This window comes from Pseudomonas parasichuanensis (assembly GCF_021601385.1).
Classification (GTDB): Bacteria; Pseudomonadota; Gammaproteobacteria; order Pseudomonadales; family Pseudomonadaceae; genus Aquipseudomonas; species Aquipseudomonas parasichuanensis.
The window spans coordinates 1-350,547 of the sequence record NZ_BQHO01000001.1 but is presented as its reverse complement, the minus strand read 5'-3'; the positions used below and the strand labels follow the sequence as shown (position 1 = coordinate 350,547).

The following is a 350,547-nucleotide window of genomic DNA, read 5'->3' as shown; positions in this document are numbered from 1 at the left end:
CGCGGCATGGCCACGCCCACCCGCACTTCCGGGCCAACGCCCAGGCGCACCAGGTGGTGGGCCAGGCGGTTGGCGCGGGCGTTGAGCTGGCGGTAGTCCAGTTGCTCGCTGCCCCAGATCGCCGCCAGCGCCTCGGGCGTGCGGCGCACCTGGGCCTCGATCAGCCCGTGGATGCTCTGTTCGCGGTCGAAGGCCAGGGCGTTGGCGTTCCACTGCTGCTCGATGCGCTCGCGTTCGCTGGCTTCAAGCATCGGCAGTTCACCGACCTGGCCGGTCGGTTGCGCGACGATCGCCTGCAGCAGGTTCAGCCAGTGCCGCGACAGGCGCTCGATGGTGTCGGCGCCGAACAGGTCGGTGGCGTAGGTCCAGGTCGCCGACAGCGCGGCACCGGACTCGAAAGTGTTGAGGGTCAGGTCGAACTGGGCGGTGTGGCTGTCCCAGGCCAGGGGCTCGACCTGCAAGCCAGGCACCTGGGCCATGGCGTGTTCGCCGCCGCGCTCGCCCTGGTGGTTGAACATCACCTGGAACAGCGGGCTGTGGCTCAGGCTGCGCTCGGGGTGCAAGGCCTCGACCAGTTGCTCGAACGGCAGGTCCTGGTGGGCCTGGGCGTCCAGCGCGGTCTGGCGCACCTGTTCCAGCAGCGCGCTGAAGGCCATGTCGGGTTCGATGGCGGCGCGCAGCACCTGGGTGTTGACGAAGAAGCCGATCAGGCGCTCGGTCTCCAGGCGGTTGCGGTTGGCCACGGGCACGCCGACGCGGATGTCGCCCTGCCCGCTGTAGCGGTGCAGCAACACCTGGTACGAGGCCAGCAACAGCATGAACGGCGTGACCCGCAGGCGCTGCGCCAGTTGCTGCAGGTCGGCGGCCAGGGCCGCCGGCAGCTCCAGCGACAACTGGGCGCCGCGCAACGACTGCTCGGCCGGGCGAGGGTGATCGGTGGGCAGTTGCAGGAACTGCTCGCCGGCCAGTTGCGTGGTCCAGTACGCCAGCTGCCGGTCACGTTCGCCGGCAGCCATCCACTGGCGCTGCCAGAGTGCGTAGTCGGCGTACTGCACCGGCAGCGCTTGCAGCTGCGGCGCCGCGCCGCGCTGGAAGGCGGCGTAGCACTGCACCAGTTCCTCGACCAGCACCTGCATCGACCAGCCATCGGAAACGATGTGGTGCTGGGTGACGATCAGCACGTGCTCCTGCGCCGCCACCTGCAACAGACGCACACGCAGCAGCGGGCCGTGTTGCAGGTCGAACAGGCGCTCGGCCTCGGCCTGCACCTGGGCGGCCAGTGCCGCCTCATCAAGGCCCTCGAGGTGCTCGATGTGCAGTGCCAGGCGCCCCTCGCCCGCCACCTGCTGCCAAGTGCCGTGCGGGTCCTGGGTGAAGGTGGTGCGCAGCGACTCGTGGCGCTGCACCAGGTACTCGAAACTGCGTTGCAGCGCAGGCACATCCAGCTCACCGCGCAGGCGCAAGGCGCTGGGAATGTTGTAGGCGCTGCTTTGCGGGTCGAGCTGCCAGAGGAACCACTGGCGCTCCTGGGCAAACGACAGCGGCGTGCGCGCCTCGCGCGCCACCGGCAGCAACGCAGGTTCCGCCGAGGTGCCGGCGGGTGCCAGCGCCGCGACGAAGGCTTCAAGGGTGGCGTGCTCGAACAGCGTGCGCAGCGCCACCTGCAAGCCCAGGCCATGGCGCAGGCGCGACACCACCTGGGTGGCCAGCAACGAGTGGCCGCCGAGGCTGAAGAAATCGTCCTGCAGGCCGACGCGTTCGACCCCCAGCACCTCCTGCCAGGCTTGGGCAACCTGCTGTTGCAGCGCCGTGCGCGGTGCCTGGTAGTGCTGCTGACGCAGCGCCGGTGCCGGCAAGGCGGCGCGGTCGAGCTTGCCATTGAGGGTCAATGGCAGGCTTGCCAGGCACAGGATGTGCGCCGGCAGCATGTAGTCCGGCAGGTGCGCCTTGAGCTGCTCGCGCAGGCTGTCGGCCAGCTGCTGCTGGGCGGCAGGATCGGCGTCGAACCGCTGCGTGACCACATAGGCCACCAGCTGCTGGCCGGTGCCGGCGTCCCGGGCCAGCACGGCGGCCTCGCGTACCTCGGGCAGTTGCAGCAGCTGGCCCTCGATCTCGCCCAGCTCGATACGGAAGCCACGGATCTTGACCTGCTGGTCGATCCGGCCGACGTACTCGATCACCCCATCGGCGCGGTAACGGGCCAGGTCGCCAGTGCGGTAGAGCCGCCCGCCGGCGCCGAACAGGTCAGGCACGAAGCGCTGGGCGGTGAGGTCGCAGCGCTGGTGATAACCGCGCGCAAGGCCGGCGCCACCGATGTACAGCTCGCCGATGCAACCGGGCGCGACCGGCTCCAGTTGCCCGTCGAGCAGGTACCAGCTGAGGTCGTCGATCGGCTCGCCGATCGGGCTGCTCGCCGCCCCGTCCAGGTCCGCCGCGCTCAACGGGCGATAGGTGACATGCACGGTGGTTTCGGTGATGCCATACATGTTCACCAGGCGTGGCCCGGCGTCGGCGAAGTGCGTGAACCACGGGCGCAGGGCCTGCACCTCCAGGGCCTCGCCGCCAAAGATCACGTGGCGCAGCGCCGCCAGGTCGGCCGCCGGGCGCCCCGTGGCCACCTGCATCAACTGCTTGAACGCCGACGGCGTCTGGTTGAGCACGGTGACGCGCTCGCGCTGCAGCAGCGCATGGAAGTCTTCGGTGCTGCGGCTGGTCTCGTGCGGCACGATGACCAGGCGCCCACCGTGCATCAGGGCGCCGAAGATCTCCCAGACCGAGAAATCGAAGGCATAGGAGTGGAACAGGGTCCAGACGTCATCGGCAGCGAAACCGAACCAGCGCTCGGTGGCCGCGAACAGGCGCATGACGTTGTCGTGGGGCAACAGCACGCCCTTGGGCTGGCCGGTCGAGCCGGAGGTGTAGATCACGTAGGCCAGTTGCCCGGGCAGGCACGCCACGGCCGGCGCACCGGGGTCGCTGACCGCGGCGTCGTCCAGCGCTTCAAGCGCCAGGGTCTGCACCCCGGCGGCGACCGGCAGGCGTGCGGCCAGGTGCGGCTGGGCCAGCATCAGGCCGATGCCGCTGTCACCCATCATGTATTCCAGGCGCTGGGACGGCGCGTTGGGGTCCATGGGCACGTAGGCCGCGCCCGCCTTGAGGATGGCAACGATGGCCACGACCATCTCCAGGCTGCGCTCGGCCACCAGCCCTACCCGGGCCTCGGGGCCTGCGCCCAGTTCGACCAGCTGGTGCGCCAGCCGGTTGGCCCGGGCTTCCAGCTGGGCATAACTGAGCTGGCGACCGTCCAGGCTGACGGCAATCGCCTGCGGGTGTAGCCGGGCCTGTGCCTGGATGCGCTGGTGAATGCACTGCTCGACCGGATACTGGGCCGGCTGCGGGTTCCAGTCGCCGAGGATGACCGCGCGCTCCTGCGCCTCAAGCATCGGCAAGCTGGCCAGGCGGCTGTCGGGCGCGCCGACCATGGCGGTGAGCAGTTGCAGCCAGTGGCGCGCCATGCGCTCGACAGTGGTGCGCTCGAACAGGTCGGTGGCGTAGGTGAAGGCGGCCGAGATGGCCTGGCCGGCTTCGGCGGTGTCCAGGGTGAGGTCGAACTGCGCGGTCACGGTACGCACATCCAGGCCTTCGATGGCCAGGCCCGGCAATTGCAGCGCCGACGACGCCTCGCCACCCTGGTGGTTGTGCATCACCTGGAACAACGGGTTCACACCCGCGCTGCGCTCGGGCGCCAGGGCCTCGACCAGTTGCTCGAACGGCAGTGCCTGATGGGCCTGGCCGCCCAGCACGGCCTGGCGCACCTGTTGCAGCAGGTCGCGGAAACTGGCCTGCTCGTCGATGCTGACATCCAGCACCTGGGTGTTGACGAAGAAACCGATCAAGCCTTTGGTGTCGGGGTGCTGCCGATTGGCGACCGGCACCCCGACGCGAATGGTGCGCTGCCCGCTGTAGCGGTGCAGCAGCAGTTGGAAACTGGCCAGCAACAGCATGAACGGCGTCAGCCCCTGGGACTGGGCCAGCCCGCGCAGGGCGTGCTGCAAAGCCTCTGGCAGCTCGACCGCCAGGCGCTCGCCACGGTGGCTTGCGGCCTGCCCACGGGGGCGGTCGAGCGGCAGCTCGAGCACCGGCTGCTCGCCGCCCAGGCGCGCCGTCCAGTAGGCCAGTTGCCGCTCGCCCTCACCGGCTTCCATCCAGGCCTGCTGCCAGAGGGCATAGTCGGCATACTGGATCGACGCCGCCGGCAGGCTCGGCTGCTGGCCTGCGGCATGCGCCGAATAGGCATGCACCAGTTCCGCCACCAGCACCTGCATCGACCAGCCATCGGAGACGATATGGTGCTGGGTCATTACCAGCACATGGTCGTCCGCGGCCAGGCGCAGCAGGCTGACCCGCAGCAACGGCCCGGCCTGCAGGTCGAACAGCGCCTGGGTCTGGGCTTCGACGAACGCGCGCACCGCCTGGTCCTGCTCGGCGGGGGCATCCGCGGCCAGCGCCTGCACCGGCAGCTCGAAGCGCTGCGGCGGCGCATCGACCACCTGGCACACGCCGTCGGCAGACTCGACGAAGCGGGTGCGCAGCGACTCATGGCGGCCAACCAGCCATTGCAGGCTTTGCGCCAGCGCCGCCACATCCAGCGTACCGCGCAGGCGCAGCGCGGCGGGAATGTGGTAGGCGCTGCTGTGCGGCTCCAGTTGCCAGAGGAACCACTGGCGCTGCTGGGCATAGGACAACGGGATAACATCGATGCCATCGCGGGCCGTCGGAATGGGCAGTTGCCCCAGGCTCAGGCCCTTGCCGGCCAGCTTTTCCAGGAATGCCTTGCGCTGTGACAGCGGCAACCTGATGAATCGCTGAACCAGCGCGATGTTATCCATTACAGCCATCTCAGTTCGTCTCCAACTCGGTGAGGAAGTCATGCATATCGCTCAGATCCTGCTCCAGGTCGGTGGTCCGCAACCCTTCGAGCGCTTGGGCGTAGCCCTGCAGGTCAAGGGCCTGGAAGATCAGTTCCAATGGCACCTGTACCTGCAGTTGCGCCTGCGCCGCCGCCGTGGCCTGGGTGGCCAGCAGCGAGTGGCCGCCCAACTCGAAGAAGTTATCGTCACGCCCCAACTGGTCGACTTTCAGCACCTGGGCCCAGATCGCCGCGATGGCGATTTCCAGCTCACCCTGCGGTGCGCTGTAGGCGCGCTGCATCAGGCTTGCGTCCGGCGCGGGCAGGGCCTTGCGGTCCAGCTTGCCGTTGGGCGTCAGGGGTAGTGCGTCGAGGAAGACCAGATAGGTGGGGACCATGTAACCCGGCAGTGTCTCCTTAAGACGAACGTTGAGCTGCTCACGCAATTTAGGCTCGCCCAGCAATCGGCCTTGGGCGTCGGGCACCACGTAGCCCACCAGTTGCGGCCCGCCCACCCCTGGCCGGGCCAGCACCACCGCCTCGCGCACCGGCGCCTGGGCCTGCAGGCGCGCCTCGATTTCACCCAGCTCGATGCGGAACCCGCGGATCTTCACCTGGTGATCGACCCGCCCGAGGTAGTCGACCACGCCGTCGGCGCGCTGGCGTACCAGGTCGCCGCTGCGGTACAGGCGCGCGCCCGGCAGGCCGTAAGGGTCCGGCACGAAGCGCTCGGCGGTGAGCGCCGGGCGGTTCAGGTAACCCCGGGCAACACCGACGCCGCCCAGGTACAGCTCACCGGCAATCCCTTGTGGCAACAGCGAGGCGCTGGCGTCGAGCACGTGGGCACTGCGGTTGCCGATCCGGCTGCCGATCGGCGCATAGGCCGCGGCGCAGTGCACCTCGCGCCCGGCTTTCCAGATCAGCGGCGTGACCACGGTTTCGGTCGGCCCGTAGCCGTTGATGATGTGCTCGGGCTCGAGCACCTGCTTGACCAGCTCGAAGGAGGCCTCCGGCACCGCATCGCCACCGAAGCAGTAGATCCGCACGGGTGGCGGGTTGCCGTGCTCGCGCACATGCTCGGCCAGCTGCTGCAGGTACACCGGCGGGAACGCCGCGACGGTCACCCCGTGCCGGTGCATGGCTGCGCAGGCCTGTTCGGCGGTCCACAGCTGCGGGTCACGGATCAGCAGGCGGCCGCCATGCAGCAGGCAGGTCAGCCAGCGCTCATGGGCGCCGTCGAAGGCAAACGACATGAAGTGCAGCTCGCAGTCGCGCTCGCTCATCGCATAGCGCTGGCCAATCGCCAGGCAGTGCATCGCCAGGGCGCCGTGGGCCACGGCAACGCCTTTGGGCTGGCCGGTGGAGCCCGAGGTGTAGATCACGTAGGCCAGGCCATGGGCCGCAACGCTACGCTGCGGTGCACTGGCCGGTTGCTGAGCAAGCGCCAGTTGGTCAATGCACAGGGTGGCGGCCTGCTCCGGCACCGGCAAGCGCGGCACCAACTGCGAGTGGGTCAGCAGCAGCGCCATGCCCGAGTCGCGCATCAGGTAGGCCAGGCGCTCCTCGGGGTACTCCGGGTCCAACGGCACATAGGCCGCGCCGGCCTTGAGCACCGCCAGCAAGGCCACCAGCATCTGCGGGCCGCGCTCCAGGGCCACGCCAACCAGCGACTCGGCCGCCATGCCCGCGTCGATCAGGGCGTGGGCCAGCTGGTTGGCCTGGCAGTCGAGCTGGGCATAGCTCAGCTGCTGCTCGGCGAACAGCACCGCCGGGGCATCCGGCGTGCGCCGTGCCTGGGCCTCGAACAGCTGGTGCACGGCATGCGGGGTATCGAAGCGCGCATCGACCGCGTTCCACTCATCCACCAGCACGCGGCGCTCGTCGTCAGTGACCAGCTCCAGGGCACCCAGCGCCTGCTGCGCAGGTGCCGCGAGCATCTGTTCGAGGACCTGGCGCAGGTGCCTGCCAAGCCGCTGCACGTGCTCGTCGGCGAAGGCTTCGCGCAGGTAGCTGTAGTGGATCTGCAGGGTCTGCTCGAGGCCGATGGCCAGGGTCAATGGGTAGTTGGTCCGTTCGAAGCTGTCGATCGCACCGAAGCCCAGCGCCGGCACCTCGGCCTGGCGCAGGGCCTCGGCCACCGGGTAGTTCTCGAACACCACCAGGGTGTCGAACAGCGCTTCGCCTGCCTGCCCGGCCCAGCGCTGGATGTCGTACAGCGCGGTGTGTTCGTGCTCGCGCAGGGCCAGGTTGTGCTGTTGCAGCTCGCCCAGCCACTGGCCCAGCGGCTGCTCGTCACGCACCTGGGCGACCACCGGCAGGGTGTTGATGAACAGGCCGACCTGCTGCTCGATGCCCGGGATCTGCGCTGGGCGCCCGGACACCGTGGCGCCGAAGCACAGCGCCTGCTGGCCGGTGTAGCGCTGCAGCACGATCAGCCAGGCCCCTTGCAGCAGGGTATTGAGGGTGACTTTGTGGCGCCGGGCAAGTTCACCCAGGCGGCCGGTGAAGCCGGCGTCGAACTGCTGGTAGTGGTCACCGAAGCCCGCGCCCGGTTCGGCTGGCCGAGGCGCAAGGGCATGGGCCAGGCGCGTCGGCGCCTCGAGCTGGGCCAGCTGCTCAGTCCAGAAACGCTGGCTGAGCGCGCTGTCCTGGGCCTGCAACCAGGCCAGGTAGTCGCGGTAACGGCCAACATGCCCCACTTCGCGCCGCCCGGCATAGCGCTGCAGGACCTCGCCGAGCAGCTGCGAGTTGCTCCAGCCATCGAGCAGGATGTGGTGGTGGGTGTAGATCAGGTGGTGGCGCCCTTCGCCGGTGCGCACCAGCAACAGGCGCAGCAACGGCGCCTGGTCGAGGGCGAAGCCACGCTCCAGCTCGCTGGCCGCCAGGGCATCCAGCGAGGCCGCCAGGTCACCTTCGGCGCGCCAGTCAAGCTCGCTGTACGGCACCTCGAGGTGCTTGTGCACCAGTTGCAGCGGGCGCTCGGCATCGCCTTGCCAGAGGAACACGCAGCGCAGGCTGTCATGGGCATCCAGCGCCTGTTGCCAGGCGTCACGGAAGCGCACGCTGTCGAGCCCGTCGATGTCCACGCGCATCTGGTTGACGTAGTCGCTGGCCTGCTGCTGGTACAGGCTGAGGAACAGCATGCCCTGCTGCATCGGCGACAGCGGCACCAGGTCCTCGATCTGCCGTGCCGGGACGGGCAAGGCGTCGAGCTGCGCCTGGGTCAGTGGGTACAGCGGGAAGTCCGATGGCGTGGCACCGCCGTGTTCGGCCTCGCAGCAATGGGCGATCAGCGCCTGCAACTGCTCGCGGTAGTCGTCGGCCAACGCCTGCAGGGTGGCGGCATCGAACATCTGCGCGCTGTAGGTCCAGCTCAGGTCGAGCTCGCCATCGAACACCTGGCCGTTGATGCCCAGCCAGTTGGCCAGCGGCGCCTGGGCGCTCTGCTCGGCGCCCGCCGCTTCGCCGCTGGGGCTGAACAACGCCCCCTGCCCGGCCTCGAAGCTGGCGTCGAACTGGCCCAGGTAGTTGAAGGTCACGCGCGCTACCGGCAGTGCCTGCAGGCGCTGGCGCACCGCGGCTTGCCCCAGGTAGCGCAGCGCACCGAAGCCCAGGCCCTTGTCCGGCACTGCGCGCAGTTGCTCCTTGATCTGCTTGAGCGCTGCATCCAGGGCCGGCAGCGGGGTCAGGCGTACCGGGAAGACACTGGTGAACCAGCCGACGCTGCGGGTCAGGTCGATGCTGTCGAACAGGTCTTCGCGGCCATGGCCCTCCAGTTCGATCAGCACGCTGTCCTGGCCGCTCCAGCGGCACAGGGTCCGGGCCAGGGCGGTCAGCAACAGGTCGTTGACCTGGGTGCGGTAGGCCGCCGGGGCTTCCTGCAGCAGGCGTTGGGTCCAACGCTTGTCCAGGCGGGTATGCACCGTCGCGGCATGGGCGTTGTGCAGTGCCGCGTCGGGGTTGGCACAGGGCAGCTCGGGTGCACCCTGCAGGCTGCGCTCCCAGTAGGCGAGTTCCTCTTCGCTTCCCTGGGCATGGCGTTGCAGCTGCTGCGCCCAGTCGCGTTGCGAGCTGGTCTTGCCCGGCAGTGCCAGCGGCAGGCCGCTGCTCAGTTGTTCATAGGCTTGTTGCAGGTCCTCGAACAGGATCCGCCACGACACGCCGTCCACCGCCAGGTGGTGGATCACCAGCAGCAGGCGCTGGCTGCCATCGGCCAGGGTCGCCAGCAGCGCCCGCAACAGTGGCCCATCACCCAGCACCAGGCTGCGCTGGGCCGCCTCGGCCTCGGCTTGCAGCTCACCGGCGTCGGCCAGCGTGCGCTGCCACAGCAGCGGCTGCACCTCGCCCACGGCGCGGTAGCTGGCCTGCCAGCCGGCCTCGGTTTCGGCAAAACCCAGGCGCAGGCCGTCGTGGTGCGCCACCAGCGCCTGCAGCGCCTGCTCCAGGTAACCGGCGTGCAGCGCCGCCGCCGGCTTGAGCAGCACCGACTGGTTCCAGTGGTGGCGCTCGGGGATCGCCGTGGCGAAGAACGCATGCTGGATCGGCAGCAACGGCGTGGCGCCGCTCAGCGGGCCCTGTTCGATCACCTGGCCGCCCTCACCCTGCTCGGCCACCGTTGCCAGCCCCTGCACCGTCTGGTGCTGGAACAGCGCCTTGGGCGTGAAGCGGATGCCCGCCTGGCGGGCGCGGCTGACCACCTGGATCGAGATGATCGAGTCGCCGCCCAATTCGAAGAAGTTGTCGGTCACGCCAATCGGCGCCACCTTCAGCACCTCTTCCCAGATCGCCACCAAACGCTGCTCCAGCGCGTTGCGCGGCGCCACCTGGCGGCTCGGCGCCATGGCCTGCGGCTGTGGCAGGGCCTTGCGGTCGAGCTTGCCGTTGGGGGTCAGCGGCAGGTGCTCGAGGAACAACCAGTGGGTCGGCACCATGTAGTCCGGCAGCGCCTGCATCAGCCAGGCCTTGAGCGGCTCGGCGTCTGGCACGGACGGCGCAACCACGTAGCCCACCAGTTGCGTACCCAGCTCACCCTGACGCGCGACCACCGCCACTTCGCTTACTTGCGGATGGCTCAGCAGACGCGCTTCGATCTCGCCCAGTTCGATACGGAAGCCGCGCACCTTGACCTGGTGGTCGATCCGCCCCAGGTACTCGATGTCGCCCCCTTCGCGGTAGCGCACCAGGTCGCCAGTGCGGTACATGCGCCCGGCGGCGAACGGGTTGGCGACGAAGCGCTCGGCGCTCAGGCCTGGACGGCGCAGGTAGCCGCGCGCCAGGCCCTCGCCGGCCAGGTAAAGCTCCCCGGCCACGCCAATCGGCACCGCCTGCAGATGGGCATCCAGCACATACGCCGCCGTGCCTGGCAGTGGCCGGCCGATACTGGCGCGGCCGTGGGCCTGGCGCAGCACGCAGGTGGAATAGGTGGTGTCCTCCGAGGGCCCGTAGAGGTCATGGACCCGCTCGATACCGGGCAGGGCGTACAGCGCATCGACCAGCGACTGCTTGAGCGGCTCGCCGGCCAGGTTGATGATGCGCACCCCCGGCGGGATGGCGCCGGCCTGCAGCAGCGCAGCGATGGCCGAGGGCACGGTGTTGATCAACCGGACTTCGTCGCGCGCCGCCAGGTCGGGCAACGCCAGGGCATTGTCGGCCAGGATGAAGTACCCGCCTGCGGCCAGGGTGACGAACAGCTCCCACACCGACAGGTCGAAGCAGATCGAGGTCGAGGCCAGTACCCCCTGCAGGTCTTCCTGGCTGTACAGCGCGCGGGCCCAGCGCACCAGCGCCACGGCGTTGGCGTGGGTGATCGCCACGCCCTTGGGCAGGCCGGTCGAGCCTGAGGTATAGATCACGTAGGCCAGGTTGTCGGCGTGCGCGAGCGGGGCCGGCGGATGGTCGGGCTGGGCGCCCAGCAACGGGTCGTCATCGAGCAGCAGCAACTGCTGGCCGTCGCTGATGACCGCGGCCAGCAACGGGGCCTGGTCGGCCTGGGTCAACAGCAGGTGGGCCTGGCTGTCACCGAGCATGTGCGCCAGGCGCTCACGCGGGTAGGCCAGGTCCAGCGGTACGTAGGCGCCGCCGGCCTTGAGCACCGCCAGCAGGGCCACCACCAGCTCGGCGCTGCGCGGCAGTGCCACGCCCACCCGCACTTCCGGGCCGACACCCAGCGCGCGCAAACGGTGCGCCAGGCGGTTGGCCTGCTGGTCGAGCTGGCGGTAGCTGAGCCGGCGCTCGCCGCAGACCATCGCCAGGGCATCGGGGGTGTCGAGCACCTGGGCCTGGATCAGGGTATCCAGGCTGTCATGGGCGGCCGGTGCCAGCGGCGCGGCGTTCCAGGCCTGCAGGATGCAGTGCTGCTCGGCGTCATCCAGCAACGGCAGGTGCGCCACCGGGCACTGTGGGTTGGCCAGGGTGGCCTGCAACAGCTGTTGCCAGTGCGCGGCCAGGCGCTCGATGGTGCGGGGTTCGAACAGGTCGCTGGCATAGGTCAGCGACACTTCGATACGCCCGTCCACTTCGGTGGTGTCCAGGCTCAGGTCGAACTGCGAGGTGGCACTGTCCCAGGCCACTGGCGCGATGCTCAGCGCATCCAGGCGGGTGGTCGTGGCCTTGGCGACCTGGTGGTTGTGCATGACCTGGAACAGCGGGCTGTAGCTCAGGCTGCGCTGTGGCTGCAGGGCATCGACCAGTTGTTCGAACGGCAGGTCCTGGTTGGCCTGGGCGCCGAGCACGGCCTGGCGCACCTGTTGCAGCAACTGGTCGAAGCCCGCCTCGCCCGCCACCTGGGCACGCAGCACCTGGGTGTTGACGAAGAAGCCGATCATCGCTTCGGTTTCGGCGCGGGTGCGGTTGGCCACCGGCACCCCGACACGGATGTCGGCCTGGCCGCTGTAGCGGTGCAGCAAGGCCTGGAACGAGGCCAGCAGGTAGACGAACAGCGTCACCCCCTGGGCGCCGGCCTGGGCCCGCAGCGCGCTGACCAGTGGCTCGGCCAGGCACAGGTCGAGCCGCGCGCCGCGCTGGCTTTGCTCTGCCGGGCGCGGGCGGTCGAACGGCAGCTCCAGCACCGGCTGTTCGTCGCCCAGTTGCCCACGCCAGTAGTCCAGCTGGCGCGCCGCCTCACCGGCTTGCAGCCATTGGCGCTGCCAGTGGGCGTAGTCGGCGTACTGCAGCGCCTGCGCTGCCGGTTCGACACGGTCGCCGCGGCAATGGGCCAGGTAGAGCGCCTGCCACTGCTCGACCAACAGCTGCATCGACCAGCCGTCGGAGATGATGTGGTGCTGGGTGATGACCAGGACGTGCTCGGACGCGCCCAACTCCAGTACCCGTACCCGCAGCAAGGGGCCTTGCAGCAGGTCGAAGGGGCGGCGGATCTCGGCCTGAACCTCGGCCTGCACGTGCTGCGCCCCGGCATTGCCGGCCAGGGTCTGGTAGGTGATGTCCACGCGCCCGGTCGGTTCGATCAACTGGCGCACCTGCCCCGCCTGTTCGACGAAGCGCGTGCGCAGCGACTCATGCCGTGCCAGCAGGTCATCGACGCTACGGGCCAGGGCCTGGCGATCCAGCGGGCCCTGCAGGTGCAAGGCTGCGGGGATGTGATACGAGGCGCTGTCTGGCTCCAGCTGCCAGAGGAACCACTGGCGCTCCTGGGCATAGGACAAGGCCATGGGCTCGCCACGCTCGAGGGCCACCAGCGCCGGGCCGTGGTCCGCGCCCAGGGCCTCGCAGGCCGCGGCGAAGGCTTCCAGCACGGGGGCCTGGAACAGCACGCGCAGGGGTACTTCGCGCTGCAGTTGCTGGCGGATGCGCACCACCACCTGCATGGCCAGCAACGAGTGGCCGCCACGGTCGAAGAAGTGGTCGGCCAGGCCCACCTGGTCGAGCTCCAGCACCTGCGCCCAGATGCCTGCCAGTTCGGCTTGCAAGGCGGTGCGTGGGGCAACGAAGCGCGGCGCGCTGTCGGCCAGTTGCGGCAGCGGCAGCGCGGCGCGGTCGAGTTTGCCGTTGTTGTTCAGTGGCAGCGCCGCGAGCAGGACGATATGCGCCGGCACCATGAACTCGGGCAGCGACTCGCGCAGGGCCGCCTTGAGCGCGGTAATGAAGCCCTGCTGCGCGGTGCCCGCCAGTTGGCCACTGTCGCCGGGGACGACAAAGGCCACCAGTTGCGCGCCACCGGCCAACGGCTGGGCGATCAACGCGGCGGCGCGCACGCCCGGGTGGGCTTGCAGGCACGCCTCGATTTCGCCCATCTCGATGCGCATGCCGCGAATCTTCACCTGGTGATCGATACGGCCGACGTATTCGAGCAGCCCTTCGCGGCTGTAGCAGGCCAGGTCGCCACTGCGGTACAGCCGCGCCCCCGGCTCGCGGGCGAACGGATCGGGCAGGAAGCGCTCGGCGGTCAGGCCCGGGCGCTGCACGTATTGCTGGGCCAGGCAGGCCGAAGCGGCAATGCACAGTTCACCGACCGCCTCGCCTGGCAGCAGTTCGCCGGCGGCATCCAGCACATACAGTGAACGGCCGGCGATCGCCCGGCCAATAGGCACGCCATGCACCTCGCGGGCATCCTCCGGGCGGCACAGGTGCACGCTGGAGACCACGGTGGCCTCGGTCGGGCCATAGGTGTTGACCAGGCGCACGTGGCCAAGGCCGGCTTCGTGCCACAGCCGCACGCCCTCCACCGCCATCGCTTCGCCGCCGACATGCACCTGGCGCAGGCGCCCCAGGCCACGGCCGGGCTGGCCGGCGCAATCCTTGGCCAACAAGTACCAATAAGCCGCCGGCAGGTCGGCCAGGGTCACTTCATCGTTGATCAGGTGCTCGGCCAGTTGCTGGACATCCCACAACTGCTCGCCGCGCATCACCAGCGCCGCGCCGCAGGCCAGCGGCGGGTAGCACTGCTCGACGAAGCCGTCGAAGCTGAAGGTGGCGAACTGCAGCACCCGGTCGGCGGCAGTCAGGCACGAATACTGCGCGCCGCTCTGGCAGAACTCGCGCAGGGCATGGTGATCGATCGCCACGCCCTTGGGGCGCCCGGTGGAGCCGGAGGTGTAGATCACATAGGCAAGATTGCCAGCCAAGGCCCGTTGCTCAGGGTCGTGCTCGGGCAGCCCGGCCAGGGCCAGGGCTTCGAGTTGCAGGCGCGGCAGGTGCGCCGGCAGCGCCAGTTGCGCCAGCAAGCCGTCCTGGCACAGCAGCAGGTCCAGCGCGCTGTCCTCGATCATGTAGCGCAGGCGCTCGTCCGGGTAGGCCGGGTCGAGCGGCACGTAGGCCGCGCCGCTCTTGAGTACCGCCAGCAGGCTGACGATCAGCTGCGGGCTGCGGCGCAGCGCCAGCCCCACGCGCTTGCCGGGGCCGATGCCGTGGCCGATCAGCAGGTGCGCCAGCTGGTTGGCCTGGCCATTGAGCTGGGCATAGCTGAGGGCCTGGCCGTCGCACAGCACCGCCAGGGCCTGAGGGGTGCGCGCAGCCTGCTCGGCAATGCGCTGGTGCACCAGCGGCTCGCCGCCAAGGTCAAGCGCCTCGCCCTGGCTGTGGGCCAGCACGTGCTGGCGGGCGCGCGCGTCGAGCAGCGCAAGGCTGCCGATGACCGCCGTGGGCTGCTCGACCATCTGCGCCAGCAAATGGCACAGGCTGTCGCACAGCTGGCGGACCTGCGCGGCGTCGAAGTGGGCCAGGTCATAGCCGAACTCCAGGCTCAGCCGCTCGCCAAGCTCCACGCCCAGGGTCAAGGGGTAGTGGGTCCGCTCATGGTTGCGCAGCGCGCCAACCGCCAGGCCTGCGGGTGCGCCGTCGCGCAGGGCTTGGGCCACCGGGAAGTTCTCGAACACCAGCAGGGTGTCGAACAGCGCGGTGCCTTGCTGGCCAGCCCAGCCCTGGATGTCGTACAGCGGCACGTGCTCGAATTCGCGCAGGCCCAGGTTGAACGCCTGCAGTGCGTCCAGGTACTGCGCCACCGATTGGTCCGGGGTGGCGCTGGAGACGATCGGCAAGGTGTTGATGAACAGCCCCAGCTGCTCTTCGATACCCGGCAACGGTGCGCAGCGACCGCTGACCGTGGCGCCGAAGGCGACGCAGGTTTGCCCGGTGAGGCGCTGCAGCAGCAAGCCCCAGGCGGCCTGGAACAGGGTGTTGAGGGTGACCTTGCGCTGCCTGGCAAACTGCCCGAGGCGCTCGGCGAAGGCGCTGTCCAGCACCTGGAGATGCTCGGCACTGCCCTGCCCCTGCACCCTTCGCAGGCTCGATGCCAGCAGCGTGGGCGCCTGCAGCGGCGCCAGCGCGGCCTGCCAGAACCCTTTGCCGGCATCCACCGGCTGGGCCTGCAGCCAGGCCTGGTAGTCACTGAAGCGCCCCACGGCCGGGGGCAATGCCTGCCCGGCGTAGCTCTGGATGACCTGGGCCAGCAGGCTGGCATTGCTCCAGCCATCCATCAGGATGTGGTGGCTGGTGTAGATCAGGTGCCAACTGCCCTCGCCCGTGGCCACCAGGCGCAGGCGGAACAGCGGCGCCTGGCGCAGGTCGAAGCCGCGCAGGCGTTCGTCCTCGGCCAGGGCGTCGAGGTCGGCGACAGGCCCCTGCTCCACGTGCAATGGCAGTTCGAGCGTACGCTGCACCAGCAGGTGCGCCTCGCTCAGGCCCTGCCAATGGACACTGGCACGCAGGATCTCATGGCGGGCCATGGCCTGCGCCCAGGCCGCGCGGAAGCGTTCCACATCCAGCCCCTGGATATCCAGGCGCAGCTGGTTGATGTAGGCACCGGCCTCGGGCTCGTACTGGGCATGGAAGAACATGCCCTGCTGCATCGGCGACAACGGGTAGAGTTCTTCGATGGCCGGGGTGGCCACCGGCAGCGCGTCCAGGGCCGACTGGGTGATGCGCGCCAGGGCGAAGTCCGACACGGTGGCCTGGCCGGCCGGGGCCTGGCAGCAATGCGCGATCAGCAGCGCCAGCTCGTCGCAGTACGCCTGGGCCAGGGCCTCGATGGTCGCGTCATGGTACATCTGGCTGCTGTAGCCCCACTGCAGGGTCAGTTCGCCGCCATACACCTGGCTTTCCAGGGTCAGCCAGTTGGCCAGGGGCGCGTCCGGGTCCTGGGCCGCACCGCTGCGCTCGGGCGCGGGTGCCCACAGGGCCTGGGCGTCGAACTGCTGGTCGAACTGGCCGAGGTAGTTGAAGGTGATGCGCGCAGCGGCCTGGGTGGCCAGCGCCTGGCGCTGGCCGGCGTCACCGAGATGGCGCAGCAAGCCATGGCCCAGGCCCTTGCCGGGGACCGCGCGCAGCTGTTCCTTGACCGCCTTGATCGAGGCCGAATGATCGCCGGTCGCGGTGAGGCGCACCGGGAACAGTGTGGTGAACCAGCCGACCGTGCGCGACAGGTCGACGTCGTCGAACACCTCCTCGCGCCCATGGCCTTCGAGCTGCACCAGCACCGCGTCCTGGCGGGCCCAGCGCGCCACCACCCGCGCCAGCGCGGTCAGCAGCAGGTCGTTGATCTGGGTGCGGTAGGCGGCGGGTGCCACCTGCAGCAACTGGCGGGTCAGCTCGGCATCCAGGCGCCGCTCGAACGTGCGGCCGTGGCGGTTGAGGGCAGCGCCACCGGGCATGTCGCAGGGCAATTCGGCTGGCACGGCCTGCGCGCGCCAGTAGTCGATCTCGTCGGCATGCTGCGCCGCCAGCGCCGGCAGGCGCGCCGCCCAGGCTTGCCAGGCGGTGGTCTTGGCCGGCAGCGGTTGCTGCTGGTAGGCCTGTTGCAGGTCTTCGAGCAGCACACGCCAGGACACGCCGTCGACCACCAGGTGATGGATCACCAGCAGCAGGCGCTGGCTGCCATCGGGCAGTTGCGCCAACACCGCACGCAGCAGCGGGCCGGCGGCCAGGTCGAGGCTGCGTTGGGTGGCGTCGCACAAGGCGGCCAGCGCAGCGCCATCGGCCACCTGGCAGTGGCTGAACCACTCGCCCTGGCCAGCCTCGGCATGGAAGGCCTGCCAATGCCCCTGCGCCTGGTCGAAGCGCAGGCGCAGGGCATCGTGTTGGTGCACCAGTTGTGTCAGGGCCTGGGCCAGGCGCTCGCTGTCCAGTGCCTGGCGCGGAGCCAGCAGCAGCGACTGGTTCCAGTGCGCACGCACGGGCATGGCCTGCTCGAAGAACTGCTGCTGGATCGGGCTGAGCAGCGCCTCGCCCTGCACCAGCCCCTGCTCGGCCTGAACCTGCAGCACCTGCCCGGCGGCAGCGGCGAGGCTGCGCACGGTCTGGTACTGGAACAGGTCGCGCGGGCTGAACTGCAAGCCCTGGCGACGGGCGCGGCTGACCACCTGGATGGCGATGATCGAGTCGCCGCCCAGTTCGAAGAAGTTGTCGTCGATACCCACCTGCTCGGCGCCGAGCACCTCGCGCCAGACCTCGGCCAGGATGGCCTGGGTGTCATCCAGGGGTGCAACGTAGGCGCCGCGCGGGGCAGCCTCCGGTTGCGGCAGGGCCTTGCGGTCGAGCTTGCCGTTGGGGGTCAGCGGCAGGCTGGCCAATGGCATCAGGTGGGTCGGCACCATGAATTCCGGCAAGGCCTGCAGCAGCCAGTCCTTGAGCGCTTGCTGCCAGCCCTCGCCCTGCTGGTTGAGCACCAGGTAGGCGACCAGCTGCTTGCCGTCGATGGCCAGTACCACGGCCTCGCGCACGCTCGGGTGCTGGGCCAGGCGCGCTTCGATTTCGCCCAGCTCGATGCGCAGGCCGCGGATCTTCACCTGGTGGTCGAAGCGGCCGAGGTACTCGATCACCCCGTCGGCGCGCTGGCGCACGCGGTCGCCGGTGCGGTACAGGCGCTCACCCTGGCTGAACGGGTCGGCGACGAAACGCTCGGCGGTCAGGCCCGGGCGGCGGTGGTAGCCGCGGGCCAGGCCGACGCCGCCCAGGTACAGCTCACCGGACACCCCGGGCGCCACCGGCTCCAGGCCGGCGTCGAGCACGTAGGTGCGGATGTTGGCAATCGGCTGGCCGATCGGCACGCTGTCGCGGCCTTCGTCGACGCAGGTCCAGTGGGTTACGTCGATGGCCGCTTCGGTAGGGCCATAAAGGTTGTATAGCCCGGCCTGGGGCAGGCGGGCGAACACCTGCTGCTGGGCGTCCACCGGCAGCGCCTCGCCACTGCAGACGATGCGCCGCAGGCTGGTGCAGGCCTCGACGCCCGGCTCATGAATGAAAGCCTGAAGCATCGAGGGGACGAAATGCAGGGTGCTGACCTGGTGGCGCTGGATGGTCGCGATCAGCCGCGCCGGGTCGCGATGCTCACCGGGGGCCGCCACGGCCAGGCGTGCGCCGGTCATCAGCGGCCAGAAGAACTCCCACACCGAGACGTCGAAGCTGAACGGGGTTTTCTGCAATACCGTGTCGTTGCCGTCGATGGCGTAGGCCTGCTGCATCCAGCACAGGCGGTTGGTCAGTGCGGCATGGCTGTTGCCAGCGCCTTTCGGGCGGCCGGTGGAACCGGAGGTATAAATGACGTAGGCCAACTGAGCGGGGTCGACCGGCAGGTTCGGCGAGCTGGCCGGTTGCTCATCCAGCGCCAGCGCGTCGAGCGCCACGCAGCTCACCCCCGCCGGCACCGGCAGGCTGCCAAGCAACGCCTGCTGGGTCAGCAGCAGGCTGATGCCGCTGTCTTCGATCATGTAGGCCAGGCGTTCCTCGGGGTATTCCGGGTCCAGCGGCACGTAGGCGGCGCCGGCCTTGAGAATACCCAGCAGGCCCACCACCATCTCGACGCTGCGTTGCACGCTGATGCCGACCAGGCGGTCGGTGCCGGCGCCATGGGCGCGCAGGTAATGCGCCAGGCGGTTGGCGCGGGCATCGAGCTCGGCATAACTCAGGGTGCTGTCACCGAACACCAGCGCCGGCGCCGCAGGGGTGCGTTGCACCTGGTCTTCGATCAACTGGTGCACGGCGCGCTGCAACGGGTAGTCGGTGGCGGTGGCGTTCCAGGTGTTCAGCACCTGGTGCAGGCAGGCCTGGTCGAGCATCGGCAGCTGCCACAGCGCGCCGTGCGGTTGCTCGATCACGGCGCGCAGCAGGGTCTGCCAATGCCCGGCCATGCGCTCGATGGTGGCGGCGTCGAACAGGTCGCTGGCATAGGTGAAGGCGGCGTGCAGCACCCCGCCTTTTTCGTAGGTGTCCAGGCTCAGGTCGAACTGGGTGGTACGGCTGCGCCACGCCAGCGTCGACAGTTCCAGGCCCGAGGCCAGGGTCAGCGCGCCCAGGTCGGCAACCTGCGGCTGGTGGTTGTACATCACCTGGAACAACGGCGCATGGGCCAGGCTGCGCTCGACCTTGAGCGCATCGACCAGGCGCTCGAATGGCAGGTCCTGGTGGGCCTGGGCGCCGAGCACGGTCTGGCGCACCGCCTGCAGGTAGCCGAGCACGTCGCCCCGGGCATCCGGCTGCAGGCGCAGCACCTGGGTGTTGACGAACAGGCCGATCAGGCCTTCGACCTCGCTGCGGTTGCGGTTGGCCACCGGGCTGCCGATACGCAGGTCGGCCTGGCCGGTGTGGCGCTGCAGCAGCAGGCCGAAGGTGGCCAGCAGGACCATGAACGGGGTCAGGTTGTGCTGGCGGGCAAAGCCGCGCAGCTGTTCGGCCAGGGCATCGTCGACGGCGAACTCCAGGCGGCTGCCGGCAAAGCTCGGGGTGGCCGGGCGCGGATGGTCCAGCGGCAGCTCGAGCACCGGCTGCTCGTCACCCAGTTCGGCCTGCCAGTAGGCCAGCTGGCGCGCAAGCTCACCGGCCTCGAGCCAGCGGCGCTGCCACAGGGCGTAGTCGACGTACTGGATCGGCAGCGGCGCCAGCTCAGGCTGGCGACCGGCGGCCAAGGCGTCGTAGCAGCGCACGAACTCGTCGATCAGGACATTCATCGACCAGCCGTCGGACACGATGTGGTGCAGGGTCAGCAGCAGCACATGCTCCTGCGCGCCCAGCTGCAACAGGCGTGTGCGCAGCAGCGGGCCGTGGGCCAGGTCGAACGGGCGCAGCGACTCGGCCTGCGCCTCGGCCTGCACCCGTGCCTCGCGCTCATCACTGGCCAACTCACGCAGGTCGAGGCGTTCAAGCAGCACCGGCGCCGGGCGATGCAGCTGGAGCAGGCGCTCGTCCGCCTGCTCCTGGAACACCGTCGACAGGCTCTGATGGCGCTGGAGCAGCTCGGCGAACGCCTGCTCGAGCGCTGCCTGATCGAGCGCCCCCTTGAGCCTCACGGCGCCGGGCAGGTTGTAGGCACCGCCCTGACGATCCATCTGCCACAGCACCCACATGCGCTGCTGGGCATAGGACAGGGCCTGGCGATCTGGCGCTTCGACACCGGCAGGAATCGGGAACTGGGAAAAGTCGAGGCCTTCCTTGCTCAAGCGCTCCAGGAACAGCTCACGCTTGTCCTGGGGCAGCTCGATGAAACGGCGGGCCAGTTGCAGGGACTTTTCGGCATTCATCAGATTGCTTCCGTACGAGTGGGGTATCGGGCGGGGCCCGGCTATCCCTACAAAACGGATAAATCCTGCAAAAAATTACCGCCCGGCCTGGGTTTGCGGCCAATCCGCCGAACGCTGAAACATTTGCTTTCATTTACTTTGGCAGGTTTCTCATTCTCATCCGTCCTATTAAGTGCAGCCTTCACGGTTGAGCCGAGGCTCGACCGCACTTTTTACCAAGAAGACCGACCGATGGCCCGACAACCGAAAAAGAAATCCTCGTCCAAGCTGTGGTTCCTGGTGCACAGCTGGCTCGCCCTGCCGATCTGGTTCTTTGTGCTTATCGTGTGCTTTACCGGCATGCTCGCGGTGGTCAGCCAGGAGATCGTCTGGCTGGCCAACGCCGACGTGCGCGCCAGCAAGCCGGACGGCGACGCCGAGCGCCTGAGCTTCCAGCAGGTGCTCGATGCCATGCACAAAGCCGAGCCAGACCTGAGCGTGCGCTTTTTCAGCCAGCCGGACGGTTCGCACTTCGCCCTGCAGGCCTCGGTGACCCGCGCCGACGGCACCAGCGCGCTGCTGTACGTCAACCCCTACACCGGGGCCGTGCAGGGCCAGCGCCCGGATTTCGACTTCGAGGCTTTCACCCGCGCCCTGCACGGCTGGTGGCTGGTGCCGTTCACCAACGGCTACAGCTGGGGCTGGTACCTGGTGTCGCTGCTGGGGTTGCCGATGCTGGCCTCGCTGGTCACGGGGCTGGTGGTGTACAAGAAGTTCTGGCGCGGCTTCTTCAAGCCGGTGCGTACCGGCCACGGCTCGCGGATTTTCTGGGGTGACGTGCATCGTCTGGCCGGGGTGTGGTCGATCTGGTTCATCGCGGTGATTTCCATCACCGGCACCTGGTTCCTGATCCAGGCGATCCTTGGCGACAACCACGTGACCATTTCCACCGAGCCGATCGTGCCGGTGATCGCCCGTGAGCAGGTGCCGCAGACCAGCGATGGCAGCCCGGCGCCACGCATCGACCTGGACGAAGCCGCGCGCATTGCCACCCAGACCATCCCTGGGCTGGACGTGAGCTTCATCTCGCTGCCGGCCACCGCCTACAGCCACTACAGCATGGGCGGGCGTGGCTGGTATCCGCTGATGTTCCAGACCGCCGAAGTCAACCCGTACACCCGCAACGTCGACAGCCAGTTCCTGCTGGACGACCGCTCGACCCTGGAGTTCGTCACCGAATCGATGCGCCCGCTGCACACCGGCGACTTCGGCGGCCTGGCGATCAAGCTGATCTGGTTCTTCTTCGGCCTGGTGCTGACCCTGATGGTGCTCAGCGGCCTGCTGATCTGGACCAAGCGTACCGCCCAGGCCACCGCCGCCGCCCTGAAACGCGCCGAGCGCCCGGCCCGGGGCCGCGCGCAAGCCACTGACACCCCCGTGGAGGCCCAGCCATGAGCCAGGCGAACAGCGTGCCGCAAGGCGGCTTCAAGCAGTGGTGGCACAAATGGCGCTTCCACCTGAACATCCTGCTGATCCTCATCCCGTTGGGCTTCATGCCCAAGTACTTCGCCGACGCCAGCCTGTTCCGCGGTGACAGCGGCCTGGGGGCCAATGCCATCCATGACATCCAGGTCGGGCGCTGGAGCCTGGACCTCGCCGAGCTGTTCGACGAAGCCCCGCGCGCCCAGGGCCCGGCCGGGCACTTCAAATCGTTCAACGCCGCGCTGTGCAGCACCTGCACCGAAGGGGTCAAGGCCATCTACCTGCGGGTGGGCAAGCCGCGCAGCCTGCGCGCCGCCGGCACCATCTTCTTCGGCGCCCCGGCGCGCATGAGCACGTCGCTGCCGATCCCGCCGCGCACCCGTGCCGACGCCGATATCTGGATCACCATCGAGGGTTGGGACGGCAAGATGTACCAGGCCTCGGTGCCGCTGGCCAAGGCATCGCCGGCCACCGTGGCCTGGCTCGAGAAACAAGGAGGCAAGAAATGACACCACCGTTGCTGCGCAGGCTCGCCCTGCCCTTCCTGCTGCTGGTCGCCACCCCGGCACTGGCGCACAACCCGATGTGCGATTGCACCGAGAACGCCGGGCAGATCACCTGCAAGGGCGGTTTTTCCGACGGCAGCGGCGCGCCGGGGGTGACCCTGGACGTGATCGGCTACGACGAACAGGTGCTGGTGGCCAGCAAGCTGGGGGATGACTCCACCCTGACCTTCAAGCGCCCCGACGGCGAGTTCTACGTGCTGTTCGATGCCGGCCCCGGCCATGTGGTGGAAGTGGACCACGCCGACATCGGTGCGCCATGAGCCGCGCCCAGGTGGTACGCCCGGCGGGTGCCGGGCACGAAACCCTGTATGTGCTGCTGACCGCCGCGTTGATCCTGCTGCTGGCCGCAAGCGTGGTGGCATTGCGCGGCGAGCGCGAGGATGAGCAGGCCGTGGCCGCCCACCAGCTCGACGCCCGGCGTGACTTGAACGCCGCCGAACAGGGCCTGCACACCGACCTGTGGGTGGCGGTCGAGGAGATCCGTGCGCTGCGTGAGGAAACCGGCAGCGCGCCGCAGGTGGCCGAGCTTGCCGAAGAGGGCCTGCCGCCCTTCGTGACCGATGCCAGCAGCCAGAGCCGCGGCAGCCTGCAATGGGCGCTGCTGGACAACGGCGCCTACCTGGGCCGCAGCCAGGCCCCTGAAGTGGCCGGCAGCCTGCTGCTGATCCTGCCGCAAGCGGCCGATGCCCAGCCCGATGTGTGGCTGCGCCGCGACAGCAGCGCGATGGCCCCGGACGCCCTGGACAGCGCCACGCTGATCGCCGCCGGCTGGCGGCAGATCGTCACCCACTACGACGCCGGGGTTACCCGCCAACACCGTCATTAAGGATTTGCCCATGTTCCGCTCCGCCCGCCGCACCCTGGCGCTGCTCCTGGCCTGCGCCCTGCCTGCCCTGGCCGCCGCCGACACTGGCAAGCCGCTGCGCATCGGCATCACCCTGCACCCCTACTACAGCTATGTGAGCAATATCGTCGGCGACAAGGCCGAAGTGGTGCCGCTGATCCCGGCCGGTTTCAACCCCCATGCCTACGAACCGCGCGCCGAGGACATCAAGCGCATCGGCAGCCTGGACGTGGTGGTGCTCAATGGCGTGGGCCATGACGATTTCGCCGACCGCATGATCGCCGCCAGCGAGAAGCCCGACATCAAGACCATCGAGGCCAACGCCAACGTGCCGCTGCTGGCGGCCACCGGTATCGCCGCCCGTGGCGCCGGCAAGGTGGTCAACCCGCACACCTTCCTGTCGATCAGCGCGACCATCGCCCAGGTCAACAACATCGCCCGCGAACTGGGCAAGCTCGACCCGGACAACGCCAAGTTCTACACCCAGAACGCCCGCGCCTACGCCAAGCGCCTGCGGGCCCTGCGCGCCGAAGCGCTGGCCCAGGTGACCCAGGCGCCGGATGCGACCTTCCGCGTGGCGACCATCCACGCCGCCTACGATTACCTGGTGCGTGACTTCGGCCTGGAAGTGACCGCCGTGGTGGAACCTGCCCACGGCATCGAGCCAAGCCCGGCGCAGTTGAAGAAGACCATCGACCAGCTCAAGGCGCTGGACGTGAAGGTGATCTTCTCGGAGATGGACTTCCCTTCCGCCTATGTCGAGACCATCCAGCGCGAATCGGGCGTGCGCCTGTACCCGCTGACCCATATCTCCTATGGCGAATACACCAAGGAAAAATACGAAGTGGAGATGAAGCGCAACCTCGACACCGTGGTCCGCGCCATCCAGGAGAACCGCGCATGACCGCCGCCGCCCACCTTGCCGCCGCTGGCGGGCCGCGCATCGACTTCGACGGCATCGACCTGACCCTGGGACGCACGCGCATCCTCGAGGGCGTGCGCTTCAACGTCGCCCCGGGCAGCGTGCACGCCATCGTCGGGCCCAATGGCGGCGGCAAGAGCTCGCTGATCAAGACCCTGCTCGGGCAGATGCCGCACCAGGGCCAACTGACCCTGCACTGGCCGGGCGAGCATGAAGTGATCGGCTACGTGCCCCAGGCGCTGGAATTCGACCGCGGCCTGCCGATGACCGTCGACGACTTCATGGCCGCCATGTGCCAGCGGCGCCCGGCGTTCCTTGGCTTGTCCCGGCGGGTGCGCCCGGCCATCGACACGGCGCTGGCCCGGGTTGGCATGCTCGACAAGCGCAAGCGGCGCATGGGCGCGTTGTCCGGCGGCGAGCGCCAGCGGGTGCTGCTGGCCCAGGGGCTGATCCCCGAGCCGCAACTGCTGGTGCTCGACGAGCCGATGTCGGCGCTGGATGAAGCCGGTATCCAGGTGTTCGAGCAACTGCTGCACGGCTGGCGCCAGGCCGGCACCACCGTGTTGTGGATCGAGCACGACCTGCAGGCGGTGCTGCGCCTGGCCGACCGGGTGACCGGGCTGAACCGCCAGGTGCTGTTCGATGCCCCGCCGGCTGAAGCGCTGACCCCTGAGCGCCTGCTCAGCCTGTTCTCTGTCCACCCTCGCAGCGAGAGCCGTTCATGAGTTTCGAAGCCTTCCGCCAACTGGTCCAGGAATGGGCCGGCGCGGGTTATCTGCCGGAGGCGCTGGCCTACGGTTTCGTGGTCAACGCGCTGCTGGCGGGCCTGATGATCGGCCCGGTGCTGGGCGGGCTGGGCACCCTGGTGGTGGTCAAGCGCTTCGCCTTCTTCTCCGAAGCGGTCGGGCATGCCGCGCTGACGGGCGTGGCCATCGGCATCTTGCTGGGCGAACCCTACACCGGCCCCTATGGCAGCCTGTTCGGCTACTGCCTGCTGTTCGGCATTTTGCTCAACTTCCTGCGCAACCGCACCGGGCTGTCGCCGGACACCCTGATCGGGGTGTTCCTCTCGGTGTCGCTGGCGCTGGGCGCGAGCCTGCTGCTGATGCTGGCCGGCAAGATCAACGTGCATATCCTGGAAAACGTGCTGTTCGGCTCGGTGCTCACCGTCAGCGCCCACGACCTGCTGGTGCTGGGCATCGTCGCGGTGCTGGTGCTGGCCTTGGCGCTGCCGCTGTACAACCGCATCATGCTGGCCAGCTTCAACCCGCAGCTGGCGGCGGTGCGCGGGGTGGCGGTGAAGACCCTGGATTACCTGTTCGTGGTGCTGGTGACGCTGGTCACCGTGGTCTCGGTGAAGGTGATCGGGGCGATCCTGGTGGGCGCCCTGCTGGTGATCCCGGCCGCGGCCGCGCGGCTGGTCAGCCAGTCGCTCAAGGGCTTCTTCTTCATCTCGGTGCTGATCGCCACCGTCAGCACCCTGCTGGGCATCCTGCTGCCGATCATGCTCGACCTGCCGGTGCCGTCGGGCGCGGCGATCATCCTGGTGGCCGGCCTGTGCTTCGCCCTCTGTGCCCTGGCCCGTGCCCTCGTCCCCCGCCTGCAAGGAAACCCGGCATGACCCTGAAAAAACTCACCCTGGCCCTGGCCTTGAGCGGCCTGCCGCTGCTGGCCAATGCCACGCAAGTGCTGACCACCCTGCCGGTGACCCACAGCCTGGCCGTGGCCCTGCTCGATGGCACCTCGGTGCAGCTCAAGAGCGCCGCCCCGGCCAACCTGCCGGCCAGCCGCCAGCCGTCGTACTTCGAGGGCCGTGGCGGCGCCAGCCTGCAGAAGGCCGCGCAGCAGGCCGACGCAGTGATTGGCGTGCGCTCGATCTGGCGTGACGACCCGCTCTACCCCATGGCCCGGCGCAGCAATATCCGTATCGTCGAGATCGACGCCGCGCGGCCGGTGGACGGCGCCCTGCCGGGCATCGCGGTGCAAGGCGAGCAAGCGTTTGCCGCATACCCGTGGCTCAACCCGACCAACCTGGGGCGCATGGCCGATGTGGTGGCCAACGACCTGGAGCGTTTGTCGCCGGCGGACAAGGCGAAGATCCAGGGCAACCTGGCCGGGCTCAAGCGGCAGATGCTGGAACTCACCGCCAGCAGCCAGGCGCAGCTGGCCGAGGTCGACAACCTCAGCGTGGTGAGCCTGTCCGAGCGGCTTGGGTACCTGGCCAGCGGGTTGAACCTGGATGTGGTCGAGCAGCCCCTGCACGCCGACGAGCAGTGGGACGAGGCCGCGCTCAAGGCACTGACCAGCAACCTCAAGCAGCAGGACGTGGCGCTGGTGCTGCACCATCGCCAGCCGGATGCCAAGGTGGCGGCGGCGATCGAGGCCGGTGGCGCGAAGCTGCTGGTGGTCGACAGCGACCCGCAGGACACCGTGGCCGGGCTCAAGGCCAGTGTCGAGCAGGTGGTGAAGGCATTGGGCAGCAGCTGAGTCTCAGGGCCCTATCGCCGGCAAGCCGGCTCCCACAGACACAGCGTTGAGCCAATGGTTGCGCCATACCTGTGGGAGCCGGCTTGCCGGCGATAGGGCCGGTACAGGACACGACAGCACCTGCGACAATCCACCACACCAAGCCGAAACCCGGTGAAACCCTCCAAATGGTAGATTCGCCGCCATGAAAACCACTCGTCGGACACGCTCGCTGACCGCATGGACGCTCTACGCCAGCGTCCTGTTCAGCCTGTTGCTGTGTGGTTTGCACCATGGCCAGATGACCGGCCTGCGCCTGTCGGGCCTGGAAGGCGGCTACTGCAGCATGGACAGCGGCCACGGCCCGGCCATCGACCTGGACGGCGGCGGTGGCGACCAGCACATGGCCCAGCTCGATTGCCCGGTGTGCTCCTCGTTCGCCATGGCCGTGCCGCTGAGCAGCGCCGGCTGGACCTTCACCGCCGCCCTTGGCCAGGCCCCGGCGCCGATCGTCACCCGCAGCTGGGGGCAGCCGCCGCCGCGCTACCTGCGCCACGCCATCAACCCCCGCGCCTCCCCTCCCCCGTTCCCCGCAGCAGAACACTTCGCCTGACCCTGGCAGGCGCGCCCGTGCGCGCGCCTGGGGGCCAGGCCTGCCAAGACCTTTGCGTGGAACCCCTACAACATGATCCGCAACTCTTCTTTGGTGCTCGTGCTGAGCGCCACCTGCCACTGTGCCTGGGCGCAAGGCGCGCCTGTCGAACTGTCCGCCACCACCGTCGATGGCGAGCGTGAAGCGCCCAGCGGCGTGCAACTGGACACACCCATCGCCACCGGCTCGCGCCTGGGCCTGACAGCACGGGAAACCCCAGCCTCGGTGAGCGTCTCGGACCGCCGGGTGATCGAGCAGCGCGATGCCCGCGACACCCAGGAAGTGATCAACGCCATGACCGGCGTGAACGCCTCGGCCAACCCCGGCTACGGCGGCTTCGTCACCTACCGCGGCTTCACCCAGAACCAGGTGACCCAGCTCTACAACGGCATCAACCTGGGCTACAGCAGTGCCACCCGGCCGGTGGACGCCTGGGTGATCGACCGCGTCGAACTGCTGGGCGGGCCTTCGTCGTTCCTGCATGGCGCCGGCGCCGTGGGCGGGTCGATCAACTACATCAGCAAACTGGCCAGCCGCGACCAGCATACCGTCGACGGGCGCATCCGCTACGGCAGCTACGACGATGCCGAGTACGCCTTCGGCATCAACCAGGCGCTGGCCGCCAACCCGGCCGACGCCCGCCACTTCGCCCGCCTGGACTTCAGCCGCAGCCAGGGCAACGGCTATATCGACCGCAATGAACGGCAGACCGACAGCCTGGCGTTCTCGCTGCTCAGCGACCTTACCCCCGACCTCACCCACACCCTGGCGGTGGAGTACCAGGAGGACAAGGAAGACAGCCCGTACTGGGGCTCGCCGATCCTGCCCGGGCGCAGCACCATGAAGATCGACCAGCGCCGGCGTTTCGAGAACTACAACGTCGCCGATGGGCGCTACGAACAGCGGGTGCGCTGGCTGCGCTCGATGCTCGACTACCAGGTGAGCGACAGCACCAGCCTGCACAACACCCTGTACCAGTACGAGGCCCAGCGCGACTACCGCAACCTGGAGCGCTACCGCTACAACAACGCGGGCGATGTGACGCGCTCCAGCCCCTACCTGCAGCGCCACCAGCAGAGCGTGCTGGGCAACCGTATCGAGCTGCGCCACGACAACAGCCTGTTCGGCCTGGCCAGCCAGTGGTCGGCGGGGCTGGACTGGTCGCGCATGCGCCAGAGCCTGTACCCGAAATCGGGCAGCTGGAGCGACACGGTCAACCCGGACCACTTCGATCCCGGCAGCTTCTACGCCATCCCCGGCGTCAATACCGGGCTGAGCAAGCAACGCCGGCACGAGACCACCAACCGCGCGCTGTTCGCCGAGAACCGCCTGCAACTGACCGACCGCCTGGCGCTGCTGACCGCCCTTCGCTACGACTACCTGGACATGGAGGTGACCAACTACGGCGCCGTCACCCCCACCTCGCCGGCCTACTTCGAACGCCGCTGGGAGCCGCTGTCCGGGCGCATCGGCCTGACCTACGCGCTGACCCCGGCGGCCAGCATCTATGTGCAGTACAGCACCGCCGCCGATTTGCCGGCCGGCTCCCTGGCCGCGGCGACCTACTCCAACGTCGGCCTGTTCGACCTGTCCAAGGGCGAGCAATGGGAGGCCGGCAGCAAGTTCGACTTCCTTGATGGCCGGGGTGCGGCGACGGTGGCGGTGTACCAGATCGTGCGCAAGGACTTTGCCGTGGCCGATTCGAACAACCCCAACCAGACGGTGCAGGCTGGCCAGCAGACGTCGCGGGGGATCGAGCTGTCCGGGCGGTTGCAGGTGACGCCGCAGTTGCTGGCAGAAGCGAACTACGCCTATGTCGAGGCGCGCTATGACGAGTTCAACGAGGCGGTGGCTGGCAAGTCGGTGTCCCGCGAGGGCAATGCGCCGGTGAACGTGCCGGCCAACGTCGGCAACCTGTGGCTGACCTACAGCTTTACGCCGGACTGGTCGGCGGGAGTGGATGCGCGCTATGTCGATTCGGTGTATGCCGACAATGCCAATACGTTGAAGGCGCCTGCCTACACGCTGTTTGGGGCCTTTGCCCGCTACCGGGTGGATGCGCACACCACGCTGACTGCACGGGTGCGCAACTTGACGGATGAGGTGTATGCCAAGCAGGCGTACAACACCCAGTACTACATGGGGGCGCCGAGGACGTTTGAGGTGGCGATGGATGTGAGGTTCTAGGGGTTCTTGGTGCATGCCGAGGGATTGGGTGAAGGCCGCTAGGGGCTTGCCGGTAATCTTGCAGCGCCTGTGAGATCGAGCGCCGCCCGCGCGGCGCATCGCTGGCAAGCCAGCTCCCACAGAGCGGGGCGGGGGTAGCCATTTCATTATTTGTTTCGGGCCAGTCACTCCTGTGAAGGTACCGCTGCCCGCCTTGGTGCACGTCTTAAGTCGGGTGGGGCGCCCTTGGTGCCCACCTCAATACCGCGTCGTGCCTACAAGGCGTACAGCGATGAAACAACAGGAGTAACTGGCCCGAAATAAATGTGGGAGCTGGCTTGCCAGCGATGCGCCGCGCGGGCGGCGCTCGATCTTGAGGGCGCTGCAAGATTATCGCCATGCACCCGGTGGCCCACATGCGATCCCATTCCAGGATCAAGATAGGCAACTAAGCCCGCCCCCCAAGCACAGCGGTAAAAACAGATATCCCAATGTCGCCCTCAAAGCAGCACCCCGTGCACGCCCCTTGTCTACTGGCCTGACAACAACGACGGCGCACCCGATTGCGCCGCTTAGCCCAGGCTGCCAAGACCATCGGAGAGCACATCCATGTCCATCCCCCATGAGGTCCCGCCCGCCACCCTGCGCCGGGTGATCGCCGCCTCGGCCATCGGCAACTTCGTCGAGTGGTTCGACTTTGCCGTGTACGGGTTTCTCGCCACACTGATCGCCACCCAGTTCTTCGCCAGCCAAGACCCCAGTGTCGCCCTGCTCAAGACCTTCGCCGTGTTCGCCGTGGCCTTCGCCCTGCGCCCGCTGGGCGGCATCGTGTTCGGTGCGCTGGGCGACCGGCTGGGGCGCAAGCGCATCCTGTCGCTGACCATCCTGCTGATGGCCGGCTCCACGACGTTGATCGGGCTGTTGCCGACCTACGCCAGCATCGGTGTGCTGGCCCCGGCCCTGCTGACGCTTGCGCGCTGCCTGCAGGGCTTTTCTGCCGGGGGCGAATATGCAGGTGCCTGCGCCTACCTGATGGAACACGCACCGCAAAACAAGCGAGCGTTCTACGGCAGTTTCGTGCCGGTCTCGACCTTCTCGGCCTTTGCCTGCGCGGCCGTGATCGCCTATGGGCTGGAGGCCAGCCTTTCAGCCGAAGCGATGAATGCCTGGGGCTGGCGAGTGCCGTTCCTGATTGCCGCGCCCCTAGGCCTGATGGGCTTGTACCTGCGCTGGCGCATGGAGGAAACCCCGGCGTTCCGCCAGGCCATGGCCGAGGGCAAGCAACACAGTCACTCGCCGCTGGGTGACACCCTGCGTCACCATGGCCGCACCATTCGCAACCTCGGTGCGTTCATCTCGCTGACGGCGCTGTCGTTCTACATGTTCACCACCTACTTCGCCACCTACCTGCAGACCGTCGGCCACCTCAGCCGCGCCCAGGCGCTGCTGGTGACGACCGTGGCGCTGTTGTTCGCCGCTGCCGGTTGCCCGCTGGCCGGGGCGTTGTCCGACCGCATCGGCCGGCGGCGGACCATCCGCGTTACCTGCCTGTGGGTGATGGTGGCGGTGTTCCCGGCCTATTGGCTGGCCAGTTCCGGTTCGATGTCGGGGGCGTTGCTGGGGGTGATCCTGCTGGCGGTCGGTGCGCTGATGAGCGGCGTGGTCACCGCGGCGCTGCTGTCCGAGTGCTTCCCGACCCGCAGCCGCTATACCGCTTCGGCAATCACCTACAACGTCGCCTATACCCTGTTTGGCGGTACGGCGCCGCTGGTGGCGACCTGGTTGATCGAGCAAAGTGGCAGCCGGCTGGCGCCGGCGTTCTACCTGGTGGTGATCGCCTTGCTGGCGTTGATGGGGGGGCTAGCTTTGGTCGAGACCTCGCGCATTTCCCTTCATGACGATGAAACGCCCGCCCCTGATAACAACATCAGTAAAGTGGCCAATTGACATTGCCAGGGATAGGATCCAACTTAAATCCGCCGCCCTGAGACAGCACGCATGCAACTGGCTGGAATCATCATCGAACAATTGGACAATGACGGCAGTGTCGTGACGCTGGAAATGGATGCCGGCAAAGCACCTCACCTGATGGTTGCCCTTGCCAATGAGTATCAGAATGACAGGAGCGGCCCCTTCCACTTCCTGCGTGCCGATGACGAGCGTAAGTTCAACAAGCGCCTGGCCCAATGTGTCAGGCGCAGGCTTGGACCTGAACGCCTTATTCAACACAGTGCCAGTGACTTTACCTACCATAGTCACTGGCGGGGCCTGCGTACTTGCCGTCATCACTGGAGCTACTACGCTCTCAGCCTGCCCTTGCAAGTCACGCCTGTTGCAATCAGGGCATCCGACCCGAGCAATGGCCACGAATACAGGCACAGACTAATTTTCGACAAGCAGAAAGAACGCTACGTGGTGTATTTGGGGTTTGACTCTTCAACCACTTTCGTCGATTTCGATCTCACGGTCGATTTTTCAAGCGACAAGCAGGCAAAACCTCCCGCACCAGCTACAACTGGCAGTACCTTCCCTCTGCCTTCAAACGACTTCCACGAAGGGCTGATTGCGCCCGTTCAACGCCAGAGCATCATCCAATTTATGACAACCAACTACATCAACAATGGTGTGGCGGGAGCCATCGGCCCCAATGCCAGCTCACAAAATGAGACTTTGCAGCAGGTCTACCATGGTGGAGCGTCCTCCCTCGAGTACCTGCGGCTGGCTCAAGAGTTGGAATTGTTGCTAGGAAAACTCTGCTTACGGTTGCAAGACGAACCCGGCAACGCTGACAAACTGCAATTTATCGCCAATGCGCAACGGGCTGCGCTCCAGCAAAATGAGCACGGGGTGATGGAAAATTTAAGCAAGGCCGGCAGATGGGCATTCAACGTAGCGACGGATGTCGGCACACAGCTGGCTGCCGAATTTTTGAAAAGAGCCAGCGGTCTTTAATATTCGACTCATCTGTCGACCGCCCATGCACAGGGCGATCGACAGGGCTCCACCCGTCAGCGCAAATCGAACCTGTCCAGCTCCATCACCTTCACCCAGGCCGCGACGAAGTCCTTGATGAACTTGTCGTTGCCATCACTGCTGCCATACACCTCGCTCAAGGCGCGCAGCTGGGCATGGGAGCCGAACACCAGGTCGACCCGGCTGCCGGTCCACTTCACCGCGCCAGTCTTGCGATCACGGCCCTCGAAGGACTCGTTGTCCGCCGAAGTCGGCTTCCACTCCACACCCATGTCCAGCAGGTTGCGGAAGAAGTCGTTGCTCAGCGTGCCGGGCTTGTCGGTGAACACGCCATCCTTGCTGCCGCCATGGTTGGCGCCCAGTACGCGCAGGCCGCCGATCAGCACGGTCAGCTCGGGCGCGGTGAGGGTCAGCAACTGGGCCTTGTCCAGCAGCAGTTTCTCGGCCTTGACGCTGTAGCGGTCCTTGCTGAAGTTGCGGAAGCCATCGGCCAGCGGCTCGAGCACGGCGAACGACTCGACGTCGGTCTGCTCCTGGGAGGCATCCACACGCCCCGGGCGGAACGGCACGCTGATGCCGGCGGCTTTCTCCACGGCCGCGCTGCCGGCCAGTACGATCAGGTCGGCCAGGGAGATCTTGTTGCCGCCCTCGCTGCGGATCTTCTCCAGCGCCGTCAGCACCTTGTCCACGCCCTGGTTGGCCTTCCAGTCCTTCTGCGGTGCCAGGCGCAGGCGCGCGCCGTTGGCGCCACCACGCTTGTCCGAACCGCGGAAGGTCGAAGCCGAGGCCCAGGCGGCGGACACCAGTTCGCCGACACTCAGCCCCGAGGCCAGCACCTTGGCCTTGAGCGCGGCGATATCGGCATCGCTGGGCGCAGGGCCGGCCTTGGGCAGCGGGTCCTGCCACAGCAGCTCTTCGTTGGGCATTTCCGGGCCGAGGTAACGCGCCAGCGGGCCCATGTCGCGGTGGATCAGCTTGTACCAGGCACGGGCGAAGGCGTCGGCAAGCTGGTCGGGGTTGTCCTTGAAGCGCCGGGCGATAGGCTCGTAGATCGGGTCGAAGCGCAGCGCCAGGTCGGACGTGAGCATGGACGGCGCATGGCGCTTGGCGGGGTCATGGGCGTCGGGCACGGTGTTGGCACCCTTGCCATCCTTGGGCCGCCATTGGTGGGCGCCGGCCGGGCTCTTGGTCAATTCCCAGTCGAAGTTGAACACGTTGTTCAGGTATTCGTTGCTCCACTTCGTCGGGGTGGAGGTCCAGGTCACTTCCAGGCCGCTGGTGATGGTGTCGCCACCCTTGCCGGTGCCGAACTTGTTGCTCCAGCCCAGGCCTTGCTGCTCGAGCCCCGCAGCCTCAGGCTCCGGCCCCACGTTGTCGGCAGGGCCGGCGCCGTGGGTCTTGCCGAAGGCATGGCCGCCGGCGATCAGGGCCACGGTCTCTTCGTCGTTCATGGCCATGCGGCCAAATGTTTCGCGGATATCCTTGCCCGAGGCGACCGGGTCGGGGGTACCTTCCGGGCCTTCGGGGTTCACGTAGATCAGGCCCATCTGCACGGCGGCCAGGGGGTTTTCCAGGTTGCGCTCGCCGGCCAGGTTGCGGCTTTGCTCCTCCGGGCGTTTGCCGGGTTCGGCCACCAGATCACCCTTGCCGGGTGGCTGCGCCTTGCCATAGCGGGTGTCGCCACCCAACCAGACTTTTTCCGAGCCCCAGTACACGTCTTCATCCGGCTCCCACACGTCGGCGCGCCCCCCGGAGAAACCGAAGGTCTTGAAGCCCATGGATTCCAGGGCAACGTTGCCGGTGAGCACGATCAGGTCGGCCCAGGAGATCTTGTTGCCGTACTTTTGCTTGATCGGCCACAGCAGGCGCCGGGCCTTGTCCAGGCTGACGTTGTCGGGCCAGCTGTTGAGCGGTGCGAAGCGTTGCTGGCCGGAGCCGGCGCCACCGCGGCCATCGCCGATGCGGTAGGTGCCGGCGCTGTGCCAGGCCATGCGGATGAACAGCGGGCCATAGTGGCCGAAATCGGCGGGCCACCAGTCCTGGGAGTCGGTCATCAAGGCGGTCAGGTCCCTTTTCAGGGCCTGGAAGTCGAGGCTCTTGAACGCCTTGGCGTAGTCGAAGTCCGGGTCGGGACTGGACTTGGACGAGTGTTGATGGAGGATCCTGAGGTTGAGCTGGTCAGGCCACCAGTCTCGGTTGCTGGTACCACCACCAGCGGTTTGATGGAACGGGCATTTCGATTCGTTCGACATCTGCTTCTACCTTTGGGTCGGGTCGTTTCAGATTCCGGGCGCGTTTCCAGACGCAATGCCAGGTGTTCGATCAGCCGAGCCAAAGGCTCGTGCCTACCCCTCATCAGGTGTGGTCGGTCTGCGCCGACATGGGCTCGCGGGGTGCCTTGATAGCGCTGGCAAGGGGGTTGCCGGCGGCCACGCGGGCACCCGCCGCGATGGCTTTTCGCGGGGCCACGGGAAAGACTAGCCGAGCTTGGGCAGAGGTCTAATAGAAGCGCTATTGAGGGGTGATAGCGTGGCTCTGTCAGGGCTGATGACGCGCTAAATCGACACAAGCCAACCGGCATGAACTGTGCTTGAATCTGCCATCCCTCTGCGCCCAAGGCCCTCTGAATGAATCGCAACGACCTGCGCCGCGTCGACATGAACCTGCTGGTGGTGTTCGAGGCTCTGATGATCGAACGCAACCTCACCCGGGTCGGCGAGAAGCTGTTCATCACCCAGCCCACCGTCAGCGCCGCCCTCGCCCGTCTGCGCGACCTGTTCGACGATCAATTGCTGATTCGCAATGGCCGGGCCATGGAACCCACGCCACGGGCACTGCAGATCTTCAATGAGCTGGGCCCAGCGATGGACGTGATCTCGGCGGCGATCAGCCGGGCCAAGAGCTTCGAGCCGGCCAGCAGCTGCAACGTGTTCCGCCTGGGGCTGTCGGACGACGCCGAGTTCGGCCTGTTCCCGGCCTTGCTCGAAGCGCTGCGCGAGGAGGCGCCGCAGATCAGCGTGGTGGTGCGCCGGGCCAATTTCCTGCTGATGCCGGGCCTGCTCGCCTCGGGCGAGGTTTCGGTGGGGGTCAGCTACACCACCGACCTGCCGGCCAACGCCAAGCGCCGCAAACTGCGCGATATCGGTGTGCGGGTGCTGCGCGCCGACAACCGCCCCGGCCCGCTGACCCTGGACGAATACTGCGCGCGCCCCCATGTGATGGTGTCGTTCTCCGGTGACATGAGCGGCAACATCGACCTGGACCTGGCGCGCATCGGCCGCTGCCGCAAGGTGGTGCTGGCGGTGCCGCAGTTCGGCAGCCTGCGCGCGCTGTTGCGCAACACCGAGATGATCGCCACGGTGCCCGACTACGCCGCCTGCGCCCTGGCCGACGACGGCCTGCTGCGCGCCGACCCTGCACCATTCGAGATCAGCGAGGCCGAACTGTCGATGGCCTGGAGCAGCGCCCACGACAACGACCCGGCCGAGCGCTGGCTGCGCGAGCGGATCCTGCAGTTCATGGGCCGCCCAGGCTGAACCATCAACCTTGTCGATAGCGACCATGCTTGGCATCAAGTTCCGCTGATGGCGGGGCGCCGGGAGAATGGCCCCATTCGCACATCGACAAGGCCTCCCCCATGAAAACCGGCATGATCGCTGCCCTGCTCGCCCTGCTCGCCACCCTCACCGGTTGTGCCAGCCCAGCCAACCAGCCCGGCGCGCAAGCTTACGGGCATTTCTATTCGGCCACCGAGCTGTCCAGCGTCACCCTTGGCCACGGCCAGCACGTGGCCGTGCTGCTCGGGCGCGACTCCGCCGCTACCCTCGACTACCTGCAACGCCACCGTGACCAGGCCACCCCCGGCGCGGCCAGGAACACGCCGGTGGCGACCCTGGGCGGCAATCAGGCTTACGCATGGTTGGCGCAGTCCCTGGCCCAGGAGTTTGCCGAAGTCACCTTTTATGAAGACCTCGATACCCTGCTGGCCGACCGCCCGGATGTGATCGTGTTGCTGGAGGCCCGGAGCAAGCTGGCCAGTGCGGGGGACGAGGCCATCCAGGCCAGCGTGGCGGCGCGCTTTTTCGATGGTCAGCTGACCTATATCGGCCGTGCCGAAGGGGCGGCACGCAAGCCGGTCGTGGGGGTCGAGCTGGTGCGTCAGCTGAATGAAGAGCAGGCGGTGCAGGCTGATGCGCTGCGCCAATTCGATGCGTCGCTCAAGGTCTTGTTGCGCGGGGCGGTGTGATCGGGCCAGCCAATACCCGCGTTAAGTTGTCATGATTGCTTTCGTTCACTCCATCAGCACTACGACGAGCATGAACCACGAGAAACCAACGAGAATCAATGTAGAGGATATGTTCAAACGCTTTTTGAGTCGTTGCGGAAACGTTTTATAGTCGGTGATATCCAGCGCCCCTTTTCTTATGCAGTGGCCAGCGCAGAAAATCATGCCAGCTATGCCACACACTAGCGACATACGAGAATAAAATCCGTTGCGCCCCCATAACTGTACGAGCCAAGGGACTCCGGGGCTTTTCTCCAGCGATCCAAGGAGTGTCTGGAAATCACGCGAACATGCCAACTGGGCATGCAGGGCGACGCCCGAGAGCCCAATTAGAAGCGGTGTGATCATAAGCGCCATAGCCCAACCGGTACGCCAAAACTCGTTCATTCTTCTACGTACTCGTAGATGACCTCGCCAAGCATCTCCCCTCCTTTCATTCCAGCCATGCTACCTGCCAGCGAGCCGGCGCCAACCATCACGAGACTGCACGTGGTGGCACTGACTGGCCCTAAGCCCAGGCAGACAACCAGAGCACCACTCTTTCCGAGCGCACCACCCAACACCCCTCCGCTGAGGCCGACCGCAAAACTCCCCGCCTCGGTAAAACGAATCTTTTTACAGGCCTCTGTCTCATTGGCACGACAGGCCTCCTTGATCTTCAGAAAAGATGATGCTCCGCCAATCACAATACCCGCACGCCCTCCATTTTTCAGGTAATGAGACAGTCTCGCCAATTTATCCAGGTGCGTGGCGTACCCTGGAATAGCCCCTGGCGCACCCGCTTTGCTCCAGTGATGGATCAGACTTTTGCTGGATATGCCCAAGCCTCACCGCAGGGTTTCATGGCTGCCCAAATCCATATGTTTGTTGAGGAAGCTCATCTTCAACTGCGCATCCAGTTGCTGGAAGAGTTTTTTGCGCTGATTGAAAAACGCCGGACTTTTCAAATGGCCGTGCGCGAGAAACTGCTGTTGATGCAATATTTCTATGTAGCGCAAGGTGGTTTGCAATTCTTCGAGCGATTTGGTCATCATCGCTTGAGCAACGCCCATCGATAGGCTCACATCACTGAGCAAGCTTGCGATCTCAGCGTGATTGCGCATCATGAAGTTCGCTTGGTCATCGCCCACATCGGCCAATGCCTCCCGTGCTCGCTCGGCCGCTGCCATCAAACGGGCCTCTTCGCGGGTACAAGCATGCCCGTTACTCGGGTCGCCAATCACGAATATCTCGCCCGCTTTGAAGCCTTGATTGAAGGTCGGATTCAACCGCTGCAGACGGGCCACGGGCACTGGCCCATGCTGGTCGAACAGCTTCATGAGCAGTTGAGGAAACGAAGTGCCGTGCTGCACGATATGAAAACCGGGCTCCAGCCCACCAGAATTCGTTGAGACAGCATGGGCCACCACGTTAGTCAGGGGGTGTTGAGGCTGGTACGCGGTGGCCATGTACGGGCTGGCTGCACTGGTTGATGGTGACGGGTTTGTCTGTGCCGCAACCCTTTGGTTCAGGGGTGCGAGGACATGATTGCTGCCTGGCGCACATCCACATTCCACAAGGGTGCCGTCGACTGCGGCGGGGATACCATCCTGGCACCAGCGTGATTCGCCGTCGATGATCTTGCCCTCCTTGCCGCACCGTGGGCAGGGGGTGGTTTTGTCGCCTTCGAGCAGCCAACGGCGGCCATAGGTGGTGCCCCGGGCTTGGGTGGCAAGGCAGGTGGCGCCGGTGCTGGTGAGGTCACCGTCCAGCCCCTGGCCTTTGCCAAGAATGTTCATGCGCTGACTCATGATGCTGCTTCCTTGGGAATGAAAGCCCGCACGCTAGCAACATGAAGTGGTCTATTCTCAGCCGCCGATTAGCTTGAGAAAGGTCCTACAAAACTTAGAGATTTGGATGGCGAATATCACACGATGTGATCTCAAGTAGTACATACCAACGGCCTAGGGACCTGCTCATTCAAACCGCCGACTAATCGGTATTGATCTTGATGGCGAGGCCCCTGGCCTATCGGATCTTGCGCTTGTCAGCGCCTCACAACAGCCTGCAAACCTGTCCACAACCGCTGCACATGCTCACGCTCGGTCGGCAGCGCGCCCACCGACACCCGCACCATCCAGCGGCCGTTCAGGGTGGCCGGGGTGACATAGGCATCGCCCGATGCGTTCAACCGGTCCGCCCAGCCACGGGTATGGGCATCCAGCGCCTCGCCTTGCAGCCCCGCGGGGCAGTGGCGGATGCACAGGGTCTGCAACTGCACCGGCGCCAGCAGTTCCCACTCAGCCGACGCTTCGACCTGTTCCGCCAGCCAGCGGGCATTGTCCAGGTCGCGGCGCAGGCGTTGTTGCAGGGCCTCGACGCCTTCGCTGCGCAGCATGAACCACAGCTTCAGCGCGCGGAACCGGCGGCCCAGCGGGATACCCCAGTCACGCAGGTTCTTCACCTCGCCATCGACCGCCGACTGCAGGTAGCTGGGGTTGGTGCTCATCACCCGGATCAGGTGCTGCGGATCGCGCACGTAATAGATGGAGCAGTCGAAGGCCACGCCCAGCCACTTGTGGGCGTTGACCACCACCGAGTCGGCCAGCTCGATGCCATCCCACATCCAGCGGCATTCGGGGAGGATCATCGCCGAGCCGGCCATCGCCGAGTCGACATGCAGCCACAGTTGGTTGGCCTGGGCGATCTCGCCGATCGGGCGCAGCGGGTCGAGCGCCGTAGTGGTGGTAGTACCGGTGGTGGCGACCACGGCGCAGGGCTGGTTGCCGGCGGCGAGGTCTTGTTCGATGGCTTCGCGCAGCGCCTCGGGGCGCATGGCGAACTGTTCGTCGGTGGCGATCAGGCGGATGTTGTCGCGGCCGAAACCGGCCAGCAGCGCGGCCTTGTCCACCGAACTGTGGGCGTGGGCGCTGACATAGACGATCAATGGCTTGGCCTGGGCCTGCAGGCCGCCATGCACCTGGGCGTGGTCGGTGGCACGTTCGCGGGCACAGATCAGCGCTACCAGGGTGCTGGTGGAGGCGGTGTCCTGGATCACCCCGCTCCACTGGCCGGACAGCCCCAGCAGCTGGCGCAGCCAGTCCAGGGTGGTTTCTTCCAGCTCGCTCAGGGCCGGGCTGGATTGCCAGGACAGGCCGAGCACGCCCAGGCCGGTGCTGAGGAAGTCACCCAGCACCGACGACAGGGTGCCGTTGGAGGGGAAGTAGCCGTAGAAGTCCGGGTGCTGCCAGTGGGACAGGCCGGGCATCAACAGTTGGTCGACGTCCTTGAGGATGGCGTCGAAGGGCTCGGCCTGCTGCGGCGCGGCGCCGGGCAAGGCGGCCTTGAGGTAGCCGGGCTCGACCTGGGCCATCACCGGGCGTTCGGCGACGGTCTGGCGGTAGTCGGCGATCAGGTCGATCAGTTGGTGGCCGTGTTGGCGGAATTGTTCGGGGGTCACTGGCGGGCTCCTTGGTTGCTGGCTTTGGCTGCCTGTTCCGGCCTCATCGCTGGCAAGCCAGCTCCCACAGGTATCGGCTCGAGCCCTGTGGGAGCTGGCTTGCCAGCGATGAGGCCGGCGCAGACAACACAATGCCGATCAGTCTAGGCCGCCATAGCCTCACGAATAACCCCGCTTCGCGCATAGCTCCTATGGCAAAGGCGCATGCCCGCCCTGCACGCCGAACTGCGACTGGCGCCACAGCTCGAACACCCGGTTGCGCAGCCAGCGATGCTCGGCCGAGGCCTGCAGGCGCTGGTGCCACACCACCCAGTAGCGCTGGGTATGTTCGACGAAGCCCAGCGGTCGCCAGGCCAGCCCATGCAGGCGGGCCAGCTGGCGGGCGATATGCTCGGGCACCGTGGCCAGCGCCTGGCCGCTACCGATCACCGGCACCATGGCACTGAAGAACGGCACTTCCAGGCTGACCCGCCGCTGCAGGCCCTGGGTGCGCAGGTGGCGGTCGATGAAGCTGTCCTTGTCGCCGCCGCCGGACACCCGCACGTGCTTACAGGCCAGGTAGTCGTCCTGATTCAGTTCGGCCTGGGCGGTAAGCGGGTGATCATGGCGCATCAGGCACACCGCGCGGTCCTCGCCCAGCAGGCGGCCGTGCAGGTTGGGCGGCGATTCGTCGAACAGCGTGGTGGCCAGGTCGATCTCGCCACTGGCGAGCAAGGCATATTGCCCGGCCTGCCAGGTGCGGTACTCCAGCGACACCCCCGGGGCCTCATGCTCAAGCGCCGCCACCAGCTGCGGCAGCATGTGTTCGGCCACGTAGTCCGAGGCCGCCAGGCAGAAGCGCCGTTCGCAGCGGGCCGGGTCGAAGGCCGCCGGTTGGCGCAGGGCATTGAGTTCTTCAAGCACCTGGCGCAGCGGTTCCACCAGTGCCTCGGCGTGCTCGCTGAGCACGTAGCCACGGCCCTGGCGCACCAGCAGTGGGTCGTCGAAGGCTTCGCGCAGGTGGGCCAACTGGCGGCTCAGTGCGGGCTGGCTGCAGCCCAGGCGCTCGGCGGCATGGCTGAGGTTTTTCAGCTGCAAAAGGCAGTCGAGAGTGCGCAGGTGGGCGAGGCTGAGGGAGGCGAAGGTGGGGTGCATGCAGGTGGCCTGTTATTGAAGGCGTTGGCCCTATCGCCGGCAAGCCGGCTCCCACAGGGTCTTGCACTTTCCTGTGGGAGCCGCGGTTCGCCGGCGCGGCTTGCCGGCGATAGGGCCGCACACGGCCCCAGGGTTACTCGGTCAGGCCGACATAGACGTTCTGCACGTCTTCGTTCTCGTCGATCGCTTCGAGGAACGCTTCAACCTCGGCCAGCGCTTCGGCGCTCAGGCTGGCGGCGCTTACCGGGTTCTTCGGGGTGTAGCCGATCTTCGCCGAGGTGACGGTGAAGCCTTGCTCAGGCAGGGCCTTTTGCACGGCGTCGAGGTCGGTGGTATCGGTGATGAACAGGGTCGAACCCTCTTCCTCGCCTTCTTCAAAATCCTGGGCGCCGGCTTCGATGGCGGCCATTTCCGGATCGGCGTCGCCTTCCGGGGTGGCCTCGATCAGGCCGACGTGGTTGAAGTCCCAGGCCACCGAGCCGCTGGCACCCAGCTGGCCCTTGCGGAACAGCACGCGGATCTGGGCCACGGTACGGTTGACGTTGTCGGTCAGGCACTCGACGATCAACGGCACCTGGTGCGGGGCGAAGCCTTCGTAGCTGACCGCGTGGTACTGCACGGCCTCGCCGTCCAGGCCGGCGCCTTTCTTGATCGCGCGTTCGAGGGTTTCACGGGTCATCGAGGCTTTCTTGGCCTGGACGATGGCCAGGCGCAGGCGCGGGTTCATGTCCGGGTCGGCGCCGGATTTGGCGGCGATCTGGATCTCCTTGGCCAGCTTGCCCATGATCTTGCCCTTGGCGTTGGCCGCGGTCTCTCTATGCTTGGCTTTCCACTGTGCGCCCATTTCAACTCTCTTGTTTCAAGGGCCGGTTCAGGAAGCGACCGGCCAAAAGTGGGGAGAGTTTATACGCCCTCGGGCGGGTGATCGACAAGAAATCGCATCAGCTTCTTCGCGGGTCAGCCCTTGTCGGCCTTGCCCGCCGCCGCCGCGAACTTGGCCAGCCGCACATCCAGCCGCCGCGGCCTGGCGCCGCGATCCTCGGCGTGCTCCTTGCGCCGGATGGCATTGCGCACCATCAGCGAGCCGAGGTAGCGAATCGGCTCCGGCGGGAACTGCCCCAGCGGCCCCTTGATCAACGGCGAGCGGGTCCAGGGGTTGTCCAGGCCCAGGGCCAGGGACGAGAGAATCTGCCCGCCCATGTGGCACGGCCCTACCCCGCTGCCCGAATAGCCAAAGCCATAGAACACATTGCCCTGCCCATCGAGCCGGCCAAAGAACGGCAGACCGGTGACAGAGCGGTCGGACGGCCCGTTCCAGCTCGCCGCCAGCGGCACCTCGGCCAGGGCCGGGAAGAAATCGGCCAGGCTTTCGCGCAGCAGCGGCTGGTACGGCGATGGCTGGTCGAACACCGGCAGCATGCGCCCGCCATAGGCGAAGGTATTGCCGCCCTTGCCGAGCATCAGCCGACCATCGGAGGTGTTGTGGTAGTAGTGCACGAAGATCCGTGAGTCGAGCACGCTGACGCCGCTGTCCAGGCCAATCTGGCGCAACAGTTCCGGGCACGGCTCGGTGATCACCATGTCGCTGGAAACGATCGCCACGCTGCGCTCGAACTGCGGGAAGGCCCTCGCCATCCAGGCGTTGAGGCCCAGCACCACGCGGTCGGCACGGATGGTGCCGGCGCGGGTACGCACCTGCGCCGGCGCCCCATGCTCCAGCCCGGTCATCGCCGTGCCTTCGTGGATGCGCACGCCGCGCTGCAGGGCGACCCGGCGCAAGCCGCGCACCAGCCGCCCGGGCTGCACGGTGGCGGCGGCCGGTGAGTACCAGCCCTCCAGGTGGCGCTCGGAGCCCGCCAGGCGTTGCAACTGTGCAAGCCCGAGGCGCTGGAACGAGTTGATACCGCGCCGTTCCAGCGCCGCGATCACCGCGTCGGTGCCACCGAGCTGGGCCCGGTTGGTGGCGGTGTACAGGGTGCCGTCCATGCGGAAATCGCAGCGGATGCCGTTGTCGGCGCAGAACGCGCCGATGGCTGCGATGCTGCGTTCCGACTCGCTGACCAGGCGCACCGCCTCCTGCACCCCGAACAACCGCTCCAGGGTGAAGTACTTGGCCGACCAGGACAGCGCACAGCCACCGTTGCGACCACTGGCCCCGGCACCGCAGATATCCGCCTCGATCAGCATCACATCCAGCTGCGGCGCCTGCTCCTTGATCATCAACGCGGTCCACAGCCCGGTGTAGCCGCCGCCGACGATGCACACGTCGCAGCGTGCGTCGCCCTGCAAGGCTGGGCATAGGGCCTCGTCTTCCTGGTCCAGCGCCTGTTGCAGCCAGAACGGTCTCATCGCTTCGCTTTCCTTCAAGTACGCAGTGGCTTGATCGCCATGCTGGTGTTGGGGGCCACGTCATTGGCCGCAGTGGCGCTGGCCGGGCGGCTGTTCCAGTGCGGGATCAGCACCAGGGCGGAGAACAGCGCGGTGCCGGCAAAGACGATGAACACCGTGACGCTGTCGAAATACCCCGGCAGCAGGCCGCCGAGCACCGCGCCCACCGAACCGCAACCGTTGACGAAGCCTGCCGCGGTGGCACCGGCCTTGGCGGTGCCGAAGTCGATGGCTGCCGCGCCGCTGATCATCGAGTCGGGGCCGTACAGGGTCAGGCCCATGACGAACAGCAGGGCCACCACCAGCACCACGCTGCCGCTGTGCATGGCCGCCATGAAGCCGGCCAGGGCCATGGTCAGCAGCAGCAGGCTGATCACGCAGGCCGGCATGCGCCGGGCGCCGAACAGTTTGTCCGAGGCCAGGCCGATGATGATCGGGCCAAGCAGCCCGGCCAGCTCGAAGGCGGTGGGGATGATCGCCGCGCCGACCTTGCCCACCGAGGGCATCTGTTCGAAGACGATCACCGGGCCCCACAGCAGGATGGCGTAGCGCGCCGGCTTCAACATGAAGTAGGCCAGGCCCAGGGTGAGCACGGTGCGGTTGCGCAGGATCTCGCGCAGCGGCGCCCAGACGCTGCACAGGTTGCCCCCTGGCGCCATGCTTTGCGGCTCTGGCTCGACCGCCGGCAGGCCGACGTCTTCGGGTTTGTTGCGCTGGAAGATGAAGAACAGCACGGCCACCAAGGCCACCACCACGGCGCTGGAGAAAAATGCCGCGTGCCAGGTGCCGACCAGGGTGTAGGCCCACCAACCGGCGAACGGCGAAGCCACCAGGCCGCCGAAGGCGTAGCACGAGCTCCACAGCCCCAGCACCCGCCCGCGCTGGGAGGCCGGGAAGAAACTGCCGATGTTCTTGCACAGCCCGGCCCAGCCGGTGGACTGCGCCAGGCCCTGGATCAGCATGCAGGTGGCGAAGATCGGGAAGGTCGCGTAGCTGCCCATCACCACTGCCGCGGCTGCCGAGATCAGCAGCCCACCGAGTACCACCACACGCGGCCCGAAGCGGTCGGCGAGCATGCCCCAGGTGAACTGGCCCACGGCGTAGGCGGCCAGGTAGATGGCGTCGAGGTTGGCCATGGCGGCCTTGTCGAGCATGAACGTCGGGTCTTCGCCGATGCCGAGCTTGGCCACCGAGAACGCTTTGCGGGTGAAGTAGAAGGCGGCGTAGGCCAGCCAGGTGATCGCGAAGATCTGCATGCGCCAACGCTTGATGGCGCCCAGGGATTGATTCATTTGACTCTGACCTCTTGCTTGAGTGTGCCGGCAGAATGTGAAGAAACGCCTGTCTTGTTGTTGTGGTGCGCACTGCGTGACGGAGGGACGTCACTTGGTCAGATGGCGGCGGCGGTCTGGCGTGACCGGGGCGAAGCCATGGCCCGGGGCCACCGCTTGTGGCGATGGCGTCGGGTTGAAACACATGGAAACAGCTGCTGACTGATAAATAAAATCGATTTATCGTATTTCAAAAATAAGCCCAGCTTGTAAGCGGAGTGTTCGATGTCGGTTTCCCACGCTCAACTCAAAGCCTTTCATGCGGTTGCCGAACAAGGCAGCTTCACCCGCGCGGCGCAGAAGCTGTTCCTGACCCAACCGGCGGTGTCTGACCAGGTGCGCAAGTTGGAGGAGCGTTTTGGTGTGCTGCTGTTCCAGCGCAACAAGCGTTCGGTGCAGCTGACCGACCTGGGCGAGCGCCTGCTGGGGGTGACTCAGCGCCTGTTCGCCTGCGAGGCAGAGGCCGTTGAGTTGCTGCAGGACTCACGCGCGCTGCACACCGGCAGCCTGACCCTGGCGGTGGATGCGCCTGTGCATGTGTTGCCGCAGATCGCCCGCTTTTGCCAGCGTTACCCGGGGATCCAGGTAAAGATCGAGACAGGCAATACCGACGAGTCGCTGGCGCGGCTGTTCAGCTACCAGGCCGACCTGGCACTGCTGGGGCGCGATGTCGACGATGAGCGGCTGTTTTGCGTGCCGATGCGGCGTGACCCGATGGTGGCGTTCGTCTCGCACCAGCATCCCTGGGCCAGCCGGGGGGCGATCAGCTTGGCGGACCTGGATGACACGCCGTTGGTGCTGCGTGAGCCGGGGTCGGTGACGCGCCAGACGCTGGAGGAGGAAATGCAGCGGGCGGGGTTGCGGATTCGCTCGGCTATTCAAGTGGAAGGCCGGGAGGCGGCGCGGGAGGCGGTGGTGGTGGGGATTGGGGTTGGGGTGGTTTCGGCGGCGGAGTTTGGGGCTGATGCGCGGGTGTGTGCGTTGCCGATTGTTGATTGTCAGCGGCATTTGACGGAGACGCTGGTGTGTTTGAGTGAGCAGCGGACGCGGCGGGTGGTGGCTACGTTTTTGGAGATGGTTCGGGAGGGGGTTTGAGGTTTTCGGGTTCGGCTTCGGCTTCGGCTTCGGCTTCGGCTTCGGCTTCGGCTTCGGCTTCGGCTTCGGCTCTCAGTGTGTTTGTTTTGGTAGATGCATGCGCATTCGGCGGTGATGGCGACTTATAGTCACCTTTCCGCCCTTACGGCGGGTTACTTTGGTCGTGGCCAAAGTAACCAAAGCCGTTCGCTCCCATCATACGGCCCCTGCGCTGCGCTCCGGGGTCCCCTCGACTCCGGCGCCTTCCGCTCGGCCTCCTGAAGTCGCAATTTGTGCTGCCTGGACTATCGCGCGCTTAGAAGCAAAAGCAAAAACAGATCAAGAGCAGATCAAGAGCAGATCAAGAGCAGTGATGTTGCGATCTAGGTTTGACTGCTGTTGATGTGTTGTTTGATTGGGCCCTATCGCCGGCAAGCCGGCTCCCACAGGTACCGCGAAAGTCTGAAAGTTTCGCTCAAACCTGTGGGAGCTGGCTTGCCAGCGATTGCAATCCTGAGTTCCCACTTAATCCAACTAGCGACAGCTAACGCCAGCCCAGGCGCCGCCCCTAACTTCGCGACTTCAGGAGGCTGAGCGCAGGCGTCTGGAGGGCCCTGGTGCGCAGCACCCTTCGGCGCAGCCGAAGGCGCGAGATGTAGACTTGCGCAGCAAGTCGGAGGCCGCGCGGGCCCGGAGGACGCCGGAGCGAAGGGACCCCGAAGCGCAGCGTAGGGGCCGTATGATGGGAGCGAGCGGCTTTGCTTACTTTGGCCAAGACCAAAGTAAGCCGCCGTAAGGGCGGAAAGGTGACTTCGCGTCGATATCACAAATGAATGCGCATACAACTATAAAAACCAACACAACCAAGCAACCAAGCAACCAAGCAACCAAGCAACCAAGCAACCAAGCAACTAAGCAACTAAGCAACTAAGCAACTAAGCAACTAAGCAACTAAGCAGCCAAGAAACCAAGAAACCAAGAAACCAAGAAACCAAGCAAACCTAAAAACGCGAAAACCCAAAAACAACACCCTCTCGAACACACATCTGATTTATGCTGAACCCCCTCCCTCGAGACCCCACCCCATGCTCTACCGCCTGGCCGCCGACACCCTGGTCCTACTCCACCTGACCTTCATCCTCCTGGTCCTGTTCGGCGGCCTGCTGGTGCTCTGGCGCCGCCGCGCCCTGCTCATCCACCTCCCCGCCCTCGCCTGGGGCCTGGCCGTGGAAGGCCTGCACCTGGAATGCCCACTGACCGACTGGGAAAACCGCCTGCGCGCCGCCGCCGGCAGCACCGGCTACCAGGGCGGCTTCGTCGAACACTACATCTGGCCCCTGATCTACCCCGCCGGGCTGACCCCACAGATCCAGCTATGGCTAGGCGCCGTCGTACTACTGCTCAACCTCGGCGTCTACGGCTACGTACTCTGGCGCCTAGCGCGTCGCCACCACGAATAACCGCGGGAACGGCAGCAGCACCTTGCCGTCAGTGGCCGGCGGGTAATCGCGCTGCATTGCCTGAAGGTAAAGCTGCAGGAAATCCGCCTGCTCCCCTTCGTCCAGCCGCGCCAGGTAAGGGCGTAGTGCCGACCCCTTGAACCACTCCACCACCGCCTCGGCGCCTCCGGGCAGCGGGTGGTGATAGGTGGTGCGCCACACATCCACCCGCGCGCACAGCGGGCTGAGCAGGTCGTAGTAGAACGCCGCGTTGTGCCGCGGCGGCAGGCTGAAGTCGGCGAATTTGCAGGCCCACGGCCCCTGGCTGGCAATGTCCCGCAACTGCCGGTGCGCGGGTTCGTCGAGGTTGTCCGGGGTCTGCACCGCCAGGCTGCCGCCTTCACTGAGCTGGCGCACCAGGTGCGGGTACAGGCTGGCGTGGTCGGGCACCCACTGCAGCGAAGCGTTGGCGAGGATCAGGTCCTGGGGTTCGGGGGCCGTCCAGTGGGCGATGTCGGCGATCTCACAGCGCACCCGCGGGATGCTAAGGCGCGGCCGCTGCCTGGCCTTGTCGACCATGTCGGCGTCGCTGTCCAGCGCCGTTACCTGGGCATCGGGGAGGCGCTGCAACAGCACTTCGGTGGAGTTGCCCGGGCCGCAGCCCAGGTCGGTGGCATGGCGCACCGGACGCGGCGGCACGGCAGCGAGCAAATCGCGCACGGCGCGGGTGCGTTCGGCTTCGAACAGCGAGTACTGGGTGGCGGACCAGGCCATTGTGTGGCTCCTTGCGTGGCGGATGTGTGCAGCATAAGCCATTCGTCGAGTGAAGCGCCGGAACCGAGTGACTATGCTGCAAGTCTGTCCCTGCATGCGCACATCGATGAAAACCACACTGTCCCTTATCTTGCTCGCACTGGTCGCCGCCTCCGCCCTGCTTGGCTCCCCGTGGATGAGCCAGCGCTTCGACCTGGCCGACCTGCGCACCACCGCCAGCCAGCAGCTGACCCGCCACCTGGAGGACGGCAGCCTGCTGGTGCTGCAGCCCGACAGCGCAGTGGACGTGGAATACGACACCCGCCAACGGCGCCTGACGCTGCTGCAAGGCGGGCTCTACGTCGAGGTGGCCGATGACGACCCGCGGCCCTTCCTGCTGGTCACCGATCACGGCACCCTGGCCACCCACGACGGGCAAGTGGCGCTGGTGCGCAAGGCCGGGCAATCCGACGTCGAACTGCAAGCAGGCAGCGCCGAGCTCGACAGCGGCGGGCAGCATGTGCGCCTTGGCCCCAACCAGGCGCTGCGCTTCGACCAGGCTGGCCCTGTGCACTGAACGAAAACGGCCGGGCCCCGCAAAGGGCCCGGCCGTCTTGTGCAACGCTCGGCAGTTACGCGCGCTTGGCGCTGCGGATCTGGTGCACCACGCCCATGGCCACCACCACGGCGGCAGCGATGCCGGTGGAGATCACCAGGATCTGGTAGTCAGGCATGAAGGCCATGGTCACCAGGGCGGCAATGATGAAGGCGATGACCAGGTAGGTCAGCCAAGGGAACAGCCACATCTTCAGGCGTACTTCCTTGCCTTCGGCAATCAGCTTGCGGCGCATGCGCAGCTGCGAGAAGGCGATCACCAGGTACACCAGCAGGGCGATCATGCCGGTGGTGTTCATCAGGGTTTCCAGCACGTCTTTCGGGCGCAGGGTGTCGCTGAAGTTGATCAGTGCACAGAACACCGCCACCAGGCACGAACCGATGATCGCGTTCACCGGTACACCGGTGCCGGTGCGGGTGAACTTGAACAGGCGAGGCGCATCGCCACGCTGGGCCAGGGAGAACAGCATGCGCGAAGCGGTGTAGTGGCCGGAGATCAGGCAACTGCTCACCGAGGTCAGCACCACGAAGTTCATCAGCAGTTCAGCGTACGGCACACCCAGCAGCTCCAGGGTGCGGCGGTAGGCGCCATAGCCGGAGACGCCCAGCTGCGGATCGTTCCATGGCACCAGGCAGACGATCAGGAAGATCGAGCCGACGTAGAACAGGCACACGCGCCACACCACCGAGTTGGTGGCCTTGACGATCTGGGTGGCCGGGTCCTTCGCTTCGGACGCGGCGATGGTGACGATCTCGGCGCCAAGGAAGGCGAACATCACCCCCAGCAACGCGCCGATCACCGTGGTAATGCCGTTGGGCATGAAGCCTTCGGCGGTCAGGTGGGTAATGCCGCGCACTTCACCGAACTGCCAGACGTTCATCACCGCCGCGGTGCACACCACCAGGAAGCAGACGATCGCCACCACCTTGATCAGCGCGAACCAGAACTCGAACTCGCCGTAGTGCTTGACGTTGAAGAAGTTGACGGTGATCAGCAGCAGGGTCGTGGCCAACACGAACACGTTGACGCTCACGTCGGGGAAGAAGCCGTGCAGGATCTTGCCCGCGACGTAGGCTTCCCAGGCCATGAGGATCACCCAGTACCACCAGTACAGCCAGCCGATGGTGAAGCCGGCCCAGCGACCGATGGCGCGGTCGGCGTAGGTGGAGAACGAGCCGGTGTCGGGCGAGGACGTCGCCATTTCGCCGAGCATGCGCATGATCAGCACCACCAGGATGCCGCCGGCGAGGTACGCCAGCACGGCTGCCGGGCCGGCGCTGTGGATGACACTGCCGGAACCGACGAACAGTGCGCCGCCGATCACCCCGGCGATGGACATCATCGTCAGGTGGCGCGACTTGAGCGAGGCACTGAGCTTGCTCTCGTGCCCGTCGTTCGCGGTGGTGGATGTGGATGTTGCGTCCATCAGTTATTTACCCCGTGCTTCTTTTTATCCAAGGAAAAACTGTGAAACCCCGATGGTTATCGGTCTCACCTGTACATCAGTGCAAAATGCGGGCAGGGAGGTGTGCGCGAGCACACGCAGGCCATCCGTGGCGGCCTGCTTACGCGGCCAGAGGTAACCCTCTGGACGAACTGAACCATGCTGGGTCCGAACCGAAGGCGGCCGACCGGGCAGAAAGAAGGTGCGAGGCGAACCCCGACGGTAAAGCAGCGAATTTATGATTATTCATGACGCTGGTTCGTGCTGTGTTGGCGATTTCTGACACGTAATGTAAAAATGTCGAACACTTTGAGCCATGCACAGCGGTGCGAAATCTGCACTGCACTGTACAGGCCGCCGATGCAATACACCCCGAATTCCCGGCCGGCGCTTGGCGTTACGCACCCCCGAAGGCACCCCGAATGCTCCAGCTACACCCGGACTCCTCCACCCCGCTGGTCAATCAGATCATCGACGGGCTGCGCGCGCTGATCGACAGCCAGGCGCTCAAGCCGGGGGCGAAGGTGCCGTCCATCCGCGCCTTTGCCGCGACCTATTCGGTGAGCACCTTCACCGTGGTCGAGGCCTACGACCGGCTGGTGGCGCAAGGCTTGTTGGTGAGCAAAGGGAATGCGGGCTTCTTCGTCAATCGTGCGGCGAACGAGCTGGTGGATAAAGCAAACGTCGAGACAGACAACACCCGCCCGACGTTCAACTCCGAGTGGTACCTGCAGCAGATCTTCGAAACCCGCCAACTGCCCTTCAAGCCCGGCTGCGGCTGGCTGCCCAACGACTGGATGTACGAGGAAGGCCTGCGCCGCGGCATGCGCCAGGTGGCCGGCAGCCCGCTGGAGCTGTCCGGTTACGGCGACCCGATGGGCCTGCCGGAGCTGCGCGCCCTGACCGCGCAGAACCTGCAGCAGGAATTGTCGATCGTCGCCAACCCGGCGCAACTGATGCTTACCCACGGCGCCAGCCAGGCCCTGGACCTGGCCGTGCGCACCCTGGTGCGCCCCGGCGACGTGGTGCTGGTGGACGACCCCGGCTACCCCAACCTGATGAGCATCCTGCGCACCCAGGGCGCAACGCTGGTGGGCGTGCCCCGTACCCCGGCCGGCTACGACCTCGACCATCTGGAACGGCTGCTGGCGCACCACCAGCCCACTGCGTTCTTCACCCAACCGCACCTGCACAGCCCGACGTGCTCGCGCACCCCACTGGCGCAGCTGCACCGCCTGCTGCAACTGGCCAGCCGCCACGGCTTCCGCCTGGTGGAAAACAACCTGTACGCCGACATGATCAGCGACCCGCTGCCGTGCCTGGCCAGCCTCGACCACCTGCAGCAGGTGGTGTACGTCGGCAGCTATTCGAAGAGCATCTCGCCCAACGTGCGGGTTGGCTACCTGCTGGCCAACCCTGAACTGATGCAGCAGTTGCTGCACTTGAAGATGCGCTCGGGCCTGACCACCTCGCAGGTGATGGAGCGGGTGGTGTACGCCGCGATCATCGACGGCCGCTGGCGCAAGCACCTCAAGCGCCTGCGCCAGCGCCTGGCCGAGGCGCATCAGGAGGTGGGCCGGCACCTGCACCGGCTGGGGTTCGAGCTGTTCATCGAGTCGGACGAAGGCATGTACATCTGGACCCGCCACCCGGCGATCCCGGACAGCGCCGCGCTGCTGGACGATGCGCTGGAGAAAGGCATCATGCTCGGGCCTGGGCAGTTGTTCATGGTGGATGCCAAGGCCACCGGGTGGATGCGCTTCAATGTGGCGTTCAGTACCGACCCTGCGATGTGGGAGTTGCTGGAGAAGGTGTTGGTGAAGCATGTGCGGCGGGGCGGGGTTTGAACCCGTCTCGCTTTCATCGCCGGCAGCGCCTCTGCCACGATGCGCCGCGCGGGCGGCGCTCGATTTCACAGACACGGCATCTCTCCCGACAAACATCTTATCGCCCGATGGGTCGCCAAGCGCCCCCTAATACCGAATCAATGCGCCAAGCCCAGCTCCGCGTCATCGAGCAACGCCTTGGCCATGGCGCTCAGGTAATACGCCGCCCAGACCATGCGCGGGTCTTCCTCCATGACCCCGAGCAAAGTCAGGTGGCGCACGCAGTCCAGCAGTTCAGAGGCCTGTTCGCGGGCGTGATTGCAAGGTATGCCCGGCTCGATGCGAAACAGCGGCTGCGGGCTGTCTTGACCCTGGCAGAAGCGGGTCTTGCCGGCAGTGGTGGGGGGTGTTGGGTTGTCCGTGGTCATGCCGTAATCCTCGAAGTCATGGCGTTGGGTGTGGCGGCCCGTTCGCTGGCGAACGGGCTCGGCCTCAATGCATGGGCTGCGACATCACCGCCTGTTGCACCTGCGCCAGTGCCGATTCCAGCAGCGAGCGTAGCGTTTCCATCTCGTGCACGGCGGCCAGCATCAGCACCGAGCCGGGGGACTTGGTGCAGAGCAGGACGGATTGATGGGCGACGGCCAGGGCGCAGTGCAGGTGTTCGCTGATCTGGACCAGGGTGTCTTCGAGGAAGGCGTGGGAATGGGGTGGGTCGGGGACAATTTTAAGCATCGTTCAATTCCTTGGTCGGGCTGCCCTCCAGTCTGCTGTCAAACAGGTGGGTGGCAGCTGTACGTAGGTTGACAGACCGGCGGAATTGACAAGTTCCGGCGCACGCGAACGTGCCCTACGCACAGCTGCCATTGAACGCGCAGCTACGCAGTCAAAACCGTCGCGGCCTGTCAAAGCCATGTCGCTGATGTGCAGCGACCCGGCGAGACTAGTAGGCGGAAATAGCCACCGCAACGGAAAAAATGCGCGGGCATTATCTTTGGGAAATGGACTACAGGGAAGGTGTGAAATCTGATTGATAGGGCGGGGCTGGCAAGGGCCTGTCTTGAAATAGCATGTGGGCCACCAGGTGCCAGGCGACAGATTTGCAGCGCCTATGAAATCGAGCGCCGCCCGCGCGGCGCATCGCTGGCAAGCCAGCTCCCACATCTGTTTCGGGCCAATTATGCCTGTGAGGGTACCGCTGCCCGCCTTGGTGCATGTCTCAAGTCATGTGAGGCGCCAGTGGTGCCCACCTCAATACCGCGTCGTACAAACAAGGCGTACAGCGATAAAACAACAGGAGTAATTGGCCCGAAACAGATGTGGGAGCTGGCTTGCCAGCGATGCGCCGCGCGGGCGGCGCTCGATCTTGAGGGCGCTGCAAATCTATCGCCTGGCACCTGGTGGCCCACATGCGATTTCAAGACAGGCTCTTGGGCACCACACCTTCGACCACACTTAATCGTGCCCCCTTAAAGAACCAAGCCCCAACACCCACTTCCGTGCCAGAATTAAAATTTCTACAGTAAAACATTTGAACACCTTGCTAAAGTTCAGCCATTTCCGACACACCCTTACTTGCAGCATGACCAAAACAGCTTCAACCAAAACAAGTAAGCCAGGGAACTATTTCTACATTCACCCTCATCAGTAAAACGACCATCGCTCTCTCCAAAACCACCCAAAAGGAGAGAACAGTGACCTCACGCACGTTACTGACACAGTCAGATCTTCAAGAAATATATTCGATAGACCCATTCTCATATGATTTCGAACATATCATCTCATGGGGTAATCCATTCACATACCCAATACCATTACCAGACATATCAGGACTTTCAATAGATGGACTAAGAGCCAACGCTATAAGTATTGTCCAGGACATCATCAGCAACGTCGAAGCTACACGTCCAGAAGGGACACCAGGGTACGACGAATATGTAGTTCGACAAAAAATAAAAATCAATGAAGCCTACTCCAACACTATAAGCAGGCTTTACGCAAAAAGGGAGTTTCTAATATACCTTCGACTCACAATATCTGGCCAAATGGGCCGGCAAGCTGAGCATTTCACCGGGAGACACATCTACTCCAAAAGCGACCATAGCCCAGGCGAATGGTTTATGATCCTCGTAGACATACATCGCACCGAGGACGAATTTTATAAACTCCAGCTCTGGAAACACAAGCTATTAGAAAGTATCACTTCAGCGCAAATAGAAATTGTACTAGAACGCTGTCTACCCAAACTCAATAAAGACCTTGAGAGAACCAACCTTCAACTTATTGCCGTTTCAAAAGAGAGAGCCCAGCAAGCACAGGACAGCAACTCTATCAGTTTCAGCCTAACCCCTTCCCTGCAGTTGAGCACAACTCAAGGCCCTATTGCGACATACGAAACCCCCAGAAGCACAGCAGCTGCGCTACTGAAAGCAGGCCGCCTATTGACAGCTCTAGCCGAAGCTGCAGCGACTCGTTTTTTTAAGCTTTCTGCAGGCGGTATTCTTTACGCCCCTGAACTGGGGAATTCAGATCTCTACCACGACTCAGCACTGAGCATTCCCGCAGAACTGCTGCTCCCTCGCATCCCCCAGAACATAAATGACATTGCTGCGAACTATGGAGAACTGGAGCTACCGCTCAGAGTCCACCCGGACTCCGGCACCTATAGCCTTATAAAACCTCCAACTTCTGCCAGTTGGACAAACAAGATCCCAGTACGACCTCTCGTTCTAGACAGGGCACGTAACAGCTACGTATCTCTCCCCTCCAGTGAGTTCCCCACAACGCTTATATTCCCCATACACCCTCGTGACACCTCATCTACAACCTCCCCTTTAGAACCGATTTCCGCCAACCCCTACACTGGGGTAAAACTTCTACCCGAGATCATAACAACAACACCGTTCCCCGCCTCTACAAGGTCGAATTCCAAAGACTGTATTTACTGTTTCCCTGCAGATTCAGGACTACCACCGCTATACGTCGTCTTCAGCTCGCCTTATCCAGGCGCCACAACACGAGGCCAATACAGCGGACGTCTTTACAATCCAGATAAATCTGGAGGCCCCATCGAAAAACTTGACTGGCGGGAAGCAACAGTCACTCAAGCAGGCATTGACCTCGCAAGGCTACACACGAGTCGGCTCGATCCTTCCGACGCTAACGAAGTAATGCTCGATAGACTTACAAAAATCCTACAGGGCTCGATAGAAGCAACTGACACTGACAAACGCTTTTACACGCACGAAATCAGGGAACTGGAACGGTATCGCCGCCTTGGCTTTGCTGATAACATTAACCCCGGCATTGAAACTGGAACATGGAACAACACACATACCGCTACGCTTGAAGATTATGGGCTCAGCTCTGATTTCGAGCTACTTTACACTCCCGAAGCCGTTGAAGCAGACACTTTACAATCCGCTCGAGAAAACAAATGAACACGATCAATGACATCATAATAAATGAAAAGCCCGTCGATGTTATTTTATTCTTAACCAGCAAAAACGGGATCGACCACCCTAGACTTGACAGACTTTACAGCCTAAACAATTGGCCCCACATAAGTAACAACATGAGACTCATTGAACTTGTTGGCAGCATGATAGCCGAAGGCCTTATAGAATCGAAAGGTGGTAGACACACCAAAGGCCCGAACTGGAAAGCTCCACAATTTATGCTGGATAATAAATACACGCTTTAAAAACCGCCAATTGATTTATAAAACCCCCTCACAGACCTCTCGCGTCTCGTACACCATAGAGGTCTGTGAATTTAATAGTTTATCGAACAGTCGATTAATTAACCCCAATTCTCCCTGTCCGCAAAAAACGCCCGCGCATTCGCCTCCAGGCTCTCCAGGTGATACCCCCCCTCCTGCACGATCAAGCAAGGCAAGCGCAACCCACGAATCTGCTCACCCAAACGGGCAAACCCTTCGGTCGTCACCGCCACCTTGCTCTGCGGGTCCAACTCATAGATATCGAAGCCCAACGACAGCACCAGCACTTCGGCGCCAAAATCCTTCACCGCAGCCAACGCCACCTCCAACTGGGCCATGAAGTCGGCCTCGCTGGCACCGTGGGCCATGGGCAGGTTGAGGTTGTAACCCTCCCCCGCGCCGCTGCCGCGCTCGTCCTCGAATCCCGCGACGCCCGGGTAGAAATTGGTCGGGTCGCCATGCACCGAGACATACAGCACATCACTGCGGTCGTAGAAGATCTCCTGAATGCCCTGGCCATGGTGCATGTCGGTGTCGAGGATCGCCACCCGCCGATAACGGCTGCGCAGGACCTGGGCAGCCACGGCGGCGTTGTTGATGTAGCAGAAGCCGCCCGCGGCATCGAAGCGGGCATGGTGGCCTGGCGGGCGGCACAGGGCGTAGGCAGCGGGCTCGCCGTCGAGTATCGACCTGGCGCCGGCCACGGCGCTCTGCGCCGACCAATAGGCCGAGCGCCAGGTGTGTTCGCCCACCGGGCAACTGCCATCGGCCAGGTAGCGCCCGGCCTGGGCGAGGATGCCGCGCAGGGCGTTGGGCTCGCGGACGAAGATGTTGGACATGACTTCGTCGCCCCAGTCCTCGGGCACTTCCTTCCAGCGCGCATGGGCTTCTTCGAGAAAGCGCAGGTACGCCTCGCCGTGCACGGCCTTCAGCGGCGCAAGGCCTGCGTCGTCAGGCTGGCGGATGTCGAAGCCCAGGCCCTTGGCAGCCTGCAACAGGCGCTGGGCACGCTCGGGGACTTCCTGCGGGGTGCGCATGGCGCCGCGGGAGTAGTAGCTGCGCGGGTGGTGCAGCAGCTGTTCGGGGTGGAAATAGCAGCGCATCAGGCGTCTCCTTCGGCAACCTGGCCGGCGCGGGCCAGCACGGCATTGAGCAGTACGTCGGCGCCCTGGCGGGCGTCCTCGGGCAACACGTCCTCGGCCTCGTTGTGGCTCAGGCCGCCTACGCAGGGAATGAACACCATCGCTGTCGGGCAGTAGCGCGCCAGCAGGACGGCGTCGTGGCCGGCGCCGCTGACGATGGCTTGCTGGCTGTAGCCCAGCGCGTCCACGGCTTGCTGCACCGCCGCTACACAGTCGGCGTCGAACGGCGTGGCCGGGCTGACCCAATGGCGTTCGACACTGACCTTGAGGCCGCGCTGACGGGCAATAGCCTGCAACTGCAAACCGATATCGCGCTCCATAGCCTCGATGGCCTCGTCGCGGTGGTGACGCAGGTCGAGGGTGAAACGCACCAGCCCGGGGATGGTATTGCGCGAGGATTTGGCGATGTCCAGCTCGCCCACGGTGGTCAGGCCCTCGGGGGCAAAGTCGCTGGCCAGTTGCTCGACGGCCTGGATCATCCGCGCCACGCCGTACAGGGCATCCTTGCGCAGCGCCATCGGCGTGGTGCCGGCGTGGGCGGCCATGCCTTCGACCGTCACGTCCAACCAGCGAATGGCCTGACCACCGCTGACCACGCCGATCGCCTTGGCGTTGTCTTCCAGGATCGGGCCCTGTTCGATATGGGCCTCGAAGTAGGCATCCACCGCGCCACCCAACGGCCGCTGGCCGGCATAGCCGGTACGGCGCAGTTCATCGGCCACGCTGATGCCGTCGGCATCGCGGATCGCCAGGGCCTGCTCCAGCGCGAGGGTGCCGGTGAACACCGCCGAGCCGAACATGGCCGGGGTGAAGCGCGCGCCTTCTTCGTTGGTCCACACGGCGATCTCCAGCGGCTTGCGGGTCTGGATGCCCAGGTCGTTCAGGCGACGCACCACTTCCAGGCCCGCCAGCACCCCGTAGACGCCGTCGAAACGCCCGCCCTCGGGCTGGGTGTCGAGGTGGCTGCCCATCATCACCGGGGCTGCCTCGGGGTCGGTACCCGGGCGGCGGGCGAACAGGTTGCCGATGGCATCCACGCTCAGGCTCAGCCCGGCCTCGCGGCACCAGTGGCCGAACAGTTCGCGGCCGGCCTTGTCTTCGTCGCTCAGGGCCAGGCGGCAACTGCCGCCACGGGCGGTGGCGCCGACTTCGGCCATGGCCATCAGGCTCGCCCACAGGCGCTCGCCGTTGCTTTTCAACATTGCAGGTACTCCAGGCAAATCAGGGTTTCAGGCCAGTTCGAGCTGGCGGCTGCGGGCGTACTGGCGCGACAGGGCCAGCACACAGACCAGCGACACACTGGCGATCAGGGTGTAGAACAGCGCCATCGGCCACCATTGGCCGGTGAAGGTATGCGCAAGCCAGGTGCCGATCAGTGGCGTCAGGCCACCGGCGATGGCGCCGCACACCTGGTAAGCCAGGGAAATGGCGGTGTAGCGCACGCGGGTGTCGAACATGCCGCTGACGTAACCGGCAATCACCGCATAGAACGAGGCCATGCACGCCGCAGCCAACGCGATACCGAGCACGATCAGCGGGCCCTGGCCACTGCTGACCAGCACGAACATCGGGTACGGCGATGCCATCGCCAACAGCGCCACCAAGGCCAGGAAGCGCGTGGCGCCGAGCTTTTCCGAAAGCCAGGCGGCCAGCGGCTGCACGCAGAACTGGATGCACGCCACGAAGAACAGGCATTCCAGAATCAGCGAGCGCTCAAGGTGCAGTTGCTGGGTGGTGTAGCTGATCATGAAGGTGTTGGTGAAATAGACCCCGGCAATGCCCAGGGTATTGGCGCCGATGCACAGCAGCAGCGGGCGCCAGGCGGTGCGCAGCACTTCCAGCACCGGCGCCTGTTCCTTGCGCTGGTCCTTGGCTGCCTGCTCGCGGCTGGCGATGAACTCCGGCGATTCATTGACCCCCAGGCGTATGGCCAGGCCCACCAGCAGCAACAGCGCGCTGGCCAGAAACGGCACACGCCAGCCCCAGCTCATCAGGTCGTCCTCCGGAAGGCGGGTCACCGCACTGAACGCCAGCAGCGACAGGATCAACCCGGCCGGGCTGCCCAGTTGGGCGAACGAGGCGAAGAAGTTGCGCCGCCCCTTGGGGGCGTGTTCGCCGGCCATCAGCACCGCGCCGCCCCACTCACCGCCCACGGCGATGCCTTGCACCACCCGCAGCAGGATCAGCAGCACCGGCGCGGCGACGCCGATCTGCGCGTAGGTGGGCAGCAAACCGATGCACACGGTGACCACGCCCATCATCAGCAAGGTGATGATCAGCGATTTCTTGCGCCCGATACGGTCACCGATATGGCCGAACACGATGCCGCCCAAGGGCCGCGCAAAGAAGCCCACGGCGAAGGTGCCGAAGGCGGCCATGGTGCTGAACAGGCTGTTGTCGGAGGGGAAGAACAAGGCACCGAACACCAGGGCGGCGGCGGTGGCATAGATGTAGAAGTCGTACCACTCGATCATGGTGCCGATGAACGCGGCGGCGGCGGCGCGGCGCGGTTGGGGCGAAGCGGCGGGCTTCATGGGGTGGCTCCTTTGTTTGTTGTTCTGGCAGGAGTTGGGGACACGGTTTGCGCTCTTGTGGCGCTTCGCAGTGCGGACCTGAAGGATCGAGTTGCCTGCTTCGCGGGTAAACCCGCTCCCACAGGTCTTTCGCCTACCCTGTGGGAGCGGCTTTAGCCGCGAAGCAAGCGACGCCGAACCGGCAGGCCTGCGCTTGAATGACTGTGATTTTTCGGCGCACCCCTATGATTAGTCAATTTTCTATTTATTATTCGAAGTATTAACCCTGCTTATACAGAGCCTGCCATGCCCGACCGCCTGCTCAACGACCGCCTCGACTGGAACCTGCTGCGTACCTTCCGGGTAATCGGCCAGGAGCTGTCGATCAGCCGTGCCGCCGCCCGCCTGCACCTGACGCAACCGGCGGTAAGCCAGGCACTGAAGCGCCTGGAAGAACAACTCGGGCGCCAGCTCATCGCCCGCCGTGGGCCGCGCTTCGTGCTCACCGAGGTGGGCGAGCAGTTGTTCGAACTGGCCGGCGAGGTGTACGGGCAGATGTCGCAGATTGGCGGGCTGCTGGAGCAACCGGCGGACGAACTGGTGGGCAAGGTGCGCCTGCTGATGATCAGCCGTGTCGTCAGCGAAGGCCTCGATGACTGCCTGGCCGACTTCCATCGCCAGCACCCGCGGGTGGAGCTGGAGATCGACGTCATGCGCAGCTCGGACATCGTCGCGGCGCTGCAGGAAAAGACCGCCACCGCCGGGCTCAGCCTCAACCGCCGGCCACAGCCGCGCCTGGAGCAGCGCCTGTTCCTGCGCCAGCGCTATGCGTTCTTCTGCGGCAAGCACCATGCCCTGTTCGGCCAGCAGCAGAGCGACCTGCAACGCGAGAATTTCGTCAGCTTCACCAGCGACCAGATCGGTGGGATGCTCTCGCCGCTGACCATCTTCCGTGACCAGCAAGGCTTTGCCGGGCGCATCGTTGCGTCGTCACCGAGCCTGGAAGAGGTGCGCCGGTTGGTGATCGCCGGCTTTGGCATCGGCTGCCTGCCCGAGCATGTGGTGGCGCCGGATGTGGCGGCAGGGCTTTTGTGGAAGCTGCCGCCGCTGGAAGGGATCGCCGATGTGGACATTCACCTGCTGTGGAACCGGGAGCAGCGGCTGAGCCGGGCGGAGAGCGCCTTCATCGAGGCGCTGCAAAAAAGCCTGGCCTGACCTTGGCCCTGCGCCTTGCCTGGTCAGACAGCGCTGCGCGAGCCATCCATCAGCTGCAAGCTGTTGCGCCCGGCACGCTTGGACGCGTACAGCAACCGGTCGCCCTGCTCGATTAGTGCCGCCAGGCTGGCCGGCGGGCGGTCGAACAGGTGGGCACCGATGCTCAGGGTCACCGCTTCGGGGGTGGCACAGCTGTGCGCGGCAGTGTGCTGGAACTGCTGGCGCAAGGCCTCGGCCAGCGCCTCGATCCGTGCCCGCGACGCATCGGCCAGCAGGATCACGAACTCGTCGCCCCCCAGGCGTGCAGCAATCGCCCTCTCCGGCAACAGCGCGCGGATCATCTCGCTGAGGGCGACCAGCAGGCGGTCGCCGGCGGCATGGCCGTGCAGGTCGTTGACCAGTTTGAAGTGGTCGATGTCGATCAGCAGCAAGGCGCCGGGGTGCTCGGGCGAGACCTCCTTGAACAAGGCCGGCGCGCGCACTTCCAGGGCGCGGCGGTTGTACAGCGCGGTCAGCGGGTCGCGCGCGGCCAGGCGCTCGATGCGCTCTTCGCGGCGATAGCGCACGGTGCCGGTCATCGACAGGGCGATCAGCATGATCGCCATCGTACCTTCCACCAACGAGACCTGGATGATCTGGCCACGGAAGGCGCTGAGGTCGATCAGCGTGCCCGGCAGCAGCGCCGGCAAGGTCTTGGCCAGGTAGAACAGGCCGTGGAACAGCAGGATGTAACGCAGCTGTACCGCACCGACGCTGAACGACTTGCCATGGGGGCGCAGCAGCCAGCTGGCCTGCAGGGTGAGTAGCGCGATCAGGGTGGATTGGACCACCAGCAAGGTCTTCGACCACAGCGGCCAGTCCGGCAACAGCAACATGGCCAGCCAGGCCGGGATGATCAGGTACCAGGCCCGCGACAGGCGCGTTTCGGTGAAGCGCGACACGCCCAGCAGGAAAAGCCAGTGGGCGCTGATCAACATGCCGTTGGCAAACCACACGCCGATGAACAGATAGCCGCTGCTGCGCAGCAGGGCCAGGGAGGAGCCGACGCTGATGATGGCGAAGCTGGCGCTCCAGCACAGCAGCGAAGACTCGCGCACGCTGCTCCACTCCACAGCCAGGTACAAAGCGGCGGCAGCCGCAAGGGCGATGGTGAGCGTGAGGATGGTGGAAGCGTCGAACGCCATGAACGGAATAGCCTGTGTCTTACTTTTTTGATGGAAGGATTGTATTCGTTCGTAGGGATTTTCGCAGGAGAGAGTGCCATCCAAATGATGGCACTCATCCGATTCAGGCATGCAAATGCGTGGCGCGGGCTAGCGGTTCGGTGTGCAGCCGTGCGGCGCAGGGTGATTTGTGCCGTTCGACAGGTTATGGTCGAAACGCTTGTCGGCCAGCACATCGTTGGCCAGGACTCATTTCGCTACGGACCCGCCATGCCCCGCCTGCCCGCCCCGCTCCACCGTGCCCTTGCCAATGGCAGCCTCTACGCCGTGCTCGCGGCGCTGGGTTTCAGCTTCAAGGCGATCTTCGTAAAACTCGCCTACGCCGCGGGGCCTGTGGATGCGATCAGCCTGTTGGCCCTGCGCATGGCCATGTCCTTGCCGTTGTTCGTCTGGTTGGTGTGGTTCAGCCGCAGGCAAGGCGGTAGCGCGCTCACGCCTGGGGACGGGCTGCGCGTGGCGTTGCTCGGGTTGTTCGGTTATTACCTGGCGAGCCTTTTCGACTTCTACGGTTTGCAGTACATCAGCGCCGGGCTTGAGCGGCTGATCCTGTTCACCTACCCAACCCTGGTGCTGCTGATCCAGGCCGTCGCCCAACGCGAGCGCCCCACCCTGCGCACCCTGGCGGCCATGGGCCTGTGCTACCTGGGGCTGGGTGTCGCGTTTGTCCACGATATCAGCGCCACGGGGGTGGGCAGCCAGGTGGTGCTTGGCGCGTTGTGGGTGTTTGCCAGCGCGGTGACCTATGCGCTGTATTACGCCGGCACCGGGGTGATGCTCAAGCGCATGGGCTCGATGCGCCTGGCCGGATTGTGTGGCACGGCCTCGTCGCTGATGGTGCTGGTCCATTACCTGTCGGTGGCCGAAGTGGCGCCACTGTTCGAGCTGCCTGGGGCGGTGTGGGGGAATGCGGCGCTGATGGCGCTGTTCTCCACGGTGCTGCCGATCTACTGGGTGGCCCTGGCGATCCAGCGCCTGGGGCCTACCCACACCGCGGCAGTGGGCAACCTGGGGCCAGTGCTGACGGTGCTGGCGTCGTGGGCGATCCTGGGCGAGGCGATTTCGCTGTACCAGGTGATCGGGCTGGCCGTGGTGTTGTTCGCGGTGTCGCGCTTGAAGCCTGCGAAAAAAGCCGAAGTCGTACCGGTGAGCAAGCGCGCAGAGGTGTAAAGGTTCTACGGGCGACCACCGGCCTAACTGGCCTCCCACCTCCTATAGGCTTGCACATGCTCCGTAGGAGCGGCCTTGCGCCGCGAATGGGCTGCGCAGCGGCCCCAGATTTGGGCTATGTCACTCAATTGCCGGGGCTGCTGCGCAGCCCATTCGCGGCGCAAGGCCGCTCCTGCAGCAAGACAGGTCTCCCCTAGGTATTTGTTCAGCGCCGGGTCCCGACGATGACACCCTGCCCGCGCAGCTGCTCCAGCAGCGCCAGGCCATCCGCTTCATCCTTGGCCAGCGCACGCAGGCGTTCCCTTCCAGTGCCCGGCAACCCCACCAGCAACTGCCAGGCCAAGGGGGCCAGGCGGGCGAAGCGAACCTTAAGGTCGATATCGCGGTACACCAGCAGCAAGGTCGGTGCCTCGGGCGCTTCGCTCGGCTGGAAGTCCGGGCCGATGCGCTCCACCGGCCAACGGTAGGCCAACACGCGGGCCACGCAGGACAGCAACGGCTCGCCGGCCAGCAGGTCACCGTCGGGGTGATGGGGCGGGTCTTGCGCATCGCTCAGGTACAGCTGCGCCTCGACCCATTCGTAATGCGCCAGTTCCAGCTGCCAGGGCGTATCGAGGTCGATGCCTTGCAGGTAATCGATGAACGCCTCGGCGATTTCGGTGAACAACGGCGTATGGCTGCGGTAGTTGGCGTAGAAGTCGTGTACCCGGGCATGCCAGCGTTGCTCGCCGAGGGTTTGCCGCAACACCGGGAAGCTGCCCGCCAGCAGGCCTTCGATAGCGCCGTAGAACAGCTCGCGGTAGACCTTCAGGCGCCGCGCCTCGATACCCGGCGGTGGCGGGTTGGCGGCCGGGTCGCGCAGGTGCCGGGCCAGGGTGAACTGTTGCTCGCGCAGGGTTTCAGGCATGGCAGGGTGCTCCGTGACGCTGTTGCAGGGCGCGGATCTGCGCCGTCTCGGCCAGCAACTCGGCCAACGGCGGGTAGTTGAAGTCGCGCTCGAGCACTGTGGGGTGGGCGCCGAAACGCTGGCAGGCGCTGGCGAACATGGCCCAGACATCCGCCTTGACCGGTGCGCCATGGGTATCGACTTTAAGGTCCGGTGCTTCGTCGTAATGCCCTGCCACATGCATGCCCACCACCCGCTCGCGGGGGATGCCGGCGAGGAACGCCTGGGCGTCATAGCGATGATTGCAGGCATTGACGAAGACGTTGTTGACGTCCAGCAGCAAGTCGCAATCGGCCTCGTCGAGCACCGCGCAGATAAACTGCAGCTCGCTCATGGCCTGGTAGGGCGCGGCGTAATAGCTGATGTTCTCAACCGCAATGCGCCGGCCCAGCAGGTCCTGGGCCTGGCGGATACGTGCAGCCACGTGTCGCACGGCCTCGTCGGTGAACGGGATCGGCAACAGGTCATAGAGATGGCCGTCGTCACTGCAGTAGCTCAGGTGCTCGCTGTACAGGCGCACCTGATAACGGTCGAGGAACTGCCGGGTGCGGGCAAGAAAAGCGACGTCCAGCGGCGCGGTGCCGCCCAGCGACAATGACAGGCCGTGACAGGCTATGGCGAAGCGCTCTGCCAGCTGCGCCAGGCCCTGGCCGTAAACACCGCCCACCCCGATCCAGTTCTCCGGGGCACATTCGAGAAAATCGACCGAGCTGGCCGGCATCGCCAGTAACTCCGGCAGCAGGCCGCGACGCAGGCCGAGGCCCGTGTGCAAGGGTTGCGAATTCATGGTTCAGGCTCCAGAAAGGCGCGCGGCGCCCCAAGGCGCCACGCTACAACCAGGGGATCAGGCTTTGCCTTTGCCTTCGGCGCCGCACTTGCCTTCGCCGCACTTACCCTCCGCCTTGTCGGCCTTCGCGTCAGCACCGCACTTGCCTTCGGCCTGGCTGGCCTTGCCGCTGCCGCCGCATTTGCCCTCGCCACATTTGCCTTCACCGGCGGCCTTGGCCGCTGCCAGCTGGTAGCCCTGGCTCAGGGGTTCAACGGCGAACGCACTGTTGCCCAGAACCAGGCCGCCGAGCAGGGTGGCGCCGAGCAGGCTGAGGGTCTTTGGGGTCGTTTTCATGGTGTCGCTCCACTTGTGGTTGGAAAGTGGAGCCATTGAAACGTCGGGGTGTGTCGTGGGTGTATCGCGATGAGCGGCGTTTTGTATGCCAGTTGATCGTGAGCAGGCGCAGATACAGAGTGATACAGGGAAGGCCTCCTGCTGGCGCAGAAGGCCGTGGCAGAGCAGTCAGTCGTCCAGCGGCTTGGGCGGTTCGGCAGGCTTGGCCGGTTTGGCGGGCTTGCCTGGCTTGCTGTCCTTGGCCTTGGGTTCGGCCGGCGCCGCCGCCACCGGCTCCGGCGCGGTGACCGCCTTTTCACTGGCTGGCAGTTCGTCGACGGCCTTGAAGATCACCTGTGGGTCGATTTTTCCGCCGCTGTCGTCATCCTTGAGGACATGGCGCTCGCCATCCTTACCCACCAGGATCACCTTGGTGCCCTTGCTGGCGCCGAGCTGTAGCTCGCGAATCAGGGCCATGGTGGTCTGCTGTTCGAGGTTCTTGTCCTCACGTTTGCCCATCATCTGGGCAACGCTGTACAGCACCAGCCCGCGCTCCTTGAAACCGGCCTGCACAGCCGGGTCTTTCAAGGCCTCGTTGAGGCCGCGCAAGGTCGGGTCGGCACTGCTGGGCGCAATGACCACCAGTGGCCGCGCCTTGCCCTGCTCCTTGGCCAGAGGGGCGTCGCTGTCGGCGGCGAGCAAGGGGCCGGCGAAGGCAAACAGGGTGGCGAGGGTCAGTGACCTGACGAGCATGGGCATCTCCTTGTTAATTCTCATGACTACAGATCCTGGCGAAAGATCCGACATGCGAGCCTAAACCACCGGACCCGGCGTACAGCGCGGGCAAAGGTAACTTGCGATGTCTGCGCGGTAACGGGTGCGACCCCCTGAGCATAGTCCAACCGCCCGCAGGCCAACGGCTGAAGGCATTGTGATGGCATGCGCACACCTCGGCAGAGGCATCGCTTGTTCACATTCAGTAAGGAATACGCCGGGGAAAGAGTTCGTCATCAGCGTCAATAACATCGTCCTGTAGCTTTCCCTGGCCGTGACCTGGCTGGTTGCTCTGATCACCCTGTTCAGCGTTGGGTTCCAGCAGCGGGTGGGAATTTTCGTCGGTGACAGCCAGATGGGGTGCATCGCCTGCGGCTTCTGGTTCGTCAGTCGGCCACTCACCAAGGGCTAAGCACGCTCAACGCCAGCAGAGGTTGAGCCGCTCGGGCGGCGCTGCGCCGCCGCCCTCCCCGCGCCTGGTCAGCTGGCGGCTTGCGCACGCATGGCCTGCTCGGTCAGCTCCAGCATCAGGGCCCGCCGTGCCGCCTGGCGCTGGTCACGCACGCTGTTCATCCGGATCACCAGGTCCCCCTCGCTGCCAGCCCCGTCCAGCAGGCGGGCCAGGCGCTCTTGATAAGGTTCGTCGAGCGCCGCCAGCCGCTCACCCTGCACGCGCTCCAGCCACACCTGCCAGAACTCACGCTCCACCAGCGCCTCGGCAAGCGCTTCAGTGTTCTCTGCCGCCAGCACCTGCGCCTCGGCCAGGTCGAGTTGCTCGGCATCGATATTGGCGATGTCGGCGAACGTCATGTCCCCGGGTTGCGCAGGAAGGTCGAGCGCCACACGCAGGCCGATGCGATAGGCCAGCACCACCTCGATCTGATCGACATCGCGCCCCGCAACCCCACGCGCCTGAATATCTTCGAGGGCGATCCGCTCCACCTGCTCCAGGCGCCACAGCTGTTTGCCCAGGTGCAGCAGGGCCGCCTGCTCACCCCCGGCGCCAGCTTCGGCGCAGGCCTTCCACACCAGCATGCGCAATTCCAGGTTGCTGAAACTCAGGGCGACGCTGTCCTGGCAGGTCAAGACCTGGGCCGCCTGATCGAACAGGGCCTGGCGCAGATCGCCATGGGCGCGCGCGGCTTCGAGCATGCTGAATACCCGCTCGGCCAACGCGGCGGGGCGCTGACGATAATCACTGGTGCCTTGCAGGCGCCCGAGCAAACCGAAAAAGTCACCGGAACCTTCCTCGGCCTCCAGTGCATCCCAGTCCTCGGCATGCTCGGCCCTGGCAGCATCGCCCAGGGCCTGCAACCAAACCTGGCGTGATGAGGACGCCAGGGCACCGGCCTCGCCGCTCGCGCCCCATTGGGAACGCATGTACAGCTCGACACGCATGGCTGTCTCCTCGTCCAGGGGGTTGTCCTCCAGCAGGATCGTGCTGCTGATCCACAGTGGCGTCTGGAAAAAGCGCTCGGGCAAGGTGCTGATCTGATTGCCACGCAGGTCGGCAACCACCAGCTCCAGCCGCCCCAGCAGGGCCGGCGGCACACCTGGCAACTGCGCCGCACGCAGGTTGAGATTACGCAGGCGATTCAACCGGCGCACTGAGAAGGTACGCCCCAGCGGGTTGAACGACAGGTTCAGGTATTGCAGGTTCGTGCAGTGCTCCAGCACCTGTACCTGCACCGAGTCGAGGGCAATGCGGTTGTCGTACAGGTCCAGCTCGGCCAGCTCGCTGAGCGTTTCCAGCCCTTGCGGCAGGCGCTCCAGGCGGTTGCCGCTCAGTTCCAGCACCCGTACACCGGGGAACGCCCGCAAAAAGCCATGGGACACACTGCGCAGGCCCATGCCACGGAACGACAGTTCGCGCACATGGGCGAAACTGATGCTCTCGGGCAACTCAGGCAATGCGTCCAGGCTGATACCCAGCAGGCTCATGCGATAGCCAGACATTTCGATAGTGCTGCCGAAAATGCGTGGCCCCATGCGCTGCCAACCACGGATCAGCGCCTCGGCAAAATGACTGCGCTCACTGCGCTCGGACGCATCGCTGGCGAAACCGGCCCACTCCCGAAGCGCCACCCGCAACGCCGACAACTCACTGGCCAGGCGCGTCAGTTGCACTTCAATCTGTTGTCCGGTCATGCGTAGACGCCGTGCCCAGTGCTCGATTTCCAGGTCCTCGTAAAGCGGATACAGGGCACGAACCATGGCATACAACGCCCGCGGTCGCCCCCGGCCGGCGCCGCGCCCGCTCAGGGCATAGCCCAGACGCCCGTCGGCCAGCCGCCGCGGCGGCCGGAACCAACCGGCCGGGCCGGCGTGCCCAAGCAGACGCTCGACCCGCGAACGGTCAACTGCGGCGAGCTTGCCCAGCAGCACCCGCAGGTTGTGGCCAAGGGGCTCAGCCACGCCCAGCGCATCACGCTGCCCATCGGTGAAGCCGGCGGCCAGCGTGGTGAACAGCTCACCGGGCGCCTGGGTCAGCGCATTGCCTTGCCCATCGAACAGCTGGAAACCGTGCGCGGTGTACAACAGGTCGATCCGCCGGGCTTGCGGCGCGGGGGTCACTTCCCATGCCGGGGTCGCCGACAACGCACCGTCGTAAAGCCCCCAGCCCTGGCCTGGCTCAGCGCCGGGCAAGTGCTCGCAGAGCCGCAGGGCGACCTGGGCCAGGTCCAGGTTTTGCGGCAAGTCCAGGTAGAAGCCCTGATAGACCCGTGCCACGCGTGCGCGCCGCACTTCGCGCCGGGCCGCCTCGGCCAGCGCCAGTGGCACGCGCCCGCCCGCCTCCATACGCTGCCGCTCGGCCACGTTCGCGCCATCGACCAGGCCCTGGGCTACGGCACTGGGCAGGCCCGGGAAGTCGCGGCGCAACAAGGCGGCTTGCGGCGTCTCGCTGTCCTGGGTCGCCGCCTCCAGGCGCTGGAACAAGGCCCGTCGGTCATCCCAGACCCGCTCGGCCAGCGCCTGATCGGGCAGGCCTTGCGCGCCAGGCAGGGCCTGGGCATGGGCCAGGACCGTGGTGTCGGTTGCGGGTTGGCCGCTACGCAACTGCCGGACCAGTGTGCGGATGCGCCCGTCCAACGTGGTGCGCCGGGTGCAGTCGAGCAGCAACGGATCAGGCACCAACCCCTGCAGATGCACCGCACGCAGGTAATCGGCATCGGTGTCGGTGGCCAGCAGGATCTGCGCGATGTCCTCATCTTCCAGCGCATAGCCGGTCAACCCCAGGCGCCTGAAAAGATGCAACTCGTCGGCCCATTCGCCGGGCTGCTCCCACCACAGGCGCCAGGCACCGGCACCATTGCCCACCAACAACGGGGCACGGCCGTCACGCGGGGCCAGGCGCCAACCGTCATCGTGCGGCTCGACAGGGTAGCAGCGTTGATCCAGTTCGACCCAGCTGCGGGTGCCCAGATGCCGCAGGCCTGCGCTGTCACGTAGTGCCAATGCCGGGAGTGCCTCGCTGGTGTAGGTGGTCAGGTCAGTGCTGCACAGTCGCACGGCGCCATCGGCCAGGGTTTGCGGGACCCCTTCGTCCGCCAACGCCGACCGTGCCCATACGGCCCGGGCTGCCGCCACCCCGGCACCGGTAGCCGCCACCCGCGCAAGGTCACCGGCGACCTGGCACAGATGGTCGAGTGCCGCGCTGCGATCGCCCTCATGCCAGGCCTCGAAGCCGTGAAAGACATCGCCAAGCAACCGCCACGCAGCCACGCCGAGCAGTGCCAGCCCGACCCAGGGCACGAACAGCCCGGCCAGGTTGAGCAGCGCCCAACCCTCGCTGGCCAGGCGCTGGTCGTGTTCGCGCTGCACCTCTCGATCCAGTTGTGCCACCGGTGTGGCGATCTGCGCCGCGTCGTCCTTGATCTGGGCGACCAGCGTGTTGGCCAGGCTGTCGAACAGCGGCCCTGGCCAATCCGCCATGTGTTCTTGCAGGTCGATATTGGCCAAGTCCGACAGCCCCGCATAACCCTCCACGGCAGCCGAGAAGAACGCCTGGCTGTCACGCCGCCGCACGAAGCGGCTGAAGAAACGCTGGTACGGAGCCGTACGCAGGCGCTTGCCCAGGTGGTTGGCAAAATGGCGCAGGGTCGGGTAAGCCCGCAGCGGCGTCAGCGGATCGCCGGGGATGAACACGATGACACGCCGCGATGAGGTGTACAGCGGGCTCCAGCTCTCGTCACGCACATCCAGCACGATGATCTGCTCAAGTGTGCAGCCCAGCAGTTTCAGGCGACGAGCCCGCACCGGGTCGCCACGCAACGTCAGCGCGGGCTTGTCGGCGCACAGGTCGATCAGCAACTGCTGCTCATGAATGTCCAGCTCGCCCTTGAGCCTGGCGATGTGCGCCTCCACCCGCAGGGCCTGACGCTGATGCCCGGCCAACAGTTCACGCACCTGCCGCCCCGCCTGGCCGGGTGGCTGAAGCACGCTGGCGAGGTGCCGCTGGTACTGGCCGCCAAGGTCGAGCGTACGGCAGAACCCGGCGAAGCGGCCGGCACTGGGAAGGCCGGCCCGATTGGCGACGGTATCGACCAGGCGGTTGCCAGCCAGTTGCCGACCTTGCGCTTCGTCCGTCGTGAAGTTGCGCAAGGCCGCCTCGAGCAGCGAGATATTCGAGTACACGGCCTGGGTCACTGGCCACCCGATCGGTTGCGAAGTAACCACTGGCTCCTTGCGCCCCATTCGAAAAGCGATGCGCTCGTCATCGACACCGTCGAGTGCATCCCTGAGCGCCTGGTGCAGCAAGGGCCTGCAGAATGCCTCGATGCCTTGCAGCCTGCCCATCAGCCCGGCGCACTGCTCGCGTGCCTGCAGGCTGGCCGCCATGGCCTGGCGCAGCACGTCGATCTGCTCGGGTGTGGCGGCCCGCAGCCATGCCGGTAACGCATTGCCGATCAGCCGATCCTGAAACTGCTCGGCAATGGTCTTGTCGTGTCCAGGCGTCATCGCCCGCCCTCCCTGATTGAATGAAGGCAGGCAGGTTAGGCAGGCAGGCGCGTCGGCCTGAGGTGGATATATACCGTCAGAACAGCGGCAGTTGCTGGCCGGTCAGCGCCGCGAAGTCATCGCCCACGAACGGCAGGATGGCGTCGGCCACCGGCTGCAACTGACGGCTCAGGTAGTGCTGGTGGTCGATGGGGGATTGGCGGTTCTCCAGCGGTTCGGGGCCGGAGGTGGTGATCAGGTAGCTGATCCAGCCGCCGTTCTGGTACTGCTTGGGACGCCCCAGCCGGGCGTTGTATTCATCGGCCAGGCGCGCGGCACGTACATGGGGCGGCACGTTGCGCTGGTAGTCGGCCAAGGGCCGGCGCAGGCGCTTACGGTACACCAGCAGCTCGTCATCCTCGCCCGCCAGCAGGCGCTGCACGGTTTCACGCACGTAATCACGATAGGGCTGGCCACGAAATACCCTGCCGTAAAGCGTCTGCTGGAACTGCCGGGCCAGTGGCGACCAGTCGGTGCGCACCGACTCCAGGCCCTTGTAGACCACGTCCTCGCTGCCATCCTGGCGCTGCACCAGGCCGGCGTAGCGCTTCTTGCTGCCCTCTTCGGTACCGCGAATGGTGGGCATCAGGAAGCGTCGGTAATGGGTTTCGAACTGCAGTTCCAGGGCGCTGTCCAGCCCCATGGTTTCACCCAGGTGCTGGCGCCACCATTGATTGACCTCGGCCACCAGCGCGCGGCCGATGCGCGCCGCGGCCTCCTCGCCGTGGGCGCCCTTGAGCCAGACGAAGGTGGAGTCGGTGTCGCCGTAGATCACGTCGTAGCCGCGCGCCTCCACCAGGGCCCGGGTCTGGCGCATGATCTGGTGGCCGCGCATGGTGATGGACGAGGCAAGGCGCGGGTCGAAGAAGCGGCACCCACTGGAACCGAGTACGCCATAGAAGGCATTCATGATGATCTTCAGCGCCTGGGACAACGGCGCGTTGCCGTCGCGCTTGGCAGCCTCGCGCCCCTGCCACACGCGCTCGACGATGGCCGGCAGGCAGTGTGCGCCGCGCGAGAACCGCCCACCCCGGAAGCCCTCGACCGAGTGCGCGTCGTCTGGCTGGCGCAGGCCCTCGACCAGCCCCACCGGGTCGATCAAAAAGGTGCGGATGATCGACGGGTACAGGCTCTTGTAGTCGAGCACCAGCACCGAGTCGTACAGCCCCGGGCGCGAATCCATGACGAAGCCGCCAGGGCTGGCTTCGTCGGGGCGGCTGCCCAGGTTGGGCGCGACAAAACCCAGGCGGTGCATGGGCGGGATGTACAAATGACAGAGCGCGGCCACCGAGCCACCGCTGCGGTCCACCGGCAAGCCGGTGACGCTGGCGCGTTCCAGCAGGAAGTCGAGCAGCCGGGTGTGGGCGAAGATCCGCGTGACCAGTTCGCAGTCCTTGAGGTTGTAGCGGGCCAGTGCCGGTTTGTCTTCGGCGAACTGGCGGTTGATTTCGTCCATGCGCTGGTAGGGGGTGCTGATGGCCTTGCCCTCGCCGAGCAGCTGCTGGGCAACGCTATCCAGGCTGAACGAGGGGAAGCTCCAGGTGGCCGAACGCAGCGCCTCGATGCCATCGATCAACAGCCGCCCAGGGGCTTCTGCAAAGAAGTGGCTGCGGCTGCCATGCTCGCGCAGGTGCAGCGGCGCGCCGTCACGGCCCAGGCACAGCGGCACGTTCAGCCGCTTGGCGTGTTCATGCAGCAGGCGCAGGTCGAACTGCACCAGGTTCCAGCCGATAATCGCGTCGGGGTCGTGGCGCGCCAGCCACTGGTTGAGACAGTGGATCAGCCCGGCGCGGTCGTCGCAGTAGTGCAGGTCGAAATCCACCTGGCTGGCATCGCCGTTGGCCGGGCCCAGCATGTACACCGTGCGCTGGCCGCAACCTTCCAGGCCGATGCTGTACAGCTCGCCCCGCTCGCTGGTCTCGATGTCGAGGGACACCAGGCGCAGCGGCGGGCGGTAGTCGGGGTCGGGCTTGAGCTGGGCATCGATCAGCGTGCCGTTGGCATCGGGCCGGCCATCGAAACGCACCGGGGCGGTGATGAAGCGCTCCATCAGGTAGCGCTCGGGCGGGCGGATATCGGCTTCGAACACTTCGATGCCGGCAGCGCGCAGGCGCTTGTCGAGGGCGATCAGCTGACGGTGCTGGCGGCAGTACAGGCCCAGCACCGGGCGCTGGTCGAAGTCGCGCAGTTGCAGCGGCTTGAGCTCGACCCCCTGTTCACCGGCCAGCAGCACGCGGGCATGCTCGGCCTGGGCGACGGGGATGAACGCCACCGACGGTTGCGGCGCCAGGCGCAGGTGGCGTGGGCCCTGGTCGGTGGCCAGCCAGAACTCGACACAGGTGCCTTCGGGTGTGTCGTGCCAATGGCGGGTGAGGACAAAGCCCTGTTGACGCTGCACTGCGTGGTCCTTGCTGGGTACTGGAGGGCGATTCTACACCCTGCAGCGTCCGATCAGCGTGCGCCAGCGACGAATCCGGCGCGGCGCCCGGCAAACACCAGCAGCCAGGCCAGCCCGGTGAGCGCCAGCACCACGACACCGAACGAGCCGACCCCGGCCCCGGTCAACAACAGCCCGCCAATGATCCCGCCCAGGGCGATCGCACTGTTCCACACTGTCACCAGCATCGACTGCGCCACATCGCCGCCCTCGCCCGCCGCATCGGCGCAGGCGGTCTGCAGCAGGGTCGGGGCGCCACCGTAGGTCATCCCCCACAGTGCCACGCTGGCATGCACCAGCCAGGCCGAGCCCTGGGCGTGCCCCAGGGCCAGGGTCGCCAGGGCGAAACCGGCCAGGCACAGCAACGTCAGGCCGCGCAGATGGCGGTCGACGCCAAGCCCGACCAGGGCGATGCCCGCCAGTGAAGCCAGGCCGAAGGTCATCAGCACCTGGCCGACATCCGCGCCCATGCCCGCCGCCGCCAGCAGCGGCACGATGTAGGTGTAGAGGATGTTGTGGCCGAGGATCCACGCCAGGATCACCAGCAGCACCCGCGCCACCCCGGGGGTACGCAGCACGCCCAGCGCCGCGGGGCGTTTGCCGGCGGCCTGGCCGGGAAAGTCCGGCACCGCACGCAGCACCCAGGCCACCAGCAGCAAGGCCGCCAGGGTGACCACCACGAAGGCGGCGCGCCAGCCCAGCCAGGCGCCCAGCCAGGTACCGATGGGCAGGCCCAGCGACAACGCGATGGGCTGGCCGAGCATGGCCAGCGCCATCGCCTTGCCCTGTTGCGCCGGCGCCACCATGCGCCGCGCATGGCCGGCGATCAGGCCCCAGGCCAGGCCGGCGGCGCACCCGGTGAGAAAGCGCAGCAGCAAGGTCAGCTGGTTGTCGCTGGACAACGCGGTCAGGCCGTTGAACAGGATGAAACCGACGATGGCCAGCAGCAGCGCCCGGCGCCGCCGCCAGCCTTGGGTCAGGGTGACCAGCGGGATGGCGGTGAGCAACGAGCCCAGCGCATAGGCGGTGACCCACTGGCCGGCCATGGCCTGGCTGATGTGCATGCCGTTGGCGACCTGGTCGAGCAGGCCGGCGGGCAGGGTTTCGCTGAGGATGGCAATGAAGCCGGTCAGGGCCAGGGCCAGCAGCCCGCTCAAGGGCAGGCGCGTGGCGCTGACGGGGACCTCGGCGGCGATGAGGGTGGAATTCATGAGGGCGTCCTTGGTATCGATCAAGGCCGCTATCTTGCGGTTCTGACGTATCCCGGAAAAAGGCGGGTACAATTCCGCTCACCCCGGACACTGATGTCCGCAATCGGAGCACAACATGGACAGCCTCAGCGGCTTCGTGGTTTTCAACCGGGTTGCCGAAACCCGCAGCTTCGTCGCCGCCGGTCAGTCGCTGGGCATCAGTGCTTCGGCCGTGGGCAAACGCGTGGCGCGCCTGGAGGGCCGCCTGGGCGTGCGGCTGTTCCACCGCAGCACCCGCAGCATCACCCTGACCGCCGAGGGCGCGCTGTTTCTCGAGCGCAGCCGGCGCATCCTCGCCGAGATCGAGGCCACCGAACAGGAACTGTCCCAGGCCAACGGCGCCCCGCGCGGGCGGCTGCGGGTAAGCCTGCCGCAAGTGACCGGGCTGGTGATGCCGGCACTGGCCGAGTTCATGGCGCGCTACCCGGACATCGAGCTGGACCTGGACTTCAGCGACCGCATGGTCGACATCATCGGCGAGGGTTTCGACGTGGTGATGCGCGGCGGCCAACCGCTGGATTCGCGCCTGAACGCCAAGTTCCTCGGCCATTTCCAGCACCGCCTGGTGGCCTCCCCCGACTACCTGCGCGAGCATGGCCTGCCTGCGCATCCGCGCGAACTGGCCGGGCACCGCTGCCTGCACTACCGCTTCCCCAGCAGTGGCAAGCTGGAAACCTGGCCGCTGCGCCGCGAACACCCCGAGCAGGACTACGACATTCCCATCTCGATGGTCTGCAACCATGTCGAGACGCGCATCTGCTTTGCCCTCAACCACCGCGGCATTACCTGCCTGCCGGACTTCAGCGTGCGCGCCGCATTGGCCAGTGGCAGCCTGGTGAGCGTGCGCGCCGCATTGGCCAGTGGCAGCCTGGTGAGCGTGCTCGACGACTTCATCGAACGGCGCGGCAGCTTCTACCTGCTGTGGCCATCGGGCCGGCAGGTGCCACCGCGCTTGCGGGTGTTCATCGACTTCATGCTCGAGCGGGTATTCCCCGGCAACGCGGTCAGCCGTACAGGTAGCTGATGTCCTTGTGCGCCAGGGCCGGCACCCGGGCCAGCAGGTAGTCGCGCAACTTGTGCATCTGCCGGGCCTTGGGGCTGGACTTGAGCCAGGTCATATAATAACCGTCGCCGGTCGCAACGGCCTGCGGGAAGGGCGTGACCAGGTTGCCGGCGGCCAGGTCGGCGCTGGCCAGCACCAGGTCGACCACCGAAATGCCCAGGCCCTGCTGGGCCGCCGAGATGCCCTGGTCGAGGGTATCGAACACCTGGCCCTGGTCGATGCTGATGGGCGGCGCATCCACCCGCGCCAGCCAGCGTCGCCAGTCGCGGCGGTCCGGTGAGGGGTGAAGCAGTTCGCAGCCTTCGAGCACAGCCAGGTCCGGGGCGGGCCCGGGCAGATAGTCGGGGTGGCAGACCGGGATCAGCCATTCATCGAACAGCTTCAGGCTCTCGACGTCTGCCGGGAAACGCCCGTTGCCGAGCAGGATGGCGCAGTCGTAGGGCTCGGAGTAGAAGTCCACGGCGTCGATGTCCATCCACACACTCGACAGCTGCACCGCGCAGCTGTTGTCGACCTTCTTGAAGCCGTCCAGCGCGCGCAGCAGCCAGCGTACCGTGAGCGTGGACGGTGCCTTCAGGCGCAAGCCGTAGCGGTCCTGGCGCAACAGCGCACAAGCGTTTTCGATGATCTTGAAGCCGACCTTGAGCTCCTCGGCCAACAACCGGCCATGCTCGGTGAGACGCAGCTTGGGGCCGCGCCGCTCGAACAGGTCGCAGCCGAACAGGGCTTCGAGGGTCTTGATGTGATGGCTGACCGCACCCTGGGTCAACGCCAGCTCCTGGGCGGCGCGGGTGAAGGAGCCATAGCGCGAGGCGACTTCGAAGGCACGCAGGGCGTGCAGGGCCTGAATCCGTTCCGACATGGGGCATTCCAGAGCATGAGCGAGACTAATAGTTGGTCATAGTTCCAGGCGTTTTACAACCTGTAACCCATCTCGGAAAATGCCGGAAATAACAAATATAGAGCGGTTAACCGTATGGATATGCCGGTAAAACCACCTTAACTGCCGATTGGCGACTACCTGGGGAAATCATGTTTACGGGTTATGGAAATTGCTACCGCCTGGATGCGCTGGAGCTGGCCGATGAACATGTTCAGCACCCACACCACTGGACCCACAAGGCCATAGAACACTTCAAGGAAACCCTCGCCAACCCTGACTTCCCCTGCCTGTTCGGGCGCAAGGCGGTGAATGCGCGCACCTGCCACATCCTCTTCGCCCGCGCCGAGCAGTTGGCCGACGACATCGCCCGCGGTCTTGCCGACTACATCGCCAGCCTCGAGCCCCTGCCGCTCAAGCAGCGCATCGGCAACCCGCTGCTGGTGTTCCTGCAAACCGCCACCGACACCTCGCTGCAACAGCAGCAGGCATTGGCCTGGGACGTGCTGCGCCAAGTGCACGCCCGTGACCCCCGGCCCTGGCCGCAACAGGTGCCGCAAGACCCGCACGACCACCAGTGGTCGTTCTGCTTCGCCGGCATGCCACTGTTCATCAACATGAACTTCCCCGCCCACCGGCTGATGAAAAGCCGCAACCTGGGCCGGCACATCGCCTGGGTGGTCAACCCGCGGGAGAGTTTCGACGAGGTGGCCAGCGCCAGCACCGCCAGCGGCCAGCGGATCCGCGCCCGCATTCGCGAGCGGGTGCAGCACTACAACGACGGCGAGATGCCGGCCTCGCTGGGCTTCTTCGGCCAGCACGACAACTTCGAATGGCAGCAGTACCAACTGCAGGAGCCCGGCTCGCTGAACCCGGCCCGGTGCCCGTTCCATGCCCCCGTGTCACCCGACCCCTTGATCGAGAACTGAACGTGAATACCGCACTAACCGCCACCTACGCCCTTACCGTCCTGCTGTTGATCGCCACACCCGGCCCGGTGGTGGCGTTGATCGTCAACACCGCCGCCGCCGCCGGCTCGCGCAAAGCCCTGTTCACCGCCGTCGGCACCAACTGGGCGTCGCTGGTGCTGATCGGCGTCGCGGCCTGGATCATCATGACCAGCGCGGCCATCGACAAGAACTGGCTCAACGGCCTGAGCCTGCTGGGTTGCCTGTTCATCGGCTACATCGCCGTGGGTACCCTGCGCGAAGCCCTGCAGGCCCCGGCACAGGCTGCCGAAGCCGCAACAGCACCGGCCACCCGCGGCGGCCTGCTGCAGGGGTTCATGGTCGGTATCTCCAACCCCAAGGACATCATCTTCTTCATCTCGTTCTTCCCGCAGTTCATCCAGATCACCGAGTCGTTCGGCAAGAGCATGGTGGTGCTGTCACTGCTGTGGATTGCCATCGATTTCGCCGTGCTCAGCCTGTACATCTTCGCCATCGGCAAGATCGCCTCGCAGCGCAGCAATCGCCTGATCAGCCTGGCTTCCGGTGTTGCCCTGCTGCTCATCGCCGGCGTGGGGCTGGCCTACAACATCAAGGCCCTGGCGGCCTGAGCCCGGCTGTGCGGCACGCCGCCAAGGAGCGTCCATGACCCTGATCGCCAGGCCCACGACGGGTTTGCAGGACAGCTATCAGCGCTTCCTGCAACTGGGCAGCCGCCGCGCACCGCAGACACTGTACGTGCACGAACAGGGCTACCGCTCCGGCACCATCAATACCGACGCGCAGGGGATGCGCTACAGCCATCGCGCCGGTAAGCGCTTTTCGGTGGCCGAGTGCGCAGGCGCAGGGCGCATCAACCTGCTGGTGGGCGGCTCCACCGCCCTGGGGGTTGGTGCCAGCTGCGACGAGCAGACGGTGGCGTCCCATCTGTCGCTGCTGACCGGCGACACGTGGCTGAGCCTGGCCGGATGCGGGCTGAACGCCACGCAGGAGTTGCTGCTGTTCCTCACCCACCAGCACCGCTTCGGCCAGCTTGGCCATGTGGTGATACTGAGCGGGCTGAACACCCTCGCCCAGGAGGCACTGGTCGAAATACTTGCCGCTGCCCATGACCCGCAGCGCTCGCAAGCCCACCTGGCATTTCTCAATCGTTTCAACGAGGGCGTGCAAGCCACCGCACCAGAGCGCCATGAGTCATTGTGGCAGCGCCTGCTGCAGGCCATGGCACCGCGTCAGGCGCCGCAGTGGCCGACGCTCGATGCGCTGTTGCCCGCAGACAAACGCCTGGCCCGCGCCGCCGACAGCATCGGCCGAACCTTGCGCCAATGGGAGCGCCTGCTGGCAGGCGACCATAGCAGCCTGACCTTCATCCTTCAGCCACTGCTGCCCTGGTGCCGTGACACGCTGCCCGCGGGTGAACAATCGATGCTCGACCGGCTTGCGCAGCAACCGACGAACTTCGATCGCCTGCTCGGTGACAGCTACGATCGCCAGCTGCACTCGGCGTTTTTCCGGCGTATCCGCAGCCAGGCCGAGCCGGTGCCCTGCTACGACATGAACTGCATGCTCAGCAGCTCACCGGTTTTTGCCGAAGAGCTGTTCGTCGATCGCCTGCACTTCAACGATCAAGGCAACAACGCCCTGGCCAAAGTGATCACCGCCAAGCTGGGCCTGGCCCAGGAGAAACACGCGCAACGCAGGGTACCGCCGATCAAGCAGGGGTCATAAGGGTTTACCGGACTTTCGGCGAGCGGGTGAGGATGGCTAGAATACGCGGTCGTCGCACCTGATTTGCCTGAGGCACACCCGCACCTGCCATGACCATCGAAGCCGTCCACCCGCGTAATGGGTTCAGCGCCCTGCGCGTCGCCTGCCTGCCGCTGCTGCTGACGACGTTCGCTGCCCAGGCATTGGAGGTGAGCATCGATCCCCATGCCGACCTGCTCTACCGCCAGGCCTTGCCGCTGCTGGAACAGGCCGACGCGTCGGACGACAGCGCCAGCCCGTTGCGAACCGTTGCCGGCGACCCCGAGCTCAGTCGCCAAGGCCAGGCCTTGGCCCGCACCCTACCCACCGCAGTGGCGCTGCTGAAGAAATCGGTGGAGCTCAATCACCCGGTCGCCCAGTACCGCCTGGCGCTGTACTACATCACCTTCCTGCCAACCGGGCACATCTCCGACACCGCCTGCCCACTGCTGCAAGCCAGCCTCCAGCAGGGCTTTGCCCCGCCGGCGCTGGCCATCGCCCGCTGGTGCTCGCCATACAACGCCAGCCCCGCCTACCGCAGGGCGCTGGACGCGATCCCCAGCATGGCCACCCTGTACGCCCCCTATTACCCGCAACCGGCAACCCGCCTCGCCTGCAGCCGCACCCGGCCTCAGGGCCTGGAACTGCAGTGGGGACGCCAGCGCGACTATCAGGCCGAAGTCTACCGCCTGCTCAGCGAGCTCGACCCGGTGCGGCGCCAGGCCTTGCTGCACAAAGCGGTGGAGATCAACGGCTGCGTGACAGCACAACGGCACATGAGCAATCGCTAAGCCCTTGACGGCAAACCAGCAAGAACGTTCAAGCCAGAAGGCGGCACCTCTGGCATGCTGGTCCACCCTGTCGATTCGTTGTCGTGCCCCATGCCCAACCCCACCCTAGCCCGCCAGGCGTTTGTCCATGGCGCCATCGCCATCCTGCCGCTATCACTGGCCGTCGCCCCCTGGGGGTTGCTCGCTGGCTCCATGGCCATCGAAGCCAACCTCAGTGCCTGGCAAGGCCAGGGCTTGTCGGCCATTGTCTTCGCGGGTGCCGCGCAGTTGGTGGCGATCGGCATGCTCAAGGGCGGCGCCAACCTGTTCTCGATCCTGCTCACCACGCTGCTGCTGACCTCGCAACACCTGCTCTACGGGCTGTCGATGCGGCCTGTGCTGTCGGGGCTGCCAACGCGCTGGCGGCTGGGCTTGGGCTTCCTGCTCACCGATGAGTTCTTCGCCCTGACCAGCCACCACGACCAGCAGCAGTTCAACCGCTGGTACGCCCTGGGGGTGGGCCTGACCTTCTACGTGGCGTGGAACCTGTTCACCCTGGCCGGCATCATCCTCGGCCAGAACATCCCGCACCTGGATCAGCTGGGTCTGGATTTCTCCATTGTCGCCACCTTTGTCGCGCTGATCGCCCCGCTGGTGCGCAACCTGCCCACCGTGGTGTGCGTGGCGGTGTCGCTGTTCTGCTCGGTGCTGTTCAGCTTCTGGCACTGGGAAACCGCGCTGGTGGCGGCCGGCCTGCTGGGCATGGCCGCCGGCTTCATCTGTCAGAAATTTTCTGGAGGCCGCCCATGATCTGGCTGCTGATCTTCGCCATGGGTGCGGTGGTGTTCCTCAACCGCTACGCCTTTCTCGAACCGCGCCTGCCTTTGCGCTTGAGCTCCAACGCCCGCCAATTCCTCGGTTTTGCGGTGCCCGGCATGCTCACGGCGATCTGCGGGCCGATCATTTTCCTGCCCGGCCACCAGCTCGACTTGAGCCCACTCAACCCTTACCTGCTCGGCTCGCTGGTGGCCATCACCCTGGTGCTGTTGACCCGTAGCGTATTGCTGAGCATGCTGGCGAGCATGCTGATCTTCTTCCTTCTGCGCAGCTGGCTGGCATGACCACGCCCCTGCGCGAACAGACCCATCTGTGGCAGGCCCCGGCACTGGGCGACGTCGAGATGCTGCACGCCCGTTACTTCCAGCAGCGCTTCGCCCCGCATGTGCACGAAGGCTACGTGTTCACCGTGATCGAGTCCGGCGCCCAGCGTTTCTGGCACCGCGGCAGCGAGCATCTGGCGCCAGTGGGCAGCATGGTGCTGATCAACCCCGACGAGCTGCACACCGGCGCCACCGCCCACGAGGCCGGCTGGCGCTACCGTGGGTTCTACCCCGAATGCGCGCGCGTCACCGGGGTGCTCGATGAACTTGAACTGGGTCGCCACGGCATGCCGCTGTTCAAGGCCAGCGTCATCCAGGACCCGGCACTGGCGGCGGCCTTCAGCCAGCTGAACCAGCGCTCGGAGGCCGGTGCCAATGCCCTTGAACAACAAACCGCCTGGCGCCAGGCAGTGCTGGCGCTGGTGCAGCGTCACGGCCACTGCGCCGAACCTGCAGCACCCGGCCAGGAGCCACTGGCGGTGGCCCGCGCCCGCGAGCTGCTGGAAAGCCAGCTGGCCGATCCCCCGTCGCTGGAAACCCTGGCGGCGGCGGTGAACCTCTCGCCCTTCCACTTCGCCCGGGTATTCCGCCAGGCCACTGGCCTGCCGCCCCATGCCTGGCTCAAGCAGCGCCGCCTGAGCCGTGCCCGAGAACTGCTGCGCAGCGGGCTGCCGGCCCTGGAAGTCGCCTTCAACCTGGGGTTTGCCGACCAGAGCCACCTCAGCCGGCAGTTCAAACAGGCCTATGGTGTCACGCCAGGCGCTTACCGACAGGCCTGCCTGAACCCCTGAACGGCGTGCGGCAATCCACCTCAGGCAGCCTGGCAGGCCACTGCTACACTCAGGGGGCTGAACGGAGGATCTCGCCATGTCCGAACATGAAATCACCACCCTCCTCTCGCTGATGAATCAGCGCCAGGCCTGCCTGAGCAGCGCCTGCAAGGAGATCGCCGACTGGATCGACCGCCAAGGCGACGTGCCTGCCGCCGGCAAGATCCGTGAAAGCCTCAAGGCGCTTGAAGCCGACGAAGCCAAGGTACGCAAGACCTTGACCTCGCTGACGCTCGACCGACCGCTGCCGCGTTTCCGTTGAGTGCCGTCACAGGCGAAACCGCGCCACCAACCCTTGCAACTCGCCGGCCAATTGCGTGAGCGACTGGCTGGCTGCGCTGGTTTGCTGGGCGCCAACGGTCGTGCGTGAAGCCAGGTCACGGATGCTCACCAGATTCCGATCCACTTCCCTGGCTACCTGTGCCTGCTGTTCGGTGGCACTGGCGATCACCAGGTTGCGTTCATTGATCTGCGCCATGTTGTAGGTGATCTGGTGCAACGTCTGCCGCGCCTGGCCCGCACTCGATAACGTCCGACGCGCCTGCTCGGCACTGTTTTCCAAAGCCTGCGCAGTATTTTGCGTGCCGCCCTGCATGGCCGCGATCATGCTTTCGATTTCGGCCGTCGAATCCTGGGTACGCTGCGCCAACGCCCGCACCTCGTCGGCCACCACCGCAAAACCCCGCCCGGCTTCACCTGCCCGTGCCGCTTCGATGGCCGCATTGAGTGCCAGCAGGTTGGTCTGCCCGGCAATACCACGGATCACATCCAGCACCTTGCCGACATCCTGTGCCTGCTCGGCCAGGTCGCCCGCCTGCACCGAAGCCTGCAACACTTCCTGGACCAGGCTCTCGATCGCCTGGGTCGCCTCGGCCACCTGCTGTTCGCCCGCCTGGGTGCACAAGTGCGACGCCTCTGAAACTTGCGCGGTGGAAACCGCATTGCCCGCCACTTCATCCACCGCGCTGCTCATCTGGGTGACGGCGGTGGCCGCCTGCTCGATTTCGTCGGTCTGGCGCTGCAGGTCATGGCTGCTGGCGGCCATGACCGCACTCATCTGCCCAGAGGCAGTCGCCAGCTGGCTGGCCGAATCTCCGATGCGGCGCAGGGTGCCGCGCAGCGTGGTCTGCATCACCGCCAGCGCCTGCAACAGGCGGGCCGGCTCATCCTTGCCGAGGGGCGCGATAGTGCTGGTGAGGTTGCCCTCGGCGATCCGCTCGGCCACCGCCACGGCCTCACGCAGGGGCACGACAATGCTGCGGGTCAGCCACCAGGCCAGGAACAGCGTCACCAGCAAGGCCAGCAGCACCACGCCGGCGATCACCCACTGCGATTGGCGGTACGCCGCCTGGGCGACATCCGAGGCGGCATCGGCCCCTTGCTGGTTGTAGCCGATCAGGCCTTCGAGCAGTTGTTCAACCTGGCCGCCGATAGGCGCCAGCTGTTCGTTGAGCACGCTGTAGGCCTGCTCACCGTTACCCCGTTCAACCAACCCCTGCAACTGCTCGACAACCTTCAGGTAGGCGTCCAGGCGCAGGTTCAGTGCCTCGAACTGGGCACGGTCATCGGCCTGTTCGATGGTGACCGCGTAGCGGTCCAGGTTGTCACGCAACTCTGCCCGCTCACCGGCAATCGCCGCCAGGCTGGCGAAGTGGCTGCTGTCGCGGTGATCGGCAATCAGCCGCAGGCATTCCTGGCGAATGACCGCAACGTTGCTGGCAACGTCATGGATGGCCTCGATACCGGGCAACCACACCTGCTCGATGACTTCCGTACTGGTGCGCAAGGTCACCATTCGGCCCAGGCTGAACAATCCGGTCATCACCAGCATCAGCGCCAGCACCGCGAACCCTAAAGCGGCTCGCTGGCCGATGCGCATCGATCTTGAATACATTGCCTGCTCCTTGAATAGACATGGGTGCGCCTCCGTTCACGGGGTCGTTGTTGTAGGGGGGGATACACGCAATAATGGCAACTTGATATCACTCGAGCTGAAACATCCCAGCTCAGCGCAGCAGCACCACGCGGCAATCGGCAACAGGTGCGCGCAATGACGGGCGACCAAAGTGGAAGCCCTGCTGCCAGGTTGCCCCGGCCCTCAGCACGCGCTGCTGATCGGCGCCATCCTCGACACCCTCGACCACCACGCAGGTGGCCAACGCGTTACAGAGCCCGACCAGATGATCAAAGACTTGTGCATCGGTATCCGACTGCCGCGCCCGGTGCAGGTAGCCGCGGTCTACCTTGAGTACGTCGGGCTGCGCCTGGCGCACGAAGGCCAGGCTGGCAAAGCCGGCGCCAAAGTCGTCGATTGCCACGCGGCAGCCGAGCGCCTGCATGCTGGCGATGAAGGCCAGTGTTTGCGCCGGGTCGCCCGGGGCTGCACTTTCGGTGATTTCCAACACCAGCCGCGCCGCCACGTCGGGCCGGCGCCGCAGCCGTGCCCACAGGCACTCCCAGGCCGGATCGGCACAGGCGCTCTGGGCCGAGAGGTTACACCCCAGGTGCAACTGCGGATGCTGCTCCAGCGTCGCGATCACGCAGGCCAGCACACTGCGGTCGAGCAAGCCCATGGCCTGGCGACGCTCCAGCACGGCGATGGGGTTGAAGCCCAGTGCGGGGCCTTCATGGCGCAACAGGCATTCGTGGTACAGCACGCGTGCCGGGTCACGGCCATCGACCACGGGTTGCATCGCCAGGGCGAAGCGGCGCAAGGCCAGTTCGCGGTATACCAGCCGGCTGCGCTGCAGGTCGCCCCAGGCGCTGGCAGGGCCTTCATTCACAGGCATGTTCATCCGTTTGTCCGCTCCAACGATGTGCCGGCTTCCTACTGGCGAACACCCCTTCCCTGGTGGCGCATAGGGTCCCATCGCCAACGCCGTGCGAACAGTGTTCCCAGGCCCACTTCGATTGTCCGCCGGCCCCTGCTGACTGCCTTGCGGCACTGATCGGCCGTCTGCCTTGTCACTCCTTCATTGAAACCTGCGTTACCAGGACAGCGTCATGCATACCATCACCCGTGCTTATTTCACCGTACTGGCGCAAGCCCTCGTCCAGGCCGGCGCCCCCGTCGACCCGCAGGACACATTACCCGGCGCCGGGGGGCGTCACCTCAAGCTGGTCGCGGTCTACCGCTGGCTGGAAACACTGGTACTGCAATCCGGCGATGAGGACCTGGGGGTACGTGTGCATGCCCACGCACACCCGGCGATGCTCGGCCAACTGGGTTTTGCGGTGATGTCCTGCGCCACCGTGGGTGAAGCCTTGCAGCGCCTGGCGACTTACCATCCGTTGACCAGCAACGGCTCGATACTGCGCCTGGAACAACGAGCACAAGGCACCCGGCTGATCGGTTTCGAGGTTGGGCCACCCGCGCCACGCGCGTTCATCGATGCGGGCGCGGCGATGACCCTCGGCCTGCTGCACTGGCTGGCGCCGGGCAGCCGGTTCACCCCCCTGGCCATGGAGTTCGCTTACCCGGAACCTGCCGACACCCGTGCATTGCGACGCCTGTTCGGCGAGCAACTGGCGTTCGATCGGCCGTACAACAGCATGCTGTTGCCCGAGGCGGTGTGCCGCCTGACATTACCCACGGCATCGCCAGCGCTGAACCTGATGCACGGCGAATATGTGGCGGCGAGGCTGGAAGAGCGTATCAATGGCTCGATGGCTGCGAAGGTGCGACGGACCTTGAGCGAACGCTTGGCTTTGGGCCAGCCATTGGGGCTGGAGGCACTGGCCACTGAACTGCGCGTCAGCCGGCGCAGCCTGCAGAACGCGCTTGACCGCGAAGGTGTGAGCTACAGCGCACTGCTTGACGAGACCCGGCTGGGCCATGCCCACAGCCTGTTGCGCGACTCGGTGCGCAGCCTCAAGTACATTGGCGCGGCGCTGGGTTTTCGTGACCCCAGCAGCTTTCACAAGGCGTGCCTGCGTTGGTTCGGCGTGCCGCCGGGCGAATATCGGTTATTGCGGGAAGTGCTGTAGGGAGGAAGCGGACCAGGCGACAGCCCGGCCCGCGGCATGCACTCAGTGCATGTGGGCGTGGTCGTGAGCGCCTGCTTCGGCGTTCAGCGGGCGCACCGGCGCTTGAACCTGCACGGTTTCTTTGGCGCCTTTGGCATCGACGATGGTCAGGGTCAGCGGCACTTGCTCGCCGTCCTTCACCTGCTGGTTCAGGCCCATCAGCATCACGTGCAGGCCATTCGGGTCGAGGGTGACCGGCTTGCCGGCCGGCAGTTCGACCGCCTTGACCTCACGCATGCCCATCACGTCGCCGTTCATGGTCATCTCGTGCACCTGCACGGTCTTGGCCACGGGCGACGCCACACTCACCAGTTTGCTGTCGCTGCTGGCGGTGAGGGTCATGAAGGCACCGGTGGACTGTTGGTGCGCCACGCTGGCGCGCACCCAGGCGTCGCTCACGGTGGTCTGGGCCAGGGCCGGCAGGGCCAGGCCGAACAGGGCCAGGGCAGCCAGGGTGCGTTTGATCGGTTGCATCGACATTCAGCAGATCTCCATCAGGGTGAGCAGGTCTTCGGTGCATTCCTTGGCGTTGAGGGAATGGCCGAGGCTCAGGCGCAGGGTGCCACGGGTATCGTAGACGTAGCTGGTGGACGAGTGAGAGATGGTATAGGTGTCGCCGACCGGGACTTTTTCGTAGAACACCTTGAACTCCCGGGCCACCTCGGCGATTTCCTCGGGGGTGCCGGTCAGGGCGATGATCGCCGGGTCGAATGCCTTGACGTAGGCATCGAGCACTTCGGGGGTGTCGCGCTCCGGGTCCAGGGTGATGAGCACCGGCTGGAACAGCTCCAGGTCACGGCCCCTCAACTGCTTGCGGATCTGCGCCACACGCGCCAGCGCGGTCGGACAGACCGCCGGGCACTGGGTGAAACCGAAGAAGATCATCGGCATGCTGCCGTAGAAGCTCGACAGGGAACGTTCGTTGCCCTGGGTGTCCTTGAGCTTGAATTTGCGCCCGAGGATCTCGTTGCTCATGTTCTTGCCGTACTTGAAGTCCAGGCCGCGGGCCGGGTTGCAGCCCGCCAGCAAGCCAAGCCCCAGTACGCCCATCCCGGCGACTACCGCGCGCCGGGTCAACAGATCAGTCATGGAACCATCCTTTACAGGGAAGGTGCCGGCCCTTGGGATGGGCCAGCCAGAAAACCGGGGCATTCTGTCATGCCCCCCCCTGGTCATCCACCCGACCTAGGCGTTATCGGCCGCAAGCCCTTGATTTCCGGGATGCGGCCTGTTGTCGCAGGGGTTGAATTGGTAACAGTTTATTGCTAGCTGCGGCTTCAGTACTGCAGCGTGTCCATACGCCTGACGAGCGCGGGGCAACCATTGGTATCGATTGCCTTTTGCCAGAACTCGCGGCGCAGCGGGCTGCGTCGATTACTGGCATAACCAAGCAGGCGGTAAAGCTCGGCCTGGTAGGCCCGCGCATCGCCCCATTGCAACTGGATGCCTTGCGGGTCTGGCTTGGCACACTCCAGCATCACCGTTGGCTGCGGGTAGTAGGCTGTGAACTGGGAAAAGTCGGAAAGCGCCTTGTTCAGTGCTGGCGCGTAGGCTGGCCCGTCGACATAGCCAATGCATTGGTTGGCGATGCGCCCAGCAGCTGGCGCGAAGCCTTGCTCCAGGCTTTTGCTCAACAGTGCGCACTGGGTGGGGTCGTTGAGCACAGCGGCATCCGCCTGATAGGCGAACAGGTAAAGCGCCATTCGATACTGGGCCACGGCATGACCTGCATCGGCTGCGCGCTGAAGCTGCGCAAGCGCTGGCGCCCATTGACCACGCAATTGGCCAAGGCGCGGTTCCAGATCATCCGCGGGGGTGCCTTTGGCGAGCTGTTGGACCATCACCATCAGCTGTGGCTCGACCGCATCAAGACTGGCGACGGCCTGGCGGTAGTCGGCCTCGCTGCTACCTGGGGGCTGGTAGGCGCCCAAGGCGTGGGTCGAGAGCATCAGGGCGATGAGTGCGGGCAGGGTGCGGGGCATACCGAGCGTCCTTGTTCAGTCGTTGTGGTTGGCGGGCCAGACGCAATCGCGGGGCAAGTCGTATCGGCGCACCGATGCGAATTGCCCCGCGATAGGAAGAAAGCCGTTAGTAGTAGGCGTTTTCTTTCTGACTGTGGTCAGTCACGTCACGCACGCCCTTGAGCTCTGGAATGCGCTCGAGCAGGGTGCGTTCGATACCTTCCTTGAGCGTCACGTCGGCCTGGCCACAGCCTTGGCAACCACCACCAAACTGCAGCACGGCAATGCCGTCGTCGACCACGTCGACCAGGCTCACGGCGCCGCCGTGGCTGGCCAGGCCCGGGTTGATCTCGGTCTGCAGGTAGTAATTGATGCGTTCGTTGATCGGGCTGTCTTCGTTGACCATCGGCACCTTGGCGTTAGGGGCCTTGATGGTCAGCTGGCCGCCCATGCGGTCGGTGGCGTAGTCGACCAGCGCGTCCTCGAGAAACGGCACGCTGACGGCGTCCAGATAAGCGGTGAAGCTCTTCAGGCCCACCGGCTCGTCGTCGGGTTTTTCTTCGCCCGGCTTGCAGTAGGCGATACAGGTCTCGGCGTACTGGGTGCCCGGCTGGGTGATGAAAATACGGATGCCGATCCCCGGCGTGTTCTGCTTGGAAAGCAGATCGGCCAGGTAATCATGGGCGGCGTCGGTAATAGTTATAGCGCTCATGGAAGTTCCTCACAGACTTGCCGGCAGTGTACGCCAACCCGTGCCCTGAACAAAGTCCTAGTATTTGACTCGGGATAGCGCCAGGGCAGGCTCCGGGGCCACGGGAGCCGCCAGCCAGGCCTTGAGCCGCCCGTACAGGCCACGTTCCAGCCAGTGGTAGCTGAACCACGACATTAGTCCGATTGACGGCACGCACAGGGCGAATACCAGGTAGGGGTTCAGGCGCAGCCGCTGGCTGACGAACAAGCCGGCGTAAAGCACCAGCACATGAATCAGGTACACCGAGTAGGAGCAGTCGCCCAGCATCTTGAGCAGCCGGTTGCCTTTGAAGTACGGCTCCAGCGCAATGAACGCGAGCACCACCAGCGCGCTGGGCAGGCCCCAGTGCAGCAGGCGCTGCGAGGCGTCCAGGTGATAGAGCGCAAAGCCCGCCAGCGCCAGCAGCCCCAACGGCAGCCATAGCCCCTCGCGGATCAGCCCGCGCCGGTACAGCACCCCCAGGCCGATGCCCAGCAGGAATTCGTAGACAATGTCGTTGTTGTAGAAGCGGCTGAGCACACCCAGGCGGCCGAGGACTTCGCTGAACAGCAACAGCGCCGCCGTGACCAGCAGCAGGTGATGGCGCTGGCGCACCAGGAAGGCCAGGCCGAACAGCAGGTAGAAGAACATCTCGAAGTTGAGCGTCCAGCCGACGTTGAGCGTGGGGTACAGGCCGTAGCCACCGGGGTTCTCGGCCGGGATGAACAACAGCGACAGCAGCAAGTGCTGCCACTCGAATACCTGGTGCGGCATCCAGCGGCTGGCGATCAGCATCAGTACGGCCATCAACAGGGTGTAGAACCAGTAGGCCGGCACAATGCGCAGGGCACGGTTGAGCAGGAACTGCCCGGGGGCGATGGCCTTGTCGCGGGTGGACAGGTAGATCACCAGCCCGCTGATCACGAAGAAGATGTCCACCCCTACCGCACCGCGGTCGGCGAGCAGTTGGCCGATCGGGCCGCTGGCGTGGAAGTCGAAGAAGATCTGCCGGAAGTGGTGGCAGACCACCACCCAGGCGGCGAATGCCCGCAGAGCTTGAAGCGAATACAACATGAAATACCTGCGATTGCCGGTGCATTGCGAGCCCGGCGAGCGCTACGCGCTCGTTTCGCCGGCAAGCCGGCTCCCACAGGATTTCACACGCTGCCTGTGGGAGCCGGCTTGCCGGCGATTGGGCTGCAAAGCAGCCCCCACGGCCCCGTTCACCGACTCCGACCGCAGCCTTTTCAGAAAGGTCAGCCTATCCGATCAGAGGTTCTCGTAGCGGTTCATGTCCAGCACGCCCTCTTCCACAGGATCGGTCTCCTGGATATAGCGGCTCAGGTCATGGAAGTAGCGCCAGAACTCGGGGTGGCTGCGACGCACGCCCCAGCGCATGACCACCCGCTCGAACTTCGCCGTGTCATCGCGGGCCGCTTCCAAATCTTCGACGAACTCCGGCACATCCTTGGCCGGCACATTGAAGATGAAATTGGGGTAGCTGCTGAGCACGCCGGGGTACAGCGTCAGGGTATCCAGCCCAGGCTGGTAGCGGTACGCCTCGCCGAGCAGGAACGCCACGTTGCTGTGGGCGCGATTGCGCAACAGGCTGTAGACCTGGCGCTGGCCGCCCTGCCCTTCGATGCGCAGCATTGTCGCCTCGGGCAACTGGTCAATCACCTTCAGGCCAGCGGCCGGGCGTGAGACCAGGCGGCTCAACGACTGCTCGACATCACGGAACTCTTCACTCATCTGTGGGCGCGAACAATAGGCGCCCTGGCAGCGGTTGATCGGGTCGGGCGCGGCATTCAGGCTGCCGGTACGCTGTAGCAGCTTGAGGCCGAAATCACGCTTGGGGTCCTGCTTGTCAAGCTTGAGGGCACTGGGGGTGTCGGTGTCGATGTCGGTGTAATCCATCCACATCTTGACCTTGCCGCTGTTCTGGTACCAGTCGCTGAGAATCTCGCCGCGTTTGTTGGCCGGCATCAGGCGCAGGAAATTGACCTCGGCGCCATTACGGATGAGGTCGAAATACAGGCGCGTCTGCAGCTGGTGCGAGACGTTGCCGAACACGTCGAAGTTCACCGCCAGCTGGTAATAGGTGCGCTCGAACAGCGGGTAGTCGAACAGCCACATGGTCAATGGCACATCGCCGATCAGGCCCTTGGTCACCGAGGCGCTGTCGAAGTGGCGGAAGATGCTCAGCAGGGCATTGTCGTTACCGGCCCACAGGGTCGACCAGCTCGGCGCGGGCTGTTCGGCATAAGCCTCGCGGCGCAGCGCCTCGTAGTCGTTGCGCTTGTCGCGGTAGGCGTGCCACAGGCTCAGCACGCTGCCCACGTCGTCGATCTGGCCCGGCATGGCCAGCAACGGCGTGGCCTCGCCACGGTAGCGCGCATCGGTGATGTAGAGGTCGTGGGCCGGTTCCTGGAACAGCGCCCAGAAGTTGTCGCGGATCACGTCGGTGGCGATCTGCCCGCGGCACACCGGGCCTCGGATGAAGGTGCGCACGAAGTACTCGGCGTTATCCAGCATGAACTGGTAGCGCGCCACCGCCGGGATCGCCTCGAAGGTTTCGAACGGGTTGGCGCGGTGGCGCGGGCCGTAGCCGGGCAGCGCATCGGCGTGCCAGTCGCCGCTGTAGAACAGCTGCTTGACCCGCTTGAGCTTCTGCGGGCCCATCGGGTAGGTGATGTGGGTCTTGTGCACGATCACGCCCTGCACCGGGATCAGCCGGTAGTAGAAGTCGGTGCCGGGCGGATCGTTGGGGCGGCGGGTGGCGATCAGGTCGACCGGCTGGCCGCTGGGCGTGCGTGAGCGCACCCACTGGAAGAAGTGGCCCTGCTCGCCGCCCTTGAAATAGATGTGGGCGAGGAACAGGTGCTCGTACAGCCAGCGGCCAACCAGCGCTTCGGTCGAACCCGGGCGGTTGAGCAGTTCTTCCCAGTCGGCGATCTGCTGCGCTTCGGTGGCACTTGGCTGGATCGGGGTCTTCTCCACCGGGGCACCGGCCGCCAGCCAGCGCTGCAGGGTCTGGTACTCCTGGTCGGTCAGGCCGGTGACCGCCAGGGGCATGCCCTCCTTGGGGTGGGCGCCGGCGTAGGCGTCGAACTCGTGGGGCATGGGGCACATGTTGTTGCGGTTGAGCCCCAGCACGATCTCTTCGGGCAGCTTGGCGTTGGGGGTGAGCGGGGTCTTGTGGCCCAGCTCGAGCATGCGCGCCATCAGCGCGGCCTGGCTGCCCTGCTTGTCCAGCACCGAATAGAAGCCCTGCTTGCGCCAGCCGGCCTCGTCACGGGCGTCATAGAACAGCCGGGTGGTGGGCACCGCCTTGCTGCGCTCGCCCTGGTAGACCGGCACTTTGGAAGCGCCGCGCTCGGCACCCTCGGCGCTGCCCAGGTTGAGCTGGCAGGCGGCATCGTTGCAGGCGTGGCAGGCCACGCACTTCTCGGTGAAGATCGGTTGGATGTCCCGCGTGTACGAAACCGTCGGGCTGGATTGGGGGGCCTGCGCGAACGCCGCGCCACTGATCAGCAGTGCGAAGGCGCTGGCGAGAATGCGAAACAGCATGTGCCGAATGTCCTGGTTACTTGAAGCCATCACGATGTGCCTGGCGGGTCCTGAGGTGTGGGTGGCGCGCCGCACTAACATGAACGAAATTCATGCAAATGGGCAGGACGCCTAAAATCCATGCAGCTTTGTTATTATTCGGCACCTTCTGATTTTTGCCCGACCAGGTAGTCCTATGTCCGACCGCAGCGCTCGTTACCAAGCACTCCAGAAAGCACTCAAAGAGCGCATCCTGATCCTCGACGGCGGCATGGGTACTATGATCCAGAGTTACCGCCTCGAGGAACACGACTATCGTGGCACGCGCTTCGCCGATTGGCCAAGCGATGTTAAAGGCAACAACGACCTGCTGCTGCTCAGCCGCCCGGATGTGATCGCCGCGATCGAGAAAGCCTACCTGGACGCTGGCGCCGACATTCTCGAAACCAACACCTTCAACGCCACGCAGATTTCCCAGGCCGACTACGGCATGGAAGCGCTGGTATACGAGCTCAACGTCGAAGGTGCGCGCATCGCCCGCCAGGTGGCCGATGCAAAAACCCTGGAAACCCCGGACAAGCCGCGCTTCGTCGCCGGCGTGCTCGGCCCGACCAGCCGCACCTGCTCGATCTCCCCCGACGTCAACGACCCGGGTTACCGCAACGTCACCTTCGACGAACTGGTGGTGAACTACATCGAGGCCACCCGGGGCCTGATCGAAGGCGGCGCCGACCTGATCCTGATCGAGACCATCTTCGACACCCTCAACGCCAAGGCGGCGATCTTCGCCGTGCAGCAGGTGTTCGAGGAAGACGCCGTCGAATTGCCGATCATGATCTCCGGCACCATCACCGACGCCTCCGGCCGCACCCTGTCCGGGCAGACCACCGAAGCGTTCTGGAACTCGGTGCGCCACGCCAAGCCGATCTCCATCGGCCTGAACTGCGCCCTGGGCGCCAAGGACCTGCGCCCGTACCTGGAAGAGCTGTCGGGCAAGGCCGACACTTTCGTATCGGCGCACCCCAACGCCGGCCTGCCGAACGCCTTCGGTGAATACGACGAAACCCCGGCCGAAATGGCCGCAGTGGTCGAAGAGTTCGCCGCCAGCGGTTTCCTCAATATTATCGGCGGCTGCTGTGGCACCACCCCGCCGCACATCCAGGCCATCGCCGAGGCCGTGGCCAAGTACAAACCGCGTGAAATCCCGGACATCCCCAAGGCCTGCCGCCTGTCGGGCCTGGAGCCGTTCACCATCGATCGCCAGTCGCTGTTCGTCAACGTCGGCGAGCGCACCAACATCACCGGCTCCGCCAAGTTCGCCCGGCTGATCCGTGAAGAGAACTACACCGAAGCGCTGGAAGTCGCCCTGCAGCAGGTCGAGGCTGGCGCCCAGGTGATCGACATCAACATGGACGAAGGGATGCTCGACTCCCAGGCCGCCATGGTCCGCTTCCTCAACCTGATCGCCGGTGAGCCGGACATCTCCCGCGTGCCGATCATGATCGACTCCTCCAAGTGGGAGGTGATCGAGGCGGGCCTCAAGTGCATCCAGGGCAAGGGCATCGTCAACTCCATCTCGATGAAGGAAGGCGTCGAGCAGTTCAAGCACCACGCCCGCCTGTGCAAGCGCTACGGCGCCGCCGTGGTGGTGATGGCCTTCGACGAGGTCGGCCAGGCCGACACCGCCGCGCGCAAGCGCGAGATTTGCCAGCGCAGCTACGACATCCTGGTCAATGAAGTGGGCTTCCCGCCGGAAGACATCATCTTCGACCCGAACATCTTCGCTGTCGCCACCGGTATCGAGGAGCACAACAACTACGCCGTCGACTTCATCGAGGCGTGTGCCTATATCCGCGACCACCTGCCCTACGCCCTGACCTCGGGCGGTGTGTCCAACGTGTCGTTCTCGTTCCGTGGCAACAACCCGGTGCGCGAGGCGATCCACTCGGTGTTCCTGTACCACGCGATCCAGAACGGCCTGACCATGGGTATCGTCAACGCCGGCCAGCTGGAGATCTACGACGAGATCCCCGCCGCGCTGCGTGAGAAGGTCGAAGACGTGGTGCTCAACCGCACCCCGGAAGGCACCGACGCCCTGCTGGCCATCGCCGACGACTACAAGGGCGGCGGCGCCACCAAGGAAGTCGAGAACGAGGCCTGGCGCTCGCTGCCGGTCGACAAGCGCCTGGAGCACGCACTGGTCAAGGGCATCACCGCGCACATCGTCGAAGACACCGAGGAGTGCCGCCAGCAATGCGCGCGCCCGATCGAGGTGATCGAAGGCCCGCTGATGAGCGGCATGAACGTGGTCGGCGACCTGTTCGGCGCCGGCAAGATGTTCCTGCCCCAGGTGGTGAAATCGGCCCGGGTGATGAAGCAGGCCGTGGCCCACCTGATCCCGTTCATCGAAGCTGAGAAAGGCGACAAGCCCGAGGCCAAGGGCAAGATCCTCATGGCCACGGTCAAGGGCGACGTGCACGACATCGGCAAGAACATCGTCGGCGTGGTGCTGGGTTGCAACGGCTATGACATCGTCGACCTGGGCGTGATGGTGCCGGCCGAGAAGATCCTGCAGACCGCCCGCGAGCAGAAGTGCGACATCATCGGCCTGTCCGGCCTGATCACCCCGTCGCTGGACGAGATGGTGCATGTGGCCCGCGAGATGCAGCGCCAGGACTTCCACCTGCCGCTGATGATCGGTGGCGCCACCACCTCCAAGGCGCACACGGCGGTGAAGATCGAGCCCAAGTACAGCAACGACGCCGTGGTCTACGTCACCGACGCCTCGCGCGCAGTCGGCGTGGCTACCCAGCTGCTGTCCAAGGAGCTCAAGGCCGGCTTCGTCGAGAAGACCCGCGAGGAGTACGTGGAGGTGCGCGAGCGCACCGCCAACCGCAGCGCCCGCACCGAGCGCCTGAGCTATGCCCAGGCCATCGCCGCCAAGCCGCAATACGACTGGGCCGGCTACCAGGCCGCGGTGCCGTCCTTCACCGGCGTGAAGGTACTGGACAACATCGACCTGCGTACCCTGGCCGAGTACATCGACTGGACCCCGTTCTTCATCTCCTGGGACCTGGCCGGCAAGTTCCCGCGCATCCTCACCGACGAAGTGGTCGGCGAGGCGGCCACCTCGCTGTACCAGGACGCCCGCGAGATGCTCGACAAGCTGATCGACGAAAAGCTGATCAGCGCCCGCGCGGTGTTCGGCTTCTGGCCGGCCAACCAGGTCAACCATGACGACATCGAGGTGTATGGCGACGACGGCGAGCCGCTGGCCACCCTGCACCACCTGCGCCAGCAGACCATCAAGCCCGACGGCAAGCCGAACTGGTCGCTGGCCGACTTCGTCGCGCCGAAGGACAGTGGCGTGACCGACTACGTGGGTGGCTTCATCACCACCGCCGGCATCGGTGCCGAGGAAGTGGCCAAGGCCTACCAGGACAAGGGCGACGACTACAGCTCGATCATGGTCAAGGCCCTGGCCGACCGCCTGGCCGAGGCCTGCGCCGAATGGCTGCACGAGCAGGTGCGTAAAGAGCACTGGGGCTACGCCAAGGACGAGCACCTGGACAACGAGGCACTGATCAAGGAGCAGTACAGCGGTATCCGCCCTGCCCCAGGCTACCCGGCCTGCCCGGACCACACCGAGAAGGCCACGCTGTTCCGCCTGCTCGACGGCAGCGCCATCGGCGAAACCGGCCCGAGCGGGGTGTTCCTTACCGAGCACTTCGCCATGTTCCCGGCAGCGGCGGTCAGCGGCTGGTACTTCGCCCACCCGCAGGCGCAGTACTTTGCCGTGGGCAAGGTGGACAAGGACCAGGTCGAGCGCTACAGCGAGCGCAAGGGCCAGGAGGTCAGCGTGAGTGAGCGCTGGCTGGCGCCGAACCTCGGGTACGACAACTAAGAGCGTGGGGCCGCTTTGCGGCCCGCTCGCGGCACAAGGCCGCTCCTACAGGAGCATGCGATTTCTTGCAGGAACGGCCTTTTGCCGCGAACGGGCTGCACAGCAGCCCCGATAGCCACCTACACTGTCCCTGATTGCCTCTGACCCAAGGAGCCAACCATGGACGATTCCAGCCAAGGCAAACCACCCACCTTCTGGCAGATGCTGCAGAGCATCCTCGCCGCCGCCTTCGGCGTGCAAAGCGGCAAGAACCGCGCCCGCGACTTCACCTACGGCAAGGCCAGCCACTTCATCGTGATGGGTACGCTGTTCACCCTGATTTTCATCTTCGTGCTGATCGGGCTGGTGCAGCTGGCGATGCATCTGACGGCGCGCTAGACGAACATGCAACCCCTGTAGGAGCGGCCTTGTGCCGCGAAAGGGCTGCGCAGCAGCCCCGGCAATCTTGAGTCTGGGTCAATTTCCCGGGGCCGCGTTGCGGCCCTTTCGCGACACAAGGCCGCTTCTACAGGGGCGCGCAAGACCATCAAGATCGATGCCGAACGCAAACCGCCCGCGGATATCCACTCCGCGGGCGGTTCAGGTGTGTTTCACGGTTTATGGCGGCCCGTTACTGGTGGCTGACCCAATACACGGCGGTGACCACCACCAGCACGATCAGGCACAGGATCGCCCAGGCGTCGACACTGCTGTCAGCTTTGCGGACCTTGGTTGAGTTTCCCATTGCATTGCCTCTTGTAGTGGTTATGGGAATGCACTTCACAAGCAGCAGTTAAGTTCAGCAATGCCCTTCGCTCAAGCAGGGACTTTCAATAGTCGACGGGCGACGTGAGAAACGGGTAGCGGTAGCTGGCCGGGCGCCCTTCGGCGCTGTAACGATTAAAGTCGACGCCATGGCCGCCCTGCTCCAGCAACTGCAACCAACGGCGGGCCTTGGCCGGGTCGATCAGTTGCAGGACTGGCACCTGATGCTCGCGCGCTCCGTCGCGATTCACCGCCAGGCCCATGGCATCGTCGTGCAGCATGACCATGGCCCAGCCGCCCAGGGTGAAGTGGCCGCCCATCAACACGCCCAGGCGCCCGTCAATCAGTGCGCGCAGGGCTTCTGGCGAGCTGTTCACCGCGCTGAACACGGCATCGCGCCCCGGCACCTTGCCGGCCTGCTCGAAGGCACGCATGGCGCCGAAGGCCATTTCATCGTTGGCCGACCACACCAGCCGGGTGTCGGGGTAGCGTTCAAGCAGCACCTGCGCCTGCTCGAAGGCGCGCTGGCGGTTCCAGCCGCCATACACCACCTGGCGCAGGCGCACCTGCGGGAAGTCTGCCAAGGCGCGGCGCATGCCCTGCTCGCGCAGTTGCGAGGCTGGGGTGGTCTTGACCCCGGCAAAGGCCAGCAGGTCGACCGGCCCGGACGAACGCGGCAGTTTCGCGACCATTGCCTTGAGCATCTGGTAGCCGGCCTCCTCGTCGTTGCTGGTCAGGGTGCCGAGCACTTCGGGGTACTTGTCGGGCTGGGCCTGAATGCTGCGCGCCTGGCTGTCCGTCAGGCCGTTGTTGACCAGGAACAGCTTGACCCCGGTGCCACGGGACAGGCGGATGATCTCGGGGGCGACGTACTGTTCATTGACCAGTACCAGGTAGTCCGGGCGCTCTGGCCCCTGCAGCACGGCGCGGGCCTGGGTCAGGGCCAGGTCGGCCCGGCGTTCGCTGTACTGCACGCGCAGTTGCATGCCCAGGTCCGTGGCGGCGGCCTGCATGAAGCGTGAGTAGTCGACCCAGAACGTCTCGTTGGACAGGCCTGGGTTGAGAAAAACCACCGAAGCGGCCTGTGCGCCCGCCACCAGTGGCAGGCTCAGGAACAGGCCCTGGCACAAGGCCTTGAGCATGGGGTTACATCCCTGGGAAGCAAACGGCGGAGTATACCCGCAGCGCGGCGCAGAGCGGGCAAATGGCAGTCAGTCTCACTTAGTCCAAATGGTTCTTTTCATATGCAAAAACATCACTTTAGCGCATAAACCCACTCTGCTATCGTTCCCCCGCTCCGCTCCGGAGTGCGCGGCCGTGCGCGCGATTAGCTGCATGCAGCCTGAGACAGGACTTTTATGTACGTATACGACGAGTACGATCAGCGGATCATCGAGGACCGCGTCAAGCAGTTCCGTGATCAGACCCGCCGCTACCTGGCCGGTGAGCTGAGCGAAGAAGAATTCCGCCCGCTGCGCCTGCAGAACGGGCTCTATGTCCAACGCTTCGCCCCGATGCTGCGCGTCGCCGTGCCCTATGGCCAGCTGAACGCGACGCAGGCCCGTATGCTGGCGAAGATCGCCCGCGACTACGACAAGGGCTACGCGCATATCAGCACCCGCCAGAACGTGCAGTACAACTGGCCGGCGCTGGAGGACATCCCGGATATCCTGGCCGAGCTGGCCACCGTGCAGATGCACGCGATCCAGACCAGCGGCAACTGCCTGCGCAACGTCACCACCGACCAGTTCGCCGGTGTCGCCGCCGACGAACTGGTGGACCCGCGCCCATGGTGCGAGATTGTCCGCCAGTGGACCACTTTCCACCCGGAATTCGCCTACCTGCCGCGCAAGTTCAAGATTGCCGTCAACGGTTCGAGCGACGACCGCGCCGCCATCGAAGTGCACGACATTGGCCTGGAGCCGGTGCGCAACGCGGCCGGCGAGCTGGGCTTCCGCGTACTGGTCGGCGGCGGTCTGGGGCGTACTCCGGTGATTGGCGCGTTCATCAACGAGTTCCTGCCCTGGAAGGACCTGCTCAGCTACCTGGACGCCATCCTGCGCGTGTACAACCGTTACGGCCGCCGTGACAACAAGTACAAGGCACGGATCAAGATCCTGGTCAAAGCCCTCACCCCGGAAGTGTTCGCCGAGAAGGTCGAGGCGGAAATGGCCCACCTGCGCGGTGGCGAAACCACCCTGACCGAGGCCGAAGTGCAGCGCGTGGCGCGCCACTTCATCGACCCTGAATACCTGGCGCTCGACAACCAGGACTACAGCGCGCTGGATGCCGAGCACCCAGGCTTCGCCCGCTGGCGTTCGCGCAACACCCGCGCCCACAAGAAGCCGGGCTATGTCGCGGTGACCCTGTCGCTCAAGCCCACCGGCGTCGCCCCAGGCGACCTGACCGACAAACAGCTGGACGCCGTGGCCGACTTCGCCGAGCGATACAGCTTCGGCTACCTGCGCACTTCGCACGAGCAGAACATCATCCTCGCCGACGTCGAGCAGCGCCAGCTGCACGCCCTGTGGCTTGAACTGCGCGAGCAAGGCTTCGCCACGCCGAACATCGGCCTGCTGACCGACATCATCTGTTGCCCGGGCGGTGATTTCTGCTCGCTGGCCAACGCCAAGTCGATCCCGATCGCCGAATCCATCCAGCGCCGCTTCGACGACCTGGACTACCTGTTCGACATCGGCGAGCTCGACCTGAACATCTCCGGCTGCATGAACGCCTGCGGCCACCACCACGTCGGCCACATCGGCATCCTCGGGGTGGACAAGAAAGGCGAGGAGTTCTACCAGGTTTCGCTGGGCGGCAACGCCGCACGCGACGCCAGCCTGGGCAAGATCCTCGGCCCTTCGTTCGCCCAGGATGACATGGCCGACGTGATCGAGAAGCTGATCAACGTGTATGTCGAGCGACGCACCGAAGACGAGCGTTTCATCGACACCTACCAGCGGATCGGTATCGACCCCTTCAAGGAACGCGTCTATGCAGCGAATCATTAAGAACAACCAGATCGTCGACGAAACCTGGCACCTGCTGCCCAAGGACGTCTCGATCGACGAGCTGACCAACTGCGACGACTACATCGTGCCGCTGCAACTGTGGCGTGACCATCCGAGCATGCTCAAGGCCCGCGATGGCGGCCTGGGCATCTGGCTGGACAGCGACGAGGAAGCGGAAGAGATCGGCGAAGACGTGCAGTATTTCCAGGTCATCGCCCTGAACTTCCCGGCCTTCACCGACGGGCGCAACTACTCCAATGCGCGCCTGCTGCGTGACCGTTACAAGTTCAAGGGTGAACTGCGCGCCATCGGCGACGTGCTGCGCGATCAGCTGTTCTACATGGCCCGCTGTGGCTTCGATGCGTTCGCCATCCGTGCCGACAAGGACCCGGAAGACGCGCTGCAAAGCCTGAAGGACTTCTCGGTGACCTACCAGGGCGCCACCGACGAGCCGCTGCCACTGTTCCGCCGCCGCTGATCGTCACCTGCTGCATCGACCGGCCCGCCTTATGGCGGGCCGATTCGTTTGCGGCGTAGGTTCAACCACCGGTGCCCTGCCCGACCAGCACGCCGTCGACCTTCTGCCCGTACAGGTTGACCCCGTCATTGGCGTGGAACTTCAATCGCGTCTTCTCGATCGAGCCTTCCAGCAGCCGTGGATCCTGCGGCCGTTCGTGACGGTTGATCCAGGCCGCCACGTCCCAGGCCTGCTGGTCACTCAGGCTGCCTGGCTTGCCCAGCGGCATGTTGTACTTGATGAACGACGCCGCGGTATTGATGCGGTGCATGCCGGCCCCCCAGTTGTACGAGTCCTTGCCCCACAACGGCGGCATCACATACTCCCCGGCAACCTGCTGCCCTTCGCCGTTGTCACCGTGGCAGATCGCGCATTGCTCGCGGTACACCTGCTGGCCACGCTTGAAGTCGTAGCCGCCTGCGGGCTGCGCCACCTCGGGGTAGCCCCGACCGGCGATCTCGACACCGGTTGGCGCCTGGGTCGACAGCCAGTAGGCATATACGCTCAGCGCCGTCATCTGTGGGCTGTCGGCCGCCGGCGGCTTGCCATTCATGCTGAACTGGAAACAACCCTGGATGCGCTCGGCGAAGGTGTTGACCTTGTCGTTTTTCTTGCGATACGCCGGGTACATCGGATAGGCGCCCCACAACGGCGCCGAGTGGGCCATACGCCCCTGGTCGAGGTGGCAATTGCTGCAGTTCAGGCCATTGCCCACGGCGTCGGGCATCAAGCGGCGGGTATCGACGAACAAGGCATGGCCCTGGCGGACCATCTTGCCGAAGGCGTTGTCGGGGATGGCGCTCTCGGCGGGCGCCACGAACTGCGGCGCGGCCTGCACGCCCGGCACCTTGAGCTGCGATTGGTCTTCCATGGCAATCGGCGCGGCCTGGGCACTGCCGATGGCCAGCAACAGTAAAGCGGGGAACAGGGTTTTCATGGCTTGCCCTCCTGGCTGGCCGACAGGCTTGCTGCATTGGCAAAATACTCGGCAATCGCCTTGACCTCGGCATCGGTCATGGCCTTGGCCACGTTGACCATCAACTGGTTGGGGTCGTTACTGCGGCTGCCGTCGCGCCAGGCATTGAGCTGGGCCACCAGGTAGCCGGCCGGTTGCCCGGCCAAGGGCGGGAAGTGCTCGCCGACACCGCTGCCACCAGGCCCGTGGCATTGCACGCAGCCGGGGATCTGCCGGCCCCAGTCGCCATACAGGGCCAGGCGGGATACCGCGTCGCCGGCAATCTGCTGGCGACGCAGATCGGCGACGGCGTCGGTCGGCAACGTAGTGAGGTAGGCACTGACCGCTTCGATTTCCGCGTCACTCAGCGCCTTGGCCAACGGCTCCATCACCGCCTGCTTGCGGCTGCCCTGGCGAAAGTCGCGCAGTTGCTTGGCGAGGTAGCCGGCAGGCAAGCCGGCAAGGCGGGGGAAGCCGGCAGCGCCAATGCCTTTGCCATCCGGCCCATGGCAACCCAGGCAGGCCATGGCGGCGGGGTTCTGCCCGCCCTGGTTGAAGACCTTTTGACCGTCGGCGGCATACGCCAAGGGCCAGGCCAGGATCAGCAGACCGCCGATCACGACACGACTCAGGGGTTTCATCACGGAAGACTCCATTTCCTTGTTATAAGCTTAGGCTCAAACGACATAAGCCCAGAAATACTAGGGCTAATGCCCGGTATGCGACAACGTGTCACCGGGAAGGAAAAGGGCAATCTGCCCGCTAATCGATCATTGGCTGCGCTGGATCAAGAACCAGAGATGCACTCGGTCGCCGCCGTGCGCACATCCCCCAGGCGCAGCGGGAAATTATTCAAGCGCTCATGCACCTTGATTGCACTGCCGCTGCCGCGCTTGTCGATGTCCAGCAGCGCCGCCGGCCCCACGCCTGCTGCGAGCTTTTGCGGCACGATCAGGCGCAGGCCATCGCCACGTACCTCTTCGCCCAGTGGGTCGCGTGTGTCCGTCAGTTTGCGCTTGACGCAATCGGCGTACTCACGGGGCGTCTTGCCAGACATTACATCCATGGTTTCGTGAGATTCTTCCAACTCCGTCACGCTTACACAGCCACCCAGTGCCACCGCCATCGCCGCTACCAGCCACTTCATTCACGCTACTCCCATTGCAAAGGTCATCCTCTGACCGCGACCAGGCGCAATTGCTCCCTGAACTGGCAGAAATCTCCCCAGCCGGCCGAGCCCGGGCGCAAGTGTAACGCCACATCGTGGTATCGTTCGCCTTTGCAGAAACAACCCTTGCGGAGCACCCCATGAAATTCGTACACCAGCGCGAGCACCTGAACGAGGACGACATCGTCGTCATCGAGTGCTCCCAGCGCTGCAACATCCGCCTGATGAACGACGCCAACTTCCGCAGCTTCAAGAATGGCGGCCGACACACTTATCACGGTGGCCACTTCGAAAAGTTCCCGGCAAAAATCACCGTGCCCAGCACCGGCTTCTGGAACATCACCATCGATACCGTATCCACGCGCCCGATCTCGGTGACCCGCAAGCCGACCCTGACGCACAAGATCAAGATCATTCGCCGCTCCTCGTCGAAACTCGGATAACGCCCGCATGACCCAGACCATCAAATACGTGATCAAGTACAAGCTCGACGGCGAACGCCGCTGGGATTTCGCCCTGATGCCCGATGCCTCGCTGGAGCAGGCGCAGCAGGCCCTGCGCAAGATCCACGGCGACGACGCCGAGAAGATCAGCGACATTCAAGTCAGCAAGGCCCTGTAAAACCGCCCCCGATCCCGCCGCACTCAAGGAGTCGCCCATGAGCACCTGGCCAGACCGCCGCATCCTCGACCTGTTGAACATCGAGGTGCCCATCCTCCAGGCGCCCATGGCCGGCGCCAGCGGCTCGGCGATGGCCATTGCCGTCGGCAACGCCGGCGGCCTGGGCGCCCTGCCCTGCGCCATGCTGACCCACGACCAGCTACGCGCAGAAATCGAGGCCTTCCGCGCCGCGTGCAGCGGCCCGCTCAACCTCAACTTCTTCTGCCACCAGCCGCCGGCACCGGACCCCGAGCGCGACGCACGCTGGAAGCAGGCGCTCAAGCCCTACTACGACGAAACCGGCGCCGACTTCGACGCGCCAACGCCCGTGTCCAACCGTGCGCCGTTCGACGAGCAGAGCTGCCAACTGGTGGAGGCGATGCGCCCGGCAGTGGTCAGCTTCCATTTCGGCCTGCCTGCTACAGGATTGCTGCAACGGGTCAAGGCAACCGGGGCCAAGGTGCTGTCCAGCGCCACCACGGTCGAGGAAGCCCTCTGGCTCGAGCAGCACGGCTGCGACGCGATCATCGCCATGGGCTACGAGGCAGGCGGCCACCGCGGCATGTTCTTGAGCGACGACATCACCAGCCAGATCGGCACCTTCGCCCTGGTACCCCAGGTGGTGGACGCGGTGCGCGTACCGGTAATCGCCGCAGGCGGCATTGCCGATCACCGTGGCCTGCTCGCCGCCCTCGCCCTGGGTGCCTCGGCAGTGCAGATCGGTACTGCCTACCTGTTTAGCCCGCAGGCCAAGGTCTCGCCGGCGCATCGCCGGGCACTGGACAACGCCCCGGCCAGCGCTACCGCGCTGACCAACCTGTTCACCGGTCGCCCTGCGCGCGGCATCAACAACCGCATCATGCGCGAGCTGGGGCCCATGAGCGCGCTCGCCCCGCACTTCCCGCTGGCCGGCGGCGCATTGATGCCCCTGCGGGCAATTACCGACCCACAGGGCAACAGCGATTTCAGCAACCTGTGGTCCGGCCAGGCCCTGCGCCTGGGCAAAACCCTCGACGCAGGGGAATTGACGCGTCAGATTGCCAGCGAGGCAGTTAAAATCTTGACCCATAGATCAGATTTTTAGCGCCACAGCTCTTCCCGACGGATGGTTTATCGCTATATAGTCCGCACCATAACGATAATCACCCGTCCCTAGGAGCCTTCTCGATGCGTATTCGCCTGTCCCACCTGGCCGCCGCTACCCTGGCCAGCCTGTTCTCCCTCAACAGCGCCTGGGCCGATGAAGTCCAGGTTGCCGTGGCAGCCAACTTCACCGCGCCCATCCAGGCCATCGCCAAGGATTTCGAGAAGGATACCGGCCATAAGCTGGTTGCCGCCTATGGCGCCACTGGCCAGTTCTACGCACAGATCAAGAACGGCGCGCCATTCGAAGTGTTCCTGGCCGCCGACGACAGCACCCCGGCCAAGCTCGAGCAGGAAAAAGAGACCGTCGCAGGTTCGCGCTTCACCTACGCCATCGGCACCCTGGCACTGTGGTCGGCCAAACCCGGCTACGTCGACAGCAAAGGCGAAGTCCTGAAGAAAAACGACTTCCAGCACCTGTCCATCGCCAACCCCAAGACCGCCCCCTACGGCCTGGCCGCCACCCAGGTGCTGGACAAGCTCAAGCTGACCGACGCCACCAAGGCCAAGCTCGTCGAAGGCCAGAACATCACCCAGGCGTTCCAGTTCGTTTCCACCGGCAATGCCGAGCTGGGCTTCGTCGCCCTGTCGCAGATCTACAAGGACGGCAAGGTCGAGAGCGGCTCGGCCTGGATCGTCCCGGCCTCGATGCACGAGCCGATCCGCCAGGACGCGGTGATTCTGAACAAGGGCAAGGACAACCCGGCGGCCAAGGCGCTGGTCGACTACCTCAAGGGCCCGAAAGCAGCGGCCGTGATCAAGTCCTACGGCTATGAAATCTGATGCCGCTCGACGCCAGTGACCTGGGTGCGATCTGGCTGACCATCAAACTGGCCAGCCTGACCACGGCCATCCTGCTGGTGGTGGGCACGCCCATCGCCTGGTGGCTGGCCCGTACCCGCTCCTGGCTGCGCGGGCCGATTGGCGCGGTGGTGGCGCTGCCCCTGGTACTGCCACCGACGGTGATCGGCTTTTACCTGCTGCTGACGCTCGGCCCCCATGGCTGGGTCGGCCAGGCCACCCAGGCGCTGGGCCTGGGCAGCGTGGTGTTCAGTTTCGCCGGGCTGGTGATCGGCTCGGTGGTGTATTCCATGCCGTTCGTGGTCCAGCCCCTGCAAAATGCCTTCAGCGCCATTGGCCAGCGCCCGCTTGAAGTGGCCGCGACCCTGCGCGCCAGCCCCTGGGATACCTTCATCCACGTGGTGCTGCCGCTGGCCCGCCCCGGTTTCGTCACCGCCAGCATTCTCGGCTTTGCCCATACCGTGGGCGAATTCGGCGTGGTGTTGATGATCGGTGGCAATATCCCCGACAAGACCCGCGTCGTCTCGGTGCAGATCTTCGATCACGTCGAGGCCATGGCCTATGACCAGGCCCACTGGCTGGCCGGGGCCATGCTGCTGTTCTCTTTCCTGGTGCTGCTGATGCTCTACGCCGGCCGGCGTGGCAAGGCTGGCTGGAGCTGAAATGAGTGCTTCGATTCAGGCGCGCCTCACACTGGCGCGCGACGATTTCACCCTGGATGTCGACTTGCGCCTGCCCGGGCGCGGCATCAGCGCGCTGTTTGGCCATTCCGGCTCGGGCAAGACCTCGTGCCTGCGTTGCCTGGCGGGCCTGGAGCGTGCCGCCAGCGCCTACATCGAGGTCAACGGCGAGGTCTGGGAAGACAGCGCGCGTGGGTATTTCATAGCCCCTCACCAACGCCCGGTGGGTTATGTGTTCCAGGAAGCCAGCCTGTTCCCGCACCTCTCGGTGCGCGGCAACCTGGAATTCGGCTGGCGCCGCATCGCCCCCGCCGAGCGCAAGATCAAACTGGACCAGGCGTGCCAGCTGCTGGGCATCGGCCACCTGCTCGAACGCAAGCCGGCAACCTTGTCGGGCGGCGAGGCACAACGTGTCGGCATCGCCCGGGCACTGCTCAGCAGCCCGCGCCTGTTGCTGATGGACGAGCCGCTGGCGGCGCTGGACAGTGCGCGCAAGCGTGAGATCCTGCCCTATCTGGAACGCCTGCATGACGAGCTGGATATCCCGCTTATCTACGTCAGCCATGCCCAGGACGAAGTCGCGCGCCTGGCCGACCATCTGGTGCTGCTGGAGCAGGGCAAGGCCCTGGCCAGTGGCCCGATCGGCCAGACCCTGGCGCGCCTGGACCTGTCACTGGCCCAGGGCGAGGATGCCGGCGTGGTGCTCGAAGGCGTGGTGGTCGGCCACGACCCGCACTATGAGTTGTTTGACCTGCGCCTGCCCGGCGGCGAAGGCCCCTTGCTGCGCATCGCCCATCCGGCCTTGCATGTAGGCAGCACCCTGCGACTGAAGGTACAGGCCCGCGATGTGAGCCTGGCACTGAGTGCCGACGGCGCCTCGAGCATTCTCAACCGCCTGCCGGTGCGGGTGCGCGAGTGCCGCGCGGCAGACAACCCGGCCCATGTGATGGTCAGCCTGGACGCCAGCGGCAGCCCTCTGCTGGCGCGCATCACCCGCTACTCGGCAGAGCAGCTCGGCGTGCAGCCGGGCCAGCATCTGTGGGCGCAGATCAAGTCGGTGGCGCTACTCGGTTGAGCAACGCCGCAATGGCGGTTGTCCATTGCTGCATGACCGCTCGATGGACTGCACCGATGCCCGACTGCCCGCTACCCGCCGCCCTGCACTACGTCGACGATAGCCACCCCGGGCTGAGCCGGCGCAAGCGTGGCGAGCGTTTCATCTACTTCGACGCCTCGGGCCAGCAGGTGCGCGATGCCGCGACTCTGGCGCGCATCGCCGCGCTGGTGATCCCGCCAGCCTATACCGAGGTGTGGATCTGCACTGACCCGCTGGGCCACTTACAGGCCACCGGCCGCGATGCCCGGGGGCGAAAACAGTACCGCTACCATCTGCAATGGCGCGAGCAGCGGGACCAGTACAAGTACGGGCGCCTGCTGGCCTTCGCCGAAGCACTGCCCGCCTTGCGCAAGCGCTTGGACGAACACCTGGCACGCCGCGGGATGGACCGGGAAAAAGTGATGGCGCTGGTGATCAGCCTGCTCGACGCGACGCTCATTCGCATCGGCAACCGGCAGTACCTGCGCGACAATCGCTCCTACGGGCTGACCACACTGAACTGCCGTCACGTAAAGGTTCGGGGCAGTACCATTCGCTTTCAGTTCCGCGGCAAGCGCGGTGTCGAACACGATGTCACCCTGCATGACCGACGCCTGGCAGCACTGCTCAAGCGCTGCATGGAACTGCCCGGCCAGGCGCTGTTCCAATACCTCGACGACGATGGGCAACGCCACAGCATCGGCTCGACCGAGGTGAACCAGTTTCTTCAGCAGTTGACCGGCGCCGACTTCACCGCCAAGGACTACCGCACCTGGGCCGGCAGCAGCCTGGCCCTGAGCCTGCTAAAGCCACTGGCCTGGGAACCCGACAGCGAAGCCCGGCGCCAGGTGGCGGCAACCGTGCGCCAGGTTGCCAACCGCCTGGGCAATACGCCGGCCGTTTGCCGCCGCTGCTATATCCACCCTGCGTTGCTCGAGCATTTCCAGCTCGGGCGCCTGGCACAGCTGCCGCGAGCGCGCAAACGCAAGGGTTTGGAGCCCGAGGAAGCAGCGCTGCTGGTTTTTCTCCAGGCACTGGGCGCAAACGATCATTGAGCTCGGCTATTTCACTTATCAAACAAGGAAATTTCCCATATGACGCCAACCACCCTATCCTTGCCACCGAGCACCTTCGCTGACGGACACCCTCATATGTCCACCAGCACCTGCAACTAGAGACAGGCATAAATTGTCTGACGGAGGAATTACTATCCGCCGAAAGCGTCTTTAATGGAAAGGAAGAGGGACAAAGCTCCCACCGTTGTGGTAAATGGCCCGGCGGTTTTTACATCACCAAGGAGAACTACATGCTGATACTCACCCGTAAGGTCGGCGAAAGCATCGTCATCAACGACGACATCAAAGTCACCATTCTGGGCGTTAAGGGGATGCAAGTGAGGATCGGCATCGATGCGCCAAAGGATGTCCAGGTGCACCGTGAAGAGATTTACAAGCGAATCCAGGCAGGCAGCCCTGCCCCGGAGAAAGGCGACCACAGCAACGACAACTGATAACACCCGCATCAAGCCGCACGGACGCGTCTGATCGATTGCCCGCCCACGCGGGGCGCCCACCCTGAACCTCAGGTGCCCAGCAGTTCGCGCACCTTGGCGATCATTCTGTCCATGTCGAATGGCTTGTCGAACACCGCGGCGAACAGCTCGGGGCGGATCAGCTTTTTGTCGGCCTGCGCACCGCTCATGAGAATGACAGGCAGGTGCGGCAGCTCCAGCTCAGTGCGAATAGCCCGCACGAGTTCCACACCACTCATCACCGGCATCATGTAATCGGTGATCACCAGTTGCACATGCCCACCTTCGCGCCCCCCTTTCAAGGCCTCCAGGGCCTTGCGCCCGTTGCTGGCCTTTTCCACCTGATACCCCTCATCCTCCAAAGCAAAACCGAGGATATCGGCAATCAGGTACTCGTCATCGACGATCAGGATGGTGTTCATGGCGTCATCCCATCAGCGATCTCCCTGCGGGACTGCTGTGCCGCTGAGCACGCCACTTGCGCCATCGAAAACCCGCCCCAGGGTGATCCCCTGCGGCCCCAGGTGCAGCGCCTGCAGCCTTGGGTCGTGGTCGCTGTCGCGCACCTTGACGATCGACAGCACGCGGTGCAGCTTGGCATCGAGTTCGGCGAAGCGCATCAGCACGAGATTATCGACAATACTCGATAGGTCCGGCGCCGGGGCGGTGATCTCGGCGCCGAAAATATCACGCATCTCCCACGTGAGCAGGACGGTCACCTCACGTGCGCGCAGCTCACCGGTCAGGGCACGGAAGAACGCGTTCAAGCGCCCAGGCTCCAGCGCCAGGCGTCCGAACGCACCGAGGCTGTCGATCACCACGCGCTTGGCACCCAGCGCCTGCACCTGCTCAAGCAAACGTGCGCCTACCTCATCCAGCAACCCCTCAGTGGTGGGTTGCCAACTCAATTGCACGACCCCGTCGCGCTCATGCCTGGCGATGTCGAAGCCTAGTGCTTGAGCCTTGAGACGCAGGCGTGCGGGCGTCTCGTAGAACCCGAAGTGCAGCCCGGGCGCGCGTTCATCGGACGCCGCTATAAAGGCGATGCCCAAGGCACTCTTGCCGACCCCGGACGGCCCCATCAGCAGGCTCACGGAGCCTTCGGCCAAACCGCCGCCGAGCATGCCATCCAGATCGTTCACGCCAGTAGTGGCGCGGCTCAGCGCTTGCGCACCAGGCTGGCTGGGGTGGCTGTACAGTGATTCGAGCCGCGGGAAGACCTTCAACCCTTCCTCGCTGATCAGGCACTCATGGCGCCCCGACAGCGCCGCGCTGCCACGGGTCTTGCGCAGCTGGACATGACGCACCGCCGTGCTGCCAACCAGGTGCTCGCCCAGCTCGATGACGCCATCGACCATGGTGTGCTCGGGGCTGCCTTCTTCCAGGCGTGCGCTGGTCAGCAGTAGAACGGTGCATCCGGCAAAAGCGGCATGCCCCTGCAATTCGGAAACGAACTTCTTGGTGTCGAGGCTGGTTTCCGCCCGTGAGCGGGCATTGAGCAGGCCATCGACGATCAGCAGGCTTGCCTGCTGCCGGGCAATCTCCTGGCGCAACAGCCGCACCACAGCGTCGAGGCCATCCTGCTCAAGTGTGTCGAAGGCGCTGACGAACTGAATGCTGTCGCCCACCAGCGTCTGATCGAAAAAGGTCAGGGTCGACAGGTACTGGAACAACCGCTCGTGGGATTCACTGAGCAATGTGGCTACCAGCACCCGCCCGCCTTCGCGAACATGGTTGCAAGCCAGCTGGTTGGCCAGGATGGTCTTGCCCGAGCCCGGATGCCCCTGGACGATATAGGACGCCCCGACCACCAACCCGCCCTTGAGCAAGGCATCGAGGCCTTCTATACCGGTGGCCAATCGCTTGAGGTGTTCAACCATGATCCTCTACTCACCCGTCTGTGGTTGATCGTCGGGGCACGCTGGCAGGTACAGGCTCATGCAAGTCCCCTCGCCGAGCCGGCTGGCGACGCGAATGACACCATTGCTCTGCCTGGCGAACCCATAGGCCTGGCTAAGCCCCAGACCGGTACCTTTGCCGAACGGTTTGGTGGTGAAAAACGGCTCGAAGATACGTGGCAGCACCTGCGGATCGATACCCTGGCCATCATCCCGCACGTCGAAACGCACGTAGCGTCCCTGCAAGCCCTCCACTTCACCGGCCAGCTCCACGCTGTCGACCACCAGGTCAATGCGCCCCGCCGTGCCGATCGCATCCCGGGCATTGAACATCATGTTCAGCAGCACCATCTGCAACTGCCCGGCATCCACTTCGATCGCTGGCAGCTGCAACTGAATCTGCTCGACAAGTTCGATATCACGGGGCAACGCGTGTTCGGCCAACGCACGAATGGACCCGGCCACTTCGGCCGGTGCAATGCGTGCGACGCTCAGCTGCCGATGGCGGGCAAAGCTGAGTAGTTGCTGGGTCAAATGCGTGCCCCGCTGCCCGGCATCGAGAATGTGCTCCAGCATACGCCGGGTGCGGGCGGGGTCTGGACTGTTGATGGCCAGGCGGGCGGAGCTGAGGATGATGGTCAGCAGGTTGTTGAAGTCATGGGCCAACCCGCCGGTCAGTTGGCCGAGGGCCTCGAGTTTCTGTGCCTGGAACAGTTGCGCGCGCATGGCGTCCAACTGCAGCGCGGAATCCCGGCGGTCGGTGATATCGCGCGTGACCTTGGCCAGGCCAATGATCTGGCCCTGCTCGTCACGAATGACATCCAGCGCGGCCAAGGCCCAGAATCGCGTGCCATCCTTGCGTACACGCCACGCTTCGTCCTGCGCCACCCCCTGCTCCAGAGCCTGGCGCAACAGCCGTTCGGGGCGGCCCTCGGCACAATCCTCGGCCGTGAAGAACAGGGAGAAATGCTTGCCTATCACCTCGTCGGCGCGATAGCCCTTGATCCGTTGGGCGCCAGCGTTCCACGACACCACATGGCCACCGGGGTCGAGCATGTAGATGGCATAGTCCACCACCGCCTGAACCAGTTGTTCATAGCGCGCTTCGGGCATAACTGACTGGGCGGGCCGGTCCGTTGCTGGCATGCGAACTCCCCAAGCACCGCGATAAGGACATATTGAGCGTAGTCAAAAGTCCTGCAAGCACCCTACCCTATGCGACGACCGTCAACTTCCGGCTCATGCATCGTCGGCACCAGCCTGCGTGGCATAGCCACTTTGAGCAGCCACAGGCCGACCAGCAGGATCAGCGCACCACCGCCCAAGGCCATGAGCCGTTGCGACGCTGTACGCAATTCATCCAGCCCAAGCACCACAAGATAGCTTCCCAGCCCCATCAGGCCAACGATCAGGAACGCTGCCAGCAGGCAAACCAGCAACAACAACACGCGCCAAAACAGCTTCGGGCGCACGACATGCCCTGCTGCGCTGGGCTGGCCTGAGGGAAACGGGGGCATCAAGGCTTACTCTATTGGATCCAATGGCGCAAAGGTGGCGCAATGACAGCCTCCTGTCAATTGACCTATAGTGGCGCCTCGCTTACCTGCAAGGACGCACCACATGGCCTCGAATCAACGCCTGCAACATCTTCAGGATGACCTGCTGCACACTGCTGCCGAACTCGACACGCTGTGCCAGGCACTGGATGGCCATGCCCTGTTTCTACGTCATTCAATCCATAAGGCCGATGCTCGGACCATGGACAATCATGTCGAGGACTTACGCGATTCAGCCTGTGAGCTCCGCGATATTGCCCACACCATCACGCCCTGAACCTGCAGGCCGGTTGACGCTTCTATAACAATGGGTTATAAAGCGCGCTTGATTGCCAAGGCCTTCTATTAATGAGGCGCGGCGGTTAACTGTGCGAGTGTGGTGGAATTGGTATACACAGCAGACTTAAAATCTGTCGGCGTGAGCCTTGCGGGTTCGAGTCCCGCCACTCGCACCATCTGTTCTCGATGAAGGCGCCCTCGCGGCGCCTTTTTCATGCTCAGCGGAATTGCGCCTGGCAGCTGCTAGAGTGGAAAGTGTCACCGTCCATCGGAGCGCCGCCATGCGCTATGCACTGCTCGAAGGCCAACGCGACCTCATTCTGCTGCTTGCCCGAATCTTCCTGATGATCCTGTTCGTACTCGCGGGCTGGGGCAAGCTGACCGGCTTCGACGGCACGGTCGGCTACATGACCTCCCTCGGCGCACCAGCCCCGATGCTGGCCGCTGCGGTGGCGGTGATCATGGAGTTCCTGGTGGCGATTCTGCTGATCCTCGGCTTCTATACCCGGCCGCTGGCGCTGCTGTTTGCTCTGTTCGTGCTGGGCACCGCGCTGCTCGGCCACCCGTTCTGGAACATGGTCGACCCCGAACGCAGCGCCAACATGACACAGTTCCTGAAAAACCTGAGCATCGTTGGCGGGCTACTGGCACTGGCCGTCAGCGGCCCCGGGCGTTTTTCGCTCGACCGCCACTGACCACCGGATCAATACACCAAGGCTGCGGCGTCAATCGTCGCAGTCATCGTGCCAGGCCGGGTGATCTTCCTCGTCATCGAAATCATCCTGCAGCTCTTCGTCTTCCTCGACCTCATCCAGCGCCCCCTGGGCATCTGCCTCAGGGTCGAAGCTTTCGTGAAATTCGTGGTCAAGCAGATGGTCGTGCTCGGGCTCTGGCAAATCGTCTTCTTCGTACATCACACACTCCACACACTACAGGCCGCCTGTATAGGCCCTCCGGCGCCAGCGGTCAATGCGGCAGGCAGTTAACCCTGACTTAACCGACCAGGCGCAGGCTAAAGGCTCTCCCTTCAAGCACGTTCCAGCCCGCCCTATGGCGGGCTTTTTTTGCCTAGACCTCGTGAGCCACCCGCATCCCGAGCCGGCCAATGCTCAATGCAGTGAAAAGACGCATGATTGATGACAAATTCAGTAACGGTTACTCAAAGCGAACCTGCCTGGCCTTCACGAAATTCTGACATCTCTGACGGCAGACTGGCATTGCTTCGATACGTTCTGTTCAACCCGCCTACTTGGCGGGTTTTCTTTTGCTCGCTGATTTGGCCCGGCGCCTCAACCCACGGCAGTCCAGACCGCGAGCTCATAACCATCCGGGTCGATGAAGTGGAACCTCTTGCCGCCCGGGAAGGCGAACACTGCCCTGCTGATCACCGCACCTGCAGCCTCAAGTCGGCGCTGGATCTCGGCCAGATCATCCGCATACAGAATCACCAGCGGGCCACCCGGCCTTACCGGCTCACCGGTGGTGAAACCGCCCGTCAATCGGCCATCGGTAAACTCGGTATAAGTCGGGCCATAGTCCACGAACTGCCAGTTGAAAACCGATCCGTAGAACGCCTTGCTGCGGCCAATGTCGCCGACATTGAATTCGATATTGTCGATCTGACGGTCATTGCTCCTGGTTGCCATACATCACCTCCTTGTTGATGGCGGGAATCTATCACAACAAGGGGCCGCACTTCGGACCTGATCGCCACAGGAGGGTCACCAGAAACTACTCGGCCGCGCCTCAGCGCTTTCTAGTCGGCCGATACATGAAACTACTTATAAAGATAATGCACGCCGGCCCCACCAGGAAGCTCAAGCTGGTTCCCGGGCTGATAATTGGCACGACGATCAACAGCGCGTACATGCCTATTCCCGTCCAGAGCCGCCGACGGGGCGTAAACCAGGTTCTAAACTTTTCCAGTCTTTTGCCCATTACCACATTCCCTGTTCGGTAGGCCAAAAAGTATCTTGAAGTCTTCCTATTTATTCCGCCCACAAAGAAAAACCCCGCAGACGTTAATCTGCGGGGCTTTCGAATATGGAGGCCGAGGTCGGAATCGAACCGGCGTAGACGGATTTGCAATCCGGAGCATAACCACTTTGCTACTCGGCCTCAAAGTCGGAGTCAGCTTTCGCTATCTCCTTGAAACCGCTGGGCTTTTTCAAGTTCAGCTGCGTTTCGATGGAGGCCATTATGTCGGCAATCGATTGACCTTGCAACCCCCTTCAAGAAAAAAATCTTCAAGGGGTTCAAGGTGTTAGCGAAGACGCCCAAGTTTGCTCCACAGCCCTACCAGGGTGTTCTCCATCGCGCCGCTGGCAGCCACGCCGATGCGCTCCTGCAGGCTCTTGCGCTCGGCAAAGCGCAAGTGGAATACATTGGCCTCTCGGGCGCTGCGGCTCAGGTACTCGTCACTGGTACCAAGCTCATCGACCAGCTGGCGGTTGAGGGCGGCAATGCCCAGCCAGACTTCGCCGGTCGCCACCTCATCGATGTGCAATTGCGGGCGGTAGCGGGCAACGAAGTCCTTGAACAGCTGATGAGTGATGTCGAGGTCTTCCTGGAATTTCTCCCGGCCCTTTTCGGTGTTTTCGCCGAATACCGTCAGGGTGCGCTTGTATTCACCCGCCGTGAGCACCTCGAAATCAATATCGTGCTTTTTCAGCAGGCGATTGATGTTGGGCAATTGCGCCACCACGCCGATCGAGCCGAGCACGGCGAACGGTGCACTGACGATCTTCTCGCCGATGCAGGCCATCATGTAGCCGCCACTGGCGGCGACTTTGTCGATGCAGATGGTCAGAGGAATGCCGGCTTCACGAATGCGCGCGAGCTGCGAAGCAGCCAGGCCGTAGCTGTGTACCAGGCCGCCCCCGCTTTCCAGGCGCAGCACCACTTCGTCCCGTGGTGTAGCCAGGGTCAACAGCGCAGTGATCTCGTTGCGCAGGCTTTCGGTGGCCGAGGCCTTGATGTCGCCATCAAAGTCGAGGACGAACACCCGGCGTTTCTGCTCGGGCTTTTTCTTCTGCTGCTTCTCGGCCTTCGCCTGCTGCTTGCGCAGCGCCTTGAGCTCGCCCTTGTCGAGCAGCCCCGACTCCAGACGCTCACGCAGCTCTTTATAGAATTCGTTGAGGCGGGTGACCTGCAATTGCCCACCCGGCTTGCGCCGCCCCTTGCCGCGCAGACCGGCGATGGCCGATAGCACCATGAGGATGGCGATCACCAGCGTTGCGGTTTTGGCGAGAAAGCTTGCGTATTCGGCAAGAAACTCCACGTTGACTCCTTGATAGACCAGCGCCAAGCAGGCGCGAAATGCTTGCAGCATACCGGGCTGCCTGGGCTGCTGCCAGCCGTCGACAACGTCGGCAACACAGTTCAAACGACCTTTTCAAACGCTTGTATGTTTTTTCGTTGACAGCCTTGGCAGGGCATCCTAACCTCGCTGCAACCTCCAACCGGGCCGGACAACTTCGTGGGCAACCTCTACCTGATCCGACATGGCCAAGCCTCTTTCGGTGCCGCCGACTACGACGTGCTCTCGCCCGTAGGCGAGCGTCAGAGCCTGGCGTTGGGCGAACACCTCGCCCAACTCGGGCTGCACCTGGATCGTTGCATCGCTGGCAGCCTGCGCCGCCAACAGGATACCGCCCGCCTGGCACTGCAAGCCTTGCACGCCAACGGCAGCCAGGCCCCTGCCATCGAGACCGACCCGGCCTTCAACGAGTTCGATGCCGACGGGGTGATCCGCGCCCTGCTCCCCGCCCTGCTGGTCGATGAGCCCGAAGCGCGGCAAATACTGCGCAACGGTGCCCAGAACCGCAGTGAGTTCCAGCGCCTGTTCGCCTTGATGGTACAGCGCTGGCACGCGGGCGAGCATGCCCACGACGACAATCTGGAAACCTGGTCGGCCTTCACTGACCGGGTGGGTGGCGGCCTGCAGCGGCTGCTCGATAGCGCTGCCAGTGGTGCAAACATCGCCCTGTTCACCTCGGGTGGCACCATTGCCGCCCTGCTCCACCTGATTTGCGCCATCACGCCGGCACAGGCGTTCACCCTGAACTGGCAGATCATCAACACGTCGCTCAGCCACCTGAAGTTCCGTGGCCGCGACGTGGTACTGGCCTCCTTCAACAGCCAAGCCCACGTGCAGCTGCTGAGGGCGCCGGAGCTCATCACTTACCGATGAACCCGGCCTGTTTTGTCCCTGCGGACTTGAATATCACTTAATAAGGAAAACACCATGAGCGATGTAGCAAAAGCCGTCGAGGCAATGAAAGCGAAATTCAACCCCGCCGCTGCCGCCGGCCTGGACCTGGTGTTCGGCTTCAACATCACCGACGAAGACAAGCAGTACGCGCTGATTGTCAAAGATGGCACCTGCGACATCCAGGAAGGCGAGAACGCCGACGCCAACTGCACCCTGGTGCTGGACAGCGAGACCCTCAAGGGCATCGTCAGCGGTGACACCGATGGCATGCAGGCCTTCATGGGCGGCAAGCTGCGCGTCGAAGGCGACATGATGCTGTCGATGAAGCTCAGCGAGCTGTTCCCGGCCTGATTGGCGCTGCGAATCGCCAATGAAAAAACCGAAGCGTTTTGCGCTTCGGTTTTTTTTCGCCCGCCCACAGGCCTGTCCAGCATCAAGGCCATTGATCGCCCGGCAACACCCCGACCAATAAGCGCCTGGCACGCTTGTACCAACAGCCATGGGAAATTAGATTAGCCAATAGTCCTTGCTATCGATCATAAGGAAATCGCATGACGACGATCACCGATCAGTCCACCCAGGTCCGCCCCGGCGAAGAACTCGATGCCGCCGTCATCGACCCCTATCTGAAGGATCACATTCCCGGCCTTGAAGGCGTGCCGACCATCAGCCAGTTTCCCGGTGGTGCCTCCAACCTCACCTACCTGCTGGCCTACCCGCAGCGCGAGTTTGTGCTGCGCCGCCCGCCGTTCGGGCACAAGGCCAAATCGGCCCATGACATGGGCCGCGAGTTCCGCATCCTCAACCGGCTCAACGAAGGCTTCCCCTACTGCCCCAAAGCCTACGTGCACTGCACCGACGAATCGCTGATCGGCGGTGAGTTCTATGTGATGGAGCGGGTCAACGGCATCATCCTGCGCTCGGACATCCCGGCCGAGCTGAACCTTGACCCTGCCCGCACCGAAGCCCTGTGCAAGAGCTTCATCGACCGATTGGTCGAACTGCACCAGGTGGATTACAACGCCTGCGGGCTGGCCGACCTGGGCAAGCCGGAAGGCTATGTACAACGCCAGATCGAAGGCTGGGCCAGCCGCTATGAGAAGGCCCTGACGCCCGACGCACCACGCTGGGAACAGGTAATTGCCTGGCTGCGCGAAAAAATGCCGGCCGACCACCAGCGCCCAGGCATCGTGCACAACGACTACCGCTTCGACAACGTCATCCTCGACAGCAACAACCCGATGCGCATCATCGGCGTGCTGGACTGGGAAATGGCCACCATTGGCGACCCACTGATGGACCTGGGCAACAGCCTGGCCTACTGGATCGAGGCCAGTGACCCGGCACCGGTGCAACTGATGCGTCGCCAGCCCAGCAATGCACCGGGCATGCTGACCCGCCAACAGTTCGTCGACTACTATGCCGAGCGCGCCGGCATCACCCTCGACAATTTCGACTTCTATTACTGCTACGGCCTGTTCCGCCTGGCCGGCATCGTGCAGCAGATCTACTACCGCTTCTTCCACGGCCAGACCCAGGACAAACGCTTCGCCCAGTTCATCCACATGAACCGCCTGCTGGAGCAGATGAGCCTGCAACTGATCGACAAATCCCGCCTGTAAACCCGGCAGCGACAGACAACAAGGAATACAAGCATGTCCAAGACCCAGCTGTTCGACCTCGACGGCAAGATCGCCTTCGTCTCCGGCGCCAGCCGCGGCATCGGTGAAGCCATCGCCCACCTGCTGGCCCAGCAGGGCGCCCATGTGATCGTCTCCAGCCGCAAGCTCGACGGCTGCCAGCAAGTGGCCGAGGCGATTATCGCCGCCGGCGGCAAGGCCACCGCGGTGGCCTGCCACATTGGCGAGATGGACCAGATCCAGCAGGTGTTCGCCGGCATCCGCGAGCAATTCGGCCGCCTCGACATCCTGGTCAACAACGCCGCCACCAACCCACAGTTCTGCAACGTGCTGGATACCGACCTGGGCGCCTTCCAGAAGACCGTCGACGTGAACATCCGCGGCTACTTCTTCATGTCGGTGGAGGCCGGCAAGCTGATGCGCGAAAACGGCGGCGGCAGCATCATCAACGTGGCCTCGATCAACGGCGTGTCGCCCGGCCTGTTCCAGGGCATCTACTCGGTGACCAAGGCAGCGGTGATCAACATGACCAAGGTGTTCGCCAAGGAGTGCGCACCGTTCGGTATCCGCTGCAACGCCCTGCTGCCGGGCCTGACCGACACCAAGTTCGCCTCGGCGCTGGTGAAGAACGACAGCATCCTCAACGCCGCCCTGCAACATATCCCGCTCAAGCGCGTGGCCGACCCGAGCGAAATGGCCGGCGCCGTGCTGTACCTGGCGAGCAGCGCGTCCAGCTACACCACCGGCACCGCACTCAATGTCGATGGCGGTTACCTGTCCTGAGGCTCAGCCCTTGAGCGCCTGCAGCGTATAGCTCAGCGGCAGGCGCCAGGGCGCTTCGATCAGGCGCCACTCACCGTCGGCGCCTTTCGCCATCTGCCCCGGTAACGCCTCCCAGGGGATGCTCTGGTGCTCCTCAAGGGCGGTCAGGCGCAGGCCATTGCCCAGCAGCGCACTGATCACCTCACCCAGCCCATGGTTCCACTCGTGAGTCTCGGTATGGGCCAGCGCCTGGTCGGTGTCGACGTAGGTCTGGTCGCTGTGCCACACCGTGGGCGCTTCACGCTCGAAATACGGGTAATCCAGTTGCAGCCGGTCCTGATGGTCTTCGTTGACCGCCATCAGCATCGGGTGGCCATCGCGCAAAAACAGGCGCCCACCCGGCTTGAGCAAGGCCGCCACCGTGCGCGCCCAGCGCTCGATATCGGGTAGCCAGCACAAGGCGCCGATGCCGGTGTAGACCAGGTCGAAACTGCCTGCCGGCAGCACCTGTTCGGCACGGTAAACGTCCGCCTGCACATACCCGATGTTGGCGCCACAGCGCTCGGCCAGCTGGCGCGCCTGCGCCAGCGATGCCGCCGAGAAATCCAGGCCACAGATATCGGCGCCAAGTCGGGCCAGCGACAGGGTATCGGTACCGATATGGCATTGCAGGTGCACCGCGCGCAACCCGCCAAGGTCGCCTAGCCGTGGCTGGTCGAAACGCACGACCTCGGACAGGTGCCCGGGGTTGCGGACGAATGTCTCGACCTCATAATCCTTCGAGGCCGCGTGCAACGGCGCGCGCTCATCCCAGCTGGCGCGATTGAGTTCCAGTGATCGGCTCATGCGGTACATCCCTGTCCTGATGGAGTCAGGCGCCACGTTAACCGCCCCTCGGCCATCACGGCAACACCCGTCAACTTGAGGTTTACAGCTCAGGTATACTGCCGCCTTCGGCCCTTCGCCCAAGGATCCAGCACCCATGACGGAAAACAGCTTCGCCTTTCGCCTCAAGGAACTGCTCGAACACCACAAGCTGACCCTGCAAGCAGTGGGCACGGCCCTGGGGATATCGCGCACGGCGGTGCACAAATGGACGCGCGGCGGCGAGATCGACTACGACAACCTGCGCAAGCTGGCGGACTTCCTCAAGGTCAACTGGATCTGGCTGCGTTACGGCGAGGAGGCCCTGCACAGCGTGCAGCAGGCCGAAGTGGTCGAGCTGCCGATGACCGACGTGCGCCGCCGCTACACCGCCGAGATCATGGAGAGCGAACTGCGCATGAAGCTGGCCCAGGAAGGCGCGCGCATCGTCACCTGGGAGTGGAACCTGGTCAGCGACGAGGTCACCTACTCGCCCAACGTCGAGGCGGTGTATGGCTGGCCAGTACGGCGCAACGAGGATTTCTGGGCGCATATCCACACCGATGACGCCCGCCACATGCAGGGCATGTATGCCCAGGCGGTCGCGCAAGGTACTGGCTGCGAGTGCGATTTTCGAATCACCCGCCCAGACGGCAGCCAGCGCTGGATCGCCTCGCGCGCTACGGTGCTGCAGGACAGCGTCGGGCGCCCGGTGAAGATGGTCGGCATCAGCATGGACAACACCGAGCGCAAGGTCGCCGAGGAAGAGCTGCGTCAGAGCGAGGAACGCTTTCGCGCGATCTTCGAACTGGCCTGGGGAGCATTGGCCTATATCGACCCGGACGGCACGTGGCAACGGGTCAATGGCGGCCTCTGCGAAATGCTGGGCTACAGCGAGGGCGAACTGTATGCCATGACTTTCCAGCAGTTGACCCACCCCGACGACCTCCCGGACAACCTCGTGCTGCTAGGACGCATGCTGGCCGGCGAAATCGAGCGCTATGAAGTGGAAAAACGCGTGCGGCACAAGGACGGCCGCTTCATCTGGGTGCGCGCGCGCACTTCGCTGCAGCGGCATGCCGATGGCCAGCCAGAGCACCTGATCAGCGTGTTCGAGGACATCAGCGCCGAGCGCGAGGAGCATGAGCGGCTGCAGGCGCATATTGCCGGGCTGGAGGCGCGGCTGCGCTGAGCGCAGCCCTACAGGCAGGTCGCCGCTGCCGCCCGGCGCTGCAGAGCCATGCCGTCGTTGTGCTGGGCGTAGTAATCCACCCGCGTGCCGCCGGCCTGGGCATACACATCGACGAACGACTCCGCCTCACGGGTATACACGGTGAAACCACCTGCCTTGCGCGCTTCGAGGTAGCCGCTGGCATCAACGCCAAAGGTCTTCTCTTCCTGCCAGCTGAACTGGATGCACTGGGCGACCACATCCGGGGTCTTGTGCGAGTCCAGGCGCGCGGTCGGTGCGCCGTTACGCGCGGCCTCCATGGTCGACGACGCACAGCCCACCAGCAGCAGCGCCACAGTCATCGGCAGAATCGCTCGCATGTTCCATCCTCGGGACAAAAAAGAACGCGACTCTAGCACGGCACACCAGGGTTCGGCGCCTGTCCCTGCCCCATTCAGGTACTGGCCTGCTGACAGCCCTCTACACGACGTTTCGCCCACTGCCTTGGCCTGGCACACCGCTTATCGCCAGGGCACCAATATTTTGCGGGGTAAAGAAACCAAATCGATCGGCCAGGGTCTCAGCGATTACCCGGTAAACCTTTACCGATCAAGGACCTATATCGTGATGACTCGCCTTGCAAGCCTTTCGCTGATCACCGCCGTGCTGCTGCTTGGCGGCTGCTACAGCCACCACTACCACGACGATGATGATGGCTGGCGCGACGGGGATCGCGGCCACCGCCATCACCACCGCCATGATCGCGACGACGACGATCGCCAGTACCGTGACCGCTACCAGCGCTGAAGCGTCTTCCCAACCTTGATTCGCCGCCCGCAAGGCGGCACCCCACCCTGATGATTCCTCTGAGGTTCACAACATGCGTCTGACTCTGCCTTCCCTCGCCCTAGGCCTGCTGCTCTGCCAGGGCGCCTTCGCCGGTGACGGTACCGCGGCCATCGGCGGCGGCCTGGGCGGCGCCTTGGGTAACGTGGTCGGTAAACAGATCGGCGGCAGCACCGGCGCCGCCATCGGCGCAGGCCTGGGCGGCGCGGCCGGCAGCGCCGTCGGCGCACGCAAGGGCAACCGCACCGAGGCGGCCATTGGTGGCGGCCTGGGTTCGGCGGGCGGCTCGCTGATCGGCGGCAAGCTCGGCGGCTCCAACGGTTCGACCATCGGCGCTGGCCTGGGCGGCGCAGCCGGCGGCGCCATCGGCAACCACATGGGTGACAGCAACCGCAAGCACAAGCACCGTCACTGATAGGCGCTGACACCCTCGCGGGCGGTGCAGGATTGTTGTATGGCCGCACCGCCCGCGATCGTTTCGCCCGGCAAAACATTGCAGCACGTCAACGACGCATTCGCGTCAAGCTGCCACACTAAGGCCATCGCTTTTCGCGCCTTTGTGTGAAGGAACACCCCCTCCCCATGAACCAAGAGTTGCTCTGGGTCCTCGGCCTGCTGGCCGTCGTCGTCGTATTGTTCATCATCAACCGCCCACGCATGGACGTGGTGGCCCTGTTGGTGATCCTCATCCTGCCGCTCACCGGCATCCTTACCGTGGACCAGGCCCTGGCCGGTTTCAGTGACCCCAACGTGGTACTGATCGCTGCACTGTTCGTCATCGGCGAAGGCTTGGTGCGCACCGGCATCGCCTACCGCATCGGCGAATGGATGAGCGAGCGCGCCGGCAACAGCGAGGCGCGCCTGCTGGCCCTGCTGATGGTGGCAGTCGCCGGCCTGGGCTCGGTGATGAGCTCCACCGGGGTGGTGGCGATCTTCATCCCGGTGGTGCTGAGCATTGCCGCGCGCCTGAAGCTCGCACCCAGCCGGCTGATGATGCCGCTGAGCTTCGCCGGGCTGATCAGCGGCATGCTCAGCCTGGTGGCCACGCCACCCAACGTGGTCGTGCACAGCGAACTGATGCGCCACGGCCTAAGCGGCTTCGGCTTTTTCAGCTTCACCCCGTTCGGCCTGGTGGTACTGGTACTGGGCATCGGCTACATGCTGCTGACCCGCCACTGGCTCAATGGCGAAGTGCGCAAGGACGGCCGGGTGGAAACCCGCCGCACCCTGCTCGACCTGGTGCTGGACTACAAGCTCAACGGCCGTGAACGCCGCCTGCGCATCCGCCCGCACTCGCCGTTGATCGGCCATACCCTGGGCGAACTGGAACTGCGCACCCGGCATGGCGCCAACGTAGTCGGCATCGAACGCCAGCACAAGTTCACCACCCGGGTGATCGCCGCCGACTCGGGCACCGTGTTGGGGCAGGGCGACATCCTGCTGCTCGACCTGTTCGCCAACCGCGACGACCTGCGCAGCCTGTGCCAGACCATGCAGCTGGAGCCGCTGCACTTCAAGGCGGCCTACTTCATCGACCAGTCCCAGGAACTGGGGATGGCGGAAGTGTCGCTGCCGCCAGGCTCGCAACTGATCGGCAAGAGCATCCTGGAGCTTGCGTTCCGTACCCGCTACGACCTCAACGTGGTGGGGCTGCGGCGCGACCAGCTGGCCATCGAGGAGCAGTTGGTCGAAGAAAAGCTGCGCCTGGGCGACACCTTGCTGGTAGTCGGCCCGTGGAAAGCCGTGCGCCAGCTGCAAGCCAAGCCCCGCGACTTCCTGGTGCTGAGCCTGCCGGCCGAGATCGACCAGGTGGCCCCCGCAAGTGCCCGGGCACCTTATGCCTTGCTGAGCCTGGCGGTGATGGTCGGGTTGATGGTCAGTGGCCTGGTGCCCAACGTGCTCGCCGCGCTGATCGGCTGCCTGCTGATGGGCGCGGGGCGCTGCATCGACATGAACAGTGCCTACCGCGCCATCCACTGGCAGAGCCTGGTGCTGATCGTCGGCATGCTGCCGTTCGCCCTGGCGCTGCAGAAGACCGGCGGCATCGACCTGGCGGTGGGCGCCCTGGTAAACCTGCTTGGCGATGCCGGGCCAAGCGCGATCCTCGCCTGCCTGTTCGCCGTCACCGCCGTCATCGGCCTGTTCATCTCCAATACCGCTACAGCGGTGCTGATGGCGCCGGTGGCCATCAGCACTGCGCAGCAGCTGGGCATGTCGCCCTACCCGTTCGCCATGACGGTCGCGCTGGCCGCTTCGGCCGCGTTCATGACACCGGTGTCGTCGCCCGTCAACACGCTGGTGCTGGGCCCGGGGCAGTATCGCTTTGCCGATTTCGTCAAGGTCGGGGTGCCGTTCACCTTGCTGGTGATGCTGGTGACCGTGTTGATGGTGCCCTGGGTGTTCGGTTTGTAATCTGACGCGATATTCAGGAAATTCCCGACGAATTGACATCAATTGGCGACTTGAAACAAACTGATGCGAATTTGCCCCAGGTGCCTACGGCCGTTTTCCTGGATTCCGTCCTCGCTTGCCGGTCGAGCTTATGGTGTCTCCAGTTCCATCGCGCCTGTTGTCTTTAGCCATCCTGTTCGGCCTGACGCTCGGCCTGACACTGGCGGGCATCCTGGCCAGGCCGATCGAATCCCTGTCGCTGTTCTGGCCAGTCAACGCGGTGCTTGCCGGCGTCCTGCTACGCCACCCGCGCCAGGCCACAGCACTCGGCTTCGCCCTTATCTACCTGGGAATGGTCGCTGCCGATCTGGCCACCGGCTCCGCCTGGCAACCGGCGCTGTGGTTCAACCTGTGCAACCTGGGCGCCATCGTCAGCATCTGGTACCTGATGGTCCGTTTGCCACGGGTTCACAGGCGCCTGCGCACACCCCACGGCACCCTGTGCCTGTTCGGCGCCTGCGCCGTCGGCGGCATGGTGGCCGCCAGCCTGGCCTGCGTGATGGCCGCGCCGTGGTTCGAGCAGTCACTGCGCGCTACCTGGCTGGCCTGGTTCAGCGAGCAGTTCTCCACCAGCGTGCTGGTCCTGCCGGTACTGCTCACCGCCCCCTCACCCCGCGCCTTCACCCGCGGCGGCAGCCAGCCGATCTCCCTGGCCCCGCTGCTGGTGTTGCTGGCCTCGCTGGCATTGAGCATCTTTTTCGGCGGGCCCGGGGCGATTGCCTTCCCGATTGCGGCGCTGCTGTGGTGCGCCTTGAGCTACTCGCCTTTTCTCGTATCGTTGCTGACCCTCACCGCCGGCAGCACCTTGATCGTTGCCGTGGCGCAGAACCTCATGCACTTCAGCGTGCCGCAGAGCGAGCCGGGCGTGACCACCCTGATGTCGGCACGCCTGGGCATCGCCATGCTGGTGCTCGGCCCGCTGGTGGTGGCCTGCGTGAGCAATGCCAACCGCAGCCTGATGGCGCGCCTGGCGCACCAGGCCACCATCGACCATCTCACCGGCACCCTCACCCGCAGCGCCTTCACCCGTCGCGCCAACGGCCTGCTCGACAGCCGTCAGCAGCAGGCTCCAGCCCTGCCGTTGACCTTGATGATGCTCGACATCGACCATTTCAAGACCATCAATGACCGCCATGGCCACGCGGTGGGCGACCAGGTACTGCGCCAGTTTGCCGACACCCTGCAGGACCAGTTGCATGACGGCGAACTGTTCGCCCGCCTGGGTGGCGAGGAGTTCGCCATTGTCGTCCCGGGGCTGGCGCCGGAGCTGGCCAGGTTCACTGCCGAACGCCTGCGCCGGGCCGTTCAGGACCTGCCGTTCGCCCAGGCCGGGCAGCGCCTGCAGATCACGGTCAGTATCGGCATCGCCGGCTGCACCAGTGACGTTGCCGCGCCCAGCCTCGACGTGCTGCTGGCCCAGGCCGATCAGGCGCTGTACCGCGCCAAGGCTCACGGCCGCAACCGTATCGAACTGGCCGAGGCCCAGCGCCAGGTAGTGGTCTGACTCAGCCGGCGAACAGGTCCCAGCTCAGCTTGGCGATCAGCACACAAAGCAGGATCAGGAACAGCCCACGCACGAAGCCCGCCCCCTTGCGCACCGCAAGCCAGGTGCCCGTCAACGCGCCGAGAATGTTGAACAGCGCCATCGGCAGGGCAATCGCCCACAGCACATTGCCCGAAGGGATGAAGAACACCAGCGCCGCCAGGTTGGTGGCAATGTTCACCAGCTTCGCCGAGGCCGAAGCATGCAGGAAGTCGAGGGCGAAGAAGCGAATGAACAGGAAGATCAGGAAACTGCCGGTACCCGGCCCGAACAAGCCGTCATAGAAGCCGATGGCGCCACCGATCAATACCGCCAGGCATTGTTCCTTGCGACCGATGACGGTGGGCTTGTGCAAGGTACCGAAGTCCTTCTTGCAGAAGGTGTAGATGGCCATCAGCACGATCATCGCCAGCACCATCGGCCGCATCACGCTGGCAGGCACCAGCGACACCGTGGCCGCGCCGCAGAACGACATGACGAAGGCGCTCAGCGCCGCCGGCACGATCAGCCCCCAGTCCAGCTGCACCTTGCGGATGAACGAACGCGCTGCAAAGCTGGTGCCGCAGACCGAGGCCAGTTTGTTGGTACCCAGCAGCGCGGCCGGTTGCGCAGTGGGCAGCACGTTGAACAAGGCCGGGATCTGGATCAGCCCGCCACCACCCACGGCGGCGTCGATCAGGCCTGCGGCGAAGGCAAACAGCGAAAGCAGGGCAATATCCATCATGTCGGCGGTCCAGGCGGCAATAAGCTGGCCGCCAGACTAATCAAAGTGCCCCGCTTGTGTTGAAATGCCACGTTGCGAAAACTGCAACGAGGAAAGCCCCCATGGCCCTGGATATGCTGCGTGAGATCCAAGCATTCGTCAGCGTTGCGCACAAGCGCAGCTTCGTCAGCGCAGCCCGCGCCCTGGGTCGCTCACCCAGCTCCGTTACCCGAGCGGTGCAGGCGCTGGAAGATAACAGTGGCGCCAAGTTGTTCAACCGCAGCGCCAGCACCGTGACCCTCACCGAAGCCGGCGAACGCCTGCTGCCCCATGCCGAGCGCTTGCTGGATGTGCAACGCGACGCCGCAGACGAACTGGCCGCGCTGACGGGCAGCGCGCAGGGCTGGATTCGCCTGGCCGCACCCGAGGTTCTGGCCCAGCAGGTACTGCCGCAGGTGCTGGCCGAGTTCTCCAGGCGGCATCCACAGGTAACCGTCGATGTGCAGTTCAGCGACCAGGCGCTCGACCCGCTGCTGGGCAAGCTCGACTTCGTCATCCGGGGCGCCTTCCCCCAGTCCAGCGAGCTGATCGGCTACCCGCTGTGGAACTACCGCCGATACCTGTATGCCAGCCCGCAGTACCTGGCACGCGAAGGCACACCCCAGGGGCTGGAGGACCTGGAACAGCACGCGCTGATCCTGCACACCGCGCCGCGCATCCTCAAGGCCTGGCATTTCTGCCGCGAGGGGCACATCACCAGCCTGCGGCCGCAGCCACGGTTGCGCCTGGGCTCAGGTGTCGCAGTACTGCAAAGCACCCTGGCCGGCGCCGGCATCGCCCGGCTGGCCGACTGGCTGGCCGAACCCGAAGTGCGCACCGGGCGCCTGGTGCGCGTCTGCGCCGATTACCACCTGACATCCAGCAGTGGCCAGGACCCGCAGATGCATGCGCTGTACCCGGCAGGCGACGTGCCGACGCGGGTACGCGAGCTGCTGCAGGCCCTGCGCGCCGCCTGCCCTTGAGCATAAAAACAGACGATGAAAACACTGCTCACTTTCTGCTCAATCTAACAGAAGCCACGGAATACAAGGCCTAGAAGACTTTATCCACAGACCTACCCACGTTTTTTGTGGACAGTTTCCGCAGCGCTTGCAGGATTTATCTGAGCTGCAGCAACGCCGCGTTGGCCAACTTGACCAGTTCGATCCATTCACTAGCACTTATCACTCCAGAATGCTCCAGCGCTTCGGCACTGCGCAGCGCCTGGTCGTAGTCATCCTCGTGGAGGATGCCCTCTGCGAGATAGCGACTGCGCCACTCCAGCATCGCTGCAGTGTCTTTCTTGCATTCCATAGTGTGAATTGACTCCAAGGCAGGTGATCGGCCCGTGTTCCCGGGCCCTTTTGACGGGGGCGGGAGACTACACGAGCACCTTGCACTTGAGAATGACTTGCAGCTACCGCCCGTCTAGACGATTGCGGCAGGCGGCCAAGGAGGCCGGGAGGGAATCGAGCCCGCCTTGATACCAGGCGGGCTAAAGGGAGAACGCGTGGGGGTTTCAGCCCGGCGGAATGGTACCCAGCAAACCGATCATGATAGTCAGCAGCAGAAAACCACCCAGGAACAGAGCAAGCTTGCCCATCGGAACCTCTACAAGTGTGATGAAGGAACAGCGGGGCTGGCTGATACGGGTGCAGAGCAGCGCAACCGGCCCAGTGTTTACCGGTTCGCAAGCGCCGGGCCTGGAAGGTATTGTCGGCTCGGCGCTGATACGGTTACAGATTCAGGTTCGCGGAAAAAAAGCAGATCAGATGATCCTTCATCCGCCTCTGCCTTACCCCTGTTCACTGCATAAAGACCGCCTGGACTGCCACGTCGCATTGATCAGTCCAACAAGCGCAGCTTCTCCTGTGGCAACCAGCCCAGTTCGCCGTTGCGCAAGTTACGGCACCACAGCCAGCCATTCAGTGGCCGCAGCCCCTCAACCTGCTGACCCGGGTCGATGTCCAGTTCATGGGCACAATAGGCCTCTACCGCCCTGCCCCGGTCGACGCCAATCCGCTCGATCACCTGCGCCGGCACCCAACCCGGCGCTTGCCCGGCACAACTGCACAGGTACCAGTCCTGCCATGGCTCCTCGCCTTCGTAGCGCTGACCGATGTCCAGCAGCGTGCCCCCGGCGAAGGTGATGGGGGCTGGATATTCACTGCGATGGTGCTCAATGACGACGTACTTCACATGCCTCTCCCTGGCGGTAAAAAGCGTCGATGCTAGCAGAAACCACCAGGGCAGGAGCGCCGGAGCCACTGGGCGCCCTCGCGACTCAATTGCAACATTTAGTTTCGCCGCCAACGAGGTCGTCCTACACCGTCGAGTTAGTTATCGACACTGCGTGTAGTACTCAAGCCAAAGCACGCGAGGGCTTAGAGAGTGAATAACGAAGAGCACCCCAAAACCAAGCTCTGAATTATCAGTAGGAATAATCCGATAAGTCTGTAGTCGAGTGATCGCAAATTCAGGACGCGTGTATGAATGATCAGTATTGGCACGTGGAATGAGCTGATACCTTCGTTAGCTCTTACAACGGCAAGGAAGCCCACCACATGAGACCGACATGGATCAGTTCCACACCTCCGCCCTCGCACTGCAAAAACACCTGTTGAACCTGCGCCAGGAGCTGGTAAGGCTAAAAGCACAGGGCCAACTGGAAAAGGCAGATCACCTTGCCGGGCTCATCGCCCATATCGAACTGACACTGGCGGACATGGCCTCGCCTTTCAGATCACCTACGTTGCAGTAAGGAAGCGCCAGAGACAGCAACCATGGCGCCGATGCTGCCGTTCACGCGTTATCCCTGCTCCCGCTGCCTGTAGCGCCTCCCTCTACAAGCCCAGCGCGTTGCCTCCGGCCGGCGCGCTGCGGACCATCCCCCTCAACGCAAGGCCCACCGCCACCGCCTAGAGGACGCCCAGCATGGCTGCCAAGACCCAGCCCCCACCAAGCAGCAGCACCGCACGTTCTTGTGCATCGCCGTCGCAAGCGCCGGCACTGACGGCTGCCCCAAAGCAGTACGTGATACCCCCCAAGGAACTGACCGCCCCTCAACACACAGGGAATGACCTCCATGCCTGATCGCCTCGAAACCTGGGCCTTCCTGGCCAAATGGCTCGAACAGAACTGGCCGGGCCTGTATGCCGCCCTGCTCGCCGCCTTCATCGCTGCGCTGCGCGTGGCCTATGGCGGCGGCAAGCTCCGCCAGTTGGTGATCGAAGCACCGTTGTGCGGTGCGCTTGCCTTGTGCGCCAGCCACGGGCTGTCGCTGATCGGCATCCCGCTTACCGCCGCCCCATTCTTCGGCGGCCTCATCGGCCTGCTGGGCGTTGAGTTCGTCCGTTGCGCCGCGCAGAAAACCTTGACCCGCAAGGAGCAAATTCGATGATCCTCAAGTACGGTGACCGTTCCCAGGTTGTCCGCAACCTGCAACGCGACCTCAATACCCAAGGCAGCAAGCTGTTTCTCGATGGTGTGTATGGCGACGCTACCGAGGCCGCTGTCCGCGCCTACCAGCTCAAAGTGGGGCTGGTGAGTGACGGCGTGGCCGGCCCCAAAACCCTGGCCAGCCTGCAAGGCGCCGACACCGGCAAGCTGCTCAAGCACGCCGACCTGGTGCAGGCCTCCGGGCGACTGGGGGTGCCGGTGGCCACGCTCTACGCCCTGAACGAAGTCGAGTCGAAGGGCCGCGGGTTCCTCGACAACGGCAAGCCGGTGATCCTGTTCGAGCGCCACGTCATGCACCAACGCCTGCGGCAACGCGCCGTAGCGCTTGCCCGCGTCTATCCCGCCCTGGTCAACCCCAAACCGGGCGGTTACATCGGCGGAACCGCCGAGCACCAGCGCCTCAGCCAGGCGCGCCAGCTCGATGACATCGCTGCGCTGGAGTCGGCCAGTTGGGGCGCCTTCCAGGTGATGGGCTACCACTGGCAACGGCTTGGTTATGCCTGCATCCACTCCTTTGTCGAGGCGATGCAGCGCAGCGAAGCGGACCATCTGGAGGCACTGATGCGCTTCATCGAGGCCGACGCCAGGCTGCACAAGGCCTTGAAAGAGCTGCAATGGAGCATGGTCGCCAAGCGCTACAACGGCCCCGACTACAGGCGCAACCTGTATGACGTAAAGCTCGAGCGCGCCTTCGAGCGGCACCAGGGCCGAACGCAGGTGGCGGCGTGATGGCGCTGCGCAGCGGCATGCTGGCCGTCGCCCTGCTGGCCGTTGGTACCACCACGCTGTGGGGTTGGCGCCAACACCAACAAATGGCCATCGCCGAGGCCACCAACCAACACCTGCAGGACCAACGCGACCGTGCCCTGCAAGACCGCAACCGCCATCTGGCCACCACCCACCAACTCAAATCCGAACTGGAGCGCGAGCGCGACAGCCAGGCCAAGCTGCTCGTGCTCCAGGGCGAGTTACGCCAAGGCCTTGCCAGACGCGAGCGCCTGATCGAGGCCCTCAAGCATGAAAACCAGCAACTCCAAGATTGGGCTGACCAGCCTCTACCTGACGCTGCTCGCCGGCTGCGCCAGCGCCCCGCCCTCACCGGCGCCGACGCTTATCGTCAATGGCTGTCCGCTGGTCGTCCCTTGCCAACTGCCAGCGACCACGCCGACCCGCAACGCCAACCTGCTCACTGACCAGGAGCGCACCGAACTGGCCTGGGCCGAATGTGCTGCGCAGGTGGACCGCGTCTACCAGTATCAGATGACCAATGAGCAGACCCGATAGCCTGCGCGAGCGACTGCCCGACCAGGTGCCCTGATACCCATGCCATGGATTTCGAAGCGTTGAACCTGGGAAGGAATAGACGGTACCCACCACACGCATTTTTCTCATCGACCTTGCGCCCCTCCTCCTCCCGTAGCTTTACCCGCACCTTGATCGTCGAGATAATGGCACTTTGAAATCAATCCCTTACCAGCAGTAGGCATTACACGGAGTTCGCATGAATCAAGCACAAGCCCCCGGGTTTTCTCCTCGCACCAGCCAGATTACTTCGCTGGCTGCCAGGATCATGACCGGCCTGGGCGTTGTCCTGGGCGGTATGTGGGCAATCATCACCTACCTGGTGCCCGACCCAAGCGTATTCGGTTTCGGCTTCATTAACTGGCGCAACATCGTACTGCTGGTCAGCGTATTCACCGTGCTCGGCGCGCTTTCGCTCTGCTGGCAAATCCGCAACTTGCCGAAGATGCTCCACGCAGCAGCCCTCACCCTGCTGATAGCGGGCTTGTCGTTCGTCTTTTTCATTCTTGGCACCGAATACGCCAAGCCGACGTTCGAGTTCGCCAAGGTTCAATCGATGGTCGTCGAGAACGACGGCAACAACCTGTTGGGCAAGCGCATGGAAGTGGTGGACGGCGTGCGTATCGAGTTGGTGGGTTGCGAGAATATCGGCCGCTATCCCAACTGCACCTTCACGCTCACCAACCTGGACATGGACCGCGACTTCCGGTTTGAGAACGCCAGCCGGTTCTTCGACGAGTCCGGTGCGCCGGTGTCGATCAAGGAGCTGCGGGTGGGCCAACAACCGGTCAGCTTCTGGAATGGCTTCCAGATCCTGCGCAATGTGCCGACCACGGTGAGTCTGGTGTTCCAGGAAACCGACCGAAAGGTCGAGCACAGCCCGTCGATCAAGCTGATGATCTCGACGCGGGACAACGGCAGCCAGGCCCTCAAGTTCAACGATGTGACCTTGAAGTGAGTACCCTGTCGCCCATTTGAAATGGCTTCGGCTGCCTGGTATGCACGTTGCCATCGAAGCCCCAGCGGTGAGTTTGCACTCGCCGTTACTACTGCTGGGGCACACCAAGGGCGACATTACTGAGCGTGTTTATCGCCGAGTTGGAGCCTTGGCAAAACCCACCAAGTAGGAAAGTATCGGAAGCGCTTCCGATATAAACCATTCCCAAGGGTGTTCCCACGTGTCGTTTTTCTATGCCCCAAAAACGCAAAAAGCCCTGAATAATCAGGGCTTTGAATGTGGCGGAAGCGTAGAGATTCGAACTCTAGGATAGTTGCCCATCGACGGTTTTCAAGACCGTTGCCTTAAACCACTCGGCCACGCTTCCAGCTGTTTTGCGGCGGCAATAATACCTTAATGAAACAAGCTGTCAAACTCTCTGTGTCGCGGGTTGCGACAGCTCTGGTATGCTCCAGCAACCATACGTTTCATTCGCCAGGCTTCAACGCCTGGGTACACACCAAAGGAGTGTCGCCATGCGCGAACAGGATTACGCCGTCCACCACGGCCAGCAGGTCGAGCAGCAGGAGATCAGCAAGGTCCTGCGCAACACGTACAGCCTGCTGGCGCTCACCCTCGCCTTCAGTGGCATCATGGCCTTCGTCTCGCAGCAGATGGGCTTCCGCTACCCCAACGTGTTCGTCGTGCTGATCGGCTTCTACGGCCTGTTCTTCCTCACCGCCAAGCTGCGTGATTCGGTCTGGGGCCTGGTGTCCACCTTCGCCCTCACCGGTTTCATGGGCTTCATCCTCGGCCCGATCCTCAACCGCTACCTGGGCATGAGCGGTGGCGCCGAAGTCGTCAGCTCGGCATTCGCCATGACCGCATTGGTCTTCGGCGGCCTGTCGGCCTACGTACTGATCACCCGCAAGGACATGAGCTTCCTCGGCGGTTTCATCACTGCTGGCTTCTTTGTCCTGATGGGCGCCGTGCTGGCCAGCTTCTTCTTCCAGATCAGCGGCCTGCAACTGGCGATCAGCGCCGGCTTCGTGCTGTTCTCGTCGGTCTGCATCCTGTTCCAGACCAGCGCCATCATCCATGGCGGCGAGCGCAACTACATCATGGCCACCATCAGCCTGTATGTGTCGATCTACAACCTGTTCATCAGCCTGCTGCAGCTGTTCGGCATCATGGGCCGCGACGACTGATTCAAACCTCTCGAGCAGCCAGGAAAAGCCCGCTTCGGCGGGCTTTTTCGTGACTGATGGAAAGGCTACACAAACTGACCTTTAAGTCAGCTTCATCTGCGATTGTGACGCTATCTTCCTAACCCCTACCCCTATCGGGATTCAGCCCGTAGAATGCGCTCCTTTTTTCTTCCGGGGCAGTATTTCCCATGAGTTCACACGAACACGGGCCGGGCGCGGCGGCGCCTGCCAACGAACTGGTCCTGGGCCTAGAGGACAAGCCTCGCCTGTTGATCGGCTTGCTGGCGGCACTTCAGCACCTGCTGGCGATCATCGTGCCGATCGTTACCCCTGGGCTGCTGATCTGCCAGGCGCTGGGGGTCTCGCCTCGCGATACCAACCTGATTGTGTCCATGTCGCTGGTGATCTCCGGCATCGCCACCTTCGTGCAATGCAAGCGCTTTGGGCCGTTCGGCGCCGGCTTGCTGATCGTGCAGGGCACCAGCTTCAACTTTGTTGGCCCGCTGATCGCGGGCGGCGCACTGATGGTCAAGCAGGGCACGCCGGTGGAAGGCGTGATGGCGGCCATCTTTGGCGTGGTCATTGCCGGCTCGTTCGTAGAGATGGGCGTTTCGCGCATCCTGCCCTTCGTCAAGCGCCTGATCACCCCGCTGGTCACCGGTATCGTCGTGCTGATGATCGGCCTGACCCTGATCAAGGTCGGCCTGATCAGCATGGGCGGCGGCTTCGGCGCCATGGCCAACGGCACCTTCGCCAACGGCGAGAACCTGCTGCTGTCGGGTGTGGTGCTGGCGATCATCGTGATCCTCAACCGTATCCCGGTGGTGTGGATGCGCAGCTGCGCCATCGTCATTGCCCTGGCCGTGGGCTATGCCCTGGCCGGCTACCTGGGCCGCCTGGACTTCACTGGCATGCACCAGGCCGCGCTGTTCCAGGTACCGACGCCGCTGCACTTTGGCGTGAGTTTCTCCTGGGCGCTGTTCATTCCGATGCTGGTGATCTACCTGGTCACCTCGCTGGAAGCCATCGGTGATGTCACCGCCACCAGCAAGGTCTCGCGCCAACCGGTCGAAGGCCCGGTGTGGATGCAGCGGATCAAGGGCGGGGTACTGGTCAACGGCGCCAACTCGCTACTGGCCGGCGTGTTCAACACCTTCCCCAGCTCGATCTTCGCCCAGAACAACGGCGTCATTCAGCTGACCGGCATTGCCAGCCGCCATATCGGTATCTGGATCGCCGCCATGCTGGTCCTGCTGGGCCTGTTCCCCAGCGTTGCCGGGGTTATCCAGGCGGTGCCGGAGCCGGTGCTGGGCGGTGCGGCCATGGTGATGTTCGGTGCAGTCGCCGCATCGGGTATCAACATCCTCGCCAGCACCCGCCTCGACCGCCGGGCGTTGCTGATCATTTCCGTGTCGCTGGCCCTGGGCCTTGGCGTGGCTCAGGTGCCGGAGTTCCTCGCACACATGCCGGCGGCATTGCGTAACGTGCTGGAGTCGGGCGTCGCCACCGGTGGCATCTGCGCCCTGGTGCTCAACTGGTTCCTGCCGGAGAGCAAGGAACAAGCCTGACCGATCACGGCCTTGCAGACAGAGCCCGCGCCCACCAGCGCGGGCTTTTTGCTTTATCATGGCCGCATTCCTTTACACGGGTTTTCCATGAAATTCGCCATTGCGGTCTTTTCCCCGGCGCATGCGCCCTCCTCGCGTCGCGCCCTGCGCTTCGCCGAGGCGGCACTGGCCGGCGGGCATGAAGTTGCTCGGCTGTTCTTCTATCAGGACGGGGTGCACAGCGCCTCGGCCAATATCGTCGCGCCACAGGATGAACTCGACGTGGCCAATCAATGGCGCACGTTCATCAGCGAGCACCAACTCGACGCCGTGGTCTGCATTGCTGCCGCCCTGCGCAGGGGCGTGCTCAATGAAGAAGAAGCCAACCGTTACCAGCGCCCGGCCGTGAACCTGCCAGCACCTTGGGAACTGTCGGGGCTGGGCCAGTTGCACGAAGCCGCACAGGTTGCCGACCGCCTGATCTGTTTTGGGGGGGATTGAAATGGCCAAATCGCTTCTGATCATCAGCCGCAAGGCGCCGTGGAGTGGCCCGTCCGCACGCGAAGCCCTGGATATTGCCCTGGCCGGCGGTGCGTTCGACCTGCCGCTGGGCATGCTTTTCCTCGACGACGGGGTGTTCCAGCTGACCAACGAACAGCACCCGGACGCCCTGCAACAGAAAAACCTGGCCGCCAACCTCCAGGCCTTGCCGATGTTCGGCGTCGAGGAGCTGTTCGCCTGCAGCCACAGCCTGGCCCGCCGCGGCCTGGACAGCACCACGCTGGCTTTGCCCGTCGAGATCCTCGACGATGCCGCACTGGCCGCGTTGATCGCCCGTTTCGACCAGGTGGTAACCCTCTGATGACGACCCTGCACGTAATTGCCCACTCGCCTTTCGCGGACGAGCGCCTGGCCAGCTGCCTGCGCCTGCTCGGCCCGCAAGACGCGGTATTGCTGTGTGGCGACGCCACCTATGCACTTAAAACCGGTAGCGAGCCCCTGCGCGCCTTGCAAGCCGCCAACCTGCAAGACCGCCTGTTCGCCCTGGACGAAGACCTGCACGCCCGTGCCCTCTCCAGCCCACTGGCCAAGGCCGTGGACTACCCGGCCTTCATCGAACTCACCCTGCACTATGACAAGGTCAACAGCTGGCTATGAGCACCCTGACTGTTGGCGATCGCGCCATCGCCCTGGACAAGGACGGCTTCCTGGTCGACCTGCAGGACTGGTCTCACGAGGTCGCCGAATCGCTCGCGGCCCGTGAAGATATCGCCCTCACCACCGACCATTGGGAAATCCTCGAGCTGTTGCGCCAGTTCTACGCCGAGTACCAGCTGTCGCCAGCCACCCGCCCGCTGATCAAGTACACCGCGCTCAAGCTGGGCGCGGAAAAGGGCAACAGCCCGCACCTGAACCGCCTGTTCAATGGCACTCCCGCCAAACTTGCCGCCAAGCTGGCGGGCCTGCCCAAGCCGACCAACTGCATATGAACGCACCCCGCCCGCTCACCCTGGAAACACCGACCGAACACCCCTTCGCCGAATTCGTGCGCATTCTGGGCAAAGGCAAGCGCGGCGCCCGCGGCCTGACCCGCGAGGAAGCGCGCGCAGCCATGACCCTGCTGCTCGAAGACAAGGTCGAGGACACCCAGCTCGGCGCCTTCCTGATGCTGCTGCGGCACAAGGAGGAAAGCGCCGAGGAGCTGGCGGGTTTCACCGAGGCCTTGCGCGCCCACCTGCAGGCGCCACGCATCAACGTCGACCTGGACTGGCCGAGCTACGCCGGCAAGAAGCGCCACCTGCCCTGGTACCTGCTGGCGGCCAAGTGCCTGGCCGGTAATGGCGCACGCATCCTGATGCACGGCGGCGGCGCCCACACCGCCGGGCGCCTGTACACCGAGCAACTGCTCGGCCTGCTGGACATCCCGCTGTGTCGCGACTGGGCAACCGTTGCGCACACGCTGGACAGTCACCAGCTGGCCTTCTTCCCACTGCAGGACTGGGCGCCGCAGTTGCAGCGCATGATCGACCTGCGCAACACCCTCGGCCTGCGCTCACCGATCCACTCGCTGGCACGGGTACTCAACCCCCTCGCCGCGCGCTGTGGCCTGCAAAGCATCTTCCACCCCGGTTACCAGGCCGTGCACCGCGAGGCCAGCCGGCTGCTGGGCGACCACGCACTGGTGATCAAGGGGGACGGTGGCGAGATCGAGATCAACCCGGATGTCACCAGCCATCTGTATGGCACTTCGGCCGGTGATGCCTGGGACGAGGAGTGGCCTGCCATGAGCGCCCAGCGCCATGTGAAGCCCGCCAGCCTGCAACCGGAGCACCTGCTTGCCGTCTGGCGCGGCGAAGCCGAAGACAGCTACGGCGAAATGGCCGTGATCGCGACCATGGCCCTGGCGTTGCGTGGCCTGGGCCACGACCGCGAGCTGGCATTCAGTACCGCCCGCGCCTACTGGGCCACCCGCGGAAACATCAAATAAACAGATCTGTTAGCCGCACTCTTTGCGCTATTCGTTCGAACGCATTGCTCTAGACTGAGCTCCAACGACAAACACTTTGTTCCGAGGAGCTCCAGCATGGGCCTTTTGATCGATGGCCGCTGGCATGACCAGTGGTACCAGACCAGCAAGGACGGCGCCTTCCAGCGCGAGAATTCGCAACGACGCAACCCGCTGCCCGCCCCCGAAGCCGGCCGCTACCACCTGTATGTGTCGCTCGCCTGCCCCTGGGCTCACCGCACGCTGATCGTGCGTGCCATCAAAGGCCTGGAGCCGCTTATCGATGTGTCGGTGGTCAGTTGGCTGATGGGCGAGCATGGCTGGACCTTCGACCAGCAGGAAGGCTCCAGCGGCGACCACCTCGATGCCCTGCAGTACCTGCACCAGCGTTACACCCAGGACGACCCGCACTACACCGGGCGCGTGACCGTGCCTGTACTGTGGGACAAACAGGAAAAGCGCATCGTCAACAACGAGTCGTCCGAGATCATCCGTATCTTCAACTCGGCATTCGACGAGCTGACCGGCAACACCCTGGACCTTTACCCAGCCCCGCTACGCACCACCATCGATGCACTCAACGAGCGCATTTACCCGGCCGTGAACAACGGTGTTTACCGCGCAGGTTTCGCCACCACGCAGGACGCCTACGAAACGGCGTTCGATGAGGTGTTCAATGAGCTGGATTATCTGGAAGGGCTGCTGGCTCGCCAGCGCTACCTGGCCGGCGAACATCTGACCGAAGCCGACGTGCGCCTGTTCACCACACTGGTGCGTTTCGACGCGGTGTACCACGGCCATTTCAAGTGCAACCTGCGCCGCCTGAGCGACTACCCGAACCTGTCCAACTGGCTGCGTGAGCTCTACCAGTGGCCGGGGGTGGCGGGCACGGTGGATATGGAGCATATCCAGAAGCACTACTACATGAGCCACAAGACCATCAACCCGAACGGGATTGTGCCAAAAGGGCCGCTGCAGGATTTCAATCAGCCACATGACCGGGAACGGTTGCCGGGGAAAGGGATCTGGAAGGCTTGAGAAAGCCGGGGCTGCTTTGCAGCCCTATCGCGGCACAAGGCCGCTCCTACAGGGATCGTGTAGGAGCGGCCTTGTGTCGCGAAAGGGCCGCGAGGCGGCACCAACGATTTCAGCTGTCTTGCGAACCTTCAAACCACGCCAGCTTCTCGCGCAACTGCACCACTTCCCCGACGATCACCAGGGTCGGTGCATGCACCTCATGCCGGGCCACCAGTTCAGGCAAATCAGCCAAGGTACCGGTGAACACCCGCTGGTTGCGCGTGGTCCCCTGCTGCACCAGCGCCGCAGGTGTGCTGGCCGCGCGGCCATGGCGGATCAGCTCGGCACAGATGGTCGGCAGCCCCACCAGCCCCATGTAGAACACCAGGGTTTGCGCAGGCGCCACCAGGTCGTGCCAGGGCAGGTTGCTGGTGCCATCCTTCAGGTGGCCGGTCACGAAGCGTACCGACTGGGCATAGTCGCGGTGGGTCAGCGGAATACCGCCGTAGGCGGAACAACCGCTGGCCGCAGTGATGCCAGGCACCACCTGGAACGGGATGCCCTGTTCGGCCAGTTCCTCGATTTCTTCGCCACCCCGGCCAAAGATGAACGGGTCACCGCCCTTGAGCCGCAACACGCGCTTACCCTGCTGGGCCAGGTCGACCAGCAACCGGTTGATCTGGTCCTGCGGCACACTGTGATCGGCGCGGCGCTTGCCGACGTAGATACGCTCGGCGTCGCGCCGGCACATCTCGATGATGGCCGGCGCCACCAACCGGTCGTACAGCACCACGTCGGCCTGCTGCATCAGGCGCAGGGCACGGAAGGTCAGCAGGTCCGGGTCACCCGGGCCGGCACCGACCAGATACACCTCGCCCCCCTGCTGCACCGGCGCGCCGTCGACCATCGCCTGCAACAGGCGTTCGGCCTCGGCACCCTGCCCAGCCAGCTGGCGCTCGGCGATCGGCCCCTGGAATACGTTCTCCCAAAAACCACGGCGCTGGTTGACGTCAGGGTACAAGGCCTTGACCTTGTGCCGGAAGCGCGCGGCCAGGCCTGCCAATTCGCCATAGGCCGATGGGATCCAGGCCTCCAGCTTGGCGCGGATCAACCGTGCCAGCACCGGGGCATCGCCACCGCTGGAGACCGCCAACACCAAGGGTGAGCGGTCGACGATGGCGGGGAAGATCACCGTGCACAGGGCCGGCGCGTCAACCACATTGACCGGCAGGCTGCGCGCCTGCGCATCCGCCGAGACCTGGGCATTGAGGCCCGGGTCATCGGTGGCCGCGATCACCAGACGACAGCCGTCCAGGTCCGACGGCTGATAGCCGCGCACCAGCACCTCGCCACCGCCCTCACGGGCCATTGCCGCGAGCTGGCCGTCGACCTCCGGCGCCACCACCCGCAGCGCGGCGCCGGCATCGGCCAGCAGGCGCGCTTTGCGCAGGGCGATCTCGCCACCGCCGACGACCAGTACGCGGCCGCCCTGCAGCTTATGGAACAGCGGCAGGTAATCCATCTCAGCGAATGACCTCGACGCCACCCATGTACGGCTTGAGCACTTCCGGCACACGGATCGAGCCGTCGGCCTGCTGGTAGTTCTCCAGCACCGCCACCAGGGTACGGCCTACGGCCAGGCCGGAACCGTTGAGGGTGTGCACCAGCTCCGGCTTGCCGGTTTCCGGGTTGCGCCAGCGCGCCTGCATGCGGCGGGCCTGGAAGTCACCGCAGTTGGAGCAGGAGCTGATTTCGCGGTACTTGTCCTGGCTCGGGACCCACACTTCCAGGTCGTAGGTTTTCACCGCGCCGAAGCCCATGTCGCCGGTGCACAGCGCCAGCACGCGATACGGCAGCTCCAGCAGCTGGAGCACACGCTCGGCGTTGGCGGTCAGGCCTTCGAGGGCTTCCATGGATTTTGCCGGCTCCACCACCTGTACCATCTCGACCTTGTCGAACTGGTGCTGGCGGATCATGCCACGGGTGTCGCGGCCCGAGGCACCGGCCTCGCTGCGGAAGCATGGGGTGTGGGCAACCAGCTTGAGCGGCAGCTGCTTGGCGTCGAGGATCTGGTCGGCCACCAGGTTGGTCAGCGAGACCTCGGCGGTCGGAATCAGGTAGAAGTCGGCCTCGCCTTCACGGCTGATCTTGAACAGGTCTTCCTCGAACTTCGGCAGCTGGCCGGTGCCCTGCAGGGCCGGGGCCTGCACCAGGTAAGGGGTGTAGTGCTCTTCGTAGCCATGCTCGCCGGTGTGCAGGTTGATCATGAACTGCGCCAGGGCGCGGTGCAGGCGGGCAATCGGGCCGCGCAGCACGGCGAAGCGGGCGCCGGACAGCTTGGCCGCCGCCTCGAAGTCCAGGCCACCGCTGATTTCGCCCAGGGCCACGTGGTCCTTGATCTCGAAGTCGAAGGCTTGCGGGGTGCCCCAGCGGCGCACTTCGACGTTGTCGTCTTCGCTGGCGCCGACCGGCACGCTGGCGTCCGGCAGGTTGGGGATGGTCAGCAGGATGCCGTCCAGCTCGGCCTGGATGCCGTCCAGTTCGACCTTGCCGGCGGCCAGCTCGTTGGCCATGCGCTCGACGTCGGCCATCAGCGGGGCGATGTCCTCACCCTTGGCCTTGGCCTGGCCGATGGACTTGGAGCGGGTGTTACGCTCGGCCTGCAGCTGCTCGGTACGGGTCTGCACTGCCTTGCGGCGCTCTTCCAGTGATTCGATGCGCGCGACATCCAGGCTGAAGCCACGGGAGGCCAGGCGATCCGCCACTTCCTGAAGTTGGCCGCGTAACAGTTTGGAATCGAGCATGTCGTTCTCTCGTTATAGGTAGGTGTTGGTTCAGAATCGGGTCAGGGTGAGGCCGGCCCAGGTTGCAAGCAGCCCGCCCACCACGCTAATACCGGTATAGCCCAAGGCTAGCGGAACCTGCCCGCTTTCGAGCAGGCGCACGGTATCCAGGGAAAAAGAAGAAAAGGTGGTCAGGCCACCGAGAAAACCGACGATCAGCCCAGCGCGCAGCTCCACCGGTACCATGGGTTTGTGCAGGAACAGGCCGTACAGCAGGCCGATCAGCAGGCAGCCCACCAGGTTGACCGCCAGCGTACCGAGATAGAAATGCTTCGGCCAGTTGGCTGCTACCCAGTTGGAGGTGGCAAAGCGCAGCAGGGTGCCGGCGATGCCGCCGGCGCTGACGGCGGCGATGAGTGCGATCACGGTTTTCTCCGTTGACGGGGGCTGGTGCGGTCGAGCTCGGCCAAGTGACGCAGCTTTTCGCCGATCTTCAGCTCCAGCCCACGTGGCACCGGCTGGTAGTACTGGCGCGGTTCCAGTTGCTCGGGGAAATAGTCCTCACCGGCGGCATAGGCATCCGGCTCGTCGTGGGCGTAGCGGTATTCCTCGCCGTAACCGAGCTGCTTCATCAGCTTGGTCGGGGCATTGCGCAGGTGCAGCGGCACCTCCAGCGAACCGTGCTCGGCTGCTTCGCGCATGGCTGCCTTGAAGCCCATGTACACCGCGTTGCTTTTTGGTGCGCAAGCGATGTAGGTGATGGCCTGGGCCACTGCCAGCTCGCCTTCCGGGCTGCCCAGGCGCTCTTGCACGTCCCAGGCCGCCAGGCACAGGCTCAGGGCGCGCGGGTCGGCGTTGCCGATGTCCTCGCTGGCCATGCGCACCACGCGCCGGGCGATGTACAGCGGGTCGCAGCCGCCGTCGAGCATGCGCGCGTACCAGTACAACGCGCCGTCGGGGTTGGAACCACGCACCGACTTGTGCAGTGCCGAGATCTGGTCATAGAACGCCTCGCCGCCCTTGTCGAAACGACGGCGGCTGTCGCCGAGCAGGCTGTGCAGCATCTCGACGTCGATCTCGCTGCCGTCTTCGGCAAGGTCGGCGGCGTTCTCGAGGAAGTTGAGCATGCGACGGCCATCGCCATCGGCGGCGGCCATGAGCATCTTGAAGGCTTCGTCACTCACGCGCAGGTTACGCTTGCCCAGGCCACGCTCTTCGCTCAGCGCACGGCTGACAAGTTTGTGCAGCGCCGTCTCGTCCAGGCTCTTGAGCACGTACACCCGGGCCCGCGACAGCAGCGCGTTGTTCAGCTCGAAGGACGGGTTTTCGGTGGTGGCGCCAATGAACAGCAGCGTGCCGTCCTCCACGTAGGGCAGGAAAGCGTCCTGTTGTGACTTGTTGAAGCGGTGCACCTCGTCGACAAACAGAATGGTGCGCCGCCCGTACTGGCCAGCCTGCTGCTTGGCCACCTCGACCGCCTGGCGAATCTCCTTCACCCCGGCCAGTACCGCCGAGACCGTTTCGAAGTGCGCATCGCAGAACTGCGCCAGCAGCCGCGCCAGGGTGGTCTTGCCCACCCCGGGCGGTCCCCAGAAGATCATCGAATGCAGCGCACCCTGCTCCAGCGCCTCGCGCAGCGGCTTGCCGCGTGCCAGCAGGTGCTCCTGGCCGACGTACTCGTCCAGGTTGGACGGGCGCAACCGGGCGGCCAGGGGCTGGGCAACGGGTTCGCTTCGAAACAGGTCCATCACGGGCTCCGCTTACTCCTTGATGACGTCCGCGCCTTTGGGGATGTCGAACTTGAAGGTGCTGTCCGGCACCGCCTGGTTGGCCTTGACGCCATTGAACAGGATGTTGGTGCGCTGGCCAACGCTGTCGACCAGTTGCATGTCGTTGATCAGGCCTTTGCGGAACGACACGCGCAGCGAGTCGAACAGGGTGTCCTTGGTCTTGGGTTTCAGGGTGAAGTCCATGACTTCGCCCTGCTCCTTGGAGGTAATGTCGAAGCTCTGGCTGATCTTCGACACGTCACCGGACAACAGCAATGCCGGGGTCTGGTTCAGGCGCACGTCGAGCTTCTTGATGGTGGCCTGTTCCAGGTCCGGGTCCCACAGGGTGACGTTCTTGCCGTCGGACACCACCACCTGCTCCTGCGGCGCGTTGGTGTGCCAGTAGAACAGGCCCGGGCGCTTGACGGTCATCTTGCCGGACGTTTCCTGCAGGCTGGTGCCACCGGCATCCAGGGTCAGCTGGGAGAAATTGGCTTCGATGGTCTGCGACTTTTCCAGCAACTGGGTCAGGCGCTGGACGTCCTGTTCGCCAGCATGGGCCGACAGGCTGGCCGCGGCCAGGGCAGAAACCAACAGCATGCGAATCGCGCGCATGGAAATCCTCGTAAAACGGTTAAGGGGCCGGGCGCCTCGTGCGCCCGGCAAGGTGATCATCAATCGCGCGGGCCGCCCGGGGCAATCACTTCCCGCGAGCCGTTGCTGTTCATGGGGGTGACCACGCCGGCCATCTCCATCGACTCGATCATCCGCGCGGCGCGGTTGTAACCGATCTTCAGCTTGCGCTGTACCGCGGAAATCGATGCCCGGCGGCTTTCGAGCACGAACTGCACGGCTTCGTCGTAGAGGGCGTCGGCTTCGGGGTCGTCACCATCGCCACCGCCACTGCTACCTTCGAAGCCGCTGCCGGCCTCCTCGACGCCATTGAGGATGTCGTCGTTGTAGTCCGGCGCGCCGCGCAGCTTCCACGCCTCGACCGTGCGATGCACCTCGTCGTCGGAAACGAACGCGCCATGCACGCGGATCGGCAGGCTGGTGCCCGGCGGCATGTACAGCATGTCACCGTGACCCAGCAGCTGCTCGGCGCCACCCTGGTCGATGATGGTCCGCGAGTCGATCTTGCTCGACACCTGGAACGCCATGCGGGTCGGGATGTTGGCCTTGATCAGGCCGGTGATCACGTCCACCGACGGGCGCTGGGTGGCCAGGATCAGGTGGATACCGGCGGCACGGGCTTTCTGGGCGATACGGGCGATCAGTTCTTCGACCTTCTTGCCGACGATCATCATCATGTCGGCGAATTCGTCGACCACCACCACGATGGTCGGCAGGGTCTTCAGCGTCGGCGGCTCGTCGTCCATGCTCTCACGACGGTACAGCGGGTCGTGGATGACCTCGCCGGCCTCTTGCGCGTCCTTGATCTTGCGGTTGAAGCCAGCCAGGTTACGTACCCCCATGGCCGCCATCAACTTGTAGCGCCGCTCCATCTCGGCAACGCTCCAGCGCAGGGCGTTGGCGGCGTCCTTCATGTCGGTGACCACCGGGCACAGCAGGTGCGGGATGCCTTCGTAGATCGACAATTCGAGCATTTTCGGGTCGATCATGATCAGCCGCGCATCTTCCGGACCCGACTTGAACAGGATCGACAGGATCATGGCGTTCACGCCCACCGACTTGCCGGAACCGGTGGTACCGGCTACCAGCAGGTGGGGCATCTTCGCCAGGTCCGTGATGACCGGCTTGCCGCCGATATCGTGGCCCAGGGCCAGGGTGACCGGCGACTTGTTCTCGTCGAACTGCGGCGACGACAGCACTTCGGAGAAGCGCACCATCTGGCGGTTCTCGTTGGGGATCTCGATACCCACGGTGGTCTTGCCGGGGATCACTTCGACCACCCGCACGCTGGTCACGGCCAGCGAGCGCGCCAGGTCCTTGGCCAGGTTGGCGATACGGCTGACCTTCACGCCCGCGGCGGGCTGGATCTCGTAACGGGTAATCACCGGGCCGGGGTGGATCGAATCGACGGAGACTTCTACGCCGAATTCCTTCAGTTTGATTTCCAGCAGATGACCGACACCGGCCAGGGATTCCGGCGAGTACTCGATCTTCTTCTGTTCGGCCGGGTCGAGGATGGAGATCGGTGGCAGCGTGCCTTCTACGGCGCTGTCAACGAACAGCGGCGCCTGCTTCTCCTTCATCACCCGCTTGCTCGGCTCGGGCGCCTTGGGCTGCGGTGGCGGCATGTTGATCACCGGGGCCGGCTGCTGTTCGCGCTGGGCCACGTGCTTGGTCAGGGCGTCGTCGCGTTCGATGATGCGCTCGCGGGCCTTGATCTGCTCGCGCTTGTCCGGCACCACCGGGGCGACCACTTCATCGACCTGCTCGTCCACTTCACGCAGCTGCGCCACCAGGCGCTTGCGCTCGTTGCGCGCCTCCCACCAGCGGTTGGCGGCACCTTGCACCAGTTCGAACAGGTCGAGGGTGATCTTTCCGGTGACGTCCATCACCTTGAACCACGACAGGTCGGTGAACACGGTCAGGCCGAACAGGAAAAGCGCGATGAACATCAGCGTGCTGCCCTGCACGTTGAGCAGGTTGCGCGCCAGATCCCCAAGGCTCTCGCCCAGGGCCCCGCCGGCGGAGAACGGCAGGCTCTCCGAGGGGTGGAAATGGATATGCGCCAGCGCCGCGCCCGACAACACCAGGAACACCAGGCCGATCAGCCGCCAGGAGAACAGCCAGCCGCTCCACTGCCAGGGTTGGTGACGCTCGCGGAAGATCTGCCAGGTCTTGATTGCCAGCAACAACGGGAATATGTAGGCGAAATAGCCGAGGACCATGAACAGGATATCGGCAAAGTAGGCACCGGCGCGGCCGGCGGCGTTCAGCACCTGGTCGGCGTTGCTGGTGTGGCTGAAGCCAGGGTCGGACGTGTCGTAGGTGAGCAGCGCCATCCACAAGTACAGGCACAGGGCACCGACGGCGATCAACGCACCTTCCTTGAGGCGGTAATGCAGTTGCTGCCGCCACAGGGGCACAGGCAAGGGGGCTGGAGTTGTGGTGGGTTTCTTCAAAACGCGTCTATTCCTGCGCGAATAGTGATTGGCCGGTGACTGGCCAACAAATCACTACTTTTAACATTACTGCCCGCCAGCCGCCATGGCGGCACGCCGTTTCGGCCGTGAACGGGGGCTACTTTCATTTAGTTGCAATTTGAGCACGCATTTTCTTTTGTGACAAAGGCTTATGCTGTGTTTTTGCACAGGTGTGACAACAAAGACGCCGGATGGTGCCAACTGGAAGGTGAATCCAACACCTGGCCGGACGCATTCGCGGGTAAACCCGCACCCCCAGGTTATGCGCCTATCCTGCGGGAGCGGGTTTACCCGCGAAGAAGCCAACGGCGATTGACCCTGCAAAGCTCACGCGCCATGCTTGTCGCCCTCCCCTCCCCCGCCGCTCAGGAAGACAATGCTCACCTGGCTGACCCGCGACTCGCTGACCTTCCCACCTCTGGAAAAAGCCCTGCACGACCCCAACGGCCTGCTGGCTGCCGGTGGCGACCTCACCCCCGAGCGCCTGGTCGCGGCCTATCGCCATGGTTGTTTCCCCTGGTATCAGGATGGCCAGCCCATCCTGTGGTGGTCGCCCGACCCACGCACCGTGCTGTTCCCTGACGAGCTGCACGTTTCGCGTTCGCTGGCCAAGCTGATCCGCCAGGGCCGCTATCAGGTCAGCTTCGACACTGACTTCGCTGCCGTGATCGCGGCCTGCGCCGCGCCACGCGACTACGCAGACGGCACCTGGATCACCGACAACATGCGCGCCGCCTACTGCGAACTGCACCGGCGCGGCATTGCCCATTCGGTGGAGGTGCGCCAGGAGGGCGAACTGGTGGGCGGCCTATACGGGCTGGCCATGGGCCGGCTGTTCTTCGGCGAGTCTATGTTCAGCCGCGCCGACAACGCCTCGAAAGTGGGCTTCGCGACCCTGGTCGAGCACTTGCGCCAGGCCGGCTTCGCCCTGATCGACTGCCAGATGCCGACCAACCACCTGCACAGCCTGGGCGCCCGCGCCATCAGCCGGGCGGACTTCGCGGAACACCTGGCCAGGCACCTCGATGAGCCCAACCACGCTGCCTGGGTTCGCTAGGCGAGTTCCCGGAGCTGGCTTACACTTAGTAACAACGTCTCACCGAAGGGGTTGATCATGACAGAGCTGGCGCGGTTGAAGTTCTATGCCACTCAACCCCACTCCTGCAGCTATTTGCCGGATGAACAGGCCACCACGCTGTTTCTCGACCCGAGCCAGCCAATGGACGTGCACGTGTACGCCGACCTGTCGGAAATGGGCTTTCGTCGCAGCGGCGACCACCTTTATCGCCCGCATTGCCAGCATTGCAATGCCTGCGTACCGGCACGCATCCCCGCAGCACGCTTCATCCCCAATCGCCAGCAACGCCGCATCCTCAAGCGCAACGCCGACCTGACCGTCACGGCCGCACGCCCGGCGTTCAAGGAAGAATATTTCGACCTGTACCGGCGCTACATCGAGCAGCGCCACGCCGATGGCGACATGTACCCGCCAAGCCGCGACCAGTTCGCCACCTTTCTGGTGCGTGACCTGCCGTTTTGCTGGTTCTACGAGTTCCGCCTCGAAGGCCGCCTGCTGGCCATCGCGGTCTGCGACCTGCTGCCCAACGGCCTGTCGGCGGTCTACACCTTCTACGAGCCCGAGGAAGAGCGTCGCAGCCTCGGCCGCTATGCCATTCTCTGGCAGATCGGCGAAGCACTGCGGCAAAACCTCGATGCCGTCTACCTTGGCTACTGGATCAAGAACTGCAAGAAAATGAACTACAAGACCCAGTACCGCCCCATCGAACTGCTGATCAACCAGCGCTGGGTCAGCCTCAACTGAAAGCATTGGCTTGAAACACAATTTTCGGGCATAATCCACGCCACTTTTTTTGCCCGGTGCAGTTACGCGTCGGGCCAACTCTGGACACCGAGGGCTTTACTGCATGTCGAAAGAAGACAGCTTCGAAATGGAAGGCACTGTCGTCGACACCCTGCCCAACACCATGTTCCGCGTGGAGTTGGAAAACGGGCACGTCGTTACCGCGCATATCTCTGGCAAGATGCGCAAGAACTACATCCGTATTCTCACTGGCGACAAGGTCCGCGTCGAACTGACGCCGTACGACCTGAGCAAGGGCCGCATCACTTACCGTGCGCGCTAAGCTCAAGCCATGAAAAAGCCCGGCCATGTGCCGGGCTTTTTTATGGGTTTTGGAAATCCAGGGCTGCCAGCCCTTTCGCGGCACAAGGCCGCTCCTACAACAACCGCTGTAGGAGCGGCCTTGTGCCGCGAAAGGGCCGCAAAGCGGCCCCGATATCACGCCACCTCTGCCGTGGTTTCGTAGTCGAACACCAACTCGCCATCGCGCAGATCGATATGCACCACGCCGCCATGTTCGGCCAGCTCACCGAACAGGATTTCTTCAGCCAGCGGCCGCTTGATCTTGTCCTGGATCAGCCGCGCCATCGGCCGCGCGCCCATCTGCACGTCGTAGCCCGAAGCCGCCAGCCAGCCACGCGCGGCATCGGTAACCTCCAGCAGCACGCGCTTGTCCTCGAGCTGCGCCTGCAGCTCGATGAGGAACTTGTCGACGATGCTCTTGATGGTCTCGTGGGAGAGACGACCAAACTGGATGATGGTGTCCAGGCGGTTGCGGAACTCCGGCGTGAAGCTCTTGCGGATGACCTCCATCGCGTCGGACGAGTGATCCTGATGGGTGAAACCGATCGAGGCCCGCGCGGCAGTTTCGGCACCAGCGTTGGTGGTCATGATCAGGATCACGTTGCGGAAGTCCGCCTTGCGCCCGTTGTTGTCGGTCAGGGTACCGTGGTCCATCACCTGCAGCAGCAGGTTGAAGACTTCCGGGTGGGCCTTCTCGATTTCGTCGAGCAGCAGCACGCAGTGCGGCTGCTTGGTGATCGCCTCGGTCAGCAGGCCACCCTGGTCGAAACCAACATAGCCGGGCGGTGCACCGATCAGGCGCGACACGGTGTGTCGCTCCATGTACTCGGACATGTCAAAGCGCACCAGCTCGACACCCAGCGCCTTGGCCAGCTGGCGGGCGGCTTCGGTCTTGCCCACACCAGTGGGGCCGGCGAACAGGAACGAACCGACTGGCTTGTCCGGTGCCTTCAGGCCCGCACGCGACAGCTTGATCGCCGTGGCCAGCGAGTCGATGGCCGGATCCTGACCAAATACGGTCAGCTTCAGGTCACGCTCCAGGTTGCGCAGCAGCTCTTTATCGGAACTGGTGACGTGCTTCGGCGGAATCCGCGCGATCTTGGCAACGATGTCCTCAACCTGCGGCACCTCGATACGCTTGACCCGGCTGGCTTCCGGCTGCAGGCGCTGGTAGGCACCCGCCTCGTCGATCACGTCGATGGCCTTGTCCGGCATGTGTCGGTCATTGATGTAGCGCGAAGCCAGCTCTGCCGCCGCACGCAGCGCCTCATCGCTGTACTCGATGTTGTGATGACTCTCGAAACGCCCCTTCAAGCCACGCAGGATGCCAACGGTATCTTCCACCGAAGGCTCGGTGACATCGACCTTCTGGAAGCGCCGCGCCAAGGCGCGATCCTTCTCGAAGATGCCGCGAAACTCCTGGAAGGTGGTCGAACCGATGCAGCGGATATCACCCGAGGACAGCAATGGCTTGAGCAGGTTGGAGGCATCCATCACGCCGCCAGAGGCTGCACCCGCACCAATGATGGTGTGGATCTCGTCGATGAACAGGATGGCCTGCGGGCGCTTCTTCAGTTCACCAAGCAGCGCCTTGAAACGTTTTTCGAAGTCGCCGCGGTACTTGGTACCTGCCAGCAACGCACCCAGGTCGAGCGAGTAAACCACGCTCTGGGCCAGCAGGTCGGGCACCTGGCCATCGACGATGCGCTTGGCCAGGCCTTCGGCGATGGCGGTCTTGCCCACCCCGGCCTCGCCGACCAGCAGCGGGTTGTTCTTGCGCCGGCGGGCGAGGATCTGCGCAACGCGCTCGACCTCCTGCTCGCGCCCCACCAGCGGATCGATACGCCCGGCACGGGCCAGTTCGTTCAGGTTGCTGGCATAGGCGTCCAGCGGATTGCTGGAGGAGGAGGTTTCGCCACCCTCCTCGTCCTGCATGTCCTGATCGTTGTCGCTGTGGGACCCATGGCCCGGCACCTTGCTGATGCCATGGGCGATGTAGTTGACCACATCGATGCGCGCCACGCTCTGCTGCTTGAGCAGAAACACCGCCTGGCTTTCCTGTTCGCTGAAGATTGCCACCAGCACGTTGGCGCCGGTCACTTCACGCTTGCCGGAGCTTTGCACATGGAACACGGCACGCTGCAGCACACGCTGGAAGCCCAGCGTCGGCTGGGTTTCTCGATCCTCGTCATGCACGGGGATCAGCGGCGTGGTCGAATCGATGAACTCCTGCAGGTCATGCTTGAGCTTGTCGAGATTGGCGCCACAGGCGCGCAGAACGGTCGCGGCAGCCTCATTGTCAAGGAGTGCCAGCAGCAGATGTTCGACGGTCATGAACTCATGACGCTTCGAACGAGCCTCCTTGAAGGCCAGATTGAGGGTGACTTCGAGCTCGCGGTTTAACATAGCTTCACCTCATACCCAAGTGGTCGGCGATTAACCGTCCTTCTCGATTTCACAGAGTAGCGGATGCTGGCTTTCCCTGGCGTATTGGTTGACCTGCATGGCCTTTGTCTCGGCGATGTCCCGGGTAAACAATCCGCACACTGCCCGCCCTTCGGTATGGACGGTCAGCATGATCTTGGTCGCCAGCTCGCGGTTCAGATTGAAGAACGTCTCGAGCACTTCGACGACGAAATCCATTGGTGTGTAGTCATCATTGAACAAAACCACCTTGTACATCGGTGGCGCCTGCAGGATGGGTTTGGCCTCCTGCACCGCAAGGCCGGCACCATCATCCTCATGCCCGTCCTCATGGGACTGCGGGCGGTCCTGATTGAATGTTAGTCGAATCTCACTGGGTACATGCATGGAAAGAATTTCATCATGATCGACAGGTTAAGGTGGTGAGTTGACCGCACAGGCCCCTGTCGGCGCGGGCGCCGGCTGACCTTGACTATCGGCAAAACGGTGTTACAACCAATAAGAACCCACCGTGGTCGATAAAGATCCGCGCAGTCAACCAGATTTTTCGCAAGGTTCGTATGCGGATGACGTGGATGATACTCCAGTGATGGAGTCCTTTGCAGAGGGACATAGGGATGGCAAGCGGTAAAGTCAAGTGGTTCAACAATGCCAAGGGCTACGGATTCATCAATGAGGAGGGTAAGAGCGACGACCTGTTCGCCCATTACTCCGCCATCCAGATGGAAGGATACAAAACATTGAAAGCCGGCCAGGCCGTGACGTTCGACCTCTTGCAAGGCCCCAAGGGCCTGCATGCGGTGAACATTCAGAACGCCACCAACAGCGCTGACACCAGCACAAGCAATGCCGCCCCGGCCGTCCCCCTGCAAGCCTGATCCCTGCATATTGCCGGTATACGAAAAAACCGGCCGCTTCTTTATAAAGAGGCGGCCGGTTTTTTTACCCGTTTCACATGTGCTTGATCATTGCCTCACCAAACCCGGAACTGCCGACCAGCGTCGCACCGTCCATCAGGCGCTCGAAGTCGTAGGTCACCGTCTTGGCCGCAATAGCCCCGTTGGTGCCCTTGATGATCAGGTCGGCAGCCTCGGTCCAACCCATGTGCCGCAGCATCATTTCGGCAGACAGGATGACTGACCCCGGGTTGACCTGGTCCTTCCCGGCGTACTTCGGCGCGGTGCCGTGGGTAGCCTCGAACATGGCCACGGTATCCGACAGGTTGGCCCCCGGCGCGATGCCGATGCCACCCACCTCCGCCGCCAGCGCGTCGGACAGGTAGTCACCATTGAGGTTGAGGGTGGCGATCACATCGTATTCGGCCGGACGCAGCAGGATCTGCTGGAGCATGGCGTCGGCAATGGCATCCTTGACGATCACTTCACGGCCGGTTTTCGGGTTCTTGAATTTCATCCACGGGCCGCCGTCCAGCAGCTCGGCGCCGAACTCGTCGCGGGCTACCTCATAACCCCAATCCTTGAACGCGCCTTCGGTGAACTTCATGATGTTGCCCTTGTGCACCAGGGTCAGCGACTTGCGGTCGTTGTCCACCACATACTGCAGCGCCTTGCGCACCAGGCGCTTGGTGCCCTCTTTGGACACCGGCTTGACGCCGATACCGCAATCCTGGTCGAAGCGGATCTTGGTAACACCCATTTCCTCCTTGAGGAACTTGATCACCTTGTTCGCTTCAGGCGAGCCGGCCTTCCACTCGATACCGGCGTAAATGTCTTCGGAGTTCTCGCGGAAGATCACCATGTCGACGTCGCCCGGCTTCTTCACAGGGCTGGGTACCCCCTGGAACCACACGACCGGTCGCAGGCACACATACAGATCGAGCTGCTGGCGCAACGCCACGTTGAGCGAGCGAATACCGCCACCGACCGGCGTGGTCAGCGGCCCCTTGATCGACACCACATAATCTTTCACCGCATCCAGGGTCTCCTGGGGCAGCCAGGTGTCCTGGTCATACACTTGCGTGGCCTTTTCGCCGGCATACACCTCCATCCAGGCGATCTTGCGCTTGCCGCCGTAGGCCTTCTGCACGGCTGCGTCCACCACCTTGATCATCACCGGCGAAACATCCACGCCGATACCGTCGCCCTCGATGTAGGGGATGATGGGGTTGTCGGGAACATTGAGCGAATGGTCTGCATTGACGGTGATCTTGCTGCCGTCAGTCGGAACCTTGATTTTCTGGTATCCCATGCTGCACTACTCCGCTTTTCGCTGGTGTGATTGAAAAACGTGCGATGCACTGAGCCTAAACCAGCTTTTCCGAGCTGCAAGCTTCAAGTGGCAAGTGGCAAGCGGCTCGCAAGCATTTCCAGCGACTGCACTCATCAGAAACTCGCTGGATCGATGGGCCCACAGCCCATATTCCTTGCCGCTCGAAGCTTGAAGCTTACCGCTGCCCCTCTGCGACATCGCGCCACATTGCCCCTACGTCTTTGGTCTTATAAATGGCGCGATCGCACTTGACCTTGCTGAATCGACCAAAGGGTTTGATATACTGCGCCGCGACCGCAGGGTCATCGGGGCGAATCCCAGGAAAATGCGGACCGCCCTTGGCCATGAATGGCCACGAAGCCTGGGTTGTTACCGCACCCCAGCACTTGACGCTCGACTGATGCATCCACCATCACCGCTCGCAGCCTCTCGACTTTCCGCTCATGGCGATGCCAGGGCGAAGCGCCTACCCTGCGCACCTCGAGACTCGAGTACGCTCAGCACATAGAGAGTTAACCCGCATGCCCACCCGTTCCAAGATCATCTACACCTTCACCGACGAAGCCCCCGCCCTCGCCACCTATTCGCTGCTGCCAATCGTCGAAGCCTTCACCGCTTGCGCCGACATCGCCGTCGAAGCCCGCGACATCTCCCTGGCCGGCCGCATCCTCGCGGCGTTCCCGGAGCAACTGGGCGCCCAGAAGCAGGTAGCCGATCACCTGGCGGAACTGGGCCAGCTGGCCACCACCCCTGAAGCCAACATCATCAAGCTGCCGAACATCTCCGCTTCGGTCCCGCAGCTGAAGGCCGCCATCAAGGAACTGCAAGCCAAGGGCTTCAACATTCCCGACTACGCCGACGAGCCAGCCAGCGCCGAAGAGAAAGAATCCCGCGCGCGCTACGACCGCATCAAGGGCAGCGCCGTGAACCCGGTACTGCGCGAAGGCAACTCCGACCGCCGCGCGCCGCTGTCGGTCAAGAACTACGCCCGCAAGCACCCGCACAAGATGGGCGCCTGGGCCGCCGACTCCAAGTCGCACGTTGCCCACATGACCCAGGGCGACTTCTACGGCAGCGAGAAAGCCGCACTGATCGAGGCTGACGACAGCCTGCGCATCGAGCTGGTCGGCAAGGACGGCAGCACCACCGTCCTGAAAGAAAAGACTGCGGTCAAGGCCGCCGAAGTCATCGACTGCGCCACCATGAGCCGCAAAGCGCTCAAGGCTTTCATCGCCGAACAGATCGCCGATGCCAAGGCCTCCGGCGTGCTGCTGTCGGTACACCTGAAAGCCACCATGATGAAGGTCTCCGACCCGATCATGTTCGGCGTGATCGTCGAAGAGTTCTACGGCGACGTGCTCAACAAGCACGCCGCAGCCCTGGCCGAAGTAGGCTTCAACGCCAACAACGGTATCGGCGACCTGTACGCCCGCATCAAGGACCTGCCAGCTGACAAGCAGGCCGAGATCGAAGCCGACATCCAGGCCCTGTACGCCGTTCGCCCGGCCCTGGCCATGGTCAACTCGGACAAAGGCATCACCAACCTGCACGTACCGAGCGACGTCATCGTCGACGCCTCGATGCCCGCGATGATCCGCGACTCGGGCAAGATGTGGAACACCGCCGGCGAGCTGCAAGACGCCAAGGCCGTGATCCCGGACCGTTGCTACGCGGGCATCTACCAAGCCACCATCGAAGACTGCAAGGTCAACGGTGCCTTCGACCCGACCACCATGGGCAGCGTGCCGAACGTTGGCCTGATGGCTCAGAAAGCCGAAGAATACGGCTCCCACGACAAGACCTTCCAGATCAAGGCCGACGGCGTCGTGCGCGTGGTCGATGGCAAGGGCCAGGTCGTCCTGCAGCAGGACGTCGAAGCCGGTGACATCTTCCGCATGTGCCAGACCAAAGACGCGCCGATCCAGGACTGGGTCAAACTGGCCGTCAACCGCGCCCGCCTGAGCAACACCCCAGCGGTGTTCTGGCTGGACCCGGCCCGCGCCCACGACGGCGTGATGATCGAGAAGGTGCAGGCGTACCTGAAGGATCACGACACCACTGGCCTGGACATCCGCGTCCTGGCCCCGGTCGACGCCATCAAGTTCTCCCTGGCCCGCATCCGCGAAGGCAAGGACACCATCTCGGTGACCGGCAACGTGCTGCGCGACTACCTGACCGACCTGTTCCCGATCATGGAGCTGGGCACCAGCGCCAAGATGCTGTCGATCGTCCCGCTGATGAACGGCGGTGGCCTGTTCGAAACCGGCGCCGGCGGTTCGGCACCGAAGCACGTGCAGCAGCTGGTCGAAGAGAACTTCCTGCGCTGGGATTCGTTGGGTGAATTCCTGGCCCTGGCCGCCTCGCTCGAGCACCTGGGCAACACCTACGCCAACCCGCGCGCCAAGGTCCTGGCCAACACCCTCGACCAGGCCACCGGCAAGTTCCTCGACACCAACAAGTCGCCTTCGCGCAAGGTCGGCGGTATCGACAACCGCGGCAGCCACTTCTACCTGACCCTGTACTGGGCAGAAGCACTGGCCGCCCAGAGCGACGACGCCGCCCTGCAGGCGCGCTTCGCCCCGCTGGCAAAAGCCCTGGCCGAGAACGAAGCGACCATCGTCGCCGAGCTCAACGCCGTTCAGGGCAAGCCGGCCGACATCGGTGGCTACTACGCCCCGGATGCCGAGCTGACCGCCAAGGTGATGCGCCCAAGCCAGACCCTGAACAGCGCCATTGCCGCCCTGTAAGGTTCGCTTGACGTAACAGCACAAACCCCGGCCACGCACCGGGGTTTGTGCTTTCTGGATCAATGATTTCCAGCGGCCTACGCGGGCCCTGTGGGAGCGGGTTTACCCGCGAATGCGTCATTGCATTCACCATCGCATTCGCGGGTAAACCCGCTCCCACAGGGTACGCGTCAGCCCTCAAGGAGTAGTGCATGACCTGGCAAGCCCACATCACCGTCGCCACCATCGTCGAACAGGACGGCAAATTCCTCTTCGTCGAAGAGTTCAAGGCCGGCCGGCACGTCTTCAACCAACCCGCCGGCCACCTGGAACCAAACGAAACCCTGCCCCAGGCCGCCCTGCGCGAAACCCTCGAGGAAACCGCCTGGGAAGTCGAACTCACCGGCGTGGTCGGCATCTACCTCTATACCGCGCCAAGCAACGGCGTTACCTACCAGCGCATCTGCTTCGCCGCCCGCCCCGTACGCCACCACCCGGGCCTGGCCCTGGACAGCGACATCGTCCGCGCCGTCTGGCTGACCCGCGACGAGCTGCTGGCCGAGCCCTCGCGCTGGCGCAGCGAGCTGGTGCCCCGCTGCCTCGACGATTACCTCAAAGGCCCGCTGCACAGCCTCGAACTGCTGCGCGACTGACGCCACGCCGCGGGTTTGATAGAATCCGCGCTTTTCCCCCTGATACACACCGGTAGCCATGACCAGCCCAGCACTCAAAGACCCCGCCAAGACCCGCGTCATCGTCGGCATGTCCGGCGGCGTGGACTCTTCCGTCTCCGCCCTCCTGCTCATCGAACAGGGCTACCAGGTGGAAGGTCTGTTCATGAAGAACTGGGAAGAGGACGACGGCACCGAATACTGCACCGCCCGCGAAGACCTTGCCGACGCCCAGGCCGTGTGCGACCGCATCGGCATCAAGCTGCACACCGCCAACTTCGCCGCCGAGTACTGGGACCACGTGTTCGAGCACTTCCTCGAAGAATACAAGGCCGGCCGCACGCCCAACCCGGACATCCTCTGCAACCGCGAAATCAAGTTCAAGGCGTTCCTCGACTACGCCCTGTCGTTGGGTGCCGACCTGATTGCCACCGGCCACTACGTGCGCCGCCGCGATACCGGCGAGCTGACCGAGCTGCTCAAGGGCCTGGACCCGAACAAGGACCAGAGCTATTTCCTGCACGCCGTCGGCGGCACAGAAATCGCCCGCACCCTGTTCCCGGTCGGCGAACTGGAAAAGCCCGAAGTGCGCGCCATCGCCGAGAAACACGGCCTGGCCACCGCCAAGAAGAAAGACTCCACCGGTATCTGCTTCATCGGCGAACGCCGCTTCAGCGATTTCCTCAAGCAGTACCTGCCGGCGCAACCCGGTGAAATCCAGACCACCGACGGCGAAGTGATCGGCCGCCACCACGGCCTGATGTACCACACCATCGGCCAGCGCCAGGGCCTGGGCATCGGCGGCCTCAAGGATGCCAGCGACGAGCCGTGGTACGTGCTGCACAAGGACCTGGCCCGCAACGTGCTGGTGGTCGGCCAGGGTAACGAACACCCCTGGCTGTTCTCCCGCGCCCTGCTGGCCTCGGACATCTTCTGGGTCAACCCCATCGACCTGAGCAGCCCGCGCCGCCTCACCGCCAAGGTGCGCTACCGTCAGGGTGATCAGCAGTGCACCCTCGAACAGACCGAAAGCGGCTACCGCGCCGTATTCGACGAGCCACAACGCGCCGTCACCCCTGGCCAGTCGGTGGTGTTCTACGACGGTGAAGTGTGCCTGGGCGGCGGCGTGATCGAAGTCGCCGAGCCGTGGAGCCCGCGCGCATGAGCAACCTGCAGGAGCAATTGATCGCCCTGGGTGGCGTGTTCCAGGCTGCCGTGCTGGTGGACCGCATCGCCCGCACCGGCCAGGCCAGCGAAGCCACGCTGGGCTGCATGCTCGGCAGCCTGCTGGTGCGCGACCCCAAGGACACCCTGGAAGTGTTCGGCGGCGACGACCTCAACCTGCGCGACGGCTACCGTGCGCTGGTCGGCGCCCTGGAGCGCGACCCCAGCAGCCTGCAACGCGAACCGCTGCGCTATGCGCTGTCCATGCTGGGCCTTGAGCGCCAACTGGCCAAGCGTGGCGACCTGCTCGACACCATCGGCAACCGCCTGCCGCAGATCCAGTCCCAGGCCGAGCATTTCGGCCTGGTTCACGATAACGTCATCGCTTCCAGTGGAGCCTTGTACCAGGACACCCTGAGCACCCTGCGCCAGCGCATCCAGGTGCACGGCGACATGCGTTTCCTGCAGCAAGCCAACAACGCCTCGAAGATTCGCGCCCTGCTGCTGGCCGGCATCCGCGCCGCGCGCCTGTGGCGCCAGCTGGGCGGGCACCGCTGGCAGCTGGTGTTCAGCCGGCGCAAGTTGCTCAACGAGCTGTACGGCATGATGCGCACCAACGATTGACGTAGAACCTGTGGGAGCGGCGGTACGCCGCTGCGACTTGCCCGCGAAGCAGGCGAATCGGTGGATGGCACCGGCTACGCCGGTGTTCGCGGGCAAGCCCGCTCCCACAGGGTCTTACACCCGATTCGAAATGGCCCGACCTTTGGTCAGCCACCCGACCCCGGCGCATTTTTCATGTATGATATGCGCCCCCCAAAAGCCTGACTGTCCGAGAACACCCCATGCAGCTCTCTTCGCTCACTGCGGTTTCCCCTGTAGACGGCCGTTACGCCGGCAAAACCCAGGCCTTGCGCCCCATCTTCAGCGAATTCGGCCTGATCCGTTTCCGCGCCCTGGTCGAAGTGCGTTGGCTCCAGCGCCTGGCCGCTCACCCGCAAATCGGCGAAGTGCCGGCGTTCAGCGCCGAAGCCAACGCCGTGCTGGACAGCCTGGCCACTGATTTCAAACTCGAGCACGCCGAGCGCGTCAAGGAAATCGAGCGCACCACCAACCACGACGTCAAGGCCATCGAGTACCTGCTCAAGGAGCAGGCCGCTCAACTGCCTGAGCTGGCCAAGGTCAGCGAATTCATCCACTTCGCCTGCACCAGCGAGGACATCAACAACCTGTCCCACGCCCTGATGCTGCGCGCCGGCCGTGACGAAGTGCTGCTGCCACTGATGCGCCAGATCGCCGAAGCGATCCGCTCCCTGGCCCACACCCAAGCCGCCGTGCCGATGCTGTCGCGCACCCACGGCCAGCCGGCTTCGCCGACCACCCTGGGCAAAGAGCTGGCCAACGTCGTCTACCGCCTGGAGCGCCAGATCGCTCAGGTAGCCGCCGTGCCGCTGCTGGGCAAGATCAACGGCGCCGTGGGCAACTACAACGCCCACCTGTCGGCCTACTCGCAGATCGACTGGGAAGCCAACGCCCGCGCCTTCATCGAAGACGAGCTGGGCCTTGAGTTCAACCCGTACACCACCCAGATCGAGCCGCACGACTACATCGCCGAGCTGTTCGACGCCATCGCCCGTTTCAACACCATCCTCATCGACTTCGACCGCGACGTCTGGGGCTACATCTCGCTGGGCTACTTCAAGCAGAAGACCGTTGCCGGCGAAATCGGCTCCTCGACCATGCCGCACAAGGTCAACCCGATCGACTTCGAAAACTCCGAAGGCAACCTGGGTATCGCCAACGCACTGTTCCAGCACCTGGCCAGCAAACTGCCGATCTCGCGCTGGCAGCGTGACCTGACCGACTCCACCGTGCTGCGCAACCTGGGCGTGGGCTTCGCCCACAGCGTCATCGCCTACGAAGCCAGCCTCAAGGGCATCGGCAAGCTGGAAGTCAACGAAGCGCGCATCGCCGCCGACCTGGACGCCTGCTGGGAAGTCCTCGCCGAGCCGATCCAGACCGTGATGCGCCGCTTCAACATCGAGAACCCCTACGAGAAGCTCAAAGAGCTGACCCGTGGCAAGGGCATCACCCCTGAAGCGCTGCTGACCTTCATCGACGGCCTGGACATGCCAGCCGACGCCAAGGCCGAGCTCAAGCTGCTCACGCCTGCGACCTACATCGGCAACGCCGTGGCCCAGGCCAAACGCGTCTAAGCTGACCGTCGCGTACAACGCCCGGCCTGGCCGGGCGTTTTTATTCCGGTACAAAAATTGCGTTTTATCAATAGGTTGAACATGAATTCTGATACTCCACTGCAACTGCTGGGCGGCCTCACGGCCCGTGAATTCCTGCGCGACTACTGGCAGAAGAAGCCGCTGCTGGTGCGTCAGGCCTTCCCCGACTTCATCAGCCCCATCGACGCCGACGAACTGGCCGGCCTGGCCCTGGAAGAAGAAGTCGAGTCGCGCCTGGTGCTCGAGCACGGCGAGCGCCCATGGGAGCTGCGCCGCGGCCCGTTCGCCGAAGACGCCTTCAGCGACCTGCCCGAGCGCGACTGGACCCTGCTGGTCCAGGCCGTGGACCAGTTCGTGCCGGAAGTGGCCGAGCTGCTGGAAAACTTCCGCTTCCTGCCTAGCTGGCGTATCGATGACGTGATGATCAGCTACGCCGCCCCTGGTGGCAGCGTCGGCCCGCACTTCGACAACTACGACGTGTTCCTGCTGCAAGGCGACGGCAAGCGCAACTGGAAAGTCGGCCAGATGTGCAACAGCGACAGCCCGTTGATCGACCACGCCGACCTGCGCATTCTCGCTGACTTCGAACAGAGTGACGAGTGGACCCTGGAGCCCGGCGACATGCTCTACCTGCCTCCGCGCCTGGCCCACTACGGCGTGGCCGAAGACGAGTGCCTGACCTACTCGGTGGGCTTCCGCGCACCGAGCGCCGCCGAAGTGCTGACCCACTTCACCGACTTCCTCGGCCAGTTCCTGCCCGAAGAAGAGCGTTACAGCGATGCCGACGCCCAGCCGGTCAGCGACCCGCACGAGATCCAGCACGACGCCCTCGACCGCCTCAAGGCCCTGATCGACAAGCACATGTCCGACAAGGACCTGCTGCTGACCTGGTTCGGCCAGTTCATGACCGAGCCACGCTACCCAGAGCAGGTTGCCGGTGAAGAGCTGAGCGAAGAGGACCTGGTCAACTACCTCGAACAAGGCGCCGTGCTGATCCGCAACCCAAGCGCACGCATGGCCTGGTCCGAGCTCAACGACGACCTGATGCTGTTCGCCAGCGGCCGCAGCTGCCCGCTGCCGGCCAAGCTGCGCGAACTGCTCAAGCTGGTGTGCGCCGCCGATGCCCTGCACATCGACAACCTTGGCCAGTGGCTGCAGGACGAAGACGGCCTGATGCTGATTCAGCAACTGGTCATGCAAGGCAGCCTGGGGTTCGCCGATGAATAAGATCAGCGTTCGCCTGGCCGACTGGCACAAAGACAACGCCGACATCCACCGCATCCGCAGCGCCGTGTTCGTGGCTGAACAGCACGTGCCGCCAGAGCTCGAGTTCGACGCCGAAGACCCTACGGCCGTGCATTTCCTGGCCATGGAAGGCGACTACCCGATCGGTACCGCCCGCCTGCTGCCTGACGGCACCATCGGCCGGGTGTCGGTGCTCAAGGACTGGCGCGGCCTGCACGTGGGCGATGCGCTGATGCATGCGGTCATCAGCGAGGCGCAGAACCGCGACCTCAAGCAACAGATGCTCAGCGCCCAGGTGCACGCCACCCCGTTCTACGAGCGCCTGGGGTTCCGCGTGGTCAGCGAGGAATTCCTCGAGGCTGGTATCCCGCACGTCGACATGGTGCGTGATTCGCGCTGAATCACCTGAGTAATGCCTGGGGCCGCCTCGCGGCCCCAACACCACCTACACGGTTTCTTCCTGCCAGTTGTTGCGAAACGGCCTACAGTGAAATACTGTATGCACATACAGCACAACAAGGAACGCCCCGTGGCCAGCACCTCTGCAGCAACGCCAAGCAGTTATGAACAACTGGGTCAGCGCATCCAGAAGATCATCAACAGCCCCATCGCCCAGCGCAGCCGCGCCGCCTTGATCTTCCGCCTCGAACAGGAAACGCCCGAAGACTGGGACACCCTGCTCGAAGAGATCGCCGAAAACGACAACGTCACCCTCGCCCACCGCGATGACGGTGGCGTGCAGATCTTCTGGACAGTACCGAAGGAAGACTGACTGCCCATGAGAGTTCTGCTTCTCGCGGCCAGCTGCCTGCTGCTGAGTACCCCGCTTGCCCATGCCGACGCCCCGCGCACCTTCCAGGAAGCCAAGCAGGTCGCCTGGCGCCTGTATGCACCGCAATCCACCGAGTTCTACTGCGGCTGCAAATACAACGGCAACAAGGTCGACCTGGCGTCGTGCGGCTACGCGCCGCGCAAGAACGCCCAACGCGCCGCGCGCATCGAATGGGAGCATATCGTCCCGGCCTGGCAGATCGGCCACCAGCGCCAGTGCTGGCAGAGTGGCGGGCGCAAGAACTGCGCGCGCAACGATGCAACCTATCAGCGCGCCGAAGCCGACCTGCACAACCTGGTGCCGAGCATTGGTGAAGTGAACGGCGACCGCAGCAACTACAGCTTCGGCTGGCTGCCGGTGCAGCAGGGCCAGTACGGCAGCTGCCTGACCCAGGTCGATTTCAAGGCGAAAAAAGTCATGCCGCGCCCGTCGATCCGCGGGATGATCGCGCGCACCTACTTCTATATGAGCCAGCAGTACGACCTGCGCCTGTCGAAACAGGACCGCCAATTGTTCGAGGCGTGGAACAAGACCTACCCGCCGCAAGCCTGGGAACTGCAGCGCAACCAGCGGGTCGCGTGCGTGATGGGCCACGGCAACGCGTTCGTCGGGCCGGTCAACCTCAAGGCCTGTGGCTGACGGCGCTCAACCGAGCGCTTGCAGGTAGGCGCTGGCCTGCTGATAGCGGGCCAGGCGGGCGAGGTCTGCCGGGCCCGGACGGGCGATGCGCGACAGGTCGCTGTTGTCGGCCAGGTCCGCCAGCTTCACTTCACGGGCCAGCGGGTCGACGCCCAGGCGGATGACGAAGGCCTGGTAGCTTTCACCTTCGCGCCGGCTCAGGGCCAGCAGCGCAGCGAGGATCTTCAGCGGGAAGCCTTCGCGGGCAAGGTCGGAGAGGGTGAACGGGGTGTCTTCCAGCACATCGTGCAGCACTGCGACGATCCGCTGTTCGGGCGTGGTCACCCGCGCCATCACCCGCAGCGGGTGGAGGATATAGGCCGCCCCACCCTTGTCGCACTGCCCTTCATGTGCCTTGGTGGCCAGCGCGATGGCACGTTCCAGCGTTGCCATGTGGCTCTCCTGCTCAGCGTTCGCCCCTTCAGCATAGCCGGTAAAAATGTCCTTCGACATCAAGGCCCTGCCAAGGGTAAGCCACCCGCGACATGACGAAATCTTGACGGCCCTGTCAGCGCGCGACGCCGTGCTGGATGACAATCGAGTCGGTGCCCAGCTTGGCCATGACTTCCGCCTTGCGCGCATCCGCCTCGGCCTTGCTCGGGTAAGGCCCGATCAGCACCACCGGCTTGCCCTCGCGGTATTCGACCCAGGACGGGATGCCCTTCTCGATCAGGCGCGCGGTCATGTCGGTCAAGGCGCCCATGTTCGGGCCCTGGATCACTTCCACATCCCAGCCTTCCGGGGCCGGCTGGTCGGCCAGGGCATCGGCGCGGCGCTGCAATTCGGCGCCGCCGCAGATCTCACGGATACGCAGGTTATTGCCGCTGTCATCGATCAGGATCTGGTACTGGCCGTCGTGCTTGATCGCCACATAGCTACGGTAAGCCTCGTACTGCCCGGCATCGTCCTTGCCACGTACCTGGCCGCAGATCGAGCCCTGGGTATCGAAGCGCACGTTGGCGAACTTGGCCGTCTTGGGGTTTTTCAGGTGTTCAGCCACCTGGTTGTGCACCCCTTCGACCTCGTTGTTGCAGCCCGCCAGGGCCAACACCGCCATTACCACAGCCAGTTTACGCACGCGTCTACCTCCAGATTCGAAGGGGCGGATTCTAGCATGACCCGGGTCTGAGTCCGGGGTTCTGCACACGGGGCAGGATCACCGCCGCTCGACCATGGCAACGATGGTCGCCTGCAATTCCTCGCGGGCGACTTGCGGTGCGAGCTCCCCCATCGCCGCAGCCTGCGACAGCGCCTCTGCAGCCCCGACCACTGCCCGCAAGCCGGCCGTATCGATATTGCCACTGGCAGTGAACGGCGCCAGCGCCTGCCGGCATTTGTCGAGAAACGGCCCTTCGTAGGCACGCTTGAGCGCCTCCATTTCCGGTGAGCCGGCCAACGCCGCACTGACCCCGGGTATCTCCCGCCCTTGGCTGATCACGCAATTCACATAGGCGTCGGCGATTACCTGCGCCCGGCCCGGCAGGTCTGCAGCGCTGCCGGCCAAGGCATTGTCGAGCATGGCGGTCTGGCGGGCGTCGTACTCCTGGTACAACGCCAGCAGCAAGCCGGAACGGGTTTCGAAGTGGTCGTACACCACGGGTTTGGTCACCCCTGCCTGCTCGGCCAGCCGGCCCAGGCTCAGGCCTTCCGTGCCCTCCTCGCGCACCAGTTGCCAGGCCACATCGAGCAGCTGACGGCGGCGCTGCTCCCGGGACAGGCGTTTGCGTGGGGCGGTGTTGTCATCGCTTGACATCGATTACCTACCAAAAGTAACTTACCAACGGTAACTTACCGCGAGTATATAGCGCTCACGGTTTTCCTGCACTCGCTGATGGAGCCCTTGCCATGCATGCCCTGATCGTCATTGGTCACCACGACCCCGCATCCCTCACCCATGCACTCGCCGAGCAGATTGCCGCCGGTTTGCATGCAGCTGGCCATACCAGCGAACTTGCCGACCTGGGGGCCGAACAGTTCGACCCACGCTTCGGCCTTGCCGACCACGCCGTGCACCGCCGCCAGGCTGCAGCCCCGGCGGATGTGCTGGCAGAGCAAGCGCGCATCGAGCGGGCCGACACCCTGGTGCTGGTCTACCCCATCTACTGGTGGTCACTGCCGGCCCTGCTCAAGGGTTGGGTGGAACGGGTGTTCAGCAATGGCTGGGCATTCGACTACCACGCCGATGGCAAACTGATCAAAAAGCTCGGCGGCCTGAACGTGCACCTGGTCGGCGTGGCCGGTGCGGACGCTGCCACCTTTGAACGCCATGGTTACAGCCAGGCCATGGCAACCCAGATCGAACACGGCATCTTCGATTACTGCGGCGCCAAGGTGCTCAGCACCACGCTGCTTGCCGACAGCGAAATCCAGGACAACCTCGCCAATCTAAAACGCGCGCGGCAGTTGGGCGAGCGAGTGTTCGAAAGCAGTCCCGCCCTCGCTTGCCTCTCATAGACAAGAAGCGGCAATAGCGTGCTGTGTCAAATCGGCCGCCAACTCACACAGCGCGGCGCCATGCCACGGCAAAGGGGGGGCCATTCAGGCGCGAAACAGAAGGGAAAACAAGATAGCCGACAAACGGCAAAAGCCCCACTTGCCGGGGACGAGGAGCACGTGTGAGGACGTTATGTGTTTGGCACTAAGCGAAATGAAGAGGGAAGAAGCGGGAAGAAAGTGGAAAAGCCCGGAAAGACTGGGCTAGAGGAAGGAGCGCTGAGAAAAGTGGTGCCAAACAGGCGCAAAACCATAAACCGGCGACAAAACGAAAAGAGCCCGCATTTAGCGGGCTCTTTGGCATCTGGGCCTCAGATCATCCAGCCACCGGCCCACACCACGCGGCCAATGATATGCAGCGAGCTGAGCCGCTCATGCGGAACGGTCATCGACTCATAGGCCGTGTTCGCGCTGATGATCTTCACGCTGCCGTCGTAGAGGCGTTGCAGCCGCTTTGCATAGAGCAGGTCATCCAGGCGTATCACGTAGAACGCCTCCCCCTGGAGCACGTCGCGGCTCAGATCGACCATCACCGTATCGCCATCACTCAGGATGGGCTCGTTTGAGTCCCCGTCTACTCGCACAGCCGCAAGCTTTTCCGGGGAAAGCCCCTTCTTTCGCAAGCTGTAGCGGGTAAACGCCAGCTTGGTAAGCACCCTCGCCCCCTCTGTCCATGCACCGTGCCCCTGGCTGATATGGGCGTCATACAGCGGGATGTATGCATAAACCTCGTCGTCAGAGGGCGCATCGACTGCAACCTGGCGAAGCGCGCCCGTGGCTAGCCACTCAAGATCGGCTTCAACGGCATGCGCAATCGCCACAAGGCGAGACACCTTGGGTTCGCTTTCGCCGTTCAGGTACGACTCAAGCGTGCTGCGAGGAATCCCAGTGCGGCGGGACAGCTCCTCACCGCTCCCTGCGAGCCCCACACAGTGCCTGATGCGATCCCCCAAGGCTTTTGCAAATGCCTGGATTTCAGTTTTCGACATTTCGGATTCCAGTAAGGGGAAAGCGAAATGCCATTTGTCGGGCAATCCGAAATTTCGCTTTCCGAAAAACTGTTGATAGAACAAGGGGTTGCGTCATTTTCCGGCATGCAAATGCCAAAAACCTGATACGAATCTTCTGTTTTCTGTTGTGCGTCCTTCTGAAAACGGCTAGCTTATTCACAAGGGAACGTTAGAACCCCCAAAAAAACCACCTTTTTCAGTGGCTACGGAAACAGAAAATGAAACCAGCTAACGGAATTCCGAAGGACCCCGAGCTGCGCTGGGAGTGGATCAAATTCCAGCTCCGCGCACACGGCACCTCCCTGTCGAAGCTCGCCCGCCAACTTAGCGTTGAGCGCAACGCCCTTCACAACGTGAAGCGTGGTCCCTATCCAAGGATGGAAACCGCAATAGCCAAGGCCATCGGCCTCACCCCCCAGCAGGTCTGGCCTGAACGCTGGAATAGCGACGGCACCCCTAACCGGCAGCGAGGCGCACGAACTGAGACGCCTTCGGAAAACGGCTAGAAGTCTAACGCTTATTACCAAGAACACATAACAGGTTTGGATCGATGACCAATCAACTTGGCTGGTTCACTGCTCGCGAACTCGCGGGGCTGCCAGGTATGCCCGGCACAGAACGGGCAGTCCAGATTCGTGGCAAGGCAGACTGGCAGGGCCGGCGGCGCGATGGCTCCAAGGCAACTGAGTACAGCCTCGCTGTTCTGCCTCCTGAAACTCAAGCCGCGATTCTGGCGCGCTCGGTTGCAGAGTCGAGCGTCAGCCTGCCAGTAGAGCTGAGCGCGCAGAACGTCGTTCAGCAGGACGCAAAAAGCTCGTCACACTTAAACGAAAAACAGCGTTCGGTGATGCTCGCTCGATTGGCATTTTGCCGAGAAGTCGAGCGCCTGGCGGATGTTGTTTCGCAGAAGGTGGCCATCAGTACCCTTTCTTGCCGACGTAAGGAAAATCGCCTGTTATGGACGCAGGCATAAACCCCCTCACTGGCGACGCAACCGGCAAGCGTATCAACACACTTGCCAATGCCGTCTACCTTCGACTTATAACCCCGTTGGGCAGCTACTGGGCTGATCCTAACTTGGGGTCTCTGCTCTATACCCTGCGTCGTGAAAAGGACAGGCCCCGCGTAGGGCGCCTGGCAGTTCAATACGCTGAAAGTGCGCTTCAGCCGTTACTGAGCGATGGGCGAGCAATTTCCATCACGGTAAGTGCTGAGCAGCCGCATAACGGCTGGCTACGTTTGGGTGTGGAGGTTGCTCAAGCGGATGGCCAGGCACAAACGTTCACTCACAATATCAGGGTGATCTGATGCCATTTAAACCACCAAGTTATGAAGGCATCCGCGATTCAATTTTGCGGGACATCCGCAGTCAGCTACCAGATGCCGACATTGGAAGCGATTCGGATAATTTCATACGCGCCGCTGCTGTCTCGGCAGCCATAGAAGGGCTGTACCAGCATCAGGCGTGGCTATATCGTCAGATTTTCCCGGACACTGCCGACGAAGCGGAGATGCTGCACCATGCCGGTAACCGCAATATCAGGCGGCGAGATTCCGTCGCGGCGACGGGCATTGTTACGATATCAGGTACTGCTGGCGTATCTCTGAATAGTGGTAGCGCTTTAAAGCATGTCGCAACTGGTGTTCTTTTAAACTCTACGGCTGCTGTCACGATAAGTGCTTCAGGAAGTGCACAAGTACCCGTCTTGGCACAAAACACTGGTGCTAGCTCGAATGGCCTATCTGGCGCGGTAATGCTCACCAGTCCACCGCTCGGCATTGATGCAATGGCGTCTATCGATAAGCCATTGGCAGGTGGTGGCGATATCGAGGCCTCGGCATCGGTACTGGTGCGCCTGCTTGACCTCATGCGTAATCCCCCTGCTGGCGGCGCCGGATATGATTACAAGCGATGGGCATTAGAGATTGATGGTGTGGCATCGGCCACCATCCTGCCAAAGCGCCGTGGTCCTAATACGGTTGACGTAGTGATTACCGGTCAAGATGGAGCGCCCTCAGATCAAGTTGTTGCGGCTTGCGCTGAGCACATTGAAAAGCTTCGCCCTGTCACAGCCGAAGTCTTTGTATTTCCTCCACTGATTCGGGTAGTCGATGCAAAGGCCAACATTGAACTAGTAAGCGGCTACACGCTGGCAGACGTTCAAAGTGCTGCGCAAACTGCATATAACCTAGAGCTTGGCGCCATAGAGCCGAACGTCAGCCTAAAGCGCAATCGGATCAATACCGTGTTAGGCAACCTGGCTGGAGTGGCTGACTACGAGTTGCTTACGCCAACGTCCAATATTGAGCCTACTGATGTCGACGGTGCAATTGGCTGGATCAGGCCAGGCACACTGACCCTCCAGGTGTTCAATTGAAAGAGTTAGCCGCGCAGCTTCGGTTGTTACTTCCGCCTGAGTCTTACAACGTAGGGGCTCCGGTACTGTCGGCCTCGCTAGATGCCGAAGCGACCGCCCTGGATATCGCACAGGTTAGCGGTGATCGCCTCTATGACCGGATTTGGCCTGAAACAGGCGCCGCCCTTGATGATTGGGAGCGTGTATTAGGTCTTCCTGATCCCTGTGTTACTGGTGAGAGCCTTGCAGTGCGACAGCGTATTGCCGCAGTCCTGGCAAAGTTGAATTGTTTGGGCGGTCAGTCAAAAGCGTTCTTCATTCAGCTGGCTGCAAGTCTCGGATACACCATAACCATTACCGAGTTCAAGCCGGCGCGGGCCGGTATTGCGGTCGCTGGAGACGCTGTAAACGGTGCCGCTTGGACATCCGCGTGGATGATTAACGCCGAGCCGGTGACGGTCTTCGTGGCGAAAGCTGGCAGTGCAGCCGCTGGCGAGGCTTTAGCAGTTTGGGGAAACAAACTTCTAGAGTGTCGCATGAGGGCAATGCAGCCTGCTCATGCAACCCTTATTTTCAGCTATGGAGTTAAATAATGCAGAAGATCAGCGACAGTACCGATACGGCTGATGGCGCAGGAGAGTTCACGGAGGGTTATCCAGCCGGTGGAATACCTGCGACACATATCAAGGCTATGTGGCTCAACGCAATACAGCGAGAGCTTGTTAATCTTTTAGCGCGAGCGGGCCTTTCGCCGAACAAAGCGAATGACGCCCAAGTCTACGAAGCGGTAGTGCGTTTAGCTAAGACATCTGTTGAGTTCCCAGACCTCGGTGGCAAGCCAACAACTCTGGCTGGCTACGGCATTACCGACGCCCATACAAAAGTCCAAGTAAATGATTTGCTGGCGGCTAAGGCGGCAAAGGCGACTACTCTGGGCGGTTACGGCATTGCCGACGCTTATACGAAAGTCCAAGTAAATGATCTGCTGGTGGGCATGGCGGTCAAGGCGACTACTCTGGCCGGTTACGGCATTGCCGACGCTTATACGAAAGTTCAAGTAAATGATCTGCTGACGGGCATGTCGGCCAAGGCAACTACTCTGGGCGGTTACGGGATTGCCGACGCTTATACGAAAGTCCAAGTAAATGATCTGCTGGCAGGCAAGGCGGCAAAGGCCACTACTCTGGCCGGTTACGGCATAACCGATGCTGCACCGCGTAACAGCCCTGATTTTACCGGCGAACCAAGGGTGCCGACGCCCGGTTCATTGGAGTGGGGGACGTTGGCGGTCAACGCTAAGTATGTCCGCGACCTGATGCATGGACTGGCTCATATTGATGTAGCGGGCAGCGGTGATTTTGCATTGACGGCTGATCATGCCAGCAAGCATCTCATCTACCTTGTTGGTGTGTTGACCGGTGATCGCACGATCATTCTGCCGAGTGGCTTCAACAGCTATACAGTCCGTAATGCAACCGGCGGAGCCTTCAAACTGACGGTGAAAATGGCGGCAGGTGCAGGTGTTGAAGTTGCCCCGGGCAAAATTGCAGCGGTCTTCACCGACGCTTCGAACACGCTGCTTTGCCATACTGATTTCACAGCCCTTGAAAGCGCCATTGCGGCCAAGGCTGCCCTAGAAAGTCCGACGTTCACCGGAGTGCCTAAGGGGCCAACTGCTCCAGCGGGAACAAACGGCCCGCAGTTGTCAACGACAGCATTTGTGCAAACGGCGGTGGCTGACAAGTTGAGAGTTGGCGATGTAAGCCAGCAGCGCCCCCGGCTGGCTTCACCCGTCAGCACGGGAAACTGGGACTCGACTGCTTTAGAGATTCGCGAAGTTCAGCTAGTCGGTGAATGGGCGCCCGCAGAGGCCGGTGATCAATGGGGGCCAGGCATTGCCTTTCATTGGGCCGGTAAGTACGGCGGCAAGTTGCACATGGATGCAACAGGGCATTTGAAGTGGAACGGCTTGGAGTTGCAGACCAAGCAAGCGGCAGCGGGGTTTTTGTCCGGTCACATTCAGATCACGGCCGGTGCGCCGGTGGTTGTGAGTCACAACTTAGGCTATGTGCCCTCGCTTGACTCTGTAGAGGTCTTTTGGGAGTGCGTCGCCGCACAAGGTGGATGGCAGCCTGGTGAGAGCTTCAAGGCTTTGGGTTGGATGCAAGACAACACCTCTGTAGCTTCGACTACGGGGGCCTATGCATACGACGTAAACGCTTCAACGGTCACCATCGGGTTTGGGCCGTCCTCGTCGACCTGGGCATTGCCGACTAAGGGGACCGGTGCAGCCACAACAATGAACCTCGCTAACTGGCGTGCACGGATAAGGATTAAACCATGAGTGCTATTCAGCTTTTCTATTGCCTTCCAAGTGGTCAGTTCTATGGCAGTTGGCTGGGTGACCCAGAAACAGACCACAATGAGCTGGCTGAGCGGGGGTACACCGAAGTGCCCAGCGCGCCTGAAAGTACCAGGTTCTATTGGGATGCTGAGCGAAAGTCTTTCTACCTCCCTCCGTCGGCAGACGAAGAGCGCGAATGGCGGGATGAGCAGTTGCCTATCTACGGCGCGTTGCGTGATCGGCATCGCGACGAGCTGGAGCTAGGGAGGCCTACAACGCTGGCAGGGGGTCAATATGCCGAGCTTCTAGCCTTTCTACAGGCTCTGCGGGATTGGCCGCAGTCTGAGCTGTTCCCTTCGAGAGAGCATCGACCTGTGCCCCCGCCCTGGATCTCTGAGGAGGTTGTGCAGGCGGTCTAGCTTCAAGGGGGGCAGAAGCTGAAGCGATCGAAGGGCTACCGTCTATCGGAAGCCCTGATCTGGTTAGATCGGCTACGCCTGGGTTCTGCCCTACCCGCGTGAGTACTCAAGCGGTAGTGCCAAATCCGGCGCTGCGCGGTGCCAAATCCGGCGCGCGCTTACAGCACGTCAGGAAGATTTTTTTACCGATAACCGGAAAAATCATTTGACTGGCAAATGATAACGATTATTATTGCACTCAGCTGGTCGCGAGACCCGCTGGATAACCTGCAACGTCCTCAGGTCGGACGCTCAGATTATCTCCTCATCAGGCTAATCACGGTTTTTGACCCGGCTTTTTGCCGGGTCATTTTTTTTGGCTCTTCAGGCTAATGAAGATCGTTGATGCCGGCGATGATAGCAAAACTGTGTCAGGACGTGAATGCTCATTACAAATCTTTGCCGAATCAGCACTTGAGAATCAATCTCGTTAAGATTAAGCTGATCTCGCGTCAAGGAAGATGCCCCCACTCCTCCCCCAATGAGCAAGGAGCTGTTCATGACCCGCTTGCTACTGCCCCTTGAGCATGACCCGCAAATTGCCGAGCAGCATGGCCAGGACAACCTGATGCATGCACTCCAACGCCTGCCGCGCCGGGTGCAGCAAGTCTTTCTGCTTAACCGCCTCGACCAGCTGGGCTTCGCCGCCATTGCCGAGCGCCTTGGCCTGCCCCTGATCAGCATCGAGCGCCACATGAACCAGGCCCTGCAGACCACCCGCGCCCAGGGTGATGCCGTCGCCAGCATTGCCGGGCAATGGTATGTGCGCCTGCAAAGCCCTGAAGTGACCGCCAGCGAACGCATCGACTTCCGCCGCTGGCTGGATGCCGCCCCCGAACACCTGCACGCCTTTCAACAGACGGAGCTGCGCTGGCGCAGCCTGCTTGCGCCGGCACGCCAGTTGGGCGACGACGGTTGGTATCGGCAAGGGCGCGCCGCCTTGTCGTTGGGCGGGTGTTCGATTGCGGTTGGGCTGGGTGTCGCCGCGCTGGTGGCACTGGGCTTGTGGGCCTGAAGGCTGACGCGATCCTTGTAGGAGCGGGTTAGCCCTTGAGGCGTAATGGCCAAGGCGACATTCGCTGCACAACGCCGCCGCCATGCGGTGTACAGTACCGTCACAACAACGCCAAGACAGGAGACTGGCAATGACCGTGACGCTGTCCCCGCTGCACATCGACTGCGACTTCGACTCCGGCAACATCCTGGTGCTGGACGCCAGCAACCCCGCGCAGGTCCACCTGAATATCCGCCCGGACACCCACAGTGGCCACTTCCAGTGGTTCCACTTCAAGGTCAGCGGCCTCACCCCCGGCCAGGTCCACCGCTTCAGCCTGGACAACGCTGCCGAGTCTTCCTACAAGAACGCCTGGGACGGCTACAACGCCGTGGCCTCCTACGACCAGCAGACCTGGTTCCGCGTGCCCAGCCAGTTCGACGGCAAGGCGCTGAGCTTCGAGCTGAAGGCCGAGCAGGATCAGGTGTGGTTCGCCTACTTCGAACCCTACCCCCGCGCCCGCCACAACCAGCTGATCGAACGTGCCCGGCAGATCCCCGGCGTAACGCTGCTGGCCAGCGGGCGTAGCGTGCAGGGCCGCGATATTCCGCTGCTACGTGCCGGCGACGGCGCCGCCAGCAAGCGCAAGCTGTGGATCATCGCCCAGCAGCACCCGGGCGAGCACATGGCCGAATGGTTCATGGAAGGCGTGATCGACCGCCTGCAGGCCAACGATAACGTCATCCAGCAACTGCTGGCCAAGGCCGACCTGTACCTGATCCCCAACATGAACCCGGACGGTGCCTTCCTCGGCCACCTGCGCACCAACTTCAAGGGCAAGGACCTCAACCGCGCCTGGCAGGACGCCAGTGTCGAGCTGAGCCCCGAGGTGTTCTTCGCCCAGAGCCAGATGAAACTGCATGGCGTGGACGCCTTCGTCGATGCCCATGGCGACGAGGAAATCCCCCACGTGTTCACCGCCGCCTGCGAGGGCAACCCCGGTTACACGCCGCGTATCGCCAAGCTGGAAGAGCAGTTCCGCAGCACGCTGTGCAGCCTGACGCCGGACTTCCAGACAAAGTACGGCTACACCCGCGACGAACCCGGCCAGGCCAACATGACCCTGGCCTGCAACGCCGTGGGCCAGGCGTATGACTGCCTGTCGCTGACCCTTGAGATGCCGTTCAAGGATCATGACGATGCGCCGAATCCGCTGACAGGCTGGTCGGGCGAACGGTCGAAAGCGCTGGCCGGCGCAGTACTGGAGACGCTTCAGAAGATGGTCGACGACCTGCGCTGAATGAAAGGGGCGCTGAGCGCCCCAATCGCTGGCAAGCCAGCTCCCACCCTGACCGCGCTGACCTGGAGTCATGGGTAATCCTGTGGGAGCTGGCTTGCCAGCGATGAGGCCAGCACAGGCAGTACAAGACAGTTGCTCCCATCTGACTGCATAAGCCCGAGCCATGCGCTGACCCTGTAGGAGCTGGCTTGTCGTGACGACGAACCGCAGCGATTGGGCTGCACAGCAGCCCTCGGTTACTCAAAACTGCACATCCAGTATCACATTGTCCAGATAGCTCCCCGCCGGCGGCGTGGCTTGGTCGGTATACACCTTGGCGTTGTAGTTGAACGTCTGGCTGCCCGTGCCGGTGCCATTGCCGGGGTTCACATCGGCATCACTGCTCGATCGCCGCGCCGACGACAACACGCCCCAGCGCACGCTGCCACCACTCTTGAAGATGTCGTAGGCCAGGTAGTTGCCGGCACTGGATTTCATGCGCCGCCGCCCACCGCTCACGTTCTGCCCGTCATCCAGCCCCACCGTGTAGGCGCTGCCCTTGGTGCAGGACAGGCCGATGCTCTGGTTCACCGTGCCGAACCCGGCCACCACCGGCGCACTGGCGAAACTGATGTTGGGGCTGGTGATCTGGCAGTCGTTGCTGACCGTGAGGGTGACGGTGAGGGTCTGGTTGCCGGTGCCTATATCCCGCCCCAGCACACAGGCGCCCAATGCACCGACGCCAGCGCAGTAGTTCCAGCTCCAGGCAATGTTCAACGTTTCCGTGTACAAGCCTGCCGCCACGTTGGCGCCAATCACGGTCTTGAGGTACAGCGGCACAGTCTTGGGCGTGGTGCCATTGAGCAGCCCCAGGGCATCGATGATGCCGTTACGGGCGAAGTCGAACTGCACGCCACGGGCAATCGGGTAGCTGGTGGTGGCGTTGGCGTACAGCGTGTACGGGATCACATCACCCATCGGCCCCACCAGCCCGCTGGTGCTGGAGGTGATGGTGGCGTAGAAGTGATCGTTGGTGGCCAGCAGCGACAGCAATGAGCCGGTGCACTGCAGCCCGGCGTTGCTGGATGAGGCGCTCTGTATCGTGGTGCGCACCAGGGTCGAATTGATCGAGCCGAACGCCGCCGGCGCCGTCGCCACCGAACTGCACAAGGCCCAGGCCGCGCCCGGCAGCATCCAGCTGGCCAGCAACCATGCGCAACGCGCCGCCATCCTCACTGGCACACCAACGGGCCGATCAGCGGAATCGGCCCCTCCCCTTCGGGCAACGCGAACGCGACCTGGCATTGCCCGCCATCGGCCTTGTCCACCTGCAGGTGGTTGCTCGGCGACAGGTTCTCCAGGTAGACCAGGCCATCCCAGCCCACCACCGCCTCGCCACCGCTTTCCTGGTGCAGCACCCGGCTGCCCAGCTTGAGTTCCTGCTGGTTGCCATCCACCAGCACCAGGCTCGCCGCCAATACGCGCTTGAGCGGGAACTCCAGCAGGTAGCCGCTGCCGCGGCGCACCGCCACGCGCTGCTCCACCTGTGGCGCCAGCACATCGGCCGGCAACTCCATCGGGTCGATCTCGTACTTGCCGCGGTAATAGCCGCTGCTGTACGGCACCAGCAAGTGACCGTTGCGGTCGGTACGGCCGATCTGCTGGTTTTCGTAGCGCACCGGCACATCGGCATAGCCGTTGGTGCTGACCACCACGAAGGCGTCGTCGATGCGGTTGGCGGCGAACAGCCCGGCGTCCATCAACACCACCGAGCCGCTGGCATCGGCCCAACGGGTCATCTGCTCGGGGTTGCCATACAGCCCGGCCTGCAACTGCACCGACTGCAGCCGCCAGGTCAGGTCGGCCTGGCGATAGTCACCGCTGGTACCGCCGGTGGCATAGCCGAGGTTGTAGCCGACACCGCCGCCCACCGGCACCGCGTGGCTGTAGTTGACCCGTTGCAGGTCCTGACCGTCCTTGCTGCGCTCGGCGCTGAAGGCCAGGGTGCCGTGCAGGTCGAAGGGGATCACCAGTTGCGCCTGCACCGCCCATTGGCTGTCGCCGACATCGCGATTGGCCGACAGGTACAGGCTGCTGTTGCCCCACAGCGGCTTGCTCCAGCTCAGGTTGATCAGCCGGGTGCGCGAGCCATCGCCGGCACGTATGTCGAAATAGCCGGCGCCCAGGCTGCCGTAGCTGTCCAGGTTGAGGCTCACGGTGGCCTGCTCGCTGCGCCGGCTCAGCCGGGTGTAGGGATTGTCCACCAGCGACAGGTCCGCGTAGTCGCCATGGCGCTCGATGCGCTGGTAATTGAAGCCGAGTCGGCGGCTGTTGTACTGGTAACCCAACGCCACCTGCTGGCCAGTGTCGCCGTCGAAACGGCTCTGGGCCACGGCGGCGTTGAGCACCCCGAAGGTGCCCAGTTGCAGGTTGCCGCCCAGGCCGCCAAGCATCATCGATGCGGCGGTTTCGGCATGGGTCTCGACGGTGAAGTAGTCAGTCAGGCCATGGCGCAGGCTCGCCGAGGCGACGCCCGGCCCATAGGCAAAATCGCGTACAGCGTAATCGCGGCGCAGGCTGCCGGCGGCCACCGAGTAGTCGGTGAGGCCCTTGGCCAACAGGCTGCTGGTGACATAGAACGGCAAGGTGGTCGATACCTGCCGGCCCAGGGCATCGGTGGTCACCACCACCGCCTCGCCGGCACCGTTGATGAACGGCACGTTGGTCAGGGTGTAAGGGCCCGGCTGCAACTCGGTGGTGCTGCTCTTGTAGCCGTTGATGAACAGGTCCAGCGAGGTGGGTACCGCCGCCTCGCCGGCGAAGGCCGGCAGCGGGTAAGTGACCAGGTCGGGCCGCGCCCCGAAGTCGCGGGACAGTTGCAGGCCGCCGATGCGTACCGAGGTGCTCCAGGGCAAGGCGCCGGTGACCAGGTCGCCGGCTTCATAAGTCAGCAACCGCTGCTCGTCGGTGTAGCGGAAAGTGGTGTCGTAACGCAGGAAGCCCTGCCGGGTGTCGCTCTGCGCGCCGTTGAACGCCTGGCGCCACTGCCCGGTGGTGGAAAACGTGCCCCAATCGTCGAACAGCCGCAGTTCGTTCCAGGCCGCCAGGTAGGTACCGCCGTCATCGGTGTCGTTGAGGTAGGCGTCGTAGTTGAACAAGGCACCGAAGCTGGTGCGGGTATCGCTGGCCGGGTACAGGCTGCGCCCGCCCACCTGCTGGTCGGGCAGCCAGGCCGGCGGCACCTGCAGCAGCAGGCGCTGGTTCTGGCTGTCGTAGTCGGTGTGCAAGCCGGCAATGGCGTCCAGCGCCACCTCGCCCTGGGGCTCGCTGGGCAGCTTGATGCCGGCCGCGCGCAACACATCGCTGTCCAGGTACAGGCGCCCGGCGCGCTGCTGCACCGGCACCAGCTCAGCCTTGCCCACCTGGTTCACCAGCAGGTCGAGGTACAGCGTGGCATCGGTGATGGCGGCATGCTCGGTGGGTGGCGGCGGCAGTTCGTCGGCCACGCCCACACCGGGCACCAGTACCGCCAGGCCCAGCCACACACGGTGCGCTGCCACCCGCACCCAGCTCACACACGATGTCCAACCATTGTCGGGTCCTCCCTGGCCCCTGTCGTTCGTTCAATGCCGCGTCACTGCCCTTGCCGGATGGCTTGCGCAACCTCCTGACCGTTGACCCGCCCCTTGAGCACACTGGCCGCACCGGGTGCGGTCGGCACCGGCCAGCGCATGCTCGCGCCCGGCAGCACATACCCCAGCAGCCCCTCGACCAGGGGTTTGTCCTGGCCGCCTTGCTGCAGCACCACATCGGTGAGCCGGGCGTGCACCGGGCCGGTGTTGCGCAGTTCGACATAGGGCTTGCCCTGCACCGTCACCGCACGCCAGCTCAGTTGCGGCTTGCCCACGCCCTCGGCACTGCGCTTGCCGTCCGGGTCGGGCTTGCCCCACAAGCCTTCGCCATAGACGAACAACGGCACCGAATAGCGCATCTGCAGGCGGATCGCCGCCTTCGGTCCCTCACTGGCGGTGTCGGCCGGCAAAGGCGACGGGATCTCGTCGATGATGATGCGATAAGCCTGTTCCTGGCCGGCCGGCGAGCTGCCGGTGCGGGTCAGGCGAATCAGTTGCTTCTGCCCCGGTGCGATGTTGGCCACCGGCGGGCTGCCGATGATTTCGCGCTGGGCCTGGAACTGCTCCTGGTACTCGCCCTGGCGCCAGGCGAACACCCGCACCTGCAGGCTGGCCGGCGCCGTACCACGGTTTTCCAGCCACAGCGCGCCGGCCTTCTGTTCAGCCTCCAGCACCGGGTCGATCGGCCAGATCAGTACCGACGTCGCCGCCATGGCCTGCGCGCTGGCCAACAGCAGCATCCCGAATAGCGTTCGCGCCAGTTTCGCGCTTGCCCCCATGCCCCTCTCCTTCTGCATTCATTGGTTCACGGCGCCGGCGTTACCAGGTCACCGTCACTTGCACCACGTCGGTGTAGGTCCCCGCCGGCAGGGTGCCGGGCAAGGCAGTACGGCCGTAGACCGGCAACTTGATCGCCGTTGGGTCGCTATAGCTCACGGTGACGCTGCTGCCGATGGCCAGGCTCTGGCTGAAGGCGGCGTCGCGGTACAGCTGGTAGGCCAGCAGCTGGCTGCCGCCGCTGCGCTTGAGGTTGCGGGTGCCACTGGCGCTGTTCTGGCCACCGTCCAGGCTCATGCTCATCGCCACCCCTGGAGTGCACTGGAAGGTCACCGTGGTACCGCCGAGCGACGTGCTCAAGGTGGCCGTGGACAGCGCCGAACTGGTGCCGAAGTCCAGCACGCCGTAAGTGGTCACCCCGCCGACCACCAGGCAGCCGGCAACGATCTGCGCGCTCACCTGGAAGGTACTGCCGGTCGCGGCCAGCGCACCTTGCGCCAACAGCAAGCCCAGCCCGACAGCCGGCAGCCGCCATGCGCCTGGCATGGCTCAGAAGCTCAGCTCGACCGCCACCGTGTCGGTGTACACCCCGGCCGGCAGGCCCGCCTTGCCGCGCGCCTGGCCATACAGGTTGACGGTCTGCGCCACGCCGGTGCTGGTCGGCAGGGTGATGGTGCCGTCGATGGCCAGCAGGGTCGTATGCCCGGCGTCGGTGTAGAAGTCATAGGGCACGAAGTTGCCGGAGCCATCGGCCAGCGCGCGGGTACCGCCGGCCGACTGCCCGTCATGGGCCCCGCCCTTCACCTTGATCACCGGTATCGTGCCCGAAGAGCAGAGGATGCTCATCGCGCCGCCACCACCACCGAGCACTTGCCCGTTGGCCGTGGTGAACAGCGAATCCTGGGTGCCGAAATTGAGGCTGCCGAAGTTCAGCCCCGAGGTGCCGCCAGTGCCGTTGACCTGGCAGGCGGCGGTCAGCGTCAGGGTCGAGTTGATGGTGCCGGTGACGGTGGCCGCCTGGGCCTGGGCTGCCAGCGCCAGGCCAAGGCCGGCGAGGAGGCAGCGGGTGATGTGCTTGGGCATGAGGATCTCCTTGCGTGTTACCAGTCCAGTGTCACCCTGAGGGTGTCGCGGTACAGCCCGGCGGGCAGCGCGCGCGGTTGCGCGACCACCACGCCGTAGATGGGCACGGGCACCTGCTGCGTGCCGCTGATGGTGAAGGTGCGGGCCTGGCCGACCACATAGCGGCCGTTGCCACCGGGATCGACCGCCAGTTGGTAGGGGATCAGTTCGCGGCCATTGCTCAACCGGCGCACGCCGTCGCTACCATTGAGCCCGCCATTGATCCGCACACTGAACGCGCGCACCTGTGGCGAACAACTGATCTGCAGGCTGCCTTCACCGCCTGCCTCGTCCACCCGGCTGGTCAGTGCCTGGTCCCAGGTCGGGCCACGGGCACCGAAGTCCATCAGGCCAGGGTTGCCCAGCGCTGCCGGCTGCTGGCCGCTGTCGATCTGGCAGGCGGCACTGATCACCAGGCGTGCCTGGATGAAACCGGTACTGGTGCCATGGGCGGCGCCACTGGGTAGCAACAGTGGGCCGAGGGTGAGCAGCAGTAGCGAAGTGCGTTGCAGCGCGTCCTTGTGCATGATGGCGTGGCTCCTCACCAGGTGACCGTGACTTTGAGCAGGTCGGCGTACAGGCCGGCGCGCGGCACCCAGGCCAGGGAGTCGATCCGCGCAAACAGCGGCAGCTCCACCGAGCCGCTGCCCGGCACCCGCGCCGACTGCGCCACCCCAACCTCGAGCGGCTCACGCCAGGCGGCGTCGCGGAACAGGCGATAAGGGATCGGCTTGGCCTGGCGGTCGTCGCTGGCCAGGTAACGCAGCGCACCGGTGCCGCCATGCTGGCCGCCATCGACGCGTACTTGATAGGGGGTATCGGGGTTGCACTCCAGGCGCGGCGGGCGCTGGCTGAACAGCGCGCCGCCCAAGGGCGCACCCGGCCCGTCCAGTCGGGCCGCGCTACCCAGGTCGATCACCCCGAGGGCCTGGGCACCCGCCTCGCGCTGCTGGCCGACCAGCATGCAGCCGCGTTGCACGCGCACCTGCACATCCACCAGAAACTCTGCAGCCACGGCACTGCCGCTCAACCACAGGCCCAACAGCGCGGCCATCAAGCGTTGCATCAGCGGTCGATCCTTGTCCGGAAGGGTTGAGCTTGAGCGTAGCAGCGCGATCGGATCCGAACAGGCGTGGGATCCCTCTCTTTGGCATTAATGAAAAGGGCTGGCAACGCGCAGGAAACACACTGCAGCCACTGCGGAATTTCACCCTGCTCTCGGGCATGCATCAGCAAATTCCACAACCCAATACACCTTGTTCCGACAAAACATCCGGCCTTCTGTTACCGTCATACCTCGTGCGTGGACGGAACCTGCAGGAGATCCCTTTGAGCACCCCCCCCAACCCGCTCGACCAAGCCATCGAGCGTTGCGCCGAGGAACCGATCCAGGTACCTGGCAGCATCCAGCCACAGGGCTTCCTGCTGGTGCTGGACGAGCATGACCTGCGCATCCTGCAGGCCAGCGAGAATGTCGAGCAATGGCTGGGCGTGTCTGCCCGCGAGCTGCTTGGCCAGGCCCTCCCTGCGCTGCTCGACAACACCTTCGACCTGCATGGCCACCTGGGCCGACTGCCCGCCGACGAGGTATTCCCCTTCCACATCGGGGATGTGCGGCTACGCGAGGGCGCGCCCTGCCAGGCCGCACTGCGGGTGCTCGCCCACCGCCACGACCAGGTGCTGATCCTTGAGTTCGAGACCTGTCACGAAACGGATGCCCAGCAAGGCGACTACTACCCGCTGGTGCGGGCCTTCATCAGTACCTTGCACCAGGCCACCAGTATCGAAGAGTTGCTGCAGCGCTCGGTACGGCAGATCAAGCGCATCACCGGCTTCGGCCGGGTCAAGGCCTATCGCTTCGACGCCGAAGGCACCGGTACGGTACTCGCCGAGGACGCCGACCCCGGCTACCCCCTCTACCTGGGCCATTGCTTCCCGGCCTCGGACATCCCGCGCCAGGCCCGCGAGCTGTATCGCATCAACCGCATCCGTGTGATCGAGGACGCCGACTACCTACCCTCCCCGCTGCGGCCTGCCACCAACCCACGTACCGGCAACGCCCTGGACATGAGCTTCGCAGCGTTGCGCAGCGTCTCGCCGGTGCACCTGCAGTACATGCGCAACATGGGCACGCTGGCCTCGATGTCGCTGTCGATCGTGGTTGATGGCCAGCTCTGGGGCCTGATCTCCTGCCATCACGAGCAACCACGCGCGGTAGGCTTCCAGACTCGCACCGCCTGCGAGCTGCTGGCCAACGTGCTGTCGCTGCAGATCGAAGCCTTTGAGAAGCACGCCAGCACCCGCCGTGTGCTCGACCTGCGCCAGCGCATCGTGCACATGCTCGCGTCGATGGCCGACCACGACAGCGTCAGCGCAGGCTTGCTGGCCCTGCCCGAAGTGATGCTGCAGTTTGCCGGAGCCTCGGGCGCGGCGATCGTCAGCGCCGAGCGCTGCGACCTGATTGGCAAAACGCCGCCGGCGGCACAGATCAATGCCCTGGTGCGCTGGCTGGCCGAGCGTGGCGACGAGACGCTGTTCCACACCGACAATGCACGCCGCGACATCGAAGCGCTTCCGGCGCTGGCCGAACATGCCGCCGGCGTGCTGGCGGTGGCCATCTCGCAGCTGCACTCGCACTACCTGCTGTGGTTCCGCCCCGAACAGGCGCATACGGTCAACTGGGCCGGGCGCCCGGACAAGCAGGTCGGCCCGCTGGGCAACCTCAACCCGCGGCACAGTTTCGACTGCTGGCAGGAGGAAGTCCGTGATTTCAGTAACCCCTGGGACCCGTTGATCATTGAGGCCGTGACCGAACTGCGCGGCGCGGTGCTGGGCATCGTCCTGCGCAAGGCCGAGGAACTGGCGCAACTGGCCGGTGAACTGAAGCGCTCCAACCAGGAACTTGAAGCGTTCTCCTACAGCGTGTCCCACGACCTGCGTGCACCGCTGCGGCATATCGCCGGTTACAGCGAGCTGCTGGGCGAGATCGAAGGTGCGCAGCTGACCGAGCGCGGCAAGCGTTTCCTCGGCCATATCGAGGAAGCCGCGCAATTTGCCGGCACCCTGGTCGACAACCTGCTCAATTTCTCGCAAATGGGCCGCTCGGCCCTGCGCCTGTGCGATGTCGACCTCAATGCACTGGTCGAGTTGATCCGCACGGAGTTGGCACCGGACTATGCCGGGAGGTCGATCACCTGGTCGGTGGCGCCACTGCCCAAGGTGATCGCCGACCCGGCGTTCATCAACATGGTCCTGCATAACCTCATCGCCAACGCCATCAAGTACAGCCGGGGCCGTGAAGCAGCCCTCATCGAGATCGGTGCCGTGCGCCATCGACACGAAACCGAGGTGTACGTGCGCGACAACGGGGTGGGCTTCGACATGGCCTACGTCGACAAGCTGTTCGGCGTGTTCCAGCGCCTGCACCGCATGGAGGAGTTCGAAGGCACCGGGATCGGCCTGGCCAGTGTGCGGCGGATCATCGAGCGCCACGACGGTCGGGTATGGGCCAACGGCCAGCTCGACCAGGGCGCCAGCTTCCACTTCACCCTTCCTCACCAACCGACGACTGCCTGAGGCTGCCGACGATCATGCCCAAGCCCATCCTGCTGGTCGAAGACAACCCCAGGGACCTGGAGCTTACCCTGCTGGCGCTGGAGCGCAGCCAGCTGGCCCATGAGGTGGTCGTGCTGCGCGACGGTGCCGAGGCCCTGGACTACCTGCTGCGGCGCAATGCCCACGCCGAGCGTGAAACGGGCAACCCGGCGGTGATGCTGCTGGACCTCAAGCTGCCCAAGGTCGATGGCCTGGAGGTGCTGGCCCAGGTACGCGCCCACCCGCAGTTGCGCACCCTTGCGATCATCATGCTGACCTCTTCCCAGGAAAAGCCCGACCTGCAGCGTGCCCACGAGCTGGGGGTCAGTGCCTACCTGGTCAAGCCCGTGGAGTTCAAGGACTTCGTCAGCGCCATCGCCGGCCTCGAAGTGTTCTGGGCGGTGCTCGACAAGCCTGCGCCCGGCATCCCATGCCTGAACCCTGGCAGCAACCACTGAGGCCGGCATGATGCAGCAAACGCCATTGAAATTGCTGATGGTCGAAGACAGCAGCATGGATGCCGAACTGATCCTGCTGCGCCTGGAGCGCAGTGGGTTGCAGGTGCAGCCACGGCGGGTGTTCGAGCACGTCGGCACTGCACTGGCCCTGGGCGAAGAGCGCTTCGACCTGATCCTCTGCGACTGCGTGCTGCCGGGTTCCTCCGGTGCCGAGGTACTGGCCACCGCCCAACGCCTGGCGCCGGACGTGCCGTTCATCTTCCTCTCCGGCATCTATGGCGAAGAGCACGCGGTGGAGATGATCCGCCTGGGCGCCACCGACTACGTGCTGAAGAAGAACCTGCCACTGCTGCCCAAGGCCGTACACCGGGCGTTGGGTGAAGTCCAGGAACGTCAGCGCCGACGCCGTGCCGAAGAAGCGCTGGCGGAAGTCGAAGCGCGCGCGCGCATCGCCATCGATGCCGCTGGCATGGGGACCTGGGACTATCGCCCGCAAGATGGCCAGATGAACTGGGACGAGCGCTGCAAGCTGCTGTTCGGCCTGCCGGTCGACAGCGCCATGAGCCTTGAGCTGTTTTATGCCGGCGTTTACCCCGACGACCTGCCGCACGTGCGCGCGGCGGTCGAGCAAGCGATGCGCCCGGACAGCGGCGGCCGTTATCGGGTGGAGTTTCGCATCCACCAAGCGGATGGCCTGGAACCCCGCTGGCTGCTGTCCAGCGGCCAGACTCATTTCGTCGACGGGCAGTGCGTACGCTTCACCGGCGTGCTGCAGGACATTCACCAACAGCGCCAGGCTACCCGCACCCTGGAACAGCTCAACGCAATGCTCGGTGAGCGCGTTGAACGCCGCACCCGCGAACGTGACCGCGCCTGGGAGCTGTCCCAGGACTTGCTGGCGGTACTGAACAAGGACCTCACCCCCGTGGCGCTGAACCCGGCCTGGGAAGCCTGCCTGGGCTTCAGCCGCGAACGCCTGGGGCAGATCTCGCTGCTGCAGTTGCTGCCCGAAGCCGAACAGGACGCCTTGCTCACAGAGCTCGCCACGTTGTCGCTCGGGCGCAGCAGTGCCCGTTTCGTCGGGCGCATCATGCACGCCAGCGGCCAGCAGCGCTGGCTGTCCTGGGTGGTGGTGGCGGACGACACCCTGCTGCATGTGGTGGCCCGCGACATCAGCAGCGAACGCGAAGCCGCTCTGGACCTGGCCAACGCCAACGAACGCCTGCGCGAACAGATCGCCGAACGTGAGCGCGTAGAGGCCGCGCTGCAGCAGATGCAGCGGCTGGAGGCTGTCGGCCAGCTCACCGCCGGGGTGGCTCACGACTTCAACAACTTGCTGACGGTCATTCTCACCGGCGCCAGCTTCCTGCAAAGCGAGCTGGACAACGGCCGGATGGACAGCGCCGGCAAACGCCTGCAAAACATCCGCGAAGCCGGCGAGCGCGGCGCCAAGCTGACCGCGCAACTGCTGGCGTTCTCGCGCAAGCAGCGCCTGGAACCGGTGCCACTGAACCTCAACCGGACCCTGGCCGGGCTGGAAGAATTGCTGCGACACACCCTGGGGGGCAGCATCTCGGTTCGCCTGGAGCTGGACACCCAGCTGTGGCAGGCGCTCACCGACCCGACCCAGACCGAGATGACCATCCTCAACCTGGCGATCAACGCCCGTGATGCCATGCCCAGCGGAGGCCAGCTGATACTGGCCACCCGGAACACCCATGTCAGTACCACCCCGAGCAACCCGCAAGACCCGGAGCCAGGCGACTACGTGCGGCTGAGCATTCGCGACACAGGGTGCGGCATGAGCGAAGAGATCGCGGCCAAAGTGTTCGAGCCGTTCTTTACCACCAAGGACACCGGCAAGGGTTCGGGGTTGGGCCTGGCCCAGGTGTTCGGCTTTGCCAAGCAGTCCGGTGGTGGCGTGGGCCTGGAGACCGCACCTGGGCGCGGCACCCAGGTCAGCGTCTACTTGCCGGCCATTCGGGCGCAGGCCAGCGCCAGCCCGCCGGACCCGTTCAGGGCGCGCAGCCAATTGGCCGATGGCGGCAACCGCCACATCCTGCTGGTGGACGACGACCATCTGGTACGTGAATTGATCGGCGACGTGCTGCGCCGCCTGGGCTATGAGGTGCGCGAGGCGCACAGCGGCGAACAGGCCCTGGCCCAGCTCGACGTACGCACCGACCTGCTGCTCACCGACTTCGCCATGCCCGAGTTCGATGGCGCGCAACTGGCCCTGGCGGCCCGAGAACGTTACCCGCAGCTGCCGGTGGTGTTTCTCACGGGGTACGCCGAGCTTGAGGACATGGAGCTGCCCAACAGCCTGGTGATCCAGAAACCAGTGCACGAGCACGTGCTGGCCCTGGCACTGGCCGAGCTGCTGGAAAACCGGGGGACAGAAACGAAAAAATCGCCCTGAGGCGATAGCGAGATACTGCTTGGAGATAGAGAAAATGGCAGGGGCGGCTGGATTCGAACCAACGCATGGCAGGATCAAAACCTGCTGCCTTACCGCTTGGCGACGCCCCTGTATCGGATATGACAAGTGACTGATGCACTGTCGATCTGATCATTCACCGCGCTTGTTGCTGTGCGGGAATGGCCGGCACTTTAACAGCGTTGTTTGCAGGTGGGAAGCTTTTTTTTGAAAAAAAACGCTGGAAAACAGCAGGTTAGTAAAAATCGCCCGTTTTGCCTGGCCTGACCGTGAGCAATCGCCTGCACTGGCCTCATCGCCGGCAAGCCGGCTCCCACAGCCTAGGGCTTACGCATTCTCTGTAGGAGCGGCCTTGTGCCGCGAAAGGGCTGCACAGCGGCTCTCGGTTTTCAGCATCACGGCAAGAATCGCCAGGGTTGCTGCACAGCCCTCTTGCGACGCAAGGCCGCTCAGCTATTGTGCAGTCCATGTGTGGGGCTTGCGGGCGATGAGGTCGGCATTCATCAGACCTGATCACCCGTCGTTTTCCGCCTCGCGCGAATACATCTCACTTCCCCCCCATTTCAATCAGATAATCCCCACTTTTAGCACACAGGGCATGGTCGGCTACTGATAAATCTGCCAGGTGACAGGCATGCGCTATTGAAGTGCACTAAGCACTCCGTAAATTGGAGTACATAGACATGCACACCGCCAAACAAGCGTGGACTCGTATCGACCTATCGCTACCCACCGATCAGCCCGTTGAAATTATTGCCCGACCACCTTACTTAGTGGGAGGCTTTTTCTATAGTTCGATGGCAACTATAACTGCAGCAGGCAAACATCAAGTGCTCGTAACCAAGCATACGCAAGATGGTCAGATCGTCACAGCGTTTGGTGCGCAAGGCACCGCGTACATCACCATACCGGAGGGACATGGTGCTTGGTTCTGCTTTGTCGAAAGCGGCGATTATCTGACCTGTGGGGTTGCACTTCGCGAAATTGCAAAATTTTCCATTTTCCGTTTGAACAAAAACACGGGATTGTTGGATCCAGGTTTCGGCAACCAGGGTTTCAAAGTCATCGCTTACCCTGAAGAACCCGGTATGGTGAACGAAGAGGAGCGTAATGACAGCGCAGCAGGATATGCCGGTAGCGTCCCTCAGTTCCCCGATGGGAAGTTACGCCAAGCGGTAAACTCTGGGCTCGCACAGTTTGATCTGAAAGGGAACCTCGACACTACATTCAATGAAGTAGGCATGCGCAGATACTTCGTAAGGAACGGTCATAGGTTGTTAACCATGGGGGTGGCTGCCCGGTACAACGCCACCAAACATGATGGATTCTATTACCATGGGTATTACCGATATCTTGGCGATGATGTTCAAGGCTGGGTTGGCGCGATAGATAAAAACGGTGCCGTGATCTCCAGTTTTGGCGATGAAGGCATATGGATTGCCACACGTCTACCCGGACATCCCGACACGGCCCATATCAACGTCCACTCCGTCGTGCAGGCGCACGGTGCAATCTACATCGTGGGTAATGTTGCAGATAGCGGGTTCTTGCTACGCCTGAACCTGGACGGCACCGTCGATCAAACATTCAATGGCGGCAATGCGAGACTATTCCAGCGAGCTGAGTTTGACCGCAGCGTAGCGTTCGCAGTCACGCCCGACAAACAAGGTGTGCTGGTAGGCGTTCAACATACGCTCCCCTTCCAAGATGAGCCCACCGCGATCGTACGGCTGGATGCGAGCGGGGAAATTGATACAACGTTCGGAAGCAACGGTTGGTTGCTGACCCCTCCCATGCCCAAGTGCATCACGCTGTTGGTTCTTGATTACAACGATCAGTCGACCATCGAGCTGAGAGGGTACGGGTTGATTGCCCGCCATCCCCACTGATTCCACCAAACTCTGCCTGAGCCCAAACAGGTTGTTCGGTTCAGGCAGTTCTGCAAAGTACCGACTCTTCCACAGGGTGCTCTCTCATTTCCCTCCTCCCGATTGCTTGTCATCTCTGTATTCGTGCAAGCTGGATGTTCCCTTCACTCCCAAGGAACGCACCTCTTGCCCCGCTGGTCTCCCTCTTATATGCGACAACTGAACCAGCGCCTGCAGACCTCCAGGCGACAACCTTGTGCGCTTCTGGCCCACTTCCAAGCCAAGGCCGCCGAGCGCAGCTACACCCTGAGCGACGGCCAGTGCCGGGTGATCGAGGCCATGGCCGCGCAGCTGGCGGCGCTGGACGACGGGCAACCACGCAGCCTGTACCTGCATGGCTCGGTTGGCCGCGGTAAGAGCTGGCTGCTCGACAACTTCTTCGAGGCGGTACCGGTGGCGCAGAAGCGCCGCCTGCACTTTCACGACTTCTTCGCCCGCCTGCACCAGGGCATGCACCGCCACCGGGCACTGGACGATGCCATGGGGGCAACCCTCGACGAATTGCTGGGTGACGTGCAGGTCCTGTGCTTCGATGAGTTCCACGTGCACGACATCGGCGACGCCATGCTGCTGACCCGGCTGTTCAATGCCTTGTTCGAGCGCGGCATCTTGCTGCTGGTGACCTCCAACTACGCGCCCGAGGGGCTGCTGCCCAACCCGCTCTACCACGAACGCTTCTTGCCGGTGATCCGCCTGATCAATGGCCGCATGCAGGTGCTGGAAGTGGGTGGCGACACCGATTTTCGCAGCCTGCCGGCCAACCGTGAGCACCAGTGCTTCACCCAGGGGCACTATGTCTGGCCGGGGGATGCGGCGCAGCGCCACGGCCTTGACCTGCCCACCCGGCAGCCAGTCACGCTGCAGGTCAACAACCGGCCATTACGGGCCCTGGCGGTGGATGGCCGACAGGTGATGTTCAGTTTCAACGGGTTGTGCGAACAGCCCACCGCTGTGATCGACTACCTGGCGCTGGCCGAGCAATACGATCAATGGATCATCGATGGGCTGGACGACCTGGCCGAATGTTCGCTGGCGGCGCAGCAACGCTTCGTCAACCTGGTGGATGTGCTGTATGACCAGGACCGCCAGCTGACGGTGATCGGCCAGCGGGCCCTGGAGGAAAGCTTGGGTGGGGCAATTGCCGACCTGATGCGTACCCGCAGCCGGCTGGGGCAGTTGCATCAGGTGGGGCCACAAAATAGCCCATCCTGAAAGGGCCTCATCGCTGGCAAGCCAGCTCCCACAAAAATCAGGCAATTGCACGCGATAATGTGGGAGCCGGCTTGCCGGCGATGGCGTCATCTGGGTAAGCGCATCACCCCGCCCTTGGCAGATCCGCCAACACCCCCTCGATCTCACCCAACACCGCCGGATCATCCAGCGTCGACGGCGGCACATAATCCTGCCCATCGGCAATCTTGCGCAGCACCGCGCGCAGAATCTTGCCCGAGCGGGTCTTGGGCAGGCGCTTGACCAGGCGCACCCGGTTGAAACAGGCGAGCGCACCGATATGCTCGCGCACACTGGCCACCAGTTCCCCCTGCAACTGCGCCTCGCCGATGCCCTGGCCGTCCTTGAGCACCACCAGCGCCAGCGGCACCTGGCCCTTGATTTCGTCGTGCACACCGATCACCGCGCATTCGGCCACCGCCGGGTGGCGGGCTACCAGGTCCTCCATTTCGCCGGTCGACAATCGATGCCCCGAGACGTTAATCACATCGTCGGTACGGCCCATGATGTAGACGAAGCCGTCGTCATCCAGGTAGCCACCGTCACCGGTGTGGTAATACCCCGGGTAGCTGTGCAGATAGGCCTGCAGGTAACGCTCGTGGTCACCCCACAAGGTCTGGCTGCAACCCGGCGGCAATGGCAGGGCAATGACGATGGCGCCCTGCTGGTTCGGCCCCAGCGGCTTGCCATCGTCGTCCAGCACCTGTACGTGATAACCCGGCACCGCACGGTTGCTCGACCCTGGCCGGGCGGCACTGCCTTCAAGCCCCACGCAGGGCGCGGTGACCGGCCAGCCGGTCTCGGTCTGCCACCAGTGGTCGTGTACCGGTTTGCCACTGACCCGTTCCAGCCACTCATGGGTGCTGGAGTCGAGCTTTTCACCGGCGAGGAACAGTTGCCGCAACGAACCCAGGTCATGGCGGCGGATCAGCTCGCCCTCCGGGTCTTCCTTGCGGATCGCGCGCATGGCGGTTGGCGCACAGAACAGTGCGTTGACCTTGTATTGCTCGATAATCCGCCAGTACGCCGCGGCGTCCGGCGTACGGATCGGCTTGCCCTCGTAGAACACCGTGGTGCAGCCACTCATCAAGGGCCCGTAGACGATCAGCGAATGGCCAACCACCCAACCCACATCGGAAATGCCCCACCACACATCGCCCGCCTGCATGCCATAGATGTGGCGCATGGCGTAGCACAGGGCCACCGCGTTGCCGCCGTTTTCACGGACGATGCCCTTGGGTTTGCCGGTGGTGCCAGAGGTATACATGATGTACAGCGGATCGCCCGCGTCCAGCTCGACCGGGGCTACAGGTTCGGCACCGGCCAGCGCCTGCTGCCAGTCCAGGTCGCGCCCCGGCTGCAGCTCTGCACGCGCCTGCTGGCGCTGCAGCACCAGCACATGTTTGGGTTGATGGCGGGCCAGTTGCAGGGCACGGTCGACCAGCGGCTTGTATTCGATCACCCGGTCGAACTCCAGCCCGCAGGAGGCAGTGAGCAACAGCGCTGGCCGGGCATCATCGATACGCAAGGCCAGTTCGTTGGCGGCAAAGCCGCCGAACACCACCGAATGCACCGCACCGATGCGCGCACAGGCGAGCATGGCCATGGCCGCCTGGGGCACCATCGGCATGTAGATGATCACCCCATCGCCCTTGCCCCCCCCCAGCGTGCGCAGCAGGCCGGCCAGGCGCGCCACTTCGTCGCGCAGCTGATGGTAGGTGAACGCCTGCTGCACACCGGTCACCGGCGAGTCGTAGATCAGTGCCAACTGCTCGCCCCGGCCCTGCTCGATCTGATGGTCGAGGGCCAGGTGGCAGCTGTTCAGGCGGCCGTCGGCGAACCAGCGGTGGGTGCCGTCGGGGTTCTGCTGCAGGGTGAGCGTTGGCTTGCGCTGCCAGGCCAGCGGGTCGGCCTGAGCCTGCCAGAAGGCCGCAGGGTCGGCGATGGAATGGGCGTAACTGTGCTGATAGGTCATTGGTTCGCAACCCGGTACTTGTTGTTATTGAAGGGCGAAGCTTGAGTATGGACCGGCGCCACTCGCCCGCCACCGGACTTAAGTCGCAACCCATATGCAGATTTGCACGGTGCAACCCCGTAGAATGGCCAGCCCCTCGACAGCAGAGCCTTGCATGCATACCCTCGACGACCTGCGCGCCGGCCGCCTGCGCGGCATCACCCGCCTGAACCTGAACCAGGGGCTGGGTGAATTTCCCCGAGAGATCTTCGAACTGGCTGACAGCCTGGAAGTGCTCGACCTCAGCGACAACGTGCTGACCGAGCTGCCTGACGACCTGTATCGGCTGACCCGGTTGAAGGTATTGTTCTGCGCCAACAACCGCTTTATCCGCATACCCCCTGGCATCGGACGCTGCCAGGCGTTGGAAACCGTGGGTTTCAAGAGCAACCGCATTGAATACGTCGATGCCCAGGCACTCCCCCCGCGCTTGCGCTCGCTGGTACTTACCGACAACCGCCTGCAGCAGTTGCCGGACGCCTTGGGTGACTGCCTGCACCTGCAAAAACTGATGCTCGCCGGCAACCGCCTCACGCAGCTGCCCGAGGGCCTGGCCCGCTGCGAACGGCTGGAGCTGCTACGCATCGCCAGCAACCAGCTGAGCAACCTGCCCGACTGGCTGCTGCGCCTGCCCAGCCTGGCCTGGCTGGCCTATGCCGACAACCCGATGACGCGCGGTTTCGGCCCACCCGAGGTGGACGGCCACTGCCCGAGCATTCGCTGGCAGGACGTGCAACTCGAAGAAGAACTGGGACGCGGCGCTTCCGGGCTGATCCACCGTGCCTACCGCCAGGGTCATGACAGCCCGGTGGCCGTCAAGCTGTACAAAGGTGCAATGACCAGCGACGGCTCGCCCCTTGCGGAAATGCGCGCCTGCATCGCCGCCGGCGATCACCACCAACTGGTGGGCCTGATCGGCCGTATCGACGACCATCCCCAGCAATTGCCGGCACTGGTGATGCAACTGATCGACCCGACCTGGCGCAACCTCGCCGGGCCGCCCAGCCTCGACAGCTGTACCCGCGACCGTCACCCAGAGGGCCGCCAGCTTGCGTTGCCCGTGGTACGCCGTCTGGCCAGCAGCATCGCCTCGGTGTGCGCGCACCTGCACGCCCGTGGCCTGAGCCACGGCGACCTGTACGGGCACAACATCCTGTTCGCCGAGGACGGCCAGTGCCTGCTGGGTGACTTCGGCGCCGCCTCGTTCCACCCGCTGGATGCAGGACCACAGGCCAACGCCCTTGAACGCCTGGAGGTGCGGGCCTTCGGCATCCTCGTCGAAGAGCTGCTCACGCAGTGCCAGGAGGGCGATGCATCGCTGCACCAACTGGCCCGACGCTGCCAGCACCCCGACGTGGCGACTCGCCCTTCGTTCAGCGCGCTGTCGGCATTGCTGGCAGGCTGAGCGCACGCCTGGCCAGGCGCCGGTAGGCGATGGCCAGGCCGGCGAACCACAGCGGCATCGCGTACAGCGCCATGCGCGTGTCCGGCTGCAGTGCCAGCAGCACCAGCACGAACAGCAGGAACGCCAGGCTCAGCCAGGCCATCGGCACCCCGCCGGGCAGGCGGAAACTGGCCCGGGCGTGACGCTCGGGATGGCGCCGGCGGTAGCCCAGGTAGGCCACCAGGATGGTCGACCAGGTGTAGATCACCAGCACCGCCGACAGGCTCGACACCAGGGTGAACACCGTCATCACCTCGGGGAAGATGAACAGCAGCAGCACCCCCAGCAGCATCAACAGGCACGAGAAGCCCAGGCTGGCCAACGGCACGCTGTTGCCCGACAGGCGTCGGAACACACCGGGCGCCTGGCTGCGCTCGGCCAGGCCGAACAGCATGCGGCTGGTGGAGAACACGCCGCTGTTGGCCGACGAGGCGGCCGAGGTCAGCACCACGAAGTTGACGATGCCCGCCGCCGCCGGGAAACCGGCCAGCAGGAACAGCTCGACGAACGGGCTGCGGTTGGGCGCGACCTTGGCCCACGAGGTGACGGCAATGATGCAGGCCAGTGCCACTACGTAGAACAGGATGATGCGCACCGGGATGGCGTTGATCGCCTTGGGCAGGCTGCGCCGCGGGTCGCGGGTTTCGGCGGCGGTGGTGCCGATCAGTTCGGTGCCGGCGAACGAGAAGATGGCGATCTGGAAGCCCGCGAAGAATCCACTGAGTCCATGGGGAAACGCCGCTTCCGGCTGCACCAGGTGCGACAGCGAAGCGGTCACCCCGGTGGGCGACACGAACGCCGTGGCAATCAGCACCAGGCTCACCGCGATCAATGCCAGCACGGCGATGATCTTGATGATCGCGAACCAGAATTCGACCTCGCCGAATGCCTTCACCGTCAGCACATTGAGGGTGAACAGGGTGACCAGCATCGCCAGTGCCGGTGCCCAGGCGGGTGCCCCGGGGAACCAGTACTGGAAGAAGCCGCCGACCACCACCGCATCGCCGACCACCGCCACGCTCCAGCTCAGCCAGTACGACCAGCCCAGGAAAAACGCCGCGCGCGGGCCGATATAGGCACCGGCGAAGTCGGCGAACGACTTGAAGTTGAGGTCCGACAGCAACAGCTCGCCCATGGCGCGCATGACGAAGAACAGGAAGAAGCCGATGATCATGTAGACCAGCAGGATCGAGGTGCCGGACAAGGCGATGACCTTGCCCGAGCCCATGAACAGGCCGGTGCCGATGGCGCCGCCGAGGGCAATCAGCTGGATATGGCGGTTACTCAGGGTGCGTTGCAGGTGGCGGCCGCCTGGGGCTGCCGGGGATTCAGGCTGCATGGGGAAACCTCTGGGATTGTTGTTGGTGTTTTCGAGGCAGTTTTGAAACTTGTGTGGCCGTGCTGGCCCAATCGCTGCGGTTCGCCGCAGCGATTGGGCCAGCACGGCCTTAGCCACGGGCTTCTTCGAACCCGGTCAGCACGTTCACCGCATTGATGCCGATCTCATCGACCATGTAGCCGCCCTCCATGACGAACAGGGTCGGCACGCCCACGGCGGCGATCATCCGGCCCATGGCCAGGTAGTCCGGGCTGTCGAGCTGGAAGTGGCTGATCGGGTCGTCCTTGAAGGTGTCCACGCCCAGTGACACCACCAGTACCTCGGGCGCATGGCGGCGCAGGCGTGCACAGGCCTGCTCCAGGGCCTGCTGGTAGGCCGCCCAGCGCGTGCCCTTGGGCAGTGGCAGGTTGAGGTTGAAGCCCTCGCCCGCGCCTGCGCCAACCTCGTCGGCGTAGCCGCAGAAGTACGGGTAGGAGTCCGCCGGTTCGCCGTGGAGCGAGACGAACAGCACGTCCGGGCGGTCGTAGAAAATGGTCTGAGTGCCGTTGCCGTGGTGGAAGTCGACGTCCAGTACCGCGACCTTGGTTGCCCCACGGGTCAAGGCATGCTCGGCGGCAATCGCGGCGTTGTTCAGGTAGCAGTAACCGCCCATGTACTCGCGGGCGGCGTGATGCCCCGGCGGGCGGCACAGGGCGAAGGCGGCCTGCTGGCCCTGGTCGAGCAGTTCGAGGCCGGTCAGCGCCAGGTCGGCGCTGGTCTTCACCGCCCGCCAGGTGGTGGCGGTGATCGGCGCCCCGGCGTCCATGGCGAAGAACCCGAGCTGGCCATCGATATGCCGGGGGACCCGCTCGCCGGCCAGGTCGCGTACCGGCCACACCAACGGCAGCGCGTCATGGCTGCGGCCCAGGGCGGTCCACTGCTGCCAGGCGGTTTCCAGGAAGTGCACGTAACGCTCGCTGTGGGCCTTGACGTAGCAGGCCCGGTCGAAGGCCTGCGGCGAGACGATATCGCCGAGGCCGACCGTGCGCACCCGGTCGTACACGGTGTCGGCGCGGCTGGGTTGTTCGAACGATGGCTTGAGCACGCCATCCTTGAGCTCTGTGCCATGGTGCAGGCGGTGGTTGGCGCTGAAGACGGTCAACATGGTGGCGAAGCCTGTGTGGTGGTTGGTTGACCACTAGGCTATTGCGCAGGCGCTGGGCGTTCTTTGCTTTATTGACTCGCAATGTTAGCTTTTCGAGTCTGTTATTTCAGGACTGGCACCCATGGCGAAAAAATTATCCAAGCAGGTCACCCTCGACGACACCGACCGTGCCCTGCTCGCCCTGCTGCAGGCCGACGCCAGCCTGTCCAACGCCGAGTTGAGCGAGCGCCTGTCGCTCAGCGTCACGCCCTGTTGGCGCAGGCGCAGGCGCCTGGAAGAGGAAGGCGTGATCCGCGACTACCAGGCCAACCTCGACCGCCGCCTGCTGGGCCTGGAGATCCTTGCCTTCGTCCAGGTGCGTTTCGCCAGCCACGGCGACAAGGCGCCGGACGACTTCGAGGCGGTGGTGCGCGCGCTGCCCGAGGTGGTCGCCTGCCACAAGATCACCGGCGATGCCGACTACCTGCTGCAGGTGCTGGCCGAGGACCTGGACAGCTACAGTGAATTCATCGAACAGGTGCTGCGCCGGCAGCTGGGGATCGCCTCGATCCAGTCGAGCCTGGCGCTGCGCGAGGTGAAGGCCAGCACGCGGGTGGCGATACCTGAGGGCTGATGGCGATGGACCAAGCCACTTCACCGCCCCATTTCGGTGCAAAGCCTCTAGACTAGGCGCCCTTCCCGCCACAGAGCAGCGTCATGGACATCGATCAGGCCCGAACCTTCCTGGAAATCGTGCGTTGCGGCAGCCTGGTCGCCGCCGCCGAGCGCCTGTTCGTGTCGCAGACGGCCATCAGCGCGCGGGTGCAACGGCTGGAACAGCAACTGGGCTGCCAGCTGTTCGTACGCAGCCGCAACGGCGCCAGCCTGACCAGTGACGGCGAGGCCTTCGTCACCTACGCCAACCAGCTGGTGCAGACCTGGGAAGCCGCGCGCCGCGACCTGCCGCTACCCCAAGGCTGCCAGCAGGTGCTGCATGTTGGGGGCGAGGTGAGCCTGGGCAACCCGATGATGCTCGACTGGGTCAGCGCCCTGCACCGCGAACTGCAAGGCCATGCCATCCGCAGCGAGGTGAGCGACGGCGAGTCGCTGCTGCGCAAGGTGGAGATGGGCCTGCTCGACGCCGCGCTGGTGTACCAGCCGACCTACGGCCCGGGCCTGCAGGTGGAGCAGTTGATGGAAGAGAAGCTGATCCGCGTGCGCCGGGTGGACCGGCCCGAGCCATACATCTACATCGACTGGGGCGAGGCCTTCCGCCGCCAGCACGACGCCGCCCTGCCCGACCTGTCACGCCCGGCGCTGAGCTTCAACCTCGGGCCGCTGGCCCTGCAGTTCATCCTCGACCAGGGCGGCAGCGGCTACTTCCGCACGCGGGTGGTGCAGGCCTACCTGCAAAGCGGGGTGTTCGAGCGGGTGCCCGAGGCACCGGAGTTCACCTACCCGACCTTCCTGGTGTACGCCCGCGAACGCGACAGCGAGGCCCTGCAGCAGTCGTTCGATGTGTTGCGCCGGTTGGTGGCTGCCGGCGAAAGCGACTGGTCACAGCGCTGGGACCCGCTGATCTGAAACCCTGACAGCGGTATTGAGCAAATGGCGCTTGAGGCCGGCGATCAGGTCGGTCTGGGTAATCACCCCCACCAGGCTGTCGCCGTCGAGCACCGGCAGGCAGTGCAGGCCCTGCTCGCTGAGCAGTGGCAGCAGGCGCTCCAGCGGGTGCTGGCTGCTCACACTGACGACGCGCCGGCTCATGACCTGCTCCAGGCGCACGGTGTTGCGGCGGAACACGCCACGCCAGCTGAAGCGGCCCCGCGCCATGGCCGCGCCGACCAGGTCGCTGAGGCTGACGATGCCCACCAGGCGGCCGTTGTCCAGCACCGGCAGGGTTTTCAGGTGGTGGCTGGCGAGCATCTTCCAGGCCTGATCAAGGCTGGTGCGCGGCGTGGCCGACTGCACGTCGCGGGACATTACCGAGCCTGCGGTGATGCCGCCAAGGCTGCGTTGCAACGCATGCTGCTCGGTGGCCAGGATGATCCGCGCAAGCTCCTCGCGGGTCACGTCGACGAATTCGCCGATGTCTTCCAGGGCCTGGTCCAGGTCGTCGGCGTTGATGCCCACGCGCTCGCCGGGCAGCGGGTCATGGGTGTGGTGCAGGTCTTTGCGCGGCGCCGCGCCCTTGGGGTAACGCACGCCGGTGAGGCGGTTGTAGGCCACCGCGACAGCCACCAGGATCAGCGCATTGAGCAGCACGGGCTCAAGCATATGGTCACCCATCGCCACCAGCCCCGGGTCGGCCAGCACCGCGCTGACCGCCACGCCGCCGCCCGGCGGGTGCAGGCAGCGCAGCAGGCACATCACCAGGGTGGCGAGCGCCAGCGCGGCGGCGGCCACCCACAACCCGTCGCCGAAGCCGTGACGCATGGCCAGGCCCACGGCGCCGGCCAGCGCATAACTGCCCACCACCGGCCATGGCTGGGCCAGCGGCCCGGAATGCACGGCGAACACCAGCACCGCCGAGGCCGCCAACGGGCCGAGCAGGTGCAAGGCAATCGACGGGCCGTAGGCCAGGCTGCACAGATAGCCGGCGAGGAACAGGCCGAGCAGCGCGCCAAGGCCTGCGCGCAGCCATTCTTTGGGGGGGATGTTCAGGGGCGCCGGGAGCAGGCGCTGAAAACGGTTTTCGGGGCGAGAGGCAGGCATCGAAGTAATGGAATCGTGTTTTTTTGATTTAAAAGAAAGCCCAGTGCATGTGCTCCTGGGCCCGGTATTGCAGAGGCAATAGCGCAAGGGGCTCCGTCCGTGGAGAGATGGAAACCGGAGGGTTTCGTGGAGGGATTGTGCCGGGCGGGGGTGTTTGACTGCCAATTCAAAAAACTGCGGCTGTACTGCAATTTTTTTGCAGGGTTGATCTGCTTCCTGTTCTGGCCCGTTCGCTTTGTGTAGGAGCGGCCTTGTGCCGCGATAGGGCCGCGCAGCGGCCCCAGCAATCTGCGCGGTGACCCTCTGAGATCCTGGGGCCGCTGCGCGGCCCTATCGCGGCACAAGGCCGCTCCTGCAGGCGGCGGGGCTCAACGCCCCTTGCGCGGCAGGTCAATGCTCACCCGCAAGCCGCCCTGCGGGCTCTCCAGCAAGGCGATGCGCCCACCCCAGGCATCGACGATATCGCGCACGATACCCAGCCCCAGGCCATGGCCATCGACCTGCTCGTCCAGCCGCGAACCGCGCTCGAGCACCTGCAGGCGCTGCGACTCGGGAATGCCGGGGCCATCGTCGTCGACCCACAGCTGGTAGCCCTCCGGGGTCGCCGCCATGCCCACGCGCACCTCGCTGTCGGCCCATTTGCAGGCGTTGTCCAGCAGGTTGCCAAGCAACTCCAGCAGGTCTTCGCGATCCCACGGCAACAACAGCCCGGGCGGTACGTCGCGCGCCAGCAACAGCCCTTCGCCATGGATCATCCCCAACGTCGCCAGCAACCCCGGCAGCTCGGCATCGCAGTCGAACTGCGCGCCAGGCAGCGCATCCCCGGCCAGGCGCGCACGGTTGAGTTCACGGGCCAGGCGCTGCTGGATCTGCTGCAGCTGCTCGCGCATCTGTGCGCGCACCTCGGGCAGTGCCTGCAGGCGCTCGCTGGCGGCCAGGCTGAGCAGCACCGCCAGCGGCGTCTTCAGCGCATGCCCCAGGTTGCCCAGGGCATTGCGCGAGCGGCGCAGGCTGTCTTCGGTGTGGTTGAGCAGGTGGTTGATCTGATCCACCAGCGGCTGCAATTCGCTGGGCACCTGGGCATCCAGCTGCGAGCGCTGGCCCTGCTGCAACTGGGCGATCTGCTGGCGGGCGCGCTCCAGCGGGCGCAGTGAGCGGGTCACGGTAATGCGCTGCAGCACCAGCACCAGCAGCAATGCCACCAGGCCCATGCCCAGGCCGATCTGCTGCATGCGCCGGAAACCCTCGCGCACCGGCGAATAGTCCTGGGCCACGCTGATCGAGATGTCCTGGCCCAGGCGCCGGTAGTCACCGCGGTAGGCCAGCAGTTGCTGGCCCTCGGGGCCCAGCTCATGGCCGTCGTCCAGCCCGGGCTTGGCGGGCTTGGGCATGTCCAGGTCCCACAGCGAGCGCGAGCGCCAGGTGCCCTGGTCGAAATCGATGCGGAAGTAGTAGCCCGAGAAGGGGCGCTGGTAGGCCGCCGATATGCGCCGCTCGTCCAGTTGCAGGCCGGACGGCCCGCGCACCAGCGCCACGAGCAGGTTCTCGCTCTCTTTGCGCAGGCCGGTCTCCAGGTAACGCTGCAGGCCGGCCTCGAACAGCCACAGGGTGAGTTGCGCAAACGCCAGGCCCACCACCACCAGCACCGCCACCAGCCCCAGGCTCAAACGCGCCTGGATCGACTTCACGCGCCGCTCCCGGCGTACACGTAGCCCTGGCCACGGCGGGTTTCGATCACGCTGCGCCCGAGCTTGCGGCGCAAGTGGTTGACGTGCACTTCAAGCACGTTGGAATCACGTTCGGTCTCGCCGTCGTAGAGGTGCTCTGCCAAGTGGCCCTTGGACAGCACCTGGCCTGGGTGCAGCATGAAGTAGCGCAGCAGGCGGAACTCGGCGGCGGTCAGCTGGACATCGACACCTTCACGGCTGACGCACTGGCGCGACTCGTCCAGGTGCAGGCCGGCGGCTTCCAGCTTCGGCTGGTTGGCCAGGCCCTTGGCGCGGCGCAGCAGGGCCTGGATACGCAGTTGCAATTCCTCGGGGTGGAAGGGTTTGCTCAGGTAGTCGTCGGCGCCGGCCTTGAGGCCTTCGATCCGCTCGGCCCACGAGCCGCGCGCGGTGAGGATCAGTACCGGGGTGGCGAGGTTGGCCCCGCGCCATTGCGCCAGCACCTCAAGCCCAGGTAACCCCGGCAAACCGAGGTCGAGGATGATCAGGTCGTACGGCTCGCTCTGGCCCTGGTACACCGCGTCGCGGCCATCGGCCAGCCAGTCCACCGCGTAGCCCTGGCGCTGCAGGCTTGCAATCAGTTCATCGGCCAGGGGCACATTGTCTTCGACCAGCAACAGGCGCATTCAGTCGTCTTCCTCGTCTTTGAGCAGCTCGCCGGAACGGGCGTCGAGCTTGATTTCGCGCACCACGCCCTGGGGGGTCAGCAGCTCGACTTCGTATTCATAGCGGCCGTGCTTTTCTTCCAGCTCCGCCTCCAGCAGACGCGCCCCGGGGTAACGCCCCAGGGCGGTCTCGAGCAATTGCTCGAAGGGCAGGATGATGCCCTGCTGGCGCAGCGCCAGGGCCTCGTCCTGATCCAGGTCGCGGGCGGCGGCCAGCGAGCACATGCCGAGCAAGGCCAGGGCCAGGCAGCGCGCCGCCTGCGGTAGTGCGTTCATCAATTGTCCCGCGCGTCCTTCAGCACTTCACCGGTCTTGGCGTCCAGGTCGACGTCCCATTCGACGTTCTGCGCATCGCGCAGCTCGACCTTGTAGATGTAGCGGCCGTATTCGTCCTCGAGCTCGGAGTCGGTGACGGTGGCACCGGGGTGCTTGGCCACGGCGGCGGCCTTGAGCTCGTCCAGCGACTTGATGGTCTTGGCGTTCACCAGCTTGACCACTTCATCGGGCTGCACGTCCTTGGCGAAGGCGGCGTTGGCACCCATTGCGAGGGCGGCGGCGGTGAACAGGGCAGTCAGGGTTTTCATGGGGGTCTCTCCTTGGAGATGAGCAAGTTGTCTACGCAAACAAGACTAACCGGGGGTCCTTAATCCAACCTGAATACAGCTGGCCGCATGATAGCGCAGATGATGCCCTGCAACGTTCGTGGGGCAGGCTTGCCCCGCGATTGGGCCTATACTGCGCGCCTGCCCCGGCTAGAGACCCCCGATGACCGCCATCCACATCAAATACCCCGCCCTGACCTTCAAGGCCGGCCAGCGCGCCCTGCGGCAGATCCGCGAGCGCGGCCTGCAGGCGGCCGATGTCGGTGTGCTGCCCGGCGCCGCTGGCGGCCCCAAGCCGCTGGGCATCCAGGGCCTGGACCTGGCGCTGTTCGGTGAATGGCTGCCCACCGCTCCACGCCAGCGCGCGCTGATCGGCGCGTCGATCGGTTCCTGGCGCTTCGCCAGCGCCTGCCTCGACGACCCGGTGGCCGGCCTGCGCCGCCTGGGCGAGCTGTACACCGAGCAGGACTTTGCCAAAGGCGTCACCCCCAGGCAGATCAGCCAGAGCAGCCAACGCATGCTCGACGACCTGCTGCAGGGCCGCGACGGGCAGATCCTCGGCAACCCGCATTACCGCCTGAACATCCTGGTGGTCAAAAGCCACGGCCAGCTCGCCCACGACCACCGTGGCCGCCTGGGCCTGGGATTGTCTTCGGTGATCGCCAGCAACCTGCTGGGCCGTGCGCACCTGGGCCGGCATTTCGAACGGGTGATCCTGCACGACCAGCGCGCCGCGCCACCGCTGGACGCACTCACCGACTTCCCTTCGCGCTACTTGCCGCTGGACCTGGCCAACCTGCGCCAGGCGCTGCTCGCCTCGGGCTCGATCCCCATGGTCATGGAGGGTGTACGCGACATCCCCGGCGCCGGGGCCGGCACCTACCGCGACGGCGGCCTGCTCGACTATCACCTGGACCTGCCCTACCAGGGCGACGACCTGGTGCTCTACCCGCACTTCACCGACAAGGTGGTGCCCGGCTGGTTCGACAAGGCCCTGCCATGGCGCAAGGGCGACGCCACGCGCCTGCAGAACGTGCTGCTGATGACCCCGTCGCCGCAATACCTGGCCGCCCTGCCCTACGGCAAGCTGCCCGACCGCAATGATTTCAAATGCTTCATGGGCGATGCGCCGAGCCGCAAGCGCTACTGGTACAAGGCCATCGCCGAGAGCCGGCGCCTGGGCGACGAATGGCTGGAACTGATCGCCACCGGGCGGTTGCAGGATCGGTTGCAAGCCTTGTAGCGGGCATGCTGGTAGACTGCGCGCATCATTGATACACACAGAGTCCTGACATCTTGGAAATCTTCAAGGAATTCACTTTCGAATCGGCCCACCGCCTGCCCCACGTCCCCGATGGGCACAAGTGCGGCCGCCTGCATGGCCACTCGTTCAAGGTTGCCCTGCACCTGACCGGCCCGCTCGACCCGCACACCGGCTGGATCCGCGACTTTTCCGAGATCAAGGCGATCTTCAAGCCGATCTACGAGCAGTTGGACCACAACTACCTGAACGACATCCCCGGCCTGGAAAACCCCACCAGCGAAGTGATCGCCAAGTGGATCTGGGACCAGGTCAAGCCGCTGCTGCCGGAGCTGTCGAAGGTACGCATTCATGAAACCTGCACCAGCGGGTGTGAGTACACCGGCGACTGATTCGATCGCTTCACTGGCCTCTTCGCGGGTAAACCCGCTCCCACAGGTATCACGCCGTCCTTGAGGTCAGCGCAGTTCCTGTGGGAGCGGCTGTTCGCCGCAGCGATTTACCCGCGAAGGAGGGAGCAAAGCTTCAGCCCTGCCCATTCGCCAAGGCATCACGCAAGAAACTCGGGGCGATATAGCGCTGGTAATGCGCCTCGGACAGCAAGAAGAACTCGCGATCGATGGCATCGCGCAGTTGCGGCAGGTCCCAATCGCGAAACTCCGGCAGCAACGCCATCCCGTAGGCCTCCACATCGCGGATCATCCGCGCGCCCCGGGCGATCAGCTGGTAAGCCCAGCAATATTCCGACTGCTGCACGACAAAGCGGATCGAGCGCTGCTCCAGTTGCTGGCGCAGCAGGCCTTTGTCGAACACTTCCAGCTTGGCCATCATCACCTGCACCAGCAGTTGCTCCAGGCGCAGCCACACGGCGCGCTTCTGCTCGTCGTCGTAGCCGTTCCAGTGGATCACTTCGTGGTGAAAACGCTTGCAGCCACGGCACACCAGGTCTCCATACACCGTGGAGCACAGGCCGACGCAAGGGGTCTTGATGGACTGGTTGGTCATTGGAAAACAACAGCTTGAAGGCGGAACACCGGCTCATGTTAGCCCTTTGTCTAACCAGGGTCACTCGTTAAAGTCATCTTCGCCGCCTTACCTTCGCCGTTTTTTTGCCGTAGAATCACTCCGCCTTTTCAAGGCAACAATGTCCGTTGGAAGCTGTTTTCAAAGCGTCACGAGCACAGTTGATCCGGTAGAACGGCGTTGGCCCGGGCCATGCATCCCTCGCATGCCCGTGCCAGCCCTCATCAGCCTCCCGTTCTACAGGCGTAAAACTTTGAAAGCAGCTTCTGTAAGGATTCTTTGCGACCCTGGCGGTGCGACTCAAAAAGTCGGCGCTGCGCATGGGTGCTTTGAATGCTGGATGAGCGTCCCGGACTCCCTTTAGGGACCACTGATGAGGGTAATAACTGTGCTTGAAGCCTACCGCAAACACATCGAAGAGCGTGCCGCTCTGGGTATCGTGCCCCAGCCGCTGAACGCCGAACAAACCGCAGGCCTGGTCGAGCTGCTGAAAAACCCGCCGGCCGGCGAAGAAGCCTTCCTCGTAGACCTGATCACCAACCGCGTTCCGCCAGGGGTGGACGAAGCCGCCTACGTCAAGGCCGCGTTCCTCTCCGCCATCGCCAAGGGCGAAGCCAAGTCGCCACTGCTCGACCGCAAGCGCGCTGCCGAGCTGCTGGGCACCATGCAGGGCGGCTACAACATCGAGACGCTGGTTGCGCTGCTGGATGACGCCGAACTGGGCGCCGTCGCGGCCGAACAGCTCAAGCACACCCTGCTGATGTTCGATGCCTTCCACGACGTGGCCGAAAAAGCCAAGGCGGGCAACGTCCACGCCAAGGCCGTACTGGAATCCTGGGCTGCCGGCGAGTGGTTCACCTCGCGCCCTGCCATCGCCGACAAGTACACCCTGACCGTGTTCAAGGTGCCTGGCGAAACCAACACCGACGACCTGTCCCCTGCCCCGGACGCCTGGTCGCGCCCTGACATCCCGCTGCACGCCCTGGCCATGCTGAAGATGGCCCGCGACGGCATCGAGCCTTCGCAGCCTGGTTCGGTCGGCCCGCTGGCCCAGATCGAAGCGGTCAAGGCCAAAGGCCACCCGGTTGCCTACGTCGGTGACGTGGTCGGTACCGGTTCCTCGCGTAAATCCGCCACCAACTCGGTGCTGTGGTTCTTCGGCGACGACATCCCGTACGTACCGAACAAGCGCGCTGGCGGCTTCTGCTTCGGCACCAAGATCGCCCCGATCTTCTACAACACCATGGAAGACGCCGGCGCCCTGCCGATCGAATTCGACTGCACCAACCTGGCCATGGGCGACGTCATCGACGTCTACCCGTTCAAGGGCGAAGTGCGCCGCAACGGCAGCGACGAGCTGGTCACCAGCTTCGAGCTGAAAACCGAAGTGCTGCTCGATGAAGTCCGCGCTGGCGGCCGTATCCCGCTGATCGTCGGCCGTGGCCTGACCGAAAAAGCCCGCGCCGAGCTGGGCCAGGGTCCATCCGACCTGTTCAAGAAGCCCGAGCAGCCTGCCGCTTCGACCAAGGGCTTCACCCTGGCGCAGAAGATGGTCGGCCGTGCCTGCGGCCTGCCGGAAGGCCAGGGCGTGCGCCCAGGTGCCTACTGCGAGCCGAAGATGACCACCGTCGGCTCCCAGGACACCACTGGCCCGATGACCCGCGACGAGCTGAAAGACCTGGCGTGCCTGGGCTTCTCCGCCGACCTGGTGATGCAGTCGTTCTGCCACACCGCCGCGTATCCGAAGCCGATCGACGTCAACACCCACCACACCCTGCCAGACTTCATCCGCACCCGTGGCGGCGTGTCGCTGCGCCCAGGCGACGGCATCATCCACAGCTGGCTGAACCGCATGCTGATGCCTGACACCGTCGGCACCGGTGGCGACTCGCACACCCGCTTCCCGATCGGCATCTCGTTCCCGGCCGGTTCCGGCCTGGTAGCCTTCGCTGCTGCCACCGGCGTCATGCCGCTGGACATGCCAGAGTCGATCCTGGTGCGCTTCAAGGGCAAGCTGCAGCCTGGCATCACCCTGCGTGACCTGGTTCATGCCATCCCTTACTACGCCATCCAGAAAGGCCTGCTGACCGTCGAGAAGAAGGGCAAGATCAACGCCTTCTCCGGCCGCATCCTGGAAATCGAAGGCCTGAACGAGCTGACCGTCGAGCAAGCGTTCGAACTGTCCGACGCCTCGGCCGAACGTTCCGCTGCCGGCTGCACCATCAAGCTGCCAGAGAAGGCGGTTGCCGAGTACCTGCAGTCCAACATCACCCTGCTGCGCTGGATGATCGGCGAAGGCTACGGCGATGCCCGTACCCTGGAGCGTCGCGCCCAGGCCATGGAAGCCTGGCTGGCCAAGCCTGAGCTGCTGGCTGCCGACGCCGACGCCGAATACGCCGAGATCATCGAGATCGACCTGGCCGACGTCAAAGAGCCTGTGCTCTGCGCGCCGAACGACCCGGACGATGCCCGCCTGCTGTCTTCGGTACAGGGCGAGAAGATCGACGAAGTGTTCATCGGTTCGTGCATGACCAACATCGGCCACTTCCGCGCTGCCGGCAAGCTGCTGGACAAGGTCAAGGGCGGTATCCCTACCCGTCTGTGGCTGGCTCCGCCAACCAAGATGGACGCCCACCAGCTGACCGAAGAAGGCTACTACGGCATCTACGGCAAGGCCGGTGCGCGCATGGAAATGCCAGGCTGCTCGCTGTGCATGGGTAACCAGGCACGTGTGCAGACCGGTTCGACCGTGGTCTCCACCTCGACCCGCAACTTCCCGAACCGTCTGGGCGACGCCACCAACGTGTACCTGGCCTCGGCCGAGCTGGCTGCAGTGGCTTCGATCATCGGCAAGCTGCCGACCGTCGAAGAGTACATGCAGTACGCCAAGGACATCGACAGCATGGCTGCCGACGTCTACCGCTACCTGAGCTTCGACCAGATCGCCGAGTTCCGCGAAGCGGCCGCCAACGCCAAGATCCCGGTGGTTCAGGCGTAAGCAGCTGAAAGTGGTAAGTTACAAGCGGTAAGAAGAAGCCCCGGTAGCGATACCGGGGCTTTTTTTGTTAGAACTGCCGGCCTCATCGCTGGCAAGCCAGCTCCCACAGGATCGCGCAGTGCTCAAGGTCTGCGCCAAACCTGTGGGAGCTGGCTTGCCAGCGATGAGGCCGCAACAGGCAGCCTCAAATCACGAACAGATCGACAAACCTGTGCACCGGCATGCCCTCCAGCTTCGCCTGGTCCTTGCACAACGCCACGATTTCCTCACAGCGCTGACGCACGAACCGCGTCGCCAGGTTCGCCCTGAACTTGGCCTCCAGCAATGGCAGCCCCTCCTCCCGCCGGCGGCGATGGCCGATCGGGTACTCCACCACCACCTGCTCGGTGTGGGTGCCGTCCTTGAAGAACACCTGCACGGCATTGGCGATCGAGCGCTTGTCGGCTTCCAGGTATTCGCGGCTGAAACGCGGCTCCTCGACCACCTCCATCTTCTCGCGCAAGCGGTCAATGCTCGGGTGGGCGGCGTGGAAGCTGTCTTCATAGTGCTCGGCCACCAGGTCGCCGAAGATCAGCGGCACCGCGGTCATGTATTGCAGGCAATGGTCACGGTCGGCAGCGTTGGCCAACGGGCCTTCCTTGGAAATGATGCGGATCGCCGACTCGTTGGTGGCGATAACGATGCGGTCGACCTCGTGCAGGCGGTTGCGCACCTGCCGGTGCAGCATCACCGCCGCCTCACAGGCGGTCTGGGCATGGAACTCGGCGGGGAAGCTGACCTTGAACAGGATGTTTTCCATGACGTAACTGCCGAAGGGTTGCGGCAGGCGCAATTCACGCTGGGCCTCTTGCTTGAGGGCCAGGTCCTTGTTGCTGTGGCTGAACGAAACATCGTAAAAGCCCCACTGCGCGGCGCTGAGCACACCCGGGATGCCCATCTCACCGCGCAGGGCGATATCGGCCAGGCGCACACCCCGGCTGGAAGCGTCCCCCGCCGCCCACGACTTGCGCGAGCCGGCATTCGGCGCATGGCGGTAGGTGCGCAGGGCCTGGCCATCGACAAACGCGTGGGACAGTGCCGACAGCAACTGATCGCGGTTGGCGCCCATCAGCTTGGCGCACACCGCCGTCGACGCCACCTTGACCAGCACCACATGGTCCAGGCCGACCCGGTTGAAAGCATTCTCCAGCGCCAGCACGCCCTGGATCTCATGGGCCATGACCATGGCCTCAAGCACATCGCGCATGGTCAGCGGCGCTTCGCCGCTAGCCACGCGCTTCTGCGACAGGTGGTCGGTGACCGCAAGGATGCCGCCCAGGTTGTCCGAAGGATGGGCCCATTCGGCGGCCAGCCAGGTGTCGTTATAGTCCAGCCAACGGACAATGCAGCCAATGTCCCAGGCAGCCTTGACCGGGTCGAGGCGGTAGGAAGTACCGGGTACGCGAGCACCATTGGGGACCACCGTGCCTTCCACCAGCGGGCCGAGCAGCTTGGTACATTCGGGGAAACGCAGCGCCAGCAGGCCGCAGCCGAGGGTGTCCATCAGGCAGTGGCGGGCGGTATCCAGGGCTTCAGGGGATTCGACGCGGTAGCCGAGCACGTAGTCGGCGAGGGTCTGCAGGACCTGGTCGTAGTCGGGGCGGGTGTTCGGATCAGCGTTGGCGCTCATTTGCGGCTCCTTTGGAACCGGGGCTGCTTTGCAGCCCATCGCTGGCAAGCCAGCTCCCACAGGAGAATGCGGTCTCTGTGGGAGCTGGCTTGCCAGCGATGGGCCGCAAAGCGGCCCCGTTCAACGAAAACCGAGCGCCATTGGTGCGTTAGAAGCTATCGCCAGGCACGCGCACCCAGCCCTCCATCAGCACCCGAGCACTGCGGCTCATGATTGCCTTGGTCACGGTCCATTGCCCGTCCACCTGACGGGCCTCGGCGCCGACGCGCAACGTCCCGGACGGATGGCCGAAGCGCACCGCACTGCGTTCGCCACCGCCAGCGGCAAGGTTGACCAGGGTCCCGGGAATCGCCGCCGCGGTGCCAATGGCCACCGCCGCGGTACCCATCATGGCGTGGTGCAACTTGCCCATGGACAGGGCGCGCACCAGCAAATCGACATCGCCCGCACTGACCACTTTGCCGCTGGAAGCAGTGTAGGTGGTTGGTGGCGCAACGAAAGCGACCTTGGGCGTGTGCTGACGCCCGGCAGCCTGGTCGACATGTTCGATCAGCCCCATGCGTACCGCGCCGTGTGCGCGAATGGTCTCGAACCGTGCCAAGGCCGCCGCATCGCCGTTAATCGCATCCTGTAGCTCAGTGCCGGTGTAATCGAGGCTGGCGGCGTTGATGAAGATGGTCGGGATACCCGCGTTGATCAGGGTTGCCTTGAAAGTACCGACGCCCGGCACTTCAAGGTCATCGACCAGGTTGCCGGTGGGGAACATCGCCCCGCCGTCGCCATCCTCGTCGGCGGCCGGATCGAGGAACTCCAGCTGCACCTCGGCGGCCGGGAAAGTGACGCCGTCGAGTTCGAAGTCACCGGTTTCCTGCACCTCACCCTCGGTGATCGGCACATGGGCAATGATGGTCTTGCCGATGTTGGCCTGCCAGATGCGCACGGTAGCGATGCCGTTGCGCGGAACCCGATCGGCATCGACCAGGCCACTGCTGATGGCGAACGAGCCGACCGCAGCCGAGAGGTTGCCGCAGTTGCCGCTCCAGTCGACAAAGGCCTTGTCGATCGACACCTGGCCGAACAGGTAGTCGACGTCATGCTCGGGCTTGATGCTTTTCGACAGGATCACGGTCTTGCTGGTGCTGGACGTCGCGCCGCCCATGCCGTCGATCTGCTTGCCGTAAGGGTCGGGGCTGCCGATCACCCGCAGCAGCAGGGCATCACGGGCAGGGCCTGGGACCTGCGCCTGCTCGGGCAGGTCTTGCAGGCGGAAGAACACGCCTTTGCTGGTGCCGCCACGGATGTAGGTGGCGGGGATTTTGACTTGGGGTACGTGGGCCATTGCAGTTTTTCCTGATCTTTTCGTTTCGGCGAAAGGGCTGCGCAGCAGCCCCTTCTTCACTCAGGCCGTGCCTTCCAGGAAGTCCTGGGCAAAGCGCTGCAGCACCCCGCCCGCCTCGTAGATCGACACTTCTTCGGCGGTATCCAGGCGGCAGGTCACCGGCACCTCGACACGCTCGCCATTGCGCCGGGTGACCACCAGGGTCAGCGTGGCGCGTGGCTTGCGCTCGCCAAGCACGTCGTAGACTTCACTGCCATCGAGCTCCAGGGTCTTGCGGTCGGTCCCCGGCTTGAACTCCAGCGGCAGCACACCCATGCCCACCAGGTTGGTGCGGTGGATACGCTCGAAGCCTTCGGCGACGATCGCCTCCACCCCTGCCAGGCGCACACCCTTGGCCGCCCAGTCACGGGACGAGCCCTGGCCGTAGTCGGCACCGGCAACGATGATCAGCGGCTGCTTGCGCTGCATGTAGGTTTCGATGGCTTCCCACATGCGGGTCACCTTGCCTTCCGGCTCGATGCGCGCCAGCGAGCCCTGCTTCACGCTGCCATCGTCCTTGCGCACCATCTCGTTGAACAGCTTGGGGTTGGCGAAGGTGGCGCGCTGGGCGGTCAGGTGGTCGCCACGGTGGGTGGCGTAGGAGTTGAAGTCCTCTTCCGGCAGGCCCATTTTCGCCAGGTATTCACCGGCGGCGCTGTCGAGCATGATGGCGTTGGACGGCGACAGGTGGTCGGTGGTGATGTTGTCCGGCAGCACCGCCAGCGGGCGCATGCCGCGCAGCGTGCGCTCACCGGCCAGGGCCCCTTCCCAGTAAGGCGGGCGGCGGATATAGGTGCTCATCGGGCGCCAGTCGTACAGCGGCGCAACCTTCGGCCCCTTGTCCTCCTCGATAGTGAACATCGGGATGTACACCTGGCGGAACTGCTCCGGCTTGACCGAGGCGCGCACCACGGCGTCGATTTCTTCGTCGCTTGGCCAGATGTCCTTGAGGCGAATCTCCTTGCCGTCGACCACGCCCAGCACATCCTTCTCGATATCAAAGCGGATGGTGCCGGCAATGGCGTAGGCCACCACCAGCGGCGGTGAGGCGAGGAAGGCCTGCTTGGCGTAGGGGTGGATACGCCCGTCGAAGTTGCGGTTACCCGACAGCACGGCGGTGGCGTACAGGTCGCGGTCGATGATCTCCTGCTGGATCACCGGGTCCAGCGCACCGGACATGCCGTTGCAGGTGGTGCAGGCGAAGGCGACGACACCGAAGCCCAGTTGCTCCAGCTCCTGCTCGAGCCCGGCCTCCTTGAGGTACAGCTGCACGGTCTTGGAGCCTGGCGCCAGCGACGACTTGACCCACGGCTTGCGGGCCAGGCCGAGCTTGTTGGCGTTGCGCGCCAGCAGGCCGGCGGCGATCACGTTGCGCGGGTTGCTGGTGTTGGTGCAGCTGGTGATGGCGGCGATGATCACCGCGCCGTCCGGCATCTGCCCCGGCACCTCCTGCCATTGCCCGGCAATGCCCTTGGCTGCCAGGTCGCTGGTGGCCACCCGGGCGTGCGGGTTGGACGGGCCGGCCATGTTGCGCACCACGCTCGACAGGTCGAAGCTCAAGGTGCGCTCGTACTCGGCCTTGGCCAGGCTGTCGGCCCAGAGGCCTGCGGCCTTGGCGTAGGTCTCGACCAACTGCACCTGCTGGTCATCGCGGCCGGTGAGCTTGAGGTAGTCGATGGTCTGCTGGTCGATGGCGAACATCGCCGCGGTGGCGCCGTATTCCGGGGCCATGTTGGAGATGGTGGCGCGGTCGCCCAGAGTGAGCGCGCTGGCACCGGAACCGTGGAACTCCAGGTAGGCACCCACCACTTTCTGCTTGCGCAGGAACTCGGTCAGCGCCAGCACCAGGTCGGTGGCGGTGATGTTCGGCGCCAGGCGGCCGGTCAGCTCGACACCGACGATTTCCGGCAGGCGCATCCACGAGGCCCGGCCGAGCATCACGTTCTCGGCCTCCAGGCCACCGACGCCGATGGCGATCACGCCCAGGGCGTCGACATGCGGGGTGTGGCTGTCGGTGCCGACGCAGGTGTCCGGGTAGGCCACGCCGCGTTCGCTGTGGATCACCGGCGACATCTTCTCCAGGTTGATCTGGTGCATGATGCCGTTGCCCGGCTGGATCACGTCGACGTTCTTGAACGCCTTCTTGGTCCAGTTGATGAAGTGGAAGCGGTCTTCGTTGCGACGGTCTTCGATGGCGCGGTTCTTCTCGAAGGCCTGCGGGTCGAAGCCGCCGCACTCCACCGCCAGCGAGTGGTCGACGATCAGTTGCACCGGCACCACCGGGTTGACTGCGGCCGGGTCACCGCCCTTGTCGGCGATGGCGTCGCGCAGGCCGGCCAGGTCCACCAGCGCGGTCTGGCCGAGGATGTCGTGGCACACCACGCGGGCCGGGAACCAGGGGAAGTCGAGGTCGCGCTTGCGTTCGATCAGTTGCTCGAGCGATGCGTTGAGGGTGGCCGGATCGCAGCGGCGCACGAGGTTTTCGGCCAGTACGCGGGAGGTATACGGCAGGCCGTCGTAGGCGCCGGGCTTGATCGCCTCGACCGCGGCGCGGGCGTCGTAGTAGTCCAGGGCGGTGCCTGGCAGGGACTTGCGGAATTCGGTGTTCATAGCGAATCAGGCTCGGTCACGGTAATCGGAAGAATCCACCGCCCCTGTGGGAGCGGGCTTGCCCGCGAAAGCGTCGGTTAACGTGACACCGCTTTCGCAGGCAAGCCCGCTCCCACACGGGACGGGTTGCCTCTCTATTTCTTGTTCAGCGCTGTTCGATCGGCACGAACTGACGCTGCTCGACGCCTACGTATTCGGCGCTCGGGCGGATGATGCGGTTGTTGGCGCGCTGCTCGAACACGTGCGCGGCCCAGCCGGTCAGGCGCGAGCAGACGAAGATCGGCGTGAACAGCTTGGTCGGGATGCCCATGAAGTGGTACGCCGAGGCATGGTAGAAGTCGGCGTTGGGGAACAGGCGCTTCTGCTCCCACATGGTCTTGTCGATCGCTTCGGAGACCGGGTACAGCACCTTGTCACCCACTTCGTCAGCCAGCTGCTTCGACCAGCCCTTGATCACCTCGTTGCGCGGGTCGGACTCTTTGTAGATGGCGTGGCCGAAGCCCATGATCTTGTCCTTGCGCTCGAGCATGCGCAGCAGCTCGGCGGTGGCCTCCTGCGGGCTCTGGAAGCGCTCGATCAGTTCCATCGCCGCCTCGTTGGCACCACCGTGCAGCGGGCCGCGCAGCGAGCCGATGGCCGCAGTGATGCAGGAGTACAGGTCGGACAGGGTCGAGGCACACACACGGGCGGTGAAGGTCGAGGCGTTGAACTCGTGCTCGGCGTACAGGATCAGCGAGACGTTCATCACCTTGACGTGCAATTCACTTGGCTTCTTGCCGTGCAGCAGGTGCAGGAAGTGGCCGCCAATGGTGTCTTCGTCGCTGCTGCAGTCGATGCGCACGCCGTGGTGGGTGAAGCGGTACCAGTAGCACATCACTGCCGGGAACAGCGCCAGCAGGCGGTCGGTCTTGTCGTGCTGGGCGTCGAAGGTCAGTTCCGGCTCCAGGGTGCCGAGCACCGAGCAGCCGGTACGCATCACGTCCATCGGGTGGGCGTCGCGCGGGATGCGCTCGAGCACTTCCTTGAGTGCCTGCGGCAGGTCGCGCAGGCCCTTGAGCTTGCGCTTGTAGTCGGCCAGTTCGGTTTTGCTTGGCAGCTCGCCGTACAGCAGCAGGTAGGCGACTTCCTCGAACTCGGCGCCGGCGGCCAGGTCGCGCACGTCATAGCCGCGGTAGGTCAGGCCGGCACCGGCCTGGCCGACGGTCGACAGCGCGGTCTGCCCGGCCACCTGGCCACGCAGGCCTGCGCCACTGAGTACTTTTGCTTCGGCCATGGTGTTTCTCCTTTCTTGAATTTGTTATGGAAGCTGTCTGGCTAATTCGGGTGATTGCCTGTACTGGCCTCTTCGCGGGCAAGCCCGCTCCTACAGGGTTTGCACAGGTTCGGAATACTTCACAGACCCTGTGGGAGCGGGCTCACCCGCGAAGCGGCCTGCACGGGATCAGGCTTTTTTCTGGGCAAACAACGCATCGAGGCTCTGCTCGAAGGCGTGGTAGCCGATGGCATCGTAGAGCTCCATGCGGGTCTGCATGGTGTCGATCACGTTCTTCTGCGTGCCGTCGCGGCGCAGCGCGGTGTAGACGTTCTCGGCCGCCTTGTTCATGGCACGGAAGGCCGACAGCGGGTACAGCACCAGCGACACGTCCACCGAGGCCAGCTCTTCGGTGGTGTACAACGGCGTCGCGCCGAATTCGGTGATGTTGGCCAGGATCGGGGCTTTGACCCGGTCGGCGAAGGTCTTGTACATCGACAGTTCAGTGATGGCTTCCGGGAAGATCATGTCGGCGCCGGCTTCGATGCAGGCGGCGGCGCGGTCCAGGGCTGCGTTCAGGCCTTCCACCGCCAAGGCGTCGGTGCGCGCCATGATCACGAAGCTGTCATCGGTACGGGCATCCACCGCGGCCTTGATGCGGTCGACCATCTCCTGCTGGGAAACGATCTCCTTGTTCGGGCGGTGGCCGCAGCGCTTGGCGCCGACCTGGTCTTCGATATGGATGGCGGCGGCGCCGAACTTGCTCATCGACTTGACGGTGCGGGCGACGTTGAAGGCCGAGGCGCCGAAACCGGTGTCGACATCCACCAGCAGCGGCAGGTCGCACACGTCGGTGATACGGCGCACGTCGGTGAGCACGTCGTCCAGGTTGCTTATCCCCAGGTCCGGCAGGCCCAGGGAGCCGGCGGCGACACCGCCACCGGACAGGTAGATGGCCTTGAAGCCGGCGCGCTTGGCCAGCAGGGCATGGTTGGCGTTGATGGCCCCGACCACCTGCAGCGGATGTTCGGCGGCAACCGCGTCACGGAAACGCTGGCCGGGCGTGCTCTTCACTGTCATGACTCACCTCGTGGGCTATTGTTGTCGGCGCCTTGGTAGTGACGCTCGATATTGCGTTTGGACGCGCCGATGTGGCGGCGCATCAGGAGTTCTGCCAGCTCGCCGTCGCGGGCTTCGATGGCGTCGAGAATGCGGTGGTGCTCGGCAAAGGCCTGGCGTGGCCGGTTGGGCGTGGTCGAAAACTGGATGCGGTACATGCGCACCAGTTGATAGAGCTCGCCGCAGAGCATCTTGTAGAGGGTCTGGTTGCCGCTGCCCTGGATGATCCGGTAGTGGAAGTCGTGGTCGCCTTCCTGCTGGTAGTAGCCCTGCCCGGCCTGGAAGGCGGCATCGCGCTCGTGGGTGTCGAGCACATGGCGCAGCTCGTCGATGGCGGCCTGGCTCATGCGCTCGGCGGCCAGCCGGCAGGCCATGCCTTCGAGCGACTCGCGGATTTCGTAGAGCTCGATCAGTTCGGCATGGCCGAGCGACACCACCCGCGCGCCGACGTGTGGCACCCGCACCAGCAGGCGCTGGCCCTCCAGGCGGTGAATCGCCTCGCGCAGCGGGCCGCGGCTGATGCCATAGGTGCGTGCCAGCTCCGGCTCGGAGATCTTGCTGCCGGGCGCGATTTCGCCTTTGACGATGGCCGCCTGGATACGCCGGAAGACGTTTTCCGAGAGGGTCTCGGTCTCGTCCTGCAGGATGGGGGTGGCTTGGGCTGTGTCCAGCATGATTGTCGACACCTTCGCATTCAATGACGGCAAAACTAGCTAAACCGACCAGAAGAGTCAAAGACAAAAAGAACATTGTCGACAATTGTCTAATAACGAACTTACCGCTCCCCCGTGCGGTCTGATCGCGGGTGCGCTGGCGTCAACACATCGGCGTGATAGAATGCCGCGCTCCTTCGGGAGCATGGATACGCTGCCTGTCATCATTTCATGCTGATGGCAGGCCAATAGGGACGCTTGGCCAGTCGCCTTGCCCTGAACCCCGCACAGCACCGCGCCAGGATTATGAGACCCATACCCGCTTTATTGCTGCTCTGCCTGACTCTGCTGCCGGCCCTTGCGCCTGCGGTGGAGAAAACCGTCTACGGCCTGAACGAATACGCCCGCCTGGGCGACCTCGACCTGGAAGTGGCGGCCAAGCTCGATACCGGCGCCAAGACCGCCTCGCTCAGCGCCCGCGACATCAAGCGCTTCAAGCGCAACGGCGAGAGCTGGGTGCGCTTCTACCTGGCGATCGACGCCGCGCACAAGCACCCCATCGAACGCCCCCTGGCCCGCGTCAGCAAGATCAAGCGCCGCGCCGGGGACTATGACGTCGAGTCCGGCAAGGCCTACACCGCCCGCCCGGTCATCGAGCTCGATATCTGCATGGGCCAGACCCGGCGCACCATCGAGGTCAACCTCACCGACCGCAGCGCCTTCCAGTTCCCGCTGCTGATCGGTTCCGAGGCGCTCAAGCACCTGGATGCGCTGGTCGACCCAAGCCTTAAATACGCGGCCGGCAAACCTGCCTGTGCCACCGAAGTTTCCAAAGCAGAGTAACTCCGATGCGCTCTCTTACCCTTCACCTGAAAGTCCTGATCACCGTCCTGGTGTTGCTGGGCGTCGCGGTCACGGCCTACCAGATCTTCTTCCTGGGCATCCCGGTGACCGAGGACGAGACCGACGATCTGTGGAACATCGACGCCAAGGTCGAGTTCGTGGCCAGCACCAAGGACCCGGTCAAGGTGCAGATGTTCGTGCCCCCGCTCAACCGTGACTACGTCAGCCTGAACGAGAGCTTCATCTCCAACAATTATGGGGTGAGCGTCAACCGGGTCGACGGCAACCGCAAGGTGACCTGGTCGGCGCGCCGCGCCAGCGGCAACCAGACGCTGTACTACCGCCTGGTACTGACCAAGCGCTACAGCGCTGAAAAAACCAAGATCAAAGGCCCGACCTTCCGTGACAGCCTGGCTATCGAAGGCCCCGAGAAGCTGGCCGCCGAAGCGCTGATGGCGCCGATCCGCCAGCACTCGGCCGACGTCGAGACCTTCGTCGGCGAGACCATCAAGCGTGTCAACAATCTCAACGACGACAACGTCAAGCTGCTGCTGGCCGGCGACACCTCGACCATGAAGAAGGCGCAGATCATCGACCTGCTGCTGTCCATCGCCCACGTGCCGCTGGAGAAGGTACACACCATCCGCCTGGTGGCCGACACCCCGCAAACCCCTGAACTGTGGCTGCGCAGCTTCAACGGCAACGACTGGCTGTACTTCAACCCGGATACCGGCGAGCAGGGCCTGCCGAGCGACCGCCTGCTGTGGTGGACTGGCGATGACAACCTGATCACCGTCGATGGCGGCAAGAAGGCCAACGTCACCTTCAGCATGAACAACAGCGAGATGAACGCCATCCGCCTGGCCAAGCTGACCGACGAAAACACCGACGCCGACTTCCTCGAGTACTCGCTGTACGGCCTGCCGCTGCAGACCCAGCAGACCTTCATGATCATGGTGATGATCCCGATCGGCGTGCTGGTGATCCTGGTGCTGCGCAACCTGATCGGCATCCAGACCCTCGGCACCTTCACCCCGGTGCTGATCGCCCTGGCCTTCCGCGAGACCCAGCTGGGCTTCGGCATCATGCTGTTCACGGTGATCACCGCGCTGGGCCTGTCGCTGCGCTCGTACCTTGAGCACCTCAAGCTGCAGATGCTGCCGCGCCTGTCGGTGGTGCTGACCTTCGTCGTGGTGCTGATCGCCGCCATCAGCCTGTTCAGCCACAAGCTGGGCCTGGAGCGCGGGCTGTCGGTAGCGCTGTTCCCGATGGTGATCCTGACCATGACCATCGAGCGCCTGTCGATCACCTGGGAAGAACGCGGCGGCAGCCATGCCATGAAAGTGGCCATTGGCACCCTGTTCGCAGCGTCCCTCGCCCACTTGCTGATGACCGTGCCGGAGCTGACCTACTTCGTCTTCACCTTCCCGGCGGTACTGCTGATCCTGGTGGGCTTCATGCTGGCGATGGGTCGCTACCGCGGCTACCGCCTCACCGAGCTTGTGCGCTTCAAGGCTTTCCTGAAGAAGGCTGACGCCTGATGTTCGGCCTGATCAAGACGTGGAAAGCCCTGGAGGCCCGGGGCATCATGGGTATCAACCGGCGTAATGCGGACTACGTACTCAAGTACAACAAACGCAGCCTGTACCCGATTGTCGACGACAAGATCATCACCAAGGAGCGCGCGCTGGCGGCCGGCATCCATGTGCCGGAGATGTACGGCATCATCGAGACCGAGAAACAGATCGAGAAGCTCAACGAGATCATTGGTGATCGTACCGACTTCGTCATCAAGCCGGCACAGGGTGCCGGCGGCGATGGCATCCTGGTGATCGCCGACCGCTTCGAAGAGCGCTACCGCACGGTCTCCGGCAAGATCATCAGCCATGAGGAGATCGAGCATCAGATCTCCAGCATCCTCACCGGCCTGTACTCGCTGGGCGGGCACCGCGACCGCGCGCTGATCGAGTACCGGGTTACCCCGGATCAGATCTTCAAGAGCATCAGCTACGAAGGTGTGCCGGACATCCGCATCATCGTGCTGATGGGCTACCCGGTGATGGCCATGCTGCGCCTGCCAACCCGCCAGTCCGGCGGCAAGGCCAACCTGCACCAGGGCGCCATCGGTGTGGGGGTCGACCTGAGCACCGGGATGACCCTGCGCGGTACCTGGCTGAACAAGATCATCAGCAAGCACCCGGACACCACCAACGCGGTGGACGGTGTGCAACTGCCGAACTGGGACGGCTTCATGAAACTCGCCGCCAGCTGCTACGAGCTGTGCGGCCTGGGCTACATCGGCGTGGACATGGTGCTGGACCAGGACAAGGGCCCGCTGATCCTCGAGCTCAATGCCCGCCCCGGCCTGAACATCCAGATCGCCAACGACTGCGGCCTGACCCAGCGCACCCATGCCATCGAGGCGCACATCGAGGCACTGGCCAAAGAAGGCCGTACCGAGAGCGCCGAAGAACGGGTAAAAGTGGCGCAAGGTTTGTTCGGGCACGTGCATCCGCAGTGATGCTCATTATCAGGGGGCAAGTCGCAGCGGCGCGCCAATGCGACTTGCCCCGTGATAACCCCCAAGGCCCTGCACAACATGTGAATGTCGCTGCCAGTGCTAGGCGCATTTCCTACACAGGTCTACAATCGCCCCCTCGCTTTTTCATCGCCGTCCATTCTGATGCCGACCTGTACGCTCCACCCCCTGCCCTACCAGCCCGACCCCGCGCACTACTTCGCACGCCTGCGTACAGCGCCCGGCGCGATCCTGCTCGACAGCGCCCGCCCCAGTGCCGAACGGGGACGCTTCGACCTGTTCAGCGCCTGGCCGCTGCAGCACCTGCAGGCATACGCGGCAGAGCCGGGCCAGGCCTACCTGCAGAGGCTGCGCAGGGCACTGGCGGAGCTGGGGGCGGCGCAGCTGCCCGACGGCGTGGAGCTGCCCTTTGCCGGCGGCCTGATCGGCTACCTGAGCTACGACTTCGGCCGCCGCCTGGAGCAACTGCCCACCCAGGCGGCCGATGACCTGGGATTGTCGGACGCACAGCTTGGCCTGTATGCCTGGGCACTGGTCAGCGACCATCAAGCACGCACCAGCCAATTGGTGTTCCACCCCAGCCTGCAAGCCGCTGAGCGGCAGCGCCTGATCCAACTGTTCGAAGCGCCCGCCCAGGCCGACAGCGGCGTATTCACGCTGCTCGCGCCCATGGCTGGCGACCTGTCCGCAGCGCAATACCGCGCGGCGTTCGACAAGGTCCAGCAGTACATCCAGGCGGGCGACTGCTATCAGATCAACCTGACCCAACGCTTTCGCGCGCCCTGCCAGGGCGACCCGTGGCACGCCTACCAGGCCCTGCGCGCCGCCTGCCCGACGCCGTTTTCCGGCTTCCAGCAGCTGGATGCCGGCACGGCGCTGCTGAGTTTTTCCCCGGAACGCTTCGTGCGCGTTAGCCAGGGCGATGTGGAAACCCGCCCGATCAAGGGCACCCGGCCGCGCTGCGCCGACCCGGTTGCAGATGCGCGCAACGCTGCCGAATTGCTGGCCAGCCCCAAGGATCGTTCAGAGAACCTGATGATCGTCGACCTGCTGCGCAACGACATCGGCCGCACCTGCCAGATCGGCTCGGTGAAGGTGCCGGAGCTGTTCAGCCTGGAGAGCTACCCCAATGTCCACCACTTGGTCAGCAGCATCACCGGGCGCCTGGCACCCGGCAAAGACGCACTCGACCTGATTGGCGGCAGCTTCCCGGGTGGCTCGATCACTGGCGCGCCGAAGATCCGGGCGATGCAGATCATCGATGAACTGGAGCCCGCTCGCCGCGCACTGTATTGCGGCTCGCTGCTGTACATCGACGTGCGCGGCGAGATGGACAGTTCCATCGCCATTCGCAGCCTGCTGGTCAAGGACGGCCAGGTCAGTTGCTGGGGCGGCGGCGCGGTGGTGGCTGATTCCGACTGGCAGGCCGAGTATGAGGAATCGATCGCCAAGGTGCGGGTACTGCTGGAGACGCTGCAGGCGCTGTGAGGCATCGCGGAGCGTCTGTTCTGCCATTTTTTGTTACCATCAGATCACTACGAGCGCATAGCGCCACTCACCCGATGGAAACCGCCTGATGAGCCAACCCTTCGACGTCGCCGCCCTGGCCGCGACCTATGCCAGCAAGTCCCCGCAGGAGATCCTCAAGCTCGCCTTCGAACACTTCGGCGACGACCTGTGGATCTCGTTCAGCGGCGCCGAAGACGTGGTGCTGGTGGACATGGCCTGGAAGCTGAACAAGCAGGTCAAGGTGTTCAGCCTCGACACCGGGCGCCTGCATCCGGAAACCTACCGCTTCATCGACCAGGTGCGCGAGCACTACAACCTGCCGATCGAAATCCTCAGCCCGGACCGCGACAAGCTCGACCCCTTCGTCCAGCAAAAAGGCCTGTTCAGCTTCTACAAGGACGGCCACGGCGAGTGCTGCGGCATCCGCAAGATCGAGCCGCTGCGCCGCAAGCTGGCCACGGTCAGCGCCTGGGCCACCGGCCAGCGCCGCGACCAGAGCCCGGGCACCCGTAGCCAGGTGGCGGCACTGGAGATCGACAGCGCCTTCTCCACCCCGGAGCGCACGCTGTACAAGTTCAACCCGCTGGCACAGATGAGCAGCGAGGAAGTCTGGGGCTACATCCGTATGCTCGAGCTGCCCTACAACAGCCTGCATGAGCGCGGTTTCATCAGCATCGGCTGCGAACCGTGCACCCGCCCGGTACTGCCGAACCAGCATGAGCGCGAGGGGCGCTGGTGGTGGGAGGAGTCGACACAGAAAGAATGCGGGCTGCACGCGGGCAACCTGATCAGCAAAGCCTGAAAGCCTGAAGCAGCTGTAAGTTTCTAGCTGCAAGCCAAAAGAAAAAAGAGCAGTCCGTACGCGGCCTGCTCTTTTTTCTTGGCACTTGCAGCTAGAAGCTTGCAGCTGCGTTCAATGTACGGGCAGCTCGACGCCTTCGAACAGCTCTTCGAGCTCCTGCTTGTTGTGGCACTGGATGGCCTTGGCCATGACTTCGCGGGTCAGGTGCGGGGCGAACTTCTCGATGAAATCGCACATGAAGCCGCGCAGGAAGGTGCCGCGACGGAAGCCGATCTTGGTGATACTGGCCTCGAACAGTTCGCTGGCATCCAGGCACACCAGGTCGCTGTCGAGCTTGGGGTCGACCGCCATCTTGGCCACGATACCCACGCCCAGGCCCAGGCGCACGTAGGTCTTGATCACGTCGGCGTCGGCGGCGGTGAACACCACCTTGGGCGTGAGGCCGCGGTGGTTGAAGGCTTCGTCGAGCTTGGAACGGCCAGTGAAGCCGAATACATAGGTAACGATCGGGTACTCGGCCACCGCCTCGAGGGTGAGCTTCGGCAGCTTGGTCAGCGGGTGCCCCTGAGGCACTACCACACAGCGGTTCCACTTGTAGCACGGCATCATGATCAGGTCGCCGAACAGCTCGAGTGCCTCGGTGGCGATGGCGAAATCGACGGTGCCGTCGGCGGCCATCTCGGCGATCTGCATCGGCGAGCCCTGGTGCATGTGCAGGGCCACTTCAGGGTACTGCTTGATGAAATTGCTGATCACCGGCGGCAGTGCGTAGCGCGCTTGCGTGTGGGTGGTGGCGATCGACAGGGTGCCCTTCTTCTCGTTGGAGAATTCCTGGGCGATCTGCTTGATGCTCTCGACCTTGCGCAGGATCTCGCCGGCGGTGTTGATGATGCGCTCACCGGCTGGGGTGACCCGGGTCAGGTGCTTGCCGCTGCGGGCGAAGACTTCGACACCCAGCTCGTCTTCGAGCAGGCGGATCTGCTTGCTGATACCGGGTTGGGAGGTGTACAGGCTTTGCGCCGTCGCGGAAACGTTGAGGTCATGGTGCGCCACTTCCCAGATGTAGCGCAGTTGCTGAAGCTTCATAGATATCCCTCAAAGACGGTAGGCCACCGGCGCGCTGGCAGCGACGAGTTATAACTATATTAGTGGCTTGGGAAATAAATCTAGAACTATTTTGTTACCTTTGCCCGAAACTGCCTACTCCCGACTTTCCGTTTTCCTACGCCCAAGGTGTTGTGCCAACGGCACCATGTACACGGGTACCGACGACAACTGCAGCAGGCGTACCGCCGTGCGACCGATGGGCACTCCAACGCCCGCCCCGGCGCTGTGGCTGCCGAAAATAAGCAGGTCGACACTCAGGCGATGCGCCTGCTCGAGGATGACCTGCGCCGGGTCACCCTGGCGCACCCGCACCGCCTTTATCAGGGCCAGGTCGGCTTCCTCGCCCAGTTCGTCACGAAAATTCTCCAGCACCCGCTGCTCGATCGCGGCCATCACTGTGTTGACCCCTTCACTGTGCAGCGCGTCCAGGGTTTGCTCATCGAGGTAACTCTGCAGCAGGGATTCGGCAAACTGGCCCATGGGCTCGACCGCGTGAATCACGTAAAGCTCTGCGTTGAAGGTGCGCGCCAGGGCCAGGGCGTGCTGCATGACGAAAGGTGCGTACACACCGAGGTCGGTGGCGTACAGCATGGTGCGGATCATTCGGCCTCCTCGACTGCCGTTGCGGCAGAGCAAGGTTGAGCTTAGCAGCGCCACCGGGCGCCGCTTTGCCGTCCGGCGCGGGCTGCAGGGGCGCTCAGGCTTGCCGGTTACGTCGGTCGATGAAGGCCAGCGCCTGATACAGCGCCTCGATCCGCGGCAGTCGGCAACCGGCCGCATGCGCCCTGGCCAGCGGCTCGGCATAGATAGCCTGCAACTCCAGCGGCCGCTGCGCGGCGTGATCGTGATACATGCTCGGCCAGTAGTCCGGCATCTGCTCGGTCACCCGGAACAGGTGCTCGGCGTACCCGTCCGGCAGCACCAGCCCGCAAGCACGCGCACCTTCGACCACTTCGGCCATCAAGGCCTGGATCAGCTCGCGGCTGTCAGGGTCACTCATCAGAGGGGTTGTGCTGGCCTTGAGCAATACCGAAAGACCGTTATACGGCACGTTCCACACCAGTTTCTGCCAGCGCGCCTGGTCGAGGTCGAGCATGGCCTGGGAGTCGATGCCGGCTGCGCGGAACAGCCCCGCGCCCTCTTCCACCACCGCCAGCCCGGCATCGGCCGCCGGCCCGCTGTGGTAGCCGAGGTTGACCGCACCCAACGCCTGATGGCGGATTACCCCAGGGCGCTCGCGATTCACGCAGATGAAGCACAGGCCACCGAGCAAGTGCATGTCCGGGCGCAGTGCCGGGCGCAGCTGGTCTTCCACCCCCAGGCCGTTCTGCAGCAAGACCACCTTGGCGCCGGGTGCCGCCGCCTGGACGATCGACGGCGCCAGCTCGCCATTGCTGGTCGCCTTGGCGCCCACCAGCAACCAATCGCACGGCGGCATGCCGGCAGCACTGGTGTAGGCCTGGACCTGCTGATGCAACTGGCCGTGCAACGCGCTGTCGAGCGTCAGCCCGCGCTCGCGCACCGCGGTGTACTCACTGCGCAGCAAAAAATGCACATCGAAGCCGGCACGGGCCAGCATCAGGCCATAAAAGCCGCCAATAGCCCCACTGCCAATGATGCCGATGCGAGCATTGCGAACCTGCATGCCTTATCTCCTGCTGGTGTGTTCGTCGTTTTTTAACACGTAAATCAGCTGGTTTTCGATCCCTCACTATACTGGGGCAAAGAAGGTCAAATAATCGACACGGAGTCGAGCATGTGCGGATACCTGCCTCATCCGGATGACATCCCGGTCGAACTCACCCTTCGCCCCACGTCCAGCCTGTTTCGTCGCCACCTCTATACCCAGGGCCTCGGCGGCATCGCCTGCAACCAGCCACGCGCTTACCGTCGCGGCACTGCCGTCGACGTGCTGATTCCCTCGCTGGGGCTCGACGCACATTACCCCGGCTATGTCGCCTGGTGCCAACGGCTTGATCAGGGCTATCGAGTGGGCGTGGCCTTCACCGACCGCCAGGCGCTGTTCGGTGCACGCATGGGCGAACAGGCCTGCCAGATCCAGCACTATTGCCTGGAGCACGCCCAGGCCGACCTTGGCAGCAGCATGGCGCAACAGTTGGCCGCGCAGTGGATCAGCCTGCATGCCGAGGCCTTTTCCGAGGCCAGCCTGGGCGCCTCACCCGCCTGAATCGCCGCTGCGCCCGCAAAAACCCCGTATCGACGGGCCCCAGCCCATTGTCGCGCCCCCGCTAACGCGTTAAGGTTCGGCCTCCCCGCTGCGAACAATCTGCTGCTGGGCCGCACGGGGATTGCTGGCGGCCGGCACCCGTGACCTGACGAGTAACACGATGGCTGATTTACCGATCGATGACTTGAACGTTGCCTCCAACGAGACCTTGATCACCCCTGATCAGCTCAAGAAGGAAATCCCTCTCAGCGCCAAAGCCCTGCAGACCGTGACTGCCGGCCGCGAAGTGGTGCGCAATATCCTCGACGGCAAGGATCACCGCCTGTTCGTGGTGGTCGGCCCGTGCTCCATCCATGACATCAAGGCTGCCCACGAATATGCCGAGCGCCTGAAGGTACTGGCCGAGGAAGTCTCGGACACCCTGTACCTGGTCATGCGCGTGTACTTCGAAAAGCCGCGCACCACCGTAGGCTGGAAAGGCCTGATCAACGACCCCTACCTGGACGACTCGTTCAAGATCCAGGACGGCCTGCACATTGGCCGCAAGCTGCTGCTCGACCTGGCCGAAATGGGCCTGCCTACCGCCACCGAAGCGCTCGACCCGATCTCGCCGCAGTATCTGCAGGACCTGATCAGCTGGTCGGCCATCGGCGCCCGCACCACCGAATCGCAGACTCACCGCGAAATGGCCTCGGGCCTGTCTTCGGCGGTCGGTTTCAAGAACGGCACCGACGGCGGCCTGACCGTGGCGATCAACGCCTTGCAGTCGGTCTCCAAGCCGCACCGCTTCCTGGGGATCAACCAGGAGGGTGGCGTGTCGATCGTCACCACCAAAGGCAACGCCTATGGCCACGTGGTACTGCGCGGCGGCAACGGCAAGCCCAACTACGATTCGGTCAGCGTCGCCCTGTGCGAGCAGGACCTGGCCAAGGCCAAGATCAAGGCCAACATCATGGTCGACTGCAGCCACGCCAACTCCAACAAGGACCCGGCCCTGCAGCCGCTGGTCATGGAAAACGTGGCCAACCAGATCCTCGAAGGCAACCAGTCGATCATCGGCCTGATGGTCGAGAGCCACCTGAACTGGGGCTGCCAGGCCATTCCGAAGAACCTGGACGAGCTGCAGTATGGCGTCTCTGTGACCGACGCCTGCATTGACTGGGCGGCCACCGAAAAAACCCTGCGCAGCATGCACGCCAAGCTCAAGGATGTGCTGCCGCAGCGCCAGCGCGGCTAACCCTTGCGCACATGAAAACGCCGGGCATTGCCCGGCGTTTTCATGTGTACGGTAAAGTTTTCAGGCCTTGCTCGAGTGGCGCTGCTGGCGCTCCATATAGCGCTCGACGTACGAACAGGACGGGATGACGGTGTAACCCATCTGCTCGGCGTATTCCAGTGCCTTTTCGGTCAAGGCGGCGGCGATGCCACGCCCGCGCAGGGCGTTGGGCACGAAGGTGCGGTAGATGTCCAGCGTCTGCTTGCCCAGGTCCATGTACGTGAGGTACGCCCGGTGACCGTCCACATTGGTCTCGAATTGATGACCGGCCTGGTCATGGTGGATGGTCAGCGTCTCGCTCATCACTACTCCTCGCAGGTCTTGTCGGCAGACCCATACCTTACCGATGTGTTTTTATCCGGCGGGGAACCTCTGCGCCACCTCTGCCCCTTGGACAGTTGCACGACCTGGATCGTTCTGCCTCTGGGCACCTACAAATAGTAGGCGGCACAAGCGGGGTTGCTCAAGCGGCCAGACTGAAAATCCAACAGCGCGGTTTTGCCGCACTGGCCTGGTTGCATGATACGCGCCGAACGCTCTTTGGGCTAAGACGCTCAGGGACAGTTGAAGTCACCCTTAGTTCAACAAAAAAGTTCCCAACCTACAATCGCTTGCGTGCGTCTCACACAATTTTCACACATGCCCTGCACAGCCCGTCACTGCTGCCCGCCAGCGACATTTTTTTTGCAGTTCTTGCGCTCAGTCAGTTTACTTACTACAAGTAATGGGTACTATGTACGCCGGCCAGTTTCTCTTTTCCGAGAGATGGCTATTTAAATAGAAAGTCCTTGAAGGGGAACACGATGAACAACGTTCTGAAATTCTCTGCTCTGGCCCTGGCCGCAGTTCTGGCTACCGGTTGCAGCAGCGTCTCCAAAGAAACCGAAGCTCGCCTGACCGCTACCGAAGACGCAGCAGCTCGCGCCCAAGCTCGTGCAGACGAAGCTTACCGCAAAGCTGACGACGCTCTGGCAGCTGCTCAGAAGGCTCAGCAAACCGCTGACGAAGCCAACGAGCGCGCTCTGCGTATGCTGGACAAAGCCAGCCGCAAGTAATAATCCTCGCGGATTGTTAAGAAGCCGACCCACTTGTGGGTCGGCTTTTTTATTGCCTGGTGAAAGGTAGTATGCACAAACAAAAAGGCCTGCACTAAGGCAGGCCTCTACGACAACCGCGAATGGCTTACTGCAGTTCGGCTGGAATGCTCGAGACCACCGGTGCGCCACCACCATTGACCGGGACGGCGATTTCAACCGGCATGCCATCTTCGGCGGCGACCACATCACGCACCATGTCCCAGTTCATGCGCAAGTTGTTGGCCAGGTCTTCACGCTTGAGCAGCGCATTGATCACGGCCGTGTGCTTGTCGACCACTGACGGGTTGCCCTGGTCGTCCAGCGGCGTGTGCGCCTCGAGATAGACTTTGCCAGCACTGAGGCCGAACTTGTAAGGCTCGTTGATGATGCGAACCGGCGTGTTTACCGGGACCATCTTCGACAGCGTCAGCACGTTGTTATTGAGCATGCGGAAGCACCCGTGACTGGTGCGCATGCCAATACCAAACTTCTTGTTCGAACCATGGATCAGATAGCCCGGCACGCCCAAGGTGAACTTGAACGGCCCAAGCGGGTTGTCCGGGCCGGCCGGCACCACGGCGGGCAGGATGTCACCATCGGCAGCGTGTTCCTTGCGGATGGAGGCAGGCGGCGTCCAGGTCGGGTTCGGCGTCTTGGCGGTGATGCGGGTGTTGGCGATCGGCGAGCCCCAGCCCTCGCGACCGATACCCAGCGGGAACGTGTGCACCACGTTCTGCCCTTTCGGGTAATAGTAGAGGCGGTATTCGGCGAGGTTGATGACGATGCCTTCACGCGGCCCGGGCGGCAGGATGTAACGGGTGGGCAGGATGATCTCGGTGCCGGCGCCCGGCAACCAAGGGTCTACGCCCGGGTTGGCGGCGATCATTTCGAGATAGCCCAGGTCGTTGGCGGTACCGATGTCGGCGAAGGTGTCTTCGTACTTGGCCTTGATCACCCGAACCTGGCCGACGACGTCTTCACCCGGAGGGGGCAACGGCAGTTCCAGCGCAACGGCGGGGCCGGCTACCAGCAGGGCGGCCAGGGACAGGCTACGGGTGACGGCGGGAAAGCGCGGCAACATCCGGTAAATCCTTCGAAAGGTCAGTCAAGGGTGTCGATTGTACACCCGCGCACCGGCAAGCGGGAGGCGTTGGCGGCCAGCATGCGTTTCAGATGATGAAAGGCGTTCAGAGTTCCGGCCAGACCGGGCGCATGCCGTGGCGCTGGGCATCGAGAATGGCCTTGCACAGTGCACACAGGCGCTCGTCGCGGTAGATGGCGCGCTCCACCACCGACCAGCGCGGCTGCGCTGGCAGCAGGCCGCCGCACAGGGTACGGTCGGCCGGCACACCCAGTTCCAGCTGGCGGGCCGCCAGGTGCACGCGGATCTCCTGGCAGGCGAACAGGTCGAGCTGCTCGTCAGGCTCGATCAGTTGATAGGCGTACAGGGACCAGGCGGGGCGGGGCATCGGGGGCACTCGAATCGGGGGGCGCAACATTAGCCGAAAGCGGCCCCCGATAAAAGCGTCACAGCAAGGGTTTTATCGCCGGCCAGGCATTTTCCAGCAAACGCTGCTGGGCTCCCTGGGCGGGGTGGATACCATCGGCCTGCATCATCTCCGGCACCCCACCGATGCCCTCGAGGAAGAACGGCACCAAGGCCACTTTTTTCTCGCTGGCCAAGTGCTCGTAAACCTGGGCAAAGGCCGTGGTGTAGCGCACACCGTAATTGGGCGGCAGGCGCATGCCCAGCAGCACCACCTCGGCCCCCGCCTCGCGGGCATGGTCGATCATCGAGGCAAGATTTTGTTGCAATTGCTGCGGTGGCTGCCCGCGCAGGCCATCGTTGCCGCCCAGCTCCAGCACCACGAGGGCCGGCTTGTGCGCTGCAAGCAGCGCCGGCAGCCGCGCCTGGCCACCGGCACTGGTGTCGCCACTGATCGAGGCATTGACCACCTGATCGTCAAAACCCTCGTGCTCCAAGCGCTGCTGCAGCAAGGTGACCCAGCCCTGGCGGGTATCCAGGCCAAAACCGGCGCTGATACTATCGCCGACAATCAGCACGGTTCCCGCCGCCGCGCCCTGGGCCAGGCAACACAGGGCCAGGCCGGCACTCAACCACCACATTCGCATCGGATTCTCCATGGGCCCCAGCATTCTCGTTGCGCAGAACCTTAGCAAAGTGGTCCCCAGCGCGGAAGGCGACCTGACCATCCTCCACGCACTCTCCCTCGACCTCGCCCAAGGCGACAGCCTGGCCATCGTCGGCGCCTCCGGCTCCGGCAAATCCACCCTGCTTGGCCTGCTTGCCGGGCTTGATCGCCCCAGCGCCGGCAAGGTCATACTGGCCGGCCACGACCTCGGCCCGCTGGATGAAGATCAGCGGGCCCGGGTGCGCGCCGAACACGTCGGCTTCGTCTTCCAATCATTCCAACTGCTCGACAGCCTCAATGCCCTGGAGAACGTGATGCTGCCGTTGGAGCTCGATGGCCGCCGCGATGCCCGCGAGCATGCCCGCAGCCTGCTGGAGCGGGTCGGCCTGGGTAAGCGCCTCAGCCATACCCCACGCCAGCTGTCCGGCGGCGAACAGCAACGGGTGGCGATCGCCCGCGCGTTCGCCGCGCAACCGGCCGTGCTGTTTGCCGATGAACCCACCGGCAACCTCGACAGCCACACCGGCGAGCGCATCAGCGACCTGCTGTTCGAGCTGAACCAGGAGCGCGGCACCACGCTGGTGCTGGTCACCCACGACGAGCGCCTGGCCAGCCGCTGCCGCCGCCTTATCCGCCTGGATGCCGGCCGCCTGGTCGCGCCCCTGGAGCCCTGATGACTCGTCTGCCCTTCTTGCGCCTGTGGGCGCTCGCGCTGCGCCAGCTGTTACGCGATGCCCGCGCCAGCGAAGTGCGCGTGCTGTTCTTCGCACTGCTGGTGGCCGTGGCGGCGAGTACCGCCATCGGTTACTTCGGCAGCCGTCTCAACGGCGCGATGCAGTTGCGCGCCAGCGAATTCCTCGGCGCCGACCTGGTACTGCAAGGCAGCGCGCCGGCAACGGCGCAACAGATAGCCGATGGCATCGCGCTGGGCCTGCGCCATGCGCAGGTGGTGGAGTTCACCAGCGTGGTCGGCGGCGACAACGGCATCCAGCTGTCGAGCATCAAGGCCGCCGACCCTGCCTACCCCTTGCGCGGCCAGTTGCGCAGTGCCGCCGCGCCCTATGCCGCAGAAACCTCTGGTGGCGGCCCGGCACCCGGCGAGGCCTGGGTTGAGCCACGCCTGCTGGCAGCGCTAGGGCTGTCGGTGGGTGACAGCATCGATGTGGGTATGAAGACCCTGCGCATGAGCCGTGTACTGACCTACGAGCCAGACCGCGCCAACAACTTCTACAGCCTCACACCGCGCGTACTGATGAACCTCGCCGACCTCGACGCCACCGGGGTGATCCAGCCTGGCAGCCGGGTCAGCTACCGGGAGCTGTGGCGAGGTGACCTCGACGCGCTGGCACGCTACCGGCAAACCGCCGAAACCAGCCTGGCCGCCCACCAGCGCCTGCTCGACACCCGCGATGGCAACCGCCAGATCGGCGGGGCGCTGGGCAAGGCCGAGCGTTACCTGAACATGGCCAGCCTGGTGGCCGTGCTGTTGGCCGGTGTCGCCGTGGCCCTGTCGGCCAGCCGTTACGCCGCCCGGCGCCTGGACGCCAGCGCCTTGCTGCGCTGCCTGGGCCTGTCGCGGCGGCAGGCACTGGGATTGTACTGCCTGCAACTGGCCATGCTCGGCACGGTCGCAGCCCTCGGCGGCGCCCTGCTCGGCTGGCTCGCCCAACTGGGCCTGTTCCGCCTGCTCGAAGGCCTGCTGCCCAGCCAACTGCCCCCCGGCGGCCTCGCGCCCGCGCTTGCCGGGGTCGGCACCGGGCTGGTGGCGCTGGCCGGCTTCGCCCTGCCGCCACTGGCCGCCCTCGGCCGCGTGCCACCCTTGCGGGTGCTGCGCCGTGACCTGCTGCCCACGCCGCCGAGCAGTTGGCTGGTGTATGGCGCAGCCCTGCTCGCCCTGGGCCTGATCATGTGGCGCCTGAGCCTCGACCTGCTGCTCACCTTCGCCCTGCTGGGGGGTGGCTTGATTGCCGCGCTGCTGCTCGGCGGCCTGCTGCTGCTCGGTTTGCGCAGCCTGCGCCAGCTGCTGGCCGGTGCACCGCTGGCCTGGCGCCTGGGGCTTGGCCAGCTGTTACGCCACCCACTGGCGGCGGCCGGCCAGGCCCTGGCCTTCGGCCTGATCCTGCTGGCCATGGGCCTGGTGGCGCTGCTGCGCGCAGAACTGCTCGACAACTGGCAGGCGCAATTGCCCAAGGATGCGCCCAACCATTTTGCCCTCAACATCCTGCCCGATGAGCGCCAGCCGTTCGCCGAGCGCCTGGCGCAGATCAACGCGACCTCAGCGCCGCTGTACCCGGTGATCCCCGGCCGCCTCACCCACATCAACGATCAGCCGGTTCGCCAGTTGGTGAGCAAGGAGTCCACCGGCGAGCGGGCTATCCAACGCGACCTCAGCCTGACCTGGGCCGCAGAACTGCCCCAGGGCAACGCACTGAGCGCCGGCAACTGGTGGCAACAGGCGCCGCAGGACGACGCCATACCCGGCGTGTCGGTGGAGGCGGAACTGGCCCAGAGCCTCAACCTGCAACTGGGCGACCTGCTGACCTTCGACATCGGTGGCCTGCAGCGCCAGGCCAGGGTCAGCAGCCTGCGCACGGTGCACTGGGACAGCTTCCAGCCCAACTTCTACATGATCTTCCAGCCCGGCACGTTGCAGGGCTTGCCCGCCACTTACCTGACCAGCTTCTACCTTGCCCCGGGGCACGACCAGGAAGTCGTCGCGCTGTCACGGGCATTCCCGGCGGCAACCATCCTGCAAGTCGACGCCCTGCTCGGCCAACTGCGCAGCATCCTCGCCCAGGTGACGCTGGCGGTGGAGTATGTGCTGTTGTTCGTTTTGGCTGCGGGATTGGCAGTGCTGTTCGCAGGCCTGCAGGCAACCCTCGACGAACGCATTCGCCAGGGCGCCCTGCTGCGCGCACTGGGTGCTGCAAGGCCGCTGCTGGTCAAAGCCCGGCGCATTGAATTCGGATTGCTTGGCGCGGTCAGCGGCCTGCTCGCCGCACTGGGCTGCGAGCTGATTACCTGGGCGCTGTACCGCTATGCCTTCGATTTGCACTGGGCGCCACACCCATGGCTGCTGGGGCTGCCACTGGCGGGTGCGATACTGGTGGGCGGCGCGGGGGTGATTGGCACTCGGCGGGCGCTGAATGCCAGCCCGTTGACAGTGTTGCGCGAGGGGTAGCACGGTGTGAGCTTGGCCGGTGCCACATTATGTAGCACCGGCTTGCAGGCCCACTGTAGGAGACAGTTGTGCAGCCTCAACGATTCCAGCTGGCCTCCCCCTTGCGCAATGCCGTGGCGATGGTCTGCAGGTTGCTGTCCGGCAAGGTCTCAGGCAGCAGATCGGTCCCCGAGCTGACATACAGCTGCGCATAGGCATTGCGCAGCTCGGCGTAGGCCAGGTCGCGCTTGAGCTGCGTCTGAAGGTTGTTCAACTCCCCCTGAATCAGCTCCAGCTCACCGATGTTCTGCGTCTGGTAGCGGTTGCGCAGCTGCTCGGCGATCTGCCCGTCGAGGGTTGCCAGCTCTTCACTGGTGCGGAACTGGCGCACCGATTCGTTGTAGTTGGCGTTGGCCACGTACAACTGCGCCAGCACCGCCATGGACATGGCCTGGCGACGCGCCGCGGCCACATCTTCGCCCGCCTCTGCGACCTTGATCGCCGCAGGTGCCGAGAGCACGTTGAACAGGTTCCAGGTCACCTTGACGCCGTAGTCGGCCCAGCTCTGGTTGGTCAGGAACGAGTTGCTGTCGTAGTGCCCTCCGGCGGAGAACTCCAGGCCCGGCAGCATGCGCAGCATGGCCTTGCGGGTTTCCGCGGCGCTGATGCGTGCCTGGTAGTCCTGCTCGCGCAGCTCCGGACGGCTGGCCAGGGCCTGCTCTTCGAGCTTGCTGAAATCGCCCTTGAACTCGGGCACCGCGTAGCCGTCGTCCGGGGCCAGGGTGAAGTCGCTGTTCAGCGGCAAGTTGATCAGCGCGGCCAGCTCGGTCTTGGCCAGGGACAGCGCGCGACGCTGGTCCTCCAACTGGCGGGTGGCTTCGATCAGCGCGCGCTGGTAGCTCAGCGTCTGCACCGGGTCACCGACGCGCTGCGCGGTCATGCTCTGGCTGTTGTCACGGGCTTGATGGATGCGCCCCATCATGCTGTCGATCTGGCTCAACAGACGCTGCGCCGCTACTGCGCGCCAGTAAGCCGAACGCACGTCCTGGGTGATGGTATGGATGACCTTGCGCTTGCGCTCCTGAAGGATCAGGCGCTGGTCAGCCTGCTGCTTGGCACTGACATAGCTGACACCGAAATCCAGCACGTTCCACACCATGGTCAGGTCGGCGACGTCACGGTCGCGGTCCTGCGAGGTCGAGGGTTCCAGGGACTGGGTGCCGGTGCGCACACTCTGGCTGCTGGAGGCGCTGGTATTACTACGACCGGCATAGCCGGCTTCCATCGCCATGCGCGGCAGCATGTCGAACTGGGCCAGGTCGACCTGGCGCTTGGCCAGGGCCTCCTCCATCACCTTCAGGCGCGCTTCGAGGTTGTACTTCACCGCGCGGGCCATGGCCTCGTGCAGGGTCAGGGGCCCGTTGAGCGGTTCCTGGTCCTTGAACATGCTGGCCAGGTCGGTGCGCGCGCGCGCCTCGCTGGCACTGCGCTCGATGGGCTGGCTGGTGACGGCGCAACCGCTGACGGCTAGCGCCAGCAGGCTGGCGGCAAACAGTGTGTGGCTTTTCTTCATCCTTGGGCCGCCCCCTGGTACGGCTCGCTTATCAAGTGTTGTGCTGTAAGTCATGCCTGCTGTCCGATCTGGGTCGGCTGCGCCAGGGCATTGGCCAACTCGCGCACCTGGCGCTGGTCGGCTTCGTTGATGTGCTGCAATTGCTGGCCGAAGGTCGGCGCACCGAACACCCCGCGCAGGCCCTGGTTGATATCCGCCGGGCGCCAATGATTGCCGTTGAACACGCTCATCTCGTTCACGCCGGGTACGTCGTGGCTGAAGATGCTGGCCAGCGTGCTGCTGCCGAACACCCCGGCGCTGTCGCCACCGAAGCCCAGGAAGCCGCCCTGCCCGCTGATGCCGGCAGCGCTGTCACTGCTGCCGAACACCTGGGCGATGAAGCTTGGCGCGCTGCTGGCGTTGCCCAGGAAGATGGTGCCCAGCGGCTGCAGGTCGCCGCCGACGCTACGCACTTCGAACAGCGAAGGCGGCACCAACGGCGATACGCTGGTGTTGCTCGGCAGCGTCGGCGCCTGCGGCTGTACCAGCAGCGTTTGCACCTGGCTGACCGATTGCGGCGGGTCAAGGCGGTATTGCAGATCGCCGACATCCTGGGACTGCAAGGTCTGCGCCTGGCCGACCAGGTTCACCGCCAGCTGATTGCCGACCGCATCCTGGATACCGCTGTTCAAGGCACTCAGGCTCAATGCCAACGTGCCCTGGCCGCGCAGGTCGCCAACCACGACGCGATAGGTCTGCGCATCGATGCGCTGCACCGACTGCAGCACGCCAGTGGCGCTGCCGGTGCCCAGCACGCTGAAGTCAGCGGCATCGACGCCGCTGACCGCCTCATCGAAGGTCAGGGTGAAACTCAAGGTGCGGTCGCTCGGCAGTACCGGGCCATCGACCACGATGCCGATCGGTCGCGGCGCGCGGGCATCGACCAGGATGCCGCTGAGATCGCCGACATTGTTCAGGGCCGTCTGTGCATCGTTGCCGAGGGCGTCGCGCATGCTCGCGCCGTTGAGGTCGATGTTGGCGGCCACGCCGAAATGGCTGTTGCCGGCCATGCCGCTGGTGACCATGAGGCGGAAGGTCAAGGCGCTGCCGCCGGAACCTGCCAGGTAGTCGGCATAGACCACGCGCCCGTTGTCCAGGGTGATCGCCAGGCGCGGCGTGCCGCTGCCGGTGTCCACCAGCACCGCCTCATCGGTGTTGACCGTAAAGTCCAGCGACTGGCCGGCAACGTAGCTGCCGCTGGCCGGCACGCTCACGCTGCTGACCGCCGGTGCGACGCGGTCGATGGCGTAGCTGTTGCCTGCCAGGCCACCCGTGATCGGGTTGCCCGCCCCATCGACGATGCCGGTACCGCTGGCGTTCAGGTCCAGGCGCAGATTGCCGATGCCGGCCAGGTTGTCGACGACGATGACATAGGTGCGGCCATTGACCTGCTCCACCGAGGCAATGCGCCCACTGGCGCTGCCACTGAAGGCGAGGGTGAAGTCGCCACTGTCGACACCGCAGACACCTTCGTCGAAGGTCACGGTGTAGCGCACAGCGCCGGCGCTGGTCGGCGTGGTGTCGACGCGCACGATCTCGAGGGCACTTGGCGCGTGGGTATCGATCACCACGCTGCTGCCATTGCCAGGGTTGTTCAGCGCCAGGTCCATGGCGTTGCCCGCCGCGTCACGGGCGCTGGCGCCATTGAGGTCGACGCTGGCGGCCAGGGCGATGCCGCTGCCGGCATTGTCGCCAGGCTGGATGCGGTACTCAAAGACCAGCGCCGCGCCGCCCGAACCTGATACGTACTGCGCGTAGCGGGTCACGCCATCAAGGGTCAAGGCGAACTGAGGCGTACCGGTGCTGGTGTCGATGATCACCGGTTCACTGGCGTTGACGGTGAAGCGCAGCACATCCCCGGCCTTGTAGGTACCGGGCAATGGCAGGGCCACGCTGGCAACACTCGGGGCCACGGCATCGATCAGCACACCGTCGGTAGCCGGCAGGCCATTGAGGCCGGTCTGCGCGTCGTTACCGACGGCATCGCGCAGGGTTGCGCCGTTGAGCTGCAGCGCGTTGCCGACACGAATACCCGTGGCGTCCAGCTGGCCGCTGCTGACGGTAAGGCGGAACACCAAGGCGCCGGTGCCCGAACCGGACAGGTAATCGGCGAACACCGTGCCGCCGTTGTCCAGGGTGACTTCAAGGCGTGGCGAGCCGTTGCTGGTGTCCAACTGCACCGCTTCGCTCATGTGCACGGTGAAGTCGAGCTGCTGCCCGGCGACGTAGGTGCCGTTGAGCGGCACATCCACACCCGTGACCGTCGGCGCGACCCGGTCAACGCTGTAGCTCTCGCCAACAAGCCCGGCGGCCACGAGGTTGCCGGCGGCATCGGCAATATCGGTTCCTGGGTTCAGGTCCAGGCGCACCAGGCCGGCACCGCTCAGGCTGCCCACGACCACGGTGTAGTGGCGACCATCGACACTGCTGATGCTCTCGATGCTGCCGTGGGCGGTACCGGTGAACACCAGGGTGAAATCACTGGTATCCAGATGGGTCACCGCTTCGCTGAAGGTCACGGTATAGGTGAACGATCCGGCGCCGGTCGGCGAAACGTCGTTACGGGCAATACTGGTGGCAGTCGGCAGTGAGGTATCGACCAGCACGGCCGTGGTGCTGCCTACACTGTTCAGGGCCAGTGCCAGGTCATTGCCCGCGCTATCCTTGACCGCCCCGCCATTGAGGTCGAGGCTCGCGCCCAGCGCAATGCCGTCGGCATCGCTGTCCCCCGCCTGCACGGTGTACTGGAACACCAGGGTCGCGCCGCTGCTGCTGCCCGGCACCAGGCTGGCATAGCGAGTGCTGCCGCCGATATCCAGGGCCAGGCGTGGCGAGCCGCTGGTAAACACGGCTTCGCTGGCATTGACGGTGAAGGTCAGCACATCGCCAGCCTTGTAGCTGCCGTTGGCCGGCACGCTGACGCTGGCCACGCTCGGCACCACGCCGTCCACCAGCACGCCACTGCTGTTGCCCGGGCTGAAGGCAATCGCGCTGTCGTTGCCGGCGGCATCGCGCATGCTGCCGCCATTGAGCTGGATGCTGCTGCCCACGGTGATGCCGTTGCTGTCCTGCTGGCCGCTGGCGACCACCAGGCGGAACACCAGGGCACTGGTGCCGCTGCCGGAGACGTACTCGGCATAGGCCGTGCCGCCGGTGTCGAGGGTCACCTCGATGCGCGGGGTACCGCCGGCGGTGCTGACGTTGACCGCTTCGCTGAAATTGACGGTGAAGTCCAGGTTTTGCCCGAGGCGGTAGTTGGCGTCGCCCGGCAGCACGATGTTGCCGATACTCGGTGCCACGCCGTCGACGACGATGGCCTGCTGGCCGGCCAGGGAGTTGGCGCCACCCAGGGTCGGCAGGGTCAGGATCGCCGCGTAGCCCTGGGGGCTCTGCAAGACTGCGCCGTTCAGCGACAGTGCAGCGGTGCTGGCGTAGTCGAGGTCGGTACTGAGATCACCGGCCTGCACGGTGTAGCGGAAGGTCAGCTGGGTGGTGCCGGAGCCACTGAGGTATACCGCCTGGCGGTCTATCGCGCCGGTTTCCAGAAGCAGGGTCGGGGTGCCGGAGGTTTGGTCGACGATCACGTTGTTGTCGAACTGGACCACGATGTCGATCTGGTCGCCCACCTTGTGCGCGCCGTCGCTGCCCGGGGCCGCCACCACGCCGGTGACCTTCGGGTTGATCGGCGAGATGATGATCGAGAGGGTGTCGACGTCGGTCTTGATACCGCCGCTGCCGCTGTAGCCCTGGTCGTCGCTTTGGAAGGTGATCGAGCCGGTGCCGTTGTAGCCGGCCTGCGGCGTGAAGGTCAGGCCGTTCAGCGCGGCGTTGATGGCCGCCAGGGTGCCGGTGAAGACCATGGCCGTGTCGTTGCTGCCATCGCCGGTGGCGAAGCTCAGCCCGACGATCGAACCCAGGGTCATCTGCCCGTTGACGGAGGTCAGGGACAGCTTGATGACGTTGCCGCCGGCATCCACGTCGCTGATGGTGATCAGGTTGCCGTTGGCGCTGCTGAACACCAGCGAGCCGTCCTGAAGCACAGTCTGGGCTGCCGGCAGGTTGTTGACCGGCGCGTCGTTGACCGCGGCAATCACCAGCGAGATGTTGGCGTTGACCTGCAGTGCCCCGCCGCTGCCAGTGTTGCCGTTGTCGTTGATCGAGATCGACATGGTCTTGACCCCGGTGGCGTTCAGCGCACCGAGGTAGGTCAGGCGGCCATTGCTGACCAGGGTGTTGATGTCAGCGACGGTACCTTCCAGGGTGATGGCGTTGGTGCCGTTGTTGGTCACGGTCACCCCGCTGCTGGCGCTGGCACTGAAGGTACCGTTGCCGTTGGCCACGCTGAAGATCACCCGGACGCTGCCGGTGCCAGCATCGACATCGCCGAAGGTGATGCCGGCCATGGACTTGGCCACGTCCTCGGTGACGTTGATGCTGACCGGGCCGCTGATGGTCGGCGCATCGTTCACCGGAGTGATGTCGAGGGTAAGGTTGCGCGTGTCAGTGGTGACACTGGCAGTGTCCAGGCTCAGGCCAAGGGTCACGCTGACGTTGGAGTTCAACACCGGTGTGTACTTGAGGCTGCCGGCGGCAATGAAGTTGTTGATCGCGGTCAGGGTACCGCTCAGGGTCAGCGCCGAGCCGGTGCCGGCGACGGTAACGCCGCTGCCGCTGATGCCACTAAGGGTACCGGCGGTGACGGTCAGGGTCAGGGTGCCGCTGCTGGAGTCGGCGTCGCTGAGGATGATGCCGGTGACCGGCGACAGGGTGTCCTCGGTCACGGTGACGTTGGTCGGGGCGCTGATCATCGGCGCGTCGTTGACGGCGGTGATCGTGACGTCGCGGGTCACCACGTTGGAGTCCAGGGTGCCGTCGTTGACCTTGATCGACACGGTGCGGGTGGTCGTGGTCGGGGTGTCCGAGCCGTTGGTGTAGGTAATCGAACGCAGCGCTTCCTGGAACTGCGCCTGGGTCGCGCCACCCGCGGCGGTCAGGGTCAGGGTGCCGGCGACGGCGTCCCACGAGCCCGTGATATTGCCCATGGTCGCCGGGTTGGGCGTGAAGCCCAGGGTATCCTCGCCGAGCACGTAGGTGCCGCCCAGGCTGATGGTGGCCGAGGCGATGCCAGGACCGTCCGGGTCGGAAATGGCGAGGGCGCTGTCGATCACCACCGGGGTGGAGGTGACATTGTTGCCTTCGGTCCAGCCCAGGCTGCCACCGCTGCCGGTCACGATCGGGGCGTCGTTGACCGCGTTGACCAGCACGCTGGCAGTGTCGCTGCCGCTGGAGTAGCCATTGGCGCCACCGAGGCTGCCGGCGATGTTCATGGTGGTGCCCTGGTAGCCCTGATTTACGGTCTGGTCCCAGGCGCGGTAGGTGATGGTGGCGGTCTCGCCATGGATGCCATCGGGCACGAAGCGCACGCGGTCGGCCGGACGCAACAGCAACGCGGCGGTATCCGAGACGGTGCCGATATCGTTCCAGGTGGTGCCGTTGTTGGTGCTGAACTGCCATGTGCCGTAGGTGCCGGTGAGGCCGTTCACGGCGATGCCCTTGAGCGCGCCGGTGTCGACATCGGTCACCCCGCCGAGCAGCGTGCTGACGGCGTCGCCGTTGTTGTTGGTGGAACTGTCGGTCAGGCCGGTCAGGGTCGGGTTGACCGGGGTGATCACCGGCGCATCGTTGACCGAGGTGACGATCAGCGTGGCCTGGGCAGACCCGCTGGAGTACGCGGTGGTGCCGCCGTTGGCAGTGGTGTCGCCAATATTGGGTACGCCATTGGTCGACGCTGCGCCGCTGGTGCGGTCCCAGGCACGGTAGGTGAAGGAGACGTTCTCGCCATTGGCGCTGTCCGGGACATAACGGATCTGGGTACTGGAGTCCAGCAACAAGGCGCTGCTGGTGGAGACCGTGCCGAAGGCGGTCCAGGTGGTGCCATCGGTGGAGTACTGCCAGGTGCCGCGACCGACGGTGGCGATGATGGCGATGCCGGAGGCCGCGCCCGCATCCGCGTCCGCATAGGTGGCGCCGGCCAGCACGGTGGACACGGCAACGGCAGCGCTGGTGGTGTTCTCGTTGACCGAGGTGATCACGTACGGACCACCGCTCAAGGTCGGCGCGTCATTGACTGCGACCAGGGTGACGACACTGGCGATGTTCGGCGAGGTGGTGTTCTGGCCGCCGTAGAGGGTGCCGCCACTGTCGCGCACGTTGCTCAGGGTGACCGTACGCGAGGTGCCGCTCGGTGCGTTGCTGTCGTTGCGATAGGCGACGTTGTTGACGATGGTCTGCGCGGTCGCGGTGGACAACCCGGCGTGGGTCACGGTCACGGTCGCGGTGCCGGAGTTGACCGAGACCGAGACGCTCAGGCCATTGTTCAGGGTGGTGAGGTTGGTGCCGGCGGTCAGGGTTACGTCGGAGCCGTCGATCACCAGTTTCTCCGAGGCGCCGTTGGCCAGGTTGGAGACACGGAACGTCATCAGGACGACAGTCTGCCCGGCCTCCACGGTGTTGATGCTGGCCCCGCTGAACACGGCCACGCCCGAACCGTCCTCGGTAAAGGTCGGGTTGGTGCCGGTGACGCTGACCACCGGCGCATCGTTGACCGCCAGGATATTGACCGTGACCGCGGCCGCAGTGCTGGTAGTGCCGGTCTCGTCGGTCACCGTGACGCTGAGGGTGCGCGCGCCGGTGTTCGGCGTGGTGGTGTTGCTGTTGCTGTACTGCAGGCTGCGCACCAGCGCAGTCACTGCATTGGCGTCGGCGCTGGCGTTGAGGGTGATGACCAGGGCGTTGCCGCCGCTGCCACCGGTGAACGCACCGATGATGACACCGCCGTAAAGTACGTTGCTGCCAGACACAGAGATCTGCCCGGCAGCAGTGCCAAGGCTCAAGATCGACAGCACGTCTTCGTTGGTCACGGCACCGCCGGTGACCGACACGCGCACGCTGCCGCCGTTGAAGTTGGCCGAGTCGGCGTCGGTGACCACGGCGTTGTCGCTCTGGTCGATGAGGATGCCGCTGCTCTTTTCGGCGTAGTTGACTGCGTCGCCGTTGAGGTTGGCGATCACCGGCGCCGCCACGGTGGCGGTGGTGAAGTTCAGCGCGGTGCTGTTGTAGATACCCTTGTAGACCTTGCCGTCGGTATTGACGAAGGTCTTGCTGTCGACGCGCACGGCATAGGCGGTGCCCTGGACCAGGTCCGACGGATCGATGGTCCAGGTGGTGCCGGAGCCGGAGACCTGGCCGCTGGTCACGTCGATGGTCTGGACGATCTGGTTGTCTGAGGTACGCACGATGTAGATATTGCCGGCGCCCTTGCTCACGCTCTCGCTGAAAGTCAGGGTGATGTTGGCCCCTGGCGATACGTTCAGGCTGTCGTCGGCCGGCGTGGCGCTGACCAACCGGGGCGTAGCACCCGACTGGTAATACACGTAGGAACTGCCTGTCGCGGAAATACCGATGACGTCCAGGTCGCCATCGCCATCGAAGTCGCCAGCGCGGAAGTTGCTGTTGCTGAAGTCGACCATGTTCAGGCCGGCGAACGGCGAAACGGCGCGGGTGACGGTTGTGAAGGTACCGTCGCCATTGTTCACGCTGTACTTCCACTCGCTGCCGTTGGTGCCGTCCTGCCAGAACACGTCGGCATCGCCGTCACCGTCGAAATCTCCCCACAGGGTACGCCCGCCGTACGGCGTGGTCGGGAAGTTGCTGGTCGAACCCAGGGTGAAGGTGCCGCCGTTGTTGAGGTACAGCGTGCCCTTGGAACCGTTGGACACCCACATGATGTCGAGGTCGCCGTCGCCATCGAAATCCAGGACCCGGTAGTTGAACGAGCTGTAGCTGCCCAGGGTGAACGCGGCGAACGGTGACGCGGACTGCACCACATCGGTGAAGGTACCGTCACCGTTGTTCCTGGCATAGCGCCAGCTGTTGCCGGCGTCGACGTTGCCGGGTTGATAGAGGATATCGGCGGCGCCATCGCCGTCGAAGTCGCCCACGACCAGGCGCACGTTGTACTGGGTGCCACCGAAGCCGACGGCGGTTTCCTGGCTGAAAACACCGTTGCTGTTGCGGTAGAGGTACGCCGCCCCGCCGGACACCACGCCGAGCAAGTCGATATCGCCGTCCTTGTCGAAGTCCGCCGCGTAGTAGTTGATGCCGTTGCTTGCGGCGTTGACCAGCGTCACGTTGGCAAACGGCGACTGAGCCTGGTCGACCACGGTGAAGGTGCCGTTGGCGTTGCCCGCAGCGAAGCGCCAGGCGGTCCCATCGCCGCCAATCTGGTAGAGGATGTCGGCGCGACCGTCATTGTTGAAGTCGCCGACCACCATCCGCGACAACTGGCCAGTACCCAGGACCGGCCCGGTAGCATTGGCATCGCCGCTGAAGGAGACGGCCATGAGGGCCTCGTAACCCTGCAGTTGCGCGCCCAGGGCAGTGGTCCCGATGGTGCCGCTGGTGCGTTCCAGCGCCCAGTTGCCACCCAGGTCCGCAGCACCGGTGTCGTCGGCGGAGGCGGCGACATCGGCACCGGTGATCTGCGCCAGTTGGTCGATGAACGCCTGGCCCCGCTCGGTCTCGCCAACCCGGCAACCGTAGAGCATCAGGTCGCCGTCGGCCTTGAGCGCGGTGCCGATGCTTTCCAGCTCTGCGCGGTGCTCGGAAAGGTTGGCGTTGGACAACCACAGGTTGCCCATCTGCACGCTGCCATCAGCACCGTGGGACAGCAGGTGGATGGCGTCCAGGCCCTCGCGACCCTTGAGGTAGTCAGCCATCTGCTGCAGGCCGTCCTTGTTCGGGTCGAGGATCACCACCTCGGCATTGCCCGACAGGCCCTGCAGCAGTTCACCGACATTAGCTACCTGGCCGTCGATGAACACCACTTCCTGGCGTTGGGTGTTCTGCGCGCTGCTGGCGGCACTGGGGGCACTGGCGGCCGAAGCAGCGGTCTTGTCTGCGGAGGTGCTGTCCTTGGCCGTGTCCTTGGCGACATCGGCCGCGGCGTCCTGGGCGACCACGCCAACGGACGCATCGAACATGATTCGCGGTTCAAGGGCCATCAACAGCGGCGCCTGGGCGGCATCGGCCGGCTGCGGCTGCTGGCTGGGCTTGCGCGAAAATCGCTCGATGAATTTCATGCTGCACCTCCTGGAATGCCCGGCACCGTCTGCTTTGGCGATGCACTCGAAAAAGTGGCGCTGCCCTGGGACAGCGCCGGTTGTAGCAATCAGCCGCGGGTTGGGTACTGACCCTGCATGGCTATGATGTAGTTGACGGCCACGTACGGGTTGATCACCGATATCGGCACGCTCTGGCCCGATACGCCAGCAGCGATGGTGCCGGTCAGGGTTGGGTTGTTGGATGCCAGCTTGATCTGGGCTTTGCTGCTGTCCGGGGCGTGGAACAGGTTGATCGCGTTGCCGTTGCTGTCGACCGGCAAGGCCAGGAAGCTGCCCGCAACCGGCTCGGTGAGGTTGGCCTCGACGTTCAGCACCGTCGTCGGATCGACCTGCACCGCCAGAGTGGAGGCGATTGGGTGGGTGTGCGCGGCCATGTTCGACACCAGCGGGGTAACCTGCGCAACCCCACCGACCTGGCCCTGGACGTAGTTCGGCGCACCGTTGGTGCTGTTGCCGTAACCGACCGGGACCCGACCCTGGAGGTCTGGCAGTGCGAAGGTCGACTGGCCGTTACCGCCATACATGGTGCCGAGCAGCGAGAACAGCGCAGCGTTCTGGCTGACGGACAAGACCTGGCCCATGCACTGCGACCAACCGTAGGGGGCAAAGTTGAAGCCCACCAACCTGATTTCGCCGAGATACTGATCAGACATCAGACACTTCCTTACGTTGACATGCGTTGGAGAAATCCTGGGCTCGGCTACTGTGAATCACTGCCTCAAGCACATGTCGGCCATCGGGCTCGGGCTTGACTGGCGACATCAGCAACATCCAGGGCTGCTCGCGCCCCGGACCGAAAAGATTGAACACCGCCTGCGGCAATTGCACCCCGAGGGGCAACGCGATCAGCAGGGAATAACAGTCGTAGTCGGGGGTCATCGGCAGCCCTTCGCGCACTTGCAGCAAGCTGACCTTCAACGCCCGCTCGGGCGTGATCTGCAGCAGGAATCCCTCGGGATCAGCCTGTTGCAGATCCTCGCGGGTGGGGATGAGGAAAACGGTGGATTCGCTCATGAAATCTTCCTGGAAGCTGACTGCGGTTGACGGCGCATTTGCAGGTAAACGCCGTTGTTGCCGCACACGACAAAGCCCATGCGCCCATAAAGGCGCTGCGCGGGGTTATAGGTCTCGACATACAGGTTCACGACCAGGCCCAGTTCATCGGCACGACGCAGTTGTTCGTCGATCAGCGCGGAGCCGATACCGCGGCCCTGGTAAGCGGGGAGCAGGATGATATCGACCAGGTTCATCGTGCTCGGGCCCCAGAACATGTAGATGCGCCCGATGGGTTGCCCCTCATGCTCGATGATCCAGAAATCGGCATCGTGGTAGTGGGCCTGGTAATAGGTGTGCTGGGCGTGGAACTGCTGGCTGAGGAAGGCCACGATCTGCTCGACGGGCCAGCCGCTATGGGACATTTCGAATGCACGCGAACCGGCATAGAGGCGCTCGATAAATGCCATATCGCCTGAATGCAAGGCACGGAGCGTCACAGCGCACTTCGAACTCATCAAAGCAACTTCCCTGTAATAAATACGGTTGAGCTAACGACTTATGTGACGGGCGTCACATTTAACACTGTGGCGAATTGACATCAGATTACCGCACTCTGTCCTACAATCGCACTACTAAAATCCACTTTCTCGTATGCCAATTGCAGCCATGCGTCGCCATGCGGCGGCCAGCAGCGATTCACCCTTCCCATCCAGCAAAACAAGGCCTCGCAGCGGGTGGGAGAGCGGCCCGGATGCACCGTTTTCGAGCACGAATTGCGCGCCATAGTGAGCCTGCAACGGCTGCGCCCGCTTATCTTCATCGCGCCTGACCGCGATCGGCCCCTTGTGATCGGATACCAGGGCTTCCTGGTCGATATAGGAAACGCCGTTGGCATCTACTTCTTTAAGGCTCACCGGCAATGAGTGGCGCAGTACATCGTCGGCGACGAAGTGCCCGGTGATGCCCGGCGCCACCCGCCACAGATCGGCCTCAGCCAGGTAACCCCGTAAACGCACCCCCGCTGCGGCGACCTGGGCCAGCGGCAGCTCGGCACTGACCCAGCGCCCAGGGGCCAGGTTGTCGGCCAGGTCGCGCACGGTGCCGGCATGGGGCGCGCGCAAGTTCAGGCGTTCGCGCTGCGCGGCCAGGCCGCGATACTCGGCCACCGACTCGGCCAGGCGCTGTTCGAGAATGCCGCTGTCGACAGCCGTGTTGCTGCGGCTGGACTGGCGCCGCAATTGCACTTGCAGGATTTCGATCTCGCGGCGGGTGATGCTCATGCGCGAGGCCAGGTCCGGGGACTCCAGCGCCACCAGCACCTGCCCTTCGGCGACCTGCTGGCCGTCTTTCACCAGCACTTCGCGCACCCGCGCCGCTGCCGGCGCATGCAGGGCGCTGACCCTTGAGGATTCGAGCATCGCCGGCACCTCCACGCCGCTGCGCCACGGCAGCAACAGCAGTGCCAGCAAGGCCAGCACGCCTCCCCCAAGCCACACCACTTTGCGCGGATGGGCCTGATCCCGGTGCTGCCACCAGTGGCCCATTTCCTTGCAGATCGGCAGAAAGATGAACCACACCAACTCGACCATCATCAGGAAGATGCCGAGCACCTTGAAGAACATGTGATAGACCGCCAGGGCGATACCAAAGAACAGTACCGCGCGCCACAGCCAGGAGGCATAGCCCCAGCACAGCAGGCGCTTGCGCAAGGCAGGCGACCAGCGCTCCGGCGGCGCCTCGCCATAGCCGAACAAGGTTTCGCGCAGGTGCCAACGGCACAAGGCATAGCCACGGCCCTGAAGGTTGTCGACGCCCCACAGGTCACTGAGCAGGAAATAGCCGTCGAAGCGCATCAACGGGTTGACGTTGATCGCCAGGGTGGTGATCCAGGTGGCGCTGGCCAGCATGAACGCCGCCGTGCGCCCTGCCCCATCAGGCAGCAGCGACCAGGCGAGCAAGGCGATGCAGGCCAGCAGCAGCTCGGCCAGCACCCCACCGGCGCCGATCAGCAGGCGGGTGCGGCGGTCCTGCACACGCCAGGCATCGCTGACATCGGTGTAGAGCATGGGCAGCAAAACCATGAACGCCACGCCCATGCTCGGCACCCGGCAGCCGGCGCGCTTGGCCATGTAGGCGTGGCCAAACTCATGGCACAGCTTGGCAAAGCCCAGGGCGATGGCGAAAGCCGCCATGCCGCCCAGGCTGAGCAACTGCGGGAAGGTGGCAAGGAAGCGCTCCCAGTCGCGCATTACCAGAAACGCGCCGAGCAGCAGCACCAGCGGCAGGCCAACGCGCAACAGCCCCGGGCCGAAACGCGCCAACCACGGCCAGGTGCGGTTGAGGAAGGCATCCGGGCGCCACAGGGGAATACGGAAGAACAGGTACTTGTGCAGGACCTGGGTCCAGATGCCCTGACGCCGGCTGGCGGCCTTTGCTGCGTAGCTGGCGCTTTGCTCAGGGTCAGCGCCGCTGATCAGGTCGTGACCACGCAGGAATTTCAGCAGCTCTTCCAGCGATTGGGGTGTCAACGGGGCGCCGGGCTCGGCATTGGCCGCCTTGAGCACCTGCAGCGCGTCGCCCAGCGCCCAGTGGCGCAACAGGCGCATGGCCGGTGCACCCAGCTTGAAATACTTGCCGCGCAAGGGGTCGGCCAACGTCCATTGCGGCGAGCCGTCCAGCCCTGGCGTCGCCACCGACAGCTGCAGGTCCGGGCGCAACGCCGGCAACATCACAGGCCCACCGCCTGGCGCAGGGCCGCCAAGGGCCGGCGCAACAGGTACAGCGCCAGCGGCGCCCGGTCGCCGAACAGTTTCGCGGTGCCGCGCAGGCCAATACGCGGCGGCGCCTCGGCAAAGTCGGCATCCAGCCGGTAGGCCAATTGCCCGGCCGCCGTGCTTTGCGCCTGATAGGCGGCGCGCGCCAACGTGGCGCTGTGCCGATGCAGCGGGTCGCTGTCGAGGAACAGTGCCACTTCAGCGCCGTTGTCCAGGCCGATGGCATCGGCCACCGGCAATTCGATCCGCAGTTCGGCCTGGGCCGGGTCGGCGATTTCCATCAGTCGCTCGCCCGTGCGCATCGGCTTGCCGATAAAGCGCTGGGCATCGGCGAAGACCGCGATGCCGTCGCGCTCGGCGCGCACTTCACTACGCCCCAGCAGGTCGCGGGCGTAATCACGCTCGGCGCGTTTCTGCTCGACCCGGGCCGCCAGCAGGTCCAGGCGGGCGCTGGAGTCGGCATCGGAGAACGCCCGTTGGGTATTGGCCTTGAGTTCCGCCTCAGCCACACCCAGCGTGCGCTCGGCGACATCGGCCTGGGCCTTGAGGCCGGTGGCGTCGAAACGCACCAGCAACTGCCCGGCCTGCACCGCTTGGTTGGGCTTGACCCGCACCTCGGCGACCACGCCATCCAAGGGCGCGGCAACGACCTGACCGTTTCGTGGCACGACCTCGGCGGGTGCCAGCACCGACTGGCGCACCGGCACCAGCAGTACCAGCAGCAACGCCGCGGCCAAGGCCCAGCGGGCGCGTGCCGGCCAGCGCAGGCGCCACGGCTTGCCCGGTTGCAGGGCGTGCCAGGCATGGCTGTAGCAATCGCCCAATTGCGCCAGCAAGACCTGTTCGGCTTCGCTCCACGGGTTATCGCGGGCCAGCCAGAGCCCGCCGAAGACCTGCGCCTGGCGATCCTTGAGCGGCAACCAGAAAGCATGCGGCGCCGACAGCGCCTGCCAGTCGTCGCGGCTGGCCTGGTCGACGCTTTCCGGCGGCACCGCGCCGGGCAAGGCAAAGCGCTCGCCGGCCGCGAGACGGGCTGCCATGCGTTCGATGAATACGACAAAGGGCGCGTTGGGCTCGACCACGCTGATGCCGGTCAGGGCCCGCACTTTGCCAGCGATCAGCAGCGCGCCGTGGCGATAGCCGAACAGCGCCTGGCTGTCATTGACCATGCTGAACGCCAACACTTCGGTGGACGTCGCGGCACGGGCCTGACGCTCCAGCTTCAGGTAATGCGCCAGCAGTTGTTCGAGGGCACCGGGAACGGGAGCGTTCATCGCGGCTCCGCGAAGTGCGCCGTGCCGCTCATACCCGCCAGCAGGCCCGGGGTACTGGCCGGCACGCTACCGATCAGCAGCAGGGTCTGGCTACCCTCGTCGATGCGCGCGCCAAGGCGCTTGACCACGGCATCGATCGACTTGCCGGTTTCATCGGGGACGAAGCTGAAGGTCTGTTCGGGCTTGAGCTTGCCCAGCCAGCGCGACGGCACCAGCAGGTGGATTTCCAACGAGCGGTTGTCGACGATTTCCAGCAATGGCGCACCGCTGGCAACGCTTTCATGGGCCTGCACACGGCGGACGACCACCTGGCCATCGAACGGCGCCTTGACCTGGCAGCGCTGCACCTGCACCTGATAGACCTGGGACTCGGCCTGGGCCTGGGCCTGACGAGCCTCGGCCAGGGCCACCTCGAAACGGCCGACGGAATTCAACGCGGCCAGTTGCTGCTTGTTGCGCAACTCTTCCCGCGCGGCGCGGACCGCGGCCGCGGAGGCATTGGCCTGGGCCTGGTAAGCACTGCAGTCAAAACGCACCAGCACATCGCCCTTGCTGAACGCCTGGCCTTCGGCGTAAGGCATCTCCACCACACGGCCGGGCAGTTCGCTGGCCAGCACCGCCTGGGAGCGCGCACGCAACACGCCACGGACTTCGCTGGCTGTGGCGGTGGCGCCGTCAAGCAGCGGATCGGGCTCGGTCGCGGCCTGCGCCACACCATTGATCAAGGCCAACGCCGCCCACAACACTGCCTGCTTCATGTCGCTACGTCCCTGTAAAGTTCTGGATTGCTGCTTGAGTTTCAACCACCCCTTCAACGCGGAGGGTCAGTGACGCCGATAGCTTTTTTGCCCACCTGGGGTCAGGCAGTAGATACCGCCCCGCGGCCCAGTGCAGTAACTTCCCGAACCACAAGCACACTCACTGATGGCACCTTGCAATGATTGCGCCATCGGCCGGTTACCGCGCTGCCCGGTGTAAGCGCTGCAGCTTTTCTTCGAAGCGCTGATGGAGCCGTCATTGCACAGGAAGGCATCGCCATCGCAACCAGCAATGCCACCCTTGCGCCCCGAGCAAGGCGTGTTTGCGGCCAAGGCGCTCGTCGCGGCGAGAGACAGGGCCAAGGTGATGCCAGCAAGAACAGAGAACTGCGTCACAGCATTGACCCTCAGCGAAGTGGCCGGATGCTATCAGTGTTTTTCACCGGCCGGAATCCACCCGCGGATCAGAATGATGAAGATTGTGTGACGCCTGTTTCGAACGGTGACAGCAGGCATCATCTGCAAATACGAGAAAACTGTGGGGCCTGATACATTGGATGCCCTCGAAAGCGCCGTCGCCTCATGGCTCGAATCAAGCAAGGACTCAAGGTAAAGCATGGCAACCAACCTGATCACCGAAGCGGGCTACAAAGCCTTGAAAGATGAGCTCGACTGGCTATGGCGCGAAGAACGCCCGGAAATCACCCGCAAGGTGAACTGGGCGGCCTCCCTGGGCGACCGCAGCGAAAACGCCGACTACCAGTACAACAAGAAGCGCTTGCGCGAGATCGACCGTCGCGTGCGCTATCTGAGGAAGCGAATCGAGGACCTTCGGGTGGTGCCCTACGCGCCGAGCCAGGAAGGCAAAGTGTTTTTTGGCGCCTGGGTGACCATCGTCAACGAAGACGATGAAACCAAGCGCTTCCGGATTGTGGGTGGCGACGAAATCTATGGCCGCAACGACTACATCTCGATCGACTCGCCTATGGCGCGCGCCTGCATTGGCAAAGCTGTGGATGACGAGATTGCAGTGCGCACGCCAACGGGCGATGCGCATTGGGACATTGCCCTCATCGAATACCTGACGGACCTGCAACCCTGACAAGCCCGTGACACCTCATCCCCTGCAAGCAGGCCATGCCAATGGCCCGCTGCTCAACGGCGAGTGATCAGGCCTTGGCGAGCGATGCGGGTCAGCTGGCCGATAACCTCGGCGGCATCCTCGGCGGTCGGCGCCTGGATCACGGCCAGGTCGAAACGGTCGTTGCCGTACTGGCCAAGCTGGGTGCAGCTTTCGAAGAACTGGATGAGGAAAGCGCGGGCCTGGCCCTTGCGACGGGAAAAACCGTCGAGGTTGCGCAGGAGCGTAGGCTGATGCTGGCCACCGAGCAGAATGCGCGGTGTGCGGGAGGCCTGGTCTTTGGCCAGGGGGGTCAAGCAGACACTGGTACGTGGACAACTCATGGAGTTTTTCTCCGCCTCGCTGATCCCGCTGGGCAGCGGTGGGAGGCGTCACCGAACCAGCGCTTTAGCGGTATTTCGGATGACCCGGTGGGGGCTTCCTGCGCCCCGCAAGTAGCTGTTTAAATCGGCGCAGTCGGTATGCTAGAGGGATGAGCTCCAAGTTACAAGCCGCAAGATGCAAGTTGATCGCGTTCATCAACTTGCATCTTGCGGTTGGAGGCTTGCAGCTTGGTTTAACGTGCGATCAGGCGGTCCAGCGAGAAGCGCCCCGCACCTTCGATCAGCACCGCCACACTGCCTGCCAGCAGCGCCAGGGCGAACTCATAGCCGTTGTTGGACATGAACAGGCCGTTGTTGATGTGCACCGAGAAGATCGCCACCACCAGGGTCACGCTCAGCGCCAATGCCGCCGGGCGGGCCAGCAGGCCAACCACCAGGGCCAGGCCACCGAAGAATTCGGCGCTGCCGGACAGCAGGGCCATCAGGTAGCCAGGCGCCAGGCCGATGCTCTCCATCCACTGGCCGGTGCCTTCAAGGCCATAGCCGCCAAACAGGCCGAACAGCTTTTGCGCGCCATGGGCCATGAAGATGACGCCGACCAGGATACGCACGACGCTCAGGCCGAAACCGGCGCGGGTGACAAACAGGGATTTCAGGGTGTTGTTCATGTTGTTGCTTCCTTGTTTAAGCGAGTAGGTGTTGGATGAGCGCCATCTTAATCGATTGATTGAATAAGAAAATCGCAATAATCGCGTAATAACTATCGATTAATTGGATTTGTTAGCGCCTGGCCAACCGCTCCAGGGAAGCGCGTTCACGGTTGAACGCCAGGTAGTACTTGTTGACGCTGTTGACGAAGTTCACCGGCCCCATCCCCACCTGCTCCATGGCGATGCGCTCGGTCTGGAAGAACCACTGGTTGCCGTTGAGCCCCCGCCGCCGTGCTTCCGCGCGCATGGCCTGAACCCGCTCCGGGCCGAGGTTGTAGGCCGCCAGGATAAACGCCATGCGTTCGCGGTCGTTGAGTTGCGGGCTGGCGAAAAACTTGCGGCGGATCAACGCCAGGTAGCGGGCGCTGGCCTGGACATTGCCATCGACCGTGGTGGTGTTGCTCACCCCCACCCGCTGCGCCGCCGACGGGGTGATCTGCATCAGCCCATGGGCCCCGCCCGTGCCACGCGCCTTGGGGTCGAGGGTGGACTCCTTGAAAGCCAGGGCCGCCAGGTTCAGCCAGTCGAACTGCTGGTCACCGGCATGCTTCTGCAGCACCGGGCGCAGCGACTCCAGGCGTTGCCGGTCCTGGCGCGCCAGCGGGTTGTGGACCCGGTACTGACGCCGGTAGATGCGTTCGAAGGCGGCATCCTGGTTGTCCGGGGCGCGGTAAGTGGCGAGGAAGCGGTCCACTGCCGCCCGCAACATCGGCGCATCAGGCCGCACGTACCAGCGCAACGCTTGCGGCTGGGCCAACTGCAGCTTGCTGTCCAGGCGCAGGCGCGGCATCACCCGCGCCCAGCGCTGGGCGATGGGCCGCTCAACCACGGTGAGCGGATAAATGCCCGCCTGGACCATCTCCAGCACATCCTCCACCGCCAGGGTCGGGTCCACCCATTCCACCTTGATTGGCGCCCGCTTGCGCAGCGCCAGGCGTTGGTTGATCGCCTCGATCGCGGCCCCCGCCGCACTGGCACTGGTCAAAGCGATGGTACGCCCGGACAACTGCTCGACCCGGCTGTAACTGCGCTCGCCCTTGCGCCCGACCAGCAGCAACGGCACCTGGTCGAGCACCGGCGCGCTGGCCTCGACACCGCGCACCACGCCAGGGTCGAGCAATTCGCCTGGCGCGGCCAGGTCGCCCTCGCCCCGCTGCAAGGCACCGAGCAGTTGCTCCTTGGCCCGCGGGATGATTTTCAAGGTGACTTCCTGATTGTCGGCAACCCGGGCATTGAGCGCGTGCTCAAGGGCGCGCAGCCGGTAGTACTCGACCCCCACCGGCTCGCCCTTGACTTCGCCGGAGCTGTTGCGGCTCTGGTTGACCAGCACCCGCAGCACCTGGCTGGAGCGGATCTGCGCCAGGTCGCGGGCCTGGCTGGCGGGCACATGCTGCTGGGGCCCCGGCTCGCGCGCAGTGGCCGGCCCGGCGGCCAGCACCCCGAACATCATCAGCGTCGTCAGCAGGGTTCGCAGCATGGAGGTAGAGGTCCGTGGGCGGTTGGCGGGCACCATGTGCAATGATCGATCCGTGATGACAGACGGCAAAAGACCACGGCAAACGTTTGAAGTTCTTGGTTTTTTCGCGATTTCCCGGATTTTGCTATGCTGGCCGCCCCGCGGCACGAGGTAGCACCATGCAATTGATCGATATCGGCGTCAACCTGACCAACAGCAGTTTCCATGACCAGCAGGCGGCTGTGGTCGAACGCGCCGTGCAGGCGGGCGTTGCGCAAATGGTGCTGACCGGCACCAGCCTGAGCGTCAGTGAAGAAGCGCTTGAGCTGTGCCAACGCCTGGATGAGCAAGGCCAGCACCTGTTCAGCACCGCCGGTGTGCACCCCCATGATGCCAAAAGCTGGACCGGCGACAGTGAGCGTCAGTTGCGCCACCTGCTCGAGCAACCCCGGGTGCGCGCCGTCGGCGAATGCGGGCTGGATTTCAACCGCGACTTCTCCCCTCGCCCGCAGCAGGAAAAAGCCCTGGAAGCCCAACTGGCCCTGGCCGTCGAGCTGCGCCTGCCGGTGTTCCTCCACGAACGTGACGCCAGCGAGCGCCTGCTGGCCATCCTCAAGGGCTACCGCGACCAACTGAGCGCCGCCGTGGTGCACTGCTTTACCGGCGAGCGCGAGGCGCTGTTCGCCTACCTCGACCTCGACCTGCACATCGGCATTACCGGCTGGATCTGCGACGAGCGCCGCGGTACCCATCTGCACCCGCTGGTCGGCAACATCCCGGCAGGCCGCCTGATGCTGGAGAGCGACGCGCCCTATCTGCTGCCGCGCAGCTTGCGTCCAAAACCGAAAAATGGCCGCAACGAGCCGGCGTACCTGCCTGAAGTGCTGCGCGAGGTGGCCCTGCATCGCGGCGAAACCGTCGAAGCCTGCGCCACCCACAGCACCGCCTGCGCGCGGGCGTTCTTTGGCCTGCCTGTGGTTTCTTGACGCATATCAACGAGGCTCCTGGCCTTGGCGGGCAAAATGATGGCACCTTGCCAATAATGTTTCCGCCAACTCAGAGAAGACCTACCATGGGTGCCTGGCTTAGCAATATTTCCCTGAAGTACAAGTTCTGGGCCGTCAACGCAGTGGCCTTTGTCACCACCCTGCTGCTGGTGCTCTACGCCGTGTCCCTGGAGCAGCAGGCGCGGGCATCGGGCGCCCAGGCCCTGGCCCAGCGCCAGGCCGAACTGCTGGCCGCCTGGCCACCCGGACAAACCCTGCCAGCCCAACCCGGGCTGATTACCTGGCGCAGCGGACAAACCCCCGAATTTGCAGGCGAACCCCTCGAAGCCTTGCGTGATGCCCAAGGCTGGGTCGAGCTGCCCGGTGCCTGGATCGCAGGTGAAGACCCGTTGCTGGGCGCCCAGGTGTTCCGCCAGGGCGATCAGCACCTGGCCGTGCTGGCCCAGGCGCCTAGCCTGCGTCAGGTGTTCTTCGACCGTTTCGGCAACTACGCGGTGTGCGTGCTGGTGCTGATGCTGGCCATGCTCTGCGCTTCGCAGTTGTTGATCCGCTTCTTGCTCAGCCAGCTCAATACACTCAAGGACGTGATGCTGCACGTGGAGAAAACCGGCGACCTCTCGGCCCGGGTGCCACTGGCTTGTGGCGACGAAGTCGGGCAGATGGCCGGCGCGTTCAATGCCATGCAGGCCACCTACCACCGCGTGGTCAGCACCGTCGCGCGCACCGCCGCGCAGCTCGACTCGGGTGCTGCGCGCCTGGCCGGGAGCATGGACGAAGTGCGCCACGGCATGATCGGCCAGCAAAGCGAGACCGACCAGGCCGCCACCGCGATCAACGAAATGACCGCCACCGTGCACCACATCGCCGAGCATGCCGGTGCCACCCGTGACCTGTCGCAAAGTGCCGACGGCCTCGCCGGCAGCGGCCAGGCCGTGGTCAGCCGGGTCCAGGACTCGATTGCCGGGCTGTCCAGCGGTGTACAGCAGACCGCCGAGATGATCCGCCAACTGGCCGATGACAGCCAGAAGATCAACGGCGTGGTCGGGGTGATCCACAGCATCGCCGAACAGACCAACCTGCTCGCCCTCAACGCCGCCATCGAGGCCGCCCGCGCCGGCGACCTGGGCCGCGGCTTCGCAGTGGTCGCCGACGAAGTGCGTAACCTGGCCAAGCGCGTGCAAACCTCCACCGACGAAATCACCACCATGGTCGCCGACCTGCAGGCCGGCACCCGTGATGCCGTGGACTTCATGCAGGAGAGTTCGTACAAGGCCGACGACTGCGTCAAGCAGGCCCAGGAAGCTGGCGAGGCCTTGGCCGAGATCACCCGCGCCGTGGCACAGATGCGCGAGAACAATACCCAGATCGCGGTGGCCGCCGAGCAACAAAGCCAAGTGGCCGAAGAGATGAACCGCGCGGTGGTGAGCATCCGCGACGTCACCGAACAGACCGTGCAGCAGACCGTGGGCTCCGCCACCACCAGCAGCGAACTGGCGACCCTGGCTGGCGAGTTGAGCAAAGCCATTGGCCAGCTCAAGCTCTAGTTCATTGGCGCTATTGCCAGCATAGCCAGCCTCGATTGGCCCCCTCCCGGGGGCCGCACTAGACTTTGGGCATCTCCATGAGGAACTGCCCATGAGCAAGCGACTGCCCAACCTGCCCGCCTGGCAATGGCGCGGCTACCACCATAATCACCGCCACCCCGCCAACCTGGTCTTGCACCTGATTGCCGTGCCGCTGTTCATCCTGGGTGCGCTGTTGGTGCTCTCGGGCCTGTTTGCCCTGGACCTGTCGCAGATCGCCGTTGGCGTCATTGCCCTGATCGCCGGCCTTGGCCTGCAACGCCAGGGGCACCGGCTGGAAGCCGAGCAACCGGAACCCTTCGCCAACCGCAAGGATGCCGTGCAACGCCTGCTCACCGAGCAATTCATCACCTTCCCAAGGTTCGTGTTGAGCGGCGCCTGGTGGCGCGCCTGGCGGGAGCGGCACAAGCATCGGCATTGACCACGCGCCCAATTGCCTCAGGCGAACACGGTCACCGTCTGCCGACTCAATGCCAACAACTCGCCTTCAGCCGTCCACAAGGTGGCCGCCGCGTGGCCATAGCCATCACGCGCGTATTGCGTTTCGACCACGTAGCGGCACCAGTCCAACGTCGACAGTTGCGGCGTCGGCTGGACGAATTCGATGGTCCACGTCAGGGTGCTGCCCGCGGCAGGCTGTTTCAGGTAAGGCATCAGGCTTGGCGGCCAGGCATCGACCAAGGCCAGCAGATGCGATACCTCCAAAGGCGCATCAGGCACATCACGCAGGCGCACCCAGCCGCCCATGTGGCGTGAATCGTTGCCGCTGAAGGGCAGCCCACCGATGGCCCAACGCAAGGCCACGTGGCGCATGAACTCCGGAGTCACCCCTTTGATATACGGCAGCTCTGGCGCGGACTCCTGCAAGGGTTTGATCGCCATCGCAGGTTGCGCCTCGACCGCCACCACCGAAGGCCTGCCAGCGCCGAAACTGCCCTGCACCAGGGTTACCACCTGGCCGCCCTGCAGTGCGCGACCGAGCAGGGTGCTGACGGCCTTGCCCTCGCGCAGCACCTCCACTTCCAGGCTGATCGGTACATCCGGTGCCGCCGGCCCGACAAAGGTGATAGCCAGCGAACGCACCGGGCGGTCGTCGGCCAGCTTCTGGCGCATCGCCTCATGCAGCATTGCCGCCATCAGGCCGCCGAACACCGCCCGCCCCTGCGCCCAGCTGGGCGGCACGCTGACCGCTTCAGGGTGCAGGCGTGCTGCCGCCAACAATTCGGTGAAGTTCATATGCCCTGGCTCCTGCGCAAAAGTCCCGATCTTAACCAGCACCCGCGGGTGCGGCAGCCCGCATATCGGTCATTTGCCGGGCTATCGGCGCGCCACGGCCTTGCGCAGCACCTCGAGGGTGATATCGGAGGTGCGCTCGGCGGCATGCAGCTCGTGCTCCCAGGCCACCTTGCAGCCTGCCAGGTCGCTGTGCTCTCGCACCTGCAGCAACCATTGAAAACGGTCATGCCAGTCGCCCAGATCGCCCTGAGCTTTCTTCAATTGCCTTAGCAGTTGCTTGCCGGCGTGATCGAGTTGCGGGTAAGCCTCATCACCATAGCGCACGCGCTTTATCAGCAGGCGCAAGCGATGCCGGTCGTGGGCCGGATCTTCCAGCGCCTGTGCCAACGTGCGCCACTGCTTGACCAGGCGCCTGTCGACACGCCGCTCCAGACGCTGCACCAAGCCTTCACGGTCGGCCGCGCGCAGGAACAGCGGAAACACATCGAGAATCGCCAGTACGCGCGCAAGCTGGGGGCTACGCGCCACGCTGGCGTATGTACGCCCCCTGCCCTCCAGGCGGCGCTGCCCGGCGTGCAGGTGCCCACGCTGGATAAGCTGCGCCGCCAGCACCTCGCGGTCACGCAGCGGCGTGGTCAAGGTACCCAGCGACTGCGCCGCGCCCTCCAGTTGCTCTACCCCCGGCAAGCCGCGCAGCGGGCGCAAGAGGCTGCGCAAGCGCCGCAGGGCAATACGCAGGTCATGCAGCGCTTCACTGTCGGTATCGGCGGCCAGCCGCTCACGACAGGCCAGCAACCTCACCTGCAGGGTCAGCACCTGGATAACCACATGGTCGAGCATGGCGGGCATGGCGCGCTCCTCGGTCAACGTCCGGCGCGGGATTCACGAATATAGAAGCGCGCTTTTTCGGCTTTGCGGGTACAGCCTTCGAACGCTTCGAACTGCTGCTGGGTCTTGGCCCCGGTCAGCAGTGACAGCGCCTTTGAATAACTGACGGTGCCGGCGAATCCTTCGGCCTTGGCCAGGTCCAGTTCCTTCCACGCAGCATCGAGCTGGGTCCCGCAACTGTCGCGATAGGCTGTTTTGCCCGCGCAACCGGCCAAGGCCAGGACAATCAGGGGAAGGGTGATCCAGGCTTTCATCGGTGTTACCTCAAAGGGGAAAAAGTGGTCGTTCGACGGCGCGGCGAGCAGAAAGTTGCCTGCTCAGCGTAGCCCAGCGCGGGCTACATTGAAGCTCAGGCAGCAATGGGTGCATTGTTGGACCGTGGTTGCACAATACGCAGGGGGAAGACCATGAGCAAACGCGTGGCATTGGTGCTCGGCTCGGGCGGTGCCCGGGGGTACGCGCACATCGGCGTGATCGAAGAAATCGAGCGACGCGGCTATGAAATCGCCTGCATTGCCGGGTGCTCCATGGGCGCGGTGATCGGGGGCATCTACGCTGCCGGCAAGCTCGACGAATACCGCAGCTGGATCGAAAGCCTGGACTACCTGGACGTGCTGCGGCTGGTGGATGTCAGCTTTCGCCTGGGGGCGATTCGTGGTGACAAGGTGTTCGGGCAGATTCGCAAGATCGTCGGTGAAATCAACATCGAACAACTGCGAATCCCCTACACGGCCGTGGCCACCGACCTCACCAACCAGCAGGAGATCTGGTTCCAGGAAGGCTGCCTGCACCAGGCCATGCGCGCCTCGGCGGCAATCCCCAGCCTGTTCACCCCTGTCATGCAGGGCAATCGCATGCTGGTCGATGGCGGCATTCTCAACCCCCTGCCGATCGTGCCGGTGGTGTCCAGCCACTGCGACCTGATCATCGCCGTCAACCTCAACGCCACCAACCAGAAGCAGTACCAGTTGCCGGTGATCGAGCGCCCGGCAGCCTTCAAGATGCGCTTCGATTCACTGATCAGCTCACTCGGTTCGCACTTGCCGTTTCGCCGCAAGCCGGCTGAGGAGCTGATACGCATCGAACAGGAAATTACCGCTGACGGCCTGACCCCGGCCAACCCTTGGCTGGGTGATGGCGCCGGCCCACAAGGCCAGCAACCTGCCGCGGCCCCTGAGACCGAAGGCGCGCCAAAGTCCGCCACCGGCTCGTTCATCATCGACAACGTCGGGCCGGCTTCGCTGCTCGACCTGATCAACCAGAGCTTCGAGGTGATGCAGACCTCATTGGCGCAATACAAGATCGCAGGCTATCCACCGGATGTGCTGATCAACGTACCCAAGCGGGTGTGCCGGTTTTTCGAGTTCTACAAGGCACCTGAACTGATCGCGCTGGGGCGCGAGGTTGCCCGGGATACGCTGGACAGCCACGAGGGGGTGCACCGTTAGAGGCCCGTGCAGCAGAAACGAAACAGGCCGCATGCGCGGCCTGTTTCGTCATTGCTGCATCACTCAGTAGCGGGTGATGTCGGCACTGCTTTCCAACCATTTGCGGTAGGCCGCGAAGTCCTGCGAACCGGCACGCGAAGCGAGGTAGCGACGGATCTGCGCCTTCTCTTCGTCGGTGGCGGCAGCCCCTTCGTTGACACCCTTGAGCTGCAACACCACCAGGCTACCGTCGCCCAGCACCACACTGCCGTACACCGGCTGGTCCTTGGACGCCGGCTTGCCCAGGCGGAACACCGCCTGCAGCTCGGCAGGGTCGATGCCGTCCTGGCCACGGGTAGCGGCTTCCTGAACTTTCCAGTTCTGGCTTGCGGCCTTGATCGAACCATCACGCAGGCCGGCAATCAGCTTGTCAGCCTTGCCCTTGAGCTCGGCAGTCGCCTTCTCCTTGGCCAGTTGCTCGCTGATGTTCTTGGCCACGGCTTCCAGTGGCATTTGCTCTGGCTTGCGGTGTTCCTTGACGCGCAGTACGACCACGGTCTCCGGATCAAGCTCGACGCCGTTGCTGTTGGCGCCCTCCTCCAGCACTTCTTCACTGAAGGCAGCCTGGATCACCGCACGATTGGCGGTAATGCCCTCGCCACCTTCACGGCCGAATGCCGCGGAGGTCTGCACTTTCAGGCCAAGGTCCTGAGCGGGCTGAGCCAGGTCGGAGGCTTCGAACGCGGCATCCTCGAGCTGCTTGGTGGCCTCGACGAAGCGCTGCTCGACTTGCTGGGTTTTCAGCTCGTGGGTCAACTTGTCCTTCAGGCTGGCGAAGCTCGGTACATCCGGCGCTTCGACGCCCAGCAGCTTGATCAGGTGGTAGCCGAACTCGGTACGTACCGGGGCGGAAACCTGGTCCTTGTTCAGCTTGTACAGCGCGTCCTCAAAGGCCGGGTCATACACGCCAGGGCCAGCGAAGCCGAGGTCACCGCCGGTGTTGGCAGAGCCAGGGTCCTGAGAGAACTCCTTGGCCAGCTTGGCAAAATCCTCACCCTTGTTCAGGCGCTGCTGGATTTCTTCGATACGGGCCTTGGCCTGGGCATCGTTGGCCTTGTCGTTGACTTCGATGAGGATGTGCGCGGCATGGCGCTGCTCGCCCAGGTTGGCGATTTCCTTTTCGTACAACGCCTTGAGTTCGTCGTCGTTGACCTTGACCTGGTCGAAGAAGGCCGACTTTTTCAGCTCGATGTAATCAATGACCACCTGGTCGGGGGTCATGAATTCCTTGGCGTGCTGGTCGTAGTGGGCCTTCACCTCGTCGTCGCTGACCTTGACCGCGGCCGGGTCGGCCTTGAAGGTCACAGCGGCGAAATCACGGGTCTGCTTCTCCAGGCGGGCGAACGCCTCGACCTGCTTGTCGGTGACGAAGCTGCTGCCGGCAAGGCCGGTGCGCAGCTGGCCGATGAGCATTTCCTGGGCGAGCATCTCGCGGAACTGCATGCGGCCGTAGCCCATCTGGCGGATGACCGAGTCGAAACGCTCGGCACTGAACTTGCCATCGACCTGGAACTCAGGCGTCTGCAGGATCAGTTGGTCCAGTGCAGCTTCGGAGAAAGCGAACTTGGCATCCTCGGCGCCCTGCAACAGCAGTTTGCGATCGATCAGCCCCTTGAGCGCAGCCTCGCGCAGCATCTTTTCGTCCAGCAGCGCAGGGTCGAAGTCCTTGCCCAGCTGTTGCATCAGCTGGCGGCGCTGCATGTCCACGGCCTGGCTCAGCTCGTTCTGGCTGATGGTCTGGCCGTTTACCTTGGCGGCGTCCTGGCTATGGGTGGCGGCCTGGAAGATGGCCTCGAAACCGGTCAGTGCCATCAGCACGACGATGAGGCCGATAATGGTCTTGGCAATCCAACCTTGTGAATTGTCCCTGATATTCTGCAGCATGCGTCCCCCAGAAACGGCTGTACCACTGCGTCGACAACCGCGGAGCGTGGGTAGAATCCTGATAGAAAAAAGGCGCATCCAGTGGATGCGCCCTTTTCGAAGCTTGCGTACCAGCGGGAACGTTTGCGAACCCGCCCGTCACGCGGTCGACCCTGGCCGAAACCCGGGCCGGCTGAAAGAGACGACTTAGTTGACGGCGTCTTTCAGGCCTTTACCAGCCTTGAAGCCTGGAACCTTGGCAGCAGCGATCTTGATCGCCTTGCCGGTTTGCGGGTTACGGCCGGTGCGCTCAGCGCGCTCTTTGACCGAGAAGGTACCGAAGCCAACCAGAACGACGTCGTCGCCTGCTTTCAGGGCACCGGTCACGGAGTCAATTACTGCGTCCAGCGCACGGCCGGCAACAGCTTTCGGGATGTCAGCGGATGCGGCGATAGCGTCAATCAGTTCCGACTTGTTCACTCTAAGTCCCCTTATTTCTCTATTGAGTTTGTTTCTAAGTATGTAATGAAAAGCGTGTGTAACCTGCGCTGGGTGGCCTGTTGGCAATGGCGTGCCGCTTTATAGCAAGGGCCCGAAAAAGCTGTCAACCAAAGCCCCCCAGCGAAATACTTACTAATGCGTGCTGATTCTTTCCTTGGCATCGCTGTCGCGCTTGTCATCTTTGGCGACAATCTCCGGAGCCACATCTGGCAAGGGCTCCGGGGCGTATTGCAGCGCAATTTGGAGGACTTCGTCAATCCATTTGACCGGTTTGATCTGAAGATCCTGTTTGATATTTTCCGGAATTTCCTTCAGGTCGCGAACATTCTCCTCGGGAATGATCACCGTCTTGATCCCACCACGGTGCGCGGCCAGCAGTTTTTCCTTGAGGCCACCAATAGCCAGGACCTGGCCACGCAGGGTGATTTCGCCAGTCATCGCGACATCTGCGCGCACCGGGATCTGGGTCAGCGCCGAGACCAGTGCGGTGCACATGCCGATGCCTGCGCTCGGGCCATCCTTGGGTGTAGCGCCTTCAGGCATATGGATGTGAACGTCGCGCTTTTCGTGGAAGTCTGCAGCGATCCCCAGGCTTGCGGCGCGGCTGCGCACCACGGTTTGCGCAGCGGTGATCGACTCCACCATGACATCGCCCAGCGAGCCGGTCTTGATCAACTGGCCCTTGCCGGGGATGACCACGGCTTCGATGGTCAGCAGCTCGCCGCCCACCTGGGTCCAGGCCAGGCCGGTGACCTGGCCGATCTGATCCTGCTGCTCAGCGAGGCCATAGCGGAACTTCTTCACGCCCAGCAGCTGCTCGAGCTGCTCGCCGGTGACCTTGACCTTAACCTGCTTCTGCCCGGTGTGCTCCTTGACCACCTTGCGGCACACCTTGGCGATCTGCCGCTCAAGGCCACGCACGCCGGCTTCGCGGGTGTAGTAGCGAATGATGTCGCGGATCGCCGAAACGTCGACTTCCAGCTCATCCTTCTTCAAGCCGTTGGCCTTGACCTGCTTGGGCACCAGGTACTTGACCGCGATGTTGACCTTCTCATCCTCGGTGTAACCCGGCAGGCGGATGACTTCCATGCGGTCGAGCAGCGCCGGCGGAATGTTCATCGAGTTCGAGGTGCACAGGAACATCACATCCGACAGGTCGTAGTCGACTTCCAGGTAGTGATCGTTGAAGTTGTGGTTCTGCTCGGGGTCGAGCACTTCCAGCAGTGCCGACGCCGGGTCGCCACGCATGTCGCTGCCCATCTTGTCGATTTCATCGAGCAGGAACAGCGGGTTGCGTACGCCCACCTTGGTCATTTTCTGGATCAGGCGCCCCGGCATCGAACCGATGTAGGTACGGCGGTGACCGCGGATTTCCGCTTCGTCACGCACGCCACCGAGGGCCATGCGCACGAACTTGCGATTGGTCGCCGCGGCGATCGACTCGGCCAGCGAGGTCTTGCCCACGCCAGGCGGGCCAACCAGGCACAGCACCGGGCCGCGAATCTTCTTCACCCGCTTCTGCACAGCGAGGTATTCGAGAATGCGTTCCTTGACCTCTTCCAGGCCATAGTGGTCGGCATCAAGGATTTCTTCGGCCTTGGCCAGGTCCAGGCGTACCTTGCTCTGTGCTTTCCACGGTACCTGCACCAGCCAGTCCAGGTACGAACGCACCACGGTGGCCTCGGCGGACATCGGCGACATCTGCTTGAGCTTGTTCAGCTCGGCCTGGGCCTTGGTCAGGGCGTCTTTCGGCAAGCCGGCGGCTTCAATACGCTTCTTGAGCTCTTCGACTTCGTTGTGACCTTCGTCGCCATCGCCGAGCTCTTTCTGAATGGCCTTCATCTGCTCATTCAGGTAGTACTCGCGCTGGCTGCGCTCCATCTGCTTCTTGACGCGGCCACGGATACGCTTTTCGACCTGCAGCAGGTCGATCTCGGCGTCCAGCAGCGCCAGCACGTGTTCGACACGAGCCTGCAGCTCGACGATTTCGAGAATTTCCTGCTTCTGCTCGATCTTCAAGGCCATGTGCGCGGCCATGGTGTCGACCAGGCGGCCCGGCTCTTCGATGCTGTTGAGTGAGGACAGCACTTCGGCGGGGACTTTTTTGCCCAGTTGGACGTACTGCTCGAACTGCGACAGCAAGGTGCGCACGAAGACTTCGGACTCGCGCTCGGCGGCCTCCACTTCGTCGATCAGGCTGACTTCGGCACGAATATGGCCGTCGACTTCGTTGAAACGCTCCACCGCGCCGCGTTGCTCACCCTCGACCAGCACCTTGACGGTGCCATCGGGCAGCTTGAGCAGTTGCAGGACAGTGGCGACGGTGCCGACGCGGTACAGGGCGTCCTCACCCGGATCATCGTCGGCAGGATTCTTCTGGGCCAGCAGGAGGATCTGCTTTTCGCCCGTCATCGCCGCCTCAAGGGCTTCGATGGACTTCTCACGCCCCACGAACAGTGGGATGACCATGTGCGGATAGACGACAACGTCGCGCAATGGCAAAAGAGGCAAGTCGAGGGTGGTCTTCATGATTTCGCCTCTACAGCGGCCTTGTGGCCGGAAACCGTTGGAAATGGTGCTTGGGGCTAATGTGGGGGCAGGCCTTTGAAATTACAAGCGCTGAGACCAGGAAATGCAAAAAGGGGCCCGAAGGCCCCTTTTTACATGCTGCCCCTTGCCCGATCAGGCGTCGGGGGCGGCCTTGGCTTGCGGCTCGCTGTTCTCGTAGATCAGCAGCGGCTTCGAGGTACCCTCGATGACGCTTTCGTCGATCACCACCTTGCTGACTTCCTTCTGCGAAGGAATCTCGTACATGGTGTCGAGCAGCACGCCCTCCAGGATCGAACGCAGGCCACGGGCGCCGGTCTTGCGCTCCAGCGCCTTGCGGGCAACGGCCTTGAGCGCATCGCTGCGGAACTCGAGGTCGACGCTTTCCATTTCGAACAGCTTGGCGTATTGCTTGGTCAGCGCGTTCTTCGGCTCGGTCAGGATCTGCATCAGTGCAGCCTCGTCCAGCTCGTCGAGTGTCGCCAGTACCGGCAGACGACCGACGAACTCGGGGATCAGGCCGAACTTGACCAGATCGTCCGGCTCGACTTCACGCAGCGACTCGCCGACTTTCTTGCCTTCTTCCTTGCTGCGCACTTCTGCACTGAAACCGATACCACCTTTGGTAGAACGGTTCTGGATGACCTTTTCCAGGCCAGAGAAAGCGCCACCGCAAATGAACAGGATATTGCGGGTATCAACCTGCAGGAATTCCTGTTGCGGGTGCTTGCGGCCACCTTGCGGCGGCACGGAAGCGACAGTGCCTTCGATCAGTTTCAGCAGTGCCTGCTGCACGCCCTCACCCGAAACATCACGGGTAATGGACGGGTTATCCGACTTGCGCGAGATCTTGTCGATCTCGTCGATGTAGACGATGCCCATCTGGGCCTTTTCCACGTCGTAGTCGCACTTTTGCAGCAATTTCTGAATGATGTTCTCGACGTCCTCACCCACATAACCGGCTTCGGTCAGGGTGGTGGCGTCAGCAATGGTGAACGGCACGTTCAGCAGGCGCGCGAGGGTTTCGGCCAGCAGCGTCTTGCCCGAGCCGGTTGGCCCGATCAGCAGGATGTTGCTCTTGCCGAGCTCGACTTCGTCGCCCTTCTTGTCACGCTGGTTCAGGCGCTTGTAGTGGTTGTACACCGCTACGGCAAGCACCTTCTTGGCGCGCTCCTGACCAATGACGTACTGGTCCAGGATGCCGCTGATTTCTTTCGGCGAGGGTAGCTTGTGCGCGTTGCTCTCGGCCTGGGCTTCCTGCACCTCCTCACGGATGATGTCGTTGCACAGGTCGACGCACTCGTCGCAGATAAATACCGAGGGGCCGGCAATCAACTTGCGCACTTCGTGCTGGCTTTTGCCGCAGAAGGAGCAATACAGCAATTTGCCGTTGTCCTCGCCGTTACGGGTGTCAGTCATTCGATCGATCCAATCCGGTAGGCTTGAAACACAAGATGAAGGCAATCGCGGGCTTTTTCAAGTCCGCGGTCGGGCACACTGCGCACCCGACCGCTCTGGCGCATTGCTTCAGGATGCCAGTTGCCGCTTGTCGTAGACCGAGTCGATCAGGCCGTACTCGGCCGCGCGCGCAGCGCTCATGAAGTTGTCACGCTCGGTGTCGCGCTTGATGGTCTCGAGCGGTTGGCCGGTGTGATGGGCCAGCAGTTCGTTCAGGCGCGCCTTGATGTTGAGGATCTCCTGGGCGTGGATCTCGATGTCGGTCGCCTGCCCCTGGAAGCCGCCGAGCGGCTGGTGAATCATCACCCGCGAGTTCGGCAGGCAGTGACGCTTGCCAGCGGCACCGGCCGCCAGCAGGAAGGCGCCCATGCTGCAGGCCTGACCGATGCAGATGGTCGAGACGTCCGGCTTGATGAACTGCATGGTGTCGTAGATCGACATGCCGGCAGTCACCGAACCGCCCGGCGAGTTGATGTACAGATGGATATCCTTGTCCGGGTTTTCCGCTTCCAGGAACAGCAGTTGCGCCACCACCAGGTTGGCCATGTAGTCTTCTACAGGACCGACCAGGAAGATCACCCGCTCCTTCAAGAGGCGCGAGTAGATGTCATAGGCGCGTTCGCCACGGGCGGACTGCTCGATAACCATCGGGACCAGGCCGCCTGCGGCCTGGATGTCAGAGCTCTGCTGAATATAAGAATTGCGGGACATGTCCTGCACTCACTCCCAAATAGTCATGGCTTGAATACGCACAAGCCAGCGCGAAGGCTGGCTTGTGGGGGCTTCCTACGAGAGTAGCCTGTTACTCAGCGTCGGCTTGAGCCTGTGCTGGTTTTACAGCTTCTTCGTACGAGACCGACTTGTCGGTCACAGTCGCTTTCTGCAGGACAGTATCTACAACTTGTTCTTCCAGTACAACCGAACGCACTTCGTTCAGTTGCTGGTCGTTCTTGTAGTACCAGGCGATGACCTGCTCTGGCTCCTGGTAGGCCGAAGCCATTTCTTCGATCATTTCACGCACTTTGGCGTCGTCCGGCTTCAGGTCGAACTGCTTGACCACTTCGGCGACGATCAGGCCCAGCACCACACGGCGCTTGGCTTGTTCTTCGAACAACTCGGCCGGCAGTTGGTCAGGCTTGATGTTGCCACCGAACTGCTGAACAGCCTGCACGCGCAGACGGTTGACTTCGTTTTCCAGCAGGGCTTTTGGCACTTCGATCGGGTTGGCGGCCAGCAGACCGTCCATGACCTGGTTCTTCACCTTGGTCTTGATGGCCTGACGCAGTTCACGCTCCATGTTCTTGCGAACTTCGGTGCGGAAGCCTTCCAGGGTCGACTCTTTGATACCGAACTGGGCGAAGAACTCTTCGTTCAGCTCTGGCAGCTGGGGTGCCGAAACGCTGTTGACGGTGATGGTGAACTCGGCGGCTTTGCCAGCCAGATCGAGGTTCTGGTAGTCCTCTGGGAAGGTCACGTTGACAACGCGCTCTTCACCAGCCTTGGCGCCAACCAGGCCATCTTCGAAGCCTGGGATCATGCGACCGGAACCCAGCACCAGCTGGGTGCCCTTGGCCGAACCACCGGCGAAGGCTTCACCATCGATCTTGCCAACGAAGTCGATGTTGACCTGGTCGTCGTTCTGCGCGGCGCGCTCGACGGCCTCGAAACGGGTGTTCTGCTTGCGCAGCACTTCCAGCATCTGGTCCAGATCGGCATCGGCCACTTCGGCGCTCAGGCGCTCGACCTTGATCGAGTCCAGGCCCGAAACGGTGAACTCTGGGAAGACTTCGAAGATAGCGACGAACTCGAGGTCCTTGCCTTTTTCGAACGACTTGGGCTCAACGGCAGGGGCGCCGGCCGGGTTCAGCTTCTGCTCGACGATGGCTTCGTAGAAAGAGGCCTGGACCAGGTCGCCGAAGGCTTCCTGACGGGCATCGGCTTCGAAACGCTGGCGAATGACGCTCATCGGCACCTTGCCAGGACGGAAGCCTGCAACCTTGGCGCGACGGGCAGTCTGCTGCAGACGCTTGTTGACTTCGTTCTCGACGCGCTCGGCCGGAACGGCGATGGTCATGCGGCGCTCGAGAGCGGAAGTGTTTTCAACAGAAACTTGCATGGATATTCCTCGTTGCACAGACGTTAGCCGGCGATAGCCCGACTCCAGAATCAAGGGCAAGCATTCTAGTGACTCATTCAGCAGAAGTCACCCCACCCGGATTGTCGGCAGGCCACGCCGGTCGTTTTCCTTGAAAGGCCCGAGCGCCGTGGCGTCTGGCCTGTTTAAGCGTTGCCCGCGCAGGCCCTCTCAGGCCGCGCGATTGTAAAACCTTGTCAAACAAACCCCGCCCAACCAGAACGCACCTTCTATTACGGCTCGATCTCGTTGAACTGACAGTATTCTTCCCACTCCATCCCCAGCGCCTCGGCCACCTCGCGGTGGGTCTCCAGGCGCATGGCCTGCAGCTGCTCCGGCGTTTCGGCGATCAATTGCAGGGCCAACTCCCAAGGCTGGATGCCCTGCTCGTCGGCAGCATCCTCGAACGCCCATTCGATCTGCTGCGCCTGCTCACGCGCATCCAGCTCGCGAATCTCTTCGCGCAGTTGCGGATTGGCTTCGGCGAAACGTTGCAGCGCCAAGGCCTGGCGCGCTTCTTTTGCGATCATGTGCGGTATTCCTCTGCCGGCATGCTTGGCCGGACGCTCAACCGGCTGAAATCTAACAGCTTTAATTGGGGCATCACTAGAGGATTGCAAGGGGGGAACGAAGGAAGACGAGTAAAAGTCATGACGCGAGCCAGAAACAACAAAGGCGCCCGATCTTTCGATCAAGGCGCCTTCGTAAAATATGGGGTGGACGATGGGAATCGAACCCACGACAACCGGAATCACAATCCGGCGCTCTACCAACTGAGCTACGCCCACCATAATGCAGTGTTGCGGTACAGCCTTACAGAAACATGGTGCGGACGAAGAGACTCGAACTCTTACAGCTTGCGCCGCTGGAACCTAAATCTGGCGCCAGAGCTTGGTCAATTCGCGAAACCCTTTAGATACAAGGGCTTGGCGCGCATCTTACACAGGTGGGACACACTATGCAACGCTAAATTCGTGTCCCAAGTGTCCCCATGTGTCCCGGTGTGTCCCGCCCCATTTTGGGTGGGCCCACGGTCGCCGCTCAGGGCCTACTCTGCCCGAGCCACGAATCAGAAAATGTGTCCCAACTAGGCCGTTGTAGCCTCACCATAGTTGAAGAACGTGTCGCGCTCTACCGACTCAAAAGCGGTCGGCTGTGCCGGTGCTGCCTCTAGCGCATTGCGCGCCTGCATCAGATTTTCCGGTGCCAGATGCGCGTACCGGAGTGTCGTGTTGATGTTCTTGTGGCCCATCCAATGCTGGACGGAGGCCAACGGGACGCCGCGCTGTACCAGGCGCGAAGCGCAGGTGTGGCGAAGCATGTGAACGATGAACTGCGGGTCTTCTTCCATGCCCATGTAGGCGCGCAGAGTGGCCCACTGGTGACGCAAGGATGAAACGGTGAGCCCTTCAAAGGTAGTCAGGTTCATCCGCCTGCGGTGCAGGATGCGCGCCACGCGACTGGTAGCCGGGATGGCACGGGCGTCTCCGTTCTTGGTCTGTCCGGCGTACAGGTGAATCATCCCTTCCTGGAAGTCAGGAGCGCTGAGCCCGAGGAGTTCAGCACGGCGGAACCCTGTATCGACCGCCACAATGATGAAGTCGTGAAGGCAGTTGAGCCCCAGGTGCTGGCACGCCTTTAGGACGTTGCCCTCCTCCTCCGTGTTCATCCAGCGGATACGGTGCTTGCCCTCTTTACGGCGGATCATACGTGGCACGCTGAGGAGCCAGTTGTGGTTCACAGCGGTCTTGAGGACCATAGAAAGAAGCGACAGCTTGCGGTTCACGGTCGAACCAGAGTTGCCCAAGTCTTCAAACTCCAGGACCATTTCGGTGATGGTCTCGGTCGTGATATCGCTCAGCAGCGTGTCGGCCCCAAGTGCTTTCAGCACGTTGCCGCCATTGAGTGTCATCGTTTTTTCAGACTTGCCACCCTTCCACTCCAGGCGGAATGTCAGGTCGTAGGCTTCTTGAAGGGTCTTGCGGGATTTCAGCGGGGAGATGGTGCCGGTGCCTTCGCCACGTACCGCCTTGGGTAGCGTGGCCCTCCTTGCTAGCTCTCTAGCCTCATCGGCCTTCGCCTCTTCCTCTGTGGCGAACGTTTGTCTGTAGCGGTCGTTGCGTGACCCGAGTGAAACTAGGTATCTATTTCCCTTCCTGTATATGGGCATTTTTGTCCTCTGATTCGAACAAGCTTTCAATGAATTTGCGCCCGGCGTCCGTGAACACCAGTTGCTTCTTACGCCAATCGTTCGGGTCTTCCTTAGCGACCAGGAAGCCCAAACCAGCGTCCGTGCGCCCACCACGCCCATAGCTCGCAGCGTAGCGGGATGCGACAGCTACACCTACCCCAACCAAGTCGGCCATTTCTGAGATGCCCACAGGCTCTTTTTGCTGGGCAAGAGTGAGCAAATAGATGACTTGCCGAATCGGCATTTTGGGGTCCAGGTCGTGGAACTTCTCAAGTGCCGTGACCAGGCTTGTGATCTGTGCGCTGTCCATGTTTCTTATCTACCACCTTGTTGAAAACCAAGTGAAGGCCCAGGAGCCAGATATGATTCTCACAGATGGAAAAGTAATAGTCAAGGAACATTCCCGAACGCGAATATGTTTCGAGGAAGAATTCCCATCCGAACAATGTCAAAAACACGCCTTTGAATCCTTTTAGTGAGCCTGTGACGGATAATTGTCACAAATGGAAAGGTATTGTTCAAGCGACATTTGCCTGGCTAACGACTTCTCTTAGAAGATACCTTCTCAGATACAAAATCGAAAAATCCAGGGAGTCTACGCCTCAACACCCTGATGCGAAACCGCTACACTGTAAATTCATACAGTGCTTTTCGTCGGCGATAGAAAAAGCCCCCGGTAGTTCCCGAGGGCAGCGCTGAAACGATTTTGAGGAGTTCGTCACAATTACCAGGAGCTATGGAACACGTAGCCGTCCTGATAGACGAATGTGTGGGACAGATCGCAGTCCCAAGCCTGCTGCCAGTCGATCCAGTTAAAGAAAGATTCATCTCCTTTCAGGCCGTGAAGCTCGCAGCACCACTCCTCTGCGAAGGCTTTTTCGCTGTCGTAATGGCCCCGGTAGGCGGCCTGGAACTCATCTTCTGTAACAGAATCGCCATGATAGGCAGTGAAGGCTGCCCAGGCTTCGCCGTGCATCTCGACCATTTCCACATGGTTCAAGACACGCTGTAGGTCCGGGTATTCGCCAAAGGTCGCCAAGCCCTCACCATCCCAATCGTGTGCAGCCCATTCCTCTGCCGAAGCCACCTGGCCGGTCTTATCGCAGCACATGCAGAAGAACTGCTCGGGCTTCTTACCGCTGCACGCTGGGCAGGTAACAGTGACGTTAGGGTATGGGCTGGTGCGCAGGACGTAGACCGCAATGGCCTGTATCAGCTCGTCCGCGTCCGCGTAGTCCTCCAGGTCGAACCATCGGCCGTGTAGGTGGCCGTTGTTGTAGGAGGCCAGGCAGGCTGCGTACATCTTCATTGTGTCGCTCCAGGTAGTGCGTGTGCTCTTGGTCATTTCCGACCGTGTGAATATATCGTATGTGGTAACGATACCCCATGCAAGTGATTTATTTCCATTTGTGGAAATGATGCCTCTTCGTATTTATGACGCGCTTCTACGCGGATTCTGACGGGCTGAGCCCCTGCGAATTCTCCAGAATCAACGTACAGACGCGAAAAAGGGCCCGATTGGGCCCCTTGAGGTGTGTTTGTGGCGCTACGCTTGGGCGACCTCCAAGACTGCCCACACGGTCCAGCCCTTGGCCCTGGCGGCCTTCTTGGCGTCCACCTCAGCCGCTAGCCGCGAAATGGACTTGCTCAGGAATTCGAATGGCTTGGGCAGCCCGCCATGCTTGCCGCGCACACTGAGCGTCACCAGGATGCCCTTGGATGCGTTCGGGTTCTCCACTGTGGCCCGCTTGCGTGGTGTGCTGCGCTCTGTGAGTCCCAGCGCTGCGCGCATCATTGCTTCGTTCATCGTTTCACCTTCACATGCCAGCCCTTCGAATCACGCCCCAAGCGCACGCCCGGAGTTCTCTTGCTCAGTTGATAGGCCAGGCGAAACGCCTTCCCGCTGCTCTGGATGGTCATGCGCGGCCCTCCTCTTCGGCTGCCCCTACGCTCACCTTGATCCACTCCCGGACATCCGAGACGGAGCCGCACGGATGCGCGAACGGGTCCAGAACGTGGCCGGTGACTTGATACGGCCCACGCCAGCAGTCCAGCAGCGCCACGGTGTAGCGGTGGCCCTTGTAGTCCACCTGGACGCCTTCGGCGGTGATGTCAGCGGCTTTCAGCTTGTGCAGTGCGAGTGTGGTAGTCATCAGTAGCCCATCCATCCCAGCACTTCCTCAGAGTCGTACTCGTCCAGGTCGCCCAGGTCCGCGATGAGTTCGCTGATTTCCAGGTCGTGCTTGCGCAGTTCGCAAACCACTTCGGCCCTTGTCACGGTCTCCGGCCAGCTTTCGGAATAGGTCATTACTTCCATCCTCGCTATGTTCCCACAAATGATAATGATGAGTTCAGAAAAAGGCCCGCAACAGGGCCGAAGCCGTCACCTTAACGGATAATTATCATTTGTGCAATAGTATCAGTGGAGAGACCTTTTAGGGTTGCCCTCCTGCTGCTCCATGGCGCAACGATGCCCTGCCATGAGCCCAAACAGCTCCATGTCGGAGCGTGGCTCCTGCCGCTCTGGCGCGCCGTTAGCGATGAGTGCGTTGTACCAGTGGGACAAAGTGTTAACGAATGCCAGGTCAGATTCAGGGTGATACGCCAACACTTCCATGGCCTGAGCAAACGCAGCCTCTTGGAATTCGACGGTTTGGTCAGTCATCTGCCGCAGCTTGAGAAGCACGGTGCCGACTGACTCCACATCGGTATGCAGGAACATGCCCTGAGCGTAGAGCGCCTGCGCAGCGATACGGCGAGCGTAACCATAAGCCATGCAGGCCAGAGGTGGCTGTGAGCTGAACCCTTCGCTCCAAACGCCCAGGTCGTCATAAAGGTCCGCAAAGTAATACTCAGTTGCCGGGCTCCGGCTGAGCGACTCCTTCAAAGTGGTCATGTGCTTTTCCTTAAGGCAGCGCGACGATGGAATCATTATGAGCAGCCATCTGGATCATGGGTGAATCAGTGACGGATGGTGGCGGCCACACAAAAAACAGATAGCCGAACGTCCACACGCTCAGAATTTGCCGCTGAGGGCCCAAAAAAGCCCCACAAAGGGCCGGTGATGGCCGCCTGTGAGGCTGAGAAGGTGGAGCGCGGGATTCTTAATCCGGTGACAGGCCCTGTGTTTACTGGTGTTTCCGGCCATGTGGGACACATTCAGGGACACATTGGATGCCGCTGGGCCTGCCCGGAGGCTCCTCAGAGGGCGGATTCTGGCCGCTCGTTGGGGGCACCGGGGGTAGTCGCGGCCTATCAATTTCGAGGTGGGCTCTCAAATTTTTGCAGCAAAATCATTTGGAGGTGCTTCGCGATAGCGGCCTTGGCGCGCTGAGGTCGGCCCAGTACGTGGCCCATGAACTTCTTCAATTCAGCGTCCATGTTCTTGGTCCGCATCTCCTGGACAGCCTTGTCGTTGTCCCGAGCCATGTGGTCTACCCAGTACGCCACGGCCATCGCCAGGGCATCGAGCCGGTCATCATGTGACAGGGCCCCACGGTCGCGTGTGAGGCGCGTGAGCTGGTAGAACAAGCTGTACTTGATGTCTGCCTGCGCCGACTCAAAGTCCCGCTCAATCAGCTTCTGGTCCACGATGAGACGGTGCTGCGTGAGGACGGGTTCCAGGTGCTGGCTGTGACCCACCGTTCGTTCTTCCGCGCCCAGTCATTGAAGCCCTTCTGGTCCAGTTCACCGGCATCCGCTTGGGTCAAGAACGGGCGAATCTCATCATCCACACGCTTGCGCTGGTTCTGGTCATCCATGCTCTGCGCGTGGAGGCTCACTTCGGCAGCGGTGGTGCCGCCCAGCGTGGACGCCACAGTGGCACCGGATGACAGCTTCTGAGCCAGGAGCGCGTCCACCAGGGACTTGTTCCCGGTCTGAGCGATCTGGACCAGCGTGTTGTTCAAGGTGGTCTACCAGTTGGTCGTACTTCTTGCGCTCCTTGTCGCGGATGCCGGACAGGCGCATTTCGTCTTCCACGGACTGAGCGATTGAGACGGACACATGTTGGAGCGTGCGGGGCTGCGAGATGCCAGCCAGGGTGTGCTTGAGGGTCAGGTAGGCTAGGACATCCGCATCGTAGCCCCGGAGGAGCTTGTATGCGCTGCCCCAGCGGGACGACACACCGGCCTCAGACTCATCCATCCACGCCTTGATGGCCTCAGCGAGCGCCTTCATGCGGCCGGAGACGATGATGGAGCCGTACTCGGTGCCATCCTCAGCGCCCATCCTGCGGGCGGCCTCTACGTTGCGCTGGAAACGGCTCACACCGCGCTGGGTCATCTCCTCTTCCAGACGAACTTGGGTGGCGATGAGGTCTTCACCATCCAGGCGGCCAACTAGAGGAGTCATAGAGGTAGTCATAAAGGGAATCTCTTAGTAATCATCATTAAGTAATCATTTCTAAGGATGTCTCTAAGGGTCATCTCAGAGGGCATCGCTAAGGAATCCAATTGTGGGTCCGCGACTCTGGATGTGGTCTCCCACAGCGCCCTGGCGCGGCCCGGATGGCCCTCCCTAAGCGGGAATGTCTCGTCAATGAGTCAGTCTCATACGAGAGAACCATCAGGCGTAGCTACCCCCTCCAGGCAGAAACTGGCAGCCATAATGTGGTCCCATGACTTCACGCGGGCAGCACTCTCCCGCACTGGATTTTCCCCGGTCAAAAGGGGCCAGTGTCAGCCGGTAAAGTCCGACGAACGGTCAGTTAGGGATTCAGTGGATGAGGGGCTCAGAAGAGGTCAAAAAGGGCCTTTGTGTCCCAAAAGTGTCCCTTTTGCTCTCTTTGCTGAGAAGGCGATTATAGGTGAAAAGGTATCATTCGTGCAAGTGATAGGCGAAAAAAATCCCCGAACCCTTGAGCCGTGTGGCTTTCAGGAATTCGGGGAGATTTTTTCTAATTCGTGGTGCGGACGAAGAGACTCGAACTCTTACAGCTTGCGCCGCTGGAACCTAAATCCAGTGTGTCTACCAATTTCACCACGTCCGCATGAAACGCTTAAAACAAAGGCGCCTGATCATTCAATCCTGGCGCCTCTGCCGAATATGGGGTGGACGATGGGAATCGAACCCACGACAACCGGAATCACAATCCGGCGCTCTACCAACTGAGCTACGCCCACCATATTGCGCTACTGCTTACTTGCCCAGGCCTAATGGCGCACCCGGCAGGACTCGAACCTGCGACCATCCGCTTAGAAGGCGGATGCTCTATCCAGCTGAGCTACGGGCGCTTAAGCTTTCAGTCAAACTTAACAAGCCAACAAACCGCTTATTCTGTCCGACTTTGCCAACCCGTGCCAGGCAGTGCCCGACAAGTGCGGCGAATCTTATAGCCGACCCTCAAAGTCGTCAACATGTTTCTGAAAAAAATTTAAATTATTGAAGGGGTTAGGGGATTTGCCCGACCACCCGCCTTTGCCCTTGCGCCGCGTCGTGCGAGAATGCGCGCTTCTTCATGTTTCCTTCTCGATGGTTAATCACGCGTCTATGACTGCACACCTTATCGATGGCAAGGCGATCGCCGCCAACCTGCGCAAGCAGATCGCGCAACGTGTCGCGGAGCGCCGCCAGCAGGGCCTTCGCACGCCAGGCCTGGCAGTGATCCTGGTCGGTACCGACCCGGCCTCCCAAGTCTATGTCTCGCACAAGCGCAAGGACTGCGAAGAAGTCGGCTTCATCTCGCAGGCCTTCGACCTGCCCAGCGAGACCACCCAGCAGGCCCTGACCGAGCTGATCGACCGCCTCAACGACGACCCGGCCGTCGACGGCATCCTGCTGCAGTTGCCACTGCCCGCGCACCTGGACGCCTCGCTGCTGCTCGAACGCATCCGCCCGGACAAAGACGTCGACGGTTTCCACCCGTACAACATCGGCCGCCTGGCGCAACGCATCCCGCTGCTGCGCCCGTGCACCCCGAAGGGCATCATCACCCTGCTGGAAAGCACCGGCCAGGACCTGTACGGCATGAACGCGGTCATCGTCGGCGCGTCCAACATCGTTGGCCGCCCAATGGCCATGGAGCTGCTGCTGGCCGGCTGCACCGTCACCGTCTGCCACCGCTTCACCAAGGACCTGGCCGGCCACGTCGGCCGTGCCGACCTGCTGGTGGTCGCCGCCGGCAAGCCGGGGCTGGTCAAGGGTGAGTGGGTCAAGGAAGGCGCGATCGTCATCGACGTCGGTATCAACCGCCAGGAAGACGGCAAGCTGGTCGGCGACGTGGTCTACGAGACCGCCCTGCCCCGCGCCGGCTGGATCACCCCGGTACCGGGTGGCGTCGGCCCGATGACCCGTGCCTGCCTGCTGGAAAACACGCTGTATGCCGCTGAAGAGCTGCACAAGTAAGTTGGCGTGAAGCGAAAACGGCACCTCTGGCAGGTGCCGTTTTTTTTTGCCTGGAGGTTTTGTAATCGCTGCACTGGCCTCTTCGCGGGTAAACCCGCTCCCACAGGTTCATCGCTACATTCAGCTTGGTGCGATGCCTGTGGGAGCGGCGGTTCGCCGCTGCGATTTACCCGCGAAGAAGCCCACAGGGTCGTCAGCCGATCACTTGCGCGCCGCCTCCCACGACTTGAGCAGTTCGTTGTAGCTGACCGTTTCGCCCTTGGGCTTCTCGTTGGCCAGCTTGGGCTTCGGCGCCCCGGGCTGGTCGAACCAGTACTGGGCATCCTTCTCGGGGTTGAGCTTCGGCGCACAGGTGGCCTGCGCGTTGGAGCGCTGCAGCCGCTCCATCATGCGGTCCTGATCCCGCGCCAGGCCGTCCAGCGCCTCCTGCGGGGTCTTCTCGCCACTGGCCACCTCGGCGATATGGCTCCACCACAGCTGCGCCAGGCGCGGATAGTCCGGCACGTTGGTACCGGTGGGCGTCCACTGCACCCGCGCTGGGCTTCTATAGAACTCCACCAGCCCACCCAGCTTGGGCGCCAGGTCGGTCATGGCCTGGGAGTTGATGTCCGACTCGCGGATCGGCGTCAGGCCGACCACGGTCTTCTTCAGCGACACGGTCTTGGAGGTGACGAACTGGGCATACAGCCAGGCCGCCAACCGCTGCTTCTCGGGGGTGGATTTGAAGAAGGTCCAGGAGCCGGTGTCCTGGTAGCCGAGCTTCATCCCCTCCTCCCAGTACGGTCCCTTGGGCGACGGCGCCATGCGCCACTTCGGCGTGCCGTCGGCGTTGACCACCGGCAGCCCGGGCTTGGTCATGTCGGCGGTAAAGGCGGTGTACCAGAAGATCTGCTGGGCGATGTTGCCCTGGGCCGGCACCGGGCCCGCCTCGGAGAAGGTCATGCCCTGGGCCTCCTTGGGCGCGTAGGCACGCATCCAGTCCACGTACTTCTGCGTGGCGAATACCGCCGCCGGGCCATTGGTGTCGCCGCCGCGGGTGACGCTGGAGCCCACCGGATGACAGTCCTCCACACGAATGCCCCATTCGTCCACCGGCAGCCCGTTGGGCAGGCCCTTGTCGCCACCGCCGGCCATGGAGAACCAGGCATCGGTGAAGCGCCAGCCCAGCGACGGATCCTTCTTGCCATAGTCCATGTGGCCATAGACCCGCTTGCCGTCGATCTCCTTGACGTCCTCGCTGAAGAACTTGGCGATGTCCTCGTAGGCCGACCAGTTCACCGGCACACCCAGCTCGTAGCCGTACTTCTCCTTGAACTTGGCTTTCAGGTCCGGGCGCTCGAACCAGTCGGCGCGGAACCAGTAGAGGTTGGCGAACTGCTGGTCAGGCAGTTGATAGATCTTGCCGTCCGGCGCGGTGGTGAAGGAAATGCCAATGAAGTCCTTCAGGTCCAGCGTTGGCGAGGTGTAGTTCTTGCCCTCGTTGGCCATCAGGTCGGTGATGGATTCCACCTTGCCATAGCGAAAGTGCGTACCGATCAAGTCGGAATCGTTGACCCAGCCGTCATAGATGTTCTTGTCCGACTGCATCTGCGTCTGCAGCTTTTCCACCACATCGCCTTCCTGCAGCAGGTCGTGGGTCAGCTGGATACCGGTGATTTCGGTAAAGGCCTTGGCCAGCACCTTGGACTCATACTCGTGGGTGGTGATGGTTTCCGACACCACGTTGATTTTCATCCCACGGAACGGCTCGGCGGCCTTGATGAACCACTTGAGTTCTTCCAGCTGCTGCTCCGGGGTCAGGGTCGAGGGCTTGAACTCGCTGCCGATCCATTTTTTGGCCGCGTCTTCGTACTGATCGGCCCAGGCCGTGCCATGCAGGCCAACCAGCACCAGCAGTGCGGCCAGGGTCAAATGTCGCCGTTTGTTATGGTTATCGAACATTGTGATCTCCAGATTGCAGAAGGATCCATCGCCCCAGGCTCAACCCCAGCGCAACACCACCACCAGCCACGCCAGCGACAGCAGCGAGGCCACCCACAACGGCCAGTCGCTCACCCCCACCACCAGCAGATGCAGGTAGGCGCTGGCCAACAAGCCGATGAACAGCCGGTCGCCACGGGTCGTGGCAATCGGCAGAAAACCGCGGCGCTCCAAACACGGGCGGCGCAGCTCGAACAGGGTCATGCCCATCAACAACACACCGATCGCCGAGAAGAACAGCGCGGTCGGCAAGGTCCAGGCCATCCACTCCATCAGCCGCCCTCCTCACACCCGGCCCAGGGCGAAGCCCTTGGCCACATGGTTGCGCACGAACCAGATCACCAGCATGCCCGGCAGGATGGTCAGCACCCCGGCGGCAGCCAGCACACCCCAGTCGATACCCGAGGCCGACACCGTGCGGGTCATCACCGCCGCGATCGGCTTGGCGTTCACCGAGGTCAGGGTGCGTGCCAGCAGCAACTCGACCCACGAGAACATGAAGCAGAAGAACGCCGTCACACCGATCCCCGAACCGATTAGCGGGATGAAGATCTTCACGAAGAACCGCGGGAAGCTGTACCCGTCGATGTAGGCGGTTTCATCGATCTCTTTCGGCACCCCGCTCATGAAGCCCTCCAGGATCCACACCGCCAGTGGCACGTTGAACAGGCAGTGGGCCAGGGCCACGGCGATGTGCGTATCGAACAGCCCGATGGACGAATACAGCTGGAAAAACGGCAGCAAAAACACCGCCGGCGGCGCCATGCGGTTGGTCAGCAGCCAGAAGAACAGGTGCCGATCACCCAGGAAGCGGTAGCGCGAAAAGGCATAGGCCGCCGGCAAGGCCACCGTCAGCGAGATGACCGTGTTCAGGCACACGTAGTACAGCGAGTTGATATAGCCGCTGTACCAGCTGGCATCGGTGAAGATCACCCGATAGTTGTCGAGGGTGAATGCCTGCGGCCACAGCGTCAGCCCGCCGAGTATCTCGCTGTTGCTCTTGAACGACATGTTCAGCAGCCAGTAGATCGGTACCAGCAGGAAGAAGAAGTACAACAGCAGGGCCACCGTTTTGCGCTTGCTCATGGCCTATTCCTTGTCGGCGTGGGTCATGGCTGTGTAGAACAGCCACGACACCAGCAGGATGATCAGGAAGTACACCAGCGAGAACGCCGCCGCCGGGCCCAGGTCGAACTGCCCCACTGCCATCCGCGTGAGCGTTTGACTGAGGAAGGTGGTGGCGTTGCCCGGCCCGCCGCCAGTGAGCACGAACGGCTCGGTGTAGATCATGAAGCTGTCCATGAAACGCAGCATCACCGCGATCAGCAGCACGTTCTTGAGCTTCGGCAACTGGATATGGCGGAACACCGCCCAGGCCGATGCGCGGTCGATGCGCGCAGCCTGGTAGTACACGTCGGGGATGGCGCGCAAACCGGAATAGCACAGCAGCGCCACCAACGAAGTCCAGTGCCACACGTCCATCACCAGCACGGTGACCCAGGCATCGAACGGGTCGCCGGCATAGTTGTAGTTGACCCCAAGCCTGGCCAGCGTCGCCCCGAGCAGCCCGATGTCGGCACGGCCGAAGATCTGCCAGATGGTGCCCACCACGTTCCACGGGATCAGCAACGGGATGGCCATGACGATCAGGCACACCGAGGCCATGCGCCCACGGGTCGGCATGGTCAGGGCGATGGCGATGCCCAGCGGGATCTCGATGGCCAGCACGCAGCCGGAATAGATGAACTGGCGCAGCAGCGCATCATGCAGCGCCGGGTCGCGAAGCACCTGGCGGTACCAGTCGGCGCCGACGAAGTAGCGGTTGGAGGCATCGAAGATGTCCTGCACCGAGTAGTTGACCACCGTCATCATCGGGATCACGGCGCTGAACGCCACCAGCAGGAACACCGGCAGCACCAGCCACCAGGCCTTGTTGTTCGGCACCTTGTTCATGCCTCGGCCTCCACCAGCAGATCGTCCAGGTAGAGCATCAGCCACTGCGGCGGCAGGCTGACCCACGCCCGGCCCTGGGGCACCACCCGGTCCTCGCCTAGGCGCGCCTTGAGGGTGACTCCCGCCAGCACCAGCGTAAGGATGCGGTAGGTGCCCAGGTCCTCCACGTCCACCACGCGCGTCTCGAAAGCGCTATCGAAGGGGTGCTCCCAGACCTGCACGAACTCCGGGCGAATGCCCACCTGCAAACGCCCGCCTGCGCAAGTTGCCAGGCGCTCACGCACCCCCTCGGGCAACACCAGGTGAATATCGCCAAAGCTCACGCCGTCGGCCTCGGCGCGCACATCAATCAGGTTCATCCCGGGGCTACCGATGAAGTAACCCACGAAGGTATGCCGGGGCCGCTCGAACAGTTCGCGCGGGGTGCCGAACTGGACGATGCGCCCGGCGTGCATCACCGCGATCTTGTCGGCGAAGGTCGAGGCCTCCAGCTGATCGTGGGTAACGTAGATCATGGTGATGTTGAACTGCTCGTGGATCTGCTTGAGCTTGCGCCGCAGTTTCCATTTCAGGTGCGGGTCGATCACCGTCAACGGCTCGTCGAACAGAATCGCCGACACGTCGTCGCGCACCAGCCCACGGCCCATGGAGACCTTCTGCTTTTCGTCGGCACTGAGGTTACGCGCACGCTTGCGCAGCACCGCGGACAGCTCCAGCACTTCGGCGATTTCCTCGACCCGCGCACGTACCCGCACTTCGTCCAGGCCTTGATTGCGCAAGGGGAAGGCCAGGTTGTCGAACACACTCATGGTGTCGTACACCACCGGGAACTGGAACACCTGGGCGATGTTGCGCTGCTGCGGGGTCAGGGCGTTGACCGGCTTGCCGTCGAACAACACCTCGCCATGGGAAGGCGTGAGCAGCCCGGAGATGATGTTGAGCAAGGTCGACTTGCCGCAGCCGGACGGCCCGAGCAAGGCATAGGCGCCGCCCTGCGCCCACACGTGCTCCAGCTCATGCAGGGCATAGTCGTCGGCGCTGGCAGGCGAATGGCTGTAACTGTGGGCCAGCTGGTGCAGACGGATCTCGGCCATCAGGCGCTCCTCGCGTCACGCAGGCGTGGCGCCTGCACCAGGGCGTCGGCGCTGTCGAAGATGAACAGCTTGTGGGTGGGGATGAACACGCGGATCGGTGTGTCCACCTGGTACTCGTGCACCCCCGGCAGGTGCAGGGTCATGCGCCAGTGCTCGTTGCGCACATGCAGGAAGGTTTCCGAACCGCTGATCTCGGCCAGCTCCACCAGCACCGCCAGCTCCAGATCGTCGTCGCGGGATGGCACCAGGGTCAGGTGACCGGGGCGGATGCCGAAACGGTAGTCACCGTCTGCCAGCGCTCGCAGGTCGGCGTTGCGGGCAAAGTGCACGGCACCGGCCAGGCTCACCTCATTGCCGACGATACGCCCGGGCACCAGGTTGATCGGCGGCTCGCAGAACAGTTCGGCAGCCAGCACGCTGGCGGGTCGTTGATACACCTCGGTGGTGCGGCCGCTCTGGATCACCCGACCCTCGTGCAGCAGCGTGGTGGTGCCGCCCAGTGCCAGCGCCTCATTGGGTTCGGTGGTGGCATACACGGCGATGCACTTGCGCTCGGCGAACAGGCTGCGCAACTCCTGGCGCAAACCCTCGCGCAGCTTGTAATCAAGGTTGACCAAGGGTTCGTCGAACAGGATCAGCGAGGCATCCTTGACCAACGCCCGGGCCATGGCGGTGCGCTGCTGCTGGCCACCGGACAGCTCCAGTGGCAGGCGCCCCAGGTACGGAGCGATCCGCAGCATCTCGGCCGTTTCCCGCACACGCCGCTGTATGTCCGGTTCGGCCATGCGCGCCTGGCGCAACGGTGAGGCGATGTTCTCGAACACCGTGAGCGTGGGGTAGTTGATGAATTGCTGATAGACCATCGACACATTGCGCAGCCGTACCGGACGCCCGGTGACATCCTCGCCATCCATCAGCACACGACCGCTGTCCGGGCGGTCAAGGCCGGCCATCAGGCGCATCAGGCTGGTCTTGCCGGCCAGGGTGCGGCCCAGCAGCACGTTGAACGAGCCGGGCTCGAACCGCAGGCTGGCGTCGTCGATCCACAGCTGGTTGTCGACACTGCGGCGTACCTGCTCCAGCACCAGGGACATGGCGTGGCCTTCTTGTGATGGTTGTCCAACCACCCCAGCCAGTTCCGTGCCAGCCCGGCATAACCGCTCTATGTCGGCACCTCGCACCCTGGCACGGCACGCGGCCTGTGCAGATGTGAACAGTTTCGCTGAACAACTGAACACCCTCGGGTTTGACAATGAACAGCGCTGAACGACACTCAATCGCGGTCGCCAATAAAAACAACACGCCACAGGACAGGCCCATGGCCCACTCCGTTTCGACCCACGCACAACTGATCCAGGCCTCCTGGGCGCGCTGCCGCGAGCATGGCCTGCAGCCCCAGCACGCGCCCGATTTCGACTGCCTGACCGGTGCCGAACTCGATGCCCTGCTCGAACGCAACCAGGTCCTCCTACGCCTCACCCATGACGACGTGCTGCCGCACTATGCGCACCTGCTGGGCAACGCCAGCCACCTAGTGATGCTCGGCGACGCCAGCGGCTGCCTGCTCGGTGCCTGGGGCACCCGGCGCTTCGTCGACCCACGCCAACAGCACGCCTTCAGCCCCGGCGCACGCTGGCGCGAGCAAAGCGTCGGCACCAACGCGCTGGGCACGGCATTGGTGTGCGGTGAGGCGATCCATGTCGGCCAGGACGAGCACTACCTGCGCCAGAACCGCTACATGGCCAGCGCCGCCGCACCCTTGTTCGACGCCGAACGGCGGCTGGTCGGCGTACTCGACGTGGCCAGCGACGGCTACCTGCCCGCCGCCCAGACCCTGGGCCTGGTGCGCATGCTCAGCCAGAGCCTGGAGAACCGGCTGATCCTCGCCGGCCCCGGCGAGCAGCATTGGCAACTGCTGTTCAACACCGGCGCCGACAACCTCGACAGCCCCTGGGCCGGCCTGCTGCTGTTCGACGAGCGCGGCGAAGTGCGTGCGGCCAACCACCGCGCAGGCAGCCTGCTGGGTAGCGACCCGCGCCACACCAACCTGGCGCAGCTGTTCCAGGTGCCGTTGCGGCAGATCCTCGAACACCCCGAAGGGCGCCCCTTCGCCCTGCTCGCCCATGGCCGCCAACGCCTGCATTGCCAGTGGCAGGGGCCCCGCCGGCCACCCACGCGCCGTGTGCCCAGCGCCACGGATGCGCGTGTGAGCAAGGCGCTGGCCCAGGCCGGCCTGCTGCTGGAGAAGGACATCCCGCTGCTGGTCCAGGGCGAGACCGGGGTGGGCAAGGAGGTGTTCGTCAACGCCCTGCACCAGGCCAGCAGCCGGGCGCGCCAGCCGCTGATCGCGGTCAACTGCGCGGCGATCCCGGCCGAGCTGGTGGAGTCGGAGCTGTTTGGCTACGAGAAAGGCGCCTTCACCGGCGCCCACCACAAAGGCAACCCCGGGTTGATCCGCAAGGCCGACGGCGGCGTGCTGTTCCTCGACGAAATCGGCGACATGCCGCTGGCCACCCAGGCCCGCCTGTTGCGTGTGCTGCAGGCCCGCAGCATCCAGCCGCTGGGCAGCGGCGAGCCGGTGGCGCTGGACGTACGCGTGGTGTCGGCAAGCAACCGCGACCTTGCCGCCGAAGTGCGCGCCGGGCGTTTTCGCCAGGACCTTTATTACCGCATCGCCGGATTGACGCTGCGGCTGCCGGCGCTGCGCGAACGCAGTGATCGCCGCGCACTGATCGAAGAGGTGCATGGCCGCTACCGCGAGCCCGGCCAGCCCGAGCGCCTGGCGGAGGATGTGCTGGTGTTGCTGGAGCGTCATCCCTGGCCGGGCAATCTGCGTGAGCTGGTCAGCGTGATGCAGGTGGCGCTGGCGTTGGCTGGCGATCAGCCGGTCGGGGTGGAGCATCTGCCGGAAAACTTTCTCGCCGAGGCAGAGGAAAACGTCGAACTTGAACATGCCCCGAACGACCTGAACGAACTGCTGCGCCGCGCCAATGGCAATCTCTCTTCCGTGGCCCGCGCACTGGGGGTCAGCCGCACAACCCTCTACAAGCGGCTACGCGCCCGTGGGCTGGCAGAGCCCAATGAATGACGCAAGCATCCTATAGACCTGCACATTCAGTGTAGGAGCGGCCTTGTGCCGCGAAAGGGCAGCGCAGCTGCCCCGACACTACTTGCCACTTTGCTGAAATCCTGGGGCTGCTGTGCAGCCCTTTCGCGGCACAAGGCCGCTCCGGCAGAACAGCAGTGCCAGGCAGTGGCTCCCACCCTGCCTGCGAAGCCGTCGCGACAGAGCCATCGAAGCAGATTCCGCTGCCAAACCCGCCATTTCAGCTGAACCCGCCGCCCACCCCACGCGCTTCAGCCGGGATTTCGCCCTGATCCGCCCGACAATGGTCACACAGCCCACCCGTGGATGCGTGCCCAATGCAAACAACAAATACCGTCCTCATGATTCGCCCGGCGCGGTTCGCCTTCAACCCGGACACCGCCGTCAACAACCGCTTCCAGCAGGCCCCGCTGGACCCTGAAACCGCCAGCGCCAAGGCCCTGGAAGAGTTCGACGGCTACGTCGCCAGCCTGCGCCAGCACGGCGTCGAGGTGCTGGTGGTGCAGGACACCCCCGAGCCGCACACCCCCGATTCGATCTTCCCCAACAACTGGTGGAGCAGCCACGCCGACGGCAGCCTGGTGCTCTACCCGATGGAAGGCCAGAACCGCCGCCTGGAGCGCGGCAAGGGTGTGCTCTCGGCACTGCACGACAGATTCGCCATCAAGCAGACCATCGATCTGAGCCCGCTGGAACAGCAGAATCTGTTCCTCGAAGGCACCGGCAGCATGGTGTTGGATCGCGAACACCGCATCAGCTACGCCTGCCACTCCGGCCGCACCCACGAACACGCCCTGCGCCAGTTCGCCGAGCAACTCGACTACCGCCTGTGCCTGTTCCATGCCGTCGACCGCCAGCACGCGCCGATCTACCACAGCAACGTGATGATGAACGTCGGCCGCCAGCTTGCCGTGGTGTGCCTCGACGCCCTGCCCCACGCCGGCGAACGCCAGGCCCTGGAGCATTCGCTGCGTGACACCGGCAAGCAAGTGCTGGCGCTGAACCACGACCAGCTGGAGAACTTCGCCGGCAACATGCTCGAAGTGCACGACCGTGACGGTCGCTCGCTGCTGGTGATGTCGCGCAGCGCCTGGCGCTCGCTGGACGCCGGCCAGCGCCGCCAGGTCGAGCGCCACAGCCACCCGCTGGTGGTGAACATCGACCACATCGAACGCATCGGCGGCGGCAGCGCGCGTTGCATGCTCGCCGAAGTCCACCTGCCCTCGCGCCACTGACCTCAAAGGAGATTCACCATGACCCGCTACCTCGACGTGCAAGACCTCGCCCGCCTGGTCAACCGCAAGGGCCTGCCCACCTGCCTGGAAGAAATGGCCGAGTACATCCGCCAGGACTACCTGCGCTGGCACGCCTTCGAAAAATGCCCGCGCCTGGCCAACCACTCGCCGGACGGGGTGATCGAGCTGATGCCGGTGTCCGACGCCAGCCTGTACGCCTTCAAGTACGTCAACGGCCACCCCAAGAACACCCACAACGGCCTGCTCACGGTGATGGCCTTCGGCGCCCTGGGCGATGTCGATACCGGCGCGCCGGTGCTGCTCAGCGAGATGACCCTGACCACCGCGATCCGCACCGCCGCCACCTCGGCCCTGGCCGCCCGCTACCTGGCGCGCAAGGACAGCAAGCGCATGGCGCTGATCGGCAACGGCTCGCAAAGCGAGTTCCAGGCGATTGCCTTCCACACCCTGCTGGGCATCGACGAAATCCGCCTGTTCGACATCGACCGCGCCGCCTCGGAAAAGCTCGCCGCCAACCTGGCCGGCTACCCACGGCTGAAACTGACCATCGCCAGCAGCGTGGCCGACGCGGTGCTTGGCTGCGACATCGTCACCACGGTCACCGCCGACAAGGCCTACGCCACCATCCTCACCCCCGAGATGATCGAGCCGGGCATGCACCTGAACGCCGTGGGCGGCGACTGCCCGGGCAAGACCGAGCTGCACCGCGAGATCGTCGAGCGGGCCCGGGTGATCGTCGAGTACGAGCCACAGAGCCGTATCGAAGGCGAGATCCAGCAGATGCCGGCCGGCTCGCCGACCACCGAGTTCTGGCAGGTGGTCGAAGGGATTGCGGCCGGGCGCGAGAGCGCCGAGCAAGTGACGCTGTTCGACTCGGTCGGCTTTGCCATCGAGGACTACTCGGCGCTGCGCTATGTGCTGGATGTGGCCAAGGCGCTGGACATTGGCCATGACATCAACCTGGTGCCGGAGCTGGCCAATCCGAAGGACCTGTTTGCCCTGCTGCAGCCGGCGGCGGTTGCACGCAATGCCAGTGCTGCCTGAGGGATCCTGGGGGCGCGTTGCGCCCCTATCGCGACTCCTACAGAAAAGCGCGATCCCCTGTAGGAGCGGCCTTGTGCCGCGATAGGCCGCGCAGCGGCCCCACTGACAGAAACCGCTGTCGCACTTCCATAAATCCTTGTCGCAACAGCCGATTCGGCTGCAACAAGCGACTCAACAGCCGAATCCGGCCCCCTGCGCGCAGGCAAACGACACAAAAAACCGCTCTACCTCGCGCATTCTGACCGCGACCAACGAGTCACCCACAAGAACAGTTACACAGCTACCCGCTTGCACTGCCCTACTTCCAATAACAACACCCAGGGACCTACACCTATGCTCACCCTACGAAAACGCCTCGGCGTGCTGCTGTTCTCGTTGTGCGCCACCACCGTTGCCCAGGCCAAGGAGTGGACCGAGATCCGCTTCGGTGTCTACCCCGAATACCCCCCCTTCGAATCCGTCGCCGCCGATGGCAGCCTGCAAGGCTTCGACATCGAGCTGGGCAATGCCATCTGCGAGAAGCTGCAGGTCAAGTGCAGCTGGGTGCACAACGAGTTCGACGGCATGATCCCGGCGCTGCGGGCGCGCAAGTTCGACGCCATCATGTCGTCGATGGCAGTCACCCCGGCACGCCAGAAGCAGATCGACTTCACCAACCGCCTGTTCCTCAGCCCCACCTCGGTGATCGTGCGCAAGTCCGCAGGCTTCGGCGATACCGTCGAATCGCTCAAGGGCAAGCAGGTCGGCGTGCTGCAAGGCTCGCTGCAGGAAGCCTACGCCCGCGCCGTACTGGCGCCGCTGGGCGCGCAGGTCAAGGCCTACCAGGCCCAGGACCAGAACTACGCCGACCTGATGAACGGCCGCCTCGACGCCACCGTCACCGACAAGCTCGAAGCCCAGCTCAACTTCCTCTCCAAGCCCGAAGGCGCCGACTTCAAGAGCGGCCCGGCAATCAAGGACCCGACCTTGCCGCTGGACATCGCCATGGGCCTGCGCAAGACCGACCCGGAGCTCAAGGCCCTGCTCGATAAAGGCATCGCCATGATCCACGCCGATGGCACCTACGCCGCGATCCAGAAGAAGTACGTCGGCGAGCTGGACATCTACAACGAGTGAGCCCCCACCGGCCTCTTCGCGGGTAAACCCGCTCCCACAGGACCCTGAGCTGCCTCACAGCCAGCAGTAGCTGGTGGCTCTCAGAGGCCCAGGCAGCCTCACCGCCTGTGGGAGCGGGTTCACCCGCGAAGAATCCACCGCGAGATCCCTGTCATGAACGACTTCCTCTCCCACGGCCTGCAGGGCTTCGGCCCACTGCTGGCCCAGGGCACCTGGATGACCCTCAAGCTGGCCCTGCTGTCTCTGGCCGTGAGCCTGCTGCTGGGCCTGATCGGAGCCAGTGCCAAGCTGTCGCGCTCGAAGCTGCTGCGCATCCCGGCCACCCTCTACACCACGCTGATCCGCAGCGTCCCCGACCTGGTGCTGATCCTGCTGATCTTCTACAGCATGCAGATCTGGCTCAACGACCTCACCGAGGCGCTGGGCTGGGACTATGTGGAGATCGACCCGTTCGGCGCCGGGGTGATCACCCTGGGCTTCATCTACGGCGCGTACTTCACCGAGAACTTTCGCGGCGCCATCCTCAGTGTGCCGGCCGGCCAACTGGAGGCCGCCACCGCCTATGGCCTGAGCCGCGCACAGCGGTTTCGGCTGGTGCTGTTCCCGCAACTGATGCGCTTCGCCCTGCCGGGGCTGGGCAACAACTGGCTGGTGCTGCTCAAGTCCACCGCGCTGGTGTCGATCATCGGCCTGGCCGACCTGGTCAAGGCCGCGCAGAACGCCGGCAAGACCACCAACGACGTGCTGTTCTTCCTGTGCATCGCCGGGCTGGTCTACCTGGTCATCACCACCTTGTCCAACCAGCTGCTCAAACGCCTGGAGCGGCGCTACAACATCGGCATCAAGGAGCTGGCGCGATGATCGAACTCCTTCAGCAATACGGCCCGGCCTACCTGTACAACGATGGCAGCGGTTTTTCCGGGCTGACCATGACCCTGTGGCTGTTCGTGGTCAGCATGGTGCTGGGCCTGCTGCTCTCGCTGCCGCTGGCCCTGGCCCGCACCTCGCGGCATGCCTGGCTGCGCCTGCCGGTGCAGCTGTACACCTTCGTGTTCCGTGGCACGCCGCTCTATATCCAGCTGCTGATCTGCTACACCGGCCTCTACAGCCTGCAGGTGGTGCGCGAGCACATGCTGCTCGACCAGTTCTTCCGTAACGCGCTCAACTGCACGCTGCTGGCCTTCGTGCTCAACACCTGCGCCTACACCGTGGAAATTTTCGCCGGGGCCATCCGCAACCTGCCCGCTGGCGAGCTGGAGGCGGCCCAGGCCTATGGCCTGCGTGGCTGGAAGCTCAACCTGTTCCTGGTGCTGCCGGCAGCCCTGCGCCGTTCGCTGCCGGCCTACAGCAACGAGCTGATCCTGATGCTGCACGCCACCTCCCTGGCCTTCACCGCCACCGTCGCCGACATCCTCAAGGTGGCCCGCGACGCCAACGCCGCGACCTTCCTGACCTTCCAGGCCTTCGGCGTGGCCGCCCTGCTGTACATGCTGCTGTCCTTCGCCCTGGTCGGGCTGTTCCGACTGGCCGAGCGCCGCTGGATGCGCTTCCTTGACCCTGCCCGAGGCTGACCCCATGACCGCTACCGCACTGCCACTCACTCCCTACGCAATGGCCCCGAGCGCGCACACCCATACTGGCGCCATCAAGCTCAGCGTCGACGGCCTGCACAAGCACTACGGCGAGCACCAGGTGCTCAAGGGCGTCTCGCTGCAAGCCCGCAAGGGCGACGTGATCAGCCTGATCGGCGCCAGCGGCTCGGGCAAGAGCACCTTCCTGCGCTGTATCAACTTCCTCGAACAGCCCAACGCCGGCAGCATCACCCTCGACGGCCAGACCCTCGACCTGAGCAAGGGCACACCACCCGCTGCCCAGCTGCAGAACCTGCGCACCCGCCTGGCCATGGTGTTCCAGCACTTCAACCTGTGGAGCCACCTGACGGTGCTGGAAAACATCTGCCTGGCGCCGCGCAAGGTGCTGGGCATCAGCGCCAGCGAAGCCGAGGCGCGGGCGCGCAAGTACCTGGACAAGGTCGGCCTGCCGGCCCGCGCCGCCGACCAGTACCCGGCGTTCCTTTCCGGCGGCCAGCAGCAGCGCGTGGCCATCGCCCGCGCCTTGGCCATGGAGCCGGAGATCATCCTGTTCGACGAACCCACCTCGGCGCTCGACCCCGAGCTGGTCGGCGAAGTGCTCAAGGTGATACAGACGCTCGCCGAGGAAGGACGTACCATGCTCATGGTCACCCACGAAATGGGCTTCGCCCGCCAGGTCTCGAGCCAGGTGCTGTTCCTGCACCAGGGCCTGGTCGAAGAGCACGGCGGCGCCGAAATCCTCGACCAGCCACAGAGCGAGCGCCTGCGGCAGTTCCTCTCCAATCGCCTCAAGTGAAGTCACGCCGCATATGGATACCAAGGCCACCACCCCCGCCGCCGCACCGCTGGACCGCATCGATGAAGCCATCATCGACGTGCTGCGCCACCACGGACGGATCACCTACGAGAAACTCTCCACCCTCGTGCACCTGACCCCCAGGCCCTGCCTGGAACGGGTGCGCAAGCTGGAACGGCGCGGGGTGATCCGCGGCTATGGGGCGATCATCGACCTGCAGCAGGTCTCCCCGGGCCTGTCGCTGCTGGTGCTGGTGGCCTTGTCCAACCAGAGCGGACGCTCGGCCCAGCGCGCCTTCGAAGCCACCGTGCGGGCCTGCCCGCAGGTGTACGAGTGCCAGCTGATCAGCGGCCACTTCGACTACAGCCTGCGCATGCGCTGCCGCGACATGGAGCATTACCGGGTGCTGACCGAGACCTGGATGAACAACGACGAGTTGCACATCGACAAGCTGGTCGCCCACCCGGAGCTGGCGGCGGTGAAGAGCACAGCACCACAGCTTTAGTCCCTGGGCGGGGCGTGGTAGCTATCTACCCCGCCCCAGCACCTCCCCGGCCGTAGCCTCGCTGCTTTCCCACCCGGAGAGCAGCCATGCCCCTTTCGCCACACCTGAACTTCATTCATCAACACCAACCCGCCTGGCTCATCAAGGCCAGCCATGCACAGCGCCAGCTGTTCAGGCAACGCGTGATCGCCAGCCACCGCGCCAGCCGCCAGACGGCCAAGGCCCTGGCAACGCTGCAAGGCATCGAGGCTTTCTGCCGCCCGCTGCTCGAGGAGGCCCTGCCGCGCTGGTACCCCGCCACCACGCTGCCACGGCTGGACAACACCCTGCTCTGGAACACCACCGAAGAACGCGAGATGAGCTGGTTGGAAGCCGCCCTGCAGAACTTCGACGATGGCACCCAAGCCTGGCTCTACCAAGCCGACGACGCCGGCACTCGCCTGACACTGGACGGCACACGGTTCGTCAACGGTGCGCGCAACCTAGACCTGGGCCAGCGCTATCGCTACCACCTGGCCGACCATATCGACACCGATGCCTTCCGCGCCCTGCTGCGCGAGCAGGACCGCGCCGCGTTCGCCGCCGAACTCACCCAGGCCCGCCTGCGCGGGCAGGTCGACAACCAGGGCGAGGCACTGGGCGAAGCGGCTCTGGCTGCCAGCCTTGAGCTGGCTGTCGATGGACAACAACGGCGCCTGCAATGCGGCTACCTCAGCCTGTTCGACATCCCCCTGGACGGCCCGTTGTTGATCCGCCTGGAGCCCCAGAACGACACCGCGCCATGCATTCTGTACCTGCCCGGGCACCCACAGCAGACGCTGTACCAGTACCCCTCCCTGCAGCAGCTGGGGCAGGCACTGACCCAGGCCCTCTGGCGGCAGAGCGAGCGCACGCTGTTCACCCACTACGTCAGCCATGCCCGGCAAGCGGCGTTCGCCACGCGGTTGCGCGCCACGCTCTACCCTCGCTACCCCTATGCCTCGGTAACCCCAACCAACCCCGTACTGGAAAAAGGCAAGCACTTCGATTGGCTCAAGCGCCTGTTCCCCGCACCGACCGACTTCTGGCAGGAAACCCTGGACCGGAACGCCCGGCTGCCGCTGGCCTTCACGGCCTGGACGGGCGATGCGTTCACCGCGCGCGCCCTTACCCAGGTCGAACGCCGGCTGATGGATGCGGCCAGCATTGCCGTGCCTGTGGCCCAGCGCGACGCCGAGGCGCTGCTGGTGCGTATCGAAGGCTGGCTGGGCGTGGGGCTGACCGTGCTCAACATCGCCGGCCTGTTCGTGCCGTTGCTCGGCGAGGTGATGATGGTGATCGGCGGCGCACAACTGCTCGAGTCCTTCCTCGACGGCGTGCATGCAGCCAATGAGGGCGATGCCGAAAGCGCCATCGAGCACTTGTTCGATGTACTGGAGAACCTGGCCCAGGTGGCTGCCCTCGGCGCGGCGGGCGTAGCCGCCCAAGCCCAGGGGGCCTTGCACGATTGGCAACTGGTCGGTACGGGACCCCAACAGCGGTTGTGGCATGGCGACCTGTCGCCGTTCTCTCGCGCCGCGCCCTGGCCTGAAGGCACCCTGCCGGGGGCTGACGGCCTGCACCGCTGGCAGGGCCAGCCCTGGCTGGCACTGGGCGAGCAGGCCTACCCGCTCGAAGCCAGCGACGACGGTGGCTGGCGCTTGGCCAAGGCGCGCGGGCACCGTCACCAGCCGTCCCTGCAAGGCAATGGCCAGGGCCTGTGGCTGGTCAGCCATGAGCGCCCCTTGAGCTGGGACACCGGCACCCTCCTGGAACGCGCCGGCCCCATGACCGTCGGACTCGACCGCCAGGCCCTCGAGCAAGCCCTGCGCTGCAGCGGGTATGATGCCGCGGCGCTACGCAAGGTGTATGTCGAACACCAGCCACTGCCGGCCCTGCTGGCCGACAGCTTCGAAACGTTCGGTGCCCAGGCCGGCTCGGCCGTCCCCTTGCCCGGCAGCGAGATCCTTGCCCGCGACTTCCCCTCCCTCGGCCCACGCGCGTGCAATGAGATCCTCACTCAAGCCCGGGCAACGGACCTGACCCACCTGCGCACCACGTCACGGCTACCCATGGCAATGGCAGAGACCGCGCGCCTGTACCTGCGCGATGCCCGTATCAACCGCGCGCTGGCACGCTTTCACCTGAGCGTCGGCGCCACCGCTGACCGGGATACGCTGGTGTTCGCCGCGCTCGAGCGCTTGCCGGGCTGGTCCGGTAACGTGCGCCTGGCGCTGTATGAAGATGGCCAGTTGCGCAAGGCCGTCGGCCCGGCCGACCTGGCCGCCAAGCGTGTGCTGGGTGACGCCTCGGGCTACGAGCCACGCAATGAGCTGGATCAACCCCTGGCCAATGTTGGCGAACTGTTCCAGGCCATCTTGCAGGCACTGCCCGACAGCGAACGCACGGCCCTGGGCCTGCAGATCCATGACAGCGCCCGTCTGCGCGATGCCCTGTTCGACCTGGTCGCGGGCAATCGTGAGCAGGCAGCCCTCGACCTGGGCATGACGCCGGTGCGGCCGATGTACCGCCTGCCGACCCGCCTGCCTGGCAGCCGTCGCATCGGTTACCGGCTCAGTGGCCGAGGGCGGGGCTGGCTCACCGAGGACGAGCTGTTCGACCAGCTGTACCCCAGCGGCGAGCAGCTCGACCGCGAATTGTTGCGCGCCACCCTGCGCCAGCAGGCCGGCCCACGCCCCGGCGACTTCACCCGCCTGCTGGAGCGCCTGCGCCGCGAATACCATCAGTTGGACCAAAGCCTGCTGCACTGGGAGACCAGCATTGAGGCGGCCGAGGCTGGCGTCTTCGCGCAGCGCCGTGCGTACCGGGGGATCATCGCCAACCGCATCCGCCAGGCGTGGCGCCGGGAAAACCCCGCTGGCACCGTCGCCAACTTCGAGCATGTTTCCCTGGACATCAATGGCCTGAACATCGGCGAGCTCCCAACGCTCCCCGTGCAGTTGCCGCACGTGCGTCAGCTGACCATCAACGGCCTGACCTACGACGGCCCCACCAACCTGGACGGTTTTCTCACAGCCTTCCTCCACACCAGGGATCTGGACCTGGCCGAGAACTCCCTGACCAGCCTGCCATCGTCCCTGGGCGAACTGTCGCGACTGGAGTCACTGGACCTGTCGGAGAACAGCCTGGACATCGACGACACCGGCGAACTCGCCACCCTCTTGCGCCTGACCCGCTTGCGCCACCTGAACCTCACCAGCGCGCTGGACGCATTGTCGGTGCGCACCTTGGAGCAGTTGGCGCAATTGCCTGCACTCGCCACCTTCCAGGCCGACCTTAACGAGTTGGAGCTGGGTGCCGAGCACTTCCTGGCCCTGCAGCGCTGGCCCGAATTGCGCGAACTGAACCTGGGGCAGAACCAGATCGAGCTGAACGAGGCGACACGCAATGCCCTGGCCGGGCTCAACCGCCTGCAGCGCCTGTCACTGTACGAGAACCCACTGGACCTGCCGCCAGATGTCACCGGCTGGACCCGGCTCGAGCAGCTGGACCTGGAGTACACCGGCATCGGCCAATGGCCAATCGGCCTGCGGGGGCTGCTGGAACAACAACCCCTGGTCCTGCGCGCGCTGGACCTGAGCCGCAACGCCCTGAGCGAGGCACCGGACCTGGCTGACACCGCCTTTGCCCAGGCCGCGCGCGCAGGTGAAGCCGGCCTCTACTATGCCTTCAACGACAACCCGTTCAACGAGATGGCGCTACAGCGCCTGAACGATGCAGGACTGACCACAGTTGCAAGCAATGGTGCACCACCGGATTGGGCCAGCGACTGGCCGGCGCCATTGCTCGACCACATTGCCGTAACCGTGAATGATCCCCAATGGCAGCCACTGTACGACCTGCTCCAGCGCCTGGCTGACACCGCGGACTACCAGCACCATCCCGTTGCACTTCGCCAACGCATGCAGTGGCTGTTGCAACAACTGGTCGACGAAGAGCCGAACCGGCTCGATGGGCAGTGGGGGCGCGCACAGGTGCACCGGCAGATCATCGACCTGCTCGAAGCAGGTACCCAGACCTGTGTCGACCAGGCCAGCCTGCTGTTCCAGCAGGTCGAAACCGAGGTCACGGTCTGGCAGGCAGTGAGCCACGCCGCGCCCGGCCTGGCCAGTGACCAGGTGGCGATCGACAGTGCCGCCAGCCTGCTGCGCCAGGACCTGCTGGATGCACGGGTGGGTGACCTGTACAACGCCCGCGTGGCCAGGCGGCGCGCGTTGAGTGAAGCGCCGGCCCAACCTGCCCCGGCGCTGGATGCCCTGGATGACATTGCCGACAGCGAGCTGAGCGAAACGCAGTACCTGGTCGACGAAATCGAAATGGCCCTGCATGCGCGAATTCACCTGCAAACCACGCTGGGGCTTCCGCCCCAACCCGGCGAGATCAGCTTCGACTACCTGGCGCGCTTGAGCGAGGCCACGCTGGAGCGCCTGGCCAATGCGGTACGCGCCGGCGTCGACAGCCAGCGCCTGAGCGACTGGGCCGTCGAGCAACCGTTCTGGCAGGCCTGGGTGCGCCGCTTGCGGCCCGAGGCGTTCGAGGCGCTGTCCGATACCTGGGCTGGGACTGGCGAATACTTCGACAGTTTCAGCGAGGCGCCCCACACCGCCGGGGCCTATGACGGCCCGGCAGTGGCGCTGCCGTATGTCGAGGCACTGGAGCGCGAACTGGGCAACGTACCAGGCTTGGTCTGGCGGGTTGATGGCGTGTTGCAACGCATCGACCTGGTCTCCAATCGCTACCCGGACGAAAGCGCCATTTACCAACGTGCTGCGCAATTGCTGCTGAGCGGCCGGCAGGCCGCCGAAGCTGCCCTGCTGCGCCAACTGACCGAGGCCATGGCCCAGGCACACATGACGCACTGAATCAGTGGCCAGGGTGCAGGCGCCACTGGCCTGTTCAAGCACACCCCCGGCGGGAGCAGGCCAGTGGAGGGTTCGGCGCCGTTACCCTTGGCGCCACTCGCCGGGCTGCTGGTACCCGGCCGCCCACGCCAGCACTGCCTGCGCGGGCATCGGCCGGGCAATGCCATACCCCTGAGCCAACTCGCAGCCCAACCCCATCAACACCCGGCCATGCTCGACACTTTCCACGCCCTCGGCGATCACCTCGCGGTCAAAGGCCCGCGCCAGGCCAATCACCGCGCTGGTCAGCGCGAGGTCGTCATGGTCATGGAGGATGTCGCGCACGAACGATTTGTCGATCTTGATGGTCTGCGCCGGCAGGCGCTTGAGGTAGCTCAGCGAGGAGTAGCCGGTGCCGAAGTCATCCAGCGAAACGCTCACCCCGAGCGCACGGCAGGCATCGAGGCAGCGGCCGACGCGGGCCAGGTTGTCGATGGCCACCGATTCGACGATTTCCAGGTCCAGGCGCGCAGGTGGCACTCCAGGATGGCGCGCCAGCAGTTGGGCCAGGCGCTCGGCGAAGCCGCCACGCTGCAACTGGCGGGCGGCGATATTGACGCTGACGGACCAGTCGCACCCACTCAGCCGCCACTGCTGCAATTGGCTCAAGGCCTGGTCGATGACCCATTCGCCCAGCTCGACGATCAGGTCGGTCTGTTCCACCAACGGCAGGAAATCCCCAGGGGGCACCGGCCCTTTCGAGGGGTGCAGCCAGCGCAGCAACGCCTCGAAACCCATCACCTGGCCACTGCGCATGTTCACCTTGGGTTGGTAGTACAGGCACAACTCACCTCCACGCAGGGCCCGACGCACGCGCGCCACAGTCTGGTGGGTGGCCTTCAGCTCCTGCTCCTGGGTCACATCGAACAGGTGGTAGCGGTTGCGCCCGCGCTGCTTGGCCACATACATGGCCTGGTCGGCGTGGCGTACCAGGGTGTCGGTGTCTTCGTCGTCCTGGGGGTACAGGGTCACGCCGATGCTGGCACTGAGGGTCAGTGAGTGCTCGCGGACCACATAGGGCGCGGCCAGGGCCTGTAGCACCCGCTGCAACGCGGCCTGCAACTGCTGCGGCCCCTGGACGTAACGCAGGATCAGCACGAACTCGTCACCGGACAGCCGCGCCACCGCATCGCCGCCGCGCAGGATGCCCTGCAGGCGCTTGGCGACCTGCACCAGCAGCAGGTCGCCGACGGCATGGCCGTAGCCATCGTTGACGGCCTTGAAACCGTCCAGGTCGAGCATGCACACCGCCAGCGGCACGTCCTCGCGCCGGGAAAACGCCAAGGCCTGGTTGAGCAGGTCGGAAAGGTAGGCACGGTTCGGCAGGCCGGTCAGTACGTCATGCCCGACCCGCCATTGCAGCGTGTGCAGCAGCTGGCGCTTTTCGGTGACGTCGAAGCGGATCGACACGTACTTGCGCACCTTGCCGGTGTGCGGGTCGATCAGCGGCACCATGGTGCTGTCGACCCAGTACAGCGATCCGTCCTTGGCCCGGTTGCAGATCTCGCCCTTCCACACCCGGCCGGCCGCCAGGGCCCGCCACATGTCGAGGAAGAAGCTCGGCTCGTGCAGGCCGGAGTTGAGAATGCGGTGGTTGGCCCCCAGCAGTTCCTCGCGGCTGTAGCCGGAAATGCTGCAGAACTGCTGGTTGACGTAAGTGATCCGGCCCCGCAGGTCGGTCTCGGAAAAGATCGCAGCCGCATCCACGGCTGCGCGGTAATTGTCATCCATAACCTTGGCAACCTAGCGGTTGAAGCGCTCCACCAGGGCGCGCAATCCGGCGCACACCTGTTCCAGTTCGGCGCCGCGCGAAGCGGCGGCGTTGGCGTGACGGGCACTTTGCGCAACCGTGCCGGCCACCCCGTTGATCTGCCGCGAGACATCCTCGGCCACTGCCGACTGCTCCTGCGAAGCCGCCGCCATCTGCTGGCTCATGTCGCTGATGCGCGACACGGCCTGGCGGATGCCCTGCAAGGCCTGCTGGGCCTGGGCGACCTGGGTCACGCCTTTGCCTGCGCCGTCGATACCCTGGCTGGCGATGCTCACCGCCTGCTCGGCACCGCTGCGCAGGGTGTCGATGATCGCCTGGATATGCAGGGTGGACTGGCGGGTCTTGTCGGCCAGCGCGCGCACCTCGTCGGCCACCACCGCAAAGCCACGCCCCTGCTCACCGGCGCGGGCTGCCTCGATGGCGGCGTTGAGCGCCAGCAGGTTGGTCTGCTCGGCGATGGCGCGGATCATCCCGGCGGCCTCGGCGATGGCGCCGGTCTGACCGGCCAGGTCGTTGACCGCCTGGTTGATCTGCCCGACCGTGTCGGCCAGCCCGCGGATTGCCGCGCCCGTGGCATCGGCGACCTGGCTGCCCTGCTCGGCCAGCAGGTGCGCGGTGTGCGCCTCTTGTGCCGTCAGGTGCACATGGCCGGCCACTTCGCCAATGGAGGCGGCCATCTCGGTCATGGCCGTGGCAGTGAGGTCGGTTTCGGCGCGCTGTTCGAGCAGCGCCGACTCGGTGCCGCGCGACAGCCGCCCGGCATCCTGCGCGGCCTCGGCCATCTGCGTGGCGAGGTCGCTGAGGCGGGTCAGCGCGGTTTTAAGGCGCGCCTCTTCGCTGATCAGGATCAGCTCCAGCTGCCCGGCGGCGCCGGCCTGGTCGCTGTAGGTCAGCGCCACCAGCGGGTCGCTGAAGGTGTTGCCGGCACCCTCGGCGATCCCCTGCAGATACCGGCGCATGCGGCTCTGGGCCCAGGCGCCGACACCGGCGAACAACGCCAGGGTCAGCCCTTGGGCCGGCAGGCCCGGCCACAGCTGGTTGGCACCGATGGCCAGCGCGCCAGCAAGCAACGGCACGGCCATGGCACGCTGCAGCAAGGCCAGGCGCCGGGCAGGCGACAAGGCGGCCTTGCCCGCCCGCAGCCGGGCATACAGCACTTCGGCCCGGGCCACCTGCTCACGGCTGGGGCGCACACGCACCGACTCGTAGCCGACCACCCGGCCGTTCTCCAGGATCGGCGTGACGTAGGCACTGACCCAGTAGAAATTGCCGTTCTTGCAGCGGTTCTTGACGATCCCCATCCAGCTCTGGCCGGCCTTGAGGTATTGCCACATCAGCTCGAACACCGCCTCGGGCATGTCGGGGTGGCGCACCAGGTTGTGCGGGCTGCCGATCAGCTCGGCCTGGCTGTAGCCGCTGATGGCGGCGAACTCGGCGTTGCAGTAGGTGATCAGGCTGGCCGTGTCGGTGGCCGAAATGAGCCGCTGGTGCTCGGGGAAACTTTGCTCGACCGGGTTCACCGGGAGGTTCAGACGCACGATGCAACTCCATTCGCGAACGGCCCGACGATCGACCAGACAGGATGTCGGGGCATCGGAACGGTTCATCCTGGATCAACTCAAAGTTCCCAACAGCAGCGCGTCGCGGTCCGAAAAGGCCCGTTACCCCCTGGAGGGATACTTTAATGAGTGATCAGTCAAAGGCGACGATTCTACGAATTCCATCACATTTTGCAAATAAAGGTGATGAATCATGGCGTTGCGCTGAGCGAATAGATATCGTTAAGTGCTTGATTCTAAATGGGAATTGAGCGATGACGAGTTCTGGCCTCGGTCCTGCCCTGCGCCGCTACCGCAAATTGGCGGGCTTCACGCAAGCGCAACTGGGCGAACTGACCGGTTTCGACCCCAAGACCATAAGCCGCTTCGAAACCGGCACTTACACCCCCAGCATCGAAGCCCTGACCGGCTTTGCCGATGTCCTGGGGGTGAGACTTAAAACCTTTTTCGCCGAGCCGGACGACGAAGAAGAGCAGCGCGCCTACCTCTTCCGTGCCATCCACAAAGCGCCCCCCAAGGACCTGGGCAAGCTGATCGTCGCCATCGATCAGGTGCTCGCCAAGCCCTGAAATCCACCTGCGCACCACAGCAGAGCAGACCGTCGGTCAACGCACCACAACTGGTCAGACCGGTAAGGCCGAAAAATCTTGCAATCAGGCAAATTTAGGCGTTTCATGGCCCTCGCAGTGAACAAACCGGTAAGACCACAATAATTAAGTCCTGCACTCTTTCGCTCCGTGTGGCTTGGGGGGCAAGGACACCGACCCGAGATCCCTCCCATGCTCAAATGGTGTTCGCGTTCGATCTTCCTCCAGGTTGTGCTCGGCCTCGCCCTTGGCGTTGTCTGCGGCCTGAGCTTCCCCGACCTGTCCCTGCAACTCAAACCCCTGGGTGACGGCTTCATCAAGCTGATCAAGATGCTCATCGGCCTGATCGTGTTCTGCGTGGTGGTCAGCGGTATTTCCGGCGCCGGCGACCTGAAGAAGGTCGGGCGCATCGGCCTCAAATCGGTCATCTACTTCGAAGTGCTGACCACCCTGGCCCTGGTCATAGGCCTGGTATTCGCCTTCACCAGCGGTATCGGCAGTGGCGCCAACATCCACCTCGACCAGCTCTCCAGTGCCGACGCCGGCGCCCTGGCCGACCGTGGTGCGCATATCCACAGCACCACCACCTTCCTGATGGACCTGATCCCCACCTCGGTGGTGGGCGCCTTCGCCGACAACAACATCCTTCAGGTGCTGCTGTTCTCGGTACTGTTCGGCAGCGCCCTGAACCTGGTGGGCGAGTCGGCCTCGGGCATTTCGCGGCTGATCAACGAACTGAGCCACGTGATCTTCCGCATCATGGGCATGATCGTGCGCCTGGCGCCGATCGGCGTGTTCGGCGCCATCGCCTTCACCACCAGCAAATATGGCCTCAGCTCGCTGCAGCACCTGGGCGGCCTGGTGGCGCTGTTCTACCTGACCTGTGCCGGCTTCGTGCTGATCGTCCTGGGTACTGTGATGCGCCTGTCGGGCCTGCGCCTGCTGCCCTTCATCAAGTACCTGCGTGAAGAGTTGAGCATCGTGCTCGGCACCGCCTCCTCCGATGCCGTGCTGCCGCAGGTGATGCGCAAGCTCGAACACCTGGGCATCGGCAGCTCCACCGTCGGCCTGGTGATCCCCACCGGCTACTCGTTCAACCTCGACGGCTTCTCCATCTACCTGACCCTGGCCATCGTGTTCATCGCCAACGCCACCGGCACGCCGCTGGCCATGAGCGACCTGCTGACCATTCTTCTGGTGTCGCTGGTGACTTCCAAGGGCGCCCACGGCATCCCAGGCTCGGCCCTGGTGATCCTCGCCGCCACCCTGACGGCAGTCCCGGCGATCCCGGTGGTGGGCCTGGTGCTGGTGCTGGCGGTGGACTGGTTCATGGGCATCGGCCGGGCGCTGACCAACCTGATCGGCAACTGCGTCGCCACCGTGGCCATCGCCCGCTGGGAGAAGGACATCGACCTGGACCGCGCCCACAACGTGCTGGCCAACAAGCCTGGCTTCGCCCACGCTCCCCGCAAACAAGGCCAACCCCATCAACAGGAATTCTAAGCCTGAGCCGGCCGGCGCCCAGCGCCGGCCCGCCAAACGCAAAGATGCAACGCCCATCAAGGAGCGAACCGTGATCAGCTCTTCAACCGTAGTCACTTCCGTGGTGGAGAAACTCCGCCAGGCCCTGGCCCGAGGCCAGTGGCGCAGCGGCGACATGCTACCCGGCCAGCGCGAGCTGGCCGAGCAGCTGGGGATCAGCCGCCCCAGCCTGCGCGAAGCCGTGATCGTGCTGGAAACCCTGGGCCTGGTGCGCTCGATGCCCGGCAAGGGCGTACTGGTGCTGGACGCCGACGCCGCACAGGCGCAAAGCCCGGAGGCCGTTGCCGCGGCCAGCCTGGCCGACGTGCTGGAACTGCGCTACACCCTCGAACCCTTCATCGCCGGGCTGGTGGCGCAATCGGCCGGCAGCCAGGACATTGGCCAGCTGCGCCTGAACCTCATGGACATGCGCGAAGCCCTTGATGCCGGCGACAGCGAAGCCGGCGTCAACGCCTACATCGCCTTCCACGAGGCGCTGTTCGCCCTGACCACCAACCCGATCTTCCAGAGCGTGGTGCAACAGACCGGCAATGCCCTCAAAGAGAGCGCCGAGATGCTGCGCAAATCGCCCGAGCACCTGGCCGCGCGCCTGAACGAAAACGAAGCGGTGGTGCGCGCCATTCGCGAGCGCAACAGCGCCCAGGCCAGCCTGCAGATGCGCCGGCACATCCTCGCCGAGGGCGAGCGCATGGGCATCGCCCTGAACATCCCGGACGAACACCCAGGCACCTGAAACAGGAGAGCGACCATGACCACCTGCGCCCACGCCGCCCCGCACCTGCCTGCCCTGCTGGGTGCCGGCGAAACCCGCCTGTCAGCGGAACAGATCTACCCTCGGCTGTTCGACGCCATTCTCGAACAACGCCTGCCACCAGGCAGCGCCTTGCCCGAGCAGGCCCTGGGCAACGCCTTCGGGGTCAGCCGCACGGTGATCCGCCGGGTGCTCGGGCGCCTGTCCGACCAGCAGGTGATCGTGCAACGCCCCAGCCACACCGCGCACCTGGCCGCGCCCGACCCCGAGCAGGCGCGCCAGGTGCTCAGCGCCCGGCGCCTGGCCGAGACCACACTGATCGGCCTGGCCACCCAGCGCGCGCGCCCGGCGCAGATCCGCCAGCTGCGCCAACTGGTCGAGCGCGAACGCCAGCACCATGAGCAGGGCGAACGCTGCACGGCGATCCGCCTGGGTGGCGAATTCCACATGAAGCTGGCGCAGATGGCGGCCAACGCGCCGCTGGCGCGTTTTCTCAACGGGCTGGTACCGATGACCTCGCTGATCATCGCCCGCTATGAGTCGCCCTGCTGCGAGCACTGCGCCTGGCAGGAGCACGCGGCGATCATCGATGCGGTGGAGAGTGGTGACGGCGGCGCGGCGCTGGCGTTGATGCATGAGCATCTGGACCATCTGGAAGCCAAGCTTGATCTGGATCGGATGGGTTGAAGGGCTCGGTTGGGTATGGGGTGAGGGCCACCAGGTGCTCGCCGGGAATTTTGCAGCGCCTTTGAGATCGAGCGCCGCCCGCGATCCCAAGACAGCCCGTCGCCCCTCCACAAAAAGGGCCGCTTTACCGCCCTATACTCGAAAAACCACCCCAGCCTCTGACCAGGGAGGCACCCCGCGTGAAGTCGCTTGCCCTGCTGCTCCCCGCCTGCCTGCTGCTGGCCTTCGCCGGCTGCGCCGGCAAACGCCCCCCTGCCCCACCGCCACCGCAAAACCTGCCCCCCGCCGTTTGGCAACGCATCGACCAGGACATCATCGAAGCCTCGGCCGCCGCCGCAGGCTCGGCCAACGACTATGCCCGGCGCTCGATGCGGGTGTGGAAGGAGCAGGTACAACAACGCACCGAAAACGACTTCATCCCCTGGTTCACCGGCTACTGGACCCAGCAATGGCTCACGCTAAAGGTGGCCTGGTACAAGATGAACAGCAACAACGGCACTGAATCGCCGGAAAAGCGCCTGGCCCTGTATCTGCAGGAGCAATACCACGAACGGGTAATCGATCCGGTGGCCGAGCAGATCAACCCCGAAGGCATTCGCGACCGCGCCAGCGAGCTGTACCTGCAGCTGCTGGGCCAGCAGCTGCAGGCAATCAACCAGCGCTACAACGCCCCGCCCGAGCAGTTCAGCCAGCGCCTGAACCGCATCCCGATCATCACCCTCGGCCCGCCCGATGCGCGCAATGCCACGCTGTATCAGTTGCTCAGGGCCAAGTCGCTGGACCAGCAACCGGCCTGGCAATCGCTACGCGATCATCTGCATCAACAGGCGTCGAAGGGGCCGGGGCAGACCGAAACCGGGCTGTCGTCGGTGGCCACCCAGGCCAGCGAGAAGCTCGGCGCCACCCTTGCCCCGCGTGGCGCCGCCAGCGCCATCGCCGCGGCGGTGGGCAAGGCGGCGGGCACCTTGATTTCGCTGGCGGTGGCCGGCTACGGCATGGTCAGCCACGACCGCGAGCAACCGCAGATGGTCGAGCAACTGCGGGTGATCCTCAATGTGGCGTTGAACCAGGAATGGCAGGAGCTGATGGAGAACCGCCAGAGCGGTGCCATGGCGGGGGTGTATTACTTGTCGGGGCAGGTGGAGGACAGTTTGCTCGCCAACCAGGTGCCGGTGCAGGAACAACAGCAGGCGCCGTTGCTGATTCGTTTGCCGCCTTGAGTTTGCCGTGTACCACTCCTGAAGTTTGCACTTCCCCTGTAGGAGCGGCCCTTTCCGACCGATCCGGTGCCCCGGCAAGGCCGCGCCTACAGGGGGATGTGCAGACCATATGAAGGTCAACGCGGATTTTCAGGCCGCCGCCGGCGCCATCGCCGAGGCGGGCAAACCGAAGATCCGGTCGAACGCCCAGTTGTAGACGAAGGTGTAGCACGGCACCAGGATGATGAACGCGAAGTCCACCACCAACGCCTCCAACAACGTCATGTCCAGCCACCAGGCGATCAGTGGGATCAGGTACACCACCAAGGTCAGCTGGAAGCCAATGGCATGCGCCACCCGCCGCTTGACGCTGCGCCCGCGGGTGACCTGGCGGCTTTCCCAGCGCTCGAACAGGCTGTTGTAGACGAAGTTCCAGGCCATGGCGATGGTGGTGATCATCACCGCCAACGGGCCGGTATGCGAGGCCTGGGTGTCGGACAGGTAGGCCAGTCCCAGGGTCGACATGCTCAGGCCGATCAATTCATAGAAGGTCACGTAGACCAGTTTGCGTTTAAGTCCTTGCACGGGGTTACCTTTGCCGCAGGGTTGTCGAAAGCGGGCAAGGATGCTTCAACATGCTTGACAGAAAAAGTCGGCAGCTTTCAGATTTACTGAAAGGAGACTGCCATGAACTTTTCCAGCGACACCATCCAGCTGTTCCTCGCCGTGCTCGACCGCGGCTCGTTTTCCGCCGCCGCCCGGGCGCTGGGGCGCGTGCCGTCGGCCGTGAGCATGGCCATCGGCAACCTCGAGGCAGAGCTGGGCTACAGCCTGTTCGAGCGTGGCTCCCGCGAGGCGCGCCCCACTGCCCAGGCCCAGGCCCTGGAACCCCACGCACGGCAGATTGCCGAGCAGCTGGGGCTGCTGGAGGTGCACGCCATGGAGCTGTCGCGCGGCCTGGAAAGCAGCCTGGCCATCGCGGTGGTCCCGGACATCGACCAGCGCCCACTGCTTGCGGCCATCACCCGCCTGGGCGAGCGCTACCCCCTGCTCGATATCGAGCTGCTGGCCGCGCCACAGGAAGACGCCCTGCAACTGCTCGACAGTGCCAGGGTCAACCTGTGCCTGGCCTTCGCTGGGCTGCAAGTCGACCCACGGCGCAGCTTCCAGCACATCGCCATGGAATCGCTGGTGGCGACCCTGTCGCCGCACCACCCAGCCTTGCTCGAAGGACGCATCCGCAACCTCGAAGACTTGGTGCACCTGCGCCAGATCCTGGTACGCAGCCGCGACCTGCCGCTGGCCGACCCGCGCTCGTTGATCGGCACCTCGCACTGGCGCACCGACAGCCTCGATTTGGCCGTGCAGATGGTCGAGGCGGGCCTGGGCTGGGGCGACCTGCCGTTGTCGCGCATCGCCCCGCTGGTCAAGGCCGGGCGCCTGGTGCGCCTGGACTTTCGCAATACCCACAATGCCCTGGAGCTGCCGGTGCATGCGTTCTGGCTCAAGCAGCAACCCATGGGCCAGGCAGCCAAGGCGCTGGTGGCGCTGCTGGCCTCGAAATGATTTGTGATTACTAGAGGGCATACCAGCCAGGCCCTGCGACATTTAGTCTTTCAACATTTTGCGCAAACGGCCGATACCTCGAGAACAGGCCCCGCCCCTCGTGCCACAAGCATGCGGCGCCCTCCCTTCCCAGAATCAAGGTCTCGAAACATGAACCTGAAATTCCGCCACAAGATCCTGCTCAGTGCCTGCGGCGTTGTCGTCCTGGCCTTCGCGTTGTTCACCCTCTACAACGACTACCTGCAGCGCAATACCATCCGCCAGAACATCGAGTCGTCGGTGCGCCAGGCCGGCCTGCAAACCGCCAGCAGCGTGCAGAACTGGATGAGCGGGCGCATCCTGGTGCTGGAAAACCTGGCCCAGGACATCGCCCAGCAAGGCGCCGGCAGCAACGTACCTGGGCTGGTCGACCAGCCGTCGTACACCAGCAACTTCCAGTTCACCTATTTCGGCCAGAACACCGGGCTGTTCACCCAGCGCCCTGACGCGAAGATGCCCGACGGCTACGACCCGCGTCAGCGCCCCTGGTACACCCAGGCGGTCAGCGCCAACCAGACCCTGCTGACGCCGCCCTACCAGGCCTCGGTCGGCGGCCTGGTGGTGACCATCGCCATCCCGGTCAAGGCAAAATCCAGTGGTGAACTGCTGGGCGTGGTCGGTGGCGACCTGAGTCTGAACACCCTGGTCGAGATCATCAACGCCGTGGACTTCGGCGGCATCGGCCATGCATTCCTGGTGGACCGCGATGGCCAGGTCATCGTCAGCCCCGACAAGGACCGGGTGATGAAGAACCTCAAGGACATCTACCCCGGCAGCCCCCTGCGCGTCGAACCCGGCATGCAGGACGTGAGCCTCGACGGCAAGGACCGCATCATCTCCTTCGCCCCGGTCGCAGGCCTGCCGTCGGCGCAGTGGTACATCGGCCTGTCGATCGACAAGGACAAGGCCTACGCCCCGCTGAGCCAGTTCCGCACCTCGGCGATCATTGCCATGCTCATCGCCGTCGCCGCCATCGCCGGCCTGCTCGGCCTGCTGATCCCGGTGCTGATGCGCCCACTGACCACCATGGGCCGCGCCATGCAGGACATCGCCGAAGGTGAAGGCGACCTGACCCGCCGCCTGGCCGTGGAAAACAAGGACGAGTTCGGCGAACTGGCTACCGCCTTCAACCGCTTCGTCGAGCGGATCCATGCCTCGATCAGCGAAGTGTCGTCGGCCACCCGCCTGGTGCATGACCTGTCGGAAAAAGTGGTGGGCGCCTCCAACGCCTCGCTGAGCGGTTCCGAAGAGCAGAGCATGCGCACCAACAGCGTCGCCGCAGCGATCAACGAACTGGGCGCCGCCACCCAGGAAATCGCCCGCAACGCCGCCGACGCCTCGCAACACGCCAGCGGCGCCAGCGAGCAGGCTCACGGCGGCCGTGCCGTGGTGGAGGAAGCGATCAGCGCGATGACCGCCCTGTCTGCGCGCATCAGCGAATCCTGCGAGCAGATCGAAACGCTCAATGCCAGCACCGACGAGATCGGCAAGATCCTCGACGTGATCAAGGGCATCTCCCAGCAAACCAACCTGCTGGCACTCAACGCCGCCATTGAGGCCGCCCGTGCCGGCGAGGCCGGGCGTGGCTTTGCCGTGGTCGCCGACGAAGTGCGCAACCTGGCGCACCGCACCCAGGAATCGGCGGAAGAGATCCACCGCATGATCACCAGCCTGCAGGTGGGCTCGCGCGAAGCGGTGCACACCATGAACACCAGCCAGGTATCCAGCGAAGAGACCGTGCAAGTGGCCAACCAGGCCGGCGAGCGCCTGGCCAGCGTGACCCAGCGCATCGGCGAGATCGACGGCATGAACCAGTCGGTGGCCACCGCCACCGAAGAGCAGACCGCCGTGGTCGAGAGCCTCAACCTGGACATCACCCAGATCAACGCCCTCAACCAGCAAGGGGTGGAGAACCTCAACGAAACCCTGCGCCACTGCGACGCCCTGAGCCAACAGGCTGGGCGCCTGAAGCAACTGGTGGGCAGTTTCCGCATCTGATGTGATGCCTATCGTGTGCAAGCCCGCTCCCACGCGCTTGTGGGGGCGGGCTTGCCCGCGATAGCGCCCGCCGGGCGCCGCTTGCAGCATGTCACATCTTTGCTTGACCCAGCCCTAACGCTCGGACACCTTGCTCTACTTCTTCCATCGAGACGAGCTTGTTCGTGAATTAGCCCAGGCCAAATTTTAGAGCCCATCTGAGAAGGGTTATATAAACCAAGCGTGAAACAAAATCATAGCAACACTTATAGTCGTCACGACATTTAACTCCAGGCCAAACCCATCGCCGTAGTCAAACGAGTAACTAATCAAGCCCGAACCACCAATCAGCTTCAAGTAAACAACCATCATCACGATACTTAATAGCATCATTATCGTTGCCAACACCCGCCTGCGGAGTACAAGCCTGGCAAAAAAAATGGTCAGCAGGACATCAAGCCCAACAAACAAAAGCAGCCCTGTCATACTCACTTCTTGTACTCTTTGTACAGATCAATTGCGGTGGGCGTGTTGACTGCAGCCTCAGCCCCCAATGCCGCCTTGCTCATCTGTCGAATCGCGACTTCTCTGTCAATGCGATAGTATTTTTATAGCCGCCATGCATCGGGCTTGAGTACAGGTCTAAACAACGCACCTATCGACAATGATAAATCAGCAACCAGATAAGCCACCTTCCCCTCATGCTCTGTAAAACCTAAAGCTTTCGAAGCCTCTTGATAACCTTTCTTGACAGGCCCCTGAATATCGTCGCGCCCCTCGTACAGCCCCCTGATATTCTCATACACATTATTTGTTCCATGTGCGATCAAAGGTCCGCCCGCTACAGCACAGAGCGTCCCCCAGGAGCCGTAGCAAATGCCACCTCCTGCTACTATCTGCCCCACTCCACCGAAAAGCCCAACTGAGTGCGTAATAATTCTCTCTCGCTGCAGTTGAAGACTATTTTTCTCCGCTTTCAGTGCAGCAAGCGCCTGCTCTGGTTCCATCTGTCGCTCATACACATCGTTTACAACTCGCCGCGCGTAATAAGCCAGTTCCCGATTGAACTGCATCCGCAACCGCCGATCGCTCAGGTGTTTAGCGCTGACCCCACAGCCATAGCTGATCAACCGAGACGCCGCTGCATTCACCTCCCAATATGCCTCATCTAGCCGCTCACCATATTCTTCGTCACGCAGGCTCATGGCTGCTCACCCCAGCTGGCATACCCGGTGGTACCGGCGGCGTGGTGAATCCAGCTGATGGTCCGATAGCTGATAAGCAGCCGCTTCTCGGCGTCCTGGTCGGTCAAGAGCACCGCATGGGGCACATCCAGCTCCTGGCTGACGATCACCGCGCCCTCCAGCCTCACGGAGAAGTACTTCTCCCGATGGCCTGCCGGATGAATGCGGTACAGCTGGATATCGCAATCGAGCACTTCCCGGCTGTCCACGGCCTGGGCCAGCAAGGGCGTGGCCTTGTCGATGAGCTTGGTGACCACAACAGGGTGGTGGGTGCCCCGCTGGGTGTTGTCCGGGTTGGAAATGCCGTGGCTGAACGACATCACCATGATCTCGTCCTGGTGCGCGACCTGGCACCTGTTGCCGATGGACGCCTGGGTATTACAGCCTGACGAAATCAAACCTTGCCGCTTACCGTTGATGCTCATGTATCCGTTGAAAGCCATGGACTGCGCTCCTTGTAGAGAAAGGATCGCAGCCTACGAAAACCCTCATGGCGTGTATGCCGGACGCGTCCGAATTTTCCGGCCTTCAAGGAACGCTCTGTTTACTGTGCCTGAGGCAATACGCGGGAACGGGCATGCCCGCGATGGGCCTTCACGCCACCGCCACGCTCCTGCTTTTGCCGCGTTTCACCCACCCCACCACCACCGCCGCCATCAGCACCAACCCCAGGTAGCCGAACAGCGGATACACCTGCCCCACCAGGCTGATGAAGCCCACCAGGCTGCACACAAAGCCCACCACGCCCGCCACCACCGCCCCGCCGCGGAACTTCGCCGTGCCCGCCGGCAGCAGCCGCGAGAGGAACGAGAACAAGGTGCCCACCGCCGTGTTGACGATCATGCCGAAGATGATCAGGCACATCACCAGCCCCAACAGCGGCGACAGCTCGTTGGCGATCGACAGCATCGGCATGGGCAGCTCGGCCACGCTGTCCAGGCGCGACAGCATGCCGGCGCTCATCACCAGCATCAGTCCGCCCAGCGCCGCGCCGCCAAGCAGGCCGCCGACCACCGCGCTGCGGCGGCTGCTCGCCGAACCACCGAGGATCGCCAGGATCGGCGCACCGGCAACGATGTTGTAGGACACATACAGGAACGCCCCCAGCAGCCAATGGCTGGCACCCGCCTGCTGCTGGCTGGCCAGCTGGTCGAGGGCGGCAAAGCTCTGGCTACGGGTGAACACCGCGTACAGCGCGATGGCCGAGGCCACCAGGATCAGCAACGGGGTGATCGCGCCAATGGCAACCATCACCTTCTGCACGTCCAGGCAGACGATGGCCACCACCAGCACCGTGACCAGCACGCTGCCCGCCAACGCCGGCACACCAAACTGCTGCTCCAGCAACGCACCGCCCCCCGCCAGCATGACCACGGTCACGCCGAACATGAAGAAAGTGATCATCCAGTCGACCAGCAGGCCCAGGTGCCGGCCGCAGATGGCCTGGATCACCTGCTTGTGCGAGGTCGCCCGCAGGCGGTTGCCCAGCCCCGCCAGGGCCATGCCGAGGAAGGTGAACAAGGCGGCGCTGACCAGTGCCCCGGCCATGCCCCAGATGCCGAAGTCGACGAAGAACAACAGCAGTTCCCGCCCGGACGCAAAGCCCGCCCCCACGATCACGCCGACGAAAGCGCCAGCGATTTTCAGCTGCTCTTGCATGTGCACCTCTGGTTTTTATTGTTGTGTGTTGGTGAGGCCGCGAGTCGGCGTGGCCCTACCCGACGTACGCCTGCACCTCGATTTCCACATCCACCCCCAGGGCCAACGCCGAAGCCACGGTGGAACGCACCGGCAGCGCCGCGCCGAAGAACTCCTTGTACACCTCGTTGAAACCGGCGAAATGGCCCATGTCCGACAGCCATACGGTGGCCTTCACCACTTGGTCGAGCTGTGCACCGCAGGCCGCCAGGCTTTCCTGGATACGCTCACAGGCGGCGCGGGTCTGGGCCTGGATATCGCCCTTCACCACCTCGCCGGCGGCGCTCATCGGGATCTGCCCGGAAAGGAACAGGAAACCACCCGCCTTTACCGCGCGGGAAAACGGAAACGGCAGGCTGCTGGGAAAACGCTGAATGTCATTGCTCATGGCAATCTCCTTTGAGGGTTGAGTTGAAACGTGCCGGGGACAGCCGTGCAGGCTCGACCCCTTGCTGGGTGAGGCTTGGGCACAAGGGCAGGCCTTGCAGCAGGTCCGCCGCCAGGCGCGAAGCCCCGGCGGCGGACTGGATGCCATAGCCACCCTGGGCGGCCAGCCAGAAGAACGCCGGCTGCTGCGGGTCGAAGCCGATCACCAGGTCGCCGTCGGCGACGAACGAGCGCAAGCCGGCCCAGCTGTGGTTGGGCCGACGGATCTCGAGGGTTGTGACGGCTTCGATGTTGTAGATCCCCAGCGCCAGGTCAAGCTCTTCGGGCGCGGCGTCCTGGGGCTCGACCGGGTCGGCGTTGGCCGGCGACCCCAGCAGCTGGCCGGCATCGGGCTTGAAATAGAAGCTTTCGTCGACACCGATTACTGCAGGCCAGCGGGCGAAATCGTGCTGCGCCGGGCCCGGGAAGGTGAACGCGCTGCGTCGGCAGGGCTGCAGGCCGACGGTATCGACCCCGCACTGCCCGGCCACGCGGTCGGCCCAGGCGCCGGCGGCATTGACCAGTTGTCGCGCCTGCAACTGGCTGCCATCGGCCAGTTCGACCTGCCAAACGCCCCCCGTAAACTGGGCCCGAACCAGCTCGGCGTTGCAGCGCAACTCACCACCGGCCTGGCGGAAGCCGCGCAGGAAACCCTGGTGCAAAGCGTGTACATCGAGGTCCATGGCACCCGTTTCATGCACCGCGCCGGCCAGCAGTTCGCCGCGCAAGCTGGGCACCAGGACCAGCGCCGCATCGGCATCGAGCAGGCTGACGGCGGTGCCGTTGGCCAGGTTCTGGGCGTAGGTGGCGTCGAGCAGGTCGCGCTGTTCGTGGCTGGCGACGTAGAGGCAGCCGCGCGGCTCCAGCAATCGGTGCTCACAGAAGCCAACCGGCGGCTGCTCGTAGAACGCCCGGCTGGCGCGGGTCAGGGCCTGGATCTGCGGGGTGCCGTAGGCTTCCATGAACATGGCCGCCGAACGCCCGGTGGCGTGGTAGCCCGGCTGCGCCTCGCGCTCGAGCATCAACACCCGCTGCTGCCCGGCCAGGCGGTAGCCCAGTGAGGCACCGGCGATGCCGGCACCGATGATCAGGGTGTCATGGATCTGTGTCATCTACGCTCCCGCTGGGTGAATTATCATTTGTGAGAATTCTAATATATGAGAATTTCGGATTGCGCAAGCGTCCAAGGTAAGATGCCCGGCCCACCGCCTGTTCGAGAGCCCTGATGCCTGACGCCACGACTGCCCGCCCCCTGCTTGATCGCGACGAAGTCGGCGCGCGCCTGCGCCAGGTGCGCAAGGCCCGGCAGATGACGCTCAAGCAGCTGTCCGAACTCAGTGGGGTGCCGGTGTCGACACTGTCGAAGATGGAGCTGGCGCAAGTGTCGGTGAGCTACGAGAAACTGGCCGCCGCCGCCCGCGCCCTGAACCTCGATATCGCCCAGCTGTTTCGTGCCAGCGGCCCGGCTAGCGCGCCACAGCCCGCCACCGTCGTGGTCGATTCACTGGCCGAGGTGGCCGGTTACTCCACCGGCACCTACGACTACTACCCGATTGCCGGTGCCTTCCCGGAACGGCGCATGACCCCCGCCTATGCCCGCATCATTGCCCGAGAACGCGGGCAGTTCGACGATTTTATCCGCCACCCAGGGCAGGAGTTCGCCATGGTGCTCAGCGGGCGCGTGCGTATCGAATTCGAGACCGGCGAGGCGGTGAGCATCGGCCCGCAGCAGACCGCTTACTTCGACAGCCAGGTGGGGCACATCTACCTGTCGGAGAGCGAGGATGGCGGGGATGCGCAGGTGATGGTGGTGATGACCGATCGCTGAGCGGCACCCCGTTCAAAATCCTGTGGGAGCGGGTTCACCCGCGAAGCAGCCAACGCGCTGCATGGCACCGGCTGCGCCGGTGTTCGCCGCCCAGCCGGCTCCCACTTAAGGGGCTCACACTTCCATTGTAGGAGCGGCCTTGTGCCGCGAAAGGGCCGCAAAGCGGCCCCGGTTTTTTGCGTCACTACATAAAATTGCCGGGGCTTCTGTGCAGCCCTTTCGCGGCACAAGGCCGCTCCTACAGAGAAACTGCGCAAGCCAGTGGCCTCACAAGCTCGGTTATAACCTAATAACGAACAAGTCTATTTGGCTATAAAAAAATCTATATGCTGGCTTCCATCCGATCACGGGCAAGCTGGGTGTCGAGTAGCGTATGGATGTAGGTTCTTTCGGTTTCACCATTGCGGGGCTGGTTGTGGGTTTCATCGTCGGCATGACCGGCGTTGGCGGCGGTTCGCTGATGACCCCGATCCTGCTGTGGTTTGGCATCAATCCGGCCACCGCCGTGGGGACCGACCTGCTGTATGCCGCCATCACCAAGGCCAGCGGCGTTTGGGTACATGGTCGCAACAAGAACATCGACTGGAAGATCACCGGCTGGCTGAGCCTGGGCAGTGTGCCTGCCGCGGCACTTACCCTGTGGTTCCTAAGCACCCTGCACACCGACACCTCGGCACTCAACGCCATCATCAAGCAAGGCCTGGCCGTGGTGCTGATCCTCACGGCCCTGGCGATCCTGTTCAAGTCGCGCCTGCAGGCCTTCGCCAGCAAACACGCCGGTGACCACTACCACCTCAGCGACCGCACCCTCAACATCCTCACCGTGATCACCGGTGTGGTCCTGGGCGTGATGGTCACCCTGACGTCGATCGGCGCCGGCGCGCTGGGCACCGTGGCGTTGTTCCTGCTGTACCCGTTCCTGGTCACCCGCCGCCTGGTGGGCACCGAAATCGCCCACGCCGTGCCGCTGACCCTGGTTGCCGGCCTGGGCCATGCCAGCATGGGCAACATGGACTGGTCGCTGCTGGGCTACCTGCTGCTGGGTTCGCTGCCGGGCATCTACCTGGGCAGCCACCTGACCGGGCGCATCTCCGACCACGTGCTGCGCCCATGCCTGGCGGCCATGCTGCTGCTGATCGGCTACAAGCTGGCGTTCTGATCCGAGAACGGACTACCCCTGGGTGCGCCACAGCACCGGCCAGTAGTCCGGCCCCAGCCCCACACAGCGCTCCATACGCAGCAGCCGGGTCAGGCGCATACGCTGGCCATCGAAGCGCCAGAACTCTTCGGTACCGCAACTGCCGGGATAGTCGTTCTTGGCGTAGCTGTACAACTCTCCGGTCCTCTGGCTGAAGCTGATGTGGTCGCGGGTCAGGCTGTTGATCGGGCTGGCCGGCACCTCGAAGGCCAGCGGCGCAAGCGCATAGGGTGCGGCGCGCGCCACCTGGTACAGCGCGTACTGGCAGTTGAAGTCGTTGCAGTTGTAGCTGAGCAGCGCCAGCGCCTGGCGGTCATTCAACGCATGCAGCTCAAGCTCGGGCGGCACATCGTATTCGTTCTTCAGCTGGTCCTGGGCAGCGGCCTTGGCCATCACCACTTGGGTAATGCCAGCCCGCTCGTCTTCGCTCAACGGTGGCCGCGTAACGACGGCAGGCGCCTTGGGCGTCGCCAATGTAGGCAACTGTGCATCCTCGACCGTATCGCCCGGGCGCATCAGGGCACTGGGGTGACCGACCCGCCCCTGCACGGAGTCAATCAGCAGCAAGGCCGCACTCAGGCCCTGCAACGAACTTTCCCGCTCCTGATGAGGGGTGTCGTCCACCAGCTTTTGTCCGTTGCGTAACTGGCGCAGGACGGCATAGGCATCCGCATCGTCCACCTGCAGCTGGGTCTCGGCCTGGCGGGTGATGCGCCAGGCGGCCATCAATGGCTGGCCGTCGAGCAAGGGTTCGCCAGACCAGTCGGTACTGCCCAGCAGCGTCAGCTGCAAGGTACCCGTGGCCCCTGCTTCGCGCTGTACGCGGATGAAGATCCGCGACTGCTCCGAATGGTCGGCCAGCACCGCGGTGCAGTAGCGGGTATTGTCGCAGCCCACCACCCAGTCCTTGATTTCGCGGTACAAGGGCACCGCTTCGGGGGCTGCGGCCGCAAGGCCTGGGGTTGCCATGAGAAGGCCCAGGGCCCATCCGTTCCGTGTTGTCGCGCGCATCATGCCGCCTTCCTGTCATGCCGTTGAAAGCCCCGCTGCGGGGGCGCGCCATGATTGCAGATGCAGCGCACAGTTCAAGCTTGCTGCGCGTGGAGCCAACAGTGGTTTTCCCCTGGGCGGTTCTGGCAGTATCGTCCGCTGCCGATTGCCGCCTGCCAGAGCCCTACATGTCCGACCCTGCCAGCCCTTTGCTGCATGCCCTGCGCGAGGGCACCCGAGCCTGCCACAAGGGCCTCGAACAGCGCCTGCCGTTCTTCAGTGACGGCTTCGACTTGCCGGCCTACCAACGCCTGATCGAGGCCTACTACGGCTTCCACGCCCCGCTGGAAGCTGCACTCACCGGCTACCAGGGTGTCGAGCGCAACAAAGCCCCGGCTCTCACCTGTGACTTGCTCGCACTTGGCCTCGACGCAGCCCAGATAGATGCCCTGCCCCAGTGTGGCGCCCTGCCGCTGATCGACAGCGAAGCCAGTGCCCTGGGGGTGATGTACGTGCTTGAAGGTTCGACACTCGGCGGGCAGGTGCTCAAACGGGCCATGGCCGAACGGCTGGGCATCGGCGCTGACAGCGGCGCAGCCTTTTTCGACGTGTACGGGCCATTGACCGGTGTGCACTGGCGCGGCTTCCTCGCCCGCCTGGCTGGGGCCTCGTTGCCCCCGGCCGCACTGGCCAGTGCGGTACACGCTGGGGTCGCCACCTTCGAGCGCTTCGAGCAGTGGCTTGAGGAGCGAGGTGTGTTGCTCTGTCAGGCGGTGGCGTGAATACGGGCGAAGCGGCGGATTTCGACCAAGTTGCTCGATTGCCGAAGGCCAGGAGGCCTATTCCAAGTACACCGAACAAAGGCCGCAACGCGGCCTTTGTCACAGATGTTCAGCCGCGCTCTATCCCGTCCAGTACTGCCGAAGACAACGCCAGCCCTTTCTCCAGCGAGTTCTCCGTCGCCACCAGCAGGCTGCGCAACGGCTCGCTCGCTTTTTCCAGTGCCAGGGCGTTGGTTTCATGGGCCGCCTGCAATGCCGCCACGGCGCAGACCAGCGCGTCCTCGCCATCGATGCCGGCGTGTACCGAGAACATCGGGGGATGGGCTTCGTGGCAGGTGCCGAAGTGGGCGTGGGCCGTGGTTGGGCGCGGGGAAAGGGGCCGGGAGGCTCCGGCGGGGGCATCGTTCATCAGTGAACCTCCCGGAGCCAGGTGTGAGGTGGATCGGGCACGATTTTCAGCATGGTTCAGCACTCCTGTACCGTCATGGGAAAACTGCCCACATCCGCCTGCACTCGAATGGGTGGCAGCTATACGCAGGTGTGCAAGACCGAGGATACAGGAACCCGGCAGGCCCGAAGGCCTCCCACGCATAGCCGCCATAGGGGCACCTCAACGGCGGTTCTCCGTCAAATTTCCAGGGCGCTTTCGCGCTGTATCCTCGGGCTTGCACACCCGGCCGTTGAGGTGACAACGACCCGGCGAGACTAAGCAGCTCGGCTGACGAGCACAACCGCCGAAAGGCCGCAAAATCATGCTTAGGAAACGCCCTACATTAAATAAGGAAAGTCCTAAGAATCTTCCGTAAAATCAGCCACTTACGTAATCATCTCGATTTCATTCGATGGAACATGCACTTACAGCTTGCTGCTTGCTGCTGCCTGAATATCGCCCTAGCGTGCAGTCTCTTCCCCTCACAGCGCTGCGTGCTCCCATGCGCCAGAATCCTTCCTTACAGCCTGTCTGCCTCCCACTCTCGGCCCCGAGGCATCCAACAAGAGCAACCACCATGATTGAGTTCGATCACGCCATCGGCATTGCCGCCGAAAACCTGCACAAGCTGGTCGCCTGCGCCACGCATATGCAGCTCGAGGAAGCGTTGCTCTCCCCAGACGAGAGCACTTACCACATCACCTACAGCTACCAGCTCGACCCGGCCCCCCTCAACGTCGACGCCGACAGCACTTCACCCTTGCGCCAACTGGCAAAGATCATGGGTACCCGCCGCGAGCACAAGGTGTTTCTCATCGATGCGGCCACCGGCAAATTCAAGGGTTTCAGGAACAAGGAGTGATGAATGGCCAGGAAGCTGATCATCGACACCAACCTGCTCCTGCTGCTGGTGATTGGCAGCCTAGAAGGGGCAGGTTCATCCGGGCGTCCAAACGCCTGAGAAGTTTGCTGACGCGGACTACCAGAAAGTCCCGGCGATCATCGCCGAGCATGACGAAGTACATATCACCCCCTACATTGCCACCGAAATTTCCAACCTGATCGACCTCACCGGCCCCGCCTACCATTCGGCCCTCGCCGTCGCCGGCCAGCTGTTCGCGATGTTCCGCCAGGTCGAGTCGGACATCCGTACCGACAGCTGTGGCGAGCACTTCCTGCGCTTCGGGATCTCCGACAACTCACTCATCCAACTGGCGTGCGACTATTTCATCCTGACCGATGATCACCGGATGCTCGGCCCGCTGTACGCCAGCCACCCCACCAATATCATCCCCTACACCCTCGCCTGACACCCCGCCCTGACTCGAAAATCAAAACAATTACTTGATTTTTTGTACACGAATAACGTTTCAAAGGTTTATATTCCGACCCACCCGAACAGCAAAGATAGCAAGTGGCCACCACCCAACTACAGCGGCCATGTGCACCTTCACTCTCACGGATGGGCGTCACGCATGAAGATAAAGAACAAGCTGGTCCTGGCCTTCGTGCTGGTGGCTTTTATCCCGGTAGCGCTGGTCGGCGGCATTTCGGTGCTGAACATCCGCAGTGAAGCGGTGGCGCAATTCCTCGATGGCAGTACCCGGGAAATCCGCCAGATCGACGGCAACATGCGGCAATTTTTCGACGGCACCCTGCAAAACGTCGATCAAATGGCCAAGGATCCTGTATACACCTCGGTCACCTCACTCAAGAACTACACCGCCGCCGACGCAGCCAGCCAGCCCATGCCGCCGGCCGCGCAGCAAGTTATCGACGCCTTCGCCCGCTACGGCACCACCCACCCGGCGGCGGCGATCCTGTCCATTGGCCTGGAAGACGGCAGCTACGCCAAGTGGCCGGACGACCCGCAACTGGCCAAGTACGACCCACGCACCCGCCCCTGGTACAAGGCCGCCATGGCCAGCCCGGACAAAACGGTGCGCACCGCCGCCTACTACTACGACAAGGACGATGTGGCCCTGGTCGGCACCGCCCGGGCGCTGCTCGACGATGCCGGCAAGGCCAAAGGCGTGTTCGTGGTCAGCGTCTCGCTGAAAAACCTCACCGAACTGGTCAAGAGCATCAAGCTCGGTGACAGCGGCTATGTGATGCTGATCGAGGACGGCACCGTGCTGGTCGACCCGCGCGATGCCACGCACAGTTTCAAACAGCTCAAGGACCTCGGCGCGCCCTACGCGCAGCTGGCTGCCACTGCACAAGGCTCCACCGAGGTGGTGATCGATGGCGTGCGCTACATGGCCAACGTATGGACTTCGCCGGGCCTTGGCTGGCGCTTCATCGGGTTGATCGAATACGACGAAGTGATGGTTGCGGCCACGCGCATGACCTACGTCACGGCCGTCATCGTGGTGCTGCTGGCGCTGGTGTTCGCCCTGGTGGCGGCGGCCTTCTCGCGGGTGATCGTCAAACCCATCGGCCAGGTCAGCCTGGGCCTGCAGTCGATCGCCGAAGGCGAAGGCGACCTGCGCCGCGACCTGCAGATCCAGGGCAAGGACGAAACCGCCGAACTGGCCGGTTGGTTCAACAAGTTCCTGGCCGCCATCCGCCAGTTGATCCAGCGCATCGGCGCCGCCTCGAACAACCTGCAACAGGCCTCGAAGGCCAACAGCACCATGGCCGACGACATGAACGAAGCCGCCGGGCGCCAGCGCGAGGCAGTGGAACTGGTGTCCACTGCGTTCAACGAAATGGTCGCCACCGCCAACGAAGTGGCGCGCTCCTGCAGCAGCGCCGCCGATGCCGCCGAACAGGGCCATCGGCGGGTGGCCGAGGGCAAGCAGCAGATCGAGCAGACCACCGACAACGTCAACCGCCTGGGCCGCCGCCTGAGCGAGTCGTCCCAGGCCATGGTCGAACTGGAGGCCGGCAGCCGCAGCATCAACCAGATCCTCGGCACCATCCGCGCCATCGCCGAGCAGACCAACCTGCTGGCCCTCAACGCCGCCATCGAAGCGGCACGGGCCGGTGACCAGGGCCGTGGTTTTGCCGTGGTCGCCGACGAAGTACGGGCGCTGGCCAAGCGCACCGCCGACTCCACCGGCGAGATTGACCAGTTGCTCAATACCCTGGGTGACAAGACCCAGGAGGTCTCGCAGAAGATGGAAAGCTGCCTGGACCTGTCGCGCGCCAGCGTGTCGTCGATCGAGCATGCGCGGGACAGCTTCGAAGGCATCCAGCTGTCGGTGAACGAGATCCGCGACCAGAACCTGCAGATTTCCGCCGCCGCCGAGGAGCAACACAGCGTGGCCGAAGAGATCAACCGGCACATCCAGCAGATCTACGACGAAGCACGGCTGGTGGAAGGGCTGGCCAACTCGGCGCAGTCGGACTCCGGGCGGCTGGCACAGCTATCGGATGAACTGAACGGTCTGGTGGGGCGCTTCAAGTCGTAAGCCACGCGGGGCCGTGGGAGCGGCGGTGCGCCGCTGCGACTTGCCAACGATGGCCCCCGCCGAGCTAAGCCGGCTCCTCGACCACCGGCTGCTGCTCGAACAACGCCCAGCCACCCTGCCCGTCGACTTCCAGGCGGTGGGTATGGAACGCCGCCAGGGTACTGCGGTGCCCGACGCTGATCAGCAAGGTCTCCGGCATCTCGCTGCGCAACAACGCATACAACGCATGTTCAAGCCCCTCGTCCATCGCCGAGGTCGACTCGTCGAGGAACACCACCTGTGGCTGGTTGAACAGCACCCTGGCGAACGCCAGGCGTTGCTGCTCGCCCACCGACAGAATCCGTGACCAGTCGCACTGCACGTCGAGGCGTTCGGCCAGGTGGGCCAGGTTGACCTGGCGCAGCGCCTGCTGCATGCGCGCATCGTCCTCGGGCCTGGCGTCCGCCGGGTAGGCGATGGCCGTACGCAGGTCGCCCAGGGGCAGGTACGAGCGCTGGGAGAGGAACAGCGCCTGGTGCCCCAGCGGCCGCCGGACCTCGCCTTCGGCATAGGGCCATAGCCCGGCCAGGGCACGCAGCAGCGTGGTCTTGCCGCTACCTGAAGGCCCTTTGATCAGCAGCGCCTGGCCGGCCTGCAAGTGCAGATCCAGATCGGCGATCAGGGCGTGGCCATCCGGGCGCAGCACCTGCAGCCCCGTAATGGCCAATGCTTTGGGCAACGCATCGGTGTCGACCTTGGGCAAGGCACTGGCCTGCTGGTTGGCATCGAGAAAGCCCGTCAAACGGTCGAGGGTGGCGCGGTAGCTGGCGAAGGTGTCGTAGGACTCGCGGAAGAACGACAGCGAATCCTGCACCTGGCCGAAAGCCTGGGCGGTCTGCATCACGTCGCCCAGCTTGATCGCGCCACTGAAGAAGCGCGGCGCCTGGAGGATGAACGGGAAGACCACCGCGACCTGGCTGATGCCCAGGTTGAAGCCGCTGAATTTGAGGTTCCGGAACACCAGCGCCCAGGCGTTGCCGATCAAGGCGAAGAAGCGGCCGAGCAGTGTGCCGCGCTCAACCTGCGCGCCCTGGTAGAAGGCGATGTTCTCGGCGTTCTCGCGTAGGCGCATCAATGCATAACGGAAGTTGGCGGTGAGTTTTTCGTTGAGGAAGTTCAGGCGGATCAGCGGCTGCCCGAGGCGGAAGGCGATCCAGGTGGCGATCAGCACATACACGTACACCGCGAACACCATCGCCCGCGGCACTTCGACCCCGGCCACCGCCAGCGGCGCAGACAGACCCCAGAGAATCCCGGTAAAGGCCACCAGCGAGACCAGCGCGCTGACCGCACCCAGCGCCAACGACACGGAGCCGGTGACGAAGGCGTTCACATCCAGTTCGATACGCTGGTCGGGGTTGTCCACCGGTTCGGCGAGGAACTGCCCACGGTAATAGGCATCGCCGTGCATCCAGTCGGCGCTCAGGCGCTCGGTCAGCCAGACCCGCCAGTGGATGTTGAACGCCTGGGTGACGTAGAAGGTGAACAGCGCGCGCAGCACGTGGATGGTGGCGAGCACCGCGAACACCCCGAGCAGGTACCAGAATGCCGTCTGGTCCAGCGCCTGCAGGGCGCTGTAGAAGCCGTTGTACCAGAACGAGAACAGCACGTTCAGGCGTACCGAGAACAGCGTCAGCACCAGCAACAGGGCAAATGCCAGCAAGGGCCGCCAGCTGCGTTGAAGGCTGAAGTAGGGCCCGGCGAGCTGCCAGAACTGGCGGCCCCACCGGGTGCCGCGCACGGCCAGCGTGGCGGCGGCGATGAAGCAGACGAAGGTGATGCCTGTGGCGATTGCCAGCCAGCTCAGGCTCTCTTGCAGGGCCTGGTGCCAGTTCATGTCCATGGTAAGTGTCCGTGGCAGGGTTTTCGGGAGGGTAGCACTAGCCTGTGAATAGCCTCACGTATATGACGGACATTTCATCTACACCTGTACCGGTCCTTCGCTCGCAAGCCGGCAATTGTCTTGCGCGGTTTTTCTGTAGGAGTGGCCTTGTGCCACGAAAGGGCTGCCCAGCAGCCCCAGCCATCTGTGGCGCACCACAGGTCCATGGGGCCGCTTCGCCGCCCTTTCGCGGCACAAGGCCGCTCCTACAGAGTATGCGCAGGCCCGTCAGGGGGTGGGAGCCGGCTTGCCGGCGAAGGGCCGATAGAGGCTATAGAAAGCTGGCCTAGGCAAGCGCCTCCCGCACTTTCGGATCAAGCCCCTCCCCCGCATGGACCTCGATCCATTCTCCCAACTGCTTGCGCATGACCGGGGTCCAGAAGCTTTGCAGGTGCTGCCTTACCCCCTGCACTGCCTTGGCCCGGTCCGGCTCGCTGTCGAAATAGTGGGCAATCTGATTGGCCATCTTCACCAGGTTGTCGCTGCTCATCGACGCACCTCCGCCTTCTCCTTGCCTTGCGCCTGGCGTCGCTCGTCGAGCAGGCGCCGCTGTTCGTCACTGAAGCTCTGGTAGCGCTTCTGCCATTCCGATGGCTGGAACACCTTCAGCACCTCCACCGCCGTGACCTTGTACTCGGGGCAGTTGGTGGCCCAGTCGGAGTTGTCGGTGGTGATCACGTTGGCACCCGACTCGGGGAAGTGGAAGGTGGTGTACACCACGCCCGGCGCCACCCGCCCGCTGACCCTGGCGCGCAGCACGCTCTGCCCGGCGCGGCTGCCCACGCCGACCCAGTCGCCGTCGCTGATGCCGCGGCTTTCGGCGTCGCTGGGGTGGATTTCCAGGCGGTCCTCGGCGTGCCAGGCGATGTTCTCGGTGCGCCGGGTCTGCGCGCCGACGTTGTACTGGCTGAGGATGCGCCCGGTGGTCAGCAGCAGCGGGTAGCGGTTGTTGACCTTCTCGTCGGTGGGCACATAACCGGTGAGCATGAAGCGGCCCTTGCCGCGCACGAACTGGTCGATGTGCATGGTCGGCGTGCCATCGGGGGCTGCGTCGTTGCACGGCCACTGCAGGCTGCCGTGGCGGTCGATCTCGCTGTAGCTGACACGGTGGAAGGTCGGCGTCAGGCGGGCGATTTCGTCCATGATCTCGGACGGGTGGCGGTAGTTCATGGGGTAGCCCAGGGCGTTGGCCAGGGCCATGGTGGCCTCCCAGTCGGCCTTGCCGGCCAGCGATTCCATCACCTTGCGCACCCGCGAGATACGCCGTTCCGCGTTGGTGAAGGTACCGTCCTTTTCCAGGAACGAACTGCCCGGCAGGAACACATGGGCAAACTTGGCGGTTTCGTTGAGGAAGATGTCCTGCACCACCACGCACTCCATCGCCAGCAAGGCAGCGGTGACGTGCTGGGTGTTGGGGTCGCTCTGGGCGATGTCCTCACCTTGGCAGTACAGCGCCTTGAAGCTGCCGTCGAGCGCGGCCTCGAACATGTTGGGGATGCGCAGCCCGGGGTCGGGTTGCAGCGTGACGCCCCAGGCCTGTTCGAACTCGCTGCGCACACTGGCGTTGGAAATATGCCGGTAGCCGGGCAGCTCGTGGGGGAACGAGCCCATGTCGCAGGAGCCCTGCACGTTGTTCTGCCCGCGCAGCGGGTTCACCCCTACCCCTTCGCGGCCGATGTTGCCGGTGGCCATGGCCAGGTTGGCGATGCCCATTACCGCGGTGCTACCCTGGCTGTGCTCGGTCACGCCCAGGCCGTAGTAGATCGCCGCATTGCCGCCGGTGGCATACAACCGTGCGGCGGCGCGGATCTGCTCGGCGGGCACGCCGCACACCGGGCCAAGCAGCTCGGGGGCATTGTCGGGTTGGGCGACGAAATCGCGCCAGCGGGCAAAGTCCTCGGTCTCGCAACGGGCATCGATGAAGCGCTGGTCGAGCAGGCCTTCGTTGACGATCACATGGGCCAGGGCATTGAGCATGGCCACGTTGGTGCCCGGGCGCAGTTGCAGGTGCAGTTCGGCGCGGGCGTGGGGCGAGTCGACCAGGTCGATGCGCCGCGGGTCGATGACGATCAGCCGCGCGCCCTGGCGCAGGCGGCGTTTGAGCTGCGAGCCGAACACCGGGTGGGCGTCGGTGGGGTTGGCGCCGATCACCAGTACCACGTCGGCCTGCATCACCGAGTCGAAACTCTGGGTGCCGGCGGATTCGCCGAGGGTCTGCTTGAGGCCGTAGCCGGTAGGTGAATGGCAAACCCGCGCGCAGGTGTCGACGTTGTTGTTGCCGAACGCGGTGCGCACCAGTTTCTGCACCAGGTAGGCCTCTTCGTTGGTGCAGCGGCTGGAGGTGATGCCGCCGATGGAATCGCGCCCGTACTTGAGCTGGATGCGCCGGAACTCACTGGCGGCATAGGTTACCGCCTCGTCCCAGCTGACTTCCTGCCATGGGTCTTCCAGGCGCTTGCGGATCATCGGCTTGGTGATGCGGTCGGGGTGGGTGGCGTAGCCCCAGGCGAAGCGGCCCTTGACGCAGGCATGGCCGTGGTTGGCGCCGCCCTGCTTGTCCGGGACCATGCGCACCAACTGGTCGCCCTTCATCTCGGCGCGGAACGAGCAGCCCACACCGCAATAGGCGCAGGTGGTGATCACCGCACGCTCGGGCTGGCCGAGCTGGATCAGGCTTTTTTCGCTCAGGGTCGCGGTCGGGCAGGCCTGCACGCAGGCACCGCAGGACACGCATTCGGAGCTGAGGAAGTCGTCGCCACCGGCCGCCGCCACCCGCGAGTCGAAGCCACGCCCGGTGATGGTCAGGGCAAAGGTGCCCTGGATGTCTTCGCAGGCGCGCACGCAGCGGCTGCAGACGATGCACTTGCTGGGCTCGTAGTCGAAGTACGGGTTGGAGACGTCCTTCTGTTCAGCCAAGTGATTGTCGCCGTCATAGCCGTAGCGTACCTCGCGCAGGCCGACCTGGCCGGCGACGGTCTGCAGCTCGCAATTGCCGTTGGCCGAGCAGGTCAGGCAGTCCAGCGGGTGGTCGGAAATGTACAGTTCCATCACGTTGCGGCGCAGGTCGGCCAGGCGCGCGGTTTGCGTGCGCACCACCATGCCCTCGTTGACTGGCGTGGTGCACGACGCCGGGTAGCCGCGCATGCCGTCGATCTCGACCATGCACATGCGGCACGAGCCGAAGGCTTCGAGGCTGTCGGTGGCGCACAGCTTGGGGATGCTGGTGCCGAGCAGCGCGGCGGCGCGCATCACCGAGGTGCCGGCGGGCACACTGATCGAACGGCCATCGATGACCAGGCTGACCTGCACGTCGCTGACACGCTCGGGGGTACCCAGGTCGATATCGCTGCTGGGGTCGAAGTAGTTGATCATTGCGCGGCCTCCAGGCCGAAATCGGCGGGGAAGTGCTTGAGGGCGCTGGCCACGGGATACGAGGTCATCCCACCCATGGCGCACAGCGAGCCGTACTGCATCGTGTCGCACAGGTCGCGCAGCAGGCCGGCCTGGCTTTCGCGCATGGCCGGGTCGGTGCTGGCGATCAGGCGGTCGACCACTTCCACGCCGCGGGTCGAGCCGATTCTGCATGGCGTGCATTTACCGCACGACTCTTCGGCACAGAACTGCAGGGCAAAGCGGGCCATGCCGGCCATGTTCAGGGTATCGTCGGCCAGCACCACACCGCCGTGGCCAAGCATCGCGCCCATGGCGGCAAAGGCCTCGTAGTCCAGCGGCGTATCGAACTGTGCCGGCGGCACCCAGGCCCCCAGCGGGCCGCCCACCTGTGCGGCCTTGATCGGCCGGCCGCTGGCGGTACCGCCGCCGTAGCCTTCCACCAGCTCGCGTAGCGTGAGGCCGAACGCCCGCTCCACCAGGCCGCCGTGGCGGATATTGCCGGCCAACTGGAACGGCAGGGTGCCCAGCGAGCGGCCCATGCCGAAGTCGCGATAGAACGCCGCGCCCTTGGCCAGGATGATCGGGATCGAGGCCAGGGTGAGCACGTTGTGCACCAGCGTCGGCTGGCCGAACAGGCCCTCCAGCGCCGGCAGCGGCGGCTTGGCGCGGACGATGCCGCGCTTGCCTTCGAGGGATTCGAGCAGCGCGGTTTCCTCGCCGCAGATATAGGCGCCCGCCCCGACCCGCACCTGCAGGTCGAAGGCCACGCCTTGGCCGGCGACGTCCAGGTAACCGGCCTCGCGGGCCAGCAGGATCGCCTCGTTCAGGGTGCCGATGGCATCCGGGTATTCCGAACGCACATAGATGTAGCCTTTGCTCGCCCCTACGGCGAGCCCGGCGATGATCATGCCTTCGATCAGCAGGAACGGGTCGCCCTCCATCAGCATGCGGTCGGCGAAGGTGCCGGAGTCACCCTCGTCGGCGTTGCACACCACGTATTTCTGCACGGCCTGGGCCTGGCGCACGGTGCGCCACTTGATGCCCGCCGGGAACGCCGCACCGCCCCGGCCACGCAGGCCGGAATCGAACACGGCGGCGACCACCTCGTCAGCCTCCATCAGCGTTGCCCGGCGCAGGCCCTCGAAGCCGCCGTTGGCGTGGTAGTCGTCCAGCGACAGCGGCCGGGTGATACCCGCGCGGGCAAACAGCAGGCGTTGCTGGGTTTTCAGGTAAGGGATCTGCTCGACCAGGCCCAGTGCCAAGGCGTGGCCTGGCTCGCCTGTGGCCAGGGCATCGAGCAAGCCCGGCACGTCTTCGACCGAGACCGGCCCGAACCCCTGGCGGCCGGCGTCGCTGTCCAGCTCGACCAACGGCTCCAGCCAGTACAGGCCACGCGAGCTGGTGCGCTGGATGCGCAGCGGCAGCTGGCGACGCTCGGCCTCGCGGGCCAGCGCGTCGGCCACCTGGTCCGCGCCGACGGCGCGGGCCACCGAATCACAGGGAATGCACAGGCTCAACATGCCTTCACCTCCTCACGGCAGCCATCCACCAGCGCCCGCAAGCGCTCAGGGGTGAGCCGCGCGTGCAACTGGCCATCGAGTTCGAGCGCCGGTGAACAGGCACAAGCGCCCAGGCAGTAGACCGGGCGCAGGCTCAACGCGCCGTCTGCGCTGGTGCCGTGGTCGTCCAGGCCCAGCTGTTCACGCAACTGTGCAGCCAACGCTTCGGCGCCGCGGCTCTGGCAGGACTCGGCGCGGCACAGGCGCAGCGTGTGCCGGGCCGGCGGTGCGGTGCGAAAGTCGTGGTAAAAGCTGATTACCCCGCGCACCTCGGCCAGGCTGAGGTTGAGGGCATGGGCAATTTCATTGATGGCGATGTCGGGGATATGGCCGACGCCGGCCTGGATGGCGTGGAGGATCGGCAACAAGGCGCCGGGGGTGTCCTTCTCACGGGCCAGGACGCGCTGGATCAGGGGCAGGTGGTTCAAGTCATCAGGCATACAGCAAACCTCGGCAACCCGGGCCACCCCGAAACAGGAGCAATACCCGGCGGTGTTCAGCTGCGGTGCGCGGCCACGTCACGGTGGCGGTGTGCCGGGCACCCTCCTTGCCTGCGGCCGGGCGTCTAGGCGCGCGCGGTCCGAAGGCATCCTCTGAGCATGGCAGGTCTGTGACAAGGGGGTTGTGCGCGGGCGACCAGGCGCGTCCTGAAACCGACGAGGTGCCGCCTGCGGATCGCTACCCCGCAAGCCGCGCCAGGCGCTGCAGGGTAGCGATCACCTGCGGGTCACGCGCTTCGAGCACATCCGCCTGAATGCGCGCGATCACGGCCTTGAGCAGCTCGGTCTGGGACATGTCGGCCTGCTGCATCAGCGCCAGGAAATCCTCGGCCATGTGTGCATTGACCTTCATCGACAGGCGCCGGGTCGCGCTGCCGGCCGGCAAGCCACGCTGATGGCGCTGCTGCTCGAGCGCCTGGAGGAAGGCCTCATGGGCAGGCCGCAAGCCCTCGCCTTGCCGGGCTTGCACCAACTGCTGCAGGTAGTGGGCCAGCAACAGCTTGCGCAGATGAACCCCGGCCTCGCTGCAGACGGTATGCAGGGCTGCGTCAAGAATGTCCAGGTACACCGCCGGCAACCTGGCCTCGATGGATTTCAGTTGCTCCTTGCGCGCCTCGCGAATTGCCGGCGTGGATTGCGCCGGCAGGGCCACCACGGTGTCGCAGCGCTCGCACACCCCCACCAGGATGTCGCGGGCCAAACCTTGCCCATCACTGAAGGGTACGTCACGGCGCAGGTAGCGCGTGGCCACCACGGCCTGGCAGTGCTCGCACAGCGCTTTGCCGGTATCGCCTTCGAAAAGAATTTTCATTGCCTGGTTACTCACTGATGAACGCTGATGAACCAGGTGTCTGGCTCGAGAAAATAGAACTTGATGTACCAGCCGTGCCACCTGATCAGGTGCACGTCGACCGATGCCACGGCGTGGTGGGGGCTGCTGCGGTAATGGGTGCCGTTGCAGGCGAGGATCACGTCGATGACTTGCGCCGCCGATACCGCTCCCGTCGCCAACAGGTTCTTCACCTCGATATCGCCGCGTGACGCATGCAGCTAATCACCTGCTTCGAGGGCTGCAATCACTGCGCGCCTCACTGCTTTGAAGCCTTTTTGCATAGGACATCCCTGTCAATACGAAAATCATCGTACACACCCAAGGCGAATGCCAGTCTTCCATGGCCTCAGGCGACCAGTGGTGCTCTGACAGCATCTGCCAACGCACATCACGTGGGATTGACTATGGCCCTGCGGGGCAGCCGCTGACGCGCGGCTATGTAACCGGTGCTTTCGCAACGCTTCTCGATGTATCGAGGCAGAGACTCGGGAGCGCATCGCAGCAGGTGATAATGGCCAGATCAGGCAGAACTATTCGTACACCGACAATGGGTCACCAGCGCAGTAGCCGCGGGCCGATAGCCGCCCCAAACAGGGTCGGCAGCAACATCCCCAGCACATACCAGAGCCCCCAGAACGGCACGCCCATCTCCGGGCAGTGCAGGCAGTACGCCAGTGTTGCCGTCGAGCCGGCCAGTAGCCCGCCGGCCGCACCCGCCTGGCGCAAGCGGGTTGGCGCCAGGCCGCGCAAGGCCCAGAACACGGCAATCAGGCAGGGCAGCGAGAGCAAGGCGATGTTCAAGGCACAGGTACGCCAGGTACGGCCAAGGACAAGGTCGGCGCGGGCTTCGACAGGGGCACCGAGCAGGCTGATCGCCGCGCCCAGCCAGACCAGCACCAAGGGCAGACCCAACAGCCCCCACAAGGCGCCGCCCTTCACACCCGGCCGGGCCAGCCGTTGCGTCAGCCATAACCCAAGCAGCGCCAGGCTGGCGGGCAGTGCAACCTTGGCCCAGAACAGTGGCGTGCGGGCAACCTCGACAAGGTCGCTGCGTACACCGTAGAGGGCGACCGTCATCAGCAACGCACCGATCAGGCCCGCGAGCAGTGCCAAGCCCAGGCGCTTGGCCAACGCGTGACGATCAACCGGGCCCTCGTGGCTGGCCAGCAGGGCAATCAAGTCATCAGTGTTCATGGTCACTCCTGCCTCCAATCAACCTGGCCAGGGCTTTCAGGCCCCGATGTATGCCCACCTTGACCGCCGAACTGGAGAGCCCGGTAAGGCGCGCGGTTTCCTCTACGGACAACCCCTCCAGCTTGACGTGAACAATGGGCAACCGCTGGCGTGCCGGCAATTGGTCGAGCAGGCGCTGCAGGTCCAGGCTGGCCTCGGCCGGTTCCGCCTCGGTGCCGGCGAACAGGTCAGCGTCGTCGTCCAGCGGGTCGTTGCGCGCCTCGTGGCGGGCGAAGCTGCGTAAATGGTCGGCCAGCTTGTAGCGGGCAATCGCCTGCACCCAGGCCGTCAATGGCTGCTGCGCCTGGTAGGTATGGCGCGCGTTGTGCACCGCCAGCAGCACTTCCTGCACCAGGTCCTCGACCTCGGCCGGGCGCCAGGCCAGGCGCCGCTGCAAAAAGCCACGCACATGCAGCGCCAGCGCCGCGAGGAATTCGCGGTACGCCACGGCGTCGCCCGCGAGCCCGCGCAGCAATAGTGCCTGCAGCTGCAACTCGCGCGAATGGAGCACTGCCTGAGGATTAGTTCGTTGCATTGGCCGCCTGGGTTACACCCTCGCGCGTTTGTTTTCACCAGCCTGTCGCACACCCCTGCCGTGCGAGCGTCGGTCTGCCTCCATACGGTAGGTGGCCGGCAGGTACTGCGCGAAATATTTTGTTGCGGGTGTAACCCGATGGACCCACGCCGCGAACTACTCCATGAGCCGCCGGTAACTCGCCACGGCCCCACCCTTTGGAGACCCACCATGAAAGCCTTCGCCCTCACCACTGCCGCCCTTGCCCTCGCCTCGCTGGCAGGCGTTGCCATGGCCGCAGAAACCGCCCAGCCCGCCGGCACCGGCGCCGCCATGGAAAAATGCTACGGCGTTGCCATGGCCGGCAAGAACGACTGCAAGGCCGGCGCCGGCACCACCTGCGCCGGCAGTGCCAAAAAAGACTATGACGGCATGCACTGGAAAAACGTCCCGGCCGGCTCCTGCACCTCGATCAAGACGCCCAACGGCATGGGCTCGCTGACCCCGATCAAGTCCTGAGTGCAGGAGGCCGACCATGAACGGCAACTCGCGGATAGGTGCCGGGCTGGGGCTCAAGGCCGAGCACTATGCCCAGGCCCTGGCACACCGCGCCGACGGGCTGTGGTTCGAAGTCCACCCGGAGAACTACATGGTCGGCGGCCCACGGCTTGCCTGGCTGGCGCGCATCGCCGAGCAGCATCCGCTGTCGCTGCACGGCGTCGCGCTGTCACTGGCAGCCGACGCCGAACCGGATGCCACGCACCTGCGGCGTTTGCGTGCGCTGATCGACCAGGTGCACCCGGCGCTGGTGTCCGAACACCTGGCCTGGTCCACCTGGCGCGGCCAATACCAGCCTGACCTGCTGCCCTTCCCTCGCAGCGACGAGGCGCTGGGCCGCCTCTGCGACAACATCCAGCGCAGCCAGGATGCCCTTGGGCGCTGCCTGTCCATCGAAAACCCCAGCCACTACCTGCATCTGCAGGGGCATGACTGGGACGAAATCGACTTTCTCGGTGAGCTGGTCTGCCGTACCGGCTGCGGGCTGCTGCTGGACGTCAACAATGTGCACGTCAGCGCGCACAACCTTGGTTTCGACGCAGCCGACTACCTGCGCCGATTCCCTGGCCAGGCGGTGACCGAAATTCACCTGGCCGGCTACAGCCACGACGATCAGGGCGCCCTGCTCATCGACTCCCATGACACCAGCATCGCCGAGCCGGTCTGGGCGCTGTACCAAGGCTTGATCGAACGCATCGGGCCACGCCCGACGCTGATCGAGCGTGACGGCAACCTTCCTCTGTTCGACGAATTGCTCGCCGAGCGCGACCGAGCCCAGGCCATGCTGGAGCGAACAGGAGCCTTGCCATGAACCCCACGCTGAGCCAGTTCCAGGACGCATTCGTCGAAGCGCTGCAGGGTCGGCCGGCGCCGCAACTGGCGGCACTGACCGAACAGCCGGCGTTCGCGGTGTACCGCAACACCGTGATGGCTGGCTGCATCGATGCCCTGCGCGCCAACTTTCCCAGCGTCGAACAGCTGGTTGGCCCAGCCTGGATGGGCGACGCGGCGGCAGCCTATGCGCAGCAGTCACCGCCCAGCGATACCCGGTTGATCCACTACGGTGCTGACTTCCCGGCCTTTCTCGAAGCGATACAGGCGCAGCACGGCCTGCCTTACCTGGCTGCTGTCGCTTGCCTGGACCGCTTGTGGAATGAGGCCTTCAGTGCCCCCGGCGAGCCTTGCCTGGCCCTCACCGAACTGGCCGGCATGACCGCTGGCGACCTGGCGCACAGCCATCTGCGCCCGCGCGTCAGTGTGCGTTGGCACTGGTTCGCGCAGCACCCGGCGTACAGCCTCTGGCGCTGCAGCCGTGAACAGCTGGCCTGGCCGCAGGACCAGCCCTGGGTCGCCGAAGGGGTACTGCTGAGCGGCGATGCCGATGGTGTGCACCATCACCCCCTGGAGCACGGTGGCTGCGCCTTTCTCCAGGCCTGTGCCGACGGGATGACACTTGACCAGGCATCGCAGCTCGCGCAGCAAGCCCAAGCCGACCTGGACTTCACCGACCTGCTTGGTCGGCTGTTGCAAGCCCGGGCTTTTCGTCCGCTCACATTCACCTGAGGAAGCTGTCATGGACATCATTCACCCTAGCGTGCCGGCCAGCGGCCTGCGCCACCACTGGAACCGTATTGCCGAACGCCTGCAACGGCTGCTGGGCGACAGCCTGTTGTGCCTGGTCGCCCGCTTCGGGATCGCCTCGGTGTTTTTCCTGTCCGGCCGCACCAAGGTCGAAGGCCTGCTGACCATCACACCCAGCACCTACGAACTGTTCCGCAGCGAATATGCCTTGCCGCTGCTCTCACCCTGGCTGGCGGCGCACCTGGCCACCTATGCCGAGCACCTGTTCCCGCTGCTGCTGGTGCTCGGCCTGCTGACCCGGTTGTCGGCCCTGGCCTTGCTCGGCATGACGACGGTCATAGAAGTGTTCGTCTACCCCGATGCGTGGCCCACCCACCTGACCTGGGCCGGTCTGCTGCTGTTGCTGATCGCACGGGGTGGTGGAGCGCTGTCCATGGACCGGTTGCTCAGGCTGCGTTAGGCCAACGGCTGCTCGCCAGTGCAATGCCCGCGCGCCTGCAGTACAGCGCGCAGGTGCAGCAAGGCCCGCTGGAACACCGGGTGACATTCCGCCAGTGGCAACCGGTCGAGCTCGGCCCAGAAAAACGCAAAGCAGTGGCCATGGTCATCGAGCGTCTGATGGACCCATTGTTCAGGTAGCGGCCCCATCGCTTCACACAGCTGGAACGACCACACCTGTTCCTGGTGACCGGCATCCCAGCAGCCCAGGTCATCCTTGATCAGCGCACCGCGAATCCCAGACTCCTCCCACAACTCACGCACGGCTGCCGCACCCGGTGCTTCGCCCTGTTCGATGCTGCCCTTTACCAGCTGCACACCCGCCAGCGGATGGCGGAACAGCAGCAGCCGGGGGTGCGGCGTGGATGACAGCAGCACTGCACAGGCTTTGTTGGGGAGCATGACGGTTTCCTTGTGGGCGCTTTCGGCCGGCGATCATACGCCTTCGGTCGGGCCCCTTCCGAGCCACAGAAAGTCAAAGGCCGCCAATACGCGCCAGCTCGCGCTTGAGCGCCTCAGGCTCCAGCGTGGCGAACGGCAACGCGAAGAACGCCCTGCAGCGCTGTTCGATACGGGCCAGGGTGGCCTGGAAGGCCGCCTCCACCGCCGCCTCGTCACCCACTACCTCGGAAGGATCCTCCAGCCCCCAGTGAGCCTTCAGCGCCGGGCCGAAGTACACCGGGCAGGCCTCGCCCGCCGCCTTGTCGCAGACGGTGATGACGATGTCTGGCGGGTTGTCGGCAAAGGCATCGTTACCCTTGCTGCTCAGGCCGGCGATGGCGATGCCGGCCTGCTGCAGGGTTGCCAGGCTGCGTGGCAGCACCTGCCCCTTGGGAAAACTGCCGGCGCTCACCGCCTCGAAGCCTTGCGGCGCCAGGTGGTTGAACACCGCTTCACTGAGGATGCTGCGGCAACTGTTGGCCGTGCACATGAACAAGACTCGCATGAAAGCTCCTTCGCAAAGGGGGTGGGTGTTACAGGCTCAGGCGCAGCGCCAGGGCCGACAGGGTGATCAGCAGGACCGGCAAGGTCAGCACAAGGCCGACCTTGAAGTAGTAACCCCAGCTGATGCGCATGCCCTTGCGCGCCAGCACGTGCAGCCACAGCAACGTGGCCAGGCTGCCGATGGGGGTGATCTTCGGCCCGAGGTCGCAGCCGATGACGTTGGCGTAGATCATCGCCTCGCGCACCAGGCCCTCGGCGCCGCTGGCCTGGATCGACAGCGCGCCGACCAGCACGCTGGGCAGGTTGTTCATCACCGACGACAGCAGCGCCGCGAGCAGGCCGGTGCCCAGGGTGGCGCTCCACAGGCCGTGGGCGGCGAGCTGGTCGAGCAGCCGGGCCAGCAGGTCGGTAAGGCCGGCGTTCTTCAGCCCGTACACCACCAGGTACATCCCCAGGGAGAAGATCACCACCTGCCAGGGCGCCTCGCGCAGTACCCGGCGGGTGGAGATCCGGTGGCCACGGGCGGCGACCGCGAACAGCAGCGCCGCGCACACGCCCGCCACCACGCTGACCGGGATGCCCAGCGGCTCCAGCGCAAACAGGCCGACCAGCAGCAACAGCAGCGTCGCCCCACCGACGGCAAAAGTGGCCGGGTCGCGTATCGCCGAGCTCGGCGCCGGCAAGGTGTCGGCCGGATAGCGCTGTGGCAGGTCACGGCGGAAGAACAGCCACAGCACCAGCAAGGTGGCGCCAATGCTGGCCAGGTTCACCGGCACCATCACCGCGGCGTAGTCGGCGAAACCCAGGCCGAAATAGTCGGCAGAGACAATGTTCACCAGGTTCGACACCACCAGCGGCAGGCTGGCCGTATCGGCAATGAAGCCGGCGGCCATGACGAACGCCAGGGTGGTGGCGGGGGAAAAGCGCAGCGCGATCAGCATCGACATGACGATGGGGGTGAGGATCAGCGCCGCACCATCGTTGGCGAACAACGCCGAAACGGCAGCGCCAAGCAGGATGCAAAAGGCGAACAGGCGATTGACACTGCCCCGCGCCCAACGCGCCACATGCAGGGCCGCCCACTCGAAGAAACCCGCCTCGTCCAGCAACAGGCAGATGATGATGATCGCGATGAAGGTGGCGGTGGCATTCCAGACGATGGCCCACACCACAGGGATGTCCTGCAGCGACACCGCGCCCACGGCCAGGGCGATGATCGCGCCGAGCGTGGCGCTCCAGCCGACGCCAAGGCCCCTGGGCTGCCAGATGACCAGGGTGAGGGTGAAAATGAAGACGGCAACGGCGACCAGCATGGGGACCTCGCTTGGCAGGTGTTCAGCAGCAGGCGGCAGTGCGCACCGGGCGCTCTTGCATGTTCTGCAGGCGTGTGGCGTTGGCCTGCAGCCACGCGGCATTGGCCTGCAGCGTCAGCTGCAGCACCTCGTGCACCCAGGCAGGCAATTGCGGATTGAGACGGTAGTACACCCATTGGCCCTGGCGGCGATCCAGTAGCAGGCCGCTGCTGCGCAGCTGGGCGAGGTGGCGGCTGATCTTCGGTTGGCTGTCGTCCAAAGCGCACATCAGTTCGCAGACGCACAGCTCACCCAGTTGCGCGATCAGCAAGGTGGCGCGAGCGCGGGTCTCGTCCGCCAGGCACTTGAAGAGCTCGGGTGGGGTGATCATGGCAACACCTTTACATATGGAAATCCGAATATACGGATTTCCATATATAAAGAACAGCCCCGATGCAAGGGCACGCTCTTGGCGCTGGAGATGACAATCGGAGCGCCTCCAGGCCAGCACCTATAATTGCCGGATACTGGCCCGGCGCCACCGAGCCAAGTCCACCTTGGTTGTTCTGGCGGACACGCACCTGTTCGGCGACTGACTGCTGGAGACAACGTGAGCCTTCGCTGCCGACGCTGTTGGCCATTGCTGGCCCTGGCCCTCGCCTGCCCCGCCCATGCTGCGGTGGACGCCGTCGACAACAAAACGCTGAACACCCTGCGCGCACAGGCCGAAGCCGGCGACCCGGCCGCGGCCCAGCGCTACGGCTGCCTGTTCGTCGACCCGCCAGATGCCGAGCCGGATGCCGCCAAGGCCCGCCAGTGGGTGGAACAGGGGCGCAACCTGCCCGCCCTGCTGCGCCGCGCCGACGCCGGCGACACCGACGCCGGCGACACCGACGCCATGGTGCAGATCGGCGACACCTACTTCGACACCTGCCTGCACGACAACTTCGCCCCGTTGGCCATGCCCTGGTACCGCAAGGCGGTGGCCGGCGGCGATATCCGCCGCGCCTGGCGCTTGATGGACGATGCCCGCACGCTGGACGAAAAGCGCCATTGGGCCGAGATTGCCGCCGCCATCGTCACCCCCGAGGGCAAGCCCAGGGACAACCGCTATGGCGGCGAGACGTTTTTCGCCAACCTCGCCGAACGCACCGGGCAAGACATCCCCTGGGGGCTGCGCCACGCGCCCGGCACCCGCTACCTGAGCCTGCGCCCCGTGCAGGTTCGCCTCAAGCCCGACACCGCGTCGCCGGTGATCCAGGACATCGGGCGCTGGCACCTGGTGTACGCACGCCCCGCACAAGCGCCCGGCTGGCTGGCGGTGATCGCGGCCAGCGAGGGCCCCTACCCGGATACCCTGGGCTACCTCAACCGTATCGACACAGCCTCGGTGGCGCGCTTTCTCGACCGACAACCGCAGGTGCGCCCCGACCGCCAGGCGGTGTACGGCCTGGTGGGCTACCTGCGCGAGGCGGACCTGGCCAGCCTCGACCAGCCCCCACCCCTGCCCTTGCCCACGGCGGGCCTGGTGCCCGTACCCTCGCTGTGGCGCGGTATCGGCGTCGAGGAAGACCGCCAGTTCATCACCGACTTCAGCCAGCCGCCCTATGACGCCCTGGTGCAGGTGAAAGCCCAGGGCGGCAGCTGCAGTGGTGCCGTGGTGGGCGCGCCGACCCTGGTGGTCACCGCCGGCCACTGCATCGACAAGACCGACCGCAAAGGCAAGGTGCAGGTGATAGTCGAGCGCTCGGCCACGCAGAAGGAGGTGATCCCGGCCACCTGGGTCAGCTACCAGCACAAGGGCGGCGCGGACTGGGCCATTTTGCGCCTGCGCAAGGCACCCGCCACGCCGGTGACGCCGCTGGCCTTCGCCGACAGCTTCGACGCCTCCAAATCGGCGCAACTGAAAGTCGCCGCCATCGGCTACCCCGGCGACCTGTTCAAGCTGTCCACGGCCAGGCTGGGCTTTGTCACGCCCTCGCTCAAGCAGTGCACCCTGGACATCAGCCGGCACAGCTACAACGCCCAGCAACGGACCCTCCTGTTCAACCACTACTGCAACATCTGGTTCGGCGACTCTGGCGGTCCCCTGCTGGTGTGGAACCCCGGCAACGCGCGGTTCGAACTGCTGGGTGTGCACGCCGGCGTGGACGATGGCTTCGAAGGCACCCACCGCAAGACCCTGTTCAGCGACAGCCGCTTCAGGGCCCTGATGTACAAGACCTACCAGGACGTGGAGGTGCCGTTGCTGGGCAACCGCCAGCAGGCGCTGGGCAAGGCAGACTACTTCCGGCCGGCGCAGCAGGCCGACAAGGACAACCCCGGGGTCTCGACGGTGGCACGGGCCTACCGCGAGCGGGTCGAGAGCCTGTATTTCGACCGCTCGACCCTGAGCCTGGCGCTGATCGAAACCCTGCGCCAGCAGGCCGGCCAAGGGGCACGGCTGGACGCCCCCGACAAGCTGGGTTTCTGGACCGCGCCGCCGGAGGACGGCTTCAAGGCGATCGGGCCCGTCGATGAAGCCCGCCTGGCTTGCGTGGCCGCCTGCAACAAGGCGGTGCTGCGCGCCAGTGGCGCAAGCTTGCGCTATGGCGAGCCGGTCGATTTCCAGCAGATGGCCAGGCGCGACGACACCCTGGTGATGCCGGGCTCGCGGCGGGTCATCGTTGGCGGCGACCTGTTTCACGTGGGCAACGATGGCCGGGTGGACGCCGTTGCCCGGCAGTTCATGAACCTCAAGGCCAGTGGTCCGGGGTTCAACGCGTTCTACCAAAGCCGCTACGGTGAGCCCGCCGAGGCGTTGGCGGCCACAGATACCGAGCCCACCGCCGCTCTGCACGCTGGGACGGGTGTCGGCGGTGATACCCCCGCCAGCATTCCCGGCGGCCAGCTGATCACTACGCCCGAGCTGGCCAGCACACTCGCCGCAACCAAACCGCCCGTGGTGATTGCCGCGATGGGCGGAAACATCGGTATCCCCGGTGCCATCGACTTGCATTACGCGGCCGAGGGCGGCAATTTCAGCGACCAGACCCAACAGCGCCTGGCCAAGGACCTCGCTGCGTTGACCCAGGGTGACAAGGCGCGGGCGCTGGTTTTCTATTGTCATGGCCCGCAGAGCTGGTTGAGCTACAACAGCGCGCTGCGCGCCATTGCCCTGGGCTACCGCCACGTGTATTGGTACCGCGGCGGGACAAAGGCGTGGGTCCGGTCGGGGGCACCGCTGGACTGGCTGTGACAGGCCCATCCCCTGCGACCGAATGCAACCGCTAAACCTCAAGGCCATACCATGAACCGAAAAGCACGACGTGCTGCAATGCTTGCCAGCCTGGCCGATATACCGGTGCCCGTGCGCCGGTTCGACGCTGACTGCATGACACTCATACCCGAGTGCCGGTCGATCATCGACGCCCTTTCGCTCGTCGAAAACGGCGGCGCGCAATGGGCGCATCACATCGTCACGTTATGGTTCGATGGCCCGGCACCTGCGTGGGTGCTGCTCTACCAGTTCCCGGATGTGGCCCCCTACTTCGACTTCGCGTACAGCAGCCGGCAACCGCCGCAACAGGCCTTGGCTGCGTTACTGAGCAAGTATCCCCAGTGCAAACTGCTCGATTGGTCCCCCGGCCATCTGGTATGCATTGAGGCGGTTGGGATGACCCTCGAAGTGCAGGCCGAGATGATCGGCGACTTTGCCGAAACGGTCTGGGCGCTGCGCGAACCGGTGATCACGGCTTCCTACGAAGTACTAGGCAGAGCGTGAGGGGCTCGGCGCTTGGCGAACGGCACTTTCTTGCTAGACTCGCGCCTCGCAACGCCAATCGCCACGGATGCCACTTTTGTCATGAGACGCCTGCTCCCCCCTCTCCTGCTTACCTGCTTCAGCCTCCCTGCGTTCGCCCAACCCGCACCGCTGCTTCCCGGTGAAGCGGAGTATCGGCAAGCGGTGCCGATCCTGGACGAGATCGACCGCAGGATGATGGAACTGGCGAACGGGCGCGGGCCAGACGGCCGCATGAATGAAGCCTCAAGGCTGGCCTTCGTCGATTACACACAGCAGCATCTGCCCAGCGCCAATACGCTACTGGAGGCCGCCATCGCGGCCGGCAACCCTGCCGCCGAGTATCGCTTGGCGCAGTTGCTCAGTGTCCTGGACGGCCAGGCGCGACGCACCGAGATGTGTGAACTGTTCAAATCGAGCCTCAAACGCGGTTTCACGCCGGCAGCGCTGCAGATGCGGGTGAGTTGCCTGAGTGATATCGACACGCCCGAGTACATTGCGCAGGTCAAGGCCTTGCCGGAAATACCCGGGCCTTATGCCCGCTACTATCCGCAGCCGACCCTTTTCGAGTACTGCTCGCTGCCCCGGCAAAGGCCCACCGTGATACTGCAACTCGATGAACTGGCCTTCAGGGCGAATCTGTATTTCGCCATGCGTGATGTGCTGGTTGATACAGGCGCCAAGGACAAAGACGTGAAATTTGCGTATCAGTTGAAAGCACTGGCGTACGGTTGCCCGCGGGCTCAGGGGTGGCTAGACAGGCAGATATGACCGCTTCGCGGTGCCCTTGGGCGTTCCCCTTCGCAGCGCAGGCCTTGGCCTCACCGCTGCGGGCAATCACGCAACCGTCTGCGTATCTGAACGGTATTGGGGCTCGCACAGCGGCGCACCGCAGAACGTCCCGAAACGCAGCCCCACCACCAACCGCTGCGCCGCCAGCTCGAACAATTCACTCAGGCATGGCAGGTGGAAGTGTGCGGCCATGCGCTCGGTCGAGTCCCAATAACCGGTGATAACCCAGGTACTTTCAGGATCGCGGCTACAGGCCAGGCTGTAGGCCGCGCACCCCGAGAGGCGATTGAGCTTCACCAACAACCTGTTCAAACGCGCCTTGAGGACGGCGCTCGAACCCCTGGCCGGCTTGATCTCGACGGTACTGATCGCAACGATACCCATGGCCCCTACCCCCGACGGCTCATTGCGCCATCAACCTGCGCGCCAATGCCACACCATCCTCGCGGCTGCCCACGACGAGCAAGGGATAGCCCCAGAACAGCTCGAACTTGGCCGCGAACGCGCTGGCCGCTTGCTGCTTAGCCAGGTCCGGCTCGATATGAATCTGCGCCTTGACGACGCTGCCCAAGGCGGCCTTGTGGCGCTTCATCCACAACGACAACTGCTTCTGCTCCTCGTGGCTGGGTGCGGCCTGCGCCTGCTTCGCCCGTTCAGCGTCCAGCAGCACGAAGGGTTCGCCACCCGCCAGCAACGCTTCGAAGGCCTTGAAGCCCTCATCATCGGTCTGGATGCCCGCCGTGCCCACGTTCATCCAGACCATCGGAAAGCCTGTGGAATCCAGGATCATTTGCCTCGCCCTCGGTAGTGAATGGAATGCAGGGGCACGATATCCGCCACAACGCCTTTACGTCATTGCACAACTTGGCCACACTATTTTTCATTCCGGCCAATCGTATTCATCTGCTGCGAGGCATCCCTCATGCAACCCATCTGCACCGACGACCTGTCGCTTGCGTGGGACGTTGACAGCATTGCGCGCCAGGTGACGGTGTTGAACGCCTCTCGCGTTGCCAAGGACTGGGAGCACGCCCCGCATCAGCACCGCAAGGCACAACTGATCTATTCGGTGCGCGGGGTCCTCAACTGTGAAGTCGCCACCGGCGTGTGGATCGTGCCGCCGCAATGCGCGGTGTGGATCCCCGGCGGCATGCTGCATACAACCCGAGGCTCGGGGGAAACCGAGTGCTACTGCCTGTTCGTCGAACCCGAGGCGATCGACAACCTGCCGACCGCGTGTTGCACGCTTGCGGTGTCGCCACTGCTGCGCGAGTTGCTGCTCAAGGCCACGGCCTTCGAGCCGCTGTACCCGCTGCACGGTCGAGAGGCCCGGCTGATTGCCGCACTGCTGGACGAGTTGAGCGAAGCACCTGTCGAGTACCTGCACCTGCCGATGCCCCGGGACCTGCGCCTGCGCCAACTGGCGCAAGGGCTACTGGCCAACCCGGCAGACAAGACCACGATGGACGAATGGGCCCGACGCATTGGCGTGAGCGAACGCAGCCTGAGCCGCCTGCTGATGCAGGAAGCCGGCATGAGCTTCGGGCGTTGGCGCCGGCAGTTGCACATCGTGCTGTCGCTGCAACGCCTGACCCAGGGTGAGAGCGTGCAGACCGTGGCACTGGCGCTGGGTTATGAAAGCGCCAGCGGGTTCGTCACCATGTTCCGCAAGGCCATGGGCAAGCCACCGGCACGCTACCTGATCGAGCGCGGGATGGCTTCGGACAGTGCGGGTGCCATTGTGCTTGGGCCTTGAGGGGGTCAAGGCAGCAGGGTGATCTGTGTGGGAGCGGGCTTGCCCGCGAAGCAGCCACCGCGCTGGCTGGCACCGGCTGCGCCGGTGTTCGCGGGCAAGTCGCAGCGGCGAACCGCCGCTCCTACAGGGAACGTGCGAGCCAAGTGGGCTTGCCGGCGATCACCGCGAGTACACCGTCCACAACTGCTCGATCCGCGTGGTATAGGACGGGCTCATCATCCCCCGGCGCATCCCCCACTCAGGCGTGTCGGGAACGCTGCCGGCCCTGAGCGTCCCCCGCCCATAGCGCCCGTTGACCTCGTCCAGCACCGACATCAGCCGGCCACTCGCCAACGGCTGGCCCTGCGCGAACAGGTCATCGCTGAACTCCCCCGGCTGGCGCAGATCCAGCAACAGCACCTCGGCCTTGCTGTAGCGATAACCCGCCTGGTAGATCCGCGCCACCGCCTCGGTGGCCATCCGCGTCAGCAACAAGGTGTCGTCGGTGGGATAAGGCAGCTCCACCAGCACGCCCTGCACATGGTGGCGCTCATCGGGGTTGAACAGCCCGGTGCGGATGCTCACCCGCATGCGCTTGCACAGCGAACCCTGGGCCCGCAGCTTCTCGGCGGCGCGCCCAGTATAGGTGGCCACCGCTTGCTTGATCGGCGCCAGCTCGGTGAGGCGCTTGCCGAACATCCGGCTGCAGCAGATCTCCTGCTTCGGCGGATCGGCCTCTTCCAGCGCCAGGCACGGCGTGCCGGTGAGCTCGCGGGCGGTCTTCTCGACCACCACGCTGAATTTTTCGCGCAGCATGCGCGGGTCGGCCCGGGCCAGGTCCATCGCCTTGCGGATGCCCAGCTCGGCCAGGTGCGCGGTCATGCGCTTGCCGATCCCCCACACCTCCTCCACCCCGGTATTGCGCAGCACCCAGTCGCGCTTGAACGGCTCGCAGATGTCCACCACCCCGCCGGTTTGCGCCTGCAGGCGCTTGGCCATGTGGTTGGCGAGCTTGGCCAGGGTCTTGGTGCGGGCGATGCCCACCCCCACCGGGATGCCGGTGCAGCGCAGCACCCGGGCGCGGATATCGCGGCCGAACTGGGTGAGGTTGCCGGGGATGCCGGTGAAGTCGGCGAAGCACTCGTCGATGGAGTAAACCTGCGCCGCCGGCACCATCGACTCGATCAACCCCATCACCCGCTCGCTCATGTCGCCGTACAGCGCGTAGTTGGACGAGAACGCCAGCACCCCGTGGCGGCGCAGCTTGTCGCGGATCTGGAAGTACGGCTCACCCATCCGCGCGTAGGCCTTGGCCTCGGCGCTGCGGGCGATCACGCAGCCATCCGAGTATCTGAATGACCCTAACAGTTAGTTGAGTGTAAGATATTGATTTATAAGCAAATTAACTCCCTAACATTTTTTTGATTATTTTCCTTCGTTCCTGATGGCGATACTCCTCGACTAAGCCTATTTCAGACGTGGCTTCGCAAAGCAGGGCGGCGGATCGCAATCGACGATAGCTTCACTGTATACTTTTGGCTCCGCATACCCCTTGAGCTACAGGAACACCAGCATGACTGTACTCCAAACGCTCTACTGGCAGCCTACGCCGCCTTAGCGCTACGCCCCCTCGCAACAACCTCGCCTCCGCCAGTTTCGCTGGCGGCTGCGTACTGCTGTATGCCCGGTTCTTACACCCAAAGCGCACAGCAAAATAATCCTCACAATTTGAATTCGTATCGACGCGCTCGCCATTTTCCTGGCATGCGTGCGGTGCATTGCTTTGGATATTCTGATGCTACAAACACTCAAACAAACGTGGTTTTCCAACGTCCGTGGCGACGTGCTCGCGGGGATCGTCGTCGCACTTGCGCTGATCCCTGAAGCCATCGCTTTCTCTATCATTGCGGGCGTCGACCCCAAAGTTGGTCTCTACGCCTCATTCTGTATCGCCGTGGTGATCGCCTTTGTCGGTGGCCGCCCAGGCATGATTTCAGCCGCGACAGGGGCCATGGCACTGCTGATGGTGACCCTGGTCAAGAACCATGGTCTTGAATATCTGCTGGCCGCCACGCTGCTGTGTGGCGTGTTGCAAATTGGTGCTGGCTACCTGAAGCTCGGCTCGCTGATGCGCTTCGTTTCGCGCTCGGTGGTGACCGGCTTCGTCAATGCACTGGCGATCCTGATTTTCATGGCTCAGCTGCCCGAGCTGACCAATGTCACCTGGCACGTCTACGCCATGACAGCCGCAGGCCTCGGCATCATCTACCTATTTCCCTATATCCCCAGGATCGGCAAGCTCATCCCATCGCCACTGGTGTGCATCATCGTGCTGACCGCAGTCGCCATGTCGGTTGGGCTGGATATCCGCACGGTCGGTGATATGGGGGAACTGCCGGATACGCTGCCAATCTTTCTCTGGCCTGACGTGCCGCTGACGTTCGAGACGTTGGCCATCATCTTCCCTTACTCGGCAGCGCTGGCCGTGGTCGGTCTGCTGGAGTCGATGATGACCGCGACTATTGTCGACGACCTGACCGACACCCCCAGCGACAAGAACCGCGAGTGCAAGGGCCAGGGCGTGGCCAACATTGCTTCGGGTCTGATCGGCGGTATGGCCGGCTGCGCGATGATTGGTCAGTCGATCATCAACGTGAAATCCGGCGGTCGTTCTCGTCTGTCCTCCCTGGCCGCAGGTGTATTCCTGCTGCTGATGGTGGTGTTCCTCGGCGACTGGCTGAAGCAGATCCCGATGGCTGCGCTGGTGGCAGTGATGATCATGGTGTCCATCGGCACCTTCAGTTGGGATTCGCTGCGCAACCTGAAGAAGCACCCGTTGTCGACCAACATTGTCATGGTCGTCACCGTTGTGGTCGTGGTGGCCACCCACAACCTTGCCTTCGGCGTGTTGGCCGGCGTGCTGCTGGCCGCGATGTTCTTCGCCAACAAGGTTGGCCATTACATGGCGATCAGTTCTTCGCTGGACGAATCCGGCGAGCATCGTAGCTATAACGTCACTGGCCAGGTGTTCTTCAGCTCGGCAGACAAGTTCGTCGCGGCCTTCGACTTCAAAGAAGCCCTGAACAAGGTAACCATCGACCTGAATCGCGCCCACTTCTGGGATATCACCGCAGTTGCTGCCCTGGACAAGGTGGTTATCAAGTTCCGCCGCGAAGGCACCGAAGTTGAAGTGTTAGGTCTCAACGAAGCGAGCGCCACTATCGTGGATCGATTCGGAGTTCACGATAAACCCGACGCCATTGATCAACTCATGGGCCACTGAGAAGGAGAACAACGATGACCCAAGTAATTGCCTGTATCGACGGTTCCACCTCGGCTCCAGCTGTGTGCGACTACGCAGCCTGGGCCAGTCTGAGCCTGGAAGCCCCGCTGACCTTCTTGCATGTGCTGGATCAGCGCCAGTACCCAGTTGCGGCCGACTTGAGTGGCAATATCGGCCTTGGCAGCCGCGAGCATCTGCTCGATGAGCTTGCTTCCCTGGATGAACAGCGCGGTAAGTTGGCCCTGGAGCAGGGGCGGATCATGTTAACGGCCGCGAAAGAGCGGGCCATGACGGATGGTGTGACCGCGCCGGAGTCCAAGCAACGTCATGGCGATCTGCTGGAAAACCTGCAAGAGCTGGAAAGCGAAACGCGCCTATTGGTCATCGGTCGCCAAGGCGAGTCTAGCGGCGGTCTGAGTCAGCATGTCGGAAGCCAGCTGGAGAGCGTGATTCGTATCATGCACCGGCCAATCCTGGTCACCCCGGCCAACTTCCAAAAGCCCGAGAGCGCGATGCTGGCCTTCGATGGCAGCGCTACTACCCGCAAGGGTGTGGAGATGCTGGCGGCCAGCCCCCTGCTGAAGGGGCTGCCGATCCACCTGGTGATGGTTGGGCCAGTGAACGACGAATCGTCCGCGCAGCTGGACTGGGCGCAGAAAGTGCTGCTCAACGTCGGATTCACTGTTCGCGCCGAGACCCTGAACGGCGAGATAGAGCCTACCTTGCACGCCTATCAGAAAGAGCACGGCATCGACCTGCTGGTGATGGGGGCCTACGGTCATTCGCGCATCCGTCAGTTTCTGGTCGGCAGCACCACGACCAGCATGCTGCGCACCACCACTGGCCCACTGTTGCTGCTGCGCTAACGGCCATGGACGACGCCCTCGATCTTGCCCATTTCAAGACCCTACTGGAACAGCGGGCTGCCGAGCTGGATCGGTTGCTGGAAGACGCTGAGTCTCGCTCGCAATCGGTGGAGTTGGATCAAAGCAAGGTAGGGCGTCTGTCGAGGATGGACGCACTCCAGCAGCAAGCGATGAACGATGCCATCCGCAGTCGGGCGCAGCATGAACGCGTCCGCCTCCAGCTGGCCCTCAAGCGTTGGCACGAGGGCGAGTATGGCTGGTGTAACCAATGCGGCGAGTTGATCGCCTCGGGCCGCCTGGAATTCGATCCGGCCACGCCGTTGTGCATCACCTGTGCGAGCCGCGCCGAGTCGGATTGAAACCATGACAGCTCGTGACGTCAGTCCCAATTAACGAGGCTTCTAATGTATTTGATGGCTAAAAACTGGTTGGGCCGAACACAGAAAACAAGTGCCTGGATGTGGGCACTGCTGTGCTTTGTATTGCTTACCGTATTCCAAGTCCGCACCCATCACCTTGATGATCGGTTGTACTTCTGGATCAAGACCCACTGGCACACCGACGATTGGCAGGAGCGCTCTGTGTGGCTGCCTGACTATCGGGTTGAGCTCGATGCTAAGCCGGTTCCCGGTGTGGACAACAACCTTTCGGGCCTGACCTTCGACCCTGACCTGAACCTGCTATGGGCGGTTACCAACGGCCCAAACGAACTATTGGCCCTCAGTCGTGACGGTGACGTGGAAAGGCGCTATAGCCTGGACGGTTTCCACGATGTGGAGGCGGTGTCCTATGCCGGCAACGGCCAACTGGTAATCGCCGAGGAGCGCCGGCAGAGCCTTGTTATCGTGGATGTCCCCCTCGCCGAAGGCAGTAAGCTTTCTCCCGGTCGCTCATTGAGCCGAGACCAGTATCCAGCTCTGACCTTGGCACTTGGCAAGGCGGACAACAAAGGCCTTGAAGGGCTCGCCTACGACCTGAAAGGTGATCGCTTGTTTGTGACCAAGGAGCGTGACCCTCGCCAATTGCTGGAAGTGGGCGGCCTTCGTGCCAGCCTGGCAGGAGGTTTTTCCCTGCACGTGCGCGACCTGTCCAACTTGGTAAAGGACAAGGTATTTGCCACTGACTTGTCTTCGGTCGTCTTCGATCAACAGAGTGGCCACCTGATATTGCTCAGCGACGAGTCGAAACTGCTGATTGAAATCACCGATGAGGGCAAGGTGGTGAGTTTCCGCTCCTTGGCGAGGGGGTTTGCTGGTTTGCTGAAAGGCATACCCCAAGCCGAAGGCGTAACCATCGACGATGAAGGGTATTTGTACGTGGTCAGCGAGCCGAACTTGTTCTATCGCTTTACCCGCGAGACAGACTGACCAGTCAACAAGCTACAGTCAGGCGTGGCCGGGACGCTTGAACTGTTAGCGTGCGATTTTTACGAATTCTGCGGGTTCCCCATCAGGGCCTAGTTGGGCCCTGGTTTCAGAGGGAGTGCGGTGACCTTACCGTTGGCAACCGCCTTCAGCTGAATCATCTCGAATATTAGTCGCTGGTTAACCGAAGCCAGCCGAGCTACCTCCGCTAAAAGCTGATCATTCTCTGCACGGAGCACCCTGTTCTTTTCTTTCTCGCTCATCAACGCTTGATGCTTAGAGTCTCGCTGGGCTCGCACCGACTTGCCAACGATGTTGCGAATCCTTTCCGCTATGCTTGGGTAAGTGTTATGGATGAGTCCCGGAGTCACACCTGCGGCACGGGCAACGGATGTGATGGAAAGCTTTCCGTCACCAGCAATGAGATCGTCGACGACCTTGTTGAGCGCGGCGAGTGTCTTCGACCTGGAGCGAATAGGAGAGTCAGGGCCCACCGCCTGTCTAGTCATTTGCCGCCTCCTCCATTTCCTCAACTGGAGAAAGGCCAAGGCTGGTAATTACATCTAGTGCAACCTGCAAGTCGCGTTCTGCGCGCTGCCTAACAGCCGGGCCTGCATCCTCAATTTTTATCAGCTCTCGCTGTTGAATGTAGATGTCCTGCCAAGTGCTGGCGAAGACTTCATCGATCACCGAATTTTTGCACCCTGGACACCGTGTGGCTTCGTATAGACCAGCACCTCCGCAGCCCCGCTCTGTGGCGATGCACCAGCCGTGTCCAGTCGCACGAATGTTGGCATGTGGGGCGGTCTGGGCAAGCAAAGCAGCTCTATCCTTGATTGGAATTGCCCGCAATTCCACAATCTTTTCGCCAGCGCCCCCTGCCAGTGGCTGATCATCGAGCCATGATTCGATCAGGTCAATTTTAAACTCTGTCATCTGCTGGAAGATCTCATCAAAGAGAGTCAGGTCTTGCTGCGGATTGGATGCATAGAGTTGGGTCATACTCATGCTGCTGTGTTTGAACTGCCATTTGAGGTAGATCAATGAAGTGCGGCCCATACGGGATTCTACAAAGCATCTTGCATATGTTCGCCTGCATTGATGCGTCCTCAACGGCCAATCGCTTCCAGCGGCTTTAGCTATACGGTCAAACGCAGCATTGGATGCTTGCCCGCTGAGAGCCTCAACATGATGGCTTTCCTGAACTTTCCCTCCTTGTGTGTTTCGTCCCAAAAATAGTTTATTCGCGTCTTTTCGGGCTTTTTCGAGCCTAAGGAGATGTTCAGTTGAATACGAAAAATCCCGATTGCTTGCAAGCTGTCTAATCTCTTCATCCAGCTCTTTTCTGATGGGTGCTGAATATTTTGCCAAAAGACTTAAAGCTTCAATCGTTAGTTCTGGCACAAGATATTCGACTTGGCCTTTACCTGTCTTGTGCTCGACTGTGGTCACCCAGCAAAAATTAATTCCATTTCTTAACTCTTTGCGCCAAGCGCCAACCTCAATTCCAATTGCCTCGTCATTGCGCATGCCGCTAGTGATTGAAACTATATACAGAACAGCATCTCTGCAACGAATTGCCATCCGTTCATCACTAGGATGATATCCAATACCATTGACTGCCAATTCGGCCTTCATCTCCCGGACAATGCTTTCGCAATAGTTGAAAATCCTAGATTGTTCATCATGAGGAATGATATCTGTTCGCCCGACGTTTTTAGTGGCAGCACCCAACCCTTTTACATTCGCGACCCCACAAATCCGCCACAATGTCGAATTACCCCAAGGATAACTCTGAATGGGAAACATCGTGTCGACAGAAAACACCCAAAGAAAATCAATAACCCGTAATCGCCCATACAGCGGGAGAGGCCTTAACTTCAATTCATATTTGCAATGATGAACGTAATTGCTGACATGGATCGGACGGACATCTGCAAAGCTTGAAACTCCTAGATTGTTTAACCAGCGAACAAAAGGCATCACGCTGACGACGGCGAAAGTAGTAATGCCCCGTGCGATAGGAGGTTTGGATCTAGGCATTCCTCTTTTAAACCAAGCATAAGCAACAGCTTTGCAGTCATCAATAAGCGCCCGAGGCATGCCCATATCCCAGTTGATGAATTTATAAGAATGAGCAATATTGGCCTGATCAAAAAACGGGCGAAGATCCCACTGTGCATCGCCAAACCTGCTAAGAACGAAGGTTTCTCCATCTTCATTAACGATAGCGCTGATCACGATTGCATCCCGCTCTGCGGGACTTAGACCATTCGCTGAAACTGGCTGTGCGATGAGGACATCATATGCCTTTAACACCGCATTCGTGGTTCTTATGCTCAAATTTCGCCGCCCAATTTTTTCTTCATGAACTCGATTTTTTTAGCCCAGAACAAGTGCGGAGATGACTCAGCCTGAGCCCTTGCTTGCGAAACCAATGCAAGATCAAACTTCTGGGTGAAATCATCTATCAATCGAATATAGTCAAACTGACGCTTGCGCCATGCGCCCCACTCGTCCGTGAGAAAGTATTCGACTTCTGCATACAAGAATTGTTGGTAGCTGAACAGCCGGTATAAGTCCTCCAAGGTGCCTACAATTGCATAGCTAGGGCAACCGAGGCAGTGGATGAATTCAGAACAATGATTGACGCCATCCTTTGGTGCCAGACTACCGTAAAGGCTATCTTTGCAGCCGCCTGGTGGGGTTGGTATGACGTTTATGCCACGTAGTTTGTCCGGAAAAGCCTCCCCAACAAATGTCGCCCCGTCGACCTTGATCTCATCGTTGATTTTCAAATAGTGATTATCGGCGACACCAGGGGTATGACCCATAACGGAGGAAACTTCTATAATGTCGCCACCGCTCAGTTTCCACAAACGGCTTTCCATAGTCTTTCGCAGCCGACTAAGCGTGACATTTAGCCGATTGCCTTGATCATCCTGAAGCGCATGACGCTCACAAATGCTTTTTGCCGTGACATATAAAGCACCGGGTGTAAGGGTAACGATGTCGTTCGAGCGGCCAGGCTGGCCCGAGCGATATAACCACACACATGAAGATATTTCATCAGGTGCCAGTGCTACGAGTGGCTTAGAAATCTCCAGCGCCTTATTGAGGACTGCCACCCCATCCAGGGGAATAGCACTGTACTCATCTAGCAGATTAGTCTGACGGATTGTTTTGCTCTGTGCGCCTTTACCTCGACGTTTGACGGTAGTAATCAACCTGAGATTAGGAATAAATGGGTGAGGCTGTAGGGCATCCCTTTTCATCTCCAAGAGCGGCGTAGTATTGATTCCAGACCTTGCCGCAGTAATTAGTAGCAATACAGCCATCGCCTCCGCGCCATTTCCAAGGAATGTACCCTTATGGATGGCAATAAGATCTGACTTCAAAGCGCCAATCAGCCTTTGCATTTCACCCAAGGTGAGCGGATCTGCATCTTTAGTGCTCTGCGAATTATTAGGAAATGGATTGAGGGGCAAAAGATCGTCAAGATTAACTTCAATAAATCCATATTCAGCCAAAACAACAACTAACGACTTGAAGCTAGTATAGTAATTCTTGGCTGTCGAGCCGTTAGGGTATTTTAGCCTCAGCCAAGAGACGTATCGATCCAAGTGGCTTTTGGTAAGACTGTTTGGCGTTGCAGGTGGCGACTTGACCGAACCTCCACTCAAGAAATTTATAAAAAATCTCAGCCCGTTCGTAGAGTAACCAATCAAGGTCGTCACTGAGAAGTTTCCTCCTTGTAGCAAAGCTTTGATAACGTGAAGACTTTGAATTGCCCAAGCGTCGAAGCCCAAGCCTAAATATTTCGTATGATCGAGTTGCCTGTGGTTTCTCGGGTTTCTCGGCAGGTCAATCTTGATATCATCTTCGACAGCCTCGAATCCTTTTGTAACCGACCGCATAACCGCCTTGTAGCTTTTTTGCCGAGCCAATGGTGCTACCTCAAATACGCGAAACCGAATCAGTCATAAACATCATGTCAATTTCGTCCTCGTGAGCAAGGACGGATTGGGCTTCAAGCTGGTTTATGAGATGCAAATAGATCATAGTTGTTTGCACATCTGAATGCCCCAGCCTATCTCGGACATACAACAATGGCTCACCTTCAAACTCTTTGCTTTTTCGAAGAGCAAGCAAGGTATAAGTCCCATAGGTGTGGCGTAGCATGTGGGCCCGAACATAGAAACCGCACTTTCTTTCATAGGACTTCATAACGTCCACTACGGAATCTTTTGAATAATGCCTGCCTTCATTAGTCAGCAGCAGCGCGGTAACACGTCCATCACCATTGGACTTACGAACCTCTCGTTGGTGAAGGGAGTAAGACCACATGCTCTCCATCAACGACCATGGCACGTCGATAGTTCTAGGCCGGTCGTACTTGATATGCATGTCTGAAGGATCAAGAGCAACACTGATCATTTGCCTTGGGCGCAGTCCCTTCTTCAACCTGGGGTTGAACACATATTTGAGAGGAAAAGACCTCGCTTCACAGGAGCGAAGGCCGGTACGCACCATGAGGTGGAACAATATCTGGTGGCTTGGATCGGTATCCAGGGCAAGGCATACCTTGACTTGATCCTTGGTCAGGAATTTGGTCAAGCGCTTTCGGTCGCGAACCATCACCGAAACTTTCGTGCTCTCGGCTCCGGGCAGAGCGATATGACTGAGAAGACCGGAATGTTGGGCAACTCTTACCCTTTTCTCACCGAAGGGCAGCACAGTTATCAGGTTGCGCTGCTTAGCCCATCGGTAGAACCTCACGATCAAGGCCAGACGATTGTTCACCGTGCCGGGATCAAGTGCTAATTCTCCGCTCGACCAATCCCTGTACCTCGACAGAGCACTCAGACCGTGAGCCGGGCTTTCCTCGTCCCAGCCCAATCCATTGGCTTCCAGGAAGGCAAAGTAATCGTACAGACGCCGTCCATAGGCTTCCCAAGTCAAATCGCTTAGGGCCTCACCTGACTCGATAAGCGTGTGCCAAAGGAAGGATTGAGCTGGCTCGACTGGCCATCCCTCTGACCCAATCAGCAACGGAAAGCCTTCAAAGGATCGACCTGCTAATGCTAGGTCTTTTGTTGCGAATACCAGCCTCATGCCGCTGCCCTAAAACACTTCCAATGGATTGCCTTATGAAGCCTGGAAACTGCTGTTCCAGAGGGGTTCAGAAGGTGGCGCGGACTCTACAGGATTTACTAACGATTCCCACCCCTCAGATCGTTGTTGCTCAGCACCACGATCGGCGTGCGCGCAAGGTCTGGCCGGAACACCCGCTCGCAGCTGGCGTAGAAGCTGTTGCAGTCGATCAGCGCGAACACCGGCTCAGGCGTTGGGGTCATGGCTGCGCACACTGAAAGTCACCACGCCCCAGATCGCCAGCTCGTCGCCTTCGAGGATGTAGCGCGGCGGGTAGCGCGGGTTCTCCGAGCGCAGCGCCACCTCGCCACCGACCCGGTGCAGGCGCTTGCACAGCGGCTCGCCGTTGACCGCCGCGATGACGATATGCCCGTGGCGCGCCTCCAGGGCGCGGTCGACGATCACCAGGTCGCCGTCGAAGATCCCGGCGCCCTGCATGCTGTCGCCGTCTATCCTGACCAGGTACATGTGCGGCGCACGCAGGTTGAACAGGTCGTCCAGTGACAGCGGTTGCTCCATATGGTCCGCCGCCGGCGACGGGAAGCCCGCCGGTACGCGAAACAGGTAGCGCGGGAGCGAAGCACTCCCGCAGGCGATCGGGCCGAGGATGGCGGTCATGACGCAGCCTTGAAATAAACTGTATGTATATACAGTTAAAAGCCATTCCAGGCGCCGGTCAATTTCGGCGTAGGAAATTTCGACAAATGGGGGAGACACACCATGTGCGGACGCTTCGCCCAGTACCAGGGCCTGGCTGACTACCTGCGCGAACTGCAGGCCGAGCAGGACGTGGTCAGCGGCTACGATAACCACCCCATCGCCCGCTACAACGTCGCCCCCGGCAGCCGCGTGCTGGTGCTGCACAACGCCGAAGACGGCTTGCGCATCGACCCCTGCCATTGGGGTTGGGCGCCGTTCTGGGCCAGGGACAAACGCCCCGCGCCGATCAACGCCCGCGTCGAGACCGTGACCACCGGCAAGTTCTTCAAGGCCCTGTGGCCCCAGGGCCGAGCGCTGGTGATGGCGGATGGGTGGTATGAGTGGGTGGCCGACCCGCAGGACCCGAAGCGCAAGCAGCCGTATTTCATTCGCCTGAAAAGTGGCGCGCCGATGTTCATGGCGGCGCTGGCCGAGGTGCGGGTGGGGTTGGAGGCGAACGAGGGGGATGGGTTTGTGATCATTACCGCGGCCAGTGATGCGGGGATGGTGGATATTCATGATCGGCGGCCGGTGGTTTTGGGACCGGAGCATGCGCGGATGTGGATTGATCCGCAGGTGACGGCTGCTGAGGCTGAGCGGGTGGCGAATGAGCAGTGTTTGCCGGTGGAGGCGTTTGAGTGGTTTGCGGTGGGGCGCGGGGTG

313 protein-coding genes, 8 tRNA genes and 6 pseudogenes are annotated in these 350,547 nt (G+C 64.1%); 155 read left to right on the top strand and 172 right to left on the bottom strand.

Annotation, left to right across the window (positions count from 1 at the left end; all coding sequences use genetic code 11):
- Positions 1–4,889: non-ribosomal peptide synthetase (locus L6D77_RS01630; protein WP_236169945.1), on the bottom strand; the 4,889-nt coding region annotated here is incomplete at its 3' end.
- Between the two features lie 10 nt (positions 4,890–4,899).
- Positions 4,900–20,373 (bottom strand): non-ribosomal peptide synthetase, encoded by a 15,474-nt coding sequence (locus L6D77_RS01625; protein WP_236169944.1) that lies wholly within the window; start codon positions 20,371–20,373, stop codon positions 4,900–4,902.
- Between the two features lie 231 nt (positions 20,374–20,604).
- On the opposite strand from L6D77_RS01625, the gene L6D77_RS01620 reads away from it, so the two are divergent.
- The 12 genes from L6D77_RS01620 to L6D77_RS01565 all read left to right on the top strand — a co-directional run bounded on the left by L6D77_RS01620 (position 20,605) and on the right by L6D77_RS01565 (position 32,402).
- On the top strand, positions 20,605–21,807 hold the full coding sequence (locus L6D77_RS01620; RefSeq protein ID WP_232885357.1) for a PepSY-associated TM helix domain-containing protein: 1,203 nt from the start codon (positions 20,605–20,607) through the stop codon (positions 21,805–21,807).
- Complete coding sequence (locus tag L6D77_RS01615) at positions 21,804–22,343, top strand: thiamine pyrophosphate-binding protein (protein ID WP_232885356.1); 540 nt, start codon at positions 21,804–21,806, stop codon at positions 22,341–22,343. The genes L6D77_RS01620 and L6D77_RS01615 overlap by 4 nt, the downstream gene beginning before the upstream one ends.
- Positions 22,340–22,660 (top strand): hypothetical protein, encoded by a 321-nt coding sequence (locus tag L6D77_RS01610; RefSeq protein WP_232885355.1) that lies wholly within the window; start codon positions 22,340–22,342, stop codon positions 22,658–22,660. Before L6D77_RS01615 ends, L6D77_RS01610 begins: the two co-directional genes overlap by 4 nt.
- On the top strand, positions 22,657–23,226 hold the full coding sequence (locus L6D77_RS01605) for a DUF6162 family protein (RefSeq protein WP_232885354.1): 570 nt from the start codon (positions 22,657–22,659) through the stop codon (positions 23,224–23,226). Before L6D77_RS01610 ends, L6D77_RS01605 begins: the two co-directional genes overlap by 4 nt.
- Before the next feature lie 10 nt (positions 23,227–23,236).
- The gene (locus L6D77_RS01600) at positions 23,237–24,148 is read left to right on the top strand and encodes a metal ABC transporter substrate-binding protein (RefSeq protein ID WP_167409847.1); all 912 of its coding nucleotides are present in this window, start codon (positions 23,237–23,239) and stop codon (positions 24,146–24,148) included.
- Positions 24,145–24,891 carry a metal ABC transporter ATP-binding protein gene (locus L6D77_RS01595; protein WP_232885353.1) on the top strand — a complete coding sequence of 249 codons (747 nt, stop codon included), beginning with the start codon at positions 24,145–24,147 and terminating at the stop codon, positions 24,889–24,891. Before L6D77_RS01600 ends, L6D77_RS01595 begins: the two co-directional genes overlap by 4 nt.
- Positions 24,888–25,787 carry a metal ABC transporter permease gene (locus L6D77_RS01590; RefSeq protein WP_232885352.1) on the top strand — a complete coding sequence of 300 codons (900 nt, stop codon included), beginning with the start codon at positions 24,888–24,890 and terminating at the stop codon, positions 25,785–25,787. Before L6D77_RS01595 ends, L6D77_RS01590 begins: the two co-directional genes overlap by 4 nt.
- Positions 25,784–26,653: a metal ABC transporter substrate-binding protein gene (locus L6D77_RS01585; protein ID WP_232885351.1), complete on the top strand. Its 870-nt coding sequence runs from the start codon at positions 25,784–25,786 to the stop codon at positions 26,651–26,653. The genes L6D77_RS01590 and L6D77_RS01585 overlap by 4 nt, the downstream gene beginning before the upstream one ends.
- A 184-nt stretch (positions 26,654–26,837) precedes the next feature.
- Complete coding sequence (locus tag L6D77_RS01580) at positions 26,838–27,245, top strand: DUF2946 domain-containing protein (protein WP_236169943.1); 408 nt, start codon at positions 26,838–26,840, stop codon at positions 27,243–27,245.
- 72 nt (positions 27,246–27,317) lie between these two features.
- Positions 27,318–29,471, top strand: coding sequence for a TonB-dependent receptor (locus tag L6D77_RS01575; protein ID WP_232885349.1), 2,154 nt, complete (start codon positions 27,318–27,320; stop codon positions 29,469–29,471).
- Positions 29,472–30,059: 588 nt separating this feature from the next.
- Positions 30,060–31,397, top strand: a complete 1,338-nt coding sequence (locus L6D77_RS01570) for an MFS transporter (RefSeq protein WP_232885348.1) — start codon at positions 30,060–30,062, stop codon at positions 31,395–31,397.
- A 51-nt stretch (positions 31,398–31,448) separates the two neighbouring features.
- Positions 31,449–32,402: a hypothetical protein gene (locus L6D77_RS01565; RefSeq protein ID WP_232885347.1), complete on the top strand. Its 954-nt coding sequence runs from the start codon at positions 31,449–31,451 to the stop codon at positions 32,400–32,402.
- A 56-nt stretch (positions 32,403–32,458) separates the two neighbouring features.
- Here L6D77_RS01565 and katG read toward each other — a convergent pair whose 3' ends face one another.
- A complete protein-coding gene (gene katG, locus L6D77_RS01560; protein WP_232885346.1) occupies positions 32,459–34,675 on the bottom strand; it encodes a catalase/peroxidase HPI in 2,217 nt (738 codons plus the stop codon).
- Between the two features lie 375 nt (positions 34,676–35,050).
- Between katG and L6D77_RS01555 the strand changes: the two genes are divergently transcribed.
- Positions 35,051–35,959 carry a LysR family transcriptional regulator gene (locus L6D77_RS01555; protein ID WP_232885345.1) on the top strand — a complete coding sequence of 303 codons (909 nt, stop codon included), beginning with the start codon at positions 35,051–35,053 and terminating at the stop codon, positions 35,957–35,959.
- A gap of 101 nt (positions 35,960–36,060) precedes the next feature.
- Positions 36,061–36,669, top strand: coding sequence for an ATPase (locus tag L6D77_RS01550; protein ID WP_232885344.1), 609 nt, complete (start codon positions 36,061–36,063; stop codon positions 36,667–36,669).
- Positions 36,670–36,714: 45 nt separating this feature from the next.
- Here L6D77_RS01550 and L6D77_RS01545 read toward each other — a convergent pair whose 3' ends face one another.
- The 8 genes from L6D77_RS01545 to L6D77_RS01515 form a co-directional block, all read right to left on the bottom strand.
- The gene (locus tag L6D77_RS01545; RefSeq protein WP_232885343.1) at positions 36,715–37,095 is read right to left on the bottom strand and encodes a hypothetical protein; all 381 of its coding nucleotides are present in this window, start codon (positions 37,093–37,095) and stop codon (positions 36,715–36,717) included.
- Positions 37,092–37,532: a hypothetical protein gene (locus L6D77_RS27325; protein WP_309295645.1), complete on the bottom strand. Its 441-nt coding sequence runs from the start codon at positions 37,530–37,532 to the stop codon at positions 37,092–37,094. Before L6D77_RS27325 ends, L6D77_RS01545 begins: the two co-directional genes overlap by 4 nt.
- Positions 37,533–37,535: 3 nt before the next feature.
- Positions 37,536–38,498: a PAAR domain-containing protein gene (locus L6D77_RS01540; RefSeq protein ID WP_309295644.1), complete on the bottom strand. Its 963-nt coding sequence runs from the start codon at positions 38,496–38,498 to the stop codon at positions 37,536–37,538.
- 236 nt (positions 38,499–38,734) lie between these two features.
- Positions 38,735–40,147, bottom strand: coding sequence for a DOPA decarboxylase (locus L6D77_RS01535; protein ID WP_232885342.1), 1,413 nt, complete (start codon positions 40,145–40,147; stop codon positions 38,735–38,737).
- 189 nt (positions 40,148–40,336) lie between these two features.
- On the bottom strand, positions 40,337–41,281 hold the full coding sequence (locus L6D77_RS01530) for a LysR family transcriptional regulator (protein ID WP_232885341.1): 945 nt from the start codon (positions 41,279–41,281) through the stop codon (positions 40,337–40,339).
- Positions 41,282–41,414: 133 nt separating this feature from the next.
- Positions 41,415–42,125 carry a YebC/PmpR family DNA-binding transcriptional regulator gene (locus tag L6D77_RS01525; RefSeq protein ID WP_232885340.1) on the bottom strand — a complete coding sequence of 237 codons (711 nt, stop codon included), beginning with the start codon at positions 42,123–42,125 and terminating at the stop codon, positions 41,415–41,417.
- A 113-nt stretch (positions 42,126–42,238) separates the two neighbouring features.
- Positions 42,239–43,630 (bottom strand): FAD-dependent oxidoreductase, encoded by a 1,392-nt coding sequence (locus L6D77_RS01520; protein WP_232885339.1) that lies wholly within the window; start codon positions 43,628–43,630, stop codon positions 42,239–42,241.
- Between the two features lie 14 nt (positions 43,631–43,644).
- The gene (locus L6D77_RS01515; RefSeq protein WP_232885338.1) at positions 43,645–44,961 is read right to left on the bottom strand and encodes an MFS transporter; all 1,317 of its coding nucleotides are present in this window, start codon (positions 44,959–44,961) and stop codon (positions 43,645–43,647) included.
- Between the two features lie 264 nt (positions 44,962–45,225).
- Here L6D77_RS01515 and L6D77_RS01510 point away from each other — a divergent pair, with 264 nt between their 5' ends.
- Positions 45,226–46,095, top strand: coding sequence for a LysR substrate-binding domain-containing protein (locus L6D77_RS01510; protein WP_232885337.1), 870 nt, complete (start codon positions 45,226–45,228; stop codon positions 46,093–46,095).
- A 1,064-nt stretch (positions 46,096–47,159) separates the two neighbouring features.
- Positions 47,160–47,534, top strand: a complete 375-nt coding sequence (locus tag L6D77_RS01505; RefSeq protein ID WP_232885607.1) for a DUF2784 domain-containing protein — start codon at positions 47,160–47,162, stop codon at positions 47,532–47,534.
- On the opposite strand, the gene tam is transcribed toward L6D77_RS01505, so the two are convergent.
- The gene (gene tam, locus L6D77_RS01500; RefSeq protein WP_232885608.1) at positions 47,511–48,287 is read right to left on the bottom strand and encodes a trans-aconitate 2-methyltransferase; all 777 of its coding nucleotides are present in this window, start codon (positions 48,285–48,287) and stop codon (positions 47,511–47,513) included. The two genes, L6D77_RS01505 and tam, sit on opposite strands and share 24 nt — an antisense overlap.
- Positions 48,288–48,393: 106 nt before the next feature.
- Between tam and L6D77_RS01495 the strand changes: the two genes are divergently transcribed.
- Positions 48,394–48,843, top strand: coding sequence for a FecR domain-containing protein (locus L6D77_RS01495; protein ID WP_232885609.1), 450 nt, complete (start codon positions 48,394–48,396; stop codon positions 48,841–48,843).
- A 55-nt stretch (positions 48,844–48,898) separates the two neighbouring features.
- On the opposite strand, the gene L6D77_RS01490 is transcribed toward L6D77_RS01495, so the two are convergent.
- A complete protein-coding gene (locus tag L6D77_RS01490; protein ID WP_232885610.1) occupies positions 48,899–50,308 on the bottom strand; it encodes an amino acid permease in 1,410 nt (469 codons plus the stop codon).
- 440 nt (positions 50,309–50,748) lie between these two features.
- Between L6D77_RS01490 and L6D77_RS01485 the strand changes: the two genes are divergently transcribed.
- The gene (locus L6D77_RS01485; RefSeq protein ID WP_232885611.1) at positions 50,749–52,173 is read left to right on the top strand and encodes an aminotransferase-like domain-containing protein; all 1,425 of its coding nucleotides are present in this window, start codon (positions 50,749–50,751) and stop codon (positions 52,171–52,173) included.
- Positions 52,174–52,310: 137 nt separating this feature from the next.
- On the opposite strand, the gene L6D77_RS01480 is transcribed toward L6D77_RS01485, so the two are convergent.
- Complete coding sequence (locus L6D77_RS01480) at positions 52,311–52,580, bottom strand: DUF3077 domain-containing protein (protein ID WP_232885612.1); 270 nt, start codon at positions 52,578–52,580, stop codon at positions 52,311–52,313.
- 64 nt (positions 52,581–52,644) lie between these two features.
- Positions 52,645–52,887, bottom strand: coding sequence for a hypothetical protein (locus L6D77_RS01475; RefSeq protein WP_232885613.1), 243 nt, complete (start codon positions 52,885–52,887; stop codon positions 52,645–52,647).
- 959 nt (positions 52,888–53,846) lie between these two features.
- On the opposite strand from L6D77_RS01475, the gene L6D77_RS01470 reads away from it, so the two are divergent.
- Positions 53,847–55,592: an S-type pyocin domain-containing protein gene (locus L6D77_RS01470; RefSeq protein ID WP_232879763.1), complete on the top strand. Its 1,746-nt coding sequence runs from the start codon at positions 53,847–53,849 to the stop codon at positions 55,590–55,592.
- Complete coding sequence (locus L6D77_RS01465; protein ID WP_232879764.1) at positions 55,589–55,855, top strand: hypothetical protein; 267 nt, start codon at positions 55,589–55,591, stop codon at positions 55,853–55,855. Before L6D77_RS01470 ends, L6D77_RS01465 begins: the two co-directional genes overlap by 4 nt.
- A 98-nt stretch (positions 55,856–55,953) precedes the next feature.
- On the opposite strand, the gene L6D77_RS01460 is transcribed toward L6D77_RS01465, so the two are convergent.
- The 3 genes from L6D77_RS01460 to L6D77_RS01450 are packed head-to-tail and all read right to left on the bottom strand — an operon-like array spanning position 55,954 to position 59,549.
- A complete protein-coding gene (locus L6D77_RS01460) occupies positions 55,954–56,976 on the bottom strand; it encodes a histone deacetylase family protein (protein WP_232879765.1) in 1,023 nt (340 codons plus the stop codon).
- A complete protein-coding gene (locus L6D77_RS01455) occupies positions 56,976–58,217 on the bottom strand; it encodes a Zn-dependent hydrolase (RefSeq protein WP_232879766.1) in 1,242 nt (413 codons plus the stop codon). Before L6D77_RS01455 ends, L6D77_RS01460 begins: the two co-directional genes overlap by 1 nt.
- Positions 58,218–58,244: 27 nt before the next feature.
- On the bottom strand, positions 58,245–59,549 hold the full coding sequence (locus L6D77_RS01450; protein WP_232879767.1) for an MFS transporter: 1,305 nt from the start codon (positions 59,547–59,549) through the stop codon (positions 58,245–58,247).
- 285 nt (positions 59,550–59,834) lie between these two features.
- On the opposite strand from L6D77_RS01450, the gene L6D77_RS01445 reads away from it, so the two are divergent.
- Positions 59,835–60,743, top strand: a complete 909-nt coding sequence (locus tag L6D77_RS01445) for a LysR family transcriptional regulator (protein ID WP_232879768.1) — start codon at positions 59,835–59,837, stop codon at positions 60,741–60,743.
- 23 nt (positions 60,744–60,766) lie between these two features.
- On the opposite strand, the gene L6D77_RS01440 is transcribed toward L6D77_RS01445, so the two are convergent.
- Positions 60,767–61,927 carry a GGDEF domain-containing protein gene (locus tag L6D77_RS01440; RefSeq protein WP_232879769.1) on the bottom strand — a complete coding sequence of 387 codons (1,161 nt, stop codon included), beginning with the start codon at positions 61,925–61,927 and terminating at the stop codon, positions 60,767–60,769.
- 249 nt (positions 61,928–62,176) lie between these two features.
- On the opposite strand from L6D77_RS01440, the gene L6D77_RS01435 reads away from it, so the two are divergent.
- Complete coding sequence (locus L6D77_RS01435; protein WP_232879770.1) at positions 62,177–63,133, top strand: DMT family transporter; 957 nt, start codon at positions 62,177–62,179, stop codon at positions 63,131–63,133.
- A 205-nt stretch (positions 63,134–63,338) separates the two neighbouring features.
- Here L6D77_RS01435 and L6D77_RS01430 read toward each other — a convergent pair whose 3' ends face one another.
- From L6D77_RS01430 to L6D77_RS01400, 7 genes and pseudogenes are all read right to left on the bottom strand, one after another.
- Positions 63,339–64,040, bottom strand: a complete 702-nt coding sequence (locus L6D77_RS01430; protein ID WP_232879771.1) for an HvfC family RiPP maturation protein — start codon at positions 64,038–64,040, stop codon at positions 63,339–63,341.
- Positions 64,033–64,866 (bottom strand): HvfB family MNIO-type RiPP peptide maturase, encoded by an 834-nt coding sequence (locus tag L6D77_RS01425; RefSeq protein ID WP_232879772.1) that lies wholly within the window; start codon positions 64,864–64,866, stop codon positions 64,033–64,035. The genes L6D77_RS01430 and L6D77_RS01425 overlap by 8 nt, the downstream gene beginning before the upstream one ends.
- An 81-nt stretch (positions 64,867–64,947) precedes the next feature.
- Positions 64,948–65,202: pseudogene (locus tag L6D77_RS01420) on the bottom strand (HvfA family oxazolone/thioamide-modified RiPP metallophore); the annotation flags it as partial.
- Positions 65,203–65,370: 168 nt separating this feature from the next.
- Positions 65,371–65,934, bottom strand: coding sequence for a DUF4174 domain-containing protein (locus L6D77_RS01415; RefSeq protein WP_232879773.1), 564 nt, complete (start codon positions 65,932–65,934; stop codon positions 65,371–65,373).
- Between the two features lie 501 nt (positions 65,935–66,435).
- A complete protein-coding gene (locus tag L6D77_RS01410; protein ID WP_232879774.1) occupies positions 66,436–70,914 on the bottom strand; it encodes an NEL-type E3 ubiquitin ligase domain-containing protein in 4,479 nt (1,492 codons plus the stop codon).
- Positions 70,915–70,990: 76 nt separating this feature from the next.
- Positions 70,991–73,351, bottom strand: coding sequence for a DNA polymerase II (locus tag L6D77_RS01405; protein ID WP_232879775.1), 2,361 nt, complete (start codon positions 73,349–73,351; stop codon positions 70,991–70,993).
- Between the two features lie 53 nt (positions 73,352–73,404).
- Positions 73,405–74,601, bottom strand: a complete 1,197-nt coding sequence (locus L6D77_RS01400) for an MFS transporter (protein WP_232879776.1) — start codon at positions 74,599–74,601, stop codon at positions 73,405–73,407.
- Between the two features lie 115 nt (positions 74,602–74,716).
- Here L6D77_RS01400 and L6D77_RS01395 point away from each other — a divergent pair, with 115 nt between their 5' ends.
- Positions 74,717–75,664 carry a LysR family transcriptional regulator gene (locus L6D77_RS01395; RefSeq protein WP_232879777.1) on the top strand — a complete coding sequence of 316 codons (948 nt, stop codon included), beginning with the start codon at positions 74,717–74,719 and terminating at the stop codon, positions 75,662–75,664.
- On the opposite strand, the gene L6D77_RS01390 is transcribed toward L6D77_RS01395, so the two are convergent.
- Entirely contained in the window at positions 75,645–76,565 is a 921-nt protein-coding gene (locus L6D77_RS01390; RefSeq protein WP_232879778.1) for a LysR substrate-binding domain-containing protein, read from the bottom strand. The genes L6D77_RS01395 and L6D77_RS01390 overlap by 20 nt on opposite strands.
- A gap of 170 nt (positions 76,566–76,735) precedes the next feature.
- Between L6D77_RS01390 and L6D77_RS01385 the strand changes: the two genes are divergently transcribed.
- The 8 genes from L6D77_RS01385 to L6D77_RS01350 all read left to right on the top strand — a co-directional run bounded on the left by L6D77_RS01385 (position 76,736) and on the right by L6D77_RS01350 (position 82,298).
- On the top strand, positions 76,736–77,512 hold the full coding sequence (locus L6D77_RS01385) for a YqcI/YcgG family protein (protein ID WP_232879779.1): 777 nt from the start codon (positions 76,736–76,738) through the stop codon (positions 77,510–77,512).
- A 2-nt stretch (positions 77,513–77,514) separates the two neighbouring features.
- Positions 77,515–78,141, top strand: a complete 627-nt coding sequence (locus L6D77_RS01380; RefSeq protein ID WP_232879780.1) for a LysE family translocator — start codon at positions 77,515–77,517, stop codon at positions 78,139–78,141.
- 34 nt (positions 78,142–78,175) lie between these two features.
- On the top strand, positions 78,176–79,258 hold the full coding sequence (locus tag L6D77_RS01375; protein WP_232879781.1) for a hypothetical protein: 1,083 nt from the start codon (positions 78,176–78,178) through the stop codon (positions 79,256–79,258).
- Positions 79,259–79,347: 89 nt separating this feature from the next.
- Positions 79,348–80,067, top strand: a complete 720-nt coding sequence (locus L6D77_RS01370; RefSeq protein ID WP_232879782.1) for a sel1 repeat family protein — start codon at positions 79,348–79,350, stop codon at positions 80,065–80,067.
- Between the two features lie 90 nt (positions 80,068–80,157).
- Positions 80,158–80,856 (top strand): AzlC family ABC transporter permease, encoded by a 699-nt coding sequence (locus L6D77_RS01365; RefSeq protein WP_125859123.1) that lies wholly within the window; start codon positions 80,158–80,160, stop codon positions 80,854–80,856.
- Positions 80,853–81,167, top strand: coding sequence for an AzlD domain-containing protein (locus tag L6D77_RS01360; RefSeq protein ID WP_011534512.1), 315 nt, complete (start codon positions 80,853–80,855; stop codon positions 81,165–81,167). Before L6D77_RS01365 ends, L6D77_RS01360 begins: the two co-directional genes overlap by 4 nt.
- Positions 81,164–81,997 carry an AraC family transcriptional regulator gene (locus L6D77_RS01355; protein ID WP_232879784.1) on the top strand — a complete coding sequence of 278 codons (834 nt, stop codon included), beginning with the start codon at positions 81,164–81,166 and terminating at the stop codon, positions 81,995–81,997. Before L6D77_RS01360 ends, L6D77_RS01355 begins: the two co-directional genes overlap by 4 nt.
- Positions 81,998–82,073: 76 nt before the next feature.
- Entirely contained in the window at positions 82,074–82,298 is a 225-nt protein-coding gene (locus L6D77_RS01350; protein WP_232879785.1) for a hypothetical protein, read from the top strand.
- A 6-nt stretch (positions 82,299–82,304) separates the two neighbouring features.
- Here L6D77_RS01350 and L6D77_RS27395 read toward each other — a convergent pair whose 3' ends face one another.
- The 3 genes and pseudogenes from L6D77_RS27395 to L6D77_RS01340 form a co-directional block, all read right to left on the bottom strand.
- Positions 82,305–83,081: a methyl-accepting chemotaxis protein gene (locus L6D77_RS27395; protein ID WP_373870558.1), complete on the bottom strand. Its 777-nt coding sequence runs from the start codon at positions 83,079–83,081 to the stop codon at positions 82,305–82,307.
- A gap of 81 nt (positions 83,082–83,162) precedes the next feature.
- Positions 83,163–83,915: pseudogene (locus L6D77_RS27390) on the bottom strand (MCP four helix bundle domain-containing protein); the annotation flags it as partial.
- Between the two features lie 127 nt (positions 83,916–84,042).
- Positions 84,043–84,831, bottom strand: coding sequence for an EAL domain-containing protein (locus tag L6D77_RS01340; protein ID WP_232879787.1), 789 nt, complete (start codon positions 84,829–84,831; stop codon positions 84,043–84,045).
- A gap of 208 nt (positions 84,832–85,039) precedes the next feature.
- On the opposite strand from L6D77_RS01340, the gene L6D77_RS01335 reads away from it, so the two are divergent.
- Positions 85,040–86,023, top strand: coding sequence for an AraC family transcriptional regulator (locus L6D77_RS01335; RefSeq protein ID WP_232879788.1), 984 nt, complete (start codon positions 85,040–85,042; stop codon positions 86,021–86,023).
- A gap of 42 nt (positions 86,024–86,065) precedes the next feature.
- On the opposite strand, the gene L6D77_RS01330 is transcribed toward L6D77_RS01335, so the two are convergent.
- From L6D77_RS01330 to L6D77_RS01305, 6 genes are all read right to left on the bottom strand, one after another.
- A complete protein-coding gene (locus tag L6D77_RS01330) occupies positions 86,066–86,542 on the bottom strand; it encodes a copper chaperone PCu(A)C (protein WP_232879789.1) in 477 nt (158 codons plus the stop codon).
- A complete protein-coding gene (locus L6D77_RS01325; RefSeq protein WP_232879790.1) occupies positions 86,543–87,151 on the bottom strand; it encodes an SCO family protein in 609 nt (202 codons plus the stop codon).
- A gap of 188 nt (positions 87,152–87,339) precedes the next feature.
- Positions 87,340–88,044, bottom strand: a complete 705-nt coding sequence (locus tag L6D77_RS01320; RefSeq protein WP_232879791.1) for a sel1 repeat family protein — start codon at positions 88,042–88,044, stop codon at positions 87,340–87,342.
- A gap of 106 nt (positions 88,045–88,150) precedes the next feature.
- Positions 88,151–88,735 carry a Fe-S biogenesis protein NfuA gene (gene nfuA, locus L6D77_RS01315; RefSeq protein WP_110996563.1) on the bottom strand — a complete coding sequence of 195 codons (585 nt, stop codon included), beginning with the start codon at positions 88,733–88,735 and terminating at the stop codon, positions 88,151–88,153.
- Between the two features lie 57 nt (positions 88,736–88,792).
- Positions 88,793–89,827, bottom strand: coding sequence for an acyltransferase family protein (locus L6D77_RS01310; protein WP_232879792.1), 1,035 nt, complete (start codon positions 89,825–89,827; stop codon positions 88,793–88,795).
- A gap of 195 nt (positions 89,828–90,022) precedes the next feature.
- Positions 90,023–92,323, bottom strand: a complete 2,301-nt coding sequence (locus L6D77_RS01305) for a fatty acid cis/trans isomerase (protein ID WP_232879793.1) — start codon at positions 92,321–92,323, stop codon at positions 90,023–90,025.
- 175 nt (positions 92,324–92,498) lie between these two features.
- Between L6D77_RS01305 and metH the strand changes: the two genes are divergently transcribed.
- Positions 92,499–96,206 carry a methionine synthase gene (gene metH, locus L6D77_RS01300; protein WP_232879794.1) on the top strand — a complete coding sequence of 1,236 codons (3,708 nt, stop codon included), beginning with the start codon at positions 92,499–92,501 and terminating at the stop codon, positions 96,204–96,206.
- 159 nt (positions 96,207–96,365) lie between these two features.
- The gene (locus L6D77_RS01295) at positions 96,366–96,584 is read left to right on the top strand and encodes a DUF2970 domain-containing protein (protein ID WP_232879795.1); all 219 of its coding nucleotides are present in this window, start codon (positions 96,366–96,368) and stop codon (positions 96,582–96,584) included.
- A 431-nt stretch (positions 96,585–97,015) separates the two neighbouring features.
- Here L6D77_RS01295 and L6D77_RS01290 read toward each other — a convergent pair whose 3' ends face one another.
- Entirely contained in the window at positions 97,016–98,092 is a 1,077-nt protein-coding gene (locus L6D77_RS01290) for an ABC transporter substrate-binding protein (protein ID WP_232879796.1), read from the bottom strand.
- Between the two features lie 216 nt (positions 98,093–98,308).
- Between L6D77_RS01290 and L6D77_RS01285 the strand changes: the two genes are divergently transcribed.
- Entirely contained in the window at positions 98,309–99,961 is a 1,653-nt protein-coding gene (locus L6D77_RS01285; protein ID WP_232879797.1) for a nitrite/sulfite reductase, read from the top strand.
- Positions 99,945–100,439, top strand: coding sequence for a DUF934 domain-containing protein (locus L6D77_RS01280; protein WP_232879798.1), 495 nt, complete (start codon positions 99,945–99,947; stop codon positions 100,437–100,439). The genes L6D77_RS01285 and L6D77_RS01280 overlap by 17 nt, the downstream gene beginning before the upstream one ends.
- 61 nt (positions 100,440–100,500) lie before the next feature.
- On the opposite strand, the gene L6D77_RS01275 is transcribed toward L6D77_RS01280, so the two are convergent.
- The 3 genes from L6D77_RS01275 to L6D77_RS01265 all read right to left on the bottom strand — a co-directional run bounded on the left by L6D77_RS01275 (position 100,501) and on the right by L6D77_RS01265 (position 102,580).
- Positions 100,501–101,415 carry a c-type cytochrome gene (locus L6D77_RS01275; RefSeq protein ID WP_232879799.1) on the bottom strand — a complete coding sequence of 305 codons (915 nt, stop codon included), beginning with the start codon at positions 101,413–101,415 and terminating at the stop codon, positions 100,501–100,503.
- Positions 101,412–102,074 (bottom strand): c-type cytochrome, encoded by a 663-nt coding sequence (locus L6D77_RS01270; protein ID WP_232879800.1) that lies wholly within the window; start codon positions 102,072–102,074, stop codon positions 101,412–101,414. The genes L6D77_RS01275 and L6D77_RS01270 overlap by 4 nt, the downstream gene beginning before the upstream one ends.
- A gap of 146 nt (positions 102,075–102,220) precedes the next feature.
- Positions 102,221–102,580, bottom strand: a complete 360-nt coding sequence (locus tag L6D77_RS01265; RefSeq protein ID WP_232879801.1) for a hypothetical protein — start codon at positions 102,578–102,580, stop codon at positions 102,221–102,223.
- 161 nt (positions 102,581–102,741) lie between these two features.
- Between L6D77_RS01265 and L6D77_RS01260 the strand changes: the two genes are divergently transcribed.
- From L6D77_RS01260 to csrA, 8 genes are all read left to right on the top strand, one after another.
- Positions 102,742–103,044, top strand: coding sequence for a DUF1883 domain-containing protein (locus L6D77_RS01260; RefSeq protein WP_232879802.1), 303 nt, complete (start codon positions 102,742–102,744; stop codon positions 103,042–103,044).
- A 7-nt stretch (positions 103,045–103,051) separates the two neighbouring features.
- Positions 103,052–103,222 carry a hypothetical protein gene (locus L6D77_RS01255; protein ID WP_167409850.1) on the top strand — a complete coding sequence of 57 codons (171 nt, stop codon included), beginning with the start codon at positions 103,052–103,054 and terminating at the stop codon, positions 103,220–103,222.
- 37 nt (positions 103,223–103,259) lie between these two features.
- Positions 103,260–104,345: an NAD(P)H-dependent flavin oxidoreductase gene (locus L6D77_RS01250; protein WP_232879803.1), complete on the top strand. Its 1,086-nt coding sequence runs from the start codon at positions 103,260–103,262 to the stop codon at positions 104,343–104,345.
- Positions 104,346–104,428: 83 nt separating this feature from the next.
- Positions 104,429–105,187 (top strand): molybdate ABC transporter substrate-binding protein, encoded by a 759-nt coding sequence (gene modA / locus L6D77_RS01245; protein ID WP_232879804.1) that lies wholly within the window; start codon positions 104,429–104,431, stop codon positions 105,185–105,187.
- Positions 105,187–105,867, top strand: coding sequence for a molybdate ABC transporter permease subunit (gene modB, locus L6D77_RS01240; protein WP_232879805.1), 681 nt, complete (start codon positions 105,187–105,189; stop codon positions 105,865–105,867). The genes modA and modB overlap by 1 nt, the downstream gene beginning before the upstream one ends.
- A 1-nt stretch (position 105,868) precedes the next feature.
- Entirely contained in the window at positions 105,869–106,960 is a 1,092-nt protein-coding gene (gene modC / locus L6D77_RS01235) for a molybdenum ABC transporter ATP-binding protein (protein ID WP_232879806.1), read from the top strand.
- Between the two features lie 56 nt (positions 106,961–107,016).
- Positions 107,017–108,036 (top strand): DNA topoisomerase IB, encoded by a 1,020-nt coding sequence (locus L6D77_RS01230; protein ID WP_232879807.1) that lies wholly within the window; start codon positions 107,017–107,019, stop codon positions 108,034–108,036.
- Positions 108,037–108,287: 251 nt separating this feature from the next.
- On the top strand, positions 108,288–108,491 hold the full coding sequence (gene csrA / locus L6D77_RS01225; RefSeq protein WP_232879808.1) for a carbon storage regulator CsrA: 204 nt from the start codon (positions 108,288–108,290) through the stop codon (positions 108,489–108,491).
- Positions 108,492–108,562: 71 nt separating this feature from the next.
- Here csrA and L6D77_RS01220 read toward each other — a convergent pair whose 3' ends face one another.
- The 4 genes from L6D77_RS01220 to L6D77_RS01205 form a co-directional block, all read right to left on the bottom strand.
- Complete coding sequence (locus L6D77_RS01220; protein WP_232879809.1) at positions 108,563–108,934, bottom strand: response regulator; 372 nt, start codon at positions 108,932–108,934, stop codon at positions 108,563–108,565.
- A gap of 12 nt (positions 108,935–108,946) precedes the next feature.
- Positions 108,947–110,392 carry an ATPase domain-containing protein gene (locus L6D77_RS01215; protein ID WP_232879810.1) on the bottom strand — a complete coding sequence of 482 codons (1,446 nt, stop codon included), beginning with the start codon at positions 110,390–110,392 and terminating at the stop codon, positions 108,947–108,949.
- A gap of 6 nt (positions 110,393–110,398) precedes the next feature.
- A complete protein-coding gene (locus tag L6D77_RS01210; RefSeq protein ID WP_232879811.1) occupies positions 110,399–111,556 on the bottom strand; it encodes a two-component system sensor histidine kinase NtrB in 1,158 nt (385 codons plus the stop codon).
- A 62-nt stretch (positions 111,557–111,618) separates the two neighbouring features.
- The gene (locus L6D77_RS01205; protein ID WP_373870554.1) at positions 111,619–111,882 is read right to left on the bottom strand and encodes a hypothetical protein; all 264 of its coding nucleotides are present in this window, start codon (positions 111,880–111,882) and stop codon (positions 111,619–111,621) included.
- 148 nt (positions 111,883–112,030) lie between these two features.
- On the opposite strand from L6D77_RS01205, the gene L6D77_RS01200 reads away from it, so the two are divergent.
- The 3 genes from L6D77_RS01200 to L6D77_RS01190 all read left to right on the top strand — a co-directional run bounded on the left by L6D77_RS01200 (position 112,031) and on the right by L6D77_RS01190 (position 112,940).
- Positions 112,031–112,243 (top strand): hypothetical protein, encoded by a 213-nt coding sequence (locus L6D77_RS01200; protein ID WP_232879813.1) that lies wholly within the window; start codon positions 112,031–112,033, stop codon positions 112,241–112,243.
- Positions 112,244–112,336: 93 nt separating this feature from the next.
- Positions 112,337–112,421: transfer RNA gene (locus L6D77_RS01195), tRNA-Leu, on the top strand.
- Positions 112,422–112,526: 105 nt separating this feature from the next.
- Positions 112,527–112,940 (top strand): DoxX family protein, encoded by a 414-nt coding sequence (locus L6D77_RS01190; protein WP_232879814.1) that lies wholly within the window; start codon positions 112,527–112,529, stop codon positions 112,938–112,940.
- Between the two features lie 30 nt (positions 112,941–112,970).
- On the opposite strand, the gene L6D77_RS01185 is transcribed toward L6D77_RS01190, so the two are convergent.
- The 4 genes from L6D77_RS01185 to sohB form a co-directional block, all read right to left on the bottom strand.
- Positions 112,971–113,159: a hypothetical protein gene (locus tag L6D77_RS01185; RefSeq protein WP_232879815.1), complete on the bottom strand. Its 189-nt coding sequence runs from the start codon at positions 113,157–113,159 to the stop codon at positions 112,971–112,973.
- 375 nt (positions 113,160–113,534) lie between these two features.
- Positions 113,535–113,891 carry a VOC family protein gene (locus L6D77_RS01180; protein WP_232879816.1) on the bottom strand — a complete coding sequence of 119 codons (357 nt, stop codon included), beginning with the start codon at positions 113,889–113,891 and terminating at the stop codon, positions 113,535–113,537.
- 398 nt (positions 113,892–114,289) lie between these two features.
- Positions 114,290–114,363: transfer RNA gene (locus tag L6D77_RS01175), tRNA-Cys, on the bottom strand.
- A 145-nt stretch (positions 114,364–114,508) separates the two neighbouring features.
- Entirely contained in the window at positions 114,509–115,525 is a 1,017-nt protein-coding gene (gene sohB, locus L6D77_RS01170; protein WP_232879817.1) for a protease SohB, read from the bottom strand.
- A 198-nt stretch (positions 115,526–115,723) separates the two neighbouring features.
- On the opposite strand from sohB, the gene L6D77_RS01165 reads away from it, so the two are divergent.
- The 4 genes from L6D77_RS01165 (at position 115,724) to L6D77_RS01150 (ending at position 118,881) form a co-directional block, all read left to right on the top strand.
- Positions 115,724–116,437, top strand: a complete 714-nt coding sequence (locus L6D77_RS01165; RefSeq protein ID WP_232879818.1) for a histidine phosphatase family protein — start codon at positions 115,724–115,726, stop codon at positions 116,435–116,437.
- 54 nt (positions 116,438–116,491) lie between these two features.
- Positions 116,492–116,809: an SCP2 sterol-binding domain-containing protein gene (locus tag L6D77_RS01160; RefSeq protein WP_232879819.1), complete on the top strand. Its 318-nt coding sequence runs from the start codon at positions 116,492–116,494 to the stop codon at positions 116,807–116,809.
- A gap of 200 nt (positions 116,810–117,009) precedes the next feature.
- Positions 117,010–118,080: a phosphotransferase family protein gene (locus L6D77_RS01155; protein ID WP_232879820.1), complete on the top strand. Its 1,071-nt coding sequence runs from the start codon at positions 117,010–117,012 to the stop codon at positions 118,078–118,080.
- Between the two features lie 33 nt (positions 118,081–118,113).
- Positions 118,114–118,881, top strand: a complete 768-nt coding sequence (locus tag L6D77_RS01150) for an SDR family oxidoreductase (RefSeq protein ID WP_232879821.1) — start codon at positions 118,114–118,116, stop codon at positions 118,879–118,881.
- Positions 118,882–118,884: 3 nt separating this feature from the next.
- Here L6D77_RS01150 and L6D77_RS01145 read toward each other — a convergent pair whose 3' ends face one another.
- The gene (locus L6D77_RS01145) at positions 118,885–119,706 is read right to left on the bottom strand and encodes a class I SAM-dependent methyltransferase (RefSeq protein ID WP_232879822.1); all 822 of its coding nucleotides are present in this window, start codon (positions 119,704–119,706) and stop codon (positions 118,885–118,887) included.
- 136 nt (positions 119,707–119,842) lie between these two features.
- Here L6D77_RS01145 and L6D77_RS01140 point away from each other — a divergent pair, with 136 nt between their 5' ends.
- Complete coding sequence (locus L6D77_RS01140) at positions 119,843–120,916, top strand: helix-turn-helix domain-containing protein (protein WP_232879823.1); 1,074 nt, start codon at positions 119,843–119,845, stop codon at positions 120,914–120,916.
- A gap of 8 nt (positions 120,917–120,924) precedes the next feature.
- On the opposite strand, the gene L6D77_RS01135 is transcribed toward L6D77_RS01140, so the two are convergent.
- Positions 120,925–121,275, bottom strand: a complete 351-nt coding sequence (locus L6D77_RS01135) for a hypothetical protein (protein WP_153787143.1) — start codon at positions 121,273–121,275, stop codon at positions 120,925–120,927.
- Positions 121,276–121,522: 247 nt separating this feature from the next.
- On the opposite strand from L6D77_RS01135, the gene L6D77_RS01130 reads away from it, so the two are divergent.
- The 4 genes from L6D77_RS01130 to L6D77_RS01115 all read left to right on the top strand — a co-directional run bounded on the left by L6D77_RS01130 (position 121,523) and on the right by L6D77_RS01115 (position 125,696).
- On the top strand, positions 121,523–121,702 hold the full coding sequence (locus L6D77_RS01130; protein WP_232879824.1) for a hypothetical protein: 180 nt from the start codon (positions 121,523–121,525) through the stop codon (positions 121,700–121,702).
- A 73-nt stretch (positions 121,703–121,775) separates the two neighbouring features.
- Positions 121,776–122,156, top strand: a complete 381-nt coding sequence (locus L6D77_RS01125; protein ID WP_110995555.1) for a glycine zipper domain-containing protein — start codon at positions 121,776–121,778, stop codon at positions 122,154–122,156.
- A gap of 167 nt (positions 122,157–122,323) precedes the next feature.
- Complete coding sequence (locus L6D77_RS01120) at positions 122,324–124,153, top strand: SLC13 family permease (protein ID WP_232879825.1); 1,830 nt, start codon at positions 122,324–122,326, stop codon at positions 124,151–124,153.
- 115 nt (positions 124,154–124,268) lie between these two features.
- Positions 124,269–125,696, top strand: coding sequence for a GGDEF domain-containing protein (locus tag L6D77_RS01115; protein WP_232879826.1), 1,428 nt, complete (start codon positions 124,269–124,271; stop codon positions 125,694–125,696).
- A gap of 1 nt (position 125,697) precedes the next feature.
- Here L6D77_RS01115 and L6D77_RS01110 read toward each other — a convergent pair whose 3' ends face one another.
- Positions 125,698–126,459, bottom strand: a complete 762-nt coding sequence (locus L6D77_RS01110; RefSeq protein WP_232879827.1) for a sulfite exporter TauE/SafE family protein — start codon at positions 126,457–126,459, stop codon at positions 125,698–125,700.
- 101 nt (positions 126,460–126,560) lie between these two features.
- On the opposite strand from L6D77_RS01110, the gene L6D77_RS01105 reads away from it, so the two are divergent.
- Entirely contained in the window at positions 126,561–127,460 is a 900-nt protein-coding gene (locus L6D77_RS01105; RefSeq protein ID WP_232879828.1) for a LysR family transcriptional regulator, read from the top strand.
- A 136-nt stretch (positions 127,461–127,596) separates the two neighbouring features.
- On the opposite strand, the gene L6D77_RS01100 is transcribed toward L6D77_RS01105, so the two are convergent.
- The gene (locus L6D77_RS01100) at positions 127,597–127,791 is read right to left on the bottom strand and encodes a hypothetical protein (RefSeq protein WP_232879829.1); all 195 of its coding nucleotides are present in this window, start codon (positions 127,789–127,791) and stop codon (positions 127,597–127,599) included.
- A 531-nt stretch (positions 127,792–128,322) separates the two neighbouring features.
- On the bottom strand, positions 128,323–128,676 hold the full coding sequence (locus tag L6D77_RS01095; protein ID WP_232879830.1) for an SH3 domain-containing protein: 354 nt from the start codon (positions 128,674–128,676) through the stop codon (positions 128,323–128,325).
- Between the two features lie 376 nt (positions 128,677–129,052).
- On the opposite strand from L6D77_RS01095, the gene L6D77_RS01090 reads away from it, so the two are divergent.
- The 6 genes and pseudogenes from L6D77_RS01090 to L6D77_RS01065 all read left to right on the top strand — a co-directional run bounded on the left by L6D77_RS01090 (position 129,053) and on the right by L6D77_RS01065 (position 132,196).
- The gene (locus tag L6D77_RS01090; RefSeq protein WP_232879831.1) at positions 129,053–129,238 is read left to right on the top strand and encodes a hypothetical protein; all 186 of its coding nucleotides are present in this window, start codon (positions 129,053–129,055) and stop codon (positions 129,236–129,238) included.
- Between the two features lie 315 nt (positions 129,239–129,553).
- Positions 129,554–129,877 carry a phage holin, lambda family gene (locus tag L6D77_RS01085; RefSeq protein WP_232879832.1) on the top strand — a complete coding sequence of 108 codons (324 nt, stop codon included), beginning with the start codon at positions 129,554–129,556 and terminating at the stop codon, positions 129,875–129,877.
- Positions 129,874–130,665 (top strand): N-acetylmuramidase domain-containing protein, encoded by a 792-nt coding sequence (locus tag L6D77_RS01080; RefSeq protein WP_232879833.1) that lies wholly within the window; start codon positions 129,874–129,876, stop codon positions 130,663–130,665. Before L6D77_RS01085 ends, L6D77_RS01080 begins: the two co-directional genes overlap by 4 nt.
- Positions 130,665–131,078, top strand: a pseudogene (lysB, locus tag L6D77_RS01075) (Rz-like lysis system protein LysB); the annotation flags it as partial. The gene L6D77_RS01080 and the pseudogene lysB, both read left to right, overlap by 1 nt.
- Complete coding sequence (gene lysC / locus L6D77_RS01070; RefSeq protein WP_373870557.1) at positions 130,975–131,220, top strand: Rz1-like lysis system protein LysC; 246 nt, start codon at positions 130,975–130,977, stop codon at positions 131,218–131,220. The pseudogene lysB and the gene lysC, both read left to right, overlap by 104 nt.
- A gap of 217 nt (positions 131,221–131,437) precedes the next feature.
- On the top strand, positions 131,438–132,196 hold the full coding sequence (locus L6D77_RS01065) for a hypothetical protein (protein WP_232879835.1): 759 nt from the start codon (positions 131,438–131,440) through the stop codon (positions 132,194–132,196).
- Positions 132,197–132,475: 279 nt separating this feature from the next.
- On the opposite strand, the gene L6D77_RS01060 is transcribed toward L6D77_RS01065, so the two are convergent.
- A tRNA-Ser gene (locus tag L6D77_RS01060) sits at positions 132,476–132,563 on the bottom strand.
- A gap of 148 nt (positions 132,564–132,711) precedes the next feature.
- On the opposite strand from L6D77_RS01060, the gene L6D77_RS01055 reads away from it, so the two are divergent.
- From L6D77_RS01055 to L6D77_RS01020, 8 genes are all read left to right on the top strand, one after another.
- Complete coding sequence (locus tag L6D77_RS01055; RefSeq protein ID WP_232879836.1) at positions 132,712–133,383, top strand: Bax inhibitor-1/YccA family protein; 672 nt, start codon at positions 132,712–132,714, stop codon at positions 133,381–133,383.
- A gap of 188 nt (positions 133,384–133,571) precedes the next feature.
- A complete protein-coding gene (locus tag L6D77_RS01050; RefSeq protein ID WP_125859264.1) occupies positions 133,572–134,951 on the top strand; it encodes a nucleobase:cation symporter-2 family protein in 1,380 nt (459 codons plus the stop codon).
- Positions 134,952–135,038: 87 nt separating this feature from the next.
- Positions 135,039–135,431, top strand: a complete 393-nt coding sequence (gene tusD / locus L6D77_RS01045; protein ID WP_232879837.1) for a sulfurtransferase complex subunit TusD — start codon at positions 135,039–135,041, stop codon at positions 135,429–135,431.
- A gap of 1 nt (position 135,432) precedes the next feature.
- On the top strand, positions 135,433–135,792 hold the full coding sequence (tusC, locus tag L6D77_RS01040) for a sulfurtransferase complex subunit TusC (protein ID WP_232879838.1): 360 nt from the start codon (positions 135,433–135,435) through the stop codon (positions 135,790–135,792).
- Positions 135,792–136,088, top strand: a complete 297-nt coding sequence (gene tusB / locus L6D77_RS01035) for a sulfurtransferase complex subunit TusB (protein ID WP_232879839.1) — start codon at positions 135,792–135,794, stop codon at positions 136,086–136,088. The genes tusC and tusB overlap by 1 nt, the downstream gene beginning before the upstream one ends.
- Positions 136,085–136,420 (top strand): TusE/DsrC/DsvC family sulfur relay protein, encoded by a 336-nt coding sequence (locus tag L6D77_RS01030; RefSeq protein WP_232879840.1) that lies wholly within the window; start codon positions 136,085–136,087, stop codon positions 136,418–136,420. Before tusB ends, L6D77_RS01030 begins: the two co-directional genes overlap by 4 nt.
- Positions 136,417–137,418, top strand: a complete 1,002-nt coding sequence (locus L6D77_RS01025) for a glycosyl transferase family protein (RefSeq protein WP_232879841.1) — start codon at positions 136,417–136,419, stop codon at positions 137,416–137,418. The genes L6D77_RS01030 and L6D77_RS01025 overlap by 4 nt, the downstream gene beginning before the upstream one ends.
- A 96-nt stretch (positions 137,419–137,514) precedes the next feature.
- Positions 137,515–138,474 carry a glutathione S-transferase family protein gene (locus tag L6D77_RS01020; RefSeq protein ID WP_232879842.1) on the top strand — a complete coding sequence of 320 codons (960 nt, stop codon included), beginning with the start codon at positions 137,515–137,517 and terminating at the stop codon, positions 138,472–138,474.
- Positions 138,475–138,583: 109 nt separating this feature from the next.
- On the opposite strand, the gene cysG is transcribed toward L6D77_RS01020, so the two are convergent.
- Genes cysG through ftsK form a run of 6 tightly spaced genes read right to left on the bottom strand, consistent with a single transcriptional unit; the run spans position 138,584 to position 146,097 of the window.
- The gene (gene cysG, locus L6D77_RS01015; protein ID WP_232879843.1) at positions 138,584–139,975 is read right to left on the bottom strand and encodes a siroheme synthase CysG; all 1,392 of its coding nucleotides are present in this window, start codon (positions 139,973–139,975) and stop codon (positions 138,584–138,586) included.
- A 1-nt stretch (position 139,976) separates the two neighbouring features.
- Positions 139,977–141,257 carry a serine--tRNA ligase gene (serS, locus tag L6D77_RS01010; protein ID WP_232879844.1) on the bottom strand — a complete coding sequence of 427 codons (1,281 nt, stop codon included), beginning with the start codon at positions 141,255–141,257 and terminating at the stop codon, positions 139,977–139,979.
- Positions 141,258–141,287: 30 nt separating this feature from the next.
- Positions 141,288–141,662: a fluoride efflux transporter CrcB gene (gene crcB / locus L6D77_RS01005; protein ID WP_110993205.1), complete on the bottom strand. Its 375-nt coding sequence runs from the start codon at positions 141,660–141,662 to the stop codon at positions 141,288–141,290.
- The gene (locus tag L6D77_RS01000) at positions 141,659–142,984 is read right to left on the bottom strand and encodes a replication-associated recombination protein A (RefSeq protein WP_232879845.1); all 1,326 of its coding nucleotides are present in this window, start codon (positions 142,982–142,984) and stop codon (positions 141,659–141,661) included. Before L6D77_RS01000 ends, crcB begins: the two co-directional genes overlap by 4 nt.
- 12 nt (positions 142,985–142,996) lie before the next feature.
- Positions 142,997–143,620, bottom strand: coding sequence for an outer membrane lipoprotein periplasmic chaperone LolA (gene lolA, locus L6D77_RS00995; RefSeq protein WP_232879846.1), 624 nt, complete (start codon positions 143,618–143,620; stop codon positions 142,997–142,999).
- A 59-nt stretch (positions 143,621–143,679) separates the two neighbouring features.
- The gene (gene ftsK, locus L6D77_RS00990; RefSeq protein ID WP_236169942.1) at positions 143,680–146,097 is read right to left on the bottom strand and encodes a DNA translocase FtsK; all 2,418 of its coding nucleotides are present in this window, start codon (positions 146,095–146,097) and stop codon (positions 143,680–143,682) included.
- 397 nt (positions 146,098–146,494) lie between these two features.
- On the opposite strand from ftsK, the gene aat reads away from it, so the two are divergent.
- The 3 genes from aat (at position 146,495) to infA (ending at position 148,262) form a co-directional block, all read left to right on the top strand.
- Positions 146,495–147,175: a leucyl/phenylalanyl-tRNA--protein transferase gene (gene aat / locus L6D77_RS00985; RefSeq protein ID WP_232879848.1), complete on the top strand. Its 681-nt coding sequence runs from the start codon at positions 146,495–146,497 to the stop codon at positions 147,173–147,175.
- 57 nt (positions 147,176–147,232) lie between these two features.
- Positions 147,233–147,940 carry an arginyltransferase gene (locus L6D77_RS00980; RefSeq protein ID WP_232879849.1) on the top strand — a complete coding sequence of 236 codons (708 nt, stop codon included), beginning with the start codon at positions 147,233–147,235 and terminating at the stop codon, positions 147,938–147,940.
- A 103-nt stretch (positions 147,941–148,043) separates the two neighbouring features.
- Positions 148,044–148,262, top strand: a complete 219-nt coding sequence (gene infA / locus L6D77_RS00975; RefSeq protein ID WP_002553999.1) for a translation initiation factor IF-1 — start codon at positions 148,044–148,046, stop codon at positions 148,260–148,262.
- A 155-nt stretch (positions 148,263–148,417) separates the two neighbouring features.
- On the opposite strand, the gene clpA is transcribed toward infA, so the two are convergent.
- Both clpA and clpS read right to left on the bottom strand, forming a co-directional pair.
- Positions 148,418–150,688, bottom strand: a complete 2,271-nt coding sequence (clpA, locus tag L6D77_RS00970; RefSeq protein WP_232879850.1) for an ATP-dependent Clp protease ATP-binding subunit ClpA — start codon at positions 150,686–150,688, stop codon at positions 148,418–148,420.
- A 30-nt stretch (positions 150,689–150,718) separates the two neighbouring features.
- Positions 150,719–151,093, bottom strand: coding sequence for an ATP-dependent Clp protease adapter ClpS (gene clpS, locus L6D77_RS00965; RefSeq protein ID WP_028692390.1), 375 nt, complete (start codon positions 151,091–151,093; stop codon positions 150,719–150,721).
- A 230-nt stretch (positions 151,094–151,323) separates the two neighbouring features.
- Between clpS and cspD the strand changes: the two genes are divergently transcribed.
- A complete protein-coding gene (gene cspD / locus L6D77_RS00960) occupies positions 151,324–151,584 on the top strand; it encodes a cold shock domain-containing protein CspD (RefSeq protein ID WP_269807320.1) in 261 nt (86 codons plus the stop codon).
- 73 nt (positions 151,585–151,657) lie between these two features.
- On the opposite strand, the gene icd is transcribed toward cspD, so the two are convergent.
- Complete coding sequence (gene icd, locus L6D77_RS00955; RefSeq protein WP_232879851.1) at positions 151,658–152,914, bottom strand: NADP-dependent isocitrate dehydrogenase; 1,257 nt, start codon at positions 152,912–152,914, stop codon at positions 151,658–151,660.
- A 542-nt stretch (positions 152,915–153,456) separates the two neighbouring features.
- Here icd and L6D77_RS00950 point away from each other — a divergent pair.
- The 9 genes from L6D77_RS00950 to L6D77_RS00910 all read left to right on the top strand — a co-directional run bounded on the left by L6D77_RS00950 (position 153,457) and on the right by L6D77_RS00910 (position 162,449).
- Positions 153,457–155,682 carry an NADP-dependent isocitrate dehydrogenase gene (locus L6D77_RS00950; RefSeq protein WP_232879852.1) on the top strand — a complete coding sequence of 742 codons (2,226 nt, stop codon included), beginning with the start codon at positions 153,457–153,459 and terminating at the stop codon, positions 155,680–155,682.
- A 191-nt stretch (positions 155,683–155,873) separates the two neighbouring features.
- Positions 155,874–156,314, top strand: coding sequence for an NUDIX hydrolase (locus tag L6D77_RS00945; protein ID WP_232879853.1), 441 nt, complete (start codon positions 155,874–155,876; stop codon positions 156,312–156,314).
- A gap of 58 nt (positions 156,315–156,372) precedes the next feature.
- Positions 156,373–157,497, top strand: coding sequence for a tRNA 2-thiouridine(34) synthase MnmA (gene mnmA, locus L6D77_RS00940; protein WP_232879854.1), 1,125 nt, complete (start codon positions 156,373–156,375; stop codon positions 157,495–157,497).
- Positions 157,494–158,120, top strand: coding sequence for a high frequency lysogenization protein HflD (hflD, locus tag L6D77_RS00935; RefSeq protein ID WP_110993193.1), 627 nt, complete (start codon positions 157,494–157,496; stop codon positions 158,118–158,120). Before mnmA ends, hflD begins: the two co-directional genes overlap by 4 nt.
- Before the next feature lie 221 nt (positions 158,121–158,341).
- The gene (gene purB, locus L6D77_RS00930; RefSeq protein WP_232879855.1) at positions 158,342–159,712 is read left to right on the top strand and encodes an adenylosuccinate lyase; all 1,371 of its coding nucleotides are present in this window, start codon (positions 158,342–158,344) and stop codon (positions 159,710–159,712) included.
- A gap of 81 nt (positions 159,713–159,793) precedes the next feature.
- The gene (locus L6D77_RS00925) at positions 159,794–160,960 is read left to right on the top strand and encodes a ribosomal protein uL16 3-hydroxylase (protein WP_232879856.1); all 1,167 of its coding nucleotides are present in this window, start codon (positions 159,794–159,796) and stop codon (positions 160,958–160,960) included.
- Complete coding sequence (locus L6D77_RS00920; protein ID WP_232879857.1) at positions 160,953–161,378, top strand: GNAT family N-acetyltransferase; 426 nt, start codon at positions 160,953–160,955, stop codon at positions 161,376–161,378. The genes L6D77_RS00925 and L6D77_RS00920 overlap by 8 nt, the downstream gene beginning before the upstream one ends.
- A 129-nt stretch (positions 161,379–161,507) precedes the next feature.
- A complete protein-coding gene (locus L6D77_RS00915; protein WP_232879858.1) occupies positions 161,508–161,750 on the top strand; it encodes a DUF1654 domain-containing protein in 243 nt (80 codons plus the stop codon).
- A 6-nt stretch (positions 161,751–161,756) separates the two neighbouring features.
- The gene (locus tag L6D77_RS00910; RefSeq protein ID WP_232879859.1) at positions 161,757–162,449 is read left to right on the top strand and encodes an endonuclease; all 693 of its coding nucleotides are present in this window, start codon (positions 161,757–161,759) and stop codon (positions 162,447–162,449) included.
- A gap of 6 nt (positions 162,450–162,455) precedes the next feature.
- Here the strand turns inward: L6D77_RS00910 and L6D77_RS00905 are convergent, their stop codons facing one another.
- From L6D77_RS00905 to L6D77_RS00895, 3 genes are all read right to left on the bottom strand, one after another.
- Positions 162,456–162,881 (bottom strand): GTP pyrophosphokinase, encoded by a 426-nt coding sequence (locus tag L6D77_RS00905; protein WP_232879860.1) that lies wholly within the window; start codon positions 162,879–162,881, stop codon positions 162,456–162,458.
- A 115-nt stretch (positions 162,882–162,996) separates the two neighbouring features.
- A complete protein-coding gene (locus tag L6D77_RS00900) occupies positions 162,997–163,566 on the bottom strand; it encodes an SPOR domain-containing protein (RefSeq protein WP_232879861.1) in 570 nt (189 codons plus the stop codon).
- A 78-nt stretch (positions 163,567–163,644) separates the two neighbouring features.
- On the bottom strand, positions 163,645–164,241 hold the full coding sequence (locus L6D77_RS00895) for a TetR/AcrR family transcriptional regulator (protein WP_232879862.1): 597 nt from the start codon (positions 164,239–164,241) through the stop codon (positions 163,645–163,647).
- A gap of 92 nt (positions 164,242–164,333) precedes the next feature.
- Here L6D77_RS00895 and L6D77_RS00890 point away from each other — a divergent pair, with 92 nt between their 5' ends.
- Positions 164,334–164,942: an NAD(P)H-dependent oxidoreductase gene (locus L6D77_RS00890; RefSeq protein ID WP_232879863.1), complete on the top strand. Its 609-nt coding sequence runs from the start codon at positions 164,334–164,336 to the stop codon at positions 164,940–164,942.
- Between the two features lie 350 nt (positions 164,943–165,292).
- On the opposite strand, the gene L6D77_RS00885 is transcribed toward L6D77_RS00890, so the two are convergent.
- On the bottom strand, positions 165,293–166,054 hold the full coding sequence (locus L6D77_RS00885; RefSeq protein ID WP_309295643.1) for an XRE family transcriptional regulator: 762 nt from the start codon (positions 166,052–166,054) through the stop codon (positions 165,293–165,295).
- Positions 166,055–166,209: 155 nt separating this feature from the next.
- Here L6D77_RS00885 and L6D77_RS00880 point away from each other — a divergent pair, with 155 nt between their 5' ends.
- The 8 genes from L6D77_RS00880 to L6D77_RS00840 all read left to right on the top strand — a co-directional run bounded on the left by L6D77_RS00880 (position 166,210) and on the right by L6D77_RS00840 (position 173,444).
- A complete protein-coding gene (locus L6D77_RS00880; RefSeq protein WP_232879864.1) occupies positions 166,210–166,497 on the top strand; it encodes a helix-turn-helix domain-containing protein in 288 nt (95 codons plus the stop codon).
- A 44-nt stretch (positions 166,498–166,541) separates the two neighbouring features.
- Complete coding sequence (locus L6D77_RS00875; protein WP_232879865.1) at positions 166,542–166,964, top strand: DNA-binding protein; 423 nt, start codon at positions 166,542–166,544, stop codon at positions 166,962–166,964.
- The gene (locus L6D77_RS00870) at positions 166,949–167,299 is read left to right on the top strand and encodes a phage GP46 family protein (protein WP_232879866.1); all 351 of its coding nucleotides are present in this window, start codon (positions 166,949–166,951) and stop codon (positions 167,297–167,299) included. Before L6D77_RS00875 ends, L6D77_RS00870 begins: the two co-directional genes overlap by 16 nt.
- Entirely contained in the window at positions 167,299–168,369 is a 1,071-nt protein-coding gene (locus L6D77_RS00865) for a baseplate J/gp47 family protein (protein WP_232879867.1), read from the top strand. Before L6D77_RS00870 ends, L6D77_RS00865 begins: the two co-directional genes overlap by 1 nt.
- Positions 168,366–168,941 carry a YmfQ family protein gene (locus L6D77_RS00860; RefSeq protein WP_232879868.1) on the top strand — a complete coding sequence of 192 codons (576 nt, stop codon included), beginning with the start codon at positions 168,366–168,368 and terminating at the stop codon, positions 168,939–168,941. The genes L6D77_RS00865 and L6D77_RS00860 overlap by 4 nt, the downstream gene beginning before the upstream one ends.
- Positions 168,941–170,692: a hypothetical protein gene (locus L6D77_RS00855; RefSeq protein WP_232879869.1), complete on the top strand. Its 1,752-nt coding sequence runs from the start codon at positions 168,941–168,943 to the stop codon at positions 170,690–170,692. Before L6D77_RS00860 ends, L6D77_RS00855 begins: the two co-directional genes overlap by 1 nt.
- 957 nt (positions 170,693–171,649) lie before the next feature.
- Positions 171,650–172,165 (top strand): DUF4880 domain-containing protein, encoded by a 516-nt coding sequence (locus L6D77_RS00845; RefSeq protein ID WP_232879871.1) that lies wholly within the window; start codon positions 171,650–171,652, stop codon positions 172,163–172,165.
- A gap of 130 nt (positions 172,166–172,295) precedes the next feature.
- A complete protein-coding gene (locus L6D77_RS00840) occupies positions 172,296–173,444 on the top strand; it encodes a M14 family metallopeptidase (RefSeq protein ID WP_232879872.1) in 1,149 nt (382 codons plus the stop codon).
- A 240-nt stretch (positions 173,445–173,684) separates the two neighbouring features.
- Here L6D77_RS00840 and L6D77_RS00835 read toward each other — a convergent pair whose 3' ends face one another.
- From L6D77_RS00835 to L6D77_RS00805, 7 genes are all read right to left on the bottom strand, one after another.
- On the bottom strand, positions 173,685–174,653 hold the full coding sequence (locus tag L6D77_RS00835) for a Csu type fimbrial protein (protein WP_232879873.1): 969 nt from the start codon (positions 174,651–174,653) through the stop codon (positions 173,685–173,687).
- Positions 174,654–174,655: 2 nt separating this feature from the next.
- Positions 174,656–176,983 carry a fimbria/pilus outer membrane usher protein gene (locus L6D77_RS00830; protein ID WP_373870556.1) on the bottom strand — a complete coding sequence of 776 codons (2,328 nt, stop codon included), beginning with the start codon at positions 176,981–176,983 and terminating at the stop codon, positions 174,656–174,658.
- 74 nt (positions 176,984–177,057) lie between these two features.
- Positions 177,058–177,834: a fimbrial biogenesis chaperone gene (locus tag L6D77_RS00825; RefSeq protein WP_232879874.1), complete on the bottom strand. Its 777-nt coding sequence runs from the start codon at positions 177,832–177,834 to the stop codon at positions 177,058–177,060.
- A gap of 40 nt (positions 177,835–177,874) precedes the next feature.
- On the bottom strand, positions 177,875–178,378 hold the full coding sequence (locus tag L6D77_RS00820; protein ID WP_232879875.1) for a Csu type fimbrial protein: 504 nt from the start codon (positions 178,376–178,378) through the stop codon (positions 177,875–177,877).
- Positions 178,379–178,381: 3 nt separating this feature from the next.
- Positions 178,382–178,915, bottom strand: coding sequence for a Csu type fimbrial protein (locus tag L6D77_RS00815; protein ID WP_232879876.1), 534 nt, complete (start codon positions 178,913–178,915; stop codon positions 178,382–178,384).
- A 17-nt stretch (positions 178,916–178,932) separates the two neighbouring features.
- Positions 178,933–179,466: a Csu type fimbrial protein gene (locus L6D77_RS00810; protein ID WP_232880157.1), complete on the bottom strand. Its 534-nt coding sequence runs from the start codon at positions 179,464–179,466 to the stop codon at positions 178,933–178,935.
- Between the two features lie 29 nt (positions 179,467–179,495).
- Positions 179,496–180,020, bottom strand: a complete 525-nt coding sequence (locus tag L6D77_RS00805) for a Csu type fimbrial protein (protein ID WP_373870553.1) — start codon at positions 180,018–180,020, stop codon at positions 179,496–179,498.
- Positions 180,021–180,283: 263 nt separating this feature from the next.
- Between L6D77_RS00805 and L6D77_RS00800 the strand changes: the two genes are divergently transcribed.
- From L6D77_RS00800 to L6D77_RS00790, 3 genes are read left to right on the top strand one after another with little or no spacing between them, the layout of a single operon-like run.
- Positions 180,284–182,530 carry an ATP-binding protein gene (locus L6D77_RS00800; protein WP_232879877.1) on the top strand — a complete coding sequence of 749 codons (2,247 nt, stop codon included), beginning with the start codon at positions 180,284–180,286 and terminating at the stop codon, positions 182,528–182,530.
- A 14-nt stretch (positions 182,531–182,544) separates the two neighbouring features.
- A complete protein-coding gene (locus L6D77_RS00795) occupies positions 182,545–183,006 on the top strand; it encodes a response regulator (RefSeq protein ID WP_232879878.1) in 462 nt (153 codons plus the stop codon).
- Positions 183,007–183,016: 10 nt separating this feature from the next.
- Entirely contained in the window at positions 183,017–185,425 is a 2,409-nt protein-coding gene (locus tag L6D77_RS00790) for a response regulator (protein ID WP_232880181.1), read from the top strand.
- A 35-nt stretch (positions 185,426–185,460) separates the two neighbouring features.
- On the opposite strand, the gene L6D77_RS00785 is transcribed toward L6D77_RS00790, so the two are convergent.
- Positions 185,461–185,535 (bottom strand) — tRNA-Gln (locus L6D77_RS00785).
- 591 nt (positions 185,536–186,126) lie between these two features.
- Here L6D77_RS00785 and L6D77_RS00780 point away from each other — a divergent pair.
- Positions 186,127–187,332, top strand: a complete 1,206-nt coding sequence (locus L6D77_RS00780) for an NHL repeat-containing protein (RefSeq protein ID WP_232879879.1) — start codon at positions 186,127–186,129, stop codon at positions 187,330–187,332.
- Between the two features lie 189 nt (positions 187,333–187,521).
- Complete coding sequence (zapE, locus tag L6D77_RS00775) at positions 187,522–188,583, top strand: cell division protein ZapE (RefSeq protein WP_373870552.1); 1,062 nt, start codon at positions 187,522–187,524, stop codon at positions 188,581–188,583.
- 103 nt (positions 188,584–188,686) lie between these two features.
- Here zapE and L6D77_RS00770 read toward each other — a convergent pair whose 3' ends face one another.
- Complete coding sequence (locus L6D77_RS00770) at positions 188,687–190,576, bottom strand: propionyl-CoA synthetase (protein ID WP_236169941.1); 1,890 nt, start codon at positions 190,574–190,576, stop codon at positions 188,687–188,689.
- 154 nt (positions 190,577–190,730) lie between these two features.
- Here L6D77_RS00770 and L6D77_RS00765 point away from each other — a divergent pair, with 154 nt between their 5' ends.
- A complete protein-coding gene (locus L6D77_RS00765) occupies positions 190,731–192,020 on the top strand; it encodes a leucine-rich repeat-containing protein kinase family protein (RefSeq protein WP_232879881.1) in 1,290 nt (429 codons plus the stop codon).
- Here L6D77_RS00765 and L6D77_RS00760 read toward each other — a convergent pair.
- Together L6D77_RS00760 and L6D77_RS00755 are read right to left on the bottom strand one after the other, a co-directional pair.
- Positions 191,989–193,398 (bottom strand): amino acid permease, encoded by a 1,410-nt coding sequence (locus L6D77_RS00760; protein ID WP_232879882.1) that lies wholly within the window; start codon positions 193,396–193,398, stop codon positions 191,989–191,991. The two genes, L6D77_RS00765 and L6D77_RS00760, sit on opposite strands and share 32 nt — an antisense overlap.
- A 109-nt stretch (positions 193,399–193,507) precedes the next feature.
- A complete protein-coding gene (locus L6D77_RS00755; RefSeq protein WP_232879883.1) occupies positions 193,508–194,542 on the bottom strand; it encodes a histone deacetylase family protein in 1,035 nt (344 codons plus the stop codon).
- Between the two features lie 121 nt (positions 194,543–194,663).
- On the opposite strand from L6D77_RS00755, the gene L6D77_RS00750 reads away from it, so the two are divergent.
- On the top strand, positions 194,664–195,155 hold the full coding sequence (locus L6D77_RS00750; protein WP_232879884.1) for an Lrp/AsnC family transcriptional regulator: 492 nt from the start codon (positions 194,664–194,666) through the stop codon (positions 195,153–195,155).
- Between the two features lie 83 nt (positions 195,156–195,238).
- Positions 195,239–196,105, top strand: coding sequence for a LysR family transcriptional regulator (locus tag L6D77_RS00745; RefSeq protein ID WP_232879885.1), 867 nt, complete (start codon positions 195,239–195,241; stop codon positions 196,103–196,105).
- Here the strand turns inward: L6D77_RS00745 and L6D77_RS00740 are convergent.
- The 5 genes from L6D77_RS00740 to L6D77_RS00720 form a co-directional block, all read right to left on the bottom strand.
- The gene (locus L6D77_RS00740) at positions 196,079–197,236 is read right to left on the bottom strand and encodes an HPP family protein (protein ID WP_232879886.1); all 1,158 of its coding nucleotides are present in this window, start codon (positions 197,234–197,236) and stop codon (positions 196,079–196,081) included. The genes L6D77_RS00745 and L6D77_RS00740 overlap by 27 nt on opposite strands.
- A gap of 368 nt (positions 197,237–197,604) precedes the next feature.
- Positions 197,605–198,924, bottom strand: coding sequence for a sensor histidine kinase (locus L6D77_RS00735; protein WP_232879887.1), 1,320 nt, complete (start codon positions 198,922–198,924; stop codon positions 197,605–197,607).
- Entirely contained in the window at positions 198,921–199,589 is a 669-nt protein-coding gene (locus tag L6D77_RS00730) for a response regulator transcription factor (protein WP_232879888.1), read from the bottom strand. Before L6D77_RS00730 ends, L6D77_RS00735 begins: the two co-directional genes overlap by 4 nt.
- Positions 199,590–199,904 carry a PepSY domain-containing protein gene (locus tag L6D77_RS00725; RefSeq protein ID WP_232879889.1) on the bottom strand — a complete coding sequence of 105 codons (315 nt, stop codon included), beginning with the start codon at positions 199,902–199,904 and terminating at the stop codon, positions 199,590–199,592.
- Positions 199,904–200,212, bottom strand: a complete 309-nt coding sequence (locus L6D77_RS00720; protein ID WP_232879890.1) for a PepSY domain-containing protein — start codon at positions 200,210–200,212, stop codon at positions 199,904–199,906. The genes L6D77_RS00725 and L6D77_RS00720 overlap by 1 nt, the downstream gene beginning before the upstream one ends.
- A 181-nt stretch (positions 200,213–200,393) precedes the next feature.
- On the opposite strand from L6D77_RS00720, the gene L6D77_RS00715 reads away from it, so the two are divergent.
- Both L6D77_RS00715 and queD read left to right on the top strand, forming a co-directional pair.
- Positions 200,394–201,473, top strand: a complete 1,080-nt coding sequence (locus L6D77_RS00715) for a patatin-like phospholipase family protein (RefSeq protein ID WP_232879891.1) — start codon at positions 200,394–200,396, stop codon at positions 201,471–201,473.
- 53 nt (positions 201,474–201,526) lie between these two features.
- The gene (gene queD / locus L6D77_RS00710) at positions 201,527–201,883 is read left to right on the top strand and encodes a 6-carboxytetrahydropterin synthase QueD (protein WP_232879892.1); all 357 of its coding nucleotides are present in this window, start codon (positions 201,527–201,529) and stop codon (positions 201,881–201,883) included.
- A gap of 133 nt (positions 201,884–202,016) precedes the next feature.
- Here queD and L6D77_RS00705 read toward each other — a convergent pair whose 3' ends face one another.
- Entirely contained in the window at positions 202,017–202,496 is a 480-nt protein-coding gene (locus tag L6D77_RS00705) for a DUF1289 domain-containing protein (protein WP_232879893.1), read from the bottom strand.
- Between the two features lie 406 nt (positions 202,497–202,902).
- Between L6D77_RS00705 and acnB the strand changes: the two genes are divergently transcribed.
- The gene (gene acnB, locus L6D77_RS00700) at positions 202,903–205,512 is read left to right on the top strand and encodes a bifunctional aconitate hydratase 2/2-methylisocitrate dehydratase (RefSeq protein ID WP_232880189.1); all 2,610 of its coding nucleotides are present in this window, start codon (positions 202,903–202,905) and stop codon (positions 205,510–205,512) included.
- 184 nt (positions 205,513–205,696) lie between these two features.
- Here acnB and prpD read toward each other — a convergent pair whose 3' ends face one another.
- From prpD to L6D77_RS00670, 6 genes are all read right to left on the bottom strand, one after another.
- Positions 205,697–207,181, bottom strand: coding sequence for a 2-methylcitrate dehydratase (prpD, locus tag L6D77_RS00695; protein ID WP_232879894.1), 1,485 nt, complete (start codon positions 207,179–207,181; stop codon positions 205,697–205,699).
- A gap of 148 nt (positions 207,182–207,329) precedes the next feature.
- Complete coding sequence (gene prpF, locus L6D77_RS00690; RefSeq protein WP_232879895.1) at positions 207,330–208,520, bottom strand: 2-methylaconitate cis-trans isomerase PrpF; 1,191 nt, start codon at positions 208,518–208,520, stop codon at positions 207,330–207,332.
- A 60-nt stretch (positions 208,521–208,580) separates the two neighbouring features.
- Positions 208,581–211,169 carry a Fe/S-dependent 2-methylisocitrate dehydratase AcnD gene (acnD, locus tag L6D77_RS00685; RefSeq protein ID WP_232879896.1) on the bottom strand — a complete coding sequence of 863 codons (2,589 nt, stop codon included), beginning with the start codon at positions 211,167–211,169 and terminating at the stop codon, positions 208,581–208,583.
- A 145-nt stretch (positions 211,170–211,314) separates the two neighbouring features.
- A complete protein-coding gene (gene prpC / locus L6D77_RS00680) occupies positions 211,315–212,442 on the bottom strand; it encodes a bifunctional 2-methylcitrate synthase/citrate synthase (protein ID WP_232879897.1) in 1,128 nt (375 codons plus the stop codon).
- 168 nt (positions 212,443–212,610) lie between these two features.
- Positions 212,611–213,501, bottom strand: a complete 891-nt coding sequence (gene prpB / locus L6D77_RS00675) for a methylisocitrate lyase (RefSeq protein ID WP_153785912.1) — start codon at positions 213,499–213,501, stop codon at positions 212,611–212,613.
- Positions 213,498–214,214 carry a GntR family transcriptional regulator gene (locus L6D77_RS00670; protein WP_232879898.1) on the bottom strand — a complete coding sequence of 239 codons (717 nt, stop codon included), beginning with the start codon at positions 214,212–214,214 and terminating at the stop codon, positions 213,498–213,500. Before L6D77_RS00670 ends, prpB begins: the two co-directional genes overlap by 4 nt.
- Before the next feature lie 285 nt (positions 214,215–214,499).
- Between L6D77_RS00670 and rloA the strand changes: the two genes are divergently transcribed.
- The 5 genes from rloA to L6D77_RS00645 all read left to right on the top strand — a co-directional run bounded on the left by rloA (position 214,500) and on the right by L6D77_RS00645 (position 219,886).
- Positions 214,500–215,036, top strand: a complete 537-nt coding sequence (gene rloA, locus L6D77_RS00665; protein ID WP_232879899.1) for a retropepsin-like aspartic peptidase RloA — start codon at positions 214,500–214,502, stop codon at positions 215,034–215,036.
- Positions 215,037–215,041: 5 nt separating this feature from the next.
- Positions 215,042–216,577 carry an osmotic stress tolerance membrane protein RloB gene (rloB, locus tag L6D77_RS00660; protein ID WP_232879900.1) on the top strand — a complete coding sequence of 512 codons (1,536 nt, stop codon included), beginning with the start codon at positions 215,042–215,044 and terminating at the stop codon, positions 216,575–216,577.
- Positions 216,577–217,557 carry an alpha-L-glutamate ligase-like protein gene (locus L6D77_RS00655; protein ID WP_232879901.1) on the top strand — a complete coding sequence of 327 codons (981 nt, stop codon included), beginning with the start codon at positions 216,577–216,579 and terminating at the stop codon, positions 217,555–217,557. The genes rloB and L6D77_RS00655 overlap by 1 nt, the downstream gene beginning before the upstream one ends.
- 162 nt (positions 217,558–217,719) lie before the next feature.
- Complete coding sequence (gene pabB, locus L6D77_RS00650) at positions 217,720–219,063, top strand: aminodeoxychorismate synthase component I (protein WP_232879902.1); 1,344 nt, start codon at positions 217,720–217,722, stop codon at positions 219,061–219,063.
- Positions 219,064–219,151: 88 nt separating this feature from the next.
- Positions 219,152–219,886 (top strand): phosphoadenylyl-sulfate reductase, encoded by a 735-nt coding sequence (locus L6D77_RS00645; protein ID WP_232879903.1) that lies wholly within the window; start codon positions 219,152–219,154, stop codon positions 219,884–219,886.
- 111 nt (positions 219,887–219,997) lie between these two features.
- On the opposite strand, the gene cysB is transcribed toward L6D77_RS00645, so the two are convergent.
- From cysB to L6D77_RS00630, 3 genes are all read right to left on the bottom strand, one after another.
- The gene (gene cysB / locus L6D77_RS00640; protein WP_011533140.1) at positions 219,998–220,972 is read right to left on the bottom strand and encodes an HTH-type transcriptional regulator CysB; all 975 of its coding nucleotides are present in this window, start codon (positions 220,970–220,972) and stop codon (positions 219,998–220,000) included.
- Positions 220,973–221,086: 114 nt separating this feature from the next.
- A complete protein-coding gene (locus L6D77_RS00635) occupies positions 221,087–221,596 on the bottom strand; it encodes a universal stress protein (protein WP_232879904.1) in 510 nt (169 codons plus the stop codon).
- Between the two features lie 94 nt (positions 221,597–221,690).
- Positions 221,691–222,638 carry a putative 2-dehydropantoate 2-reductase gene (locus L6D77_RS00630; RefSeq protein ID WP_232879905.1) on the bottom strand — a complete coding sequence of 316 codons (948 nt, stop codon included), beginning with the start codon at positions 222,636–222,638 and terminating at the stop codon, positions 221,691–221,693.
- Positions 222,639–222,749: 111 nt separating this feature from the next.
- Here L6D77_RS00630 and L6D77_RS00625 point away from each other — a divergent pair, with 111 nt between their 5' ends.
- Positions 222,750–223,181 (top strand): PilZ domain-containing protein, encoded by a 432-nt coding sequence (locus tag L6D77_RS00625; RefSeq protein WP_232879906.1) that lies wholly within the window; start codon positions 222,750–222,752, stop codon positions 223,179–223,181.
- 160 nt (positions 223,182–223,341) lie between these two features.
- Positions 223,342–224,418 (top strand): 3-deoxy-7-phosphoheptulonate synthase, encoded by a 1,077-nt coding sequence (locus L6D77_RS00620; protein ID WP_125463482.1) that lies wholly within the window; start codon positions 223,342–223,344, stop codon positions 224,416–224,418.
- A 60-nt stretch (positions 224,419–224,478) separates the two neighbouring features.
- On the opposite strand, the gene L6D77_RS00615 is transcribed toward L6D77_RS00620, so the two are convergent.
- Positions 224,479–224,760, bottom strand: coding sequence for a GNAT family N-acetyltransferase (locus L6D77_RS00615; RefSeq protein WP_110994199.1), 282 nt, complete (start codon positions 224,758–224,760; stop codon positions 224,479–224,481).
- A gap of 500 nt (positions 224,761–225,260) precedes the next feature.
- Here L6D77_RS00615 and oprI point away from each other — a divergent pair, with 500 nt between their 5' ends.
- A complete protein-coding gene (oprI, locus tag L6D77_RS00610) occupies positions 225,261–225,512 on the top strand; it encodes an outer membrane lipoprotei OprI (RefSeq protein WP_003259780.1) in 252 nt (83 codons plus the stop codon).
- 127 nt (positions 225,513–225,639) lie between these two features.
- Here the strand turns inward: oprI and L6D77_RS00605 are convergent, their stop codons facing one another.
- The 3 genes from L6D77_RS00605 to L6D77_RS00595 all read right to left on the bottom strand — a co-directional run bounded on the left by L6D77_RS00605 (position 225,640) and on the right by L6D77_RS00595 (position 227,666).
- Positions 225,640–226,614 (bottom strand): L,D-transpeptidase family protein, encoded by a 975-nt coding sequence (locus tag L6D77_RS00605; protein ID WP_232879907.1) that lies wholly within the window; start codon positions 226,612–226,614, stop codon positions 225,640–225,642.
- Positions 226,615–226,720: 106 nt separating this feature from the next.
- Positions 226,721–227,002 carry a hypothetical protein gene (locus tag L6D77_RS00600; RefSeq protein ID WP_125463480.1) on the bottom strand — a complete coding sequence of 94 codons (282 nt, stop codon included), beginning with the start codon at positions 227,000–227,002 and terminating at the stop codon, positions 226,721–226,723.
- A 58-nt stretch (positions 227,003–227,060) separates the two neighbouring features.
- Positions 227,061–227,666 carry an arylesterase gene (locus tag L6D77_RS00595; RefSeq protein ID WP_232879908.1) on the bottom strand — a complete coding sequence of 202 codons (606 nt, stop codon included), beginning with the start codon at positions 227,664–227,666 and terminating at the stop codon, positions 227,061–227,063.
- 10 nt (positions 227,667–227,676) lie between these two features.
- On the opposite strand from L6D77_RS00595, the gene L6D77_RS00590 reads away from it, so the two are divergent.
- On the top strand, positions 227,677–228,360 hold the full coding sequence (locus L6D77_RS00590; RefSeq protein ID WP_232879909.1) for an ABC transporter ATP-binding protein: 684 nt from the start codon (positions 227,677–227,679) through the stop codon (positions 228,358–228,360).
- The gene (locus tag L6D77_RS00585) at positions 228,360–230,867 is read left to right on the top strand and encodes an ABC transporter permease (RefSeq protein WP_232879910.1); all 2,508 of its coding nucleotides are present in this window, start codon (positions 228,360–228,362) and stop codon (positions 230,865–230,867) included. Before L6D77_RS00590 ends, L6D77_RS00585 begins: the two co-directional genes overlap by 1 nt.
- A gap of 76 nt (positions 230,868–230,943) precedes the next feature.
- Here L6D77_RS00585 and L6D77_RS00580 read toward each other — a convergent pair whose 3' ends face one another.
- The 9 genes from L6D77_RS00580 to L6D77_RS00540 all read right to left on the bottom strand — a co-directional run bounded on the left by L6D77_RS00580 (position 230,944) and on the right by L6D77_RS00540 (position 247,838).
- The gene (locus tag L6D77_RS00580; protein ID WP_232879911.1) at positions 230,944–232,419 is read right to left on the bottom strand and encodes a TolC family protein; all 1,476 of its coding nucleotides are present in this window, start codon (positions 232,417–232,419) and stop codon (positions 230,944–230,946) included.
- A 50-nt stretch (positions 232,420–232,469) separates the two neighbouring features.
- Complete coding sequence (locus L6D77_RS00575; protein ID WP_232879912.1) at positions 232,470–241,598, bottom strand: DUF4347 domain-containing protein; 9,129 nt, start codon at positions 241,596–241,598, stop codon at positions 232,470–232,472.
- Positions 241,599–241,687: 89 nt separating this feature from the next.
- Positions 241,688–242,293 (bottom strand): phage tail protein, encoded by a 606-nt coding sequence (locus L6D77_RS00570; RefSeq protein ID WP_232879913.1) that lies wholly within the window; start codon positions 242,291–242,293, stop codon positions 241,688–241,690.
- Positions 242,286–242,654, bottom strand: coding sequence for a DUF6916 family protein (locus tag L6D77_RS00565; protein WP_232879914.1), 369 nt, complete (start codon positions 242,652–242,654; stop codon positions 242,286–242,288). The genes L6D77_RS00570 and L6D77_RS00565 overlap by 8 nt, the downstream gene beginning before the upstream one ends.
- Positions 242,651–243,103, bottom strand: a complete 453-nt coding sequence (locus L6D77_RS00560; RefSeq protein WP_232879915.1) for a GNAT family N-acetyltransferase — start codon at positions 243,101–243,103, stop codon at positions 242,651–242,653. The genes L6D77_RS00565 and L6D77_RS00560 overlap by 4 nt, the downstream gene beginning before the upstream one ends.
- A gap of 165 nt (positions 243,104–243,268) precedes the next feature.
- A complete protein-coding gene (locus L6D77_RS00555; protein ID WP_236169940.1) occupies positions 243,269–245,368 on the bottom strand; it encodes an efflux RND transporter periplasmic adaptor subunit in 2,100 nt (699 codons plus the stop codon).
- A complete protein-coding gene (locus tag L6D77_RS00550) occupies positions 245,365–246,684 on the bottom strand; it encodes an efflux RND transporter periplasmic adaptor subunit (protein WP_232879917.1) in 1,320 nt (439 codons plus the stop codon). The genes L6D77_RS00555 and L6D77_RS00550 overlap by 4 nt, the downstream gene beginning before the upstream one ends.
- Positions 246,681–247,442 carry an efflux RND transporter periplasmic adaptor subunit gene (locus L6D77_RS00545; protein ID WP_232879918.1) on the bottom strand — a complete coding sequence of 254 codons (762 nt, stop codon included), beginning with the start codon at positions 247,440–247,442 and terminating at the stop codon, positions 246,681–246,683. The genes L6D77_RS00550 and L6D77_RS00545 overlap by 4 nt, the downstream gene beginning before the upstream one ends.
- A 66-nt stretch (positions 247,443–247,508) precedes the next feature.
- Complete coding sequence (locus L6D77_RS00540) at positions 247,509–247,838, bottom strand: YdcA family protein (RefSeq protein WP_232879919.1); 330 nt, start codon at positions 247,836–247,838, stop codon at positions 247,509–247,511.
- Positions 247,839–248,058: 220 nt separating this feature from the next.
- Between L6D77_RS00540 and greB the strand changes: the two genes are divergently transcribed.
- Positions 248,059–248,544: a transcription elongation factor GreB gene (gene greB, locus L6D77_RS00535; RefSeq protein ID WP_232879920.1), complete on the top strand. Its 486-nt coding sequence runs from the start codon at positions 248,059–248,061 to the stop codon at positions 248,542–248,544.
- Between the two features lie 53 nt (positions 248,545–248,597).
- Here the strand turns inward: greB and L6D77_RS00530 are convergent, their stop codons facing one another.
- From L6D77_RS00530 to L6D77_RS00520, 3 genes are all read right to left on the bottom strand, one after another.
- Positions 248,598–248,906 carry a hypothetical protein gene (locus L6D77_RS00530; RefSeq protein ID WP_232879921.1) on the bottom strand — a complete coding sequence of 103 codons (309 nt, stop codon included), beginning with the start codon at positions 248,904–248,906 and terminating at the stop codon, positions 248,598–248,600.
- A 233-nt stretch (positions 248,907–249,139) separates the two neighbouring features.
- Positions 249,140–249,574 carry a DoxX family protein gene (locus L6D77_RS00525; RefSeq protein ID WP_232879922.1) on the bottom strand — a complete coding sequence of 145 codons (435 nt, stop codon included), beginning with the start codon at positions 249,572–249,574 and terminating at the stop codon, positions 249,140–249,142.
- Positions 249,575–249,686: 112 nt separating this feature from the next.
- The gene (locus L6D77_RS00520) at positions 249,687–251,093 is read right to left on the bottom strand and encodes an MltF family protein (protein WP_232879923.1); all 1,407 of its coding nucleotides are present in this window, start codon (positions 251,091–251,093) and stop codon (positions 249,687–249,689) included.
- 158 nt (positions 251,094–251,251) lie between these two features.
- Between L6D77_RS00520 and L6D77_RS00515 the strand changes: the two genes are divergently transcribed.
- From L6D77_RS00515 to L6D77_RS00505, 3 genes are all read left to right on the top strand, one after another.
- A complete protein-coding gene (locus L6D77_RS00515) occupies positions 251,252–252,058 on the top strand; it encodes a TatD family hydrolase (protein WP_232879924.1) in 807 nt (268 codons plus the stop codon).
- Between the two features lie 86 nt (positions 252,059–252,144).
- Positions 252,145–253,623 (top strand): methyl-accepting chemotaxis protein, encoded by a 1,479-nt coding sequence (locus L6D77_RS00510; RefSeq protein ID WP_232879925.1) that lies wholly within the window; start codon positions 252,145–252,147, stop codon positions 253,621–253,623.
- A gap of 91 nt (positions 253,624–253,714) precedes the next feature.
- The gene (locus tag L6D77_RS00505; RefSeq protein ID WP_153785894.1) at positions 253,715–254,083 is read left to right on the top strand and encodes an Mpo1-like protein; all 369 of its coding nucleotides are present in this window, start codon (positions 253,715–253,717) and stop codon (positions 254,081–254,083) included.
- Between the two features lie 17 nt (positions 254,084–254,100).
- On the opposite strand, the gene L6D77_RS00500 is transcribed toward L6D77_RS00505, so the two are convergent.
- The 3 genes from L6D77_RS00500 to L6D77_RS00490 all read right to left on the bottom strand — a co-directional run bounded on the left by L6D77_RS00500 (position 254,101) and on the right by L6D77_RS00490 (position 256,040).
- Positions 254,101–254,898, bottom strand: a complete 798-nt coding sequence (locus tag L6D77_RS00500; RefSeq protein WP_232879926.1) for an acyl-CoA thioesterase — start codon at positions 254,896–254,898, stop codon at positions 254,101–254,103.
- Positions 254,899–254,979: 81 nt separating this feature from the next.
- Positions 254,980–255,747, bottom strand: coding sequence for a CHAD domain-containing protein (locus tag L6D77_RS00495; RefSeq protein WP_232879927.1), 768 nt, complete (start codon positions 255,745–255,747; stop codon positions 254,980–254,982).
- Positions 255,748–255,761: 14 nt separating this feature from the next.
- Complete coding sequence (locus tag L6D77_RS00490; RefSeq protein WP_125463469.1) at positions 255,762–256,040, bottom strand: hypothetical protein; 279 nt, start codon at positions 256,038–256,040, stop codon at positions 255,762–255,764.
- A 153-nt stretch (positions 256,041–256,193) separates the two neighbouring features.
- Here L6D77_RS00490 and L6D77_RS00485 point away from each other — a divergent pair, with 153 nt between their 5' ends.
- On the top strand, positions 256,194–257,234 hold the full coding sequence (locus L6D77_RS00485; protein ID WP_232879928.1) for a patatin-like phospholipase family protein: 1,041 nt from the start codon (positions 256,194–256,196) through the stop codon (positions 257,232–257,234).
- Between the two features lie 63 nt (positions 257,235–257,297).
- On the opposite strand, the gene L6D77_RS00480 is transcribed toward L6D77_RS00485, so the two are convergent.
- From L6D77_RS00480 to L6D77_RS00380, 21 genes and pseudogenes are all read right to left on the bottom strand, one after another.
- Positions 257,298–259,157, bottom strand: a complete 1,860-nt coding sequence (locus L6D77_RS00480; protein WP_232879929.1) for a SurA N-terminal domain-containing protein — start codon at positions 259,155–259,157, stop codon at positions 257,298–257,300.
- 186 nt (positions 259,158–259,343) lie between these two features.
- The gene (gene hupB / locus L6D77_RS00475) at positions 259,344–259,616 is read right to left on the bottom strand and encodes a nucleoid-associated protein HU-beta (RefSeq protein WP_054892387.1); all 273 of its coding nucleotides are present in this window, start codon (positions 259,614–259,616) and stop codon (positions 259,344–259,346) included.
- A gap of 153 nt (positions 259,617–259,769) precedes the next feature.
- Positions 259,770–262,166, bottom strand: a complete 2,397-nt coding sequence (gene lon / locus L6D77_RS00470; RefSeq protein WP_232879930.1) for an endopeptidase La — start codon at positions 262,164–262,166, stop codon at positions 259,770–259,772.
- A gap of 153 nt (positions 262,167–262,319) precedes the next feature.
- Complete coding sequence (gene clpX / locus L6D77_RS00465) at positions 262,320–263,603, bottom strand: ATP-dependent Clp protease ATP-binding subunit ClpX (protein WP_232879931.1); 1,284 nt, start codon at positions 263,601–263,603, stop codon at positions 262,320–262,322.
- 108 nt (positions 263,604–263,711) lie between these two features.
- Positions 263,712–264,353, bottom strand: a complete 642-nt coding sequence (gene clpP / locus L6D77_RS00460) for an ATP-dependent Clp endopeptidase proteolytic subunit ClpP (RefSeq protein WP_023629742.1) — start codon at positions 264,351–264,353, stop codon at positions 263,712–263,714.
- Positions 264,354–264,444: 91 nt separating this feature from the next.
- On the bottom strand, positions 264,445–265,758 hold the full coding sequence (gene tig / locus L6D77_RS00455) for a trigger factor (RefSeq protein ID WP_232879932.1): 1,314 nt from the start codon (positions 265,756–265,758) through the stop codon (positions 264,445–264,447).
- Between the two features lie 251 nt (positions 265,759–266,009).
- Positions 266,010–266,306, bottom strand: coding sequence for a DUF6388 family protein (locus L6D77_RS00450; RefSeq protein ID WP_232879933.1), 297 nt, complete (start codon positions 266,304–266,306; stop codon positions 266,010–266,012).
- A 182-nt stretch (positions 266,307–266,488) separates the two neighbouring features.
- Positions 266,489–266,564: transfer RNA gene (locus L6D77_RS00445), tRNA-His, on the bottom strand.
- Between the two features lie 299 nt (positions 266,565–266,863).
- A complete protein-coding gene (locus L6D77_RS00440) occupies positions 266,864–267,946 on the bottom strand; it encodes a tyrosine-type recombinase/integrase (RefSeq protein ID WP_236169939.1) in 1,083 nt (360 codons plus the stop codon).
- Positions 267,921–268,277, bottom strand: a complete 357-nt coding sequence (locus tag L6D77_RS00435) for a hypothetical protein (protein ID WP_010953267.1) — start codon at positions 268,275–268,277, stop codon at positions 267,921–267,923. The genes L6D77_RS00440 and L6D77_RS00435 overlap by 26 nt, the downstream gene beginning before the upstream one ends.
- 414 nt (positions 268,278–268,691) lie before the next feature.
- On the bottom strand, positions 268,692–269,276 hold the full coding sequence (locus L6D77_RS00430) for an antirestriction protein ArdA (RefSeq protein ID WP_236169938.1): 585 nt from the start codon (positions 269,274–269,276) through the stop codon (positions 268,692–268,694).
- A gap of 237 nt (positions 269,277–269,513) precedes the next feature.
- Entirely contained in the window at positions 269,514–269,774 is a 261-nt protein-coding gene (locus L6D77_RS00425) for a hypothetical protein (RefSeq protein WP_236169937.1), read from the bottom strand.
- A 109-nt stretch (positions 269,775–269,883) separates the two neighbouring features.
- Complete coding sequence (locus L6D77_RS00420; protein WP_236169936.1) at positions 269,884–270,120, bottom strand: hypothetical protein; 237 nt, start codon at positions 270,118–270,120, stop codon at positions 269,884–269,886.
- Positions 270,120–270,275, bottom strand: coding sequence for a hypothetical protein (locus tag L6D77_RS00415; protein ID WP_236169935.1), 156 nt, complete (start codon positions 270,273–270,275; stop codon positions 270,120–270,122). The genes L6D77_RS00420 and L6D77_RS00415 overlap by 1 nt, the downstream gene beginning before the upstream one ends.
- Positions 270,276–270,386: 111 nt before the next feature.
- A complete protein-coding gene (locus L6D77_RS00410; RefSeq protein WP_236169934.1) occupies positions 270,387–270,863 on the bottom strand; it encodes a hypothetical protein in 477 nt (158 codons plus the stop codon).
- Between the two features lie 359 nt (positions 270,864–271,222).
- Entirely contained in the window at positions 271,223–271,558 is a 336-nt protein-coding gene (locus L6D77_RS00405; protein ID WP_236169933.1) for a hypothetical protein, read from the bottom strand.
- Positions 271,543–271,875 (bottom strand): hypothetical protein, encoded by a 333-nt coding sequence (locus L6D77_RS00400; RefSeq protein WP_236169946.1) that lies wholly within the window; start codon positions 271,873–271,875, stop codon positions 271,543–271,545. The genes L6D77_RS00405 and L6D77_RS00400 overlap by 16 nt, the downstream gene beginning before the upstream one ends.
- A 52-nt stretch (positions 271,876–271,927) precedes the next feature.
- A pseudogene (locus L6D77_RS00395) lies at positions 271,928–272,251 on the bottom strand (DNA-dependent RNA polymerase); the annotation flags it as partial.
- Between the two features lie 621 nt (positions 272,252–272,872).
- Positions 272,873–272,957 (bottom strand) — tRNA-Leu (locus tag L6D77_RS00390).
- Between the two features lie 57 nt (positions 272,958–273,014).
- Positions 273,015–273,090 (bottom strand) — tRNA-His (locus L6D77_RS00385).
- Positions 273,091–273,124: 34 nt separating this feature from the next.
- Positions 273,125–273,201 (bottom strand) — tRNA-Arg (locus L6D77_RS00380).
- A gap of 256 nt (positions 273,202–273,457) precedes the next feature.
- On the opposite strand from L6D77_RS00380, the gene folD reads away from it, so the two are divergent.
- Positions 273,458–274,312 carry a bifunctional methylenetetrahydrofolate dehydrogenase/methenyltetrahydrofolate cyclohydrolase FolD gene (gene folD / locus L6D77_RS00375; protein ID WP_110994358.1) on the top strand — a complete coding sequence of 285 codons (855 nt, stop codon included), beginning with the start codon at positions 273,458–273,460 and terminating at the stop codon, positions 274,310–274,312.
- A 201-nt stretch (positions 274,313–274,513) separates the two neighbouring features.
- Here folD and L6D77_RS00370 read toward each other — a convergent pair whose 3' ends face one another.
- The 6 genes from L6D77_RS00370 to L6D77_RS00345 are packed head-to-tail and all read right to left on the bottom strand — an operon-like array spanning position 274,514 to position 280,433.
- On the bottom strand, positions 274,514–276,253 hold the full coding sequence (locus tag L6D77_RS00370) for an ABC transporter substrate-binding protein (protein WP_232879934.1): 1,740 nt from the start codon (positions 276,251–276,253) through the stop codon (positions 274,514–274,516).
- 39 nt (positions 276,254–276,292) lie between these two features.
- Positions 276,293–276,565, bottom strand: a complete 273-nt coding sequence (locus L6D77_RS00365; RefSeq protein WP_232879935.1) for a DUF2160 domain-containing protein — start codon at positions 276,563–276,565, stop codon at positions 276,293–276,295.
- A gap of 12 nt (positions 276,566–276,577) precedes the next feature.
- On the bottom strand, positions 276,578–277,378 hold the full coding sequence (locus tag L6D77_RS00360) for a carbohydrate ABC transporter permease (RefSeq protein ID WP_232879936.1): 801 nt from the start codon (positions 277,376–277,378) through the stop codon (positions 276,578–276,580).
- 3 nt (positions 277,379–277,381) lie between these two features.
- Positions 277,382–278,245, bottom strand: coding sequence for a carbohydrate ABC transporter permease (locus L6D77_RS00355; protein WP_232879937.1), 864 nt, complete (start codon positions 278,243–278,245; stop codon positions 277,382–277,384).
- Complete coding sequence (locus L6D77_RS00350; RefSeq protein ID WP_232879938.1) at positions 278,242–279,339, bottom strand: ABC transporter ATP-binding protein; 1,098 nt, start codon at positions 279,337–279,339, stop codon at positions 278,242–278,244. Before L6D77_RS00350 ends, L6D77_RS00355 begins: the two co-directional genes overlap by 4 nt.
- Positions 279,339–280,433 (bottom strand): ABC transporter ATP-binding protein, encoded by a 1,095-nt coding sequence (locus tag L6D77_RS00345; protein WP_232879939.1) that lies wholly within the window; start codon positions 280,431–280,433, stop codon positions 279,339–279,341. The genes L6D77_RS00350 and L6D77_RS00345 overlap by 1 nt, the downstream gene beginning before the upstream one ends.
- 224 nt (positions 280,434–280,657) lie before the next feature.
- Between L6D77_RS00345 and L6D77_RS00340 the strand changes: the two genes are divergently transcribed.
- From L6D77_RS00340 to L6D77_RS00300, 9 genes are all read left to right on the top strand, one after another.
- The gene (locus L6D77_RS00340) at positions 280,658–282,427 is read left to right on the top strand and encodes a sigma-54-dependent Fis family transcriptional regulator (protein ID WP_232879940.1); all 1,770 of its coding nucleotides are present in this window, start codon (positions 280,658–280,660) and stop codon (positions 282,425–282,427) included.
- Between the two features lie 335 nt (positions 282,428–282,762).
- Positions 282,763–283,680, top strand: a complete 918-nt coding sequence (gene ctlX, locus L6D77_RS00335) for a citrulline utilization hydrolase CtlX (RefSeq protein WP_232879941.1) — start codon at positions 282,763–282,765, stop codon at positions 283,678–283,680.
- An 18-nt stretch (positions 283,681–283,698) separates the two neighbouring features.
- The gene (locus L6D77_RS00330) at positions 283,699–284,745 is read left to right on the top strand and encodes an ornithine cyclodeaminase (protein WP_232879942.1); all 1,047 of its coding nucleotides are present in this window, start codon (positions 283,699–283,701) and stop codon (positions 284,743–284,745) included.
- Between the two features lie 333 nt (positions 284,746–285,078).
- The gene (locus tag L6D77_RS00325) at positions 285,079–285,861 is read left to right on the top strand and encodes an ABC transporter substrate-binding protein (protein WP_232879943.1); all 783 of its coding nucleotides are present in this window, start codon (positions 285,079–285,081) and stop codon (positions 285,859–285,861) included.
- A gap of 153 nt (positions 285,862–286,014) precedes the next feature.
- Entirely contained in the window at positions 286,015–286,722 is a 708-nt protein-coding gene (locus L6D77_RS00320; protein ID WP_232879944.1) for an ABC transporter permease, read from the top strand.
- A complete protein-coding gene (gene hisM / locus L6D77_RS00315) occupies positions 286,719–287,432 on the top strand; it encodes a histidine ABC transporter permease HisM (protein WP_232879945.1) in 714 nt (237 codons plus the stop codon). Before L6D77_RS00320 ends, hisM begins: the two co-directional genes overlap by 4 nt.
- A 40-nt stretch (positions 287,433–287,472) precedes the next feature.
- Positions 287,473–288,249: an ABC transporter ATP-binding protein gene (locus L6D77_RS00310; RefSeq protein ID WP_232880199.1), complete on the top strand. Its 777-nt coding sequence runs from the start codon at positions 287,473–287,475 to the stop codon at positions 288,247–288,249.
- Between the two features lie 13 nt (positions 288,250–288,262).
- Positions 288,263–288,754: an Lrp/AsnC family transcriptional regulator gene (locus L6D77_RS00305; protein WP_110994370.1), complete on the top strand. Its 492-nt coding sequence runs from the start codon at positions 288,263–288,265 to the stop codon at positions 288,752–288,754.
- 86 nt (positions 288,755–288,840) lie between these two features.
- Positions 288,841–293,655, top strand: a complete 4,815-nt coding sequence (locus L6D77_RS00300; protein WP_232879946.1) for a dermonecrotic toxin domain-containing protein — start codon at positions 288,841–288,843, stop codon at positions 293,653–293,655.
- 81 nt (positions 293,656–293,736) lie between these two features.
- Here L6D77_RS00300 and L6D77_RS00295 read toward each other — a convergent pair whose 3' ends face one another.
- On the bottom strand, positions 293,737–295,425 hold the full coding sequence (locus L6D77_RS00295) for a putative bifunctional diguanylate cyclase/phosphodiesterase (RefSeq protein WP_232879947.1): 1,689 nt from the start codon (positions 295,423–295,425) through the stop codon (positions 293,737–293,739).
- A 12-nt stretch (positions 295,426–295,437) separates the two neighbouring features.
- A complete protein-coding gene (locus L6D77_RS00290; protein ID WP_232879948.1) occupies positions 295,438–297,003 on the bottom strand; it encodes a methyl-accepting chemotaxis protein in 1,566 nt (521 codons plus the stop codon).
- A gap of 275 nt (positions 297,004–297,278) precedes the next feature.
- Here L6D77_RS00290 and L6D77_RS00285 point away from each other — a divergent pair, with 275 nt between their 5' ends.
- The 5 genes from L6D77_RS00285 (at position 297,279) to L6D77_RS00265 (ending at position 301,811) form a co-directional block, all read left to right on the top strand.
- Complete coding sequence (locus tag L6D77_RS00285) at positions 297,279–297,593, top strand: helix-turn-helix domain-containing protein (protein ID WP_232879949.1); 315 nt, start codon at positions 297,279–297,281, stop codon at positions 297,591–297,593.
- A gap of 210 nt (positions 297,594–297,803) precedes the next feature.
- The gene (locus L6D77_RS00280) at positions 297,804–299,114 is read left to right on the top strand and encodes a C4-dicarboxylate transporter DctA (protein ID WP_232879950.1); all 1,311 of its coding nucleotides are present in this window, start codon (positions 297,804–297,806) and stop codon (positions 299,112–299,114) included.
- A 70-nt stretch (positions 299,115–299,184) separates the two neighbouring features.
- The gene (locus tag L6D77_RS00275) at positions 299,185–299,886 is read left to right on the top strand and encodes a FadR/GntR family transcriptional regulator (protein WP_232879951.1); all 702 of its coding nucleotides are present in this window, start codon (positions 299,185–299,187) and stop codon (positions 299,884–299,886) included.
- Between the two features lie 15 nt (positions 299,887–299,901).
- Positions 299,902–300,591 (top strand): GntR family transcriptional regulator, encoded by a 690-nt coding sequence (locus L6D77_RS00270; protein ID WP_232879952.1) that lies wholly within the window; start codon positions 299,902–299,904, stop codon positions 300,589–300,591.
- Positions 300,592–300,770: 179 nt separating this feature from the next.
- Positions 300,771–301,811 (top strand): hypothetical protein, encoded by a 1,041-nt coding sequence (locus L6D77_RS00265; protein WP_232879953.1) that lies wholly within the window; start codon positions 300,771–300,773, stop codon positions 301,809–301,811.
- A 129-nt stretch (positions 301,812–301,940) separates the two neighbouring features.
- Here L6D77_RS00265 and L6D77_RS00260 read toward each other — a convergent pair whose 3' ends face one another.
- Positions 301,941–302,375, bottom strand: a complete 435-nt coding sequence (locus L6D77_RS00260; protein ID WP_232879954.1) for a PACE efflux transporter — start codon at positions 302,373–302,375, stop codon at positions 301,941–301,943.
- Between the two features lie 102 nt (positions 302,376–302,477).
- Between L6D77_RS00260 and L6D77_RS00255 the strand changes: the two genes are divergently transcribed.
- Together L6D77_RS00255 and mcpA are read left to right on the top strand one after the other, a co-directional pair.
- Positions 302,478–303,356 (top strand): LysR family transcriptional regulator, encoded by an 879-nt coding sequence (locus L6D77_RS00255; RefSeq protein ID WP_232879955.1) that lies wholly within the window; start codon positions 302,478–302,480, stop codon positions 303,354–303,356.
- 150 nt (positions 303,357–303,506) lie between these two features.
- Positions 303,507–305,393, top strand: a complete 1,887-nt coding sequence (mcpA, locus tag L6D77_RS27655; protein ID WP_232879956.1) for a methyl-accepting chemotaxis protein McpA — start codon at positions 303,507–303,509, stop codon at positions 305,391–305,393.
- Between the two features lie 207 nt (positions 305,394–305,600).
- Here mcpA and L6D77_RS00245 read toward each other — a convergent pair whose 3' ends face one another.
- The 6 genes from L6D77_RS00245 to L6D77_RS00220 all read right to left on the bottom strand — a co-directional run bounded on the left by L6D77_RS00245 (position 305,601) and on the right by L6D77_RS00220 (position 309,852).
- Positions 305,601–305,858, bottom strand: a complete 258-nt coding sequence (locus tag L6D77_RS00245) for a hypothetical protein (RefSeq protein WP_232879957.1) — start codon at positions 305,856–305,858, stop codon at positions 305,601–305,603.
- A gap of 122 nt (positions 305,859–305,980) precedes the next feature.
- Entirely contained in the window at positions 305,981–306,577 is a 597-nt protein-coding gene (locus L6D77_RS00240; protein ID WP_232879958.1) for a DUF4225 domain-containing protein, read from the bottom strand.
- Entirely contained in the window at positions 306,574–307,059 is a 486-nt protein-coding gene (locus tag L6D77_RS00235) for an Hcp family type VI secretion system effector (RefSeq protein ID WP_232879959.1), read from the bottom strand. Before L6D77_RS00235 ends, L6D77_RS00240 begins: the two co-directional genes overlap by 4 nt.
- Positions 307,060–307,210: 151 nt before the next feature.
- The gene (locus tag L6D77_RS00230) at positions 307,211–308,275 is read right to left on the bottom strand and encodes a YkvI family membrane protein (RefSeq protein ID WP_232879960.1); all 1,065 of its coding nucleotides are present in this window, start codon (positions 308,273–308,275) and stop codon (positions 307,211–307,213) included.
- A gap of 55 nt (positions 308,276–308,330) precedes the next feature.
- Entirely contained in the window at positions 308,331–308,702 is a 372-nt protein-coding gene (locus tag L6D77_RS00225) for a RidA family protein (RefSeq protein WP_232879961.1), read from the bottom strand.
- Positions 308,692–309,852: an NAD(P)/FAD-dependent oxidoreductase gene (locus L6D77_RS00220; RefSeq protein ID WP_232879962.1), complete on the bottom strand. Its 1,161-nt coding sequence runs from the start codon at positions 309,850–309,852 to the stop codon at positions 308,692–308,694. Before L6D77_RS00220 ends, L6D77_RS00225 begins: the two co-directional genes overlap by 11 nt.
- 113 nt (positions 309,853–309,965) lie before the next feature.
- Here L6D77_RS00220 and L6D77_RS00215 point away from each other — a divergent pair, with 113 nt between their 5' ends.
- Together L6D77_RS00215 and L6D77_RS00210 are read left to right on the top strand one after the other, a co-directional pair.
- Positions 309,966–310,568, top strand: a complete 603-nt coding sequence (locus L6D77_RS00215) for a helix-turn-helix domain-containing protein (protein WP_232879963.1) — start codon at positions 309,966–309,968, stop codon at positions 310,566–310,568.
- 373 nt (positions 310,569–310,941) lie between these two features.
- On the top strand, positions 310,942–311,727 hold the full coding sequence (locus L6D77_RS00210; protein WP_232879964.1) for a sulfite exporter TauE/SafE family protein: 786 nt from the start codon (positions 310,942–310,944) through the stop codon (positions 311,725–311,727).
- A gap of 12 nt (positions 311,728–311,739) precedes the next feature.
- Here the strand turns inward: L6D77_RS00210 and L6D77_RS00205 are convergent, their stop codons facing one another.
- Complete coding sequence (locus L6D77_RS00205; protein WP_232879965.1) at positions 311,740–312,735, bottom strand: DUF1176 domain-containing protein; 996 nt, start codon at positions 312,733–312,735, stop codon at positions 311,740–311,742.
- A 209-nt stretch (positions 312,736–312,944) separates the two neighbouring features.
- Here L6D77_RS00205 and L6D77_RS00200 point away from each other — a divergent pair, with 209 nt between their 5' ends.
- The gene (locus L6D77_RS00200) at positions 312,945–313,538 is read left to right on the top strand and encodes a biliverdin-producing heme oxygenase (protein ID WP_232879966.1); all 594 of its coding nucleotides are present in this window, start codon (positions 312,945–312,947) and stop codon (positions 313,536–313,538) included.
- A 109-nt stretch (positions 313,539–313,647) separates the two neighbouring features.
- On the opposite strand, the gene L6D77_RS00195 is transcribed toward L6D77_RS00200, so the two are convergent.
- Complete coding sequence (locus L6D77_RS00195) at positions 313,648–313,947, bottom strand: hypothetical protein (protein WP_232879967.1); 300 nt, start codon at positions 313,945–313,947, stop codon at positions 313,648–313,650.
- Between the two features lie 598 nt (positions 313,948–314,545).
- Here L6D77_RS00195 and L6D77_RS00190 point away from each other — a divergent pair.
- From L6D77_RS00190 to L6D77_RS00180, 3 genes are all read left to right on the top strand, one after another.
- On the top strand, positions 314,546–314,830 hold the full coding sequence (locus L6D77_RS00190) for a hypothetical protein (RefSeq protein WP_232879968.1): 285 nt from the start codon (positions 314,546–314,548) through the stop codon (positions 314,828–314,830).
- 259 nt (positions 314,831–315,089) lie between these two features.
- Positions 315,090–315,278 (top strand): hypothetical protein, encoded by a 189-nt coding sequence (locus tag L6D77_RS00185; protein ID WP_232879969.1) that lies wholly within the window; start codon positions 315,090–315,092, stop codon positions 315,276–315,278.
- A gap of 165 nt (positions 315,279–315,443) precedes the next feature.
- Positions 315,444–317,384 (top strand): methyl-accepting chemotaxis protein, encoded by a 1,941-nt coding sequence (locus L6D77_RS00180; RefSeq protein ID WP_232879970.1) that lies wholly within the window; start codon positions 315,444–315,446, stop codon positions 317,382–317,384.
- A 64-nt stretch (positions 317,385–317,448) separates the two neighbouring features.
- Here the strand turns inward: L6D77_RS00180 and L6D77_RS00175 are convergent, their stop codons facing one another.
- The 9 genes from L6D77_RS00175 to L6D77_RS00135 all read right to left on the bottom strand — a co-directional run bounded on the left by L6D77_RS00175 (position 317,449) and on the right by L6D77_RS00135 (position 327,357).
- Positions 317,449–319,266 carry an ABC transporter ATP-binding protein/permease gene (locus tag L6D77_RS00175; RefSeq protein ID WP_232879971.1) on the bottom strand — a complete coding sequence of 606 codons (1,818 nt, stop codon included), beginning with the start codon at positions 319,264–319,266 and terminating at the stop codon, positions 317,449–317,451.
- A 325-nt stretch (positions 319,267–319,591) separates the two neighbouring features.
- Positions 319,592–319,795 carry a formate dehydrogenase subunit delta gene (locus L6D77_RS00170; RefSeq protein ID WP_232879972.1) on the bottom strand — a complete coding sequence of 68 codons (204 nt, stop codon included), beginning with the start codon at positions 319,793–319,795 and terminating at the stop codon, positions 319,592–319,594.
- The gene (gene fdhF, locus L6D77_RS00165) at positions 319,792–322,677 is read right to left on the bottom strand and encodes a formate dehydrogenase subunit alpha (RefSeq protein WP_232879973.1); all 2,886 of its coding nucleotides are present in this window, start codon (positions 322,675–322,677) and stop codon (positions 319,792–319,794) included. Before fdhF ends, L6D77_RS00170 begins: the two co-directional genes overlap by 4 nt.
- Positions 322,674–324,218: a formate dehydrogenase beta subunit gene (locus L6D77_RS00160; protein ID WP_232879974.1), complete on the bottom strand. Its 1,545-nt coding sequence runs from the start codon at positions 324,216–324,218 to the stop codon at positions 322,674–322,676. The genes fdhF and L6D77_RS00160 overlap by 4 nt, the downstream gene beginning before the upstream one ends.
- A complete protein-coding gene (locus L6D77_RS00155) occupies positions 324,212–324,697 on the bottom strand; it encodes a formate dehydrogenase subunit gamma (RefSeq protein ID WP_232879975.1) in 486 nt (161 codons plus the stop codon). The genes L6D77_RS00160 and L6D77_RS00155 overlap by 7 nt, the downstream gene beginning before the upstream one ends.
- 238 nt (positions 324,698–324,935) lie before the next feature.
- A complete protein-coding gene (locus tag L6D77_RS00150) occupies positions 324,936–325,568 on the bottom strand; it encodes a hypothetical protein (protein WP_232879976.1) in 633 nt (210 codons plus the stop codon).
- A gap of 11 nt (positions 325,569–325,579) precedes the next feature.
- On the bottom strand, positions 325,580–325,780 hold the full coding sequence (locus tag L6D77_RS00145) for a hypothetical protein (RefSeq protein WP_232879977.1): 201 nt from the start codon (positions 325,778–325,780) through the stop codon (positions 325,580–325,582).
- A 361-nt stretch (positions 325,781–326,141) separates the two neighbouring features.
- Positions 326,142–326,783, bottom strand: a complete 642-nt coding sequence (locus tag L6D77_RS00140; protein ID WP_232879978.1) for a DUF1109 domain-containing protein — start codon at positions 326,781–326,783, stop codon at positions 326,142–326,144.
- Positions 326,773–327,357, bottom strand: coding sequence for a sigma-70 family RNA polymerase sigma factor (locus L6D77_RS00135; protein ID WP_232879979.1), 585 nt, complete (start codon positions 327,355–327,357; stop codon positions 326,773–326,775). The genes L6D77_RS00140 and L6D77_RS00135 overlap by 11 nt, the downstream gene beginning before the upstream one ends.
- A 210-nt stretch (positions 327,358–327,567) precedes the next feature.
- Between L6D77_RS00135 and L6D77_RS00130 the strand changes: the two genes are divergently transcribed.
- The 4 genes from L6D77_RS00130 to L6D77_RS00115 are packed head-to-tail and all read left to right on the top strand — an operon-like array spanning position 327,568 to position 329,935.
- A complete protein-coding gene (locus L6D77_RS00130) occupies positions 327,568–327,855 on the top strand; it encodes a BufA1 family periplasmic bufferin-type metallophore (protein WP_232879980.1) in 288 nt (95 codons plus the stop codon).
- Positions 327,856–327,871: 16 nt separating this feature from the next.
- On the top strand, positions 327,872–328,705 hold the full coding sequence (bufB, locus tag L6D77_RS00125) for an MNIO family bufferin maturase (protein ID WP_232879981.1): 834 nt from the start codon (positions 327,872–327,874) through the stop codon (positions 328,703–328,705).
- Positions 328,702–329,457 (top strand): HvfC/BufC N-terminal domain-containing protein, encoded by a 756-nt coding sequence (locus tag L6D77_RS00120; protein ID WP_232879982.1) that lies wholly within the window; start codon positions 328,702–328,704, stop codon positions 329,455–329,457. Before bufB ends, L6D77_RS00120 begins: the two co-directional genes overlap by 4 nt.
- Positions 329,458–329,467: 10 nt before the next feature.
- A complete protein-coding gene (locus tag L6D77_RS00115; protein WP_232879983.1) occupies positions 329,468–329,935 on the top strand; it encodes a DoxX family protein in 468 nt (155 codons plus the stop codon).
- Here the strand turns inward: L6D77_RS00115 and L6D77_RS00110 are convergent.
- From L6D77_RS00110 to L6D77_RS00095, 4 genes are all read right to left on the bottom strand, one after another.
- The gene (locus tag L6D77_RS00110; protein WP_232879984.1) at positions 329,932–330,375 is read right to left on the bottom strand and encodes an NUDIX hydrolase; all 444 of its coding nucleotides are present in this window, start codon (positions 330,373–330,375) and stop codon (positions 329,932–329,934) included. The two genes, L6D77_RS00115 and L6D77_RS00110, sit on opposite strands and share 4 nt — an antisense overlap.
- Before the next feature lie 73 nt (positions 330,376–330,448).
- Entirely contained in the window at positions 330,449–330,919 is a 471-nt protein-coding gene (locus tag L6D77_RS00105; RefSeq protein ID WP_232879985.1) for an arsenate reductase ArsC, read from the bottom strand.
- A gap of 28 nt (positions 330,920–330,947) precedes the next feature.
- A complete protein-coding gene (locus tag L6D77_RS00100; protein ID WP_232879986.1) occupies positions 330,948–332,231 on the bottom strand; it encodes an arsenic transporter in 1,284 nt (427 codons plus the stop codon).
- A gap of 22 nt (positions 332,232–332,253) precedes the next feature.
- Positions 332,254–332,601 (bottom strand): metalloregulator ArsR/SmtB family transcription factor, encoded by a 348-nt coding sequence (locus L6D77_RS00095; RefSeq protein WP_232879987.1) that lies wholly within the window; start codon positions 332,599–332,601, stop codon positions 332,254–332,256.
- A 219-nt stretch (positions 332,602–332,820) separates the two neighbouring features.
- Here L6D77_RS00095 and L6D77_RS00090 point away from each other — a divergent pair, with 219 nt between their 5' ends.
- The 3 genes from L6D77_RS00090 (at position 332,821) to L6D77_RS00080 (ending at position 336,762) form a co-directional block, all read left to right on the top strand.
- On the top strand, positions 332,821–335,448 hold the full coding sequence (locus L6D77_RS00090; RefSeq protein WP_232879988.1) for a trypsin-like peptidase domain-containing protein: 2,628 nt from the start codon (positions 332,821–332,823) through the stop codon (positions 335,446–335,448).
- Positions 335,449–335,526: 78 nt separating this feature from the next.
- Positions 335,527–335,973 (top strand): hypothetical protein, encoded by a 447-nt coding sequence (locus tag L6D77_RS00085; protein WP_232879989.1) that lies wholly within the window; start codon positions 335,527–335,529, stop codon positions 335,971–335,973.
- An 81-nt stretch (positions 335,974–336,054) separates the two neighbouring features.
- On the top strand, positions 336,055–336,762 hold the full coding sequence (locus L6D77_RS00080; RefSeq protein ID WP_232879990.1) for a hypothetical protein: 708 nt from the start codon (positions 336,055–336,057) through the stop codon (positions 336,760–336,762).
- A 66-nt stretch (positions 336,763–336,828) separates the two neighbouring features.
- Here the strand turns inward: L6D77_RS00080 and L6D77_RS00075 are convergent, their stop codons facing one another.
- Both L6D77_RS00075 and L6D77_RS00070 read right to left on the bottom strand, forming a co-directional pair.
- On the bottom strand, positions 336,829–337,167 hold the full coding sequence (locus L6D77_RS00075) for an antibiotic biosynthesis monooxygenase (protein ID WP_232879991.1): 339 nt from the start codon (positions 337,165–337,167) through the stop codon (positions 336,829–336,831).
- A 19-nt stretch (positions 337,168–337,186) separates the two neighbouring features.
- Positions 337,187–337,573, bottom strand: coding sequence for a hypothetical protein (locus L6D77_RS00070; protein ID WP_232879992.1), 387 nt, complete (start codon positions 337,571–337,573; stop codon positions 337,187–337,189).
- Between the two features lie 132 nt (positions 337,574–337,705).
- Here L6D77_RS00070 and L6D77_RS00065 point away from each other — a divergent pair, with 132 nt between their 5' ends.
- Positions 337,706–338,539: an AraC family transcriptional regulator gene (locus L6D77_RS00065; protein WP_232879993.1), complete on the top strand. Its 834-nt coding sequence runs from the start codon at positions 337,706–337,708 to the stop codon at positions 338,537–338,539.
- 159 nt (positions 338,540–338,698) lie between these two features.
- Here the strand turns inward: L6D77_RS00065 and L6D77_RS00060 are convergent.
- A pseudogene (locus L6D77_RS00060) lies at positions 338,699–339,865 on the bottom strand (Y-family DNA polymerase); the annotation flags it as partial.
- A 448-nt stretch (positions 339,866–340,313) separates the two neighbouring features.
- On the opposite strand from L6D77_RS00060, the gene L6D77_RS00055 reads away from it, so the two are divergent.
- Genes L6D77_RS00055 through L6D77_RS00040 form a run of 4 tightly spaced genes read left to right on the top strand, consistent with a single transcriptional unit; the run spans position 340,314 to position 344,034 of the window.
- Complete coding sequence (locus L6D77_RS00055; protein ID WP_028692951.1) at positions 340,314–341,801, top strand: SulP family inorganic anion transporter; 1,488 nt, start codon at positions 340,314–340,316, stop codon at positions 341,799–341,801.
- A gap of 14 nt (positions 341,802–341,815) precedes the next feature.
- A complete protein-coding gene (locus L6D77_RS00050) occupies positions 341,816–342,667 on the top strand; it encodes a universal stress protein (RefSeq protein WP_028692952.1) in 852 nt (283 codons plus the stop codon).
- A 5-nt stretch (positions 342,668–342,672) separates the two neighbouring features.
- Positions 342,673–343,026, top strand: a complete 354-nt coding sequence (locus L6D77_RS00045) for a TraR/DksA family transcriptional regulator (protein ID WP_028692953.1) — start codon at positions 342,673–342,675, stop codon at positions 343,024–343,026.
- A 45-nt stretch (positions 343,027–343,071) separates the two neighbouring features.
- A complete protein-coding gene (locus tag L6D77_RS00040) occupies positions 343,072–344,034 on the top strand; it encodes an SdiA-regulated domain-containing protein (protein WP_028692954.1) in 963 nt (320 codons plus the stop codon).
- 89 nt (positions 344,035–344,123) lie between these two features.
- Here L6D77_RS00040 and L6D77_RS00035 read toward each other — a convergent pair whose 3' ends face one another.
- From L6D77_RS00035 to L6D77_RS00010, 6 genes and pseudogenes are all read right to left on the bottom strand, one after another.
- Positions 344,124–344,540, bottom strand: a complete 417-nt coding sequence (locus L6D77_RS00035) for a TetR family transcriptional regulator (RefSeq protein WP_079384160.1) — start codon at positions 344,538–344,540, stop codon at positions 344,124–344,126.
- On the bottom strand, positions 344,533–346,272 hold the full coding sequence (locus tag L6D77_RS00030) for a tyrosine-type recombinase/integrase (RefSeq protein ID WP_223271185.1): 1,740 nt from the start codon (positions 346,270–346,272) through the stop codon (positions 344,533–344,535). Before L6D77_RS00030 ends, L6D77_RS00035 begins: the two co-directional genes overlap by 8 nt.
- A gap of 98 nt (positions 346,273–346,370) precedes the next feature.
- Positions 346,371–347,978, bottom strand: a complete 1,608-nt coding sequence (locus L6D77_RS00025; RefSeq protein WP_032904191.1) for a hypothetical protein — start codon at positions 347,976–347,978, stop codon at positions 346,371–346,373.
- Positions 347,979–347,988: 10 nt separating this feature from the next.
- Entirely contained in the window at positions 347,989–349,146 is a 1,158-nt protein-coding gene (locus L6D77_RS00020) for a tyrosine-type recombinase/integrase (protein ID WP_028692960.1), read from the bottom strand.
- A 119-nt stretch (positions 349,147–349,265) separates the two neighbouring features.
- A pseudogene (locus L6D77_RS00015) lies at positions 349,266–349,388 on the bottom strand (Y-family DNA polymerase); the annotation flags it as partial.
- A complete protein-coding gene (locus L6D77_RS00010) occupies positions 349,372–349,803 on the bottom strand; it encodes a LexA family protein (RefSeq protein ID WP_125463400.1) in 432 nt (143 codons plus the stop codon). The gene L6D77_RS00010 and the pseudogene L6D77_RS00015, both read right to left, overlap by 17 nt.
- A gap of 102 nt (positions 349,804–349,905) precedes the next feature.
- On the opposite strand from L6D77_RS00010, the gene L6D77_RS00005 reads away from it, so the two are divergent.
- Positions 349,906–350,547: SOS response-associated peptidase family protein (locus L6D77_RS00005; protein WP_236169932.1), on the top strand; the 642-nt coding region annotated here is incomplete at its 3' end.

Bases quoted from the DNA above. Each gene is read 5' to 3' on its own strand.
- L6D77_RS01625 (WP_236169944.1), bottom strand. From the start codon at position 20,373: ATGAATGCCGAAAAGTCCCTGCAACTGGCCCGCCGTTTCATCGAGCTG.
- L6D77_RS01620 (WP_232885357.1), top strand. From the start codon at position 20,605: ATGGCCCGACAACCGAAAAAGAAATCCTCGTCCAAGCTGTGGTTCCTG.
- L6D77_RS01615 (WP_232885356.1), top strand. From the start codon at position 21,804: ATGAGCCAGGCGAACAGCGTGCCGCAAGGCGGCTTCAAGCAGTGGTGG.
- L6D77_RS01610 (WP_232885355.1), top strand. From the start codon at position 22,340: ATGACACCACCGTTGCTGCGCAGGCTCGCCCTGCCCTTCCTGCTGCTG.
- L6D77_RS01605 (WP_232885354.1), top strand. From the start codon at position 22,657: ATGAGCCGCGCCCAGGTGGTACGCCCGGCGGGTGCCGGGCACGAAACC.
- L6D77_RS01600 (WP_167409847.1), top strand. From the start codon at position 23,237: ATGTTCCGCTCCGCCCGCCGCACCCTGGCGCTGCTCCTGGCCTGCGCC.
- L6D77_RS01595 (WP_232885353.1), top strand. From the start codon at position 24,145: ATGACCGCCGCCGCCCACCTTGCCGCCGCTGGCGGGCCGCGCATCGAC.
- L6D77_RS01590 (WP_232885352.1), top strand. From the start codon at position 24,888: ATGAGTTTCGAAGCCTTCCGCCAACTGGTCCAGGAATGGGCCGGCGCG.
- L6D77_RS01585 (WP_232885351.1), top strand. From the start codon at position 25,784: ATGACCCTGAAAAAACTCACCCTGGCCCTGGCCTTGAGCGGCCTGCCG.
- L6D77_RS01580 (WP_236169943.1), top strand. From the start codon at position 26,838: ATGAAAACCACTCGTCGGACACGCTCGCTGACCGCATGGACGCTCTAC.
- L6D77_RS01575 (WP_232885349.1), top strand. From the start codon at position 27,318: ATGATCCGCAACTCTTCTTTGGTGCTCGTGCTGAGCGCCACCTGCCAC.
- L6D77_RS01570 (WP_232885348.1), top strand. From the start codon at position 30,060: ATGTCCATCCCCCATGAGGTCCCGCCCGCCACCCTGCGCCGGGTGATC.
- L6D77_RS01565 (WP_232885347.1), top strand. From the start codon at position 31,449: ATGCAACTGGCTGGAATCATCATCGAACAATTGGACAATGACGGCAGT.
- katG (WP_232885346.1), bottom strand. From the start codon at position 34,675: ATGTCGAACGAATCGAAATGCCCGTTCCATCAAACCGCTGGTGGTGGT.
- L6D77_RS01555 (WP_232885345.1), top strand. From the start codon at position 35,051: ATGAATCGCAACGACCTGCGCCGCGTCGACATGAACCTGCTGGTGGTG.
- L6D77_RS01550 (WP_232885344.1), top strand. From the start codon at position 36,061: ATGAAAACCGGCATGATCGCTGCCCTGCTCGCCCTGCTCGCCACCCTC.
- L6D77_RS01545 (WP_232885343.1), bottom strand. From the start codon at position 37,095: ATGAACGAGTTTTGGCGTACCGGTTGGGCTATGGCGCTTATGATCACA.
- L6D77_RS01540 (WP_309295644.1), bottom strand. From the start codon at position 38,498: ATGAGTCAGCGCATGAACATTCTTGGCAAAGGCCAGGGGCTGGACGGT.
- L6D77_RS01530 (WP_232885341.1), bottom strand. From the start codon at position 41,281: ATGCACCCCACCTTCGCCTCCCTCAGCCTCGCCCACCTGCGCACTCTC.
- L6D77_RS01525 (WP_232885340.1), bottom strand. From the start codon at position 42,125: ATGGGCGCACAGTGGAAAGCCAAGCATAGAGAGACCGCGGCCAACGCC.
- L6D77_RS01520 (WP_232885339.1), bottom strand. From the start codon at position 43,630: ATGAGACCGTTCTGGCTGCAACAGGCGCTGGACCAGGAAGACGAGGCC.
- L6D77_RS01515 (WP_232885338.1), bottom strand. From the start codon at position 44,961: ATGAATCAATCCCTGGGCGCCATCAAGCGTTGGCGCATGCAGATCTTC.
- L6D77_RS01510 (WP_232885337.1), top strand. From the start codon at position 45,226: ATGTCGGTTTCCCACGCTCAACTCAAAGCCTTTCATGCGGTTGCCGAA.
- L6D77_RS01505 (WP_232885607.1), top strand. From the start codon at position 47,160: ATGCTCTACCGCCTGGCCGCCGACACCCTGGTCCTACTCCACCTGACC.
- tam (WP_232885608.1), bottom strand. From the start codon at position 48,287: ATGGCCTGGTCCGCCACCCAGTACTCGCTGTTCGAAGCCGAACGCACC.
- L6D77_RS01495 (WP_232885609.1), top strand. From the start codon at position 48,394: ATGAAAACCACACTGTCCCTTATCTTGCTCGCACTGGTCGCCGCCTCC.
- L6D77_RS01490 (WP_232885610.1), bottom strand. From the start codon at position 50,308: ATGGACGCAACATCCACATCCACCACCGCGAACGACGGGCACGAGAGC.
- L6D77_RS01485 (WP_232885611.1), top strand. From the start codon at position 50,749: ATGCTCCAGCTACACCCGGACTCCTCCACCCCGCTGGTCAATCAGATC.
- L6D77_RS01480 (WP_232885612.1), bottom strand. From the start codon at position 52,580: ATGACCACGGACAACCCAACACCCCCCACCACTGCCGGCAAGACCCGC.
- L6D77_RS01475 (WP_232885613.1), bottom strand. From the start codon at position 52,887: ATGCTTAAAATTGTCCCCGACCCACCCCATTCCCACGCCTTCCTCGAA.
- L6D77_RS01465 (WP_232879764.1), top strand. From the start codon at position 55,589: ATGAACACGATCAATGACATCATAATAAATGAAAAGCCCGTCGATGTT.
- L6D77_RS01460 (WP_232879765.1), bottom strand. From the start codon at position 56,976: ATGCGCTGCTATTTCCACCCCGAACAGCTGCTGCACCACCCGCGCAGC.
- L6D77_RS01455 (WP_232879766.1), bottom strand. From the start codon at position 58,217: ATGTTGAAAAGCAACGGCGAGCGCCTGTGGGCGAGCCTGATGGCCATG.
- L6D77_RS01450 (WP_232879767.1), bottom strand. From the start codon at position 59,549: ATGAAGCCCGCCGCTTCGCCCCAACCGCGCCGCGCCGCCGCCGCCGCG.
- L6D77_RS01445 (WP_232879768.1), top strand. From the start codon at position 59,835: ATGCCCGACCGCCTGCTCAACGACCGCCTCGACTGGAACCTGCTGCGT.
- L6D77_RS01440 (WP_232879769.1), bottom strand. From the start codon at position 61,927: ATGGCGTTCGACGCTTCCACCATCCTCACGCTCACCATCGCCCTTGCG.
- L6D77_RS01435 (WP_232879770.1), top strand. From the start codon at position 62,177: ATGCCCCGCCTGCCCGCCCCGCTCCACCGTGCCCTTGCCAATGGCAGC.
- L6D77_RS01430 (WP_232879771.1), bottom strand. From the start codon at position 64,040: ATGCCTGAAACCCTGCGCGAGCAACAGTTCACCCTGGCCCGGCACCTG.
- L6D77_RS01425 (WP_232879772.1), bottom strand. From the start codon at position 64,866: ATGAATTCGCAACCCTTGCACACGGGCCTCGGCCTGCGTCGCGGCCTG.
- L6D77_RS01415 (WP_232879773.1), bottom strand. From the start codon at position 65,934: ATGCTCGTCAGGTCACTGACCCTCGCCACCCTGTTTGCCTTCGCCGGC.
- L6D77_RS01410 (WP_232879774.1), bottom strand. From the start codon at position 70,914: ATGACGCCTGGACACGACAAGACCATTGCCGAGCAGTTTCAGGATCGG.
- L6D77_RS01400 (WP_232879776.1), bottom strand. From the start codon at position 74,601: ATGAATTCCACCCTCATCGCCGCCGAGGTCCCCGTCAGCGCCACGCGC.
- L6D77_RS01395 (WP_232879777.1), top strand. From the start codon at position 74,717: ATGGACAGCCTCAGCGGCTTCGTGGTTTTCAACCGGGTTGCCGAAACC.
- L6D77_RS01390 (WP_232879778.1), bottom strand. From the start codon at position 76,565: ATGTCGGAACGGATTCAGGCCCTGCACGCCCTGCGTGCCTTCGAAGTC.
- L6D77_RS01385 (WP_232879779.1), top strand. From the start codon at position 76,736: ATGTTTACGGGTTATGGAAATTGCTACCGCCTGGATGCGCTGGAGCTG.
- L6D77_RS01375 (WP_232879781.1), top strand. From the start codon at position 78,176: ATGACCCTGATCGCCAGGCCCACGACGGGTTTGCAGGACAGCTATCAG.
- L6D77_RS01370 (WP_232879782.1), top strand. From the start codon at position 79,348: ATGACCATCGAAGCCGTCCACCCGCGTAATGGGTTCAGCGCCCTGCGC.
- L6D77_RS01365 (WP_125859123.1), top strand. From the start codon at position 80,158: ATGCCCAACCCCACCCTAGCCCGCCAGGCGTTTGTCCATGGCGCCATC.
- L6D77_RS01360 (WP_011534512.1), top strand. From the start codon at position 80,853: ATGATCTGGCTGCTGATCTTCGCCATGGGTGCGGTGGTGTTCCTCAAC.
- L6D77_RS01355 (WP_232879784.1), top strand. From the start codon at position 81,164: ATGACCACGCCCCTGCGCGAACAGACCCATCTGTGGCAGGCCCCGGCA.
- L6D77_RS01350 (WP_232879785.1), top strand. From the start codon at position 82,074: ATGTCCGAACATGAAATCACCACCCTCCTCTCGCTGATGAATCAGCGC.
- L6D77_RS27395 (WP_373870558.1), bottom strand. From the start codon at position 83,081: ATGGCCGCCAGCAGCCATGACCTGCAGCGCCAGACCGACGAAATCGAG.
- L6D77_RS01340 (WP_232879787.1), bottom strand. From the start codon at position 84,831: ATGAACATGCCTGTGAATGAAGGCCCTGCCAGCGCCTGGGGCGACCTG.
- L6D77_RS01335 (WP_232879788.1), top strand. From the start codon at position 85,040: ATGCATACCATCACCCGTGCTTATTTCACCGTACTGGCGCAAGCCCTC.
- L6D77_RS01330 (WP_232879789.1), bottom strand. From the start codon at position 86,542: ATGTCGATGCAACCGATCAAACGCACCCTGGCTGCCCTGGCCCTGTTC.
- L6D77_RS01325 (WP_232879790.1), bottom strand. From the start codon at position 87,151: ATGACTGATCTGTTGACCCGGCGCGCGGTAGTCGCCGGGATGGGCGTA.
- L6D77_RS01320 (WP_232879791.1), bottom strand. From the start codon at position 88,044: ATGCCCCGCACCCTGCCCGCACTCATCGCCCTGATGCTCTCGACCCAC.
- nfuA (WP_110996563.1), bottom strand. From the start codon at position 88,735: ATGAGCGCTATAACTATTACCGACGCCGCCCATGATTACCTGGCCGAT.
- L6D77_RS01310 (WP_232879792.1), bottom strand. From the start codon at position 89,827: ATGTTGTATTCGCTTCAAGCTCTGCGGGCATTCGCCGCCTGGGTGGTG.
- L6D77_RS01305 (WP_232879793.1), bottom strand. From the start codon at position 92,323: ATGCTGTTTCGCATTCTCGCCAGCGCCTTCGCACTGCTGATCAGTGGC.
- metH (WP_232879794.1), top strand. From the start codon at position 92,499: ATGTCCGACCGCAGCGCTCGTTACCAAGCACTCCAGAAAGCACTCAAA.
- L6D77_RS01295 (WP_232879795.1), top strand. From the start codon at position 96,366: ATGGACGATTCCAGCCAAGGCAAACCACCCACCTTCTGGCAGATGCTG.
- L6D77_RS01290 (WP_232879796.1), bottom strand. From the start codon at position 98,092: ATGCTCAAGGCCTTGTGCCAGGGCCTGTTCCTGAGCCTGCCACTGGTG.
- L6D77_RS01285 (WP_232879797.1), top strand. From the start codon at position 98,309: ATGTACGTATACGACGAGTACGATCAGCGGATCATCGAGGACCGCGTC.
- L6D77_RS01280 (WP_232879798.1), top strand. From the start codon at position 99,945: ATGCAGCGAATCATTAAGAACAACCAGATCGTCGACGAAACCTGGCAC.
- L6D77_RS01275 (WP_232879799.1), bottom strand. From the start codon at position 101,415: ATGAAAACCCTGTTCCCCGCTTTACTGTTGCTGGCCATCGGCAGTGCC.
- L6D77_RS01270 (WP_232879800.1), bottom strand. From the start codon at position 102,074: ATGAAACCCCTGAGTCGTGTCGTGATCGGCGGTCTGCTGATCCTGGCC.
- L6D77_RS01265 (WP_232879801.1), bottom strand. From the start codon at position 102,580: ATGAAGTGGCTGGTAGCGGCGATGGCGGTGGCACTGGGTGGCTGTGTA.
- L6D77_RS01260 (WP_232879802.1), top strand. From the start codon at position 102,742: ATGAAATTCGTACACCAGCGCGAGCACCTGAACGAGGACGACATCGTC.
- L6D77_RS01255 (WP_167409850.1), top strand. From the start codon at position 103,052: ATGACCCAGACCATCAAATACGTGATCAAGTACAAGCTCGACGGCGAA.
- L6D77_RS01250 (WP_232879803.1), top strand. From the start codon at position 103,260: ATGAGCACCTGGCCAGACCGCCGCATCCTCGACCTGTTGAACATCGAG.
- modA (WP_232879804.1), top strand. From the start codon at position 104,429: ATGCGTATTCGCCTGTCCCACCTGGCCGCCGCTACCCTGGCCAGCCTG.
- modB (WP_232879805.1), top strand. From the start codon at position 105,187: ATGCCGCTCGACGCCAGTGACCTGGGTGCGATCTGGCTGACCATCAAA.
- modC (WP_232879806.1), top strand. From the start codon at position 105,869: ATGAGTGCTTCGATTCAGGCGCGCCTCACACTGGCGCGCGACGATTTC.
- L6D77_RS01230 (WP_232879807.1), top strand. From the start codon at position 107,017: ATGCCCGACTGCCCGCTACCCGCCGCCCTGCACTACGTCGACGATAGC.
- csrA (WP_232879808.1), top strand. From the start codon at position 108,288: ATGCTGATACTCACCCGTAAGGTCGGCGAAAGCATCGTCATCAACGAC.
- L6D77_RS01220 (WP_232879809.1), bottom strand. From the start codon at position 108,934: ATGAACACCATCCTGATCGTCGATGACGAGTACCTGATTGCCGATATC.
- L6D77_RS01215 (WP_232879810.1), bottom strand. From the start codon at position 110,392: ATGGTTGAACACCTCAAGCGATTGGCCACCGGTATAGAAGGCCTCGAT.
- L6D77_RS01210 (WP_232879811.1), bottom strand. From the start codon at position 111,556: ATGCCAGCAACGGACCGGCCCGCCCAGTCAGTTATGCCCGAAGCGCGC.
- L6D77_RS01200 (WP_232879813.1), top strand. From the start codon at position 112,031: ATGGCCTCGAATCAACGCCTGCAACATCTTCAGGATGACCTGCTGCAC.
- L6D77_RS01190 (WP_232879814.1), top strand. From the start codon at position 112,527: ATGCGCTATGCACTGCTCGAAGGCCAACGCGACCTCATTCTGCTGCTT.
- L6D77_RS01185 (WP_232879815.1), bottom strand. From the start codon at position 113,159: ATGTACGAAGAAGACGATTTGCCAGAGCCCGAGCACGACCATCTGCTT.
- L6D77_RS01180 (WP_232879816.1), bottom strand. From the start codon at position 113,891: ATGGCAACCAGGAGCAATGACCGTCAGATCGACAATATCGAATTCAAT.
- L6D77_RS01160 (WP_232879819.1), top strand. From the start codon at position 116,492: ATGAGCGATGTAGCAAAAGCCGTCGAGGCAATGAAAGCGAAATTCAAC.
- L6D77_RS01155 (WP_232879820.1), top strand. From the start codon at position 117,010: ATGACGACGATCACCGATCAGTCCACCCAGGTCCGCCCCGGCGAAGAA.
- L6D77_RS01150 (WP_232879821.1), top strand. From the start codon at position 118,114: ATGTCCAAGACCCAGCTGTTCGACCTCGACGGCAAGATCGCCTTCGTC.
- L6D77_RS01145 (WP_232879822.1), bottom strand. From the start codon at position 119,706: ATGAGCCGATCACTGGAACTCAATCGCGCCAGCTGGGATGAGCGCGCG.
- L6D77_RS01140 (WP_232879823.1), top strand. From the start codon at position 119,843: ATGACGGAAAACAGCTTCGCCTTTCGCCTCAAGGAACTGCTCGAACAC.
- L6D77_RS01135 (WP_153787143.1), bottom strand. From the start codon at position 121,275: ATGCGAGCGATTCTGCCGATGACTGTGGCGCTGCTGCTGGTGGGCTGT.
- L6D77_RS01130 (WP_232879824.1), top strand. From the start codon at position 121,523: ATGACTCGCCTTGCAAGCCTTTCGCTGATCACCGCCGTGCTGCTGCTT.
- L6D77_RS01125 (WP_110995555.1), top strand. From the start codon at position 121,776: ATGCGTCTGACTCTGCCTTCCCTCGCCCTAGGCCTGCTGCTCTGCCAG.
- L6D77_RS01120 (WP_232879825.1), top strand. From the start codon at position 122,324: ATGAACCAAGAGTTGCTCTGGGTCCTCGGCCTGCTGGCCGTCGTCGTC.
- L6D77_RS01110 (WP_232879827.1), bottom strand. From the start codon at position 126,459: ATGATGGATATTGCCCTGCTTTCGCTGTTTGCCTTCGCCGCAGGCCTG.
- L6D77_RS01105 (WP_232879828.1), top strand. From the start codon at position 126,561: ATGGCCCTGGATATGCTGCGTGAGATCCAAGCATTCGTCAGCGTTGCG.
- L6D77_RS01100 (WP_232879829.1), bottom strand. From the start codon at position 127,791: ATGGAATGCAAGAAAGACACTGCAGCGATGCTGGAGTGGCGCAGTCGC.
- L6D77_RS01090 (WP_232879831.1), top strand. From the start codon at position 129,053: ATGGATCAGTTCCACACCTCCGCCCTCGCACTGCAAAAACACCTGTTG.
- L6D77_RS01085 (WP_232879832.1), top strand. From the start codon at position 129,554: ATGACCTCCATGCCTGATCGCCTCGAAACCTGGGCCTTCCTGGCCAAA.
- L6D77_RS01080 (WP_232879833.1), top strand. From the start codon at position 129,874: ATGATCCTCAAGTACGGTGACCGTTCCCAGGTTGTCCGCAACCTGCAA.
- L6D77_RS01065 (WP_232879835.1), top strand. From the start codon at position 131,438: ATGAATCAAGCACAAGCCCCCGGGTTTTCTCCTCGCACCAGCCAGATT.
- L6D77_RS01055 (WP_232879836.1), top strand. From the start codon at position 132,712: ATGCGCGAACAGGATTACGCCGTCCACCACGGCCAGCAGGTCGAGCAG.
- L6D77_RS01050 (WP_125859264.1), top strand. From the start codon at position 133,572: ATGAGTTCACACGAACACGGGCCGGGCGCGGCGGCGCCTGCCAACGAA.
- tusD (WP_232879837.1), top strand. From the start codon at position 135,039: ATGAAATTCGCCATTGCGGTCTTTTCCCCGGCGCATGCGCCCTCCTCG.
- tusC (WP_232879838.1), top strand. From the start codon at position 135,433: ATGGCCAAATCGCTTCTGATCATCAGCCGCAAGGCGCCGTGGAGTGGC.
- tusB (WP_232879839.1), top strand. From the start codon at position 135,792: ATGACGACCCTGCACGTAATTGCCCACTCGCCTTTCGCGGACGAGCGC.
- L6D77_RS01030 (WP_232879840.1), top strand. From the start codon at position 136,085: ATGAGCACCCTGACTGTTGGCGATCGCGCCATCGCCCTGGACAAGGAC.
- L6D77_RS01025 (WP_232879841.1), top strand. From the start codon at position 136,417: ATGAACGCACCCCGCCCGCTCACCCTGGAAACACCGACCGAACACCCC.
- L6D77_RS01020 (WP_232879842.1), top strand. From the start codon at position 137,515: ATGGGCCTTTTGATCGATGGCCGCTGGCATGACCAGTGGTACCAGACC.
- cysG (WP_232879843.1), bottom strand. From the start codon at position 139,975: ATGGATTACCTGCCGCTGTTCCATAAGCTGCAGGGCGGCCGCGTACTG.
- serS (WP_232879844.1), bottom strand. From the start codon at position 141,257: ATGCTCGATTCCAAACTGTTACGCGGCCAACTTCAGGAAGTGGCGGAT.
- L6D77_RS01000 (WP_232879845.1), bottom strand. From the start codon at position 142,984: ATGGACCTGTTTCGAAGCGAACCCGTTGCCCAGCCCCTGGCCGCCCGG.
- lolA (WP_232879846.1), bottom strand. From the start codon at position 143,620: ATGCGCGCGATTCGCATGCTGTTGGTTTCTGCCCTGGCCGCGGCCAGC.
- aat (WP_232879848.1), top strand. From the start codon at position 146,495: ATGCTCACCTGGCTGACCCGCGACTCGCTGACCTTCCCACCTCTGGAA.
- L6D77_RS00980 (WP_232879849.1), top strand. From the start codon at position 147,233: ATGACAGAGCTGGCGCGGTTGAAGTTCTATGCCACTCAACCCCACTCC.
- infA (WP_002553999.1), top strand. From the start codon at position 148,044: ATGTCGAAAGAAGACAGCTTCGAAATGGAAGGCACTGTCGTCGACACC.
- clpA (WP_232879850.1), bottom strand. From the start codon at position 150,688: ATGTTAAACCGCGAGCTCGAAGTCACCCTCAATCTGGCCTTCAAGGAG.
- clpS (WP_028692390.1), bottom strand. From the start codon at position 151,093: ATGCATGTACCCAGTGAGATTCGACTAACATTCAATCAGGACCGCCCG.
- cspD (WP_269807320.1), top strand. From the start codon at position 151,324: ATGGCAAGCGGTAAAGTCAAGTGGTTCAACAATGCCAAGGGCTACGGA.
- icd (WP_232879851.1), bottom strand. From the start codon at position 152,914: ATGGGATACCAGAAAATCAAGGTTCCGACTGACGGCAGCAAGATCACC.
- L6D77_RS00950 (WP_232879852.1), top strand. From the start codon at position 153,457: ATGCCCACCCGTTCCAAGATCATCTACACCTTCACCGACGAAGCCCCC.
- L6D77_RS00945 (WP_232879853.1), top strand. From the start codon at position 155,874: ATGACCTGGCAAGCCCACATCACCGTCGCCACCATCGTCGAACAGGAC.
- mnmA (WP_232879854.1), top strand. From the start codon at position 156,373: ATGACCAGCCCAGCACTCAAAGACCCCGCCAAGACCCGCGTCATCGTC.
- hflD (WP_110993193.1), top strand. From the start codon at position 157,494: ATGAGCAACCTGCAGGAGCAATTGATCGCCCTGGGTGGCGTGTTCCAG.
- purB (WP_232879855.1), top strand. From the start codon at position 158,342: ATGCAGCTCTCTTCGCTCACTGCGGTTTCCCCTGTAGACGGCCGTTAC.
- L6D77_RS00925 (WP_232879856.1), top strand. From the start codon at position 159,794: ATGAATTCTGATACTCCACTGCAACTGCTGGGCGGCCTCACGGCCCGT.
- L6D77_RS00920 (WP_232879857.1), top strand. From the start codon at position 160,953: ATGAATAAGATCAGCGTTCGCCTGGCCGACTGGCACAAAGACAACGCC.
- L6D77_RS00910 (WP_232879859.1), top strand. From the start codon at position 161,757: ATGAGAGTTCTGCTTCTCGCGGCCAGCTGCCTGCTGCTGAGTACCCCG.
- L6D77_RS00905 (WP_232879860.1), bottom strand. From the start codon at position 162,881: ATGGCAACGCTGGAACGTGCCATCGCGCTGGCCACCAAGGCACATGAA.
- L6D77_RS00895 (WP_232879862.1), bottom strand. From the start codon at position 164,241: ATGTCAAGCGATGACAACACCGCCCCACGCAAACGCCTGTCCCGGGAG.
- L6D77_RS00890 (WP_232879863.1), top strand. From the start codon at position 164,334: ATGCATGCCCTGATCGTCATTGGTCACCACGACCCCGCATCCCTCACC.
- L6D77_RS00880 (WP_232879864.1), top strand. From the start codon at position 166,210: ATGAAACCAGCTAACGGAATTCCGAAGGACCCCGAGCTGCGCTGGGAG.
- L6D77_RS00875 (WP_232879865.1), top strand. From the start codon at position 166,542: ATGACCAATCAACTTGGCTGGTTCACTGCTCGCGAACTCGCGGGGCTG.
- L6D77_RS00870 (WP_232879866.1), top strand. From the start codon at position 166,949: ATGGACGCAGGCATAAACCCCCTCACTGGCGACGCAACCGGCAAGCGT.
- L6D77_RS00865 (WP_232879867.1), top strand. From the start codon at position 167,299: ATGCCATTTAAACCACCAAGTTATGAAGGCATCCGCGATTCAATTTTG.
- L6D77_RS00855 (WP_232879869.1), top strand. From the start codon at position 168,941: ATGCAGAAGATCAGCGACAGTACCGATACGGCTGATGGCGCAGGAGAG.
- L6D77_RS00845 (WP_232879871.1), top strand. From the start codon at position 171,650: ATGACCCGCTTGCTACTGCCCCTTGAGCATGACCCGCAAATTGCCGAG.
- L6D77_RS00840 (WP_232879872.1), top strand. From the start codon at position 172,296: ATGACCGTGACGCTGTCCCCGCTGCACATCGACTGCGACTTCGACTCC.
- L6D77_RS00835 (WP_232879873.1), bottom strand. From the start codon at position 174,653: ATGGCGGCGCGTTGCGCATGGTTGCTGGCCAGCTGGATGCTGCCGGGC.
- L6D77_RS00825 (WP_232879874.1), bottom strand. From the start codon at position 177,834: ATGGGGGCAAGCGCGAAACTGGCGCGAACGCTATTCGGGATGCTGCTG.
- L6D77_RS00820 (WP_232879875.1), bottom strand. From the start codon at position 178,378: ATGCCAGGCGCATGGCGGCTGCCGGCTGTCGGGCTGGGCTTGCTGTTG.
- L6D77_RS00815 (WP_232879876.1), bottom strand. From the start codon at position 178,915: ATGCCCAAGCACATCACCCGCTGCCTCCTCGCCGGCCTTGGCCTGGCG.
- L6D77_RS00805 (WP_373870553.1), bottom strand. From the start codon at position 180,020: ATGCAACGCTTGATGGCCGCGCTGTTGGGCCTGTGGTTGAGCGGCAGT.
- L6D77_RS00795 (WP_232879878.1), top strand. From the start codon at position 182,545: ATGCCCAAGCCCATCCTGCTGGTCGAAGACAACCCCAGGGACCTGGAG.
- L6D77_RS00790 (WP_232880181.1), top strand. From the start codon at position 183,017: ATGCAGCAAACGCCATTGAAATTGCTGATGGTCGAAGACAGCAGCATG.
- L6D77_RS00780 (WP_232879879.1), top strand. From the start codon at position 186,127: ATGCACACCGCCAAACAAGCGTGGACTCGTATCGACCTATCGCTACCC.
- zapE (WP_373870552.1), top strand. From the start codon at position 187,522: ATGCGACAACTGAACCAGCGCCTGCAGACCTCCAGGCGACAACCTTGT.
- L6D77_RS00770 (WP_236169941.1), bottom strand. From the start codon at position 190,576: ATGACCTATCAGCACAGTTACGCCCATTCCATCGCCGACCCTGCGGCC.
- L6D77_RS00765 (WP_232879881.1), top strand. From the start codon at position 190,731: ATGCATACCCTCGACGACCTGCGCGCCGGCCGCCTGCGCGGCATCACC.
- L6D77_RS00760 (WP_232879882.1), bottom strand. From the start codon at position 193,398: ATGCAGCCTGAATCCCCGGCAGCCCCAGGCGGCCGCCACCTGCAACGC.
- L6D77_RS00755 (WP_232879883.1), bottom strand. From the start codon at position 194,542: ATGTTGACCGTCTTCAGCGCCAACCACCGCCTGCACCATGGCACAGAG.
- L6D77_RS00750 (WP_232879884.1), top strand. From the start codon at position 194,664: ATGGCGAAAAAATTATCCAAGCAGGTCACCCTCGACGACACCGACCGT.
- L6D77_RS00745 (WP_232879885.1), top strand. From the start codon at position 195,239: ATGGACATCGATCAGGCCCGAACCTTCCTGGAAATCGTGCGTTGCGGC.
- L6D77_RS00740 (WP_232879886.1), bottom strand. From the start codon at position 197,236: ATGCCTGCCTCTCGCCCCGAAAACCGTTTTCAGCGCCTGCTCCCGGCG.
- L6D77_RS00730 (WP_232879888.1), bottom strand. From the start codon at position 199,589: ATGCGCCTGTTGCTGGTCGAAGACAATGTGCCCCTGGCCGATGAACTG.
- L6D77_RS00725 (WP_232879889.1), bottom strand. From the start codon at position 199,904: ATGAACGCACTACCGCAGGCGGCGCGCTGCCTGGCCCTGGCCTTGCTC.
- L6D77_RS00720 (WP_232879890.1), bottom strand. From the start codon at position 200,212: ATGAAAACCCTGACTGCCCTGTTCACCGCCGCCGCCCTCGCAATGGGT.
- L6D77_RS00715 (WP_232879891.1), top strand. From the start codon at position 200,394: ATGACCGCCATCCACATCAAATACCCCGCCCTGACCTTCAAGGCCGGC.
- L6D77_RS00705 (WP_232879893.1), bottom strand. From the start codon at position 202,496: ATGACCAACCAGTCCATCAAGACCCCTTGCGTCGGCCTGTGCTCCACG.
- prpD (WP_232879894.1), bottom strand. From the start codon at position 207,181: ATGAGCGCCAACGCTGATCCGAACACCCGCCCCGACTACGACCAGGTC.
- prpF (WP_232879895.1), bottom strand. From the start codon at position 208,520: ATGGCCCACGTACCCCAAGTCAAAATCCCCGCCACCTACATCCGTGGC.
- acnD (WP_232879896.1), bottom strand. From the start codon at position 211,169: ATGAACACCGAATTCCGCAAGTCCCTGCCAGGCACCGCCCTGGACTAC.
- prpC (WP_232879897.1), bottom strand. From the start codon at position 212,442: ATGGCCGAAGCAAAAGTACTCAGTGGCGCAGGCCTGCGTGGCCAGGTG.
- prpB (WP_153785912.1), bottom strand. From the start codon at position 213,501: ATGACAGTGAAGAGCACGCCCGGCCAGCGTTTCCGTGACGCGGTTGCC.
- L6D77_RS00670 (WP_232879898.1), bottom strand. From the start codon at position 214,214: ATGCTGGACACAGCCCAAGCCACCCCCATCCTGCAGGACGAGACCGAG.
- rloA (WP_232879899.1), top strand. From the start codon at position 214,500: ATGAGACCCATACCCGCTTTATTGCTGCTCTGCCTGACTCTGCTGCCG.
- rloB (WP_232879900.1), top strand. From the start codon at position 215,042: ATGCGCTCTCTTACCCTTCACCTGAAAGTCCTGATCACCGTCCTGGTG.
- L6D77_RS00655 (WP_232879901.1), top strand. From the start codon at position 216,577: ATGTTCGGCCTGATCAAGACGTGGAAAGCCCTGGAGGCCCGGGGCATC.
- pabB (WP_232879902.1), top strand. From the start codon at position 217,720: ATGCCGACCTGTACGCTCCACCCCCTGCCCTACCAGCCCGACCCCGCG.
- L6D77_RS00645 (WP_232879903.1), top strand. From the start codon at position 219,152: ATGAGCCAACCCTTCGACGTCGCCGCCCTGGCCGCGACCTATGCCAGC.
- cysB (WP_011533140.1), bottom strand. From the start codon at position 220,972: ATGAAGCTTCAGCAACTGCGCTACATCTGGGAAGTGGCGCACCATGAC.
- L6D77_RS00635 (WP_232879904.1), bottom strand. From the start codon at position 221,596: ATGATCCGCACCATGCTGTACGCCACCGACCTCGGTGTGTACGCACCT.
- L6D77_RS00630 (WP_232879905.1), bottom strand. From the start codon at position 222,638: ATGCAGGTTCGCAATGCTCGCATCGGCATCATTGGCAGTGGGGCTATT.
- L6D77_RS00625 (WP_232879906.1), top strand. From the start codon at position 222,750: ATGTGCGGATACCTGCCTCATCCGGATGACATCCCGGTCGAACTCACC.
- L6D77_RS00620 (WP_125463482.1), top strand. From the start codon at position 223,342: ATGGCTGATTTACCGATCGATGACTTGAACGTTGCCTCCAACGAGACC.
- L6D77_RS00615 (WP_110994199.1), bottom strand. From the start codon at position 224,760: ATGAGCGAGACGCTGACCATCCACCATGACCAGGCCGGTCATCAATTC.
- oprI (WP_003259780.1), top strand. From the start codon at position 225,261: ATGAACAACGTTCTGAAATTCTCTGCTCTGGCCCTGGCCGCAGTTCTG.
- L6D77_RS00605 (WP_232879907.1), bottom strand. From the start codon at position 226,614: ATGTTGCCGCGCTTTCCCGCCGTCACCCGTAGCCTGTCCCTGGCCGCC.
- L6D77_RS00600 (WP_125463480.1), bottom strand. From the start codon at position 227,002: ATGCCCCGCCCCGCCTGGTCCCTGTACGCCTATCAACTGATCGAGCCT.
- L6D77_RS00595 (WP_232879908.1), bottom strand. From the start codon at position 227,666: ATGCGAATGTGGTGGTTGAGTGCCGGCCTGGCCCTGTGTTGCCTGGCC.
- L6D77_RS00590 (WP_232879909.1), top strand. From the start codon at position 227,677: ATGGGCCCCAGCATTCTCGTTGCGCAGAACCTTAGCAAAGTGGTCCCC.
- L6D77_RS00585 (WP_232879910.1), top strand. From the start codon at position 228,360: ATGACTCGTCTGCCCTTCTTGCGCCTGTGGGCGCTCGCGCTGCGCCAG.
- L6D77_RS00580 (WP_232879911.1), bottom strand. From the start codon at position 232,419: ATGAAGAAAAGCCACACACTGTTTGCCGCCAGCCTGCTGGCGCTAGCC.
- L6D77_RS00575 (WP_232879912.1), bottom strand. From the start codon at position 241,598: ATGAAATTCATCGAGCGATTTTCGCGCAAGCCCAGCCAGCAGCCGCAG.
- L6D77_RS00570 (WP_232879913.1), bottom strand. From the start codon at position 242,293: ATGTCTGATCAGTATCTCGGCGAAATCAGGTTGGTGGGCTTCAACTTT.
- L6D77_RS00565 (WP_232879914.1), bottom strand. From the start codon at position 242,654: ATGAGCGAATCCACCGTTTTCCTCATCCCCACCCGCGAGGATCTGCAA.
- L6D77_RS00560 (WP_232879915.1), bottom strand. From the start codon at position 243,103: ATGGCATTTATCGAGCGCCTCTATGCCGGTTCGCGTGCATTCGAAATG.
- L6D77_RS00550 (WP_232879917.1), bottom strand. From the start codon at position 246,684: ATGAACGCTCCCGTTCCCGGTGCCCTCGAACAACTGCTGGCGCATTAC.
- L6D77_RS00545 (WP_232879918.1), bottom strand. From the start codon at position 247,442: ATGAAGCAGGCAGTGTTGTGGGCGGCGTTGGCCTTGATCAATGGTGTG.
- greB (WP_232879920.1), top strand. From the start codon at position 248,059: ATGGCAACCAACCTGATCACCGAAGCGGGCTACAAAGCCTTGAAAGAT.
- L6D77_RS00530 (WP_232879921.1), bottom strand. From the start codon at position 248,906: ATGAGTTGTCCACGTACCAGTGTCTGCTTGACCCCCCTGGCCAAAGAC.
- L6D77_RS00525 (WP_232879922.1), bottom strand. From the start codon at position 249,574: ATGAACAACACCCTGAAATCCCTGTTTGTCACCCGCGCCGGTTTCGGC.
- L6D77_RS00520 (WP_232879923.1), bottom strand. From the start codon at position 251,093: ATGCTGCGAACCCTGCTGACGACGCTGATGATGTTCGGGGTGCTGGCC.
- L6D77_RS00515 (WP_232879924.1), top strand. From the start codon at position 251,252: ATGCAATTGATCGATATCGGCGTCAACCTGACCAACAGCAGTTTCCAT.
- L6D77_RS00510 (WP_232879925.1), top strand. From the start codon at position 252,145: ATGGGTGCCTGGCTTAGCAATATTTCCCTGAAGTACAAGTTCTGGGCC.
- L6D77_RS00505 (WP_153785894.1), top strand. From the start codon at position 253,715: ATGAGCAAGCGACTGCCCAACCTGCCCGCCTGGCAATGGCGCGGCTAC.
- L6D77_RS00500 (WP_232879926.1), bottom strand. From the start codon at position 254,898: ATGAACTTCACCGAATTGTTGGCGGCAGCACGCCTGCACCCTGAAGCG.
- L6D77_RS00495 (WP_232879927.1), bottom strand. From the start codon at position 255,747: ATGCCCGCCATGCTCGACCATGTGGTTATCCAGGTGCTGACCCTGCAG.
- L6D77_RS00490 (WP_125463469.1), bottom strand. From the start codon at position 256,040: ATGAAAGCCTGGATCACCCTTCCCCTGATTGTCCTGGCCTTGGCCGGT.
- L6D77_RS00485 (WP_232879928.1), top strand. From the start codon at position 256,194: ATGAGCAAACGCGTGGCATTGGTGCTCGGCTCGGGCGGTGCCCGGGGG.
- L6D77_RS00480 (WP_232879929.1), bottom strand. From the start codon at position 259,157: ATGCTGCAGAATATCAGGGACAATTCACAAGGTTGGATTGCCAAGACC.
- lon (WP_232879930.1), bottom strand. From the start codon at position 262,166: ATGAAGACCACCCTCGACTTGCCTCTTTTGCCATTGCGCGACGTTGTC.
- clpX (WP_232879931.1), bottom strand. From the start codon at position 263,603: ATGACTGACACCCGTAACGGCGAGGACAACGGCAAATTGCTGTATTGC.
- clpP (WP_023629742.1), bottom strand. From the start codon at position 264,353: ATGTCCCGCAATTCTTATATTCAGCAGAGCTCTGACATCCAGGCCGCA.
- tig (WP_232879932.1), bottom strand. From the start codon at position 265,758: ATGCAAGTTTCTGTTGAAAACACTTCCGCTCTCGAGCGCCGCATGACC.
- L6D77_RS00450 (WP_232879933.1), bottom strand. From the start codon at position 266,306: ATGATCGCAAAAGAAGCGCGCCAGGCCTTGGCGCTGCAACGTTTCGCC.
- L6D77_RS00440 (WP_236169939.1), bottom strand. From the start codon at position 267,946: ATGCCCATATACAGGAAGGGAAATAGATACCTAGTTTCACTCGGGTCA.
- L6D77_RS00435 (WP_010953267.1), bottom strand. From the start codon at position 268,277: ATGGACAGCGCACAGATCACAAGCCTGGTCACGGCACTTGAGAAGTTC.
- L6D77_RS00430 (WP_236169938.1), bottom strand. From the start codon at position 269,276: ATGAAGATGTACGCAGCCTGCCTGGCCTCCTACAACAACGGCCACCTA.
- L6D77_RS00425 (WP_236169937.1), bottom strand. From the start codon at position 269,774: ATGAACGAAGCAATGATGCGCGCAGCGCTGGGACTCACAGAGCGCAGC.
- L6D77_RS00420 (WP_236169936.1), bottom strand. From the start codon at position 270,120: ATGACTACCACACTCGCACTGCACAAGCTGAAAGCCGCTGACATCACC.
- L6D77_RS00415 (WP_236169935.1), bottom strand. From the start codon at position 270,275: ATGACCTATTCCGAAAGCTGGCCGGAGACCGTGACAAGGGCCGAAGTG.
- L6D77_RS00410 (WP_236169934.1), bottom strand. From the start codon at position 270,863: ATGACCACTTTGAAGGAGTCGCTCAGCCGGAGCCCGGCAACTGAGTAT.
- folD (WP_110994358.1), top strand. From the start codon at position 273,458: ATGACTGCACACCTTATCGATGGCAAGGCGATCGCCGCCAACCTGCGC.
- L6D77_RS00370 (WP_232879934.1), bottom strand. From the start codon at position 276,253: ATGTTCGATAACCATAACAAACGGCGACATTTGACCCTGGCCGCACTG.
- L6D77_RS00365 (WP_232879935.1), bottom strand. From the start codon at position 276,565: ATGGAGTGGATGGCCTGGACCTTGCCGACCGCGCTGTTCTTCTCGGCG.
- L6D77_RS00360 (WP_232879936.1), bottom strand. From the start codon at position 277,378: ATGAGCAAGCGCAAAACGGTGGCCCTGCTGTTGTACTTCTTCTTCCTG.
- L6D77_RS00355 (WP_232879937.1), bottom strand. From the start codon at position 278,245: ATGAACAAGGTGCCGAACAACAAGGCCTGGTGGCTGGTGCTGCCGGTG.
- L6D77_RS00350 (WP_232879938.1), bottom strand. From the start codon at position 279,339: ATGGCCGAGATCCGTCTGCACCAGCTGGCCCACAGTTACAGCCATTCG.
- L6D77_RS00345 (WP_232879939.1), bottom strand. From the start codon at position 280,433: ATGTCCCTGGTGCTGGAGCAGGTACGCCGCAGTGTCGACAACCAGCTG.
- L6D77_RS00340 (WP_232879940.1), top strand. From the start codon at position 280,658: ATGGCCCACTCCGTTTCGACCCACGCACAACTGATCCAGGCCTCCTGG.
- ctlX (WP_232879941.1), top strand. From the start codon at position 282,763: ATGCAAACAACAAATACCGTCCTCATGATTCGCCCGGCGCGGTTCGCC.
- L6D77_RS00330 (WP_232879942.1), top strand. From the start codon at position 283,699: ATGACCCGCTACCTCGACGTGCAAGACCTCGCCCGCCTGGTCAACCGC.
- L6D77_RS00325 (WP_232879943.1), top strand. From the start codon at position 285,079: ATGCTCACCCTACGAAAACGCCTCGGCGTGCTGCTGTTCTCGTTGTGC.
- L6D77_RS00320 (WP_232879944.1), top strand. From the start codon at position 286,015: ATGAACGACTTCCTCTCCCACGGCCTGCAGGGCTTCGGCCCACTGCTG.
- hisM (WP_232879945.1), top strand. From the start codon at position 286,719: ATGATCGAACTCCTTCAGCAATACGGCCCGGCCTACCTGTACAACGAT.
- L6D77_RS00310 (WP_232880199.1), top strand. From the start codon at position 287,473: ATGGCCCCGAGCGCGCACACCCATACTGGCGCCATCAAGCTCAGCGTC.
- L6D77_RS00305 (WP_110994370.1), top strand. From the start codon at position 288,263: ATGGATACCAAGGCCACCACCCCCGCCGCCGCACCGCTGGACCGCATC.
- L6D77_RS00300 (WP_232879946.1), top strand. From the start codon at position 288,841: ATGCCCCTTTCGCCACACCTGAACTTCATTCATCAACACCAACCCGCC.
- L6D77_RS00295 (WP_232879947.1), bottom strand. From the start codon at position 295,425: ATGGATGACAATTACCGCGCAGCCGTGGATGCGGCTGCGATCTTTTCC.
- L6D77_RS00285 (WP_232879949.1), top strand. From the start codon at position 297,279: ATGACGAGTTCTGGCCTCGGTCCTGCCCTGCGCCGCTACCGCAAATTG.
- L6D77_RS00280 (WP_232879950.1), top strand. From the start codon at position 297,804: ATGCTCAAATGGTGTTCGCGTTCGATCTTCCTCCAGGTTGTGCTCGGC.
- L6D77_RS00270 (WP_232879952.1), top strand. From the start codon at position 299,902: ATGACCACCTGCGCCCACGCCGCCCCGCACCTGCCTGCCCTGCTGGGT.
- L6D77_RS00255 (WP_232879955.1), top strand. From the start codon at position 302,478: ATGAACTTTTCCAGCGACACCATCCAGCTGTTCCTCGCCGTGCTCGAC.
- mcpA (WP_232879956.1), top strand. From the start codon at position 303,507: ATGAACCTGAAATTCCGCCACAAGATCCTGCTCAGTGCCTGCGGCGTT.
- L6D77_RS00245 (WP_232879957.1), bottom strand. From the start codon at position 305,858: ATGACAGGGCTGCTTTTGTTTGTTGGGCTTGATGTCCTGCTGACCATT.
- L6D77_RS00240 (WP_232879958.1), bottom strand. From the start codon at position 306,577: ATGAGCCTGCGTGACGAAGAATATGGTGAGCGGCTAGATGAGGCATAT.
- L6D77_RS00235 (WP_232879959.1), bottom strand. From the start codon at position 307,059: ATGGCTTTCAACGGATACATGAGCATCAACGGTAAGCGGCAAGGTTTG.
- L6D77_RS00230 (WP_232879960.1), bottom strand. From the start codon at position 308,275: ATGCAAGAGCAGCTGAAAATCGCTGGCGCTTTCGTCGGCGTGATCGTG.
- L6D77_RS00225 (WP_232879961.1), bottom strand. From the start codon at position 308,702: ATGAGCAATGACATTCAGCGTTTTCCCAGCAGCCTGCCGTTTCCGTTT.
- L6D77_RS00220 (WP_232879962.1), bottom strand. From the start codon at position 309,852: ATGACACAGATCCATGACACCCTGATCATCGGTGCCGGCATCGCCGGT.
- L6D77_RS00215 (WP_232879963.1), top strand. From the start codon at position 309,966: ATGCCTGACGCCACGACTGCCCGCCCCCTGCTTGATCGCGACGAAGTC.
- L6D77_RS00210 (WP_232879964.1), top strand. From the start codon at position 310,942: ATGGATGTAGGTTCTTTCGGTTTCACCATTGCGGGGCTGGTTGTGGGT.
- L6D77_RS00205 (WP_232879965.1), bottom strand. From the start codon at position 312,735: ATGGCAACCCCAGGCCTTGCGGCCGCAGCCCCCGAAGCGGTGCCCTTG.
- L6D77_RS00200 (WP_232879966.1), top strand. From the start codon at position 312,945: ATGTCCGACCCTGCCAGCCCTTTGCTGCATGCCCTGCGCGAGGGCACC.
- L6D77_RS00195 (WP_232879967.1), bottom strand. From the start codon at position 313,947: ATGAACGATGCCCCCGCCGGAGCCTCCCGGCCCCTTTCCCCGCGCCCA.
- L6D77_RS00190 (WP_232879968.1), top strand. From the start codon at position 314,546: ATGATTGAGTTCGATCACGCCATCGGCATTGCCGCCGAAAACCTGCAC.
- L6D77_RS00185 (WP_232879969.1), top strand. From the start codon at position 315,090: ATGTTCCGCCAGGTCGAGTCGGACATCCGTACCGACAGCTGTGGCGAG.
- L6D77_RS00180 (WP_232879970.1), top strand. From the start codon at position 315,444: ATGAAGATAAAGAACAAGCTGGTCCTGGCCTTCGTGCTGGTGGCTTTT.
- L6D77_RS00175 (WP_232879971.1), bottom strand. From the start codon at position 319,266: ATGGACATGAACTGGCACCAGGCCCTGCAAGAGAGCCTGAGCTGGCTG.
- L6D77_RS00170 (WP_232879972.1), bottom strand. From the start codon at position 319,795: ATGAGCAGCGACAACCTGGTGAAGATGGCCAATCAGATTGCCCACTAT.
- fdhF (WP_232879973.1), bottom strand. From the start codon at position 322,677: ATGATCAACTACTTCGACCCCAGCAGCGATATCGACCTGGGTACCCCC.
- L6D77_RS00160 (WP_232879974.1), bottom strand. From the start codon at position 324,218: ATGTTGAGCCTGTGCATTCCCTGTGATTCGGTGGCCCGCGCCGTCGGC.
- L6D77_RS00155 (WP_232879975.1), bottom strand. From the start codon at position 324,697: ATGCCTGATGACTTGAACCACCTGCCCCTGATCCAGCGCGTCCTGGCC.
- L6D77_RS00150 (WP_232879976.1), bottom strand. From the start codon at position 325,568: ATGAAAATTCTTTTCGAAGGCGATACCGGCAAAGCGCTGTGCGAGCAC.
- L6D77_RS00140 (WP_232879978.1), bottom strand. From the start codon at position 326,783: ATGAACACTGATGACTTGATTGCCCTGCTGGCCAGCCACGAGGGCCCG.
- L6D77_RS00135 (WP_232879979.1), bottom strand. From the start codon at position 327,357: ATGCAACGAACTAATCCTCAGGCAGTGCTCCATTCGCGCGAGTTGCAG.
- L6D77_RS00130 (WP_232879980.1), top strand. From the start codon at position 327,568: ATGAAAGCCTTCGCCCTCACCACTGCCGCCCTTGCCCTCGCCTCGCTG.
- bufB (WP_232879981.1), top strand. From the start codon at position 327,872: ATGAACGGCAACTCGCGGATAGGTGCCGGGCTGGGGCTCAAGGCCGAG.
- L6D77_RS00120 (WP_232879982.1), top strand. From the start codon at position 328,702: ATGAACCCCACGCTGAGCCAGTTCCAGGACGCATTCGTCGAAGCGCTG.
- L6D77_RS00115 (WP_232879983.1), top strand. From the start codon at position 329,468: ATGGACATCATTCACCCTAGCGTGCCGGCCAGCGGCCTGCGCCACCAC.
- L6D77_RS00110 (WP_232879984.1), bottom strand. From the start codon at position 330,375: ATGCTCCCCAACAAAGCCTGTGCAGTGCTGCTGTCATCCACGCCGCAC.
- L6D77_RS00105 (WP_232879985.1), bottom strand. From the start codon at position 330,919: ATGCGAGTCTTGTTCATGTGCACGGCCAACAGTTGCCGCAGCATCCTC.
- L6D77_RS00100 (WP_232879986.1), bottom strand. From the start codon at position 332,231: ATGCTGGTCGCCGTTGCCGTCTTCATTTTCACCCTCACCCTGGTCATC.
- L6D77_RS00095 (WP_232879987.1), bottom strand. From the start codon at position 332,601: ATGATCACCCCACCCGAGCTCTTCAAGTGCCTGGCGGACGAGACCCGC.
- L6D77_RS00085 (WP_232879989.1), top strand. From the start codon at position 335,527: ATGCTTGCCAGCCTGGCCGATATACCGGTGCCCGTGCGCCGGTTCGAC.
- L6D77_RS00080 (WP_232879990.1), top strand. From the start codon at position 336,055: ATGAGACGCCTGCTCCCCCCTCTCCTGCTTACCTGCTTCAGCCTCCCT.
- L6D77_RS00075 (WP_232879991.1), bottom strand. From the start codon at position 337,167: ATGGGTATCGTTGCGATCAGTACCGTCGAGATCAAGCCGGCCAGGGGT.
- L6D77_RS00070 (WP_232879992.1), bottom strand. From the start codon at position 337,573: ATGATCCTGGATTCCACAGGCTTTCCGATGGTCTGGATGAACGTGGGC.
- L6D77_RS00065 (WP_232879993.1), top strand. From the start codon at position 337,706: ATGCAACCCATCTGCACCGACGACCTGTCGCTTGCGTGGGACGTTGAC.
- L6D77_RS00055 (WP_028692951.1), top strand. From the start codon at position 340,314: ATGCTACAAACACTCAAACAAACGTGGTTTTCCAACGTCCGTGGCGAC.
- L6D77_RS00050 (WP_028692952.1), top strand. From the start codon at position 341,816: ATGACCCAAGTAATTGCCTGTATCGACGGTTCCACCTCGGCTCCAGCT.
- L6D77_RS00045 (WP_028692953.1), top strand. From the start codon at position 342,673: ATGGACGACGCCCTCGATCTTGCCCATTTCAAGACCCTACTGGAACAG.
- L6D77_RS00040 (WP_028692954.1), top strand. From the start codon at position 343,072: ATGTATTTGATGGCTAAAAACTGGTTGGGCCGAACACAGAAAACAAGT.
- L6D77_RS00035 (WP_079384160.1), bottom strand. From the start codon at position 344,540: ATGACTAGACAGGCGGTGGGCCCTGACTCTCCTATTCGCTCCAGGTCG.
- L6D77_RS00020 (WP_028692960.1), bottom strand. From the start codon at position 349,146: ATGAGGCTGGTATTCGCAACAAAAGACCTAGCATTAGCAGGTCGATCC.
- L6D77_RS00010 (WP_125463400.1), bottom strand. From the start codon at position 349,803: ATGACCGCCATCCTCGGCCCGATCGCCTGCGGGAGTGCTTCGCTCCCG.